At 40.2% G+C, this 461,373-nt stretch carries 408 protein-coding genes, 12 tRNA genes, 1 other RNA gene and 1 pseudogene (2 of these 422 cut by a window edge); 141 read left to right on the top strand and 281 right to left on the bottom strand.

The features are described 5' to 3' along the window. The 12 genes from EMIN_RS08225 to EMIN_RS03715 all read right to left on the bottom strand — a co-directional run. A protein-coding gene (locus tag EMIN_RS08225; protein WP_012414901.1) for a M24 family metallopeptidase crosses the window boundary here: on the bottom strand, nucleotides 1-934 show its 5' portion. 125 nt of this gene lie to the left of the window's left edge; only the first 934 of its 1,059 coding nucleotides appear in the window; its start codon is at nucleotides 932-934; its stop codon lies off the left edge, out of view. Nucleotides 935-981: 47 nt separating this feature from the next. After that, nucleotides 982-1,686 (bottom strand): orotidine-5'-phosphate decarboxylase, encoded by a 705-nt coding sequence (pyrF, locus tag EMIN_RS03765; RefSeq protein ID WP_012414900.1) that lies wholly within the window; start codon nucleotides 1,684-1,686, stop codon nucleotides 982-984. Nucleotides 1,687-1,701: 15 nt separating this feature from the next. Next, nucleotides 1,702-2,613, bottom strand: a complete 912-nt coding sequence (locus EMIN_RS03760; protein ID WP_012414899.1) for a dihydroorotate dehydrogenase — start codon at nucleotides 2,611-2,613, stop codon at nucleotides 1,702-1,704. Continuing rightward, nucleotides 2,607-3,380: a dihydroorotate dehydrogenase electron transfer subunit gene (locus EMIN_RS03755; RefSeq protein ID WP_012414898.1), complete on the bottom strand. Its 774-nt coding sequence runs from the start codon at nucleotides 3,378-3,380 to the stop codon at nucleotides 2,607-2,609. The genes EMIN_RS03760 and EMIN_RS03755 overlap by 7 nt, the downstream gene beginning before the upstream one ends. 1 nt (nucleotide 3,381) lies before the next feature. Continuing rightward, nucleotides 3,382-3,951 carry a L,D-transpeptidase family protein gene (locus EMIN_RS03750; RefSeq protein ID WP_012414897.1) on the bottom strand — a complete coding sequence of 190 codons (570 nt, stop codon included), beginning with the start codon at nucleotides 3,949-3,951 and terminating at the stop codon, nucleotides 3,382-3,384. After that, nucleotides 3,944-5,242 (bottom strand): dihydroorotase, encoded by a 1,299-nt coding sequence (locus tag EMIN_RS03745; RefSeq protein WP_012414896.1) that lies wholly within the window; start codon nucleotides 5,240-5,242, stop codon nucleotides 3,944-3,946. The genes EMIN_RS03750 and EMIN_RS03745 overlap by 8 nt, the downstream gene beginning before the upstream one ends. 2 nt (nucleotides 5,243-5,244) lie before the next feature. Further along, nucleotides 5,245-6,183: an aspartate carbamoyltransferase catalytic subunit gene (locus EMIN_RS03740; RefSeq protein ID WP_012414895.1), complete on the bottom strand. Its 939-nt coding sequence runs from the start codon at nucleotides 6,181-6,183 to the stop codon at nucleotides 5,245-5,247. Continuing rightward, on the bottom strand, nucleotides 6,176-6,715 hold the full coding sequence (gene pyrR, locus EMIN_RS03735) for a bifunctional pyr operon transcriptional regulator/uracil phosphoribosyltransferase PyrR (protein WP_012414894.1): 540 nt from the start codon (nucleotides 6,713-6,715) through the stop codon (nucleotides 6,176-6,178). The genes EMIN_RS03740 and pyrR overlap by 8 nt, the downstream gene beginning before the upstream one ends. A 206-nt stretch (nucleotides 6,716-6,921) precedes the next feature. Further along, entirely contained in the window at nucleotides 6,922-7,608 is a 687-nt protein-coding gene (locus EMIN_RS03730) for a hypothetical protein (protein WP_012414893.1), read from the bottom strand. 397 nt (nucleotides 7,609-8,005) lie between these two features. After that, on the bottom strand, nucleotides 8,006-9,286 hold the full coding sequence (gene tig, locus EMIN_RS03725; protein ID WP_012414892.1) for a trigger factor: 1,281 nt from the start codon (nucleotides 9,284-9,286) through the stop codon (nucleotides 8,006-8,008). A 56-nt stretch (nucleotides 9,287-9,342) separates the two neighbouring features. Beyond that, a tRNA-Leu gene (locus EMIN_RS03720) sits at nucleotides 9,343-9,424 on the bottom strand. Nucleotides 9,425-9,516: 92 nt separating this feature from the next. Continuing rightward, nucleotides 9,517-9,589, bottom strand: a tRNA-Lys gene (locus tag EMIN_RS03715). Nucleotides 9,590-9,774: 185 nt separating this feature from the next. On the opposite strand from EMIN_RS03715, the gene EMIN_RS03710 reads away from it, so the two are divergent. Together EMIN_RS03710 and EMIN_RS03705 are read left to right on the top strand one after the other, a co-directional pair. Further along, complete coding sequence (locus EMIN_RS03710) at nucleotides 9,775-11,532, top strand: DUF885 family protein (protein ID WP_012414891.1); 1,758 nt, start codon at nucleotides 9,775-9,777, stop codon at nucleotides 11,530-11,532. A gap of 233 nt (nucleotides 11,533-11,765) precedes the next feature. Further along, nucleotides 11,766-13,124 carry an acetate kinase gene (locus EMIN_RS03705; RefSeq protein WP_012414890.1) on the top strand — a complete coding sequence of 453 codons (1,359 nt, stop codon included), beginning with the start codon at nucleotides 11,766-11,768 and terminating at the stop codon, nucleotides 13,122-13,124. A gap of 51 nt (nucleotides 13,125-13,175) precedes the next feature. Here EMIN_RS03705 and EMIN_RS03700 read toward each other — a convergent pair whose 3' ends face one another. The 7 genes from EMIN_RS03700 to EMIN_RS03670 form a co-directional block, all read right to left on the bottom strand. Further along, nucleotides 13,176-14,663, bottom strand: coding sequence for a TM0106 family RecB-like putative nuclease (locus EMIN_RS03700; RefSeq protein ID WP_012414889.1), 1,488 nt, complete (start codon nucleotides 14,661-14,663; stop codon nucleotides 13,176-13,178). A 98-nt stretch (nucleotides 14,664-14,761) separates the two neighbouring features. Beyond that, nucleotides 14,762-15,370 (bottom strand): bifunctional phosphoribosyl-AMP cyclohydrolase/phosphoribosyl-ATP diphosphatase HisIE, encoded by a 609-nt coding sequence (gene hisIE / locus EMIN_RS03695; RefSeq protein WP_012414888.1) that lies wholly within the window; start codon nucleotides 15,368-15,370, stop codon nucleotides 14,762-14,764. Continuing rightward, complete coding sequence (gene hisA / locus EMIN_RS03690; protein ID WP_012414887.1) at nucleotides 15,367-16,089, bottom strand: 1-(5-phosphoribosyl)-5-[(5-phosphoribosylamino)methylideneamino]imidazole-4-carboxamide isomerase; 723 nt, start codon at nucleotides 16,087-16,089, stop codon at nucleotides 15,367-15,369. The genes hisIE and hisA overlap by 4 nt, the downstream gene beginning before the upstream one ends. Beyond that, on the bottom strand, nucleotides 16,086-17,159 hold the full coding sequence (hisB, locus tag EMIN_RS03685) for a bifunctional histidinol-phosphatase/imidazoleglycerol-phosphate dehydratase HisB (protein ID WP_012414886.1): 1,074 nt from the start codon (nucleotides 17,157-17,159) through the stop codon (nucleotides 16,086-16,088). The genes hisA and hisB overlap by 4 nt, the downstream gene beginning before the upstream one ends. Next, nucleotides 17,149-18,438 (bottom strand): histidinol dehydrogenase, encoded by a 1,290-nt coding sequence (gene hisD / locus EMIN_RS03680; protein ID WP_012414885.1) that lies wholly within the window; start codon nucleotides 18,436-18,438, stop codon nucleotides 17,149-17,151. Before hisD ends, hisB begins: the two co-directional genes overlap by 11 nt. Nucleotide 18,439: 1 nt before the next feature. Beyond that, nucleotides 18,440-19,327, bottom strand: coding sequence for an ATP phosphoribosyltransferase (gene hisG, locus EMIN_RS03675; RefSeq protein ID WP_012414884.1), 888 nt, complete (start codon nucleotides 19,325-19,327; stop codon nucleotides 18,440-18,442). Further along, nucleotides 19,324-19,596, bottom strand: coding sequence for a YerC/YecD family TrpR-related protein (locus EMIN_RS03670; RefSeq protein WP_012414883.1), 273 nt, complete (start codon nucleotides 19,594-19,596; stop codon nucleotides 19,324-19,326). Before EMIN_RS03670 ends, hisG begins: the two co-directional genes overlap by 4 nt. A gap of 74 nt (nucleotides 19,597-19,670) precedes the next feature. Between EMIN_RS03670 and hisC the strand changes: the two genes are divergently transcribed. The 8 genes from hisC to EMIN_RS03630 all read left to right on the top strand — a co-directional run bounded on the left by hisC (nucleotide 19,671) and on the right by EMIN_RS03630 (nucleotide 27,795). Continuing rightward, nucleotides 19,671-20,705 (top strand): histidinol-phosphate transaminase, encoded by a 1,035-nt coding sequence (gene hisC, locus EMIN_RS03665; protein WP_012414882.1) that lies wholly within the window; start codon nucleotides 19,671-19,673, stop codon nucleotides 20,703-20,705. An 18-nt stretch (nucleotides 20,706-20,723) separates the two neighbouring features. Further along, nucleotides 20,724-21,875 (top strand): aminotransferase class V-fold PLP-dependent enzyme, encoded by a 1,152-nt coding sequence (locus EMIN_RS03660; protein ID WP_012414881.1) that lies wholly within the window; start codon nucleotides 20,724-20,726, stop codon nucleotides 21,873-21,875. Between the two features lies 1 nt (nucleotide 21,876). Beyond that, on the top strand, nucleotides 21,877-22,824 hold the full coding sequence (locus EMIN_RS03655) for an NAD(P)-dependent oxidoreductase (RefSeq protein WP_012414880.1): 948 nt from the start codon (nucleotides 21,877-21,879) through the stop codon (nucleotides 22,822-22,824). Further along, entirely contained in the window at nucleotides 22,821-24,053 is a 1,233-nt protein-coding gene (locus tag EMIN_RS03650) for a DUF1015 domain-containing protein (protein ID WP_012414879.1), read from the top strand. The genes EMIN_RS03655 and EMIN_RS03650 overlap by 4 nt, the downstream gene beginning before the upstream one ends. Nucleotides 24,054-24,211: 158 nt before the next feature. Further along, complete coding sequence (locus tag EMIN_RS03645) at nucleotides 24,212-25,654, top strand: amino acid permease (RefSeq protein ID WP_012414878.1); 1,443 nt, start codon at nucleotides 24,212-24,214, stop codon at nucleotides 25,652-25,654. A 68-nt stretch (nucleotides 25,655-25,722) separates the two neighbouring features. Beyond that, nucleotides 25,723-26,436, top strand: coding sequence for a UMP kinase (pyrH, locus tag EMIN_RS03640; protein WP_012414877.1), 714 nt, complete (start codon nucleotides 25,723-25,725; stop codon nucleotides 26,434-26,436). 9 nt (nucleotides 26,437-26,445) lie between these two features. Further along, entirely contained in the window at nucleotides 26,446-27,009 is a 564-nt protein-coding gene (gene frr / locus EMIN_RS03635) for a ribosome recycling factor (protein WP_012414876.1), read from the top strand. 87 nt (nucleotides 27,010-27,096) lie between these two features. Then, nucleotides 27,097-27,795: an isoprenyl transferase gene (locus tag EMIN_RS03630; RefSeq protein ID WP_274376833.1), complete on the top strand. Its 699-nt coding sequence runs from the start codon at nucleotides 27,097-27,099 to the stop codon at nucleotides 27,793-27,795. A gap of 2 nt (nucleotides 27,796-27,797) precedes the next feature. Here EMIN_RS03630 and EMIN_RS03625 read toward each other — a convergent pair whose 3' ends face one another. Next, the gene (locus EMIN_RS03625) at nucleotides 27,798-28,301 is read right to left on the bottom strand and encodes an STM3941 family protein (protein WP_012414874.1); all 504 of its coding nucleotides are present in this window, start codon (nucleotides 28,299-28,301) and stop codon (nucleotides 27,798-27,800) included. A 1-nt stretch (nucleotide 28,302) separates the two neighbouring features. Next, on the bottom strand, nucleotides 28,303-28,758 hold the full coding sequence (locus EMIN_RS03620) for a methylglyoxal synthase (protein ID WP_012414873.1): 456 nt from the start codon (nucleotides 28,756-28,758) through the stop codon (nucleotides 28,303-28,305). A gap of 23 nt (nucleotides 28,759-28,781) precedes the next feature. Here EMIN_RS03620 and dacB point away from each other — a divergent pair, with 23 nt between their 5' ends. Then, nucleotides 28,782-30,272: a D-alanyl-D-alanine carboxypeptidase/D-alanyl-D-alanine endopeptidase gene (gene dacB / locus EMIN_RS03615; RefSeq protein WP_012414872.1), complete on the top strand. Its 1,491-nt coding sequence runs from the start codon at nucleotides 28,782-28,784 to the stop codon at nucleotides 30,270-30,272. 32 nt (nucleotides 30,273-30,304) lie between these two features. Here dacB and EMIN_RS03610 read toward each other — a convergent pair whose 3' ends face one another. The 4 genes from EMIN_RS03610 to EMIN_RS03595 are packed head-to-tail and all read right to left on the bottom strand — an operon-like array spanning nucleotide 30,305 to nucleotide 34,688. After that, on the bottom strand, nucleotides 30,305-30,808 hold the full coding sequence (locus tag EMIN_RS03610) for a hypothetical protein (RefSeq protein ID WP_012414871.1): 504 nt from the start codon (nucleotides 30,806-30,808) through the stop codon (nucleotides 30,305-30,307). A 26-nt stretch (nucleotides 30,809-30,834) separates the two neighbouring features. Next, the gene (gene rsmA, locus EMIN_RS03605) at nucleotides 30,835-31,620 is read right to left on the bottom strand and encodes a 16S rRNA (adenine(1518)-N(6)/adenine(1519)-N(6))-dimethyltransferase RsmA (protein WP_012414870.1); all 786 of its coding nucleotides are present in this window, start codon (nucleotides 31,618-31,620) and stop codon (nucleotides 30,835-30,837) included. Continuing rightward, nucleotides 31,620-33,311 (bottom strand): tetratricopeptide repeat protein, encoded by a 1,692-nt coding sequence (locus tag EMIN_RS03600; RefSeq protein WP_012414869.1) that lies wholly within the window; start codon nucleotides 33,309-33,311, stop codon nucleotides 31,620-31,622. Before EMIN_RS03600 ends, rsmA begins: the two co-directional genes overlap by 1 nt. Nucleotides 33,312-33,338: 27 nt before the next feature. Beyond that, complete coding sequence (locus tag EMIN_RS03595) at nucleotides 33,339-34,688, bottom strand: hypothetical protein (RefSeq protein ID WP_012414868.1); 1,350 nt, start codon at nucleotides 34,686-34,688, stop codon at nucleotides 33,339-33,341. A 197-nt stretch (nucleotides 34,689-34,885) separates the two neighbouring features. On the opposite strand from EMIN_RS03595, the gene EMIN_RS03590 reads away from it, so the two are divergent. The 3 genes from EMIN_RS03590 (at nucleotide 34,886) to EMIN_RS03580 (ending at nucleotide 37,426) form a co-directional block, all read left to right on the top strand. Beyond that, entirely contained in the window at nucleotides 34,886-36,085 is a 1,200-nt protein-coding gene (locus tag EMIN_RS03590; RefSeq protein ID WP_012414867.1) for a phage portal protein, read from the top strand. 1 nt (nucleotide 36,086) lies between these two features. Further along, on the top strand, nucleotides 36,087-36,683 hold the full coding sequence (locus tag EMIN_RS03585; protein ID WP_012414866.1) for an HK97 family phage prohead protease: 597 nt from the start codon (nucleotides 36,087-36,089) through the stop codon (nucleotides 36,681-36,683). Nucleotides 36,684-36,874: 191 nt separating this feature from the next. Further along, nucleotides 36,875-37,426: a hypothetical protein gene (locus EMIN_RS03580; RefSeq protein ID WP_041691250.1), complete on the top strand. Its 552-nt coding sequence runs from the start codon at nucleotides 36,875-36,877 to the stop codon at nucleotides 37,424-37,426. 375 nt (nucleotides 37,427-37,801) lie between these two features. Here EMIN_RS03580 and EMIN_RS03575 read toward each other — a convergent pair whose 3' ends face one another. After that, nucleotides 37,802-38,353, bottom strand: coding sequence for a nitroreductase family protein (locus EMIN_RS03575; protein WP_012414864.1), 552 nt, complete (start codon nucleotides 38,351-38,353; stop codon nucleotides 37,802-37,804). Nucleotides 38,354-38,621: 268 nt separating this feature from the next. On the opposite strand from EMIN_RS03575, the gene lysA reads away from it, so the two are divergent. Beyond that, nucleotides 38,622-39,875 (top strand): diaminopimelate decarboxylase, encoded by a 1,254-nt coding sequence (gene lysA, locus EMIN_RS03570; RefSeq protein WP_012414863.1) that lies wholly within the window; start codon nucleotides 38,622-38,624, stop codon nucleotides 39,873-39,875. A gap of 256 nt (nucleotides 39,876-40,131) precedes the next feature. On the opposite strand, the gene EMIN_RS09445 is transcribed toward lysA, so the two are convergent. Further along, nucleotides 40,132-41,778, bottom strand: coding sequence for a type IV pilin protein (locus tag EMIN_RS09445; RefSeq protein WP_012414862.1), 1,647 nt, complete (start codon nucleotides 41,776-41,778; stop codon nucleotides 40,132-40,134). A 181-nt stretch (nucleotides 41,779-41,959) separates the two neighbouring features. On the opposite strand from EMIN_RS09445, the gene EMIN_RS08215 reads away from it, so the two are divergent. The 10 genes from EMIN_RS08215 to EMIN_RS03515 all read left to right on the top strand — a co-directional run bounded on the left by EMIN_RS08215 (nucleotide 41,960) and on the right by EMIN_RS03515 (nucleotide 50,713). Further along, nucleotides 41,960-42,775: a phosphatidate cytidylyltransferase gene (locus tag EMIN_RS08215; protein ID WP_012414861.1), complete on the top strand. Its 816-nt coding sequence runs from the start codon at nucleotides 41,960-41,962 to the stop codon at nucleotides 42,773-42,775. Continuing rightward, complete coding sequence (gene dxr, locus EMIN_RS03555; protein WP_012414860.1) at nucleotides 42,772-43,959, top strand: 1-deoxy-D-xylulose-5-phosphate reductoisomerase; 1,188 nt, start codon at nucleotides 42,772-42,774, stop codon at nucleotides 43,957-43,959. Before EMIN_RS08215 ends, dxr begins: the two co-directional genes overlap by 4 nt. 12 nt (nucleotides 43,960-43,971) lie before the next feature. Further along, entirely contained in the window at nucleotides 43,972-45,102 is a 1,131-nt protein-coding gene (locus EMIN_RS03550) for a M50 family metallopeptidase (RefSeq protein ID WP_012414859.1), read from the top strand. 15 nt (nucleotides 45,103-45,117) lie between these two features. Next, nucleotides 45,118-45,354 (top strand): hypothetical protein, encoded by a 237-nt coding sequence (locus EMIN_RS03545; RefSeq protein WP_012414858.1) that lies wholly within the window; start codon nucleotides 45,118-45,120, stop codon nucleotides 45,352-45,354. 81 nt (nucleotides 45,355-45,435) lie between these two features. Then, nucleotides 45,436-46,527 carry a flavodoxin-dependent (E)-4-hydroxy-3-methylbut-2-enyl-diphosphate synthase gene (gene ispG / locus EMIN_RS03540; RefSeq protein ID WP_012414857.1) on the top strand — a complete coding sequence of 364 codons (1,092 nt, stop codon included), beginning with the start codon at nucleotides 45,436-45,438 and terminating at the stop codon, nucleotides 46,525-46,527. Further along, entirely contained in the window at nucleotides 46,517-47,317 is an 801-nt protein-coding gene (locus EMIN_RS03535) for a DNA-methyltransferase (RefSeq protein WP_012414856.1), read from the top strand. Before ispG ends, EMIN_RS03535 begins: the two co-directional genes overlap by 11 nt. Beyond that, nucleotides 47,314-47,838 (top strand): hypothetical protein, encoded by a 525-nt coding sequence (locus tag EMIN_RS03530; RefSeq protein WP_012414855.1) that lies wholly within the window; start codon nucleotides 47,314-47,316, stop codon nucleotides 47,836-47,838. Before EMIN_RS03535 ends, EMIN_RS03530 begins: the two co-directional genes overlap by 4 nt. Before the next feature lie 60 nt (nucleotides 47,839-47,898). Beyond that, nucleotides 47,899-49,620, top strand: coding sequence for a proline--tRNA ligase (locus EMIN_RS03525; protein WP_012414854.1), 1,722 nt, complete (start codon nucleotides 47,899-47,901; stop codon nucleotides 49,618-49,620). 65 nt (nucleotides 49,621-49,685) lie between these two features. Next, nucleotides 49,686-49,762: transfer RNA gene (locus tag EMIN_RS03520), tRNA-Met, on the top strand. Between the two features lie 120 nt (nucleotides 49,763-49,882). Further along, on the top strand, nucleotides 49,883-50,713 hold the full coding sequence (locus EMIN_RS03515) for a DUF3592 domain-containing protein (RefSeq protein WP_148204460.1): 831 nt from the start codon (nucleotides 49,883-49,885) through the stop codon (nucleotides 50,711-50,713). Between the two features lie 122 nt (nucleotides 50,714-50,835). On the opposite strand, the gene EMIN_RS09440 is transcribed toward EMIN_RS03515, so the two are convergent. After that, nucleotides 50,836-51,333 (bottom strand): type IV pilin protein, encoded by a 498-nt coding sequence (locus EMIN_RS09440; protein ID WP_012414852.1) that lies wholly within the window; start codon nucleotides 51,331-51,333, stop codon nucleotides 50,836-50,838. A 495-nt stretch (nucleotides 51,334-51,828) separates the two neighbouring features. Then, entirely contained in the window at nucleotides 51,829-53,532 is a 1,704-nt protein-coding gene (locus tag EMIN_RS08205) for a type IV pilin protein (RefSeq protein WP_012414851.1), read from the bottom strand. Nucleotides 53,533-53,728: 196 nt separating this feature from the next. Between EMIN_RS08205 and EMIN_RS03500 the strand changes: the two genes are divergently transcribed. From EMIN_RS03500 to EMIN_RS03490, 3 genes are all read left to right on the top strand, one after another. Further along, nucleotides 53,729-54,844, top strand: a complete 1,116-nt coding sequence (locus tag EMIN_RS03500) for a PorV/PorQ family protein (RefSeq protein ID WP_012414850.1) — start codon at nucleotides 53,729-53,731, stop codon at nucleotides 54,842-54,844. A 29-nt stretch (nucleotides 54,845-54,873) separates the two neighbouring features. After that, nucleotides 54,874-55,146 carry a hypothetical protein gene (locus tag EMIN_RS03495; RefSeq protein ID WP_012414849.1) on the top strand — a complete coding sequence of 91 codons (273 nt, stop codon included), beginning with the start codon at nucleotides 54,874-54,876 and terminating at the stop codon, nucleotides 55,144-55,146. Between the two features lie 62 nt (nucleotides 55,147-55,208). Beyond that, nucleotides 55,209-55,778 (top strand): DNA-3-methyladenine glycosylase I, encoded by a 570-nt coding sequence (locus tag EMIN_RS03490; RefSeq protein ID WP_012414848.1) that lies wholly within the window; start codon nucleotides 55,209-55,211, stop codon nucleotides 55,776-55,778. A gap of 49 nt (nucleotides 55,779-55,827) precedes the next feature. On the opposite strand, the gene ribF is transcribed toward EMIN_RS03490, so the two are convergent. From ribF to EMIN_RS03465, 5 genes are all read right to left on the bottom strand, one after another. Beyond that, a complete protein-coding gene (gene ribF, locus EMIN_RS03485; RefSeq protein ID WP_012414847.1) occupies nucleotides 55,828-56,736 on the bottom strand; it encodes a riboflavin biosynthesis protein RibF in 909 nt (302 codons plus the stop codon). Between the two features lie 12 nt (nucleotides 56,737-56,748). After that, entirely contained in the window at nucleotides 56,749-57,456 is a 708-nt protein-coding gene (truB, locus tag EMIN_RS03480; protein WP_012414846.1) for a tRNA pseudouridine(55) synthase TruB, read from the bottom strand. Continuing rightward, nucleotides 57,446-58,441, bottom strand: coding sequence for a DHH family phosphoesterase (locus EMIN_RS03475; protein ID WP_012414845.1), 996 nt, complete (start codon nucleotides 58,439-58,441; stop codon nucleotides 57,446-57,448). The genes truB and EMIN_RS03475 overlap by 11 nt, the downstream gene beginning before the upstream one ends. Continuing rightward, nucleotides 58,428-58,787, bottom strand: a complete 360-nt coding sequence (gene rbfA / locus EMIN_RS03470; RefSeq protein WP_012414844.1) for a 30S ribosome-binding factor RbfA — start codon at nucleotides 58,785-58,787, stop codon at nucleotides 58,428-58,430. Before rbfA ends, EMIN_RS03475 begins: the two co-directional genes overlap by 14 nt. 73 nt (nucleotides 58,788-58,860) lie before the next feature. After that, nucleotides 58,861-60,273: an alanine/glycine:cation symporter family protein gene (locus tag EMIN_RS03465; RefSeq protein WP_012414843.1), complete on the bottom strand. Its 1,413-nt coding sequence runs from the start codon at nucleotides 60,271-60,273 to the stop codon at nucleotides 58,861-58,863. Nucleotides 60,274-60,474: 201 nt separating this feature from the next. Between EMIN_RS03465 and EMIN_RS03460 the strand changes: the two genes are divergently transcribed. Next, the gene (locus EMIN_RS03460) at nucleotides 60,475-61,362 is read left to right on the top strand and encodes a hypothetical protein (protein WP_012414842.1); all 888 of its coding nucleotides are present in this window, start codon (nucleotides 60,475-60,477) and stop codon (nucleotides 61,360-61,362) included. Between the two features lie 55 nt (nucleotides 61,363-61,417). After that, nucleotides 61,418-61,984, top strand: coding sequence for a hypothetical protein (locus EMIN_RS03455; protein WP_012414841.1), 567 nt, complete (start codon nucleotides 61,418-61,420; stop codon nucleotides 61,982-61,984). Nucleotides 61,985-62,156: 172 nt separating this feature from the next. Here EMIN_RS03455 and EMIN_RS08725 read toward each other — a convergent pair whose 3' ends face one another. From EMIN_RS08725 to EMIN_RS09430, 19 genes are all read right to left on the bottom strand, one after another. Next, on the bottom strand, nucleotides 62,157-62,570 hold the full coding sequence (locus EMIN_RS08725) for a hypothetical protein (protein ID WP_187146170.1): 414 nt from the start codon (nucleotides 62,568-62,570) through the stop codon (nucleotides 62,157-62,159). After that, nucleotides 62,518-62,664, bottom strand: a complete 147-nt coding sequence (locus tag EMIN_RS08875; protein WP_012414839.1) for a type IV pilin protein — start codon at nucleotides 62,662-62,664, stop codon at nucleotides 62,518-62,520. The genes EMIN_RS08725 and EMIN_RS08875 overlap by 53 nt, the downstream gene beginning before the upstream one ends. An 11-nt stretch (nucleotides 62,665-62,675) precedes the next feature. Beyond that, a complete protein-coding gene (locus tag EMIN_RS09435; RefSeq protein ID WP_012414838.1) occupies nucleotides 62,676-63,143 on the bottom strand; it encodes a type IV pilin protein in 468 nt (155 codons plus the stop codon). A gap of 121 nt (nucleotides 63,144-63,264) precedes the next feature. Next, entirely contained in the window at nucleotides 63,265-65,745 is a 2,481-nt protein-coding gene (gene infB / locus EMIN_RS03440; protein ID WP_012414837.1) for a translation initiation factor IF-2, read from the bottom strand. Next, nucleotides 65,720-67,111 (bottom strand): transcription termination/antitermination protein NusA, encoded by a 1,392-nt coding sequence (gene nusA / locus EMIN_RS03435; protein ID WP_012414836.1) that lies wholly within the window; start codon nucleotides 67,109-67,111, stop codon nucleotides 65,720-65,722. The genes infB and nusA overlap by 26 nt, the downstream gene beginning before the upstream one ends. Nucleotides 67,112-67,162: 51 nt before the next feature. Continuing rightward, a complete protein-coding gene (locus EMIN_RS03430) occupies nucleotides 67,163-67,621 on the bottom strand; it encodes a ribosome maturation factor RimP (RefSeq protein ID WP_012414835.1) in 459 nt (152 codons plus the stop codon). Nucleotides 67,622-67,740: 119 nt separating this feature from the next. Continuing rightward, nucleotides 67,741-79,638 (bottom strand): MFS transporter, encoded by an 11,898-nt coding sequence (locus EMIN_RS03425; protein ID WP_012414834.1) that lies wholly within the window; start codon nucleotides 79,636-79,638, stop codon nucleotides 67,741-67,743. 554 nt (nucleotides 79,639-80,192) lie between these two features. Then, on the bottom strand, nucleotides 80,193-81,269 hold the full coding sequence (locus tag EMIN_RS03415) for an ankyrin repeat domain-containing protein (protein ID WP_012414832.1): 1,077 nt from the start codon (nucleotides 81,267-81,269) through the stop codon (nucleotides 80,193-80,195). A gap of 45 nt (nucleotides 81,270-81,314) precedes the next feature. After that, a complete protein-coding gene (gene rnc, locus EMIN_RS03410; RefSeq protein ID WP_012414831.1) occupies nucleotides 81,315-81,980 on the bottom strand; it encodes a ribonuclease III in 666 nt (221 codons plus the stop codon). Nucleotides 81,981-81,986: 6 nt separating this feature from the next. Then, on the bottom strand, nucleotides 81,987-82,232 hold the full coding sequence (acpP, locus tag EMIN_RS03405) for an acyl carrier protein (protein ID WP_012414830.1): 246 nt from the start codon (nucleotides 82,230-82,232) through the stop codon (nucleotides 81,987-81,989). A 12-nt stretch (nucleotides 82,233-82,244) separates the two neighbouring features. After that, entirely contained in the window at nucleotides 82,245-82,982 is a 738-nt protein-coding gene (gene fabG, locus EMIN_RS03400; RefSeq protein WP_012414829.1) for a 3-oxoacyl-[acyl-carrier-protein] reductase, read from the bottom strand. Between the two features lie 47 nt (nucleotides 82,983-83,029). Further along, complete coding sequence (gene plsX, locus EMIN_RS03395; protein ID WP_012414828.1) at nucleotides 83,030-84,055, bottom strand: phosphate acyltransferase PlsX; 1,026 nt, start codon at nucleotides 84,053-84,055, stop codon at nucleotides 83,030-83,032. Nucleotides 84,056-84,067: 12 nt separating this feature from the next. Then, nucleotides 84,068-84,274: a 50S ribosomal protein L32 gene (gene rpmF, locus EMIN_RS03390; RefSeq protein WP_012414827.1), complete on the bottom strand. Its 207-nt coding sequence runs from the start codon at nucleotides 84,272-84,274 to the stop codon at nucleotides 84,068-84,070. A gap of 33 nt (nucleotides 84,275-84,307) precedes the next feature. Beyond that, nucleotides 84,308-84,787, bottom strand: a complete 480-nt coding sequence (locus EMIN_RS03385; RefSeq protein WP_012414826.1) for a YceD family protein — start codon at nucleotides 84,785-84,787, stop codon at nucleotides 84,308-84,310. Nucleotides 84,788-84,863: 76 nt separating this feature from the next. Next, nucleotides 84,864-85,661 carry a hypothetical protein gene (locus tag EMIN_RS03380; RefSeq protein ID WP_012414825.1) on the bottom strand — a complete coding sequence of 266 codons (798 nt, stop codon included), beginning with the start codon at nucleotides 85,659-85,661 and terminating at the stop codon, nucleotides 84,864-84,866. Nucleotides 85,662-85,808: 147 nt separating this feature from the next. Beyond that, nucleotides 85,809-86,639: a tetratricopeptide repeat protein gene (locus EMIN_RS03375; RefSeq protein WP_012414824.1), complete on the bottom strand. Its 831-nt coding sequence runs from the start codon at nucleotides 86,637-86,639 to the stop codon at nucleotides 85,809-85,811. A gap of 43 nt (nucleotides 86,640-86,682) precedes the next feature. Beyond that, a complete protein-coding gene (locus EMIN_RS08195) occupies nucleotides 86,683-87,765 on the bottom strand; it encodes a S8 family peptidase (RefSeq protein ID WP_012414823.1) in 1,083 nt (360 codons plus the stop codon). 74 nt (nucleotides 87,766-87,839) lie between these two features. Continuing rightward, a complete protein-coding gene (nadE, locus tag EMIN_RS03365) occupies nucleotides 87,840-88,655 on the bottom strand; it encodes an NAD(+) synthase (protein WP_012414822.1) in 816 nt (271 codons plus the stop codon). A 195-nt stretch (nucleotides 88,656-88,850) separates the two neighbouring features. Continuing rightward, nucleotides 88,851-89,348: a type IV pilin protein gene (locus tag EMIN_RS09430; protein ID WP_012414821.1), complete on the bottom strand. Its 498-nt coding sequence runs from the start codon at nucleotides 89,346-89,348 to the stop codon at nucleotides 88,851-88,853. Nucleotides 89,349-89,474: 126 nt separating this feature from the next. Here EMIN_RS09430 and EMIN_RS03355 point away from each other — a divergent pair, with 126 nt between their 5' ends. Beyond that, complete coding sequence (locus tag EMIN_RS03355; protein WP_012414820.1) at nucleotides 89,475-90,134, top strand: hypothetical protein; 660 nt, start codon at nucleotides 89,475-89,477, stop codon at nucleotides 90,132-90,134. Between the two features lie 83 nt (nucleotides 90,135-90,217). Here EMIN_RS03355 and tsf read toward each other — a convergent pair whose 3' ends face one another. From tsf to EMIN_RS03295, 12 genes and pseudogenes are all read right to left on the bottom strand, one after another. After that, on the bottom strand, nucleotides 90,218-91,054 hold the full coding sequence (gene tsf / locus EMIN_RS03350; RefSeq protein ID WP_012414819.1) for a translation elongation factor Ts: 837 nt from the start codon (nucleotides 91,052-91,054) through the stop codon (nucleotides 90,218-90,220). A 313-nt stretch (nucleotides 91,055-91,367) separates the two neighbouring features. Beyond that, nucleotides 91,368-92,054, bottom strand: a pseudogene (gene rpsB / locus EMIN_RS03345) (30S ribosomal protein S2); the annotation flags it as partial. Between the two features lie 187 nt (nucleotides 92,055-92,241). Continuing rightward, nucleotides 92,242-92,742 (bottom strand): LA_2272 family surface repeat-containing protein, encoded by a 501-nt coding sequence (locus EMIN_RS03340; RefSeq protein ID WP_012414817.1) that lies wholly within the window; start codon nucleotides 92,740-92,742, stop codon nucleotides 92,242-92,244. A gap of 202 nt (nucleotides 92,743-92,944) precedes the next feature. Further along, entirely contained in the window at nucleotides 92,945-93,193 is a 249-nt protein-coding gene (locus EMIN_RS03335) for a hypothetical protein (RefSeq protein ID WP_012414816.1), read from the bottom strand. Nucleotides 93,194-93,201: 8 nt separating this feature from the next. Beyond that, nucleotides 93,202-94,692 (bottom strand): hypothetical protein, encoded by a 1,491-nt coding sequence (locus tag EMIN_RS03330; protein WP_012414815.1) that lies wholly within the window; start codon nucleotides 94,690-94,692, stop codon nucleotides 93,202-93,204. An 87-nt stretch (nucleotides 94,693-94,779) separates the two neighbouring features. After that, nucleotides 94,780-95,883: a hypothetical protein gene (locus EMIN_RS03325; RefSeq protein WP_012414814.1), complete on the bottom strand. Its 1,104-nt coding sequence runs from the start codon at nucleotides 95,881-95,883 to the stop codon at nucleotides 94,780-94,782. A 173-nt stretch (nucleotides 95,884-96,056) separates the two neighbouring features. Next, nucleotides 96,057-96,641 (bottom strand): hypothetical protein, encoded by a 585-nt coding sequence (locus EMIN_RS03320; protein ID WP_012414813.1) that lies wholly within the window; start codon nucleotides 96,639-96,641, stop codon nucleotides 96,057-96,059. Continuing rightward, on the bottom strand, nucleotides 96,631-97,755 hold the full coding sequence (locus tag EMIN_RS03315) for a tRNA nucleotidyltransferase/poly(A) polymerase-related protein (RefSeq protein ID WP_012414812.1): 1,125 nt from the start codon (nucleotides 97,753-97,755) through the stop codon (nucleotides 96,631-96,633). The genes EMIN_RS03320 and EMIN_RS03315 overlap by 11 nt, the downstream gene beginning before the upstream one ends. Continuing rightward, nucleotides 97,752-98,387, bottom strand: coding sequence for a CpXC domain-containing protein (locus EMIN_RS03310; protein WP_012414811.1), 636 nt, complete (start codon nucleotides 98,385-98,387; stop codon nucleotides 97,752-97,754). The genes EMIN_RS03315 and EMIN_RS03310 overlap by 4 nt, the downstream gene beginning before the upstream one ends. A 395-nt stretch (nucleotides 98,388-98,782) precedes the next feature. Continuing rightward, nucleotides 98,783-100,225, bottom strand: a complete 1,443-nt coding sequence (locus EMIN_RS03305) for an MFS transporter (protein WP_012414810.1) — start codon at nucleotides 100,223-100,225, stop codon at nucleotides 98,783-98,785. 206 nt (nucleotides 100,226-100,431) lie between these two features. Next, nucleotides 100,432-108,024, bottom strand: a complete 7,593-nt coding sequence (locus tag EMIN_RS03300; protein WP_012414809.1) for a hypothetical protein — start codon at nucleotides 108,022-108,024, stop codon at nucleotides 100,432-100,434. Between the two features lie 587 nt (nucleotides 108,025-108,611). Beyond that, a complete protein-coding gene (locus EMIN_RS03295) occupies nucleotides 108,612-114,230 on the bottom strand; it encodes an Ig-like domain-containing alpha-2-macroglobulin family protein (protein ID WP_012414808.1) in 5,619 nt (1,872 codons plus the stop codon). 117 nt (nucleotides 114,231-114,347) lie between these two features. Here EMIN_RS03295 and EMIN_RS03290 point away from each other — a divergent pair, with 117 nt between their 5' ends. From EMIN_RS03290 to folE, 4 genes are read left to right on the top strand one after another with little or no spacing between them, the layout of a single operon-like run. Then, nucleotides 114,348-115,133, top strand: coding sequence for a DUF1189 family protein (locus EMIN_RS03290; protein ID WP_012414807.1), 786 nt, complete (start codon nucleotides 114,348-114,350; stop codon nucleotides 115,131-115,133). Further along, entirely contained in the window at nucleotides 115,123-115,470 is a 348-nt protein-coding gene (locus tag EMIN_RS03285; RefSeq protein ID WP_012414806.1) for a 6-pyruvoyl trahydropterin synthase family protein, read from the top strand. The genes EMIN_RS03290 and EMIN_RS03285 overlap by 11 nt, the downstream gene beginning before the upstream one ends. Continuing rightward, the gene (locus EMIN_RS03280) at nucleotides 115,436-116,029 is read left to right on the top strand and encodes a 7-carboxy-7-deazaguanine synthase QueE (RefSeq protein ID WP_052545816.1); all 594 of its coding nucleotides are present in this window, start codon (nucleotides 115,436-115,438) and stop codon (nucleotides 116,027-116,029) included. The genes EMIN_RS03285 and EMIN_RS03280 overlap by 35 nt, the downstream gene beginning before the upstream one ends. After that, the gene (folE, locus tag EMIN_RS03275) at nucleotides 115,954-116,580 is read left to right on the top strand and encodes a GTP cyclohydrolase I FolE (protein ID WP_083759826.1); all 627 of its coding nucleotides are present in this window, start codon (nucleotides 115,954-115,956) and stop codon (nucleotides 116,578-116,580) included. Before EMIN_RS03280 ends, folE begins: the two co-directional genes overlap by 76 nt. Before the next feature lie 73 nt (nucleotides 116,581-116,653). Here folE and folP read toward each other — a convergent pair whose 3' ends face one another. Beyond that, on the bottom strand, nucleotides 116,654-117,430 hold the full coding sequence (gene folP, locus EMIN_RS03270) for a dihydropteroate synthase (RefSeq protein ID WP_012414803.1): 777 nt from the start codon (nucleotides 117,428-117,430) through the stop codon (nucleotides 116,654-116,656). Between the two features lie 104 nt (nucleotides 117,431-117,534). Between folP and EMIN_RS09425 the strand changes: the two genes are divergently transcribed. Together EMIN_RS09425 and EMIN_RS03260 are read left to right on the top strand one after the other, a co-directional pair. Next, nucleotides 117,535-117,711, top strand: coding sequence for a type IV pilin protein (locus EMIN_RS09425; RefSeq protein WP_187146169.1), 177 nt, complete (start codon nucleotides 117,535-117,537; stop codon nucleotides 117,709-117,711). A 371-nt stretch (nucleotides 117,712-118,082) separates the two neighbouring features. Further along, complete coding sequence (locus EMIN_RS03260; RefSeq protein WP_012414802.1) at nucleotides 118,083-118,415, top strand: outer membrane protein assembly factor BamD; 333 nt, start codon at nucleotides 118,083-118,085, stop codon at nucleotides 118,413-118,415. Between the two features lie 60 nt (nucleotides 118,416-118,475). Here the strand turns inward: EMIN_RS03260 and EMIN_RS03255 are convergent, their stop codons facing one another. The 4 genes from EMIN_RS03255 to EMIN_RS03240 are packed head-to-tail and all read right to left on the bottom strand — an operon-like array spanning nucleotide 118,476 to nucleotide 120,902. Next, the gene (locus EMIN_RS03255; protein ID WP_012414801.1) at nucleotides 118,476-119,078 is read right to left on the bottom strand and encodes a tetratricopeptide repeat protein; all 603 of its coding nucleotides are present in this window, start codon (nucleotides 119,076-119,078) and stop codon (nucleotides 118,476-118,478) included. An 8-nt stretch (nucleotides 119,079-119,086) separates the two neighbouring features. Next, a complete protein-coding gene (locus EMIN_RS03250) occupies nucleotides 119,087-119,908 on the bottom strand; it encodes a purine-nucleoside phosphorylase (protein WP_012414800.1) in 822 nt (273 codons plus the stop codon). Then, nucleotides 119,905-120,273 (bottom strand): YraN family protein, encoded by a 369-nt coding sequence (locus EMIN_RS03245; protein WP_012414799.1) that lies wholly within the window; start codon nucleotides 120,271-120,273, stop codon nucleotides 119,905-119,907. Before EMIN_RS03245 ends, EMIN_RS03250 begins: the two co-directional genes overlap by 4 nt. Then, nucleotides 120,270-120,902 carry a ribonuclease HII gene (locus tag EMIN_RS03240; RefSeq protein WP_012414798.1) on the bottom strand — a complete coding sequence of 211 codons (633 nt, stop codon included), beginning with the start codon at nucleotides 120,900-120,902 and terminating at the stop codon, nucleotides 120,270-120,272. The genes EMIN_RS03245 and EMIN_RS03240 overlap by 4 nt, the downstream gene beginning before the upstream one ends. Before the next feature lie 82 nt (nucleotides 120,903-120,984). On the opposite strand from EMIN_RS03240, the gene EMIN_RS03235 reads away from it, so the two are divergent. From EMIN_RS03235 to EMIN_RS03225, 3 genes are all read left to right on the top strand, one after another. Beyond that, nucleotides 120,985-122,307 (top strand): hemolysin family protein, encoded by a 1,323-nt coding sequence (locus tag EMIN_RS03235; RefSeq protein WP_012414797.1) that lies wholly within the window; start codon nucleotides 120,985-120,987, stop codon nucleotides 122,305-122,307. Between the two features lie 141 nt (nucleotides 122,308-122,448). Next, nucleotides 122,449-123,471, top strand: a complete 1,023-nt coding sequence (locus EMIN_RS03230; RefSeq protein WP_012414796.1) for a glycosyltransferase family 9 protein — start codon at nucleotides 122,449-122,451, stop codon at nucleotides 123,469-123,471. Nucleotides 123,472-123,474: 3 nt separating this feature from the next. Then, on the top strand, nucleotides 123,475-124,275 hold the full coding sequence (locus tag EMIN_RS03225; RefSeq protein ID WP_012414795.1) for a polysaccharide deacetylase family protein: 801 nt from the start codon (nucleotides 123,475-123,477) through the stop codon (nucleotides 124,273-124,275). A 77-nt stretch (nucleotides 124,276-124,352) separates the two neighbouring features. Here EMIN_RS03225 and EMIN_RS08865 read toward each other — a convergent pair whose 3' ends face one another. From EMIN_RS08865 to lpxK, 5 genes are all read right to left on the bottom strand, one after another. Further along, nucleotides 124,353-126,413, bottom strand: coding sequence for a hypothetical protein (locus tag EMIN_RS08865; protein ID WP_012414794.1), 2,061 nt, complete (start codon nucleotides 126,411-126,413; stop codon nucleotides 124,353-124,355). A gap of 345 nt (nucleotides 126,414-126,758) precedes the next feature. Beyond that, nucleotides 126,759-128,300, bottom strand: coding sequence for a hypothetical protein (locus tag EMIN_RS03210; protein WP_012414793.1), 1,542 nt, complete (start codon nucleotides 128,298-128,300; stop codon nucleotides 126,759-126,761). Between the two features lie 222 nt (nucleotides 128,301-128,522). Next, a complete protein-coding gene (locus EMIN_RS03205; protein WP_187146168.1) occupies nucleotides 128,523-129,569 on the bottom strand; it encodes a hypothetical protein in 1,047 nt (348 codons plus the stop codon). Continuing rightward, nucleotides 129,566-130,882 (bottom strand): hypothetical protein, encoded by a 1,317-nt coding sequence (locus EMIN_RS03200; RefSeq protein ID WP_012414791.1) that lies wholly within the window; start codon nucleotides 130,880-130,882, stop codon nucleotides 129,566-129,568. Before EMIN_RS03200 ends, EMIN_RS03205 begins: the two co-directional genes overlap by 4 nt. Before the next feature lie 17 nt (nucleotides 130,883-130,899). Further along, nucleotides 130,900-132,024, bottom strand: a complete 1,125-nt coding sequence (lpxK, locus tag EMIN_RS03195) for a tetraacyldisaccharide 4'-kinase (RefSeq protein ID WP_012414790.1) — start codon at nucleotides 132,022-132,024, stop codon at nucleotides 130,900-130,902. Nucleotides 132,025-132,312: 288 nt separating this feature from the next. Here lpxK and EMIN_RS03190 point away from each other — a divergent pair, with 288 nt between their 5' ends. The 6 genes from EMIN_RS03190 (at nucleotide 132,313) to EMIN_RS03165 (ending at nucleotide 137,044) form a co-directional block, all read left to right on the top strand. Beyond that, entirely contained in the window at nucleotides 132,313-133,038 is a 726-nt protein-coding gene (locus EMIN_RS03190) for a Bax inhibitor-1/YccA family protein (RefSeq protein ID WP_012414789.1), read from the top strand. Between the two features lie 73 nt (nucleotides 133,039-133,111). Beyond that, entirely contained in the window at nucleotides 133,112-134,128 is a 1,017-nt protein-coding gene (gene gap, locus EMIN_RS03185; RefSeq protein WP_012414788.1) for a type I glyceraldehyde-3-phosphate dehydrogenase, read from the top strand. Nucleotides 134,129-134,235: 107 nt separating this feature from the next. After that, entirely contained in the window at nucleotides 134,236-134,712 is a 477-nt protein-coding gene (locus tag EMIN_RS09415; protein ID WP_012414787.1) for a type IV pilin protein, read from the top strand. A gap of 230 nt (nucleotides 134,713-134,942) precedes the next feature. Continuing rightward, on the top strand, nucleotides 134,943-136,142 hold the full coding sequence (locus tag EMIN_RS03175; RefSeq protein WP_012414786.1) for a phosphoglycerate kinase: 1,200 nt from the start codon (nucleotides 134,943-134,945) through the stop codon (nucleotides 136,140-136,142). A 112-nt stretch (nucleotides 136,143-136,254) separates the two neighbouring features. Next, on the top strand, nucleotides 136,255-136,803 hold the full coding sequence (locus EMIN_RS03170; protein ID WP_012414785.1) for a flavin reductase: 549 nt from the start codon (nucleotides 136,255-136,257) through the stop codon (nucleotides 136,801-136,803). 10 nt (nucleotides 136,804-136,813) lie between these two features. After that, nucleotides 136,814-137,044, top strand: a complete 231-nt coding sequence (locus tag EMIN_RS03165) for a hypothetical protein (RefSeq protein WP_012414784.1) — start codon at nucleotides 136,814-136,816, stop codon at nucleotides 137,042-137,044. Between the two features lie 28 nt (nucleotides 137,045-137,072). Here the strand turns inward: EMIN_RS03165 and EMIN_RS09410 are convergent, their stop codons facing one another. Both EMIN_RS09410 and EMIN_RS09405 read right to left on the bottom strand, forming a co-directional pair. Further along, on the bottom strand, nucleotides 137,073-137,570 hold the full coding sequence (locus EMIN_RS09410; protein ID WP_012414783.1) for a type IV pilin protein: 498 nt from the start codon (nucleotides 137,568-137,570) through the stop codon (nucleotides 137,073-137,075). Nucleotides 137,571-137,586: 16 nt separating this feature from the next. After that, nucleotides 137,587-138,072, bottom strand: coding sequence for a type IV pilin protein (locus EMIN_RS09405; RefSeq protein ID WP_012414782.1), 486 nt, complete (start codon nucleotides 138,070-138,072; stop codon nucleotides 137,587-137,589). A 131-nt stretch (nucleotides 138,073-138,203) separates the two neighbouring features. Between EMIN_RS09405 and EMIN_RS03150 the strand changes: the two genes are divergently transcribed. The 5 genes from EMIN_RS03150 (at nucleotide 138,204) to EMIN_RS03130 (ending at nucleotide 144,698) form a co-directional block, all read left to right on the top strand. Continuing rightward, the gene (locus EMIN_RS03150; protein WP_012414781.1) at nucleotides 138,204-139,142 is read left to right on the top strand and encodes an aldose epimerase family protein; all 939 of its coding nucleotides are present in this window, start codon (nucleotides 138,204-138,206) and stop codon (nucleotides 139,140-139,142) included. 52 nt (nucleotides 139,143-139,194) lie between these two features. After that, nucleotides 139,195-140,850, top strand: coding sequence for a solute:sodium symporter family transporter (locus EMIN_RS03145; RefSeq protein WP_012414780.1), 1,656 nt, complete (start codon nucleotides 139,195-139,197; stop codon nucleotides 140,848-140,850). Nucleotides 140,851-140,915: 65 nt separating this feature from the next. Further along, the gene (locus tag EMIN_RS03140) at nucleotides 140,916-142,079 is read left to right on the top strand and encodes a galactokinase (protein ID WP_012414779.1); all 1,164 of its coding nucleotides are present in this window, start codon (nucleotides 140,916-140,918) and stop codon (nucleotides 142,077-142,079) included. Nucleotides 142,080-142,200: 121 nt separating this feature from the next. Continuing rightward, on the top strand, nucleotides 142,201-143,175 hold the full coding sequence (gene galE / locus EMIN_RS03135; RefSeq protein WP_012414778.1) for a UDP-glucose 4-epimerase GalE: 975 nt from the start codon (nucleotides 142,201-142,203) through the stop codon (nucleotides 143,173-143,175). Next, nucleotides 143,175-144,698, top strand: a complete 1,524-nt coding sequence (locus tag EMIN_RS03130; protein ID WP_012414777.1) for a UDP-glucose--hexose-1-phosphate uridylyltransferase — start codon at nucleotides 143,175-143,177, stop codon at nucleotides 144,696-144,698. The genes galE and EMIN_RS03130 overlap by 1 nt, the downstream gene beginning before the upstream one ends. A gap of 160 nt (nucleotides 144,699-144,858) precedes the next feature. Here EMIN_RS03130 and EMIN_RS09615 read toward each other — a convergent pair whose 3' ends face one another. Then, nucleotides 144,859-145,329: a type IV pilin protein gene (locus EMIN_RS09615; protein ID WP_012414776.1), complete on the bottom strand. Its 471-nt coding sequence runs from the start codon at nucleotides 145,327-145,329 to the stop codon at nucleotides 144,859-144,861. A gap of 366 nt (nucleotides 145,330-145,695) precedes the next feature. On the opposite strand from EMIN_RS09615, the gene EMIN_RS03120 reads away from it, so the two are divergent. Further along, complete coding sequence (locus EMIN_RS03120) at nucleotides 145,696-147,120, top strand: lipopolysaccharide biosynthesis protein (RefSeq protein ID WP_012414775.1); 1,425 nt, start codon at nucleotides 145,696-145,698, stop codon at nucleotides 147,118-147,120. Nucleotides 147,121-147,231: 111 nt separating this feature from the next. After that, entirely contained in the window at nucleotides 147,232-148,272 is a 1,041-nt protein-coding gene (locus tag EMIN_RS03115; RefSeq protein ID WP_238523720.1) for a DUF1646 family protein, read from the top strand. Between the two features lie 136 nt (nucleotides 148,273-148,408). On the opposite strand, the gene trxB is transcribed toward EMIN_RS03115, so the two are convergent. The 7 genes from trxB to EMIN_RS03080 are packed head-to-tail and all read right to left on the bottom strand — an operon-like array spanning nucleotide 148,409 to nucleotide 153,223. Beyond that, entirely contained in the window at nucleotides 148,409-149,338 is a 930-nt protein-coding gene (trxB, locus tag EMIN_RS03110; protein WP_012414773.1) for a thioredoxin-disulfide reductase, read from the bottom strand. A 9-nt stretch (nucleotides 149,339-149,347) separates the two neighbouring features. Further along, entirely contained in the window at nucleotides 149,348-149,902 is a 555-nt protein-coding gene (locus tag EMIN_RS03105) for a Maf family protein (RefSeq protein ID WP_012414772.1), read from the bottom strand. Continuing rightward, nucleotides 149,902-150,126 carry a hypothetical protein gene (locus EMIN_RS03100; protein WP_012414771.1) on the bottom strand — a complete coding sequence of 75 codons (225 nt, stop codon included), beginning with the start codon at nucleotides 150,124-150,126 and terminating at the stop codon, nucleotides 149,902-149,904. Before EMIN_RS03100 ends, EMIN_RS03105 begins: the two co-directional genes overlap by 1 nt. A gap of 10 nt (nucleotides 150,127-150,136) precedes the next feature. Continuing rightward, nucleotides 150,137-151,186 carry a tetratricopeptide repeat protein gene (locus tag EMIN_RS03095; RefSeq protein WP_012414770.1) on the bottom strand — a complete coding sequence of 350 codons (1,050 nt, stop codon included), beginning with the start codon at nucleotides 151,184-151,186 and terminating at the stop codon, nucleotides 150,137-150,139. Further along, nucleotides 151,186-151,557 (bottom strand): response regulator transcription factor, encoded by a 372-nt coding sequence (locus tag EMIN_RS03090; RefSeq protein WP_012414769.1) that lies wholly within the window; start codon nucleotides 151,555-151,557, stop codon nucleotides 151,186-151,188. Before EMIN_RS03090 ends, EMIN_RS03095 begins: the two co-directional genes overlap by 1 nt. Nucleotides 151,558-151,598: 41 nt before the next feature. Continuing rightward, entirely contained in the window at nucleotides 151,599-152,114 is a 516-nt protein-coding gene (locus tag EMIN_RS03085) for a gamma carbonic anhydrase family protein (RefSeq protein ID WP_012414768.1), read from the bottom strand. Next, entirely contained in the window at nucleotides 152,099-153,223 is a 1,125-nt protein-coding gene (locus EMIN_RS03080; protein ID WP_187146167.1) for a lysylphosphatidylglycerol synthase transmembrane domain-containing protein, read from the bottom strand. Before EMIN_RS03080 ends, EMIN_RS03085 begins: the two co-directional genes overlap by 16 nt. Nucleotides 153,224-153,330: 107 nt before the next feature. Between EMIN_RS03080 and uvrA the strand changes: the two genes are divergently transcribed. Further along, a complete protein-coding gene (gene uvrA, locus EMIN_RS03075) occupies nucleotides 153,331-156,162 on the top strand; it encodes an excinuclease ABC subunit UvrA (protein WP_012414766.1) in 2,832 nt (943 codons plus the stop codon). Here the strand turns inward: uvrA and EMIN_RS03070 are convergent, their stop codons facing one another. Then, entirely contained in the window at nucleotides 156,163-156,939 is a 777-nt protein-coding gene (locus EMIN_RS03070) for a transposase (RefSeq protein WP_012414765.1), read from the bottom strand. 108 nt (nucleotides 156,940-157,047) lie between these two features. Beyond that, nucleotides 157,048-161,109 (bottom strand): OmpA family protein, encoded by a 4,062-nt coding sequence (locus tag EMIN_RS03065; RefSeq protein ID WP_012414764.1) that lies wholly within the window; start codon nucleotides 161,107-161,109, stop codon nucleotides 157,048-157,050. Nucleotides 161,110-161,526: 417 nt separating this feature from the next. Here EMIN_RS03065 and kdsA point away from each other — a divergent pair, with 417 nt between their 5' ends. Genes kdsA through lptB form a run of 6 tightly spaced genes read left to right on the top strand, consistent with a single transcriptional unit; the run spans nucleotide 161,527 to nucleotide 165,572 of the window. Next, on the top strand, nucleotides 161,527-162,354 hold the full coding sequence (kdsA, locus tag EMIN_RS03060) for a 3-deoxy-8-phosphooctulonate synthase (RefSeq protein ID WP_012414763.1): 828 nt from the start codon (nucleotides 161,527-161,529) through the stop codon (nucleotides 162,352-162,354). Next, the gene (locus EMIN_RS08855; protein WP_012414762.1) at nucleotides 162,351-162,524 is read left to right on the top strand and encodes a hypothetical protein; all 174 of its coding nucleotides are present in this window, start codon (nucleotides 162,351-162,353) and stop codon (nucleotides 162,522-162,524) included. Before kdsA ends, EMIN_RS08855 begins: the two co-directional genes overlap by 4 nt. Before the next feature lies 1 nt (nucleotide 162,525). Beyond that, on the top strand, nucleotides 162,526-163,515 hold the full coding sequence (locus EMIN_RS03055) for a KpsF/GutQ family sugar-phosphate isomerase (RefSeq protein ID WP_012414761.1): 990 nt from the start codon (nucleotides 162,526-162,528) through the stop codon (nucleotides 163,513-163,515). A gap of 7 nt (nucleotides 163,516-163,522) precedes the next feature. Then, nucleotides 163,523-164,035, top strand: a complete 513-nt coding sequence (lptC, locus tag EMIN_RS03050) for an LPS export ABC transporter periplasmic protein LptC (RefSeq protein WP_012414760.1) — start codon at nucleotides 163,523-163,525, stop codon at nucleotides 164,033-164,035. Then, a complete protein-coding gene (locus EMIN_RS03045) occupies nucleotides 164,028-164,798 on the top strand; it encodes an LptA/OstA family protein (RefSeq protein ID WP_012414759.1) in 771 nt (256 codons plus the stop codon). The genes lptC and EMIN_RS03045 overlap by 8 nt, the downstream gene beginning before the upstream one ends. A gap of 54 nt (nucleotides 164,799-164,852) precedes the next feature. Then, nucleotides 164,853-165,572, top strand: a complete 720-nt coding sequence (gene lptB / locus EMIN_RS03040) for an LPS export ABC transporter ATP-binding protein (protein ID WP_012414758.1) — start codon at nucleotides 164,853-164,855, stop codon at nucleotides 165,570-165,572. A gap of 100 nt (nucleotides 165,573-165,672) precedes the next feature. Here lptB and EMIN_RS03035 read toward each other — a convergent pair whose 3' ends face one another. The 14 genes from EMIN_RS03035 to EMIN_RS02970 all read right to left on the bottom strand — a co-directional run bounded on the left by EMIN_RS03035 (nucleotide 165,673) and on the right by EMIN_RS02970 (nucleotide 179,941). Further along, nucleotides 165,673-167,187: a gluzincin family metallopeptidase gene (locus tag EMIN_RS03035; RefSeq protein WP_012414757.1), complete on the bottom strand. Its 1,515-nt coding sequence runs from the start codon at nucleotides 167,185-167,187 to the stop codon at nucleotides 165,673-165,675. 157 nt (nucleotides 167,188-167,344) lie between these two features. Further along, nucleotides 167,345-167,701 carry a hypothetical protein gene (locus EMIN_RS03030; RefSeq protein ID WP_012414756.1) on the bottom strand — a complete coding sequence of 119 codons (357 nt, stop codon included), beginning with the start codon at nucleotides 167,699-167,701 and terminating at the stop codon, nucleotides 167,345-167,347. A gap of 11 nt (nucleotides 167,702-167,712) precedes the next feature. Beyond that, the gene (locus EMIN_RS03025; protein ID WP_012414755.1) at nucleotides 167,713-168,318 is read right to left on the bottom strand and encodes a type IV pilus modification PilV family protein; all 606 of its coding nucleotides are present in this window, start codon (nucleotides 168,316-168,318) and stop codon (nucleotides 167,713-167,715) included. Continuing rightward, nucleotides 168,315-168,839: a hypothetical protein gene (locus EMIN_RS03020; protein WP_012414754.1), complete on the bottom strand. Its 525-nt coding sequence runs from the start codon at nucleotides 168,837-168,839 to the stop codon at nucleotides 168,315-168,317. The genes EMIN_RS03025 and EMIN_RS03020 overlap by 4 nt, the downstream gene beginning before the upstream one ends. Next, the gene (locus EMIN_RS08165; protein ID WP_012414753.1) at nucleotides 168,836-169,336 is read right to left on the bottom strand and encodes a prepilin-type N-terminal cleavage/methylation domain-containing protein; all 501 of its coding nucleotides are present in this window, start codon (nucleotides 169,334-169,336) and stop codon (nucleotides 168,836-168,838) included. The genes EMIN_RS03020 and EMIN_RS08165 overlap by 4 nt, the downstream gene beginning before the upstream one ends. Further along, a complete protein-coding gene (locus EMIN_RS03010; protein ID WP_012414752.1) occupies nucleotides 169,333-169,854 on the bottom strand; it encodes a type IV pilin protein in 522 nt (173 codons plus the stop codon). The genes EMIN_RS08165 and EMIN_RS03010 overlap by 4 nt, the downstream gene beginning before the upstream one ends. 11 nt (nucleotides 169,855-169,865) lie before the next feature. Continuing rightward, nucleotides 169,866-170,363, bottom strand: a complete 498-nt coding sequence (locus EMIN_RS08160) for a prepilin-type N-terminal cleavage/methylation domain-containing protein (protein WP_012414751.1) — start codon at nucleotides 170,361-170,363, stop codon at nucleotides 169,866-169,868. Between the two features lie 36 nt (nucleotides 170,364-170,399). After that, nucleotides 170,400-171,638 carry a type II secretion system F family protein gene (locus tag EMIN_RS03000; RefSeq protein ID WP_012414750.1) on the bottom strand — a complete coding sequence of 413 codons (1,239 nt, stop codon included), beginning with the start codon at nucleotides 171,636-171,638 and terminating at the stop codon, nucleotides 170,400-170,402. A gap of 45 nt (nucleotides 171,639-171,683) precedes the next feature. Beyond that, nucleotides 171,684-173,414, bottom strand: coding sequence for a GspE/PulE family protein (locus EMIN_RS02995; protein ID WP_012414749.1), 1,731 nt, complete (start codon nucleotides 173,412-173,414; stop codon nucleotides 171,684-171,686). A 115-nt stretch (nucleotides 173,415-173,529) separates the two neighbouring features. Then, a complete protein-coding gene (locus tag EMIN_RS02990; RefSeq protein WP_012414748.1) occupies nucleotides 173,530-175,113 on the bottom strand; it encodes a secretin N-terminal domain-containing protein in 1,584 nt (527 codons plus the stop codon). Between the two features lie 10 nt (nucleotides 175,114-175,123). After that, nucleotides 175,124-175,951 (bottom strand): hypothetical protein, encoded by an 828-nt coding sequence (locus tag EMIN_RS02985; protein WP_012414747.1) that lies wholly within the window; start codon nucleotides 175,949-175,951, stop codon nucleotides 175,124-175,126. Between the two features lie 3 nt (nucleotides 175,952-175,954). Next, nucleotides 175,955-176,644 carry a type 4a pilus biogenesis protein PilO gene (gene pilO / locus EMIN_RS02980; RefSeq protein WP_012414746.1) on the bottom strand — a complete coding sequence of 230 codons (690 nt, stop codon included), beginning with the start codon at nucleotides 176,642-176,644 and terminating at the stop codon, nucleotides 175,955-175,957. Further along, nucleotides 176,644-178,254, bottom strand: coding sequence for a type IV pilus biogenesis protein PilM (locus EMIN_RS02975; protein WP_012414745.1), 1,611 nt, complete (start codon nucleotides 178,252-178,254; stop codon nucleotides 176,644-176,646). The genes pilO and EMIN_RS02975 overlap by 1 nt, the downstream gene beginning before the upstream one ends. Before the next feature lie 37 nt (nucleotides 178,255-178,291). Next, nucleotides 178,292-179,941, bottom strand: coding sequence for an ATP synthase subunit B family protein (locus EMIN_RS02970; protein ID WP_012414744.1), 1,650 nt, complete (start codon nucleotides 179,939-179,941; stop codon nucleotides 178,292-178,294). Nucleotides 179,942-180,252: 311 nt separating this feature from the next. On the opposite strand from EMIN_RS02970, the gene typA reads away from it, so the two are divergent. From typA to EMIN_RS08155, 3 genes are all read left to right on the top strand, one after another. Then, nucleotides 180,253-182,091, top strand: a complete 1,839-nt coding sequence (typA, locus tag EMIN_RS02965; protein WP_012414743.1) for a translational GTPase TypA — start codon at nucleotides 180,253-180,255, stop codon at nucleotides 182,089-182,091. A 76-nt stretch (nucleotides 182,092-182,167) separates the two neighbouring features. Beyond that, nucleotides 182,168-184,054, top strand: a complete 1,887-nt coding sequence (locus EMIN_RS02960; RefSeq protein WP_012414742.1) for an ABC-F family ATP-binding cassette domain-containing protein — start codon at nucleotides 182,168-182,170, stop codon at nucleotides 184,052-184,054. A gap of 29 nt (nucleotides 184,055-184,083) precedes the next feature. Next, entirely contained in the window at nucleotides 184,084-184,575 is a 492-nt protein-coding gene (locus EMIN_RS08155; protein WP_012414741.1) for a type IV pilin protein, read from the top strand. Between the two features lie 66 nt (nucleotides 184,576-184,641). Here EMIN_RS08155 and EMIN_RS02950 read toward each other — a convergent pair whose 3' ends face one another. Together EMIN_RS02950 and EMIN_RS02945 are read right to left on the bottom strand one after the other, a co-directional pair. Next, on the bottom strand, nucleotides 184,642-185,040 hold the full coding sequence (locus EMIN_RS02950; protein WP_012414740.1) for a hypothetical protein: 399 nt from the start codon (nucleotides 185,038-185,040) through the stop codon (nucleotides 184,642-184,644). A gap of 10 nt (nucleotides 185,041-185,050) precedes the next feature. After that, the gene (locus EMIN_RS02945) at nucleotides 185,051-185,338 is read right to left on the bottom strand and encodes a hypothetical protein (RefSeq protein ID WP_012414739.1); all 288 of its coding nucleotides are present in this window, start codon (nucleotides 185,336-185,338) and stop codon (nucleotides 185,051-185,053) included. Nucleotides 185,339-185,632: 294 nt separating this feature from the next. On the opposite strand from EMIN_RS02945, the gene EMIN_RS02940 reads away from it, so the two are divergent. Continuing rightward, complete coding sequence (locus EMIN_RS02940) at nucleotides 185,633-186,349, top strand: helix-turn-helix domain-containing protein (RefSeq protein WP_012414738.1); 717 nt, start codon at nucleotides 185,633-185,635, stop codon at nucleotides 186,347-186,349. 99 nt (nucleotides 186,350-186,448) lie between these two features. Here the strand turns inward: EMIN_RS02940 and EMIN_RS08150 are convergent, their stop codons facing one another. Continuing rightward, nucleotides 186,449-186,892 carry a type IV pilin protein gene (locus EMIN_RS08150; protein ID WP_012414737.1) on the bottom strand — a complete coding sequence of 148 codons (444 nt, stop codon included), beginning with the start codon at nucleotides 186,890-186,892 and terminating at the stop codon, nucleotides 186,449-186,451. A 300-nt stretch (nucleotides 186,893-187,192) separates the two neighbouring features. After that, a complete protein-coding gene (gene thrS, locus EMIN_RS02930; RefSeq protein ID WP_012414736.1) occupies nucleotides 187,193-188,944 on the bottom strand; it encodes a threonine--tRNA ligase in 1,752 nt (583 codons plus the stop codon). A 76-nt stretch (nucleotides 188,945-189,020) separates the two neighbouring features. Here thrS and EMIN_RS02925 point away from each other — a divergent pair, with 76 nt between their 5' ends. The 6 genes from EMIN_RS02925 to EMIN_RS02900 all read left to right on the top strand — a co-directional run bounded on the left by EMIN_RS02925 (nucleotide 189,021) and on the right by EMIN_RS02900 (nucleotide 194,868). Next, nucleotides 189,021-190,766 (top strand): LTA synthase family protein, encoded by a 1,746-nt coding sequence (locus EMIN_RS02925; protein WP_012414735.1) that lies wholly within the window; start codon nucleotides 189,021-189,023, stop codon nucleotides 190,764-190,766. A 47-nt stretch (nucleotides 190,767-190,813) separates the two neighbouring features. Next, the gene (gene yajC, locus EMIN_RS02920) at nucleotides 190,814-191,095 is read left to right on the top strand and encodes a preprotein translocase subunit YajC (protein WP_012414734.1); all 282 of its coding nucleotides are present in this window, start codon (nucleotides 190,814-190,816) and stop codon (nucleotides 191,093-191,095) included. 14 nt (nucleotides 191,096-191,109) lie between these two features. Then, nucleotides 191,110-192,531 (top strand): protein translocase subunit SecD, encoded by a 1,422-nt coding sequence (gene secD / locus EMIN_RS02915; protein ID WP_012414733.1) that lies wholly within the window; start codon nucleotides 191,110-191,112, stop codon nucleotides 192,529-192,531. Next, a complete protein-coding gene (secF, locus tag EMIN_RS02910; RefSeq protein WP_012414732.1) occupies nucleotides 192,528-193,493 on the top strand; it encodes a protein translocase subunit SecF in 966 nt (321 codons plus the stop codon). The genes secD and secF overlap by 4 nt, the downstream gene beginning before the upstream one ends. Nucleotides 193,494-193,495: 2 nt before the next feature. Then, entirely contained in the window at nucleotides 193,496-194,128 is a 633-nt protein-coding gene (locus EMIN_RS02905) for a hypothetical protein (RefSeq protein WP_012414731.1), read from the top strand. Nucleotides 194,129-194,190: 62 nt separating this feature from the next. After that, nucleotides 194,191-194,868 carry a lysophospholipid acyltransferase family protein gene (locus tag EMIN_RS02900; protein ID WP_012414730.1) on the top strand — a complete coding sequence of 226 codons (678 nt, stop codon included), beginning with the start codon at nucleotides 194,191-194,193 and terminating at the stop codon, nucleotides 194,866-194,868. Nucleotides 194,869-195,007: 139 nt separating this feature from the next. Here the strand turns inward: EMIN_RS02900 and EMIN_RS02895 are convergent, their stop codons facing one another. The 5 genes from EMIN_RS02895 to EMIN_RS02880 form a co-directional block, all read right to left on the bottom strand. Next, complete coding sequence (locus EMIN_RS02895) at nucleotides 195,008-195,448, bottom strand: hypothetical protein (RefSeq protein WP_012414729.1); 441 nt, start codon at nucleotides 195,446-195,448, stop codon at nucleotides 195,008-195,010. A gap of 44 nt (nucleotides 195,449-195,492) precedes the next feature. After that, nucleotides 195,493-195,540, bottom strand: coding sequence for a prepilin-type N-terminal cleavage/methylation domain-containing protein (locus tag EMIN_RS09655; protein WP_083759860.1), 48 nt, complete (start codon nucleotides 195,538-195,540; stop codon nucleotides 195,493-195,495). A 78-nt stretch (nucleotides 195,541-195,618) separates the two neighbouring features. Next, nucleotides 195,619-197,040: a pyruvate kinase gene (gene pyk / locus EMIN_RS02890; RefSeq protein WP_012414728.1), complete on the bottom strand. Its 1,422-nt coding sequence runs from the start codon at nucleotides 197,038-197,040 to the stop codon at nucleotides 195,619-195,621. Nucleotides 197,041-197,156: 116 nt separating this feature from the next. Then, nucleotides 197,157-198,239, bottom strand: a complete 1,083-nt coding sequence (locus EMIN_RS02885; protein WP_012414727.1) for an AlbA family DNA-binding domain-containing protein — start codon at nucleotides 198,237-198,239, stop codon at nucleotides 197,157-197,159. A gap of 189 nt (nucleotides 198,240-198,428) precedes the next feature. Further along, complete coding sequence (locus EMIN_RS02880; protein ID WP_012414726.1) at nucleotides 198,429-199,268, bottom strand: hypothetical protein; 840 nt, start codon at nucleotides 199,266-199,268, stop codon at nucleotides 198,429-198,431. Between the two features lie 234 nt (nucleotides 199,269-199,502). Between EMIN_RS02880 and EMIN_RS02875 the strand changes: the two genes are divergently transcribed. From EMIN_RS02875 to waaF, 4 genes are read left to right on the top strand one after another with little or no spacing between them, the layout of a single operon-like run. Then, nucleotides 199,503-200,261: a CBS domain-containing protein gene (locus EMIN_RS02875; protein WP_012414725.1), complete on the top strand. Its 759-nt coding sequence runs from the start codon at nucleotides 199,503-199,505 to the stop codon at nucleotides 200,259-200,261. A 3-nt stretch (nucleotides 200,262-200,264) separates the two neighbouring features. Then, nucleotides 200,265-200,690, top strand: coding sequence for a dUTP diphosphatase (gene dut, locus EMIN_RS02870; protein ID WP_012414724.1), 426 nt, complete (start codon nucleotides 200,265-200,267; stop codon nucleotides 200,688-200,690). Between the two features lie 55 nt (nucleotides 200,691-200,745). After that, nucleotides 200,746-202,017: a 3-deoxy-D-manno-octulosonic acid transferase gene (locus EMIN_RS02865; protein WP_012414723.1), complete on the top strand. Its 1,272-nt coding sequence runs from the start codon at nucleotides 200,746-200,748 to the stop codon at nucleotides 202,015-202,017. Further along, nucleotides 202,007-203,557 (top strand): lipopolysaccharide heptosyltransferase II, encoded by a 1,551-nt coding sequence (gene waaF, locus EMIN_RS02860; protein ID WP_012414722.1) that lies wholly within the window; start codon nucleotides 202,007-202,009, stop codon nucleotides 203,555-203,557. The genes EMIN_RS02865 and waaF overlap by 11 nt, the downstream gene beginning before the upstream one ends. A gap of 99 nt (nucleotides 203,558-203,656) precedes the next feature. Here waaF and trpB read toward each other — a convergent pair whose 3' ends face one another. After that, on the bottom strand, nucleotides 203,657-204,895 hold the full coding sequence (gene trpB, locus EMIN_RS02855) for a tryptophan synthase subunit beta (RefSeq protein WP_012414721.1): 1,239 nt from the start codon (nucleotides 204,893-204,895) through the stop codon (nucleotides 203,657-203,659). Further along, nucleotides 204,840-205,190 carry a Trp family transcriptional regulator gene (locus tag EMIN_RS02850; RefSeq protein WP_012414720.1) on the bottom strand — a complete coding sequence of 117 codons (351 nt, stop codon included), beginning with the start codon at nucleotides 205,188-205,190 and terminating at the stop codon, nucleotides 204,840-204,842. The genes trpB and EMIN_RS02850 overlap by 56 nt, the downstream gene beginning before the upstream one ends. A gap of 88 nt (nucleotides 205,191-205,278) precedes the next feature. Here EMIN_RS02850 and EMIN_RS02845 point away from each other — a divergent pair, with 88 nt between their 5' ends. Further along, complete coding sequence (locus EMIN_RS02845) at nucleotides 205,279-206,046, top strand: class I SAM-dependent methyltransferase (protein WP_012414719.1); 768 nt, start codon at nucleotides 205,279-205,281, stop codon at nucleotides 206,044-206,046. A gap of 86 nt (nucleotides 206,047-206,132) precedes the next feature. Here the strand turns inward: EMIN_RS02845 and EMIN_RS09400 are convergent, their stop codons facing one another. The 12 genes from EMIN_RS09400 to EMIN_RS08850 form a co-directional block, all read right to left on the bottom strand. Next, entirely contained in the window at nucleotides 206,133-206,642 is a 510-nt protein-coding gene (locus tag EMIN_RS09400; RefSeq protein WP_012414718.1) for a pilin, read from the bottom strand. 402 nt (nucleotides 206,643-207,044) lie between these two features. Continuing rightward, nucleotides 207,045-208,253, bottom strand: coding sequence for a hypothetical protein (locus EMIN_RS02835; RefSeq protein WP_012414717.1), 1,209 nt, complete (start codon nucleotides 208,251-208,253; stop codon nucleotides 207,045-207,047). 126 nt (nucleotides 208,254-208,379) lie between these two features. Then, nucleotides 208,380-209,579 carry a S1 RNA-binding domain-containing protein gene (locus EMIN_RS02830; RefSeq protein WP_012414716.1) on the bottom strand — a complete coding sequence of 400 codons (1,200 nt, stop codon included), beginning with the start codon at nucleotides 209,577-209,579 and terminating at the stop codon, nucleotides 208,380-208,382. 49 nt (nucleotides 209,580-209,628) lie between these two features. Further along, nucleotides 209,629-210,216: a lysophospholipid acyltransferase family protein gene (locus EMIN_RS02825; protein ID WP_012414715.1), complete on the bottom strand. Its 588-nt coding sequence runs from the start codon at nucleotides 210,214-210,216 to the stop codon at nucleotides 209,629-209,631. Nucleotides 210,217-210,230: 14 nt separating this feature from the next. Further along, nucleotides 210,231-210,920, bottom strand: coding sequence for a (d)CMP kinase (gene cmk / locus EMIN_RS02820; RefSeq protein ID WP_041691244.1), 690 nt, complete (start codon nucleotides 210,918-210,920; stop codon nucleotides 210,231-210,233). Beyond that, nucleotides 210,920-212,008 (bottom strand): type IV pilus twitching motility protein PilT, encoded by a 1,089-nt coding sequence (locus tag EMIN_RS02815; RefSeq protein WP_012414713.1) that lies wholly within the window; start codon nucleotides 212,006-212,008, stop codon nucleotides 210,920-210,922. Before EMIN_RS02815 ends, cmk begins: the two co-directional genes overlap by 1 nt. Before the next feature lie 111 nt (nucleotides 212,009-212,119). After that, nucleotides 212,120-213,265, bottom strand: coding sequence for a cell division protein FtsZ (ftsZ, locus tag EMIN_RS02810; RefSeq protein ID WP_012414712.1), 1,146 nt, complete (start codon nucleotides 213,263-213,265; stop codon nucleotides 212,120-212,122). A 20-nt stretch (nucleotides 213,266-213,285) separates the two neighbouring features. Then, a complete protein-coding gene (ftsA, locus tag EMIN_RS02805; protein ID WP_012414711.1) occupies nucleotides 213,286-214,536 on the bottom strand; it encodes a cell division protein FtsA in 1,251 nt (416 codons plus the stop codon). A gap of 15 nt (nucleotides 214,537-214,551) precedes the next feature. After that, nucleotides 214,552-215,400, bottom strand: coding sequence for a cell division protein FtsQ/DivIB (locus EMIN_RS02800; protein ID WP_012414710.1), 849 nt, complete (start codon nucleotides 215,398-215,400; stop codon nucleotides 214,552-214,554). Between the two features lie 2 nt (nucleotides 215,401-215,402). Next, nucleotides 215,403-216,572: a tetratricopeptide repeat protein gene (locus tag EMIN_RS02795; RefSeq protein ID WP_012414709.1), complete on the bottom strand. Its 1,170-nt coding sequence runs from the start codon at nucleotides 216,570-216,572 to the stop codon at nucleotides 215,403-215,405. Between the two features lie 2 nt (nucleotides 216,573-216,574). Continuing rightward, nucleotides 216,575-217,276 (bottom strand): hypothetical protein, encoded by a 702-nt coding sequence (locus EMIN_RS02790; RefSeq protein ID WP_012414708.1) that lies wholly within the window; start codon nucleotides 217,274-217,276, stop codon nucleotides 216,575-216,577. Between the two features lie 5 nt (nucleotides 217,277-217,281). Beyond that, nucleotides 217,282-217,431 carry a hypothetical protein gene (locus tag EMIN_RS08850; RefSeq protein ID WP_012414707.1) on the bottom strand — a complete coding sequence of 50 codons (150 nt, stop codon included), beginning with the start codon at nucleotides 217,429-217,431 and terminating at the stop codon, nucleotides 217,282-217,284. A gap of 92 nt (nucleotides 217,432-217,523) precedes the next feature. Between EMIN_RS08850 and EMIN_RS02785 the strand changes: the two genes are divergently transcribed. Then, nucleotides 217,524-217,596: transfer RNA gene (locus EMIN_RS02785), tRNA-Thr, on the top strand. Between the two features lie 62 nt (nucleotides 217,597-217,658). Here the strand turns inward: EMIN_RS02785 and EMIN_RS08140 are convergent. The 7 genes from EMIN_RS08140 to EMIN_RS02750 all read right to left on the bottom strand — a co-directional run bounded on the left by EMIN_RS08140 (nucleotide 217,659) and on the right by EMIN_RS02750 (nucleotide 227,191). Further along, nucleotides 217,659-219,260, bottom strand: a complete 1,602-nt coding sequence (locus tag EMIN_RS08140) for a type IV pilin protein (protein WP_012414706.1) — start codon at nucleotides 219,258-219,260, stop codon at nucleotides 217,659-217,661. A gap of 407 nt (nucleotides 219,261-219,667) precedes the next feature. Next, nucleotides 219,668-221,572: a type IV pilin protein gene (locus EMIN_RS09395; RefSeq protein WP_012414705.1), complete on the bottom strand. Its 1,905-nt coding sequence runs from the start codon at nucleotides 221,570-221,572 to the stop codon at nucleotides 219,668-219,670. A gap of 138 nt (nucleotides 221,573-221,710) precedes the next feature. Further along, nucleotides 221,711-222,388 (bottom strand): hypothetical protein, encoded by a 678-nt coding sequence (locus EMIN_RS02770; protein ID WP_012414704.1) that lies wholly within the window; start codon nucleotides 222,386-222,388, stop codon nucleotides 221,711-221,713. Nucleotides 222,389-222,533: 145 nt separating this feature from the next. After that, nucleotides 222,534-224,282, bottom strand: a complete 1,749-nt coding sequence (locus EMIN_RS02765) for an NADH-dependent [FeFe] hydrogenase, group A6 (protein WP_012414703.1) — start codon at nucleotides 224,280-224,282, stop codon at nucleotides 222,534-222,536. A gap of 5 nt (nucleotides 224,283-224,287) precedes the next feature. Then, nucleotides 224,288-226,150: an NADH-ubiquinone oxidoreductase-F iron-sulfur binding region domain-containing protein gene (locus EMIN_RS02760; protein WP_012414702.1), complete on the bottom strand. Its 1,863-nt coding sequence runs from the start codon at nucleotides 226,148-226,150 to the stop codon at nucleotides 224,288-224,290. Then, nucleotides 226,143-226,634 (bottom strand): NADH-quinone oxidoreductase subunit NuoE family protein, encoded by a 492-nt coding sequence (locus EMIN_RS02755; protein WP_012414701.1) that lies wholly within the window; start codon nucleotides 226,632-226,634, stop codon nucleotides 226,143-226,145. The genes EMIN_RS02760 and EMIN_RS02755 overlap by 8 nt, the downstream gene beginning before the upstream one ends. Before the next feature lie 95 nt (nucleotides 226,635-226,729). Further along, the gene (locus EMIN_RS02750; RefSeq protein WP_012414700.1) at nucleotides 226,730-227,191 is read right to left on the bottom strand and encodes an LEA/WHy family protein; all 462 of its coding nucleotides are present in this window, start codon (nucleotides 227,189-227,191) and stop codon (nucleotides 226,730-226,732) included. Between the two features lie 85 nt (nucleotides 227,192-227,276). Here EMIN_RS02750 and pepT point away from each other — a divergent pair, with 85 nt between their 5' ends. The 3 genes from pepT to gdhA all read left to right on the top strand — a co-directional run bounded on the left by pepT (nucleotide 227,277) and on the right by gdhA (nucleotide 231,148). Beyond that, a complete protein-coding gene (gene pepT / locus EMIN_RS02745; RefSeq protein ID WP_012414699.1) occupies nucleotides 227,277-228,503 on the top strand; it encodes a peptidase T in 1,227 nt (408 codons plus the stop codon). 6 nt (nucleotides 228,504-228,509) lie between these two features. Then, entirely contained in the window at nucleotides 228,510-229,469 is a 960-nt protein-coding gene (ftcD, locus tag EMIN_RS02740; protein WP_012414698.1) for a glutamate formimidoyltransferase, read from the top strand. Between the two features lie 326 nt (nucleotides 229,470-229,795). After that, on the top strand, nucleotides 229,796-231,148 hold the full coding sequence (gdhA, locus tag EMIN_RS02735) for an NADP-specific glutamate dehydrogenase (protein ID WP_012414697.1): 1,353 nt from the start codon (nucleotides 229,796-229,798) through the stop codon (nucleotides 231,146-231,148). Between the two features lie 91 nt (nucleotides 231,149-231,239). Here the strand turns inward: gdhA and EMIN_RS09390 are convergent, their stop codons facing one another. Continuing rightward, nucleotides 231,240-231,716 carry a type IV pilin protein gene (locus tag EMIN_RS09390; protein ID WP_012414696.1) on the bottom strand — a complete coding sequence of 159 codons (477 nt, stop codon included), beginning with the start codon at nucleotides 231,714-231,716 and terminating at the stop codon, nucleotides 231,240-231,242. Between the two features lie 61 nt (nucleotides 231,717-231,777). Next, nucleotides 231,778-232,200: a metal-dependent transcriptional regulator gene (locus EMIN_RS02725; protein ID WP_012414695.1), complete on the bottom strand. Its 423-nt coding sequence runs from the start codon at nucleotides 232,198-232,200 to the stop codon at nucleotides 231,778-231,780. Between the two features lie 78 nt (nucleotides 232,201-232,278). Between EMIN_RS02725 and smpB the strand changes: the two genes are divergently transcribed. Then, nucleotides 232,279-232,752 (top strand): SsrA-binding protein SmpB, encoded by a 474-nt coding sequence (smpB, locus tag EMIN_RS02720; RefSeq protein ID WP_012414694.1) that lies wholly within the window; start codon nucleotides 232,279-232,281, stop codon nucleotides 232,750-232,752. A 560-nt stretch (nucleotides 232,753-233,312) separates the two neighbouring features. On the opposite strand, the gene purH is transcribed toward smpB, so the two are convergent. The 11 genes from purH to EMIN_RS02670 are packed head-to-tail and all read right to left on the bottom strand — an operon-like array spanning nucleotide 233,313 to nucleotide 244,676. Further along, complete coding sequence (gene purH / locus EMIN_RS02715) at nucleotides 233,313-234,866, bottom strand: bifunctional phosphoribosylaminoimidazolecarboxamide formyltransferase/IMP cyclohydrolase (RefSeq protein ID WP_012414693.1); 1,554 nt, start codon at nucleotides 234,864-234,866, stop codon at nucleotides 233,313-233,315. After that, the gene (gene purN / locus EMIN_RS02710) at nucleotides 234,863-235,426 is read right to left on the bottom strand and encodes a phosphoribosylglycinamide formyltransferase (RefSeq protein ID WP_012414692.1); all 564 of its coding nucleotides are present in this window, start codon (nucleotides 235,424-235,426) and stop codon (nucleotides 234,863-234,865) included. The genes purH and purN overlap by 4 nt, the downstream gene beginning before the upstream one ends. Nucleotides 235,427-235,468: 42 nt before the next feature. Beyond that, the gene (gene purM / locus EMIN_RS02705) at nucleotides 235,469-236,428 is read right to left on the bottom strand and encodes a phosphoribosylformylglycinamidine cyclo-ligase (RefSeq protein WP_012414691.1); all 960 of its coding nucleotides are present in this window, start codon (nucleotides 236,426-236,428) and stop codon (nucleotides 235,469-235,471) included. Then, nucleotides 236,425-236,901, bottom strand: coding sequence for a 5-(carboxyamino)imidazole ribonucleotide mutase (gene purE / locus EMIN_RS02700; RefSeq protein ID WP_012414690.1), 477 nt, complete (start codon nucleotides 236,899-236,901; stop codon nucleotides 236,425-236,427). Before purE ends, purM begins: the two co-directional genes overlap by 4 nt. Next, nucleotides 236,898-238,145: a phosphoribosylamine--glycine ligase gene (gene purD, locus EMIN_RS02695; RefSeq protein WP_012414689.1), complete on the bottom strand. Its 1,248-nt coding sequence runs from the start codon at nucleotides 238,143-238,145 to the stop codon at nucleotides 236,898-236,900. The genes purE and purD overlap by 4 nt, the downstream gene beginning before the upstream one ends. After that, nucleotides 238,142-239,518 carry an amidophosphoribosyltransferase gene (gene purF / locus EMIN_RS02690; RefSeq protein ID WP_012414688.1) on the bottom strand — a complete coding sequence of 459 codons (1,377 nt, stop codon included), beginning with the start codon at nucleotides 239,516-239,518 and terminating at the stop codon, nucleotides 238,142-238,144. Before purF ends, purD begins: the two co-directional genes overlap by 4 nt. Before the next feature lie 27 nt (nucleotides 239,519-239,545). Further along, a complete protein-coding gene (gene purQ, locus EMIN_RS02685; protein ID WP_012414687.1) occupies nucleotides 239,546-240,292 on the bottom strand; it encodes a phosphoribosylformylglycinamidine synthase I in 747 nt (248 codons plus the stop codon). A gap of 1 nt (nucleotide 240,293) precedes the next feature. Further along, a complete protein-coding gene (locus EMIN_RS02680; RefSeq protein ID WP_012414686.1) occupies nucleotides 240,294-240,899 on the bottom strand; it encodes a hypothetical protein in 606 nt (201 codons plus the stop codon). 2 nt (nucleotides 240,900-240,901) lie between these two features. Then, entirely contained in the window at nucleotides 240,902-243,298 is a 2,397-nt protein-coding gene (gene purL / locus EMIN_RS02675) for a phosphoribosylformylglycinamidine synthase subunit PurL (RefSeq protein ID WP_052545813.1), read from the bottom strand. Between the two features lies 1 nt (nucleotide 243,299). Continuing rightward, on the bottom strand, nucleotides 243,300-243,761 hold the full coding sequence (locus EMIN_RS08125) for a phosphoribosylformylglycinamidine synthase subunit PurS (protein ID WP_052545812.1): 462 nt from the start codon (nucleotides 243,759-243,761) through the stop codon (nucleotides 243,300-243,302). Between the two features lie 36 nt (nucleotides 243,762-243,797). Then, nucleotides 243,798-244,676 (bottom strand): phosphoribosylaminoimidazolesuccinocarboxamide synthase, encoded by an 879-nt coding sequence (locus tag EMIN_RS02670; protein ID WP_012414685.1) that lies wholly within the window; start codon nucleotides 244,674-244,676, stop codon nucleotides 243,798-243,800. A 116-nt stretch (nucleotides 244,677-244,792) separates the two neighbouring features. Between EMIN_RS02670 and EMIN_RS02665 the strand changes: the two genes are divergently transcribed. The 5 genes from EMIN_RS02665 to rnpB all read left to right on the top strand — a co-directional run bounded on the left by EMIN_RS02665 (nucleotide 244,793) and on the right by rnpB (nucleotide 247,883). After that, nucleotides 244,793-245,101 carry a hypothetical protein gene (locus tag EMIN_RS02665; RefSeq protein ID WP_012414684.1) on the top strand — a complete coding sequence of 103 codons (309 nt, stop codon included), beginning with the start codon at nucleotides 244,793-244,795 and terminating at the stop codon, nucleotides 245,099-245,101. A 66-nt stretch (nucleotides 245,102-245,167) separates the two neighbouring features. After that, nucleotides 245,168-245,863, top strand: coding sequence for a 16S rRNA (cytidine(1402)-2'-O)-methyltransferase (rsmI, locus tag EMIN_RS02660; RefSeq protein ID WP_012414683.1), 696 nt, complete (start codon nucleotides 245,168-245,170; stop codon nucleotides 245,861-245,863). Continuing rightward, nucleotides 245,841-246,476: an L-threonylcarbamoyladenylate synthase gene (locus EMIN_RS02655; RefSeq protein WP_083759823.1), complete on the top strand. Its 636-nt coding sequence runs from the start codon at nucleotides 245,841-245,843 to the stop codon at nucleotides 246,474-246,476. The genes rsmI and EMIN_RS02655 overlap by 23 nt, the downstream gene beginning before the upstream one ends. After that, a complete protein-coding gene (locus tag EMIN_RS02650) occupies nucleotides 246,476-247,438 on the top strand; it encodes a sensor histidine kinase (RefSeq protein ID WP_012414681.1) in 963 nt (320 codons plus the stop codon). Before EMIN_RS02655 ends, EMIN_RS02650 begins: the two co-directional genes overlap by 1 nt. A 100-nt stretch (nucleotides 247,439-247,538) precedes the next feature. Beyond that, nucleotides 247,539-247,883, top strand: an RNA gene (gene rnpB, locus EMIN_RS08530) — RNase P RNA component class A. A 45-nt stretch (nucleotides 247,884-247,928) separates the two neighbouring features. Here rnpB and EMIN_RS02635 read toward each other — a convergent pair. The 6 genes from EMIN_RS02635 to ruvA all read right to left on the bottom strand — a co-directional run bounded on the left by EMIN_RS02635 (nucleotide 247,929) and on the right by ruvA (nucleotide 253,669). Further along, nucleotides 247,929-248,576 carry a hypothetical protein gene (locus tag EMIN_RS02635; RefSeq protein WP_012414680.1) on the bottom strand — a complete coding sequence of 216 codons (648 nt, stop codon included), beginning with the start codon at nucleotides 248,574-248,576 and terminating at the stop codon, nucleotides 247,929-247,931. A gap of 146 nt (nucleotides 248,577-248,722) precedes the next feature. Next, nucleotides 248,723-249,889 carry a tRNA guanosine(34) transglycosylase Tgt gene (tgt, locus tag EMIN_RS02630; protein ID WP_012414679.1) on the bottom strand — a complete coding sequence of 389 codons (1,167 nt, stop codon included), beginning with the start codon at nucleotides 249,887-249,889 and terminating at the stop codon, nucleotides 248,723-248,725. Next, nucleotides 249,886-250,911 carry a tRNA preQ1(34) S-adenosylmethionine ribosyltransferase-isomerase QueA gene (gene queA, locus EMIN_RS02625; protein ID WP_012414678.1) on the bottom strand — a complete coding sequence of 342 codons (1,026 nt, stop codon included), beginning with the start codon at nucleotides 250,909-250,911 and terminating at the stop codon, nucleotides 249,886-249,888. The genes tgt and queA overlap by 4 nt, the downstream gene beginning before the upstream one ends. A 30-nt stretch (nucleotides 250,912-250,941) precedes the next feature. Next, entirely contained in the window at nucleotides 250,942-252,042 is a 1,101-nt protein-coding gene (locus EMIN_RS02620) for a SpoIID/LytB domain-containing protein (RefSeq protein WP_012414677.1), read from the bottom strand. Beyond that, nucleotides 252,042-253,064 carry a Holliday junction branch migration DNA helicase RuvB gene (ruvB, locus tag EMIN_RS02615; RefSeq protein ID WP_012414676.1) on the bottom strand — a complete coding sequence of 341 codons (1,023 nt, stop codon included), beginning with the start codon at nucleotides 253,062-253,064 and terminating at the stop codon, nucleotides 252,042-252,044. Before ruvB ends, EMIN_RS02620 begins: the two co-directional genes overlap by 1 nt. Next, nucleotides 253,061-253,669 (bottom strand): Holliday junction branch migration protein RuvA, encoded by a 609-nt coding sequence (gene ruvA, locus EMIN_RS02610; protein ID WP_012414675.1) that lies wholly within the window; start codon nucleotides 253,667-253,669, stop codon nucleotides 253,061-253,063. Before ruvA ends, ruvB begins: the two co-directional genes overlap by 4 nt. 123 nt (nucleotides 253,670-253,792) lie before the next feature. On the opposite strand from ruvA, the gene EMIN_RS02605 reads away from it, so the two are divergent. After that, on the top strand, nucleotides 253,793-256,138 hold the full coding sequence (locus tag EMIN_RS02605) for a hypothetical protein (RefSeq protein WP_012414674.1): 2,346 nt from the start codon (nucleotides 253,793-253,795) through the stop codon (nucleotides 256,136-256,138). Nucleotides 256,139-256,463: 325 nt separating this feature from the next. Here the strand turns inward: EMIN_RS02605 and EMIN_RS02595 are convergent, their stop codons facing one another. The 7 genes from EMIN_RS02595 to trxA all read right to left on the bottom strand — a co-directional run bounded on the left by EMIN_RS02595 (nucleotide 256,464) and on the right by trxA (nucleotide 263,993). After that, nucleotides 256,464-256,760: a SpoVG family protein gene (locus EMIN_RS02595; protein ID WP_012414673.1), complete on the bottom strand. Its 297-nt coding sequence runs from the start codon at nucleotides 256,758-256,760 to the stop codon at nucleotides 256,464-256,466. Continuing rightward, entirely contained in the window at nucleotides 256,747-257,652 is a 906-nt protein-coding gene (ispE, locus tag EMIN_RS02590) for a 4-(cytidine 5'-diphospho)-2-C-methyl-D-erythritol kinase (RefSeq protein ID WP_012414672.1), read from the bottom strand. The genes EMIN_RS02595 and ispE overlap by 14 nt, the downstream gene beginning before the upstream one ends. A 2-nt stretch (nucleotides 257,653-257,654) precedes the next feature. Continuing rightward, nucleotides 257,655-258,719: a toxin-antitoxin system YwqK family antitoxin gene (locus EMIN_RS02585; protein ID WP_012414671.1), complete on the bottom strand. Its 1,065-nt coding sequence runs from the start codon at nucleotides 258,717-258,719 to the stop codon at nucleotides 257,655-257,657. A gap of 175 nt (nucleotides 258,720-258,894) precedes the next feature. Beyond that, nucleotides 258,895-260,388 carry a transcription termination factor Rho gene (gene rho / locus EMIN_RS02580; RefSeq protein WP_012414670.1) on the bottom strand — a complete coding sequence of 498 codons (1,494 nt, stop codon included), beginning with the start codon at nucleotides 260,386-260,388 and terminating at the stop codon, nucleotides 258,895-258,897. 35 nt (nucleotides 260,389-260,423) lie between these two features. Further along, on the bottom strand, nucleotides 260,424-260,987 hold the full coding sequence (coaE, locus tag EMIN_RS02575) for a dephospho-CoA kinase (protein ID WP_012414669.1): 564 nt from the start codon (nucleotides 260,985-260,987) through the stop codon (nucleotides 260,424-260,426). After that, nucleotides 260,984-263,572 (bottom strand): DNA polymerase I, encoded by a 2,589-nt coding sequence (gene polA / locus EMIN_RS02570; protein WP_012414668.1) that lies wholly within the window; start codon nucleotides 263,570-263,572, stop codon nucleotides 260,984-260,986. The genes coaE and polA overlap by 4 nt, the downstream gene beginning before the upstream one ends. Nucleotides 263,573-263,672: 100 nt before the next feature. Further along, entirely contained in the window at nucleotides 263,673-263,993 is a 321-nt protein-coding gene (gene trxA / locus EMIN_RS02565; protein WP_012414667.1) for a thioredoxin, read from the bottom strand. 100 nt (nucleotides 263,994-264,093) lie between these two features. Between trxA and EMIN_RS09385 the strand changes: the two genes are divergently transcribed. Next, entirely contained in the window at nucleotides 264,094-264,612 is a 519-nt protein-coding gene (locus EMIN_RS09385; protein WP_012414666.1) for a type IV pilin protein, read from the top strand. 4 nt (nucleotides 264,613-264,616) lie between these two features. Here EMIN_RS09385 and EMIN_RS02555 read toward each other — a convergent pair whose 3' ends face one another. The 12 genes from EMIN_RS02555 to EMIN_RS09130 form a co-directional block, all read right to left on the bottom strand. Then, complete coding sequence (locus EMIN_RS02555) at nucleotides 264,617-265,984, bottom strand: MATE family efflux transporter (RefSeq protein ID WP_012414665.1); 1,368 nt, start codon at nucleotides 265,982-265,984, stop codon at nucleotides 264,617-264,619. A gap of 75 nt (nucleotides 265,985-266,059) precedes the next feature. Further along, the gene (locus EMIN_RS02550; RefSeq protein ID WP_012414664.1) at nucleotides 266,060-266,260 is read right to left on the bottom strand and encodes a cold-shock protein; all 201 of its coding nucleotides are present in this window, start codon (nucleotides 266,258-266,260) and stop codon (nucleotides 266,060-266,062) included. Nucleotides 266,261-266,376: 116 nt separating this feature from the next. Further along, the gene (locus EMIN_RS02545) at nucleotides 266,377-267,057 is read right to left on the bottom strand and encodes a toxin-antitoxin system YwqK family antitoxin (protein WP_012414663.1); all 681 of its coding nucleotides are present in this window, start codon (nucleotides 267,055-267,057) and stop codon (nucleotides 266,377-266,379) included. After that, nucleotides 267,054-268,283 carry a BaiN/RdsA family NAD(P)/FAD-dependent oxidoreductase gene (locus EMIN_RS02540; RefSeq protein WP_041691241.1) on the bottom strand — a complete coding sequence of 410 codons (1,230 nt, stop codon included), beginning with the start codon at nucleotides 268,281-268,283 and terminating at the stop codon, nucleotides 267,054-267,056. The genes EMIN_RS02545 and EMIN_RS02540 overlap by 4 nt, the downstream gene beginning before the upstream one ends. 48 nt (nucleotides 268,284-268,331) lie before the next feature. Beyond that, nucleotides 268,332-270,365: a phospholipase D-like domain-containing protein gene (locus EMIN_RS02535; RefSeq protein WP_012414661.1), complete on the bottom strand. Its 2,034-nt coding sequence runs from the start codon at nucleotides 270,363-270,365 to the stop codon at nucleotides 268,332-268,334. Between the two features lie 155 nt (nucleotides 270,366-270,520). After that, nucleotides 270,521-273,247, bottom strand: a complete 2,727-nt coding sequence (locus tag EMIN_RS02530) for a cation-transporting P-type ATPase (RefSeq protein WP_012414660.1) — start codon at nucleotides 273,245-273,247, stop codon at nucleotides 270,521-270,523. 135 nt (nucleotides 273,248-273,382) lie between these two features. Further along, nucleotides 273,383-281,608 (bottom strand): MFS transporter, encoded by an 8,226-nt coding sequence (locus EMIN_RS02525; protein ID WP_012414659.1) that lies wholly within the window; start codon nucleotides 281,606-281,608, stop codon nucleotides 273,383-273,385. A gap of 427 nt (nucleotides 281,609-282,035) precedes the next feature. Next, nucleotides 282,036-283,220, bottom strand: coding sequence for a glycosyltransferase (locus EMIN_RS02520; protein WP_012414658.1), 1,185 nt, complete (start codon nucleotides 283,218-283,220; stop codon nucleotides 282,036-282,038). Next, nucleotides 283,210-285,354, bottom strand: a complete 2,145-nt coding sequence (locus EMIN_RS02515; RefSeq protein WP_012414657.1) for a SpoIID/LytB domain-containing protein — start codon at nucleotides 285,352-285,354, stop codon at nucleotides 283,210-283,212. The genes EMIN_RS02520 and EMIN_RS02515 overlap by 11 nt, the downstream gene beginning before the upstream one ends. A gap of 97 nt (nucleotides 285,355-285,451) precedes the next feature. Continuing rightward, nucleotides 285,452-287,944: an endopeptidase La gene (lon, locus tag EMIN_RS02510; protein ID WP_012414656.1), complete on the bottom strand. Its 2,493-nt coding sequence runs from the start codon at nucleotides 287,942-287,944 to the stop codon at nucleotides 285,452-285,454. Nucleotides 287,945-288,533: 589 nt separating this feature from the next. After that, a complete protein-coding gene (locus EMIN_RS02505) occupies nucleotides 288,534-290,192 on the bottom strand; it encodes a hypothetical protein (protein ID WP_012414655.1) in 1,659 nt (552 codons plus the stop codon). Between the two features lie 457 nt (nucleotides 290,193-290,649). Next, the gene (locus EMIN_RS09130) at nucleotides 290,650-292,419 is read right to left on the bottom strand and encodes a type IV pilin protein (protein ID WP_012414654.1); all 1,770 of its coding nucleotides are present in this window, start codon (nucleotides 292,417-292,419) and stop codon (nucleotides 290,650-290,652) included. A gap of 273 nt (nucleotides 292,420-292,692) precedes the next feature. Here EMIN_RS09130 and EMIN_RS09380 point away from each other — a divergent pair, with 273 nt between their 5' ends. The 3 genes from EMIN_RS09380 (at nucleotide 292,693) to EMIN_RS02485 (ending at nucleotide 294,177) form a co-directional block, all read left to right on the top strand. After that, nucleotides 292,693-293,199, top strand: a complete 507-nt coding sequence (locus EMIN_RS09380; RefSeq protein ID WP_052545811.1) for a type IV pilin protein — start codon at nucleotides 292,693-292,695, stop codon at nucleotides 293,197-293,199. Nucleotides 293,200-293,265: 66 nt separating this feature from the next. Next, a complete protein-coding gene (locus EMIN_RS02490; RefSeq protein ID WP_012414652.1) occupies nucleotides 293,266-293,808 on the top strand; it encodes an epoxyqueuosine reductase QueH in 543 nt (180 codons plus the stop codon). A 126-nt stretch (nucleotides 293,809-293,934) separates the two neighbouring features. Then, a complete protein-coding gene (locus EMIN_RS02485; RefSeq protein ID WP_041691239.1) occupies nucleotides 293,935-294,177 on the top strand; it encodes a hypothetical protein in 243 nt (80 codons plus the stop codon). Between the two features lie 40 nt (nucleotides 294,178-294,217). Here EMIN_RS02485 and EMIN_RS02480 read toward each other — a convergent pair whose 3' ends face one another. Next, nucleotides 294,218-295,294 carry an NAD(P)H-dependent amine dehydrogenase family protein gene (locus EMIN_RS02480; RefSeq protein ID WP_012414651.1) on the bottom strand — a complete coding sequence of 359 codons (1,077 nt, stop codon included), beginning with the start codon at nucleotides 295,292-295,294 and terminating at the stop codon, nucleotides 294,218-294,220. 92 nt (nucleotides 295,295-295,386) lie between these two features. On the opposite strand from EMIN_RS02480, the gene EMIN_RS02475 reads away from it, so the two are divergent. Beyond that, nucleotides 295,387-296,160 (top strand): LA_2272 family surface repeat-containing protein, encoded by a 774-nt coding sequence (locus EMIN_RS02475; protein ID WP_148204456.1) that lies wholly within the window; start codon nucleotides 295,387-295,389, stop codon nucleotides 296,158-296,160. Nucleotides 296,161-296,205: 45 nt separating this feature from the next. On the opposite strand, the gene EMIN_RS02470 is transcribed toward EMIN_RS02475, so the two are convergent. Further along, the gene (locus tag EMIN_RS02470; protein WP_012414649.1) at nucleotides 296,206-297,642 is read right to left on the bottom strand and encodes a 4Fe-4S dicluster domain-containing protein; all 1,437 of its coding nucleotides are present in this window, start codon (nucleotides 297,640-297,642) and stop codon (nucleotides 296,206-296,208) included. 114 nt (nucleotides 297,643-297,756) lie between these two features. On the opposite strand from EMIN_RS02470, the gene EMIN_RS02465 reads away from it, so the two are divergent. Both EMIN_RS02465 and EMIN_RS09375 read left to right on the top strand, forming a co-directional pair. Then, entirely contained in the window at nucleotides 297,757-299,517 is a 1,761-nt protein-coding gene (locus tag EMIN_RS02465) for a Na/Pi cotransporter family protein (RefSeq protein WP_012414648.1), read from the top strand. Between the two features lie 94 nt (nucleotides 299,518-299,611). Further along, the gene (locus EMIN_RS09375) at nucleotides 299,612-300,127 is read left to right on the top strand and encodes a type IV pilin protein (RefSeq protein ID WP_012414647.1); all 516 of its coding nucleotides are present in this window, start codon (nucleotides 299,612-299,614) and stop codon (nucleotides 300,125-300,127) included. A 117-nt stretch (nucleotides 300,128-300,244) separates the two neighbouring features. On the opposite strand, the gene EMIN_RS02455 is transcribed toward EMIN_RS09375, so the two are convergent. Beyond that, nucleotides 300,245-300,835, bottom strand: coding sequence for an SEL1-like repeat protein (locus EMIN_RS02455; RefSeq protein WP_041691238.1), 591 nt, complete (start codon nucleotides 300,833-300,835; stop codon nucleotides 300,245-300,247). A 522-nt stretch (nucleotides 300,836-301,357) separates the two neighbouring features. Between EMIN_RS02455 and EMIN_RS08105 the strand changes: the two genes are divergently transcribed. Next, entirely contained in the window at nucleotides 301,358-302,131 is a 774-nt protein-coding gene (locus EMIN_RS08105; protein WP_012414644.1) for an EFR1 family ferrodoxin, read from the top strand. After that, nucleotides 302,128-302,844, top strand: coding sequence for a DUF5131 family protein (locus EMIN_RS02445; RefSeq protein ID WP_012414643.1), 717 nt, complete (start codon nucleotides 302,128-302,130; stop codon nucleotides 302,842-302,844). The genes EMIN_RS08105 and EMIN_RS02445 overlap by 4 nt, the downstream gene beginning before the upstream one ends. 93 nt (nucleotides 302,845-302,937) lie before the next feature. Here EMIN_RS02445 and EMIN_RS02440 read toward each other — a convergent pair whose 3' ends face one another. From EMIN_RS02440 to EMIN_RS02365, 15 genes are all read right to left on the bottom strand, one after another. Next, nucleotides 302,938-306,126 (bottom strand): hypothetical protein, encoded by a 3,189-nt coding sequence (locus EMIN_RS02440; protein ID WP_012414642.1) that lies wholly within the window; start codon nucleotides 306,124-306,126, stop codon nucleotides 302,938-302,940. A gap of 119 nt (nucleotides 306,127-306,245) precedes the next feature. Then, entirely contained in the window at nucleotides 306,246-307,409 is a 1,164-nt protein-coding gene (locus tag EMIN_RS02435) for an iron-containing alcohol dehydrogenase (RefSeq protein ID WP_012414641.1), read from the bottom strand. A 21-nt stretch (nucleotides 307,410-307,430) separates the two neighbouring features. Beyond that, a complete protein-coding gene (locus EMIN_RS02430; RefSeq protein WP_012414640.1) occupies nucleotides 307,431-308,039 on the bottom strand; it encodes an HAD family hydrolase in 609 nt (202 codons plus the stop codon). 122 nt (nucleotides 308,040-308,161) lie between these two features. Next, entirely contained in the window at nucleotides 308,162-309,034 is an 873-nt protein-coding gene (locus tag EMIN_RS02425; RefSeq protein ID WP_012414639.1) for a DUF4097 family beta strand repeat-containing protein, read from the bottom strand. Between the two features lie 125 nt (nucleotides 309,035-309,159). After that, nucleotides 309,160-309,441, bottom strand: a complete 282-nt coding sequence (locus tag EMIN_RS02420; RefSeq protein WP_012414638.1) for a hypothetical protein — start codon at nucleotides 309,439-309,441, stop codon at nucleotides 309,160-309,162. 82 nt (nucleotides 309,442-309,523) lie between these two features. Then, entirely contained in the window at nucleotides 309,524-310,084 is a 561-nt protein-coding gene (locus EMIN_RS02415) for a hypothetical protein (RefSeq protein WP_012414637.1), read from the bottom strand. After that, on the bottom strand, nucleotides 310,081-311,040 hold the full coding sequence (locus tag EMIN_RS02410; RefSeq protein WP_012414636.1) for a hypothetical protein: 960 nt from the start codon (nucleotides 311,038-311,040) through the stop codon (nucleotides 310,081-310,083). Before EMIN_RS02410 ends, EMIN_RS02415 begins: the two co-directional genes overlap by 4 nt. An 85-nt stretch (nucleotides 311,041-311,125) precedes the next feature. Further along, entirely contained in the window at nucleotides 311,126-311,512 is a 387-nt protein-coding gene (locus EMIN_RS02405) for a barstar family protein (RefSeq protein WP_012414635.1), read from the bottom strand. 16 nt (nucleotides 311,513-311,528) lie between these two features. Continuing rightward, entirely contained in the window at nucleotides 311,529-311,873 is a 345-nt protein-coding gene (locus EMIN_RS02400) for a hypothetical protein (RefSeq protein ID WP_012414634.1), read from the bottom strand. Continuing rightward, complete coding sequence (locus EMIN_RS08100; protein ID WP_012414633.1) at nucleotides 311,870-312,448, bottom strand: hypothetical protein; 579 nt, start codon at nucleotides 312,446-312,448, stop codon at nucleotides 311,870-311,872. The genes EMIN_RS02400 and EMIN_RS08100 overlap by 4 nt, the downstream gene beginning before the upstream one ends. Nucleotides 312,449-312,480: 32 nt before the next feature. Beyond that, the gene (locus tag EMIN_RS02390; RefSeq protein ID WP_012414632.1) at nucleotides 312,481-313,077 is read right to left on the bottom strand and encodes a hypothetical protein; all 597 of its coding nucleotides are present in this window, start codon (nucleotides 313,075-313,077) and stop codon (nucleotides 312,481-312,483) included. 11 nt (nucleotides 313,078-313,088) lie between these two features. Continuing rightward, a complete protein-coding gene (locus EMIN_RS02385; RefSeq protein WP_041691237.1) occupies nucleotides 313,089-313,565 on the bottom strand; it encodes a hypothetical protein in 477 nt (158 codons plus the stop codon). Nucleotides 313,566-313,567: 2 nt separating this feature from the next. After that, nucleotides 313,568-313,918: a hypothetical protein gene (locus EMIN_RS02380; protein WP_012414630.1), complete on the bottom strand. Its 351-nt coding sequence runs from the start codon at nucleotides 313,916-313,918 to the stop codon at nucleotides 313,568-313,570. A gap of 42 nt (nucleotides 313,919-313,960) precedes the next feature. Then, nucleotides 313,961-314,428, bottom strand: a complete 468-nt coding sequence (locus EMIN_RS02375; RefSeq protein WP_041691236.1) for a hypothetical protein — start codon at nucleotides 314,426-314,428, stop codon at nucleotides 313,961-313,963. A gap of 391 nt (nucleotides 314,429-314,819) precedes the next feature. Beyond that, nucleotides 314,820-315,056: a hypothetical protein gene (locus EMIN_RS02365; RefSeq protein ID WP_012414628.1), complete on the bottom strand. Its 237-nt coding sequence runs from the start codon at nucleotides 315,054-315,056 to the stop codon at nucleotides 314,820-314,822. A gap of 310 nt (nucleotides 315,057-315,366) precedes the next feature. On the opposite strand from EMIN_RS02365, the gene EMIN_RS02360 reads away from it, so the two are divergent. Beyond that, nucleotides 315,367-316,011 carry a helix-turn-helix domain-containing protein gene (locus tag EMIN_RS02360; RefSeq protein WP_012414627.1) on the top strand — a complete coding sequence of 215 codons (645 nt, stop codon included), beginning with the start codon at nucleotides 315,367-315,369 and terminating at the stop codon, nucleotides 316,009-316,011. Between the two features lie 95 nt (nucleotides 316,012-316,106). On the opposite strand, the gene EMIN_RS02355 is transcribed toward EMIN_RS02360, so the two are convergent. The 22 genes from EMIN_RS02355 to EMIN_RS02250 all read right to left on the bottom strand — a co-directional run bounded on the left by EMIN_RS02355 (nucleotide 316,107) and on the right by EMIN_RS02250 (nucleotide 342,708). After that, nucleotides 316,107-317,678 carry an alpha/beta hydrolase gene (locus tag EMIN_RS02355; RefSeq protein WP_012414626.1) on the bottom strand — a complete coding sequence of 524 codons (1,572 nt, stop codon included), beginning with the start codon at nucleotides 317,676-317,678 and terminating at the stop codon, nucleotides 316,107-316,109. A gap of 777 nt (nucleotides 317,679-318,455) precedes the next feature. Next, complete coding sequence (locus EMIN_RS02350; protein WP_041691235.1) at nucleotides 318,456-321,497, bottom strand: OmpA family protein; 3,042 nt, start codon at nucleotides 321,495-321,497, stop codon at nucleotides 318,456-318,458. After that, a complete protein-coding gene (locus tag EMIN_RS02345; RefSeq protein WP_148204453.1) occupies nucleotides 321,469-322,269 on the bottom strand; it encodes a fimbrial biogenesis chaperone in 801 nt (266 codons plus the stop codon). Before EMIN_RS02345 ends, EMIN_RS02350 begins: the two co-directional genes overlap by 29 nt. A gap of 2 nt (nucleotides 322,270-322,271) precedes the next feature. Continuing rightward, the gene (locus EMIN_RS02340; protein ID WP_012414623.1) at nucleotides 322,272-323,183 is read right to left on the bottom strand and encodes a DUF4402 domain-containing protein; all 912 of its coding nucleotides are present in this window, start codon (nucleotides 323,181-323,183) and stop codon (nucleotides 322,272-322,274) included. A 173-nt stretch (nucleotides 323,184-323,356) separates the two neighbouring features. Then, a complete protein-coding gene (locus EMIN_RS02335; protein ID WP_012414622.1) occupies nucleotides 323,357-323,833 on the bottom strand; it encodes a DUF4402 domain-containing protein in 477 nt (158 codons plus the stop codon). 705 nt (nucleotides 323,834-324,538) lie between these two features. Next, a tRNA-Ser gene (locus EMIN_RS02330) sits at nucleotides 324,539-324,629 on the bottom strand. A 114-nt stretch (nucleotides 324,630-324,743) separates the two neighbouring features. Next, complete coding sequence (locus EMIN_RS09610) at nucleotides 324,744-325,247, bottom strand: type IV pilin protein (protein WP_012414621.1); 504 nt, start codon at nucleotides 325,245-325,247, stop codon at nucleotides 324,744-324,746. Nucleotides 325,248-325,255: 8 nt separating this feature from the next. Then, nucleotides 325,256-326,053: a zinc transporter ZupT gene (gene zupT, locus EMIN_RS02320; protein ID WP_012414620.1), complete on the bottom strand. Its 798-nt coding sequence runs from the start codon at nucleotides 326,051-326,053 to the stop codon at nucleotides 325,256-325,258. Nucleotides 326,054-326,062: 9 nt separating this feature from the next. After that, nucleotides 326,063-327,013, bottom strand: coding sequence for an NAD-dependent epimerase/dehydratase family protein (locus EMIN_RS02315; protein ID WP_012414619.1), 951 nt, complete (start codon nucleotides 327,011-327,013; stop codon nucleotides 326,063-326,065). 4 nt (nucleotides 327,014-327,017) lie between these two features. Then, nucleotides 327,018-327,458 carry a hypothetical protein gene (locus EMIN_RS02310; RefSeq protein WP_012414618.1) on the bottom strand — a complete coding sequence of 147 codons (441 nt, stop codon included), beginning with the start codon at nucleotides 327,456-327,458 and terminating at the stop codon, nucleotides 327,018-327,020. A 55-nt stretch (nucleotides 327,459-327,513) separates the two neighbouring features. After that, the gene (locus EMIN_RS02305) at nucleotides 327,514-328,248 is read right to left on the bottom strand and encodes a TonB family protein (protein WP_012414617.1); all 735 of its coding nucleotides are present in this window, start codon (nucleotides 328,246-328,248) and stop codon (nucleotides 327,514-327,516) included. A 9-nt stretch (nucleotides 328,249-328,257) separates the two neighbouring features. Next, entirely contained in the window at nucleotides 328,258-328,662 is a 405-nt protein-coding gene (locus EMIN_RS02300) for an ExbD/TolR family protein (RefSeq protein WP_012414616.1), read from the bottom strand. Next, entirely contained in the window at nucleotides 328,652-329,281 is a 630-nt protein-coding gene (locus EMIN_RS02295) for a MotA/TolQ/ExbB proton channel family protein (protein ID WP_012414615.1), read from the bottom strand. Before EMIN_RS02295 ends, EMIN_RS02300 begins: the two co-directional genes overlap by 11 nt. Before the next feature lie 104 nt (nucleotides 329,282-329,385). Continuing rightward, complete coding sequence (locus EMIN_RS02290; protein ID WP_012414614.1) at nucleotides 329,386-329,874, bottom strand: phosphatidylglycerophosphatase A family protein; 489 nt, start codon at nucleotides 329,872-329,874, stop codon at nucleotides 329,386-329,388. Beyond that, nucleotides 329,871-330,521: a CDP-diacylglycerol--glycerol-3-phosphate 3-phosphatidyltransferase gene (gene pgsA / locus EMIN_RS02285; RefSeq protein WP_012414613.1), complete on the bottom strand. Its 651-nt coding sequence runs from the start codon at nucleotides 330,519-330,521 to the stop codon at nucleotides 329,871-329,873. The genes EMIN_RS02290 and pgsA overlap by 4 nt, the downstream gene beginning before the upstream one ends. A gap of 2 nt (nucleotides 330,522-330,523) precedes the next feature. Beyond that, entirely contained in the window at nucleotides 330,524-331,504 is a 981-nt protein-coding gene (locus EMIN_RS02280) for a LolA family protein (RefSeq protein ID WP_012414612.1), read from the bottom strand. Nucleotides 331,505-331,514: 10 nt separating this feature from the next. Further along, on the bottom strand, nucleotides 331,515-333,806 hold the full coding sequence (locus EMIN_RS02275) for an FtsK/SpoIIIE family DNA translocase (RefSeq protein WP_012414611.1): 2,292 nt from the start codon (nucleotides 333,804-333,806) through the stop codon (nucleotides 331,515-331,517). A 118-nt stretch (nucleotides 333,807-333,924) separates the two neighbouring features. Then, the gene (epsC, locus tag EMIN_RS08090) at nucleotides 333,925-334,779 is read right to left on the bottom strand and encodes a serine O-acetyltransferase EpsC (RefSeq protein ID WP_012414610.1); all 855 of its coding nucleotides are present in this window, start codon (nucleotides 334,777-334,779) and stop codon (nucleotides 333,925-333,927) included. Between the two features lie 2 nt (nucleotides 334,780-334,781). After that, nucleotides 334,782-335,942 carry a cysteine desulfurase NifS gene (gene nifS, locus EMIN_RS02265; protein WP_012414609.1) on the bottom strand — a complete coding sequence of 387 codons (1,161 nt, stop codon included), beginning with the start codon at nucleotides 335,940-335,942 and terminating at the stop codon, nucleotides 334,782-334,784. 1 nt (nucleotide 335,943) lies between these two features. Continuing rightward, a complete protein-coding gene (gene nifU / locus EMIN_RS02260; RefSeq protein ID WP_012414608.1) occupies nucleotides 335,944-336,798 on the bottom strand; it encodes a Fe-S cluster assembly protein NifU in 855 nt (284 codons plus the stop codon). Nucleotides 336,799-336,948: 150 nt separating this feature from the next. Then, nucleotides 336,949-341,169 carry a 2-hydroxyacyl-CoA dehydratase gene (locus tag EMIN_RS02255; protein WP_012414607.1) on the bottom strand — a complete coding sequence of 1,407 codons (4,221 nt, stop codon included), beginning with the start codon at nucleotides 341,167-341,169 and terminating at the stop codon, nucleotides 336,949-336,951. Nucleotides 341,170-341,313: 144 nt separating this feature from the next. Next, complete coding sequence (locus tag EMIN_RS02250) at nucleotides 341,314-342,708, bottom strand: tetratricopeptide repeat protein (protein ID WP_012414606.1); 1,395 nt, start codon at nucleotides 342,706-342,708, stop codon at nucleotides 341,314-341,316. An 84-nt stretch (nucleotides 342,709-342,792) separates the two neighbouring features. Here EMIN_RS02250 and EMIN_RS02245 point away from each other — a divergent pair, with 84 nt between their 5' ends. The 3 genes from EMIN_RS02245 to EMIN_RS02235 are packed head-to-tail and all read left to right on the top strand — an operon-like array spanning nucleotide 342,793 to nucleotide 345,507. Next, nucleotides 342,793-343,704: a DMT family transporter gene (locus EMIN_RS02245; protein ID WP_012414605.1), complete on the top strand. Its 912-nt coding sequence runs from the start codon at nucleotides 342,793-342,795 to the stop codon at nucleotides 343,702-343,704. Between the two features lie 58 nt (nucleotides 343,705-343,762). After that, a complete protein-coding gene (locus tag EMIN_RS02240) occupies nucleotides 343,763-344,653 on the top strand; it encodes a DMT family transporter (RefSeq protein ID WP_012414604.1) in 891 nt (296 codons plus the stop codon). Further along, nucleotides 344,653-345,507, top strand: a complete 855-nt coding sequence (locus EMIN_RS02235) for an HAD family hydrolase (protein WP_012414603.1) — start codon at nucleotides 344,653-344,655, stop codon at nucleotides 345,505-345,507. Before EMIN_RS02240 ends, EMIN_RS02235 begins: the two co-directional genes overlap by 1 nt. Nucleotides 345,508-346,285: 778 nt before the next feature. On the opposite strand, the gene EMIN_RS02225 is transcribed toward EMIN_RS02235, so the two are convergent. From EMIN_RS02225 to EMIN_RS02215, 3 genes are all read right to left on the bottom strand, one after another. Continuing rightward, nucleotides 346,286-347,260 carry a hypothetical protein gene (locus EMIN_RS02225; protein WP_012414602.1) on the bottom strand — a complete coding sequence of 325 codons (975 nt, stop codon included), beginning with the start codon at nucleotides 347,258-347,260 and terminating at the stop codon, nucleotides 346,286-346,288. Between the two features lie 63 nt (nucleotides 347,261-347,323). Continuing rightward, nucleotides 347,324-348,298, bottom strand: a complete 975-nt coding sequence (locus EMIN_RS02220) for a hypothetical protein (protein WP_012414601.1) — start codon at nucleotides 348,296-348,298, stop codon at nucleotides 347,324-347,326. 18 nt (nucleotides 348,299-348,316) lie between these two features. After that, nucleotides 348,317-349,276, bottom strand: coding sequence for a hypothetical protein (locus tag EMIN_RS02215; protein ID WP_012414600.1), 960 nt, complete (start codon nucleotides 349,274-349,276; stop codon nucleotides 348,317-348,319). Nucleotides 349,277-349,409: 133 nt separating this feature from the next. Here EMIN_RS02215 and EMIN_RS02210 point away from each other — a divergent pair, with 133 nt between their 5' ends. From EMIN_RS02210 to EMIN_RS09370, 8 genes are all read left to right on the top strand, one after another. After that, the gene (locus tag EMIN_RS02210) at nucleotides 349,410-350,249 is read left to right on the top strand and encodes an NAD(+)/NADH kinase (protein ID WP_012414599.1); all 840 of its coding nucleotides are present in this window, start codon (nucleotides 349,410-349,412) and stop codon (nucleotides 350,247-350,249) included. After that, the gene (gene recN, locus EMIN_RS02205) at nucleotides 350,249-351,910 is read left to right on the top strand and encodes a DNA repair protein RecN (protein WP_012414598.1); all 1,662 of its coding nucleotides are present in this window, start codon (nucleotides 350,249-350,251) and stop codon (nucleotides 351,908-351,910) included. The genes EMIN_RS02210 and recN overlap by 1 nt, the downstream gene beginning before the upstream one ends. A 54-nt stretch (nucleotides 351,911-351,964) precedes the next feature. Beyond that, on the top strand, nucleotides 351,965-352,333 hold the full coding sequence (locus tag EMIN_RS02200) for a hypothetical protein (protein ID WP_012414597.1): 369 nt from the start codon (nucleotides 351,965-351,967) through the stop codon (nucleotides 352,331-352,333). Between the two features lie 48 nt (nucleotides 352,334-352,381). Then, the gene (locus tag EMIN_RS02195) at nucleotides 352,382-353,632 is read left to right on the top strand and encodes a hypothetical protein (RefSeq protein ID WP_012414596.1); all 1,251 of its coding nucleotides are present in this window, start codon (nucleotides 352,382-352,384) and stop codon (nucleotides 353,630-353,632) included. Continuing rightward, nucleotides 353,632-354,741 (top strand): glycerate kinase family protein, encoded by a 1,110-nt coding sequence (locus EMIN_RS02190; protein WP_012414595.1) that lies wholly within the window; start codon nucleotides 353,632-353,634, stop codon nucleotides 354,739-354,741. Before EMIN_RS02195 ends, EMIN_RS02190 begins: the two co-directional genes overlap by 1 nt. 436 nt (nucleotides 354,742-355,177) lie before the next feature. Continuing rightward, nucleotides 355,178-355,251 (top strand) — tRNA-Met (locus EMIN_RS02185). A gap of 49 nt (nucleotides 355,252-355,300) precedes the next feature. Further along, nucleotides 355,301-355,373 (top strand) — tRNA-Thr (locus EMIN_RS02180). Nucleotides 355,374-355,532: 159 nt separating this feature from the next. Then, the gene (locus tag EMIN_RS09370) at nucleotides 355,533-356,024 is read left to right on the top strand and encodes a type IV pilin protein (RefSeq protein WP_012414594.1); all 492 of its coding nucleotides are present in this window, start codon (nucleotides 355,533-355,535) and stop codon (nucleotides 356,022-356,024) included. A 99-nt stretch (nucleotides 356,025-356,123) separates the two neighbouring features. Here the strand turns inward: EMIN_RS09370 and EMIN_RS02170 are convergent, their stop codons facing one another. From EMIN_RS02170 to EMIN_RS02090, 16 genes are all read right to left on the bottom strand, one after another. After that, complete coding sequence (locus EMIN_RS02170; RefSeq protein ID WP_012414593.1) at nucleotides 356,124-357,335, bottom strand: aminotransferase-like domain-containing protein; 1,212 nt, start codon at nucleotides 357,333-357,335, stop codon at nucleotides 356,124-356,126. Between the two features lie 2 nt (nucleotides 357,336-357,337). Beyond that, complete coding sequence (gene nadC, locus EMIN_RS02165; RefSeq protein ID WP_012414592.1) at nucleotides 357,338-358,171, bottom strand: carboxylating nicotinate-nucleotide diphosphorylase; 834 nt, start codon at nucleotides 358,169-358,171, stop codon at nucleotides 357,338-357,340. 5 nt (nucleotides 358,172-358,176) lie between these two features. Then, entirely contained in the window at nucleotides 358,177-359,211 is a 1,035-nt protein-coding gene (gene nadA, locus EMIN_RS02160; RefSeq protein WP_012414591.1) for a quinolinate synthase NadA, read from the bottom strand. A 1-nt stretch (nucleotide 359,212) separates the two neighbouring features. Beyond that, nucleotides 359,213-359,473, bottom strand: a complete 261-nt coding sequence (locus EMIN_RS02155; RefSeq protein WP_012414590.1) for a hypothetical protein — start codon at nucleotides 359,471-359,473, stop codon at nucleotides 359,213-359,215. A 68-nt stretch (nucleotides 359,474-359,541) separates the two neighbouring features. Further along, nucleotides 359,542-360,123: an orotate phosphoribosyltransferase gene (gene pyrE / locus EMIN_RS02150; RefSeq protein ID WP_187146173.1), complete on the bottom strand. Its 582-nt coding sequence runs from the start codon at nucleotides 360,121-360,123 to the stop codon at nucleotides 359,542-359,544. Between the two features lie 5 nt (nucleotides 360,124-360,128). Further along, complete coding sequence (locus tag EMIN_RS02145) at nucleotides 360,129-360,326, bottom strand: hypothetical protein (RefSeq protein ID WP_012414588.1); 198 nt, start codon at nucleotides 360,324-360,326, stop codon at nucleotides 360,129-360,131. Between the two features lie 9 nt (nucleotides 360,327-360,335). Further along, nucleotides 360,336-360,854 carry an acetyl-CoA carboxylase biotin carboxyl carrier protein gene (locus EMIN_RS02140; protein WP_012414587.1) on the bottom strand — a complete coding sequence of 173 codons (519 nt, stop codon included), beginning with the start codon at nucleotides 360,852-360,854 and terminating at the stop codon, nucleotides 360,336-360,338. A gap of 66 nt (nucleotides 360,855-360,920) precedes the next feature. Beyond that, on the bottom strand, nucleotides 360,921-362,342 hold the full coding sequence (locus EMIN_RS02135; RefSeq protein WP_012414586.1) for an MFS transporter: 1,422 nt from the start codon (nucleotides 362,340-362,342) through the stop codon (nucleotides 360,921-360,923). A 6-nt stretch (nucleotides 362,343-362,348) separates the two neighbouring features. Then, a complete protein-coding gene (locus EMIN_RS08080) occupies nucleotides 362,349-363,089 on the bottom strand; it encodes a metallophosphoesterase family protein (protein WP_012414585.1) in 741 nt (246 codons plus the stop codon). A 29-nt stretch (nucleotides 363,090-363,118) separates the two neighbouring features. Beyond that, a complete protein-coding gene (locus EMIN_RS02125) occupies nucleotides 363,119-366,565 on the bottom strand; it encodes an AAA family ATPase (protein WP_012414584.1) in 3,447 nt (1,148 codons plus the stop codon). A gap of 135 nt (nucleotides 366,566-366,700) precedes the next feature. Beyond that, nucleotides 366,701-367,450, bottom strand: a complete 750-nt coding sequence (gene rlmB, locus EMIN_RS02115; protein ID WP_012414583.1) for a 23S rRNA (guanosine(2251)-2'-O)-methyltransferase RlmB — start codon at nucleotides 367,448-367,450, stop codon at nucleotides 366,701-366,703. Next, complete coding sequence (locus tag EMIN_RS02110) at nucleotides 367,450-368,556, bottom strand: 6-phosphofructokinase (protein WP_012414582.1); 1,107 nt, start codon at nucleotides 368,554-368,556, stop codon at nucleotides 367,450-367,452. Before EMIN_RS02110 ends, rlmB begins: the two co-directional genes overlap by 1 nt. Before the next feature lie 3 nt (nucleotides 368,557-368,559). Next, nucleotides 368,560-370,254: a 4-hydroxy-3-methylbut-2-enyl diphosphate reductase gene (ispH, locus tag EMIN_RS08075; RefSeq protein ID WP_012414581.1), complete on the bottom strand. Its 1,695-nt coding sequence runs from the start codon at nucleotides 370,252-370,254 to the stop codon at nucleotides 368,560-368,562. A 1-nt stretch (nucleotide 370,255) separates the two neighbouring features. Further along, nucleotides 370,256-371,134, bottom strand: coding sequence for a DMT family transporter (locus EMIN_RS02100; RefSeq protein WP_012414580.1), 879 nt, complete (start codon nucleotides 371,132-371,134; stop codon nucleotides 370,256-370,258). 106 nt (nucleotides 371,135-371,240) lie between these two features. After that, nucleotides 371,241-371,313: transfer RNA gene (locus EMIN_RS02095), tRNA-Ala, on the bottom strand. Between the two features lie 91 nt (nucleotides 371,314-371,404). Next, on the bottom strand, nucleotides 371,405-372,676 hold the full coding sequence (locus EMIN_RS02090) for a tetratricopeptide repeat protein (protein ID WP_012414579.1): 1,272 nt from the start codon (nucleotides 372,674-372,676) through the stop codon (nucleotides 371,405-371,407). A gap of 162 nt (nucleotides 372,677-372,838) precedes the next feature. Between EMIN_RS02090 and EMIN_RS02085 the strand changes: the two genes are divergently transcribed. After that, on the top strand, nucleotides 372,839-373,276 hold the full coding sequence (locus EMIN_RS02085) for a hypothetical protein (protein ID WP_012414578.1): 438 nt from the start codon (nucleotides 372,839-372,841) through the stop codon (nucleotides 373,274-373,276). Between the two features lie 75 nt (nucleotides 373,277-373,351). Then, nucleotides 373,352-375,034, top strand: a complete 1,683-nt coding sequence (locus EMIN_RS02080; RefSeq protein WP_012414577.1) for a SulP family inorganic anion transporter — start codon at nucleotides 373,352-373,354, stop codon at nucleotides 375,032-375,034. A 200-nt stretch (nucleotides 375,035-375,234) separates the two neighbouring features. On the opposite strand, the gene EMIN_RS02075 is transcribed toward EMIN_RS02080, so the two are convergent. The 5 genes from EMIN_RS02075 to EMIN_RS02055 form a co-directional block, all read right to left on the bottom strand. Then, nucleotides 375,235-376,239 (bottom strand): isocitrate/isopropylmalate dehydrogenase family protein, encoded by a 1,005-nt coding sequence (locus tag EMIN_RS02075; protein WP_012414576.1) that lies wholly within the window; start codon nucleotides 376,237-376,239, stop codon nucleotides 375,235-375,237. 3 nt (nucleotides 376,240-376,242) lie between these two features. Continuing rightward, the gene (locus EMIN_RS02070; RefSeq protein ID WP_012414575.1) at nucleotides 376,243-376,737 is read right to left on the bottom strand and encodes a 3-isopropylmalate dehydratase small subunit; all 495 of its coding nucleotides are present in this window, start codon (nucleotides 376,735-376,737) and stop codon (nucleotides 376,243-376,245) included. Between the two features lie 21 nt (nucleotides 376,738-376,758). Further along, nucleotides 376,759-378,015, bottom strand: a complete 1,257-nt coding sequence (locus EMIN_RS02065; protein WP_012414574.1) for a 3-isopropylmalate dehydratase large subunit — start codon at nucleotides 378,013-378,015, stop codon at nucleotides 376,759-376,761. Nucleotides 378,016-378,024: 9 nt separating this feature from the next. Next, nucleotides 378,025-379,275: a homocitrate synthase/isopropylmalate synthase family protein gene (locus tag EMIN_RS02060; RefSeq protein WP_012414573.1), complete on the bottom strand. Its 1,251-nt coding sequence runs from the start codon at nucleotides 379,273-379,275 to the stop codon at nucleotides 378,025-378,027. Nucleotides 379,276-379,408: 133 nt separating this feature from the next. Beyond that, complete coding sequence (locus EMIN_RS02055; protein ID WP_012414572.1) at nucleotides 379,409-380,779, bottom strand: MATE family efflux transporter; 1,371 nt, start codon at nucleotides 380,777-380,779, stop codon at nucleotides 379,409-379,411. Nucleotides 380,780-380,942: 163 nt separating this feature from the next. Here EMIN_RS02055 and EMIN_RS08070 point away from each other — a divergent pair, with 163 nt between their 5' ends. The 3 genes from EMIN_RS08070 (at nucleotide 380,943) to EMIN_RS02040 (ending at nucleotide 383,765) form a co-directional block, all read left to right on the top strand. After that, nucleotides 380,943-381,779, top strand: a complete 837-nt coding sequence (locus EMIN_RS08070; RefSeq protein WP_012414571.1) for an RDD family protein — start codon at nucleotides 380,943-380,945, stop codon at nucleotides 381,777-381,779. Nucleotides 381,780-381,879: 100 nt separating this feature from the next. After that, on the top strand, nucleotides 381,880-383,244 hold the full coding sequence (gene radA / locus EMIN_RS02045) for a DNA repair protein RadA (RefSeq protein ID WP_012414570.1): 1,365 nt from the start codon (nucleotides 381,880-381,882) through the stop codon (nucleotides 383,242-383,244). A gap of 50 nt (nucleotides 383,245-383,294) precedes the next feature. After that, the gene (locus EMIN_RS02040; protein WP_012414569.1) at nucleotides 383,295-383,765 is read left to right on the top strand and encodes a GreA/GreB family elongation factor; all 471 of its coding nucleotides are present in this window, start codon (nucleotides 383,295-383,297) and stop codon (nucleotides 383,763-383,765) included. A 34-nt stretch (nucleotides 383,766-383,799) separates the two neighbouring features. Here EMIN_RS02040 and EMIN_RS02035 read toward each other — a convergent pair whose 3' ends face one another. Together EMIN_RS02035 and EMIN_RS02030 are read right to left on the bottom strand one after the other, a co-directional pair. Next, complete coding sequence (locus EMIN_RS02035; RefSeq protein ID WP_012414568.1) at nucleotides 383,800-385,008, bottom strand: DNA recombination protein RmuC; 1,209 nt, start codon at nucleotides 385,006-385,008, stop codon at nucleotides 383,800-383,802. Between the two features lie 3 nt (nucleotides 385,009-385,011). Next, nucleotides 385,012-385,788, bottom strand: coding sequence for a type III pantothenate kinase (locus tag EMIN_RS02030; RefSeq protein WP_012414567.1), 777 nt, complete (start codon nucleotides 385,786-385,788; stop codon nucleotides 385,012-385,014). Between the two features lie 70 nt (nucleotides 385,789-385,858). Between EMIN_RS02030 and EMIN_RS02025 the strand changes: the two genes are divergently transcribed. From EMIN_RS02025 to EMIN_RS09365, 4 genes are all read left to right on the top strand, one after another. Continuing rightward, the gene (locus EMIN_RS02025; protein ID WP_012414566.1) at nucleotides 385,859-386,473 is read left to right on the top strand and encodes a GDSL-type esterase/lipase family protein; all 615 of its coding nucleotides are present in this window, start codon (nucleotides 385,859-385,861) and stop codon (nucleotides 386,471-386,473) included. A 131-nt stretch (nucleotides 386,474-386,604) separates the two neighbouring features. Further along, nucleotides 386,605-386,686, top strand: a tRNA-Leu gene (locus EMIN_RS02020). A gap of 70 nt (nucleotides 386,687-386,756) precedes the next feature. After that, a complete protein-coding gene (locus EMIN_RS02015; RefSeq protein WP_012414565.1) occupies nucleotides 386,757-387,503 on the top strand; it encodes a M48 family metallopeptidase in 747 nt (248 codons plus the stop codon). Between the two features lie 153 nt (nucleotides 387,504-387,656). Continuing rightward, the gene (locus EMIN_RS09365) at nucleotides 387,657-388,184 is read left to right on the top strand and encodes a type IV pilin protein (protein WP_012414564.1); all 528 of its coding nucleotides are present in this window, start codon (nucleotides 387,657-387,659) and stop codon (nucleotides 388,182-388,184) included. Nucleotides 388,185-388,245: 61 nt separating this feature from the next. On the opposite strand, the gene hypF is transcribed toward EMIN_RS09365, so the two are convergent. The 4 genes from hypF to EMIN_RS01990 are packed head-to-tail and all read right to left on the bottom strand — an operon-like array spanning nucleotide 388,246 to nucleotide 392,702. Then, entirely contained in the window at nucleotides 388,246-390,456 is a 2,211-nt protein-coding gene (gene hypF, locus EMIN_RS02005; protein WP_012414563.1) for a carbamoyltransferase HypF, read from the bottom strand. Next, complete coding sequence (gene hypE / locus EMIN_RS02000; RefSeq protein ID WP_012414562.1) at nucleotides 390,450-391,457, bottom strand: hydrogenase expression/formation protein HypE; 1,008 nt, start codon at nucleotides 391,455-391,457, stop codon at nucleotides 390,450-390,452. Before hypE ends, hypF begins: the two co-directional genes overlap by 7 nt. Next, on the bottom strand, nucleotides 391,447-392,487 hold the full coding sequence (hypD, locus tag EMIN_RS01995; protein WP_012414561.1) for a hydrogenase formation protein HypD: 1,041 nt from the start codon (nucleotides 392,485-392,487) through the stop codon (nucleotides 391,447-391,449). Before hypD ends, hypE begins: the two co-directional genes overlap by 11 nt. Further along, on the bottom strand, nucleotides 392,487-392,702 hold the full coding sequence (locus tag EMIN_RS01990; protein ID WP_012414560.1) for a HypC/HybG/HupF family hydrogenase formation chaperone: 216 nt from the start codon (nucleotides 392,700-392,702) through the stop codon (nucleotides 392,487-392,489). The genes hypD and EMIN_RS01990 overlap by 1 nt, the downstream gene beginning before the upstream one ends. 101 nt (nucleotides 392,703-392,803) lie before the next feature. Here EMIN_RS01990 and EMIN_RS01985 point away from each other — a divergent pair, with 101 nt between their 5' ends. The 5 genes from EMIN_RS01985 (at nucleotide 392,804) to EMIN_RS09605 (ending at nucleotide 398,372) form a co-directional block, all read left to right on the top strand. Continuing rightward, nucleotides 392,804-393,184 (top strand): RidA family protein, encoded by a 381-nt coding sequence (locus EMIN_RS01985; protein ID WP_012414559.1) that lies wholly within the window; start codon nucleotides 392,804-392,806, stop codon nucleotides 393,182-393,184. Nucleotides 393,185-393,186: 2 nt separating this feature from the next. Next, a complete protein-coding gene (locus EMIN_RS01980; protein WP_012414558.1) occupies nucleotides 393,187-394,743 on the top strand; it encodes a 4-alpha-glucanotransferase in 1,557 nt (518 codons plus the stop codon). A gap of 91 nt (nucleotides 394,744-394,834) precedes the next feature. Beyond that, complete coding sequence (hisS, locus tag EMIN_RS01975) at nucleotides 394,835-396,067, top strand: histidine--tRNA ligase (protein ID WP_012414557.1); 1,233 nt, start codon at nucleotides 394,835-394,837, stop codon at nucleotides 396,065-396,067. Beyond that, entirely contained in the window at nucleotides 396,064-397,815 is a 1,752-nt protein-coding gene (gene aspS / locus EMIN_RS01970; RefSeq protein WP_012414556.1) for an aspartate--tRNA ligase, read from the top strand. Before hisS ends, aspS begins: the two co-directional genes overlap by 4 nt. A gap of 50 nt (nucleotides 397,816-397,865) precedes the next feature. After that, complete coding sequence (locus tag EMIN_RS09605) at nucleotides 397,866-398,372, top strand: type IV pilin protein (protein ID WP_012414555.1); 507 nt, start codon at nucleotides 397,866-397,868, stop codon at nucleotides 398,370-398,372. Between the two features lie 241 nt (nucleotides 398,373-398,613). Here the strand turns inward: EMIN_RS09605 and EMIN_RS01960 are convergent, their stop codons facing one another. Together EMIN_RS01960 and lipA are read right to left on the bottom strand one after the other, a co-directional pair. Beyond that, a complete protein-coding gene (locus EMIN_RS01960) occupies nucleotides 398,614-398,904 on the bottom strand; it encodes a hypothetical protein (RefSeq protein ID WP_012414554.1) in 291 nt (96 codons plus the stop codon). A 122-nt stretch (nucleotides 398,905-399,026) separates the two neighbouring features. After that, complete coding sequence (lipA, locus tag EMIN_RS01955) at nucleotides 399,027-399,920, bottom strand: lipoyl synthase (RefSeq protein WP_012414553.1); 894 nt, start codon at nucleotides 399,918-399,920, stop codon at nucleotides 399,027-399,029. Between the two features lie 38 nt (nucleotides 399,921-399,958). Here lipA and EMIN_RS01950 point away from each other — a divergent pair, with 38 nt between their 5' ends. Beyond that, nucleotides 399,959-402,019: a SpoIID/LytB domain-containing protein gene (locus tag EMIN_RS01950; protein ID WP_012414552.1), complete on the top strand. Its 2,061-nt coding sequence runs from the start codon at nucleotides 399,959-399,961 to the stop codon at nucleotides 402,017-402,019. Between the two features lie 105 nt (nucleotides 402,020-402,124). Here EMIN_RS01950 and EMIN_RS01945 read toward each other — a convergent pair whose 3' ends face one another. From EMIN_RS01945 to EMIN_RS01880, 14 genes are all read right to left on the bottom strand, one after another. Next, complete coding sequence (locus EMIN_RS01945) at nucleotides 402,125-403,117, bottom strand: M48 family metallopeptidase (protein ID WP_012414551.1); 993 nt, start codon at nucleotides 403,115-403,117, stop codon at nucleotides 402,125-402,127. A gap of 91 nt (nucleotides 403,118-403,208) precedes the next feature. Next, on the bottom strand, nucleotides 403,209-403,766 hold the full coding sequence (locus EMIN_RS01940; protein ID WP_012414550.1) for a LemA family protein: 558 nt from the start codon (nucleotides 403,764-403,766) through the stop codon (nucleotides 403,209-403,211). Continuing rightward, nucleotides 403,767-405,782: an LTA synthase family protein gene (locus tag EMIN_RS01935; RefSeq protein ID WP_012414549.1), complete on the bottom strand. Its 2,016-nt coding sequence runs from the start codon at nucleotides 405,780-405,782 to the stop codon at nucleotides 403,767-403,769. It abuts the gene before it with no gap. Nucleotides 405,783-406,006: 224 nt separating this feature from the next. Next, nucleotides 406,007-406,531 carry a type IV pilin protein gene (locus EMIN_RS09360; protein WP_012414548.1) on the bottom strand — a complete coding sequence of 175 codons (525 nt, stop codon included), beginning with the start codon at nucleotides 406,529-406,531 and terminating at the stop codon, nucleotides 406,007-406,009. Nucleotides 406,532-406,578: 47 nt separating this feature from the next. Continuing rightward, nucleotides 406,579-407,478 (bottom strand): RluA family pseudouridine synthase, encoded by a 900-nt coding sequence (locus EMIN_RS01925; RefSeq protein WP_012414547.1) that lies wholly within the window; start codon nucleotides 407,476-407,478, stop codon nucleotides 406,579-406,581. After that, on the bottom strand, nucleotides 407,468-408,259 hold the full coding sequence (gene lgt, locus EMIN_RS01920) for a prolipoprotein diacylglyceryl transferase (protein WP_012414546.1): 792 nt from the start codon (nucleotides 408,257-408,259) through the stop codon (nucleotides 407,468-407,470). Before lgt ends, EMIN_RS01925 begins: the two co-directional genes overlap by 11 nt. A 3-nt stretch (nucleotides 408,260-408,262) precedes the next feature. Next, nucleotides 408,263-408,883 (bottom strand): HAD-IB family phosphatase, encoded by a 621-nt coding sequence (locus EMIN_RS01915; RefSeq protein ID WP_012414545.1) that lies wholly within the window; start codon nucleotides 408,881-408,883, stop codon nucleotides 408,263-408,265. 2 nt (nucleotides 408,884-408,885) lie between these two features. Further along, complete coding sequence (locus tag EMIN_RS01910; protein ID WP_012414544.1) at nucleotides 408,886-409,497, bottom strand: MBL fold metallo-hydrolase; 612 nt, start codon at nucleotides 409,495-409,497, stop codon at nucleotides 408,886-408,888. A 1-nt stretch (nucleotide 409,498) separates the two neighbouring features. Then, nucleotides 409,499-409,810, bottom strand: a complete 312-nt coding sequence (locus EMIN_RS01905; RefSeq protein WP_012414543.1) for an FtsB family cell division protein — start codon at nucleotides 409,808-409,810, stop codon at nucleotides 409,499-409,501. A 9-nt stretch (nucleotides 409,811-409,819) separates the two neighbouring features. Further along, entirely contained in the window at nucleotides 409,820-411,091 is a 1,272-nt protein-coding gene (gene eno / locus EMIN_RS01900; RefSeq protein ID WP_012414542.1) for a phosphopyruvate hydratase, read from the bottom strand. A gap of 57 nt (nucleotides 411,092-411,148) precedes the next feature. Then, entirely contained in the window at nucleotides 411,149-412,636 is a 1,488-nt protein-coding gene (locus EMIN_RS01895) for a phosphohexomutase domain-containing protein (RefSeq protein ID WP_187146166.1), read from the bottom strand. A gap of 122 nt (nucleotides 412,637-412,758) precedes the next feature. Next, nucleotides 412,759-414,105: a sugar porter family MFS transporter gene (locus tag EMIN_RS01890; protein ID WP_012414540.1), complete on the bottom strand. Its 1,347-nt coding sequence runs from the start codon at nucleotides 414,103-414,105 to the stop codon at nucleotides 412,759-412,761. Between the two features lie 2 nt (nucleotides 414,106-414,107). Further along, the gene (locus tag EMIN_RS01885) at nucleotides 414,108-414,998 is read right to left on the bottom strand and encodes a carbohydrate kinase family protein (RefSeq protein ID WP_012414539.1); all 891 of its coding nucleotides are present in this window, start codon (nucleotides 414,996-414,998) and stop codon (nucleotides 414,108-414,110) included. Between the two features lie 94 nt (nucleotides 414,999-415,092). Next, nucleotides 415,093-415,731, bottom strand: coding sequence for an HAD family hydrolase (locus EMIN_RS01880; protein WP_012414538.1), 639 nt, complete (start codon nucleotides 415,729-415,731; stop codon nucleotides 415,093-415,095). 129 nt (nucleotides 415,732-415,860) lie between these two features. Here EMIN_RS01880 and EMIN_RS01875 point away from each other — a divergent pair, with 129 nt between their 5' ends. The 3 genes from EMIN_RS01875 to EMIN_RS01865 all read left to right on the top strand — a co-directional run bounded on the left by EMIN_RS01875 (nucleotide 415,861) and on the right by EMIN_RS01865 (nucleotide 418,078). Then, a complete protein-coding gene (locus EMIN_RS01875; RefSeq protein ID WP_238523719.1) occupies nucleotides 415,861-416,544 on the top strand; it encodes an outer membrane protein in 684 nt (227 codons plus the stop codon). A 62-nt stretch (nucleotides 416,545-416,606) separates the two neighbouring features. Next, nucleotides 416,607-417,194 (top strand): hypothetical protein, encoded by a 588-nt coding sequence (locus tag EMIN_RS01870; RefSeq protein ID WP_012414536.1) that lies wholly within the window; start codon nucleotides 416,607-416,609, stop codon nucleotides 417,192-417,194. 563 nt (nucleotides 417,195-417,757) lie between these two features. Next, the gene (locus tag EMIN_RS01865) at nucleotides 417,758-418,078 is read left to right on the top strand and encodes a hypothetical protein (RefSeq protein ID WP_052545808.1); all 321 of its coding nucleotides are present in this window, start codon (nucleotides 417,758-417,760) and stop codon (nucleotides 418,076-418,078) included. Nucleotides 418,079-418,178: 100 nt separating this feature from the next. Here EMIN_RS01865 and EMIN_RS01860 read toward each other — a convergent pair. Further along, nucleotides 418,179-418,253 (bottom strand) — tRNA-Glu (locus EMIN_RS01860). A 117-nt stretch (nucleotides 418,254-418,370) separates the two neighbouring features. After that, a tRNA-Lys gene (locus EMIN_RS01855) sits at nucleotides 418,371-418,442 on the bottom strand. Nucleotides 418,443-418,674: 232 nt separating this feature from the next. Between EMIN_RS01855 and EMIN_RS01850 the strand changes: the two genes are divergently transcribed. From EMIN_RS01850 to EMIN_RS01835, 4 genes are all read left to right on the top strand, one after another. Beyond that, on the top strand, nucleotides 418,675-419,511 hold the full coding sequence (locus EMIN_RS01850; RefSeq protein ID WP_012414535.1) for a transglutaminase-like domain-containing protein: 837 nt from the start codon (nucleotides 418,675-418,677) through the stop codon (nucleotides 419,509-419,511). Between the two features lie 9 nt (nucleotides 419,512-419,520). Next, nucleotides 419,521-419,946: an NfeD family protein gene (locus EMIN_RS01845; protein WP_012414534.1), complete on the top strand. Its 426-nt coding sequence runs from the start codon at nucleotides 419,521-419,523 to the stop codon at nucleotides 419,944-419,946. A 181-nt stretch (nucleotides 419,947-420,127) separates the two neighbouring features. Continuing rightward, complete coding sequence (locus tag EMIN_RS01840) at nucleotides 420,128-421,111, top strand: SPFH domain-containing protein (RefSeq protein WP_012414533.1); 984 nt, start codon at nucleotides 420,128-420,130, stop codon at nucleotides 421,109-421,111. An 83-nt stretch (nucleotides 421,112-421,194) separates the two neighbouring features. Further along, a complete protein-coding gene (locus EMIN_RS01835) occupies nucleotides 421,195-422,541 on the top strand; it encodes an NHL repeat-containing protein (RefSeq protein WP_012414532.1) in 1,347 nt (448 codons plus the stop codon). On the opposite strand, the gene era is transcribed toward EMIN_RS01835, so the two are convergent. Next, on the bottom strand, nucleotides 422,531-423,433 hold the full coding sequence (gene era / locus EMIN_RS01830; RefSeq protein ID WP_012414531.1) for a GTPase Era: 903 nt from the start codon (nucleotides 423,431-423,433) through the stop codon (nucleotides 422,531-422,533). The genes EMIN_RS01835 and era overlap by 11 nt on opposite strands. A gap of 68 nt (nucleotides 423,434-423,501) precedes the next feature. Between era and EMIN_RS08555 the strand changes: the two genes are divergently transcribed. Next, nucleotides 423,502-423,663 carry a hypothetical protein gene (locus tag EMIN_RS08555; RefSeq protein WP_238523718.1) on the top strand — a complete coding sequence of 54 codons (162 nt, stop codon included), beginning with the start codon at nucleotides 423,502-423,504 and terminating at the stop codon, nucleotides 423,661-423,663. Nucleotides 423,664-424,052: 389 nt separating this feature from the next. On the opposite strand, the gene EMIN_RS01820 is transcribed toward EMIN_RS08555, so the two are convergent. From EMIN_RS01820 to EMIN_RS01810, 3 genes are all read right to left on the bottom strand, one after another. Next, on the bottom strand, nucleotides 424,053-424,481 hold the full coding sequence (locus tag EMIN_RS01820; protein ID WP_012414530.1) for a PPC domain-containing DNA-binding protein: 429 nt from the start codon (nucleotides 424,479-424,481) through the stop codon (nucleotides 424,053-424,055). Nucleotides 424,482-424,555: 74 nt separating this feature from the next. Then, on the bottom strand, nucleotides 424,556-426,886 hold the full coding sequence (locus EMIN_RS01815; protein ID WP_012414529.1) for a transketolase family protein: 2,331 nt from the start codon (nucleotides 426,884-426,886) through the stop codon (nucleotides 424,556-424,558). 39 nt (nucleotides 426,887-426,925) lie between these two features. Further along, nucleotides 426,926-427,966, bottom strand: coding sequence for a M42 family metallopeptidase (locus EMIN_RS01810; RefSeq protein ID WP_012414528.1), 1,041 nt, complete (start codon nucleotides 427,964-427,966; stop codon nucleotides 426,926-426,928). A gap of 89 nt (nucleotides 427,967-428,055) precedes the next feature. Between EMIN_RS01810 and EMIN_RS01805 the strand changes: the two genes are divergently transcribed. After that, nucleotides 428,056-429,033 (top strand): class II fructose-bisphosphate aldolase, encoded by a 978-nt coding sequence (locus EMIN_RS01805; protein ID WP_012414527.1) that lies wholly within the window; start codon nucleotides 428,056-428,058, stop codon nucleotides 429,031-429,033. Nucleotides 429,034-429,240: 207 nt separating this feature from the next. On the opposite strand, the gene EMIN_RS01795 is transcribed toward EMIN_RS01805, so the two are convergent. Beyond that, nucleotides 429,241-431,037 carry a sulfatase-like hydrolase/transferase gene (locus EMIN_RS01795; RefSeq protein WP_187146165.1) on the bottom strand — a complete coding sequence of 599 codons (1,797 nt, stop codon included), beginning with the start codon at nucleotides 431,035-431,037 and terminating at the stop codon, nucleotides 429,241-429,243. Between the two features lie 77 nt (nucleotides 431,038-431,114). Here EMIN_RS01795 and EMIN_RS01790 point away from each other — a divergent pair, with 77 nt between their 5' ends. The 3 genes from EMIN_RS01790 (at nucleotide 431,115) to EMIN_RS09355 (ending at nucleotide 433,428) form a co-directional block, all read left to right on the top strand. Beyond that, nucleotides 431,115-432,473: a BamA/TamA family outer membrane protein gene (locus tag EMIN_RS01790; protein WP_012414525.1), complete on the top strand. Its 1,359-nt coding sequence runs from the start codon at nucleotides 431,115-431,117 to the stop codon at nucleotides 432,471-432,473. Between the two features lie 44 nt (nucleotides 432,474-432,517). Next, nucleotides 432,518-432,766 carry a hypothetical protein gene (locus tag EMIN_RS01785; RefSeq protein WP_012414524.1) on the top strand — a complete coding sequence of 83 codons (249 nt, stop codon included), beginning with the start codon at nucleotides 432,518-432,520 and terminating at the stop codon, nucleotides 432,764-432,766. A gap of 122 nt (nucleotides 432,767-432,888) precedes the next feature. Continuing rightward, nucleotides 432,889-433,428, top strand: a complete 540-nt coding sequence (locus EMIN_RS09355; RefSeq protein WP_012414523.1) for a type IV pilin protein — start codon at nucleotides 432,889-432,891, stop codon at nucleotides 433,426-433,428. A gap of 125 nt (nucleotides 433,429-433,553) precedes the next feature. On the opposite strand, the gene rplT is transcribed toward EMIN_RS09355, so the two are convergent. The 5 genes from rplT to ppdK all read right to left on the bottom strand — a co-directional run bounded on the left by rplT (nucleotide 433,554) and on the right by ppdK (nucleotide 438,326). Continuing rightward, nucleotides 433,554-433,910 (bottom strand): 50S ribosomal protein L20, encoded by a 357-nt coding sequence (gene rplT / locus EMIN_RS01775; protein WP_012414522.1) that lies wholly within the window; start codon nucleotides 433,908-433,910, stop codon nucleotides 433,554-433,556. Nucleotides 433,911-433,925: 15 nt separating this feature from the next. Next, nucleotides 433,926-434,129, bottom strand: a complete 204-nt coding sequence (gene rpmI, locus EMIN_RS01770) for a 50S ribosomal protein L35 (protein ID WP_012414521.1) — start codon at nucleotides 434,127-434,129, stop codon at nucleotides 433,926-433,928. A 97-nt stretch (nucleotides 434,130-434,226) separates the two neighbouring features. Further along, nucleotides 434,227-434,760 (bottom strand): translation initiation factor IF-3, encoded by a 534-nt coding sequence (gene infC, locus EMIN_RS01765; RefSeq protein WP_012414520.1) that lies wholly within the window; start codon nucleotides 434,758-434,760, stop codon nucleotides 434,227-434,229. Between the two features lie 192 nt (nucleotides 434,761-434,952). Beyond that, nucleotides 434,953-435,423, bottom strand: coding sequence for a type IV pilin protein (locus tag EMIN_RS09350; protein WP_012414519.1), 471 nt, complete (start codon nucleotides 435,421-435,423; stop codon nucleotides 434,953-434,955). 113 nt (nucleotides 435,424-435,536) lie between these two features. Beyond that, nucleotides 435,537-438,326 (bottom strand): pyruvate, phosphate dikinase, encoded by a 2,790-nt coding sequence (gene ppdK / locus EMIN_RS01755; protein ID WP_012414518.1) that lies wholly within the window; start codon nucleotides 438,324-438,326, stop codon nucleotides 435,537-435,539. Between the two features lie 107 nt (nucleotides 438,327-438,433). Here ppdK and EMIN_RS01750 point away from each other — a divergent pair, with 107 nt between their 5' ends. From EMIN_RS01750 to EMIN_RS09600, 4 genes are all read left to right on the top strand, one after another. After that, nucleotides 438,434-439,846, top strand: a complete 1,413-nt coding sequence (locus tag EMIN_RS01750; RefSeq protein WP_012414517.1) for a glycosyltransferase family 39 protein — start codon at nucleotides 438,434-438,436, stop codon at nucleotides 439,844-439,846. After that, a complete protein-coding gene (trhA, locus tag EMIN_RS01745; protein ID WP_012414516.1) occupies nucleotides 439,836-440,495 on the top strand; it encodes a PAQR family membrane homeostasis protein TrhA in 660 nt (219 codons plus the stop codon). The genes EMIN_RS01750 and trhA overlap by 11 nt, the downstream gene beginning before the upstream one ends. Nucleotides 440,496-440,503: 8 nt before the next feature. Further along, on the top strand, nucleotides 440,504-441,427 hold the full coding sequence (locus tag EMIN_RS01740; RefSeq protein ID WP_012414515.1) for a glycosyltransferase family 2 protein: 924 nt from the start codon (nucleotides 440,504-440,506) through the stop codon (nucleotides 441,425-441,427). Nucleotides 441,428-441,530: 103 nt separating this feature from the next. After that, nucleotides 441,531-442,028 (top strand): type IV pilin protein, encoded by a 498-nt coding sequence (locus tag EMIN_RS09600; protein WP_012414514.1) that lies wholly within the window; start codon nucleotides 441,531-441,533, stop codon nucleotides 442,026-442,028. Nucleotides 442,029-442,066: 38 nt separating this feature from the next. Here EMIN_RS09600 and EMIN_RS01730 read toward each other — a convergent pair whose 3' ends face one another. Next, nucleotides 442,067-442,936 carry a pirin family protein gene (locus EMIN_RS01730; RefSeq protein ID WP_012414513.1) on the bottom strand — a complete coding sequence of 290 codons (870 nt, stop codon included), beginning with the start codon at nucleotides 442,934-442,936 and terminating at the stop codon, nucleotides 442,067-442,069. 166 nt (nucleotides 442,937-443,102) lie between these two features. Here EMIN_RS01730 and EMIN_RS01725 point away from each other — a divergent pair, with 166 nt between their 5' ends. Then, nucleotides 443,103-444,065 carry a glycosyltransferase family 9 protein gene (locus EMIN_RS01725; RefSeq protein ID WP_012414512.1) on the top strand — a complete coding sequence of 321 codons (963 nt, stop codon included), beginning with the start codon at nucleotides 443,103-443,105 and terminating at the stop codon, nucleotides 444,063-444,065. On the opposite strand, the gene EMIN_RS01720 is transcribed toward EMIN_RS01725, so the two are convergent. Further along, nucleotides 444,062-445,519, bottom strand: coding sequence for a phospholipase D-like domain-containing protein (locus EMIN_RS01720; protein ID WP_012414511.1), 1,458 nt, complete (start codon nucleotides 445,517-445,519; stop codon nucleotides 444,062-444,064). The two genes, EMIN_RS01725 and EMIN_RS01720, sit on opposite strands and share 4 nt — an antisense overlap. Before the next feature lie 19 nt (nucleotides 445,520-445,538). Further along, the gene (gene nudC / locus EMIN_RS01715) at nucleotides 445,539-446,324 is read right to left on the bottom strand and encodes an NAD(+) diphosphatase (protein WP_012414510.1); all 786 of its coding nucleotides are present in this window, start codon (nucleotides 446,322-446,324) and stop codon (nucleotides 445,539-445,541) included. A gap of 174 nt (nucleotides 446,325-446,498) precedes the next feature. Here nudC and EMIN_RS01710 point away from each other — a divergent pair, with 174 nt between their 5' ends. Continuing rightward, nucleotides 446,499-446,882, top strand: a complete 384-nt coding sequence (locus EMIN_RS01710) for an OsmC family protein (RefSeq protein ID WP_012414509.1) — start codon at nucleotides 446,499-446,501, stop codon at nucleotides 446,880-446,882. 77 nt (nucleotides 446,883-446,959) lie between these two features. Here EMIN_RS01710 and EMIN_RS01705 read toward each other — a convergent pair whose 3' ends face one another. Then, nucleotides 446,960-447,253: a hypothetical protein gene (locus tag EMIN_RS01705; RefSeq protein WP_012414508.1), complete on the bottom strand. Its 294-nt coding sequence runs from the start codon at nucleotides 447,251-447,253 to the stop codon at nucleotides 446,960-446,962. 509 nt (nucleotides 447,254-447,762) lie between these two features. Here EMIN_RS01705 and EMIN_RS01700 point away from each other — a divergent pair. Next, nucleotides 447,763-452,571, top strand: coding sequence for an autotransporter domain-containing protein (locus EMIN_RS01700; RefSeq protein ID WP_012414507.1), 4,809 nt, complete (start codon nucleotides 447,763-447,765; stop codon nucleotides 452,569-452,571). Between the two features lie 327 nt (nucleotides 452,572-452,898). Here EMIN_RS01700 and EMIN_RS01695 read toward each other — a convergent pair. From EMIN_RS01695 to EMIN_RS01650, 10 genes are all read right to left on the bottom strand, one after another. Next, a tRNA-Ser gene (locus tag EMIN_RS01695) sits at nucleotides 452,899-452,985 on the bottom strand. 115 nt (nucleotides 452,986-453,100) lie between these two features. After that, nucleotides 453,101-453,634, bottom strand: a complete 534-nt coding sequence (locus EMIN_RS08040; RefSeq protein WP_012414506.1) for an HdeD family acid-resistance protein — start codon at nucleotides 453,632-453,634, stop codon at nucleotides 453,101-453,103. 40 nt (nucleotides 453,635-453,674) lie between these two features. Further along, complete coding sequence (locus EMIN_RS09345; RefSeq protein WP_012414505.1) at nucleotides 453,675-454,193, bottom strand: type IV pilin protein; 519 nt, start codon at nucleotides 454,191-454,193, stop codon at nucleotides 453,675-453,677. An 11-nt stretch (nucleotides 454,194-454,204) separates the two neighbouring features. After that, nucleotides 454,205-455,740, bottom strand: a complete 1,536-nt coding sequence (gene nadB / locus EMIN_RS01680) for an L-aspartate oxidase (RefSeq protein WP_012414504.1) — start codon at nucleotides 455,738-455,740, stop codon at nucleotides 454,205-454,207. A 13-nt stretch (nucleotides 455,741-455,753) separates the two neighbouring features. Then, entirely contained in the window at nucleotides 455,754-457,046 is a 1,293-nt protein-coding gene (locus EMIN_RS01675; protein ID WP_012414503.1) for an MlaD family protein, read from the bottom strand. 18 nt (nucleotides 457,047-457,064) lie between these two features. After that, entirely contained in the window at nucleotides 457,065-457,814 is a 750-nt protein-coding gene (locus tag EMIN_RS01670) for an ABC transporter ATP-binding protein (protein ID WP_012414502.1), read from the bottom strand. 1 nt (nucleotide 457,815) lies between these two features. Then, nucleotides 457,816-458,592 carry an MlaE family ABC transporter permease gene (locus tag EMIN_RS01665; RefSeq protein ID WP_012414501.1) on the bottom strand — a complete coding sequence of 259 codons (777 nt, stop codon included), beginning with the start codon at nucleotides 458,590-458,592 and terminating at the stop codon, nucleotides 457,816-457,818. 170 nt (nucleotides 458,593-458,762) lie between these two features. After that, entirely contained in the window at nucleotides 458,763-459,872 is a 1,110-nt protein-coding gene (gene alr / locus EMIN_RS01660; protein WP_012414500.1) for an alanine racemase, read from the bottom strand. A gap of 16 nt (nucleotides 459,873-459,888) precedes the next feature. Further along, nucleotides 459,889-461,286: a replicative DNA helicase gene (dnaB, locus tag EMIN_RS01655; RefSeq protein WP_012414499.1), complete on the bottom strand. Its 1,398-nt coding sequence runs from the start codon at nucleotides 461,284-461,286 to the stop codon at nucleotides 459,889-459,891. A gap of 11 nt (nucleotides 461,287-461,297) precedes the next feature. Then, nucleotides 461,298-461,373 carry the 3' end of a CapA family protein gene (locus tag EMIN_RS01650; RefSeq protein WP_012414498.1) on the bottom strand. Its footprint extends 965 nt past the window's final position, so only the last 76 of its 1,041 coding nucleotides appear in the window; its start codon lies off the right edge, out of view — the gene reads right to left on this strand; it ends in the stop codon at nucleotides 461,298-461,300.

The raw sequence follows: 461,373 nt of genomic DNA, 5'->3' as shown, positions 1-461,373 counted from the left end.
TCCTGTTATTTTGCGGTTCCACGTTAGGGTCTTCATGCGCCTGCATGCCTATGCCGTGGCCTGTCCTGTGTATAAAATATTTGCCAAAACCTGCTTTTTCAATTACATTTCTAGGAACAAGGTCAAGCTCTTTACCGGTAATACCGGGTTTAGCCGCTTTTATCCCGGCTTTTCTGGCGTCATCAACCGCTTTCCAGGCCTTTTTATACTCAGCCGTGGGTTTTTTGCCGTGCCACCAGCTGCGTGAAATATCTGAGCAGTAGTTATCATAAATACAGCCGAAATCAAGTAATATGGCCTGCTCATTTTTTAATTTGTCTTTTGTGGGGGTGTGGTGCGTGTTTGTACCGTTAACGCCAAAGCACACTGTTGACTCAAAACTTAAGGCTGTAGCTCCCTGCGATTTCATATAACGTTCAATTTCGGCCGCTACTTCAAACTCGCTCATTCCGGTTTTAATATATTTTTTAATATATTCATAGGTTTTATAAGCTATGCGGTTGGCTTTGCGCATTGTGTCAAGCTCGCTTTTTTCTTTAACCTCGCGTAGTTCACCCGGCGTAAAGGCTGAGGGTTTGTAGCCGAATTTCTCAAATGTTTTGCCGTAATTATAATATGTTTTAACCGCATCAAAACCCACATTTTTAAGTTTAAGTTTTTTTGCCTGTTCGGCTGCCGCCAAAGCGTAATCTAACGGGGCGGAAGCCTTTAACAGGGGTATTTTCTGCCCAAGTTCTATAATATATAAATCTCTTGTGTAACAATAAACTTCTTTAGGAGTTACAAGTAAAATAGCTTCCTGCGGGTAAAATTTAAAACCGGTCAAATAAAGCTGGTCCTTATAATCGGTTACAAAATAAGCGTCTAATTTGTTTTTCACAACAGCTTTTTGAAGTTTTTTAATAAGTTCGGGGTTAAATTTTGTTTTTACCATAAGAATTATCCTCTTATATACAGTGTAGCAATTTTATCTCCTAAATTCTATTTAATTTCGTCGGAAATCATTTGGGCGGCTTTGGCCGGGTCCTTAGCGCCTGTTATGGGGCGGCCTATTACCATAAAGCTGGCGCCGTTTTTAACCGCGTCGGCTGGAGTGGTAATGCGTTTTTGGTCGCCCGCGGCGCTCCAAACGGGCCTTATGCCCGGGGTTACCAAAACCATGCCGGGGCCTAAGGCCTTTCTTAATTTTTTAAGTTCTTTTGGCGAAGATACTATGCCCGTTACTCCCGCTTTTTTTGCCATTTTAGCAAGGTGTAAAACCATTTTTTCGGCCCCTTGTTTGTATCCTATTTCGTCAAGGGCATTATCGTCAAGACTGGTTAAAATCGTAACGCCTAAGATAATAGGGCGTTTGTTTTTTGTGGAATTTTCTTCCGCCGCCTTTACAGCGGCTTTCATCATTTCACTTCCGCCGCTTGTGTGAATTGTCATCATATACACGCCTAATTTTGAGGCTGAAGCCACGGCTTTATAAACGGTGTTGGGAATATCATGAAACTTAAGGTCCAAAAATACTTTGCCGCCAAGTTTTTGTACTTTTTTAACAATACCCGGCCCCGCTGAGGTAAAAAGTTCTTTGCCTATTTTAAACACGCCCGCTTTATTTTTTAATTTTTTTACTAAAGCTAAAGCTTTTTTTTCTGTATCAACGTCAAGCGCTACAATTATTTTTTCATAAGGTTTCATTTTTTTTATTCCTCTTTATATATTAAGTTTGCCTTTTAAATCATCAACGCCGCTAAGGTTATTTTCTTTAAAATATTTTTCAATGCCCAAAGCGGTTTCTTCTGTTAACTTTGGGTTAACAAAGTTGCCGGTGCCAACCTGCACGGCGGTAGCTCCGCAAAGTATAAATTCAAGCGCGTCCTGCGCGCACATTATACCCCCCATGCCTATAACGGGTATTTTAACGGCTTTATACACGTCCCAAACAAGTTTTAACGCCACAGGCTTTACGGCGGGGCCGCTTAAACCGCCCGTTATATTGCCAAGCAAGGGGCGTCTGGTTTTTAAATCAACCCCCATGGCGGGAATTGTGTTTATTAGGGCAACAGCGTCGCCCCCGGCCCTTTCAATAGCTTTGGCTATAACGGTGATATCCGCCACCATGGGCGATATTTTGCCGAAAATGGGTTTATTTGTGTTTTTGCGCACGGCCGACATTATTTCAAAGGTTGTCTTTTCATCCTGGCTAAAAAGGCCTTTATTTTGCCCGTGCACAACATTAGGGCAAGACATATTTACCTCTATGGCGTGCACTTCTTTGCATTCATTAAGGCGTTTTGCCAAAGTGGTATAATCTTCAACATTATTGCCCGCTATGCTGGCAACTGTTCTGGTATCAAAGTTTTTTAAAAACGGCAGTGTGTTTTCTATAAAATACTCTAACCCTTTATTTTCAAGCCCTATGGAGTTAAGCATGGCTGAGGGCATGTCCGCAATTCTGGGCGGCTTGTTGCCGTCCCGCTGGTTTAAAGTTACAGTTTTACAAACAACCGCACCTAATTTATTTAAATCAACAAATTCCGAGTACTCTTTCCCGCTCGCGAAAGTGCCGCTGGCTGTCATAACGGGGTTTTTAAATTCAAGCCCGCCTATATTTATTTTTACCATACAACGTCCTCCGCGTTAAATACAGGGCCGTCTTTACAGACAAGCTTGTATTTAGTGTCTTTATTTTTAAGTTCCACGGGGCAACCTTGGCAAACGCCTATGCCGCAGGCCATTTTTTCCTCTAAAGAAACTTGCACCTCAACGCCGTACTTAACGCCTAAATCAGCTAAACACTTGAGCATCGGGTGCGGGCCGCAGGCATAGATAACAGCATTTTTATTTTCCTTTAAAACACGTTCTAAAGGAATATTTAAAAAACATTTTTCGCCCAAAGATCCATCGTCCGTGGTTAAGATAAGTTTGCCAAGGTTTTCAAATTTTTCTTTGCAGGGAAGTTCAGCCTCGTTCCTGGCTCCTAAAAAGATTAAAGGGTTTTTGGTTTGTTTAGCGGCAAATAAAAGAGGCGCGATGCCCATACCGCCGCCCGCTATAACGGCCAAGCGGCCTTCTTTAATATCAAAACCGTTGCCTAACGGGCCTATAACGTCTAAAATATCACCCGCTTTTTTTTGGCTAAGATACTCAGTTCCTTTGCCTAAAACTTTAAATAAAATTTCTATATTTTCCCCTTTCGCGTTATGAACGCCGAAAGGACGGCGCAGCAAAGGCCCGCCCGTGCAGTTTTTGGCAGCGCCGTTGTTGCAAAGCACCTCAACAAACTGGCCCGCTTTAGCGTTTTTAGCTATATAAGGGGCTTTCATAAGTATGTTAAATATGCCCGGTTTTACTTCTGATATATTAATTACTTCCGCTTTAATTTGTTTCATATTAAGGTTTTATTTCCACTGTTATCCCTATAGGGGTGTGATTGTAAATTTCATCAATTTCGGCGTTGGTAACGGCTATGCAGCCAAGGGTCCAGTCGCCCAAAATATTTTCTTTTATATGCCAATAATCTTTGCCTATGCCGTGTATTTTTATATCCCCTCCAGGGTTTATGCCTTTTGCTTTGGCTGCGGCCCTGTCTTTGTCATTAGGGTAAGAAACGCCCAAGTTTTTATAATAGCGGCTATGCGGGTTTTTGCCGTCAACTTTATAAATACCTTCGGGGGTTTTGCCGTCGCCCTGTTGTTCTTTATGGCCTTTGGGCTCAAAACCTAAAGATATTTTATAGCTTTTAAGAAGTTCTTCCTTTTGGGAAACTTCCATAATGCGTTTTTCTTTTAAAATAACTATTTTATCTATAACGGCGTTTTCGGGTATCTCTTTTTTTAAATTTTCCTGTTCTTCTTTTGTCAAAGGAATACCCGCCGCATTACCGCGCAGCGCAAAAAACAAAACGCCGCAAAGTAAAATAAACGTTACAATAAAAATATAGATAAGCCTTTCTTTACGCATCTTTAACTTTTAGTGTTCCGTTTTCAAGTTTAAGCTCCCCTCCCACAAAAGTATATTCAATATACCCCTGCAGGTTTTTGCCTATAAAAGGGCTGTTGCAGCTTAACGACTGCACTTCTTCTTTACTGTATACCCATTGTTTGTTTAAATCAACAATGGTTATATCCGCGTCCGCGCCCGGGGTTAAGGTGCCTTTTTTAAGACCCAAAATTTTAGAAGGGTTTAAAGACATAAGCCCAACTAATTTCGCCATATCTATTAAACCGCTTTTAACTAAGACATCATAGGCTAAAGGAAAGGCCGTTTCTAACCCTATTATGCCAAAATAAGCAAGGTCAAACTCAACCTCCTTTTCATGCACGGCGTGAGGGGCATGGTCTGTCGCTATAGCATCGATGGTGCCGTCTTTTAAAGCTTGTTTTAGGGCTTCAACGTCGGCTTCGCTTCTTAATGGCGGGTTCATTTTTGTGTTTCCGCTAAAAGATTCGCAGGCTTTATCCGTAAGCGTAAAGTGGTGGGGAGTAGCCTCGGCTGTTACCATAACGCCCTGTTTTTTTGCTTTGGCTATAATCTCGCAAGATTCTTTTGTTGAAACATGAGCTATGTGTATTTTCGCGTCCAATCCTTTGGCAAGCTGTATTTCACGCTTAACCATTTCATATTCTGAAGCGTTTGAAATAGGTTTTAGCCCTAATTTTGTAGATATCAGGCCTTCATTCATAACCCCGCCGGCTGAAAGTTTGCTGTCTTCCGAATGGGATATTAAAAGAATATCCTGTTTAACGGATTCTTTAAAGGCGGCCTGCATAACAGCATCGTCCTCAACACCTGATCCATCGTCTGACAAAGCTATGGCGCCCGCCTGTTTAAGCTCGGCGAAATTAGAAAGTTCTTTACCCGCGCGGTTTTTGGTAATAGCGCCCATGATTTCAACATTAACATTAGCAGTTTTTCTAATAATGTCTTGCGCTATGGCTAAATTGTTTTTGCTGTCCATGGCGGGGTTGGTGTTAGGCATCATGCAAACTGTTGTAAAACCGCCTTTTAAAGCAGCTTTTGTGCCTGTAAAAATTGTTTCCTTGCCTTCTTGCCCGGGTTCACGCAAGTGGGTATGCATATCAACAAATCCGGGCATGGCGGTAAGGCCTTTAGCGTCAATTATTTTGGCCGCGTTATCCTCAATTTTATTTTCCACAGCGGCTATTTTGCCGTTTTCAATAAGAATATCTTTTAAACCGTCAATTTTATTTGCCGGGTCAATCACATGCGCGTTTTTTATTAAATATTTCATATTTACCCTCTTTTTGCCGTTGAAACTAAATATAATACCGCCATTCTTACGGCGATACCGTTTGTAACTTGGTCTAAAATTACGGAATTCGGGCCGTCGGCCACATCGGAACTTATTTCTATGCCCCTGTTAATAGGACCGGGATGCATAACAATAATGTCTTTTTTATGTTTTTTAAGGCGATCCTTTGTTATTCCGTATTGTTTATAATACTGGGAAGGGCTTGGGAAAGCGGCCGCGTTATCGCGCTCAAACTGCATTCTCAGCACGTTAATGGCATGGGCGTCTTTTAGGGCCTCGTCCAAATCGCTGGTTATTTTTACGCCAAATTGCTTAAAATCGTGCGGTAATATAATTTCAGGCGCGCAAAGCGTTACATTAGCGCCTAATTTGGTAAGCCCCCATATGTTTGAGCGGGCTACCCTTGAATGCGAAATATCGCCTATAATGCTTACATTGAGGCCCTTTAAAGAGCCAAACTTTTCTTTTAAAGTATAAATATCTAATAATGCCTGAGTAGGATGTTCGTGTTTGCCGTCCCCCGCGTTAACTACGCTGGCATTGACAAATTGGCTTAAAACATTTGGCGCACCCGCCATATGGTGACGGATTACAAAAATATCTATTTTTAAAGCTTCTAAATTGCGCCCCGTGTCAGCAAGGGTTTCCCCTTTAAGCACGCTTGAGGCCTTCATATCCATATTAACAACATCGCAGGATAACCTTTTTTCTGCAATTTCAAAGCTTACGCGCGTTCTTGTGGAAGGCTCGTAAAATAAGTTAGCCGCGGTTTTACCCCTTAAAGCGGGCACCTTTTTAATGTCGCGGGTGGAAACTTCTTTAAAACCTTCTGCCGTTTCAAGTATATGGGAAAGTTCCTCAGCGGTTAAGTATTCAAGACCCAAAAGGTCTTTTTTAGTCCAGACAAATTTATTAGTCATTATTTTTCACCAAAAGTGTTATAGAATCCTCACCATCGTATTCTTTAAGTTTTATATGCACGATTTCCGTTTTGGCGGTAGGTAAGTTTTTGCCCACATAATCTGCTTTAATGGGAAGTTCCCTGTGCCCTCTGTCAACAATTACGGCAAGTTCAATACGTGAAGGGCGCCCGAAGTCCGATAAAGCGGCTAAAGCGGAACGTATTGTTCGGCCTGTGTAAAGAACATCGTCCGTAAGTATTATTGTTTTGCCGGTAATATCAAAAGGTATATTAGTTGCCTTTAAAACAGGTTGTTCGGCCACTTGACTAAGGTCGTCGCGGTAAAGGGTGATATCAAGCTCCCCGTAAAGCACGTCTTTACCCGTTATTTTTTTAATTTTTTCCATTAAACGCCGGGCTATGTAAATACCCCTTGTGCGTATACCGACTAAAGCCAGAGTGTTGTCAATTTCATGCTTTTCTAATATTTCATGCGCCATGCGGTCCAAAGTTCTGTTTAATTCTTCACCGTCTTTAATTAACTTTTCCATTAAGTTCACCTCAAATTCTTATAATAAAAAACCCGTAACGCTAGTTACAGCGTACGGGTTTTGGTAAAAAATATAAAATCGGTTTTTAGCATATGCTCTTTTTTAACCTCACTGGATTAATTTAAAAGGCTTTTACTTATTATATATATATTTGCGGTAAAAAAGCAAAAATATAAAAGCCCCCTTTACCAAAGAGGGCTTTTAAACTAATCAAAAAAGCTGAAATTGTATTTTTTTCTTACTGCCATTCTCTGCGCAAGTATTGATTTATTGCTGCGTTTAAGCTTTTTTTCAAGTTCTTTTTCTGCATTATCTAAGGATACTTTAACATCATTGCCGTTTACAACCATGCTTTCGGGATATGTTAAAGAATGGTTTTTAACCTCTTCTTTGTTAGTGTTATCATAGGCGAAAACAGGTTTGCCTGCATTATTCGTAATATCTGATAAATAAACGGTTCCTTCCCTTTTATCGTTATTATTTGAAATAACGGTAATTTTGTAATAGTCTTTATCATAAGTTTTTAAGTTTGATAACTTTGGGCGATGTGATTTTTTTGTTTCCATTTTATAAGCCGTGCTGGATTTTTTTTCAATTATAATCTGTTTTATATCTGAAGGGGCTATAAAAGCGCCGTCCCATTGAACCAAAGTATTTTTATATGTAACATTATCTTGTAAATTATATTTAGACATATAACTTTTTATATATTCAGAACCGGTTCCTTTCCAAAAGTTATATTCAGTAAGGAAATAAAATTTATCGTTGTCTTTAATAAATTTTTGTATTTGGGCTTTATCTTCTATAACGATTTTAATGTCCCCCGCTTGGGCGGTTGCAAAACCTACCGCGCAAAATAAAGCGATAAAAACTGCTTTTAATAATGTCTTCATTTTGTAACTCCTTTTTTTATTTAAAATTCATATTTAAGTGTTGCTTATCAAAGTTAGAATAACCTAACAATAATAGTATACACTAAACAATCCCTGGAACGCAAGGGCCAAAGGGCCTATTTTTTTAATAACTATTTTTAATTATTTTTCACACGCGCTGCTCTTGGAAGATTTTATTAAGGCAGAAAAATTCTGTTAAGAAATAAAACTCTAGTGAATTATACCTGGGAGTTCTTTTTTTTTAACAGCATTTATGTTTGCGCTGACAAACAGTAAATATTATCCGCATTACGCAGAGGCTATTTCACAATAAAAATAGGGCCCGCTTCCGCGGGCCCCTGAGGTTAAAAACTAATACCTTATTTAAGTGGAACTTAAATCGGCTTAGTCTTTAAATTTATTTAATTTCGGCTTTTTCTTTTAAGAAATCAAATACTTTTCTTTCCGTAATCGTGGCAAGAATATGTTCTTTTCTATCTTTGAAAAACCCTTTGATTCTAGCGGCTTCTTCTTTCTTGTTTTCCGTTAAGGATTTATCCAGTTCTTTTTGCCAGTCCGCTTCGTTAGCCTCAATATTTTCTTTTTTGGCTATGGCGTGTACAAGGTAGCCTATCCTTAAATCTTTTTCAACGTTTTCTCTCATTCTGTCGGCAAGTTCTTTTCTTTGCGCGGCGGGAATGTCTTTAGCGTTTTGTCCGCCGTAGCGTTGTAAGAAACCGTCAACCGTTGAGTTAAGCTGCTCTTCAACTAAACCTTTGGGAAGCGCAAATGAGTTATGTTCTACCAATTGGTTTTCAATTTGAATTATGACATCTCTTTCTGAGTCGGCTTTAGCGTCTTTTTCCATTGTTTCTTTAACTTTTGTTTTAAGCGCGTCTATTGAGTCAAAACCCATGTCTTTGGCAAACGTTTCGTCAAGCGCGGGAAGCACTTTCTTTTTGATTTCCTGCACTGTTACTTTAAAGGTAACGTCATCCTCGCCTACTTTAGCCGTAAATTCTTTTAAATCGCCTTTTTTAGCGCCTTTAACAGCTTCAGCTAAACCGACAACAGTCTGCGGGGCGGACATATCAATAAGCTCACTGTCGGCTGAAAGTTTAAAATCTTTTTCGCCGTTTTTAATAGCGTCATAACCTACTACCGCGAACACATTGTCCGTGATAACGCCTTCGGCGTCTTCTTCCAAGCGGGAATTATGCTCAAGAATTTCTTGAATTCTGGCGTCAACTTCTTTATCGGTAACCGTATCCGCCTTTTTGGCGATTTTTATGCCTGTGTAATTTTTAGGCTCAAACTCAGGCGCTACTTCAACCAAACATTCAAAAGAGAAGGGCTTGGATTCTTCCAAAGCGTTAAAATCGGCTTTAGTAAGCGTAGGAACCGTTACGGGGTTTATTTTTTCAATTTCCAAAGCTTTGGCAACGCCGGCTCTTATAATAAAATCTATCGCTCTTTCCTTAATATGTGAAGGAAAATTCTGTTTTACAAGCTGTAAAGGAACTTTACCCGCTCTAAAACCTTGCATTTGCGCGCGGCTTTGAACCTGCACCAGCGCGTCTTCAAAACATTTATTTACAAGTTTAGCGTTAGCTTCAACGCTCAATTTGATTTCACAATTTTCTTTGCTTAACTGCTTGGCCTTGACTTCACCGGCTTCGGCCTTTGTAAACGTAGCCATTTTATCTCCTATTGCTGCTTTGATACTAATATAAATACTTAAATCTTTTTAATAAATGGACGGAGAGGGACTTGAACCCTCAAGGATTGCTCCATACGGTTCTAAGCCGTACGCGTATACCAATTCCGCCATCCGTCCTAAAATCCGAGAAGAGTGTCTCTCCCCTCACGCAATATAAATCCTAAGAGGTATTTTAACTTCAATCTTATTAATTGTTTTAAGAAAGAATATGGGCTATACAGGGTTCGAACCTGTGACCTTACGCTTAAGAGGCGTCTGCTCTACCAACTGAGCTAATAGCCCTTTCAGATGTATTTATTATACTAAAAAATATCCGCTATTTCAAAAAAGTCCTATTTCTATTTATATATTTGGCTTCAATAAGTAACCTCTGTTAAGTTGTTAAAATAGAGATAAACTTTCTTTTTTGTAAAAAAATTGTAATAATGTATATGTTTTATATGTTATCAATATAATAGGTGGATATAATGAAAAAGATTTTTTATTTTTGTGTTTTATTTTTTTTAGGGGCTCCTTTGTTTGCCGCTGATTTGGATAAAGAGATAAACAGCATGATGGGCAAATACGCTCTTTTTGAAATAACTAATTCTTATATGGTCATGTTGGAAACGCTTTACCCTGAAAGAGCTACCAGGGCAGGTTTTGAAATAGCCAATACTATGCTTGATGAAAGAAGCCAAAAAGCAGACGGACAGAGACGTGACGCCTTAGCCCAGATAAAAGTAAAATTAAGCAAAGTTAAAAAGAAAAAATTAACCCATTCCGAAAAAACGGACTATGAAATTATTTCAAGAACATTGGCTTTTGACAACTACCTTTTAAATAAAAGACTTTTCGAAACAAGCCCCCTTTATTATCTTGAGGCGCAGGACGCTGTTTACGACATAATGCTTAAGCAGATTAACTCTATAAGACAGTTTAAAGAAGTTCAACCCAGGCTTACAAAACTGCCCGATGTTTTTATAGCAGGGGTTAACAATATCCCCTCCGCTTCAAAAACAGAGTCCGCTTTGGCAATTAATAAAGCTTACGCCGCTTATACGTCAATATCCGATTATGAAGATTTTTTAAAGAAAAACGCCGACGACGCTGTTGACAGAACTAAGCTCCAGCTTTTATTAAACGCCAAGAAAGCCGCCTTGAGAGAGTTTTTTAACTATATCAAAGCGCTTAACGAAAACGCTAAAAAAGTAACAAACAAAAACGATTCAGACTACAGAATTTTGTTAAAAAACAGCCTGCATTTGGATAAAACGCCCGAGGAACTTACCAAAACAGCTGAAGCCGCAATAAAGAAAAGTAAGAGTAATCTTATTCTTATGATAAGCGCTATAACCGGCAAAGAAAAAGCTGAAATAAAAGATTTTTACAATATTGAAGCAAAAGATAAAACGGCGCCCGATTACCCCTATCTTTTAAAAACGGTGGGAGATGAAATTGAAAACGCCAACAAGGCCATGAAAGGCGTTTTGCCCGCTTCGGAAATGCGTGTGTTTGTTAACCATATGCCGCAGTATCCGTCATTCTTAAACCCGGTATATATGTTTCTGCCTCCTTACGGCATTGAACATAATTTAATAGGGACATTGTTTATTTACACCCCGCAAGATAACCCTAGGGCAAGAACAAGCCATATAAATAAGAACTTTAACATGAGCAGAATAAAAATGCTTGTAACGGAAAGCGTTGTTCCCGGCAGACAAATGTTTTATTCTTATTCCTATGACACAAAACCAATAAGACGTATTTTAGCGTCAAACGCTATGGTTGACGGCTGGGCCGTATATGCAAAACATTTGGCTTTTGAAGTAGGCTATTTAAGTTCTAAGGAAGATGCTTTGTATCTCTCCTATGAAGATTACGCGCGCGCGGTAAAAGCCTTGGCCGATATAAAATATAACACAAAACAGCTTGATTATGATGAAACGGCTTTATTTATAGTTTCCCAGGGTATAAAGAAAGAGGAAGCGGAAATAATGACACGCCAAATAGCTTTTAACCCCGGACAAGTAGTTGCCGAGCTTGCCGCCTATGAGGAAATTAAACGCCAGCGCTCAAAATATGAAACCATATTCGGCAAAGATTTCAGTTTGGCCAGTTTCCATAATAAAATATTTACCATAGGTAAAATACCGCTGTCTATGTTAGATTCAGAACTTATGGAAGAATATAAAAAAGAGAAAAGGCCAGGCTTAAAAGTCTATAAACCAACAGCTGATTTATAACATTAAAACAAACCCTTTGAAAAAATCAAAGGGTTTGTTTTTTTATTAAAATAGCCGTTAAAAACATAAAAAGCGTATGAGCGGGAGTTTTCTTATTTTGATATAATTAGAATATATTTAAGGGCCGCTCGCGGCATATGCGTCTGTTTTTCCCTACAAATTTTTATAAAAACTGCGGATCTACACGGTTTTATAACGTATAGTTTTACCATATAATAGAGAGGATAATGTAAATGATAATATTGTTTTTAAATTGCGGCAGTTCATCCGTACGCTACAGCGTTTACGACTGGGCCCGAAAAGAAAGTCTGGCCGCCGGCCTTGTTGAAAGGGTTACAATGCCCGGCACTGCGATTACCCATGAACGCCCCGGCAAAGATAAAGTTTCTTTTGAAAAGGAATGTAAAGACCATACGGAAGCCGTTAAGTTAGTTGTAGATACCCTTATCAATAAAGAATACGGCGTTATAAATGATGTTAAACTTATTTCGGCTGTTGGGCACCGCATAGTTCACGGCGGCAAATTCGCAAAATCAGTGCTTGTTGACGACGCTGTTATGAAAGAACTTAAAGAAATTTCCGACCTTGCCCCCCTTCACAATCCTGCGCACATTATGGGTATAGAAGCGGCTCAAAAAATTATTCCCGGCGTTAAAAACATTTGTATTATGGATACCGCGTTTCACCAAACAATGCCTGACCATGTTTTTATGTACGCTTTACCGTATGAATGGTATACGGACTTAAAAGTAAGAAGGTACGGCTTTCACGGTTCATCGGTTTTATATTGCGCTAAAAGAGCTGCTGTTCTTTTAGGCAAAAAATCAAATGAAGTTAACGTTATTGTCTGCCATATTGGCAACGGCGCAAGCATAACCGCTGTTAAAGAAGGCAAATGCTTTGACACAAGCATGGGTTTAACCCCGCTTGAAGGCCTTGTTATGGGCACGAGATCAGGCGATATTGACCCCGCTATTCCTTTTTATGTAATGTCTAAAACAGGTGTATCACCTGATGATATGTACAATACTTTAAATAAAGGATCGGGCGTTTTGGCCGTTTCAGGCAAATCAGCGGACAGACGTGACGTAGAGCTTGCCGCCGAAGCGGGTGACCAGCGCTGCCAACTTGCGGTAGATATGGAATCTTACCGCATTAAAAAATACATTGGTGCTTACGCCGCCGCTTTAGGCCGTGTTGACGCCGTTGTTTGGACAGCGGGCGTAGGTGAAAGAGGCCCGGTAATAAGAGAAAAAGCGCTTAGAGACCTTGAATATATGGGCCTTGAATATGATCATGACAAAAACTTTTCCGCCCTTACCAAAAACGCCGAAAGCGAAATTACAGCACCAAACAGCAAGGTAAAATCCTTTGTTATTCCTACCGATGAGGAAATTGTAGGCGTTGAGGATATTGTGGCTATACTTGAAAACAGGTATGACGTTCACACAAAATACACATATATCTTTGAAGATAAGAACTACCGCAACAAATTAAGAGATGAGCTTTTTGCCAAAGAAATCGCCAAAAAGCCATTCTTGCTAAAAGCGGCTGTCAATGTGCCGGAAAATATAAAAAACTTAGTTAAATAAAACCAAATAAAAAGCCCCTCTTTCTGGAGGGGCTTTTTATTATTATAAAGTCTATTTAACAGGTTTAATAATTTCTATTTTTTGCAGGTATTCGTCTAAATAAATCATAGCTTTGCAGTCGTCCTCATTATACATTAAAACCTTTTCTATTAAATTGTTGTCGCCTGTTTTACACCAGTTGGTATAAAACACCATGCTGTCCATAGCGCCGCAATCGCCCTGGCGCCAGTTAAATCCAAACGCGGGCGCGGCCGCTTTTAAAGATAAACTGGGACTGGGCAGGTAAAAAGCCTTTCCTATTAAGATTTTAAGGTCCAGACACATATTGGCAAGGGCGTTAAGCTTTTGCGCTATATCAGGGTATTTTGAGGCCAAAGAACGCATTTTTTTAACTTCATACTCAGTCCAATGGTAAAGTATGGTGTCTTGCGGTTCTTTTATATAGTCAAAGAAATCAGAGAATATCTTTTCCTCTTCCTCTTTATTTTTAGCCACAAAACTTATAAATTTATTTTCCTCCGCATCCCAAACACCTATAAGATAGACAAATGACTCGTTGTCTTTGGTAAAAGTTTCCGTGGCTTCAAAATCAAAATATAAATTATGTTTTTTGCGCGGCGGCGGGAAAACACCTTCTTCTTTTAAAACCGGTTTATTATGCATGTAAGCAATGGAAGTGTAATAGCTTTCCGTTGCCCAAGGATCTTCTAAAATTGTTTTTAAAACATTTAAATCCGCATTGGCAACGTCATCGGTAGTTTTGTAACCCGCTTCTTTAAGTAAATTTCTCATGGCGGCGCTTAAATGAGGCAACATAAGCAAATCTTTACGCTCGGTAACAACTTTATTTGCGTATACCCTCCACGGTGAAGAGGCCGCTTTAGGCGGCTTGTGCGGCTCAGGCTCAAAAGTACCGTCTTTAATTCCGCGCCATTTTGCAAGTTCCTGCTCAAGACGCTCAGACATAAGCACGCAGTTTATTTTAGCGTCTTTACCGTTTAAAATAACTCTGGCGTAGGTAGGAAACACGCCTTGTATTTGCCATAAAATTTTGTTTGAAAGAGATACCTGCAAACTGTAATGGTCTTTAATGTCATGAGCTCTTTTTAACTGAATTATTTTATAATGGTAGGGGCCGAATACGCTTTCCTCGCCGGGTATTTTAACAAGCAGGTTTACTCCGCAAAAAACATTTTCGGGCAAATTCCATAAAGAAGCGCTGGCTATGGCTTCCTCACCCCTTGCCATTGCGGCTAAGGTGGCTTTAAAACGTTCTGTTATATTGTCGGCCTTGATAAAAAAAGTGTTAGGGAAGTTTTGAGTTATCCACGAATCTCGGTTAGATTTATCCGTTCTGACTTTAAGGTTTTCATAACGGTTAGATTCAAAAACGGAAGCTTCTCTCGGGGCGTGAAAATCACACCATATGCCGAAAGGATCCTCCAGAAGAGAGAACATTTTGGACGCGTGGAAATCAATTTTTTCATCAGGCGCGCGGCCGGCTGAAAAGGTGTTGTATAAATTTTCTTCTAATGACATTTTATATATTTTATAATTTTATATAACGATTGTCTAAAATTATAAAAACCGGCTAAAAGTTTGAGCTAAAAATCCCCGCCTTTAAGCGGGGATTTCGGTTATTTATGTCTTTGTTCTAAAACTTGGCAGATATCGGCGAGATTAAGTCCTTTCGCATTTAAAAGAACAAGAAGGTGGAATATAAGATCCGCCGCTTCGCCCGGCAATTCCGCCGCTTTAGCCGGAGCTACCGCGGCAAGTGCCGTTTCAAGGCCTTCTTCCCCCACTTTTTGGGCTATTCTTTCTATGCCTCTTTCAAAAAGTTTTGCTGTGTAACTTTCTTTAGGGTCCGCTTTTTTACGCTTTTCAATTACGTCTTCTAACTTTGAAAGCCACGCTAAAGAGTTGGCTGAACCATCGCCAAAGCAGGAAGTTTCCCCCGTGTGGCATACCGGCCCCAAGGGCGTGGCGCGCGCTAAAAGGGCATCGTTATCGCAATCTTGGCTGATGCTTTCAAGCGTTAAAAAATTGCCGCTGGTTTCCCCTTTTATCCAAAGTCTGTTTTTACTGCGGCTGAAGAATGTTATTTTTTTTGTTTTTAAAGTTTGTTCAAGCGCTTCTTTATTCATATAGCCTAACATTAATACCCGCATTGTTTTATTGTCTTGCACTATAACGGGAACAAGACCGCCGGATTTATTAAAATCAACTTTATTTACGTCTGTCATATTGATAACGCCTCTCTTAATGTAAATTTACGCTCATAAAGCGCTTTGCCCACTATTACGCCGTGAACACCCGTTTCTTTAAGTTTTATCAAATCATTTAGCCCGGCCACGCCGCCTGAAGCTTGCAGTTCAACCCCAGGGCATTTGTTTAAAACATTTTTGTATAAGTCGATATTAGGGCCTTGGAGCGCGCCGTCACGGCTGATGTCCGTACATAAAACCCGCAGGCCTTGCAATGTATAGCCGTTTATAAGATCAAACAGATTTTTGCCGGAGCTGCCCTGCCAGCCGTAAGCTGCAACAAAAGGTTCATTATTAACAATATTTACATCTAAAGAAAGCACTATGCGCTCTTTGCCGAAAGTTTTTATCCACCCTTTGGCCTTTTCAGGCTCAACCGCGGCCATGCTGCCTACAATAACGCTTGATACGCCGTTATCAAGGTAATCTTTTATTTGTTCCTCACTCCTGATACCGCCGCCTGTTTGAATATTTAATTCTGTTTCCAGAGCTATACGCTTTATTATTTCACTCTGGCGGTTTAAAGGGTTTTTGGCCCCGTCCAAATCCACAATGTGCAGATATTTTGAGCCTTGCGACTCAAAGTCTTTAGCCGTTTTAACTGGATCGTTTTCATAAACGGTTGTCTTATTAAAATCACCTTTAAATAAACGTACGCATTTGCCGTCTAAAATATCAATGGCGGGAAAGATAATCATAAAATTCCCTTTGTTGAGGACACTTTAGTACCTGTTATTTTAACGGCATCTCTCAAAACTCTAGCAAACGCTTTAAAGCACGCCTCAATTTTATGGTGGGTGTTTTTACCCTCAATTTTTATATTCATATTAATGCCTGAGGCGGACACAAAACTTTCAAAAAAGTGTTCCACAAGTTCCGTGGGCATTTTGCCTGCGTATTCACGGTCAAACTTGCCTTTAAAAACAAGGTAAGGCCTGTTTGAAATATCTATGCTTATTTCAACTTTAGCGTCATCCATAACTAAAATTCTTTCCCAGGCATAACGCTCTATACCGCGCTTATCGCCGAGCGCCGTTTTAAAGGCTTGCCCCAGCGCGAGCGCCGTGTCTTCAACGGTGTGATGTTCGTCCACGCATAAATCGCCTTTGCATTTTATTTGCAAATCAAACCCGCCGTGCTTGCCAAGCTGGTCAAGGCAGTGGTCAAAAAATTCAATACCCGTATTACTTTTTGTTTGTCCTTTACCGTCAAGATTAAGGTTTAATTTTATGTTTGTTTCTTTGGTTTTTCTTATAACTTGGGCTTTGCGGGGCTTATCTAAAATTTCACCCGCTATTTCCGCCCAGCCTAATTTTTTAGTAAGTTTAAAACTTTTTATGCCAAGGTTTTCACCAAATTCAACGTCGGTGTCTCTATCCCCTATCATATAAGAATTTTCTAAATCCACGGGATTATTTTTTATGTAATTAACGCCCAATTTAGTTTTTGGTTTACGACAGGCGCAGCCGTCCGTTTTATTATGCGGGCATTCTAAAACAGCGTTAAAAAAAATGTCTTCGGAAGCAAAAATTGCGAACATTTTATTATTAATGTTCTCATATACTTTACGAGGGTTTTCAGGTGTACCCAAAGCGTCCTGGTTGGTAACGATAACAAGGCTGTACCCCGCCTGTTTAAAACGTTTTAAAGCGCTGATAACGCCTTTTGTAAAAAACATTTCATCAAGCGAATTTATTTGCTTTGTGGCAATCGGCTCAAAAATCAAGGTGCCGTCCCTGTCAATAAAAAGCGTTTTTTTATTTTTCATTTTCAATCCTTATAGTAACGGCGTTTTTGTGCGCCGTAAGGCCTTCGGCCTCGGCCATAATTTCAACCGTTTTACCAAGCCCGCGCAAGCCTTGGGCAGAAACTGTTTGGTAAGTAATCCATTTACCGAAACTTTGTGTATTTAATCCGCCAAAACTTTTGGCGAAGCCCGATGTCGGTAAAGTGTGGTTAGTGCCGCTGGCGTAATCGCCAAAAGACTCTGTAGCCAATGTTCCGCAAAATACAGAGCCCGCGTTTTGAACAGAAGTTAAATATTTTTTCCAATCCTTAAAATTTAATATCAAATGCTCAGGCGCGTAAATATTGGAAAACTCGACTGATTCTTTAGTATTACGGGTTTGCATTATAAAGCTTTTGCCCAAAGCTTTAGCGGCAATGCTTTTTCTTCCCAATTTTTTAAGCTGGGCGTCCACTTCCGCTATAATTTCTTTTATTTTATTTTTGCTTGAACACGCTAAAACAGCCTGTGAATCAGGCCCGTGTTCCGCCTGGCTTAAAATGTCGGCCGCCGCGTAAGAGGCGTTTGTGCTTTCCTCCGCTATTATAAGCACTTCTGAAGGGCCGGCGGGCATATCTATAGCCGTAAAAGAAGAAACTTCCATTTTGGCCTGCGTTACATACTGGTTGCCCGGGCCGAAAATTTTATCCGCCTTGGGCACTGTCTGGGTGCCGTAAGCCATGGCAAAAACAGCCTGGGCGCCGCCTATTTTGTAAACCTCATCCACTCCCGCGGTTTTAGCGGCAAACAAAATTTCCGGCGCTATAAGCCCGTTTTTACAAGGAGGCGTGCAAATATAAACTTTTTTACAACCTGCTATTTTAGCCGGCACAGCAAGCATAAGCACCGTTGAAAATAAAGGCGCGCTGCCGCCCGGAACATAAAGCCCCGCAGTACCCAAAGCCTTAAATTCACGCCAGCATTCAATGCCTTTGGATGTTTCTATAACAGGCTCTTTTGTTTTTAACTGCGATTTATGGAATTTAGCTATATTTTCAGATGCTGTTTTGATTGCGTCTTTTAACTCGTTGCTTACAAGTTTTTCGGCTTGTTTAAATTCTTTCACGCTTACTTTTAAGGACGAAAGAGTAACGCCGTCAAAAGCGGCGGTTAATTCTTTTATAGCTTTATCCCCCCTTTTCATAACCTGAAGGCCCGTTTCCCAAACAGCCTGTTTTAATTTTTCAGGCATCAGATAAGACCGCTCGGACAAAGCTTTAATTTCTTTTTTAGTTAAAGTTGCATAATTATATATTTTCATATTAAACAAGCATTTTTTCTATAGGTAAAATAAGCACGCTGGTAGCGCCCGCCGATTTAAGCGATTCCATTGTGGACCAAAATACAGGCTCCAAACAAACGGCGTGTACGGCCACTTTGTTTTCATCAGCTAAAGGTATTATTGTGGGCGATTCGGAACCAGGCAATAAAGCGCAGATATCTTTTAATTTAGATTTAGGCGCGTTTAACATAACATATTTGCTTTTAGCCGCCGCTCTCACGCCTTTAATACGTTCTAAAATAGTTACAAGTATCGCTCTTTTTTCGACGCTCATATTTTTGCGCCCCACAAGCACCGCTTGAGATTGGAATATTTTTTCCACCTCAACTAAACCGTGCGCTTCTAATGTAGCGCCGGAGGAAACTATATCGCAAATACCGTCGGCAAGGCCTAAAGAAGGCGCTATTTCAACAGAACCTTCCATTTTAACAGCCATGGCGTTAATTTTATTTTTATCTAAAAAGTTTTGCAGTATTTTAGGGTAAGTGGTTGCCAGTTTGCAACCTTTAATATCCTCTAAAGAATTATATTCTTTTTCTTTAGGAAGCGCTATTGAAAGGCGGCAGCCCGAAAAGCCCAGCTCCATAACAGTTTCCAAATTTTCCCCTTCTTTAGTGCCTAAAGTTTCCTCTAAAAGCACGTTTTGCCCGACAATGCCTATATCACACACGCCTTCGGAAACAAAGGTGGGCACGTCGTCATCTCTTAAAAGTAAAACATCTACCGGAAGTTCCTGCGAACGGCATATAAGGCTTCTTTTCCCCTGCGCAAGCTCCAAACCGCATTTGGAAAGAAGTTCAAAACTTTTTTCTGAAAGCCTGCCTGATTTTTGTAAAGCTATGTTTAATCTCGTCTCTTTATTTTTCACTTTTTTACTCTCTCTAATATAAGTTTATATCCGCCGTAATTTTCATCGTTTAAAAACCTGGCCACACGGCCCACCGTTGTGGTGCTTATGCCCGTGGCTTCATTAATGCCGCGGTAGGAATCACCCTCTTCAAGCATTTGAGCCACAAGCCAGCGTTCCTGTAAATCACGCAACTCCGAAGGAGTGCAGATATCTTTTAAAAATTTTTCAACCTCTTTCTCATTTTTAAGCAGTAAAAGCGCTTTAAATAAAGATAAATGTTTTTTCATAAAACCTCTTGACAACTTTGTGTTAATGTACTACTATAGTACTACACTAATACATTTTTGTCAAGAGGTTTTTTATGTCCGTTTTAAATTTGGTAAGAAAAGAACTTTTAGCCCTTTCGCCCTACGCGGCCGATAACTTTGATAATAAAAAAATATACCTTAACGCCAATGAAAACCCTTTTTGCCTGCCCTTCGCGCCAGAGTGCAACCGCTACCCTATGATAAGGCCCGCAAAATTAATTAAAGCTTTGGCTTCTTATTATAAGGCAAATGAAAAAAACATTACCGTTACCGCCGGCAGCGACAACGCCATAGATCTTATTATCCGTGTTTTTTGCCGCGCCGGTAAAGACAGCGTTTTAATATGTCCCCCGACTTTTAGCATGTACTCCGTATACGCCAAAGTGCAAAACGCCAAAATTTTAGAAGTTCCTTTAAAAGATGAAAAACTTGATGTAAAAAATATAATTAAAACAATAAAAACAAAAAAGCCTAAAGTATGCTTTATTCCAAATCCTTCGGCTCCGCTTGGCGTTTTATTTAACCAAAAAGATATTTTAACCGTTATAAAATCCGCAAAAAAAACAACTATGGTTGTGCTTGACGAGGCTTACATAGACTTCGCTAAAGCTGATTCCTTTACCAAATATATAAATAAATATCCTAATTTAATAGTTTTAAAAACGCTGTCTAAAGCGTGCGCCATGGCAGGGGCCAGAGTAGGCGCGGCCATAGCTTTAAAAGAAGTAACAACTGTTCTTAACGCCGTAGTACCCCCGTATCCTTTGGCGGCCGGGTCAATTTCAACGGCGGTTAAGCTTTTAACCTCATCAAAAGAGCTGGCTAAAAACAAGCGTAATATAAAAATTATTTTAAAAGAACGCGAAAGAATGAAAAAAGAACTTAAAAAACTTTCGTTTATTAACTATATATATCCCAGCCAAACAAACTTTTTATTTATTAAAATATCTAAAGAAGCTGATTTTTTTAATTATTTATTAAAAAATAAAATTGTAGTGCGTTGTTTTCCAAGGTACGGAATAAGAATAACTGTTTCCAATAAAACAGAAAATAACTGTTTATTAAAAGCCGCTAAACAATACACTTAAAATAACAGGAGAGAAAAAATGAATATACCTAATGAAATTCTGCCTGACGTTACCTTCGCTTGCGGGCCCAGCCAGGGGCACCCTGACTTTAGAAACACGCCTTTGTCCGAAACATATTTTGAAAAATCCCACAGGTCAGCTCTCTTATCGCAAGGGCTTTATAAAGAAGCTACGGAAAACATTAAAAACCTTTTGCAAATACCGCAAGATTATGAATTATTTTTCTTCCACGGCGGGGCCACCCCTGCTATGGATGCGATTGTATGGAATTTAACAAAAAATTCTATTTCGGGTTTATCTTTTGGCGCGTTTTCCAAATTATGGGCAAAAAAAATAGCCGGTGCTTTACCGTCCGATATTAAAAAAGATTTTAAATCACCCGCCGAAGGCGAATACTTTCCCAAAGAAAAGGCGGATTACAAAGCAAGCCTGGTTATTTTAACCCCTAATGAAACATCAATGGGCGTGCAGATTTCCAATAAGTATTTAGAAGAAGCCTGGGCCCAAAAAGGAGAGGACACTATTATAGCGTGGGACTGCACTTCCTGCGCCGGGGGTAGGTTATTACCCTCGGGCAAATTTGACGTTATGTTATTTTCCTTGCAAAAATGTTTTGGCGCGCCGGGCGGAACAAGCGTTATTATTTTAAGCCCCAAAGCTGTTAAAAGGGCTGAGGAAATTAAAGCCTCAGGCCGTAATATTCCTTATATACTACAGTTTGAGGAAGCTCTTGCCAAGGTAAAAAAATACCAAACGGTTAACACCCCAAGCACGACTAACATATGGCTTGCCAACGAGGCAGCCAAATGGATGCTTGCAAACGGCGGGTTGAAAGCTATGGACGAGCTTTGCCGCAAACACGCTAAAGCCGTTTTAGACTTTGCCGCTAAAACAGATTATCTTGAACCTTTAATAAAAGATGAGGACAACCGCTCCTACACCACATTAACACTAAAAATAACAGACTCTAAATTAAAAGACGCGGACATTTCCTCAGCCATAAAAAAATGTGGAAAAGGCTGCTTGTCCGACGGTATAAGCAAATATTCCAGCGTGGAGGATAATTCGCTTAGAATAGCTTGTTTCCCGTTTGTTGACATCAACGGCACGGAGCAGTTTGAAAAACTTGCCAAGACAATAGATTTTGTAGTTAAGGAGCTTAGAAAATAGTATGAAAATTTTAATAGCTGATAAATTCCCCAAACATTGGGTTGAAGTTCTAAAAGAAAAAGGGCATGAGATTATTCTAAACCCCGCTTTGGATGAAAATACTTTACCCGAAGCCCAAAAAACAGAGCAGGCTGAAATAATTATTGTAAGAAGCACAAAGGTTAACGCCTCAGCCATTGATGCGGCGCCTTCTTTAAAGCTTGTTATACGCGCGGGCGCCGGTTATGACACCATTGATATTAACCACGCTAAAACAAAAGGCGTTGCCGTATGCAATTGCCCGGGCACAAACTCCATAGCGGTGGCAGAGCTTGCCATGGGTCTAATTCTTTCTTTAGACAGGAGAATACCTGACAATATTATTGACTTAAAAGCGGGCAAATGGAATAAAACCGAATACAGCAAAGCCAAAGGTTTATACGGCAGAACGTTGGGCATTATAGGCCTTGGTCATATCGGGCGTGAGGTGGCAAAACGCGCGCAGGCTTTTGGTTTAAAAATTATAGCTTTTGACCCTTTTGTAAAAGAGTCTCCCTTAGCTCAAATGGTAAGCGATGTGTATGACCTTGCTAAAAAAGCCGATATTATTACAATACATGTGCCCAATACAGCGGGAACAAAACATTTTTACGATGAAAAGTTTTTTGAAGCCATGAAACCCGGCGCTTATTTTATAAACACTTCGCGCGGAGGTCTTGTTAAAGAAGACGCTTTAATAAAAGCCTGCGCCGAAAAAGGCATAAGGGCCGCTTTAGACGTTTATGAAAAAGAACCTAAGGCCGACGCTAAAGAGTTTGTTGACCCTGTAACTTCCGCCGTTAATATTTACGGCACTCACCACATAGGCGCTTCAACCGAGCAGGCGCAGGATGCTGTGGCCGAAGTAGCGGTTCAAATTGTGCAGGAACTTGCCGATAAAGGAACTTTTTTACACCAGGTGAACAAATGATTACAGTAAAACCTTTTAAAGCGATAAGGCCTAATAAGGATGAAAAGCTTATAGCATCTTTCCCTTACGACGTAATAAATTCCGAGGAAGCAAGACAGATTGCCAAAGGCAACCCGCTTTCATTTCTTCATGTTGAAAAACCTGAAATTGATTTACCTGAGAATGTGGACCTTTATGACCCAAGCGTCTACGCCAAAGGTAAAGAAAATTTGGAAAAATTTATTTCCGAAGGCATTTTAATACAAGAAGATAAACCCTGCTTTTATTTATACGCCCAAACCATGGACGGCAGAAAGCAGTATGGCTTTGTAGTGGCGGCAAGCACGGCTGAGTACGGGGCGGGCCGCATTAAACGCCATGAATTTACCCGCAAAGATAAAGAGGCTGACCGCACCCGCCATATCAACACCATGGGCGCTACCACGGGCCCCGTTTTCCTTGCTTATAAAGACAGTAAAGAGTTAAACGAAGTAATTGAAAGGATTGCCAAAACAACGCCTATTTATAACTTTACGGCTGATGACGGCATAGGCCATACCGTTTGGAAAATAAGCGATGATAAAGATATTATTGATATAGAAGGCAAGTTTTTCAAACTTCCCAATCTCTATATAGCGGACGGGCACCACAGGGCGGCCAGCGCTTATAATACCGCCCAATTAAGAAGAGTCGAAAACCATAAACATACAGGGCTTGAAAACTACAACTTCTTTTTAGCGGTAGTTTTCCCCGCTGAACAACTTTATATTATGGATTATAACCGCGCGGTTAAAGATTTTAACGGTTTAAGCCGGGACCAGTTTATGGCGGAAGTTGAAAAATGTTTTACCGTAACCAAAACTGACACTAAAAAACCGCAAAATCGCCACGAGTTCGGTATGTATTTAAAAGGGCAGTGGTACACGCTTGAAGCTAAAGAAAATATTATTAACGAAACCGACCCCATTAAATGCCTTGATGTCAGCATTTTGCAGGATAATTTGCTGGGTCCCGTTTTAGGTATTGACGACCCAAGAACAAGCAAACGCATTGATTTTATAGGCGGCATAAGAGGCACAGCAGAGCTTGAAAAATATGTTAACGAGCTTGGCTACTCGGCAGCGTTTTCAATGTTCCCAACTTCTATGGACGAACTTATGAAAGTGGCCGACGCAGGCCTTGTTATGCCCCCCAAAAGCACCTGGTTTGAGCCTAAATTAAGAAGCGGGCTTTTAACTTATAAATATTAATCTTTTGGGACAGTGCCCCCGGCCCCCTGTCCCAAAATTTAGGTTAAATAGGACTTTTTTTATAATTGGAAAAATAAAAAATTTAGTAAAATTTAAACATATTAAACGGGCCGCCATAGCGCGGCCCGTATTTTGAGATAAAGAGGCTGCAACTTTAAATGAATAACAAAACAATTTTAACCACTCTGCAAATGACCCTATTAACAGGGGCCGCGGTTATCAGCCTTCGCGGGCTGCCTATGATGGCTATGGAAGGACTTACCATATTCTTTTTTATAGCTTTTGCTTCAATATTATTTTTAATACCTACGGCTTTAATATCGGCCGAGCTTGGCAGCGCCTTAAGTGATAAAGAAGGCGGCATTTATGCCTGGGTTAAAGAGGCCTTTGGTGAAAAATGGGGTTTTTTGGAAATTTGGCTTTTATGGGCGCAAAACGTTACATGGTACCCGGTTATTTTAGGTTTTGTGTGTGTTACGCTTTCTTACGCATTTGGAAAACCCGAATTTGCCCAAAACGGTTTTTATATAGGGATAGCCGGCATTTTGCTTTATTGGACAGCCACATTAATAACTTTTAAAGGCAACGCTATAATAGCCAAAGTCGTTGACCAGGGTTTTTTGCTTGGCACTTGCTTGCCCGGCATTGTTTTAGTTGTAATAGCAATTGTTTGGATAGCCAAAGGACACCCGATACACTTTCTTAATCCTTCTGAAGTCCACCACGCTATAGCTTACGTAAATGACGCTGGACAGATTGTACCCAGATTTTTGCCTAAAGTTACAGGTATGGGAGATATAGCCTTTTTAGCGGGCCTTGTTCTTTTATTCGCCGGTGTGGAAGTGCACGCTATTAACATAACAAAAATGCAAAAACCAAAAACGCAGTTTCCTATAGCTATATTAATTGCCTCTATTTTATGTATTGTTATTTTTTCTTTAGGCTCGCTTTCAATAGCAACAGTTATACCGCAAAAACAAATAGGTTTAACCGCCGGCCTTATGGACGCGTTTAAAATAATTTTCACTAATTTTAACCTGCCTTCATGGATTCTTAATATTATGGCTTTGCTTGTGGCTTTCGGCTCTTTCGCGGGTATTATATCTTGGACGGCGGGCCCAAGCAGAGGTATGTTAAAAGCCGCCCAGGACGGCATGCTGCCTAAAGTTTTCGCCAAAACAAATGAGAACGGTATTGAAAAAAACATTCTTTTAACGCAAGGGGTAATAGTTTCGCTTTTAATGTCGGTTTATATTTTTATGGACTCCGTTGACCTGGCGTTCTTTCTTATAACAACGGTAACGGCGGGGCTTTATTTGTTTGTTTATATATTGATGTATATCGCAGCTATATATCTTAAAATCAAAAAGCCGGATATGCCAAGGCCCTATTCTATGCCCGGCGGTAAAGCGGGCGGTATTTTAATAGCTTTAGTAGGGTTGGCGGCTGTATTATTTGCTTTGGGCGTATCCTTCTTCCCTCCTTCGGATATTCCCGTAAGCAGCCCGAAGATTTACGTAGCTTTAGTTGTTTTCGGCACAATAGGCTTTAGTTTAATACCTTTCGGGTTACATTACCGCTATAAAGGCAGTAAAAAATAATTTATAACCCCCGTACTATACGCGGGGGTTATTTTTTGATATCATATAAAAAATCTCAAGAGGAGTTTATGAAGAAAAAATCCCAGCAAAAAAGAATTTTACTTAAACTTTCAGGTGAGGCGCTTGTAGAAGAAGGAAAAAGAGGCATCACCCCCTTTGCTCTTAAAGATATAGCTAAAGAAATAGCCTCCGCCTCTAAAGACTGCCAACTCGCCGTTGTAATAGGCGGCGGCAATATTTGGCGAGGCGTAAGAGACGGCGGCGGTATTATAGACAGAGTTAACTCTGACAATATGGGCATGTTAGCCACGGTTATAAACGCTTTAGCTTTGCAATCAGCTTTAGAAGATATTAATATACCTACAAGAGTTTTAACATCAATTAACATTTATGAACTTGCCGAGGCGTTTATAAGACGCAAGGCTGTACGACACCTTGAAAAAGGACGCGTTATTATTTTCGCAGGCGGCACAGGCAACCCTTTCTTTACAACAGATTCCGCCGCCGCTCTAAGAGCCAGCGAAATAGGCGCGGATATTCTTTTAAAAGCCACTCAGGTTGACGGGGTTTACGATTCAGACCCGCGCAAAAACCCCAAAGCCAAACTTATAAGCCGCATTACTTACGGGGAAGCGATAAGCAAAGGTCTGCAATTTATGGACACGGCGGCATTAGCGCTTTGTATGGAAAACAATTTGCCCATTCAAGTTTTTAATTTACACAAAAAAGGCAATATTAAAGCCGCTGTAGACGGCAAAAAAATAGGAACAATTATTTATTAAGAGGTATTTATGGAAGGCATATCACAACTAATCAGCAAATCAAAAACAGGCATGAATGATCATGTGGAAAGACTTAAAAGGGATCTTGGCACAATAAGAACAGGCAGAGCCAGCACCCAGCTTATTGAGAATATACGTGTTGATTATTACGGCACGCCCACGCCGCTTAAACAAATGGCTATGATTAACGTAACAGACGCCAGGACTTTGGAAATAAGCCCCTGGGACATAAGCGCTTTAAACGAAATTGATAAAACTTTACAAAAAGCCGATTTAGGCGCAAGTCCTGTTAACGACGGCAAAATCATACGCATAGTTTTACCTAACATGACGGAAGACAGACGCAAAATGTTAGTTAAAAACGTTTCTAAAATGAGCGAAGACTTTAAAGTAGCCGTAAGAAACGAACGCCGCGACGTTTTGGAAAAACTTAAAAAAGCCCAAAAAGCGGGTGAAATTACCGAAGATGATTTGAAAAGATATGAAGGCGACATACAAAAAGCAACCGACTCTACTGTAGCTTTAATAGATAAAACCATCTCAGATAAAGAAAAAGAAATAATGACAATATAATTTAACAAAAACAAAAAGCCCCTCTTAAAATTAAGAGGGGCTTTTTATTTCCCTAACTCTTTTGTTTTTAATTTAAGTAATAATAAGATAAAATTTATTATGGATAAAAAAATACCTCTTCACATAGCTTTTATCATGGACGGCAACGGCAGGTGGGCCAAAAACAAAAATATGCCCCGTAATTACGGGCATGAAGCAGGCGCCAAAACTGTCGAAAAGGTTATTAAAAAAGCCAGAGAACTAGGCGTAAAATATATTACGCTTTTCGCTTTTTCCACGGAAAACTGGTCCCGCCCGCAAAGAGAAATAGACTCTTTAATGAAACTTTTATCCAAAACGCTTGCCCGGTATAATAAAGATTCTAAAAAAAATAATACAAGACTTATCATAAGCGGCAGGCGTGAAAAATTGCCCGAAAACATTCTAAAAGATATAGATAATGTAGTTGAAAGTACAAAAAACAATACCGCAATTACGGTAAATTTGGCGCTTAATTACGGCGCGCGCCAGGAAATAACTGACGCCATTAAAAAACTTGTTTCACAGGGTAAAAAAGAAATAACGGAACAAGATATTTCAGCCTGTATGTACCAGCCCGGCATACCGGACCCGGACCTTATTATAAGAACATCAGGTGAGAAAAGAATTTCTAATTTTCTGCTTTGGCAGTCGGCTTACAGCGAGTTTTATTTCACCCCTGTGCTTTGGCCCGATTTTGACGGGGCAGAACTTGAAAAAGCCGTTACTGAATTTCAAGCAAGAATAAGAAGATACGGCGGAATTTAATTTTATTTATGCTTTTTTATTTGCTCTTCAATATATTTTGCGGCTAAAAAAATATCATATTTTATTGAATCCTGGTGCACAACTATCGGCGTTTTATAAACTTTGTTATTGCGTAAAGAATTAAATTTTTGAACAAGGTCTACCTTTCTGAGATAATCCTTACTGTCCGTGGGAAAAATAAGCATAATATTTTTTCCTTTTTCATTTATGACAGAAACCTTTTCAAAGTAACTCCAATAAATAAACATAGGGAATATACTTGTATTATAAAGCAGCCCGTCTTTGGATATTGTAAGTCCCGGCGCGGAACTTAAAATTTTAAAAAGCATAACAACAACTATTATGCCAAAGAATAAAACTCCCAAAATCCCCCCCATTTTAAGAAAGGTTGTCGGGTATATGGCAGCCTGTTTTAAAAGAAGTAAAGAAGAACAAAACAGCGTAAGCGCTATTGCGAAAATTATTAAAAATTTTGTTTTATTTAAAGCTATATTTATCGGTTGCATATTATTTTTTTAACCTGTTCATATGCCCGCTGAGATTAGGAACGTCCCTTTCATATTCGCGGTGAATTAAATCTGATGAAATTATAAAGTCCGCGCTGGCCCTGTCACACGCTACGGGAATATTCCATACCGCCGCTATTCGAAGCAGCGCCTTAACGTCCGGATCATGGGGGAGCTGGGTTAACGGATCCCAGAAAAATATAAGTATATCTATTTCCCCGTTGGCTATACCGGCGCCTATCTGCTGGTCTCCCCCGTAAGGACCGCTTTTAAAACAATTAACTTTAATATTAAGTGCTTCTTCTATAAGCCCGCCGGTTGTGCCGGTAGCGCAAATCTTATGTTTTGAAAGGCTTCCTTTGTTATACATAACCCATTCAAGCATATCTTTCTTTTTATTATCGTGCGCCACAAGAGCTATTGTTTTACTTAGTGGCATTTTTGCTTTTATTGTCATAAAATTTTCCTATAATACAATATATGAGAACAACTTTCCTTACATTTATTATACTTTGTTTTAGTTTAACCTTGCACGGAGCGGAAATAAAAGTGCCTCTACAATCCGAGGCGCTTAAAAATACTTCATATTCTTTTTACGCAAAATATGTAGACGGTGAAGATATTTTGACAATAAACCCCGAACTGCGCCTTACCCCCGGCAGTCTGATAAAACTGTTTACTACCGCCGCCGCGATTGAATATATGGGGCCCGAACATAAATTTAAGACGGAAATTTATTTTGACGGCAAAAAAAATATTTTTGGTACTTTAAAGGGTAATGTTTACATAAAAGGCGGAGGGGACCCGTCGCTAGGCTCTAACAGAATTAAAACAAACCCTTCTATGGAAGAAATTTTGGATTTTTGGGCTTCGCGCATAGAAAGCCAGGAGATTAAAAAAATTGATGGAGATATAATTGCAGATGTTTCTCTTTTTTCCGGCAATAATCTTCCTCCTAAAACAGCTTGGGAAGATATGGGCAACTATTTTGGCGCCACTTCCGAAGCGCTTAATTTTAATGATAATATGTTTACGCTACGTTTTAAACCCCAGCCGCAGAAACTTAGTTTAGTTGAATTTGATTCCATGTCTCCGCAGGTTGAAAGAATAAGCGTAAAAAGCTATGTTGTGACAGACCCGTTTTCATCAAGCGACGAGATTTATATTTTTGCCGCTCCCGGGCAATTTGAGCTTATTGCCAGAGGAACAGTACCGATAAAAACAACAGCGAGTTATGTTTATGCATCGCTGCCTGATCCGCCTTTATTTACAGCCCAGCAATTTAAAAACGAACTTTTAAAAAGAGGAATTAAAATCACAGGCCGAGCAAGGGTAAGCTATGGCAACTTTAATTACACAGACAAAACGCTTCTTGCCTCCTCGTATTCACCCGCGCTTTTTGAAATAATTAATATTATAAATAAAAAAAGTTTTAATCTTTATTCCGAGGTTTTATTAAAAAACATCGCCGTTTTTAATACAGGCATAGGAAGCACGGAACAGGGGATTATAGAAGTTGAAAACTTTTTACGCGCGCAAAACAATCTTACGGATAATTTTAAAATATACGACGGCAGTGGCCTGTCAAGAAATAGTTTTGTAAACACCAAAACCGTGATTACGTTTCTTGAAAACATGACAAAAAAACCATATTTTGAGATTTTTTATAACTCTCTTCTGACTCCAGCGGGAGAAGAAAAACACCGTCTTAAAAACGCGTTTTCCAATTCACCGGCGTTTGATCTTCATATGAAAACAGGGTTTTTAACGGGTGTACGCTCTTACAGCGGTTATATTAAAGATTGTAATGGTAAAATGATAACATTCTCTTTTATTGTAAATAACTATACGGTTACAACAAATGAAATAAATAAAATATTTGAGGATATTTTATCCTCTCTTTCAAATATCGGGCGGCCGCCGCCCGCAACTAAAAAAGCTGCCGGAAATATAAAAAAACAGACCTCTTAAAGAAGTCTGTTTTTTATTTCATGTTTGTAGAATTATTTTATAGAAAAAATTATTTCATTTGTTTTCGGGTCGGAATACATATAATTACCGCCCAGTTTATCACAAATATTGGCGGCGTTTTCATTAGAAGCTATACAATAAATCGGTTTGGAGCGGTCTATTTTACATTCAAAAAAGTAATTAGCCAAATCCATTTTTGAGCGTTCTCTTTGCGCTATGAGATTTTGTTTGTTATCATATGAATATGAATATTTGCCCGAATGAAGGCAATTCGGATGATTACATTTATTATTATTTCCGGGGTTTTCCAAAACAGGAATATCAATTTTAAGGTTTTTAAAACTATTAGCATAGGTACCGTAATTATCAAGCTGAAGTTTTTGTGCGTCTAAAATAATATTAATATTAGCTAAAGCTTTTTTAGCGTTTTGAATTTCAATAATTCTAATTATTCCCGGCATTGACAATTTAAACGTTACTGCTACCGTTAATATTATCGCTATTATTTCAATTTTACCTATTTTACCCTTTTTCATATTAATTTCCTTTATAAGAACATACTTTAGTTAAGCATTTTTTTTATATTACCCGCAAGAACTTTATAATCTGTTTGAGTTAAATTTTGAGCTCTGCAGTTTGGACTAATTTTCGAACTTTCCAATAAACTGAAAATTTCTTTTTTATCTTTTTTAAAATATTCGGATATTGAATTTAAAACATTCTTACGTTTATAAGCAAAAGCGGCTTGAACGGCAAGAGTAAAACCATTAAGCAAATCTTCCTGTATTTTTATATTTCTTTCAAAACAAAGAACTTCGCTTTCCACCTTAGGCGGCGGGTTAAAACTACCGGGGCTTACCCGGCATAAACTTTTTATATCCGCCGCTATCTGGCTTGTTAAACTTATAGGGGAGTAAAAAGTGTCGCCTTCCCCGGCTTTTATCCTTTGGGCTTGCTCGCGCTGGAACATAAAAACGGCTGAAAGAAAATTTTTATAATTAAGCACTTTATTTAATATCTCCGCCGCGTTTATATAAGGCAGATTACTTACAAAAATAACGCCGTTTTCAGAGAGTAAAGATAAATCAGTGTCTAAAAAATCGCTTTGTATTATTTCAACGCCGGAAGGCAAAACGCCGCGCAAGTGGTCCACCATTATAGGGTCTATTTCGATTAACTTTAAATCCTTTATTCCTTTATCCAACAAACGCAGCGTCAAAGCGCCTTTGCCGGGGCCTATTTCAATTATTCGCGCCTTCGGGTGCCTTGCCCGCGCGTCAACAACGGCATTAACAATTTTATCAATAACCCCCTCATTAACTAAAAAATGCTGTCCGTACTTTTGCATCAGGCTCCTCTTTTTTCTAAAAATGTAAGATTTTTTTTAGCCGTTTTGTTTTTAGGGTTAATTTCCAAAACTTGCCTATATATATTTTGCGCATTGTCTTCACGTCCTAAAACTATCCATGCGGTTCCTTTGCCTAAAAGAGCAAGTTCATTTGCGGGCTCTGTTTTCAAGGCGTCGTCAAAATAATTTAACGCCTCATTTCCTTTACCTAAAGTAAGATAGGCCAACCCCATTAAAACATTATCAAAAGAATCCGGCTCCATCTTTTGCTGTTCCTTATCAAAAATACGGTTTTCTATATCAGGCAAAGTTTCGGCTACAAAACGAACCCAGCTTTTACCCGCTACCCAAAGCCCCATGTCATTACCTACATTTCTAGGGTCATAAGCGGTTTTTTGGGAACTGTTCCCCCCTGTTCCTTCCACAGGCACGGTTTTTTTTGCGTTTTCAGTTTTTACATTTAGTTTTGACTGTGTATTTTCAGGCGAGTTTTGAAGCGCCTCGCTAAGGGTGTTTATAATAGTTTCTATCTGTATATTACGCTCTTCTTTATTAGCGCCGTTTATAATAAAACTGCGGCGGAACGTCTGGGAACCGGCAGCGGCGGCGCGGGATTGCTCCAAAGCGCGCAGCATTTCACGTTCAAGAAGGCTTTTTTCTTTTGCTTCTTTAAATTCGTGCGGTAAAGAATAGTTTACCTCCGCGTCAACAATAATATCATCTGCCAAATCAGTTTCTTCAAGCACTTTTTTTAAAGCGGAAAGCTCGGGAGGAAAAGAGGATTGGGCAGTTTGGTTCTGCACCGCGCTGTAGGAAACATTAAACGCAAGACCTTTGCCTTCGCGTGAACTGATTGAAAAAGCTTTCTCAACAACTTCTTTTGCTTCTTTTTCAAAAGCCGACGTGAAAAGTAAATTAGCGTAACGCAGCCTTGCCACATAATCCTCAGGTTTAATTTTTAAGGCTTTTTTATAGTAAGACAAAGCGTCTTTATCATCATTTCGCTTTTCATAAGTAGCTGCCAGAGCCAGCATGGAATCCTCGTAGCGGGGATAGAGTTTAATTGAGGTTTTAAAAGCCTCTTCAGCTGAGGAGTCCCGCCCAAGCATTTCGCTTATAAGCCCTAACTGGTGGTAAAGAAGCGGATCTTTCGGCGACAACGCCACCGCCATTCTTATATAATCAAGCGCCAGCTCCAATTTGTTTTGGCTTGCGTAAACGGAACTTAAATTCATTTTTACGTCAGGCCTGTTTGGCATAAGTCTTTCCGCTTTCTCAAAATTCTTTTGGGCTTGCCTGATATCGCCTTTCCAGCCGTAACCTATACCTAAAAGCTGGTAAGCATCGCCATTTTTAGGGTTGATTTCCATAGCGGTGCGAAACTCAGCCATAGCGGAATCTACTTTACCGGACCAATAAAGCGCTCGGCCTAAAAAAAGATAATAATTTGCTTCTTTGGGGTTTTTTACTACAGCTTTTGCAAACGCGGTAACCGCGTCCTCATATTTTGCCACGGACATGAAATAGAACCCTTTGCGTACGTCGTTAAGAGACTGGGTTTCCATAACATTATCCCAAACTGATTTGGAGTAGTCGGGGTTAAGTTCTTTTTTGCGGCCTATAAGGTTTTGCCCAAAGCAACACACGCAAAAAAGACAAAGGAAAATAAAAGTAAAAGTTTTTTTTAACATCCATAACCCCGAAAAAGATATTGCCGTTTATCTAAAACCCAATTCAGTTAAGCCGCCCTTATTATTAATAGCCGACGTAACTGCGTTAACATCTCCCCTGGGGCTTTTGCAGCCGTGCAGATGAATAAACGCTCCTCCGCATTTGGAAAGCTCGGCCGCTTTTACAATTTTACTGCAATCGCCTTGTTTTGTGGAAAGCTTGCAAGCTGATGCTATAGCCTGCTGATATCCGTTATAGCTGTTACACTCGCTCATCAAATCCGAGGTTTTTGACACCCAACCGGAGATATTTGAGGAATAACATTTCCAACCTGATAATTTAAGTTTCTTTTTACATGTCGGGTTAGAGTTTTTAAGGTTTTTCATAATGTCATTCATATTATCTCTTGCCTGTTTAACAAATGGATTATAGTGAAGTCTTGCTTCTCTGCAGGAGTTTATCAGTTTTTGGTTATCTAAAAATGTAGAGGGATCGCTCTCTCCGCTGACTTCGGTAACGCCGCCTTTTTCCGCCTCTTTTAAAATAACGTCGTCAGGCGCCATACTTCCGTCAAAAGCGGCGTCGGCAAGGGCTTTTTTTGTTTCGCTTAGTTTTGTTCTGTCCCCCGCGCGGCTAAAAACCCAGGCCGTACCGGACTGTCCAAAAGGGTCGTCCCCAAAATTACCGAGATCACCTATCGATGCGCGTCCGCGTCTGTATTTTCCTTTCGGGTCCACAAACTGACCTAATTTTCCTTTATTAGCCATACCCAGTTTATCTCCCATAAAGCCAACCATGTCAGCGGGATAAGGCGGATTTTGGGCAAACTTACTTCCCCCTATAGGCCTTGCGAACCCGCTTACAGGATCATCTCCCAAAGGATCGCTGTATAAAGGTATGTCAAAATTATTTTCATCAAACCCCTCTTGGCCTGATTTAAAACGGCTGCCGTCAATATTATAATCGGACGCGGTTATCCTTCCTTCACGGTCTCTGGCAACTCCTTTTATTGCAAGGGCTTCTTCACCCCTTCTTCTGGCCTCGTCACGCAGGCGCTGCGCGTCTAAAAGACGTGATTGTTTAAACTCGTCAAGATCTAACGGGGATAAAGAACTCATTGAGCGAGCCAGCGCGCTGTCATTATACCAAGCATTTTCAAAACCTAATGTTTTAGCCGTGCCCCTTCCCACGATACCGGCTAAAGTATAGCCGTTGTTTACGGCGTCATTAAAACCTATAAGTTCAAAAAAGTTTCTTACCAAAGGAATTTTGGCTACAGGCACCGTAGTAAAAAGAAGGAGCAGCAGTAATAGTATTACTATTGCGCCGATAATATTTCTTTTATCCTTAATTAAAGGGCCTCTTGTTTTTTTTGGTGTCTTAAAAATATTTGCCATATTTACCCCAGTATTATAAATCCGCTATTACATATGAATATCATATATATTATAAGATATTACGCATTCTTTTCAAGTTCTAATCTGTTGACAAACATCCTTTAAAACTGCTATTAAATAACAAGGAGATCCGTCAGCAGAACAAAAAACTGCGGCAGGTCTCTTTTTTTGCGCCCGCCACGGTTACACACAAAAAAATGAATATAATACAAAAAATAGTAAAACAATTAACCCGTGATAAAGACGAAAAATCTTTCACGGCGCCTACGGTATTTGAACTTACCGGTAAATACAGCCGCCTGCCTTCTCCTTCGGGACGGAACTACGCTCCTTACGTAGAAGCTTACGCCGATAAGCCTTGGATATACTCAACAGTATCGGTAATAGCTGAAACAGTATCCTCCACTGAATTTCTTTTAAAAAACGCTAAAGGGGAAATAATAACAAAACATCCTGTTCTTGAACTTATGTATAAACCAAACCCTCTTATGACGGGGCGCCAGTTAAGACAATGGATAACGGCTAGCCTTGAACTTACGGGCAACGCTTATATATTAAAAGACTCTTTACGCTCGGACGGTTCCCCCGTGGAGCTGTTTCCTCTTTTAAGCCATTTGGTTGAGGTTGTACCCGGTACCATGGCGGCCGAACCTGTACAAGGGTATAAATACAGAGTAGGCTCCAAAACCGCTTATTACAGGGCTAAGGATATTATTCATATAAAATATTTTAACCCTTTTGATTTTTTTTACGGATTGTCGCCTTTGGCGGCAGCAAGAGGAGCGGCCGACGCTATAGAATCAGCCGAAAATTATAACAGAGCTTTTTTTGATAATTCCGCCACAATATCGGGTATACTTTCAACCGAAAATAAATTAGACGACGCTACCAGAACACGCATAAGCAAAGCGTGGAACGACAAATATACTTCCGCCGCTAAAGCGCATAAAGTAGCTTTATTAGAAGGCGGTTTAAAGTGGCAGTCTATAGGAATGAGCCAAAAAGATATGGATTTTATAAGCGGCGTTAAAATCAATAGGGAAACAATACTTTCCGTGTTTCATGTTCCTCCCGCGCTTGTAGGAATTTTTGACCACGCCCCTCAGTTTAACACGCGCGAACAACAGCGTATTTTTTACCAGACCTGCGTACTGCCTAAACTTACTTTAATACTTGAATCTTTAACGGAATTTTTACTGCCTGATTTTGATTCCTCACGCGAATTATATTTAACGCCTGATATAAGCGCGGTATCGGTATTAAAAGACGACGAAGTGCAACGCGCCCAGGCGGCTAAATTATATTTGGATATGGGTTTTGGGCGTGATGAGGTTATTAACGCGTTAGGCTTGCCGTTTAGCGTAAGCACTGTAAAAAAAGCAAAGAGGAAATTTTAAAATGAAACATATTATTAAAGGAACAAAAGTTTTGCCGGCGGTAAAAATACTTCCGATAAGTGAAGTAAAAATAACGGAGACATCGCAAGGATTAGTTTATATACAGGGTTACGCGAACACAAAAAATAAGGCCGACAGGTACGGCGATATTCCAACCGTTTACCATAAAAAAAGAGATTATGTATATGAGTTAAAACATTTTGCTAAAAATCCTGTTTTATTAATTGACCACGTTAACAGGATAGACCATTTAGCAGGATCGGTTGTAAATATAAGGGAAGACGATAAAGGCCTTTATTTTAAAGCGGTATTTTCAACTTCAGGTCATCCCATAGTGGCCCACGCAAGACATATATATAAAGAAGGGCACGCCAAGGGTATAAGCATAGCGGGCAGATTTCATTTTGAGGATAATGACAATCCTTCGCATTTAACTTACGCTGAAATTTATGAAATAAGTTTAGTGGCGGTACCCGCCGATCCTGACAGCCTTGCCCAAGCGGTCGAAAAAACTATTGATGAGGCTGAAAATGAAAAAAATATAAAGTTGAAATTGCAAGAGGAAATTGATGCCTGGTTAACGGCCTTAAATAAATAAAAATACGGGCGGGGTTTGCGCCCCGCCCTTTTACTTCTGAAAACATATTTTTATACTGTAAAAAAAGTCCTATATAAGACCTACTTTTTAAGTGGGTCTAAAGACCCTGGTGAGAAAAGTGCAATTTACATACAATTTAATTAGTCGGAAATAAAAAAGAAATTCACACACAAGGTGGAAGAAGAAAGAATATGAAAAAAATCGTCTTATTTGCAGCAGTATGTTTAGCAGCAAACGCAGCGTTCGCGCAAGCCGCGAATGGAGGCCCTGAAATGAAAAAAGTAGAGGCGGGTATCGCTTTATATAACCTCATTACAGGCAAAGACGCGGTTCCCCCGTCTGAACCAATAGCCAAGAAAGATAACTCGGCTGACAAAGAATCCGCAAAACAGAAACAAGAAGTTAAAACCCAAAAAGCCGCCGAACCGTTCATATATGGAAGAGAAGGCGCAATGATGAGAACAGGTGAAGGTTTTGCCGCGTTTTTGACAGCAAAAGAAGAAGCGAAGAAAAAAGAAGAAAAAAAAGCCGAACCTAAAAAAGAAACCCCTAAAAATACGCAAGTAATTATTGGCGGACGTGAAGGAAAAGCAATGGCAGCCGGCGAAGCTTTCTTCAACCTTTTATCTTCTTATAAAAAAGAACAAAATAAGCTTGAAAAAGAAGGCAAACCTACAGCTAAAAAGAAAGTAAATTCTGAAATTAATAAACTTTATTTCGGTTCAAGACAGCCTATACAATAAACAAATAACAAATAAACCCCGCTTAGCGCGGGGTTTATTTTGTTAAATATTTTTTTTCTTAACTGGCAAACAATGTTTATTTAAATCCGAAATGTAAAGCAATATAAAACAAAAATATACAGCTGCGAAATGAACTATAACTCTGCAGCCTTATTTACAAAAAATAAAACTCTCAGGGCTCATGCCCGAGGTTTCTTTTCTTTCAAAACATCGCTTTGCGATTTCACTCAACAATAAACAATGACCCCTCCGCCTTGCTGTTGCGGAGAGGCCGTGAAATCAAGATACTATTTATCCCCCGGCTTACGCAGGGAATGTTCCATACTCTCACAAAAAAACGCTCTAACTGGGTTTGGGCATTTTTTATTTTTAAAACTATTTAATTAAAGTAACTATTTCTGTTTTTTTATGCGGTATTTTCAGCGTTTCCCCATCTGCCGCGTGTCCCAAAACAACGGCGCACATAGGCATATATCCTTTAGGAAGGCCAAATTTAACCGCGTATTTTTCATGATAAGGCGTTTTAAACAAAACCTTGAAAGAAACTATAAAACAGCTTTGCAACCCCAGTAAAGTCGCGGCAGTTATCATGTTTGACGCGGCCATAGTGCAATCCATTTCCGCGAAAGAAGATGTTTCCTCCCCGCAGATAAAAATTACGGTCGGCGCGTTATAAAAGAAATTAAAGCCTTCTTTTTTAGCGTTTTCAAAGTCGGACGCTATCATAACATCTTTAACGTCTTTAGAAAATTCGTCCAAAGCGGCTTTATTTTGAATAACCAAAAAATGCCACGGCTGCAGGTTCATTGCGCTGGGCGCAAAACGGCCCGCTTCTAAAATCATTTGTAACTTTTCATCTGAAATTTGTGTATTTTTATAAGCCCTTACGCTTCTGCGTGAAAGCAAGGTTTTAATAATTTCATTCATAAGCCTCTCCTTTTTTTAAATTATACATATTATTAGTTATATTTCAAACTCTTAAAACTTTTATTGCATATAAAACTTAATATTTTGTATTATATTGTTATGTTAAAAAACGCAAAAAAAACAGATTCAGTTAAAAAGGGTTCTAAGAAAACATTAGGAGCCTAAACCTGTAATTTTGCGAAATAAATTTTTTTAAAGCCTCGTAAAATTACAATTTAACGAGGCTTTTTAATTTGAAAATTTTAACAAAACGAATAGGAGATAAATTATGTTCCATTATATAAACTGCGTTTTACATGCAGAAAACGTTCCCGTAGAAATTATCGCAAAAGAAGTAGGTACGCCGTGTTACATTTATTCAAACGAAATTTTAACGAAAAATTTTAAAGATTTTGACAACGCTTTAAAAAAATTTAAAAACACAATCTCTTATTCTATTAAGGCAAACAGCAATTTAGGAATAGTTAAAACAATAGCTTCTTTAGGCGGCGGGGCGGATGTTGTTTCCGCGGGTGAAATGTGTATCGCTTTAAAAGCGGGCATACCGGCAAATAAAATAGTTTTTTCAGGAGTGGGCAAAACCAAACGGGAACTTGAGGAAGCAATTAAAAATGAAATTCTTCAAATAAACGCCGAAAGTGAAGCTGAAGTAAACACAATAAACCACATAGCTTTAAAACTGGGTAAAAAAGCCAATATCGCCCTTCGCGTTAACCCTGATGTTGACGCTAAAACACATGTTAAAATAACAACGGGTAAAAAAGAAAATAAATTCGGTGTTGACTGGGATATAGCCAAAGACCTTTATATTAAAGCCTCTAAAATGGAAGGCCTTAACGTAGTAGGTATCGCTATGCACATAGGCTCGCAGCTTTTGGATTTGGACCCTTTCCGCCTTGCTTTTACAAAAATGGCGGACATGGTAAGCGAACTTGAGAAAGAAGGTATTATTTTAAAAAATCTTGATTTAGGCGGAGGTTTAGGTATTAATTATAACGTAGAACTCCCCCCTACCAAAGAAGCCTACGCACAAGTTATAGAGGAAACTTTAGGCAAGTTTAATAAGCATATTATTATAGAGCCGGGCCGCTCCATAATAGGCGAGGCCGCCATATTAATAAGTGAAGTTATTTTTACTAAAGACATGGGCTCAAAACACTTTATTATTGTTGACGCTGGCATGAATGACCTTATGCGCCCCGCTATGTACGACTCCTGGCATACAATAGTGCCTGTTGTTAAAAAAGGCCTCGCGCCGATTACGGCCGATATTGTGGGCCCTATATGCGAATCAAGCGACACTTTCGCTAAAGACCGTATTATAGAACCCGTTAAACAAGGCGAGCTTGTAGCTATGATGAGCGCAGGGGCATACGGCTCTTCAATGTCATCCGTTTATAATTTCAGGCCGCTGGTGCCGGAAGTTATGGTAAACAAAAACGCTTTTACCGTAGTTCGCAAGAGAACGACTTATGAAGAAATGTTATCAGGCCAAACCATACCGGACTGGCTTAAAAAATAATATTTGCCGCCAGTACTGTAATATATTTTATTGAAAATATGAAAAACCCCAGGCTCATGCCCGGGGTTTTTTTGTTTCAAAGCTCCGCTTTGCGATTTCGCCAACAACAAACGGCAACGCCTCCGTGACAGCAAGGCGGGCGTGCCGTTAAATCAGGAGAGTATCCATCCCCCGGCTTACGCAGAGGAATGGATACTCTCATAACAAAGCCCCCGTGTTTTTAATACGGGGGCTTTGTTTTAAAACACCGTTATTACTAAAACTTAGTGATAATTTCCACGTCGCCTAAAGAGCCTCCTCCGCCCGGTAAGACAATAGAATCAGAAGAATCATCTTCCCCATCCCCATCTACGCAGCAAGCGCCCTCTTCTTTAAAATACAAGCCGCTTCTTACTTTACCGGAAGGACAGAAGTTAGGACAGATGGTTTTGCAAACACCGTCGTCATACACTTGTCCTTTATTGCAATAATCAGAAGGAGCCGCCGGCAGCGCGCCGCCTTTACTGGCGCAGACACACGCGTTTCCTAAAAGATTTTTACATACCATAACCATTTTATCCATTGAACAATGCTGGCCTTGCGGCAAGTTTTGAGGCTCGCATTCAGTCGGCCAGCTGCTGGAGATAACATTTATACAACATTTAGGTTGATCGCCAAGGCTGCTGTTACAGCAAAAATTCATATTTTTTTCAAAAAAGCCCGAGTCAGAACATTTGTTTTCCAAAGGTAAAACGCAGCCGTCACAAGCTTCTCCTGTAACGGAATTTTTACATTCATACCCGACTATATAATCAGGCGCGGCGGTAAGATATTCCGTACCGCCTGACCAGTAACCGCCATGTACACAATATCCGCCATGTTTATTGCCGCCGCAAAAATATTTTGGAAGCGCGCGGCAGGAGTTATCTTTAGTATAACAACCGCCTTCTTCCTCTAAGTAATTATTTGAAGTTTTCTTATATCCTTGCGGAATAGATAGAGACGCGCAAGGTGTTTTACAAACCCCGTTTACAATAATTTGATTAAAATCGCATTTTGTTTCACAACACGGGCCGTCTTCGCTATATTGCGCGGCTGTTCTTTCTTCTCCTACGGAACATGTTGCGGGGCACGTTGTTTTACATATATCGCCTACAAGCGTCTGTCCGGCGCCGCAAGTTTTTGTTTGGCAGCAAGCGCCGTCTTCGCTATATTGCGCGGCTGTTCTTTCTTCCCCTGCTGAGCATGTTGCGGGACACGTTGTTTTACATATACCGCCTACAAGCGTCTGCCCGGCACCGCAAGTCTTTGTTTGGCAGCAGGCGCCGTCTTCAATATATTGTACGGCTGTTCTTTCTTCTCCCGCAAGACATGTTGCAGAACACGCTGTTTTTGCCTCACAGCAAGGCCCGTCTTCCTGGAAAAAATATCCTGTTCTTTTATGCCCAGTCGCGCAGGTTGTGGGGCACGCAGTCTTCTCGCACCCTTTTAAAACGCTGTCTACAACCTTACAATCTTTACCCAAACAGCATAACGCACTGTCCTGGTACCCATTAGCTTGCACTATTGAATAATCCATATCCTTTCTTTTTGCATACGCCTGCGGATATGGGTTGTTTGAAAGTGTATATGTAAAGAGGTCTGTGTCTAATGTATTTGTTGTAGATGTTTTACCCTCTATAACTTCCCCCAAATCGCTAAACTTTACAGTATAGCCTTTGGCCGTCCCCGTGCCAAGGAGTTCTCTTGCCTCTTGTTTATTCCTTATCTCGGTAAGAATGTCAAAAGCTTCGGCAGCTCTTGAGCGTTCTAACGACTTTTTGTACTGCGGCAGCGCCACCGCAGCTAAAATAGCTATTACTAGAACAACAACAGCTATTTCAATTAATGTGAATCCTTTTGACTGCAGATTTCTTTTTCTCATAAAGGCTCCTTTATCATTTTTTCAGTTTAAAAAATAAATTATAAGATAGGATGTCCTAATATAAATAATATACTATCATATGACAAAGAATACAATAAAAAAATTCTACATTTTTTTAAAAAATAAAATGCCTATATGATATATATACATATAACAGTGTTTTTTTAGTAAAATTAAATATATGCTTTTACCCAGAATTATTACCGCCTTAGTAGGCGTTCCTTTAATTATCGCCGCCATACATATGGGCGGCCTCGTTTATATGGCGTTTATAGGGGGTGTTATAGCCTTATGCCTCTATGAATACGGACTTATAATGAAAGCCGGGCGAAAACCCGTACACTTATTTTCGCTGGTCTTTTTCGGACTGCTCATGGCGGTTGTTGCTATTTTGGGCCGGGCCAACGTACCCGTAACCCTGCCCGACAACCTATATCCTTTTGCTATAAGCGTGGTAATATTCGGCGTTATGTTTGTTGAAGTTATTACGCCAAACCGCTCTATAGAGCGTGTGGCTTTTACCTTTTTCGGCATCTTTTTTATACCGTGGACGCTTGCGCATATGATTAACGTACGCGATATACCGCAATACGGTGAATACCTTACAATCATTATGATAGTTACCGTCTGGGTATGCGACACTATGGCCTATTTTACGGGCAGGGCTTTCGGCAGGCACAAAATGAATAAAGAAGTAAGCCCAAAAAAATCCTGGGAAGGAGCTATCGGCGGAACGGCTTTTGCCGTTTTAGCGGCAATAGGCTTACGGGCTTTGTTTTTACCCACGCTTCTTACTGTATGGGAAGCGGCTTTACTGGGGTTAATTATAGCTGTAACGGGCCAGATTTCGGATTTATCGGAAAGTATTATTAAAAGAAGCACGGGCGTAAAAGATTCTTCTAATTTATTGCCCGGCCACGGCGGTTTTTTAGACAGGTTTGATTCTTACCTTCTTTTAGCGCCGGCATTTTATTATACGGTTTTATTCTTTTTATGAAAAATATAGTTGTTTTGGGTTCTACGGGTTCTATAGGGGTATCCTCGCTCGATGTTATTGATAAATTGGGCGCGGGATACGGCGTATTGGCGTTATCAGCCAACACAAACGCTGATTTGCTTATTAAACAAATGCTTAAATTTAAACCCCGCTTTGTAGCCGTACTTAATGAAGACAGCTACCAAAAAGTTAAACCTTATGTGCCGGAAAACACAAAGCTCCTTCCCCCCGATGAGGACAGCCTTATATTTTTAGCCTCGCTGCCTTCGGCGGATTTAATTATTAATGGTCTTGTGGGCGCTGTAGGTTTTATGCCTTTGGTTACCGCCATTAAAAACGGCAAAACCATAGCTTTGGCAAATAAAGAGCCTATTGTAATGGCCGGCAAGTCCATTATGGAAGAGTGTTACCGCTGGAAAGCGACAATTTTACCCGTTGATTCGGAACCTTCCGCCATTTTCCAGTGCTTGCAGGGCACTCCCGCGGGAAGGAAAGAAGAAGATATTTCAAGGCTTTTGCTTACCGCTTCAGGCGGTCCGTTTTTTAAATATAAAGGCGCTTTAAGCAGAGTTAAGCCTGAGGCGGCCTTAGCCCACCCCCGTTGGGTAATGGGCAAAAAAATTACAATAGACTCGGCTACTTTAATGAATAAAGGTTTTGAAACTATTGAAATTATGCACCTTTTTAATGTTTCACTTTCAGATATTGAAATTGTTATACACCCGCAGTCTATAATACACTCAGCCGTGGAGTTTAAAGACGGCAGTATTTTGGCTCAACTTTCACAGCCCGATATGCGCCTGCCCATACAGTACGCGGTAACTTACCCCAACCGCATGCCTTCGCCTGTTAAAAAATTAACGGTTAAGGACATGGCTAAATTGGAATTCGCGGCGCCTGATTTTAAAAAATTTCCGTGTTTGGAACTGGCCTTATGGTCAGCGCAAAAGGAAGGTGCTTTCCCCGCTGTGCTCAGCGCGGCGGATGAAATTGCCGTGGATGCATATTTAAAAGAAAAGATTTTATTTACCGATATTCCTAAACTTATTTACAGCGTGCTTAAAGAAACAAGGTCTCCTTCCGGGAAAATAACAATAAGTGAAGCGGCCGAATTTGACGTATGGGCCAGGGAAAAAGCGCGGGAATTTTTGGCAAACAAAAAATATAAAAAAACAATAATTTAAAGGAGCTTTGTAATGATTGCGTTTAGTTTAAAAGGGGTAATTACGGCAGCCGCGTTTCTTGTGGCCTTAAGCCCGATAGTTTTAATCCATGAATTCGGACATTTTATAGTATGCAGGCTTGTGGGTATAAGAGTTTTGGAATTTTCTTTCGGTTTCGGCAAGGTTTTGTGGTCAACAAAAAAAGGGCATACCCAGTATTCCATAAGAGCAATACCCTTCGGTGGGTTTGTTAACCCCGCGGGCGAGATGTTTGTTGACAATAAAGACGGCAAAAACACCCCTAAAGATTATGAATTCGCCTCAAAATCATGGTGGAAAAAACTTCTTATGGTTATAAGCGGCGCGCTTATGAATTATGTGTTGGCTTTTATAGTTTTTACTTCCCTTGTTTTTGTTACGGGCGTTCCCGTAACGGACAGCAAAGCCACGCCCGCCGTTTTGGGTGAGGTTGTGGCCAATTACCCCGCGCAAAAACACGGCCTTGAAGCGCAGGATAAAATTTTAAAAATTAATGAAACTCCCGTTAATAATTGGCAAGATGTTTTAAATTCGGTAGCCTCACTTAATACGGACCTTAACCTTAAATATGAAAGAAACGGCGAAATAAGAAGCCTTACTATACCTTTTTCCGATTTTAATAAAGATAACCCAAAATTGGGCATTGCCGTGCAGACGCTTTATACAAGCGCAACTCCGCTGCAGGCGTTTAGAAGCGGCCTTTACCAATGCTGGTTTTGGACTAAGTTGTCTTTAACGGAACTTTACAAAGCCGTGTCAAAAACAAAAAAATTAGAAGTAGCGGGGCCTATAGGCATTTTTCACCGCGTGCACCAGGCTACACAAAACGGCTGGATGGATTTTGTTTGGTTAATAGGTTTGTTAAGTTTAGCCGTGGGCATGTTTAACTTATTTCCGATACCGGTACTTGACGGCGGTTACGCCGTGGTATTTATATGGGAAGGCATAACCGGTAAACTGCCTTCCGTAAAAGTGGTAAACATAGCGTTAAATGTGGGCTTAGCTCTTTTACTAATGCTTGTTTTGTACGCTTCCGTTTTTGACGTTAAAAGAATTTTTATAAAACAGTCTTCTGACTCCCCTGCGGTTGTTGAAACGGTTGAACCGGCAGAAAATTCTAAATAAACAATTTACAGATTTATGAAAAATAAAGAAAAACTGGATATATTAAACCAAATAGACAGCATCGCCAATGAGAGTGAACACAGTCACGCCTCTTATAAAGAAACGGACCTTTTTTCCTCAGATAAAAGAACAAAGGTTTATGAAAAACAGGCCATGCAAAAAAACAAAATACAAAAAATTATTTTGTTGGTTTTGCTTGCTTTGTTTGTTGTTCCTTTAGCGATATTTATTTTAAGGCTTTTACAAGGCTAAAAAGGGTTTGTTTGGTTAAAATCAGGCGGATTTAAACAGCTTAAAAAAGCCGAGTTAAATTACCGCTTTACTTATTATTTTATGAACACAAAGAAAACAAGGCAAGTAAGAGTAGGCCAATATATTTTAGGCGGCGGTAATCCTGTGCGCGTACAAAGCATGTGTAATACCGACACTCGCGACACCAACGCCACAATAGCACAGATTTTGCGCCTTGAAGCAGCAGGCTGTGAAATTAACAGAGTGGCCGTGCCTGACATGGAAGCCGCGCAAAATTTAGGAAAAATAAAAAAGGGTATAAATTCCCCCCTTGTGGCGGATATTCATTTTGATTACAAACTGGCGCTTGAAGCTATTAAGCAAGGCGTTGATAAAGTGCGTATAAACCCCGGAAACATAGGTGCGGCCGATAATGTAAGGCAGGTGGTTCAAGCCGCCAAAGATAAAGGCGTAGCCATAAGAATAGGCGTTAATGCGGGCTCTTTAAAATATTTAAAAGAAATTGAAGGCAAACCTAATTTGACATCCTTTGAATGGGCCGAAATAATGACGCGCGAAGCGCTTGACCAGGCCGATATTTTAGAAAAACTTAATTTTAAAGATATTTTAGTTTCTCTTAAAGCGGACGATTTGCCCCGTACCATAGCCGCAAACGAACTTTTTGCAAAAACATCGGATATTCCTTTGCATATAGGCCTTACGGAAGCGGGCAGTTTTTTATCGGGCACGGTCAAAAGCTCCATAGCGTTAGGAACACTGCTTAAAAACGACATAGGCGCTACTATCCGCGTCTCCTTAACGGAAGACCCTGTTTTGCAGGTAAGAACAGCCTATGAAATTTTAAAAGCCCTTGATATGCGCAAGTTCGGGCCCGATATAATTTCATGCCCGACCTGCGGAAGGTGCAGAGTTAATATAGCCCAAACGGTTAAAGAGTTAGAGAACAGGATTTATTCGGACAAAGAGTTGTTAGCAAAAGCCACAGGCCTAAAAATAGCCGTAATGGGATGCATAGTCAACGGCCCGGGTGAGGCAAGGGACGCAAACTTCGGTATAGCCGGCGGCGTTAACGAAGGCCTTTGGTTTATTGACGGCAAAGCCGTTTCCAAGATACCGCAGGCCGACTGGATTGAAACCATTTTAAACAAAATAAGAGAAAGAAATGCATTTTAAAAAATTTTTTTATGAAAAAGATAATTTTAAATTAATACTAGGTAATAGTATTGATGTTATAAAGTCTTTTCCTGATGAATCCTGTGATATGATATTTGCAGATCCGCCATATATGTTATCAAATGGAGGTTTTACTGTTCAATCTGGGAAAAGAGCTTCCGTCAACAAGGGTTCGTGGGATAAAAGCAATGGTTTTGATAGCGATTTCGAGTTTCACAATAATTGGATTAAGGAATGTAAAAGAATTTTAAAGAAAAATGGAACTATATGGATTAGTGGAACATATCATTCCATTTATCAATGCGGATTTGCATTACAGAAAAATAACTATCATATTTTGAATGATATTGCTTGGTTTAAACCTAATGCAGCACCTAATCTAAGTTGCCGTTTTTTTACAGCAAGTCACGAAACTCTTATTTGGGCAAGGAAAAACAAGATAGGCAAGCATACTTTCAACTATGATAAAGTAAAAAATGGAATCTGGAGTGAAGATTTTTTGAAAAAGCCTAATTTACAAATGCGTTCTGTTTGGGCTATTAATACTCCTAAAAAATCCGAAAAAGTTTTTGGCAAACATCCAACCCAAAAGCCTTTCGATCTAATGCGTCGAATTATACTCTCTAGCACAAAAGAAAACGATTTGATTTTAGATCCTTTTACTGGAAGTTCTACTACTGGATTAGCGGCTACTTATTATAAAAGAAATTTCATTGGAATTGATATAGAACAGAAATATTTAGAATTATCTAAAAAGAGATATGAGCAGTTGAGGAGCATGAAAAAATGAAAATAGGAGGAATAGGCGGAGCTAATACGAAAACAGGATTAGTTTTTGAAGGAAAAACTGACATATTAACTTTTTTATCCAAACAAAAAGGATATTCAGTAAAAGGAAATATCGTTTATTTCAACAATGAAGAAGTTGCTAGAACTTTTAAAAAATATGCTTTTTATAAATTTTTAGAAGAAAATAATGTAAATTGGAGTAATATAATATCTAAAAAACTGCTTCCTGATGACTCTGTTTTTGTAATTATAAAAAATACTCTATTTATTATTGAAGTTAAATTTCAACAAGTTGCAGGTTCTGTAGATGAAAAACTTCAAACTTGCGATTTTAAAAAGAAACAATATCAAAAATTGCTTTCCAAATTAAATATAGAGGTTGAATATATTTACATATTAAACGATTGGTTTAGACAAGAACAATATAAAGATGTTTTAGATTATATACATTCAGTAAGGTGTCAGTACTATTTTGAGTACCTCCCTTTAGAAAAAATAGGATTACCAATACCAACGAATTAAATACATTTATATTTTTTCAATTTTACATTTAACTAAAAACAAATAAAGGAAGAAACAAGTATGAAATTAACACAGTATTACCTGCCCACTTTAAAAGAAGCGCCTAAAGACGCGGACACAATTTCCGCCAAACTTATGTTAAGAGCGGGCCTTATACGCAAAACCGCCAGCGGTATTTATGAATGGTTGCCCTTAGGTTTAAAGGTGCTTAAAAAAGTTGAGCAGATAGTGCGTGAGGAAATGGACGCCGCCGGTGCGCATGAAGTTTGGCTTCCTTTAATACAGCCCAAAGAACTTTGGGAAGAAAGCGGCCGCTGGACATATTACGGCAAAGAACTTTTAAGAATTAAAGACCGCAAAGGGGCGGAATTTTGTTTTGCTCCCACCGCCGAGGAAGTTATTACCGATGTTGTAAGAAGAGACGTTACCTCCTATAAACAATTACCAGTGGCTTTATACCAGTTTGCCTCTAAATTTAGAGATGAAATCAGGCCCCGCTTCGGCGTTATGAGAGCCAGAGAGTTTTATATGAAAGACGCCTACTCTTTCCACGCTACGGAAGAATCAATTAATGAATGGTATCTCAAATTTTTTGAAGCTTACAAGAAAGTCTGCACACGCTGCGGTTTTAAATTTAAAGCGGTTGAGGCCGATACCGGCGCGATAGGCGGCAATTTTTCGCACGAGTTTATGGTTCTTGCCGACACGGGTGAAAACGAAATAGCAGACTGTGACTGCGGTTATGCCGCCAACACCGAAAAGGCCGAAATTTTTAAACCGAAATTTCCCGCCGCTAAAGAAGAATTAAAAACTATTGAAAAAGTTAACACCCCCAACGCCACAACCATTGAAGACGTTGCCAAAATGCTTGGACAAACGGCAGATAGGTTTATTAAACTTTTGGTTTTTACGGCCGACGGACAGCCCGTTGTCGCTTTAATGCGCGGCGACCATGAACTTAACGAGCACAAATTAAAAGCCTTATTAAAAGCGCAGGAGCTTGAAAAAGCTAATGAAGAAACCTACGCCAAGGTAACAGGCTCTTTTGTTGGTTACGCGGGGCCCGTGGGTTTGAAAGAAAAGAACCCTAAAATCAAATTGTTTGCCGATTACCATGTGGCAGGCATTGTTAACGGTATCGCGGGCGGTAACGAGAAAGACGTTCACATTATTAATGTTACCCCCTCGCGCGACTTTACGCCTGACGTTTATGCCGATTTAAAAATCGCCTCCGAAGGTGATTTATGCGGCAAATGCGGCAAAAAGTTTAATTTTACAAGAGGCATTGAAGTAGGCCACACGTTTAAACTGGGTACAAAATATTCCCAGTCCATGAAGGCCGAGTTTTTGGACGAAAACCAAAAATCACACCCTTTCTTAATGGGCTGCTACGGCATAGGAATAAGCCGCATCGTGGCCGCGGCTATTGAGCAAAGCCACGACGAAAACGGCATTATCTGGCCCGCTCCTTTAGCGCCTTTTGATATTTATTTAGTTTCAATTGACACCGATATAAACCCTAAAGTTAAAGAAGAAACAGACAGTATTTATAATCAGCTTACACAAGCGGGGTTAAACGTTTTGCTCGACGACCGCAACGAAAGGCCCGGCATTAAATTTAAAGACGCCGACCTCATAGGCCTGCCACATAGAATTGTAATAAGCAGCCGCACGGTTGAAACGGGTGAATACGAGTATAAACAAAGAACTTCAAAAGAAGCTATAAGACGCAAACTGGCAGACATATCTGAACAGATTAAAGAATTTCAGGCAAGCAAGTAAAACATATTTTACCGTCTGAAAATTGCAACAAACACTAATCTTTTGATATAATATATACACAATACGTCACCGTAGCTCAGCTGGTTAGAGCGGGCGTTTCATAAGCGCCAGGTCGGTGGTTCGAGCCCACCCGGTGACACCAAGTTTTTAAAGCCCCGCTAAACAGCGGGGCTTTTTTATATAATTTTTATATTCTTAAGAGGAGGGCAAAATATTAGCAAATATCTTTTTACAAATTAAATCTTTTCTTACTCAGCATCCTGTGGCAATAGGTTTTGCCATAGTGCTTTTTCTGTCTAGAGAAATGCTTTATAGTTTCATTAATATTTTTATAAACCAGACGCTCTCTTCTAAACCACGTGCTATAGGTATTGCCAAAGATTATGTTCCCCATCATAAAGACAATAAATTTTACAGTCCTGTAGTTACCTTTGAAGTCGAAGGCAAGGAATATACCTTTACTGATATGGGCAAATATGGTTTTATAGATAACACAAAAAACAAAAAATTTACAGTTCTATATAACCCTCAAAATCCACAGGAAGCAGAGGTAAAACAACCCCTTTTTGCCTATAATTTTTTTGTAACGCTATTATTTTTGGTAATAGTATATTCTTTTGCAATATTTTTTGACCCTGACACAAACAAACAATTTAGTGACATTTTATATAAAGTTATCCCTAGAAAAAACAACGATGATATTCTTATATTAACCACGGCGTTGTTTTACTTTGCCAGCTTTGGCGTTTTCATGTTTTGGTTTTTAAACCATAAACGCAAAGGCAAAATAAAAATAACCGCTAAAATAAGCGGCTCCACAAACGGCGATAAAAGCAAAAAAGGAACCCCGCTATACATTTATAAAATGAAATATAGTTATAACGGTAAAGAGTATGAATTTAAAGATAGTATGCTTTCACGCACAATGCCGCCAGTTATAGAAAACGAAGTAAAAATACTAATCTCCCCCCAAAACCCGCACGACGCTATGGTTGATGATGCCTGGTTTACCTATTTATTCCCGGCACTTTTTATTATCTTTCCTGCAATTCTTTTGCTGGTTCACTATTTAAGTGAAAGCGGATTTCATTAATAACATTTGCGGCAGGTTTTTGAAATATAACACATCAGCGCTTTATTTAGTTCGTAAAGATAGTAAATTAAAAAGCCCTCCTGAAACAGGAAGGGCTTTTGATTTTTTGTAAATTTATATATTTATAAAAAATATTCCCAATATTCTGCTGCCTTTACTACAGTGGTGCTTTTATCCATTAAAGACACGCAAACTGACTTTGCCAACTCTGTATTAGGTTTATTTAAATATGCCCGGCAAAGCCGCGCGCTGTTTCTTACCTTGGAATTAGCGGGCCAAACCAAGTATGTAAGCGTTCCTGAATCTAACGAAGCGTGCACTGCCCAATTATCCGTTGAAGGATTATTCCATATATTAACAAGATCTTTGGAGCTTTCATCCATATTAATTACCAACGCATCTTTATCTTGCGTATATGTGCCGGTTTCCATATAATAAATTTCTTCAGCTTGTGCGATAGCGTTTACGGCCGCATATAAAGTAGCGAACCTGCTTTTAAAAACAGCTTTTTGGTATTGCGGCACGGCAATGGCGGCAAGAATGCCTATTATAAGCACAACAACTAAAAGTTCAATAAGGGTAAACCCAAAGGAATTTTTTTTAAACAATTTGTTCTGCATACAAATCTCCGTAAAAATTAAATAAAAGAAACAAAATATATAAGATTTTTTATTATATCAAATAACTTATGCTTATGACTTTCGCAAAGATTGGTTTTTTATCACTTTTTAAAAATGTTTCAAAAAAGGGGATTTTTATTTTATTCTTCTATCTAATTTGACGAAGTATACATAACACACGCAATGTTTTTTATTATCAATTCTTTAGGTTCTCTGCGTCCATTAATTTTAAATATTTTCTAATATAAAAAGCCGTTGCTTATTTCCACTGTTGCGCCACGTGTTTAAAGCCCGTTTTTTGTTTCAAAGCCGTCATTTTAACTATCCCCCTCCGCAGCGCGCAAGGTTTAAGGCAATATACAAAGAAACTGTCCCCTCCGCTTACTTAAGTAAAACTTCACAATCAAAAAAACGCCCGTCTGCTTTGACGGGCGTTTAATTTTTTTAGCTAAAACCTGCGTAATTATAAATTACGGCAAGCTGTGCGTTTTAGCCTTATCTGCATGATCTGTACGTCTGTCCGCATACGCATCCGTAACGGCTGTTAAAAGAGCAATATGATAAAATACCCGAGCCGCTGCTAAAGTCGTAATAAGTTCCGCAATCGCAGCCTTTACATGTTAATGTACCGCCGCAGCTTAAGCACATATCCTGGTCCGAAGGGCTTAAAGGATTTGGAGATTCATTGCACGAACTCCATGAGCTCCATACTCCTGTTGAAGTATTACATGTTCTTGTTTGGGTGCCGCACTGACCGCAGGATTGCGTACTGTTACCAGAACAAGATATAGTGCCTGTGCCTGTTCTTGCACATCTGCAAGGAAAGGCAAGTCCTCCGGGTCCGGTAAGACCGCAGTTTGAAAATTCTACGCAACAGCCTCCGTCCCGTTCGTCAATACCCATTAATTCAGGAGTACAACATTTTCCATTAGCTCCTATTGAAGTACCGACAGGACATCCGCTTGAAGTTTTACAACAGTCGCCGTCTTCACTGTATTGCACGCTTGTTCTTTCCTGGCCCGTAGGACATGTAGCGGGGCACGCTGTTTTAGCCACGCAGCACGCTCCATCTTCCGAATACTGGGAACTTGTTCTCTTTTGACCTGTAGGACATGTAGCAGGACACGCTGTTTTACATACTCCCCCAACAAGGGTTTGTCCGCTGCCGCAGGTTTTTGTTTGGCAGCACGCTCCATCTTCACTGTATTGTACGCTTGTTCTTTCCTGGCCCGTGGGACATGTCGCGGGACAAGCCGTTTTAGCCGTGCAACACGCTCCGTCTTCACTGTATTGCACGCTTGTTCTTTCTTCTCCGGCAGGACATGATGCGGGACAAGCCGTTTTAGCCGTGCAACATGCTCCGTCTTCACTGTATTGTACGCTTGTCCTCTTTTGACCTGTAGGACATGTTGCGGGACACGACGTTTTTGATACGCAGCATGCTCCGTCTTCACTATATTGTACGCTTGTCCTCTGCTGGCCTGTAGGACATGTTGTCGGGCATGATGTTTTGGCTACGCAGCACGCTCCGTCTTCACTATATTGTACGCTTGTCCTCTGCTGGCCTGTAGGACATGTTGTCGGGCATGATGTTTTGGCTACGCAGCACGCTCCATCTTCCGTATACTGCACGCTGCTTCTTTTTTGCCCTGCAGGACATGTTGCGGGACACGACGTTTTAGCTTCACAGCAAGGCCCGTCTTCCGAAAAAAAGTACCCTGTTCTTTTATATCCAGCCGCGCATGTTGTAGGACACGCTGTCTTCTCACACCCTTTTAAAACATTATCTACCATATCGCAGTCTTTGCCTATACAACACAATGCGCTGTCTTGGTAGCCTTTGGTTTGAACTATTGAATAATCTAAATCTTTTCTTTTGGCGTACGCCTGAGGGTAAGGATTATCTGAAAGAACATATGAAAAAAGTTTTGTGTCTAACGTGTTTGTTGTGGAGGTTTTGCCCGCTATTACTTCCCCCAAATCGCTAAACTTTACAGTATAGCCTTTGGCGGTGCCCGTGCCAAGTAAATCCCTGGATTCTTGTTTGTTCCTTATCTCTGTAAGGATGTCAAAAGCTTCGGCAGCTCTTGAGCGTTCTAACGACTTTCTGTACTGCGGCAAAGCTATAGCCGCTAAAATAGCTATTACTAAAACTACCACAGCTATTTCTATTAAGGTGAACCCTTTTTTTTGACTCATTGTTTAACTCCTTTTTCAGATTAATGCCCAAGTAATAATATTCATTACTTTAAGTAGATTATAACAGATTTAAAAGAATTGACATAAATATAAAGAATAGTTATTTATTATATTTAAAATAGATTGTTATTCAAAAACACAAAAAAAAATGTAATAATATGTTTAACAAATAATAAAACTAACCTAAGGGAGATATATGAAAAAAGTTATTTTATCCGTTTTATCTTTCGCGCTTGCTGTTAACAGTTTCGCTTTTATACCTGAACCTTCGGTAAAAGGCGCGGCTTTGGGCAGCGCTTATACCGCAGGCAACCCGAATGATATTTTTGCCGCATCTTACAACCCCGCCTCAGCCATAAACGAACAAATGTTACTTGGCGGTGCGTGGCATAAAAGAGAAAGCGCCGAGCAAATTTACTCGGTAGGTTTCGGTTATAATTTTTTTAACGGCATCACATTAAACGCTTTTGGAAACTACTTATATGATAACGATGCCGACTTTAAAAATAAAGAAATTAAATTAGGCGCAAACTTCGCCCTTCACCATTTAACGGAAATTTCCCTGCCAATCACGCTTGGCTTTACATTAAAAAATGGATGGCTTGATGTTCCCGGTAAAGACGAACACGCTTTTGTGGGTGACTTAGGTTTAATTGTAAGCCCTATGGAAAAGCTTTATATCGGCGCGGTTTACCAAAATATCGGCGGTAAAAAAGGCGTTTACGCGGATGATACTTACAGCATAGGCGCGGCTTATTTTTGGGAATATGATAATAACAATTCTTTTGAATTTAGATTTGACGCAGGTAAAGAAGACGACCACTCCAAATGGGGTATCGGCGCGGAATACTTAATATTCCAAAAATACGCGGTAAGACTCGGCTATATTGACGCGCACGGCACAGATAACTTTACATTTGGCGGCGGCGTTAACTTTAACGAATGCGGACGTTTAGATATAGCCTACCTGCCTTATGATTATAATAAAACATATAAACTTTCTTATATGATACCGTTCGGTTCTTCAGCGGGCGGTAATAATTATTCGTCAAAAAAAACATCAAATTCTAAAATAAATTATGACGGATACAACAACAGCTATTCACCAAAACAGGCGGGCGTTTCCTCAAACCAAATGCCAAAAAGCTACGAAACGTCACAAAAAAGAATAGCCGGACAAAGGCAGCCCTTTGAAGTGGCCCACCCGCCTGTAGAGCAAGCAACAATTAAAAAAACAACAGCATCCTCAAACAACGTAAAAACAACGGCAAGCGGGTACCCGAACTCAAGACCTAAACGTTTTGACAAATAATTTGCTATATTGTTAATGAGGAACATTCTATGACAATAATTAAAACTTTTTTAAACCGTTTCTTTATTAAGCCTTTTACCGTGCGCGGCATATTTTGGGGCACGCTTGATCTGTCCGCTAAAATACTGGGCGCGGCAATATGGCTTTTTGTCCTAAAAATACTGGCGGAAATTTTTTATAACGCCGTATTTGTTGTATATAATCCCAAAGAAAGAATTTGGTGGTTCGCTTACTGTACCGTAATGTTCTTGGGCGCTTCTCTTATAGCATACGCTCCTGTTTTTGTAAGAAGAGATTACTAATTTAAATTAAAAGGGCGGATTGTTAATCCGCCCTTTTTTTTATATAAACCCGTCAAATAATAATGAATAAAAAAATATGCCCCTGGGCCTCTACGCCTTTATACGAAAAGTACCATAATGAAGAATGGGGCAAGCCGCTTCATGACGACAGGGAACTTTTTGAAATGTTTATTTTAGAAGGCATGCAAGCCGGGTTAAGCTGGATAACCGTTTTAAATAAGCGTGAGTATATGCGTAAAGTTTTTGATAATTTTGACGCCGTTAAAATAGCCAAATATACGGAAAGCAAAAAACAGGCCCTTTTAAAAGATCCCGGTATAATAAGAAACCGGCTTAAAATTAATGCCCTCGTGCAAAACGCAAAGGCTTATTTGGAAGTTAAAAAAGAATTCGGCAGTTTTGACAAATTTATCTGGCAGTTTGTTAAAGGCAAACAAATAATAAACAAATTTACCGATATTAAACAGGCTCCCGCGAGGACAGAACTTTCCGATGCTATGAGCAAGGAACTTTTGAAACGCGGTTTTAAGTTCGCAGGATCTACAATATGCTACGCTTATATGCAGGCGGTGGGAATGGTTAACGACCATATGACCTGGTGTAAAGAATATAACAATCTTAAAAGAAAATAAAAAACTTCACGCAAAAACGTGAAGTTTTTTAAATATTTCCCATTATAAGTTATCTTTTTAATTTAACCTGTTTTTCAGCTAAAGCTTTATCCACCGTCATTTGTTTAATAAGGGCGGGAAGGCCGTCAAATTTCTTTTCCCCCCGTATTTTATCAACGAAATTAACGCTTAAATTTTTACCGTAAATATCACGGTTAAAATTTAAAATGTGAACTTCAACCAAAGGAACTTTAGCGTGTATCGGGTTAACCGTAGGACGAAAGCCTATATTCGCAACCCCTTTAAATTTTTCTTTGCCAAGTACAGCTTCAACCGAAAATACGCCCTGCGGCAATACTTTATAATGGTTTATACCCAAATTAGCCGTGGGAAAGCCCAATTTACGGCCTAGTTTTTTACCCGTAACCACAATACCTTCAGCAGTATACTTGCGCCCCAAAAACTTACCGGCAAGCCTAATATGCCCGTCTAAAAGCGTTTTACGTATAAGTGATGAAGATATTTTATGCCCACCGCTGTCTTTATTACCGTAAAAATCCGCTACAACAAGCTTTACGCCCTGTTTGGCGCAGGCCGCGCGCAAAAAATCAATATGTCCCTTTCTCTCTTTGCCAAAAGCGAAATCACGCCCCACAAGCAGCCCGCCCATATTATAGCGTTTAAGTAAAATATCAAAAAAATTTTCCCTGCTGATATGGCGGCAGGATTTAAAATTAAGAATCTCAATATTTTTAGCGCCGTAATGTTTAAGTAAAGCATATTTTTCGTCTGGAAGGGTAAGAACGGTAAGCTCAGGTGAGTTACTTAAAAGAGTTTTTGGAGGTAATGGAAAACAAACAAGCAACGGTGCCATATTATTTTTTTTGGCAAGTTTATTAAGCCCGCTTATAAGCGTTTGGTGGCCTTTATGCACACCGTCAAATGTTCCTATTGTTATAAAATTTTTTTTCTCTGTCATATAAATATTATATTAATTAAGGGGCATTACACGCTTATATAGTTCTTCCTGCGGCAAACTACGCAATTCTTCTACGGTTATGGCGTTTTTAATGTCGAAATCCCCCACTCTAGTACGCCTTAACCGGGTTAAATGACCGCCGCAGCCAAGCTCACGCCCTAACATGTAAGCTAAAGAACGTACATATGTGCCGCTTGAAACATTTACCGTAAATTTTATATTGGGTTTAGAATAAGAAATTTCCTCCCACTCATGTACGGTAATTAAGGCTTTTCGTTCCTCGACAATGCGGCCTTCGCGCATATAGCGGTGCATGGGGCGCCCGTTAACTTTTTTCGCGCTGTATAAAGGAACAATGTGCTCAAAACTGCCGGTTAGTTTTTTAGCGTGTTTATGAATAGTCGGTAAATCAAACTCCGGCACTTCACAGGTATTTGTTATGCCGCCGTAAGCGTCCCAGGTGTCCGTTTCTGAGCCAAGCTCCGCTATACCTTCATATGTTTTTGATAATTTTAGAAATTTGTTTTGCAGTTTTGTAGCCGTCCTTGAAACTAAAAGAATTAAAAGCCCTGTAGCCATAGGATCAAGCGTACCCGCATGGCCTATTTTGCGTATGCCCATGCTGCGCCTTGCTACGTTAATTATATCGTGTGAGGACCAATCGGACGGTTTATCAACCAATAAAATGCCGCTTATCGGGGCAACTTCATTATTTTGCATTATCTATGGCTTCTTCTGCCGCTTTAATAAGTTTGGAGGTAAGTTCGTCCAAAGTCATATCGCTTCTTTTAAAGCCCGCCGCTCTCGCGTGTCCGCCTCCGCCGAATTTGGCAGCCAGTTGGCTTACGTCAACTTCCCCTTTAGAGCGCAAATTAACTGAAAGTTTGTCTTTTTCTTCTTTAATTAAAAACGATACTTCAACCCCGGGTATCATGGTAGGCTGGCTTACTATGCCCTGGGTGTGGGAAGGTTCGGCGCCGAACAAATCAAATTCTTGCAAAGTTAAAACGATAACGGCAAGTTTGCCGTCTTTTAAAATTTGCATTTTCTCCAAAGCGCGGCCCAAAAGCTTTGTTTCGGAATAAGAACGCGTATGAAAAAGAATATTATTAAGTTTTTTAATATCAGCTCCGCAAGATATAAGCCCCGCGCCCACACGCAAAGATTCCGCCGTGGTGTTAGAATGTAAAAAGCGGGCCGTATCCGTAACAAGGCCTGTGTAAAGGCAGGTCGCTTCGTCGGAGTTTACCCAAATGCGCATGATTTCAAAAAGCTGCCAAATAATTTCCGCGGTTGAGGAAGCGGAGGGATTAATATAGTTATAATGTCCGTAAGTGTCGCTGGTTAAATGATGGTCAAGGTTGATAACCGTTTTGGCTTTACTTAAAACGGAAGCAAGATTACCGCCCCTGGTAACATCAGAACACTCAAGTAAAATAACGGTTTCTATTTTTAAATCTTCAGGCGGAAGTTTACCTATGTTTACAGTGTCAAGCATAGGTAAAAATAAAAGGTCGTCCCCGGGCGCGTTATCCGCGTAGGAATAAACCTCTTTCCCCTGACGCCTTAAAACGGAACTTACCGCTATTGTTGACCCTAAAGAATCACCGTCCGGATTTTGGTGCCCGGCGATAAAAAAACTTTTGCCTCTGTAAATAACATCGGCAATTTCCTCAAGTGTATTGTTAGGTTTATTTGTCTGCATTTTTTTCTTTTTCTATAACCGAAAATATTGTTTCAACTTTTGAAGCTTTTTCAGGTGTATCGTCATAAACAAAAGTAAAAGAGGGTATCCTTTTTAAATGCAGCCTATGTCTTAACATGGCGCCTATTTCAGAACGCAGTATTGAAAGTTTTTCCTGTGTTGTAATACGGTCTTCAACGCTGCCGAAAACGGAGTATCTGACCTGGGCTGTACGTAAATCTTTTGAAATTCTTACGCCGGTTATCGTCACAAACCCTTTAAAGCTGCCCGTGCTTATCATTTTGCTTATAATTGTGCTTATTTCTTCTAAAAATAAAGCCTCAAGACGTTTTATTCTGTCAATCATATATTTATTATATCATTTTGCCGTTACGCGTGTGTTAAAAAAGCCCCGCTTTAATCGGGGCTTTTAACTGGTTTTAAAAATTTTCTTTAATATATTTTCTAGTATCTTCCTTTATTTCTTTTCTAAGAACCCACATACAATAAATATTCGGCAACACCATAAAAGTGGTAACGGTAACAACCAAAGCCCACATAAACTGCACGCTCATACCGCTGTTAAAGGTTAAAACGTCTTCAGCTGATAAAAAGAATTTAAAATTTAGGAAATCGGCTCCAAGCACTGAACCTCCCAAAATAATTAGAATCCAAAATATTCTAAAGGGAAAAATCCATTTTTTGCCTTCCAAAAACTCTATAACTTTTTCCCCGTAATAGTACCAGCCCACGATAGTTGTAAAAGCAAATAAAGTTAAGGAAAATACAAGCATAGGCACGCCTATATATTTAAGCGTGGAAAACGCGTTATGCGCCAAAGAACCGCTGTAAAGGTTGGGGTTTTGCCAATCACCGGCTACAATAATAACAAGCCCGGTAAGAGTACATATTATAATTGTCCAAAATACGGCCGTCGCGGAAATAAGAGCCTGTTTTACGGGGCTGTCCGTTTTAGCCGCCGCCGCGCCTATAGCCGCGCTTCCGAGGGCCGCCTCAGTAGAAAAAACGCCGCGGCTTACGCCCGATCTTGCCGCCGCTATCATACCGTTAACCACCGCCATAACTCCTACGCCCAAAAATCCGCCGGCGGCGGCTTTGCCCGTAAAAGCTGTTTTCATAATAAGCACCACCGCGCCGGGAACATCTTTAATATGCATACATAAAATTATAATAGTGGCTAAAATATAAACCCCGCCTTTTAAAGGGGTTGTGGCTTCTGAAAATTTTGCCACTCTGTGAACGCCGCCAAAAATAATTACTCCTATTATAGCTGCAAGCAAAATGCCTACATAAAGAGGATTTATCCTATAGCTTGATACAAGTAAATCAGATATAGCGTTTGACTGCAGCGACCCGCCCCCGGTAATAGCCATAGAAATAGCGGCAATGGCAAACAATATGGCAACCCATCTTTTTTTAACGACATTTTGCAAAACATACATAGGGCCGCCAACATATTCCCCATCTTTTATATGGACTCTGTGCTTAACGCCTAAAAAACATTCGGCGTATTTTGTGGCAAACCCGAAAAATCCGGCAAAAACCATCCAAAACACAGCGCCTGGGCCGCCTTCCACAACAGCTGTTGTCATACCTAATATACTGCCGGTACCCACATTAGCGGCTATATTAATAGCCAGCGAAGCGAAAGAACTTACTTCCCCCTTTCCTTTGCTGCTAGTGACGGAAAGTTTAATCGCTTTTAACAAATGTTTTTGTAAAAATCCAAGTGAAAACGAAAGATAAATTCCTAATCCGAAAATAAGAAGCACCATCGGCACTCCCCAAATATAAAAATTAAAAGTATCGAATATCCTGTATAAAAAAGCCATTTGTTACCTCTTAGGTATAAAAATAACAGAACATTGTGTGCAATGTTCCGTATTATTGTATTTTATTACATTTATACTAAGCGCTCAATAAAAATAAAGACCTAAAAAAAGACCTAGACGAAAAATGGGCCTTTTGGCCCTGGTAAACTAACAGCCAAACTTATAATATTTTTATATAAGAAACCAAAAAAAGGAGAAGTTATGAAGAAAATATTAGCATTACTTACAGTTCTTTGTTTAACAACCGCCGTTTTTGCCGCGGATTCATATCCAATCATAAATTTAAACCAAAAAGTGCAGGTTTATCCCTCCCACGAAGAATTATACACACTTAATATTAAAAACGTTAACGTTAAAGAGGGTAATTACAGTTTTTTTGTAGCTAAACATTATTCACCACCCGCAGGAAACCCTTATGAAGGACGCGTTGACTTTAAAATAACAATGGTAAAAGACAGAATAAATGTTTCCCCCAAGGTTATTAATCAAGACGGCCTTAATAACTTATTCTTTACTATCTCCTCTAAAAACAATGATTTATACCTTATTATCAACATGAAAGGCAACCAGTCCGATCCCCAGTTTTACGCCAATGAAGAACATAAAATCGGCGAAATGAAAGAAGTTCTTTTAACATCAGAAAAAGAAACCTCTTTTAAAACAGGTAACACTTATCTTTACAAACTTCCAAGCAAATCCAACTACCTTATGCAAGAACACGGTGTTTATAAAGTAGCCGAACATTATGATGTTCCCGCCGGCAACCCTTTTGAAGGCGCTTTAAAACTTAACTTTGAAATAATTGAAAACAACGGAAGCCAAATGCTTAAAATAACCAACAATGTTTTAAGCGAAGACGGATTTAATTTTTCAAAAACATTCATAACCGTTAATGAAAAGAAAAACATTGTTGAAGTTGTGTTTACAATGAAAGGCAACCAGGCTGATTTTAGACATACACATAACAAATTTGACGTAGTAGCAAAAAATAACATGACAGCAATACAGAAGGGTGTTCAAAAACAGTTAAAGAAAAACCCTTCAACAAAACAAGACGTAAATATGAGAATAAAACTCGTTGAATTCTAACGCGAGACATTGACATAAGTCGCTAAATTCTACTCAAAAACAAGGAAAGATACTTATGAAGAAAATACTTACTGCAGTAGCACTGGTAGCGGCTCTATCATGCGGACTTTTTGCCGCAAACAGCGCGGGGAAAATATTATTAGAAAATCAAAATAACGCAACTTATAGCCCGGCAAATGCTTATTATTATGTTCTAAATAGTGAAGATTGGCAGCTGGGCCAAAGCCAAGCTTTTTATAAAGTGTCAGAATTCTATGAAAACGACTTCCATGATCCCGACGGCATTGATTATGATTATGAAGGTAAAATAGAATTTAGCTTTACACCTGTAAAAACAGACAAAGGCTTAAGCTTAAGAGTTACGTCAAAAATGATTAACACCGACGGCCTTTGCCTTAAAGACAGCTTTATCAAAGTTGTTGAAAGCGCAGAAGGCGTTAATGTTGTTTTTACAAGCGGCGGAACATGGATAAACAGAACAGCCAAATCAAAAACTTTCAAAGTTCTAATACCTTTATCAAAAGATGAAGTTATTAAAGAATTCCTTTCAGAGCATGTTAAAGCAACACAAAAAGACAACGCTGTTAAAGAAAAAATTGCCTCACAAATAAGCGCTTTATAATCTGTACAAATAAAAAACACCCGGGTAAAACTGCCCGGGGGTTTTTTAATTTACAAAATTGTGTGAAAATTATTTCAAAACAATATTAAACTTTGTGTTTATAAGCCGCTAAACCTCAGTGTTTTTACATGAGGTATAATATTCTACCTTATAACAATAAAATTTATAATATCTACCTTAATTTAAAACATTTATTTCTTGAGCAACTGCTTGGATGAGTGCCTAATACACCGCCTAATGCTTTGCATACTTTTATGTCGTTGGGGGACATATCCTCACTTGTTCCTTCGGCTCCGCACCAAACGGAGCTGTCCGCCCGGTAAAAAACTATTGTGTAACGGGCAGATCCTTTAGCTGTTCTGTCCGCAAGCAGCTGAGTCGGCCCTAAATACAGACGGAATTTCCCGCCAGCTATACCTAAAGATTGGTCCCATCCGGCCAGATTACCAGTGCCGGTATTAGGAAAGTCAATATCCATTTGGTCAAAAGAAGTAGGCCATAAGCCTGTTTCAAGTTCATATCTCTTGGCCGCGTCAAAGGCCCGCCCTTCCCAATATAAAACCTTCAGACGCGCGTGATTTTTCAACCGTTAAAGTATATTGCGGCAGGGCTATGGCCGCTAATATTCCTATTATAAGCACAACTACCAAAAGCTCTATTAATGTAAAACCTTTCTTCATAAAAACTCTTCCTAATTAACTATATAAAATGTATATGCGCCTGATTCCGGCATACTGCCTTTGGCCGGTTTTGTTGAAAGAGTTTTACAAACAACATCAGACTTTGTATCCCCCAAAGAGGCGTAACAATGTATTTCCCCAGGGTAATAACTACCTTGATCAAGCCTGAAAATAAGGCCATAGGTATATGGGGAAGTCCGTTCAATTTGAAATTTACCCTCAGACGCTAATGAAAACATACATTTATATTTATTAGGGCATTCATAAGATATATCCAACTCGTCTTCTGAAGAGGGATATGAACCTGTTGCCAAATAATACCTTTCCGCCGCATCTTTAACGGCTTTGCCCAAAATAAACATTTGTGACATTCTGGATTTTTCTACAGCTTTTTGGTATTGCGGCAGGGCTATGGCCGCCAATATTCCTATTATAAGCACAACTACCAAAAGCTCTATTAATGTAAAACCTTTCTTCATAAAAACTCCAAATATTGATATTTTTTATATTATTAAATTTTTACAGTGTTTTTTATGTTTTAATGATTAATATACGCTAAATAACAAAAAAAGACCCGCTCTTTCAAGCGGGCCTTTTTAATTAGTTAGCGGTTTTTTCTAAACGTCTTATTATTGTATCCTTTCGGAAACATTCAACAATATCGCCTTCCTTTATGGCTTTAAAGCCGTCAAGCAAGATGCCGCATTCATAACCTTTTTCAACTTCTTTCACGTCGTCTTTAAATCTCTTAAGACCGCCGATTCTGCCTTTGAACACCTGTTCGGTTCCGCGCAGCACTTTACATTCGCTGCCGCGTGTCATTTTGCCGTATTCTATAAAAGAACCCGCCACAATGCCGGAACTTAAGTTAAATACCTGGCGCACAAGCGCGCGTCCTGTAACAGTTTCGACCACGTCAGGCTCAAGAAGGCCTTCCATAGCCGCTTTTAAATCCTCAAGCAATTCAAAGATAATTTGGTAAAGGCGTATTTCAATGCCTTCCCTGTCGGCTTCGGCGCGGGCGGCGGATTCAACATCAACGTTAAAACCTATAACGATAGCGTTGCTGGCTTTCGCGAGCAGAATGTCGCTTTCATTAATATTACCGGCGGCTGAGTGTATAATTTTGACCTCAACCTCATCCGAAGGTATCCGGCCCAAAGTGTCTTTAATGGCTTCGATAGAACCCTGCACGTCGCCCTTAAGAACGATTTCGAGCTGTTTAATCTTATGTTGGTCAACCTCACTCTTTAAACTCATAAGAGATATATGTTTTTTATGGGCAAAGCTGTCCTCTTTTTGGGCTAATTTGCGTTTTTCCGCCAAATGTTTAGCCTCACGCTCGTTTTCAGCTATAAACAAAGATTCGCCTACATGGGGCGGCTCGCCGTTTATGCCTAAAATTTCAGCCGGCACGCTGGGCCCTATGGCCTGGTGTCTTATGCCGTTTTCGTCAATAAGCGCGCGGATTTTTCCTGCCGCTGTACCTACGATAAACGGATCTCCCACTTTTATTGTGCCTTTTTGCACAAGCACCGTAGCTACTACGCCGCGTTTATTATCCCTTTTACTTTCTAAGATAACACCCATACCCAACCTGTCAGGGTTGGCTTTAAGTTCAAGCATTTCGGCCTGAAGCGAAATCATGTCAAGAAGTTTGTCTATATTTATACGCTTTTTGGCTGAAATTTCAACATAAATGGTGTTGCCCTGCCATTCCTCGGGTATTAAACCGCGGTTAGCGAGTTCTTGCTTAACTTTGTCTGGGTTAGCGCCGGGCAGGTCAATTTTATTAACAGCCACAATGATAGGCGCGCCCGCCGCTTTGGCGTGGTCCATAGCTTCAATAGTTTGGGGCATTATGCCGTCCGTGGCGGAAACAACCAATATAACAATATCGGTAGCTTGCGCTCCGCGGGCGCGCATAGCCGTAAACGCTTCATGGCCGGGAGTATCTAAAAATGTGATATATCCGCGGCTTGTTTTAACTCTGTAAGCGCCTATATGCTGGGTAATAGCGCCGGTTTCGCCTTCAACTACATTAGATTTTCTTATAGCGTCAAGCAAACTTGTTTTACCATGGTCAACATGACCCATAATGGTAACAACAGGCGCTCTAGGCTTTAAATCCTCGGGCTTATCTTCTTCTTCCGCCGCCAAGCCTAAAGCTTCGTCGGCAAATTCTTCGGCCATATCGGCTTTAAAACCACATTCGGAAACAACCAGCTCAATAATATCTTTTTCCAAACGCTGGTTAATAGTGGCAAAAATGCCAAGTCCCATAAGTTTTTTAATAAAATCAGGGATTTTAATTTCCATTTTTTCCGCCAACTCTTTAACTGTTGGAGTGCCTACGATTTTAATAGTTTGTTCAGTTATTTTCGGTTCCTCTGTTTTAGGAGCTTCAACTTTAGGCTGCGGTTTGGGCTGAGGCTTTGGCTGTGGTTTAGACTGCTGCTTATGCTGGTGCTGCGGCGGCTTATTAAACCCATGCTGTGGTTTTTGGTGTTGGAAATTATTATGATGCTGCGGTTTTGGCTGCGCAGGCTGCTGTACGGGCTGCTGTTGCGGCCTGGACGCGTTAAAATTCTGCTGCGGTTTAGGTTCCGCTTTAGGCTGTGCAGGCTGCTGCGGCGCGGCGGGTTTTACATCAACCTTAGGCGCGGGAGCAGGAGCAGGAGCAGGCGCGGGCTTAATTTCCTGTTTAGGAAGAGGCGCCGGCGCCGGTTTTGGCGCAACTTTGGGAGCGGGCAAATCGAGCTGCTCCGGAATTTGTTTTACTTCCTGTTTTAAAGGTTCTTCTTTAACAGGTTCAGGCTGAACGGGTTTTATAACCTGGGAGGCGGGCGTAAAAAATGACACTCTTTTCCTTTCCGGTTCTTCTTCCTCAACTTCTTTTTTTACAGCCGGTTTTGCGGCTTTTTTTATAGGCTTTTTTACCGTTTTTTTAGACGTTTCTTTTTTATAGTCTTTAGGCGCGGCAGTTTTTTTAGCCGTAGTTTTTTTAGCCGCCGCCGCTTTCTTATTTTTGGAGGCCTCGTTATCGTCTTCTTTCTTAGTTGCCTTCTTGGTTGTCGTCATTTACTGCCTCCTCTTGCAAAACCTCTTCGCCTTGCGTTTCTAAATATTTTTTGGCCCCTTCAATAATTTTGGCCGCGCTCTTTTCCCCGATACCTTGCACGGTGGCAAGATGTTCAGGCTCAAGAGCGGCTATCTTTTCAACAGAAGAAAAGCCTGCTTTAACAAGTGTTTCGGCCGTTTTGGGCCCAATGCCTTCCACGGAAGCTAACAAGCTTTCAAGATTGTCAACGGTGGCCTGTCCCTCCTGGAGCTTTTGGGATTCGCTCTTTACTTCAAGTTCCCAGCCTGTAAGTTTGCTGGCTAATTTAATATTCTGCCAGTCTTTACCTATAGCTATGGCAAGCTGGTCGTCAGGTACAATGATAAGAGCTTTTTTCTCTTCGGCGCTTATTATTTTTACGGAGTTCGCTCTTGCCGGAGCTATTGAATTCATAATCATTGTTGTAACGTCTTCGCTGTAAGGAATAAGGTCAATACGTTCACCGCTGAGTTCATTCATAATAGCGCGTATTCTTATGCCCCTCATGCCTACGCAGGTGCCTATTGGGTCAACTTTATTATCATAGCTTCTGACAACCACTTTAGCTCTGAAGCCCGGGTCTCTTTGAATAGCTTTGATTTCAACAATGCCTTCGCCTATTTCGGGAACTTCAACTTTAAATAAGTCTTCTAAAAAAGCTGGGCTTGTACGCGATAAAATGACGTATGGCCCTCTTTGTCCTTTGTCCATTTTAAAAGCGGCGCTTTTGTATCTGCCCAAAACAGGATCTTCGCCGATTGTAAGCAAGTCCTGCTGGGATAAAACTTTTGTGATAATAGCTTTAATGCGCGATCCGTTAGAATACCTTTCCCTTTTAATCTGTTCGGAATAAGGTAAAATAGCTTCAACTTTGCCTAAATCAACAACAATATCCCTGTCGGAAAATCTGCGTACGGAGCCTGTAATAACTTCCCCCTCTCTGGGTTTAAATTCTTTATAAGTATTTTCCCTTTCAATACCTCTTACTTTTTGAATTAAAACCTGTTTGGCTATTTGCGCAGCTATACGGGAAAAATCCTCAACTTCCAAAACGTTTGTTATTGTGCCGCCTACTTCGGAGCGGTCATCCATAGCTTTGGCTTGCTCAAGTGAGATTTCCATTTCCGGGTTTGCTACAATTTCTACAATATTTAAAACCTGAAAGGCCTTAATGTCACCCTCTTCGGGGTTTATTTTCGCGCTTATTTGCGCTGTTTTACCTAAGTTTTTGCGAAGCGCCGACACAAGGGCGTCTTCTATTGTTTTAATAATATCGTCTCTTTTGATATTTTTTTCTCTTTCCAAGCTCTCTAGAGCCATCATTAATTCTTTGGGATTGCCTTCCATTGCTGTTTACCTCTCTGTATTTTTATAAATTTCTTTTAACATCTTTTAATGCTAAAACTCAAGAACGGGATCCAAATTGGCTTTTTTAATATCCTCGTACTTGAATTTAAACTGGGTGGTACCATCGTCAAGCGTCATTTCGGTTTCATTAGCGCCGGCTATTAAGCCCGTAAAGTTGGCGCGGTTTTCAATCATTTGTTTTAAAGTTATTTTGGCGCGCTGGCCTATAAATTTTTTAAAATGTTCCGGTTTTTTTAAAACGCGTTTTATGCCCGGGGAAGAAGCCTCCAAAATATAAGCGCCTTCAATAAGGTTTTCCATCTCTATAATACTGTCTATAAGGCGGGAGGCCTTTTCCACATCGTCAAGATTAATGCCCCCTTCTTTATCTACAAAAAATTGAAAAAGCTTTTTGCTGCCCTGGTTTTGCACAATAAGGTCCACAACTTCATACCCTTGGTTAGCAAGGCCGTCAGCCACAACGCTCTCTATTGCTTTTATATCTCTCATACAAGCTCCTTTGGCCGGATAGTTTGGCATTTAATCAAAGAGCGGCTTGGTAACCCAAGCCGCTCTTAAGCAAAATGTCTATATATTTATTTTAACATAAGGACGTAAAATTGTCAAATTTATTTGCCCGCAGCCTTTTCTAAAATTTCTTTTATAACTTTAGGCGCAACGGCGTTACTTTCCGAGCGGCCAAAACTGCCCGTATGCATACCCGCCAAATAAGGTTTGCCGGTAACAGGGTCCTCAATTATTAAAGGAGCGCCGCAAAAACCGTTTTTACCACCTGTAAAGTTAAAAGTGGTAATAAGTTCATTGCCATCATTTTTTAAAACATAACGGTTATCGCTGGCGTATAAATGCCCTCTTAAGTATCCCACGGTATATAATTTTTGAAGTTCTTCAATATTACCATTATAAACAGGCAGCGGTTTAAAATAAGCTCTCGCTTCGGGCGACAGTTTATACAAAAGTATATCTTCATTTATAAAATAATTTACAAATTCCGCAGTGTACATTTTTTTATCCGAGGTTTGCATTTGAAGGTTTTCCCTGTTCATATTAACAGTCGCGTGCGCTACCGTAATGGCGTAAACCTGGCCCTTATATTCAATAACCGTACCTGTTACACCGGTTGAAGGTACGTAGAAAAATGATTTTTTATACTTAATATCCTCGGCCGGTACAACCGAAGGTTGAAATCCGCGCGAGAAAGCGGGGTGATTATGTTTGGATCCTATAAAAAGCTTTGTCATAAAATATTTTACGGAATATATTTTTTCTCTTTCCTTGGCTGTCATGGGTTTATTTTGTAAATCCGCGATTATATTGTCATATTCCTCCCTATGGGCTAAGGTTACGTTTTCCCCGTTGCGCCTTCTTTGTAAAATATCATGAGTTTTTTCAAGAAGGGCGGCATCCTCGGCGCTTAAAGCATTGGCTTGAGTTTTTTGCGGTTTAACGGCAAGATTAGCCTGCTTAGCTTTTTGCACATTAGGTCCGTGAGCGGGGGCATCTTCATCATCGGAATTATTTTTACGGTTTTTTTTAGAAGAGGAATATTTTTCAGGTTGGAATTGGGAACTTACAAAAATGAAAAGTTCTTTTAACTTTTTTAAGCCCAGGCTGTAGTGGCGCTCATTGCCGTCTTCATCCTTATAAATTCCGCCGTAAACGCCCACAACCTCGCCCTGTTTGTTCAACAAAGGCGCGCCGGCAAAAAGTTTAACGTCTTTTTTATCAGCCGTAAAAGGGGTTGAGAAAAAGAAATTATTGCCTTTGCTTTCTTGGGTTATTATATTATCTACGGCATAGGTTTCGCCGTTATCTAAAAAGCCTAAAGAATAAAGAATGTCCCCCTCTTTAGCGGGCGAAGAGGCAAATTTTAAAGCATTTATTGAATTATCTTCCTGCATTATATCTAAAATAACTTTGTTGTTATAGTCAAAAGGGAAGCCCGGCCTGCCCATCTGCGCAGCGTTGTATCTTTCAATAAGTACACTCATTGAATAATGCTTTTTGTTATTTATATCGGTTATTTCATAAAAGTCCGAAAGTTTGGAAGAAAGAACAGCGTCGGCTATGCCGAAAGTTCTTCCTTTATGTGTTACTAAAAAACCGCTGCCGCCGCCCGGCATACGGAAAATGGATTGCGTATATTTCATGTCTTTTAAAGCCACGGAACGCGGGGATTCTGCTTCTTTAACGGCTTTAATAATATCTGACTCAACGGAAAAAACCAATTTCTTATAAGAGTTTCTAACGGACATCGCCATGTTCTTATAGGGCAGCGCGGTTTTGGCGGCGGCTAATCCTGATGTTTTTTCCAAATTAGAATAAAGTTTGCTTTTTTTAGTAACTTTTGAAAACGGAATTTTATATATGCCGCCGTCTGCTAAACTGATTTTATACCCAGCGTCTTTGCCTGTTTCTAAAAATTCAAGAAAATCACTTATAACAGACGCTTTAACAGCTATGCTGTTAAGCCCGTCGCTGTAAGAACCTTTGTGCAGGCCGGCTAATTTGCCGTCTTTAATTAGAGCGGAACCGCAATAACCCGTGGCATCTTTACCAAAAACAGGCGTTGTTATATATTTTGCTTCGTCCACGGCTAAAACTTTACGGTTTATTATTGGAAGCAAACGAAAGCCCCTTAAAAAACCTATGGAGTAAACTTCTTCATTCTCCAAAATGTTTTCAGCAGAAAGTTCTAAAGGAACGAACTTTTTAAGAGCGTCTCCGGAAAGTTCCAAAACAGATATGTCCGGGTAACCTGCTTTTAATGTTTTTGATTTGCCCGCGGCCACAACCCTTGCCTTAAACGCTTGTTTATCGGCAGAGACAATGTGAATGATTTTACTTAAACCGTCTTCAGTATGAGCCGCTATAAGACCGAAAATTTTGCCGTTATGCTTTACCACAACACCGGAAGCGCGTCTGTCCCCTATATAAAAAATTGATTCGCTGTACGGGGCATTATTTTTGTCAAGCACGATATGCTTATGGTTTGAAGGAAGAATCCTTGGCCTTGCCTCTCTGGGATTTACCATACGCTGGTATTTTTTTAAAACTTTCATCTTTAAATGTTTATATATTCTTGCCGTAAGTTTGCTGGCAAAAACAAACGGATTAGATGAGTAAGAAAGTTTAAGAGCGCGCTTTATTTTCAAACCCAGGGAAAGAGATTGGGTATTAACTTGTTCAATATCGCTTAAAGTAATAAATTTATCAACGGGAGTTGAAACCGGTTTTTGCAAAGCGTCCTTGGAAACAATTAAAAACTTTTGTTTATCGTTTTTTTTCAAGATGTTTTTGTCAATCGCAGATAAAACAGCTTGCATATTAACCGCGTAGCTGTAGCTTCTGTCATTAGAACTGCCGTTATGTATAGCGACAACTTCATATTCATTGGTGACTGGGTTTAAACGGAAAACAGGAGAACCGCAAAAACCGTTGCCCCTTACATGTTTTCCGTCCGAGTTTGTAAAGTTGTGTGTATAAACAAGGTTGTCTTTAGCTACATGCTTAACTATAATATTGTCAACGCCAAAAAATTTTTCGTCAATAACGCCTTCGCCTGCAAGGACTTCTCCTCTTCTAACCTTTTTTTCTGAAACTTTAAGAGGTTTGAAAGCCGTTAGCGCCTCTTGCGGTATTTCCAATAAAGTCCAGTCCTGCGTGCCTTCAACCACACTTGTTTCATAATATAACCTGCTATTGCCCGTTAATAATTTTTTAACGGTATAATTTTCCCCGTTAAAAGCGGAAATTATAAATTCCTCAGGGGTCAGATAAGCGCCATGCGCGGTTGTTAAGCCGTAAACTTTGCCATCGTATTCAAACACAAAGCCTGTAAGAGATGATTCAGACGCGTTAAAAGCGAATAAAGCATCTTTTATTTTTGAATCTTTATAAGAAATAACATTCGGTTTATGTTTAGCGGGAAACACTAAGAAATAAAGGGCTTTAAAGAAATTTGCCAACGCTTTTCCCGCCTTTTCTATAGAGTCAGGATTTAGACCGCCCATGCTAAGATAACCGCTGTTTCCATGCATAGGTCTGTTATTTTTTATAAAACTTAAATCAATATCTTCAAAGTAACTAAAATCAACACCGCGTTCTTCCAAATATTTCTGATTGGTTACAAGCTCTTCCTTAAGGCGCATAGCATACAATGGAAAATATGCTGCGCCTTCGTTGGATTTAAGATAATTTGTCACCCAGTTATATATGCCGACTTTATTTTTGAAATCCTTTAAAAGTTCCAAAGATATTGATTGTTTACGGCTCTTTCTTGTTGCAAAGGCGGTCATAATATTACTCTTCTTCATTTCGGGGACAAGAAGAACAACCGCGCCTATAAGTGCGGCGGCGGGCACTAAAAGGCCTGTCATCATAGAGCCGGAAACCGTGCTTACAGCACCCATTATAGGCGATATTACCGCGCCGCCAATAAGAGTAACACCTAAAACATTTGCTATCGAGTCATGCCATTTTTTACTATGGTTGTCCATGGTGGTGTTTTGCAATTGTGAGAAGAAACTACATGTTCCTACAACATTGATCATAACGCCTGTAAGACCAAGCAGGCTAAACCCGTTAAAGGCAAAAACCAAAAGTCCCGCACCGGCAAAACCGCCCGCTAATACGAGTACGTCATTTGAAGTTAAAACTTTTGTCTGTATAAGCTGTTTAATTTTGGTGCGGACCAAAATGGCCGGCATATAGTTAACAAGCATTGTTAATGCTAAAGAAAGTGTGCCACCGTCTAAAAACCTCTGTAAGAAAATAATGCCTGAATCTAACATTGTGTTTGCTTGGCCTGTTCCCGCCAGTTTTACTAAGGAGCCTTTAATAAGAGAGCTGGCCCCCGCTCTTGTAGCTATTTCAGACCCGGTAAATAACGAGGCCGCCCAAAAAACCCTTTGTATTGATTTTTGTGTTTTAAGAGTGTCCCAAATATGCTTTGCGCCTTGGAATCCCAAACCCGCTACGCTGCCTTTAGGTATTATTTTTAAATATGTCTGCCCTTGCATTTTTGCAATCTGTTCAGGCATGGTTTGGTCTTTAATATTTTTAAGTTTAGATTTGCGCAACATAGCTATTGTTACCGCAGTACCCGCAAGGAACATAGGGTAAGACATTGAAAAGTCCAAAAAGCCTATATCAAGCGCGTTTACTCCGGTAGCCAAAGCCACCGGCACAAGCAAAAATGCCATGGCGCCGAAAGAACGGAATAATTGCAAGCCCGCCATTCTGCTGCCCGCGATTTCCGTGGTTTCAGAATTTTCTTTTACTAAAGGATATGTAACGCTGCTTCCCCAACTGCCCGCCACGCCCGCTAATAATAAAGAAGATGCCATTATAGCCAATCTCCACGAAGCGGGCTCAAGACCTAAAGAAGCTTGCCCGTAAAATCCTGCGGCAACCATACCGACAAAAGAAAGGCCTGTTACCCCTAAAGCCACATTTAAAACTTTTACTTTGCCGTAAATCTTAATAAACGGATTTAAGAAAACATTAAACATGGCCGAGATATAGCTGAAAAACGGAATCATCTGCGCCAAATATTCGGGCAAATGCATAGAATGTTTAATATCGCCTATAACAGCGGTTGAAGGGTTTGAAGTAATTAACGCGGCGCTGTATAAAGGCAAAATTTTATTATAGTTGGCTTTAACGGTTAAGTCCATATAATCTTTTACGTCAACGCCTTCGGCGCTGCCAAAAATATCAGCCCAGCTTAAAGCAAATTCTTTGGGAAGCCTTACATAAAAATCTGTTATTGTTCTTACTTTTCCGTCTTCTGTCTGAGCGTATAAAACGCTGTTGTCATCAATAATAAGTTTTTCGTTGTTTCGCACCACAATATTATTATCAACTTCAAACGCAACGGGCAGTTTAACTAAAGATTCGCCCTGTTGGTGATATATGGGTCTTTCAGTTCTTTTTATATCGCGTTTAAGCAAAATCCATGTTTTACCTTCTCTTTCAAGTTTAATTCTTGTTTTATTTTCAGATTTCGCCACTTTATCAATAATTTTTTTTAAATTTTCAGACTGTGTTTTAATAAAAAAGAAATCAGGCGAGTATTCTTTAAACGAGCTTTTAAAATGTATCTTGCCTTTTTCGGTTACAACAACCTTTTCGCCTTTTTTAATATTTAAACTGCCGCTTACAGACATATTAACAGGCAGCTGAATTTCATTATCGCCAGCTTTGGAAAATAAGGCTACGTTTTTTGTATATCCGTTGGAGTTATCAAAAGCCGGTAAACCGTAAAAATCTTCTTCATCAGGCATTCTTGCGGGCGCGCTTATTTTAACAGTGCTAAAAACCTCATCAAAAGAAATCATAAGATTATCTTTAACATTAGCGGGCAAATCCGATTTGTTTACATTTGATATAAAAGAAGTTGTAAAAATATTTTCGTAAAGCCTGTTATTAAAATCCTTGGTTGAACCGTTAAAAACATTTTTAACTTTATTAAATATACCGGAAGTTTTTCTCTTGTTTTCAAAATATTTATTTACGGCTTCTTTTTCAATAACATTTGCTAACGAAGTTATTTCATCATGATAAGCGCCGTTAACACGCGTATTTTTGTAAATAGTTTTGGAAACAATCAATTCAACAGCTTCACTGTTTACTACGGTAGAGGTAATTGTTTTGGCCTTTGGCGCATTATCAATATTATCAAGCGCTGTTGAGGTTGCAACGTACGCTTCATTATTTAAATTGATAGTTCCGTAGGGCAAATTTTGACTGCTGTCAAAAAACAATTCGGTATATTTATCTTCTTCGCTTTTTCTTCTTTCTAAAACAAAAGGCGTTAGGGTTTCTTTTCTTAAAGAAATTATTACAGAATTGCTTTCAAAAATATCTGCGCCCGCTTGCGGTATTAAAAGTCCTAAACTGATTGCAAAAGCCGCCGCGCGGCGTCTTAACCCGATTGAATTATCCCACAATTTTTTAATACTTTGGCCTAAATTATTTAATAAAGCGGGGTTATTATCTTTGCCTATAAAGTTTTTGCCAAGACCTAATAACGGATCAGACATTAAAACATTATTATTATTTTGCTCTTTCTTTATTGTAAAATTTTCTTCAAATTTACCTTTGGCAACTTTGTTGCCAAATGACCATATTACCCAGGTAAGAAATGTAGGTATTAAGAAAGCAGTTTTTAAATCACCTATCACAAGGTATGATCCTACCACCGCCGAGGCTACAACACCTATCATGCTGCCTATTGTTGTAGAGCTTAGTATACCGGAAACCTGCACGGCGTACTTTTCCCTTACGTCGGTTACATAGGCCTGCACAACGGGTGATATAGTTGCAACGCCCCAGCCTGTTACAGCCATACCTAAAACATTTATGGGAAGGTACGGAACCTGCACCAAAAGTAAGCCCGCCAAAGAAAACATGGATGATTTTTTTACTATATTAGATATTATGCTGGGCGATTTATTACCCAACTTTTTACCTACAAAATATCTTGATACCATCATAGGCGCGGTAAACGCGCCCGTAGCTAAAGCTAACCCGTAAGTATATCCTACAGCGTCAAAAGCTATTAAGTTAAATTGAAATCCTACCGTAGACATAAGCCACATATGAGCGGCAAACGTGAAATAAGCGTTCTTTACAAGAGGGTCTTTCTTAAATAATTCCATAGCTGAAACTTTAGTTTTTACCGGCTCTGCTGAAGCATTAACCACGTTGCCTAAAGTCCTTGTATTTGTTTTCCATTTATTAAAAGCAATAAGCCCCATTATTGTTAAAACAGCATATGTAGGAAATAAGAAACTCCAATCAAACCCCATGCTTTTTGCTAAAGGAACAACTCCCGCACCTATAATACTTCCCACAACCTGTTTAACAAAACCGGCGTCGGCCACATTTGTTCTGTATCTGCCGACGCTTGAACTTGCCTGGAATAATGGCTTAGAAGCTACTTCTAAAGTGGTAATACCAAAACCCAACGCCAGCATTGAAACCCCTAAAGGAACAAGTTTCCAAATTTCCAAACTGTTTGGCAAATGGCCAAAAAAACCAAAGAACATAGGTAAAGTCATTGCCCCTAAAGAAATAGCAAGCCCCCAATTAACCATTTTTCTAAGACTGTTATTTAAGGTTTGTTTTGCTATCTTTACAGACATGAATGTAGGCACCGCGTAACCGACTGATTGTATTACGGCTCCCATATATCCTTCTACATTAAAAGCATCCACAACCAAGCTTGCCGTTGACGTGGCAAGCGCGCCAAACCCGGCTATTACAAATAAACCGAATAGTGGCGCCAATTTATTATTTACAAGACCTACGCCTTCATTAAGCTCTCTAGCAAAGTCTTTGTTTGCGGAAATTCTGCCATTTTCATTAAGAACCAAACTTGTGTTGATAAGAACTTTTTCAATTTGAGCGCCGCGTTTATTGCTTCTTATAATTAATTCGCCTTTAGCATTAACGTAAAGCATTTCATTTCTTTCGGAGTTAAGTTTAATTTTTTTATCTGTTTTTAAAGTAATAACTGCTTTTTCGCCTTTATCATAAACGCTTATTTTTACCTTATTTGCGCCGCTGCCTAAAGTAATATTACCCCTTATCCACATTCTCCCGGCGGTTGACGATAAGGTATCGGGCGCGGCAACCTGGGGCACAACAATATCTTCGGAACTGTCTATAACGGTTATTTTTGTAAATCTTTTTAAAAGAAGGTTAAATATTTTATTATTTGAAACATTTTTAACAGTTTTGGTATGCCCGGTTTTTTGAACGGTATTTACAACAATATTGTTCATTTCTCTTTGTGTTATTTCTCTTACGTTTTCTAAAGAGCGGCTTACGCCTGTTCCGCTTTCGGGAAAAGAAAGTGTTTGTCCGACTTCCTCCGCCCAACCTGTAAAAATCATTTCATCATGTTTATCTTCACTTCTTCTTTGGGCGGCAACAGCGGCAATTTCCTCATCTCTCCTTGAGGGAAGAATCATAGGATTTGTGGAATGCGGCATAGCAACGCCAAAAGTTAACACATAAATAAGCGCTTTGGTTAAATTTTTTCTCGAATTACTTTTAATTTTTTCAACGCCGGATTTTACAATGTCGACCGTTTTCTCGGCAATAAAACCCCAGTTACCGAAAGAAGCTAAAACATTAATACCTATTCTTTCCGTTGCGGGTTTAAAAAATCCGTTTTCCCTGATATTTGGCGCGGCTACAGGAAGAGCCTCTCTCCGTACGGCGGCAGCAGGTCTTACACCTAATACAGAAGGTATCTCATGATGCATCTGCGTACCGGGTTCAGCCGCTGTTCCTTCTAAGGCTTCTTGCGCGGGGGTTATTTTTTCTACTCTTTTGTTTATTATCCTGCTTACCGTCTCTTCTTTTCCTTCCCCGTTTACCCTCTTATAGCTCTCAACGTCTTGCTTATATTCATACCCATATTTATTTTTTATATAATCATCCGCAGCCTTCGCTATCGGCGTATTTGACAAACTCCATTCCCCTTTTTCGCCTTCTACATAACCCTGGTTGTTTACATGTATATTACTTATATACCCGGCTACCGCGCTGTTCTCTAAATCCGTCAGCTCTCTCCCTTCTTCCACCGCTCTATCCAACACCGCCTCTGCCCTCGTCATCTCCACAGCAGCCCACTGCTTCTTCATGCTCTCCGCCGTTATCCCTTCTTTCCCATACTCCCTTCTTATCTCCCTTCCTATCTTTAACTCTTCCGCAAGCATCGCTACAAAACCTATCCCGCTCATGTTTATCAACTCTTGCTTGATAAACTCCTTCGTGCTTACCTCTTTACTTACTGGCGCTCTTACCCCCACCAACTGCGCGTATACCCGCTCCAATGTTCCAGACGACGGCCCGCTGCCTCCCTCCGCCTCTGCCGGCCTTCCTATTATACTTCCTATCCCAAATAACTTTGCCGTATCACCTACTCGCTTTGCTCCAATCCCTCCCAACTTCGACGCCTTACCTATTCTCCCCGCTCTATCCAATCCCTTACTTACTCCCGATACAACCTCCGCGCTCCTCATTGCTTTGCTTACCTCGCCAGCCGCGATTACTCCCCTTATTAACTTTCCACCCTCTATCGTCCTTACTCCTACCCCCCCTGCTTCCGCCATCACGCTTATCTGCTTCCCTACATTACTTATATTCTTTACCGCGCTTCCAGCCTCCGTCATGCTCCCCATTGGCAACATTACCATCATACTGTATACCACAGCCTTGTTCTTCGCATGTACAAAACTATTCTTCGCCCTACCCATCACTCTGCCAATCCTGCCAACCCCACTTCCCGTTCCTCTCGCAGCAACAATAACCTTTTCACCCTCCACCACTCCACCCGCTACTTTATTCCCCTCCATAACTCTAAACGCACCGGTAACTTTACTCTCCAAACTTATTCCCTTCCCTCCCTCTATTATTCCTTTCCCCACAACAGGCCTCGCGCTAAACGTGCCTCCCCCTCCAGACCCGCCTACGCTTAAGCCCAAATCCTTTACCTTCGTCTCTACCTTCAACGTTCCCTCTAACACCGGACTTATCTTTAACTTCCCTCCTATCCGACCCTTCACTACCTTTAACTCTCCTCCCACACCCTCTAAACCAAATTCTATCACTCCCCCCTTTACCCCACCGCTAACCTTCTTTACCGCATTTACACGCTCCATCGCCGCCGCCTGCTCCGCTACCTTTACACTCCTTACCCCTCTTACCGAAACTTCCTTCCCAGCATTCCCTGCCCCCCTCAAACTCCTCCAACAGTTCTCTACGCTCCTAGGTACCCTAAACGTGCTCATACTCTTCGCCAGGTTTCCTATCAACGCTATCATCACAACTATATCTAATACATACGCTAATCTCTTCTCATTATAATACTCCCTCGCCCTCTTTAACTGGTCAGCGTTAAACCCTCCTATCTTCAATCCCACCGCTTCCTTTATCTTCCTGTCCGTTCCAGACGTCACATCCATATACGTCGTACCCGCTATCACCTTCCTTATCTCGTTAGCCCCTCCATCCCCTTCATACGCCCCACTACCCAATACTCCAACTATAAACGGCCAATGCAAATTCCGCTCTTCTCTTAATAATTTCCTTATCTCACGCTTTCCTCCAGCTCCCCCTAAATACGCCAAATCCTCCCCTATATCCGTAAATACATTCCTCATTGGCATCATTAAACACGCATCACTTCCCCTCTTTACCTCTACCTCCTGACACATCTTTATATCTCTAACACTAAAACCCCACTCCCTTGCCTTCTCCTCATCTATATACTCAAACCGCCTCGTCACTTCATTCAAATACAACGCCTTTTTACTCACATGATTATAATACCCGTCAACATACTCCGACGGCGTAAATACAGCCCCAAATTTGTCCCACGCCCACTTCACCGCGTTCCTAGGATACCCGCTCCTTACCGTTTCCCTTATCAATTCTCCTAACAATACAATCCCCTTTTCTCCGCTTAATATCAACCCGTGCGCCGCCCTGCTCATTATTACAGACGATACCCGCCCCTCACTCCAATACTCCTTCCCAAATTTGTATATCTCCTCCTCCCCTCCTCCTATCAACCCAAGCCCCGTCATCGCACTCGTTATATCTATACAACTCTTCTGCGCCTCCCCCAAACCCCTCACATACCCGTCCGTAATCCTGCTCTCACAAACTCCCTTACTCTTCTTTACATCCAATACCTCTTTATAATATGCCCTCATACTGCCCGCTGTCTTTCCCCCTAAATCTAATCGCCTCATCCCTACCAATACCTCCGTCACCAACGGCGCGTACCTTTCCTGTATTCCCCTCTTCGAATACAACAATATGTCCACCAATACCTTTAACATCGCTCCAGTAGCTTCATCTATATCCATCTCCAACTTCTTCCTGCTATCCTTTCTTATCAAATCATACCTTAACTCTATCACTCCCTTCCCTACCTTCCTCGAATCACTGTTCTGCAACGTCCTCTTATACGCACTGTATACCCTGTCCGCACTGTTTAATAAACCTCCCTCCTCTACACTCTCTCCTTCTACATCGTTCCCATATCCCAACCTAACACCCCCCTGCTCGGCAAAATACTCCAACGCTTTATAATAATCCTCTCCCATTACCTCATATACCCTCCTCTCACGACTCCCGCTCTCAATCGCTATCTTTACACGCTCTTCTTCATATACCCTCTCAACCCTCACACTCTCCACAGCAAAACTCTTCCCCCATACCTTCCCCAACTCCTCACTTATCTCTCGACCTATTAATCCTTTTACAGACTGGGGGCCGTTTGTAAGGCTTTTAGCATCGGTTATTACTGAAATAGAATTAACCGCTTTACGGGCGGCATTGTTATTTTGAAGATTAATTTTTTCGGATTGTTTTTTGGTTATTTTAAGTTGGGCATATGCTTCACTGGGAATAACACTGTGAAGTATTGTAATTATAAGAACACCGCTTATTATTTTTGTAAGTCTGTCGCCGAGATTCATAGCATTTCCCTATAAGGATATTTAGATGTTTTGTTTAACGCCCGCATCAGATCCTGCTTACATTTATTATTTTATATGTAATGCAAGACGTTAACATGAGCCTTTAGACCCAAAAAAAGCATATTTTGGGCCTATGTATATATAGGCCAAAAGACCCATATACACGTTCTGTAAAATAATTAGATACAAAAAACAAAAGGAAATCTTTTTTTGATTTAGAAACATAAAAAAAACACTTCTAAAAAGTAGAAGTGTTTTTGATATAAAGTTAAAATATTTTTCGGCAGCGGTTTTGTGAGTTAAAAAATGTGTTCTTGCAGGCTGCAAACACATATCCTGCAAAGCCCATATTATACCTCGAATTTTAGCAAGAAAAGACAAATACATCATTATCTCCGCACACAGATAAAGACACACCTAACAACTGCCGGCAACAGCATAACCCGCCCGACGTAAACTGCCTAATGAAAATTTGTAAAAACCCTTTTTTATAAGATTTTTTGAAAGTTTGCTGCAGTGTTAAAAACCCTTTTAACCCTCTAAGGTAATTTACCTTACTTATTTATTTTATTTTTTTTAAACAAAGAAATCAAGTCGTTAAATTTTCTCTTCTGAGCAATGCCAAACGGAGTTAAGCCCTCATTCGTTTTTATTGTAGGATCGGCCTTTAATAATAAAAGCTGGTCAACAGATTCAACCATATTATTATAGGAAGCCCAATAAAGCGCGGTTTCGCCCTTATTATTCTTAATATTTACATCTGCGCCCGCTTCAAGCAGCATTTTTAAAGCCGCCGGTTTTTTATAACGAGCAGCTCCTATCAGCGCGGTAGAACCGTCACCCACTACGGCGTTGACATCCGCCTTATAAGCAAGGAGCATGCGTAAAATAATATTTTCACCAAGACTGGCAGCCATATAAAGAGGCGTAAATCCCGATTTATTTCTTACATTAGGATTAATGGCGCTTTTAAGCATAGCCTCAACCCCCACGGGATTTTTTTTGGTAACAAAATAAAACAAATTTTCCGTACTTGCTCCGGCCACGGCGCCGCGGGCTATTAAATATTCAACCAAAGTTCTGTTTTTTGCTTCACTCGCAAATAAAAGAGGCGTTTGTCCGTAATTATTTACGGCGTTTAAGTTTGCTCCCGCTATCATAAGAAGTTCACTCATATATTCGTCATTATTTTTAAGAGCTATCATTAAAGCGGTGTCACCGGTATAGGGATTTGCTTTATTAGGTTCGGCCGTGGATTTGCCTAAATCAGCCCTACTGAAAAGAAACTGAACCATATCCATATCTTTCATATCTACCGCGGCCATCAAAAGAGTTACGCCTTTTGACCCCGGTAAATTAACGTTCTTAACTTCCTCACGTACTTTAGTGACAAAGGTGTCATAATCACCCTGTCTGATAATGGCAATGGTTTCGTCTATAACTTCGGATTGAGATTTAAGGTTTACCGTGATTTTGGATACTTCTGCTTTTTGGGGCTTTTTAATAGTTGAGCCAAAGTAATACGCCCCTAAAAAAAGAAAAGGAATTGCAACAATAAAAAGTAAAAAAACTATTACATTTTTCTGGAAAAAAGAAAAAAATTTATTTAAGAACTCGCTTATGTTTTCCATCCCCATATCCCCGGGACAAAATGCGTTTTTTACGCGATATGCCCATTATTTTTTTAAGTTTTCCAAAGCGTTTTTGGCGGCGTCTTGCTCGGCAAGTTTTTTATTTTTGCCCCTACCCCTGCCAAGTTCTTTTTTTAAACTTGACACAACTACCGTAAAAATTTTTTCATGCTCAGGCCCTACGGTTTGGATAACCTCATACTCTGGAACTGATTTATATTTTTTTTGCACTATTTCCTGCAAAGTGCTTTTGTAATCGGAAGAAACTTCAGTAAGGCTTTGCGTAGAAATCCATTTATTTATTATGTTTTTAACGCTTTCAAAACCGCCGTCTAAATATACTGCGCCCAACACCGCTTCCATGGCGTTTGATAAAATGCTTTCACGCGTTCTTCCACCGGTAGCGGCTTCGCCCGCTCCAAGGGCTAAATACGCCCCCAAATCAAGCTCACTTGCCCATAAGTAAAGATTATGGCGGGAAACCAACCCCGACTTAATTTTAGAAAGCACCCCCTCTTCAACCTCCGGATATTTGGAATATATATATTCCGCTGCGACCAATCCAAGGACGCTATCCCCAAGAAATTCCAGTCTTTCGTTATGCTTAACAGACCGTCGTTCTCCTGTAAAAGATTTGTGAGTGAGTGCTTCCCTAATTAATTCTTTATTTTTAAAAGAATAATCTAATACTTGTTCAATATCGTTTGACACAATATTTTATTTTTTCGCGTTTGCTTTGATGTGCTCAATAGCTTCGCCGACAGTTTTGATCTTTTCAGCTTTTTCGTCGGGAATTTCGATATCAAACTCCTCTTCTAAAGCCATAATAAGTTCAACAGTGTCAAGGGAATCCGCGCCAAGGTCGTTTACAAACTGAGCTTCGGGTTTAACCTGGTCAGCTTCTACACCTAACTGTTCCATAATGATATTTTTTACTCTTTCTTCAACATTTTCTACAGACATTGTAGACCTCCGTTATATATACAAACCACCGTTTACTGCTAAAATCTGCCCCGTTATGTAAGAAGCATCTTCGCTGGCCAAAAACAATATTGCTTTGGCGATATCACCAACACTTGCAAATCTTTTTAAAGGCACCTGCTCAAGCATTGCCTGTTTAACCTCTTCGTTAAAGGTGGCGTCCGTCATTTCCGTCTGTACAAACCCGGGTGCTACGGCGTTAACTCTGATATTTCTTGACGCGAATTCTTTGGCTAAGGTTTTTGTTATTCCTATTAACCCAGCCTTTGAAGCCGCATAATTTACCTGGCCGGCGTTACCCGCCTGACCAACTATAGAAGTTAAATTTATTATACTGCCCGCTCTGGCCTTCATCATATACTTAAGAACGGCTTTTGACATAAAAAAAGAGCCTTTTAAATTAATGTCAAGCACGGCGTCCCAGTCTGATTCGTTAAGCCTTACGGCCAAATTGTCCTTTGTAATACCCGCGTTGTTAACCAATACATCAACACCGCCCAAAGTTTTAACGGCGTTATCAACAAATTTCTGGCAGGCTTCAACATCGCTTACGTTAACTGTTTCAGTATATATTTTAACGCCTAAATGTTCAAGTTCGGTTTTTGCTTTTGCAAGGCCTGCTTCATTAGTGGCGCAAATCGCCAGGTTAGCGCCTTTTTCGGCAAATGCTTTTGCCGCGCCAAAACCTATGCCCCTGCTTCCACCTGTTATGATAACATTTTTATTTTTCATAAATCTATAAAATAATTTAAAAATTGATAAATAATAAAACAAAAAACTTATTTTTTCGCTTCAAGTTTTTCAAATATTTCTTTGTATTCGGCAATATGCTGTTTTATATCGCTTACAAAACCGCTGTCAACTAACCTTTTAGCGGTTCTCACGGCGTTAAATACAGCCGTTTCACTTGATTTGCCGTGTGAAACTATGGCCACGCCGTCAACGCCTAAAAGCGGCGCTCCGCCCGCAGTGTCGGGATCGGTAATTTTTTTAACCGAGGCGAACGCCGGTTTTGCCAGCATTGCGCCAAGCATTGCAATGGGGTTTTTCTTAATTTCCCCTTTAATCATATGAAACATGGCTTTTGCCAAGCCTTCTTCAAGCTTTAAACAAACGTTACCGGTAAACCCGTCTGTAACTACCACGTCCGTAGTGCCGAAAGGCAAATCACGCCCTTCAACGTTACCGCAAAAATTAATACCCAAATTGCTTAAGTAAGGATATGTTTCCTTTACCAGGTCGTTGCCTTTGCCTTCTTCTTCGCCTATAGACAAAAGCCCTACTTTAGGTTTTCTTATACCAAAAACTTTTTGTGTGTAAATTGACCCCATTACGGCAAACTGCATTAAATGCTGCGGTTTGCATTCCGCATTGGCGCCGGCGTCTAAAAGAAGCATAAGCCCCTTTACCGTAGGAAGCGGAGCGCCTATAGCGGGCCTTAAAACGCCCTCTATACGGCCCATCTTCATAAGAGCGGCAACCATTGTCGCACCGGAATTACCCGCCGATACAAAAGCTTTAGCCCTGCCTTGTTTTACTAAATCGGCCGCCACTACTACGCTGGCATTTTTTTTGGAACGGACCTCTTTGGCAGGATCAGCGTCCATATCAATAACATCGGGCGCGTGCTCCACACTAAGACCTTTTAAATCAGAAAGCCCTAAGGAGGCCAGCTGCTCTTTTAAAACCTTTTCGTCCCCTACTAATATAACTTCGCATTTAAGCTCTTTTACAGCACGGGCCGCGCCTAAAATGTTAGGCTGGTATCCAAAATCTCCGCCGGACGCGTCTAGGGCTATTCTCATAGTCAAAACCTTTTATTTTGCGTCTTGTGAATTTTCTTTCTTTGCTACTGCAACAACAACTTTATCCTTGTAAAAACCGCAAGAAGGGCAAATGTTGTGGGGCTTTCTGGCCGCGCCGCAATTAGAACATGAAACTAAAGCAACGGGTTCTAATTTAGAATTTTGGCTCCTTCTAAGATCTCTTCTTGAACGAGTATGTTTTCTCTTTGGATTAGGCATTTTATTTCTTCCTCTCTAACTTAAACTTCAAATTCATTTATCCTTTTTAAGAACCGCAAAAGCAGAGAAATTCTGCCTTACGCAACCGCAGTTCTCTTTATTTTTATTTTTGCCGCACTGATCACACAAGCCCTTGCAGTTTTCATCACAAACAAATGTAATGCTTTCTATAAGAGCAAGCGTTTGGATAACTTCATACATTATATCAATTATTTCAGATTTAATGCTATATGTTTCAATAAACTCTTCATCAAAAGAGCCGTCAAATATATCAAGGCAGCGTCCGCATTGCAGCTTTGTTGCGCCGTATACGCGGCCCTGCACCAAAATATCTTTTTGGCTTATGGAAAAATTTAGATTAACCTTAACTGAAGTAATTTTATTAGGTTCCGATAATATGTTTTCAAAATCTTTAGGAGCAAGCTTAGCGCTGCATTTAAGCCCCTTCATTCTTATAATATCTTTTGTTCTAAAAACTAAATCTTCGGGAACATCATAGTCTGCATAATTCATATTTATATATTTTACTATTAATTAACACAAAACAAAACACCGCTCTCGCATAAGAGCGGTGTTTGAAATTTATTTTTTAAATACGCGCGACGTAAGCGCTTGTATATTCCAAGGAAAGTTCTTCCAACTTTAAAGAAAGATCTTTGCAAAGTTCTTTATCTTGGGCGCTCAAACCGGAAATTTTTTTTATTTCTTTAGCTTTATCTAAAACGGGCCTGTCCTCAAAAGCGGCGCCCTTATTGTCGGAAACGTAAAAATTTACAAACCAACCGGTTAAAGACTTCTCTAATTGCGCGTCATCAAATTTGCCTTCATAAGAAGAAAACAACTCTTTTATTTTATTTTTATATATTTCAAAACAATTATTTTTAGCTTCTGTAAGAATTTCCTCAACAGCATTTAATTTCTTATAGTGTTCGGATAGAATGCCGCTAAACTCTTCTTTTTGTATTTCAGAAACAATACCGTAAATAAACCCGAAATAGTTATAAAAAAACGTTTTGTAATTTTCATAGGAAAAATCAAAATTTAAAAATGAACTGCCTTCTTTTAATTTAACTAAAAATTTCTCAAGTTCGCCTTTTTCTTTAAGACAGCGCTCCCGGTGCTCTTCCCCGCCGGAAAGGCAAATATCGTTAAAAACATTAAGTTCTTTTGTAAGCCCGTCTATATACGTGGCGGTTTCCCCAATATGTTTTTTGTAAATAATTTCATATTTTTCAGGTTCCTGCGTTTTTTTAACTTGGGTTATAGAGGAATGTTTTTTTGCTTCTTTAACTTTTTCGGCAATATAACCCTTACTCACACCTGTTAAATTTCCAAATACCTGCGCGGCGCTAAAGCAAAGAAATGTTATCAGTAAAATTTTTTTCATAAAAGAATTCCATTACTAATAAATTACCCGTTTTAAAAGCCTTTTACATGGGCCAAAAGGCCCATTTTGCCTATAGGCCCTAATAAAAAAACTCCGCAGGAATTTTCCTCGCGGAGTTTTTATTATAAGAATTTTTTTAAAATACTTTTATTGTTCACTGTGGTAAAGTTCTTTATACTTATTGCCCAGTTTACGGTTGTAAACGGGATAATTCTTATTTAAATACATGTCCGACAAATACCCAAAACACATAGGTTCACCGGCGTCGGCCCCTTTTTGGAACCATTCTAAAGCTTTATTTATATCAAATTCTACACAGTTGCCATCCTCATACAAACGGCCGAGATGACAAGCTGCCGAAGGAACTCCCTGCAAGTGAGCTTTATTATACATTTCAACTATCAGACCGCAATTTTTAAAAGCGGGGTAATTTTCATAAATAAGAGCAAGATGCAATGAGGCCTTGCCATACCCGCCCGAAGAAAGTTCTTTTAAAGCATCAAGCGCTTTGGAAATATCTTTTTTTACGGGATATGCCCCTATTAGATAATATTCAAAAGCTAAAGCGTATTTTGCGTCTTTATCCCCCGCTTCGGCGGCTTTGCTTATATCATCAAAACGGGCTTTAAGACCTCTTTTCCATTGGATATTGTCATAACGGCAAAAAAGCGTATTTTCAAAAGCATTCTTCTTATCCCATAAGCAAGCTGTTTCAATACTGACTTCATTATTGTTAAGGCCGTAGGCGTAAACATTAGCCATTTTGCCGATTGCAAGTGTAAATCCGTCTTCGGCGGCTGCGGTAAGAGCATTCATATTATTTTTTATATCCTGGGGTGTTTGAACATAATCAAATTCCAGGTAAGCGTCTAAATATTGGGAATATTTGTCAGGCACAGATTTTGTTGCAACTTGTTTGTCCGCGCAAGCACACAAAAATAATAATGCGGCGCAAAAAAGCGTAATATATTTTCTCATAATATCCTCCTTGTGTAATTTTTAATATAGCATATAAAAACAATTATTTTTTACCTGCGGGAACAAACCTCGCAGCCACTTTACCCGCATCTATAACACCGTAACCTTGTTTAAGTTTATGCGGCCCGCTGGCAAGCGACGAGGCCGCGGCTAAAATTTCCTTTACCTGCGCGGGCGAAGGATCCTTACCTTCGTTAGCAAGCCTGTATCCTTCGATAGCCAAAGCGGCCATACCCGCCACATAAGGCGCGGCGACAGAGGTTCCGTCCGCCCAAATATAAGAATTGTTTAAACCTGTTGTGTAAACGGCGGAAGCCGGCGCGGTAAAATCAACCTGCGCGCCGTAAGAACTTTTGCCGTAAGCGCCGTCATGCGCGGTTATGCCGGAAACGGCTATAACCTCATCCATACTAGCCGGAAAAAGAACTTTATGAAAACCTTCATTGCCGCTTGGCGCAACGATAATTATGCCGGCTTTGTAAGCGTTTTTTATGGCGTCGGCAAGGTCTTGCTGCCAGCCGCTTACGCCGTAACTTAAATTTATAACGCTTATTTTATCTTGCGATGTTTTATTATGCTCAACAGCCCAGTTAATAGCATTTACGACAGGTCCGGAAGATATCAACCCCTGCCCCGGGTTTGCTTTGGCCGAGTAAATTTTAGCGTCAGGCGCTACGCCGAGCATATCTTCGCCTTTGGCTATTATTATGCCTATAACCCCTGTTGAATGTCCAAAAGTATCATAAGGACCGCTTGAGGTAAAATCCAAAGTGCTTATGGCCCCGGTTTTAAATTCCTTGTGAGGAGATACGCCGCTATCTATAACCATAACGGTAACGCCCGCACCGGTTATACCCAATTTATGGGCGGCTTCCAAATTCATGCGGGTTTTTCCCCAATTTTTATAGTTTTCCAAAATATCGCTGTTTAAATCAAAAGGGTTTCTTTTATTAACAGTTGAAGTCGGCCCCAGCGAGCCTCTTTTATGGGGCCCGCCCGCCTGCGGGTTAGCAACCGCCCTGGCCGGCACGGGAGGATTATTGCCCAAGCTTGCATATTCCTCATCTAAAGCAAATAGTATATTAGGCAGCGCGAATAAAGAAATTAAAAATAAAAATTTTTTCATATCAACACTTTATCAAATTAACAGCTTGTTTATAAAGCCAGGCAAAAAAACCCGCCGTAAAGGCGGGCTTTAAATTATAAATCAACATGACAGCATTTTGAAAGAAGCAAAGGCGGCGCGGCCTGCGCTTTTTTAAACATATTTTTTCTGTATCTGTTTTCTATTTTTTCAACTTCTGCAACGGTTATATTTAGTTTTTTAGCGATAGTCGAAGGTTCTAATTTTAAATCAAGATACATATGCAATATTTTATCTAAAACAGAGTAAGGCAAAAGGTCGTCCTCGTCTTTTTGGTTATGCGCAAGCTCGGCTGTTGGCGGGCGTGTAATTGTGCCTTGGGGTATAAGCTCTTTATTTCGGTTAATATAAGCGGCAAGCTTATAAACCATTTCTTTATAAAGGCAGGCTAAAGGAGCTATTGCCCCGCAGGAATCGCCATATAAAGTATAGTAGCCTGTGGCGACTTCAGTTTTATTTCCCGTGGCTAAAACAACGCCGCCTACCTCGGAAGAAACCGCCATAAGAACATTGGAACGCAGTCTGGGTTGAATATTTTGCACGGTTAAGGGTTTTAATTTTTTTATTCCCCCCATCTCTTTCACAATAGCTTCAAAGGTCCCGTCAATATTTATAATTTGAAAATTTATTTTTAAATTTTTGGCAAGCTTTTTTGCAAGCGTTAAACTTTCTTTAGAAGAAAATTTTGTAGGAATAGCCACACCATAAACATTAGAAGGGCCGAAAACATCAACAGCCAGCGCCGAAACAACAGCGCAGTCTATGCCGCCGCTTATTCCTATAACGCATTTTTTTATATTATTTTCTTTGGTGAATTTTTTTAAACCCGCCGTAATTTCTTTATAAACCTTCGCAGGAGTTAATTTTGACATATTTTTTCCTCTTAATAATAATTTATTAAAAACCAAATTTTATTGTATAAAAACCTTTTTTGGCAAAACAAAAAGGCGCCGCTAAAAAGCTGCCCCTTTTTATTAACTTTATTATATAAAATATTAATCTTGCAAACCAAGGCCCAAACCTTGCCTTAATTATAGCGCCTTTAGTATTAAGCAACGCTATTTTTGCTATTTAAAAGCGAAAAATGTTTTATTACCGTCGCCGCTGATCTGCCCGTTAGAATTGCCCGTAGCGCCTTTACAGATTTCATTTCCTTTGTCAGTATATCCGCGGCAAAATATTTTATCACAACCGAGACCGAAAGCCATTCCCGGATCGCAAGATAAGCGGTATTTCAATATAGAATAATCGCCGGTTGTTCTTTCAAAATATATAGCATAGCTGTAAACTGTTATATTAAAGTTTTTTCCTGTCCACCTTTGCGGGCTGCCGCCTTTGTTTGTATAAGGTATTTCAATATCCAAATCTTCCAAGGAAAGAGCCCTTGAGCCCGTGGCAAGAAAATATCTTTCATCAGCGTCGTTAACAGCGCGCAAAAGAATCATAGCCTCCGAAGCGCGCGCGCGTTCAACCGCTTTTGTATACTGCGGCAAGGCTATAGCGGCAAGTATTCCGATAATTAGCACAACCACAAGCAATTCTATTAATGTAAATCCTTTTTTCATAAAAATCCCACAGTAAAATATCATGCAAAAATAAAAAAATTATAAACTTCTTAGTATGTTAGGAGTTTTGTTCCGGGCATACAACCATTTCATAATATTCACAGATATTATATATAATATTTATATATGAAACAAAAAATTTTAATTACGATTTTTACTCTTTTTATAAGCATGTTTTCTTTTTCACAGGAAGGCAAACTTATTTCAATTGATATTAAAGATAAAGAATTTGAACCCGTTTTAACAGAAGTTGTTGAAGCAATAAAAACCTATGTGCCAAAAAAGTACCCCTATTTTTTAGATATAGAGCAAAATAAATACCCCCAAACAAATCCTTTTAGCATATTAGTAGCGCTTTTTGACGACTGTGACGACGACCATTTTGAAAAAACAGCCCACCGTCTCAGCATGACCTGGGACGCTGCCGCCGGCGTAGTAACCAACGGGCAAACGCAAACTCCTATGGCATATATAATGACGGACAGTATAAGAGAAAACTGCAAATATTATTTTGACGACACGCCGCATTGCCTTTTTTCAAAAACTTTAGCAGCGCTTGTGCATGAAGTTTACGGGCATCTTTATTACCACTTTGAGCACCCGTTTAACAACGCCGACCACTTTACAAGCGAAAATAACGCCTACACACAAAGCGTAAATATTTTACAAGCTATGTATGAAAACATGCAAGCCGACGCAAAAACCCCCGAGCAGGAACGCAGGCTTTTTATTTTAGAACATATTTTAAACAACGAAAAAAATATGCTTAGAAGATATTCCGAATAAGACCTCAATCTATTTGCAAATGCTATTTTAACATTACAATAAAAAAGCCCCCGCCGTATGGCGGGGGCTTTTTATAAAACAGTTTAGAACCTTACAAATCTTACTACTTTAAGTTCAAAACCAAGTTCTTTTGAGCAATCCGCAAGATGCTGTCTTACGCTGACTTTGTTGTCTTTAATTGTGCCTTGTTCAAGTAAGCAGTTATCTTTGGCAAATTTTTTAACTTTGCCGGGCATCATTTTTTCAATAGAAGCTTCGTCTTTACCTTCTTTCAAAGCGAGTTCTTTGTAAATTTCCTGCTCTTTGGCTATAACGTCCGCGGGAATATCCGCTTCGTCTAACCACATGCTCTGCATTCCAACGGAATGCATGGCAAGGCCGCGGGCAATTTCTTTAACTTTATCGGAGTTGCAGCAGCTTCCGTCACCATTAACGCAGGCGAGTTCAAGCATAGCGGCTTTTTTATTATCGGAATGGACATAAGTTTCAATAACGCCGCATTTGCCGGAAACTTCCCAATTATAAGCGCCTTTAAGTGAAACATTTTCACCCAATTTGGGGGCTACTTCCGAAATCATATCTTTAATTTTTTGATCTTCATCATAGTTAAGCCCGGGGTTGGCCAAAACATAGTCGCAAACGGCGGCGGCTAATTTTTTAAAATCGTCCGTGCGGGCAACGAAGTCAGTTTCACAGCCTAAGAAAGTCATGGCGTAATGTTTACCGTCATTTTTAACTACAACCTGGCCTTCTTTTGTTTCTCTTCCGGCTCTTTTAGCCATGCTGGCTAAACCTTTCTTTCTAAGAACGGTAATGGCGGCTTCAATATCGCCTTTACATTCTTCAAGAGCTTTTTTGCAGTCCATAAGGCCTGCGCCGGTTTTCTCTCTTAAATTTTTAATATCTTCTGCTAATGACATTTTTTTCTCCGTACAGGGTTAATTATTAGTCTGCGCTTTCGACTTTCTTAGCTTTGGGCGCTTTTTTCACCACGGGTTTCTTTTTTACGGCTTCTTTTTTTGCTTTCTTTTCTTCTCTTCCGTGGAGCTTTTCTTCTTCTTCAATTTCTTCGCCTTCTTCTATAACGACTGCGCCTTCGGGTTTAACGGTTTCTTCAACCGTTTTTTCGGCGGGCACGGCAACTTCTTCAGTTAAAGCGCCTTCAAGAGCCTGGGCCATAATTGTGTTTTCAACTTCAGCGGCAGGGGTTTCCTGTGCGGGTTGTTTGGGGCCTTCAGCTTCTGTGCGGCCTTCAATTATAGAGTCAGCCACCGCAGCGCAAAAAAGTTTTATAGAGCGGGCTGCGTCGTCGTTACCAGGTATAGGGTAATCAATATTATCGGGGTCGGCATTTGTATCGCAAACAGCTACTACGGGAATGTTTAAAATTACCGCTTCTTTAACCGCACCTTGCGTATCAACAGGGTCGATAACAAAAACAACGTCGGGTAAAGATTTCATTTCTCTGATACCGCCTAAAAGTGTTTGCAGGCGGACCATTTCTTTGCCTAATCTTGATGCTTCCTTTTTGGAAATAGCTTTAAAAACGCCTTCTCTTTCCCATTTTTCAAGTTCGTTTAAGCGTTCTACGGATTTTTTTACCGTTTGGAAGTTTGTAAGTGTACCGCCAAGCCATTTTTCGCTTATAACGTAAGCGCCGCACCTTTCAGCTTCGGATTTAATAGCTTCCTGAGCCTGTTTTTTTGTGCCGACAAATAAAAATCTGGCGCCTTTTTTGGCTTCTTCTTTAATAAATGCCGTGGCTTTTTTAAGTTCTTTTGCGGTTTTTTGTAAATCTAATATGTGGACGCCGTTTCTTTCGCCAAAAATATATTGGCCCATTTTAGGATTCCAGCGGCTGGTTTGGTGGCCAAAGTGAACACCGGCCTCAAGCATGGCCTTCATTGATACATTACTCATTATTATCCTCGTAAGTCTTTGCGGAAATTTAGCCGCCCGGGAGGCCGCTATGAATGCAAAGAACTTGGGCTTTACTATTCTTACGCATTGAAATTTACTGCCTGTTTCGCGCAGATATAATTAAGCTTGGTTATATTATAGCATAAAAAAACTCCCCCGTTATTCGGAGGAGGTTTTTTTTATTAAATTAAAAACGCCCGTTAATAAAAAGCATTACCGGCATAAAGCCGTTTTCCGCGAAATTAACAAGCCCTAATTGAATACCTCGGTCTATATCTCTTGCGTAGTTAATAAAACCGAGCTGAAGTCCGCTAAAGCGGTCAGCCATGTTAAAAAACCCAAGTTGAAACCCCGTAATATTGTAAGACATATTAACAAGCCCGATGCTTACCCCGCTGATATCAACAGATTTATTTATAGGCGCTGTTTGAAGACCCGAAAAACTGCCCGCGTCATTAAAAACCCAGCTTGCCTGCCACCCTGCCATAGTTTGGTTTTTTGCCCAAACAACATTAAATTGAACGCCCGCAATATCATCAGTATTACCGCCGATGCCCAGTTCTACCCCTCTTACAATGTTTTCATTGGGAAACGCAATCCCGTCCCAAAGAGACAGTTTAACAGGCGTTACTGCCATAGCGGGTAAAACAAGCGCGCAAAACAACACCGCAAAAAAAACTTTTTTCATACACCCTCCGTGCTAAAGGATTATATAACATATAAATGTTAATAATTTTTATTCTAACTATATTGATTATATAAAAAATGTAAAAAGTTTTTTCCTCCATTTAGATTAAAAAACAAATAACTTAAATAAATTTAATTTCAATAAAAAACGGGACGGTTTTTAAAACCGCCCCGTAAATAGGATTTGCATTAAACAACTGTTTTTAATTTCTTTTTTTAAGAGCGTCAAAAGTGCTTACAGGCTCTTTTTCTCTGTTGGGTATTTCTATGGACGTTACGCGTCTTGCCGGTTTGGACTGTTCTTTCTTAAGAGCCTCAACATAGGCTTTTTCCGCCGCGGCTTCCTGCGCTCTTGCGTGTAAAATCCACTTGTATCCGCCGTACACGGCAAGCCCTACCCAAAAAAACAGGCAAATTAAAGATACAAATACTTTAAAAGTAAACTTTGGCATATCTCTCCCTATTTAGCGCTTCTACCCGCTGTTGAATTATAAAGCTTAGCGTCTTTTAAAGCTTTCTTTTCAGCTCCTGAGCCTTTTATAAGCTGGCTTACCGCCGTTGTAATAAACGTAGCGCCCGCCATACCACCCAAAGTTTGAACTATGCCCGGCAATCCCGAAAACACTTTTGGCAAGCCTTTCATAAATGCGCCAAATTTTGACGATACCGCCGACAGCGTCCAAACAGCAGCGCCTGCGGTAACCATTGCCGCTGCAATTGTTTTAGCTGTTGAACTTGGGTTAACGCCATCGCTATGCTTAATAAATATTTTTGCATACGCAGCTACAACTAAAGCCATACCCGCGCCGTAAACAATCCATTTCCATGGGGCCGGCAGCGCCGACATAACAATTGCTAAAGCTGATAATCCGACCAACAACAAACTTGCCATTGCATACAATGTGTTTTCCCTTGATTTTCTTAAATCATTTTCAAGTTGCAGCGTGCCCATAGCTTCGAAAGCGGTTTGTTTATTGGATTTTTCAATATCACCCAAAGTAAGGTTGCTGCTTTCGGGAGCTACCTGTGCGCCAGCTACTGAAATACCGGCTTTATTTTCACCCGCGTTTTGGAAAGTTTCGTCAATAAACGTGGCACTGACATTCTTGCCGTCCGCGCTGGCTAAAGTTTTGCGTATATTATGGGCCTGTCTTAAAGAACCGCTGACTTCCCTGCCCTTAGCTGCTTCGAGCGCGCTGCCCTGGGAGCCGACATCGCCCTGGTTAAAACCTTGCACTCTGCCTCTGTTAGCCCTGTCTCTAGAAGCGCTGCCGCCCGCATTGGCGCCTGCGCCGCTAAGTTGCTGTCCGGCTAATTTTTGAGCCGCGCCCGCGTCCTTAACCGCTCCGCCGGCGCCGCCGGCATACTGGTTATTATAAGAACCGCCGCCGGAACGCCTGGAACCGCTTATACCCAAAGAATCTAAACCTTTGGCCTGCATTTTATTGCCGCCTGCCGCTGCCGCGGCGGCGTCAGCTTGAGCTTGCGCTGAAGCTAATTGCCCTTTTAACTCGTTTTGAGCGGCCGCATCCCTGCCGATACCCATTCCTTCAAGCATACCGCCAAAGCCGGAGCCGGAATCACCCGCTCCTCCAGAAGGGGCCGCGCTTGCGCGGGCTGAGCCGCCTGATGCTGTTGCGGGAGTGTTAGATGGAGCAAAAGCCCCGTAACCTGAACCCGAAGCGCTTTGTCTGGCCGCCTGCATGGATTTAGAAGTGCTGTCCATATTGCTGCCGTATTGGGCAAAACCGCTGCCGCCTTCACCGCTGCCGTATTGGGCAACGTCTGAGTAAGAGGTTCTGGTTATTGGAGCGCTGGCGCCCTGGTTGCCGCCGCTGAGCATGCTGACTACAACAGCGCCCGTGCCCACGGTAACCAAACCCAGGCCCGCCGCGGTAACAACATTCTTTGTTACCATGCCTAAGTTATTTAATATTTTTCCTATTTTCATAATGGTACCTCCAAGTACCTGCAAAACATTTTTATAAATAAGCTAAAAAATTTATCAAAATCATTAATACTACTTAACGACCCTTGCTTATGAGCCTGCCGCCCCGCTTGAAGCTCCGACCCCGCTTGAAATTCCGGACGATCCTCCTCCCGGTTTAGCGAAACAATCCGCCGCGTTAAAACCGTACTCTTTAGAACCCTTCACACATGTTTTTATAGATATTTGCTGGTTGGCTTGCCCAATAGCAATTTGGGTAGCGCCGTCAACCAAACCTTTTAGCATTTGTTTTCCAAGCTCAGCCCAAAAACTCGGTTTAGGTTCGGGGATTTGCCTGTCTTTCTTTTCCTGCCCATCTTTAACAGCCTTGGCGACATCACCTATTGAAGGCCCTTCACTGGCAGCTTGGCCCCCAATCCCGGCGGTTTCATCAAGCGCAAGCTCCGCCATAGCCGTTTCTAAATCCGTATCAAGTTCCGCTGTGGCTTTACCGCCCTGAAAAGCAGCCATAGCCCCGGATAAGGCGCCCTCACCGTCTTTTTTAGCGCCTGCTGAAGATTCCGCGTAAGCCTGTAATAAACTTCGGCCCCTTTCCGTTTTGCTGAGCTTGGCAAGCATTTCTTTGCTTACCTTTGTGTTAGCCGTTTTCGCATTAGACGCAGAAGCATTACCGGGCGTCCAGCTTGTGCCCCTTAAACCGCCTCCCCCTCCGCTGACCATTGAACCTTTACTCATTGTGCCTATTTGTGTAGCAGGTTTGCTTACGCCGGAACCGTAACTGCTATAAGCAGACGAAGCAGGTGCGGGCGCAGGGGTATTACGCGCGGATAACTCCTTTAAAGCGGCCTCATACTCCGCGTCGGGGGCTTCCTCTTCAGATAAAGCGTCCGCCTCCTGGCGGGCTTCCTTTTCTTCCGGGGTAAAAAGAGTGCTGTCCGGAACACCGCTGATATCATTATATTTCGCAAGCAATTCTTTTTCAGCCTCATCGTTTACAAACGGAAGCTGCGCTAAGTCGAAATTTCGGGAAGAAAGGTTGCTAAAATCGTCGGGCTTGCCTTCATCACTACCGGCCATAGCGCCGATTAAAGTAAAAAGAACAAGCAAAAAAACCAAAGCACAAGCCCCCCAAGTATAGGCTTTTTTCTTGTCCATATTTTTAAAATTAGACCCTTTTTTAATTATAAGCGCCATACAAGGCCCCCTGTTATGATGTTATATATAATATAAAATACACATAATAAAAATTTTACTCCCGATGACCCGCACTAATAAAAGTACGCTCAAAAAGGAGCTTAAACAAACATGCTTATCGCATTACTCATATTATAATGATTATTACCCGGTTGTCAAGGTTAAATTTATATTTAAAAACCATTTCCAATAATAGGATTTTTTAAAGTTTTTAGAAGTTTTTTAACAAAAATATATACTCCGAAAACTATAAACAAAGAACCCGCGAAATAAAGAATATTGCCTATTTGCACATCATAATTATAAGTGCCAAATAAAGTATGTAAATATTCCCAATCCGATTCACTACCACCCAAAAGGGTAACCTCAGGCAGACTTGTTGATTTTGCATAACGTCCTATTGAAATAAAACTATAACCCAGCCACATCTGGCACACCGCCGCCTGCATGCCTTTACCCTGCCTTAACAAACAGATACCCATAAAAGAAGGCACTATAAGTTCCATGAGCGTTCCGCCGGCCACATGTAAAAATTTATTGCCACCGCCAAGGATATAAAATATAGGGTGCCCCGCTTCATGTATACCTATATTAAAAAAATATAAAATGCCTAAAACTGTTTGAAACGCTCCGCCCAAAAACAAAAAACATAACGCTGCTGACAAAAGAAACAAAACTGTTATTGTAAAGAAACCCAAGTCCTCACTCCACGGGCCGACATTGTAAGGATCTATAAGTTTTTTGATTTTAAATAACATTTGAAATATGTTTTTTATTTTTTATAAATTTTAAGGCGGCATTTTTATTTTTAACCGCGCCCTTAAACTGGGCGCGCCTTAATTCGTTAAAAACACTTGTTATTTCTTTACCGTTAAAACCTTGCTCCGCTATTTTCCCACCCGTTATAAAAACTGCGGTTAAAGCCGCTTTACAAAATTTAGGATTAAACTTTTTTATAATTTCAAGTTGTGTGCCCGTAAGTTCTTTTAAAGGAGCCATGGAAGAGTTTACAACTTCCCACGCGCCGTAAAGTTCCTGTGATAACGCGCGCGGCAAATGAAGTGATTCTATAAAATCCCCCCCCTGCGCGCCCAAAGAACAGGCCAAAATACCCAGCCGGACATTAACATTTTTTGTTTTGGTTAAGGAATTATGCCATTTCAGTTTAGGAAAAATAAAATTGTTTAAATCATATTCCTGCAAAAATTTAAAAATTTTTCTTATTTCTTTTTCTTCTAAAATTTTAATAAGTTCCGCGCGGAGCCTTTCTCTGGAAAGCAAAGAAGGAAGCGCCGCTTTTGAAGCGTTTTTTAAAAGCCATTTTGTGTTTTTCTCTATAGTCCAATTAAAACGGCCCGCGAATCTTACCGCGCGGTAAGCGCGGGTAGGGTCGTCAATAAAACTTTTATCGTGCAGAACTTTTATTTGTTTTTTATCAATTGACTGCTTGGCTTTGAAAGGGTCATAATAAACACCGAAGGTCGCGCCGTTTATGCTGAGCGCCCAGGCGTTTGCGGTAAAATCACGTCTGAAAAGGTCTTTATCTATTGTGCTTGGCGACACTTTTGGCAACGCCGCCGGTTTTAGATAAACTTCTTTTCTGGCGCGCACAAAATCCAGTTTTAAACCGTTTTTAAGTTTAACTCTTGCGGTGCCGAAATCATCAAACTCCTGCGCCTCGGCACCGTGAAATTTAATAAGAAAATCTATTAAAACTTTACTGTCCCCTTCAACCGTAATATCAACATCTTGAGTTTTTCGGCCCAAATAAAAATCACGTACGGCACCGCCCACAAGCCACACTTTGATTTTATGCCTGTCAGCTTCTTCACCCAGTTCTTTAAAAAACTTGACGTATTTTTTTTCTATCATAAAAACAAGGGTTCCGTTTTTCCTTTTTTAATATCTTCGGCAAATTTTTTAAGAAGTTTTGAATTTAGTCCTTTGGCAAGAACATCTTCCGCAGCCGAGTATAAATCAGCAGCCTCTTTTGAATTTTTTGTCGGCACATACATAGGATAATTATTAGCGCGCGCGTAGTCCGGACGCAATGTTATTATTTTATACCCCGCAACTGCGCTTGAAGCAGCTACAACCTCGGATTCGGCCGCAAGAACAGAATCTTTTTCAAGCAGTTCCTTTAAAGCGGCCAGGCCGAAAACGTAAACAGGTTCCCCGTTAATATTCATTTCTTTGGAAAGGCTTTTCTTTAAAATTTCAAAATCGTGATGCATTTTTTCTTTTAAAGAAGACTGGTTGTTTTTTTCTTTTTCGCTAAAAACAAAAACAAGCAGGTTTAAGGCCGGGTCTAAGTATATTAAATTATTCTCATAATAAAAGTAATGGTTGCACTTTGGGCAGCAGACAAGGTTAAGCTCCCCTCCTAGAACGGCGTCTTTAAGTTCCGGCGCGGAATCCGCCGCCACTAAAGACCAAAATTCGCTTTCAAATTCCTCACACCCGTTGGGGCATTTTATTTCAGCCAAACCTTTAATTGATTTCATGTTTTCTCCAAAATTATATACGCCGTATAGCGTAAAAGCAGTGTAAAATTAATATTATATATTATAATAAAGATAAGAAGCGGCAATTTTTGTAAAGCAAAAACCTGTAAAAAAAATTGCGATTATAATAAAAGAACCAAATATTTTTGTGTTTTAACGCATGCAATTTATTTAAATATTCCCGGGATAAAGCCCGGGTTTTATTTTGTTTCAGAATTTTACTTTGCGTTTGGGCAGCGGCAACAAACAAGAGTTGATTCCTCACAACAAGGCATGGATTATATATCCCAAAACGGGCTTTTATTCTTCCTCGGGTTTACACAAAATATTTTCCTGGGTATAGCAAAAAAAACACCCCCGTATAACAAACGGGGGTGTTTTTCAAAACAGTTTTATTAAACAGCTTTCTTTTCAGCCTCGCATTGGGCCGTTTCATTTTTTTTATTATTATGGTCGTCGCCTTTTTCTTTATTCCACGGGATAGCCACGAATATCATAGCCGCAAAAGCCGCTACCGCGCAAGACATATAAAGCGCGCTCCAGCCGTAATGTGAGATAATAAAAGCCGCGCCTCTGCCCGAAATCATAGCGCCGAAATAACCGAACATACCGCTAAATCCGCAAGCCGCGCCGACTGATTCCTTTACCGTAATACGGGAAACCTGAACCCCGCCGGCAAGATTTTGGGGACCGTCGACAAAAAAGCCCACCGCACCCAAAAGTACAGCCGTAAGCATTAAATGATTAGGGCCGGAATAGAGGTAGAACGCATAAACTACAAATATTAAAATAAACAAGAAAATAATGTTTACCGGGGCGCAGCGTCCGTTAAAAAACCTGTCCGCCATCCAGCCTGATGCAATGCCGCCCAAGGTGCCTATCAAAGGCATGATTGAATATAAGAAAGGCAACGCCTTTTTGTCCATACCTTTAACTTCGCCTAAAAATATTGTGGCCCAGTCCAACGTAACAAAGCGTATATAATATATAAACACATAAGCTATTGCCAAAGCCCATAAATAGGGGTTTGTAAGAACGTATTTTTTAAGAATTTCCCAATAAGACATTTCTTCTTTTTGGGCTGTTGTGGGAGCTTTAACTCCGGTAAAGTCCTCAATCGAAGGTAAGCCTATAGATGTAGGTTTATCAACTAATGTCTTAAACAAATAAATAGAAGTTAAAAGACCAAGTATACCGGGAACATAAAAGACAGAACGCCAGCTGATAAAGTGCGACATATCTATCTGTATTCCTAAAACGGGAAGAGTAAACTTAGCGCCCACTAAAAATAAAAGGCCGCCCGCAAGCCAGGCAACAGCTGTTGTACCGACCGTATGGGAAGATGACCAAAGCGTCCATTTTGTAGCCCTTTCTTTAGCTGAAAACCAGGTTACCAAACCCCTTGCTACGGGAGGAAAACCCATTGACTGGAAGGCATTACTAAGCCCCCAAAAAAACGCCAAGAGATAAAAACTATGAAGATATCCGAAAAAAAGATTTACTATTGAAGATACAAACAAACCTGTTGCCATAAAAGCGCGTAAGTTACATTTATCCGCAAGCATACCGCTTAAAAATTTACCTACACCGTAAGTAAAGTATGAGATTGTGCCTATCCAACCGTATTGGGCAATTGTTATACCGGATTCTTCTCTAAAAATATGAGCTACCGGTGAAAGGTTTTTTCTTGTAAAATAGTACATTACATAACCTAAATACATAGAAAAAAACATTTTAATACGCATGCTTCTGTATTGCTTTTTTATTTCATTTTCATCTTTAACCATTTCAACAGCGTCTGGCATAGGTTTAAAGATGTTTTTGATTTTATCTAACACAAAAGAACCTCCTGTTTTTGTTTGTAAAAAGTATTTACTGCAACTACGACGCACTGCAAAATCCATTAATACCAAATTATAACATAAATATCCTTAAATATATTTAGAAGATATTTCATTTAAAAAGCCAACAACTTAACCAAGCTTAACGCGCCATTTAAATAAAAATATTTCATTGCGGCACATAAAAGAAGTGGCGCTTGATTTTAAGGGTTGGAATACATATGCTCAAAACCTTCTATATTATCAGCATCGTTTTTATTTTGCTTTATAATATTCCCTTCAACCCAGTCTTTAGGATTACGAGTATCTAAATTAGTCCTGCGTACGGCGTTTATTTCACGTCTGCTTACCTCAAACTCCTGGCTTAACGGGCCCTGGTAACCTCTTGAAGCTTTTATATTTGAAATAACGCTCAATAAATATTTATACTGCATAAAAATAGGAATAAGAACCAAAAGGAATGAACCCCAGGCTGAGATCAACTGAGTTTTGGCGTTTATAACAGCCTTTATTTGGGCATTTAATTCAAATTCACTTTCAAATCCCATGCCATACATATGCGTCAAAAACATAAGCGTACCGAATCCTGCAACCAAAAAGCTGCCTATACCAACCCAAAACATTTGTTTATTAAAAAGGGCGGAAATATAAGGGCTGTAAAGTTTTTTGGCATTTGGCGCATCCTTATAATATTGGACCATATCGCCTTCAATTTCCTCGCCGGATTTAACTGCGCTGATCTCTTCATCAACAGCTGTATAAATGGTTTTTTCAAGAACACCGATAGCTTGGGATTGATAGTTTGCAAGACCTAACGTCGCCAAAGAGACAAACGCCGCACCAATTAAAGGATGTACGCCCCCTAGAAGAAAATCATTATAAGTGAGAATAAAACCTAATATACCTATAAGACCAAGCGGGCCTGATACAGCCAAAACTTCGTCATCACTTACAATCTTCTTTTTCACTAAGTGTGAGGCGACTTTCCTTGCTATAATAGCGGGAACCATTGTGGCAAAAAATGTGATAACCAGGCCGAAGCTATCGCCATGTGCCACGTATTTTGACGTTACAAGAAGTAAAAATATAGCGTCCATAGACTGCTGCCCCGCAATCGACAGAGTAGTTGACCAAACATTTCTTTTCAGCGTATTTAAAAGATTAAGACGTTTTAATTCCCCTTTTAATTCCTTAATGCTGACAGTATTATTGCCGTTTTTGTCCAAAAGTTTTTTATCGGGGGTCTGTTTTCTTTTCAATTTTAAAATAAAATTATTAGTTACGCGTTTAATATTATCCACTGAAAGAGACTGTTTAATACTGTTGTATACATAACCCAAAACGGTTTGTTCAGTTTTTTTAATACCGTCTTTATAGCCGGCATGGTAAACTTTGAAAAGAGCTATAATTGCGGCCACAAGCGTAACGCCGTATATTACGTTTAAAGAAGTAACGCCGGGGTCCTTTGTAATATCCTTATTAAAAACCATAGAGAAAACCATTTTTATGATAGGGAATGTTAAAGTAACCAACATACTTCCATACTGTTTGTATAATTGCCACTGTGCATTGTTGGAAGAGTTGTGTTCATTTGTAAGAGAATGCTTGGCAAGCAAATCTTTAGTGGTATGCTGCTGCAACGCTGAACCTAAACCCAGGAAAAGCGAGCCTACCAACACTAACCCCATACCAATATCCTTATATTTTTCAGTTAAAAGATTTGTGAAGCTGACTCCCAATAATGCTAACAACGTGAAAGTTGTTATCCACAACCCGGCTTTTAATACCTTATCGTTGCCCAATGCCTCAGACATTTTTTTAAAATAATTGCCAAAAATATTAGGAACATACGCCATTACAGCAAAAGCCTGTGTCCCTAACTGAGTAAGCCCCATAACGCTTTTGAGAACACCCAAAAGATTCCTGACAACTGAACTGAAACTTGTCATTGAACCCCAATATAATCCGTTAAGTTTATCCCTGTTTAAGCGAACAGTAACGTCTAATTTTAACAATTCCGCATCACCATTAATGGATTTGACAAGGTTTAAAAACTCGTTAAATTTATTTTTAGGCAGCCTTAACTGAGCTGAATCTAACAAAGATTCAGTTCCTCTTTGTTTCTTTAAAATCACAGAACTGCCGTCAAAAATAACGCTATCGCCCTCTTCCATTTTAAAACCGTCATCTTCCACAACAAAATTTGTAGCGACATCATTATTTTTGGTCCTTATAAATACAGGGTATTTTGGCGTTTTATCACTTGTAATATCATTATTTTTGACAAGCGTCTTCCAAAAATTATACGAACTTATATTAACCAGTTTAAAAACAAAGTTATCATACTTATCTTTTGACGCAACGGCTAAACTGGATATATCTTTAGATGACATCTCCATATACCAACCGGTTAACGCATCCTCTCTGCCTGCATCTTTTTTGTACAAAATATATTTATCTTTCGTTAATGTCCAATACAGATCTGATTTAACATTTAACCTGTTATCTAAGTAAAAGGTAACGCCTTTAAAAGGAACATCTCCTATTTTGTCCGTGATATGAAATCCTGTTTTGGTCAATTCGGGACCTTTAGCCAACTTTTTGTAACCGCCAAACAGTTTTTTAACAACTTTTGCATCTACTTTGGGCGCTTCAAAAGCAAAGCCCTCCGTTTCAGACATAATTCTGTTAAGAACAATAAGTTTTTGTTCACGGGTAAGATCTAAACTGTTAACCCTTTTATAAATAGCTTTGTTTATGATTCCGCTATAAACAGAATTATCTTTTTTATTTGGTTTGCCGCCTCTTAATTTACTTATTTTTTGAGCTATAAAGCTCTTTGCCGGCGCGTTTTGTTTATATTCTTCCTCCGCGTCTTTATACGCTTCAACCCTTACTTTTGAAAGAGCCGCCGGTAAATCAAAACCCACAGGTACAATATTTTCCATACCGTAAGCAATGTCAAACTCCACGGCAGAAACTTTACCCATTTTTATGCTGGGGGTATAATTTTCAGCTGCAATAAAATTGTTGGAGGCTGAAATGATTTTTTCTTTATTTGCGGAAGTAATATTAAGCTTATTGATAACATTTTTAATATTTGTTTTAAGAAGGCTTCTATATAAATAATTAGGCACGCCGAAAGCTTTGAATATTACCCAATTTGTAGCGTTTATTAATTTCCCGGAAATTCGGTGTTTTAACCATTTCGCATCCTGAGCTATAGCATAGCGCCCGTCAACATAAGGTTTAACTATTTCAATACCCTGTTGTAAAATGACTTTTCTTGAATCGGCGTTTACGGTTTTAAGGCTTTCTGCTGCAACCTTAAGATTATCAATATTGTGTATACCTTTATTATAACCGGTTAATATTTCTAAAAAGTTAAACTCCGCATTGGTATTATCCTTTAACGCTTCTACCGTTTTTGTCCAAATAGACCATATCTTAACCTTTGCCAATCTTTCATTTGCGCGGTTTTTTTGTATAGCGTAAATGTCAAGATCGTGCGCCACTTCGTTTTCCGTAGGCTTCATTGTTTCTTTCAAAATGCTTTTATTAGTTTTCAGAATGTTCGCCGCAATATGTTCAAGACTAAGCGCCGAAAAATACACTTCTTCTGCCGCTGCTTGCATTTTTTCAACAGTTGACTCATCACCACCTTTCATTAAATTTACTTTCTCTTTAAGGTAATTTTCTCTGGCCGAAAGGTATTTTATAAAACTTTGATAATATTCCGTTCTTTGTTGCGCGTCGCGTTGCTTGTCTTTGGCTACGAACAGTTCTTCACGCAAGGTCGCTTGGTATTTTTCCTTCGCAAAATATTGCTCATCCGCAGGATCTGCTTTAGTCATCCCCTTAATAATATTTTCTTTTGCGTCGGCTTCTTTTGTTCTTTCTAAATAAAGGTTCTCATTAATTCTGACTTCCGCCATGAGATTTTGTTTCTCTTTTTTGATATCGGTTAAATCCTTTTGGGTGTTTTTAAGTTCTTTTTTCCTCGCTTCTACATTATTTAAAACCGCGCCTACAAGGGTATTGGCTTCCTCAGATATTTTTTTATTTTCCGCCGCGATATTGCGTATTATATATTTATCATACTTAGAAGCTGTTGAAAATTCTCTTTCAGTATAAATTATAAATGTAATTTCTTTTAGCAATTCTTTTTTGCTTAATGAAGAAATATTAAGAACTTCTAAATTTTCAGATGCTTTTTTAGCTAATATCTTTTTGAATTTTATATCTGAAAGTTTAGCGCTGGGAGAAATAATCTCAATTTCTTTTAAATCAGCATATTTCGCAAAATATTCTGTTGTAGCGTCTTTATAGGCATTATCTAAAGCATTTGTTACAGCCTTTTTTTCTTCAGAATTTAGACTGCCCGTAATTTTGGCATATATATTTGTTGATAAAAACGGCAGGCCAGAAAACATAAAACTTTTAACGGAACGCTGGTTTACGGCAAAAGAAAGTTTTTTAGCTAAGGCAACAGGAATCTCACTGTTATTAAAAGCAGCATTTATTTTGCGTAAGGCATTTTCTTTGACAGCCGCTTCCACCACAGGTCTTGCTGAGGAGTATACCTGCCCGGTTACATGATGCGCCGCTGTTCCTTCTAAGGCTTCTTGCGCGGGGGTTATTTTTTCTACTCTTTTGTTTATTATCCTGCTTACCGTCTCTTCTTTTCCTTCCCCGTTTACCCTCTTATAGCTCTCAACGTCTTGCTTATATTCATACCCATATTTATTTTTTATATAATCATCCGCAGCCTTCGCTATCGGCGTATTTGACAAACTCCATTCCCCTTTTTCGCCTTCTACATAACCCTGGTTGTTTACATGTATATTACTTATATACCCGGCTACCGCGCTGTTCTCTAAATCCGTCAGCTCTCTCCCTTCTTCCACCGCTCTATCCAACACCGCCTCTGCCCTCGTCATCTCCACAGCAGCCCACTGCTTCTTCATGCTCTCCGCCGTTATCCCTTCTTTCCCATACTCCCTTCTTATCTCCCTTCCTATCTTTAACTCTTCCGCAAGCATCGCTACAAAACCTATCCCGCTCATGTTTATCAACTCTTGCTTGATAAACTCCTTCGTGCTTACCTCTTTACTTACTGGCGCTCTTACCCCCACCAACTGCGCGTATACCCGCTCCAATGTTCCAGACGACGGCCCGCTGCCTCCCTCCGCCTCTGCCGGCCTTCCTATTATACTTCCTATCCCAAATAACTTTGCCGTATCACCTACTCGCTTTGCTCCAATCCCTCCCAACTTCGACGCCTTACCTATTCTCCCCGCTCTATCCAATCCCTTACTTACTCCCGATACAACCTCCGCGCTCCTCATTGCTTTGCTTACCTCGCCAGCCGCGATTACTCCCCTTATTAACTTTCCACCCTCTATCGTCCTTACTCCTACCCCCCCTGCTTCCGCCATCACGCTTATCTGCTTCCCTACATTACTTATATTCTTTACCGCGCTTCCAGCCTCCGTCATGCTCCCCATTGGCAACATTACCATCATACTGTATACCACAGCCTTGTTCTTCGCATGTACAAAACTATTCTTCGCCCTACCCATCACTCTGCCAATCCTGCCAACCCCACTTCCCGTTCCTCTCGCAGCAACAATAACCTTTTCACCCTCCACCACTCCACCCGCTACTTTATTCCCCTCCATAACTCTAAACGCACCGGTAACTTTACTCTCCAAACTTATTCCCTTCCCTCCCTCTATTATTCCTTTCCCCACAACAGGCCTCGCGCTAAACGTGCCTCCCCCTCCAGACCCGCCTACGCTTAAGCCCAAATCCTTTACCTTCGTCTCTACCTTCAACGTTCCCTCTAACACCGGACTTATCTTTAACTTCCCTCCTATCCGACCCTTCACTACCTTTAACTCTCCTCCCACACCCTCTAAACCAAATTCTATCACTCCCCCCTTTACCCCACCGCTAACCTTCTTTACCGCATTTACACGCTCCATCGCCGCCGCCTGCTCCGCTACCTTTACACTCCTTACCCCTCTTACCGAAACTTCCTTCCCAGCATTCCCTGCCCCCCTCAAACTCCTCCAACAGTTCTCTACGCTCCTAGGTACCCTAAACGTGCTCATACTCTTCGCCAGGTTTCCTATCAACGCTATCATCACAACTATATCTAATACATACGCTAATCTCTTCTCATTATAATACTCCCTCGCCCTCTTTAACTGGTCAGCGTTAAACCCTCCTATCTTCAATCCCACCGCTTCCTTTATCTTCCTGTCCGTTCCAGACGTCACATCCATATACGTCGTACCCGCTATCACCTTCCTTATCTCGTTAGCCCCTCCATCCCCTTCATACGCCCCACTACCCAATACTCCAACTATAAACGGCCAATGCAAATTCCGCTCTTCTCTTAATAATTTCCTTATCTCACGCTTTCCTCCAGCTCCCCCTAAATACGCCAAATCCTCCCCTATATCCGTAAATACATTCCTCATTGGCATCATTAAACACGCATCACTTCCCCTCTTTACCTCTACCTCCTGACACATCTTTATATCTCTAACACTAAAACCCCACTCCCTTGCCTTCTCCTCATCTATATACTCAAACCGCCTCGTCACTTCATTCAAATACAACGCCTTTTTACTCACATGATTATAATACCCGTCAACATACTCCGACGGCGTAAATACAGCCCCAAATTTGTCCCACGCCCACTTCACCGCGTTCCTAGGATACCCGCTCCTTACCGTTTCCCTTATCAATTCTCCTAACAATACAATCCCCTTTTCTCCGCTTAATATCAACCCGTGCGCCGCCCTGCTCATTATTACAGACGATACCCGCCCCTCACTCCAATACTCCTTCCCAAATTTGTATATCTCCTCCTCCCCTCCTCCTATCAACCCAAGCCCCGTCATCGCACTCGTTATATCTATACAACTCTTCTGCGCCTCCCCCAAACCCCTCACATACCCGTCCGTAATCCTGCTCTCACAAACTCCCTTACTCTTCTTTACATCCAATACCTCTTTATAATATGCCCTCATACTGCCCGCTGTCTTTCCCCCTAAATCTAATCGCCTCATCCCTACCAATACCTCCGTCACCAACGGCGCGTACCTTTCCTGTATTCCCCTCTTCGAATACAACAATATGTCCACCAATACCTTTAACATCGCTCCAGTAGCTTCATCTATATCCATCTCCAACTTCTTCCTGCTATCCTTTCTTATCAAATCATACCTTAACTCTATCACTCCCTTCCCTACCTTCCTCGAATCACTGTTCTGCAACGTCCTCTTATACGCACTGTATACCCTGTCCGCACTGTTTAATAAACCTCCCTCCTCTACACTCTCTCCTTCTACATCGTTCCCATATCCCAACCTAACACCCCCCTGCTCGGCAAAATACTCCAACGCTTTATAATAATCCTCTCCCATTACCTCATATACCCTCCTCTCACGACTCCCGCTCTCAATCGCTATCTTTACACGCTCTTCTTCATATACCCTCTCAACCCTCACACTCTCCACAGCAAAACTCTTCCCCCATACCTTCCCCAACTCCTCACTTATCTCTCGACCTATTAATCCTTTTTCGCTCTTTATCATGTAGCCGGAGTTCTTTATGTTCTTGGAATTTATTATTGGATTGATAACTGTTGATTTTGTAGTTTTAGGATAAGAAATAGAATCTTTAAGCGCCTTTGCCTCGTTTTTAGCTTGAGCTAAAGCGTCCAAAGGCAAAGTCGTAATAAAAAGTGTAAAAATTAAAATTGAACTAATAAGTTTCTTCATAATGTTTCTCTAATCTTTTTTAAATTATTAATATGTTTTTTATAAATAAATAGTGTTATTTTTAGTATTCGATATTTATCGCTTATTAACAAGAGTCTTAAGACCCATTTTAACTATAGGCCTTTTGGTCCCCATACTAACATAAAATTTAACTGCAAAAAAAACCCTGAAGACATTTTGCCTTCCGGATTATAAAAAGAATTTATACGAAGATAAAACCAGATTTAGGTGTTTTTTAAAAGTTAGAAACATCTGTAAAAATAACTGTTGTAATAGACATGTCCAAACTATCTCCGCTTAATAAACAATGCTGTTTCTTTTATGATACTACATAGGCCAAAAAAGTCAAGCGGGTAAAAAAGCATGTTTTTCACGTCTGAGAGTTTAACAAAACTAACATTGTTTTTAAAAGCTAAACTAAAAAAGTCCTAAAAAAAAGGCCTATATGCAATCACACTTTTATGTTAGTTTTGTTTTAAATTTAGCAAGAAAAGCAGGCAATTATTTTAAACCGGGCAAACATAAAAATAAGCATTATTATGTTAATAATGCTTATATAAAAAAGCCCCGCCTGAGCGGGGCTTTTTTTATTTAATTTCTATAGTTTGGGTTGTGTTTCTGCCAAAGTTTTCAGGCTCATACATTTGGCTTGCCCAAGCCGCCGGGAACGTATAAACCCCCGGCATTGTAGCTTGCACAACATACTTATAGGTATGCGTTCCTTTCGTAAGGTAGTCGGCAAATATGGCTATGCGATCATCATATTTCTCATTACGGCCAAGTTCACCCCAAACGTAGTATTCGCCGCTGTAGTAGCCGTCGTCTTCCTGCTCATAACAATCCTCGCATTCTTCGTAATCATACCCCAAAGAAACATCCGCATCGCGCTGTGATTCAACAGCTAAGGAAGAATCAACTATTTCCAAACCGGCGGGAAGGAAGTCCTCAACCACCACAAAAGGTCTGTCTTGGTTGCTTGTAACGGTAAGAGTTATTGTGGCTCTTTCCCCCGCTTTAAGCGCGGCTCCTTTTTCGCCATATAAAGGAGTTATTGTTCTTGTAACGGTAAAACCGCTGTTTACGGGCGTATCTAACTTTAAAGGAGCGTATATTTGGTACATATTATAATACAGCCTTCCTTTGCCGTCTTTTCTTATTATGATATTACTTTCACCCTTTGAATTAAACAGATTATCAAAAGGAACAACTGCCGTTTTTGTATTTAAATCCCTTCCTTTAAAACCGCCAGTCCAGGCTTTAACTGAATTTATTTTAATTTCGGCAGTAAAGTCAGGCTCCACACTTTCCTTAATCGTGTAATAGGAATTTAAAGCCCTAAACACAGCCGCATTCGCCGCGGTTGTTTGCCAGTTTCCTTCGGGGCTTATTTGCTTTAGTATCCATCTTACGGTTTTTTCATCACCGGGAAATCCGTTTTGCCCTTGAAGCATAGCGTCAAGTATAACGGCGGTCACCGTTAAATTAGAGCCGTGTATCCATGGCATTCTTTCCTCAATTTCAAAGTGCATGGTTGTAGGCGCCACTTTTACGTAGTTCATAAGGTCGTCGCCCAAAACTTTTACTTCATCATTTTTACCAAGCAGTTTGGCCGTTTTAAGTAAATGAGCCTTAGCCATTAAAGTGAGTTGGCCTCTGTCCGCGTAAAGTTTAGAGAATGCGGCCGTGCCTTTTTTACCGTATAAAGCCAACACGTAAGACGCATAAGCCTTTACCGTTTTATTTTCCGATACGCTGTAAGGATAGGCAAACGCCTGCTGGTATCCGCCTGCCATATAGCTTTCCAGCCATTTAACGGCTTTGTTTATAACGGCCTCGTCAATCTTATAGCCTTTGGCTTTTGCCATATGCGCCACTTCAAGAGTGTAAACGGTTATATACGGGTCTGCCTGAGGTCGGCTTGTCCAATATCCGAACCCACCGCTTGCGTTTTGGTAAAGGGAAAGGTCATTGAGAACCTTTTGTACGCTTTCTTTAAGTTTGGTTATATCACCTAAATTAAAGTCGTCAACTATTGTCTGCGCCGCGATAATAGGGAAAACCTTTGACATTTTTTGCTCAAGACAGCCGTAAGGATATGAAAGCAGGTAAAGAATGCCGCCTCTTATGTCCACAAGCGCGGTTGAAGAAAGAACAAACTCCGCCCTGTTATTTGCGAAAGGAATATAAGAAGAGGAAGGCCTTTTCATACCTTCTTTTACCTGTTTATCGTCAACAATGCCGCTGGTGGCCAAAGTTTGGTATTTTTCAATATTATTAATTGTAACGGGCCACAGCAAACCGTCCGAATTTTTGCCGCTGACAGCTTTGAAAGTAAACTGCGCGTTTTCGTGAGATACCGCCTGGCAATCCCAAAGTATTTCTTTAAAACCGCCTTTAGCTATCTCTTCTTTTATAACGCTTTCACCAATCATGGCTATGCCGCCGGTAACTTCACCGCTTACGGTAATGCCTTCTTTAGCGTCGCGGTTATAAACAACCACACCGCATTTAAAAGCGTCGCCCAATCTGGCAAATCTGGGCAGGCTGGGTTTAATCATAACGGGTTTATTTACGGTTATGTTTGTATCGCCGGAGCCAAACTCCTTCTTGCCGACCGCGACAGCCATTACACGGAATTTTGTTAAATTATCAGGCAGTTTAAACGAAACGCTTGCTTTGCCTTTAGCGTCAGTGATTACTGTATTCCAGTAAGGCGCCGCGTCAAAATTAGAGCGCAAGTCAACGCCGCCGAGTTTATTGTCCTCTCCGCCGCCTCCGCCGCTGTTTTCGCCTTTTTCACCGTAAGAACGCTGGCCTATAACGTAAATTCTACTGTCAACGGTGCCTACGCCCAAGGCACGGGGGCCGTAGAACTCTTTTAATAAATCAGGCGTGGAATAACCGGTTAAAGCTAAAATACCTTCGTCTACTACAAATATCGCAGTATTGGCGGAAATATTGTTGCCTTTTACGGTTGTATGCACGTCTATTTTTACGGTTTCGCCCGGTTGGTAAGTATCTTTGTCCGTTGTTACTTTCGTTTTAATTTTTCTTGTTTCGGTTTCAACGGTAATATTGGCGTAGCCTATTTTCGTCTGAGGCTTACCTATATCAAGGCCCTCGTCGTCATATTTGTTTTCGCCGCTTCTGCCTTGGATTACAACTACGCTTATAAAAGCGTTGGGGACATATTCGTCCTTTATAGGCAGGGTAAAGGAATCGCTGCCGCCTTTAAGGTTGACGGTAAACTTTTCCATTATATTTTCACGCTCAACAGTTACTAAAGCGATAGCTGATTCATAAGGGGACTGGACCATAATTTTAGCCTTATCGCCTACTTTATAGCTCTTTTTATCGGCGAGAAGTTTTATAATATCATCATCGCTTTTTTCCCAATATCCGCCGCCTTTGCCAGACACAAATACATTAATAGAGTTAACAACTTCTCTTCCTTTAGAGTCGGAAGCTTTAAACTGTATCACGTAAGAACCGGATTCTGAAGGAGTAAGTTCAAAATCATAACCTTTTTTACCGATAGTGAAAGGATATTCCCCCACTTCGGTAACGTTTTCCTCATTAACCCATTGCAAGCGGCCGTTAACACCCGTTTTTCTTACGCTGAAATACTCTTTACGCGTTATTTTAACGGTGCCTTTAACGTCTTCAACCATTTTACCGGTATCGGGCGCTACGGCAATAACATGTGTTTTATAAGGCTTATTAACTTCAAAATAATATCCTTCCGGAGTTTTTAGACCTAAATAAAAATCCGCAGGATGAACGCTGACGCTCCTTCTGGCAAATAGACGCTGCCTGTCCGGCGCGGTTAAACCCGCTTCAATATACATTGTTTTAGGGGTTGAAAAAGAAGGTATTTCTACTTTAGTTTCATATCTTCCTTTATCGTCCAAAGAACCTTCCAAAGTGGTGTAATTGCTGTCGTATTCTTCATAATTTCCGCCAAAGTTATAACCTTCAAAGTTTTTATTGGTATAAGAACTATTAGCGTATCTTACGGATAATGCCGCCGGTGCCGCCCCCATAGCTCCGCCAAACATATAGGCGCCGTCAACGGTAATTTCCGCTTTATCTTTAACAAAGTAATTATCTTTGTCCGTATTTAAAGTTACTTTAAAAGTTGCTTCTTTAACCGTTTCCACGCGGAAAGTTTTGTAATCAGAAGCGGATAAATCACCGTTTTTTGTTTGGAAGTTTACGGAATAATGGCCCGTAGGTGAAGAAGAAGGTATTTCTATAACGGTTTCAAATGTGCCGAAACGCTGGTCAATGCCAAGCGTTTCATTAAGCATTTCTTTACCGCGCGAGTCAGACACTGTAAGAGTGCCGTTTTTAAACTCGGACGCCAGGTTCCAATCACCGTTTTCAAGCTTTCTCACAACGCCTTTAAGACGCACCTTTTCTCCAGGTTTTAAAATATCACGGTCAAAAAACATTGCCGCGCGGTAATTAAAAACCTGCGGGGACCATTCATAATTAATGTTAAAACGCCACGGCTCAATGCCTTCCGTCCAATTACTGGAGATAATAGCGTCGCCTCCGTCCGAATAGGCTGCGGCGTAAAGGACAGGTTTTTCCCATCTTGAGTAGGAAGACAGGTCAAAATCCTTCCATCCGTCGGCTAAAGCAAAACCGTTTTTATCAGAAGTTCCGGCCCAAACGCTGTTGCCGTTTGAATCAAAAATTTCAACTTTTTTGCCGGCGGCGGGTTTGCCTTCTTTAAGGTCCGTAACCCAAATTAAACTGTTGTCCGGGCTGGTTTTAAATGTTAAACCAAGGTCGGTAATATTGCTAAAAGAGGGTTGCTTGCATGTTGGTGAGTAACTTTGCTCCCTTTTATTAATAACTTCACCGTAAACAAAACCTTTGGGGTTATCAAGCAGCCGGTCTAAATCAAAATATGTATGATGCGTTTTATTTCTTGCAATATTAAATTTATAAAGGTTGCCGGACGTGGTATAGTTTCTGTTACAATAACGGTCTTTACTATGGTAAAAAGAAATGAAATCAGCGGGCGTGGAAAGTTTTTCAAAGTTATAGTACGTTTCATGCACGTTAATTAAAGTAACCGGGTAACGCGCGGGCAAATAACTTTCCATAACGCCAAAGCCGCCCTTTGTGGTAAGGTTTTGGCAATACGCGGGGTATTTTATTTTTTCAGTTACGGAAGATTCTAAAACATTTCCGTAAATATCCTTAAGGCCTTTTTTTAAGGTTACAGAATATTTTTTTTCAGGCTCAAAATCGAACATGTTTAAAGAAAAATAGACGGAATTTTCACTGCTGTAAAGGTTGCCTGTAAAACGGGCTTGGTCTTCCGTGATTTCCCTGGTTTTGACTTCGGGGGAAATGGTTATATGATCAAGAAGGGCAGACATTTCCACAGGGTTGGAAAGAAAAATTTCCAAAGCGCCAGGAAGGCATTGCGGCATTTTTACCTTTTTAAAAGTTAAAGGAGGAAATGTAAAGAAAGAGGAATTAAACTCCGCCTCCGTACCTAGGGTTCCTTGTTCGCCCATAACGCCTTTTTCCACTTTTATTTTATATTCACTATTCATTTGTAAATAAGAATATAAAGTAAGCGCTATAACCCTTTCCGGATCATAATAGGAGTATCCAGCCTCTTTTAAAGCTTCTTTAGAAGGCCTTACGGCTTTAAATGAAACGGGATTATTTTTATCATCTAATAGATGTATTTTATTTTGCGAGGTTTGGGGGTTAATACCTTGATTGAAAATTAAAAAAATAGTGGGGTTTAAATTGACCCATCTTTCATTTTTGTAAGGAGCTACGGTGCTAACATATATACGGGGGGTTCTAAATGTCCATGTAAAATTTTTGCCAAGCTTTTCACCGCTTATTTCCGATTTAAAGTTATCTAACACGGTTACAGTATATTCTGTGGAAGGCATAAGTGTTTTAGCCTCAAAGGTAACCGTTTGCGTACCCGTCCAACGGCAGTTGCCTGCGGCGGCAGGGCTAAGTTCGATAGGGCAGGGCATCTCGCCAAATTGGGAAGAATCGCTTAATTTAATAACAGGTTTGTTAAAAGTAACGTTTATTGCCACCATTGACGTACTGTACATATTATTTTTAGGACTGTAAGAAATAACGCTTAACCCGCTCTGCTGGGCGTAAAGCGCCGTTGAAAACAGAAGTACAAACAAAGACAATATCTTTTTTAGCATTAAATATCTCCCATATATGCCTTATATAGCGGCAAAAAACTAAATTCTTTTAAATTTTATATACTTTTAGTATACATTATATGAAGAGGATTTTTTTTTAATCCCGCGGAGATTATTATGGTTATTACAGATATGTTTAAATCGCTTTACAATTTTAAACATTATAAAGAAATGGCAAAAAGAAGCGGCAAACATGCGGCATTATATATATTTCTAGCAATTGTGTTTTTTTCTATAGCCACGTCTTTGCTTCTTTCTATGTCCGCAGCCCAAAAGCTTGAAGTTTTTGTGCGTAATATACCTGATGTGGAATTAAAAAACGGACAACTGCTTGTAAATGACGGACAGCCCGCTACACTGGAAATCCCCGGTATGGGCGTTAATATCAAGTATGAACCGGAGCTTCAATTCCCCCCTTCAATTACGGATATGTTAAACACAAGCACCGTAGCGGTATTAACAAAAAAAGAAGTATATATAATTAAAAATTCAATTAGCGTGGAAAGAAAAACTTTTTCCTCCGGGAACGCCAAAAATATTCCCAGAACAACAGGGGAAGAAATTTGGAATACCTACGGAAATTTCATAAAAAAAGCGGCTGTCATAACAATATTTATTATAGTGCCTGTAAGTTTTGTGTTCTCCTTAGTGTTTTGGATAGCGAGCAGTTTGTTTGCCGGCTATATAATGGCTGCTATAATGAAAAGAGCTATTACAGGCCCGCAGTTATTTAAAACCGCCGTTTACATACAGGTACCTGTTTTAATTGCATTTTACCTTTTATTCTTTATCCCCGGGGTATCTGTAAACTTTTTTATACCGCAGCTCATTTTAAGCGCTTTATATATGCAACAGATTTTAAACCATTATCCTAAAAAGGAGATTAACCAAAATGCTGCTTAAATTAAAAAGAAAATTCAGCTCGGCCCACCGTCTGCCGGATTATGACGGCGAATGTAATAATCTGCACGGACACACCTGGGTTGTTGAATTTATTATTGAAGGTGAAACAAAAGAAAGCGGTATGGTGGAAGATTTTAAAACTTTAAAACCGCTGCTTGACTCTGTTTTGCCCGACCATAAATACCTTAATGATTTTGTACAAAACCCTACCGCGGAAAACATGGTTAAATATATTTATGACAATGCTGCAAAACTGCTTACCCAGCGCGGGTTAAAACTAAAACAGGTTGAGCTTTGGGAAAATGAAAATGCAAGCGCCATCTTTCAAGCTTACTGAGATTTTTTATTCGCTTCAGGGCGAAGGCATGTATACGGGAACTGCGGCCGTTTTTGTAAGGTTAAGCGGCTGCTTGATGGGGTGCTCTTTTTGCGATACGGATTTTAAAGAAAATTTTGTAATGACTTCGGAAGAAATTATTAAAGAAGTAAAAAAATACCCTTCAAAAATTGTAATTATAACAGGCGGCGAGCCCGCCGAGCAGGACATTTGCGCTCTTATAAAAAGTTTAAAACAAGCCGGCCTTAAAGTGCATATTGAAACAAACGGCTCTATATATTTTGACGCCCAAGGCGTTGATAATTTAACAGTGTCGCCAAAAACTTACGTTGACCCGAACATGCTTAAAAGCGCGCATGTTATTAAAATTGTAGTCGGCCAGGATACTGATATTTCGGATTTGAAAAAGTATTTCAACTATGCTTCAGAAGGCAGACTTATTTATTTACAGCCCGAAAGCAACAAACAGGAGAATATAGATTTATGCGTAAAACTGATAAAAGAAAATCCTTTTCTAAGGCTAAGCCTTCAAACTCACAAATTCGCAAAAATACCGTAACCAAAGAGCATATTGAGAAAAATATCCGCGAAATGCTTGCCTACATCGGCGACAATCCCAACCGTGAAGGTTTGCAGGAAACCCCGCACAGGATAGTAAAAAGCTGGGAAAAAATTTTTGGCGGGTATAAACAAAAGCCAGAAAGCGTTCTAAAAACTTTTGTGGAAGGCTCCTGCGATGAAATGGTTATTTTAAAAGATATTGAATTTTATTCTACCTGCGAGCATCATTTTCAGCCGTTTTTCGGCACGATAAGCATAGGTTATCTTCCCAACAAAAGAGTTTTGGGCGTATCAAAACTGGCAAGGCTTGTTGAAGTATTTTCCCGCAGATTACAGATACAGGAAAAGCTTTCCGCCGATATAGCGGACTCCTTAATGCAGCACTTAAATCCCTTAGGAGTAATGGTTGTTTGTAAAGCAAGACATATGTGCGTTTGCAGCAGAGGGGTTGAAAAACATAACGCCGTTATGATAACCAGCGCTATAAGAGGCGTGTTTAAAAAACCTGAAGTAAGGGGAGAGTTTTTGGACTTTATACAAGCCAATTAACAACTTTGTTTTAGCATAAAAAGCCCCGCCGGACAGCGGGGCTTTTTTATTTTCAGCAAAACATCAAACCTGTTTAACTAACAGGAATTTTTTCCAATATTTTAATGGTTTCGGCCACGTCATGCACTCTTAATATATCGGCCCCGTTCATGGCGGCATACAAATTGGCTGACAGTGTAGCTTCAAGCCTGTCGGCCGGGGTATCGCCTTCTTTAGCTAAGAATTTTTTTCTGCTAAGTCCTATAAGCAAAGGAAGCCCCAGACTTTTGTAATAGCTTATGTTTTTAAGAAGCAAAAAGTTTTGCTCTTTATTTTTTGCAAAACCGAAACCGGGGTCTAAAATAATATTATCCGTGTGCAGGCCTTCTCTTGCGCACTCTTGTATTTTTTTTTCAAAAAAGTTTTTAATATCGGCAACGATGTCCGCATACTCAGTTAACTTATCCATATTTTGCGGAGTGCCTCTTGTGTGCATAACAACAAGTTTTGTATCTGAAGAGGCGGCTATGTCCGCCATAACAGGATCAGCAAGACCGCTGGGGTCATTAATAATATCGGCGCCTTCTTCAACTGCCAGCTTAGCTATTTTGGGTTTATAGGTATCTATGGATATGGTTATTTTAGGGTAAGCCGCTTTAATTTGCTTTAAAACAGGTATTACGCGCTTTTTTTCATCCTCAAAACTAACAGGTTCCGCGCCCGGACGGGTAGATTCCCCCCCTATATCAATTATATCGGCGCCTTCTTCAATAAGTTTAGAAGCTCGGACAAAAGGATCGGCGGTTTTGCCGCCGTCAAAAAAAGAGTCGGGCGTAACGTTTAAAATGCCCATAATAAGCGGTTTTTTCATATATATATAATACCTTTTTAAAAAGCCCGCCGCTATATTTGAAATACAAAATATAAAATGATATAAATATTAAATATGAAAAAGCGTTTACTTTAATAAAACTTTTGGTAATTGTTTTAATTATAGGCATACTCGCCGCTATAGCCGTACTCCAATATACAAAAGCCGTTAATAAAAGCAGAATATCAGCTTTGGTTATAATGGCAAAAACGGCAAAAGACGCTCAGAACAGATATTTTTTACAACACGGCAATTACCAGCGGCGATTGGGAAGCTCTTGACATAGCGGCTGCCTTCAGGCCAAGCCCAGTATGCCTGCGTTGAAGGCGGGCGCAATACAAATTGCGTAAAAATAAATGATAAACAATTTTGCTCCATCAGAAGCAGCAAAGGATACACCTATTGCCATATAACAAATGATCCTTCGCTCCAATACGGAATAAGGCTTTCAACCGCGGTGAAAAATAATCACAGATGTATTTCCAAAACTGAAAGGGGCGCAAGAGCATGTAAAGCGATAGACGGAAAAGAAGTAAGCGTGGCCGGCGCCACAATTTATCACTTTCTTGATTAAAACCGCAGGTTTTTTAAATTTACTTTAAAACGTTTTTTTTGATATACTAAAGTATACGTAAAAAAGAAGAGGACGAATATGAAAAAAATAGCAATATTATCAGTACTCGCTTTAGGTTCAGCTCTTGTTATCGCCTGCGGCGGCAACAAAAAAACCGAAGCGGAAGAAATGCCTCAGCAGGTTGTTGAGGTTGAAGAAATTAAAGTTCAGGAAGTCGTTGTTGACCCTAACAAAGCGGCGGCCGAACAGAAATATATCGAAGGTTTAAGACTTTTTAATGCAGCCGATTATAAAGGCGCCTTAAAAGTTTGGGAAGAAGGCGAAAAGCTTGACCCTACAAACTACGATATTAAAAGAGGTATTGACGCTGCAAAATCTTACCTTGAACAAGCAACAGCAAAGTATAAATAAAATTTATACGTAAAAAAATACCGCCCGTTTTTAAACGGGCGGTATTTTTTTGTTTTATAATCAGTAATTTACCAAAGAATTTAAATGCATAGGGTAACGGCCCGATTTGGCGGACTGTATGTCAATTTCCGCATAATCGTTATACCCGAGAGCTTTAAAAGCCTCCGCCCTCGCGATAAAAGCGTCAACGCAAGGCCTTAACTCTATTACACGGCTAAAATCCCTTACAGCGTCAGAGTACATTTCCATAGCGAAAAAAATGCTGCCTCTTGAAAGCAAAGATTCGGGGTTATCGGGTTTATTTTCAAGCGCTTTTGAGATAAAGAAAAGCGCCTTTTCATTTTCCCCCAGTGCGGCCATAGAAGCTCCCAAAGCGGAATAAGCCGCCACATTAGCCGGGTCAATATCAATAGCTTTAATAAAATCTTCGGACGCTTTTTCATAATCTTGCATATAAAAATATGCCGCCCCGCGTGAGGCGTAAGCCGCCGCGTTGCCAGGGTTGATTTTAACAGCCTTGTCAAAAGATTTAACGGCCTTTTCAAGTTTGCCGTCCCTGTGGTAACCTTCACCCCTGGCCACATATTCGCTTGAAGTGGGCAGCGGTAAAGAAGCGCACGCCCCCAATATACAAACGGATAAAAATATTATAAGTTTTTTCATAAAATCTCCTACATTTCAGGTATAACGTTTTCAAGAAGGGTTTTAAATTTGCCTTCAATTTTTTTAGTTTCCGAAAGCGTTTCCGCGTGGCTGAGCGGCGTTTTACTTATTCCGCTTGCCAGGTTTGTTACCCAGGCGCAACCGCAAACTTTTATGCCCGCCTGCCTGGAGGCTATAACCTCATGCACAACGGACATACCTACGACATCGGCGCCTAAAGTTCTAAAAGCTTTAATTTCGGAAGGGGTTTCAAAATTAGGGCCCGTAACCGCGATATAAACGGCGGGGGCGTTATTAATTTTTAATTTTTTAGCTTTTGACGAAATTAATTTAACAAGTTTTTTATCATACGCTTCACTTAAATCAACAAACATCTGCCCGAAAGCCGGGTCATAATTACCGATAAGCGGGTTTGTTGCCATAAGGTTAATATGGTCAGATAACACTGCTAAAGAACCTGGCGTAAGTTTAGCGTTAATTGACCCTACCGCCGCCGATACCATTAAAGTTTTAACGCCGAGCATGCCCATTACGCGCGGAGCTAAGGCTATATCTTTAATACAATGTCCTTCGTAATAGTGAAAACGGCCCTGCATAACCATTAATTTTTTGCCTTTATATGTACCGAAAATTAAATTGCCGCTGTGGCCCGAAACGGTGCTGTTTAAAAAATCAGGTATATTTTTATAAGGAATTACTGTTTTGTTTTTAAGTTCAGGCACGCTGCCCGCAAGCCCGCTGCCTGTAATTAAAGCTATTTCGGGTTTAAAATTTTTTGTTTTTTTGTTAATAAACGCTGTTATCTTTCTCACTTTGGCTAATTGGCTCATAAAGTTCCTCTCTGTGGTATAAAAGCATTTTCTATATGCTCAATTTTTCCGTCTACTACAGTTACAACGTCAAACCTTATACTATCAAATTTTGGGAAATTTTCTTTAACATATATAGTCGCCGCGGAAATTATTTTATTTTGCTTAGCTTTTGTTACCGCTGCCAAAGGCCCGCCATACGCCTTATAAGCGCGCCCTTTTACCTCAATAAACACAAGCGTTTTTTGTTTTAATAAACCGCCTTGCGAAGCTATTATGTCAACCTCGCCTGTTTGTACGGCATAATTACGGGCTATTATTTTATAACCGTTTTTTTTAAGGAAATTCGCAGCAGCATTTTCCGATTCAACGCCAAGTTTATTCATAGAAACTCTAACTGGTTTAAATTTTTTAAAGGAGCAAAAGTCATACGATGTTCTTTACACGGGCCATGCTCTTTAATTGCGGCTATATGTTTACCGCTGCCGTAACCTTTGTGCCCGTCAAAACCGTAAACGGGGTAAAGTTCATGCGCTTTACGCATATATCTGTCCCTGTGAACTTTGGCTATAACGCTTGCCATGGCTATGCTAAAGGATTTTGCGTCGCCGTCAATTACCGTCTGCTGCGGCAAAAGAAAATCTTTTATTTTATGGTTGCCGTCAACCAAAGCAAGAGCTTCATTAATATCTAAAAACTTTTGGCAGGCCCTTCTCATAGCTAAAAATGTAGCCTGTAAAATATTTATTTCGTCTATTTCTTTGGCCGAGGCGAACCCTACGCCATAAGCTATTTTATACCCGTTAATACGGGCATAAATCTTTTCTCTTTTAACATCGGTAAGTTTTTTGCTGTCGTTAACGTCTTCAAATAAATGGTAAATTTCTTTAGGCGCACATACGGCGCACGCAACCACCGGGCCGGCAAGCGGGCCGCGGCCTGCTTCATCAATGCCTATTAAAGCGCAGGAATTTTTTTGCAGTATCTCACAATCAAAGCGTTGCAGTTCATTCATAAAGTAATGATATAAAATTTAAGCGCTCGGACAAACACCCTCCGCGCCTAAATAATCTTTTATTTTTTGGTATTATATATATATGGTCCTAATAGTAATAATACTGATGTTAATCTTAAACGCCCTTCTAGCTGCGTATGAAATGGCCTTGGCTTCCGTTTCAAGAACAAAATTATCAATTTTAGCGCAGGAAAACAGAAAAGGCGCGGCCTCGGCCCTTTTTATGAAGGACCACATTGAAGGCAGCTTCGCCGTAGTACAGATAGGCATAACGCTTGTAGGCGCTTTAGCTGCGGCTGCGGGCGGGGCCAGCTCTGATGAGGCTTTATCCCCCATACTCCAAAACGCATTTAACATATCTAAACGTTTGGCGGACTCCTTGTCCGTACTTTTAGTTGTTATTCCTTTAAGTTTTGTAACCATTGTCTTCGCGGAGCTTACGCCAAAAACATTCGCTATTAAAAACAAAGAATTTGTGGTTTTAACCCTTTCACCGGTAATGAGAGTGGCTTACAAAATAATGTTTCCGTTAGTAAGGCTTATGGAAGCTATTGTCGGGCGTTTAACTAAGAAAAGTATTTCCCATCACTCCGCCAATGACCCTAAAGCCGTGCAAAAAGCCGCTATGGAAGATTTAAGGGCGGCTACCGCGATAGCATCATCCTCAAGATTATTCGGCAAAACCGAGGAAAAAATAGTGCTTGCGTCGGCCATGTTTAACGTGCGCAAAATTAAAGAAATACAACTGCCTATAGACCAGGTTTACGTTTTATACGCTAATGATAATATTTCCCAAACTCTTATAAAAGCGCATTTGGATATGCATACCAGGTTTCCCGTATGCGATGTTGAAGACGACAGGCAAACTATAATAGGATATTTAAATTTTAAAGATATTTTCTTTTCAACAAAAATTTCGAGCGGAAAAGAAACAACAGCCCGTTCAATCATGCGCCCCATCATGCGTTTAGACGGCGACACAATGATTTCAACCGCACTGCAAAGAATGACGCGCGAGCACCAGCATATAAGCCTTGTTATTGATGATAATGAACAGGCGGATAAAACTATTACGGGCATAATCACGCTTGAGGATATTTTTGAGGAGCTTGTAGGCGAAATTGAGGATGAGTACGATTACTTCCCCTCCTATATACGCAAGTTCGGCAGCGGTATAGTGGCAAGCGCGACTTCAAAAATGAGAGATATTTACGAAGAGCTTGATTTAATAGCGTCGGCTAATATGCCTTACGAAATTACTGTTGAGGAATGGGCCAAAAAGAAACTCGGCCGCCCTATATTTACCAACGACCGGATTTTGGCCGACGGCATGATAATGGAACCGCGCAAATTCCGCAGACATAAAATGATGGAAGTTATGGTAACAAAAGATCCGGAATTTTAATAATCACACTAAAACCTTATCACCTTTTACGGGGCTTTAGCGGCAAAGCCCCGTATTTAATTAAAAACATACAATCCCCGCTGGGTAAATATGCCGTACGTTAAAGCAGCGGCGTATTAAAAATGGTAAAATAATTTCATTATGCAAAAAAAGTTTTTGCTTATAAGAACTGACCGAATAGGCGATTTAATTTCAATAACCCCGTCGATCTCCGTGCTTAGGAAAAATTTCCCGCATGCGTATATCGCCGTGCTTGTTTCCGCTTATGCGGCGGATGTTATAAAAAACAATCCCGAAATAGACGAAATTATAACAGTAAAATCTTTTTTTAAAACTTTAGCCGAAATAAGAGCTAAAAAATTTGACGTCGCCATAATTTTTTTCCTTAACACTTTTGTCGCCTGGCTTACATTTTTAGCCAGAATATCGGTAAGAATAGGCCCCGTATCTAAAATATGGGCTGTACTTTTAACAAAAAGGATAAGGCAGCACCGCTCCAAAGATTTAAAGCACGAGGCGGAATATAACCTTGACCTTTTAAAACCTTTATTTGTTTATTACCATCCCGCAAAGCCCAAAATTTATGTACCCAGAAAAGATGATATTAAAGCCAAAGATTATTTGCAGGAAAAATTCGGCATAGGCAGAAGGGACATAACCGTCATGGTGCACCCGGGATCAAAAGGCTCGGCCGCTAGATGGCCTTTACCCAATTATGCAATGCTGGTGCGTGAAATTATGGCAAAACACCCCGAAGTAAAGGTTATGCTTACCGGCGCCGCCGCAGAGCAGGAACTGCTTACTGAAACCGCCGGTTTATGTAAACCTTTTAAGCCTTTGGTTTTGACGGACGATATTACGCTTTCACAATTTATAGCCGTTATAAACCAGTGTAAAATTTTTATTTCAAATTCAACAGGTCCTTTGCATATAGCCACGGCACTGGGCAAGAAAACCCTTTCTTTTTACCCTAATACAAAAGGCTGCCTGCCCGAACGCTGGGCGCCTTACGGCAAAGGCCACGCCGTGCTTACACCGCACGATGAAAGGCTTTGCCCTGTTAATGAGAAAGGCTGCACGCCTGAATGCATGGCTTTAATAACGCCGCAAAGAGCTTTTGAAAATTTTGAAAGACTGTTGCATTCAATACATACAGCACCTTAATTTATGCCAATATACGCTTATATTTTAATTTTTATAACCGCCTCCGCATTTTGCTATACGCTGCGTTTTAAATGGTGGGAAAAGAAAAAAACGGGCCTTCTTGTTTTAAGCTACCATAATATAGGCAAACCTCCTAAAAAATCAAAATTTAAACAAAACTGGACAGAAAAAGAAGTTTTTGAAAAACAGCTTGATTATATTTTATCGCAAGGCTATACTACGCTTACGTTTGACGATTTGAATGAAATACAAAACGGCGCAGCACAAATGCCTTCAAAACCGCTGTTAATAACCTTTAATGACGGCCTTAAAAACAATTGCCTGCTTCTTGATATTCTTAAACAAAAAAAAGCTAAAGCGAATATATTTTTTGTTTTTGACGCTATTGATAAATACAACTTATGGCAAAACTCGTCCAAAGAATTATGGCAAGATATGCTTACCTCCACGCAAATAAAAGAACTTTTAGAATCAGGTTTAGTAGGGTTTGGGTCACACTCGTTATCGCATAAGAATTTAAAAAACGCTTCCTACGAAGAAGCTGAACATGAAATAAAAGAAAGCAAGTTCAGGTTTGAGCAAAAGTTCGGCAAAGAAATTTACGCCTTTCTCCCCCCCGGCGAAACACAGCCAAGCGCGCGCACGCGGGAACTTGTTTTTAAATCAGGCTACAAATTTTTATTTTGCGGAGTTCCGGGCATTAATGAACTGCCGCTTAATACAGAAGCTCCTATAAAAAGAATAACTATTGAAAGAAAACATTATTTTGCCTGGGTTAAAGCAAAATTAAACAAAGCTTTTTAAAACTAAAACAACAACATCCCCCGGCATAGTCGGGGGATGTTGTTGTTTATAAAACTTATTATTCTTTATACCGCTTGTTAATACACGCACTCAGCGTACCATATACCTACTCTGTTTTCACCGTATGAATACATATCTATATATCCATAAGGGGTATTTATACATGATCCGTTAATAGCGCATTGCTGCATCCACACGCCGTTTTGGTTTTGCAAAGAAGTACTTTCTGTGCATCTGTATCCTTCATATTTATTATCGCACATAGTGCTGAAATCTGAAGAACACGGCGGATATAAAGAGGATAAATAGCCGTTACAAACATCCGAAACCTGCCCTTGGTAATAACGTGCGTTGCTGCATTCCGCGTTTGTACGGGCTGTGCAGGCTTTAGCTTTTATATCGCCGCTTGCAAAACGGGGCAGCCCTTCTGAAACAGTGCCGTTACATATTTTTATAACTGTGTTGCTGCACATAGACGTATTGACTATTTCATCAGTAGCGCAGGTTTGTATGCCTTCAGTAACGCCATGAGATACTTTTAATTTTTTAGCCTGACAGCAGGCGCCGTCTTCAGTGTAAGCAACGCCTGTCCTATCCTGTCCGGAAGGGCAGGTAGCAGGGCAAGCTGTTTTAGCTACACAACAGGCTCCGTCTTCAGAATATTGCATCCCTGATTTTTTTTGGCCTGAAGGGCATGTTGAACCGCACGGTGTTTTGCATACTCCGCTTACATCCACCTGAGGGGCGGAACATGAAGCCGAACCGCAACAAGTAACTTTCCTGGAATAATATCCGCTGCCCGAACCAGCTGAACAAGTTAACATAACCCCGCTGCCGGCTGAATTTTGGCATGTAAATCTTGTGGGGGAGCATTTTCCCCAACAGTATTTGTACCTTGCAGAAGGACAACTAGGTACAGTTTTATTCACTATACATTTATAGTTGCATGAACTGCCGCTACAGTTAGAATCACATATCTGTTGGTCTGTTTTTGAAGTGTCGCACGTAGGTGTTTTGCCAAATCTATACCAATTGTCACCATATCCCCAATCATCCTCAGGATTTGGAGTATACCCGTACTCTCCGGGCTGCAGGTATATTGGATTATCAGAAGACGCGTTGGGATAGCCCACAACCTCACCGCCAAGCCTTTTGCCGCCGTCCCACCATAAATATCTCGCCTCGGCCGTATCTGCCTGTGGTTGTAAATTAAATGAACCGCCTTCATAATATTCATGCGAAATAGGATTGCACTTTACATAACGCTGTGATTCTCCTGCGGAAGCATATGTTACAGGGTTCCAGCCGTTATTTGTTAAATTACCTTCGTAACAGTCCTGGTTATAATCACCGTTACAAGCGGGGCGGGAATAAAATACCGGTGAATAATGGCAGTTAAGCAAAACGCCGATATTTATCCTTTTTGCTACATAAGAGGCTTTGTAAACATCAGTACAATTATCTTTGCCTGTGCCGGCGCAAGTAAATTTAGATGTATTATTACCGTCACAAGTATCTGTCCCTGCGGAGGGTAGCGACTGCTCGGCGCCATAATTTTCCTGACAAACGGTTACGGCCCCCTGGTCAATAACTAAAAATGTTTTGGTGTCTTTGCCTTTTGAAGGGTCAGAAGGGTCAATATAATAAGTAATACTCCTCCATACCATGTTGGAAGCGCCCGGTACAGCAGCCTTAGCGTAAGGAAATACCTTAGCCCCTGTTCCCGTGCCTAACATAATTGTATTTGCCGCGTAAGCATTGCCCGTGGCTGAGTTTGTTATATTTACAGCCTGCGCCTGCGGTATACCGCCCGAAGCTATTTTAAGGTATTCGCCTTCAACTTGCAATGTACCTGTTGAGGATGTGCTTTTACCTGTTTTTGTAGCCTGGGCCTGTACTTTTTTAATATCCGAAGTTAAATTTTCATTAACTTTTAAAACGCCTATATCGGCTGTTTTAAGTTTAACTTTAGCGCCTGAAGCGTTAGAAGGGTTAACTTTAGTGTCGTTAACCTGAACGTTAGAATAAGCAGCGTAAGGTGTGGGATAATAGGTAACCATTTCCATGGATTCCGCCGCCCAAATGTTACCGCTTAACAATAACCCTGCTGATATAAATGCAGCTACTTTATTTTTCATATTTATTATCCTTTTTCTTAGGATCAAAAACTTATTACCTTGAATCACTTTTATACAAATGTTTTTTAACATTAATAAGCATAACTAAAATAAAAAAACTTTCCTTCTTTTGTGAAATTTACAAATTACACATTACAGCTAATGACATCATATCAAAATATTATCTAATATTAAACGCAAAAATGGCTTTTTTATTGCATATTAATAAACCCTCCTCTCTAAAAGCGGGGATTTTTTTATTATTTATTTAAATACCCCCCGCCTTACGGCAGGGGGGTATAATTATATTTCTTATTACTTATTTTATTTATACAACTAAAGCAAAACAATACTTTATCCGCCCGTTTATTTGTTACAGCATTTTACTGTTCTGTATTTGTGATCGGTCCTTTTTTCGGAAGTGCTTTCACACCTTACCAAAACGCCCGAATATTCCCATGTGGCATAATTATTTGTCCATCGCTTATCAATAAAACCGATAAACTTCATTTCTGGATCGCCGCATGCGAGATTACCGTGTTTATCTCTTTGCGTGGAAGGATGGCTAGCCATTTTTATTTGGCAATATTCGCTGCAAAACCTATCCAAATCATTTTTATACCATACATAATCATTGATTAAATCCACTAATTGTTTTAAATATGGGTTTTTAGTATGATCTGTATTGTAAATGGCATATTCTTCTAAATCATAAGGCTGGCCTTTGGAATGATAACTGGCCATAGATGCAAAACTGGGACTACTTAGCGTTGTGTATTGATTAGCAAGAAGCGTGCCTGTAGTAACGGGTATTCCTACGGGAACCTGTTTTGTCCCGTTAAAGTCATAACATGTTTTGGGGAAATTTCCGTTTTGTCCGCAGGTAAATTCAGCGTTTTTGTTGCCGTCGCAAGTATCAGCGGAAGGAGTTCCGCCGTCCGCTACGGTATTCCAAGTTGAGTATTCATGTTGGCAGGTACCGTCATCACAGCAGGTAACATCCCTTGCCATAACTATAGAATCTGAACTCGAAGCACAGCCTACATAATCTCTTACCAAATTACCGTTTTCCCTGTAAACGTCATACCCCCATTTAGATTCGGAACAAACATATTTTTTTTCCCTGTCTCCGTCAAGGGTGTCCACACCATTGCCCAAAGAGTCTCTTGAGCGGACAACATCGGAAACGGTTTTAAAGACGTTTGTACACGTTCCTACAAACTGTTTATCCTTACCGCAGTAATACGTGCTTACTCCGTTATCACCAGGACAAAGCGGGTGTTTGGCAACGCCGTCCCAAACCCTTACATTTTCAATTTTGTCAACACATATTGTAGGCGCAACATCCCCCTGGTCAATAACTAAAAATGTTTTGGTGTCCTTGCCTTTTGAAGGGTCCGAAGGGTCAATATAATAAGTAATACTCCTCCATACCATGTTGGAAGCGCCCGGTACAGCAGCCTTAGCGTAAGGAAATACCTTAGCCCCTGTTCCCGTGCCTAACATAATTGTATTTGCCGCGTAAGCATTGCCCGTGGCTGAGTTTGTTATATTTACAGCCTGCGCCTGCGGTATACCGCCCGAAGCTATTTTAAGGTATTCGCCTTCAACTTGCAATGTACCCGTCGCTGCGGCGCTTTTACCTGTTTTTGTAGCCTGGGCCTGTACTTTTTTAATATCCGAAGTTAAATTTTCATTAACTTGCAAAACGCCTATATCTGCTGTTTTAAGTTTAACTTTAGCGCCTGCGGCATCCGCAGGATTGACTTTAGCGTCGTTAACCTGAACATTGGAATAAGACGCGTAAGGCGTGGGATAATAGGTAACCATTTCCATGGATTCCGCCGCCCAAATATCACAAGCTAGGCAAAAGAATACCCCTAACACGACAGTAATTTTATTTTTCATATAGCACCCCTTAAATTCTCTTCAAAACAAAAATATATGATACTCATATTATAATAATTATTATTAAATATACAATAGTGCAAATTACAATATGTACTGGTATTTAAATAATACAAAACTTGGAAAATTATAAATTAAAACACATAAAAATTTCTAATATAAATAAAACAATTTTTTCCATAATAGAATATGAAAAACCCCGCTTTTAAGCGGGGTTCAAAATTATATATCTTGTGAAGGGGGTTCAGGAGGGCGGGGCGTTTTATTAAAAGGCACAGGATCGGAAGGGAGAACATTTACGTCTTCTTCATCTTGATACTTGGCCGCCAAATCCGCTATTTCTCCGCTTTTATCCCCTAAAACAGCCTCTCTGTTAACATATAACAAAGCGGTGGGAACATCAGAATAGGTTTGCGCGATAAGGTTAACGGCTACAATGCAAATTAGCATAAAAATACCAATCACAAGCTGTAAAACTGTTATCCCGTTAAATATTGCAATTAAAACAGCGCCTATTCCTTGTATAAACATATTAATAAAACCGGCGGCCATACTAAAACCAAAACTTATAAGAACCGCCAAAATCATATAACCGAATGTAGAAGAGAAGAACCCTTTAACAAGAGAATAACTGTATTTCACGGCGTCAAACATATTTTTTTTCTTAATAACCACAACAGCGGTTAACGGGGACAGGTAAACCAAAAAGCAAACAGCTAAAAACACTATAGCGGCAAAAACAATAAATCCGAAAAAAACCGCTAACGCGTTATAGCCCATACTTGCAAAAACAGCAATCAGTAAAGAGCCCAACGTAAGAAAAGTTACAAAGAAAAGAATTATGACCAAAGTTAACATAAACAAAGGCCATGCGCGTGAAAAACTTTGTTTAAACGCCTCTTTTATTGTTATATCAACACCGCATATTTTTGAAACAATAAATCTGGAAACAGCAGCTTTTTTAATAACTCCGGCGGCTATAGTACCCGCAGCCGTAATAACCAACAATATTACCAAACTTACAATGAGCACCGGATCGGACGCTATCATCTGAACCATAACTTCTTCCGTCATATTGGGATTAAAGCCAGGAAGTCTTAATGCCACAAGAGCTAGCGCGGCTATAAAACACGGCACAAAAACAACCAAGGCGGCTCCAAATAAAATTAATTGAAACAAGCAAAGCTTCCAAATATTTTTTATAAAAATATTTACGCTTTCACTTATAAGATCAAAAGCATCATAAAACCTTTTCAAAAGATCCATCATTCTTCTCCTTTATTTTTATCTTTATCCAACAAATCAGGCGGTAACGGCGGCATACTAACCACTTTAAGTTTAGGGCCCGAAGGTTTAGGCGGCGGAAGAGGGTCGACAGTTCTTTTTGTTTCTTCCAAAGGATCTTTATAACCTTTTTTATCCGCGCTTTTAGCTTTTTGCTCGGGCAAAAACTCGGTATGCTCAATAGTTAAATCAAAATCTCTTACCTCAGAAGGAGGAATAGTAGCCTCAAAAACCTCTTCAAGTTTTTGATTTTCCTCAGCTTCTTTAAAACGGTCCTGTATTATCTGTTTAATCTGGTCCGGGTCGTCAGTGTCAAAATCAACCATGATGGTAGGCATCTCCCCGCTTTTTTCATTCACATCGTCCTTAAATAAGCTTTTATAGAACTTGTCCGTACCGCTTAATGTACTCTCATCATCATCAATGCCTTCGGGTAAAGATGCCGGCGCGCTCAAAGCCGCTTGTATTTCATTAAGTTTTTCTTCTTTTTCTTGCTCCAGCCCTTTTAATATCCCTTTTTCTAAATGTAAAAATAAAAGCGTATGGGCTGAAAAGAAAAACGTTTCAATAAACAGCGTTAACGCGTAAATAAACAAGGATGCCGCCGCAATAAGAATTCCTCCTATAAAAATGTACCGGGAAAGATAATTTTGTAAAAGGTGAAACGAAAGAGAAGAAAAAATAACAGGAATATAAACAACAGCATAAATAGCAAAAGCTACTAAAATGGTAAAAAGCATATACCCCAAAGTTTTAAAATAACTGCCTTTTACAAGGTAAAAACTGTATTTCAAGCAATCTATAGGGCCTTTTTCTCTCAAAACCACTGCGGGGGCCATAAAAGATAAAAACAAAAGAAAAAACAAATTAATTATATTCGCTATTATTACAGGAATATAACTTGTGACCCCTGCAAAATGAAGCGCAAGACTTACCAAACTTACAGGAACGGACATAATAAGAGCGCCCAAAATAAAATAAACCGCTCTCGAGCCTGCTATATTTACAGCAGCAAAAACACCCATTTCTTTTTTAATTATACGGCTTTCCGTAATGGGGTAAAAAGCAAGAAACCTTGCGGCAATTATAATAACGTATAAAAAAGCCATTATGCCGGCTGTTATAAGAGGGTTCATTCTTGCCAGGAGATATATCGCTACAATTGTCAGAAAGATAATAAAAGCAATTAGAATGTTTACTCCCAAAGCAGCCCAAAAGCTGGCTAAAGCCGTCCTGAAAGAAGACGCCAAAAAAGAACCTAAAGACATATTTACCAAATCAGTTTTTTTGTTTACCATGTTTTATATTAGCTCCGCTATTTGCGGCTTTTGCTTTCCTTTTTAACATTCAAATTTGTAAATTTGGGATATAGCGCTTCGGCAAAAATATCAAATTCTTTTTTACCTTTTATTTTCATGCTGACGGAAAGAACATACACGTTTTTCTTTAAAATATCCCGCCAGTTTTCCGGAAATTTAACAAAATCCTTAAAAGTGGTAACCAAAGGGTTTTCCCCCGCCAAATCAACAAAAGTTTTAAGATCTTCTTCAGTATATCTTCTGTGGTCGGGATAACGCCAGACTTTAACAAGTTTAAGTCCCAAATCTTTTAACGTATCTTCAAAGCCGCCGGGTTCTCCTATGGCTGAAAATACCCCCGCTTCGCCTTTTAAATGGTTTAAAGGCACCTTTACGGAATTGCAGATATCAAAATAATGCTCAGGCTGGTGCACTGCTTCCAAAATCTCAATATCCTCGTTTTGAAGGCGTATCTGGTCCTTTATATCTTCTTTTTTACGCTGGTCAGCCTGATTGCTGTGCGTTAATAAAACAAGATTGGCTCTTTTTAAACCTGAGAGCCCCTCTCTTAAAGTACCGTACGGGAGCAGCTGCCCCCCTCCAAAAGGATTTCTGGCGTCAATAAGAACAATGTTAGCATCCCTTTTTAAACGGAAGTGCTGAAACCCGTCGTCAAGAAGTAAAACCTGGCTTTTAAATCTTTTTAGAGCTTCGGTAGCGGCAAGGTGCCTGTCCTCGTGAATTACTATGGGCACTTTTACGTCAGCCAATGCGCGGCTCATCATAAAAGGTTCATCGCCGGCGGTTACCCAGTTGTTTTCAAGCTCATCGTCAAACAAGACTACGGGATTTTTATTTTTTTTATCTCTTTTATACCCACGGGAAATTATTGCGGTTCTTATACCCGCCTCAGCCAAAGTACGCGCGGCAAGAAGCACCGCCGTGGTTTTACCGGTGCCGCCCGCTGTAATATTACCCACACAAACAACACGCGTGTTTACGCTGTAACTTTTACGCCAGCCGTTTTCATATAAAAATTTATTAACTATGGTTCCGAGCTCATATCCTTTTGAAAGCACATATAAAAAAAACCGCCCGAAAACATTGTTTTTTAAATTATCTCTTGTTTTTTCTAAATCCATAAGAACCGCCTGTCAAATATTATAAGAAATTCTACATAATTTAAATCCGAATTTCACAAATGTTTCATATGTTAATTTACAAATGTGTTACAGGACACTCTTTCAAGATTATAAAACATATTAAGATTTCCTGCAAAAAAACATAAAAAACGTTTCTTTACGTTTTTTAAATAACTTTCGATTTGATACAATATAAAAGAAATATAACTGCCATTTTTACGCCTGGCTTATTTTTACATGGAAAAAATCGGCAGCCAATAAATATTTAATATCAAAGAGGAGAAATAAATGAAATCAAGCAATCCTATTTTTAATGAAGAAGGGTTTAAAAAAGCGGCCGAAATGCAAGCCGCCTCAACACAACCCATGACAATATCTGGGGCGGTTAACAAATCTTTCACATTACTTTTTATTTGTTTTATAGGAGCATTACTCAGCTGGTCAAGGCCGGAACCGCTTTTACCCTGGATTTGGCCTATATCTATAGGCGCTTTTGTAATAGCCATGATTGTAATTTTCAACAAAAGAACGGCCCCTATGTTAGCGCCTATATATGCTTTCGGACAAGGTATCGCGGTAGGTTTAATATCTTTAGCTTACGCGCAACAGTACGCGGGTATTGTTTACCAGGCTTTAGGCGTTTCAATGACTGTGTTTTTTATTATGCTTGTTTTATATAAAACACGCATAATAAAAGTTACCAGTATGGTAAAAAGCGTAATAGTCGCCGCTACCGCCGGCGTGGCCGTGTTTTACATAATAGGAATGATAATGATGCTTTTTGGCGCCAATTGGTTTTATTTATCAGCCACTCCGTTAAGCATAGGCGTAAGCGTTGTTGTCTGCCTTATAGCCGCGTTCAACCTGCTTTTGGATTTTGATTTTATAGAAAACGCGGCGCGTTATAATATGCCTAAATATATGGAATGGTATGCCGCTTTCGGCCTGCTTATTACCTTAATATGGATGTATTTGGAAATATTAAGATTGCTCGGCAAATTGCAAAGAAGATAAGCAAGCGCGGTCACTTCAAATTTTGTAGAATCTTATTAACAGATATGTAATATTAAACGGAGGAAGTATATTTATGGCAATTAAAGTTGGTATTAACGGCTTTGGCCGCATTGGCCGCTTAGTTTTCAGAGCCGCAATGAAACGCAATGATATTGAAATCGTTGGCATCAACGACTTAGGTACGGTTGATTATTTGGCTTACATGCTTAAATATGATACAGTCCATGGTAAATTCGACGGTACAATTGAAGTCGATTTAGCTAACAGCAAACTTATCGTTAACGGCAAAGCTATACGCGTAACAGCGGAAAAAGATCCCGCAAATCTTAAATGGAATGAAGTTGGCGCTGAATATGTTTTAGAATCAACGGGTTTATTCCTTTCTAAAGAAAAAGCCGAAGCTCACATTAAAGCCGGCGCGAAATATGTGGTTATGTCAGCTCCTTCCAAAGATGATACACCGATGTTTGTTACCGGCGTAAACGATGACAAATACGTAAAAGGCACACAGTTTGTTTCCAACGCATCTTGCACAACAAACTGTTTAGCTCCTATCGCCAAAGTTTTAAATGACAAATGGGGTATTACGGACGGTTTAATGACAACAGTCCACGCCACAACAGCCACACAGAAAACAGTTGACGGCCCGAGTGCCAAAGACTGGAGAGGCGGCAGAGCCGCAAGCGGAAATATTATTCCTTCCTCAACAGGCGCGGCCAAAGCTGTGGGTAAAGTTATACCCGCTCTTAACGGCAAATTAACAGGTATGTCAATGCGCGTTCCAACATTGGACGTTTCAGTAGTTGACTTAACCGTTAACCTCGCCAAACCCGCTAAATATGAAGAAATCTGCAAAGAAATGAAACGCGCTTCCGAAAACGAACTCAAAGGCGTTTTAGGTTATACGGAAGAAGCGGTTGTTTCCTCAGACTTCATCGGCGATCCCCGCACGTCAATTTTTGACGCTAAAGCCGGTATCGCTTTAACAGACACTTTCGTTAAAGTAGTTGCCTGGTACGATAATGAAATGGGTTATTCAACAAAATGCTTAGACTTAATTGCCAAAATGGCAGAAGTCAACGGCAAATAAGTTTATTTTAACCCTAACAATTAAATGGTTTAAACAAAAAACCGCAGTTGCAAAAGCTGCGGTTTTTTATATACTTTATATAAATAGAAAATATTTAAAAGGGTTATATGAAAAAAGGATTTACTTTAATAGAACTTTTAGTGGTTGTTCTAATTATCGGTATACTTGCCGCTATTGCGCTGCCGCAATATACAAAAGCTGTTGACAGAGCCCGCGCCTCCGAAGCGGTGTTGATATTAAAAGCAATGGTTGACGCGCAAGAAAGATATTATTTGGCAAACGGTTTTTACGCTAAAAGTATTGATGATTTAGACATAGATGTCCCCGCCACTACTAAAAACTTTACATTTGGTATTGAGTCGGGTACCGGCAGATACGTATCGGCCACTCCGGTAAAGTTTAACGGATATAGTTTTGAATTTCATACCGACCACGGCGCTCCTACAACGCCTTTATATCACGGCGCAAGGTGGTGCCGCGCCACAACAAGTAATGAAAAAGCAAAGTCAATGTGCCTTTCCATGGGCGGCAAATTATCTACAAGAATAAGCCACGGCACAACAACTTACTATGATTTAAACTAACAAAATTTTGAGACTAAGAGCAGCTGTTTTAATAATAGCTGCTCTTAGTTTATGCGCTACGCAATACTAGAAATAAAACTAGCCTGTCTGCAAGCTCTTATACAAAAGATTTTCTCTTCAATCTCCCCCTTCCTATTTTGATATAATATGGTTGATAAGTTGTTAATCGCCTTCTTATTTGTTTGGTTTTAAAAGGGTAAGGCAAACATAATCATCAAGAGGTAAATTAAATGCAATTAGAAAATATTAAAAAACTGCAGGATTTAGACGTTAAAGGCAAAACAGTTTTAGTCCGCGTTGACTACAACGTTCCTTTAAAAGACGGCAAAGTTGACAATAATAAACGTATTGTCGCCTCAGAAAAAACAGTAAAATATTTACTTGATAACAACTGCAAAGTTGTGTTAATGTCCCACTTGGGCAGACCTAAAGGCAAAGTAGCGTCCGAATTTTCATTAGCGCCCGTAGCAACTGAAGTTGCCAATGTTTTTGGAGTTAAAGTACATTTCGCCTCAGACTGTATTGGCGAGCCCGCTGCAAAAACTATAGCTGAAGCCAAAAACGGCGAAATAGTTTTATTAGAAAACCTCCGCTTTCACCCCGAAGAAGAAAAAAATGATGAAACTTTTGCCGCGCAGCTTGCTAAAAACGGCGAAGTTTTTGTGCAGGAAGCTTTCGGCACCGTACACAGAGCGCACGCCTCAACCAGCGCCGTTACCAAATTTCTTAACGGCGGTATCGGCTACTTAGTACAAAAAGAAGTACAATTCCTTGGCGACGCTTTAGCAAAACCTAACAGGCCTTTCGCCGCTATTATAGGCGGGGCAAAAGTGTCTGATAAAATTATGGTTTTAAACACTCTTCTTAGTAAAGTTAACGTTTTGGTTATCGGCGGCGGTATGGCATATACGTTCTTAAAAGCCCAGGGCTACACAACAGGCAAGTCACTTTTAGAAGAAGATAAAGTTGAAGAAGCCAACAAAATTTTAGCCACGGCAAAAGAAAAAGGCGTTGAAATACTTCTTCCAGTTGACCATGTTTGCTCAACAGAGTTTTCTAACGAAAGCCCCGTAATGACAACCGAAAACGCCAATATCCCCGAAGGCCAAATGGGCCTTGATATCGGGCCTAAAACAATTGCTTTGTTTGACAAAAAACTTTTGGAATGCAAAACAATTTTTTGGAACGGCCCCGTGGGCGTTTTTGAAATGAGCAACTTTGAAAAAGGCAGCTTTGCGATAGCCTCTTCAATGGTTGAAGCCACCAAATTAGGCGCGACAACAATCATCGGCGGCGGAGACAGCCTTAACGTTTTAAAGAAAGCCAAAATTAAAACGGACCTTTTAAGCCACTGCTCTACAGGCGGCGGAGCCAGCATGGAGTTTGTTGAAGGCAAAGAACTTCCCGGGTTAACGGCGCTTGCCAAATAAACTGAAAGTTTAAAACATAAAAAACCCGCTTAAAGGCGGGTTTTTTATTTATATTAAACTAAGTATGATAAAATATTTATGCTTTGAAATAAGACAGTAAAAGGATAAAAAAATGCAATTTAGTGATTTATTTAAACAAATTTCCACTAAGGATATTTGCGCGGGTTTTGATATTTTTAAATTAGTGGGAAATGACTTTTTTCTTATTACCTCGGGTAATAAGGATAATTACAACTCAATGACAGGCAGCGGAGGCGGCTTTGGCATGCTATTTAGAACTCCGTCTACCTGGTGCGTTATACGCTCGGACAGATATACTCTTGAATTAATACAAAAAGAAAAAACTTACACCCTTTCTTATTTTACCGACGAATACAAAGACCAGCTGATATTTTTAGGAAACAAAACAGGACGGGGCACCGATAAAATGAAAGAAGTTAAATTGACAAGCGTTCAAACCCCGTCCGGAAATATAACTTTTAAAGAAGCTAAATTAATTATTGAGTGTAAACTGACGCAAATTACAATGCCGCACCCAAATGATTTTTACTCACAGGAAGCCAGGGATTATCTAACCGAAGCTTATAAAAATCCTTCCGATTACCGCAAATACGTGTTTGGGGAAATAACAGCGATATGGGAAAATAATATAAAAAAATAATTATATAAATATGAAAAACAGTACAAAATTTATAGTTTTAAGCGTAATTATAACATTAGCCACTATTGCAAGACTGGCACTTTATATAATAGCCCCCCATGCTATCGACAGCGCATACCCTCTGCTTGGTATTATTTTGGGTTTTATTACCGCGGTCGGCGCGGTATTTATGGCAGTACGCTATAAAAAGAAAGAAAGCAAAAAAATAAATGCTTGCAATAAAAAGTCCCCGTTACAATAAACGGGGATTTTTTATTTAAATTAAATTATTAATTATTATTTCCAGAACCTGATATAAGATAATAATGTGTAGACGCGCCTGAATGGTGCGGAGTGTTTGTACCGCTTATTGATTTGCAAACACTGTTTTTAGAACCATCCGTTATAGGAGCGGCACACCAAAAGTTATTTGTTGTGGTATTTCTTTCAAGAAAGAAACCCGAGTTATTTTTACTAAAAGCGTACATACAAGTTAAGCATGTGCCGGAATTAAATGCGTAACGAAAGTTTGTCGTACTGCATTGCGTTTTATCCGCGGTGCAGTCTAACGAAATATCAATATCTAAATCGTCAAAACTTGTAGGCTGCACGTCATTAGCCAGCTTATATCTGTCCGACGCGTCTTTTATTGAACGGAGCACCATCATAGCTTCGGACATACGGGCTTTATCTACGGACTTTTGGTACTGGGGCAAAGCTATCGCCGCCAAAATACCTATTATTAAAACTACTACCAAAAGCTCTATTAAGGTAAAACCTTTTTTCATACAAACTCCCTTTATATCAATATCCTAAAGATTTACAAAGTCTAATTCCTTTATCAGTGTTCCCCACACAACTTCTCTGCCCTGCGTTATTGGGCGCGTTTTCAAAATAAGAAATATAAGTCGCTACAAGATTTGAGCGGCACTCAGTGCCTGTATAACCTGGGCAGAAGAAAACCCTTACATTCCTTTCCCCGGTAGCCTGAACTCCCGAAAAGTTGTCAATTTCCGCGTCTTTACAGTCTATAATAGTTTGATCGCCCGCGCTGCGCGCGGGGCAAGCAGCTATATAATCAATATCTAAGTAATTTAAATCCGCTACATAATCACCCGTATGCAAATAATAAATTTCCTGCGCTTTACGTATACCTTCGGACATTGCTATATAATTTTGCATACGTGTTTTATATACGGCGTTTTGATATTGGGGTAAAGCTATCGCGGCCAAAATGCCTATTATCAAAACGACAACCAAAAGTTCAATTAAAGTAAATCCTTTTTGCATTTATAATGTCCTTAATATTAATTGTATTATTTTAAATTTTAACATAAAAATCCAAATTTGATTATATTTTTGAAAAATATAGTATATTTAGGATAAGTTGACTTTTATTACTTTTTTACAAATTTAAAAATATGAAAAAATCAATCTATAAAGGCTTAAACAGCATTGTCTTTGAAAATGGCAATATAAGGGCGGAATTTCTGCCCGATTACGCGGCTAAAATGGTTAGTCTGCAAAATAAAAAAACTGATAAAGAGTTTTTATTCCAGTCTGATTTGCCAGCTTTAAAAATACCTCCTTACTCGGCGCCGTTTAGCGAATATGACTCAAGCGGATTTGACGAGGTTTTCCCCTCCATTGACCGTTGCCCTTACCCAAGCGGTTCTTACGCGGGCGTAATTATCCCCGATCACGGCGAAGTTTGGGCCATGAGCTGGGAAATAGGCGAAATTACGGATAACGGCTTTAAAGCCTCTGTTAAAAGTAAAACTCTTCCTTATATCTTTACAAGAGAAACAATAATAAAAGATAATGAAATAACGTTTAACTACACAGTAACAAACACATCGGATAAAGAAGAATTTAAATTTATTTGGGCCCTTCACTGTCTGCTTGCCTGCAGCCCCCAAACAAGGCTTCTTACTCCTGAAGATTTGACTAAAGTTATGACGGTAGAACACTCGACAAAAACTTTAGGCCCCTGGGGAACCATACATAATTATCCTTACGCTCTTTCAACAGACAATAAAAAAATAGATTTATCCGCCACTGAATCCAAAGAATCAAACTCTTGTGAAAAATTTTATTTTTTAAAACAAAATACCGAGGGCTGGTGCGGAGTGGAACACCAAGACACTGGCGATAAACTTGTTTATAAATATGATGCGGACAAGGTGCCCTACCTGGGCGTTTGGAAAACGCAGGGCGGCTACAGGGGTGATTATAATATCGCGCTTGAACCGTGCACCGGCGTGTATGACGATTTGTACGTGGCGGACAAGATAAAAAAACTGTCTAAAATTCCACCTCACGGGGAATATTCATGGCAGTTTAAAATGGTTGTTTCGTAAGCTCAAAACGCAGTAATCATCAAGTAAAAAAAAAATTATTATAAGGAGAATTATGGCTATTACATTTGTGGCATTTTTTGCATTTACAATGGCGGTTTTAGGTCTTGCTTATTATAAGACCAAAAACGCCAATACGGGAACTGAAGAAGGATATTTCCTGGCGGGCCGCGGACTAACAGGTTGGGTTATAGCGGCCTCTTTATTGCTTACCAACTTATCATGTGAGCAAATGGTCGGACTTAACGGCCAGGGATACGGATTTAATATGTCCGTAATGGCTTGGGAAGTAACGGCAGCGGCAGCTTTAATCATAGTCGCGCTTTATTTTCTACCCCGCTACTTAAAACAAGGTTACGCCACCGTGCCCGATTTCGCGGCAGACAGATACGACGCGGCCACAAAACACATGATTAACGGTTTGTTTTTACTGGGCTATGTGTTTATTCTTTTTCCCATAATTCTTTATGCCGGCGCTGTTGGTATGGGAGGCATATTTAACCTAAAAGAAGTTTTCGGTTTTCAAAGCGACTTTGCCATGATAGCCGTGGTTGTTGTAGCCATAGGCATTTTGGGCTGCATTTATAACTATTTCGGCGGGCTGCGCATTATAGCCTGGGCGGACACTTTTAACGGCATAGGCCTTTTGGTAGGAGGCCTTATGATTCCTATTTTAGGGCTTATGTTTATCGGCGACGGCAACCTTATTACGGGCCTTAATATTTTAATAACCGAAAATCCCGAAAAGTTTAACTCCATAGGCAAAGCAACCGACCCCGTGCCTTTTGCCACAATATTTACGGGTATGTTTCTTGTTAACCTTTTTTACTGGGGCACAAACCAGGTTATTATACAAAGAGCTTTGGCCGCTAAAAACTTAAAAGAAGGCCAAAAGGGCGTTTTAATATGCGCAGTTTTCAAACTTATGGGTCCGTTATTTTTGGTATTGCCGGGCATAATAGCGTATCACATATTTAAAGACAATCCTTTAAACACAATGGATATGGCGTACTCATCTTTGGTAAGAACCGTTTTACATAATCCTCTTTTGGTAGGGTTGTTCGCGGCGGTGCTTTTCGGCGCTATTTTAAGCGCGTTCAGCGGGGCTATAAACTCAACTTCAACATTATTTACGCTTAATGTTTATAAACCGTTCTTCGCTAAAAAGGACGCTACGGACGCCGATATCGTAAAAAAAGGCAAAATGGCGGCCATTATTTTGGTTCTTTTTTCAATGTGCGTGGCGCCGCTTATTTCCTTTGCTCCTAAAGGATTATTCCAATATCTGCAAACGGCAAACGGCCTTTATAACGTGCCTATCTTTACCTTAATACTTGTAGGTATGTTTAATAAAAAAGCGCCTGCATGGGCGGCAAAAACAGTGTTAATCGGCTTTATTATAGTGTACAGCTTTACGCAGCTGCTGCCCATGATAAAAGGCGGCGTATACGCATCCGCCTTACCGGGTTTTTTACATTGGTTTGTTCATTTGCATTTCTTGCATATTTTGGCCATATTGTTCTTTATATGCGCGGCTTTCATGCTTATCACAGGGCACTTTTGGCCTACGGACGTTAAGTTTGACATACACAATGATAAAAAAGTTATCGACATGAAACCCTGGAGCTTGGTTTATGTAATAAGCTTTATTATTTTCGCGGCGGTTGTGGGAATATATATTCTGCTTTCCCCTATCGGCATAGCAAAGTAATTTTACAAACACGGCGCAATTTTATTTGCGCCGTGTTTCATTTATACAAAAAAAGGGTGTTTAATATGAAAGATACTGTTACTAAAGAGTTTGAAAAAGTTTTTAATTATAAACCGCAGTCCGTTTTTTTCGCCCCAGGCAGGGTTAACCTTATAGGCGAACATATTGATTATAACGGCGGGTATGTTTTTCCGTGCGCGCTTTCTTTGGGCACATACGCGGCTGCGGCTAAAAGAAACGACAGCAAAATAAGATTTTTTTCTAAAAATTTTGAGGACCTCGGAGTTATAGAGGTTGATATAAATAACATAGCCTATAAAAAAGAGGATAATTGGACAAACTACCCCAAAGGCGTAATTGACGTAATGAAGAGAAAAGGCATTAAATTAGACACGGGTTTTGACGTGGCTATAATAGGCAATATTCCTAATGGGGCGGGGTTGTCCTCTTCAGCTTCTTTGGAAGTATGCACCGGTGTTTTGCTTAATGATTTTTTTGATTTAAAACTTTCCTCCACAGATATTGCTCTTATAGGCCAAAAAACGGAAAATGAGTTTATAGGCCTTAACTCTGGTATTATGGACCAATTCGCTTCAGCCAACGGTAAAAGGGACCACGCCATTTTGTTAAACACAAATACGCTTCAATACAAACATGTCCCTTTAGAATTGGAGGACGCGTCCATAGTTATTTGCAACACAAATAAAAGGCGCGAGCTGGCAGGTTCTAAATACAATGAAAGAAGGGCCGAGTGCGAAGCCGCGCTCGCTATGCTTACCAAAAAACTTAAAATCGAAACGCTGTGCGACTTAACACCGGACCAGTTTGACCGATATAAAGATTTAATAACCGACCCTATAGCCTTAAAACGCGCCAAACACGCAGTTAGGGAAAATTACCGCACACTCGCCGCGGTAGGGCTTTTGGAACTCGGCGATATAAATTCCTTTGGCAAACTTATGTTTGACTCACACTATTCTTTAAGAGACGATTACGAGGTAACCGTTTTTGAACTTGACACTATGGTTGACCTTGCCGCCCAACAGCCGGGCGCCATAGGCGCACGCATGACGGGCGCAGGATTCGGCGGCTGCTGCGTATGCATTGTTAAAAACGACGGTGTTGACAGTTTTATAAAAAACGTCGGCACGGGTTATGAAAAAGCGACCAAACTTAAACCCGAGTTTTATGTAGCCAAAATAGCGAGAGGCGCCGGTAAACTTGATTAAATTATAATTATAAAAAAAGAAGAATAATTTTAAATTATTCTTCTTTTTTTATGTGACATAACGCTATATATTTTTTAAAATAGATTTAACTAAGCAAAAAACAAACTAACAGGTAAAAACTATGAAAAACATTTTAGTTGTAGGCGGCGCCGGATATATAGGCTCAAACACCGTGCGTGTTTTAGAAATCAAAGGCTACTCGCCTATAGTATATGACAACCTTTCAAAAGGACATAAAAAAGCGGTGCGGGGCATACCTTTTATTAAAGGAGATCTTGGAGATAAAAAGAAATTAAAAACAGTTTTTAGTAAGTTTAAAATAGACGCCGTTATGCACTTTGCCGCTTTTACCGAAGTTGGCGAAAGTGTTATCACTCCCGCCAAATATTATGAAAACAATGTGGCAAAAGTTTTAAATCTGCTTGACGCTATGGTTGAATCAGGCATAAATTATTTTGTATTTTCCTCAACTGCCGCAACTTTTGGGGAACCGGTTAAAGAACTTATTGACGAAACACACCCGCAAAACCCTATTAACCCCTATGGCAGAACTAAGCTTATGGTTGAAAATATTTTAAAAGATTATGACCATTCCTACGGACTAAAAAGCGTTTGTTTAAGATATTTTAACGCGTGCGGAGCCTCGCCCGACGGTAAAACAGGTGAATCGCACGACCCCGAAACACATTTAATACCCTTGGTTTTCCAAGCGGCTTTAGGGAAAAGGGAAAGCATAAAAGTTTTTGGTAATGATTATCCCACGCCTGACGGTACGGCTGTAAGAGATTATATTCATGTTAATGATTTGGCCTCGGCGCATATTTTGGCGCTTGAAAAAATGGCAAAAGAAAATAAAAGCGCCTGGTATAACTTAGGCAGCGGCAGCGGTTACAGCGTAAAGGAAATTATAGAAACCGTAAAAGAAGTAACAGGCCTTGATTTTAAAGTGGAAAACGCACCCAGAAGAGCGGGCGACCCCGCCGTGCTGGTGGCGGATTCGGCAAAAGCTAAACAGGACCTTAAATGGGAACCTCAGTTTAATTTAAAAGAAATCATAAAAACCGTGGCAAAATGGGAACGCAAAAGGAAATATTAATGACTGATATTAATAAACATATTCAAATCTTACTCAATTACGCCGGGCAAAACGGCCTTATCTCCAAGGAAGATAAAGTTTGGGCTGCCAACCAAATTGCCGCCGTTTTAAATTTGGACAGTTTTGAACCTCAGAAAGTAAAAACGGCTTTGCCAAAATATCCGGGTAAGATTTTGGCTGAAATTTCCGACTGGGCTGTTACGCAAAAACTAATTCAGGATTTACCTGTTTACCGTGAAATGCTTGAAACTAAAATAATGGGCATTTTAATACAGCGTCCTTCTGATTTTATTATTTCTTTTAATAAAATAAAAAAACAGCGCGGTATTAAAGCCGCCACGGACTGGATGTATAAAAAACAGGAACAGGCCAACTATATTAAAACGGAAAGAGTGGCAAAAAATCTTTCCTGGAAAACACGCACAAAATACGGAGCGCTTGATATAACGGTTAATTTATCAAAACCGGAAAAGGACCCTAAAGAAATAGCCCTTCTTAAAACAATGGGCGCGGCGGCTTTGCACACCCATATTTATCCCAAATGTCTTTTGTGTTATGAAAATGAAGGTTACGCAGGGCGTTTAAACCACCCGGCAAGGCAAAATATCCGTTTAATTCCGCTTAACCTTTCCGGCGAAACCTGGTACCTCCAATACTCTCCCTACGTTTATTATAACCAGCACTGCATAGTACTAGGGCAGAAACATGAAAATATGTTAATAGACCATAAAACGTTTGAACGCTTGGGCGACTTTCTTTCCAAGTTTCCGCATTATTTTATAGGTTCAAACGCTGATTTACCTATAGTGGGCGGCTCTATACTAAACCATGACCACTACCAGGGCGGTTTATACACTTTCCCCATGCATAAGGCAAAAGAACGCAAAACCTTTAAATTAAAAAAGTGGCCTTCTTTAAAATGCGCCACGCTTAACTGGCCTTTAAGCGTGATAAGGCTTACAGGAAATAAAAAAGATGTTTTAGCCGCCTCAAAACATATTTTTGATAAATGGATAAAGTATTCTGACGAAAACGCCAAAATAAAATCGCACACAGGCAAAAAAAGGCATAATACCGTTACGCCAATGGCAAAAATGAACGGCAAAAAATTGCAAATGGATCTAGCCTTAAGAAATAACCGCACTTCGGCCAAATATCCTGACGGTATTTTTCACTCGTGCCCTGAATTTCACCATATAAAACGTGAAAATATAGGCCTTATTGAGGTCATGGGCATGGCCATTTTGCCGGGCCGTTTAAAAGAAGCTCTTAAAGAAATTGGCGATTGCCTAATTAACGGAAATTTGGAAAAAATAAAAAAATCCCCCTCTATTGAAAACCATTATGAATGGGCGAAAGAAATTTATTTCAAACATAAGTTTACGGCAAAAAACGCTGAAAATATTTTACGGGAAGAAACCGGTAAAGTATTCGCAAAAGTCTTAGAATGCTGCGGCGTTTTTAAGCAAACGCCCGAAGGTGACAAGGCTTTAGACAAGTTTTTAAAAGAACTTAACAAATAAAACTTTCAAAATACCATAACATATCAATTTATGGGACAAGGGGCCGGGGGCAGTGTCCCAAAAATTTGGATTTTTATCTGAGATAAAATAAAAAGCAGCCGCGTTAAAAACGCGGCTGCTTTTTATTATAAGATAACTTTTTTATTTTTGTTGCCACGAATTAATTTAAATAATAAGCCATTTGTGTACCGGACATATGTTTATATACATGAGGATTCTTCCCCCCTAAAGACAGGCAAAGTTTTTTATATGTATCATCATCAACAGGATGTAAACACAGAATCCTGCTTGGATAACTGTTTTGACTTATATTTTCCATAAAATACCTTAAGTGATAAGCCTTGCCATCTTTGTTTTTAACCCTAATATTATATGTAGAATTGTCTAAACTTATTTCATACTTTTTGGAAATGGGGGCGCTTATATCAAGCGATTCCCAATCCGTAGTATAACTCCCCGTGGAAAGGAAAAATCTTTCCTCCGCATCGGCTGCGGCTCTCATCCATATTAATGCTTCTGTAGCGCGGCTTTTTTCAACAGCCATGTTATATTGCGGCAAAGCTATGGCGGCTAAAATTCCTATTATCAAAACAACTACCAATAATTCTATTAAAGTAAAACCTTTTTTCATAATTCTCCCCGTCCTTTTATTCCCAATATTTTAACAAAAAAAACAATGATTATGATTAATGATTTGTTTTTGATTAAGTCATGACAGACGGCAATAAAAAATTGAAATCTATAAAAAAGGGAACCGCTGTAGTAGGGTTTAGACTACAGCGGTTGGGGTTTAAAGGATACGGGCATATATTTGTTAAATTGTGTTTCTTATATAATTATGATACCTGTTATGCAAAATTTTTTCCAGGGTCTTTAGACCTATAACTGAAGTAGGACTTTTGGTCCGCAAAATACCGAAAAATCGTGTTTTTCTAATAAAATGATAGAATATTATTACTAAACGCGCATTTATAAAAATTGTTTAGTCCGGTAAAAAATGAAGCTTATAAAGAAATTAGGACAAGAAACTCTAATATACGGTACCTCCACTATAATAGCAAGGTTACTTAACTTTTGCCTTGTGCCTCTTTATACCTATTTTTTAGTAACTTCCGAATACGGTATAGTTGCGGCTGTATTTTCTTTTTTAGCTTTATTTAACGTTATTTACCAATACGGTATGGACCAGGCTTACCTGCGCTTTACTTCTGATCATCAGCAGGACAAAGAAGAAAGTTTTTCAACCGCTTATTTTTCGGTATTATGCACTTCCGTTTTACTCTCTTTACTTATAGTTTGCACCGCGCCTTTATGGGCAAAACTTATAGGAATAGGCCCGTATTTTTCCTACCTTATAAAATTAAGCGCGGCAGTGCTTTTTCTTGACGCATTAACCGTTATTCCTTTTGCCAAACTACGCTTACAGCACAGGGCATGGCGCTTTGTAACCGTAAGAACAACCGCCATAGTAACAAACGTGGCATTTAATATTTATTTCCTTGCAACAACAAGTTATGGCGTGAAGGGCATTTTTTACGCATCTATTATAGCCTCAAGCGCGGCGTTATTACTTCTTTTACCTGTAATTAAAGAAGATCTGCGGTTAAAATTCTCTAAAGAACTTTTGCGTAAAATGCTTAAATTCGCCTGGCCTTTTGTTCCTTCAGGCATGGCAAGCATATTAGTAAATGTTATTGATAAACCGCTGCTCGTTTTTTTAACTGGATTAAGCGCCGTGGGCGTTTATCAGGCCAACTTTAAAATAGGCGTGTTTATGATGCTTATAGTTTCCATGTTTGACCAGGCGTGGAGGCCGTTTTTTTTACAACATGCAAAAGAGCCTTATGCAAAACCTTTGTTCGCGCAGGTATTAAATTATTTTACGGCATTTTCCATGTGGGTAGCTTTGGGACTCGGGTTCTTAATGCCCGTTATTATAAGAACGCCGATATTCGGACATTATTTTATACACCCGAATTACTGGTACGGTCTTAACATAATACCGTTTGTAATGGCGGGTTATTTTTTTTACGGCATTTATATAAACTTTATAGTGGCGCCTGTAATAACAAAGAAAACCGGTATTTTGATGTACGCGACAATATTGGGAGCTATTGTAAGCGTTGCTACAAACATTTTTTTAGTGCCGAAAGTGGGGCTTTTGGGCGCGGGGTCGGCAATAATGCTAAGTTATATAAGCATGGCCGTAACAATGTTTATTTTCACGCAAAAAAACTACCCTATTCCTTACCAATACAATAAACTTTTAGCTCTTGCCCTGACGGGCACTTTGGCTATCGCGGCAAACTGTTATTTTAATACATTAACGGCAAAAATTGTAATTCTAATCCTTTTCCCGCTTATCGCTTTTAAGATAGTTTATGTTAAAAAAGATTTTTTTGACCATGTAACTATTAAATGATAAAATATGAACAGATTTAGTGTATAATCCGTTATAAAAAATGGTTATGCCTAAGGTAAGGTAAAAACAAAAACACCCCTATGAAAACAGGAAGTAGTATACATGACGCAAATGGTCTTACTCTCAATATTATTATTGATAGTCTTGGCTTTACCTCTCACAATAAGAAAAGTGGAGGAAAACCTGGAAGTCTTCCTTCTATTATGCGGTATTACGGCGGCCACAATTTCGGGTATTTGGCATAAAGAACTTGTTTTAGACGCTGTTAAAGAGCCTCTTCACATATCTTCGGCGGTTTTTTTGGTAGGGTTGCTTTTCAAAAGGTATCATCAATACACACGCGTAGTTTTATACAAAACTATTAAAACCTTCGGCTTAAGCATGACGCTGTTTTTGGTAGTGGCCGTGCTGGGGCTTGTATCAAGCATAATTACCGCTATAGTAGCGGCGCTTATTTTATCTGAAATAGCCTCAACGCTTGACCTTGAAAGGAGCGACCAGGTTAAACTTGTCGTTTACTGCTGCTTCGCCATAAGCTTCGGTGCGGTATTAACCCCAATCGGCGAACCTCTTGGCACTATTGTTATTAACAAATTAAAAGGTCCGCCTCATTACGCGGATTCTTTTTTTATCCTTAAACTGCTTTGGCCTTACATTCTTTCAGGCATTTTATTTTTATCAATACTCGCTTTCAGAATAGGCCGCAAAGATATTAAAATTGAAGAAAGTGCGCAGGAAGCCTTCCACTCGTTTAAAGAAATTGTAGTCCGCACATTAAAAGTTTATATATTTGTTGCAGCCCTAACCTTTTTGGGGGAAGGGCTCAAACCGCTTGCTTATAAAACGATATTCCATCTTTCCCCTCCCGTTTTATATTGGGTTAATATGGTTTCCGTGGCTCTTGACAACGCCACTCTCGCGGCCATAGAGATAGTACCCGAAATGTCGGTAGTTAAACTTGAGTACCTGCTTGTAAGCTTAATAGCATGCGGTGCTATGCTTATTCCCGCAAACATTCCCAACATTATCTGCGCTTCCAAGCTTAATATAGGCAGCAAAGAATGGGCTAAAATAGGCGTGCCTTTGGCATTTTCCTTAATGGTTGTTTACTTTATATTCCTTATGATTTTCGTTCCGTATCCGGGAACTTAAGTTTTTACGCTAAACAATTTTTAAACAAAAAAATAAAACCTCCGCGTTTTTAGCCCCGTAGGTTTTATAAAAATAATTTTACAGCCATTTTAAAAAATCAAAAAAAACCCGCATTTTAAAGCGGGTTTTTTTAATTTTAATTTAAGTTAATATAATTTATGGCTTCAACCGCAGCCTTTGCTCCCGCGCCTGCCGCGATAACAACCTGGCGGAACTGCTGCTCGGTAGTGCAGTCTCCGGCCGCGAAAATACCTTCAATATTAGTTTTGCCGGACTCATCTATTTTAATAATTCCGTCTTCTTCAAGTTCAACACCGCTGTTTTTTAAAAACGCAGTCTGCGGCACGCCCCCTATGGCTACAAAAACGCCTTGGCAAGGCAGCTCACGCACCGTTTGGTCATTAAGGTTTTTTACTTTTAAAGCATTAAGTCCCAAAGAGTCTCCTTCAAAACTTTCAGCTGTATAATTTAAAACCATTTCAACATTAGGACAGGCTTTAACCTTTTCAACGGTCTTCTGCGCCGCTCTGAAACCTTCGCGCCTGTGCACCAAATAAACTTTATTACAAATTTTGCTTAAATACAAAACATCTTCAAAAGCGGTGTTGCCGCCGCCGATAACAACAACGTCTTTATTTTTAAAAAACATGCCGTCGCAAGTAGCGCAAGATGATATCCCGCGCCCTTTATATTTATCTTCGCCGTCGGCTTCTGTCCAACGGGGTTTTACTCCTGAGGCTATTACAATTGTTTTGGCAGCGTATATATTTCCGTCAGTCGCGGTTAATTTAAAAGGTTTGGAAGAGGTATCTATAGAAGATATTTCAGTATGAACAACTTTAGCGCCAAGCCTTTCGGCCTGTTTGTGCATTTTATCCATAAGTTCATAACCGCTTACAGGCTCAATAAACCCCGGATAGTTTTCCATATCATTAGTTTGTAAAATCTGCCCGCCCGAAATCGGGCCCGCGAAAACCAAAACATCCAGCGCAGCTCTAACGCCGTAAATAGCGGCTGTTACCCCCGCGGGGCCGTTACCTATTACAATTATGTCTGATGTTTGCATAAAAACTCCTTAAAAACCAAACTCTTTAATCATTTTATTAAAAAGCTCCATAGGCATACCTATAACATTTGTTAAACTCCCTTCAACACGTTCTATAAGCATATCGTCTTTATCTTGCATGGCGTAAGCGCCCGCTTTATCCATATGCTTGCCTGAAATTAATTTAAGTTCCGTGTCGGAAAGTTTCCTGGCTTTGCATTTAGTGGCGGCGTAACCGGTAAAAAGTTTTTTCTTATTTATGTTAACAATAGCCACGCCTGTATAAACAGTCTGCCAGGAATTATTTAACAAATGTAAAATTTTAAGAGCGTCAGCCTTATCTTTAGGTTTGCCTATAACACGGCCTTTGCAATAAACAAGCGTATCCGCTCCTACCACGGTTGAAGCCGGGTATTTTGCCGCCACCTCAAAAGCTTTTTTTAAGGCAAGGTCTTTTACCATGCGGTGCGGCGTTTTGTAGGCGGTTTTTTCATCCTTTTGGGCGGGAATAATTTCAAACTTATAACCCGCTTGGGTTAAAAGTTCTATTCTCCTGGGTGATTTTGAAGCTAAAATTAATTTCATTATTTTTTTACGAATTTTGTAATTAAGAAATAAGAGAGTACCAGCCCTAAAACGCCTGATACGGTTAAGTTAAGTGAAATAGGGTGCACGCCTATACCGCTGTAAACTTTTACAAAAAATAAAAGCCCCTGGCCTGATAAAACCGCTTCGGCCAATTTTTCAATTAAAACGCCGAAAACTGCGCCCAACACTACTATTAACAAAAAATAAACAAATGCTCTCATACTTTCTCCGTTATGTATAAATTTCCAAATATGTGTTAAGGCCTTCATGTTTAGCCTTTGCTACCGCGGCGTCAAACATTTCAACGGCGGTATCTTTTTGCCCTAAAGCGTATAAAACCTGCGCCATGCTTAACCGCGTTAAAATCTGCCCGCGTTTTTCGTCAGAACCGTCAAAAAGTTTTTCGGCCTCTTTAAGTTCCAAAAGGGATTGCTGCAGTTTGTTTTTCCTTTTTAACACATCCGCACGGCCCCATTTAACAAAACCCAGGTCAACTTTATCTCCGATAATAGTGTAAAGTTCGTCCGCATTTTTATATCTTTTTAAGGCTTCGTCAAGTTTGCCCTGCTGTCTTAAACCGTTGGCCATACCGCAGTTTGTATAAGCTTTGCCGAAAGTGTCCTGCGTTTTAACAAAAATTTTATCCGCCAGTTTGTAATTATTTACGCAGGCGTTTATGTCGCCGCTTATTCTGGCTATACCGGCTAACCCGCAGTAAGCGTAAGCCTGGTTAATTTTATCTTTGGCTTTTACGGCGTGTTTAAGAGAATCTTTAAAAGATTTTATACCTTCGGCAAATTTGCCCTGCAGACGGAAAATGCCGCCCTTTGCCCATAAAATAAAACTAATGCCCGCGTGGTCTTTTTCGGCCGTATAATGGGCAAGAACTTCATTTAATGAGTCTAAAGCATCATCTAATCTGCCCCAGGCGCGCTGGGCCATGCCCGCTTCCTGCAAAGCGGCTATTTTATAATCTTCATAATCAAGTCCGTCGGCAAACTCATATACGGCGGATGCGGTTTTAAAAGCCTGCTCCGCGTTGCCAAGAGTGCGTTCGCAGGAAGCTAAAGATAATAAAATATCCATTTTAAGCGCCGCGTCATTAGTAAGTTTGGCGGCTTTTTTATATGTAGCTATAGCAGGCATAAAAGCGCCAAGCATACGCCGGGCTTCGCCTATCATGAAATAGACGGCTCCGTCTTTGCCTTTATAATTTTTTGTTTTTTTAATAACTTCGGAATGGTTTCCCGCGTCCAAAAGCTGTTCTAACTTTTCAATCATTATTTCACCTTAGGTAAATATTTTAAAATTTCCTCAACAGTCTGCGCCATGCTGTAAGGCTTTTCAATAAAATGGTCCGCCCCTGCTTCACGCGCTTTATCTTTATTTTCAGCGTCAACCAAAGTAGACATTATTATTATAGGTATGCGCCAGGTGGAATCATCCGTTTTAAGAGTACGGCATACTTCAAAACCGCTTACTCTGGGAAGCATAAGGTCAAGCAAAATTAAAACAGGTTTTTCCCTTTTTGCCATTTCAATACCCTGCACGCCGTCTTTAGCCCAAATACATTCAACGCCTTTTAATTTAAGCGCGCCCATTAAAGCGGGCGCTATTACTTTGGAATCTTCAATAACTAAAACTTTACCCATATAAAACCCCTTTTTATTAGCCGTTTATAACATACAAAAAATTAAACTTCTTCCGCATACTCTTTGTAATGTTTGCCGAGCTCAATATATTCTTTGGCGTTTTTTATTATACCGTTAACTTCATCCTCAGTAAGTTCGCGCACTATTTTAGCCGGTGAGCCAAGCACCAAACTGCCGGGCGGAATCTTTTTGCCGGCCGTAACAACGCTGCCCGCGCCTATTATGCAATTATCGCCGACTTCGCTTTCTAAAACAATCGCGCCCATGCCTATTAAACAGTTGGCGCCTATTTTCCCCCCGTGTACTATAGCATTGTGCCCCAAAGTAGTGCCTTTGCCTATTATGGAAGGGAAATCATAATTAACATGGATAACAGCGTTATCTTGTATATTGGCGTTATCAGCCACTTCAATAGCGGCAATATCCCCGCGTAAAACAGCTCCGGGCCATATAGAAACATTTTCCCCTACTTTAACATCGCCCATGATTACGGCTGTTTTATGAACATAAGCCGTGGAGTTTACAAACGGCGCTTTTTCTTTTAATTTTTCCCGCATAGGTCCTCCCCGTCGGTCGGTTCAATTTTATGGTGAGCCACGTTTTCCAGGCTTTTTTTAAAGCTGTCTACCCTATCGGACTTGCCATTTGAAATCTGCAACCCCCAATATATAAAAACACTTACAAGACCGGGTAAAATATAGTACATAAACCTGTAAATCAAAGTAGCGCTGAGCGCAGCTTCCCAAGCTATACCCGCCTTTGCGAATACGGCCGTCATAGCGATTTCCATAGCGCCTATACCCCCCGGAAGTATAGGTATTAAAGTAGTTGCCATACCTATGGCAAAACCCGTTACCAAAACACCCGCGGGAACTGAAACTCCAACCGCTCTGAAAGCGAAATACAAAACTAAAATAGTAAAAAGCCAGTCAGCGCAAACATAAAGCACCGCTTTTGTAAGACGGCCTTTTTTTTGCTGTATAAAGTTTATACCCGTTTCAAGATTTTGGGAAAAATTGTCAAACCTGGCTTTGGGAATAATAGCCGAAAAAAGTTTATAGGAAAGTCTGTTAACAAACCTGAATATTTTCCTTACCCAGGTGATACGAAAGTCATTATTAAACAAAAATACGGTAATAAAACCGCAAACAGCCGTCATTCCTATAATAAGAAGGAAATTTTGCGCAAACTCTTTTGGCGTGGCGTTAGAGTTTAAAAACATTAAAATAGAACCTTGTAAAATAATAATGGCAAGAACAAAATATATAATAACCGTAAGTACTATGCTGGCGGTTACGCTCATTCCCAAAGGTATTTTTTTACGTCCCAAAAGATGCGCGCGCAAAGCAAAACCGCTTACGCCAAATGAGGAGACTAAATAATTAACCGTAGTTGAAACCAAGGCTATACCTATAACGCTGCCTATATTAATTCTTCTGCCCATGGCGCGCAGCACTTCCCAAAGAGACAGGCCCATAGAAACATATATGGCAGCAGCGCAAAAAGTGCATAAAAACAGATAGCCGGTGCCAACTTCGGTCCAAATTTTTATAAAAGCGTCTTTATTGTATATAAATATGCCTATTACCAGCGCCGCGGAGATAACGCCCCCCGCAGCATACAGCGCGTATTTGTTTTTTACAAGCGAAGCCAGAAACTTTTTCATATATAAATTATATAATTTAATAAAGAGATATTGAACACTTCTTTTATACTTCATTTAAAATTTACAAAATATAAAAACTTTTTACTTACAAAACAATTCGGAGAAATATGCAATTTATAAAAATAAAAGGCGCCAAAAGCCATAACTTAAAAAACATTTCGGTAGATATTCCGCGCGGAAAAATGGTTGTAATAACAGGACTCTCGGGTTCGGGTAAAAGTTCACTTGCGTTTGACACAATTTACGCCGAGGGGCAAAGAAGATATGTTGAATCCATGTCCGCTTACGCCAGGCAATTTTTGGATCTTATGGAAAAGCCCGACGTGGAACACATTGACGGCCTTTCCCCCGCTATATCTATTGAGCAGCGTAACCCAAGCAAAAACCCGCGTTCCACAGTATCAACAGTAACGGAAATTTATGACTATCTGCGCCTGCTTTACGCGCGCGTGGGCCACCGCCATTGCCCGCAGTGCGGGCAGGAAGTTGAATCCTGGAGCGTGCACGCTATAACTTCTGATATTTTAAAAAAGTTTAATAACCAAACCGTTTTTATACTTTCCCCCATAGTACAGGGCAGAACAGGAACTTATGAGGAACTTTTTGCAAAACTCAAAAAAGACGGCTTTGTAAAAGTACGGGTTAATGGCGTTATTTCTAAATTAGACACGGCGCCCGTATTAGAAAGATACAAAAAACACACTATTGAAATTGTTGTGGACGAAGTTTTTGTCGACGCGCTTGAAAAGGAACGTTTAACAGACTCTATAGAAACCGCCGTAAAATATTCAAAAGGGTTGGTATCGGTTTTTAACGCGGACGCAAAACAACACTTTACTTACAGTGAAAATAACGCCTGCGCAAAATGCGGTATAGGTTTTAGCGAATTGGAACCAAGATTATTTTCCTTTAACACGCCTTACGGCGCCTGCCCCGAATGTAACGGTTTAGGCATTAAAATCGAAGTAGCCGAGGACCTTGTAGTGCCGGACCCTTCGCTTACTTTAAACGAAGGCGCTATCGCCGCCTGGGACTCCCCCGTTACAACACGCACCAACCGTTGGAAAAACGGCTGGGCTGGTTATTATTATGATATTTTAAAACAGGTTTGCCGCAAAAACAAAATACCCATGGGCGTACCGTGGAATAAGCTTACAAAAGCGCAAAGAAACATTGTTCTTTACGGCGGCAACGGCACTACCTATAAAGCCTCCTGGGCTACAAATGAAAGTGAGTTTGAAGGCGTTATAGGCAATTTAAACAGAAGGCACGCGGAGTCGGAATCAGACTTTGTGCGTGAAGAAATTTACAACAGATATATGCGTGAGGTTACCTGCCCCGTATGCCACGGCGCCAGATTAAAGGCTGAAGCGCTTGCCGTGCATGTAGGCGGGCTAAATATATCTAAAGTAACGGAAATGCAAGTGGGCGAAGCCATTAAATGGATTGCCGGACTTGAGTTTAATGATAAGGAAAAAATAATTTCAAAAGACGTTATTAAAGAAATTAAAAGCAGGCTTGGCTTTTTAAACAGCGTGGGTTTAAGCTACCTTACGCTTAACCGTAAAAGCCAAACACTCTCGGGCGGGGAATCTCAGCGTATACACTTAGCCACGCAAATAGGCAGCGGGCTGACGGGTGTGCTTTATGTGCTTGACGAGCCTACAATAGGCCTTCACAGCCGTGATAATGACAAACTTATCGAAACGCTTAAAAATCTGCGCGATTTAGACAACACTCTTATTATTGTTGAACATGATAAAGACACTATTTTAGCGGCCGACCATGTTATTGAAATTGGCCCCAAGGCGGGTGAGCACGGCGGCAAAATTGTAGCTGAAGGAAGTTTGAAAGAATTTTTAAAAGATAAAAACGCAATAACCGCTAAATATTTAAGCGGCGAGCTTAAAATAGCCCCTAACCTTAACCCGAAAAAGCCAAACGGCAAATATATTGAAATTTCGGGCGCGGAACAATTTAACCTAAAAAATATCAACGTTAAAATACCTTTAGGTTTATTTGTTTGCGTGACGGGGGTGTCGGGCTCGGGCAAGTCAACATTAATACACCAAATCCTTTATAAAGAAATAGCCCAAAAATTTTACCACGCCAAGGATTTACCGGGTAAGCACAAAAACATAAAAGGGTTGGAAAATATTGACAAAGTTGTTATTGTAGACCAAACCCCCATTGGCAAAACCCCTCGCTCCAACCCCGCCACATACACGGGCGTTTTTACGCATATAAGGGAATTATTTGCCGAAATGCCTGAGGCAAAACGCCGCGGTTTTGCGCAGGGCAGGTTTTCCTTTAACGTAAAAGGCGGCAGGTGCGAAAAATGCGAGGGCGACGGCATTATAAAAATTCAAATGCAGTTTTTGCCCGACATTTACGTAAAGTGCGAGGAATGCAACGGCAAACGTTTTAATGAGGATACTCTTGCAGTGCATTATAAAGGAAAAAGTATAGCCGATGTGCTGGAAATGAGCGTAAGCCAGGCTTTGGAATTTTTTGACACTATCCCTAAAATCAAAAAAGTTATACAAACGCTTGACGATGTTGGTTTAGGTTATATTAAACTGGGACAAAGCGCCACAACATTATCCGGCGGTGAGGCGCAGCGCGTTAAACTTGCCCACGAGCTAAGCCGCAGGGCCACGGGCAAAACTTTATATATTTTAGACGAACCCACCACAGGCCTCCATTTTGCAGATATTGACAAACTTTTAAGCGTACTACACAGGCTTTCAGGCGCAGGTAATACTATTTTGGTTATAGAACATAACCTTGATATTATTAAAACAGCCGACTGGATTATAGACCTCGGCCCCGAAGGCGGCGATAAAGGCGGTTATTTGGTGGCGGAAGGCACACCTCAAGATATTAGCAAAGCAAAAAACTCTTACACGGGTAAATATTTAAAAGAAGAAATGAAATAACTATTTTGGGACACTGCCCCCGGCCCCTTGTCCCAAAAAGCGGGCTACGGATGATTTGGATATACCCGTTACACGTTGAAGCTGGCGTACGCTTGCCCCTTTTTCACTAAGTTGTTTTAATGTTTTTGCCAATTTTTCAATATCTAAACTTTTTATTTCACCCGCGCTAATATTTAATTCGTTCTTAATAAATTTTTGTATATTGGAATCTGATATTTTTTGTTCTTTCTTTATTTTTAAATGCGGCGATTTAACTTCCCTCTTTTCCTTATTAAAAGAAATGAATGATGAAATATTATTTTTAAACATTTTAAGAGTGTGACTTGCCGATACAATAAACGGCTTTGACATGTATTCATACATACTGCTCCAACGGTAGGAGGTAACATCCTGCGCAAGACCTGCGGACACGGGATTTTGGTGTATATATCTTAATACCGTTAAAAAGTAAGAATCATTTTCAACGGCTTCGCTTTTAAACCTGTCCTGAAACAAATAACCTGTTCTGTCATATTTTAAATTATAAAAAGAAGCGTACTTTCCTAATAAAACCTGCATAGTTTTACTTAAAGAATCATCTTTTATTAACATATGCAAATGATTAGGCATAAAACAATACGCGTAAACAACAAAATTATTTGCCGCCTGAATATCTTTTAAAATATTTAAAAATTTAACATAATCACTTTCTTCTTCAAAAATATTTTGACGGTTAACACCGCGTATCATAACATGGTAAACAGATGTTTTGCTTACTTCTCTTAATTTTCTAGGCATACCCAATATTACAATATAACAAGTTTTGGGACAAGGGGCCGGGGGCGGTGTCCCAAAAAAAACCCCCGGGTTTAAGCCCGGGGGTAATTTTTAATGCTTTTCTACTGACTATTTGGTTCTTGTTACTTGTCTAATCCCAGTAGTTCTTATATCTAAAGCAGAAACAAGGGGTGATAAATCAAGTTGTAATTTCTGCCCGAATTTACCGTTAATTAAAATAACGGACTGTTTACAATTTTGACATTCCGACATAGAGGCATGATCGCCTTCACAACGAGTATCTTCAGAACCTCTAAGAGCATCTGTTACCTTTGAAGAGGATAATCTCAACCTGCCGTCTCCTTGCTGTACAAAGTCAGATAATTGTACAGTACGCGGTAGGCCTTGCTGGCAATAAACAGGACCAACAGGCACTGCCGTTGCGGACAGGATTATACCTCTAATATAATTATTAGCGATATCAACAACTTTATTCCACTCTTCAACAGTTATAGAGCTGTTAGGCGGATTATCTCTAACAAAATTATCCGCAATAGTTTGGTTCATTAAATCCTTAACAGCCTGAACTCTGTTTTCAGATAATTTACCTATATTATACTTATAAGTACCGGCCCAGTCAGTATGTCCCTCTATAGTAAGGCTGGTAACAAAGTTCTTACCTGCGGTCTGTGCTTGGTATTCAGCAAGGACAAGTGCTTTAGTAAAGTTTGTTACTAAACCTTGACCCCTGTTAAATTCCCATTTGTTTAATGTAAACCCGGTATTAAGAACAGTGTCAACTTCAATAGCCTGGAACGGGCAAGTTGTATTCTCTTGACCTTGGCATAAATTTGCCACATCCTGTGCACTATAACCTTTATCGCTGTTCAACGTATAGGAAACGTTTTCAATCATAAGTTGAACAACATCGGTTTTTGAATCCTTACAACAGGTTCCTTTTTTCGGAGAAGGACCGGGGAATGTTGTAATAAATTTAGGCATAGAGCTTTCCAGCTTATATTTAACAAATTTGCCTAAAGGACCCTGCGGTTTACCTTCTTGGTCTATTGTAAAAAGTTGGTAATCCAACGCGTTGCATATTTCTACCTGTTGTCCGCCACAAGCTATAGAGAGTTCAGCTTCGGACACTGCATAATTGTCAATCACTGCTTCGCCAGTAGAAGTTTCAACACGCAGTTTAACTTTATTATCTGTTGAATCAAGACAACAAAAACCTTTATTTGTATTCTTTGTCTCTGTAATCTCAAATGTAAAAGGTTCAGGTGCTGTGCGCGAGGCAAAGTTGACTATACGAACCAAAGGTAATCCTAAGGGTTTTGCCCTGTCATTATAGTTGTGCAACGTATAATCAAACTCACCGCCGGGGCAAAGGTTAGTTATGTTATCAGTGCCGCATATTTTCTTAATATGCTCGGACTCGGATTCTGATTTTTTATTATGCACTCTAGGGCCAAAAACTAACATGCCTTGTTTGTTGTATATGTTAAACTCAACTAAGTCTTCACCTTTTAAGCAACATTTGCCAATGTTTTCAGGATTATCAGTACCTTCCGTTAACCGAGGGTAATTTTCCCTTTCAAACTTCCATTTAAGGTCCTGATATTTTTCCGGATAGAAAGATATATGTGTAATACATTTTTCTATAGTTTTACCGGCTAAAGCTGCTCTTATAGCTTGGGATTTTTCTTTAGGTTCCACTTTATTACCTGCGGTACCGTCAGGAGCTTTCATGTAAAGATTGTTTGAAGCATCTTCACAATAGTCAGCGGCGTTATAAGCAGCCAAGGTTCTGTTAATTTCACACCATTCCGAAGTAATGGCTGTACCGTTCTTTCTTGTTATATTAGTAACAGTAGGAACAGTTTTTCTAAAGTCATTACCTTCTTGTAATACAAACCTTTGGTGGAAATCCACAAAAGTTAAAGGCAAGTCAGGAATATAAGAGTTTTTAACAGAATCGCCTGAAGCAGCGTTAATATCAGTTCTGTTAACCGCTAAAGGCTGCTCCATAGCAAGCGCGCCTATATGTTTAACAAATATATTTCCTAAGTAGTCACGGCAAGTACCTTTACCAAAGTTAGTTCTATTCTTAGTACCTTCTTTTGTTGAAAGCTGTCTTCCAAAATCACCGGCAGCTTCAACTTTATTATCCGAGCCAGTTGTATCAAACTCAACGTCGGGGCTGCAGCCGTACAATCTGGGCAGTAAATCGTTAAGCAAGTATTGCCTTAACATATTTTCCCTAAATATTCTGCCCTGGTTAGACTGCTGACCCTTCATAATCCTAAATATCCAATGCTCATTTACGGTATCGCGCCCGCCGCGTACAAATATTACGCAGTCATTGCTTGTAAGATCCTTACCGGCTTCGCCAAAAACAACTCCTCTTGTAGTATGTTCTTTACTTGCGGCCTGGCCCGAACCTTGAGCAAGTGCTGACAATCTCGCGGCATCTTCTTTTGTCATTTTAGTCTTTAAGTTTTTATCCTGCGAAACTTTAACATACTGCGGCCCGGCTACAATGTTTTCGGTAGCAGACACTGTAGCTTTTTGATTAGAGGTCTGCGCGTCATTACCTTGGTCAAGGTATTCTCCTCCACTGCTGTCAGTATTAAGGCCAGCTTTATCAGGCGCAGAAGAAGCTTCCGCCCCTAATGAACCGCACAACGGTTTGCCGTCAATAGTTATATTTTGTACAACAACATATTGGTAGATATTCCATTTTTCGGCTTTGCCGCTGGGCTGCGCATATGTCGCGATTTCAGGATCTTTGGAAGGATCATCAACACCTTCAGCTGAACATTTTAATGTTAAGCCCGCCCCCTTAGATTGCCAGCCAAAACAATCTCTAAATCTTACTTGTAAGAAGTTAGAATCATTTGTAGGAGCTTTGGCTTCTTGATAGTTACATGTTTCACCTTGCTTAACAACACCCAAAGAATCCCTGCAACAGTTTGCTTTTGAAGGGAATTTAGATCTCCTGGGATAGGGATCTTTACATGCGTCGGGGGTACCTAATTTTTTTGAACATTCCTCATATAATGTCGCCCATTTGTCACTAGGAATACCATTACATTGTCCTACAGTTCCATCACCGGCTCTTGTGCCCCAAAATTTATCAACTTCGCAATCATCTTGGCCTGTAAGGATACAGCAGCCGAACTTGGGTACGAAAGCGTCAACAATGGCTTTTAAAGGATCGGCCCAAAGTTTAAACCAGTATTCCCACTTGGCCCAAGCTTTTTTCTGTTCCAAATCCCACCACCAGGGCTTCATACCCTTGTATGACCATTTGTTGCTGGGCATACCGCCGCCACCAACGCCCGCGCCTTGTCTGCCCGGGGTTAAACCGCCGCGGCCTACAACGGTGGGAGCAAGCTGGGAGTCCATTAAAGCCTGCATGGCTTCACGTTTATTCATGGCGCCTAATGACCTTTCGGCTTCAGCCAAAGCAGCCTCACCCGTCATTGAACGGCCAAGTTTATTTGCCGCGGTAAGCGGCTGGAGTGAAATAGGTTTGGCAGCCCTTGCAACTTCTCCGGGGCCTGTTTTAGCGGCCTGAGCGGAAATACCGCTCCAACCGGTGCCAACGCGGCCTCTGGCAGTAACTGCAGAGCCAGGCCTAAAATTACCGATTTGGGTAGGAGTCCTTCTGACCGCGCCGGACATCGCTCTGCGCGCGTCAGCAACCACAGGCTCGGTATATCTTGAACCTGATTCTCTGTAGGAATCCGTGGAATCACCTTTATAGGGAGTATAGTCAACGTCAAAAGCGTCCGCAGTTTCAGACGCTGCGTCCCTGGGAATCAAATCAAAGGAACTTCTGCCTGCCTGCGGTAATAAACAATTGTCTATTTCATTACCAAATTCGTCAAAACAGGTGTCATAAACCGGGTCACCCCAAGCTATAGCATCCTTTATAACGGGGGTATCGTTTATATCCGAACCTCCGGGCCCAGTAAACTTTACAAAGAAAGGTAAAAGTAAGAGAACAATTAACGCCGCTATAAAGAAGGGCGCGTCTCTTTTGGTCCTTTCAAAAAAAGTTTTTCTAGGCTTTCCGTCCGTTCCTAATTTAGAGGCGGAAAAACGTTTAGAAAAAGGCGCAGGGGCAGGTTTGCTGTCCTTGAGCTTATCACTAAACGTGAAGCTGTCTTTTTTCTCGGCCATAATAGCCTCCTATTAAACTATATCTTTAAATCCAAACAACAAGCTAAACAAATAATTAAGCAATAACAAAAATTCTGGCTCCTGATGACCCGAACCTTAAATGTCTTAATTCTAAGACGTAAAGATTCGCTCAAACACGGAGCTTAAACTTAAGCGCTAACCTTAGCGCTAATACAAGTATAGTTGTATTGTGCCTTTTTGTCAAGGGGTGAACATTATTATAATAATATTATTATGCGCGTACGGTAAATACATAATATTATACTAATTTATAAAATAAACTACCCTTACTTTTAAAAGATTATAACCTCTTTATAACTTTTAACTCAAAAAACCAGGCAATTAATAAGATTTACATTTAATATATTTAAATCCGCTTAATTTACTATAAAAAATAAAATTTGCTATTATATATTTATGAATAAAGTTATCAATTTAAAAGGCATTAAAATTTCAAACAATCACCCGCTTGTTTTTATGGGCGGCACCTGTATTATAGAAAGCGAAAAACACTACGCCCAAGCGGCAAAAGACATTAAAAAAATAGTTAATGCGTACAGCAAAAACTATGTTTTAAAAGCTTCCTTTGATAAAGCGAACAGAACTTCTTTAAAAGCTTTCAGAGGCCCCGGAATTAACGACGGGCTTGAAATTTTGGCAAAAGTGAAAAAAGATTTAAACGTGCCCGTAATTGTTGACGTTCATGAACCCTGGCAGGCCGAAACGGTTGCGGAAGTGGCGGACATTTTGCAAATACCCGCTTTTTTATGCAGACAGACCGACTTGCTTCTGGCCTGCGGTGAAACCGGCCGCGTTATCAACGTAAAAAAAGGCCAGTTTTTAGCTCCCGGCGGCGTAGAAAATATTATTAAAAAAATTGAGTCAACAGGCAACAAAAATATTATGCTTACCGAAAGAGGTTTCTCTTTCGGTTACGGCGATTTAGTTGTTGATATGCGCTCTTTAGCAATAATGAAAACCTTTGGCTACCCCGTTATATTAGACGCCACACACTCCGTGCAAAAACCCGGCGGTTTGGGTAATGCCACTGGCGGGGACTCCAAATTCGCTCCGATACTTGCCAAAGCGGCCACAGCAATCGGAATAGCGGGCATATTTTTTGAAGCGCACCCAAATCCGGAATGCGCCCTTTCCGACGGGCCGAACTCACTTCGTTATGAAGAGCTTAAAAAAATGATAAGCCAAACAACACAAATTGATAAACTGGTAAAAAAGTTTAAATGAGTGAAGAAAAAGTAAAAAACATTTTTAATTATAAGCGGCATCTTACGGTACTGCTTATAATTTTTATTGCGGTAACCGCATTTGTTTTTTTGTTAAATACGGCGGCAAAAAAAATGCCGTATCCTTATGATGAAAGAGAAATCCCCTCGCAAGTAAAACAATGGAAATAATATGAAAAATAATTCTGATGAAATTAAAAAAACAGCAAAAGAAGTTTTAGAGGTTGAAAACAACGAGCTTGCCAAATCACACAAAAGCATAGACGGCAATTTTATAAAATCTGTTAATATAATAAATTCTATTTCAGGCAGAGTTGTGGTTTTGGGCATAGGAAAAAGCGGAATTATAGGCCGCAAAATAGCGGCTACTTTAGCCTCAACGGGAACGCCAGCTTTATTTATGCACCCTGTTGAAGCGTTGCACGGCGATTTAGGTATGATACAAACATCAGACGCTATTTTGGCGTTGTCCTTTTCAGGCAATACAGAAGAAATAAGCAAACTAATTCCTTTAATTTCAAAAAGAAAACTGCCCGTAATTTCCATGACCGGTAATGAAAATTCCAAATTGGCAAAATTATCGGACGTTCATATAAAAATGCATGTTTCTAAAGAAGCCTGCCCTTATAATTTAGCGCCTACATCCTCAACAACCGTAATGCTTGCTTTGGGCGACGCCTTGGCCATTTGCTTAATGCGTCTTAAACATTTTGAGAAAAAAGATTTTGCGGTTTTTCACCCCGGCGGATCATTGGGCAAGCTTTTAACAAACAATGTTTCCGACTTAATGAGCACCGGTAATATGAACCCTGTTGTAACGGGCGATAAACTTGTAAAAGACGCTTTGTTTGTTATGACAAAAACTAAAGCGGGCGCGACAAGCGTGGTTGATAAAAACGGAAAGCTTTTAGGCTTTTTTACCGACGGGGACCTTCGCCGCGCGCTTCAGGCTGACCACAATATTTTAGATAAAAAAGTATCCGCTATAATGACAAAAAAACCTACTGCCGTTTTGCAAGATACACCCGCTGTTGAAGCCGCTAAAATAATAAGCGAACGCAGAATTGACAACGTTCCCGTAATTGACAAAAAAGGTAAAGTAGTGGGCATATTAGATAAAAGCGACTTAATAGATTTTATAGCGTTAATAGACAAAAATTAAAGGTTAAATGAAAAAATTAATTCTTTCGGTTTTATTATGTTTTGCTTTGGGCTGCGGAAATAATTCCCAGTCGGAAACTGACGACGAACTCGGCGTGCAGACGGTTGAAAACGCCGTGATATACGAATCACAACAGGCTAAACAAAACTGGATACTCAGCACAACTCAGGCAAAATTTCACGAAAATTCCGAAAATGCCGTTCTTATTAACCCGCAATTATCGTTTAAAGAAGGGGACGATACTTTAAGCATTATTAAAGGCGACGAGGGCACCATTTCCATGGAACAAGGATTAATTGTTTTAAAAGGAAATGTTTTCGGAAAGTCTATATCGCAAAACGCGGAGTTAAGAACAACGCTTCTTAACTATGATATAAACGAGCGTAAAATTTGGACTGAACGAAAAGTTGAAATAAAAAGAAACGGCGTTACGGTAACAGGCCAAGGGTTAAGGGCAAACGGCGATTTTTCCGAGATAGAAATTAAAAACCAAACAACGACATTACCTGAACATGAATAAAATTTTAAAAATATTTTTTTGCGTTCTTTTGTTCTCCTGCGCTCTTAACGCGCAGGAAATACCCGCCGAACTTTTGGGAGGGATGTTAAAAAGCGATTCATGGGTAATAAAAAGAGATTTACAGCAGGAAATATTTACAGGCAACGTGCGTTTTGACAGCGGCATGTATAAACTTAATGCGGACAAAGTTATATCAAACCGCAAAAATAATACAGTTTCTATCATAGGTAACGCTTACCTTTTTAACAGACTTAAAACCGGTGAAACTATAGAACTTTTTTCCGATAAAATTTTATTTAACACAAAAAACAGAAAAGGTTCCGCCTCTAAAGTGCAAAACCCGGTTAATATTATTTACCAAATGCCCGAAGAATATAAATTAGACATATTGTCAAACTACGCTCATATTGACGGAATAAAAAGCACCATTAACTTAAAAGAAGACGTAAAAATCAAATATACAACCCCTGCAAGTTTTATTTTAGGATATGCCGACAGCGCTTTTATAGACAGAGCTAACAGAAACGCCGTTTTTGAAGGTTCTGTTGAGTTTGATAATACGGAATATACTTTATACGCGGGCAAAGTTTCTTATGAAGGCTCTAAAAATGAAATTACTATTGAAAGGAACTATCCTTTAATTCTTGCCGCAAACGAGGACATAACGGGCGCGCTTCAAAGTGATTTTATAAAAATAAACACACTTACAAAAAAAGTCCACGCGCGGGGGCGGGTAAGCGGCTGGGTTGCCCCTTCAAATTAATTTATATAATATATTGGTTAATTTAATAAAAAAATTTAAAACATGGAATAAAAAATGCAATTACGTTCTAAAGCCATAGAAAAAGTTTATAAACAAAGACGCGTTGTTAAAGGCGTTGATATAAATGTTAAATCAGGTGAAATTGTTGGTCTTTTAGGTCCCAACGGCGCCGGCAAAACAACAAGTTTTTATATGCTTGTGGGTTTTATAGAACCTACCGCCGGGCAAGTGTTTATAGACGATACGGACGTTACCCAGCTTCCTATGTTTGAACGCGCCAGGCACGGGCTTGGCTATTTAGCGCAGGAGCCTACAATATTTAAAGGTTTAACCGTTGAGGAAAACCTTCTTGCGGTGCTTGAACGAATTGAACCGGACGTTAATAAAAGAAAAGAACGCGTAGCCGGCCTGCTTGAGGAATTTGGGCTTACAAAACTCACAAAACAAAAGGCATGGACATTATCCGGCGGTGAAAAAAGACGTATGGAAATAGCAAGATGTATGATAAGCGACCCTAAAATTATTTTACTTGACGAACCGTTTGTTGGCATCGACCCGATTACCGTTTCAGATTTAAGGCAAATGATTTTTAAACTTAAAGATAAAGGAATAGGCGTTCTTATTACAGACCATAACGTACGCGAAACTTTGCCTCTAACCGAGAGAGCTTACCTTATTTACGACGGACAAATACTTGTGGAAGGCGATCAAGATACACTGCTTAATGACTCCAACGCGCGCAAGCTTTATCTGGGCGAAGATTTTAAAATGTAGTTTTTACTAACAATAAAATTAAAATCCCCTGTATAAACACAGGGGATTTTTTAATCCTTTAACATTTCTGCAAATTTGTTTACGGCAGAAAACTATTTTGTTAAATTTTTATTTGTGTATTATATCCGTTTTGCCCCAAAGAACTTGAGTAGGAAGAAGATGATTTTCCCCTCTTTTTCAAACTGTTATACCAATTCCAAAAAGCTTTTTCGAAATCATCGGAATTGCGAAAACCGTAAGCTTTGTAAAGCGCTTCTTGAGTATTATATTTTCTATATATGTTTTTACCTTGCGCGTCCTTAATAGGCATATTGGTTTTATTGTCGCGCGCAAGCTCCCCCTCGGCCATTAAAGAAAGAAACTGGCGGAATTTGATCTGGTTCTCAGGCGTGGCTGAATTATAAGGCTTCCACAAAAAACGTACCATGGCGTAAGCCTGCAAATACCAGTCCTGGGTTCTGCCAGCTTTTGTATAAACGTCTAAAGAATCTTCAAGCATAAAAACGCCGAAAGGAGCAAAATACTTTCTGCCGGTAGCACTTCTGGCCGCTTCAAGCCTTGGGTCTGAAGCGGGTCTTAAAGCGCTTTGCCCATAAGCGGGCGCCGAAGGATAAATATCCAAAACCAATAAATCATTGGCCCATTCTCCACCGGCCGTGTTGGAGCTTATATCCTCCATATTAACAGCCATGCCCTCATCTAACCATAAAGGAGTTAAAGGTCCTTTGCCGGTAGGGTTAAAATAAGCGTCGTTGATCATGTGCGTAAATTCATGCATAAACTTTCTTTTAAGTTCATTCCGGTCGCCCAAAGTGTTATAAAGCACTATAGTCGCTTCCGAAGGTAAAAATACAGCTTCGGACCACTCGAAAGGTTTAAACTCGCCTTTTAAGTAATCCGCCTGGTTTTTGTAAATATAAACATTGGTCTTAGGAGGCATTTTTTGAGGAAGATTCATTTTAAGTGTTGAGTGGGCGCCTTCTAAAGTCATCGCTATATTTGGCGTATACATTCCGAAACTTGTTTTATTTAAAAAAATATTAAAATTTGTTGAGGCGGAAGCCGACCAATCCTTAGGAGATGGTTTTGAATAATCTTTTTTACGAGGCTGCGCGGGCGGCTGCGCAGGTTTAGGTTTAAGCGCAGTAGCGCTTGCCGTTTGAAGCGGCTTTGAAGGCGCAGGCTTTGTATTTATTGAAACAACATCTTTAGTAATATTGCCGTTTGAGTTAATTAAAGAGAATGTTGAGTCTTCTTTATAAGATTGTGCGGAGTGCGGTTGGTCATACACATTTAAATCCGCCTGCGTTTGCTCCGTTTTCGCTGGCTGGACTGAGGTAACTTTAGGCCTTTGCGAACTTGTAACCGGTTTATAACCGGCTGCGGGAGAAGGCGCGCTTACCTGCGGACGCGGCTTGGGGGCAGTTTCGGCCTGATAACCCGGCAAAGCAGGTTTTACCATGGAGGAAATATCTTCATACTGCTGTTCGCCTAAAGTGATCGCAAGGGCGGAGTCTATTTGCTCCTTAGTTATTTCCTTTTGGGCATTATTTTGCGCGAATGATAATAATACCGCCGCAAAAAAAAGGAAAACGCAAAACATTTTCTTATACATAGTCAGCCGTCCGCTATTATTTTTATTATAGGGTACATATTTTTTACATATTTTACCAGAATAAATGAAACACTCCCTCTTTATGGTAGGGATGTTCTGCAAGGTATTCATAAAAAAACCCGCCGTAAAGCGGGGTTTTAAAATTAAAACGCAGGTATTATAATTTAATTAAGTCTTCATCTCTTATTGTATAAACAAACCTGGTAACTCCGTCTGCAGTGGTAACCTGCGTTACGGTCACACGTATACCGTTAACAGTAACCACACCTGCGGAGTTCCTTTCCGCGCCTACGTTGCATTCAAAACCTACAGAAACGTTTTCGCCCCTTACAAGCTTGGCCTGTATTTCTGCGTTACACGCGTCTAAAACTGATTTAGCCGTAATTGACCTGGCTACGCGCGCGGCAGTTGTTGTCCTTGCCAAACTCATACGCAAAATCATGGTGGCAATCGTTGCTATAATTACCGTAACAAGCAAAACCTGCATTAAAGCCGAACCTTTTTTATTAAACATAGCTATCCCCCCTACCATGATTTAAGATAGGCAAAAGATTTATCGAAAACAAGACTTATCGGACGTCTGTTTTTACCAACTTTTACCTCGCTTGTAAATCTTAAATTAACACCGTTTATAGTTGTTGACTGCGAAGCCACGGGTATTGAAGTTACGTTACGGACCAAAAAGTCGTCATAGCTGCTTAAATCGTCGCAGTCACAAACCATGCTTACCGCGCCGCCGCTGCAAGATATTGCATTTTCTCTTCTGTATATAGTCTGGTTTTTTGTGTTGTAACAAAAAATAACAATGCTTGCGGGAATATCCGTTTTAACACAACGCGCGTTCGCGCCCGGTATAAAATTTTTATATACCTGCATAAAAACCTGTTTGTGAGCTTCCGAATTACAGGTAAAACTATTAAAACCGACGTCAGTAGATTCGCTTATATCTTTTTGTATTCTTTTAGAAGCTATTGAAAAAGCATTTTTATACAAAAGCTCCTCACGACTTGACGAAGCGAAATTAGATGTCGCAACCCACAACCCTACAAGCCCTGCCATTACAAGACCGGTTAAAAACAAAGCTACCAAAATCTCAATAAGAGTAAAACCTTTTTTATTTTTATTAATCATAATACTTGTCCGTTACAGATAAGGGTAAAGTATATCTGGTATTGCTGCTTAGCCGGGTCTGACGGTAAACCTATATTGCTTACCTCATAATAAAAACTTGAGTTAAAACTATCACACATTTCCGGAAGCAAACATGAAACGCTGTGCTTTCTGCCTGTCAAAAAGGGGCTGTAAGTATCGTCCAATATTATATTGTCGCAAATATCCCTTCTCATAGGTTTTTTTGCCGGGTCTGTTTCCTGACTGACATATTTTACGCATTTGCAGTCATATTCATTTGTAGTGCTGTTAAGAGTGCAGGAAAACCCGTCGGCAGCGCATAAATCCGCCTCAACTAAAGTTTTCATCTTTGCGGATGCTCTTTCAAGCGCGTACATCATTTCTTCGCGCATATCCGGGTTCTTGGCCGAACGTAAAGAAACCATAATAACCCCGTAAATACCCATTGTAACGGTAGCCAAAAGAACCATTGATATAACGGCTTCTGCAATTGTTAAACCTTTTTTATTTAGTAATTTCATTGTAATTTATCCTTATTTTCTTCTTCAATTTCTAAAGTTGAAGCGTTAAGCCAGGCGCAATAAGTATTTGTAACCCCTTTTTGTTTCATGGTAGCCAGCCTGTTCACATTACAGCAGCCGCCGCCTGCGCCTGTAGCCAGATTGCAAACATAAATATTATATGCAAGCCTGTCCCAATTGTCTTTATTTATATAACCGCACCTTGTAAGCACGCTTGTATTGCCAAGGTTTACTTCACAAAGCGCATCCCCTGAATTTGTGACCGCGTTCGTTACATGCCCGCCTATGGGAATGTTCCTGGCTATAACGGGATAATCTTTAATAAAATTATAATTAGCCTGCCCTATTTTGCCAAGGGCTATTTTTGCTTCATTAAGCCTGCTGTCTTTTAAGCTGTCGCGGTAGGAAACAACGGCCAAGGAAGCTAAAATGCCTATAATTAAAATAACAACCAAAAGTTCAACCAACGTAAACCCTTTTTTATTTGTTTTCATCATTTAGCCACCACCCCTTGAGAAGTATAATAAAGAAAAACTTTATCTTTATATCTGCCGGCGCTTTCTTTACCCACCATAGTTCCGCCTATACCGGTAGCGCAGTTATTAAAACTTGATACTCCGCAAATATTAAAAATAAAGTCAGCCTCGGCCCAATTTCTTGCCTGAACATAACCGCAGTTAATAAGCACGTTAGGGGAAAATATTGTGCCGCCGAAACCCGTATATCTGTTACCCAGATCACAACTGCCCTTTGTAACAAGGTTAAGAGGGCCGGAGTTTAGCCTAGCCGAAGGATTATCAATCATAAACTTTTGGTGCCCAAGCATAACTTCTTCAAAAATAGCTTTAGCGCGGTCCAGTTTAGCGTCTTCCACGGAACGCCTGTAAGCTACTATCGCTATCTGCGCTAAAACAGCCACAAGAATAAAAATAACCAAAAGCTCCATCATCGTAAAACCGGAACTACCGTTAAGAGGCGTTATTTTTTTATTAAGTATATTAGTAATTTTACCCATATTTTCCCCCCTTAATTAACCTCTTCAGTTAAATCATAGTTATTATCATAGACGCTAAATTTATCAACCCAAGCGCTTTTTGTTGACTTATAACGCCCGGATGTTTTGCCGCTTTTCATGCAAGCCAATTTATTGTTATTATCACAGCATTGGACGCCTGAACCTGTTTTAGGGCAAACGAAAAAACTATACCCCTGGTAAGTTTTTCCCGTAGCATCATCCCACGCTATGTCTTTTAAAAGATTATGTTTAGCAAGGCATCCCACAGAACCTGCGATACAAGCGGCAGCCAAAGTATCTCTGGTTACCTGCCCGCTTATATTATTGCTGTCATACATTCTGAAAGTCTGCACGGCGGAAGCTATTTCAATTAAAACCGCCTGGGCCCGCTGGTTGCGGGTATTTTCCTGCGCGTTCCTAAAAGAAGGCACCGCTATGACAACCGCAAGCGTAACTATAACGACAACAACCAAGAGCTCAACTAATGTAAACCCGTTTTTCTTAATCATAATAAAACTCCTTAAAAGGGAAAAAATTCCCTTTTGTTACATGTTGCTGCCCATTTGAGACATTTTAAATATAGGCATGAAAATTGACATAACAACTATACCTATAATAACGCCTACGCCGATAATAAGTATAGGGTCAATAACCGCCGAAAAACGGGCTATAAACTGGTTAACGTGGTCATTATAAAACTTGGCCAAAGTGTCAATAATATTAGGTAAACGTCCGGATTCCTCACCCATTCTCATCATCTCGGTCATCATACCAGGGAAAACACCTGTGTCTTTAAAAGAATCCGAAATAGACTTGCCTTCGGAAACGTCTTTTTTGGCCTCTCTTAAAGCGTTTCTTATTATGATGTTGCCGGCAAAAGCGTTTTCAAGAACCGTAATGGAGTTAAGAATTGTAACACCGCTTTTTAAAAGCGTGGAAAGAGTGGAAAGCATACGCTCATAATACATGTTCTTTAAAAATGCGCCTAATAAAGGTATATTAAGAAGAAATGAGTGCCAGTTCTTTTTACCCGCGTCACCGCGTATGTAAACGTTAAACGCTACGATAGCCACAACCAATGTGCCTATAATCCAAGGTAATCTGTGTGTAATTAAATGTGAAATTAAAAGTACCGCCTGAGTAATGGCGGGAAGTTCCATGTTTGACTCTGCAAAAATAGTGGCAAACGTAGGGACGATAAAAACGATAAAGTAAATTAATACGCCTACCGACATGATAAACAAAATCGCCGGGTAGGAAACAGCCGTAATAATTTTACTTCTGACAGCGTCCTGCGTTTTAATATAAACCGCAATCTGCATCAATGTGCCGGCAAGCTGTCCGCCTACTTCACCCGCCTGCACCAGGGAAAGCCAAATATGGTCAAACGTTTTGGGGTGTTTTTCCAAAGCGGTATAAAAAGAAGAGCCTGAGGCAATATCTTTAGCTATTTGCTGTAAAACGTAACCCAAGTTAGGGTCTGAAGCGTGTTCACCCAAAAGCGTAATAGCTCTTACCAATGGTACGCCGCCGGAAATAAGAGTTGAAAGTTGTTCAGCGAAAAAGGCCAAAATGTGCGATTTAACCTTACTGTTAGTTCCTTTGCCTTTTTGGGGTTTTGTTCCACCGAAGAGAGCCCCTTTTCCGCCCGCTTCTTTAACTTCAAGAATAATATACCCGTGCTCCTGTAATATACCTACGGCTTTATCCCTTGAGTCAGCCTGAAGGCTGCCTTTAAAAGATTTGCCTGTATGATCTTTAACTACATATGAATATTTAGCCATAAACCCTGCCTTAATATTTTATTTTTTTGTTATTGCGTAACAAATCTATTCTTCCAACGTGGTGACGGATAAAATTTCCTCATGTGTTGTTAACCCTTTAACGGCCTTTCTCCAACCGCTCGCGCGAAGGTTCCACGCGCCGGACCTTTCAGCAGCCCGGTTAAGGTCAATAAGGTCCTGCGTTTTATAAATAATATTTCTCATTTCCTCATTGATTTTAAAAACTTCATAAATAGCCATACGGCCTAAATACCCGGTTTCGCTGCATTTGGGACAGCCTACCTTTTGGTAAAAAGTCCACGTGTCTTTATCCCCGGGAGGAAGCTTTGATTCCCTTAAAGCCTGTTCAACAAGCTCAGGTGAAGGCGTAAAAGGACGCCTGCAATGCGGACAAAGCTTTCTGATAAGACGCTGCGCCGCCACTAAAGCTAAAGAGCTGGAAAGCAAGAACGCCTCCATACCCATATCAATAAGACGCGGAATCGCACCCAAAGCTTCGTTAGTGTGCAGCGTTGAAAGCACTAAGTGGCCTGTAAGAGCGGCTTTTAAACATGATTCGGCCGTTTCATTATCGCGGACTTCACCTACCAAGATAACGTCAGGATCTTGGCGGAGAAAAGAACGCAGGCCCGCGGCAAAAGTTAAACCGATTTGTGGTTTAACCTGCACCTGGCTTATACCCTGAAGTTTATATTCTACAGGATCTTCCAGCGTCATAAAGTTAAGTTCAGTGGTTTTAATTGTTGATAAAACGGCGTTAAGCGTGGTTGATTTACCCGAACCTGTAGGCCCTGTAAGAAATATCAACCCGTGCGGTAAGTTAGCCGCAGATAAAAAGTCTTCCCTTTGTCTGGGCTCAAAGCCAAGCCTTTCAATAGTAAGAACGCTGGTACCTTTATCCAAAATACGAAGAACCAGCTTTTCGCCAAACACCGTGGGACAAACCGAAACACGGACTTCAATGGTTCTGTTCTGGTACTTTATGGCGAAGCTGCCGTCTTGCGGTAAACGCTTTTCGGCAATGTCTAACTTAGATAAAATTTTAATACGGGAAATAATAGCCGCAACGCTTTCCTTAGGAGGCGGGGTTCTTTCATAAAGCGCGCCGTCGATTCTGAAACGCAAGCTGACCATTTCGTCAAACATTTCCAAGTGAATATCGGAAGTTCTTTCCGAAATAGCTTGCTTTAAAATAGCGTTAACAAGTTTAATGTAGTGCGATCCGCTGCCTTTTAAAGTATCTAAGTCAAGCTTTCCTTCTACGGAAATAACTTCAATGTCGTCCCCTTCTTCCTCTTTAACGGCGGCGTTGCCTACAACAACTTCTTCAATTAAGTCTTTACCACCGTAAAAAACGTCAATAGCGGTTAAAATTTGGGATTTACTGGCGATAAACGGTTGGATATCATAGCCGGTCATCATTTTTACGTTATCAACTAAAAAAACGTTTGAAGGGTCATACATTGCTATAGCCAAAACGCCTTCTTCCAAAAATAAAGGAAGAACCATGTTTTCCCTGGCAAATTTTTCATTTACAACATCTTGCAGGTTTTGTTCCTTTTCAGGTATTAAAATGTTATTTTCTTTGGAAGCGTAAGGAACGGAAAAGTGTTTTGAGAGCGCAATTGTTATTTGCTCTTCCGTAGCGAAGCCGAGTTTAATAGTAGCGTCGCCCAAAGAAACATTGTTTTGGTTGGCGTACAATGTGGCCTTTTTAAGCTGCTCAGCGTTTATAATGCCGGAATCGATTAAAATATCATCTAGTTTTCTGCTCATGTTATACCGCCCCGAATAATATTTAAAAAATTATTTTTAATTTGCCCCGTAAGACAATCAAAAAAGAACTTTTTTACATTTAAAGGGGCGCGGGTTAACGCGCCCCTCTTAAATTTTAGTCCGCCAAGATTGTAGGCGTTACAAAAATAACCATATCGGTTGTTTCTTTAGTTGTTGATCTTTGTGTAAATAACCAACCTATTAAAGGAATATCACCAAGTAAAGGAACTTTCCTGTCTTCTAAGATTTCTCTTGAAGACAATAAGCCGCCCAATACAACTGTCTGTCCGTTTTTAACGCGTACAAGAGTGCTTGCGCTTCTGTTAAGCGTATCTTTCGTACCATCACTTACGGCAGAGTTTGCGACTGAAGAATAAGAAGGTTCGATAAGAAGGGTAATATACCCCTCTTTGTTAACCTGGGGCGTAACTTTAAGGGTTAAACCCACAGTTTTTCTTTCAGCTGTCTGGCTTACAACGTTTGTGCTGCCTGTGTTGCCTGACAAATTACTTGCGAAACCCACAGCCGCGTCTCTTGTTGATTCGATAACCGCGGGTTGGTTGTTTATTGTAACAACTTTAGGCTTACCAAGGTACTTTGCTTCGCCTCTTGTCAAAAGTGATTTAAGCACGATTGAAAATGAAGAAAAATCTAAGAAAGCGTCTTTAGGGGAGTTGCTGTTGCCGCCGCTGCCGTCAGTGCTTCCACCACCGCTGTCGCCGCCGGAGCTACCGCCCGTACCCGTACCTGCGGGAGGGAAAATATAACCCCAGCCGCTTACGCCGTTACCTTTAACATAATCAATATCAACGCCTCTTGCGGGACCTGTAAATTTAAATATTGTGCCGTCCGTACCGCCGTAGCTTAAACCTATTTCCAAACCGCTTGATTTGTTTACTTCAATAATTTGCGCTTCAATCAAAACCTGCGGAGGTTTGATATCAAGTTCAGCTAAAATGTTTTCCAACTGCGGAAAAATTTCAGGAATATCGGTAACAATAAGTTTATTTGTTCTCGGGTCAATAGCTATTTTACCCTGTGAGGACATTACACTTTGAATGATTGTTAAGAAATCGCTGCCGGTGGCGCCTTTTCTCGCGCTGTCTGTAACCATTTCGGCAAGGTTTTCCATGTCGCTTCTTTGTTCATTGGGGTTGACGTTAAGGCTGGAGGCAAAAGTTGATTGTGGCGAGTTTGTATTGCCGGTGCTGTTGCTGCCTTGAAGTGAAATATAGTTTAATGTATAAACTTTTGTAATTGTGTTAGGTGAATCACTTGAACGTTTGGTAACGACATAGCTGTCGCTTTTACCTATACGCTGGTAAGTAAGTCCCTGCACGCGAAGTAATGTGTCAAGCGCCTCTCTCACTGTAATATTATTAAGTGAAGCTGTAACTTTTTTATTGGCAAATTCCTCACTCATAATAAAGTTTATTTTAGCCTGCGCTGAAATACTGTTAAGAAACGTAGCTATCGGAACGCTTGCCACTCTGATAGAAACTTTTCTGTCTAACGGTGAGTTGGCCTCTGTATCTTTATACAGAGATGACTCCGCATTAGCGGCGGCGAAACCGCCGGATTTAGGGGCGGGTTCATCCTTAGGTAACTCCAAATTAACATTTTGAGCCCATGCTATACTTGCGCTTGTCAAACAAAGCGCCGCTGCAAAAGCCCAAACAGCAATTAAACTCCTTTTCATTCACTTCCTCCTATTTAACGTCAACTTTTTTAGTAAAAGTCTGTCCTTTATAACTAAATCTTACGCTGTCTTCTCCTATATAGACGATTTTGGCGCCCAATATAGTCGAACCTACCGTGTATATTTTATTATTAATAAAAACTTCCTGTCCTACAAGGCCCTGTATTTTTATTTTATTTCTTATAGCCCTGCTGGGATCTTTTAACAATTCCTGCCTGGCTCTTTCTTCCGCCTCTCTTCTAAGTCTTGCCTGACGTTCGGCCTCAAGCCTGGCTTTTCTGGCATTCTCTTCAGTTCTGATTCTGGCAAGTCTGTTAGCTTCCGCGATATCCCTGTCATATTTTGAAAGGGTCGGGTCCTGATTGTACATGGCGGTATATTGCATACTTTTTTTACCCAACAAAATATCAGCTACCTTTGCGGGTTCTTCATCTTTAATATTATTTGCCGCAATCGCTGCCGAAACCGAAGCGTTTTTAGCTATTTGGGAGGGAGCAACCAGCGTATCCGGAATAATACCGGGAGGCGGCGGAAGCTGAGGCGCTCCTGTAGGATCCATGGTTTCCCTTTGCGTTTCAAAATCTTGTGAAATAGCTGCGGCGGGATCATCGCTGGGCATAGCGGCGGGCTCTTCAATTTTGGGGGCAAAAGCGCCTAAATTCATTGAGGAAAGAGATGTCTCACTCGATGTAGGCATAGCGTCAAGCTCATTTTGCTTAGCCTCGGCTACGGCACGCCGCTTTTGCTGCTTTTGGCCTTCGGACCATTTATCATACCCGTACCATGCGCCGGCAGCGACGATTATAAAAGCTAATATACCTATTATTTTCTTATTCATATATTATTTCCCCTCGCCTTTTTTAGCGGCAATCCTTTCTTTGGGAAATATAGTGCCGATTTTCATAGTAACGTTGTTAAGACCCAAATCTTTATCATCTTTGATAAGATTAAGTTCCTGCACTTTCATTAAATTTTTTCTGTTTTCAATATCTGAAACCAGTTTGCCTATATTGTAATAAGACCCTTTTAAAGAAACACCCATCGCGGCGGCAGTTAAAATATCACCCGCTTCTTCCTGTTGGGGGCCGGTAAAAGTCTGCCTCATATTATTTCTGTCGAAAACGTCAATAATTTCAGTAATAAGCCATTCGTTTTTACCCGCAATATCTGGGAAAAACCCTTCAACTTCCAATATCTTCTCTTTATTTTGTTCGTAACTTACCATTTTTTCTTTCTGTGTTCTTAAAGATGATATTAGAGCATTTTTCTGGTTTATTATAGCGGCATTTCCGCCGTTATAATAATAAAGCGCGAAACAAACTATAACGCCAAACAATACCGGCTTAGCAAAAACTTTATAGTTGCCTTCCGCGGCCACAACGTTTATATTTTTAAAACCTTCTTTTAAAGAAACCACTAATGGATTTTCTTTTTTAGGTTTTAACGTTACAGGAGTAAGTTCAAGCCCGGGATTTCCGGCTTGGGTTACCTTAGCTTTAGGCTTTTTGGGAAATAAATTCTTCAAATCCATTATCTTCTTGCCCCCGCTTGATTTTGGCATCTTAAAATAAATCTGGTACCTTTACTTTCAATTCCGCCGCCGCCGGAAACGTTCGTCTCCACGGGAAATGATATTTCCACCCCTTTATTCCCCGGCCCGGCCTTACACATTGGGGCAAAAGCAGGCGCTGAAGCAATCAAATCCTTAAACTTATTGCCAAGATCAATGTCATATTTCCATTCCCCCTGGGGCGAAGAGATATAACCTTCCATCTCTATATTTGGCGGTTGTGCTCCGTCTTTAATGCTGTATGGTTCCCTATATGTAAATTTTGATATCCATATTTCGGGAGGCGTAATTTTCGCAAGAGCTTCAAAAACAGGAGTAAAGGTGAAAGAATTAAGAACCTTGTTATATTCCGTTATTTTTCTTTCCATACTTTCAGATAAAGATAAAATGCTGCCCGCATCCATACCGGCAAAATCGACGTTATGGATGGCGCTTTGCTGCGCCTTTTTTAAGGCTTCGTTTACCTGTATTACCTGATATTTACCCCATATATTTAAACCTATAAAGCAAATAACCGCAAAAATGGCTATTTTCCACATTGTAAGTACTGCCGATACTTCCTGTTTGTTAATACGTTTTTTACCACTTACGTCGACATCTGGCAAGGTATCATCAATAAACTTAGAACATGCGCCTATAGCGGAAACTTCGCCTATTGTTTTAGGTTCAATTCCCAAACCTTCTTTCATATTCCAAAAGCGTACCGGTTTTCTGGCATCAGCTTCTAAAACATGCGTCCACTCATAGGTATTATGCCCCATGATTACGGCTTCCTCAAAAGGGTCTCTCTCAAGCTGCTTGGAAATAAAATCAGTATAGTTACTTATTTCAAGCCTTCTTCTTTCAATAGGCAAAGGACCTGAAATATCCAATCCCCTTAAAAGTAACGGAACATTACCATTTACAAACAGGAGTTCGGCAGTATCAACGCCAAAGAAAGAATAAATCCTGCCTTTGCCCTCAACGGCTTCTTTATCCATAGCGTGGTAAGCCCTTTCAACTGAAAAAGCGGAAAGTTCTATGGCTATAGCTTCATAGCCTATATTTTTTAAACCGTCTTTTATGGAATCAACTATTTTTTTGCCTGTCATAGCAAAAACAACGCCAAGTTTTTTTTGTTTGGTAATGGCTGTCTCTACATTATATACATAATAGGAGTAAGAACCTTTTTCAAAAGGATAATGTATATACTTTCTTGCCTGCAAAGGAATAGATTGTTTCCAATATTTCCTTTCTATATCCGGCATTACAAAATGCCTCAAAATGGAAAAACTTGAAGATAAAGAAACAACAACTCTTTTTGTTTTCCACTTCTTTTTTTCCATTATATTTTTTAAAGGCGTAAGCCATATTTCGGAATTAGTGAAAAAGTTTTCATTTAAATCAAGCGGTTTAAGAATACTCTTATCAAAAGGAGGTACCGCCACCCTTATAAGACCTTCTATAACCGTGTTGTTATTTTTCCTTGTTGTCTGGGCTATGAAAATATCTGTCGGGCTTATATATAAACCCAAACAATCTTCTTCTATCTCTTTTTCAACGCCCAATATTTTTGTAACAAACCTATTCATTAGTTAACCCTTAACGTTGTTAAATTAAACTTCTCAATTACTGCCCGTAGTCGCCGTAATCTCCGTAATCATAATTATCTTCCGGATAATAGCCCGTACCTGATTGTACGGAACCCGGCTGAGGAACCGCAGAAGCGCCTCCTGTAGCGGGGACGGAGCTGTCATACTGAGACATGTCACCTTCGTAATAAGGCTCTTCGCTGGGGAAATTGTTTTCCGCCGCAGACGGCATTTCTTCTATAGTAGAAGGGTCGATATTAACATCCGTTCTGCCGGGCCTTGTCCATAAATATTTAGCTTTATAATTTACAGATGCAGCGGCTTTTTTAGCGGCGGTTGCTTTAGCTTTTTTAAGCTCTTCAACGCTGGGAAGAACAGTTATTCTTCTTTTTAAAATTTTTGTTTGGTTTTTGCTGTCAACCGCGGTTAAAACAGCGGTGTATTTGCCCGCGGGCAGAGGTTCGCCGAAAAAGTTTTTCCTTGCGTTCCAAAATGTTTGGTAATAAACAGGACCAGAACCTTCAACCTGTCTGATAATATAATATTTACCGTCCGTGTTATGCTGTACGATTTGCATTGTCCATCTTGTTATGGGATTTTTTGTTTCTATAACGGAGTAGTCAAGGAAAACGCCGTCTTCCCCGCCACGGTTAAGCTGCTGGCTTATAGGAGCCATTGCCAAACTCATAATAGGCAGTTTTTCGCCCGATTCGGGCATTTGCAACACAGGCAATGCGTCAAAATCAAAAACAATTGACAAGCCGTCCAAATTGCTGAACTTTGCCGGGGGCTCTTCATTATATAAGCCCATGTTGTAGCTTAACTTCGCGGGAGAAATGCCTTTATATATAAGGTAAGAGCTTAAAGCCACAGCTTGTTTAACACCGGATAAGTTAACATCATCCGTATAAGAACCCGGAGGCAAGATAACAAATGACGGCGTAGGGCTTAAAACCATTAAAGTATACAAGTCTTCAAGAATTTTTAAGCCGTTATCAGAATACTGCCCGCTTTTGTCAAAAATTGCCGCAGATTCTATATCAATAGCGTCGATATCGTTATTTCTGAAATAAATTTTAACGCCTTTTCTGGCGGATAATGAGTCAACTGCTTGTTGCCTTAAGTTAATTAAAGTATTAGCAGCGACTTGTTCTCTTTTTGCCTGGGCTTCATAGCTGTTAGGGTCAAGCCTGGCGTAATATTCAAAAGGATCATAGGGTTTAGCTTCTTCAACAACCACGCCCGTTGGCGCGGCCTCTTCTTTAGCGGCGGCAACCTCTTCTTTTGCTTGGGTTGTTCCTGCGGCGGCTGTTCTTATTGCTTCAGCTTCCGCGTTAGCTTTATCAATTATAGCCTGGGCTTCAGCTTCCGCCTGGGTTTTTGCGTCCGTAACTGTTTGCGCCGCTTTAGCCTTTTCAGCGTCAGTATCGGGTATAAATTTAGGAGGCTCAACATTACCAAGCTGGTTATGTATTTTGTTAACATACATGTTTGCTTCGGCGTATTCCTGCGGGGTACCGTGCATCATCACGTCTATAAAGTTATCTCTGGCTGCGTCGTAGTTTCCTTCTTCATAATATTTTTTACCCTGTTCAAGTTGTTTTGCGGACGACGTGTTTTGCATAGTACAACCTGCAAGAATAAAAACAAAAATCGCCATCAAAAGAACTAATTTCTTTTTAAGCATGCTAAGCTCCTTTTTTTACAAGAAAGATAAATTCACTAAATATGATACAAAAATTTTGACCTTTTGATTATATCAATTTATTAATATTTGTAAATATCAAAAAATACTTTTACGAAATAATAAATATATTATAAAATATAATTAATCAGTTTTTCAGACTTTTGTCCAGTTGGAAAAAACTGAGCGGTTATAAAAATGCTGTAAAAAACGCTAAACGTAATTACACTTTTCAAAACTTACTCAGTTTCCGACAATCTGCTGTAACACTGTTAATCCGGGGCGTTTTAATAGCCCGCAAATCAAAGGTATATATGAACCATCGCGAAGACGTAAGAAACATAGCCATTATCGCTCACGTAGATCATGGCAAAACCACAATTGTTGACTCCATGCTTAAAATTACAGGAGAATTTAATATAAAAGAAGACGCCGCCCAAGACACGGTTTTGGACTCTAATCCTCTCGAACGTGAAAGAGGCATCACAATTTTAGCGAAATGCACTTCCGTGCCGTACAAAAACCATATTATAAATATTGTTGACACCCCGGGACACGCGGACTTCGGCAGCGAAGTTGAGCGCGTTCTTAAAATGGTTGACGGCGCGATATTAATGGTTGACGCTGTTGACGGCCCCATGCCGCAAACAAGGTTCGTTTTGAGAAAGGCTTTATCTTTAGGAATAAGACCGATTGTCGTTATTAATAAAATGGACAGGTTAAACGCTGACCCCCACAGAGTAGTTGACGATGTTTTTAACCTTTTCATAGAACTCGGCGCTACGGACGAACAGCTTGACTTTCCTATTCTTTACGCAAGCGGTAAAGAAGGCTGGGCAAGTGAAAACGCAGCAATAAGAGGCACTGATATCACGCCTTTATTTGAATCAATTTTAAAACAGGTTCCCCCGCCTATCGCCCATTTGGACAAGCCTTTACAAATGCAAATTACCATGCTTGACTACAGTAATTTCTTAGGAAGCATAGGCACGGGCAGGATTTACAGCGGCAATATATCCAAAGGGCAAACGGTTATTTTAGTTAAACCTAACGGCGAGACAAAAAATGTTAAAGCTCTTAAAATTGAAAGATTTTTAGGATTAATAAGGCAGGAAGTACAATCGGCCGAAGCGGGCGACATTGTTTCAATAGCCGGGCTTGAAGGCGTTAATGTGGGAGACACGGTCTGCCAGCCTGAGGCGCCGCTTCCTATGCCGGCCTTATCTTTTGACGAACCTACCATATCAATGGAATTTTTTGTTAATGACTCGCCTTTCGCGGGCAGAGAGGGTAAATTTTTAACAAGCCGCCACATTAAAGCCAGACTTGAAAAAGAAGCCCACACCAACGTGGGTTTAATTGTTGAGCAAATGGAAGGCGAAGGGAAATTTAAAGTTTCGGGCCGCGGCGAATTGCACTTAACTATATTAATTGAAACTATGAGACGCGAAGGTTTTGAGCTTGCGGTATCTTCACCGCAGGTTATTTATAAAGAAGAAAACGGCGTGGTAACCGAACCTTTTGAATACTTAATCCTTGACATTCCATCCGAATTCCAAGGCGTTGTGTTTGAAATGTTAGGCACGCGCGGAGCAAAGCTTGAAAACATGGTTTCAGAAGGTGAAAATAGATTAAGACTTGAGTACTCCGTAGCGTCGCGCGCTTTACTGGGTTTTAAAAATGAATTTTTAACCTCTACAAGAGGCAAAGGTATTATGCACCACAGCTTTCACGGTTATTACCCTAAGCAAAACCTTTCCCCTCTTAGAAGAAACGGCGTATTTATCGCAAAAGAGCCGGGTGAAACAACAGTCTACGCCATTTTCGCTTTATCAGACGGCGGACAATTCTTTGTAGGCCCCGGTGAAAAAGTTTACGCCGGAATGATTGTGGGCCAAAATTCGAGAGAAAACGACTTGGTTGTAAACCCCAACAAAGCCAAGAAATTGAGTAACATGAGAAGCAAAGCGACAGATGAAGCTTACACTTTAAGTCCCAAACGCGAGTTTACGCTTGAGCAAGCTATCGAATACATAGCGCCCGACGAACTTGTTGAAATTACGCCCGTTGCCATACGCATGCGCAAAAAGATATTGGATTTTAATGAACGCAAACGTTTTGAAAAAACCGATACTGTTGAAGTTGAAGCATAATTAACACAAAAATTGGTTTGTAAAATAAAACGGGGCGGGATTATATCCGCTCCGTTTCAACTTAAAAAATAAAGTTATGTTAGAAATAAAAAACTTATCTTACAGCATAGGGTTACGCACTCTTCTTAACAGCGCGAACGCCTTTATAGCCAGAGGCCAAAAAGCGGGCCTTGTGGGTTTAAACGGCTGTGGTAAAACAACTTTATTTAATCTAATTTTAGGCAAGCTTCACCCCGAAAGCGGTGAAATTAATATTCCTTCCGAAGTGCGCGTAGCCACTGTTAAACAGGAAATTGAGGACACTTCCGAAACGCTGTTAAATTCAATACTCAACTCAGACATACGCTTAAAAACTTTACAGCATGATTTGGAAATCGAAACCGACGGCAGAAAGATAGCTGAAATACACGACCAGCTTAATACTTTAGGCATTCACAGTGCAAGCGCGAGAGCGGCCGCTATTTTAACGGGCCTGGGTTTTAAAAACAGCGATTTTGAACGCTCTTTAAAAGAATTTTCAGGCGGTTGGCGTATGCGCGCCGCGCTTGCGGCCACATTATTCGCCCCTTCGGACATTTTACTTTTAGACGAGCCCACCAACCACTTGGATTTGGAAACCACTATCTGGCTTGAAAACCATTTAGCTAAAATGGACCGCACCATAATTATAATAAGCCATGACCGCAATATTTTAAACAAACTTTGTGACCGCATTATTTTAATGGATGAAAGCAAATTAAAATCATACAACGGCAATTATGATATTTTTGAAAGAAGCAGAAATATTGAAAAAGAAAACGCCGCCGCTGCCGCCAAACAGCATGAACTTACAAGAGCGCATTTGCAATCCTTTGTTGACAGATTCCGTTACAAAGCAAGTAAAGCCAAACAGGCGCAAAGCAGAATAAAAATGCTTGAGCGTTTGGGTGATGCTCCCCCCGTTCCCGTGGACGCTGAAGTGCAATTCCGCTTCCCGCAGCCGGAACAGCTGCCGCCTTATTTAATAAGCATAGAAGACGGCGTTGCCGGTTATATTAATGACGAAGATTTTAATTACAGCGAAAAGGTTGTTTTAAAAAATTTTAACCTTACCGTTAGTCAAGATGACAGAATTGCCTTTTTAGGCGCTAACGGAAACGGCAAATCAACTTTAGCCAAAGTATTGGCTGAAAGGTTAAGATTACTATCGGGCAAAGTGAAAAAATCACGCAAACTGCGCACCGCTTATTTTGCCCAGCACCAAACTGAAGAACTGCCTTTAGATAAAACCGCTTTTGAAGTTATGTCAGACGCAATGGGCTTTGTTCCCATGACGGCGGTTTACACTCAGCTGGGCGGTTTTGGCCTAAATAAAAAAAAGGCTGATACTAAAATAGGCAAACTTTCCGGCGGAGAAAAAGCCAGGTTAATGCTTTCTTTAATTACAAAAGATAAGCCCCACCTGCTTATTTTAGACGAGCCTACCAACCACCTTGACATTGTTTCGCGCAGCGCTCTTTTAGATGCGCTTAACCAATATGAAGGCGCCGTTATTTTGATCACGCATGACTTACATATGATAGAACTTGTTTGTGAGAGGCTAATTTTAATAGCGGGCGGCGGCGTACGCAATTTTGAAGGCGACGTTGAGGATTACAAACAAAAAATTTTAAACGGCACTCTTGAATATTTTGACGAATTTGCCGCGCAAGACGACGCCAACTCCGAGGAACGCAGCCGAGCGGAAAAAAGAAGGCAGGACGCGCAAAAAAGGCTTGCCGCCGCACCTTTAAGAAAAGAGCTTAAAGAACTTGAAAGAAGCATTTCTCAAATGCAGCAGGAACGCGCGGTGTTGGAGGGTGAACTTATTAAAAAATTTGACCAGCAAAAATCTAAAGAGCTCGCTTACAAAATAAAAGATATTGATAAAGCCGAAGAAAAATGGCTTGAACTCTCCAATAAACTTGAAGAACATTTAACTTAAATTTTGTATTATCTAATTAAGCGATAAATATGAAAAAAGGATTTACTTTAATAGAACTTTTAGTGGTAGTCTTAATTATAGGCATACTTGCCGCCATAGCGTTGCCGCAATATACAAACGCCGTGGAAAAATCCCGTATGTCCGAAGCGTTAATAGTAGGCAAAAATTTTGTTGACGCAAGCCAAAGATATTTCCTCCAAACGGGCGAATACCCTACATCTTTTGATGAACTTGACATTGAAGTTCCGGGCGGATATACAATAAACGGCGCCTGGGCCACAAGTAACAACTTTACAATGCAGCTTGACGGTAAAAATGCCATTGTTCCCGCTATAAGAATTTTCCGCCTTAACAGCGCGGGAGAGAAAGTTGATTATTATATTTGGTGGGATATGACTAAAAATTCCAGAACATGCAACATACACGCGGGTATAATAAACACTTTTAGCGATAAAGGTAAAAAACTTTGCCTTTCCGCCGGGGGAAAAGATTCCGGCACAAGCGGCGTTTGGAATTTTTAAATAAAACTTAAAACAATAAAAAAAACAGGGCCCCTTTAAAAAGCGGCCCTGTTCTTATGCCCGTGACTAGGAGGGTAATGTAAGGCAGGATAAGGAAGGTAAAGGATCAGCTAAAGATATGTTATTGATAAGCAAATCACACTCATGCATAAGTTTAATATTGTTAAAAAGTTCCGCCGCGTCTATTTTTTTATTTCTTAAAATGCTTCTTACCGTTAAAGCAAATTCTTCTATTTCCAAACGCTTTTCCCGATTTGAACAAATACGCCAAAAACCCTCATTTTCCTTACTTAAAAAAGCTGTTGCGCTTTGCCACCACAACGGTGCCACAACCTTACTTTCTTTAAATAATTTATAACTGTCAAAACTATAGTTATAAACCGATTTTTCCATCAAATGAAAAGCGTTAAGCTTATTTTTAGGCATTTGTTTTACTAAGAACCATCTTGCTGTTAAATAATCCATCTTTCCCCCTCTATTTAACCTGTTTAATATTAACCGTCCAAATTTTTTGCCGTTTTATATCATTTTTTGCCTTATTAACAAAACTCCCTTCAGGCTCCTCTTCCCATTGTCCTTCTACACTGTAATCTCCGATAACAATTCTAGGCACGCCTGCAAAATAAGTTTTTATGGTGCTGTCTATTTGTTCAAACTCTTTAACCAACGGTAAAAGAGCATGCCTTCTTTTAAGCAATTTATAAAGGCTGAAATATAAGTCCGCACCTATAGCGGTATTTTGGTTTTTTTGTTTTCCCCCCATTGTTACCCTCTTATTAAGGGGCTTTTGCAGGGAGATACCGCCTTTTTCGCGGCTTCCGGGATGTCCCGGAGGTTAGGAGAGCCGTCTCGCCGGTATAAATTTGCTTTATAACAGCTTGGCCTGCAAAAGACCCTTTGATTTAACTTGAATATCAGCTTTTAGCTGAATCAAATCTGATACGATTGTATCAGATTTGTCTTAAATTGTCAATTTTCAGACCTAAAATATGCTAAAATATTGATACGATTTGATTAAGCAGAGATTAATGTGCCATATAAAAAACCAGGAGCTTCTATGAAAATGGGAGAAAAAATAGCCGCTAATATCAAAAGGCTGAAAATAACAAAAGTTAAACTTGCAGAAAGAATAGGGATTTCGGATTCAAGCGCTATATCACAGTGGGTAAAAGGAAAAACCAGGCCCTTACCGGAAAATTTGGAAAAACTTGCCTCAGAATTCGGAATAACCGTCCAAGAGCTTGATGATGACATTGAAACCGGTGAAAATTTAGAAGAAAAAACCCGCGCGCTTTTATACGCCATAGAAAGTATTACAAAAAAAATGAGTTTTGGCGTCAGCGACGAACAGGAAGAGTATTCTACCAGCTCTTTATCAAATAAAACAAAAATAGACGTTTTTATGCCAAAACATATAGCCGTTACGGGAGAGGCGAAAGAAGAATTTTTTATTTACCCAAGCTATTCTTCGGTAGATGAGTATTTGCCCATGCTTATAGACAGCCCTGATGATAAAACGCCTTTTGCATTAAAAATAGAAAGCGGAGAGGTTTACGCATACGCTAAAGAAGGCGAATACGCCGTAATTATGCCTGCCGATAAAGCTATAACCGGGAAAACCGCTCTTGTAAAATTTAACAAAAAATATTGTATAAAAAAAATTATTTTTAACGATAAGGAAATAGTACTAAAAAGCGGAAAAAAAGAAATAAAAGCAAATCTTGAAGATGTTGAAGTTTTAGGATTTGTAAAATACTTTTTAAGACTGCAATAGTATAAAATTTACACGCGACGGGCGAATCAAAAACGAAAAAATACTATCTTCTGTAAATATTCAAACAATCCCCGCAGTTTCGCGAAATTTATTTTATTTTTATATCGGGAAACAGGTATATCCCGGCTCCGGGCAGGCAATGCCTTCTCTGCTTGTTATTGTTTTACACAGTTTTTTGTTTTCTTCCGAGCCGTTTGCCGCGGCGCAAAATATTTCCTCAGTGCCGGCGTATTTTACCATCCATATGCTTTGCCCCGTACGATTAGCCTCAATATGTAGTAACGGAGAAGTGTGCATAATATAGGTAAAATATTTTGTTGATGAGGGGACTTCAATATCTAAATCAGTAAGGTTGGAGGTATACTCGCCTGTCGCCAAAAAATATCTGTCCTGCGCGTCCTTTAAAGCTTTTACCATTATCTTTGCCTCAGACCAACGGCTTTTTTCAACCGCTTTGGTATATTGAGGCAACGCTATAGCGGCAAGTATGCCTATAATAAGAACAACTACAAGTAATTCTATTAAAGTAAATCCTTTTTTCATATAAAGTCCTTTATATAAATTATATTGGTTTATAGTATATAAAATTATAATAAATTTGTATTTTTTTAAAATTAGAAAAACAAAACTTTCCAGGCTCACACCCGGGGTTTCTTTTGTTTCAAAGCCTCGCTTGGCGATTTCACCCAACAACAAACAGCAACCTCTCCGCGCCAGTAAAGCAGAGGCGTTATGAAATCAAGATACTATCCGTCCCCCGGCTCACACTGGCGGTGCTTTGCACTCTCATAAAAAAATTCCCGCCTTAAAGCGGGAATTTTTTTAAATACTTTATATCTTTAATTATTCAAACAAAGGTTTTAAACTCTTTGTATCGGCCTCTTCCTTAAGTTTTGCTATAACATCCCCAACGCTAAGGCCTTCAACATTTTTGCCGCTTCTTAACCTAAGTGTAAGCGTTTTGTTTTCCGCTTCTTTAGCGCCTATCACTATGGAGTAGGGTATCTTTTCAACATGCGCCTCCCTTATTTTAAGGCCAAGTTTTTCAGGCCTGGAGTCAAGCTCTGCCCTTAAACCTGCAAGCTTCATTTGTTTAACAACGTCTTTGGCAAAGTCAAACTGGTCGTCCGTAAGAGTTAAAAGTTTTACCTGCACAGGCGCAAGCCATAACGGAAATAAGCCCGCGTAATGTTCAATTAAAACGCCTAAAAACCTTTCAATTGAGCCTAGTAAAGCCCTGTGCACCATAAGAGGTCTTTTTCTGCCTTCGGGCGAAACATATTCAAGCTCAAATTTCTGGGGCAGGTTAAAGTCAAACTGAATTGTGGAAAGCTGCCAATATCTTCCTATAGCGTCCATAACTTTAATATCGATTTTGGGACCGTAAAAAGCAGCTTCACCCGCATGTACGGTAAAAGGCACATTGTTCTTCTTTAACACGCTTTCAAGGGCGTTTTGCGCCTCCTCCCAGTCTTTTTTGCCACCGGTGTAATTTTCAGGTTTGGTTTCATCCCAGGTGGAAAGCTCTACCGAGAATTTTTCAAAACCAAATGTTTTCATAACCAACATGGCAAAGTTAAAGCAATCCTCAATTTCGCCGTTCATTTGTTCGGGAGTGCAGAAAATGTGCGCGTCGTCTTGCGTAAAACCTCTTACACGCAAAAGACCGTGAACAACGCCGCTGCGTTCATATCTGTAAACCGTACCCAGTTCGGCAAGCCTTACTGGTAAATCACGGTATGACCTTAAGTGCGACTCATAAATAGCTATATGGAAAGGACAGTTCATAGGTTTAAGCTGGTACTGCTGGTCGTCAACTTCTATAGGCTGAAACATATTTTCGGAATAGAAATTGGCGTGTCCGCTTTTTTGCCAAAGGTGCAGCCTTGCGATATGGGGCGAATAAACCAAGTCATAACCGTGTTTAATATTTTCGTCTCTAATCCAGTCTTCAACAACCTTTCTTAACATACCACCTTTAGGATGCATTAAAATTAAACCGGGGCCTATGTCTTCACTGATGCTGAACAAATCAAGTTCAATGCCTAATTTGCGGTGGTCGCGTTTGGCGGCTTCTTCTTGTTGTTTAATATATTCGTTAAGCTTGTCTTTAGTTTCAAAAGCAAGGCCGTAAATGCGCTGAAGCATGGGGCGTTTTTCATCGCCTTTCCAGTAAGCTCCTGCGATATGGGTAAGTTTAAAATTGTTTATTTTACCCGTGTGCTCAACGTGCGGGCCTTTGCAGAGGTCAACAAAATCCCCGTTTGTATAAACGGAAATGCTGCCGTCCTCAAGTTCGTTAATAAGTTCTACTTTAAAGTGTTCGCCCTTGTCTGAAAAGAATTTAACCGCCTCAGCCTTTGGCATGTTTTTACAAGCAAACGGCTGTTTGGCTTTAATAATTTCCTTCATTTTAGCTTCAATGGCTTTTAAATCCTCGGGCACAAATTTATGGTCCGACTCAAAATCATAATAAAACCCATTTTCAATCGCGGGACCTATGCCTAAACGCGTGCCCGGAAATAATTCCTGCACGGCCTGAGCCATAATATGGGAAAGCGAGTGCCTTGCGGTTTGCAAATCAGTATTTGACATAAAAAGTTCCTCTGTAACTTAAGCAAAAAAGATATAATAAATTATATCAAATTAAATAATGTGAAAACCTGCAAAAATGAAGACAATAAAACTTATATTTGAAGATTTTTATCTTTCCTTTAAACGTGATTTTGCTTTTTTGGCAGTAATATCAATACTTGGGCTTTTTGTTTCCTTATACGGATTTTACCAACTTGGCGTTTTAAGCCCCGGCACTGTTATTATAGGCGGGTTGCAAAAATTCGCCGTCGAATTCTTTTTCCTCGCTATATTTTTATATTTTTTCCATTTAATAGGCATACGCAAAAAATGGTTTTACATAGTTGTTTTATTTCTTTATTTTGTAATAGTTTCCTGCGATATTACGCTCCTTATGTATTTTAAGGAACGCTTTGGCGCGAAATATCTTCAAACCGTTGAAGGCGCGGATTACGGTTTTATGACGGATTACCGCGTAATCGGTTATGTTTTATTTTTAATAATCTATTCCGTGACGGCTGTGTTAAAACTTTTAAAGCCTGTTTCCAAACCTCAGGCGGCCGACAGAATTTGGAAAGCCTTTATTTTATTTTTACTTTTTTTATTTATACCTTTTTATAATTTGCTGCCTGCGCAAAAAACTTTTTACTCAAAATATCTTCTTACCCCCACGCCTATTTATATAATTAAAGGTCTTTTGGCTAAAAAACAAAATGTCATACCCAAGCTTACTCCAAAAACGGAAGAACTGGCAAAAAAATATAATTTATTTGAACATTCCCAACAAAAAGACCTGCCTAAGTTTGACCGTGTTATTTTCCTTTCAACGGAATCTTTATCAAACAAATTTATACGCGCCCGAAATCCTAATTTACCGGCGGACGCTTCCCCTTCGCTTGACTCTTTAATAGCAAAATACCCTTACGCTTCTTTACAGGCGGGGGCGCTTTCCACACTATACGGGCTAAGCATTATATTTTCAGGCCATCCGAACGCAAAATTAAGTTTTGAAAATAAATACCCCATTTCCTTTGTGCGGATATTAAAAGAAAACGGCTTTAAAACCGCTTTTATACGCGGCGCAAATGAATTTTATATGGATGAAAATGTTTTGTTTAACCAGGCCGGCTTTGAGGAAGTTTACGGCGCGAACCACTTTTCAAAACTGCCAAAATATAAAGGCGACATCGAATGGTGGGGCCTTACGGACCGCAAACTTTTTGATTTTGCAGTGGAATATTTAAAAGAAAATAAAGACAAAAAAGTTTTTATTCAAATGCTTACTGTTGACACACACGTACCTAAAGGCAGGGAAGATTATCTGGGCCAAGAATATCCCGGCGAGCCGGACAACCATCTTTACCGCTCCCCCAATATGGTGCGCGCTTTTTGGAAGCATGACCACGACCTTGGTTTGTTTGTTAAAAAGTTAGAAAAAGAAGGCCTTTTTGACGATAGAACTTTGCTTATCGTTTCGGGCGACCATCCGTTTTTTTCAAACATAAGTTTTACAAGCCTTGTAACGCCTTTTAAAGATGATTTTAACAATTTACCTTTTTTACTGATTTCAAAAAAACCGATTAAAGCGCCTTTAACTGAAAATCCTTTAGCTTCACAAATAGATATTGCGCCTACGGTGCTTGCTCTTACGGGTTTTGATATCCCAAAAGGAATGTTCGGTAAAAGCCTGTTTGAGGAAGCCCCCCGCGCAGCATTTGATATAAAAGAAGATTATATTATCGTAAAAACGCCGGAAGAAACTAATTTATACCCTATAAAAAATGATGAAAGAAGCGGTATCACCGCGCTTGTTAATACTTTTTTGGAGCCAACAGCTCCCTAATATGTTAAAATTAAAATGTTAATCTGAAGTTAAACGGAGGAGCAAATATGGAAGCAGCAGGCGGAGGAAGCGCACTAAACTTAATAATGATTTTTGTGGCGGCGTTATTTCTTATTATGATGGTAATGTCAAGCCGCGGCGATAAAAAAAGAGCCCAGGTCCAAAGAGAAATGATTGACGCCCTTAAAAAAGACGATAAAGTTGTTATCTTTGGCGGTATTGTGGGAACCATAGCCGGATTTAAAGACGATATGGTTGAAGTAAAACTTTCGGAAACTAATAAAATAACGGTGCTTAAAACAAGCATTGTAAAAGCAATCAACAAATAACCAAGGAGTTCCAGATGTCCAACAAAGTACTAGTTAAATGGGCTGTGATTCTTGTTGCTTTGTTCGCGTCAGTTTATTTGCTTTACCCTGTTTACAAATGGTACAGCTTATCAAACGAAGACCGCGCAAAGCTTGAAGCATCCGGCGACAGACCTAAAAATATTCTTAACTTAGGCCTTGACCTCAGAGGCGGCAGCAGTTTGCTCCTCGAACTTGATGTTACAAAATTACCTGATAACACTCCTGCGGCACGCAATGACGCAGTGAGCAGGGCCATTGAAATTATCAGAAACCGTATTGACCAATACGGCGTAGCGGAAACGCCTATAACAAGACAAGGCGAAAAATGGATTTCCGTCCAACTTCCCGGCATAGCAAACCCCGCTCAGGCGGAAGCCTTAATCGGCAAAACGGCAATGCTTGAGTTTAGGATAGTAAAGCCCCAGACTTCGGCTTTAGATAAAGCCGCCGCTAAAATAGAGGACACAGAAGAGCCTTGGGACGAAGACGGCAATTTAATACCTTCACTCGCAAAACTCCTTCCCGCGGATACTATTGTTTTAAAAAATAAAGAAGGCGGATTTTCCTTTTTAGAAAAAGAAGTAAAAGTAACGGGCGCCGATCTTGAAAACGCTCAAGTTAACGTGGGCGGAGACTACGGCTACCCCGAAGTGTCTTTTACTTTTTCTGCCGAAGGCGCAAAAAAGTTTGGTTCTTTAACGGGTTCAAACATAGGCAAGCAACTTGCCATTGTTTTAGATAACACCGTTCAATCAGCCCCTTCAATACAAAGCAGAATCACAAGAGACGGCCGCATTTCAGGCAGATTTACCATGGACGAAGCAAGACGCCTCGCCATTACTTTAAGAGCAGGCGCCTTACCCGCACCGGTAAAAATTATTGAAAAGCGCACAATCGGCCCCAGCTTGGGTGAAGACTCTATTAAGTCAGGCGTAAGAGCTTCTTTATACGGCATTGTAATAATCCTTATTTTAATGGCTATTTATTATAAATCCGGCGGTATTATCTCAAACATCGCGCTTATCCTGAACTTAGTTTTCCTTTTAGCGGCTATGGCGGCGTTTAACGCTACGCTTACAATGCCGGGTATAGCAGGTATTATACTTTCACTCGCTATGGCTATCGACGCCAACGTTCTTATTTTGGAACGTATGCGTGAGGAAAAATTAAGAGGAAGGTCCTTATACGAAATGATTGACCTCGGATACACTAAAGCATGGAGCGCTATTTTTGATTCTAACTTCACTTCATGGATCGTGGCTTTGTTCCTCTTCCAGTTCGGTTCAGGCCCGGTTAAAGGTTTTGCCGTTACGCTCACATTAGGTCTTTTAATAGGCGTGTTTACGTCAGTTTTCGTAACAAGGGCTATTTACGACCTTCTTCTTACGGCTAACCCCAAGGATATAAGCTTATGATGAATTTAATTCCTAAAACAAACTTCGACTTCTTAAAAATAAGAAAATACTTTTACGCCGTCTCAGCTATTATTTTAATAGCCGGTTTAATTTGTATTTTAACCCGCGGGCTTAACATGGGTATTGATTTTAAAGGCGGTACAATGGTTCAGGTTCAGTTTACAGAAAGCATCACCATTGATCAGGTAAGATCAGCCGTTGAAAAATATAACCCCGAAATACAGTCCTACGTAGGCAAAAACACCTACATGATTAAGATAAAAGGCTCACAGGAAAATGTTAATGAAGTAAGAAGCGATGTTGAAACCTCATTAACAGCCGCCAAACTTAAGTTTACCGTAGTGGCTACGGACTTCGTAGGTCCCACGGTAGGTAAAGATCTTGGTGAAAGAGCACTGTGGGCTTTAGCATTGTCTTTAGTATTTATGGTTCTTTACATAGCGTTCCGCTTCCAAAACATTATTTGGGGCACGGCGGGCGTAATAGCCTTGATACACGACGCGTTTTTCATGGTAGCGGCTTTCGCTTTCCTGCAAAAAGAGTTTGACCTTGTTATCGTAGCCGCGCTTTTAACTGCGGTAGGTTATTCTATTAACGATAATATCGTCATTTTCGACCGCATGAGAGAAAACATTAAAGAAAACCCCAAAGAATCTTTTTACAATATCGTTAACCGCAGTCTTAACGAAACATTGTCAAGAACGGTTATCACAGGCTCAACAGTTTTAATAGTGCTTGTCATAATTTATTTCTTTGGCGGCGAAGTGTTAAAAAACTTCTCTTTAATAATGCTTATCGGCGTTATTGTGGGCACATATTCCACGCTTTTTATCGCCACGCCTATAGTTTATGATTGGGCAAAAGATTCGGATAACTTCGCCAAAACCGTGGGCAACCAGGATGTAGCCTTGGCGGCCGAGATAAAAACCGCTAAAAAACATAATAAAAAGAAACACAGATAAGAATGAACAAAATTAAAAAGTTCAAAATATCTTTAAGACGTAAAGAAATTGCCCGCCGAATTTTAAGGTCCAACCTGGATCTTAAAGCGGCGGGGATTTCCGACGAATTTGAACTGGACAAGTTTATTGTCCGTTTATATGCCGCCCTCAACCCGGGGGTCGTTTATAAACTTTTTGAAGAAAAATCTTTAGAACTTGAAAGTATTGGAATTGAACATAAAGATATGTTTTCGGCCTGTGTTGTAAACTTAGGCCCCGTTATTGAGGAAAAAATTAAGGAATTTGACGATAATATAACGCTTACCACGGCCGCAAACATCGTTTTATTTGAATTTTTAAAAAACGCAGTACAGTTTGTTAATGACCTAATTAAAGAGCAAGCCGAAAAAGAAGAGTTTGAAACTCAAGGTATAGAAGTTTTATACACACCCATTTTCGCCTATGCCCAAGAGCCTAAATTTTTACAGGAAGCTCCCAGGATAGACCGTGATATCGCGCTTAAAGCGATACCTGTAATATTTAACTCCCTTAATACTGAAAAAATAGGCGTAAAATTTGAAGAAGGCATTATAACTCCTAAAGCAACAGTCGCTTTTTTAGTACCGTGGAACAAGAAAAAGAAAAAAAGAAAATAATCCTATACTTTTTTTCCTGTTAATAGTACAATAAATAACAATTTAATTAAAAAGAGACTCGCATGAGAAAAATAAGCTCCACAAAAACATCTATAAAAAGCCCCCATCGCTCGATGAAATATGTAATTGTATCTTATTTCATTTATTTAGCTTCCTGTTTTATGGGTTGGACTACCAGAACAAAATTTCACAAAACAAAAGAATTTGAAGAGTGGGACAAATCGGGCAAGAATTATATTTACGCTATTTGGCATAACCAACAGGCCTTTCTTTTATACCCTTACAGAGGGCAAAGAATTTGCGTGCTTATAAGCCTTAGTAAAGATGGGGAATATATTGCAAGAGTGCTTCCTAAATTTAAAATGAAAGCTGTACGAGGTTCCACAAGCAAAGGCGGCGCCAACGCTTTAAGAAACTTAATAGATTTATCACAGGCAGGCTACCACCCGATGATAACGCCCGACGGTCCCAGAGGCCCCATTTACAAAGTGCAGCAGGGCGTAATTTACCTGGCTTTAAAAACAGGTCTTCCCATTGTGCCGGTAGGCGCAGGCCTCAGCAACAAATTTACGGTCAGATCCTGGGATAAAATGAGAATCCCCCTCCCGTTCGGAAAATGCGCGTTAGTTTACGGCAACATGATTCATGTTTCGAAAGAAGATGATAAAGCGCAAATTAAATTAAAACTTGAACTTGAACTTAACGCCGCTACATTAAAAGCGGAGCAACTGGTTTCTTAAGCTTTTATCCTTAACACAAGGTATAAAAAGTTAAAAAGAACTGCAATATTTTAATAAAAAAAACTTCAATCATACAGTAAAAACCTCCGCTAAAACTTATTGTTTATTATAAGGTTTAGCGGAGGTTTTTACTTGTTTATTAAGGTAATAAATATCTTACATGCAAAGTTGAATAACCCGCAATAGCCGGCGCGGGTTTACCGCCTAAACTTGTGCTAAAAATTTTACCCGCTTTTTCTTTAGCGGCAGTAGTATTTCCGTAAAAACCGCAATATCTTTCTCCTTTATAATCGGAGTTATCTAACATCATATAATATTGTAATTCACCAAAACGCGTATCTTCGGTAAAAAACATTTCCAACATCCTTCCGACTGAAGAAAAATACCATATATCCCCGACAGATTTTCCTCCTTCATAAATATCAAAGATAGCGTTTATCCCGCAGGGTTTTACATTAGATATTTCAACGTCAAGCTGGCTAAAATCAGTGGCGTAAACGTCATGCGCCATATAATATTTTTCCATTGTGTCTTTAACGCGTTTTGTCCAAATAATGGCTTTGCTGCACCTGGCTTTCATAACAGCAGCATTGTATTGCGGAACAGCAATCGCAGCCAATATCCCTAAAGAACTGCAACCAAAAGTTCAATTAGAGTAAAACCTTTTCTCATAATTTTTTCCTATATTATAAGTCTACGCAAAAAAGCCCTCAAAATCGAGGGCTTTTTTATTTTTTAATAAATAACTTTTTATATTGAAACTATATAAAGCAGGTTTGTATCGCCGGAGTGTCCGAAAGGAACACCCGCAGTAATAACAGCTTTGTCGCCTTCTTTAGCCATACCGGAAGCTAAAGCCGCAGCGCGGGCTTCTCTTAAAATATCGTCAAAAGACTCAAGGTTTTTTACTTTCATGGACGTAACGCCCCAAACCAAAGTCATGCGTCTTGCAATATCCTCATAGGGCGTTAAAGAAAGTATCGGAACATAAGGTCTTTCTTTAGCTGTCCTTTTTGTTGTAGTGCCGGAATCAGTAAAGTTAATAATTAAGCTTGCCATAGCCATTGTTTTTGCGGACATACCTGCAGCCGCTATGATGGCCTGTTCGGGATTGTCCGCCACTTTGAAAGAAACGGGCGGTTCCTGTATTTTAATTTCACGTTCCACGGTTGTTATAATACGCCTCATTGTTGAAACCGCTTCAATAGGATGTTTACCGTTAGCAGTTTCGGCTGATAACATAACAGCGTCGGCCCCTTCATAAACAGCGGTAGCAACGTCGGACGCTTCCGCGCGGGTAGGGGTTACATTATTTACCATTGATTCTAACATCTGCGTTGCAACGATAACAGGCTTGCCGGCTTTGCGGCAGGCGTTTATCATTCTTCTTTGTATAACGGGCACGCGTTCGGAATTCATTTCAACGCCAAGATCGCCGCGGGCAACCATAATAACGTCCGTTACTTCTAAAATTTTATCTAAATCTTCAACAGCTTTAGGTTTTTCGATTTTAGCGATTACACCCGCTTGCGAGCGCATTAAACTTCTTAAATAAATAATATCTTCAGCTTTTTGAACAAATGACAAAGCTACAAAATCAGCACCAAGGTCTTCAGCCATTTTTAAATCTTTTAAATCTTTTTCGGTTAAAGCTGAAATAGGCAAGTGGGCGCCGGGAACGTTAACGCCTTTACGGTCGGATATTTGACCGCCGGCTATAACGGTTGTTTCGGCGCTGTCAGCGGTAAAAGAATCAACACGGACTCTTACAATACCGTCGTTAATTAAAAGTTCAAGCCCTTCCTGCATTGCCTGAAATATTTCGGGATGCGGAAGCGATACCCTGGTTTTATCCCCGGGTTCGGGTGATAAATCAACTCTAAATTTATCGCCTTCTTTAAGCGTTATAACGGCACTGTCTTTAAATCTTCCGATACGGAGTTTAGGCCCCTGAAGGTCAAACAAAATACCGATATTACAGTTATATTTTTTTTCAGCCGCTCTTATACCCTTTATTCTTTGCTGGTATTCCTCAAGTGAGCCATGGCTGCAGTTAAAACGGAAAACAGATACGCCTGACATTACTAAACGGTCAATCATTTCTTCTGTGCTTGTGTTAGGACCTAATGTTGCTACAATTTTACAAAAACCTTTATTTTTAAGACTGGACATATTTCTCCCTCTGGTATAATAAAAAAGCAAACGGCAGTAAATAAACTCAAATTCTTCTAATATACATTATAGAATTTTAGGAAGGATATGTCTTAAAAATTTTTATATTAAGTGAGTTATTTGCCTATATCAAGGGCCCAGGCTGTCTTGTTTAGTATTTGTTCGGAAATATTATCCATATCAAGTTCTATCTTTGAAGATGTGTATATGCAGTCCGTTCTTATAAAATCCTCAAGCACGCTGGCGCGTTTATCATTATAAAACACTTCGACACCGCGGGCATTGGTAATTGTAAACCTAAAACTCAACGGTCCGCCAAAAGCAATATGCCTGTTAAAATTGGTCGCCGTTTTAAAAAAAACTCTTATATCTTGTTCTAAATCAGCAAAATTTAAAACGGCGTTATCCGCGTTGGGCACAAGCACTTTTTTAAAATATATTAACCCGTAGGAGTTAAGTTCCAGCATGCTTATATCTTTATCACCCAGCTTTGTTATACCGTCTTGCACAGTTTTGGTTTGCCCTCCCGGGAATAAGCCTTCCATGACAGGGCGCAAATCATGATAATCAAGCAAAGGTTCCTGCGGGTACATTGGGATTAAAGAAACGGCTAAAACCGCTTTTTGGCTGTCGGAACGTAAGCTTAAAGATTTGATGTAGTTATCAAAATGTTTGCCCGCCTTATCTAATAATATATGACGCAACGCTTCAGATTTTTTACGGTGGTCCAAAAGCCAGGGAAGTTTATCGGGGTGGACTATTATTTCTGGCCTTGAGCTCTGCCCCGTTCTTATATAGGCCCGCTTCATTTTGCCGACAAGGTGCGGCGTTAAATTACTTTGCGGTATATTAACCACAACAAACATCTGCCCGTGCGAATTGCCACAAACATTAATATCCACAAATACAACCGGGTCTATATAAGTCTGAATAATATCTTCAATTTTATTTCTTATTTTATATTGAAAAGGAATTCCGGTAAAAGGCGGCGTGGGCGAATCATTTTTATCGTCTTTAACGCCTATAATAATAGTTCCGCCCATAGCATTGGCAAAAGAAGCTATACTTTTTGCGAATTTTTCATTATTTTTAGGAAGGAAATATTTATAGTCGAGTTGTTTTCCCTCGGGAACCATTTTCTCGCAAAATTTAACTACGTCTTCAAAAGTTATTTCGTGAATAGGTTTATTAAACAACATTTATTACCCCTTGCCGCCGCACGGCTACCTCTTTAATGTAATAAATAAAAAGAAAACGCGCAATGTCTTAATTGTTTATACGCGCGGTATTATATTAAGAAAGTTCCGCGCACTAAAAGTTTTTGTTATTTATTAAAAAAGCCTTCCCTTTTAAAAAGGGAAGGCTTTTAAATTTAACACAGTTTTCTTTTAAGAAATAAGCCTGTCAACATCAAGCGTGATATCATTTTTATATTTATCGTATTCTTCGTTTTGTGCAAGAACTTTTTTGCCTGTCTTAGGGTCAGCCATATAATAGTTTTTATAATCTTCCGTAACAACTTTAACCTCATTTAATGACGTGCCCACCAGCTTAACACCGCAATTTTCCTGAAGTTTATAGGCCAAAGCTTTTGAAACGTGGCTTACTTTATATTTATTTTTCGCGCTGCCTTTTTCATAAGTATTAAGCGCAACTATTACTACCTCATTGTTTTTGCCTTTTATAGTAACGCCATATTCTTTTTCACTAACTTCGCCGGCATAATTTTTTAAGAAAGCGTCTTTTCTGGAATCATCATTAAACACCATTATTTTTACAGGCGCGTTAGGAACGGAGCCTTTGTCTTTGGCTTGCAAATTCATAACCAAATATTCAAAGTTTTTATCACCTTCTTCTACAGGCGTTATCTGACCCGTGTGCCAGTAATTTTGATAATCTCTTAAAACCTTTACGGATTTTACTTTGCCGTCTTCCACCTTGTTAAAAGTATACACTGCGTCTACAAAACGGTAAGAATTAGGTTTAGTGTGTGAAGGGTTGCAATTTTTAGGTAATACTACGCAAGACTGTGATACTAAAGCTACATTACAAATTTCACTTTTACCCAAAAGCCCGGCGCCGCCCTTATTGGTATCGGAATGGCCTAAACTCAACAAAACATTGCTTAACGCCTTTCTCAGGTTAAAAACGTTATCTGCGTCGCTCTGCGCAAAAGAAAACGCGTTAAAAGCAAAAATAGAAACAACAAAAAGTATTATTTTTTTCATTTTTTTACCTCTGTAACAGAATATCTTTATTATTTTAAGTATATTCTTTTGAAGTTTATTTTACAAGGGCTAAAAGACCTATACAAATATATTTTTAGACCTATTTTAAAATAATTAAAAATAATTATGAAATGATTTTTATTCCGATTCTGGCATAAACAAAAAAACTACCTAAAAAAATGATTAATCTCATTATCATTTTTTACCGGGCTTGAAAATTACTATAATAAAAACATGTACATACAGGCAAAAGAACAAGTTACTTTAAATATGGCTGAAAAATTTATTGCCGCGGCTCCGGAACAGGCAGCTAAGTTTTTTGAAACGCTTGCCACGCATGAAACGCTGCAGTTTTTAAGCGGCCTTAAGGCCCAGCATATAACCATTGTTCTTGAAAATATGGAGCCGGCAAAAGCCGCGCCTATTTTGCGCAGACTGCCTTTGAAACAAGCTGCCCATATAACAAGTTCTTTTAACATAAACTTTGCCGCGCGCGCGCTTGCAGCATTGCCGCCGCACCACAAATCTAAAATTGAAAATGAATTACCAAAGGCTTTCGCCCAGGAACTTAAGGACGCGCTCAGCTATCCTAAAGGCAGCGCGGGAGAGATAATGACAAGTGATTTTACTGTTTTTAAAACAGATTCCTCCGTAGAATCAATAGTCAAAAAATTTAAAAATATGCCTCGCAAAAAAGTTCCCATGCAAACCTATGTTTTGGATAAGTCAGGCAGGCTGGCAGGGGTAATAAGAACAATAGATTTGGTTTTTTACCAGCAGGAAGCTATGGCAGGCTCAATAATGCAAACAGATTTTGACAAAACAAATCCCGGTGAAAAAGCCGAACAAGCTTTAGAAATTTTACACAACAGTTCTTTAACGGAGCTGCCCGTAATTAACGAAAAAAATATTTTAATAGGTGTAATTACGCAACAGACAAAAAACTCTCCAAAAGATAAAAAAAATATCTTCTCGATTTTTAATAAAGGATAATTTATGCAAAACATTAAAGTAAAAAAGCTTCATACTGACGCTAAACTTCCATGCCGAGCGCACTCCACCGATTCAGGGGCTGATTTATTTGCCTTAGAAAAAACTGTGCTCCCCCCCCGCGGTATAGCGAAAGTGCGTACGGGAATTGCCGTGGAATTGCCTGATAACACTTCAGGCTTAATCTGGGGCAAAAGCTCCGTTGAAAGCGGCGGCGTTAAAGTTATGGCCGGCCTTATCGACCATCCTTACAGGGGCGAAATTATAATTTGCATGTATAACTTAAATGAAACGCCTTTTATTTTTGAAAAGGGCCAAAAAGTAGCGCAGCTTGTGATTATGCCTACTTTTTACCCCGGTTTTGAAGAATCTGCCGAGCTTTGCGAAACATCGCGCGGGGCGGGCGGCTTTGGCAGCACGGGAAAACATTAACTTGTTCTCTATGCGGCATTTGCATAGATATATATTTAAATTATATAATTAATACATGGGCTACTTTTTGCTGTTTATTATAAATTGTCTTTCCCCTATAGGCGCGCTTGCCGTGCTTATATTTTTTTTCCTATCTCCCAGAAGAAAACTCCTAAAAAAATTAAAAGAAGAATTGCGGGAACGTTTTGTATTATACCCGTATACTGAACTTTTAACTAACCCTATCTGGATACATTGCGCCAGCGTAGGCGAAGTAAATTCCATGGCGGGCCTTATACCCCAGCTTAAAGATCTGTACCAAAAACCCGTTTTAGTAACAACAAACACCTGGGCGGGCAGAACAGCCGCTTTTAAAAACCCTCATGTGGATAACGCGCTTTTACTTCCTTTTGATTTTTATCCTTTTACCCGTAAATTCGTACGTTTGGTTAAACCGCACCGCATGTTTATTGTGGAGGGCGAAACCTGGCCCAACAATATTATGGCCTGCATAAATAACGGCGTACCCGTTTGCATAATAAACGGACGTATGTCTGAAAGAAGCGCAAAAAAATACCGTCTGCTTTATTCTCTTTTCAGTTTAATTTTTAAAAATGTTTCCTTTGCCGCTTTGCAGAGCGAGGAAATTAAACAAAGGTATCTTTCCTTAGGCCTTAGAGCGGAAACCGCCTTCGTGCCAGGCAACGTTAAGTATGATAGCCTTAAAACCAATCCCCCCCGTACAGAAGAAGTTAAAGATTTATTTAAAAAGCTCGGCTGGGAAGGCAAAACCGTTTTAGTCTGCGGCAGCACGCATATTGAGGAAGAATCTATGCTTATGGCCTGCGCCAAACAACTTTATAAAGAAAACATACGCATAGTTATAGCCCCCAGACATTTGGAAAGGAAATCGGCCATCATCCAGGACCTTAATAGAAACAAAGTAAGCTCTACCATTTCAAGCCATCCTTTAAATATTAAAGATCCGGAAATTTTGTTTGCAGACTCAATGGGTTGGCTTACTTCGTTTTATAACGCGGGAGATATAGCTTTTGTAGGCGGCACAATAGCCAAAAAAGGCGGACACAATTTACTTGAACCCGCTATTTTAGCCAAGCCCGTGATATTCGGCCCTTATGTTTATAATACGCCCGACACGGCGGAAGAACTTATTAAAAATAACGGCGGTATAAGCGTTAACAAAAACAATTTTGCAGAAGTGATTACCGGTTTATCTAAGGATAAGCAGAAAATTAGCGGAATGTCAGCAGCAGCCAAGAAAACCGCAGTCTCTTTCCAAGGTGCGACCGGAAAAATAATGGAGTTAATAAAAAAGTATGAACAATGAAAATTCGGAAAAGTCCCCTAAGATTTTAGTTATAAGACTTTCTTCTTTAGGCGATATAGTTCTTTCCTCCCCGGTATACAAAAACCTTAAAGCAAAATGGCCAAACTGCCATATAACATTGCTTGTAAAAAAACAATTTGCCGACGTGCTTTCCTGCCATCCGGATATAGATGAAATCCTTACCTTAAAGAGAACAAATTTAGAAACGGTGCATGAAATTAAAAGCAGGAACTTTACCCACTTACTTGACCTGCACTCCAATTCTAGAAGCATAATAATAACAGCTTTATCCGGCATACCCAACAAAGTTAAATACAACAAAAGCTCCGTGGCAAGGCGAATGTTTGTTAAATACCGCCGCCAAAGCCCCGAACTTGAAAAGCATACTTTGGAAAAATATCTTGACGCTTTAACCTCTTGGGACGTACCCATAATTTATAAAGAACCCCAGCTGGGCGATTGGTGTTACAACACTTCAGACGGCGCTGCGGATAAAAAGAAAATAAGAAAAATAGGCATATTCCAAACTTCCTTTATAGGTGACAGCGTTTTAACAACGCCGCTTGTATCCAAAACGGCAAAAATGTTTCCTGACGCAAAAATAGTTGTTATCACACGCCCGGAAACCGAATCAATTTTTAAACACATGCCGGAAGTTTCCCAAATTATTTTAAATGAAAAGAAGGGGCTTAAAAAAATAACAGGTATTTTTAAAACAGCCAAAGAAATTAAACAAAGCGGCATTGATATACTTTTGGTTCCGCACAGAAGTTTCAGAAGCGCCTTAATAGCCTGGTTAAGCAAAGTTCCTATAAGAATAGGGTTTTCCTCAAGCGAAGGTTGGTTTTTATATACCAAAACCGTGCCTTTCTCATGGATGATTCACGACGCGGAACGCAACTTAAACCTGCTTCACGGCATTGTTAAGGAAAATTTTCAGGCCGAGGAACTTAACCTTAAATCGGTTCCTACTCCCGCTGAAAATATAGCAAGACTTATGAAGGAATACCACCTTGAAGGCAAAACCCTTATAGGTATTCACCCCGGTTCAGCCTGGGCCACAAAATGCTGGCCCGAGGAAAAGTTTACCGAGCTTATAAGCAAACTGCAAAACGAGCTTAGCGTGACCTGCGTTTTAGTAGGCGGCGCGAAAGACAGCGAACTGGGCGAAAGGATACGCCGCGTATCTAAAGGCACAACAGCTAATTTAGCCGGTAAAACCAGTTTAACAGACCTCATGTCTTTAATGCCTAACTTTAAACTTTTTATTACAAACGATTCAGGTCCAATGCATATAGCAACGGCTTACAGCGTTCCCACGCTTGCCATATTCGGCCCCACAACAAAAGAATTGGGCTTTTTCCCTTATGGTAAAGGACACAGAGTTATTGAGGTAAAGGACCTTAAATGCCGCCCGTGCGCTTTACACGGGGGTAAAAGATGCCCTGCCGGCCATTTCAAATGCATGAATGACATAAGCGTTGATGAAGTATTTAAAAACGCAAAAGAAATGCTGCAAGAGCATAAGGTGATAGCTTAAACAAATAAAAAACGCCCCGTTCATATGAACGGGGCGTTTTTTATTTGTTTTATTTTTATATTTTTCACTTATTTTACTTGTCTGAGCCGGAGGTATTGATTATATATCAACGCCGTATTTTTTGCCGTAAAGAGATAATACATAATCCAAATCCTTTTCCCCCCTGCCGGAAAGATTAACAAGAATTGATTTGTCTTTGCCTAATTCTTTGGAAAGTTTTAAAGCGTAAGCAACGGCGTGCGCGCTTTCCAAAGCGGGTATAATGCCTTCCTTTCTTGAAAGCATAAAAAACGCGTCAACAGCCTCATCATCACAAGCGGACCGGTAAGTAACCCGGCCCGAGTCTTTTAAATAACAATGCTGCGGCCCGACACCCAGGTAATCAAGTCCGCTTGCTACGCTGTGCGTACCCATGGGGTTACCTTTATCATCTTGCATAAAATAGCATTTAAAACCGTGCACTACGCCAACCCTGCCTTTGGCAAGCGGCGCCGCGTGAAGGCCTGTTTCCAAACCTTTACCCGCGGGCTCTACGCCTGTAAGTTTTACGGTTTTATCAGCAAAAAACCCACTGAAAATACCCATTGAGTTAGACCCCCCCCCTACACACGCCACAACATTATCGGGCAGCCTTCCTTCCTGCTCTAAAAACTGCTCTCTGGCTTCTTTACCGACAATGCTTTGGAAAGACGCCACCATTAAAGGAAAAGGGTGCGGCCCCACAACGGAGCCTATAGCGTACATTTGTGTTTCGGGATCTTTTAAATAGTCATCAAAAGCGGCGTCGACAGCTTCTTTTAATCCTTTAGCGCCTGAGCCTACGCAAACAACTTTAGCTCCCAAGGTTTTTATTTTAAGCACATTGGGATATTCTTTTTTAACATCCTGCTCGCCCATATAAATTACACACTCAATACCTAATAAGGCCGCCGCCGTTGCAATGGCTATGCCATGCTGCCCGGCGCCCGTTTCAGCTATAACTCTTTTTTTACCCATTTTTTTGGCTAGCAATACCTCTCCTATGCAATGGTTTATTTTATGCGCGCCCGTGTGGTTAAGATCTTCCCTTTTTAAATATATTTTAGCGCCGCCGCAAGAAATATTAGCCGCGTAATATAAAGGAGAAGGCCGCCCCACATAGTTTTTATAGTAATAAAAAAGTTCGTCTTGAAATTCTTTGGTAAAAGCTGTGTTGTTAAAGCAGTCCGCTATTTCGGCAAGCGGGACGATAAGTTCTTTAGGCACAAACACGCCGCCGTAAATGCCGTAAAAACCGTGTTCGTTAGGAATTAATGTGTTGGGTTTTGATATCTGTTTTTTTGGGTTTAACATTGTCATAAAAGCCTCTCTCTTCTAATAATTGTTTTGTTATTGAATTTTTTTTGTTTAATATTTTGGCGCCACGCGTTATCTTGCATAAACTTATACCAAGATGGTTTGCTATACTCCTCTGACTATGGCCGGCAGAGAGCATTTCCACGAGTCGCCAACGAAGAGAGATTTTTTTAATTTCCGCGGGAGTAAATATTTCTTCTAAAAACAATCGCGCGCGTTCCCCGTCCTTAATGGTAAGAACGGAATTAGCGAAAGACTTTACGCTCTGGCGTTGCATCTTAGAAGTAAATTTTGACATATATAACCCCTTGGTGTTTCTACATATAGAAACAATAGCATTTTTCTTTTTGTTTTGTCAAAGGTTATTTTTTGTAGAATAATTTTATATGATTGATAATCAAAAAATAAAAGATAATTTAGCCAAATCACTTACAGCTCAAACCGAAGAACTTAATATGTTTCTTCCCTATCTGCTTCAGGATATTTGGGAACTGGGCAGCCCGTGCGCGGATATCGCGCAGCTTTTAAAAGACCGCCTGCCCGGCGAAGCTAAAATACTTGACCTTGCCTGCGGAAAAGGCGCCGCCGCCGTAAAAATTGCAAAAGAACTGGGCTTAAACGTCAAAGGCATAGATATTATGCCGCAGTTTATTGATTACGCCAAAAAGAAAGCGGTTGAGAACAACGTTGGGGATTTGTGCGCTTTTGAAGTCAATGACATTAACACTTCCGTAAACACACACAAAGGGTACAACTGCGTTATACTTGACTGGGCGGGCGGCGTTTTAGGTAACCCCGTGCAATCCGTTCCAAAGCTTAAACAAACAATAGTAACGGGCGGGCTTATAATTATAGGCGACGCTTACCTAAACCCTTCGTCCGATTTAAACGATATTAAATTTAAAAATGATTATATATCACTTTCCTCATGGAAAACATTATTTACGCTTGAAGGGCTTAAACCGGTTGAAACAAAAACCGATATTAAATTTGCAGACAATTTTGCCCTTATTAAAACGCGAGCGGCCGAGATTTTGGTAAAACACCCTCAAAAAAAGGAATTGCTTGACTCTTACATACAAAACATTCAAAACAAACAAGCCGATTTAGAACAAAATATTACTGGCGTTTTATTCCTGTTACAAAAAACTTAAAATATTTTACGCTAAAAATACATAACAAATAACACCCATATCTTACGATAGGGGTGTTATTATAAGTTGCTGATGAAAAATGCTTATCAGTCGCATCTGTAAGTTATCCAGCCGCTGGTTCCGGCGCTTTTTGTAAAACCTAAACTTTCTATCACTTTCATACCGTCGGGATGACTTGTGTTGCCGCGCACATAGCAACTGCCGTCTTTTGTGCTTAAAATAATATCCCAAAAGAATTTGCCTGCGTAAGGAATACGGACAAGAAAAATTTCCCCTGAAGCATGATTATAAGCTATACCCCATTCGTTATTTATAGGAGTAGGAGTTTGATTGCTTGTTGAAACATTAGCTCTGGTGATAGGAGTGCCGCTGGCGTTATTAATAGTAATATTTAGTTGATCAATATCACACTGTACGCCGCCTGTTTCCATAAGACAAACTCTAACAGCTTGCTTTAAAGAAGACATTATAGGAAGTATTCGGCTCGCTTTCGCTTTTTCCACACTTCTCGTATATTGGGGTAAAGCTATTGCCGCAAGTATCCCTATAATTAAAACCACTACTAACAACTCTATTAAAGTAAACCCTTTTTTCATTATTTCACCTTTTATCAACTGATTTAAAATAATTATACTATTTATTGTAAATAATTTATATTGCAATAATTAGGATTATCATATTATCTCATAGGCATACACTTTAAAAGATTATTTGAGTTTTTCCCAATACTGGTATTAGGTATTGATATACCACAAAACATTGCGTATTAAAGTTTGCAGGTTATGTTAAACATTTTACATAAACATTAACGTTATTTGAAAACGGCTACATTAAAACTTTAGCATAAACCGTATTTTGCCGCGCTGACAATATTGCAGATATAGGTAAACGGATGTTTTACTGAAGGTTGTTATTTTAATAAAGCCAAATACCCAAACGATGACTATAAAAAGCCCGTTTCTGAGAAACGGGCTTTAGTTTTAAAACTTAAGCTAAAATTAGAATCTTATCAGCATGCCGCCTTGCGCTTTATAAACATTATCTATTGAATGTTCATGGAAGCCGCCTACAGCTACATGAAGTTCAACGTTAGGGTTCATATTGTATTTCGCCATAGCATTCGCTTCATAGGAGGTTGAGTCTTTAATATTTCTGTCATTAAAAGCAAAACCGTCTATCGAGAATACAAATTTATCTAAAGCCGCGAATTTCATGTCAACGCCTAAGTTGCCTACAAAAATATCTTCAAAAAATAAATCCTGTGGCATTGTAGTAGTGCTTTCAATTTCCTGGCCTACAATAATACCAGGTCTGTAGTTACCGTATGATCTGAAGTTTTCAGCACGAACGATTGTGCCTCTGGGCGTAAACGCGCCGAGATCAACGGAAGCATCAATTTTAAGTAAGCTGCCTTTATCATGATCAAAAGCATCTTCCCCGCCTACGTTTCTGGCGTATTCCGCTGATAAGGTGAATATATCAGCGTTAAATGTGCCTTTCGCGCCGTAAATGCCTAAATATTTTTCAGTAGTACCACTGCTAAAGCTAGAGCTATCGTCATTTCTGAAATTATAAAAGTAACCTTGGGCTTTAAAGTTATCATTTACGTTTGCTTTCACATCTAAACCGAGAATGGTAGCGTCCAAATTCGCAGCAGTATCTAATTCATTAACTTTAGAATAGATAAAGCCCCATGACACCATTTCACCCGCGTAGGAGATTACAGCCGCGTCAACTGACTTAGCCTGCCTGTAATCCAACTGTCTTGTATTGTAGTGATTAGGACCCAAATATATTATGGCGCTGTCTTCATCACCATAAAACTGGCGGCCTACCTTGGCTTCCAAACAGTCAAAAAGGTTGCTTAAAACGACATTTGCTTCAATAAGGTCAACTTCGTTAAGATAATCCTGAAACGGGCGGCCTGTATGGTATGTACTCATAAAACCATTGCCCGTGTTTTGGCCCCACATATTGTAGTATGCCATTGTTAAGTTAGCTTTAACATCTTCAGCCAGGTCAAAATTAAGACCATAGAGAACTCTGAGTGTAATATTGCTGTATGAACCGCCGGGGCCCATAAATTCTCTGTTAACGGAATCGCCGATGACTTGTATCTCACCGGTTGATTTTAAGTTTTTAAGTATATCTGCTTTAGCAGGTACTACTAAAGCAAGGACCAGAAGTAATCCAAGTAATTTCTTCATTACTGTCTCCTTTAAGTTAAGTTTAACATTACATTTTTATTGTAGAATTTTTTTAAGAATAAAAAACAATTTTTTATAAAAAAAAGCCGCGGTGTAAACCGCGGCTTTTAAAATTAAATAATTATCTTATTTATTTTCAGATTCTTCCAACGAGTCTTGCAAAAGCTGTCCCAAAGTGGGTCTGGGGGCTTGCTTCATATACTGGGCAACAAATTTTTTGTTTTGAACCTGGTCATACTTTTTAACTGATAAGTTGACGCTGCAGTCATCCGGATTAATGCCGATAACCATAACGTTAATAACGTCGTCAACATTACCATCAAAATCTCTGCCCATTTCAAATTGGCTTATAAAACCTTTTGTATTATTTTTACCTAAAGAAACTTCAACGCCTTCTTCGGTAATAGCAACAATTTTGCCTTTTGTTGTGCTTTTATAAGGGAATTTCCTTCTTAAAGCGTCAGCCGGGTTTAAGAAAAGCTGTTTTAAGCCAAATTCAAGTTTACCTGTTTCTTTATCAATTTTAAGTAATTTAGCTTTAAGTCTTTGCCCTCTTCTAAAAGAAGTAATCGCTTTTTCAGTGTCTTGCCAGGCTACGTTATCTAAAGTAACAACGCCTTCAATGCCGTGGAAGCGTAAATAAAGTTTGTCTTTATCGGCTTTGGCGACAACAACTCTTAAAACTTCACCCTCTTTTACCTGGGCTAAAACGCCGTCTCTTCTTACGGCTTCATCTTCTTCCAAAACCTGTTTGCGTGAAACTATAAGTTTGTTTTTTTCTTTGGAAAATTCAACCACAACGCATTTTACCTTGGCGCCTGCGGGAAGATAATGCTTGTAGGCCGTATGAAGTTCTGAAAGAGATAAAGGCATAAAACCGCTAACGCCGAAAACGTCAACAATATAACCGCCCTTTACGCAAGACACTATTGTACCGCGCACTCTTTCTTTATTATCAAAAGCTTTTTTGGCTATTTCCCAACCCAAATATTCCTGGGCTTTTTTGAAAGATAAAACAGCGTGTCTTTCATCAGAACCTTTTTTAACTAATACCGCGGAAACCTTTTCCCCCGCTTCAGGAACGGCTTTTCCCTCAAAATCAGATAAAGGAATGTATCCTTCCTTCTTGTCGCCCGTGTCAACGAGCACGCTATCCTTACCAACCTGCACTACGGTAACTTGCACTATTTCCCTTTTATTAAGTTTGTTTACTAATTCTTCCTGCTCGGCAAAAAGCTGGTCCATCGTCATTTCCTGCTCGGGCGCCGCCTCAACTTGAATTGCTTCTTGCTTTGAATCAATTTTATTTTCTTCTGCGTTGGTCATAAATAGCTTATTACAGTAAGGCCTAAAGCCATACTGCGTAATCCTCCGATTATTTAACTTTTTCAATTTCCGACATTATTTTATCTGCAAACTGCTGGTATTGAACTTTAAGATCAACACCTTCCACTTCTTCAAATTTGATTGTGTGTGAATATACCACACGTAAATTTCTTACCCAGGGAAAACCAAACGTATTAAAAACCCTGCATATTAAAACTGGCGAATTTGTTTTATGAGCCACAAAACTTACGCCCGCTTTCGGTTTTAAAGGCTTACCGGTTTTTGATCTGGTGCCTTCGGGAAAAATGACTACGCTTTCTTCTTTCTTAAGCGAGGACATAATAGCCTTAAAAGCGCCCATGTCTTTGCCGGCCTGACGGTCTACCGGAATAAACCCGTATGACTTAAACAACCTGCCCAATAAAGGTAAACTCATAAGCTGTTTTTTTATAACGTACCTCGAATCCCTTACCAACCCGGCGAAACCGCCTAAAAGCGGCGGATCTACATTAGAGCGGTGATTGCTTACTATTATAAGCCGGCCTGTTTTGGGAATATTTTCCAAACCTTCGACTTTCGCGTTATAAAAAATTATCAAGAACCATCTGAAAGTAAATTTTATCAAATTAAGAAGCATCTTTGTTACATTCCTTAAAAATTATTTTTTATTTTTTCTTTTATTACGGATAAAATATGCTCGACAACCTGCTCAAGCGCCATAGAAGAAGTGTCAATAATAAAAGCGTCCTCGGCGGGTTTTAAAGGAGCTACCGTGCGGGTGCTATCTCGCAAATCACGTGCTCGTATACATTCTAAAATAGTTTCATAATCAGCTTTTTCGCCGCGTTGGATTAATTGGTTAAAACGCCTTTTAGCCCTTTCTTCAGGAGTAGCGTCAATGTAAAATTTTATTTCCGCGTCGGGAAACACAACGGTGCCGATATCACGCCCTTCCATTATAATACCGCCGCCGCGCCCTATTTCACGCATTTTATCCGTTAATACCGCGCGGGCAGAAGGAATTGCTGATGTTTTACTTGCCGCTTCGCCAACTTTTTCCGAGTGAAGTTTGTTGCCCAAATATTCCCCGTCTACAAACATTTTTAGAGAGGCGTCTGTGCCGCGTTCAAAGGTAAATTTTATATTTTTTGCAATTTCGGTTACTTTTTGGACGTCGTCCACAGCTATCTTTTTTTCAATGGTTTTATAACCCAAAGCGCGGTACATTTCACCGGTGCTTAAAAAATCGTAGCCCAGCTCTTTGGCGGCAAGCATTCCTACCGAGCTTTTGCCCGTACCCGCAGTACCGTCCATAGCTATGAGCAATCCTTTAGCCCGCATTATTCAAGCCCCTTTCTGTCTTCGCCTATACCTTTAAGAGCAAGCATAATTGTGTCCGGACTGGTGGAATAGGCAATTATTTCCTCAAGCCCCGCTTTGCCGGCTCTGTAAAGTTCTACTAAAGACTGGTCAAATGTCTGCATGCCGTAATATTCACCCATACCGATATGCCTGGAGACCTCGTCAATTTTACCGTCGGTAATAAGTTTTTTAATTTGAGGAGTGTCTACCATAACTTCAACAGCGGGTATCATGCCGCCTTTTAAATCAGGCAGTAAACGCTGCGAAACTATGCCCTTAATTAATTCGGCAAGCTGCACTTTTACCTGCGCCTGCTGCTCAAAAGGAAAAGACTGTATAAGCCTGTTTAAGGTTTGAACTGCGTCAACCGTATGTACGGTTGTAAAAACTAAGTGGCCCGTTTCAGCCGCGGCAATAGCAGCGCGCACAACGTCGGAGTCTCTTAACTCGCCTATCATAATAACGTCGGGATCTTGGCGCATTGACGCCCTTAAAGCCGCCATATAAGAATGCGTATCTAAACCCAAGGCCAACTGGCTGACAATACATTTTTCTTCAGTGTGAACAAATTCTATAGGGTCTTCAATAGTTAGAATGTGGCCTCTTCTTGCGCGGTTAATATAACCAAGCATTGCTGCCAAGGTGCTGCTTTTGCCTGACCCTGTCATACCTGTAACAAGAACTAAACCTCTTCTGTTTTCGGTAATTTTTTCAAGCACGTCGCCGGGCAGGTTAAGATCTGCAAATGTGGGTATTTTAAGGGGAATATGTCTTATAGAAATACAAACTTTGCCGCTTTGGCGGTATACGTTAAAACGGAAACGCCCGTTTTCTTTAGCGTCTAAGGAAAAGTCAACGGTGCCGTTTTCCTCAAAAATCTTTTTTTCCCTGTCGCTCATGCAAGCGTAAGCTATTTTACGGACTTCGTCGTTAGATAAAAAGCTGTCTTCAATTTGCTTTATTTGCCTGTTTAAACGCACGAAGGAAAAGGAATTTCCCCTCAAATGTAAACCGCTGGCTTTGTTATCAACAACCGTTTTAAGTAAACTGGTTAACCCTACCGCCATAAAAACACCTCGCTCTTAATTGGAAATATACAATAATTACGCTGCTATTTTGCGTCTTTCCCGCCGTATTAAAATCAAATACAGCCCGCCGCTTTTAAACGCGGAGGACAATTATAAATTATTTTTTTTTCTTCTTAAATACGCGGGAATTAAAATATTATCTTCAGACTCTTCATCAACCGCGTTAAACAAAATATTTTTTGGATTTTGTTTGCCTTCTGATTTAGTATCTTGCGGCCTGAACGCCGGTTTACGGGACGCCAGATGCCCCTTCTCTTTAGAAAAGCCTGTCGCTATCACGGTAACTTTTATTGTGTTATCAAGGCTTTTATCGTAAGTATGCCCGAACATTACTATTGAATCTTTACTGCCGTATTGCTTAACAAGATTCATAACTTCGCCTTGTTCTAAAAGGGTAAGGCCTTCACCGGCTAAAAAATGGACTATAAAACCTTTTGCTCCGGTTATATCGGCATTTTCTAAAAGCGGTGAAGAAATTGCCTGCCTTACCGCCGTTAAATGCCTGCCGTGGCCGCTGCCTTCGCCAATACCTATCAAAGCACGTCCGCTGCCCGCCATAACTTTTTTTACATCGTTAAAATCGATATTTACTTCACCCGGTTTTGTAATAACTTCCGAAATACCTTTTACGGCCTGAAGCAAAACGTCGTCTACTCTTTTATACGCCTCTTTTGAAGAGGTCTGCGCATCTATTGTTTCAAAAAGCCTGTCGTTAGGGATAATAATCATTGAGTCTACGGCGTCTTGCAGTTCTTTTATGCCTTCGTCGGCTTGCTTCTCACGCACAAAACCTTCAAAGCTAAAAGGCCTTGTAACAACACCTATAACTAAAATATCATTACCGTATGTTTCTTTAGCCAGCCTGGCTAGAGTAGGCGCCACGCCGGTGCCTGTGCCGCCGCCCATGCCCGCTGTGATAAAAAGCAAATCGGTATCGGCGATAATATGCTTAAGTTTTTCCGCGCTTTCTTTAGCGGCTTCTTTACCTCTTTTAGGGTCGCCGCCAACACCCAAACCGCCGGTGGTACGCTCGCCCACCTGCACGAGATACGGGGCTTTATTGCGTTTTAAATCCTGCGCGTCGGTATTAATAGCAACGAAATCCACGTCTTCTATGCCCGCTTCAACCATGTGGTTAATAGCGTTGCCGCCGCCGCCGCCAACGCCCACAACCTTTATTTTTGCTTTTTTGGTTTCAAAGCTTTCGGCCGAGGCAAAAATATCGTCCATTGTCATAAAAAATCCTCTAAAATCGTTTAGCTGCCAAAGATATCAACGCCTTTAAAAATCTTTCCTATTTTGCTAAAAAGCCCTGTTTTTTGTTCAAAACTGGCCCTGTTGTATTCCTCATACATACCGCGCTGGGAAGCATAAGCGACTAAAGCAAGGGCTGTACTGTATTTGGGGTCAAAAAACTGTTCGTCGCCTATAATGGCTTCCCTTGACACCATGCCTGTCCTTACTTCCCTAAGGCCCAAGGTATTAACGCAAACGTTTGTAACGCCCGGCATTAAACTGCCGCCGCCGCTTAATACGCCCACGACAGGAAAATCTTTATAGCCCGAGCGGTCAACAACTTTTTTAACTTCTTCAAAAAGCTCCTCAACACGGGGTTGTATTATGTCTAAAATAAAACTTTTTTTAACATTATGCATGGAACGCCCGTCTAAAGTAGGCACGGGTATTTCACCCTCGTCCTCTAAAAACGTGGGGAAAGCCACGCCATAACGTTCCTTAATTTCTTTAGCGCTTTGCCTGGGCGTGTGTAAAAGCCTTGCCAAATCGGAAGTAATTAAATCACAGCCGAAAGGAATGTCGCGCGAAAATCTGAGCACACCGTCAATATAAATACCGACACTCATTGTTTCGCCGCCTAAATCGATAAGCATGGAGCCTATTTCCTTTTCTTCCTGGGTAAGAACCATATCCGCTAAAGGAACAAGCCCGTAAAAAGTTCCGTCTATTCTAAAACCCGGCTTTTGTATTGATTTGACTAAATTGTTTAAATGTGTGGAAGAACCCGTGGTAACGTGAACGTCAACCTCTAATAAAGAGCCTTCCATTCCTTCCGGGTTAATAATGCCTTTTTCTTTATCGATAGCGAAACTTTGCGGTATTACGTTAATAATTTCGTTATCGTTTTTTATCGGTATGGCTTTGGCGTTTTCAATGGCAAGCTGCATGTCGTTAATAGTAATTTCTTTATCCGCGCGGGAAATATTGTAAGTGCCGTGGTTTGTAAAACTTTCCAAATGGCTGCCTCGCACGCCTAAAAATAAAGCGCCTATATCTTTGCCGCATTCTCTTTCCAAACCGGTAAGCAAAGAAACCGCGGCGGCGGAAGTTTCGCGTATATCTAAAACAACGCCGGCCCTTAATCCTTTACAGGAAATGGAATTTGCCGCCTCAACCCTTAATGTATTTGTTTCAAAATCCTGTACGGCAGCCACGCAAGTCATTTTACCGCTGCCGACGTCAAGCCCTGCTATAATATTTGTCTTAGACATAGTTACCTGCCAAAATTAATTTTTTTGCGGGACCAAATATGCTTTCCCGCCGGAATAATATTCTAAATTTACTGTAAAAGGCCCTTTAACTTTACCATTGCCATAATCAAGTATTTTAGAAGATATTTTTGCTTTTTCAGCCAGGTTATCAGCCTTGCCGAAATCAATAATATTACCGCCTTCTAAAAGAACCTTCGCGCTCCGCGCTTCTTTATCAATATAAAGAGTTTTAAAATCTATATCTTTCTTAACGGCGTTTATGCCGTCTACTAATTGTACAAATTCTTTGCTTACTTTTGAAAGGTCTTCTCCTTCGTTTATATCGGGTATAACAACCACGGGCAAAGAAGCGGCTGACTGCGCCTCAAAAACGGGGTAAACCATACCGTCGGAAGCTATTACTTTCAAAACAGCCCACGGGCCTGATAAAACAGCAACACCCTTTCTTTGTTTAGCTGAAATCCTTAATTTGCCGGTAAACAAACCTCTTTTTACCTTTATGTCTTTAACGTCAACAAATAAATTAGAAAGCCTTTTTTCCAGTTTACGGCAGTCGTCGGTACTGACTTTATCGCCCGCCTTAAAAGAAACCGCGTCGGTAAATAAAGCGGCATGTGCCGCGTCCAGACCGGAAACCTCAAGCGTTTTATAATGCCAGTTTGAATAGCCTTCCACCTGAAAATTTATTATTTTAGCTTTGACGCGAGGCGCCGCCTTATACACGGTGTAACACACAGATCCTGCCAGCAAAAATAAAACGACAAGTATTATTACCGGACGGATAATATTAGGACGATTTGTCCTTTTGCGTTTAACCTCGGGAGGCTGTGTTTTTTTATAATATACAAGATTTTTATTTCTCATTTTCAATTATAAATAATAGCCCTGAATTCAGAGGTATTATTGAGATTCTTAAACATCCAGCCTTTTTTATGTTCGTCGTAAAGGCTTTCAAAGTCTTTAAACCCGCGTTTTACGGCTTTATCTAAATTATCAAGCGCGTTCTTTTTGTCTTTTTTATTAAGCCAATAGCCGCCGGCAATATTAACATAAGGCAAAAACATCTGCGGTTCTAACTTAATGGCTGTTTCCAAATCTGCTCTGGCTAAAGCATATTCTTTTAGTTTTAAATATACAAATCCCCTGTTATTATAAGCTACGGCCCATTTGGGGTTAAGTTCAATAGTCTTACCGTAATCCTCCGCGGCGGCTTTCAGATTGCCAAGCTCTTCATAAACAAGGCCGCGCCTGTTGTAATAAGAATAATCAGGCAGCAGTTCAATAAGTTTTGTAAAATCTTCCACCGCGGATTCGAAATCCCCAATATCTTTAAAAACCGTACCGCGGAGTCTGTAGGCCGGAGCGTAGTTTTCGTTACGGTTTACGGCTTTACTGAAAAGAGAAATCGCTTCGTCATAATTTCCCCTGGCGTACTCAACCCTTCCTAAATAAAAGTAGCCTTCATGGTTTTTCGGTTCTAAGGCTATAAATGTTTCAAATTGTTTGTGGGCCTTGTCATAATTATAATTCCCCAAATAAGAACGCCCTAACTCAAGGTAAAAGCTGTTGGGCTTTTTTCTTTTGGAAGAGTATTTTTCAAAATCCTTTACCGCCAAATCAAAATTATCGCGCTTTAAATACACCTGGCCCCGCTTCAGATAAAAATCTAAAAAATCAGGCTTAAGGGAAATCGCTTTTGTAAGGTCGTCAATAGCAGGCAGATATTTTTTCTGATCTATATACAAAACAGCTCTGCTGTAATATTTAAAAGGGTCTTTCGGCGCAAATTTTATGGCCTTGGTATAGTCTGCCGTGGCGCGGCTTATTTTATTCATTTCTTTATAAACGTCGCCACGGTAATGGTAAGCGTCCGCATAGTTGTTTTTAAGTAAAACAGCGCGGTCAAAATACTTAAGTTTTTCCGTATTATCTTTAGCTTTTCGGCCCTGGTTAAACGCGGTAACGGCCGCCTTCTGGGCAAAAAGCGCCTGTGAAGAAAGCAAAACAACAATTAAAACCAGTAACCACTTTTTCATAATTATAACCAAACCATAAAAGCTATTTGTGCCGCTAATAGTATTAAACCCAATATATAGCCCAAAGTCAAAAGAATTGTCATTATCAATTTTAAATTAAAAAATATAACGCCCGCAAGAGCCGCTTTACCGCCAAAAACAGTGCTTAAAGATATCTCCACGCCGGAAGCGTTTTTTACTTTACCAAAAAGCACTATTCTTGCCGCGTAAACAACAAAAGAAAGAATAAATACCGCAAACGCCTTAGCCAATGAGCTTTTTCTGTTTTCTTTATAAGCTGCGGAAACTTCCTTTATACTTGCGTTTAAAATTATTTTAGCCTGCGTCTTAGGAAGTCCTTCTTCCATAGAGTTTACACGCTTTTCTGCGGAAGATTTAACTTCGTCCGCGAATTCATTTACAAAATCCTCTATAACGCCGGCTAATGTTTTTAGTGTGTGCACTCCGGCAATAAGCAAACTGTAAATAAATAAAAACGGCCCAAAAAACAAAAACAGAAAAGCAAATATAAAAAAGTGAGGAATGGCGTTAACCCCGCCTGAGTTTGAAACAATATAAAAAGTAATAAAAAAAATGCCTGCGGCACCTATAGTGTAGGGTAAAATCACAGAAGCCAAATGGCTTGCGAAAACGGGAACTACGTTAAACAGTTTGTTTGGGGTATTTGAATTGCCCGCCCCGTTTTTAACTTGTAATTCTGCCATACGCGTTAATGCTTACAATGCGAGCCGCAAACATGCGCGTGCGGGCAGGAAAAGCCTTCTTCAGTATTATTCTTTTTAGGAATATCGGAAGAAATTTTTATAACTTTACCTGTTTTGGCGTCATATTTATAGGTGCCTGTTTTATTATTTTCCATGGTATTATTATAACATTTTAGACGTAAATTTTAAGAGATAATATACCAATATTTAAACAAAATTGCTATAATTATTTATCTGATTGTTTTTTGCCGAGATAGCTCAGCTGGTAGAGCAACCGCTTCGTAAGCGGTAGGTCGTGGGTTCGACTCCCATTCTCGGCTTTCTTTTTATAAAAATCCCCCGCTTATTACGGGGGATTTTTCATTACACATAAAAATACTTTTTATTTCCTTACACACCTTAGCATAGTACCCGAACCTTCCGCATTATCGCAATGCATACCGTTGGAACATTTATATGTGCCGCACCTGTCCCCGTAAGACTTGGTTTTAATACATTTAAAGGAACATGTCGCGCCTTTGCAGTTATTATCGCAAGCCTGTTGGTCGGAAATACTGTTATTACAGTCTGACGGCGTACCGTGCGCTATTCCGCCTTCCCACCAATTACCGCCATTATAGTATGAATAATGAGCGGTGCATCCGCCGCCTGCGGCTACGTACGGCAATTTCCCCCCCTCAAAGTATCTGGGGGCCCCAGTCCTGTAACATTGTGTTTTCTTTTTATCTACAAAGCTGTAATTGTTATGACAGTCAACCAGTATACCCACTTTAATAACCTCGGGTTTATAAAGATATATACATGTTTTACCGTCTTTAGACACCTGTGCGTTAAGACAGCATATACCGTTTGTTAAATATTGGCCAGAAGGACATGATTTTGTTTTACAGCACGCTCCGTCCTCAGAATATCCGCTTGAGGTTCTTTCCTGACCGGAGGGGCATGTTGCGGGACACGCTGTTTTACATACTCCGTTAACAAGCGTCTGACCAGTGGTACATGTTTTTGTTTGGCAACAAACGCCGTCTTCAGAATACCCGCTTGAGGTTCTTTCCTGACCGGAAGGGCATGTTGCGGGACACGCTGTTTTACATACCCCGCCTACAAGGGTTTGTCCGCTACCGCAAGATTTTGACTGACAGCACGCTCCGTCTTCACTGTATTGCATGGATGTTCTTTCCTGACCTGTGGGACATGTGGCAGGACACGCTGTTTTTGTTACGCAGCAGGCTCCATCTTCACTATATTGTACGCTTGTCCTCTGCTGGCCTGTAGGACACGTTGTAGGACAGGCTGTTTTACCCGTGCAACAAGCTCCGTCTTCATAATATTGTACGCTTGTCCTCTTCTGCCCCGTAGGACATGTTGCGGGACACGACGTTTTTGATACGCAACACGCTCCGTCTTCGCTATATTGTGCACTTGTTCTCTGCTGCCCTGCGGGACATGTTGTCGGACACGACGTTTTTGCTTCACAGCAAGGCCCGTCCTCCGAAAAAAAGTACCCCGTTTTTTTATATCCCGTTGCGCATGTTGTAAGGCACGCTGTCTTCTCACACCCTTTTAAAACGCTGTCTACAACTTTACAATCCCTTCCCAAACAACATAACGCACTGTCTTGATACCCCTTTGTCTGAACTATCGAATAATCCATATCCTTCCTTTTGGCATATGCCTGCGGATATGGGTTATTTGAAAGCGTATAAGTAAACAGGCTTGTGTCTAATGTGTTTGTTGTGGAATTTTTACCCGCTATTACTTCCCCCAAATCGCTAAACTTTACAGTATAGCCTTTGGCCGTCCCCGTGCCAAGTAAATCCCTGGCTTCTTGTTTATTCCTTATCTCTGTAAGGATGTCAAAAGCTTCGGCAGCTCTTGAGCGTTCTAACGACTTTCTGTACTGCGGCAAAGCTGCCGCAGCTAAAATAGCTATTACTAAAACTACTACAGCTATTTCTATTAAGGTGAATCCTCGTTTCTTCATTTTTTACCTTTCCGTTTTAAAAATAAGGCTATATTTTGCTTTATGCAAATATGCTAGAAAGGTTGCCGTAAAAAAATAATTTCTACTTAGTATTGGTATTAAAGCGTGAGATATTTAGAAGCGAAAAAAGCAAAATATACTCCTTGCTTTGAAGTTTATATCTTCTTTTTAATAATGTCAATACTATAAGACGCAAGGAAACTCCCCAAGCTCACGCCCGGGATTTCTTTTGTTTCAAAGCTTCGCTTTTCGATTTCACTTAACAACAAACAATAACGCCTCCGCCTTGTACTGCAGAGACGTTGTGAAATCAAGAAAATATCTTTTTCCCGGCTTACGCATGGCGTGAGGTGTTCATAAAAAACACCGCCCGCTCATTAAAAGCAGGCGGTGTTTTAAAAAATAAACTAGTTAACTGAAATCACAGTAACTGTACAATTTGTAACACCCGTGTCTCCTGAAGGCGTGTAAGCAGAAAATTCCAAAATTCCGTACTTAGCTCCCTGGGGTATTACAATATCCTGATATGCTGAGCCTGAATAACCGGAGCCTGTTTGGTAATCAACTCTGGTTGAAACAACATGACTTGAAGTAGCTGTTCCATTGTTTGCCATAGTGGCTCCTATCCAAATGTCACCGGGTCCGCCAGTTAAACCGGCTCCCGGAACAGGTTGGCAATTATATGCCACTACCTGAGGCTTACAGCAGGCGCCGTCTTCAGTATAATTAACCAAACTTCTTGCATAACCTGTCGGACAGGCTGACGGGCAATTGGTTTTACAAACAGTTCCGACAAGCGTTTGCCCTGTGGGACATGTTTTTGCTTTGCAGCACGCTCCGTCTTCACTGTATTGCGCGGATGTCCTTTCCTGGCCCGTGGGACATGTGGCGGGACACGCTGTTTTACATACTCCACCAACAAGGGTTTGTCCTGTGGGACATGTTTTTGTTTGGCAGCACGCTCCGTCTTCACTGTATTGCATGGATGTTCTTTCCTGGCCCGTAGGACATGTCGCAGGACACGCTGTTTTGCATACTCCCCCAACAAGGGTTTGTCCTGTGGGACATGCTTTTGTTTGGCAGCACGCTCCGTCTTCACTGTATTGCACGCTTGTTCTTTCCTGGCCCGTGGGACATGTGGCGGGACACGCTGTTTTAGCCACGCAGCACGCTCCGTCTTCAGAATACTGGGAACTTGTTCTCTTTTGGCCTGTGGGACACGTAGAAGGGCACGCCGTTTTACACACTCCACCAACAAGTATTTGCCCGCTGCCGCAAGGTATTGGGTTATCTTCGCAAACCGCCTCACTGCCGTACATAACTCCGTTATAACAAGTTAAATATGTTCCTTTATCAACGGGATAATACCCCACCCCGCAGCAAATACCTTTACAAAGTGTATCAGACCAAAAACCGTTTGAAGAGTTTAAGTAAAGACTTTTATTATCATCAGCACATTTTACAGCTGTGCAACACGCTCCGTCTTCACTGTATTGCACGCTTGTTCTTTCTTCTCCGGCAGGACATGATGCGGGACAAGCCGTTTTAGCCGTGCAACATGCTCCGTCTTCACTGTATTGTACGCTTGTCCTCTTTTGACCTGTAGGACATGTTGCGGGACACGACGTTTTTGATACGCAGCATGCTCCGTCTTCACTATATTGTACGCTTGTCCTCTGCTGGCCTGTAGGACATGTTGTCGGGCATGATGTTTTGGCTACGCAGCACGCTCCATCTTCCGTATACTGCACGCTGCTTCTTTTTTGTCCCGTAGGACATGTTGTCGGGCACGACGTTTTGGCTTCACAGCAAGGCCCGTCTTCTGAAAAAAAGTACCCTGTTCTTTTATATCCAGCCGCGCATGTTGTAGGACACGCTGTCTTCTCACACCCTTTTAAAACATTATCTACCATATCGCAGTCTTTACCTATACAACACAATGCGCTGTCTTGGTAGCCTTTGGTTTGAACTATTGAATAATCTAAATCTTTTCTTTTGGCGTACGCCTGAGGGTAGGGGTTGTCTGAAAGAACATATGAAAAAAGTTTTGTGTCTAACGTGTTTGTTGTGGAGGTTTTGCCCGCTATTACTTCCCCCAAATCGCTAAACTTTATAGTATAGCCTTTGGCGGTGCCGGTGCCAAGCAAGTCTCTTGCTTCTTGTTTGTTCCTTATCTCTGTAAGGATGTCAAAAGCTTCGGCAGCTCTTGAGCGTTCTAACGACTTTCTGTACTGCGGCAAAGCTATAGCCGCTAAAATAGCTATTACTAAAACTACCACAGCTATTTCTATTAAGGTGAACCCTTTTTTCATCTCTTTTATTCCTTTACACATAATATAAAAAAACTAATTTATACGATATAATTTATGACTTCTAGTGTCAATAATGATTGTAATAATAAAAAGGGGCCCCGGCTTTTCGCCGGGAGCCGGAACTGAATAGAAATTATTTTAATCTATAGTTACAAAATTGTCCGTGTCCGCGCCGGTATAAGCCGTAACCATTGCAGTTAATGACGGTTTAATAGAGTAAAAGAAATCAGCTTTTACTTCCCCTCTTGTAACATTTGAAATACCAAGGTGTTCGCAAGGTTTCTGACCGACGTGTTTAACAGAAGGAGAGCTGACTGTAATAACAGCCTTATCATAGTTTTCTAAAACAGGCTGCCAAGATTCGTCTTCCACCTCAGGTTCTGGAAATTTTGTATATTTTTTAGCGTTATAATATTCAACTTTAAGGTCAAAAGAACAGTTTCCGCCTACTAAATCTTCCATCACTTTTGTTTCAATTGCCTGTTCGGCAACTACAAAAGTTTTCTTAGTGTCAAGGTTTTTAAGCATTTCTTTATCAAATATTTTGTTGTAAACCGCCGCTTGTCCGATATTATCAAAATCTCTTTTTGTTTTTTCGGCTTCCTTTTTATAATCTTTAACTAAAGTAACTTTTTTTACGTTAAGCGCGTAATTTGCCGCATTCGCACCGATTTTAGCGGCAATTAACGCCGCCTTTTTTGTACCTTTGGACTCTTTAATGAGTTTATCAATATCATTTGAAGCAAAAGGCTCTTGCGCCAAAACCGCCGGCGCCGTTAAAGCAATAAACATTATGGCTATAATTATTTTTTTCATATTATTAAATCTCCGTTACTTATATTTTATTGAAATATATTTTAAAGAACCAGGGTCTAAAGTCCTACTCGGCATATAGGTCTTAAATAGGACTTTTCTAAATAACCATTAAATAAAAAACCCCGCCGTACGGCGGGGTTTTTGGTTATTTTTTGTAAGTCTTTCTCTTAGTGTATTTGTTATGGAACAGCTTATGAGCCTGCGGGCCTAAAGGTTCGCCTACAAACTCTTTATAAACCTGTATGACCGCGGGATTTAAATGAGAACAACGCACTTTGGAGCTTTCGTCATCTTTATATAAACCCGCCGCTCGTTTTTTGCGAAGCTCGTCCGTAACGCCGTAAGGCTGCCCGCCGCCGCCTACGCAGCCGCCCTCGCAAGCCATAACTTCAACGAAATCATATGGCGAAGGCTTTCCTTCTGCTTTGGTTTTTTCAATCTCTTTTAAAAGATGGTCAACATTGGCAAGACCGTGCGCTATGGCAACTCTTACTGTTGTACCATCTATATCAATATTGGCTTCTTTAATACCTTTAAGGCCACGTACTTGCTTAAACTCCACTTTAGAGAGTTCTTTGCCGGTAATAACATGGTAGGCGGTTCTCAAAGCGGCTTCCATAACTCCGCCGGTAGCGCCAAAAATGGTGCCTGCCCCGGAATAGGCGCCAAGTATTGAATCGGCTTTCTGGTCCTCAATATTTTTAAAATCAATACCGCTTTGTTTAATCATGCGGGCAAGTTCGCGCGTTGTGAGCGAAATGTCAATATCCTGGTGTCCTGAAGCAAACATTTCCTCACTTCTGTGGATTTCATATTTTTTAGCCGTGCAAGGCATAATTGAAACCATAAAAATTTTAGAAGGGTCAACATTATGCTTTTTAGCGTAATATGTTTTGGACAAAACTCCTATTATTTCATGCGGGCTTTTGCATGTTGAAAAGTTATCAAGCATATCGGAGTGGAACTTTTCCAAAAAGTCAACCCAGGCAGGGCAACAAGATGTTATCAAAGGCATATTGTCTTTTTTCTTAAAGCGATGCACAAACTCGTTGCCTTCTTCCATAATAGTCATGTCGGCGCCCATGTTTGTGTCAAAAACGCCTTTAAACCCAAGTTTCTTTAAAGAGCTTATAAGTTTACCCGTAAGATTTGTTCCTATAGGGTAGCCGAATGCTTCCCCTATTGAAACGCGTACCGCAGGCGCGATTTGCACCACGGGAAAAAGATCGGGGTTGCTTAACGCGTCCCAAACTTTTTGGGTTTCGTCATGTTCTACTATAGCTCCCACGGGACAATGGTTGGAACACTGCCCGCATTTCACGCAGGGTGAATCATTAAGTTCAATTTCGCCCGCGGGGGAAAGCACCGTATTAATACCGCGGCCTAAGAAAGATAACGCCCAAACATTTTGGTTTTTCTGGCAGACCTGCACACAGCGTCCGCACAAAATACATTTTGAACCTTCAATATCTATAGTTTTGGTTGATTCATCATGCTTATGTTTCTTTCTGCCGACAATTAAAGGATAGTAGGCGTCTCTTATGCCAAACTCGGAAGAAAGCCTTTGAAGCTCACAGTCATTGTTTCTGGCGCATATTAAACAATCCTTCGGGTGGTTAGATAAAATAAGTTCAAGCACGTTTTTGCGCACTTTAACAATTTCGGGATCGTGGGTGGTAATTTTCATACCTTCTTCCAAAGCAGTGCAGCATGCTCTTAACATTTTGCCTGTGCCCTGTACCCTTACCACACAAATGCCACAGCCCGCGTCAGCGACTAAATCGGGATGTTTGCAAAGAGTAGGAATATTTATATTAACAAGCCTGGCGGCCTCTAATATCGTGGTTCCTTCTTTTACCTGAATTTCCGTACCGTTAATAATAGCTTTTACCATAATCACTAATCCTTTTTAATCGCAGAAAATTTACAAGCGCTAAAGCACTGTCCGCACTTAATACATTTTTCCTGGTGTACAAAATGCTTTTGTTTAACTTCCCCTGTGATAGCACCGACGGGGCAGGCGCGTTTACACGCGGTGCAGCCCACGCATTTTTCTTCAATAACGCTGTAACGCACTAAAGAACTGCATTTGCCTGTGGGGCAATGCTTTTCTTTAACATGTTCATCGAACTCATGCCCGAAACTTTTTAAACATGACAACACCGGGTTAGGCGCCGTTTGCCCTAAAGCGCAAAGCGATGCTTTTTGCATTGTGAGCGCAAGATTGCCGATTTTCTCTTTATAATCGCCAACCTCTTTACCTTCGCTGATATCTTTAAGAATTTTTAAAAGCTGGTAACCACCGATTCTGCAAGGAACGCATTTACCGCAGGACTCCTCTACGCAGAACTCAAGATAAAATTTAGCGATATCAACCATACAATCGCTGTTATCCATAACAATTAATCCGCCTGAGCCCATCATTGAACCCGCTTCAATTAAAGATTCATAAGTAATAGGCATGTCAAATTTTTCCGCCGGGATAACACCGCCGCTGGGGCCCCCTGTCTGCACCGCTTTAATAACGCGGCCGTCGTAAGCGCCTTCGCCAATATCAAAAACAACTTCTTTAATTGTTATGCCCATAGGCACTTCAATAAGGCCTGACGATTTAACCTTACCCGTCATGGCAAACACTTTTGTGCCAGTGCTTTTGCCCGAACCTATTTTGCTAAACCATTCACTTCCGTTATAAATAATTAAAGGTATATTGGCCAAAGTTTCAACGTTGTTAATAGAAGTAGGACAGCCCCACAAACCTTTTACAGACGGGAAAGGAGGTTTTGGAGTAGGTGTGCCGCGCTGGCCTTCAATAGAGCGCATTAAAGCGGTTTCCTCACCGCATACAAAAGCGCCCGCGCCGTATCTGATTTCCAAATCATAGCTGAATTTTGAGCCTAAAATATTTTTACCGAGCAGCCCTGCCTTATAAGCGGCATCAATAGCGGCCTGCACGCGGGAAATAGCCAACGGATATTCCGCCCTGATATAAAACAAGCCTTTGCTTGCGCCGGTGGCAAAACCGCCGATAATCATGCCTTCGATAACAGCGTGCGGGTTGCCTTCTAATAAAGAACGGTCCATATACGCGCCCGGGTCACCCTCGTCGCCGTTACAAATCATATATTTTTGTTTGCCTTTACTGGCCCTTGTAAACTGCCATTTCAAACCTGTTGGAAAACCTCCGCCCCCTCTGCCTCTGAGGCCGCTTTTCTTAATTTCTTCAATAGTACCTTCTTCTTTAAGTTCATTAAGACATTTGGCCAAAGCGCTGTAACCGCCGTGTGAAATATATTCATTAATATCTTCGGGGTTAATTTTACCGCAGTCTTTAAGTAAAATTCTGTGCTGTTTTCTGTAAAAAGGAACGTCATTAATTGTTTTGCATTTCTGCCCGTGTCCGGGATCTGTGTATAAAAGCCTTTCAACAATTTCGCCGGCAATAACGGTTTTTTCAACAATTTCAGAAACGTCGGACTCTTTTACTTTGGTGTAAAAGATATCACCTACGCTGACCAACGGGCCTGCCGCGCAAAAACCTTGGCAGCCGCTTTTGCTTAAATATGTGCCGCGGCAACCGTCGGTAATTTGCGTGCACACGTTAAGACCTTTGGCGGAAAGTTCTTTTTTAAACGCTTCCAAAACTTCTAATGAACCGCCCGCTATACAGCCTGTACCGCCGCAAACTATAATACGCTGGTTAATGTTTTTATAATTTTCTTTATATTTGGCTGAAACAGCCTCAATGTTAATTTTAGCCATTATTTTGCCCCTTGTATTCCTGAACGATATTCTTAACTTCAGTGGCTTTCACAGCCCCAAAAATTTTGCCGTTAACGGATACCACCGGCGCTAAACCGCAGCATCCCACACAACGTACCCCTGTAAGGGAAAAGTTGCTGTCTTTGGTCTGCTCCCCTTCTTTTATACCTAAAAGTCTTGTAAACTCTTTAATAATTTCAGGAGCACCTTTTAAATAACAGGCCGTACCCGTGCAAACGGATATTCTGTATTTAGCGGGCGGCGTAAGTTTAAAAAAGTGATAAAACGAAAGTACTTCATATATCTGCGCTAAAGGCACATTTATAAGCTGTGACAGTTCTAAGGAAATCTCTCTGGGAACATAGCCCAAGGTGTCTTGTATCTCATGCAAAATCATGATAAGACTGCCTTGTTTTCCCTGCCATTTGTCCGTAATTTTTTTTAAATCAATTTTCGGCGCTGCGGTGTTGACAGTGTCTGACATAAAACATTCTCCTTTATATATTGCAAAAGCACATTAAGATATAAAATCCCAATGTTAGTCTTGCCTAAAAAAAAGACCCCTTAAGGGGCTCTATTTTAAAATTTTTTGCTTTGGTAAATAGTAACAGGAAACGGGATGTCGCCAAGGGGCGTTTCAAAATACATTGTACCCCTTACCTGGTAATCCACTGAAACGCTGCCCATGCTTACAAGACCGGTTAACGTTTTACCCAATTTATTAATAGGTATTTCTAAAGTAGATTTCGCGGTTTTTGTTTCGCCCGGTTCAACGCGCACATCCTTAAAAACGATTTCAGACACGCTGTTATCGTTTACATAAAAGTTGCCGTCAAACCTTTTAATAGCTGCAGCCGTCGTCCTGCTTGTGTTTTGGATTGAAATAGCCACATTCATGCTGATTGTGTTTATATTAAAATCCGCAGGTTCCACCTTAACAAGGTCGTACTTGCACTTGACCATATTGTAGTTTTCCTGAAGGCCGGTGCAAGCGAAAGAAAAGATTAATAAGGAAATTAAAATAACTAACTTTTTATTCATGCAAATATTATACTAAAAACTTCTCTAAAAAAGTTCTATAATAAAATTAACAGAAGAAAATGCCTATACTATTAAGGAGAATACAATGGACTTTAAACAAAATATTTTAGAGAAATTTTTGAGATATGTAAAAACAGAAACCACTTCCGATACGGAATCATCATCAAAACCTTCAACAAAAACCCAGCTTGAATTCGCGGCTGTACTTGCCAAAGAAATGGAAACCCTGGGTATTAAAGATATAAAAATATCTAAAACAGGGCATTTAACCGGTTCCATACCCGCAAATAATGACGCCAAAGCGCCTACAATAGGGTTTATAGCGCATATAGATACATCCCCCGATTTTAACGGTAAAAACGTTAATCCGCAAATACATAAAAATTACGCGGGCGGAGCTATTGTTATAAATAAAGATAAAAATATGTCAATTTCGCCTGAAATGGACAAAATTCTTAATGACGTAACAGGCCACGACATTATAACAACCGATGGAAATAGCCTTTTAGGCGCGGATGATAAAGCGGGTATAGCTATTATAATGACAATGGCCCAATATTTAAAGAATAATCCATCCTTTAAACACGGACCCGTAAAAATAGCTTTTACACCTGATGAGGAAATAGGCACGGGCATTTTGGATTTTGATGTCGCGGACTTTAAGGCTGACTTCGCTTACACCGTTGACGGCAGCGTTATGGGTGAAATAGAAAACGGCAACTTTAACGCCGATAAGTTTAAAATTGAAATAACCGGCGTTAACTGCCACCCCGGCACGGCTAAAGACGTTATGGTCAACCCCGTGAGAGTAGCGGCTGATTTAATAAACCGCTGGCCTGAAAGCAAACTGCCTGAAACCACGGAAGGAGAGGAAGGCTTTATACTTTTTAACACATTAAAAGGGAATATCGAAAAAACCGAAATAGGCGGTATTATAAGGGAGCATGATTTAAAAAAACTTACGGATTTAGAAGACTCTCTTAAAAAAATTATTGAAGATACTAAAGCTAAATTTAAAGGAGCGCAGATTAAGTTAACAATAAGCGAGCAATACAGAAATATGAAAGACGTACTTGCAAAAAACCCCGAAGCCATGAATAAACTTTTAAGCGCTTTAGAAGATATGGGTATTAAATATAAAATAAGCCAAATAAGGGGCGGCACCGACGGGGCCAGGCTTTCTTTTATGGGTTTGCCGACGCCAAATATTTTTGCCGGCTATTCACAGCCGCACGGACCGTATGAATGGGCTTCTTTAGACGCTATGGCTATAGCTTGCAAGTTTATATTAAAGATAGTCGAAGTAAAATAGTACGGTATGGCTATGATAGAATGCGTGCCCAACATATCAGAAGGCAAAAATGAGGCTGTTATCTATCAAATAACAGAAGCCGTTAAAAAACATAATGTTAAAATACTGAGCGTTGAACCGGGCGAGGACGCAAACCGTACCGTAATTACATTCGCGGGGCTTAAAGAAAATATAGGCGCGGCTGCTTACGCCTGCATAGAAAAAGCTTACGAACTTATTGATATGTCAAAACATAAGGGCAGACATCCGCGCCAAGGCGTTGTGGACGTCTGCCCTTTTATTCCGCTTTCGGGCGCCACAATGCAAGACTGTGTGGACATTTCAAAATCAACTGCTAAAAAAGTAGCGTGCAACTTAGGCCTGCCCGTTTATTTATATGAAAACAGCGCGGCCGACGAATCCCGCCGCAACTTAGCCGTAATAAGAAAAGGCGGCTATGAAACTTTGGAAGAAAAACTTAAAAACCTTCCCCCTGATTTCGGCCCTCATGAAATCACTCCCAAAGTAAAAAAAGGCGGCGCAATAACAATAGGTGCGAGGGAATTTTTAATAGCTTATAATATAACGCTTAACACAAAATCCGCCAAATTGGCCGAAATTTTGGCTAGAAAAATAAGGCAATCGGGCGGCGGCCGCAAACTGCCGGGAGTAAAAGCCATAGGCTGGTATCTTCCCGCGTATGAGGCGGCGCAGGTATCTTGCAACATAACAAATTTTCACAAAACGTCCGTCCACACCGTGTTTGAAACAGTTAAGCATGAAGCGGGCCTTATGAATATTGAAGTCAAAGGAAGCGAACTTATAGGCCTTATACCTAAAGAAGCGCTTATGCAAGCCGGCGATTTTTACTCACAAACGGCTTGCGGATGCGAAAAGTTTTCAGAATCTGAAAAGCTGCAAAACGCCGTTAAATTTTTAGGCTTGGATTTGCACGCGGACTTTGACTATTCCAAAAAAATAATATAACTCACGTCGTAAAAAAAGAATAAAAAAAAGACTTTACAAAACATAAAAAAAGTTATATCATATTAATAAAGTTAGGTTTAACTAATTTTATTAACCAAACCTTACTACAAATTTTATCTACACAAACTCGGGCAAAAACGCCCAAACTCTCCCCCCTCATTTCTCCGCACAGAAATGAGGGGTCCTTTTTTTATTTTACGACTATGGCGCAAAAACGCTGTTCGGCCCCCGGTATAATACCGTTAGGCCTTTTTTAAAATTGACACTTGCACATTGCTTTGATAGACTTATTTTAATGAATTAACATATATTCCGGAGGCTTTTTTATGAACATCAAAAATCACATTGACCAGATCGTGGCCAATGTTGTAGCAAAAGATCCTGACCAGCTTACATTCCATCAAGCCGTGGCGGAAGTAGCACACTCTCTCACCCCGGTTTTGGAAAGAAATCCAGAATACATTAAACAAAAAATTTTAGAAAGAATGATAGAGCCGGAAAGGCTTATAACTTTCCGCGTGCCCTGGCAAGACGACAAAGGTGAAGTGCACGTTAACAGAGGCATAAGGGTACAGTTTAACAGCGCCATAGGCCCTTATAAAGGCGGTTTAAGGTTCAGACCCAACGTTTCAGTAGGCATGCTTAAGTTTTTAGGTTTTGAACAAACCTTTAAAAACGCCTTAACAACCCTTCCCATGGGTGGTGGAAAGGGCGGCTCGGACTTTGACGTTAAAGGCAAAAGCGACGCTGAGGTTATGCGTTTTTGCCAGTCCTTCATGACGGAACTTTTTAGGCACATCGGCCCTAATACGGACGTTCCTGCGGGTGACCTTGGCGTAGGCGCAAGGGAAATAGGTTATCTTTACGGGCAATATAAAAGATTAACAAATGAGTTTACGGGTACTTTTACAGGTAAATCCATTACCTGGGGCGGAAGTTTAGTGCGCCCGGAAGCTACGGGCTACGGAACTGTATACTTTGCCCAAAACATGCTTGCCACAAAAGGTGATTCTTTAAAATCAAAAACCTGCGTAATATCCGGGGCGGGCAACGTAGGTATTTACGCTATTGAAAAAATCAACCATTTAGGCGGCAAAGTAGTGGCTTTCGCCACGGCCGAAGCAGCTATCCACGACAAAGATGGTGTTGATGATGAGAAGTTAAATTACTTAAAAGATTTAGTATTCGTAAAAAGAGGAGCTATTACGGAATACGCTAAAAAATATTCAAAAGCGGTTGTTTTACCCTCAGGTAAAAAAACATGGGATATACCTTGTTTTGCAGCTTTCCCAACAGCAGCCGAAAACGAACTTGACGTTACAGACGCGAAGACATTACTTAAAAACGGCTGCGAATGCGTTTCGGAAGGAGCCAACATGCCTTGCACGCCGGAAGCTGTATCCGCTTTTGAAAAAGCGGGCATTTTATACGCCCCCGGCAAAGCCGCTAACGCGGGCGGAGTTTCCGTATCAGGTTTGGAAATGTCCCAAAACAGCGTAAGGCTTTATTGGCCTAGAGAGCAGGTGGACGCCGAACTTCAAAAAATCATGAAAAATATTCATGACACTGCTTTAGCCGCCGCCGCTGAATACGGCATGAAAGGCAATTATGTAGCGGGCGCTAATATAGCTGGCTTTAAGAAAGTCGCCACCGCTATGATTGAGCAAGGTTTAGTTTAATGTACACAAAAAAAGCCCCGCTCTTTAACTGAGCGGGGCTTTTTTATGCTTCTGATTATAATAGCTTTATAAGACGGCTAAATAATTTATCTTAAAGTTTAAAATAACCCGGAGCGTCACTGCGCTCTTTACCCCCTAAAGAAAGACACAGCTTTCTTGCTTGGGTTTTGTCGGGTCCATCAGTTACACAATTCTTTTCATGAGTATAACCCGCGGGATAAAATTCTAATGTAATAATTCTGTTTGCTCCGCTTCCATCGTTGTTAGAGTTTGACAAAAGAGTAGCTTGCACCAAGCTTGAAGGCCCCCAAATCCTATAAAGGTAGCGTCCGTCTTTTCTGCATTCGGAGGCGCCGTCCGTACAAGCAATATTTGAGCCGGGGATATCAATATCAAAGTTATCAAAACTGTCGGAATAAATCCCGTGCTGCAAAAAGTAACGGTCTTGCGCTTGGCGCATATCTTTTGCAACTAAATATAATTGAACGGCGCGGCTTTTATTTACCGCGTTTGTATATTGCGGCAAAGCGATAGCGGCAAGTATGCCTATAATCAAAACAACTACCAATAATTCAATTAACGTAAACCCTTTTTTCCTAAATATTTATGTCATAAAAATTTAATCAGCCTCATTTAGCTTTTTTCTTAACCGCGGCTTTTTGTTTTTTTACAAAATTGGTAAGTTTGTCAAAAGTTTCTTTGCTGATAACGTGCTCCATTTTGCAAGCGTCAATATCCGCGGCGCTTTGCGAAACGCCCAAAATATCCGTTAAAAACTGCGTTAAAAGAACATGGCGCTGTTTAACTTCATCGGCCGCTTTTACACCTTTTGGAGTAAGCTCCACATAACCGTATTTTTCATGCAATACATAACCCATTTTAGCAAGCACCGTAAGCGCGCCTGTAACACTGGGGGTTTTAACATTCATTAAATCCCTTATGTCCTTTACCCTGGCTACGCCGTGCTGTTTGGAAGCTATCGAAATGGCTTCCAAATAATCTTCCATACTCATTGTAAGATGTTCTTTATTAATAAGATTTTCTTTGTTCATAAGTTCAGTAAACCTAACTTTTTAAGTTTTGTCAAGTTTTTTAGGGGTAAACAGACCGCAAATAAGTTAAAATATATTATGGCAAAAAAAGACAACGGGCCTTTGGTGGCCGCTACAAACCGCAAAGCTTATCACAACTATCATATCTTGGATACTTATGAAGCGGGTATAGAACTTTTAGGCAGCGAGGTTAAATCCATACGGAAAAAGGAAGTAAGCCTGGACGGCGCTTTTGTGCGTATTGAAGGCATGCAGGCCTATGTCTTTAATATGCATATCAACCCTTACAAATATAATACCGTTACCGAGGTTGAACCTTTACGCCAAAGAAGGCTGTTGCTTAACAAAAAAGAAATAAACAAACTTAAAGGCCACGCGGAAATTAAAGGACACACTATTATCCCTTTGGAAGTATATTTTAAAAACGGCTGGGCTAAAATAAAAGTGGGGCTTGGCAAAGGCAAACAACTTTTTGATAAAAGAGACGCTATTAAAAAGCGTGATTTATCAAGAGAAATGGAAAAAGATTTTAAAAATAAAATAAAGTTTTAATCTTTTAATTCATTAAATAATAGTTGGCGTAAAGCGACCCTAAATTAGAGTTATTGCCTTCCTGTTTGCCTAAAGACCTGCAAACTGCTGCCGCATCGGCGCTTTTATTTGTAAATTTCACACCACAGTTTTCCGGGCGCGGCTTGATTATGATACATAGTAAATTCCACAATAAGCATGTTTGTACTGTGAGCATTAGCCACGCAGGTTTTTTTGGTTGGCGTAGACCGACAAAAAAATAAATAAACATTCGGCCTCTATCTGTTCGTTCCGACCCACGTTGAGGCTATTAGCCCGGAAGGGACTTCAATATCCAAATCCGCTATATTGGCTGTGTAAGCGCCTGTTTCCAAATAATATCTTTCTTGTGCGTCTTTTATTTAACATAACAACTGCCTGAGAAGTGCGGAACTTAATAACAGCCCGCTGATACTGCGGTAAAGCTATGGCAGCCAAAATTCCTATAACCAATACAACAACTTTTCCTTTCGCTTATTCTTATTATGTTTAAAAAGCATAGATATCTTTTACTAAAATTCAAAAAAATTCCTAAACTTTTATTAATGTCTAAAGTGCCTTAAGCCAGTAAAAATCATGGCTATGCCGTGCTCATCGGCAGCGGCAATGGCTTCCTCGTCCCGTACTGATCCGCCGGGCTGAACTATTGCGCTTACTCCAAGTTTGGCGGCCGCGTCAACGCCGTCCCGGAATGGGAAAAACGCGTCCGACCCTATTACTAAAACTTTAGGCTTCTTATTTTCCTGCAAATATTCTTCAAATTTCATACCGGCCATTTTAACGCTGTCCACCCTGCTCATCTGCCCCGCGCCGATACCTACGGAGGCGCTTTCGGAAGTTAAAATAACAGCGTTTGATTTAACGTGTTTTACCGAGGCCCAGGCGAATTTTAAAGCCTTATCCTCTTCCTCGGTGGGTTTACGTTTTGTAACGCAGTCCCATTTGTTGTCAAGAAGAAGCGTTCTGTCGGGCTGCTGTAAAAGCACTTCGTCGCCAACCGATTTAAGCTGGTAAGCCGCGCTTAAAGGTGAGTTTCTTTTTAATATGCGGATATTCTTTTTCTGTTTTAAAATTTCCAAAGATTCCAAGTCGTAATCTGGCGCGCAGACAGCCTCAATAAACACTTTGCTTATAGCCTCTGCTATATCACGCTGCATAGGTTTATTTAAAGCTATAATACCGCCAAAGGCGGATTTAGGATCACACGCCCAGGCGTTATTAAAGGCTTCGGTTAAAACTTTCCCCGTTCCTATGCCGCAAGGCGTAACGTGTTTAAATATAACGCAGGCGGGCAAATCAAAATCGCAAACAGCGTCCCAAGTGCCAAAAGCGTCTAAAATATTATTATAAGAAAGTTCTTTGCCATGCAATTGTTCGAAAGAAAAATCTTTTTTTTGTGAATAAAGGACCGCTTTCTGGTGCGGATTTTCGCCGTATCTCAAATCCTGTGTTTTATGTAAAACAACAATTTTACTTTCGGGAAATTCATGATTTAAGCCTTTTTTAAATTCTTCGCTTATGGCGGCGTCATACTCAGCCGTATGGGTAAAAGCTTCCACGCAAAGACGCTGCCTTGTAGCGTAAGAAAGCGCCCCCTGAGAAGCCGCCATCTCACTTAAAACTACTTCATAATCTTTGGGACGGCAAAGTACCGCCACGTGGGCAAAATTTTTAGCCGCGCTTCTTAACATTGAAGGCCCGCCTATATCAATATTTTCAATAACCTCGGCGTCAAAACTGTGTTTGGCTTTAGCGGCGGTTTCCCTAAAAGGATAGAGATTAACAACAAGCATATCAATATCTTCAATGCCCATATCTTTAATTACCTTGCAATGGGCATCATCGTCCCGTTTATATAAAATAGCGCCGTGAACACGGGGATGAAGGGTTTTAACACGTCCGTCTAATATTTCGGGAAATCCGGTAAGGTCGCTTAAATCACGAACGGGAAGGCCCGCGGCTTTTAAAAATTTAGCCGTGCCGCTCGTTGAAACAAGTTCAACGCCTAATTTATGAAGGCCTTTAGCAAAAACCTCAAGCCCTGTTTTATCTGATACTGAAATTAAAGCCCTTTTAATTTTGCGTTCCTGAGTCACGTTATATTCTCCTCAAAAAATTTCTTAACCGCAAGCGGGTAAATTTTATGCTCAACTTTTAAAACAGCGGACGCTAAAGCCTTAGCGTCCATATTTTTTTCAACCAAAATATTTTCCTGCAAAATTATGGGGCCGTCATCATATTCAGCGTTTACAAAATGCACCGTCGCGCCGCTTTTTGCCGCACCCGCTTTTATAACCGCCTCATGTACATGGTGTCCGTACATGCCTTTGCCGCCGAACTCAGGCAAAAGCGCGGGGTGAATATTTATAACCGGGCAAATATCTAAAATTTCCTGCGGTATCATTTTAAGATAACCCGCCAGACATATTAAATCAGGCTTATATTTTTTAATAACGGACGCCGTGGAAGTGTTTTGATTTTCTACAAAAACGTCTATCCCCATTTTTTTTGCTTTTTCAACCGCTCCAATACCTTCTTTGGAAGCTACTAAAAGCACAATATCCGCGTTAAAAATTTTGTTTTGGGACGCGTAGTAAAGAGCTTGAAAATTACTACCTCCGCCGCTGGCAAACACAACAATTTTTTTACCGCTCATACCTGCTCCAAAATCAGAATAATTAAAAACAAGATTTGATGTTTAATCTAAAATAACCTTATCGCCGCCTTTAACAATAACGCCTACTTCTAATAATTGCGGCAACGCTTTTTTAGCGGCTTTAACAGCCTGCGGGCGAACGCAAATAACCATGCCAAGCCCCATATTAAACGTGTTATACATTTCTTTTGCGGAAATTTTGCCCTTTTTTTGCAAAATATTCATTATCTCGGGCACTTGCCATTTGCTTGTGTCTAAATAAGCGCCAACACCCGAGGGCAAAAACCTAGGCACATTGCCCGGAAGGCCGCTGCCCGTAATATGCGCCATTCCCAATATGGGCATTTTGGCTTTTTCAAGCGCGGTTTTAAGTTTTAAAACTTCCTGAACGTAAATTTTGGTAGGCGTTAAAAGCTGCTCAGCGTATTTTTTAAGCTCTTTGCCAAAAATGTGACGCACCAAAGAATATCCGTTTGAATGAAAGCCGCTTGAAGGAAGAGCAAGCAAAATATCGCCTTCTTTAATTTTTTTGCCGTCAATAATTTCTTTATTTTTTACCATGCCTACCGAAAACCCGGCCAGGTCATATTCGCCCGCTTGATAAAAGCCCGGCATTTCGGCGGTTTCGCCCCCTAAAAGAGCGCAGTTCGCCTGCCTGCAGCCTTCTAAAATACCTTCAATAATTTGTTTGGATGTTTTTAAATCTATTTTACCTGTAGCATAATAATCTAAGAAAAATAAAGGAGTAGCGCCGCAAACCACAAGGTCGTTAACGCACATGGCAACAAGGTCAATCCCTATTGTATCATGCTTGCCTAACATAAAAGCAAGTTTAAGCTTTGTTCCTACACCGTCCGTAGAAGCTACCATGCTGTATTCTTTGTTGGCGGGGTTTTTCATAAGTCCCGCAAAACCGCCTATGCCTTTTGTTTTTGTGGCTATAAAATCAACAAACTTATCACCTGCTACGATATCAACGCCTGCTTTTTTATACGTGCTCATTTTTTATCCTGTTTATTTTTTTCAATAATTTCTTTTTCCTGCAAAATCCTGCCCTGCACAAGTTTTTCGTTTAAAGCCTTATCCTTAAGAGCTAAAATTTGTACCGCCAGCACGGCCGCGTTTTTAGCCCCGTCCACCGCTACCGTGGCTACCGGCATACCCGGCGGCATTTGAACCGTGGAATATAAAGCGTCAATGCCGTTTAACGCCCCGCCGCTTAAAGGCACGCCTATAACGGGTTTAACGGTTAAACTAGCAACAACGCCCGCTAAATGGGCCGCCATACCGGCGCCGGCTATAAAAACATCAGCCTCTTCATATTCTTCCATTAATTTGTGCAAGTATTTTGGCGAACGGTGCGCCGAACATATCTTAAGGGAGTGCTTAACTCCAAACTCCTTAAGAAAGTCTGATGCTTTTTGCATAGTTTTTAAATCGCTCTGGCTGCCCATTAAAATAAGGACTTTTGTCATTTTTTAATCCCGACATCTTTTCTAAACTGCATGCCTTCAAAGCGTATTTTTTCTATTTCATAATAAACTTTGTTTCTTACTTCTTCTAAATTAGCACCTGTTTCAACTACCGCTAACACACGTCCGCCGTTAGTGTAATATTTATTACCCTCAACCCTTGTGCCGGAGTGAAAAACAATGCCTTTTACATTTTCAAGGCCGGTAATTTCCCTTCCTATTTTAGGGTTAGTGGGGTAACCTTCACTGGCAAGTATAACGCAAATTGAGGAACCTTCAAAGGTTTCCATTTTAATAGTGTCAAGCTTTTTATCTACGCAGGCAAGCAAAATATCCAAGAAATCTGTTTTAATCATAGGTAAAATAGCCTCTGCCTCCGGGTCGCCTAAGCGGCAGTTAAATTCAAGCACTTTCGGGCCATCAGCCGTTATCATTATGCCCGCGTAAATAATGCCGCAAAAATCTATTTTTTCCGCTTTTAAACCGGTTACAACTTTATCAAAAACATTCTTTTTAATAAAATCGATATCTTCTTTTTTAATTTCCGTTACGGGACAATACGCGCCCATGCCGCCTGTGTTGGGGCCGCGGTTATCTTCGCCAAGCCTTTTGTAATCACGGCTTATAGGCATAAGAAGATAATGTTCACCGTCAACAAAACCCATTACGCTGAGTTCGGGCCCTAAAAGATATTCTTCTATAACAACGCAGCATCCAGCGTTGCCGAATATCTTTTTATCCATAAAATCAACAACGGCTTCAACAGCTTCCTCACGGGTTATGCAAATGCGCACGCCTTTACCCGCGGCAAGGCCGTCGGCCTTTACAACTAAAGGAAGCGGGTGTTCAGCCACCAGTTTTTTTGCCTCTTCCGAGCTTTTGCAAACTGTGTATTTAGCCGTGGGAATAGAATATTTAACCATAAACTCTTTGGAAAATTCTTTAGAGTTTTCCAATTTAGCGCCGGCGAGCACCGGACCGAAAACTTTAATATTATTTTCCCTTAATAAATCAGCCAAGCCTTCCGCTAAAGGAGCTTCGGGCCCGATAACTACAAGGTCAATATTTTTACTTTCACAAAAATTTAAAATTTTATTTTTATCGGAAATATCTTCTTTAACATATTGTATTTTCCCTTCTTCCGCCGCCTGAACGGTGGAATATATTACGGAAGTTTTTAAACTGTTAAGGAGTTTCCACGCTATGGCGTGCTCTCGTCCGCCTGACCCTATGACTAATACTTTCATCTTGCCTCCCTTGTTGACTTTGATATTTTTGTAGGATATTTGTCCGTAAAACAAGCGCTGCAAAAGCCTTGGCAACCGCTTATGCCGCCGCAGGCGTCCGCCGCGTTTTTAATTGTTATTAAATGCAAGCTTGTAACGCCTATTTCTTTTACAATCTGCTCATGAGACATATTACAATATATCAGCTCACTTTTGCTTGGTGTATTTATACCGTAAAAGCAAGGCGCTATGATAGGAGGCGACGTTACTGCAAAATGAATATTTTTAACGCCGTGCTCTTTAAGCATATTGATCATCTTTTTAGCCGTTGTGCCGCGCACTATCGAATCGTCTATTAAAATAATGTTTTTACCTTTTACTATACCGCCTATGGGAAATAATTTAAGCTTTGCCACTACTTCGCGCATATGCTGTGTTGATTTGATAAAGGAACGCCCCATATAATGGTTCCTTACCAAACCCATTTCAAAAGGAATGCCCGATTCTTTGGCAAAACCCAAAGCCGCGAAAAAGCCCGAATCCGGCACCGGCATAACAATATCAGCCTTTATATCCTTCATTTGCTGCGCAAGTTTGCGTCCCATGGACATTCTAGCCTCAGCCACGGAAAATCCCCTTACAATGCTGTCCGGCCTGGAAAAATAGACCTGCTCAAAAATACAATTATTTTCTTTTTTAGGCTGCGTAAAAAAGCCGCTTGAAAGTTTGCCTTTTTCTATAACCAGGATTTCGGCTGGTTCCACATCTCTTATATACTTACCGCCAAGCACTTCAATGGCGGAAGTTTCGGAAGCTACCATAAAATTTTTGCCTATTTTGCCAAGCACCAAAGGCCTTATTCCGTACGGATCGCGGAACGCTATTAATTTGCCTTTAAAAAGCATTATACCGCCGTAACCGCCTTCTATTTTGTTAAGAGCCTTTTTTAAGGCGTTTTCAATGGGTAACTTTTCGCGCGCTATAAGGTGTACTATAAGTTCAGTTTCGGAGGAATGTTGGAAAATGGAGCCTTCTTTAGCTAATTTGGCGCGCAAAGCCTCAGTATTAACTATATTGCCGCTTAAAGCTATGGCTATGCTGCCGTGGGCACATTTAAATAAAAACGGTTGTGCGTCAGTAAGTCCGCTTTTTATACCTGTTGTAGGATATCTGACATGGCCTATCGCGCTAGTGCCTTTTAGGGTTTCTAAAATAGCGGGAGTGTATTTCCCCATTACAAGCCCGTCTGACATATGATAATTAAAAAAATCCCCGTCTTCTTTTTCAACGGCTATGCCGCTGCTTTCCTGCCCTCTGTGCTGAAGAGTCAAAAGCCCAACGTGTATCATTTGCGCCGCGTCCTGCGTTCCCTGCAAACCTATAATTCCACCCATAAAAAACTCTCCTTTTCTATTATAAAATTACAAATATTTCACAGCGTTTTTAAATATCATAAGCCCCGCGGCTTTAGCGTCTCGCATCTCTTTTCTTGTCCACGCGGGGTGGTGAAAAGGCTCGGCATATCTTTCGGGGTGAGGCATAAGGCCGAAACAGTTTCCTTTATCATTGCAAAGCCCCGCTATATCAAGCACACTGCCGTTGGGGTTATCTTCATAAGTAAGCGCAACCGCGTTGGCGGCGACAATATTTTGCAAAACCTTTTTATCGTCAATAATAATTTTACCTTCGCCGTGCGCTATGGGAAGTTCAATAACATCGTCAAGCCCTTTGGTAAAAATACACGGGCTGCTTTTATTAACTTTAAGTTTTACCCATTTATCTATAAAAACGCCGCTGTCGTTAAAGGTTAAACTGGCAACCTGTTTATGTTCCTTGTTTGTCGGCAAAAACCCAAGTTTTGTTAAAACTTGAAAACCGTTACAAATACCCATAACCGGACGGCCGGAATCTATTACCGTAGAAATATCTTTAAACACTTTGGACATGTGAACGGACCATATTTTACCACCGGCGATATCATCCCCGTAAGAAAACCCGCCGGGGAAAACCAAAATATCACAATTTGTAAGTTTTACTTTGCCCGACACAATTTCATTAGTGTGTGCTAAATCCGTTTGCACGCCCACCATTTTCAAAGCGTTAACGCTTTCAATATCGCAGTTTATGCCCGCTGTGCGCACAACTATAGCTTTTGCTTTTTTCTTCATTTTATTTACCCTCAAAAACTATTTTAAAATCTTTATTCCAATCCGCCACGGACTGAAGTTTTTTATACTGCTCGGCAAGTATTACCGAATTTTCAAGCGGAGCGTGTTTTTCATAAGTTTGGTAAACCATAACAGTTTTTTGGTTAGTGTTAAAAATAACCTGTGATTCTGTTTTTTCATTAACGCAGCCTATGTTATACGGAGCGGAAATTTGGCTTTCTATTTTACCTTTATTTACAAAAAGATAAATGGAACGCTGTTCCTTACACAAAACGCCCAAGTAAGCGAATTCAACCATAACAATTTTTTTACCCGCGCCGTAATCATAATTAACAGGTATAGCCTTGACAATATCAAACTGCCCGTCTTTTACACTAAGTTTAGCGGAGCTTAAAACTTTTTTACCTTTAACTATTTTAGAGCTTACCTGCTCGTCCTCTTTACATAAAAGGAAAAACTCTTCCTTTTTATCGCCTTCAAAATCAAACTTAAAAGCAGCGTTAGCCTGTGCGTTTTTTAACGCCGTTTGGCAATCAGGCAACGATAATGCAAAAACATTAGCAGTAAATGTTGCAAACAAAAACAAAGAAATAATTTTTTTATTCATAATTATAAAACTCCTTTTAAAGTATCGCGCCAGCTCTTTTTAAGTTTGGAAAGTTTTTCACTAATAACTTCCGCGCCTTTTTGTCCTTTAATTATAAGGCTGGGGGTTGAATTTGTCTGCCCTATTTTAGAAAGCTTAACGCCTTTTAAAGCCTTTAAAAAAGCTTTTTCATTTTCAGAGTTAACTTCAAGCACCAAACGGCAGGCCGATTCGCTAAATAAAATTTGTCCGTCGGAGAGTTTGCCTTCGGTTAAAACCTTTTTAAGGTTAATCTCAGCGCCATAAGCGCCGCTGAAACACATTTCCGAAAGCGCGGCGGCTAAGCCGCCCTGGCTGATATCATGCGCTGCGTTTACTAAACCGCCCGAAATAACTTTGTAAACTTTTTGGTAAGTTTTTAAAGCCGCTTTAGCGTCAACTTTTGGCGCCGCAATATTTTTAAGTCCCAAAATATCGGCCGTTACGCTGCCGCCGAACTCATCTTTAGTTACGCCCACAACATAAACGCTTGAAGCAGCCTCCTTAAAGTCCATGGTAACAGATTTTCTTATATCATGAACAGGCGCTGTAGCCGATATTAATATTGTTGAGGGTATGGCCACATCGTTGCCTTTAGCGTCTTTACTTTGATTGTAAAAACTGTCTTTACCCGATATAAAAGGGGCCGAGTAAGCCATGGCGCCGTCATAACAGCCTTTAGCGCAAAGCACAAGTTCCCCAAGAAGTTTGGGGTTTTCGGGGCTGCCCCAGCAAAAGTTATCTAAGAAAGCGGTTTTATTAATGTCCGCGCCTACGCAAAGCAGGTTCCTTACCGCTTCGTCACAGCAGTTAAGAGCCATTTGGTAAGGGTCAATTTTACCTATAGCAGGGTTAAGCCCATGCGTTACCGCAAAACCGTTATAATCTTTTAAATTACCCGTGGCGCTGGCGGGCCAAATTACGGTAGCGTCGCCCGGGCCGTCATGCGTAACGCCTTGTAAAGGTTTTACCACTGTACCCGATTGCACCTCATGGTCATATTGTCTTATAACGTCTTCCCTTGAGCAAGTGTTTAAATGGGCAAGAGTTTTATGTAAAACCGCTCCGTAGTTTTTCATCTCTTTAATTCTGGAAGGTTTTGTTTTTGGTGTATTCCATACGGCTTTTCTCATCATTTTAGGAACGCCGCCGTGTAGAAAATCATTGCTAAGATCCACAATTTTTTCCTTACCGAAGTAAACTTCCAGCCTGCCGGTATTTGTAAATTCACCCATTACGCTATACTCACAATCCTCGGCCTCAAGTATTTTTTTAACTTCTTTTAAGTTTTTGGGCGGGACGGAGAGTATCATTCTTTCCTGTGATTCGGACACCCATATTTCCCAAGGTTTTATTTTGCTTTCTTTTAAAACAGCTTTGCTTAAGTCAACACGCACGCCGGTTTCCCCGCCAAGTTCGCCTATGGCGGAAGAAAACCCGCCCGCGCCGCAGTCGGTGCATCCTCTGTAAAGACGTTTATCTCTAAGCCGGAGCATAGCATCTAAAACTTTTTTCTCGTTAATAGCGTGGCCTATCTGCACGGCGGAAACTTCGCTCGCGTCCTCAATATTAGCTGAGGAAAACGTAGCTCCGTGTAAGCCGTCGCGCCCGGTCCTTCCGCCGATGGACACAACCAAATCACCCGCTTTAACGGATTTTTCTATAGCCCACGTAGGCATAATGCCTATGGTTCCTACAAAAACCAAAGGGTTTAAGGCGTAGCGGTCGTCAAACCAAATAGCGCCTGAGGCGGTAGGTATACCCATGCGGTTGCCGTAATCTCTTACGCCGTCAACTACCCCCCTGAAAATACGCTTTGGGTGCAGCGCTGCGGCGGGAAGTTTAGCTTTATAATCAGGGTCGGCAAAGCAAAAAATATCCGTATTAACCACAGGTTTAGCGCCAAGGCCCACGCCTAAAATATCACGTATAACGCCGCCTACGCCCGTTTCCGCACCGCCGTAAGGCTCAACCGCGCAAGGGTGGTTGTGCGTTTCGGCCTTAAAAGCTAAAGCCCATTTTTTCCCTTGCCCGAATTCAACTACGCCGGCATTATCTTTAAAAACGGAAAGGCACCATTTCTTATTTAATTTTTTAGTGGCTTTATAAATTGTTGTTTTAAAAAGACCGTCTTTAATAACTTCTTTTTTGCCGTCTTTAACCATTGTAACGGGGCCGTTAAAAGTTTTGTGCTTGCAATGTTCGGACCAGGTTTGGGCTATTGTTTCAAGCTCCGCCTGGGTTGGAGCGCGGCCTATGGATTTAAAATAATCCTGCGCGGCTACCATTTCTTCCGTAACAAGGCTCCAGCCCGCGCGGGCCTGTAAATCAAAAAGTTCTTTCTTAGACAACTTGTCAAAATTTCTCAAATTTTCTTCCATTTTAAGCACCCTTTGTAATTAAATATTTGTTTACTACCTGGTTAACGAATGTTTTTTTAACAGCCGCGTCTAATTCTTTTTCGGTAAATTTGCCGGAAATATTAAAAGCCGCCGCTACCCTTACGGAAGCGGGCTTTTCAAATCCTAAAGCGGCAACGGCGTCTTTTACACCTTCACCCACAACGTCGGTAGAGGAATCCCTTATCCAAACTTCTATTTTAAAAACGCCTTTTTGCGGCTTGGAGGAAGAAACCGAATATTTTTCAAGCACAGGATCGCAAAGCAAATCCTTAGCTATACTTTCTATTTGTTTTTTACTGTAAACGCCTTCAACAGAATATATGGTATAAGAATTAACATTCTCAATCCCTTTTAAGCCGACGCTGGACAAACGGTTTTTTATACCGTTTTCTTTATGACTGCCGTAATCACGTTTATGAAAAACTTCTACAAAATATTTCATCTTCTCTCCTTAAAGTCAAATAAAAAAGCAGCGATTTTATACGCTGCCTTTTTCTATTCTAGACAAAGCCTCTTTATATTTTTTTGCGGCAGCCAACGCTATGGACTGCGGCATGGCAGGCGGAGGCGGGTTTTTATCCCAGCCTGTCTGCTCCATATAATCTCTTACAAATTGTTTATCAAAACCGGGTGGGTTTGTGCCCGTTTTATATAACGCCGCGTCCCAAAAACGCGAGGAATCAGGCGTAAGGATTTCATCAATCAAAATAAGATCGCCGTCAATTAGTCCGAATTCAAATTTAGTGTCGGCCAAAATTATTCCGCAATTTTTAAGATATTCTTCCGCGAAGTTATAAAGTTTAATGCTGGTATCTTTAATTTTATATGCCAGGTTTTTATCCATATGAGACAGCATATAAGCAAAAGAAACATTTTCATCATGTCCTGTATCAGCTTTACTTGCCGGGGTAAAAATAGGTTCTGGAAATTTTTGGGCCTCTTTGAGACCTTCTTTTATTTTTTCGCCGCAGACGGTGCCTGATTTTTGGTATTCTTTCCAAGCTGAGCCTGTTATATACCCTCTTACAACACACTCAAAATCAATCCTTTCGCATTTTTTAACCAAAACGGTGCGCCCGCTGTAGTACTGTGGGTCCAAACCAAGTTTTAAAATTATATTAATTTCATTAATATCCGACGAAATCATATGATTCGGCACAATAGAAATTGTTTTTGCAAACCAAAAATTGCTTATTTGAGTAAGTATTTTACCTTTATCGGGAATCTGTGAAGGAAGCACACAGTCAAATACGGAAACACGGTCCGATGCGACAATAAGAAGCATTTTGCCTGCGTCGTAAACGTCTCTAACTTTTCCTTTTTTTAGTAAAGGAAGGTTTATTTGGCTGTTATTCATCTTTAAATTTATTTTACAAATTATATTAACTATTGCAAACTACTTATAATAATTACATACCTAAAATCCTATTTTTTTTATACAATTTATTTATAAACCCTTTGGAGGATTTAAACATGAAAAAATTAGCAGTATTAGCAGTATCTGCGGCAGTTTTATCACTCTGCGCATGCACAACTACACAACCTGACGGCACAGCAAAAGTAGTTACAGCGGCTGATGTACAGCAGGCTTCTACAGACGCAAGAAATAAAGTTACCGAAGCAAAAGAAACATATAACACGGCTAAAACAGCCGCAAGCTCAAGCTCATCATCTTCAAACGCTTCAGCGACAGCAAAAGAAACAGCCAAACAAAAAGCTGACGAAGCAAAAAAACAAGCCGAAGCGGAAAAGAAAGCCTGGAAAGAAGCTTTAACCTGGTAGTTTAGATTTTCAAAAAAAAATAAGCGCCTCCATACGGACGCGCTTATTTTTTGTATATTAGTATATATGTTATATATTGTTCCAACCCCCATAGGCAATTTAGCCGACATTACACTACGCGCGTTAGAAACGCTTAAAACCGTTGACGTCGTTTTCGCCGAAGATACAAGAAGGTCTAAAACACTTCTTTCGCATTTCTTAATTGATAAACCTTTAATACGTTACAATGAAAATGACCCGCACAGCGTCAGCCACTGCTTAAATATGGCTATGCATAAAAACTGCGCCCTTGTATGCGACGGCGGAACACCTTGTATTTCAGACCCGGGGTGGAAGCTTGTAAAAGAATGTCTGTCCAAAGGAATTAAGGTGGTGCCGCTGCCGGGACCAAGCGCTTTAACCTGCGCGCTGTCAGGCGCCGGTATAACGGGCGGCGCTTTTACATTTTTAGGTTTTATGCCAAGAAAAACGGGGAAAATTTCTAAACTTATTGCCGCGGCTTATGAGCTTGAAAAACCGATTGTCATTTACGAATCCCCATACCGGATAGTTAAACTTTTAGAAATTATTTCCGGTGTTTTGGGCCCCCAAACACCGATAATAGCGGCAAGAGAACTTACAAAAGTTTATGAGGAATGGCTAAGAGGCCCGGTAAGCGAAATTATAGCGGCGCTTAACAAGAAAAATAAAATTTTGGGCGAATTTGTTTTAATAATTGACCGCCCCGCAAAAGAAGAAAATGATGAAGACGCGGATTTTTAAAATTGAAGAGGTTACAAAAGAAATAATGCTTCAAGCCGTTAATGATTTAAAAAACGGTGCCGTTATAATTGCGCCTACAGACACCGTTTACGGCATTATGGCTGACGCTCTTAACCCCCAAGCTGTTAAAAGAATGTGCGAAATAAAACAAAAGCCTTCAGATGTGCCTTTACAATATCTTGCCTCTGACATAAAATACGCTAAGCGTATTGCGCTGTTTTCACCCAAGGCCACGCTGCTGGCGGAAAAATACTGGCCCGGTCCGCTTACGATAATAGTTCCCCCCAGCAAAGAAGGTAAAAAATACCTGCGCGGTTTTGACACCCTGGGCATAAGGGTACCTAAAAATGATTTTATTGCTAATTTATTAAATGCTTTTGGCGGGGTGGCGGCCGCAAGCAGCGCGAATTTGCATTCTAAACCGGTTATTAACAGCCAAGAGGAACTTATAAAAGAATTTAACGGTAAAGTAGATTATATTTTTACAGGCGGTCAGTTTAGCAGCGAGTCTTCCACGGTTTTAAGCCTTGAACCTTTTAAAATTTTTAGAGAGGGCGGCATTAAAGAAAAAGATGTATTAAATTTTTTCGCTGAAAATGCTAATATCTTTTAATGGACATCGCAATACTTAACGATTTTGTTTTTATAGGGGTGCTCGTTCTGATTTTATTAGGACTGGCGGTATTTTTAACTGTTTTTCTTACAAAAAAAATAGCCCTTAAAAAAATGCACCGTACAATCGTTAAAGCCGAACATAACTACCAACAGCAAATCGGAACTTTGCAACAGCAACTTTCTACAAAAGTGGAAATGCTTGAAAACATGGTTGAAAAGCTCACCCTTTCCAATCAGGAACTTAACCGCCTTAGCGAAATTAAATCAAAGTTTATGTCCATTGTGGCGCATGACTTAAAGCAGCCTCTTTCTTCTATACAAGGTTTAACGTCCGTACTTATGTTAGACGGCGTAGCCGGGGGCGGAGTTGGCGACCAGCAGGCATTAAATAACATTTTAAAAGCCACCGATAATATGAATATGCTGATGAGCGACTTAATGGACATCAGCATGATTGAAGCCGGTAAATTTAAAATGGATTTTAAAGAGTTTGAACTTAACGGCCTTATTAACGATATTTACGCCATGCAGCATATAAACGCGCAAAAAAAAGGCATAAACATAATAAGATATGACTATCCGGAACCCATTGTAATACAGGCCGACAGGTTTAGAATTTCGCAGGTTTTAAATAACCTGCTAAGCAACGCCATTAAATTTACGCCGCAGGGCGGGCGAATTGAAATAAGATTTAATCTTGAAGATACAGTAGCCAAAGTTTTTATTAAAGATAACGGCCCGGGCATTGAACATTCGGAACTGCAAAAAATTTTTGAAAAGTTTCACCAAAGCTCCTCTTTAGACAAACGATCCAGAAGGCAAGGTTGGGGCTTGGGCCTTGCAATATCATGTGAAATTATTAAATCCCACCACGGCGATATCGGCGCTATAAGCAATGGCGTAGGCCACGGAACGGTATTTATTATAGAACTGCCTTTAAAACAAACTGAAGCTTTATAATCAAATGAGCAAGCTTTACTTTTTCTAAAACAAAAACTTGTTACCGCTTATTATAAACATATTTAAAATACGTAAAAAGCGTTAAATTTTATACAATATATTTGGCAATTAAAAGGCCGCTGTAATGTTAATATTATAGAGGAACTTCCGAACTCCACAGGGCACCGCGCCGCTTGAAAGGGCGGGGGTTTGGGCTAAAATCCAAACCACGGAAAGTGCAACAGAAAGTATACCGCCGCAAGCTTGCTTACGGTAAGGGTGAAAGGGTGTGGTAAGAGCGCACCGCATCAGCGGCAACGCTGATGGCTATGCAAACCCCGCAGGGAGCAAGGCCAAATTTGTGCATATGCTGCCCGCATCAGACACAGAGTAGGCCGCTTAGAGAAATGGTCTTTATCCGAGGTTCGCCGAGGAAACAGAATTCGGGGTATTATTGCCAAACAAAAAAATCCGCCGGTAAAACCGGCGGATTTTTTACTGTAAACTTTTACTAATAATCTTCTTCTATATCATTTTTTTCCAATAAGAAAAACTCTATAACATCTTGCTCCGCTTTGGTAAATGTAGGAATGGGATAGTTATTCTCTTTTAAAAAATCCTCATATTCATAGGTTGTTTGCAGCATATAAAAGATAGCCATATGATAAGCCGCGTACTCTGCCGTCCTGTCTGCCGTGGTATCATAGTTTCTAGATATTTCGTACATTTCCTTATAAGCCCAATGCATTACTGCGTATCCTATTTGATCCTTATAATGCCTGGGTAGTCCTCCTGTTTTATCAAGAGTAATGTTAAAATATTTTCTTTCAAAATCCGCGTACTTATAAGGAGTATCAACATATTCGTTATTAACTTTATACCTTTTTATATCTTTTTTCTCAATTATACTATAGGAATCTATTTTAAACAATTCAAAAAAATATTGTTTATACCCTTCTCTTTTAGCAACAGCTAAAAGATCATTGTGGTCTAAAAGAACCGTTTCCAAATATTCATCTATATGGTACTTTTTAATATAATCTTCAAATTTCTTGTCATAAGGGAGTTTAGCATTATAAAACTTTTGCTCATCTGTTAGCTGAGCAAAAACAACCATAGGAAGTAAAAAGACAAGTAATAAACCTGCTATTTTTTTCATAAACATTCTCCATATCTTACGGATTTTATATAAACCGCCTATATAAACCGCTTATATCTGTATACTATTAGGATATAAATAAAAATTACAATTATCAAGACCCAGCCAATGGTAATTTAGGCCTAAGTAAAAAGTACCCAAAAGACCTATTTGTATTTTTCAATAATTTCTTTTTTAAGCTGTCTGAATGTACCGTCTAAAATGGCCGCTCTTACACGTTCCATAGTCTTTATTAAGAACCTTATATTATGTATTGATATAAGCCTGTGGCTGGTAAGCTCGCCCGCTCTATACAAGTGCGAAAGATACGCCCTTGTATAACGTTTGCAAACCCAGCAATCGCAATTTTTATCCAAAGGTTCCTCTGAAAGTCTGTGCGCGTTATTTTTAATATTAACCTTTCCTTCACTGGTCATGGCCTGTCCGTTGCGCGCAACTCTTGTAGGCCAAACACAGTCAAACATATCAACGCCGCGTTCAATACATTCAAGAATTTCTATCGGCGTGCCCAACCCCATTAAGTAGCGCGGTTTTCCTTCAGGTAAATGCGGTATGGTGGCTTCAACGGCGGTATTCATTTCCTGCAAAGTTTCGCCCACGCTTAAACCGCCGATACAAAAACCGTGCACGTCTTGCCGGGCCATATGCTTGGCGGCTTCTTCACGCAAATCGGGGTAAATTGAACCTTGTATAATACCAAATAAAATACTGTGTCCGACGCTAAAACTACCGTCTTCATTTTGCTGTATGTTTTGCTCCGGCACTATTTTTTTATAATGAGCAGCGGCGCGTTCCGCCCAAAGTTTTGTAGTAGCAAGCGCGCGCCTTAAATCCGCTTTATGCGCGGAGTTAGGCATAAGAACGTCTAAACAAGTCCATATGTCCGAACCTATGGCCGCCTCAGACTCTATTACACTTTCAGGCGAGAAAAAATGCTTACTGCCGTCATGATGCGATTTAAACCAAATGCCGTCTTCGGTAATTTTCCTTAAATGCGAAAGGCTGTGCACTTGAAACCCGCCCGAATCAGTTAAAATACTTTTATTCCAGCGCATAAAATTATGCAGTCCGCCAAGTTTTTTTAAAGCCTCGGTACCTGGACGCAGATATAAATGGTAAGTATTAGAAAGCAGGCATTCAGCGCCCACATAATTTAAATCCTCTTCAGTAAGCGCTTTAACGCAGGCCTGTGTGGCCACAGGCATAAAAACAGGCGTACGAACCATACCGTGTTTGGTATATAGAATACCCGTGCGGGCTTTTGAATTTTCATCTCTAGCTAAAATTTTAAAAGGACTTATAAGTTTTGTCATAATATTAACATTGAATCTCCAAAAGAATAGAAACGATAATTATTTTCAACCGCCTCGTTATACGCTTTAAAAATAAAATCTTCAGACGCGAACGCGCTTGCCATACATAAGGGCGTGGAATCGGGAAAGTGGAAGTTTGTTATAAGGCAATCTATAGCTTTAAATTTGTATCCCGGGTAAATAAATAAATCTGTCCATCTCCCCCCGCTTTTTGTTATGCCGTTTTCGGTAAAACTTTCCAAAGTTCTTGTGCTGGTTGTACCCACGGAAAATATTCTGCCGCCCGAAGCTCTGGCTTCATTAATTTTTTTTGAGGCTTCCTCACTTACAGTGCCGTATTCGGCAAGCATTTTATGTTCTTTAGGGTCAGTCTTTAAAGGCTTAAACGTGCCCCAGCCGATATGTAAAGTCACCCGCGCTATTTTAACGCCCTTATCCTCAATTTTTTTCAGAAGTTCTGGCGTAAAATGAAAGCCCGCAGTAGGCGCCGCTATAGAACCTTGAAATTGGGCATAAACCGTTTGATAACGCTCTTTATCAGTTTCAATACTGGCGCTAAGGCCGTCATGCTTTCTTGCTTTTTCAATATACTGCGGCAAAGGCATAAGCCCGTTTTCACAAGCGTAACCAAGCACATCATCATTATTAAATTTTAAAATAACCTCACCGTTTTCATTGCGAAAATCCATTACCGCTTTTAAATCCTCAGAAAAAGAAAGTTCAATGCCTTCTTTATAATCACGCATTAAGGCCGTCCATTCATTAGGTTTTTCTAACGGGCGCACGAGCAAAACTTCCACTTTGCCGCCCGTGGGCTTTTTAGCGAATAATTTAGCGGGAAATACTTTCGTGTCATTAATTACAAGACAGTCGCCGGGGGTAAAATACTGGGAAATATCTCTAAATATCCTATGTTCTATTTTCTGTCCGTCACGGTTAAGAACCATAAGTTTAGCGCTGTCTCTTGGAGTAGCTGGAGTGCGGGCGATATTAATTTTTAAATTATGAAATCTTTCAAACATTATTTTCTCTTGCAAATAAATTTTAGGTTATTAAATTTTGGAAAGTTTTGAACCAGGGTAGAAGTTTTGCAGAATTTCTTTATATTTCTCCCCCTTTTTTGCCATACCGTGCGCGCCGTCCTGGCAAAGGCCGGTACCGTGGCCGTAGCCGCGCCCGGCAAAACTAAAGCCGGAAGAAACTTTTTTAATATCCGTTAAATGACAGCTTTTAAATTTTGTTGATCCCACGGCTATTCTAAAATCGTTGCAGGAAACATTTTTCTTGCCGTTTTTTGTTTTAAGCTGTAATTGAACCGCCCTTCCATTGGAAGTTTTTTTAACTATGCTTATGGCGGTTACACCGCCTTTTAAATCTTTCTTTTCGGCAAATTTATCAATAGAGTTTTGCGCTATAACATTACTCCACGTGGCGTTTTTGCTGTGCCCGCAGGCCGCGCATTTAGCGCCGCTTAAGGGTTTAATTTTGTTTTCCGCCCCGCCCCACGGAAGCGGGTCCGTATGCCCGCCGCAATTGGCGTGGTAGTAAGTGTAAAAAAGTTTGCCGTCATATTTTAAAACTTCATTTTTAGTATCATCAACCGCTTCTTTTACAGACGGGTAAACCTTTGCCGAGCCTTTGTACATTTGGCTTCTTACGTCTGAATATAAATCAAATTTTTTGTTTACCGGTGATTCTAAGGTTTTAGCCGTATATGTGCGCGCGGCCACCGCTTGGGCTTTAAGCGCCTCTATATGCCAGGAGTAACTCATCTCATAAGGTAAAACACCGTACAAATAATTTTCAATATCGGTTTCCTCAATAATATTAAAAACATTTTTCTCAGGCGAAATTATTATTTTACCGGTATAACCGTTACCGCCTATTGTAAAAATTGTGTTCTTTAAAGGCGTTATTAAAACTTCGCCGCTTGTGGAAACAGACCCCACTTTTAAAGTACCGTTACTTATTGTTACTTTAAACGTGCCTCCTGTTTTAAGTTTGTATTTTTTGTTGGAAGCCTTGTCTGTAATAGTAAAAGCGCCGCTTGCCGTGATATCTTGTTTAGAGGAATTTTGCACAATTAAAACCTTAAGCGCAAAGCTGTTTACGCCAAACAACAAAACGGTTAAAGTTAAAATTATTTTCTTCATTAAAAAAGCATTCCTTCCGGTGATTTTCTGCCAAGGTGGTCATAGGCTTTTTTAGTAGCCACTCTTCCGCGCGGAGTTCTGGCTATAAAACCTGCTTTAATAAGGTACGGTTCTATAACGTCGGTTAAAGTGTCAATGCTTTCGCTTACCGCTATGGCAAGGTTCTCAACGCCTACTGGGCCGCCGCCGAATTTTTCAATAAGCGCCTCAAGTATGCGTTTATCCATAGTGTCCAAGCCTTCGGCGTCAATATCTAAGGATTGCATGGCAATGTCCGCTATATCGCAAGTTATTACGCCGTCGCCTTTTACCTGCGCGAAATCGCGCGCTCTTCTTAAAAGTCTGTTAGCTATACGGGGCGTGCCTCGTGAACGGGCGGCCAGCGCTTCCAAACCACGCCTGTCGGCTTCAATATTTAAAAGCTTGGCCGAACGTTCCAAAATATCAGCGATTTCGGTTATTTCATAAAAGTTAAGATTAAAAACAATGCCAAACCTGTCGCGCAAAGGCCCCGTTAAAAGGCCTGAGCGTGTTGTGGCGCCTACTAAAGTAAATTTGGGAACCGAAAGTTTTAAAGTTGTTGATCCCGCCCCTTTGCCCGTATTAATAAAAAAGTTAAAATCTTCCATAGCTGGGTAAAGCGCTTCCTCAACCGCCGGGTTAAGGCGGTGAATTTCATCCACAAACAAAATATCCCCTTCGGAAATTTCGGTAGTAAGCATGGCCGCCAAATCGCCGGGTCGTGAAAGCACAGGGCCTGAAGTTGTTTTAATATTTACGCCCATTTCTTTAGCTAAAATATTGGCAAGAGTAGTTTTACCTAAGCCGGGAGGAGAGTAAAAAAGAGTATGGTCAAGCGCTTCGCCGCGTTTTTTAGCGGCTGTTAAAAAAACATGCAGGTTTTCCTTTAAACTGGCCTGGCCCACAAACTCACGCAAAGACGACGGCCTTAAAGCCGCGTCAAGCCCGTTCTTTTCTTCACTGCTGGGGTTTAAGTCCAGCACTTCGTTATAGCTGCTCATTTCTTTAATATCCTTAATGCCGCCCTGATAATATTTTCAACGCTGTCATTGGCAAGACCTGTTTTGTAAAGTTGGTCAATAGCTTTCCTGGCTTCCATAGGGCTGTAGCCCAAAGCGGTTAACGCCATCATAACTTCTGACATAAAAGGCGCTTCACCCTCTATTTTTATTTTAGGAACGCCGGCTATTGTAACGGCATCCATCTTGCCGTCTAAAGAATGGATAAGTTTTTCAGCCGTTTTAGCCGTAAAACCGAAAATACCCGTTAAAATTTTAGGATCTTTTTTTACTATAGCGTTATGAAAATCTGCCACGCTTCTAAGCGCTTTATTTAAATATTCAAGCGCCTTTTTAGCGCCTGTATTGGGAATAGATGTTTTAAAAATGGCCCAAAGCTGTTTGTCTTCTTTAGTTAAAAAACCGTATAGCACGGTTCCGTCATAGGGAGAAATTGACTCGGCTATATAAAGGGCGGTTTCCTGCCCCTCTTCTAAGGCCGATACTGCCACGGGCGCGCAATTAACTTCATAGCCCACCCCGTTTACTAGTATCAGAACGCTGTCTTCCGATAAAGATAAAATTTGCCCCTTTAAGTAACCTATCATATATTCATTTTACATTTTTATTATGTTTAATTCATATAGGTCTTAGGGCCTATGCAAGAATAGGCCCAAAGACCCTGGGCAAACAGAAGTAATATTTTTATTATAATTACAGAGGGTTTAATTATGATTAAAAAATTTATATCAGCTTTACTTGTACTTAGTTTAACTTCAACCGCTTTCGCACAGCACTTGCCGGTTGCCCCCTACGCTTTAGAACGCAAAAACAGACAGTCTGTAAATAAAATTGATAATTTAAGAGTGGTAAAGCATGTTCCTATAGAACTTATAAATGAAACCCGCACACAGCCGCCCAAAAAACCGAAAACGGACGCTCCTATACAAAATTCCGTTAACATTTTAGAGAATCTTGCCTTATCTCAAAATGATATTGAATTGCAAAACGCCAAGTTAGCAAAGTCTTTCACAAACGCAAGCAAAGAAAAACAAAAAGAATTTCTTAAAGCGTTTAACCAAAAATATGAGCCCGACCATGTGTTTTATTACGGCAAATACAGAAATATCGCCGTTCAATACGATGAAAACGGCAGCATCTACGTAGAAGGGCAGCTTACAGTAATATCCCCTATGGAAGGCGGCCCGACAAAAATATTAAACCCCGTTTTTTACGCTTTGGCTTTTAACCATGATTCCGCGCCTTTTCCAGTTCAATGGAAGGCGGAGCTTGAAAATTTTATAAACATTCTTATCAACACGGAAAACAACGCCAACCATACAAAACTTTTAAAAACCGCCGCTAACGAATTTATTGATACCGCCATAAACGCGCTTAAGTACGGAACTATGGAAGATAAAATATATATAATGAGTTTTTTGTATGATTATATTTTAAACCCCGATACGGAAAACCCAGCGGGCATGTTTATAACGCCTTTTCTTACGCAGGCTAAAAGAGCGGCAATTATTTACGAATTAAAAAAAATAAGCGCCATAACAAAATGTGACCATAGTTTTGTAGCAAAGCAAAAAGGCGTTGAGCAAAAAAACTCAACAAGATATATAGCAATGGCAATGCGCCGGCCTACATTTAGCAACAGTTACGCTATTATGGAAAGAAGGGGTACCTCCACTCGCGAATATATTGACGAAGTTTTTGCTTTTATGCAAAACACTTTTGACCCTGAAGCAAGTGCCTGGGGGGATAAACAACAAGTCTTTTCATTATTAGACGGTTATAATTTGGAAGGAACTATAGGTTCACCTGGGGTTTTATGCATGGGCTCGGGCCTTGCATCGTACACTTTGGCCTTAGCGGGAGAAAAGGATCTTTTGCAGCTTTACCGTGAACTCGGCGATGAATACGGTAATGACCACGCCAATACAATAAGAGGGTTTTTTACGTTGCAGGCAATAGTGTCCACAACAACCCAAGGCAAGACTGTTGAAAACATTACTTTAATGCAGGCAAGAAAGGCTATCCAAAACCTCGATGAAGCCATAAGAGTTTTAATTAAAAAATATAATTTAGGAAGAAGTTCCTGGGACGGTTTTTTAGAAACGGACAGATATAGCTCTTTAGGAGAAGGATATGTTCTTATAAACCGAGCGTTTAACTTAGTAAATAATTTAAGCGGCAGAGACCAAAATTCCGCCATGATAGTGCTTAGGAAATATATGAACGCCGATTTCCCTAAGGACAAAACGACTTTTAAATACAGTGAAAAATTTCACCCCAGCGCTAAAACGGCAGCTTTGGTAAATTACGCTTCAATATACGCGCAAAACTTAAGAAAAGAATATCCTGACTACGAGTATAAAATGTCAAGATATTATATAACCACCGATAAAGACACTAATTCACCCATGATCTTAAGAATAAAAGGTTTGCCCGAAGTGGAAGCAAAACGACTTCACCAGCTTCTTAACGATTTGTATTTCAGGCTTTACACTATGTACGTAAATGTTGAGGGCAACCAAAAGCAGGTAGCTAAAGCAAAACAGCAAATACACGCCGTTATGTCACAACTGACAGGTAACACAGCCGGTGTGATAGGTATTGAGCCTTCTAAATTAGGTAAAAAGAAATTACCCCAAAGAGAAAAACCTTCGCAAGACACTATGATAACCGATTTCGGGCACCAATATCATTACAGATATAACGCTGCTGAAAATCTTTATAAAACATCTACAAGTATTGAGGATGTTACAAATGAAAGTTTCCTTTTCGCTTTTGATTTTATTGTAAGTATTTCAGCTATTATCGCAAATGTTATGCAAGGCAACGGCGGCAACATGTATAAAGAAGCGAAAAAAAATATTAACTCGCTCCTTGAGTCAGAACCTGACCCGTCGTTTAACAGATACCCGGACATGCCGGCAAGAGAAAACAGAAATTATACAGCACCCGCGCAAAATTCTTTTGAACTTTACAAATATAATAATATTTTAAATAATGTTAAACTTCAAAACACCTTTAACTTTAGCCAGCCGCAAACGCAACAAAAAAAATAAATTTATCGTAAAAACCCCCGCGAAAACGCGGGGGTTTTTACGATAAATTTTTATTAATAACCCGCCACATATTTTTAATATTAAAATTCGCGGTTAAAATAATTTTCTAACAATTATCGGATACGGAAACAAGCTTAAATTTCTTTATAAAAACAATTAAAAACGAGCTTTTGCGAGGCCGCTATAACATAAAACCCCTGTGTACAAATATATTATACACAGGGGTTTTATTAAATGGTTTCCGGACTAGGATTCGAACCTAGAATGAGCGGACCAAAACCGCTAGTGATACCATTTCACCATCCGGAATAAAATTTAATATGTTCTATTCTTCTTCGTGCGATGTTTTTTTAGCGCCGTCAGGGTTTTTAGCAAGCTCTTCCGTATAAGCTTTTAAAACGTTAGTTTCAAGATACTCCCTAAATTCCTGGTTGATAGGATGAACCATATCTTTATGGGAACCATCAGGAAGCTTTCTTGACGGCATACATAAGAAAACACCTTTTGTGCCTTCAACAACCTTCATGTTTCTGACTACAAAAGAGTCATCAAATGTAACGCTCGCAAACGCCTTTAAACGCTCTTCACCCATTAGGTGAATTCTTATTTCAGTAATTTTCATTATACAAACCCCTCCAAAGTTGCGTTTTTACTGCAACACAACCCCGATTTATTAATTTTTCAGCAAATGCACAGGCATCACTGGAACTATCAAATAAACTAAAAACTGTTGAACCGGAACCGGACATCATAATATTTTTGGCTCCTAGGGTTTGCATTAACTTCTTTAACTCCAAAACAGGCTTACTGAAAGGTAATACATAATCTTCTAATCTGTTATATATGTATTTTTCCCACGCACTTCCTTCTGTAAGACCAGCTATAATTTTATCAAGCTTAGCCAAGTTTGTCAATATTTCTTCTTTACTTCCAACCTTCAGCCTATCAAAAACATCTTTAGTAGATATGTGCGTATCTGGGTAAGACAACACCACATAAGGCAGTGCGTCTTTAATTTTTAAAGGCGTAAGTTTTTCACCTATGCCTTCTCCTTTTAAAACAGGTTCGTCATATAGAAACAACGCTACGTCCGCGCCGAGTTTAGCAGCCAAAGGAACAAGCATTGTAAAATCTGTCTTATAATGGTTGCAAAAAGTGCGAAGGAGGCATCCTGCATCCGAAGAGCCGCCCCCCAACCCCGCGCCTGTCGGAATATTTTTTTCAAGCGATATATCGCATTTGGCGCTTATGCCTGTAAATTCAAAAAAACGCTGAGCCGCCTTATAAACAAGGTTATCCGCGTCGGCCGTTATGGCATGCCCGTAGGGGCCTGTTATTTTAAGGTTGATTTCCGTCTTATCTGACGGAGAAAGGGTTAGTAAAATATTATCCCCAAAATCTAACTTTGCAAAAATTGTTTGCAGTTCATGGTAACCGTTAGGCAGTTTGGAAACTATCTCTAAAAATAAATTTATTTTAGCGGGACAGAATATCTTTAAGGAAGCTTCGTTCATGTTTATCTCTTTTTCTTAACAGGCAGGCCGTAGCTGTACATTTCGGAGAATAATATTGTGCCATTCTTATCATACACAACTCTTTCCCCTTCCAGTAAACCATGTTTGTAATGTTCTTTTAAATAAAGTTCGCCGGAAGGGAAATAGGCTATTCTCTCCCCCTCCAACTGAGCGTTTACGTACATTTCTTTATACCAAACCGCGCCGTTGTAATAATAAAAAATCCTGGGGCCGTTAAGACGGCCTTTTTTATAATTCTCTTCAATGCTTAAAATACCGTTTTCAAAATAAACTTCACGCTTGCCGTCAAGTTTGTTCTCATCATAATTTTCACTTATGGCGGGGCGTCCGTTAGGAAAAACTGTAAGCCGCGTTCCGTGAAGTTTGGCATCCTTATAAAAAGCCTGCTCGGTTATTCTTTCTTCACCGCGGTAAATATAATAAGCCGCAGGCCCTTCAAGCCTGCCATTGGAATAAACTTCTTTTAAAATAATACGCGATAACTCGTCATATTTAACAAACGGCCCTTCAAGCACTCCGTTTTGGTAACAGGCTTCAGATTTAATTTCACCGGTTTCATAATATTCTTTGTAAACACCGTTCTTTATATTACCCGAAACTAACGCACCGTCAATAACAGAACATTTGGCTATTTCACTGCCGTTCTCATAAAAAACGATATTATCTTTTACTTTTTCACAACAAAGCCCTTTGTCGCCGGGTTTGGCAACAGGAAAATCTTCTTCTTTATTTTTATTTTTGGGAGATATAGGCGCTATTGTAGCGGTATCTATAATATTTTTAAGCTCACCGTCTTTATACTCTTCCGTCATTGTTACTTTGCCCGTAATAATGTCAATAACCTCAAGTTTGCCTTCCAATATGCCCCTTTTGTAATTCTTTACAGTTTGCATATTAGAAAGGTATTCCGTTACCTTACCGTCGGGTATTTTGCCGTTTTTACGAATGACATAGCCGTTTTCGTCCAAAAGTTCCTGCGCGACGAGAACAGCTTTATAATAAAGCTTTTTTTTGCCTATGCCTATTGATATTATTTCTTCTTCCATACATTTATTATAATAAAAAAGGCGCTAAAAAGACTGCTTTATAAAAGCTGCTTTTTTGCGCCTTAAAAATATGTGCTTTTAATGTTAACCGCCAGGTCACAAAACACCACATCCTTACGGCGGTGATGTGGTGCAGTGTATTTATAAAAATCCCGCCTGCCGGCGGGATTTTTTATTATAAGCTTGAAACTTCCATTTGTTTTAAAAAGTCCTTATTAGACTTACTGGCCACAATTTTATCTCTAAGAAGCGTCATGGCGTCAACTGAGGTTAAAGGAGCAAGAACTTTGCGTATAATCCACACTTTGTTAAGTTCATCTTCGGAAAGAAGCAAATCCTCCTTTCTGGTTGAACTTCTGTTTAAATCAATAGCGGGGAAAAGACGTCTGTCGGAAAGTTTTCTGTCCAAACATATTTCACTGTTGCCCGTGCCTTTAAATTCTTCGAAAATAACTTCGTCCATTCTGCTGCCCGTTTCAACAAGAGCCGTAGCTATAATTGTAAGAGAACCGCCCTCTTCCATATTTCTTGCCGCGCCTAAAAATCTTTTAGGGCGCTGTAAGGAGGTCGCTTCCAAACCGCCGGTAAGAACACGTCCGCTTGAAGGCGTAACCGTGTTGTAAGCGCGAGCAAGACGTGTAATAGAGTCAAGCAAAATCACAACGTCTGTGCCTTGCTCAACAAGTCTTTTTGCTCTTTCCAAAGCCATTTCGGCCACTTGTACGTGTCTGTCCGGGGCTTCGTCAAAAGTGCTGGCAATAACCTCGCCCTTAACGCTGCGGCTCATGTCGGTAACTTCTTCGGGCCTTTCGTCAATTAACAAAACTATAAGTTTTACTTCTTTATAATTGTTTGTTATTGAGTTTGCTATGCTTTGCATCATCATAGTTTTACCGGTTTTTGGAGGCGCCACTATAAGAGCCCTCTGCCCGCGGCCTATGGGGGCCATAAGGTCAATAATACGCTGGGTTATATCGTTTTTATCTAATTCAAGAGTAAAGCGTTTATTAGGATGCAGCGGCGTTAAGTTGTCAAACAAAGGCCTGTTATAAATTTTTTCAACCTCTATGTCATTAACTTTTTGCACCTGCAACATGGCAAAAAATCTTTCACCGTCTTTTGGCGGGCGGATAAGGCCTTCAATAGTATCGCCCTTTCTTAAACCAAAACGTTTAATTTGCGAAGGCGAAACATAAATATCTTCCGGCCCGGCTAAGTAATTATTATCCTCGGAGCGGAGAAAGCCGAAACCGTCGGGCAAAATTTCCAAAACGCCGCCGCCGTAAATAGAACCGTTTTGTTTAGCTTGCACTGCTATAATTTTGCCTATTAAAGCCTGTTTTTTTAAGCCTGAAGTTTCTTCAATATTTAAGTTGACCGCAAGTTTAGTAAGTTCAGCCACGCTTAATTTGCCTAATTCACGCGCGTCCATAACTTTTGCGCCGTTAGGCGTGCGCACCTGTTGTTGCTGGTAACCGTTGCCGTTGCGAGTAAAAGGACGCTGCTGTGTTTTGGACGCGGAAGCGTCTTTAACCTCTTTTGTTTCCTTAGGTTCTTTGACTTCTTTAGCCTCTTTGCTTTCCTTTACATCTTTTATTTCTTTAACTTCTTTGGAGACTTCTTTAGTCGTAACTTTTTCTTTATTTTCTTCAAGACTTTTTTCTGTCATAACACTCCGATTAAGGGCCGTTAAAAAGGCCTTTTTTATTTTATTGCTTTATATATTTTTTTTATTTTCACTTCTAATTCTTTTAATGAACCGTCATTTAAAATAACCATATCCGCCCTTTTTGCTTTTTCTTCCCCACTCATTTGCGCTTTTGCGCGCAGCTTAAAATCATTAGCGCTTATGCCTCTTTTTTTAACACGCTCCGCTAAAGCTTTGTTTGAGGAAGTTACGCATAAAGTTAAGTCAAAATATTTTTCAAAGCCTGCTTCAAAAAGAAGAGGCACCTCAAAAACTATAATTTTATTTTTTGTTTTTTTAACTCTCGCAAAAGCTTCTCTCATAACTCTGGGATGTAAAATACGTTCAAGCTGTTTTCTTTTTGCGGAATTTGTAAAAATTTGTTTGGCAAGGACTTCTTTATCTGTAGTTTTAAAAATTTTAAATATTTCTTTTTTTATATTTTCACGCTGCTGCAGTTCGCGCACTATTTCGTCTGAACTTATGGTAAAAGCGCCAAATTTTTTAAATATATCCAAAGCAGCGCTTTTGCCGCTTAATATGGTGCCTGTAAGTCCTATTTTAACTTGACAATTACTCATAGCTTTAGCTTCTCCATCTCATACCAGTTTACACCGGTTTTGGCTTCCGCAAGCAACGGAACTTTAAGTTCTATAGTGTGTTCCATTTTATTTTTAATAACGGCAGCTTCTTTAAGCAGGTTCTTTTCGGGCAGTTCAAAAATAAGTTCGTCATGCACCTGTAAAAGCATTTTTACTTCCGTCCCTTTATAATGATTAAAAATATCAGCCATGGCTTTTTTGATAACGTCCGCGCTGCCGCCTTGAACAATAGTGTTAATAGCCGCCCTTTGCGCGAAAGAAGCCATATGTCCGCTGCCCATTTTAAATTCCGGCAAATAGCGTATATGCCCCAAAAGCGTTTTAACGTATCCTCTTTCCCTGGCTAGGGCAATATTTTTATCAATCCACTCACGCACGCCTTTGTAAACGGCAAAATAATTATCAATATATTCCTTGGCTTCACGCACGGAAATGTTTAAATTTTGGGAAAGGCCCATCGGCCCCTGCCCGTAAATAATGCCAAAGTTAATAGCCTTGGCCGAGGAGCGCATTTCGTCAGACACCATTTCACGCATAACGCCGAAAACTTCGGCCGCAGTTTTGGTGTGAATATCCCCTCCTTCTTTAAAAGCGTTTACCAAAACAGAATCTTGCGATTCATGCGCGAGCAGTCTTAAATCTATTTGCGAATAGTCCACGCTTAACAATGTTTTGCCGCCTTCCGCCACAAAAGCGCGCCTTAACATGCGCCCTTTAGGAGTGCGTATCGGAATATTTTGTAAATTTGGGCTTGAACTTGAAAGCCTGCCTGTCACCGTGCCCGTTTGGTCTAAATAAGTGTGCACGCGGGAATTGCCGTCCGCCAGCATAATAAGATTGTCAACATAAGTTGACTTAAGTTTGGCGTTAGAGCGGTATTCCAGAATTTTTTTTACTATAGGGTGAAGGTTAACCAACTGCTGCAAAACTTCTTCATCAGTGGAATAACCCGTTTTTGTTTTTTTAACTGAAGGCAGTTTAAGTTGGTCAAAAAGAAGCGCGCCAAGCTGTTTGGGGGAATTAACGTTAATTTCCCTCTGCGCGTCTTTATTAATATCATTTTGTATGGCCGCGATTTCACCTTCTAATGTTTTTGAAAAGTTTTCAAGCCAGGCTTTATCAACCAAAACGCCTATCTCTTCCATAGCCAAAAGCACGGTTATTAAAGGAAGCTCAAGCTCATTAAAAATTTTAAATTGGTCTTTTTCCTTAAGATCACGCTCCAGGACTTCTTTTAAAGACCATATATATTGGTTTTGGAGAGTTAAAAATTCTTTTTCGTCTTTAGGTTCTATAATAACGTCCAAATACTGCGCTGCAAGAGCTTTAAACCCGATATCAGCCCCCGGATTTAAAGAATATGCCGCAAGACGCACGTCAAAACAGTTAATAATTTCTTTAGGAGTTACATCTAAAGCCCTTAAAGTAAATTTCACGTCATAACTTATTTTTAAAATTTGTTTATTGTTAGCAAGCTCTTCTATTTTTAAAAGTTCTTCTTGGGTCAGGTTATCTAATTCTTCAAGGCAGCAGGTTTGCGAATCAGCGGATATTAAAACAAAGTTTTCATCGGTCTGTATAAACATCTTATCTTTTATTTTATTTACGACTTCATTAAAGGATATCCCCTGTTTAATTTCAGTATCTTGTGAAAACAGTTCCCCCTCCGGGGTGTTTTTTGGACGCGCGCTATCAAAAGCGCTTAGAAGATTTTTAAATTCGTACTTTGCAAATAATTCAGACAGTTTAGCCGGCGCAGGCGGTGAAAAAACAGCATCTTCTAAAGTAAAATCCATAGGAATATTTTCATCTAAAGTAACAAGCTGTTTTGAAAGTATAGCAACAGCTTCGTTATCTATAATTTTTTGCGCGGCGCCCTTTTTTATTTTCGGGTTGCCGGCTTTGGCCTCTTTTATAATATCTTCAAGATATCCGAAATTATTAATAAGTTCGGCGGCGGTTTTGGGCCCCAGCCCGGCCACCCCGGGCACATTGTCGGAAGAATCCCCCACAATGGCAAGGTAATCGGTTAAATATTTTTGGGCTATATTAAATTTTTCTTTTACGTAATCCGGGCCTTTTAAAGATTCTTTAGCCGCGCCTGCGGGCCAAAGTTTAATATGTTCGTTAAGTAGTTGTAAAGCGTCTTTATCGGAAGTAGCTAAGACAGCGTCCGCGCCTTCGGCAACGCTTTTTTTAGCTATAAAACCTATAATATCGTCGGCCTCAATCCCCTGAACGGCAAAAACTTTAAGTCCCATTCCGGACACAACTTCCCTGGCAAGCTGCAATTGTGTTAAAAGGGCTTCATCAACAGGTTTGCGGTGGGCTTTGTAGTCGGAAAACATTTTCTTCCTTTTTGTACTGCCGCCCCTGCTGTCAAAACATACGGCAACGTAGTGGGGTTTTTTTTCTTCCACTAATTTAACCAGCCACCTGACAAAACCGTAAAGCGCGCCCACTTCCAATCCTTGTGAGGTTGAAAGTTTAGGCAAAGCGTGGTAATTCCTGTGCAGGAAGTTGTGCGCGTCTGCTATATAAATAGTTTTTTTGTCAGCTGACATAAATTTAAAGTTGATTTTATTTTGGTAAGTATTTTAGATTTTTTATCCGCCCGTTTTAAAACGGGCGGATAAAACTTAGAACAAATATATGATAGTAGAATTAAATTAGTGCGTCAATAGTTTTTTTAAGTGATTCCTTGCTTTGCAAACCTATAAGAACCTGCGCGGGTTTACCGTCTTTAAAAACTATTACGGTAGGAATAGACGAAATCCTGTAATTTGAACTTACGCCGGGGGCGTCGTCCGTATTAACTTTGCCGAATTTCGCTTTTCCTTCATATTCTTTGGCCGTTTCTTCAAAAATGGGGGCGAACATTTTGCAAGGGCCGCACCATGTTGCCCAAAAATCAACCAAAGCCACGCCTTTAGAATTCTCTATTTCAGTTTTAAAATTGTCATCTGTTAAAATAATTTCACTCATACCATTCCTCCCGTCTCTTATATAAAAGAATACCAGACTTTATTTATTATGTCAATTGAGATTAAAATTTTATATACTGAAAAAAAGAGGGAACTGCCAAATGAAAAAAGCGTTTACATTGATTGAACTTTTAGTGGTTGTTTTAATAATAGGAATTTTGGCCGCTATAGCGGTGCCGCAATATAATAAAGCGGTTTTAAAAAGCCGCGCTACCGAATCTATGATTATAGTAAACGCTATTTACGGCGCTTTGGAAAGATACAAACTGGCAACGGGCCAATACCCGTCTACAATGAGCAATTTTCCATCGGCGGCGGAAATTAACGAATACCTTGACATTGAAATATCTTTGCCAAAAAACACAGCAATTTTTTATTATCCGCACTCGTATTTCGGTATTAATTATAATACCGCCTCGGTAAGATTTACAATATCAAAAGGACTGTCTGAAAATCCCAACACAACAATACAATCTCACAGGCCGGGCACTTTGTCCTGTTGGGCGTATGACACACAAAACTCATTCGATCTCGCAGGGCAAAATGTCTGCAAAAGTTTTTGCAGTTCTCTTTCCAATGAAGTCGCAGGCACTCCAACTAAAGCCTGTTTTATAAAATAAAGCGCTATTTGGCGGTTATATCAATTGTACGCCATCTGCCCATAAAGAATCTTACAGTCATAAGAACGGCTGTTACTACCGCGTAAAATGTAAGCCAGCCCCATATAAACAAAACGTCTTTTTTAAGTATATAAACAAAAATATATGTGCCTGGCACCAAAATAAGCCAGCCGCTGGCAAGCATAGCTACCATATGAAATTTTGTATCACCCGCGCCGCGCAAAGTATCGCCAAAAATTAAATATATACAGTCCGCAAATACGAAAAAAGAAACTATTTTTATAAGAGGCAGCGCTAATTTGGTTATCTCTGCCGTACCTTCGGCCCCTGTCTGTAAAAACAAACCTATAAAAATATTAGGAACAAGTATAAATAAAGCCGCTAAAGTGCCCGCGTACGCCAAACCCATTTTGCAGGCGTTTTTTACAACTTCCACAACTTTATCGGGCTTTTTCATACCCATATATCGGCCTACAACTATTTGAACGCCAAGCCCCAAACCAAGTATCGGCATAAAAGATAATGTTTGCATGCTTATAGCTATATTATGCGCAGCTAAAGAAAACATATCCAAATGGCCTACAAAAAAAGTAAATATGGTAAAGGAAAGAATATCCGTAAAAAAGCCGAAGCCGTTTGGCACGCCGTACCTTACAAGACGCATAAACGCCAGCTTATTAAAACCGGCAAGTTTGGCAATCCTGTATTTCCTTTCATTTTTATGGTTAAAAATAAATAATATATAGCAAAAAACCATGCCCGCGTTACCAATGATATAAGCAACCCCCGCGCCCTTTATCCCCATTTCGGGAAAACCGAAATGTCCAAAAATCATAGCGTAGGCGAAAAACATGTTTATTATATTACCTATAATTGTAACGGACATCGGAACCGTGGTTTTGCCGCGGCCTATAAAAAAAGCGGAAAGGGCGTTAGTTAAAATAATTACCCCGCCGAAAAGGTTAAGAATGCCGAAATATTGTTTTTCCAAAACAACAACTTCGGGGGCATGGTCAAAAAGGTCAATAACCCAAAAACCGACGGGCGTAAGCAACGCTATAATTATACCTGAAAATAAGGATATTATTATCCCCTGCCATAAAGAAACGGATATATTGGCCCTTTTTTTCTGCCCATCATACTGCGCCACAAAAACGCCCGTATAGGCGGCTATACCCATAAACAAAGCTACAAAAGTAAAAGCCAAAGATCCGCCGGGTACGCAGGCCGCCAAAGCGTCCGGCGAATAGCGGGACAAAAAAATCCTGTCAACAAACTGCATTGTAACTATAGAGGCGTTTGTAATAATTAAAGGATAAGCTACAAGCCAAATTTCCTTTATTAAAGATTTAGATTTTTTTGCGTTTCCCACTTATTTTTCCCTTTAAAAAAAGCAATCCCCCGCCCTGTTAGAGGCTTGGGATTGCTTTTCAGAATAAAAGTCAAATTATTTTCTAACGTTGACGGCTTTGGGACCTTTATCAGATTCCACAATGTCGAACTCAACTTCTTGACCTTCAGAGAGGGTTTTAAAACCTTCCCCTTTGATTTCCTGATAGTGTACAAAGAGGTCTTTTGAGCCATCTTCGGGGGTTACGAAGCCGTAACCTTTTTGGTCGTTAAACCATTTTACTTTTCCTTTTGCCATTTACATTTACTTCCTTACTAATGTGATTAAGGTTATTATTTCAAACCTTATAATTATTGTAGCATAAAAATTTATTTTTGCAACAATTTTTTTAAGTTTTTAAAGACTTAGGTTTCCTAAAACATTTTTTTAAACTGTAAAGCGCCGTTCTCGAAGTGCCACTCCTCAGTTAACACTCCGTCAGCCGAATACTTTTTTGTTATACCGTGCGCTTTGCCGTCTTTATAAGAAGAAACCAACGCTATAGCGCCGTTGTCATGATAAATTATTTTATCGCCCACAAGTTTATCCTTTTTATATGTGCATTCAGCGTGCACAAAACCACTTTCGCTGTATGTTACAACCTCGCCGTCTAAAAAGCCGTTTTTAAAAGTAGCTACTTCCAAAAGCCTTCCGCTGGCGTAATATTTTATTTGCTTGCCGTGCTGAACGTCATGCTCATAAAAAATTTCTTTCTGTAAAGATCCGCTGGGCTGGTATACGCGCACAACGCCGTTTAAAAGGCCGTCTTTATAAGTTTTTTCAAGGTTAACCACGCCGCTTTCAAGATAGGTGCGGCTTACGCCGTTTCTTACCCCATTAACAAAAGGGCATTCAAAGTAAATCCTGCCGCTGTTATAAAATTCTTTAACCATACCATCGGGGATAGTACCGTCCATGCTGACGGTATCCATACTTTCGTTTAAAGTTTCGGTAGCTATTTTTTTATTATCTAAATAATATTTGCGCAAGTACCCCTTTTTACCCGAGCCTAAAGGAGCAAGCTTTCTCACAATAACCTTTTCTTCAACGCTCATAAATCCTCCAAAACAGCTTTTGCGGCTTTATAGCCGCAGCCAAAAGCAAAATGTAAATTAAAACCGCCGCTTTTACCGTCAACATCTAACATTTCCCCTAAAATATATACATTAGCACATTTTTTTGATTCCAGGGTGTTCGGGTTTATTTCTTTAACGTCAACACCTCCCGCCGCGGCGTAGGAATCCTCCCACTTAGCAGGCCGGCCCGGTGCAAAAACCCAGTTTTGTAAAACGTCCGCCAGATTACAGAAAACATCGTCCTTCATTCTGCCGGCCAAAACAGTTTTTTCTATACCTGAAAGTAAAATTAATTGCTCAGCAATGGTTTCATGCAGTATGCCTGTAAAAAAATCTTTTATTTTGCGGTTCTTGTATTCGGCCCGCCTTTGCTCCATATAAATTTTAAAATCAGCCCGGTTAACAAAAGGCAGTAAATTTAAACTTATTTTTGCGCCGGGGTTACGGGCCAAAACCCTGCTTACATTCATAACAGGTATGCCGTTGAGCCCGTTTTTAGTAAACATAACTTCGCCCTTTGAACTTATTAATGTTTTCTTTTCCAAAATAACAGAAACTTCCGCATCTATCCTTACGCCTTGTAATTTGGCAAGCGGGTTTTGCTCTAAAACAACGGGGCTTAAAGCAGGCGCTGTTTCAACTACGCTATGACCAAAGCCTTGGGCCAAAGTATAACCGCTGTCCGTACCGCCGCATTGCGGGTACGCTTTTGAACCGCAGGCAAGCATTAATTTTTTCGCTTTAAATATTTTGCCGTTTTCGGCGGTAACGATAAAAACGGAATTTCGGGAAATCTCTTTTATTTTATGCTCTGTTAATAAAACGCCGTCGTTTTCCTCTAAAGCAAGCGTTAAAGCGCCGGCCACGGCTGTTGCCTTATCAGTTACAGGGAAATAGCGCCCGTCATCTTCTTCTTTTAATAAAACGCCAATAGATTTAAAAAATTCAACACTTTCTTTAAAAGAAAAGCTTTTAAGCACGTTTTTAATAAAATCCTTTTCGCCAAAATAACAATTCTCAGACATATTTTTATTTGTAACGTTGCACCTGCCGTTGCCGCTTACCAAAATTTTACGCGCGGCTGTTTTGCCCGCTTCCAATACCAAAACACTTTTACCCCCGCGCGCCAAAACAACAGCCGCGGCAAGCCCTGATGCCCCCGCGCCTATTACAGCTGTATCATAAACTTTATTTTCTGTGTTCATTAACATTTAACCGAAAATATTCTACTAAAAAAGATATTTAAACCGCTTTTAAGCCTGCAAAGAAAGCGCCGCCAAAATATAGTCCGCCGTGGTAAGTTCAAAAGGCTCGATTATTTCTTCGGAATCGGCAAAATCTTTTTCAAACAAACGTTCATTAAGTTCCTGCACAAAAGCGGCGTCATCTATACCGAAGTTCATTTCACCGTTTACAAACAGACTCAGCTTATCAAAATTGGCCGACCCGATACAAGCCCAATTATCATAAATAGCCGCCTTTATATGCGACATTGTCGGATAAAAGTAAACCCTTATATTATTTCTTAACATAATATTGGCTTTTACTTTATTATTTGAATGCATTAAACCAATGTCATTTTCAGAAGGAAGTATTACGCGCACGTCAACGCCGCGCCTTCTTGCCATAATAAGTTCTTTTACTATCCTATTATCCGAAAAATAGGCGTTTTGTATATAAATCCTTTTTTTAGAGCGTTTAATAGCTTCCAACTGAGCCTTTAAAATATCAGGCCTGCTTGGCTTAGTGTATAAGGGGCGCACGTCAATCATATCCGTGTCGTAATTATTTTTAAAACATTCGTCACATTCTTCGTTCGCAATAACAGCGCCGGTGCCCAAATCACCTCCGAGGCCGGAGAACGTCCACGAATGGTTAAAATTATTTTTAAGTTTTTGTACTATAGGTCCCTCTAAAGCTATCATAAGGTCATGCCATTTATAGCGGTATTCCTCACCAAAGTTCATACCGCCGGTATAGGCCAGTTTATCGTCTATAATAATAACTTTGGTATGGTCCACTATGCCAAGTATGTTAGGATGCGTACGGAATTTAACCGAAGAATCTTCCGTCATATATTTTTTAATTTTTGGCATCACATAATCAGGCTCATGCGGCATTTTAGGCGCTTTCATTAAATTAATTACAGTGTTAATTTCATCAACCAGCACCCTTGTTTCAACGCCTTCGTTAGATTTGTTTTTTAAAATATCAGCAAGGCTTAGGCTGTATGGGTCAACTTTAAAAATATAAAGCCTTATGTCTATGGAACTTCGCGCGTTGCCCGCCGCTTTTATAAAATGGGCAAAAAATTCCTCCCCTCCTATAAGAAGGGTCGTTCTGGCTTTATAAATCTCCTTACGTGTGTTTCTATCTAAAAACTTATTAAAAGATTCAAGGTCCATCATTTCGTCGCCTTCATATAAAGGCACAAAATCAGTTTTTAGGTTACGCACCTTTGGGGAGAAAATATTTTTTATAAAGGCGTCGCTGCCGGCAAGAACAATATGCGCGCTTGTAACCGGCGCTTTTATAATGCCTATAAAATTACTTTTAATAAAAAAGGAATACACCATACCGACAGAGATTCCCACGGGCGATACATCTTTTTGCAACTCATATAAGTCCGGTATTCTTACAGCGGCCATATAGCCTGTTTTCATATCTAAAAACAAATAGGGCACCTGCGGAATTTGGGATACTTCCACAAGTAACCTTCTCTTATTAGGATACTCAGCTTTTAAAATAGAAAGAAAGTGTTTTTGCGCCAATTCCCTTATAACGGTATTTTTTACTTTTTTAACCATTTCTATTTCTTTAGGAATATCACCGGGAGCGGCGATAACAATTTTACCGTTAAAATCACGGTATACAACAACGTCCTTGTAGTCCGTTAAAAGCAAATAGCCGTTGCCCGCTTTTCGAGGCGCGAGTTCGTTTGAAACTTCTTTAACAACGCGTTCCAGCACGCCTTTTACCAAAACAACTTCCCGCTTTTGGGAGGCGGGTATTTCAGTTTCAAGCTTTTTTACTACTTCGACGTCTAAATATTTGTATTTTTTATTGGTTTTGCCTTCTTTTGGCAAATGCCCCGATAAAAAGAAATATACGCCGCTGTAATAATAGGAAATGTAAAGATCATTATTATAGACAAAAACCTCTTTAGGGTCCTGGCTTTGGTCAATCATGCTTATAACTTCCTGCTTTTTAAAAACCTGGTGGCAGCCTATAAAAAAAGCAAGTAGGATAAGAACAAAAAGCTTTAAAAAAGAATTTTTAAATTTCATATATCATATATTCTAATATAATTTGGGTATAAAAGGAATTGTCTTTTACAGACGTATATTTATTGTTTAAAAGTACATTTTACTAACCCGCCGCGCCAAAAACAATCTTATTACCGTAGGGACAAAAATAAGCCCGCCATATGGCGGGCTTATTTTTATTTAGCTGCTTTAATTTTATCAATCTGGCGCATTACGGCTTTTTCTATTTCAACAACAATAAACACTATGATACCGAATATGAAGGGATACTTCCAATCCCCCAATGCAAGCGGCACCGTGCCGAACGTGGAGTTCATAAAAGGTATATAAGTTACGCTTAATTGAAGAAACATCATAACAAAACAAACTATAAACACATATTTGTTGCCAAAGAAATCCTTATTAAAAGCAAATCCTCTTATATTGCGGCTGTTAAACAAATGGAAAGCTTGCGCCAAAACAATTGTCTGCAGAGTAACAGTTCTTACAAGCTGCTCGCTTACGCCGTAACCCAAAAGAACAACGTTCATAAACAAACTGCCGCCGCCTATAAATACGGAAAGGAAACATATCCTCCAAATAAAATAAGCGTCTAACAAAGGTGTTTTGGGCGAACGGGGCGGACGGTTCATAACACCCGGCTCGGCTTTTTCAAAAGCTAAAGCCAAAGATATAGTGACAGAGGTTATCATGTTAACCCAAAGTATCTGCACCGGTGTTAAAGGCTTTACGGTTGAAAAGATAATACTGGCCATAATTAAAAAACTTTCCGCGCCATTTGTCGGCAAGATAAACAAAATACTCTTTTTAAGGTTATCATACACTCTGCGGCCTTCTTTAACGGCTGATACTATTGTGGCAAAGTTATCGTCCGCCAAAACAATTTCCGCGGCGTCTTTGGTTACGTCCGTTCCTTTTATGCCCATAGCAACGCCCACGTCCGCCTGTTTTAAAGCTGGAGCGTCGTTAACGCCGTCGCCCGTCATGGCGCATATTTTACCTTTAGACTGCAGCGCGTGCACAATTCTAAGTTTATGTTCGGGGCTGGTTCTTGCAAAAATATTATATTCATTTGCCGCGGAAACAAACTCCTCCTCGGTCATATGATCTAAATCTTTACCTTGAAGGGCTTTGTCACTGTTCTCTATACCCATTTGCCTGCCGATTGTTTTAGCGGTTTCAACATGGTCGCCCGTAATCATTTTTACGGTAATACCCGCTTTTGCGCATACCTCGATAGCTTCAATAGCTTCTTCCCTGGGCGGGTCTATCATACCGGCAAGGCCGAGAAACACTATCCCCTCCGAATTGGCTTCATTATAAATATCCTCGTGGTGGATTTCCTTTACTGTCCTGGGCACTAATTTGTAGGCCGCGCCTATAATACGCTGGCCCTTGTTAGCAAGTTCATTGATTTTATCTTCCCAAAATTGTTTATCAAAAGGCTGTTCCCCTTTTTGGGTAAGTTCCTTGTCCGCAATGGACATAAGCCTGTCGGGAGCGCCTTTAATAAGAATAATATTTTTATCATTTTCCCATTCTATAAGAGTGGCCATATATTTGTATTCGGAATCAAAAGGCACCGTGGAAATACGGGGAAAATTCTTATGCTCTATTAATACTGCTTTTTGGTAAAGCGTAATAAGAGCGCCTTCGGTAGGGTCACCTTTAACATTCCAATGCCTGTCTTTATCTTTGCCTAAGGCGGAATCATTACAAACGTTAAAACAATTAATAAGAGTGTCCATTACAACATTTTCTCTAAAATTAACAGGCGTCTTGCCGTCAATAGTTATTGCACCTTCGGGGGAATAGCCCGTGCCCGTTACCTCAAAAACCTGTTCGCGCGTTTGCACCGTCTGCACAGTCATTTCATTTTTTGTAAGAGTGCCCGTTTTATCAGAACAAATTACTGAAACGGAACCTAATGTTTCCACAGAAGGAAGACTGCGCACAATGGCGTTCTTTTTAGCCATGGTTTGCACGCCTATGGCGAGAATAATTGATAAGATAGCCGTTAAACCTTCAGGTATCGCGGCTATGGCTAAACCTATAACGGAAAGCAAAAGATCCGCTTTTTCATAATCTCTAAAAAAGTAGCCGAACGCGAAAATAAAAACAGATACAACAATTATGACGGTTGAAACAAATTTACCAAACTGGGCCGTCTGTCTTATTAACGGAGTGGTTGCTTTTTCCACCTCGGAAAGTAATTGGTTAATTTTACCTATTTCTGTATCTTGCCCTACGGCTACAACCACGCCAAGCCCTTTACCCGAACGTACGCTCGTGCTGGAAAACGCCATGTTTTTTCTGTCGCCCAACATAGTGTCTGTGGAAAGCATATCGGGTTTCTTATTTGTAGGTAAAGATTCCCCGGTCAAGGCGGATTCTTCTATTTTCAAATTTTCAGCCCTGATAAGCCTTAAATCAGCAGGTACTTTATCGCCTGGGCTTAAAATAACAATATCCCCTATTGTAAGAGTTGAAGCGTCAATTTCCAATCTTACGCCCTCGCGGATAACCTGAGCCTTGGGGGAGAGCATCTTTTTAATGTTTTCTATGGCGCGTTCGGCCTTACTTTCCTGAAAAAAGCCTATGCTTGCGTTGACGAACGCTACAAGCAGTATTACCGCTGTATCAATATAATATCCGAAAACGGCGGTTACTATAGCCGCCACAATAAGAACATAAACTAAAATATCATTAAAGTGGGAAATAAAACGTACTAATGCGCTTTTCCTTTTTGCCTGTGGCAAAACATTAGCGCCAAATTCCGAAAGGCGTATTTTAGCGTCTTCCTCAAAAAGCCCTTCTTCCGGTGTTACCTGTAATTTTGAAAGAATTTCCCCTACGTCTTCCGAATACCATTTTTCCATGTCTTGTATGTTTTCTTTTTTCATAACCAACCCTTTAAACATTTTTCTTAAATATGCGCAAATTAAAACAGACTTAGTTTATTATATTAAATTTATATTAGATAATAACAAAAAAGTCCTCTTAAAAAAGAGGACTTTTTTATTTAAAAATTATTTATTTTAAACTGTCAAATATTCTAAAGCAAAACCGAAAATATTTTCTTGGCGCGCAAAAGAAAGCGGCTCTCCGATTTCGGTTAACGATTCGACTGGAACCCATTTTTTATTTTTAATATCAAAAATTAAAACTTCTTCAATTTCCTCGGCTCCGATACTTCTTCTTGAAAGCAGCGTTCCGCCGGAATTTACTATATCTTGGGGTTTTTTAACAACTATCATCGCCACATACCCCTTGCCGCCGCGTTTCCACATATTAGCGCCAAAAGCGTAAGACGCCGCGCCGGAAGGTTCTTCACCGAAACACATGCCGGAAGTTTCTTCTCCTCGATGCATATGCATCATATCTACAGAAACAGGGTATGTTTTAGGGCGCACATAATTGATATCCATACCATTTTCCTTAATTTCGGAAAAATATTTTTTGTCTTCAAAAAATAGCCCTCTAAAAATATATTTGTCCGAATTATATTGGGGAAACTGGATAAAGAAATCATTATTTATATTTTGCCAAACATCTTCCTCTTCCTTAACATTGTAAAAGCTTTTAAGTTCTTCTAAAAGTTCTTTTTTGTTGTTTGTTAAACCTATTGAAAAAGAACTGTTATCAATAATGTCTTTAGGTGAAAAGAATTTCTTTATTGCGGCAAAAATTTTGCCAAAAAAGGAAAGCGATGGTGCCGCTTTTTGTTCTACCTCGGGCAAAGATGCCGCGGCTTGTATAGGGACGGATTTCTCATTTTTCTTAAACATCCCTTTTCGGTTAAAAAGTTTAAAAACAGGTAACATTAATACCGGCGGCAAAAGTATAAATCCAACAAAAGAACCTAAATTTAAAGCATCCGTCGGGGATAAAGCGAAAATACTTTCCGCCGCGTATTTTGTAAAGTCTGAAACGCCGCCCCATAAAATAGAGCCTACGCTAAAACCCGCCACGGAAACTATTACAAAAGGCAGCGTCATTATTTCCCGTTCTCTGTTTTTTGATAAAGCGCCGTAAGTTACGGTAAAAACCAAAGATATACCAAATTCAACTACCGCAAAACTGGCTACAAGCAGTAAAGGCGCCGCGTGGGTTACGGCAATGCTGGCTACGCTTCCCGCCGTAATGGATACCAAACCAAAACCGGTTGCCCCGGCAACGCCAAAGCGGTTTATTATTTTGTCGGCCAAAAATCTGCCCGCTAAAAATGGCAACGGATATGTAAGCACAGCAAACATTTGAGCGGTAGTTTCGGAATACAATCGGCCGAATATAAGAGGACCTACTATAGCCGAGCCTGCCTCAACCATGTTTAAAAGAGTAAGCCCGCCTACTATTTTTCTTGAAGCGATATCGTTTTTAAAATAATTCCATTTTGCCGCAAGTTCCTGCTTTAAAGAAACTTTTTTCTCCGTATCAAGCTGACTTTTCGTGTTAGGTATACCGGAAAGGTTAAGCCAAATTAATCCAGCCAAAGCCGCCGGCACTCCTATAAAAGGTATTGAGCCTGTCGCGTCGCCAAAATATTGTGCAAAAAGTATAGGAGCCGCGTACATTACGGTAATACCTACCCCCATGCTTTTCTGTATATTAATACTTTTTCTTGTCCTTACTCTTTCTTCCGTGGTAATGGAAGACATCATGGGCGCGGCCGAATTATTAATAAAATCCTTACCAACGCCTATAGCAAAAATTGAAAGAAGAATGCCCGCAAACTGTAAAGCGGGGCCGAATACCGAAGGCGTAGCTATATTCCCAAAACCAAAAAGGTATGACGCTAAAGACCCTATCAAAATACCGGAAAGCCCCACGTTAAGAGCTGTCTTCCTGCCAAATTTACCCGCGAACGGAGAAGAAAAGAAGGGCAAGAAAATAGCGGCCAACGTTGTAGTGGCTACTAAAACAGTTATTTTACCATCGCTGTATCCTAAGGTTTCCTGTATGTTGGTAATCAAAGGCGAAACCGCAAACTCCATAGCCATAAGCGCGGATGTTAAATATAAAGGACTTAAGAATTGGGAAGAAGGATTTATTTTATCAATATTTATAGGAGTAATATTTTTGCCTTCTTTAATATCTTGTATTTTTTGCATTATGTTTAAAGGTTTTCCGCTATTTAATACATAATGGGATTTAAGTGTTTTTGAAACTCTGTTTTCATAAGCTATTTCACCGTCTTTAGTTACATACGCTTTATGATTCATGAGAAATTTATAAAAATTAATAACATCGCTTTCATTAGCGTGTGATATTGTAAAAGGTACGGCAACCCTTTCCTGGTAATTTTTATAGCTGAATTCTTCCCCCTCTTGTATAGGCAGGTCAAGTGTAAAATTTCTTTCTTGTATTATAACTTTTCCGTTTCCTTCCACAACCTGGGAATTAACCGTAAATATTTTTTTAATTCCTTTAGCAAGTTCCGTGGGGTTAACGCCGAAATTAAGAGTACCGGAACCTTTGCTTGTATCGTCTTTTTTATTTTTTGAGAAAAATTTTACTCTTGATGATTCATGTTGCGTTCTTTCTTTCTCACTGGCAAATGCTTTGGGCGTAGTGGCAAAAAGGGCTGCATGTAAATTTTTGGCTATTTTCACAAAACCGTTTATCAATTCTTTTGCCGCGCCTTTTTGGGCCGCCATAAGAGCAAACGACACGCCTATTAACGCTAAAGGAGCCATAAGATAAAAGGTTGTGGTAGCTTCAACATTGGCAAGTTGTTCGCTTAACCCTTGTGCCATATACCTTATTTTAGCGGTGTCAGCCATAGCGGCAAACATAGCCGGGAAAATAGCGCAGCCTAAAGTTGAAATTGATATCCAATGAACAAGTTTAGCCTCTCTTTTAGGGGTAGCGGCAAGGCCTATATTAAATAAAGCAAAAAAGCTTGATATGCCGTATTCCCCAACACCTATAGCCGCGACAAGCGGCACTACGCCGGCGCTCATTCCCATTCCTATTGCGGACGTAACGCCAACAACAGTTAAGCCTGTGGCAAGCATTTTACTGCCAAACATGCCAAATTTATTAATTAAGGTTTTGGCAGTAAGTCTTCCCAATATAAAAGGAGCAGAGGAATATAAAAACGCAAGTCCGCTTACAAGTTCATTAGCGCCGGGCATTATAGCTAAAATCATAATAGGCATACTTACCATAAATCCAACTTCCGCGCCGTTTAATAAAAACGCACTGGGAATAAGCTTCCACGCTTCACCATCGTTAAAGATAATATTCCAACCGTATTTTAAAGAGTCTGCGCCTTGTTTAAAATTACCATGCGTAAAATTACCTAAAGCTGTTTTATGAGCGTTTACAAAATTTTTAAAAGCGGTGGCGGCTTTAATCTTCTTTTCCGAGAAAGATACTTTTTCTTTAACAACCGTTTCTTCGGCGTTTTTAGTAAAACCATTATATTTAAAGTTGGGAATATTTGTCTTATGTAAAGCCGCAAGAGTAGCGCCTGACATACCGATAGCAAGCAACGGTATAGCCGAAGTAGGGTCAATGCCCGCTTTGCTAAGCATCCATGCGGATGTAGTAGCCAACATAACCCCTAAAGACATAAGCATTTGCAGTCTGGCTGTTTTTTTCATTCTCAAATCAGGATCGCCTGTTATGTTAGACATTATCGGCGAAGTAGTTACCGTTGTTGTAAACACTCCTATACCTGTAATGAAAGCCGAAGCAAGAAGCCCCGCGTATTGCAAACCCACATTTTCCCAAACGCTAAAATGCCCAAGCCCGAAAGCCGCGCTCATAACGCCGCCAAGTAAGACGGCCGAAACGCCTAATTTTAATGTTTTTGCTTTGCCTAATTTTGCTTTAGCGATTGTAGCTAAATAAGGCACCGGTATGGCAAGTATAAACGTAACGCTGCTAAAAAGAGCCTGCTGCGTATTAGATAAATCCATTTTATCGGCAAACTGTATAACGTTTGAACCGCTGAACAAAATTATAAAACCATTAATTATAGAGGTTAAATAAAGAGCCAGCGTCCAGGAGTTGGAATGCCTCATGGAAGTTTCCACCACAGGTAAAGAGGTTGACGCCACGCCGTTTTCTATTTTCTCGGCAATGGATTGAAAAGAAACTCCGTTTGTAGCGTGAACAGAAATAGAACTGTCTTTTTTACCTGTTTTGGTATTTAAAAAAATCAGGTTACCTTCATTATTAATAAAAGGAACATAATTTCCGTAAATATGCTGCTTAAATTTAATAATATCTTTTACCGACGCGATAACTTTTATCTTAATACTATGCAGCTCCGAAATTTTAATACTGCCGTCAGGTTTTTCTATAGCCGCGTTTACCTGGTATTTTTGTTCTATTTTATTTTCTATGCTTAAAGGTTGATTATCTTTAGTTGAACTGTTAACAGAAATCTTAGGCTTTTTGCCGATTCCTAAAAACCCTTTTGTATATTCCACTTTATCTGTGGCAGGATTTAATATTTCAAAACCGTCTTCCGTAATATTTACAACGCTGCCATCCGCCTGTTTTTGCTCAAAAGCTTTTTGCGCGGCTTGCGTGTTTATTTTTCTTTGTTCAGAGTCAAAAACGTCTGCTTTATCTAATGCCGCTAACTCAGCATCGTTTATAAATATAACAGACCCAAGCTCCGCCCTTATAGCCTCAAGCGAAGTCCTGTTTATATTAACTGTTTTAAAAGCGTTATTTATATTATTTTCTAATATAATTTGAAACGCGGGGTAAGTTCTTACCGTTTTATCACCGACTTTCGCGGCGGCGCTGTCCCCATGTTTTACAATAAATTCCAAAATGGCTTTATTGTAAGCGGAGTCTAACGCGTTCTGTAATGATTCGGCTTCATCAGATGTTAAAGTGTTGGTTAATACGGCTTTTAATTTCTCGGGCAATACCCCAAAAAAGCTGGCAGCTATCGTACTAACAGACTGGTTTTTCACTATAGGCCTTACCTGCATCCCAAATTCCGCCGCGCTTGCTTTAGCGTTTACCGCTGCCTCGCTTGCTGATCCTAAGGTATGTTCTAAGACTCCTGTTACCACAGGTCTTGCTGAGGAGTATACCTGCCCGGTTACATGATGCGCCGCTGTTCCTTCTAAGGCTTCTTGCGCGGGGGTTATTTTTTCTACTCTTTTGTTTATTATCCTGCTTACCGTCTCTTCTTTTCCTTCCCCGTTTACCCTCTTATAGCTCTCAACGTCTTGCTTATATTCATACCCATATTTATTTTTTATATAATCATCCGCAGCCTTCGCTATCGGCGTATTTGACAAACTCCATTCCCCTTTTTCGCCTTCTACATAACCCTGGTTGTTTACATGTATATTACTTATATACCCGGCTACCGCGCTGTTCTCTAAATCCGTCAGCTCTCTCCCTTCTTCCACCGCTCTATCCAACACCGCCTCTGCCCTCGTCATCTCCACAGCAGCCCACTGCTTCTTCATGCTCTCCGCCGTTATCCCTTCTTTCCCATACTCCCTTCTTATCTCCCTTCCTATCTTTAACTCTTCCGCAAGCATCGCTACAAAACCTATCCCGCTCATGTTTATCAACTCTTGCTTGATAAACTCCTTCGTGCTTACCTCTTTACTTACTGGCGCTCTTACCCCCACCAACTGCGCGTATACCCGCTCCAATGTTCCAGACGACGGCCCGCTGCCTCCCTCCGCCTCTGCCGGCCTTCCTATTATACTTCCTATCCCAAATAACTTTGCCGTATCACCTACTCGCTTTGCTCCAATCCCTCCCAACTTCGACGCCTTACCTATTCTCCCCGCTCTATCCAATCCCTTACTTACTCCCGATACAACCTCCGCGCTCCTCATTGCTTTGCTTACCTCGCCAGCCGCGATTACTCCCCTTATTAACTTTCCACCCTCTATCGTCCTTACTCCTACCCCCCCTGCTTCCGCCATCACGCTTATCTGCTTCCCTACATTACTTATATTCTTTACCGCGCTTCCAGCCTCCGTCATGCTCCCCATTGGCAACATTACCATCATACTGTATACCACAGCCTTGTTCTTCGCATGTACAAAACTATTCTTCGCCCTACCCATCACTCTGCCAATCCTGCCAACCCCACTTCCCGTTCCTCTCGCAGCAACAATAACCTTTTCACCCTCCACCACTCCACCCGCTACTTTATTCCCCTCCATAACTCTAAACGCACCGGTAACTTTACTCTCCAAACTTATTCCCTTCCCTCCCTCTATTATTCCTTTCCCCACAACAGGCCTCGCGCTAAACGTGCCTCCCCCTCCAGACCCGCCTACGCTTAAGCCCAAATCCTTTACCTTCGTCTCTACCTTCAACGTTCCCTCTAACACCGGACTTATCTTTAACTTCCCTCCTATCCGACCCTTCACTACCTTTAACTCTCCTCCCACACCCTCTAAACCAAATTCTATCACTCCCCCCTTTACCCCACCGCTAACCTTCTTTACCGCATTTACACGCTCCATCGCCGCCGCCTGCTCCGCTACCTTTACACTCCTTACCCCTCTTACCGAAACTTCCTTCCCAGCATTCCCTGCCCCCCTCAAACTCCTCCAACAGTTCTCTACGCTCCTAGGTACCCTAAACGTGCTCATACTCTTCGCCAGGTTTCCTATCAACGCTATCATCACAACTATATCTAATACATACGCTAATCTCTTCTCATTATAATACTCCCTCGCCCTCTTTAACTGGTCAGCGTTAAACCCTCCTATCTTCAATCCCACCGCTTCCTTTATCTTCCTGTCCGTTCCAGACGTCACATCCATATACGTCGTACCCGCTATCACCTTCCTTATCTCGTTAGCCCCTCCATCCCCTTCATACGCCCCACTACCCAATACTCCAACTATAAACGGCCAATGCAAATTCCGCTCTTCTCTTAATAATTTCCTTATCTCACGCTTTCCTCCAGCTCCCCCTAAATACGCCAAATCCTCCCCTATATCCGTAAATACATTCCTCATTGGCATCATTAAACACGCATCACTTCCCCTCTTTACCTCTACCTCCTGACACATCTTTATATCTCTAACACTAAAACCCCACTCCCTTGCCTTCTCCTCATCTATATACTCAAACCGCCTCGTCACTTCATTCAAATACAACGCCTTTTTACTCACATGATTATAATACCCGTCAACATACTCCGACGGCGTAAATACAGCCCCAAATTTGTCCCACGCCCACTTCACCGCGTTCCTAGGATACCCGCTCCTTACCGTTTCCCTTATCAATTCTCCTAACAATACAATCCCCTTTTCTCCGCTTAATATCAACCCGTGCGCCGCCCTGCTCATTATTACAGACGATACCCGCCCCTCACTCCAATACTCCTTCCCAAATTTGTATATCTCCTCCTCCCCTCCTCCTATCAACCCAAGCCCCGTCATCGCACTCGTTATATCTATACAACTCTTCTGCGCCTCCCCCAAACCCCTCACATACCCGTCCGTAATCCTGCTCTCACAAACTCCCTTACTCTTCTTTACATCCAATACCTCTTTATAATATGCCCTCATACTGCCCGCTGTCTTTCCCCCTAAATCTAATCGCCTCATCCCTACCAATACCTCCGTCACCAACGGCGCGTACCTTTCCTGTATTCCCCTCTTCGAATACAACAATATGTCCACCAATACCTTTAACATCGCTCCAGTAGCTTCATCTATATCCATCTCCAACTTCTTCCTGCTATCCTTTCTTATCAAATCATACCTTAACTCTATCACTCCCTTCCCTACCTTCCTCGAATCACTGTTCTGCAACGTCCTCTTATACGCACTGTATACCCTGTCCGCACTGTTTAATAAACCTCCCTCCTCTACACTCTCTCCTTCTACATCGTTCCCATATCCCAACCTAACACCCCCCTGCTCGGCAAAATACTCCAACGCTTTATAATAATCCTCTCCCATTACCTCATATACCCTCCTCTCACGACTCCCGCTCTCAATCGCTATCTTTACACGCTCTTCTTCATATACCCTCTCAACCCTCACACTCTCCACAGCAAAACTCTTCCCCCATACCTTCCCCAACTCCTCACTTATCTCTCGACCTATTAATCCTTTTTCGCTCTTTATCATGTAGCCGGAGTTCTTTATGTTCTTGGAATTTATTATTGGATTTTTTGTGCTTATGTTCGTAGCTTTTTTTTCAACACGTACCTGCGCATAAACCTCAGCGGGCACAACACTTTGAAGTATGCTTGCTATTAAGACAGCGCTTATTATTTTGGTTACAGTTTCTGTTATTTTCATTCTTTCTCGTTTCGCTAAAATTCACTCGTAAAATACATTAATAAAATTTTAGTATCTTCGTAGTTCCGTCGCCAGGGTCTTAAGACCTACCGTACGGTAGGTCTTAAAATGGGTCTTTTTTACAAGGCAGCGTCTACTAAGAGTTAAACCGCCGCCAAAAAATAGCCCGTTAAAATAAAAAACCTCCGATTTTTTATCGGAGGTTTATAGTTTTTATAACAACAAAAAATTGTTTTTATTAACCTATCGCCTCCGCATTGCGTTTAAACATAACATAAAAAAGCGCGCTCATAATTGAACGAACTTCTTTCGCAATACGAATAATATTTAGGTTAATATTTTTTATCATACTTTTTTTAAATTAAAAACTAAAAAAGTTAGCTACATAAATATTATACTATTTTTATAAAAAGTTGATATTGTTTTTTTAAGAACCCGGGTTTTTAAGCAGTATTTTATTATACAATTCTTCTTGCTTTCTGACGGTGGAAACCGCGCTAAAAAGATTTTTATCAAAACTTTTTACGCCTTGTTTGATAGTGAAATAAATTTTATCGTTTTTTAAAATCTCAATTATTTTATCTGACATTCCTTCTTTGTTTCGCTGGCCTAAAATAAAACCGTTTTTGCCGTTTATCAAAACCTCGGCGGTGCCGTCAGCCTCATAACAAACAGCCGGCACGCCCGCGCCCAAAGCTTCAAGCAAAGCAACAGGCATGCCTTCACGCAGAGAAGTTGAAACATACAAATCGCTTACAGCCAACAATTCACGGGTATCATGCCGCATTCCTAAAAAAAACAAATGATTTTTAAGTCCTGATTTTTTAGCAAGCGTTTTTACTTTGCGTTCTTCCATCCCTCCACAGCCAGCGTAAAGAAAATATGCTCCGGGAATTTTTTTTAAAACATGTTTAGCCACAAGCACAAAATCGCGGGCGTTTTTTAAAGGTTTAAAATTACCTATGCTTAATATGACCTTTGCCCCTTTAGGAATACGCAGCGATTCAAGTTTGGCATTATAATCAAAAGATGGTTTTAACTTTTCAAACTCAGCTCCGGGATAAATAAGAATATTTTTTTTTACGTTGCCTATGCCAAGCGTAAGCGCTTCTTGCATATTTGAATTTGATACAAAAACCAACTGGTCCGTTATAAAAGAAAAATATTTTTCAATTTTAGAATAAAATAAATATCTTTTTATACCGCCATAGACGCTAAAACCTAAGCCATGATAAGTGTGTATAACCTTTGTTTTAGGAGCGGTTAAAAAAGCCGCCGCTCGCCCTACTACACCCGCCTTAGGACAGTTTGTATGAATTATATGCGGCCTGATTTTTATTATAAGCCAGGCCGTTTGAAATAAAGATACCAAATCATAAAAAAGGTTATAAAAGCAAACGCGCTGCCTAAGGCTATTGATATAAAAATATTTATTTTTAAGAAGTTTTTTTGCGAAAGGATCCAGCACTCCGCCCGGTCCTGCCGCTAAGAAAACTTTAAATTTATTTTTAGACAGATTGGCGGCGGAATACAACACGCTTTTTTGGGCGCCGCCGGCGTCCAAACGCGTAATTATATATAAAATTTTTACTCTGTTATCTCTATTCTTCATTAATAGTTTTATTTCCGTTTGGGGAGGAAACTTTTTCCGCAGGCGCAGTGTCGGCCACTAAACCTGAGCCGGGATAATAATATTTTAAAATGTTTAAATATGTTTCCCCTTTCTTTTCAAGGCCTTCCGCTCCCGCGAGACAAAACCCGCTGCCTTTGCCGGTATCCACGCCTAAAAGCAGGATGTTTTTAAATTTTTTGCCTTTATAAAAAGGAATTACAACAAAAGAGTTTGAACGTGTTGAACCGGCGCCCAAAACATAAGTTATCAAACCATAATCTTTAATTTCCAAATTATCCTTTTTACCTTTTATTGTTAAATGATTTACACGGCCTTTATCCGATACCGAAGAAACCTCAATGCCTGTTATATTTCCTATTTTTTTAATGGAGTTGGCGCGCCTTTGTATATCGGCCACGTCATAATAATAAGCCCATTTTATTCCTGCCCATTCAGTGGCATCCTGCGGCGCGGACAGCAAATCCAAAGGCGGGTTGGAAATTATATATCTAAAGATATTAGAAGGCGTATACGCGAATTTTTTAGCGGAAGCACTGTTAGAAATTCCTTCCTCATTAAATATAAAGCAGGAAGAATAAAAATCAACCGAAGAATCTGTTATATAAACATGCCTTGTGGCTTCAACCGCTTTTACGGCCTCATCGGACTGCATGTTAACGCCTAAAAACTGCATACCTTCTTCCATATCGGTAATATGATAGTGCTCATCCGCTCTTGAAAAAATAGCGTTAGCAAGGCGGCTGCGTAAAACAATGGCGAACGCTTTCATTGCTTCTGTCCTGCGCGTCATTGAGGACGCGCCCTGCGCCATAAGAGCGGGAAGCACATCCTCTAAAACGGCGGTGTTAACTATTAACATTCCTTCTTCAGAAGGGTTAACTTCTATAACTCCTTTAAGTTCCCTGTCGCTGAAATCCGCCTCATAAAGGTCTTTCCCTTTCGGATTTTTAACAAGTATTGTGCGGCCCTTTTCAGGCACTAAGGAGATGTTTCTTTTTGTGGCGAATTTAGTGTTTCCATAACTGTCTTTAATTATAAGTCCGCCGGTTTGGGGAATAAAAGAAATTGTTTCAACAATTCCTGCGCCGCTTTTAAAAACCTCTCCAAGTTTTTCGTCATAAACTGTAAGCCCGCCGCTGCTTACAATTTCAAAACTTTGCAGTTTAACGGGGCTTAATTTTTTGTCGGCAAAAAGCGCTATTCTAAGCTGTTGGGAGGAAGGCGTTTGCTCATAACTTCTTACTATAGGTTTATCTAATTTAGTTATAAACAAATCCCTGTTTTTTATTTCTTTTTTAGATAATTTTTTAATTCTTTTAGCGGCTTTTTTATCAGTTACGTCTTTACCGTAAACACTGCCGTAGTATTTCCATGCCGAGTCATAATCTTTTTGTTGATATTTAATTTCCGCCAAAAGCCTGGCCGCAGGAAAGTTGGAAGAATCATGCGTTAAAGCCTGCTCGGCAAAGATTTCGGCCGTTTGGATATTTTTTTTACCGCCTTTATTAAAACTTTCAAGCGCTATCATGTATGCCGATAAGCCTATAAGATACGGGTTTGTTGAGTAAATATAAGCAAACTGTTCCTGGGATTTACCGTCTTTACTAATCATACCGGCTATAGCGTTTGCCAAACGGGCGGAGTAAACATATTCAAAATCGGCGGTTAGATACAGCATTCTTTCAAGCTCTTCTTTACTTTCTTTATATTTGCCCATGCTTACCAAAATCCAAGATTTAGCTAAAAATATAAAAGGATTTTCAGAATCAAACATTTGGGCGGCGTCAATATGTTCAAGCGCTTTTTGCAAGTTACCCAAAGAAAGGTGTACAAAAGCAAGTTCAGTTTCAGCCTCGGCGGAAATAAGGTTTCCCTCACCTGAGGAGGAAATTTTGGCAAGCCCGCTTATACATTCGTCCCATTTGCCTTGCGCGCATAATTTTGAGGCCTCTATAATTTTGGGGGATTTAACGTATTCAAAAGAGGATTTCCTTATACGCGTTTCATTAAGTTTTATTTCCGGCTTGCGGGTATATCCCGTTGAAACCATTTGGGCGGACGCAAAGCAAGATAAAGATAAGAGAATATTTACCAATATAAAATGTTTTTTCATATAAAAATTATACTTATTTTATGGGGGTTTAAACGTCTTTTTTATTAAAAAAATACGATTAAAATAAAAAAGCCCCCGTTTTAGCGGGGGCTTAAACTTATTTCTTTTTCTTAGCGGTTTTTTTTACCTGTTTAGTTTTTTTGACAGCCGGTTTCTTAACCGCCGGCTTTTTCGACTTAGCCGCTTTTTTAGCGGACTCTTTTTTAGGCGCGGTTTTGCTTTTTTTAAAAGACGATTTAGGCTCCCCTTTTTCAAAAGCTATTTTTACAATCTCATCCATATGCTTGACAGGGATTAATTTTAATTGCTTTCTTATAACCTCCGGCACTTCCGAAACGTCTTTTTCGTTAGTGTGGGGATAAAGGATGGTTTTAACCCCTTCCCTGTAAGCGGCCATAAACTTTTCCTTAACTCCGCCTATAGGAAGCACACGCCCGGTAATTGTAACTTCACCCGTCATGGCAAGGTTCTTTTTAACGGGGTTTTTGGTAAGCAAGCTTATTAAAGCCGTTGTTACCGCCGTGCCTGCGCTGGGCCCGTCTTTAGGAACCGCCCCTTCGGGGAAGTGTATGTGAAAGTCAGTTTTATTAAAATCAATACCTTTCCCGTAACCTTTTGACCTCGCGTAAGTTAAAGCCGCGTGAACGGATTCTTTCATAACGTCGCCAAGTTTGCCGGTAAGCATAATTCTGCCTTTACCATCGGATATTTCGCTTGCTTCTATAGAAAGGGTTTCCCCTCCTACGCTTGTCCAGGCAAGCCCGGTTGATATACCGACGCCGTTTTCTTCCGTGGTAAAGTTAGTATAACGCGGCACGCCCAAGAAGTCATGCAAATTATCTTTAGTTACGGTTACCGTTTTTCCGCAGTTTTCAACATACATCTTTGCAGCTTTACGGCAAATTGTGCTTATTTCACGCTCAAAATTTCTTACGCCGGCTTCCCTCACATAATCACGCATAATAAGTTTAACCGCGGGGAGCCCGATTTCAAGACTACCTTCTTTAAGTCCGTGCTCTTTCATCTGCCTGGGTATAAGGTGATTTTGGGCAATAGCTTCTTTTTCATATTCTGTATAACCCGAAAAGTCTATAATCTCAAGCCTGTCGCGCAAAGTTACAGGTATTGAAGATAAAGAGTTTGCCGTAGTAATAAACATTACTTTGCTTACGTCAAATGGAACGTCAAGGTAATGATCGGAAAAATCTTTGTTTTGCTCGGGATCTAAAAGTTCCAAAAGCGCGGCGGCGGGATCGCCCCTCCAGTCAGAACCCATTTTATCTATTTCGTCAAGCAGGAAAACGGGGTTATTGCTTTTGGCTTTGCTGATGCCTTGGATAATGCGGCCCGGCATTGAACCTATGTAAGTTCTACGGTGGCCTCTTATTTCACTTTCGTCCCTTACGCCTCCTAAAGACATGCGCACAAACTTGCGGCCCACTGCGCTTGCTATGGATTTTGCTAAAGATGTTTTACCCACGCCCGGAGGACCCGCGAAACAAAGTATAGGGCCTTTAAGGCTGTTTGTAAGTTTGCTTACAGCCAAATATTCCAAAATACGTTCTTTTGGTTTATCTAAACCGTAGTGGTCGGCGTCCATGACTTCTTTGGCCTTTTTAAGGTCCAAAATATCATTGGTGCTTGAATTCCACGGCATGTTAACAAGCCAGTCCAAATATGTGCGTGAAACAGTTGACTCAGGTGAAAAAGGCGCCATTTTGGCAAGCCTGTCCAATTCTTTTTCGGCGGACTCTTTAGCGTTTTTGGGAAGACCGTTTTTCTTAATTTTAGAGCGAAGCTCGTCAATTTCTTTTTGGAAATCATCTTTTTGGCTAAGCTCTTTTTGAATTGCTTTCATTTGCTCGTTAAGATAATATTCTTTTTGGTTTTTTTCTATCTGAGCGCGTACTTTTGAATGGATTTTTTCCTCTAAAGAAATTATTTCCACTTCATTAGCTAAAATTTTTATAAGCAGTTCAAGCCTGTCTTTAGGGTTAACTGCTTCAAGCACGTCCTGCCTGTCGGATGTTTTTACTATAATATTGCTGGCTATGGTATCAGCCAGGCGGGAAGGATCCTCAATTTGTCTGAAAAACGAAACGCCTTCAACCGCTATGCGGCGTGAAACTGTTGCGTATTCCTCAAACTCATCAAGAAGCTGGCGCATAAGCGCGGTAACTTCAGGGCCGGATACTTTTTCATCCGCGGGGTAAAAAACGCTCGCGAACCATGAATTGGCGATATTGTTAAAATCCAGGTGCTCAATTTTAACCCTGGCAATGCCTTGTAAAAAAACTTTTATGCTGCCGTCGGGCATTTTAAGGCTTTGCGTAATTTCGCTAAGCACGCCGAAACGGTAAATATCTTCCGCCTTAGGGTCTTCAACTTCGGCTTCTTTTTGCGCTACCGCAACAACATATTTATTTGAATCAAGCGCAAGGTTTATAGCCGCTATGCTTTTGGACCTGCTTACGGATAATGGCAGCGACATACCGGGGAACATAACAACGTCCCTTATCGCAACCGCCGGAAGAACCGCAGGCAGCGTATTAACATCCGGTTTTACATAATCTTTATTTTCTGCTATCATTTATTCCCCCTGTATATTTTTTACCGCTTTATGCGGCAAAAAAATTAAGGTGTAAATTTGTTAAAATTTTCTTACTTTCACTCCCGGGCACACACCCCAAAGTATCTATAAGATTAATAAATTGTATCATATTTAGCAAATAAAACACAAGACTGCTAACTTTAGCCAAAAAAAAACACTCCTTAATTAAAAACACCTTTGTTTTTAAAACAAAGGTGTTTTTAATTAAGGCAAAAGCTTTAATAAGCCATGCATTTGTTTAAGGTGTTGTTCCATATTGCATTAACAAGACATTGGTATATTTTCTTTTTAAAACTGTATATCTGCCCGCCCGCACATCTATTACAATTATTATTTTCGTCTACCGTATTCTCTAAAGGGCATATGCCATTATTGCAGCGCGGCGCCCATGTAACGTTAAGGCATTAAATTAAATTTTTAACAAACCTTCATTCTAAAAAATAAAATGTTAATAGTTTTTATCACAATAACAAAACTAACCCGTCATACGCAGGGGGTAAGTCTACGGCTTGGCAAAAAAATACCGCCGTTATAAAAACGGCGGTACTTTTATATCAAATTTAACGCGCTAACCATTTGTTCCTTCAGAAGTACACCTCGCCGGCAGGCCTATGCAAGCCATATCCTGCCAGTTAGGCCTGGAAGGAGACCAATAATCATTAAAATTAGAACAACTGCAGTAAGGAGAGTAATAGCCGCTTTGTATGCATTTTGTTTCATCCGCACCGCTTGGATAAATAATTCCTGCGCATTGTTTTTGGTTGCCGTTTGCGCATATACATTGCGCACTGCCCGAACCGTATTTCGAACATACCGCAGAGGCGCTGACTATAGTTCTGTCCGCATTACAAATGTCCGGTGCATTACAGCACGCGCAGTCCTCTTCGTATTTGCACGATAGGTTGGGAGTAGCATCCAAATCAAACTTACACGTTGTTTTTACCACACCGCGCCAGTCTGTTGTGGTAGTCCAAAAATTTGAGCACGGCGTTTTACAAGTTCCGTTTACGTCCACTTGAGGAGCTGAACATGAAGCCGATGCGCAACAGGTAATGTTACGGGCTTTGTAAATCGTTTCTTTAACAGAAGTCTTTTTTGTTTCGTAGTGGCAATAAAGAATGTCCGCGTAATATGTTTTGGTTCCGCCTATGTATGTTTCCCGGTGTTGTAAAATGGCGCATACGGAATTTGCCGTAGACGGTGTGGGAATTTCCATAGCCATACTCCCTCCGGCTATCAATTCACAAGCCGCCTGCGCACCTTTAGACTTCATTTTACTCCAAACTTCGCTTGTTGAAATGGTTATATCGTCATAAGATGTGCCGCCTTGCATTTTGTAAAGTTTAAGAAAAGTCGTTGTCATTAAGCCGGCAGGGTCTCCATCATTTGTTATAGAGGAATGCAAAGCAGTGCATGCGTTATTAAAATATATAGCCGAATCGCTTGGCTGTCCAACTTCCAGCGTTTGTAAACCTTTTAAAACAGGCGTGGAATATGTGAAATCAGTTGTCGAATCAACTATGGAAGAAAAAACGTCAACGCAATTGCTCTTTGCCGTACCTGCACAGGTATATTGTTCGGCAGTTTTACCGTTACATGTATCTACCGTGGAAGATGTTGTTGTTATCCAATTTCCGTAACTTTCTTTACAGTCGCCGGTAACATCCCCCTGGTCAATAACTAAAAATGTTTTGGTGTCTTTGCCTTTTGAAGGGTCAGAAGGGTCAATATAATAAGTAATACTCCTCCATACCATGTTGGAAGCGCCCGGTACAGCAGCCTTAGCGTAAGGAAATACCTTAGCCCCTGTTCCCGTGCCTAACATAATTGTATTTGCCGCGTAAGCATTGCCCGTGGCTGAGTTTGTTATATTTACAGCCTGCGCCTGCGGTATACCGCCCGAAGCTATTTTAAGGTATTCGCCTTCAACTTGCAATGTACCCGTCGCTGCGGCGCTTTTACCTGTTTTTGTAGCCTGGGCCTGTACTTTTTTAATATCCGAAGTTAAATTTTCATTAACTTGCAAAACGCCTATATCTGCTGTTTTAAGTTTAACTTTAGCGCCTGCGGCATCCGCAGGATTGACTTTAGCGTCGTTAACCTGAACATTGGAATAAGACGCGTAAGGCGTGGGATAATAGGTAACCATTTCCATGGATTCCGCCGCCCAAATGTTGCCGCTCAAAAATAACACTGCCGATACAAGTACAACAAAGGTATTTTTCATATATTATTGTCCTATTTAAAAAATCAATAAATAATTATAAGTAAATTATGTTTAGAATAGCAGTTTTCCATTAAAATTCAAGGCCTGTTTCATTTTACCGATATTATAAGCAACCCTAAAATGAATATTCCACGCATAATACAAAGCCACTGCATTTATTTCTATTTATACAAACAATTCTTAAGCTGTTTATTATATGCTAAATATTATACCTTTTAAAGCATATTATAAACGCCTTTTTAATATTGCTGCCGCTTTTAGCGCAATTTAAAAATAAAATAACAAAATAATAAAAAAATTTCGATATAAAAAAACAAACGCCGCGAACAATATTGTTTTTGTTATTTAAACTTCACCTAACTATAATTAAACGTTTAATATATGATATTTATTGCATTTAGCTTTTTTTATAACAAAAAACCCCCGCCTTTTAAGCGGGGGTTTTTATTTGTTTTATTTATTGGGATACATTTTGGCAATTATACAAATAACATGAATCACTAGGGCTTGACGAACATCTTAACAAACTGCTTCCGTTGCACGAACCGCCCACGTAAGTCCACCCCGTTCCGGGAGCGGAACAGGCCTGCGTACTTCGGCAAAGCGCGCCCTGGCCTACGGCCGCAGGCTGGCCTAAAGAAACCCAAATCATACCGCTGCATTTACTTTCCTGCCACTGACAAGTATATTTATTCCAGCTTTTGGTTTTAGTGCCATTAATAGTATAAGCTACCCCTGTACTGCTACTGTACATATCACCATAAGAGTATCGGATAGTTTTATTAAACGAGCATTTTGTTGTTGTGGAAGCCGTATTGGAAGGGTTTTGTCCTCCTTCACATGCTCCCCACGCACTCCATGTTCCTGTTGATTCATTGCATGTACGTGTTTGGATTCCGTTGCAAGTACAAGACTGGGTGCTCTTTCCTTCACAGGCTGAGCATTTGTTTTCAGGCTCACCCATTTTACAGTCTGAGCCGCAAACAGCCCAGTTTGTTCCTGATTTAGAGCCGCAACCGTAATCTCTCTTTTCACCGGGTATACATTCACCTTCTCCCGAACAACTGCCCCAATCGCTCCATACTCCTGTTGTGGTATCACACGTTCTTGTCTGCGTGCCGCATTTACCGCAAGTTTGCGTGGACGCGCCCGAACAACTTTTTGATACTACTTCACAACTGCCCCACGCGCAAGTGCTTGAACATGTTTGCGTGCCGCCTGTACAACTTTGCGTCGCACCAGGGCTGCAAACGCCTTCTCCCGAGCATGAACTCCACGCGCTCCATGTGCCGGTTGAAGTATCACATGTTCTTGTCTGCGTTCCGCAGTTGCCGCAAGCCTGGCTGCTTGCGCCCGAACATGTATATACAGTAGCTGTTTTACAACAAGCTCCGTCCTCATAATACTGGGAAGAAGTTCTTTCTTCACCTGCGGGACATGTTGTCGGGCATGATGTTTTGGCTACGCAGCACGCTCCGTCTTCCGTATACTGCACGCTGCTTCTTTTTTGCCCTGCAGGACATGTTGCGGGACACGACGTTTTTGATACGCAGCATGCTCCGTCTTCACTATATTGTACGCTTGTCCTCTGCTGGCCTGTAGGACATGTTGTCGGGCATGATGTTTTGGCTACGCAGCACGCTCCGTCTTCCGTATACTGCACGCTACTTCTCTTTTGTCCCGTAGGACATGTTGTCGGACACGACGTTTTTGCTTCACAGCAAGGCCCGTCCTCCGAAAAAAAGTACCCCGTTTTTTTATATCCCGTTGCGCATGTTGTAAGGCACGCTGTCTTCTCACACCCTTTTAAAACGCTGTCTACAACTTTACAATCCCTTCCCAAACAACATAACGCACTGTCTTGATACCCCTTTGTCTGAACTATCGAATAATCCATATCCTTCCTTTTGGCATATGCCTGCGGATATGGGTTATTTGAAAGCGTATAAGTAAACAGGCTTGTGTCTAATGTGTTTGTTGTGGAATTTTTACCCGCTATTACTTCCCCCAAATCGCTAAACTTTACAGTATAGCCTTTGGCCGTCCCCGTGCCAAGTAAATCCCTGGCTTCTTGTTTATTCCTTATCTCTGTAAGGATGTCAAAAGCTTCGGCAGCTCTTGAGCGTTCTAACGACTTTCTGTACTGCGGCAAAGCTGCCGCAGCTAAAATAGCTATTACTAAAACTACTACAGCTATTTCTATTAAGGTGAATCCTCGTTTCTTCATTTTATCCTCCATTTAAGATACATGCCTAAAAAATGTAATATTATTATCTATGCGTACAATAAACTATAAAACAACATTGAAAAACGGTCAGATTATTTGAAAAAAAATGATTATTTTGTATAAAATAAAAGTTATAAATATAATATAAATACATTTTAAGGATTGTCAATGTAGAATATTCATAAATATTACACATTTTTATACCATAATAACAATTATAGTATTTTGATATACATGTTGACTACATTCAAATATTAAAATAATATGGTATGTATGAAAAAAGCATTTACACTTATAGAACTTTTGGTAGTTGTGTTAATTATAGGAATACTTGCGGCTATAGCTTTACCGCAATATAACGCCGCGGTTTTAAAATCAAGAACAGCGGAGGCTTTTTTAAATATACGAGCGCTCGCTGACGCGCAGGAAAGGTTTTTCCTTGCTACAGGCTCTTTTGCAGCTTCTTTTGACGAGCTTGACATTACGATTGGCTCAAACTGCAGCGAAAATATTTGTTTAACCTCACAGTTTAAATATGAATTGCAAGTGGACGGTAACGCTGTAGCTTTTTATTTAAGAGGCGGTATCACTACAGAAACGCTTACTCTTTTAAAACGGTACAGTACCGAAACATCAAAATATCCAGTAAAACACAACCAAATCGCCTGTATTCACAGGAGTAAGCCGGAATTTATAAAAGTTTGCAAATCACTTGCCGGAGCGGGAGCCATTGAGGTATCTAGCGGATTTACAAACGGCGGTGCTTTTATTTGGAGTTAACAAAATTTTACGCTTTCGCAAAACCCCGCGTTTTTTAGCGGGGTTCGCTTTTTATACAATGTAAATATGAAAAAAACACTTTTGCTTTCCTGCTGCGCGCCGTGTTCGGCCGCGGTTATAGAAAAACTGACCTTGGAAAAGAAAGCTTTTTCCGTCCTGTTTTATAACCCCAATATCGCCCCTTTTGAGGAGTATGAAAAAAGGAAAGAAGAAAATAAAAAACTTTGCCGGAAATATAATATTAATTTTATAGAATTGCACTACGACAACGCCGCCTGGCATGAATTTATAAAAGGCCTTGAGAGAGAACCCGAACGCGGAGAAAGATGCAAAAAATGCTTTCTTTTTCGTCTAAAAAAAGCGGCTATTTACGCTAAAGAAAACAATTTTGATTCTTTTACTTCCGTTTTAGGAGTGTCAAAATATAAAAAGCTTGAGGATGTTAATCAAATTTCCGTTCTTTTGAGCAAAGAATTCGACATACTGTTTGACGATACCAACTGGCGCAAAAACGGCCTTGAAGAAAGAAGACGCGAGCTTATTAAACAGGAAAATCTATATTCCCAAAAATACTGCGGCTGTGTATACTCACAAAATAAAAAACCTTAGAATAGACCTTTTTTAATACATTTATTTAAAAAGTTTTCATAGTTACAAAACATTACTATTATGCTACCATAAAAACATAAACGCAGATGCAAATGTGTTTAATTCTATAATTCCGGGGGTTGTATTATGTATAAGGGAATATTAAAAGCTGGAAATGAGGAAATAGCCATACATGAAGTCGAAGCTATAGATAAAGGCGTAGATACTTATTTTAAAGGCAACGCAGATAAAGAAATTGACCCCGCCGTCCATAAAGGAGCCGAAATTAAACTTGAAACGCCCGAAGGCAGCCATTTTATTATAAAGAACTGCATCTTTGAAAAAGGCGGCAAAACCTTTGAAGGCAAAGGAATTGAAGACCCTCGCTAAATAAACATTAAAAAAGCCCCGCCGTAAAGCGGGGCTTTTTTTATTTCAAATACTCATTAAGCGGTTTTACCCTGTATTTATTTACGGGCATTTTTTCCGTAGTTGTATAACCCGGTTCCGCGCTTATTAAATCAGGTAAACGGTTAACTACTGTAGCGCAGGTAAGCTCAACGGTATTAGGCCTGTTGATTGTTACCTGGGTTTTGGGTTCGCCTTCAATAATCCAGTCGTTTTGGTCAAACTCTTCGGGCGCGTAAACTTTTCCTATGCACTCAGTTTCCAAAACAATACCTTCTTTAGTCTTTGTTGTAACCACCGCAGACATGCCCGTGGCGTGACCCGCCGGGATTGTCATGTTTAAGGTTGAGCTTTGCAAATCATTCTTATATGTTTGGGGAACTGTTTTTTGCGTTTGGCTTACAACCGTAAGTCCAAGGCTTGAGCATAACCAGCCGTTTACGTTCCACATATAAGAAGGCAAAAATTCGCCCGAGTCTATAAGCCTTTTTCTTTCCTCTTCGGGAATATTATCCGCCGAAGAAACTTCCTTAGCAAAAGCATCTAAATCAAGTCCTGCTCCGTGCGCTTTGGCTAGAGCTATACCGTAATCTTCAACGTTATAACTTGATTTGCCTTTAATTTTTTTAATCGAATGCGTGGCCCCTGCAAGCGTTGTTATCAGATTGCCCCAAAATACGTCCTGGTATCCGCTGCCGCAAAGAGTACAGTTTGTTTTTTTAGCCAACGCGTCAAGTTCAGCCGTCATTTTAGGGCTTGAGTTTTGCGGAAAGAAAGCCTCCTCACAAGTTGATATAGCGTTAACGCCGTTTTTGGCACAGGCGTAAAAAGCGTCATAAACATCTTTAAACAAACTCATCGTTTCAATAATACATGCGTTTGGTTTTAGTTGGGCTAAAACAGCGTCTGCTTCCTTAGCGTCCTTAACAATAACGCCTTTTTTGCCGCCCCCCATTATTTCCCCTATATCTTTGCCTATAACTTTTGGGTTAACGTCAAACGCGGCAATGACTTCGCCGCCTTTCTCATAAATATATCTCATGGTATAAACTGCCATTTTACCGCAGCCGTACTGCGCTACTTTAATTTTCCCTGTCATAATGCCTCCCCTTATTTATTTTAATATCCGTAACCCCAGTATAGCTTAAAAAAAATTGTTTTTCTACCTCAAAAAAAATGTATTATAAAATTATGCGAAATTTAAAATTTCTTATTATTTTTTTATTGATGGCAGCGTCAGCCCCAGTCGTTTTCGCGCAGACGGAACAGGTGTTTCAAGCCGAACCCGTATTTGAGCAGGAAGGCTATACCACGCCCTTTAAGCTTTCAATCTGGAACAGCTGGGCCGTTCCGCCCGACGCTACCACGATATATATACTTGATTTAGGTTTACTCGGTTCGGGCACGTTTGAACTTTTGGAAAAAACAAAGCATTACGGCCTTCATGCCGCACCGGTATACGCGTTTGGAAACGATTTTAACGGGGTGCAGATTTCTCCCATGTTTACGCTTACAAGGGACTTAAACGGAATAAGCGTTTCCGGTTTAATAAGCGTTAACACAAAATTTAACGGAATTTTGATATCAGCGCTTACCTACTCTGAAAAAGGCGGAAGAGGATTCCAATTATCGCCGTTAGCGGCTATGTGCGGCAAAGAATGCACTATTTACGGTTTACAGGCTGCTCCGTTTAACTGGGGTAAAGTACAAGGCTTGCAATTAGGCGCGGTAAACTTCAATAAAGCCGTAAAAGGTTTGCAGGCGGGCCTTATTAACAGCGGAGCAGATGAAATAAACGGGCTGCAAATAGGCTGTATTAATAAAATAGATTTATTAAAAAACGGCGTACAACTTGGTATTATTAACTACGCTGGCAGGATGGAAAAAGGCGTGCAGATCGGCGCCATAAACGTAAGTCCGGAAGGATTTTTAATAGTTTCCCCTCTTGTTAACGCAAGATTTTAACAAATCTTAAAATAAAAAGCCCCGCCAAACGGCGGGGCTTTTATTTTAATCGTTTTGGGCCGAGTATTTTTCAACGTCTACAGCGGCTTTAATTTTATCTCTTATAGCGTCGGGCCCGCCTACGCAGCCGCCCAAACAAGTCATAACTTCTAAAAAGTTATGCGGACAGTTGCCGTTGCAGTAAGCTTTAAGTTTGTAAATAACTTTTTGGTCTAAGCCGTTAATAAGCTCCGCCTTAATGCCAAGATCTTCTTTAGACGCGGCTCTTACAGCCTTTGTAACGCCGCCCGCTAAAGGAAATCTCATTGCCGCGCCGCTGGGCCTGTTTTCAAGCTTTTCTTCCTCGCACTGAAGCAAATTTATACCTTTGGCGGTTAAAATGGCGTAAAGTTCTTCAAAATTAAGAACAAAGTCAACCAAACCGCTTTGCTGGCCTTCTTTTCTTTTTGATAAACAAGGGCCTATAAACACCGTAACCGCGCCAGGCAGTTCACGTCTTACTATTTCAGCGGTGTAGTGCATAGGCGTTTTGGTATGCGAAATATACTGCTGAAGTTCCGGCACATGCTTTTGCACAAGCTTTGTGTAAGCGAAACAGCAGGAGCTTGTCATAAACTTTTGCCTTTTTTCAATAACGCGCTCTTTAAACTCAGCGGCTTCGTTAGAAGCGGTAACTTCCGCGCCTTTTGCGACTTCATAGACGTAGTCAAACCCGATTTTTTTTAAAGCTGTTGTAAGCACGCCCATACTTGCGTCAAACTGGCCTGCTATAGCAGGGGCCACCATTGCCACAACTTTTTTATCACTGTTAAAGGCTTTTAAAACATTAAGTATTTGGCTGCGCTCCATAATAGCGCCAAAAGGGCAAACCTTCATACATCTGCCGCAGCTTATACACATGCTGTGGTCAATTATAGCGCGGCCTTTTTGGTCTTTTTTAATAGCGTTAACGGGACAAGCTTCCTCACAAGGCACGTTTAATTTTAAAATAGCTCCGTAAGGACAGGCTGACTTACATTTACCGCAGTTTTTGCATTTTGCCGGCTCTATGTAAGCACGTCCGTTTTGCATGCTTATAGCGTTAAAAGGACAGTCGTAAATACACTGCCTGGCCACGCAGCCCTGGCAGACTTCCGTCACCATATAATTACTTCTCATACAAGCTTTGCAGGCTGAATCTAAAACGGTTAAAAGTTTACCTTCTTTATTGTTTAAATCTTTCTGCTCTACAAAGTTATTTAAATGTTCAGCTTCGTCAACTTCGTTTACGGAGTAGCCCAACGCGGCCAAAACGCGGAATTTCAATATTGAGCGTTCTTTATAAACGCAGCATCTGAATTGCGCTTCCGAGCCTGTTGGTATTATGTTATAAGGAATTTTGTGTATATCTTTTTCAAGGTTACCGTGAAAAAACATTGCTGCTATTTCTACAAGTACTTCTCTTTTCAAGTGTTCCGAATTGTTAATCTTTCTTTTTATCATACAGTCATATTATATCTTTTTAAGAACATATCCTCAAATGGGTATATTGACCTTATGTTAATCAAAATATAGAATATAGGGACTTAAAAAAATATACCAGTTAAAGGATAGGACATGAAAACCTTTTTTATTATTTTAAACATATTAGGCGGGTTAGCCGTATTTTTATACGGTATGAAATTAATGAGCGACGGCATGCAAAAAATAGCCGGCAACTCAATGCGAAAACTACTCGCTACAGCCCCCAAAAACAGAGTTACAGCAACTTTAACCGGTATAATAGTAACTTCAATAATACAGTCTTCAAGCGCAACTACTGTTATGGTAGTCGGCTTTAGCAGCGCCGGGATTTTAAGTCTTACCCAGGCGATGGGCGTAATTTTCGGCGCGAATATAGGCACCACTGTTACGGTATGGATTATAAGCTTTTTCGGTTTTAAATTACAACTTTCATTATTTTTACTGCCTGTCATAGCCGCAGGGTTTTTTATACTTTATGCGGTTAAGTGGAAAACTCTTCATCGTCTTGGTGAAGTTATGGTAGGCTTCGGTTTCATGTTTTTGGGCCTTTATATAATACAGATAACCGTACCTGATTTCACACAGGCTCCGCAGGTAGCGCAGTGGTTCGCCCAGCTCAGGCCCGATACGCTAGGCTCCCTTTTACTGTTGATATCCATAGGCACCGCTCTTACCGCCGTTTTGGAATCTTCTACGGCTGTAATAGCGCTTACCATTACCCTTGCAGCCAAAGGCTTTTTTGATTTTCCTACAGCGGCCGCTCTTGTTTTGGGTGAAAATATCGGCACAACAATTACGGCAAATCTTTCGGCCATAGGCTCTTCCCGCACAGCGAAAAGAGCCGCGCTTGCGCATTTTCTTTTTAACTTCTTAGGAGTAGTATGGGTTATATGTATATTTAAATACTTTGTGGATTTTGTTAACTGGGTTATGCCTGGCTCCCCGTACGGAACGGACAACAAAACTTTAATGCTGTATATTCCTTTTCACATAAGCGCGTTTCATACCATTTTTAACGTTTTTAACACGGTTATAATGCTGTTTTTTATTAAACCGCTGGGCAGGCTTACAACAATAATTATACCCCACTCAAAACGTGAGGAAAAGCCCGCCGGCCTTGTTTTTATAGACCCGCGTTTTACCGTAGCGCCGGAACTCGCCGTTGAAGCTGCCCGCAAAGAAATTGAAAGAATGGCAGCCTCGGTAAGCAAAATAATAAGCAAACTTATACACGCTTTAAAAGTTGATGACGACGCCATGTTTGAGCAGCTTATTAAAGACGTTTATACTTTAGAAGAAAGCACCGACATCCTTGAATACAAAATCAACACATATTTAGTAAAACTTTTGCATGAAAGGATTTCAACTGAAGTTTTAGATGAAACTATGGCTTTAATAGACATTATTAATACTATTGAACGTATGGGTGACGGCGGGCAAAAAATAGCCAAAATTATTGAAATTACTAGAAAAGATAAAGAATTTTCCCAAACTGATAAAGATAATATTGAGGAAATAGCCCTTAAAGTTAAACAGGCTGTTAAAGACGCGAGAGAAGGCTTGTTAAGAACCGAATCAGTAAAGAGCAGCGTATCAAAAGAAGCCTTAAGAAAAGCTTTTGAACGGGAAATGGAAATTAACGATTTAAGGCACAGATTAAGAGACGAAAGAAATTTAAGAATGAAACAGGACTCTTCCATAACGCCTATTTCTTCAACGCATTATTCCGATATTCTAAGCCGTTTTGAAAGAATGGCTGACCATGCTTTAAGAATTATAGAAGCTTCAGCCAGCGGTAAAACGCCGGAGCAGGAAAGAGCCGATATGGGCGGAGAATTTAAAAAATATAAATAATAAGATTCAAATATTTTTTTAATATCTTAAAATTAAAATATATTTTAAATACGCCATTTTTTTATTAAATCAAAAAATACCAAAGGAACTATTTATGAAACAAGGATTTACACTAATAGAGCTTTTAGTGGTAGTTCTGATTATAGGCATTTTAGCCGCTATAGCGTTGCCCCAATATAATACGGCTGTTGAAAAAGCCCGTTATACGCAGCTTTTTACGCTTTGCAAGGCTATAGCTGATTCAGCCGAAAGATATTATCTTTCAGAAAGTGTTTATCCGCCGACATGGGGTGATTTGGATATAGATATCCCGGGCGACTGGACTGTTGACTTAAGCAACCCCCACCACGCTACCAGCCCCAAATATGATATTGATTTATATGATTCCTCCTCAAAAAACATCATAGGTTATATAAATAGAAACGCTGATAGGAAAATAGCTTATGTAGTATGGCTTAACAAATCAACCACACGCCCAGGCAACCGCGAATGCTGGGCTGATCCTTCAAGCTCAAGACACCAAAACATATGCAAATCCCTGGGCGGAGTTCAAACCGGCACAACCGGCAGCCCCACATTTCCGAGTTGGATAAGATACGACTTAAACTAGTTTTGTAACAATAAAACGCCCCCGCTTTACAGCGGGGGCGTTTTATTGTTTCTGATATTTGTATTAACGGGAAGGTCACTAAGTAACGCAGCTTACCTTCTTATACTGCTGCAAACTTTATAAATACTTTCTTTTAGCGGTATAAAAATTTTTCTCGGTTTCATCAATCTGCTTTTTAAATTCGGGCAAGTAAGTGTTTTCAATAGCGGCGGCAAGAGTTTGCGCTTTTTCTTTATCCTTCTCTTTTATTTCAATTGTCACCAAAAGTTTTGTTGCCGCTACGCGTATTTCTTTTATTCCGCTTTTACAAGACAACAACAGAAATGCGTAAGTTTCCGTTTTTTTACCTTTAATTCTCATATTTGCCAAAGCATATTTATATTGCGCGGTCGAAAAGCCTTTCACGGCTGATTTTCTTAATGTTTTCGCCGCTTCTTTATATTCCTCCCCTTCGTAAAACGCGTCCCCCAGCAAATACAGGGCAACGGGGTTGCCGTTTTCCGCGCTGGAAACAATTTTTTTAGCCGTGGCGTTTTCATCAGGATTTTCTGAAGGGTTAAAATAAAGTTCCGATATTTCCTGACTTTCTTTAACCGAAGGATAACTTGTTAGCTTAGTGTAAGAGTCGTAGCTTCTGTTAGCAGCGCAGGAAGCTAACATAATTACTCCTAAAACAACAAAGGTAATTACAAACATTTTCTTTAGCATAAAATCCCCCGTACACAATGATAATCTATCATTTAATTAAAATCATATAGAACAGCGTAGCATTTTAAATAGAAATAAACAAAAGCTCCGCTTTTATCCGGTGTTTTGTTTTTATTGTATTACTTCAAGTTTTATTCTTCTGTTTAAAGCCCTTCCTTCTTTAGTATCATTTGCCGCCACAGGCTTATCAGCGCCAAAACCTTCAAAGTGATTTTATTTTCATCTATGCCTTGGCTTATAAGAAAGCGAACCACTGACTGGCCATGTTTAGGAAAGGGTTTGGTTATGCGCCGCCCTTCCGGTAGAATCAGTAAAAGCTTGGTCTGCGCGGCCTAAAACACAGGCGGATAAAAACACAAATAAAACTATAGCTTTTTTCATAAAATCACTATTTTCCCACTTGTTTAACGATATATGTTTATTTAAAATATAATTAACATAATCTAATTAATATTCTATCAGAAAATAAGATTCATGCATATATTTTTAGTATTATAAATATATAAGATATAAGGGAAAAAAATGAAAACCATAGTGTATTGTTTTTCAGGCACAGGCAACAGTGTTTACGCGGCCGCTAAAACAGCCAAAGCTCTTTTGAGCGAAGTTAAATTTATAACACATGAGCTTAAAACGGACGGCTTTGTTTGTAATGCTGAACGCGTTGTTTTTTCGTTCCCTGTATACTATTGGGGCCCTCCGGTAAAGGTGCTTGAATTTATTAAAAAACTTCAAATGCCAAACGCCCGTTACATTTCCGTACTCGCAAACGCCGGAAGTAGCTATGGGGCCGTGTTTGGCATAACGGCAAAATTGCTTGAAGAAAAAGGCAAAAATTTAGATTATGCCGTCGGCATCAAAATGCCTTCAAATTATATACCTTTTATAAGTGTTAAAAGCGCCGAAAAATCGGCAAAAAAACTAGAAAAAGCCGATAAAGACATTGACGCCTATATAGATAATGTAAAAAACGGTTTTACAAACGGCCCTTTTACAATAAATAAACTGGCAAAAAAAGTTTTTGATTTTTCACACGCCAAAACAGCAAATAAAGATAAAAAATTTTTTGTAAACCCCGGCTGCACAAAGTGCGGCGTATGCGCCGCCGTATGCCCCGCGGACAACATTATAATTAATGATAACGGCCCCGAATGGCGGCATAAATGCCTGCAATGCATGGCCTGCATAAATTATTGTCCGGAAAAAGTGATACAAATACGTTTTGCTTTCTCAAAATACCAAGACAGATACCGCCACCCTCTTATAAGCGCGGCAGAAATTTCTAAACAGAAATGAAAACAACCTGGAACCCCTGGCACGGCTGCCGTAAAATAAGCGAAGGCTGCAAACATTGCTATGTATACCGTATTGACGCTATGCACGGCAGGGACGCTTCCTTAGTAAAAAAAACATCCCTCTTTAACCTTCCCGTAAGGCGCGACCGCAGCCGCAGTTACAAAATACCCTCCGGGCAAACTGTTTTTACCTGTTTTACCTCAGACTTCCTGCTTGAAGAAGCCGACGAGTGGCGTAAAGAAGCTTGGGAAATGATGAAAATAAGAAGCGATTTAAATTTCTTTTTTATTACTAAAAGAATACATCGTCTTGAAAGCGTTGTCCCCCCGGATTGGGGTGAAGGATACTCCAATGTTACAATAGCCTGCACTGCCGAAAACCAAGAAATGGCCGATTATCGCATTCCTATATACAAAAACGCGCCGATAAAAAATGAAAGAATTATTATATGTGAACCTCTTTTAGGCCCAATAAACCTTTCAAAACATTTAGGAACGTGGGTAAGCCAGATTATAGCCGGCGGTGAATCTGGGTTAGAGACCAGAATATGCGATTATAACTGGGTGCTTGATATAAGAAAACAATGCGCTAAAGTCGGTATTTCATTTATCTTTAAACAAACAGGCGCCAGGTTTTTGAAAGACGGTAAACTTTATAAAATAGATAAAAAACTGCAGCACAAACAGGCAAAAAAAGCGAATATAAATTTATAAATAAAACTCCCCGCTTTATGGAGGAGATTTTCTGTTAATAAATAATAAAAAAACCCGCTTGATTGCCGGAGGGTTTTTTATGGTAAAAATGAATTATTTTACAACCCTTTCAGCAACCTGGTCTAAAAATGTAATTCTTTCCCTGTGCGCCATACCGGCAAAAGAAGGAATTTCTTTGCGTATAAAGTACTCTGTTTTAACATAAGGTTTTAAACCGTTAAAACGTACGCGGTACACTGTTTTTACAGGGTAAAAATCTCTTGTAAAAAGAGATAAATACCCGCTTGCGCCTTTACCCAAATGCTCCGGAATAGGCTGGCCTACAATACGGTTTTGCGGTAAAATTGTGGCCTTTAAATCCGGCACTTTTCTTAAAGCCATTTCAGCTTTTTGTACGGTTAACAAATCACGCGTGGCGTCCAACCCGTCGGCAACGATGTTGCTTGCTCTTACAAGGTCAATGTCAACCTCTTTAATATCTTTAACATAAGGAACATTTTTTAAAGTAACTACGCGCGGTTTGAAAGACTCGTCAAAAACAATCGCTTTAACATTGCTTTGGGATTCTAAAGCAAAACGGTTTACCATGCGGGTGCCGTCGTAATTTTTAGGAACCGCGCCGCCTGCGCTTTCGCCGAAAGAAGCCTGGCAGGCGCGGCCTTCATGGCAGTTAATCCTTATTCTTGTTGTTGTGGGGAATGCATCAGTTTTAACCATTTCTTCCCACGCAAGGTAACTTTTATCATACTTAGGAATAGAGCGGTATTGCGTAATCATAATATCGCCAAATTCATCTAAAGAAAGATAGTTTTTTCTATTGCCCAAAACAAGCATATCCTGCACTTTATCTAAAGGATTAGAAGGGGTAATAGTATTTTTTATATATTCTTTAGCCGCAAGGTTGCGCCTTTCATTTTCCCAAGATACCCATTTGGGACTGTTTAAAAAGAATTCTGGCGTTTTATCAACTTCTTTATATACACTTATTCTTTTTTGAGTAAAATAATCGCGTAATGAAACTTGACGCCCGTCGGCCGCTTCAATCTTTCTAACCCAAAGTTCATTAACTCTTTCACGGTTCGCTCTGTAACTTTTTTCTGTAATTTCATCAACCATTTTTGTCCAATTTTTCTTAAGACCGTGCGTCATCGCTTCATTATTTTTATAGCTGAAGCCTTGTTTAAAAGTATAATCCTTCATGCTTGTTATGATTTCAGCTAATTCCACATTATTGGTTACAAGAGTACCTTCACCGTCGGCAAGATTTACAAGTTTTTCAACATTGGCGTTAAACTTTTTCTTATAATACGCCGCGGGAAGACGCTTTGTACCGGGAATAAGAGTTTTGTCATACATAAAATCAGGCAGCCTCCCCTTTGTTTTGATAGGGTTTAAAATTGCCTGTTCGGCGTCCTTCATTGACATATGGAAAAAATACTCCGTCAAATTATTAACTTTAGCAGGCGACATGCCTTCAATAGCCTCTATTTGGTTGCGCGGATGGAAATAACCGTTCCTGTAATAATCCATCCATTTATTTATAATGCCGGCTTCATCGTGCAGGCCGGAAGGGTATTTGCGGTTAATAGGGTTTTTTAGCGCAACATGCTGAAATTGGGCTGTAGGAACAGCGGGACGCAAAGAAACCGGGTTAACCGTAACTTTCTGTTGCATTAATATGGAACCCGGTTCATAAGGTTTTATCGCGTTTTCCGTAACGGAGGAACTTCTTTCCGCGTAAACAGTAATATTTTTTTGCGGTTTAACCACTTGCCCGGAAGCGGGATGCAAAGAAGAAAGATCGGTTTTAACTTTTTTTTGCGGAGTAACAAATTGGGCTTTAGGCGCCACCGCTTGCGCGCTTCGCGCGCCTGCCGTTACTGTGGAAGGTGCTTTAAATTTAGGTAAAGTGCTAAGCTGTCCTGAGGCGAAAAATTTACCCAAACTCATATTGCGTTTGTTAGCTACATATTTAATTTTATTAATATGCCTTAATATTCTGGCGCCGTTTTTTACAACGTTAAAAGCCGTACCGAAACCTGCAAAAGCTACCATAAAAGCAATTTCCATGCCGACAGCGTCGGAAATATCTTTGGCTGCTTTACGAGGATCAGGTTCAAGCGGTACAATAACAAGACATTCATTACTGCCTGTTTTTGTAAGATAAGACTGCGCTAAACCCCTTCCGTAAGCGTAGGCAAGCTTTTTCTTTAATTCAAAATCTTCCTGCGCGGAAAGGTACCTGCCGTAGTTACAATAGTAACTTTTTAAATTGTCTTTATTTATCCTTGTTTCAGTTTCCGAAAGCCCATTAACGTAAGCCAGATTGATATTAGCGTGAATATGCGAAACTAAACTGTATTTATTAAAAGCGTATTTTTTAAGCAAAGGGAGCACCGGTGTACCTAATTCCGACAAGGTGTCCAACGCCGCTATCTGAGTTTGCGCATTTGGTGAAAAATAGGAACGGTGGTTTTTATTTTGATTAAAAAGCCCTTCTTTACCGTGCATTATTTTATCTGTTAATTGTTCAACTTCTTTTATACCACCCAAAATAGAAACAGCTATAACTAGACCTCTTGTTAAAATAGCGTTAGATTCTTCCGAGCCGTAATCATTGCCGGCTAAATTTTTTATTAAAGAAAGTCTTTCTTTTCTTACCGCTAAAGGCGACCCTCTGTAAAGAACTTCAGAAAGCGTGTTGTTAACAGCTTCCCCCAAATTAACAACATATTTGTTTTTGCTGTAGGAAAGCCCTATTGCGGAGGCGGAAAGAAATTCACAATATATGCCAGAACATTTGTTTTGTGTTTTTAAAACATATTCAAATCTTTTGTAAGCTCTCTCGGCGTCTTCGGCCGTAATAAGATTTTCTTTTAACTGGTTTACGAGCGTCATTGCGCCCAATGCCTGCACATTGGCGTTGCCTTCTTTATTAATATAAGATATTAACATACCGTTAAATGCGTTTACGTGTTCCCAAAACAAGGCTTCATTGCCAGATTCGGCCGATTTTTCTATTTCTTTCATGGAAATATCTAAAATAAATTCCGCCAAGTGCAAATCCCTTGCATAAGTGTCAAGCATTTGTTTATAGCGGTTGTCGGTTTCCATTTGGCTTCTAATTGCATCTCTTTTAATTACAAAGTCTTCTAAAGGAGGAGCTTGTGTTAATTTACGGTAATTATCCGCGCCACGGCTTTGACCGTAAACCAAAGTCGTTTGCATGTTTAAAATAATAATCAATAATAAAGAGATAAATTTTTTAATAGTGTTTAACATATATAAATTTTAGGAATTATATATTTAGAACACATGAGTCAAAAGGCCTATAAAAAGATAGGTCTTTTTATAGGCCCTTCGGCTAAATAGAAACATTTTTAAAAGTTAACAGTAATAAACTATAAAGCCAGTTTATAAACATCCAAAACAGCATTAGCGTCAAGTTTAATAAAGTTGCCCAGCGATCCGAAAGCTGTTGCCTTACCCGACATAAGCAGCAAATCCTGCTCTGTGGGATTAAGAATATCTTTTATCCTTGTAGGCAGCCCCAATGACTTAAAAAATTCCTCAGTCCTTTTTATTCCTTTAACGGCAAGGGTTTCTTCCGTATCTTCAGGTTTTTCACCCCAAACATTTACGGCGAATTGCGCAAATAAACCCGTATTATGCTTATATACATACTTCATCCATGCCGGGAAAATTATTGCCAACCCCGCGCCGTGGGCGATGTCATAAACCGCACTTAAAGAATGTTCTATAGCGTGGGATGCCCAATCCTCCTCTCTGCCCATTCCAAGCAAGCCGTTATGCGCCAAATTGCCGCTAAACATTATTTCGGCCCAGACGTTGTAATCTTTATTATCTTTTAAAAGTTTAGGCGCATTTTTGATAATAGCTTTTAAAGTAGCTTCGCAAAGATTATCGGTAAGATCGTTATTTTTGACATTTGTAAAATATCGTTCAAAAATATGGGCCATCATATCACAAACTCCGTAAGCCATTTGATTTTGAGGTAAAGTAAAACAAAGTTCCGGGTTTAAAATACTAAAAACGGGCCTTAATAAAGGAGAGTTGAAACCTATTTTCATTTGGGTTTCTTCATTAGTAATAACCGTGCCTTGGCTGCTTTCACTGCCGGCCGCGGGTATTGTTAAAACAGCGGCAACAGGTAAAGATTTTGTAAGAGTTGTTTTTCTCATAAAAAAGTCCCAAACATCACCCTCATATCCCACGCCCATGGCAATTGCTTTGGCGCTGTCTATAACACTGCCTCCGCCCGCGGCTAAAATAAAGCCGATATCATGTTCTCTGCAAAGTTTTATGCCTTCGCGCACCAAAGAAAGGCGCGGGTTAGGCTGCACGCCTCCCAACTCAACAAAGTCAACGCCCGCTTCTTTTAATGATGTTATTATTTCCTCATATAAACCGCTTTTTTTAATACTTCCGCCGCCATAGTGAAATAATATTTTTGAAGAATACTTTTTAATATTTTTGCCCGTTTCTTTTTGAACACCGCGGCCAAAAATTATTTCCGTAGGACTATAGAACCTGAAATTATTCATATTAATACCCCTTTAATTTAGCTATATTTTTACTCCCATTTTTTTAAGCGCTCCACGCGCCTGCAACGTATTTTCAAAAAGAATTGTGTTAACGCCAAGATGTTGCGCCGCGTCAACATTCTCCTTTTTGTCATCTATAAAAACGCTTTCTTCCGGCTTTAAATTGTATTTTGATAAAAGTATTTTATATATTTTTTCCGAAGGTTTAATTTCATTTACATCGGCTGAAACTACAAGGCCGTCAAAACTGTCGGCAAAGGGGTATTTTTGTGTGCAGATATCAAATTTTTCCCTTGAAAAATTTGTCAAGCCGTAAATATTATATTTTGCTTTTTTTAGCTCTTTAATCAAGTTTAAACTGCCTTCCACTTCACCTGTTATTGAAGAAAGCCAGTTTTTATCATAAGCTTCTATAGCTTCTTTATATTGAGGAAACTTTTTTACTAATCCGCCTATAGCTTCTTTAAAAGAAAGTCCCTTGTCCATGGCCAGGTTTACATTTTCAAAATCAATTTCTTTTAAAAACGATTCAACTTCCGCCCTGTTTTTAAAATAATTTTTAAAAACAGCGTACGGATCCCAACATACTAAAACATTACCGACATCAAATATTATATTCTTTATTTCCATAACCCCAAACCTCCAAACTTACTATATTATATATTCTTTTTATCGCGGGGTTTTTACAGTTTTGCGGGCGCCGGCTTAGAAAAGCCGCGCCCGCAAAAAAGTTAAAAAAACTTAAATAAAAATTATTCAGCAAATCTTAGTTTAATATTACCGTTTGCGGAAAGAATGTTAAGTTCATTGGCAACATCTGGTTTTTTAGATTCATTGTATGATTTTAAAGCAAAGCTGTTTACAGTAATTTCTCCTTTTTTAGCTGTTATTATTTTATTATATTCACTTTCTTTTAAGGATGTTCTTAATTCAATATTCCCTGTTTTAGTCTCTATTTTTGCAATTCCTTTTACCTCGCCTTTAATTTTTATACCACCGCTTATGGTATTAATGTCGACATCATTTAAAACGCTTCTTTCAACTTTTATATCTCCGGAAGATAAAAACGCTTTAAGCATGTCAAAAGAAGAATCCTCTATTGATATTTCTCCATTTATTGAGAAGATATCCCCTCTGACTGCGGAAAATCTTTCCAAATCAATGTCGCCGGATTCTGTTTTAGCGTAAAATTCTTTACAGGCAATTCCTTTTATTTCAATATCTCCGCTTGTAAGAGTTGAAGTTATTTGTTGGCATGTAAAAGAAGTCGGCACAAAAATTTTAATTTCATCGTTAATACATTTTCTGTGGGTGGCGCGCATTTTGCTTTTGCAGTCCATATGATATTGCGGTAACTGCGTTATAACAAGCTTACCGTCAGCCAAAGTCCAGTCTATATTTCTTTTATCCATAACTTTTGTATGGATTTTATAAGATTCGGCAGGCAGGATCTCCACATCAATTGAAGTTCCTTTAATTTCTATACTTTTAAAAACTTCCGTATCATAGTAAGAGGATATAAAAGTTTTACCCCCTTTTGTTACAATATTATCAACATTCTCGGATTTAGCCTGAATGCAAAACACTGTTAAAAAAATCGCTGTATAAATAAAGTATTTATTCATTTTTCCCTCCTGTATATATATTTATATCTAAGCAATTTTTTTCAAACCTGTGTATGCTGCAAAAAATACCGCCGCTGAGTTCTTAGCGGCGGCTTAATATAAACTTCTTAAGAATTTTACATATTTTATTCTGATAACTTAGTACAACACATCAATTTATATTCTTCCGGCAAATATTTCAGCTCTGTTTCCCATTTTATTTCATACATTTTCAATCTTTTTTCCTCAGAATTTAGTTTTGGATTCAAACGAAGATATTTCAAATATTTTTTATTTGACTCTTGTATTATTTTCTTTTGGTTATCCCAATATTCTTTTACTATTGGAATATCTGTTTTGGGTTGATATTTATCATTAACATCTTTAAATTTAACACTGTCACATACCGCCACTGCCGCACCGGGCATTAAGGCTGAACCTCACTTACCAACAATTAATATAGGAAATAGATATCCTCCCTTTCGCTTTTATTACATAGTTGATATATCTTTATTCTCTTTTATCTATTATTCTAAAATCATCTATTGTTATCCTCTTGCTAAAGAAATATTTACTATATAGATTTAAGACTATTTGATGATATCCTTTAAAAGTATTAAATGTTTCATATAACATAGCATCATTTGCAAATATGAATTCAAGATCAAAGACTTTCCTTAGTGTGTCCTTGTGACACAAAACATGAAAATTATCATCATCATCCATCAATATATATAATTCTTCATCCTCCGAATAAAATAAATTATATTCATAATAATTCAATCTAAATTCATTGTAAAATTTACTAAATTCAGCTTCGTTATTTATTTCCAACTTGCGCGATTCTGAAAATGCTAAGTTTTTATTAAAATTTTCAATCCATTTAATTGATTTATCTTTACATAAAGAAAAAAGTATTTTCTGAAAAATCTTAGGTTTTTGAAATAAAACGAAAACTATAAAATCTTTCTTAGCTTGCAAGAAATCTTCTTTAAAAACAATCCATTTACCTTTAGAATCCCCATAGTCAACTTCTTTACATTCGAATATATCTTCTATTTTATTTTTCATTGTATTAACCTTATTTTTTTAAAAATTTTACCATTCTTTAAAACTTCTAAAGTAGGCTCTTTGTTGCCTGATGTAGAAAAATTCCTAAATGTATAACTTATATTTTCTCCTGATTTTTTGTAAATTTCCACTTTTCCATCTTTTGAAAAACTTTTCTCATATCCATTTTCTTGCAAGGTATCACTTATTTCTTTATGAGTTCTGTTAGTTAATCTGTTTTCTATAGAATCCTTATTTGTACTATCTTTATATTCAGAACTTTCACCTTGTTTCTTTTCTTTCTTATCTCCTTTAGGCTCTTCCGGCATTTTAGGCGGCGGCGGGGTTGCTGGTGAACTCTGTTCCTGTTTCCCCTCCCCCTTTTTTGACCCGCTTCCAGATGATTGCTGTATTCCTTTTGCCAAATCATCTGACGCTTTCTTTGCAAAGTATAGCATACCCCCTATCAATACTGCCGTGCCCAGCATTCCCGCAGGAGTTAATACTATGGCAGAATTCTCTGTATCCTGCGGCCCGTATGTTGTATACAATCCGTTTGTATTTGCTAAATAATCTGCATTGCTTACTGCACCGCCAGTATATCCCAAAGGCCCGCTATACAACCCTCCCATAAAGCTTTTATCACTATAGTTGTTGCTTCCCCCCTTTAACCAATCATTCGCACTTATATCACTGCTGCCAAAACCACTGCCAAATATTGTAAATAATCCGTTCCTGTCTGCCGCATATTCACCCATGAGCCCCGCATACGGGTCACTAAATCCCAAACCATGAAAGCCTTCCTCTACTCCAACAGATTTCATGGTTTTACCGTCTATTATATTGCCATCCGCTCCTATCAGGTTAGTTCCGCCTATGCCTGCTTCTTTTATGTAGCCGCCTTGTCGGTATACTTCTACCTCATTGCCGCCCGCATCTTTTATAATATACGTTTCTCCTTCTGACTTGGCATACACAACCGCTTTATAATCTTTGCCTGATACACCATAGGTTTTATAATAACTATCTCTTATGGCTTCTGCTTGCGCTACTTCTTGCGCACTATATTTTCCCGGGTTCTTTATGCAAATATTTTTCTATTTTTTCTTTGTATTCTATTGGGAATCCAACAATCAACGTACATGCACCGTCATTGTTCCAATATAAAACCGCATCCGCTAAAATCTCTATATATATCTTAAAATCAATCTCATTTATGATTATATTCTTTTCATGATGTATGATTATATCCGTTGCATTTAACCAATCTAAATCCTTTAAACATTCGTCTAATGCATCCCAGTTATATCCAAAATAATCAGGAAATTTCAACTTTTCCGCAAATTCTTTTAGCAATTCTTTTTTAGAATTTACATTTAGCGAAATATAAAATGCTTTCCTTTTATAAGATATTTCTCTTCCATTGTAATATTCAAAAATATTTTCCATAATCTTCTACTAATATTTAAGGATTGAGTTTTCCATTACGCCATTCATTTAGGACCATCTCTGCCGCAAATGATTTTTCTCCCCGCTCTGCAATTAATTTTTCTAATGCTTTTATTGCAAGATTTTCATCTTCTGCCAATAAGTATGTTGCTGCCCAAGAACGTACTATGGGAGAAGATTCTACTAACAATTCCTTTAAAACGATTAATTTCCCTATTTTCTTTAATTTCTCTTTAATTTTTATAAGTTTATCCGCATATTTATTAGCTTTTTTGGAATCGCAATTTTTTTGCGCTGTCCAGTTTTCAATAGCGGCATGTTTAAAATCTATTAATATTTTATCTATATCATTTTCTCTCATGGCAACATCCCCTTGTTTGATTTATCTAATATTTTTAACCCAAAATCATATTGTTGTTCATAGCTCTGAGTACTAAGCCATTGTCGCACAGTTTTATTTCCTGTAAATTCCTGTTTTGAACTATAATAGGAAGATATTTTTTGATGTATGCTCCCAACACCATGATTTATGGGAACTATATTATCTGTATTTTGTAATGCTCTTTCCCCAAACAGCAGTTTGTTTGAAGGCGTCTGCTCTACTATGTGATGCCATGCTCTATTTGTTCCTGCTATCCCCAACTCCCTTTTAAAAGCGGAATATGAATCAAATTCCAAGTATCCAGTTTTCAAATTAGATGAGGATGCGCTTATTAATCTATTTCCTGTTCTAAGCAGGCTCACTCCTGATAATGGCCCTGTTACAGCTCCCAATACTCCATTACCAATCCTTAAACCCAATACCAGCTTTTGCTCTGTACTTAAGTTTTCACTCCCTACCCACGTGCCTAACGCGTCAGCAGCGTCATGCGCAGCGTATCCGCTGCTTACTACACCTACCCCTCCTACAAATAACGCTCCTCCCGTTTTTCCCAATACCGCCGCTGAATTATCAACGGCGGTATTTTTTATTTTGCAAAACTTTCACCTTTTAAAAGTTTAACTGATTTCGCAAATTTATCTTTATTTTCTGCTGGAATAGCTCGCCCTTCCCGAACAGCATCTATTCTTTCTAATAAATATTTTCTTCCTGTTGCATATTTTATAATTCTATAGTATTTACCATCAAAATCTAATGGTATTTTTTCAAAAATGTCCCAATACCCGCACTCTCCTGGGTATAAAATACCTTCTACATACCAACCGCTAACACCCCTTTTATTTTTACCCTCATACACTTTAAACCATGGTAGTTTAGGCTCAGGCTTTTCTAAATAAAACTTTTTAAACGCGAATCCTTCCTGTGCGTAGTCAAACAATGCATTTCGCAAATTATTTGATTCACACAAAACACATCCTGCAGATGGGGATATAAAGCTAAAAGTTATATAACCTTGATACTTGATTGTTTCTTTATCAAAAATTTTTTTATCCCCATCCATAGAAACTGGTTGCATACTTATTATATGATAGTATCTTGTTTTTTCTCCATCTTTATGATATAAAGTACACCCATAAAGAAATATTGGTATTAACATCACAAAAATTACATTCTTTATATACATAAAACACCTCTCTATTTTCTTCTAAACGTTGCTAAACGTTCTTGCAATCTTATTTCCATATAAAAAGCTATTTGTTCATGTATGCCGCTTGATTTGCCTGTTTCTTCAACTGCACGTTGTGAACCTCTTAGAACCACTCCGTCTTGCCCTTTAAACATGCCTACTTCTATACCTTGGTGCGCTACCCCTTCATGAAAGCTTGTCAACATTGCCTGGTCAGAATCTGTTACATTAGCTATTACCGCGCCTGCTATATGCGTTTTATCCGCCTCTATATTGACGCTGTTTGTGCCTATTATACTGGTTTGGTTATTTACCCAAGCCATATCCGTATAACCGCTTGAGTTATTTAAACCAAAATTTCCGCTAACTCCGCCGCCTATTCCGCCGCCTACGCTAAAACCGCTGCCACTGGGCACAAACGCGTTTAGCGGCAATACTAAGATTACCACTAAATAAACAACGGTTAGTTTTTTAATAATACTCAATATTATATTTCCCAAAACTCACGAATAGAACTATCCTCATCATTTGGATATCGCTTGTCTGGTTCAAAATGGCCTATTTTATCTTTATATAAAAAACTTTGAGGATATTTTGTCAAGTGGCCTGCCAAGGACCGTCCAGTTATCGGGCATTTTATACCTGCCACAATTTCATCAATGGTTTTTGATGCGGTATTTTTATCTCCAATTTCTAAGGCATAAATCTCTCCTGTTCTTAAATCAGTGTATAATTCCGTATAATAGCCAAAGTCGGGCAATGTATACTCAACTTCTACGTTGTATTCCCCATCTACTACAGCATATCCACGATAACATCTTACTTGAACCTTGTTCATAAATTATCTTCCTCTTAATAAAAATGTTGTTTTAATAGTTCATCACGGCTTAATAATTTTTATAGGCACAGCCCCCTCTCTAATTAAAAGATTGGTAGTGCCGGGCGCACGCAATGACGGCGTAGTCAAAATATTTACATCTCCAGTAAACGATAATGGTTGGTTTATATAATTACTTGGCGGACTTGATATATTGAGAGAGGGAGTAATAGGATAATTTACTTCAAACACTGTAAACGGTGTATTGGGCTTGTGATATATAAATTCCTTTATTGCTCCTTCAATTGTGTTATTGATATAAGTGCCATCATTGCCTATACGACCAGCAGCACCTGATTGATAGAACGTACCTGATTCTAGTGTAGATTGAGCATATTTTGATTCAATAACACGATAACCCGTTCCTGTTGTAGTCGTTCCTAAAGCATTACTTCCCGTTCTAAGCAGGCTCACTCCTGATAATGGCCCTGTTACTGCTCCCAATACTCCATTACCAATCCTTAAACCCAATATCAGCTTTTGCTCTGTACTTAAGTTTTCACTCCCTACCCACGTGCCTAACGCGCCAGCAGCGTCATGCGCAACGTATCTGCGGAAATACTGTCAGAAAATATGTCTGTTTCGCCTTCGTTATAATCGCAGACAAAGTTGCCGGCAGTCAATTCTACACAAGTTGAGTGTGAATATACACAAAGATATAAAAAAGCAAAAAACAATACAAAACATTTAGCCTTGTTTGTATAACAGCCCATAATATTCCTTTAGCAAAATATAAAACCGAATTGCGTTATTTAATATATAGTAACTATCATAATGCTTTAATTTTCTTGTTAGCGCGTTGGGGGATATTCCGGTTAATCGATATTCTATGAAATTATTAGATATATTTTTATATTTTTTGTTAAAGCCCATCTTTAAGATTTAAAAGAACATCTGTGAAATAAAAAAAATACCGGCCCCCTTCAGAAGTGAAATAAAGCTGCCTATTCTTACATTTTTCCTGTATTACCCGCAATCTGCCGTTTGAAAAACAGTTATTACGGGCTTTAACATATTCTTTCGGGCTGAGTTTAACTCTTCCATCCATAATATATTCGGCCTGTCGCTTTAAAATTTCTTCTGTTTTTCTTACAGCCATATTTCACACCTAATCACAAAAACTCGTTTTTATGGTAAAATTAAACCGATAGCCTCTTTGCCTGAGTTTGGCATGTTTTAATATGCCGCTATCGGTTGTTTACGGTAACACTCTGCATCATATGCCTAAACCGCATATAATGTAGAAATTGTAAAAATTTGTTTCCGTTACTTCCGGGTTTTTTTATGCCCACAACCGCTATGGTATATAACAATAATACCTTAGCTTATCACTAATATATTAAAATTATATCACTAAACACACATAATGTCAACACTAATATGTGTTTTTTGTTATAAATAAGAGATTTATGAGTATCGGAAAAAAAATTCTACAAGCAAGACGAGAACTTAATTTAACGCAAAAAGAACTTGCCCAAAAAATAGGTTTGCCAGGAAGTACAATTGCGCGTTGGGAAACGGATTCGTTTAGCCCTTCCCCTAAAAATATTGAAAAATTGTCTAAAGCTCTAGGCAGAGAATATAAATATTTTTACGAAACCCAAGAAGATATATTTACCGTATTTAAAAAAGCAAAAGGTGAAATCCGCGATAATGAAAACATTTTTTCTTTTCATAGTGATGAAACGAAAAATGAAATAAAATTCGCGGGAGTCTTTAAAAAAGGCGCCGCTATATTTTTTGAAGATGACGACATCTCTAACTCAAAAAACAAAACTATCCCGCCCCAAAAATTATTTTTTAACGTAAAGGACAATTCCCTTTCTCCCGATTTTGAAAAAACTGATACTTTAGAAATAATTACAACAAAAGAAATTGAACCCGAATATAATGGAAAATATTATATTGTTGAAATAAAAGATGAGCAGTTAATTTATAAATGCACAGTTTTAGGCAATGATATAAATCTTTCCATAGCGGGCAAAACAAAACGCATCCCAAAAAATAAAGTTGAAATTCTAGGCCGTGTGACTGCCGTAAAAAAACTTCTTTAAAAATTAAGAGACAATAAAAAACCGTCCTTTGAAAAAAGAACGGTTTTTTGTTGCTTTACAAAAACAAAATAAACACTGTTTTATATAACTGTTTTTTAAAAAGGCTCATCTTTATAATCAGCGGCTTTCATAATATCGCCGTATTGTTTTTGCGTAATTTTAGATTTAGAAGCAGACGCCCCTGCGGATGTCTTTTCCGTCTCCTGGGGAAAGGTGTCAATAATGTCTTCTATGCGTGCGGTAATATAGGAAAACAAAGGGTTTGATGAAACTCTGAAAAATAAATTGGTGTTTATTCCCAAAACGCCGCGTTCTCCCTGCGCGTTTGATATAAGGCCCAGATTTATGCCAAAAGCATCTTTTATTTCCGGGTCAGGAATAGAGCCGTATAACGGGTCAGTTTCCGGAAAAGGAAGCGAAATATGAGAAAGAGAAAACAACTCTTTAGGATAAACCAGACCCAACGCTCTTGTTTTAAAATCCACTCCGCCGGGCTCGACGCTGCGCTCTACCGCGCCTGAATCATTGGGGCCGGAGTTGCCTATTACAGTTATCTTATATTTTTGCGGAAATCCCGGTAACATTATTGACATCATATTAACAAAAACAGGACGCACCAACGGTAAAAACGCTGTATCGCGGTTAATATCAAACAAAACCAACTCACTTTCATTTTCCGGCAGATTGCTATAAAGGTCATTTATAATAGCGGGAGTACTGACCGTGTAATCCGCTATTGACTGAAATGTAATTATAGGCGGAAGCTCCTTTAACATATCTTTTTGCCCAAGCCTTATGGCTTGCCTTTTCACATCCGCAATTAAAAGACGGGCCTGTTTAACCGCATTAACAGGAAAAGAGTTGTATTTAAAAGGGTTAAACTCGGGAATAATACTGATCCACGCGGCTTTTTCAAACCCTGGAAGCATTGATGGAATGGCAAGTATCTCGGCCAGTTTGGAAAGCCTTGTAATACCTATCATGGGAGAAATTAGAACCAGTCTGTCAGGCCTTATAAGAGAGTCATCCTCAAGCGCGTCCAACGCGTATTTTACGGCAAGCGCGCCGCCTTGTGAAAAACCCGCTATGTGAAGAGGCGCCCCCTCCGGCGTAAGCTTTTTGGCTTCCTTTACCGCGAATTTGGTAGCAGCGGCCCAATCCTGCCAAACGCTTTTGGTAAGCGCGCCAGGCACCGTACCGTGCCCGGGAACCCTTAACCCCACCGCAACAAAGCCTTTTTTATAATATATCTCCGCTATATGACGCAGGCTGTAAGGAGTATCCGTAAGGCCGTGTATTAAAACAACCGCCCCTTTAGGATTTTCCGGTATTAAAAGATAAGAACGGTTCCAGTCTTGCTTAAAATTGCCGGGATATATTTTACTGCCTTTGAAATAACGGTTGATTTGGTTTTGCTCGCTTTCGGGCGTTTTTAAAATTACGTTCTTATGAACTTCTTCAAATATTTTGTTTTCACGGGCGGTGTAATCTTGCCATGTGGCTTTTTCCAATTCCTTGACGGTCAGTTCATTAGGCGCAAATGTATGCCACGGCTGCAAATCAGGCACATAATGCAGACGTAAAGCAACTCCTGCAAGCAACAGAAAAAACAATACTATAAAAATTATAACCGTATATTTAACAAGCTTAAAGATTTTTTTATTCATTTCATATTCCTTATTATTAAATAGCTTTAATAATCTTAAATTAAAAATTATTTGTTTTTATACAGGTGGAGTTATTTTATCCGCCACAGTGGCACTGCCTGTTTATATAAGCATATTTTATAATAATATTTAAACAGCGGCACAATTACAAAAAGTCATATAATTATCCTTTTATCGGTTAAAGAATTAAGGCGAATTATCAATACCTCCTTAATTTACAGATTTAATAGCGAAACCGTCAATATTCTTTAAAAATTGACGGTTCTATAATATAAAGAAAGAAAAAATATTTTGGAGATTTATGATTTTATTATACACCTAAAATATTAGGGATACTTAAAAACTTTATTGTTTAGACGGAACAAATACGTTGTATGTAATTTTCATAGCGACACTCAACAAAATAAATTTATTAAGTGTATATTCCAAATCAGCGCTGTGGGCGCCCGCAGCCGCGCTCAAAAGGCTTTCTCTACAGGAAAAGCCTTTTTCGCCTAAAGAAATTCTATACTATTGAAATTTATACGCTATTACAGAACCTTTGCGGCCAGGCGTTTCGGACAGATATTAAATTATACTATTAGTTACATGCTGTTCTAAAGATTATTTATAATAAAAGCCGTGGGTAGGAAGTGAAAACCAGATGGAATTATACTAGATAAAGCAGGAGTTCCGCAAAAGAACTTAAGGCATAGAAAACCTTTACAGGGAACTCATTTAACCCAAATTTTATTTATATTAAAAAAATGAACAGAGTAGCGGTTTTTATCTAAATAATTACAAAATCAGTATATCCGTCCTTCTGTTCATTGCCCGGCCTTCTCTTGTCAAATTGCCGGTTACAGGGTTATCATACGCCACACCCATTATTTCTATGGTATCCGGGTTTAAGCCTTCTTCAATTAAAATTTTTGCCGCAGCATTAGCACGCCTTAGCGATATGCTTTTATTTACCCCATAAGAGCCTATATTATCCGTATTGCCCGTGACTATTATTTTTGTATAAGGGAAATCTTTTAAGGCGGCGCATTTTTCCCTTATAATATTTTTTTGTTTTTCCGTCAGTTCGCAGGAATTAAATTGGTATTCCATATCCCTGCTGTTAAACTGTATAGCGTCAAGCTTGCGGGCAAGCGGCTCCGAGAATCCCTCCTGCGCCTGTGCCACTATGGTATCCGGCAAATTAATGTAAGGCTGCTCCGGCGCGTTAATGTGAGGCTCAAGATATATTGAAAAGGTATCCAATTTTATGTCCTCCACTCTGGTGACTTCCCGCCCTTCCTTCGCTATAGTAAGGGAGTAGTTCCCAAACGGAAGGTTATCCAATACAAAGAAACCGAATAAATCGGTGAAAGTGAAAGAGGCTTCAGCGCCTGCTTCGTTGTAAATTTTAATTTCATAACCGCTGAGGAATTGATCCGCAAGATTATGTATTAACTTTCCCTCAACCGTACCCTTGCGGGCCATCGGCAGCATAATATTACGCACTGTACCGGGGCGCAGTATATATTTGTAATTACTCTCCAGCAGAGATAAAGAAGGATCCTCAACTTCCGAGAGGTCTAAATCTAAAACAACTTTTTCATAAGGCGGGATATAGGTAATTACCGCCTCCCCCTTTTTATCGGTTTGGAAGCCCTTTTCTGCCCCGCTTACGGATACTATAACATTTTCCAGAGGGGTTCCGTCTTCTTCCTGCACGCGGACAAAAACGGACCCGTATTCGCTTAATTTTGATTTTGTATCGGTAAATATTCCACTGTCCGCCTTCGGGCCGAAGCTTATATTATAAGTAAGAGATGCAGTTAAGTTATTATATGAAGATGTTGACAATGCAACGCTTATGCCGCCAAAAGGAAACATCCTGCTGCCCGTAAGGAAAAAAACATCGTACATATTCATTTTTTCATAATATCTTTGCCCGCGGCGGTATTGCAGCGCAAGATAAGTTCTGCGGTCCCAGCGGTAATCAACCATTGCATTTAATTCGGAGAGAAATGTTGACGGATAAGTCCTGTAGAAAGCCCCCGTATAAATACCGAAAGGGCCAAAGTTAGCCTGTGCCAAAAGAGAAACATCATTTGTCGCCGTATTTTTATTATAAGAGGCGGATTGCCAAAAATTCTCAAGAGACAAATTATAATATCTGAAGAGTTGGCGTGAAAGCCTTATATTTAAAGCGTCTTCGGAATAGTTTTGATGATCTAGCGTATGTGTAAAATTTATAAAGTACGGCGTATTGTCAAGCGGGGTAATAATACCGCTTAAGCGCGTTTCAAAAAGTTCTTTTAAGTATTTATTGCCCACAAAAGATATTGGGGATTGTATATCGCCGTAATATTCATAGCGGGAGAAAATATCCCCTATATAAATATTGCCTTGCACCTCGGCGCGGTGGCCTATTTCACCGCTTTGCAAATCTTGGGAAAGGTTATACTGCAACGATGCCCCGCTAAACAACAGCTGCGCGCCAGCCATAGCAAAGCGGCGCTCTTTTAAGTTATCCAGCGCATCTTGAGAGTTTGTAAACCCGCCCATTAACGTTAGGTGCTCCGATAAGCCGTAAAAACCTATAAAATCAACAACAGGAATATCGCTTTTGGAAACATAAGGTTCATTAACCTCAATAAGATAACGTTGCGGCTGGTACGCATTTAAAATATAGCCCACTTCCCCTTTGGCAACAGGAGAGGTGCCTGAATAATAGCGCCTTTCTTCTGTACGTATCTCACCGAAAGGGCCGTAGAAAACCAATTTAAAAACATTAAGGCCGTAACTTACCGGAACATTATCAAACACATAGCGGCCGCCTATGGAAGGTTGGCGGAAGCCTAAAAGCTGTGAATTTAAGTGCAGTTCAACATCCCAGCCGTCCTGCAAAATCCCGGTAATGGTGATTGTCTTATCCGCAGAAATAACATAGTTTTTGAAAGAACTTAAAGTTACGCCGCGCCCTGAGGTATTGGATTCAAAAAAAGAGGAACCTGTGCCTGTTATATCCCCCGCCTCAAAAACAGTAAGATTTGGGAATTTGTATTCATCCCTCAAAAATACCCTGCCGGTGGTAAAGCGCGCCTTGGTTTCAAAATCGCTATGACTATCGCCAAACAGGTATAAATTGCTATCTAGCCCGGCGGTAAGGGCGGCTATATTTAAACCGTAATTCTGGGAATACTTAGTATCGGTATCATCTGCGGCAAAAAGGCCTGCGGTAACGCTTAAATCCACAACAGGCAAGGCCCAGGAGCGTTCATCAAACTCGTAGTCGGACCAGTAATCCTTATTGCCTTGGTATAAAGATGTATTTGCTCTTTTGCGCAGCGCCTCTTCTTTAACGGTTTTAGGCAATTTATAATCCGCGTTTATGTTAAGAAGAAGGGCCATCTCATCGAGGTCTGTTTTAATATTAAAGAGATCTTCCAAAAAGCCTGTTTTAAAGGATATTTGATCTTCTATTCGCACTATGTCATTTGGGGAAAACGGGATTTCCCGCCCGCCAAAAAAAGCTTTTTTATGTTGGAAATCAATGAAAAAATTATTGCGCTGTTCGCCCGCAAAGCCTTCAATGCGCACGCCGTCATTTTTAGTAACGGAAAAACCAACCACAGCGGCAAAAGGGTAAAACGGAATGTATTTATCGCCCTGGTTCTCATATATGAAAATAAAATCTTCCTGCGGGTAACTCTGCAAAACAGGCGTCACAATAAGAGGGTCGTTGTAGCTTTCGGCAAAAAGGTAACAACAGGGCAAAATTAGCATTAACAAAATGCTGCTTCCAAAGGCTGCAATTTTAGATAGATATTTTCTTTTCGGAAACATTTTTCCCCGTTTCTTTATTCTTCAAAATTACGGTGAGGGTTTCACCCACCAGTTCCTGCTCTGTTTTGGACAGGGGTATTGCCAAGCGGCGCTCTTTATTATAAGGGAAAATACGCACATTATTTAACTGGCCTATAACTTTTTTCTTACTGTCCCGTATGGAAATATCCCCGCGCGCGGATTTTGTGCCCGTAGCCTGTAAAACAACCTCCATTACGGTCACTGCATCTCGCACGGACAACTGTGCATTGCTTATTTCAAATTTACTTTCCAAATTACCTTTTTGCAAAGTAACAGGTATGGTTACCGCATAGAGGGCCTTTAGCTGAAACTGCAAAGCTCCCGGCTCATTTTTTTGCTGTTTTTCAGCGGCCTGCTCGCGCGATACCGGGATATCCACCTCAGCCACTTTTAGATGGGAAACATATTCCCCGTCAGGCAGTTCCGCCGTGGGGCGGCGGATAACATTTACAGTCTGCATTTTGCCCGGTTTAAGAGTAAATTGGCGCGGGGAAAAATACAAGTACGCGTCCGCCGTGTTTAAGACCTCTTGCGGCATCGGTTCGCGGTAGGAGCCGTCCTCCCTCTGCACGTAGTTTACAAAACTGACGCGGTATGTCTTTTCTTCCTGCGAATTGTTTATAATACGAACGCTGTGCATACGTTTTTTGGATGACATTTCAAACTCAAGAGAATAGGGATGTATAGAAATGCTTGCTACAGCACAGTTTACGGCAAATAAAAAAATTGTTGATAAGAGTATCCTTTTCATAATCATTGGTAATTTACCTCTATTGTATAGGTGCCCGTATAAACGCCCGGCGCTTTATCTGCAGGCACATGCAATGTCGCCCCTACAGAAACCTCCACCTCTCCGTTGGCGCCAATCGTAGTGAGGCCTGAAGGGGATGTAGTAAAAGTATCCAGCGTCATTGAGCCAAGGGTGGAGGCCGCTATTGAATAAGAGATGGGGCTGCCGCCTATGCCTTTAACTTTGACGCGGCCCGCCGCCGTAGTGCCGGTAAGAGTAGAACACGTACCGCCTGAAGAGCCGTTTGTTGCAACCACAGCCGTACAGTTCGCCGTCGGTCTTATTATCTTTCCGAAGTCCAGCAGAGCGGTTTCCTCAACACTTAAAGGCCACTCTACAGTAGCAGTAACATTAACGGTAGTGTTTAAGTTTTCCGCAGGCTCACTGCCGGGCCACATAGTGCATCTGTTGCTGCCTATAGCTGCTTCGAATCTTTTTGTACCACTGGAGTTTATAGTAAAAGAGCCTGTGTATGTACCAGGCTTGGTAGAAGTTGTTATATTGGCTGTAGCACCTATGTAATAAGTGCCGTAAGGAGGATTATACCAAAACCCTATAACAGGGTTAGTGGTATATTGAGCTGCGCCGCCGCAGCTGCCGTCCACGACATAATCAGATCCTGCATTGAAAGTAAAATTGGTAAGTTGTAATGTACCGGGGCCGGTAAGATTTAAGGTGGAGGGAAGGCCGCTCCATGATAGAGAGCACTTACACTCATCGCCGGCAACTTGGTATCTGGCATAGCCGCGCGCCGCACCAGTTACGCTCACATTGGCGCTTGGAGTAGCCGCACCGGTTGATGCGTTTAGTGTAACCGTACCGCCCGCAGAGGTTAACAATGTAATAGTGCCAAAGTTAATTATACCGGAAGACATGTTGCCGGCATATAAAACCCCTGGAGAAAATACAATGATTATTAGAGATAAGACTTGAGATAGTTTCATAATTCCTACAATTTTTTAAAAACAAAAGTACAACTTTTAACGCTTAAAACCGCTACTAAGCATAAGCCCCTGCCATATATAGGCAGGAGCTTATGCGATACTTATTAATAGTTTACTGTAACAGTGTAGTTACCGATGTACATCCCTGCATCCTGATTTGCAGCTACTTCAAGCTCTCCACCTATTTTTACAGAGCTGTTGCCTGTTGCATCAAGCGGGTGGGTTAAGGCTTTATCAAATGTATAATTTTTAAGAACCATTGCGGGCCCGACGCCGGTAAGCGTAGTGTCCGCAACAGAAAATGTTACATCTTGATTGGGCGCGCCGATAATTTCAAATTCCCCTACAGTTTGAGTACCGCTGACATGCCCTGCCGTCGCACCGCTTATTACACCTGCAGTTGTAAGCGTAACGACTTCAGCTCCAGTGGGTTGTACTATCTTTCCGAAGTCAAGCGTCACAACGCCGGTTACTGACAAAGGCGCTATTATCTCAGCCTGGGCAGAACCCGTACCGGTAACGGCAAAAGCTGCGCTGCTCACAATCAAAAAAGCAAATAACATTACTAATATTTTTTTCATAACATATCCTCCTTTCCTTTTTTTACTCATAAATCCTATATCGTTGGATTCTTATTACATAACAAAATATGTTTAATTTTACATCATAGCAGGCATTTCGTCAATCTAAATTTTAATATTAGCTGTAAACTATAATAAAATTTACACAACTTTACTGGTCAAATTATTCGATTTTACCGATATCCACTCCTATACCAAGCACTAAAAACCAGGCATTTTTCCCTAAAAAACAACAGGGTAAAAAACTTAAAAAAAGAGCGTTGGCATGTTGCCTTTATCGTAGAATGCCCCTATACTCCATAAAAACAATGCTATCGATTCAGAAATAAAAAAAAATTCCCGGCGGAGTTAATGCCAAACGGGGGGTGCTCTATTATTAATATTAGAATAAGGAAAATTAGTAATTCAAACTCAAGGTAGAAGAGCCCCTTTATCAATAATTCTTCCTACAGGACATTAAAAATAATATTTCAAAATAGCTTTTTGTTACTTAAACTAGATACAGGAGATATTCGTTTTTTTGCTCTGAGCTTCCGATATAAAAAGAAGTGAACTAAAATTTTTTATAAGAGAGCATGCGTTTTTTATTTTTTTATAAATCAGAAAGAGTCCTTTAAACAGCATGCTATGTGTTCGCTAACAATAAAATCCTCGTCGGGCAAATTGCCTAACGAGGATTTTATACAATCAATTTACACTAGAAAACGGAGAGGAAGGGATTCGAACCCTTGATACCGGAATTAACCAGTATAACGGTTTAGCAAACCGCCGCTTTCGACCACTCAGCCACCTCTCCAAAAACGTTTTTGATTTGACTTTTAAGAAAACTACAAGAGTTATTATATCAAATTTTTACTTCACTAAAAATAATCTTAAATCCGCGTTAGGCAGAAAGATGTTTTTATATTATTTAGTTTTTAATAAGACATTCTTCCCTATCGCTTTTAGCCGTAAAGGCATTGCCCGCGCAAAGATTTAGGCAAACTTTTCTATAGACCTCTGATTTGCCTAAATAGGCCTGGCAATAATATCTGTTATCCGAAAATCTGTATTGTATATTATACGCGCTGCCTGAAGCACCCCTGTTGGCCCAAATTCCGTTACCATAACCCAAGTAATAGCGCCATTTGCCGCTTGACACTACCCAGGCGTCCCCTCCGATGGAAGTATAGTGCACTCTGTTGCCGGCAGGCATATCAACGGATAAATTGTCCCAATCATTAACAGTAGGGTAAGAGCCTGTTTCAAGCCTGTAAATTTCAGCCGCTTGGGAAAGCGATTTTAAAACGGTAAAGGCTTCCGCCGCGCGGGACTTTTCAACCGCCAGGTTATACTGGGGCAATGCTATCGCCGCTAATATACCTATAATTAAAACAACTACCAAAAGTTCAATAAGCGTAAACCCTTTTTTCATATCTTATCCTAGAATAACTGTAAACTTATAAACATAACGAGCATGCCGAAAAGCAGACCCCAAATTTCTTTATGCCCGTCTCCATATTCATTGGCTGTAGGTAAAAGCTCGTCAAAAGAAATATAAATCATTATGCCAGCCACAACCGCAAATAATATTCCAAAACCTGTTGTATTAAGAAACCTGGCTAAAAACAAATAGCCTATAATCGCGCCGACCGGCTCAGCCATGCCCGAAAGGCCGGAATACAGTATAGCCTTTTTTCTGCTTCCTGTGGCATTATAAACGGGCAAAGCAACGGCAATGCCTTCGGGTATATTATGTATCGCGACGGCAACCGCTATTGAAATACCAAGCTGCGTGCTTTCCAAAGCGCTCATGAAAGTGGCCAGGCCTTCGGGGAAATTATGTATGGCCAAAGCTATCGCGGTTACAAGACCGACTCTTTTTATTTTATTTGAATTAGAATGCGGATCAAGGGAAGCCTCTTCCACTTCATGTTCTTCTAAATGGTGTTCGGGTATAAGCTGGTCAATTATAGCGGCTATTAAAATACCGGTAAAAAAACCGCCGCCCATAATCCATTTAGCGGTATTACCGCTGTATGAGGCGGAGATATATTCTATGGCAACGGGTAAAAGCTCCATAAAAGAAACATATATCATCACCCCTGCGGAAAAGCCCATGCCTATAGATAAAACTGTTAAATCATGCTTTTTAACAAAAAAAGCGACAAAGCCGCCTATTAACGTGGCGCTTCCGGCCAAAAAACTTAAAAACAAAGCTGAACAAACGTATCCTTCCATAACATTTCCCTAAAAACTTTTTCTAAGTCCGTCCTCTAAAGAGGTAAACTGCTGGCCTGTGCGGTCAATCCATTTTTTACTGCTGCTTACCCAATGCCCTTTTATAGAGGCCTCCTTTACTTTATCGTAATTTAAAGCAGGGGCTATATTAAAAAGCTTGGCTATAATTTCATATAAAAACGCCACAATGTGTAAAACAAATAATGGCGCCGTAAACATAAAAGGGCGTTTGACTTTCATTGCGTCCGCCATTGAATATATAAAAAATTTCCAATTATAAGGTTTATTTTCGCATACATAGTAAATGCCGCCGAATAAAGATTCGTCTTCAATAGGTTTAACTATTGCATTAACCAAATCGTCCACATGAATAAAGTTAAAATACGCGTCCCCCTTAGAGGTGTTAACCATTATGCCCATTTTTACCCAATCGGCTATTTTGCTTACGCCTGAATCATTTTTACCATAGACTATTGGCGGGCGAAATATTATTTTTTTTATACGCGCGGGAAGGGACTCAACGGCGTTTTCCCCCCCTAATTTTGTACGTCCGTAATCTGAAGCGGGTTTAGGTTTATCGTCTTCGGTTCTTATATGTTCCAAATCAGCGCTGTATCCTCCCGCCGCCTGGCTTGACATATAGGTAAAATATTTTACGCTGTTTGTTTTAGCCGCGGCGTCAACTAAATTACGGGTGGTAAGGACATTAGCTGCTTCAAATTCTTTATAATTAAAAGCAAATATCGCCGCGGCTAAATGAAAAACGCCGTCACATCCTTCCAACGCATTAGCTAAAGAATCAACATCCGTGTACTTCGCGGTAATGTATTCTACTTGCGGATCAGCTGATTTACGGCCCGAGCCCCTTGTTAATATACGAACGCTGTGGCCCATAGAATTTAATTTTTTTGTAAGCGCGCCGCCTATAAAACCGGCTCCGCCCGTTATGGCAAACTTCATAAAATTACTCCAGCCTTTTTAAAGCGCCGTCCAACTTATCGTCGCCTCTTTTAAGGCTTTTCGCGCCATCTTTAGCGTCTTCAACCCATTCTTTAGCGGCGCCTATGTTTATGCCGAAAGCGGAAAGACCTTTTTTCATATCTTCCTGTTTAGGCAAATCGCCGTAAGCTAATTTTTTTAAAGGAGAAACTTTATCTTCCTGCGGGAAACGCTGTAAAAGGAAAACCGCGCATGCTATTAATAAAACGCAGGTTAACAAGGCGTTAAGCTTTTTCCAATTTTCCATGCCTAAAATTGTGACTAAAACGCCTAAAAGAATGGCGCCGCCCGCCCATAAAAGACAAGACATTACACCGAAGGAAAATCCGCCCTGGCCGTAATAAGGAAAGAAAACCATTACGGCGAAATGGATTAAAGCTACAAAAAATACTCTTCTTATAGTCATAAAGCACTCCTGTTGCTGTTATTTAAAAAAAATTAAACCCTACTTTATAAAACTACTAATTTTCGTCCTTAAACTCAACGGTAACGGTAAGTTCGCTTTTCTCAAACTCCGCCGGTAACGGCGGAAACGGGGCCGCGGCGTCCACACTTGTTTTTGCCGCGTAATCGTAAAGCTCGTTGCCTGAAGCCTTTGAAACTTTTAAATTTTTTATACTCCCGTCTCTTTGAATAGCGAAAGTAACCAGCGCAGCCACATTAGCCTGTTTTGGTTTACGTTTTTCCCATTCTGTCCAAAGAGCGTTTCTAACCTGTGTTATATACCACGGAAACGGAAAATTAGGGAAATCTGTTTTTATGCCTCCTACGCCATCCCCCTCGCCTTGGCTTGAACCTGCTTTAGCGGATGTTTTAGCCGCCTCGGCTTTTTTTTCTTTTTCATTGTCGGCCAAAATGCTGGGAGTTCCTAAAACAATCTTCTTTTTTGGCGCGGGCTGGGGCTTGGTTGTTATCTGGCTTTTAGCGGCGTAAGCTTTTTTATCGGCCACGGGAGTTTCGGGTTTTTTTATTTCTTCTTTTTTGGCCTCTTCCTTAGGAGCGGCAGGCGTCGGAGTCGGTTCGTCGCTTTTTTTAGAGTCCGAGCCGTCCGCAGGAGCTTGGAAAGACGCGCCTAAAAAATCAATAGTGTAAGTAGCTAAAGGTTTTTTTACGGAAGCAGGCATAATGACAAAGAATAAAAATCCCGCCATTAACGCGTGCAAAACGCCCGATATAAAAAAATACCTGTTAAACATTTCCGCCCTTTATTTTCTTTCTAAAACGCCTATGCCTAATTTAGCCGCGCCAAGCTCTTTGGCTATATCAAATACGTCAACTACTATTTGAACGGGCACGTCTTTATCAGCCTGAACAAGAATGGCCTTTTTGTTGGCTTTGCCCATTCTAAGGGTAAGCTCGCGCTGCAATTCCGACATTGTAACTTTTTGCTCCTGAACAATAATAGTGCCATCTTTTAAAACTTCAATTCTTATCAAATCATCTTCCACAACCGCGTTGACGGAGCTGCTTTTAGGTAAATCTACGTTAAGCTGCATCTGTACCAAAAAAGGGGACATAACCATAAAAATGATAAGCAGTATCAGCGCGATGTCTATAAAAGGCACCATGTTGATATCGCCCATTATTTGCTTTTTTACTCTACCTGGCATGTGTAATCTCGCTCGCTATATTTTCAAGTTCACGTTCAAAAAAATTAATTTGCGTAGTAAAATAGTTATACGCTATAACAGCAGGAACAGCGACAAACAAGCCCGCAGCGGTGTTAATAAGAGCTTCCGCAATACCTTTTGCCACAACAGAAGGTCCGGCCGTAGCGGCCGTCATAGCGGCTAAATCCGCGAAAGCGCGCATAACGCCTAATACGGTACCAAACAAACCTATAAAAGGCGTAGTGCTGCCTAATGTGGCTAAAACAGGCAGTTTCTTATGTAAAAGCGTAACTTCCCAATCAATAACTTCATCCGAATAATCTTTTAAATTTGCACCCTGCCTGTTTGAGGTTAACAAGGTTTTTATAAGCCTTCCAGCGGGGGTATTTTTGGCTATATCACGGCCACAAGCTTCAATAATTTTATCAATCTGCCCGGCTTGCAACTGGTATTTAGCGTACGCGATAAGCTTGCGGCTCATTTTAATTTGCTTTCTTAAAGTAAAAAATCTTTCCAAAATTATAGTAAGCGAAACAATGGATAAAAATATAAGAAAAATAAGCACCGGCCCGCCTGCCTTTAAAAGTTCCTCAATGTTGGTTATATTGCTAAAATCCATTTTCCTCTCCTGTTAATAACAAATATTATCTGTCTTACCGCTTTTTTTAAAGTTTATTAATAAAAATTATTACAACGCTTTTAAACAAAATTTAAAAGCACGTTTTACATTAAACCAAGTCCCACGCATGCCCAAAAAACCGCCCATAAAATCACATTGGCTAAAACGCCGCTGGCCACATCGTCAAGAACAACGCCCGAAGCTGTTTGCATATTATCGAAATATTTGATAAACAACGGTTTAAGCCAATCAAAAATTCTAAACAAAACGAACGCGGCTACTACAAAAAAAGCCGTTCTCGGCATATAAAACACCGCAAAAAAGTAACCCGCCATTTCATCAATAACAATTTTGGGGCTGTCATGCCCTTCAAAAGATGCTTTTTTTGTAACATAAACAGCGAAAAACGTAAATAAAATTATAAAGATTAACTGCGCCCACCAAGCCAAAGGCATTAAAATCCACCACGCAAAAGGCACGGCGACCAATGTGCCCCAAAAACCCGCGCCCGTGTTTTTATGTCCTTTTAAAATTGTTGCGGGCAGCAAACTTACGCCAAACCCGGAGGCTAAAAAATTCCAAAAAGCTTTCACTTGTTTTCCTCTTTATTTTTCTGAACGGGGAGCGCCCATGATTTTTCAAGAATTTTCCAGTTATTGCTTAAATAACTTGCCATGCTGCCCCAGGTAACAATAACAGCAACCACCGTTGCGGCATAATCCAAATGTCTGCCCAGGTTAAAAAGCACTCCGAAAACAAAACTTGCTTTACCTGAGGTAATTAAAGAAAGGTGATAACAGTTTAAAACAAAAAATATTAAACCTACTGTGGACATTTGAACCACGGTTTTAAATTTTCCCCATCTTTCCGCCGCTAATACAGAACCGTCCAAAGCGGCTATAACCCGCAGCGTTGAAACGGTGAGTTCGCGTAAAATAATTAAAAACACCGCCCAGACAGGCACGTTTAACTGCGGGATAGCGGTAAAAGCAAATAAAGCGGAACAAACCAAAATTTTGTCGACAAAAGGATCAACTATAGCGCCAAACGGCGTATATGTGTTTGTAGCCCTGGCTATTTTGCCGTCCACCCAGTCTGTAGCGGCGGCAAAAATAAAAATTAGAGTGGCCGTCAGCCTTGTTACATACTCAGGTATCAAAATAGCGAAAAACATTATCATCGCCAAAAGAGCGCGGGATAACGTGATTTTATTTGCAAGCGTCATTTCCGTTTTACTCATAGTTATATTCCTTTAAAAACATCAGCCTTTAAACCCATGTTTTTTTGTGTGTTTTTAAGTACGGCGTTTGTTAAAAGCCCGTCAACTTCAAGCCCTATGCTTACCGGAAAAAAATCCGCGGCCGACATTACAATCCTAAGTCTGTATTTTTCGTCCGTTTTTATTTTAGGAGTAAGCGTAAGAAGATACATGTTGTCATTTTTCACTTCAAAACTTTCAATATTGTGGTTGTTAACCAACTCTGTATATTTGCCGAAATCAAATAAAGCTTTATTAGGCTGGCTGTCAAGCCAGTCTTTCCATTTAAAAGAGGTTACAAGCTTCATATCAGCGTCAAAAATTTTAATATCTTTTTTGTTTGTAAGAGCTACTTGGGATACTACGCCGTCTTGGCTGCGCTGTTCTAAACGTATAAGATTAGGCGCGCTGAAATAAAGTTTTCCGCCCGATTTAGACACTAAAATACCTTCGTAAGAAGTATCTTGTTCAAAATCAGTCTGTAAATTTTTAAGTTTTGCGTCCCATTCCTTTAATTTTGCCACAGCGGTATTTTTATCGGCCGCTGCATTTGTTTTAAAAGGAGATTTTACACCAGGAGGAAATTGTTCCTCCGAAGCGGACAAAACGTTTATCTGCATGGTGCCTTCAGGTATATTTGTGTTTTGCCCGATTTGTATTATATTACCGCTTTCGGCGCTTTGCTCAATTTTAGGCGCAGGAGCAGCTTTTTGCGCAGCCGAAACTGAAACAATTTTTTTTGCTTTAACGGAAGATGAAACCTTCGGCGCAGCGCTTACATAAGGAGCTTTGCCCAATGAAACTGAAGGAGCCGTATATGGCGCGGGCGCTACATAAGGCGCGGCGGAAACAACGGGCGCTTTTTCAAGCGTGGGGGCTTTGCCCAAAGCGGGTGCTGGGTCAATAATTTCCCCGTAGGATAAAACGAAAGAGAACAAAAATACCACGGTTAAAAAATTTTTCATAAATAGTCCTTTACTTATAAACGGTTTCATACAGCGGTTCATTGCCGCCGCTTTTTTCTTTAAGTTCGGCAAGGCCCGTTTCGATAAGGTCAAAATGTATTTCCCATCTGTTAGAGCCTTCCGGTTTTGTTATATAACCCTTCATCTCAAGTACGCTTAAAATGTTTGTGGCCCTCGCGCTGGAGCCGAAATGCGCCTTAAGCAAATCTTGTGAAACTCTTCTCCTTTCCAAAATAAGAGTTAAGGCCTGCGTCATTTCTTCCGCACTGGCGCCAAGGCCGTCTTGCGGTCTGCCTCCGTTTTGCTGTTCCTGCGCTATTTGCAAAGGATAATCCGGCCCGCCCTGCTCACGCAGGAAATCCGCCACGGAGGATATTTCCGTTTCAGACACATACGCACCCTGTATCCGGTGCGGTTTTTGGTCAGAAGTGCCTTGGTAAAGCATATCGCCTTTACCTAAAAGAGCGTCTGCCCCTAAAGAATCTAAAATAACCCTGGAATCTGTTTTGGAAGCCACCTGCAAAGCAATCCTGGAAGGTAAGTTGGCTTTAATTACGCCGGTAATAACGTTTACCGAAGGACGCTGCGTGCATAAAACCAAGTGGATACCGACCGCTCTTGCCATTTGGGCAAGACGTTGGATAGAATCCTCAATAGCGGCCCTTGTTTGAAGCATAAGGTCGGCAAGTTCGTCAATAATTACAACAACGTAAAACATTTTTTCCTCGCTGTTTTGCTCGGCCCATTTATTATAACCTTCTATATTTTTTACTTTGGCAAGCTCCATAATTTTGGTGCGCTTTTCCATTACTTTAACAAGGGTTTGTAAGGATTTTACCGCGCCATGCGCGTCCGTAATAACGTTAACGTCCTCACAGGTTGTTTTGGGGTCATAAAGATGGGGTATGCCCTCATACAAAGTAAGTTCAAGGCGTTTGGGATCAATCATTAAAAATTTAACTTCGTCGGGCTTTTTGGTATAAAGTATTGACATTATAATTGTGTGAAGACAAATACTTTTACCCGAGTTTGTAGCCCCTGCGATTAAAAGATGGGGTGTTTTTTCCAAAGCGGTTGTGGCGGGAAGGCCGTCCGCGTAGCGGCCTAAAGCTATAGGCATTACAGCTTTGGACTCGGTAAATTTAGGGTCTTGCAAAATTTCTTTTACGGTAACCATCATGGCGTGATCATTAGGTATTTCAAAACCTATGGCGTCTTTACCGGGGATAGGCGCTTCAACGCGTATGCCGCGCGCCTTCATGGCAAGGGCGATATCGTTGGCAATTGCCACGATATTGCTTATTCGCACACCCGGGTCAGGCTTAATTTCATAACGGGTAACAACAGGCCCCGGGGACACTCCTGTTACAGTCGCGCCTATTTCAAAACTTTTTAAAGTGTTTTCAAGTAAAGCTGTTGCCATGGCGATTTCTTCGTCCGAAGGGCCTAAAATACCCTCATTTTTAGGGTCGTTTAAAATAGAAACAGGCGGCAATTTAAAATCCTTCATATCAGCTTTTTTAGAAGGCATTACAATATTTTCCGCCGCTTCTTTTTTAGCGGAGTTTTCCTGCTTGTCATAAGGTTTGGGCGCCCTTATAATTTCAGCCACGGGGCGGCGTATTTCCGGTTTGGAGCGAATTGCCGCGACGGCAGGCTCATCTTGTTTATTTTCAATAACGGTTTTGGTTGTTTTAGATTCGGCTTCTTTAGCTTCCCTTATTTTTGTTTTAAGTTCGGCCCTGGCGTCGTGCCAGGAGTGGTAGTCCTCTTTAAGAAGTTCCATTAAATATTTAGCGGTTGAAACCCACGGTATGGCAAATAAAAGATGCACGCCGGTAAGAAGAATGGCAAGTGAAAATAAAACCGCACCCGCCGAGCCTACCAGCCCCTGCAGGAAGAAAAACACTTCCCTTCCTATGGAGCCGCCTTCAATGTAGGATCCTTTAAAAATATAACGAAGCCCTGTCATAACAGAGGCAATTGAAAATAAAGATACGCACATGCCCACCAAAAACGTAAAAATGTTAACGCTTTTATGTTTGATACAGCGTATTAACCAATAAAAGAAAAATATGGGAACTAAATAAGCGCTGTGGCCCAGGTAAGTAAAAAAGAATGCTGCGACCCTTTCGCCGTAGGGGCCTTTTGACACGTTAAACCATTGTATAAAAAACAGCCAAGCACATAAGGCAAAAGCAAGCGCCCAAAACAAAAACACAAAAACATTGGTTGTGTTCTTCTGCTGGCGTCTTTGTTTTTTAGTCTTTTTCTTATACAAATAATAGCCTTTACGTTGCATATATACATTTTAACATTTATAGGCAACATTTTAATAGCCGATTTATTATTTCAAATATATCTGAAAAACATTAAAAAAGCCCCCATATTTTAAATGGGGGCTTTTTAACATTGCTAAATTATTTTTTAGGGGGAATGTCTTTGATTACCCAACTGTTGCCCGGGATTACCGCCCCTCGACCAACCGTTATATTTCCTAAAATCGTGGCGTTGGCGTAAACTGTAACATTATCTTTCAAATTAGGGTGCCTTTTAACGCCTTTAACGGAGTTACCGTTTTCATCTAAAGGAATGCTTTTTGCCCCCAATGTAACGCCTTGGTAAATTTTTACGTTATTACCTATTTCGCAAGTTTCGCCGATAACAACGCCTGTGCCGTGATCAATAAAAAAACTGTGCCCTATTTTTGCGCCAGGGTGAATATCTATGCCTGTTTTAGAATGCGCGTATTCCGTAATAATCCTGGGAATAAGCTGCACGCCTTCTTTATAAAAAAAATGCGCCATACGCTGGTAACAGACAGCGCGAAGACCAGGATAACAAAGCACTATTTGGTACGGGTCCAAAGCGGCCGGGTCGCCGTTAAAGGCGGCCTTGATATCAGTAAGCAAAAGTTTTTGTATTTCGGGAAGGTGAAAAATAAAATTATCAACTATTTCCTTAGCGTTTTTTTTGTTTTTAGAGGCAAAGCAAACCGCGTCCGAAAACAAGCAAAAAGTATTATTTATTTCAGCCGTTAAAAGGGCGTGCGCGTCACTGAGAAGTTTTTGGGTATTGGCGTCAGCCTGCTCGGGAGTAAGCCTTTTGTGCGAAAAAATATTAACAAATAGTGCTTGTTTTACATTTCTAAAAGCGTCTATAATATTTTTATGAGACGGGAAAAAACATTCCTTGCCTTTTACCGTATGCAAAGGACTGTCTTTAGAAAAAATATTTTCGCTTAAAACTGCGGAAATCTTTTTTATATTATCCATATCTAGCTCCGGCGGCCGAAAGGTGATATTTGGCGAAGCGTCTCGATTATGGGCGGCAGTTTTTCTATAACAAAATCAATTTCCTGTTCTGTATTTTCATCGCTTAAAGAAAACCTTACCGAACCGTGCGCAAAATTAAAATCAACGCACATTGCTCTTAAAACGTGGCTCGGCTCCAAACTTCCGGACGTGCAGGCCGAACCTGAAGAAGCGCAAATGCCGTAATCGTTTAAATGTAAAAGTATTGATTCCCCTTCAATATAGCCAAAACTTATATTTGACGTATTAGGAAGCCTGTTTTCAACATCACCGTTAACTTTTGAATGAGAAATTTTTGCAAGGAGACCCTTTTCAAGCCTGTCCCTTAAAACGGCTGTTTTAGAAGTGTTTTTTAAATTCTCCAACGCCATTTCACACGCTTTGCCGAAACCCGCTATAGCGGGCACATTTTCCGTGCCTGCCCTGTGCCCTTTTTCCTGGTGTCCGCCTATTATAAAAGGCATAAAGCGTGTTCTGCGTTTTACATATAAAGCGCCTATACCTTTAGGCCCGTGAAACTTGTGAGCCGAAAAAGAAAGCATGTTTATATCCGTATCCGCCACGTTAACGGGTATTTTACCGACAGCTTGCACAGCGTCTGTATGAAAAACGCTGCCCGCCTCTTTGGTTATTTTTGCTATTTCTTCTATAGGGAAAATTGTGCCCGTTTCGCTGTTGGCCCACATTATGGAAACTAAGGCCGTGTTTTCATTAACGGCTGCTTTAAATTCGTCCATATTAAACCTGCCGTTTTTATCAACGCCTATATAATCAACCTTATATCCTTTGGCCTGCAGGTTTTTAAAAACTTCCAAAACGGCCGGGTGTTCCACAGCTGAGGTAATAATATGTTTTTTATCGGGAAAAGAATTTATGGCAGACATTATTGCCGTATTGTCCGCTTCCGTGCCGCCCGCGGTAATAATAATTTCGTCCGGATATTGGGCGCCTATAAGGGCGGCCATTTTTTTTCTGGCGTCCTCGATAACTTTTTTATTTTCCCCGCCAAAAGTATGCATGCTTGAAGCATTGCCGTAATGTTCGGAAAAATAAGGAAGCATTTCCTTAACAACTTCAGGTGCTGTACGCGTTGTTGCGTTATTGTCAAGATAAATTACCTTCATATTAAACCCCCGTTACGGTAATGTTTGGCGATATCTTATCTTTTAAAGCGCTTTCAATAATCATTTTAATTGTGCCCTGTGCACCCATGCAACCCCTGCATGCCCCAAGCAGTTTAACTTTAACATTGGTGCCTTCTATATCAACAAGCTCTACAGAGCCGCCGTCCATATTAAGTTTGGGCCTTACGTCTTTTTCAAGCACGGCTTCAACAGCTTTTACTTTTGCCACTATTGACATATTCTCAAAAACAACGGGCTGCTGTTCTTCGGGTTCGGATACTTCGCAGGAATAAACTTTATCTATAATTTTTTGTATGTCACCTTTGCATTTGCCGCAGGCTCCGCCCGCTTTTGTAAAGTGGGTAACATCTTCCACGCTGTGTAAATTATTGTTTCTTACGGCTTTTATAATTGTTTCTTCGGTTACGTTAAAACATTTACATACAACGTTGTGAGCGTCTTCCTCAAACACAACGGGGTTGCCGCCCTGGCGGTAGGATTTAATGGCCGCTTCCAACGCTTCCATACCCATTACCGAGCAATGCATTTTTTCCTCAGGCAAAGAGCCAAGTTCCTCTGCTATCTCCACATTCGTGATTTTTGAGGCTTCTTCCAAAGTTTTACCTTTAACCATTTCCGTTAAAATGGAGCTGGAAGCTATGGCGCTCGCACAGCCGAAGGTTTGGAATTTAGCGTCCGTAATTTTTTCAGTTTCTTTATCAATTTTTAAAGTTAATTTTAAAGCGTCCCCGCAAACCATGCTGCCTACCTGGCCGGTGCCGTCTGCATTTTCAACTTCCCCCACGTTTTTAGGGTTTTTAAAATATTCTTTTACTTTGTCTGTATAATCCCACATAATAATCTCTCCATTATCAGCAACGCAGGCTATTTACATATCCCTTTGCGTTACTATTATATTATAGCATGTTTTTTAAAACTAGTTCAACAGTTGTTGAAATACTAGGGAGAAAAAAGTTTTTACCGTTAAATTTTACATCTTAAAATTCTATTTTTTGGAATGCGCTACGGACATCATAAGCTTAATTCTGTTAAGCTGGTTGACCTCGCTGGCGCCGGGGTCATAATCTATGGCTACCATGTTAAGGTCTTTATATCTGCGTTTTAATTCTTTAGTAACGCCTTTACCTGTAATATGGTTGGGCAGGCAGCCAAAGGGCTGCACGCAGACAATGTTGTTTGCGCCTTCTTCCATAAGCTCAAGCATCTCGGCCGTAAGAAGCCAGCCCTCGCCCGTTTGGTTGCAGACGGAAACAATATCCTCAACTTTTTTTGCAAGGTATCTTGTGGGTTTGTAGGAATTAAAGCGCAAACTTTTTTCAAGCATTTTTCTTAAAGGTTTTCTGCAAAACTCTATATAAGCAGCTATTAAATTAGACACTACCCTGTTAATCAGTTTGCCGGAAAGATATTTATGCCTGTAAGTATCGTCCATAAGACAATAGTTAACAAAGTCCATAAGATCAGGTACAATGGCCTCACCTCCTTCGGACTCGATAACATCAACAAGCCTGTTGTTAGCGTCAGGGTGGAATTTAACTAAAATCTCGCCCACGATACCAACGCGCGGCCTGCGTTCTTCTTTAATGGGGAAAGCATCAAAAGTTTTTACTATCTTTGCGGCTTCCCTGTTTATTTTAAAAGGGGATTTGCCTATTACCTCTTTTGAGATATAGGACAATGTTTCTTCAACCAATTTATTAACGGAGCCAGGCTCAATCTCGTAAGGTCTTAAACGGTTTGCCATACGCATAACAAGGTCGCCAAGTAAGAAAGCGGCTAAAATATCTTTAAACATGGGAACGGTTATATTAAACCCGGGGTGTTTGTCTCCCCCGAAAGCAAAAGCTATAACGGGTACATTTTTAAAACCGGCTTTAGCGGCCGCGCTTCTTAAAAAGCTTACGTAGTTTGTGGCCCTGCAGCCGCCGCCCGTTTGGGAAATTATTAACGCCGTTTTATCTGTGTTATATTTACCGCTTTTTAAAGCGTTAATTAGCTGCCCCACAACAACTATGGCGGGGTAGCAGGCGTCGTTATTAACATATTTCAAGCCTTCCTCAACGTCTTCTTTTGACAAGTTGGGAAGCACTTCTAAATTATATCCGTGCCTGTTAACCGCCGAAGCTAAAAGAGAAAAGTGCACAGGCGACATTTGAGGGCACAAAATTGTGTAGTCCTTACGCATTTCTTTTGTAAAAACAGGGTGTTTGTGATGCCATATTTCGGCGCTGTCAAACTCAACCCCCGGGCGTTCTTTGACAGACGCTAAAAGAGAGCGAACCCTTATTTTTATAGTTCCTAAATTGGAGCCTTCGTCAATTTTTAAAACAGTGTAAACTTTGCCAGCTGCACGCAAAATATCCTCAACTTGCTCAGTTGTAATAGCGTCCAAACCGCAGCCGAAGGAATTAAGCTGAACTACTTCTAACCCTTTTATACTGGTAGCCAAATGCGCCGCGCGGTACAGACGGGAATGATAGGTCCACTGGTCAATAACATTTAAAACAAACGGCAGCCTGCCTCCTAAATGGGCAACGCTGTCTTCCGTAAGAACGGCAACTCCGCAAGCGGCTATAAATTCCGGTATACCGTGGTTTATTGCGGGGTCCAAATGATACGGCCTGCCCGCTAAAATTATGCCCGCGCTTCCGCCCTTTTTAATATCTTCAATAATTTTAGCGCCCTGTTTGCGTATATCTTTTTTAAACAGGTTTTGAGCGCCCCTGGCGCGTTTTAAAGCGCGGCGCAGTTCCTTTTTTTCTATATTAAAATCCTTAAGTTCGGTAAGCAAACGCTTTTCTAAACGGGTAAAACTGTCTATAGGTAAAAATGGCTGGAGGAATTTTATTTTCTCTTTTTCAAGCACGTCCATATTAAGGCGCACGACTTCGGGGTAACTGCCCACCACCGGGCAGTTATAATGGTTGTTGGCATCGGAAAATTCTTTTTGCTCAAAAGGAAGGCAGGGATAAAAAATAGTTTTTACGCCCTTTTCCGTTAAATTAATAATATGCCCGTGCACCATTTTAGCGGGATAACAAATTGTTTGGGAAGGTATTGTATCCAAACCCGAATTAAAAAGTTTTACGCTTGATTTGTCAGACAACACAACTCTAAAACCGAGTTCGGTAAACAAAGTAAACCAAAACGGGTAATTCTCATACATATTAAGAACGCGCGGCATGCCTATTTCCCCCCGGGAGGCGTTTGCGGAGTCTAACGGTTTATAGTGGTCAAAAAGACGTTTGTATTTATATTCATACATATTAACGGCGGATTCTTTGCCCGCGCTTTCCAAACCCAAACCTTTTTCACACCTGTTGCCGGAAATAAATGTTTTGCCGCTGCCGAATTTACTTATTGTTAAAAGACAGTTGTTTGAACAGCCTTTACAGCGCGCGTTTTTATTTGTACAGGTAAAATTATTCAATTCTTCTTTGCTAAGCAAAGTGCTTTTGCGCAGGACTCTTTCTTCCAAAGCTATTAAAGCCGCGCCGAAAGCCCCCATAACGCCCGATATCGTGGGGCGTGTTACTTTGCCGCTTACCAAAAGTTCCGTGGCTCTTAAAACTGCATTATTAAAAAACGTACCACCCTGAACAACAATGTTTTGACCTAAGTCTTCCGGTGATTTTACTTTTATTACTTTATATAAAGCGTTTCGTATTACCGAGTATGAAAGGCCCGCCGAAATGTCCGATGAACCGCTGCCTTCTTTAAGAGCCTGCTTAACCTTTGAGTTCATAAAAACCGTGCATCTTGACCCAAGGTCCACCGGTTTTTTTGAAGTTAAAGCCGCCTCGGCAAATTCCTGCACGGTAGTGCCTAAAGAAAGGGCAAAATTTTCTATAAAAGAGCCGCACCCGCTGGAACATGCCTCATTTAAAACTATTTTATCGATTACTCCGTTATCAACGTAAATACACTTCATATCCTGCCCGCCTATGTCTAAAATAAAAGACACTTGCGGCACAAAATAACGCGCAGCCTTATAGTGGGCAATGGTTTCAACTTCACCTCCGTCAAAACCCAAAGCCGCTTTTAAAAGCGCCTCGCCGTAACCGGTAACGCAACCATTTTGTATAAAAGCGTTTTTGGGCAGTTTATCATATATATCTTTAATAACTTTTACCGCCGAATCTAAAGGGCTGCCTTCATTGGAGCCGTAGTGGGTGTAAAGGATATTGCTGTTTTCATCTATAACAACGGCTTTTGTTGTGGTGGAGCCCGCGTCAAGGCCTAAAAATAAAGGACCTTGGGCGTCTTTCATTTCAGCGTATTTGGGCACAGCTTCGGAATGGCGTTTTTTAAACTGTGCTATTTCTTCATCTGAGTTAAACAAAGGAGGAAGGAAAGACGTTTCCTCCGCCGAATGCTGTTTTGTGTATTTTTCTATCCTTCCGTAAAGCTCTTTTAGATCTATTTCCGTTTCCGCTGCGCTTAAAGCCGCACCCATAGCCACAAAAAAATGCGGGTTTTTGGGAAAAACAATATTTTCATCAGGCAGTTTTAAGGTTTCAATAAAACGTTTGCGCAGTTCCGAAAAAAAGTATAAAGGCCCGCCCAAAAAAGCAACGTTGCCGCGGATGGTTCTGCCGCAGGCAAGGCCGCCTATTGTTTGGTTAACCACGCTTTGTAAAATGCTGGCCGCTATATCTTCCCTGGGAGCGCCGTCGTTTAAAAGCGGCATAACGTCCGTTTTTGCAAACACGCCGCAGCGGGCGGCAATAGGGTAAATTGTTTTGTAGTTTTTGGCAAGCTCGTTTAAGCCCATGGGTTCAACACGCAGCACAGCGGCCATTTGGTCTATAAAAGCGCCCGTGCCGCCCGCGCAGGTTTCATTCATGCGCTGCTCGACTGATGAGTCAAAAAAAGTAATTTTAGCGTCTTCGCCGCCGATTTCTATGGCGACTTCGGTTTGAGGAATATAAGTTTTTATGGCAAGTGTGCAGGCCACAACCTCTTGAACAAATTGTATGCCCGCTTCTTGGGAAAGTTTTATAGCGCCCGAGCCCGTTATAGCTATTTTTACCTTCTGCTCGGGATATTTTAACATCACATCCCTTACCAACGCAAGAATTGTTTTGCCCAGCTCAAGGTGATGCCTTTTGTAATCGGAATACAAAATTTCATTATCCGTGCTAATAACAACAATTTTCGCGGTGGTTGACCCTATGTCTAAACCGACTTTTAAAATATCTGCCATAATCTTTCAGGGCAAAACACTTTGCCCCCCTTTTATATATTTTATCATAATAAAACGCATATTCCAGTTAGTTGACTGGTAAACTATTATAACAAAAAAATAAGGGGGCAAAACACCCCCTTTGTTAATATTATTAAGAATAGTTTATTTTCCTTCAATCTTTTTTTGCCAATAGCGGGCAGCGTCAAGGTTTTTTTCCGTACCTCTGCCGGCTACATACATAACAACAAGTTCTTTCATGGAAGGTTCATGCCCGGCTTTCGCGGCGCGCAAATACCACGTAAAAGCGTTTGAATATTTACGCTGCGCAGTGTAAACTTCAGCCAGGTTATACATATATAAAAAATTTTCTTTATTTAAAGAAACCACTTTAGTATTCCATTTTAAAGCCTGTGCCAAATCCTTTTTTACGCCTAGTCCATGCATGTAAAGATGGCCCAAAACATAGGCCGACTGTTCATTATCAAGCAATGCCCCTTTGGAAGCCCACTCAAAGGCTTTATCATAATTTTTTGCTTTTAAATAATAAAGACTCAGCTCCCCTATGGAAGAGCCGTCCCCCGCTTGTGCAGCTTTGGTAAACCAGGATACGGCCTTAGGAAGATCTTTTTTTACGGGAGCGTAGGGCCTTTCATAAATTATGCCTAAATAATACATGGCTTTAACGCTGTTTTTTTCAGCCGCTTTTGTGCACCATTCCACGGCTTTTTTCATGTCTTTAGAGGTAAACTGCCCGTAAATATACGAACTGCATAAAGCGAAAATTGCTTTTTCATTACCCTGCTTGGCGGCCTCTAAATTCCATTTAAAAGCGAGTTTAGCATCTTTTGTGTGCATGCTGCCCAAAGCGTACGCCTGGCCTACCAAGCTCATAGCCTCAACGTCCCCCGCTTGGGCGGCGCGTTCATACCAATACTCTGTTTTTTCAAGCGTTTTGGCGGTAATTTCGCCTTTTTCATAAATTTGTGCCAGCTGTTTCATAGCTTCAATAGAGCCGCCGTCAGCTAATTTTGTAAGCCAAATTAAACATTTTTCCCCGTCTTTCCTTGCGGCGTAGCAGTAGCGGTCAACTAAAATTTGCATACCCGCCTCCGCGCCTGAAGCGGCCGCTTTTTCATACCACTCATACTCTTCTCTAGGCTTTTTTAAATCGTAATATAAAGCCGCTATATCTAACATTGCCTGAACGTTACCAGAGTCAGCCGCGTTGGTAAGATGTTTAAGCGCGGTTCTAAAATCCCTTTTTACGCCGCGCGCGTTCAGATAGGAAAAGCCAACCTCGCGTAAAGCGTCATTATTACCGCCTTTGGCTGATTTCTGCGCCCAATAAAACCCTTTTTCATAATTTAACGGCATGCCTTCCAGCCCGTCAAAATACGCTTTGGCAATTTTAAGCTGCGCCTCAGCATCGCCTTTTTTGGCGGATTTAAAAACAGACTCTAAAGCGGGGGGCACATTATCCTCACGCCCTAAATCCGTTGTTTCCGAACAGGCAAAAATAAAAGGCAAAAGTAAAAATATATAAATTATTTTTTTCATAGTTAAATTCTATTCATTTTTTTTAAATGATACAATATATAAAGACATGACTTTAATAAGCATGTACTAAGGAGACTTGAAAATATGAATCCTCTTGCAGCGCTTTGGCTGTGCTGGGTTATTACGGCGTTTTCGCCCATTATAGGCAAATACGCAATGCCCGTAGCGCACCCGGTTTTAGTGGTTTTCTCAGGCAGCATACTTGCTGTCATTTATTTTGCCCCCGCAATGACTAAAAAGAAGCTTTGGGGCAAGCTCTTTGATAAAAAAACTTTAGGGCTTTATTTGGTGATGGGAACTTTCGGCACGGCGCTGCCGTTTTCAATAATGCTGTTCGCGCTTAACTACACAACGCCCGCTAACGCAGCCATACTTAACCAAACGGAAATAATTTATTCCTTAATATTAACATCAATTTTACTTAAAGAACGCCCGTCGCTCGGCCAGTTAGGCGGCAGTTTTTTAGTTATTTTAGGCGTGGCGGCCATTTTGCTTAACGAACATTTTACCCCCCGTTGGAAAGGCGATTTAATTATTATAGGCAGCGTTTGGTTGTTTCAAATAAGCCATATAGCGGCAAAAAAATTACCCGAAGGTTTAGATTACACTTTAATATCCGCGGCAAGAAGTTTTTGGGCTTTGCCTGCCACAATAATTTTAATTTTATTTATGTGGCCCACGGGCACACTTTATTTTAAACCCGGTTTTCAGGCAGCGGCCGTTATAGGAGCCACGGGTATTTTTAAATACGGTATAGCAATGCTGCTTTGGTACACAGCCATAAGAAACCTTGATTTAAGTAAAGTAACGGCAATTATTTTATCTTACCCGGCTTTATCTTTTATTTTATCGGTGCTGTTAGGTTTTGAAAAACCGCAAACATATCAAATAATAGGGCTGGTTCTCACTTTCGCGGGCGCATATTGGGTAACGCATGTTGTAAAAAAACAAAACGCTAAAAAAGAAAATTTAGAAAGCATAGAAGAAACAATTTAATATTTACTAAACGGCTTTACCGTATTTTGGCATAGCCGTAAAACGGAGAACAGGATTTATGACGCCTTTAGCGGCGCTTTGGACAAATTGGTTTGTAACAGGTTTATGGCCTATAGCGGGCAAACAGGGGGCGGCTTTAATGGCGCCCGCTCTTATGGTGTTTTTGGCATGCGTATTTTCAATGCTTTATTTCGCGCCAATATTTACCAAACAAAAACTTTGGGGCAAACTTTTTCAAAAAGGCGTTTGGCCATATCTTTTGGTTTTAGGTATGTTCGGTACGGCTTTGCCTTTTACTTCAATGTTTTTCGCTTTAAGGTACACTACTCCTTCAAACGCGGCTATATTAAACCAGGTTGAAATTTTATATTCACTTATTTTAGCTTTTGTTTTTTTAAAGGAAAAACCTACACTGGGGCAACTGGGTGGAAGCGTTTTGGTTATATCGGGCGTTGTTATAATTTTACTTAATGAACATTTTACCCCCCGCTGGACAGGCGATATTATTGTGTTGTTAACCCCATGGATGTTTCAGGTAAGCCATATAGCGGCAAAAAAACTTCCTGCGGATTTAAGCCCCGTTTTCATATCCGGCGCAAGGGTAATTTACGCTGGTATTACAATTTTGCCAATACTCTTATTTTTCGCCGTTAAAGGCGGTTTATATTTTACAAACACGCCAAAAAGTTATTTGATGTTGTTTTTTATGGGAACAATTTATTACGGCGCGGCGCAGCCCTTGTGGTATAAAGCCATAAGAGGTATGGATTTGAGCAAAGCAACTGCTATAATATTATCTTACCCTATACTTACGTTTACAATTTCGGCCATTTTCGGGCTTGAGAAGATACATCTGTACCAAGGTATGGGTTTGGCGCTGGCTTTCGGCGGCGCTTACTGGATTACAATGATTGTTAAAAAGCAAAATAAGAAGGAGAAGGAAAGTTAATGAAAAAGTTAGTTTTATTTGATTTAGACGGTACTTTAATTACTTCGGGTATGTGTGGCAAAGAAGGCCTTGATACCGCTTTGGAAAATATCACGGGTAAAAAACCGCAATATTCCCTGCAGCTTATTACGGGGAACACCGATTCTAAAAACTTCGGTATGATTTTTGAGCTTGTTAAAGGCCGAAAAATTAAACCTGCGGAATTTAAAAAATTAAAGGAAGAGTATTTAAAAGTTTTACCTCAAATGGTTAAGAAAAACCAAAAAATTAAAAAAATAAAAAATATTAAAGGCATTGAAAAATTTTTAACGTTGCTTTCTAAACAAAAAGATATTTGTTTAGGTTTAGGCACCGGTAATTTTGAAAAAGCCGCTTACATAAAGCTTGAACCTTCGGGTCTGGGTAAATATTTTAAAACAGGCGGTTTTGGCGACAATTGCATTGACAGGGCAAAAATGCTGGCTGAAGGCGTAAAAAATGCGGAAAAGTTTTTTAAAAACAAATTCACCCCTGAAAATGTTTATATAGTGGGTGATACTTATAAAGATATTGTGGCCGCTAAAGAAAACGGTTACCACAGCGCCGTTGTTATTACGGACCCGTCTTCACCGGAACTTAAAAAGCTTTACCGAGCGGCGGCGGAACTTGAAGAAAAAGACTTTACGGATTTAAACACATGGTCTGTATGGCTTGATATAAAGTCTGACCCTAAAGGCGTTAAAAGAGGCAATTATATTATGCCCGCAAGCGCTATTGAGCACGTTTTTTTCAGCCGTACAGGCATTGATGAGGACAGGCTTAAAATGTTTAGAATAAAAAAATATGAAAAGCTGCCCTCAGGCAAATTGTTTTAACAAATAAAACCCCCGGGTTAAAACCCGGGGGTTTTATTTGTTTTATCTGCTCTAATACACAGACCATGGAAAGAATATATATTAGCGGCTTTAAAATACCGCGCGTATGCAAAGCACAAAAATAAGAGCCGCAGTTTTTCCATAAACATCACGCTATATTTAATAAAATGCTTTTTATGTTTTACCAGAAGGAAATTATCTTTTAGTTTTGCTTTAGGCAAAAAAATCACAGCCGTTAAAAAGGACTGTGATTTTCTAAATAAACGCTTTATAAAAGAGCATTTTTTAGTTTACGAATTAAGATACTTATCTGAGTCCGCGTTTTGCGGCATTAATAACACTAATCAAGCAAACACACTCCATTACGGTTTGGCGCAACAGATTATATTTCTTTGTTTATATTTAACTTTATCCTTTGTAAGTTCACAATAAAATAAGAATCCTTTAAAGTGGTTTGGCCCTAACTCTACTTCCTCAACAGGCTAAGAGTAACAGTAGCCGCAGAGGTTATGCCCGTAACTGGCGACTATACTTTTGCAAGTGAACTCCTTTTACTTAGGTTATTAACACCTTGTACTAATATATAAAATTATCATTAACAACAGATATTACCTCAAACATACAAAAACAAACTGTAATCTAATCATTATTTAGGCATTTTTTGTATAAATAACATAATCTCTAACTTTGGGAAGGAGCCAACAAAACCATGTTAACAAGATAAACACAAAAGGACGCTTTTACAATAAAAAAAGCCCCCTGATGTTCGGGCGCTTTTTTAATCGGTGATAACAAGATAGTCAAAAGGAAAAATCTTTTTCTCACTATCGGGTATTTTGACAACGGCTTTGCCTTTTGAAAACTTTTTTTCAAGATTTTTATATTCCCCGCCTTTAGTTTTAAACTGCTTTTTTGAAAGCAAAAACATAACCGCCGTGTTTATATTCTGCCCCATCAGCCTGTCCGCTATTGAGCCGGAAGGGTCACCATAAAACATATGTCCCGCGCCGCCGTAAACGACAATGATATTATTATCAGATAAATAAGGCGTAAGCATTTTAACCCAATGTCTGTTGCGGTAGGCAACAGCCTCGGGCGACAGCACGGCAAGGCGCACATCGTCATCTGCTTTCGCTCGGTAATATAAGACAGCGCGGCTATAGTCGCACACAAACGGAAAAGGGGCGTTAAAAATTTCAGGAGGCTCAAGCCCGATTATTTTTAATTCAGAAAACTCTTCTATAAAAGGTTTGACTTCTTTTCTTACCTGTTTACCGTTTAATATATTTTTATCACCCGAACTTTGGCATAAGGCAATCAAATCATTGGCGTCTGAAGCCATAAACTCGGATGCAAAATATGGCATATGCCTGTGTTTTTTAAAATTTTCCACTATTTTAACAACTTCTTTTTCCAAATCAAAGTTATGCGTTTCTCCCACAAGCAGCGCTTTTATACCGGAACTTATAAACTCATTATAATTTATGGTTTTACCATAATATTTTATATATGCGTCATTATCCTGATTTGCTATAAAGTCAAATATTTTAGAATTGTCACCCGCTGTAATATCGTTTCTATCGGAGTTCGCAAGGATATATGGGTCGGCCTCGGTTTCGGCCCTGTAATTTTCTATATAAGCCAAAAGTTTTTTGGGGTATCCGTTTCCTTCAGATGTTTTAAGATAATCCCGAGCGCCGTGCGCATAGCTTATAAGTAAAATTAAAAGTAAAAAAATATTAATATGTTTCATAATAGAAATTTATAAATTAACCTCAGCAAGTCGTAAAGACAAAACAATTATGTTTTTTGCCTTTTAGTCAATAATAATAACATAATCAATTCCAAGTTCGGATTTCCGTCCTGACGGGATTTTGACAACAGCTTCTTGTTTAAATTTTTCTTTTAAATCTTGGTCCAACTGTTTTTTTGAGAACATATATATAACAACAGTCTTTATGTCGCGCGCTACAAGCCTGTCCGCCAAAGAACCGGAAGGCTCGCCATAATACATATGCCCTATACCCCCGTAGATTACAACAGGTTCGCTGTTACGCAGGTAAGGGTCAAGCACGTTAATCCAGTGCCTGTTGCGATACGCAGTGGCTTCAGCCGCGCTTATAACACAGGCAAGGTCAGCCTTTGTGTCGGCAATCTCGCCTTCATGTAGCGCGCAAAAAAGAGCGGCGTGTATACAAAAAGCGTTTATCATTTGTCTGTCATTAAAAATTTCCGGCACTTCAAGCCCGATAACGGTTAAATCATCAAAAGCTTCCAGAATGGGGAAGGCCTCCTCAGAAATTGCAACAAAATCTAAATAATTTTTATTTTTTTCTTTTTTGGCCGCGGCAAGCCAGGCATTAGCCTCCGAGGAAAGAAATTCTGTGGCGAAATAAGGGTTTTTCCCGGCAGATCTCAAACTCTTTATTATGCTTTCCATATGGGTTTCAAAGCCATAACCATGCGTCTCTCCCACTAACACAACTTTTGTGTCTTTAGGAATAAATTTTGAATAATCTATACCGTACGGAATATGTTTTATGTTTTTAGAAGTCAAAGAGGAACGTAGAAAGCCATTAATAAGGGAGTCTGTTTCCGCCGTAGCCTTTGTGTCAATATCTTTACGTATAAACGGGTCAGTATAACTTGAAAGTTCAAATTCTTTCTGGTAAATTTTTAATTTCTCTTCAATTCTTTCATGCCCAGGATAGACAAAAGCGGTGGCAGAATTTTGCGCCTGGCAAACAGAAACCATTAAGATTAAAACTAAAGTTATAATTGCTTTTTTCATATAAAAATCCCCGGTTTTTTAATCGTGAATCACCATAAAATCAAAACCGTATTTTTCAGGTTCGGGCATTTTTACTAAAGTAAGCCCCGGACCCAAACCTTGGGCGACCCGTACATCAAGCCTTTGTTTTGAAATTAAAAATATAACAGCCGTTTCAATATTTTCTGCGGCAAGCCTGTCTGACAAAGAACCTGACTCCGCTCCGTAGAGCATATGCCCCATGCCGCCGTAAACGACTATCGTGTTATCATCTTTTATAATATCTGACAAACGATCAAGCCAAAATCCGTTTCTGTATCCCAAACCGACAACCGTTTTATGAAACTCAAATGAACTTGAAGCGATTAATGAAGCCATTATATAATCATCCGCTTCGTTTATTTTTTCGGCTATTTTCTTTGGTTCGTACATACGTCCGTTTTCCAAAGCTATAATGTGCGAGTTTCCAGCCAGTTTTATAAGTTTTGCCCTTAATTCTTTTAGCTCGGGTGCGTAAGAAGGGATATAAAAATCATCCTTAGTCAGCCTGTAAACTTCAATTTCATCCTCCATATCCGTTGAGAAAAATTCGGAAGCTAAATATGGGTTCTTAAATGATTTTAAAATGCCTTCAACCTGCTCCTCTGAATTAAAAAAATGAATTTCCCCCGCCAAAATTACTTTTACCTTGGGCAACTCTTTGGCATAATCAATTTTTGCCCCTTTATTTTTAATATACCCGCCGTTATTTCTATCACCTAAAAAAGCGTTTATTTCAAAAGTCAGCTTGTCGATGGAAGGGTCTTCTCTAGGAACTCTAAGGCTTTTAGTTTTATTAAACCCGTCCTTAACGGCAAAAGCCATAGCGTCATTTTGATAGGCGGTTATAGACATTTCAACAGCTTTTAAAGAAGGCTCCGCTGCGCTTTGCCCAAAAACAAAAGCGGCAACATATAAAAATAAAAATGCAAAAAACATTTTTCTTATATTATTTCCCATATTAAAAGTTTAGTTTTTGGGGAGCCCGTTTTCCAGGGTCAAAAGACCTATACGTCAAATAGGTCTTACCTTCCGGGCCTTAGCCTCTAAACCCGCGCGGAGATTTGTTTTAATTTTATGATAGAATTTCTATATGATTATATTTAAGAATATCGGGCTATATTATAATAAGGAAAAAACACATAATCGCGCCGTGGCTGAGGCGGTAGCCTCCTTTTTACAGGAACAAGGGGCAAAAACAACCATTTTTGATAATTCGGATTTTACCCATATGCTCGCTGAAATTGAACTTTTAATAACCATAGGCGGGGATGGCACTGTTTTACAGGCGGGAAGAGCGGCCTTAAAAAAGAAGGTTAAACTTTTTGGCATTAACGCCGGCAACCTCGGCTTTTTGACAAGCGCGGATTTAATCAATTACAAAGAAATCCTTTCTCAAATAATAAGAGGTAAATACAGCGGGCATGATTTATCTCTTCTAACGGTAAGCATATTTAAAAACGGCAAATATATAACGAAAGAACAGCCCGCCTTTAATGACTGCGTTATAAAAACAGGCGGGGCAAGGGCTTTTACTATTGAAATGTCCTCTTTAGGCAAAGAAACCCAGAAATACTTTGGCGACGGAATTATAGCTTCCACCCCCACAGGCTCTACCGCTTATTCTTTAGCCGCCGGAGGCCCCGTAATAGCGCCTGAGGTTGACGTAATTTTAATTACCCCGATATGCCCGCACACTTTAACGCAGCGTCCGCTTGTTATGCAAGGCAGTTCACAGTTGGTTTTTACCCCCCAATTTAAGAGAGATGGCGATTACGCCACCGTAAACATAGACGGGCAAATAACCTACATTATTGAAACGGGCGACAGCGTTTTAATATCCACAAGTCCCACTAAATTAAAACTTTTACAGGTTGAAAATTACGACTTTTTAAAAACTTTAAACAGCAAACTTAAGTGGGGTAACAGATAGTGTTAAAAAATTTAAGTATAAAAAATTTCGCTATTTTAGATGATATTAATTTAGAACCGGCGCCCGGCCTGAATGTGTTTAGCGGTGAAACAGGCGCGGGCAAATCAATTATTATAGAAGCTTTGGGTTTTGTCTTGGGCGCGCGCGGAGGAAGCAGTTTAATTAAAGAGGGCGCGGGCAAAATGTCGGTTTCCGCGTCTTTTGATTCATCTTTTATACCCAAAAATGTGGCCGCTAAATATAATATATGTGGCCCGGTGATTAACATTAAAAGAGAACTCGACATAAAAGGCAAAGGCAAAGGATGGATTAACAATACCGTAGTTCCTGCCGGCGCCTTGGCTGAATTGGGCGAATTTTTAGTTGACTTTCACGGCCAGCACGACCATCATACGCTTTTAAAAACCTCCACACATTTAGATTTGCTAGATAAGTTTGCAAAAAACCATAAACATTTGGAAGGCATTGCGCTTTACTATAATAAAATGCGCGACATAATGTCTAAAATAGAAGCTCTTCATATGAGCAAAACGCAAAAAGAAAAGCTTCTTGATCTTTATAGGTTCCAATATAAAGAAATTATGGACGTTAACCTTAAACCAGGTGAAGATATTGAAATCGACAACGCTTTGCCAAAGCTTAAACACTCCGGCAAATTAAAAGAATTGGCTAAAGATGCTTATAACCTGCTGTATGAAGGCGAAACCGCGGGTATAGATTTAATATCCAAGGCGGAAAAAAACATTTCAGAAATGTCCGAACTGGACGAGGCTTTAGCCCCTGTACTGGAAGAGGTAACATCATCTCTGCGCAATTTGGAAGACGCTGCCCAAACGCTTTACACTTATAATGAAAACATTGAGGCGGACCCCTCGATATTGGATGCTATGCTGAGCAGACAGCAAAAAATTAACAATCTTAAATTAAAGTACGGCCCTGAAATACAGGATATTTTGAATAACGCCGAAATATTTTTAAAACAAATTGAAAGCCTGTCCTACTCAGAAGAAAAGGAGCAGGAATTACAACAGGAACTTGCCGAAGTAAAAGAAAAGCTTATGAAAGGCTGTATGGTTTTGCATGAATCGCGCGTAACGGCAGCATCAAAGCTGGATTCTTTGATTACCTTAGAAATAAGCAAGTTGGGATTTAATGACGTTAAATTTAAAACGGATATTATTTTTGAGGAAGAGTCTTTGGGTCCTAAAGGCGCCAATATAGTTGAGTTTTTATTCTCGCCAAACCCGGGGCAAAGCCTTAGACCTTTAAAAAACATAGCTTCCGGCGGAGAAATGAGCCGCGTTATGCTGGGCCTTAAAACCGTTTTGGCCGGTAACACGCCTGTTATGGTATTTGACGAAATTGACGCGGGCATAGGCGGACATACAGGCCTTTTGGTAGGACAAAAACTTAAAAAAGTTTCTTTAGGTAAACAAACGCTTTGCGTTACACATTTGGCGCAAGTTGCCGTTTACGGGGACAAACATTTTAACGTAAGTAAAACAAGCGATAAAAAAAATACCCGCGTAACAGTAACACAACTCGACAGTGACGCAAAAACTTTAGAAATTGCTAGAATGTTAGGTAGTACGCACGGCAAGGATTCCGCGGGTTTTAAACACGCCCAGGAGCTCATTAAACACAGCCGTGAAACGGCGTAAATTTTACAAGAGGCGGAATAAAAATATAAGCCGCCTCGCTATTAAGGAGAAATTATGACAGAAGAAAAGAAAGATAAAAAAGCCTGTTGCTGCAAAGAAGGTCTCTGTAAATTGAAAAAATTTAAATATGTTTTTCCGCATAACTGGTTCAAACTTAACGTTTTGTACTATATATTTGTAGTTTTGTTCTATATAGTTGTCATTTACGGATTAGTGCAAACCTATGACGTTTTTGTAAGAACGGCAATCGGCTATGAACCTATCGAAGCCAGATGGCCCGCGATATTCGCAATAGCAAGCAACTTCGGATTAGTGGCTCTTGCTCTTATCACATTCGCAACTATTACAAAAGCACTTAAGAAAATTAAATGCGCGGTAAAAGGCGCCTGCAAAGAAAAAGAAGAAAAACATTCCAAAAAATAAACTTAATTAAGGCAGGGCTTCCAAGCCCTGCCTTAACAGGTGTCTTTAATGAAAAATAGAATTTTGTTAGTTTTAGTTTTTACATTTTTAACCGCTGTTTTCGCCGGCGCGGAAGGCGTACGCCTTAAAAACGGCACTATATTAACAGGCTCTATTTTAGGACAAACGGAATACACTTTAGATTTAAAAACAAAATACGGTGTTCTTACTCTGCCACAAAGAAATATTGTTGAAATTATGCCTGACAAACATAAAATCTCTTTAAAAGGCGGCGGTGAGATAATAGGCGTTATTGAAGATATTGACCAGTTTAACGTACGCTTAAAAACGGATAACGGTTACACCAATATAGACATGCCTAAAATCGCTTCTATTGAAATTTATGACTACGGCCAGGCTGAAGAAGAAAGAAAATACGCCGACCAGCAACAAAAAGAAAAAGATATGCTGGAAGCTAAAAAAGAAACGGAAATAAAAAAAACAGGTATAGCTATTGACGAAGATTTAGAAAAAGCTTTCGGAGCTAAAAGCTCCGTAGCGCCGGCTTTGGAATATATTCCCGTCCGCACAGCGCCCGCGCAAACAACACCTCTTGTACAGGCAACACAGGCTTCAAAAGAAGTTTATAAAGAAACCACTTTAACGACTGATAAAAAAACGCCGGCCATAAAAGAACCAAAACCTAAAAAAGAAAAAACGCCAAAAACAGCTTCTTCCAAAAGTAATGAAAAAAGATATTTCGCATTATCAGCGGGCGCCTTAGACAGTTCTTTAAAAATTATGGGTGAAGATGTGGGCGGTTTTGGCGCCTCAGCCCAAATTGAGCATTTGTGGCGCATAAAAAAAACCAATTTATGGATAGGCCCAGGCATTTTAGTATCTGCCATGCGTAAGTCTAACTTTGATATTTGGCCCCCCGGTTTTACGGACAGGGAAGCTTACGAAACTTCGGGCCAGTTATTTCATTTTAATCTAATAACAAATTACTACCTTACCACAAGCCCAAAATTAAAAACCTATATATTGGCGTCCGCGGGTTATGAGCACGCTTCTTTAAATATTAAAAAAGACGATTATAATAATCCCGTAAGCCCTACGGACCCGACTCCTACATATTCAACAAACAGCGCGTCGTCATCTGGTTTTGTAGGAACAGTGGGGTTGGGCGTTTCAAGAAAATTTGGCGACACTTATGTCGGCCTTGAGGCAAGACTTCATAACGCAAGCAGAAGCAACGACTTTAAAGACTCCCCTTCCACATACTTTTCCGCATTACTAAAATTCAGCTGGATGTTATAATGAAAGTTCTTATTTTACCTAACGCTTTTAAAGGCAGCTTAACAGCCCCAGCCGCGGGTAAAATAATAAAAAAACATGCACCTAAAAACGCGCGCGTAAAAGTTATTGCCGACGGCGGCGACGGCATTATAGACGCTTTTTTATCAAACAATAAAAATCTTAAAATATTAAAATTTAAAGTTTCCGACGCTTACGGCAAAAAACATTTTGCCCCTTGCGTTTTGTTAAACAAAAAAACCGCGCTTATAGAGACGGCCAAAATATGCGGTCTTGGCGGTATAGCTAAAAAAGATTTACGTGTGTTAGATTCAACCTCGTATGGCGTTGGCGAAATGATAATGCAGGCGGCCAAAAAAGGCGTTAAAAATTTTTATGTCGGATTAGGCGGCGTGGCGTGTAACGACGGCGGCGCAGGAATGGCGAGAGCCATGGGCGTTAATTTTTTTAATTCCAAAGGTATTAAAATCCCAGACACTACAAAAGGCCTTGTCAGTTTACACAGTTTTGACACAGAAGATTTAAAAGTAAAAGGACTTCAATTTTTTGCGCTTACGGATGTAGTTAACCCGCTTTTGGGGCCAAAAGGTTCGGCCGCGGTATACGGTCCGCAAAAGTCTAAAAAATTAAGCGAAGTGGCTGTTATAGAAAAAGCTCTTATCACATACAATAATGTTTTAACAAAACAATTTAAAAAAGATATAAGTACTATTCCCGGCACTGGAGCAGCAGGCGCTATAGCGGCTGGGATGCTTGCTTTTTTAAACGCCCGGTTTATTAACGGCGCCGAGTTCATATTTAATAAATTTAAAATAGAAGATCTAATAAAAAAAGCTGATTTAGTTATTACCACCGAAGGTAAATTAGATGAACAAACTTTTATGGGCAAAGCCCCTTTTCACGCCGTAAGACTTGCCGGTAAATATAATAAACCGCTTGCTTTTATATGCGGTAAAAATGAGATAAAAAATTATAAAAACAAATCAATAACCGCAGTGTTTGAACTTTGCGCTCTTTGTAAAAATGAGGAAGATTCCTTAAAAAAAGCCGCCAAATTATTAAATAAAACCGCCGCGGTATTATTTAACAGCCGCCCGCGCCCAAAACATTAAACGCTTAACATTTTAGTTAATTTAAAACCCGGCGGGCCTATATAATAGCGCGGGTTTTTGGTTTTTATTGCTTATTTAACAAATAATAAACCCCCGTTAATATTACGGGGGTTTAGTTCGTTAGTTTACTCATTACGACTCCATCTCTTTTGTGTACTGTCCTGTCTTACGGGTCTTAACGCTATGTATTGGTGCCTCCACCGAATCACACAGCAACCGGAAAGAACAGAACTCATCTTTTTCATCCTCACGGCCATAACTGGCCTTCTGGTTACCCTGTTAGTGTATATAACAACAATCAGGGTGTGTAAAGATAGTATAACAACTTAAAAGGAAGTGTCAAGGCCTAAATTTTACATATAAAAAAACAGACTTGTTTCCGTCGTAAAAAATAAAAAATTATTCTAAAAACCGCTTTATTATGCTATAATAATATTGCGGGGTAGAGAAGCCCGGTATCTCGCAAGGCCCATAACCTTGAGACCACAGGTTCAAATCCTGTCCCCGCAATTTTTTGAAGTTCTTCCGGACTTAAATTTTACAATTTTATTATTTGTACGCCGAGGTAGCTCAGCTGGTAGAGCAACGGTTTTGTAAACCGTAGGTCGTGGGTTCGATCCCCATCCTCGGCTTTTTTTTGCCCTAAAATAAGTTTTCGCCTTTATTATTCCTATCTTATTTTTATTTAAAAAAGCTATTTTTTCTCCGCATTTTAAACGTATTTTTATTTACAAATCATTTGATGTTACATTTTATAAATTGTTATACTTTAAAATATAGAGAGGATAATTATGAAAAAAGGTTTTACTCTTATTGAGCTTTTAGTGGTTGTATTAATTATAGGCATTTTAGCGGCTATCGCCTTGCCACAATACACAAGAGCAGTTGAAAAGACACGTGTTACAGGCCTTTTTCCACTTGTAAGAGCTATCGAACAGGCACAAGTAAGATATCACCTTGCCACAGGCTCCTACGCTAAGACTTTTGATGAACTTGATATTGAAATGCCTGCCGGAGGAACAAAACTTACTGACGCCAAAATAGAATATAATAATTTTTTATGTTTTCTTACTAATGCGCAATCCTCATACAATTCGGTTTATTGTAACAGCATAAAAACAAAAGTCCAGATTGAAAAATATTATAATGGGCACTTTATTTGTTGGGCTGCCAACGGAGATTTAAATGCAGAAAAAATTTGCCAATCAATTACCGGAAAATCGGTAAAAGACACAACATCTTCAGGGCAGGCATCTGGCTATTTTATAGTAAAAGCAAGTTAAAATGATGTAAAAGCAAAAACACTTTCACTTATAAATTCATTTTAAAATTAAAAAACAAAGAGCCCCGCTTAAAAGCGGGGCTCTTTATTATATATTTTTTTATTTAAGATTCTTTTTAACAGCCAAGGCCAAACGCTTAATACCTTCGTCAATTTCTTCAGGCGTAGCGTAAGAAAAATTAAGCCTCATATCATTTTTGGTTTTGCCGTCATAGTAAAAGGCCGAGCCAACCACATACGCCACATTATTTTCAATAGCGCTGGGGAACATTTTTTCCGTATCTAAATATTTGGGCAATGTTACCCATAAGAATAAACCGCCTTCGGGACGGGTCCATTTAACCCCCTCGGGCATATATTTTTCAAGCGCGGCAAGCATGGCTGTTCTTTTTTTTCTGTAAACTTCCACAACTCTTTTTATATGTTTTTCAAGATATCCGCCGTTAATATATTCCGCCGTGGCAAGCTGGAGTATTGAAGGTGAGCATAAATCCATAGCCTGTTTTAAAACCACAAACTTTCTTATAACTTCCTCATTGGCGATAATATAGCCTAACCTGAAACCGGGAACAAAAATCTTTGAAAAAGTAAACAATGTAATTACATTACCCTGCCCTTTATCAAGGTTGTAAAATGTTTTTGGCGCTTCCCCTTCAAAACGCACCTGTCTATAAGGGGAATCTTCCACAATTACGGTGTTATATTTTTTAGCGGTTTCTAATATTTTTAACCTGCGTTCCTGGGGTATTGTAACCCCTGTAGGATTTTGGAAATCAGGCACCAGGTAAACAAATTTGCACTGTTTGCCTTCCTCTTTGGTTTGTTCCAAACATTTTTCCAAACTTTCAGGTATTACGCCGTCATCATCGCTATCTGCGCCTTTAATATCGGCCCCCGCTGTTTGAAAGGACTGTAACGCCCCTAAATATGTCGGGGTGGCAACTATAATCCTGTCGCCGGGGTTAATAAAAATCCTGGCTACCATATCAAGCGCCTGCTGTGAGGCTGATGTAATTAACATCTGGTTATCGGCAACGTCAATATCCTCAACATCTTTTAGCCATTTGCAAAGAGCTGTTTTTAAAGAAGCACAGCCTTCAGTAGCGCCGTACTGTAAAGCGGCGGAGGAATATTTGTTTAAAATAATATCAAACATTTTTTTAACGTCTTCAACGGGAAATTCTTTAGGGTCAGGCAATCCGCCCGCGAAAGAAATAATTTCAGGCTTGGCGGTAAGTTTTAAAAGCTCTCTTATTACTGAAGCTTTGGTGCGTTTAGTTACTTCTGAAAATAAATTTGAATAATTTAGCATAATTAAATCTCCTTATATCCTGTAATTTTAAGGCTTAAGTCTTTAGAAGGAACAGAATGCGTTAAAGCGCCCATAGAAATAACGTCAGCCCCTGTTTTACAGTAGTCTTCCAAATTGTTTTTATTAACTCCGCCCGATACTTCCGCTATGGCGGCCTTATTAATTACTTTTAAAGCTTGTGTAACCTGAGCGGGCGTCATGTTATCAAGCATAATAATATCAGCCTTGGAGGACAGCGCTTCTTTTACTTCATCAATATTGGTTGTTTCAACCTCAATTTTAGGAGTGTGGCCTATAGCCGCGCGTATTTTTTCCACAGCTTTGGCTATACCGCCGGCGGCGGCTATGTGGTTGTCTTTAATAAGAACCGAGTCCGACAAGCTCATACGGTGGTTTTTGGCCCCGCCGCAGCGCACTGCGTATTTATCAAGTTTACGCATACCAGGGAGGCTTTTTCTTGTATCAACAATCATAACGCCGTATTTTTTGCCTGTTTCGGAAAATTCTTTTGAGGCTGTCGCAATTCCGCTCATACGCTGCATAAAGTTTAAAGCGGTGCGTTCACCCCGTAAAATGCTTAAAGTTTTACCGTCAAGCTTAAGCACTGTTTCGCCTTTTTTGACGGTATCGCCGTCTTTTTTTAAAGGCGTAAATTTTAAAGAAGGGTCAACATAATTAAAAACATCTCTAGCTATGTTCATGCCGCAAATTACCATATCTTCTTTGGCTGTTATTTCGGCAAGGGCTTCGTCATTCTCGGTAAAAATATTGTCTGAAGTTATGTCCCCCAGCCCCAAATCTTCCTCTAAAGCAAGAATAATAAGTTTATCTATCATAAAAATCACCTGTCCGTCATTTTAAACATTTTCTCAATACATTCGGACGCGCGGTTACAGATATTTTCCTCAACAACAACCGTTTGCGCGGACGAAGGATTTTGCAGGGCGCTTAAAGTATTAAGAAGAGTATTTCTTTTCATATAAGCGCAAGTGCCTTTGTTCCATATAAATTTTTTATCCGGGTTGTCATGCTCAAGGCGGTTAACCAAACCTACTTCCGTAAGAAGACCTAAGGTTTTATCTTTTGACTCCGCCACATATTTAAGCATACCGCCCGTACCGCCTACATAATCGCAAAGACGGCATATTTCTATCCTGGCTTCGGGGTGTATCATTACCTTAATGCCCGGGTATTCGGAGCGTAAATGTTCAACATCTTGCTCTGTATACTTATCATGTACACAGCAAGAACCGCCAGTAGAAACAATTTCCTTTCTTACGCCGCGCCTTTTAAGTTCGGCCTGCAGATTATCCGCCATCAAAACATCAGGTACAAAAATAAGTTTATCGCCCGGCATTTTTGCTGCAATATCATAAACATTGGCGGACGTAACGCAAACATCACTGTATGCTTTAACGTCGGCTGAGCTGTTGATATAGCAAATTACCGGAACGCCGGGATATTTTTCTTTAAATTTAGAAAGGTCTTCCCCCGTCATGGAATCAGCCAGCGTGCAGCCGGCGTGGCCGGCGGGAATATAAATATTTTTAGACGGGTTTATTATTTTAGCCGTTTCGGCCATGAACCATACGCCGGCAAAAATTATTGTCTTAGCTTTAACGCGGCTTGCCTCCATGCTTAAAGCGTAAGAGTCCCCTATCGTATCAGCAACGCCGTACATTATTTCGGGGTTAGTGTAGGAATGAGCTAAGATAACAGCGTCCTTTTCTTTTTTAAGCTTGTTTATTTCTAAGGTATAAGGAGCTATTTTTTCGCAGTCTTCCAATGTCCACTTAACATTTTTTCTTAAGGAGACATTTTTCAGCTCGCTAAATAAACGCACTGATTCTTGCTTAATATCTGAATCGGAAGACATGTTACTTGCTCTTTTTAGCAGAGGTCTTTTTAGAAGAACCTTGTGTTCCTTTGACAAACGTACCCGAGGTTCTAAGCTGCTGTTCGTAGCTTATTTCCGTTTCATAATCCAGTTTGGGGGCTAAAACTTTGTCAAATTCCTGGTCTGTGATGAGCGCCTTTTGCTGCTGTCTGTAAGCGGCTGCGGAGGAATCTTCTACTTTATTTTTTGCGCAGGCAAAGAGCGCCACTGCGGATACTGCCAATACTAAGAACTTTTTCATAATTCCTCCTTTAAGGACTTTATATTTTTACTTATTTTTTAATATACAAAATTTTAATGTGTTTTATATTATATTTCTTTTCTTGAGCCGGGCTTTTCAACCAGAATATTTTGTTTGCACATAGGACAGGCGAACTGTTCAAACGTTTCCACCTCAACTTGGGCCATATTAACAAAAGGAACCCCGAAAGAGGCTTCCCCGCCGCTACGGTCAATTAAAGAAGCGCAGGCCGTAAGGTTCGCGCCATGCTCTTTTAAGACATCAATAACTTCTTTTGTTGATTTGCCTGTTGTAACAACGTCTTCAGCTATTACGCAATTTTCGCCTTTATTAATTTCAAAACCGCGCCTTAAAAGAACTTTACCGTCAACTCTTTCCGTAAAAACGCTTCTTACGCCAAGCTGCCTTGCAAGTTCATAGGCTATAATAACGCCGCCCATAGCGGGCCCTACAACCACGTCAACCTTAACGCCTTTGGTTTTAAGTTCGGCGGCCAGTTGTTTGCAAAAACGCTCGGCCGTTTCGGGATATTGAAGCACTTTGGCGCATTGCAAATATTTGGCGCTGTGCAGGCCGCTTGAAAGTTTAAAATGGCCTTCAAGCAAAGCGCCTTTTTCTTTAAAAACGGATAAAACTTCTTCTTTTTCTATTTTGTTCATTTTAATTTTATATTGTAATCCAAACCGTGCTGCTCAACCTCAATTTTACCTTGTTCGAGAAGAGAGCCTAAAGATATATAAAGCATTGAGCCCGCCAGGTGAAGGCGCAGTTTAAGCTCCCAGGAACTTACTTTTTCCTTACCCTGTAAATAGGCCAATATTTTAGCTGAGGTATCTTTAATATTATCTGTCATAAAACACCGTTAAATTTTTTCAATCGCGAAAAGCGGCTCGCCCGCTTTAATCGGTTTGCCGTTATCTACTAAAACTTTTTTTATCACGCAGTCCACATCGGCTTTTACTTCGTTAAAAACTTTCATAGCTTCGATAAGGCACACAACATCGCCGGCTTTAACCTTTTCCCCTTCTCTTATAAAAGGAGCCGCGCTCGGTGATGAACCTCTAAAGAAAATACCCATAAGAGGTGATTTGATAACCTGTTTGTATTCCGGCGTGGGAGCGCTACAGGCTTGCGCGCTGCCAGTGGCAACCGCACCAACGGCAACGGGTACCGCTACCTGCTGGGGGGCCGCGCGTACTATTTTAACAGTAACGCCTTTTTGCTCATAAGAAACAGAGCCTAAATTTTCAGACTGCATAAATGAATAAATTTGTTTAACTTCTTTAAGAAGGGGAGATTCGTTTTTTGATTCCTTGGGGGTGTTTGCTTTTGTAGTTTTTTTAATAATTTTCTTTAAAGCGGCCTTTTTATTTTTTTTCATAACAAAATTAACCTCTGCGTAATCTTAAAAGTATTATAAGACATTTTACCTTTTTTTAATGGTTATTTACATGTTTTTAGGCTTATCTACTATACCCCGGGCAAATTTGCTTTGAAATAAAATTACCCCCAGTATTGAAATAACGCCTATAAAAACAAATGTGGCGTGGAAGGAATAAAGTATATTTTCAGACCCTATTTTAGCCGTATGCGCACCGAAATAAGCAAGCGCGGCCGAAACTAAAGATACGCCCAGTCCCATTGAAATTTGCATAACAGCCGAAAGCAGGCTGTTAGCCTGGCTTAAATCCCTTGGCGGAACCGCAATAAGCGTAAGAGTGTTTAAAGAGGTAAACTGCATAGAGTTGAATATGCCTAGCACGCCCAAATAAACCAAAATAAACAAATAGCTTGTATTTGGCCCTATGAACGCAAGAAAACAAAGCATAATACCTATGATTATAGCGTTATAAGTCATTAAACGCCTGTATCCTAACTTGTTTAACACTGGTTCCACAAAAGTCTTAGCGGCTATGGACATTACGCCTAAAGGAAGCATTGCCACACCCGCTTTTAAAGGGGAATAATTTAAGGCCGTTTGCAAAAATAAAGGAGCTAAAAAAGGCAAACTGCCGCCGGCAAAGCGTATAAATAAATTAGCTATTATACCCACGGTAAAACTGCGTTCATAAAAAAGCCTTGGTTTAAATAAAGCGCTCCATGGTTTGGCTATTGAAAGCCTTGCGTAAGCGCCAAGGCATAAAGCTCCGGCTAAAAACATTAATACCGCGGCCCTGCGGCCGAGCGTAGCCTCATCAACACTTCCTAATGAAAGTGATATAAGTATAACAGCCGCGCTAAATAAAAGGTAGCCTATCCAGTCAAATTTAAATTTAACGGGCGTTACTTTAGGCATAGCTATATAAGTAAATACGGCGCAAACAACGCCTATGGGCAGATTAATTAAAAAAATCCAATGCCAGGAAACATACTGCACAATAACACCACCCGCGAAAGGCCCGACAATAGGCCCTACAAGAGCAGGTATTGTGATAAAACTTAAAGCCGAAACAAGTTCTTTTTTAGGAAATATCCTCATTACGGCAAGCCTGCCCACGGGCACCATTAAAGCGCCGCCCACGCCTTGCAAAACGCGCGAGAGCACCAACTGCGTAAGAGTGTTTGACAAAGCACAGCAAAGAGAACCTAAACTGAAAATAAAAATAGCGCTTATAAAAACCCTTTTAGTGCCAAGAAAATCCGCCAGCCAGCCGGATATGGGCAAAATAAACGCCACGGTAAGCATATAGGATATTACAACAGACTGCATTCTTAAAGGGTTTTCGCCAAACGATTTGGCTATTTCTGGAAGAGCTGTATTTAGAATAGTACCGTCTAACATCTGCATAAAAAAAGCTACCGCCACAAGCCACGCGATTACTTTTTTGGACCCGCGCAACCGGCCGGCCACACTGTCTAGCGCCAACATATTATTCTATACTCCTTTGCCAAGCCTGTTCATCAAACGCTCGGAAAAGCCTTTTTTCTTCATGTCTTCCTGCACTTTTTTTATATCGTAAGCTACGCGGATAAGTTTAAAAGTGTTGTTATCGGAATCAAAAATACCGGCGCTGGCTAAAGGATTATGGTCCCTGGGCTGGCCTACCGACCCGGGGTTAATAAAATATTTCTTTTTAGGGTCAAATTTTATAGTAACTTCTTCTTTGGGAAATAATTCCACAGAAACATGCTGCTCATCATGTCCGCACATAATAAAAGGTATATGGCTGTGCCCTATAAAACAATAAGAGCCGGGGAACTCGTCTTTATTTAATTTAAACTGGGCCGGAGTTAAAAGATATTCCTTAAAAGGATCGGAAAATGTGCCGTGGACTAAAGAAAATGTTTCTGAAAGATAAACATTGGGAAGTTCAGACAAAAAAAGAATATTCTGGTTTGAAAGATACATATTCGCGTCTACTATAGGCATAACCGATTCCTGGCTGAAAAACTGTAATATATCCGGATCGGAAAGGGCTTTATCGTGATTGCCCATAACCGCTATAAGATTGGGAAGTTTACGCACAGCAGAAGCGCAGGCTTCCGCGTGGGGACCGTAACCTATAATATCACCACAGCATATAAAATGGTCTATCCCGGCTTTATCAAACTCAGCCAGAACAGCTTCTAAAGCGGGCAGATTAGCATGCACGTCTGAAAATACGCCGTATTTCATTTGCCTACTCCGGTTTTTATATTTACGGGTTACGCGTTAACAAGCTCGTCAAGTTTAGCGCTTTCTTCTTTCATATTTACCGACATTACTTTTGAAATGCCGCTTTCTTCCATTGTTATACCGTAAAGCATTTGCGCGGCTTCCATAGTGCGTTTATTGTGCGTAACCACAATAAACTGCGTGGTATTTGAAAACTCTTTAATCAAATTAACGTAACGCTCAACGTTAGCTTCATCCAAAGCGGCGTCCGCTTCGTCCAACACGCAGAAAGGCGCCGGGTTATGCGTAAAAAACGCGAAAAGAAGCGATAATGCCGTTAATGTTTTTTCCCCGCCGGACATGGCCGAGAGGTTAAGCAGTTTTTTACCCGGCGGCTGCGCGTAAATTTCTATACCCGTTTCAAGCAGATTTTCAGGGTCGGTAAGAACAAGGTCCGCCTCGCCGCCTCTAAAAAGAGTTTGGTATATATTTTTAAAATGGTTGCGCACATGGTCAAAAGTATATTTAAAATTCTCTTTTGTTGTGGCGTTAATTTTGTTAATTGCGGTTTTAAGGTCGCGCTTGGCATTTTCCAAATCCTCAATTTGCTTTTTAAGGAAGGTGGCGCGTTCGTTAAGCGCGTCGTACTCTTCAGGCGCGGTCATGTTAACCGCCCCCATGTTCTCAATGCGCTTTCTCATCATCTTAACGCGTTCATGGTCAATTTCTTTATTAGTAAATTTCATGGCCGCTTCTTCAGGCGTGATATTCCATGACTCCATTAAATGGTTAACTATAGTTGTTCTCTGGCGGCGGTAATTTGTTAAAGCGTTTTCCAAATCATGCGCGCGCAGCTGCATATCGGACTGGCGTTTTTTATATTCGTTAAGTTTAGTGCTTTTTTCGTCAAAATCTTTTTTAAGAGCCTGCAGTTCCGAGGCAAGTTTGGTTTGGTCAAGCTCTAAAGTTTTTAAATCTTCACGCTGGGTGGAAAGCTGCGCCTGTGCGGTAAGTTTTTCTTCCGACAAGGCTTTAATCCTTTCATTACCGGCGGTAATCTGGTCCTGCCTTTTTTTATCGGCTTCTATAATATTATTGTATTCGAACTCGGTACTTCTTAAGTCAACCTCAATATTATTTTTCTTAAGTTTTACTTCGTATAAATCAGCGTTTACGCGGCTTATTTCCGTTCTTAAACCTTCGCCGTCTTGCACAATTTTTGCTTTGGCCGATTTGGCTGCGTCAATTTCCGCCTTAATCTTATCCTGGGAGGCTTTAATTTCGGACAATTGTTTTCTTAACTCTTCGGATTTATTTTTGCGCTCGGACACTTTATTAAGAAGAGATTCTTTATTTTTTGAAATAGCTTCCAATGACTGTTCAATGTTTTTTATTTCTCGCTCTCTGGAAGCAAGGTCATTTTTAAAGGAATTTAAAGAAATACTTTCTTCCTGAAATCTTGTTCTTAATGTTTTAAGGTTGTTTTCCGCGTTGTTAATATCGGCGGCGTTTTCCTCAATTTGCTTGGTTATGGAAGCGGCCTTCTCTTTTACGGAGTTTATTTCGTCTTTAACGGACTCTTCCTCCCCCCAATAGGCCTCGGGCACTTTAATATTTTGCGCCCCACCCGAAATCCAAAAACCGCCTTTTACCGTACCGCCGCTTACATTGGAGTTAGATAAGCAGTTTATTAACCTTTCAAGCCCGGAAGGATATTTAATTAAATTTTTAACATCGCCTGTGGCGGGAGTTTCGGGAACTTCGCTTAAAATAATAAATTTGCATCTGGCGTTATTTGCCGCTTTTAGTTTTTCAAGAGCTAAGTCAGCCGTTTGCAAAGTATCGCAGATAACGGAGTCTAAAAATTTGCCGAAAGCTTCCTCAATAATTAAATTGTCTGAAGAGGAGAACTTAATATTTTTTCTAAGAGTGCCTTTAACCCCGGGGATGCCCGCTTCCTCAATTAATTTAGCTCCTACCCAGTAAGGGTCGTTTTTACCCTGACTTTGAATCATTTCCAAACGGGCGTTTAAAGCTGCCGCCTGCGCTTTGCTGGCGCTGAGCTGGTCGTTTAAAACGATGCGCGAGCGGGAAAGAGAGCGCGTTTTTTCCTCAGCTTCATTAAGCTGGTTTTTAACGCCTTCTAAGGAGGCATGTTTTTCGGTTATTTTTTCCGAAATATTTTCAAGCGTTTTTTTAAGGTTTTCTAAATTTTCGTTATTGCCGGCGCCGCTTTTTTCTAAAGTTATTAAATTTTGCTGCTCATGCGCTGCGGAGCTTTCTTCCAAAGCGATTTTGTTTGAAAGTTCCATTTCGGCCTGTACGGCTCTCATTAAATTTGTATTAAGCTGCTGGGAGGTAATGTCAACGTTTTTTAAAGCCTCTTCATTTTCTTTAACTAAAGCAAATTGGTCGTTATATTTTTTCTGCAAAGGAAGAAGTTCCGCTTCAATGGCGTTAAGCTTTTCTTTAAAACCGCTTATTATGGGCGTAATTTCTTTTAATCTGTTTTGCCCTCTTTGTCCTTCGCTGGCGGAATAGGTTATCTGCGCGGTTAACTCAATTGTCAGGTTTTCGCAGTTTTTTACCGCGCCTTCCAAAACACCTATTTGGTATTTTATGGTTGAAATTTTTTCGTTAAATTCGCCCAACTGTTTTTGTTTGTGCGTTAAATTAAGGTCAAGCGCGGCGACTGAACCTTCCACGGCGGAAGTATTGTTGTTTAAATCCTCAATTTGTTTTATTAAAGGTTCAAGCTCGGCAGAATCTTTTACTATATTAGCGTCAAATTCTTTTATGGATTCAAGTGAAATAGCTATTTCGCTTTCTTTAAGTTCTTCACGGTATTTTTGGTAAAGCCTGGCTTTTTTTGCCTCGGTGTCAAGTTTTTTAATCTGCTCGTCAAGAAGTACAACGGTGTCTGAAAGCCTGGCGATATCAAGATCAACACGGTCTAACCTTCTTATGGCTTCCTCGCGTTTGGCTTTATATTTTGAAACGCCGGCCACTTCCTCAAACATTTCGCGTCTTTGTTCGGCGCTCGCGGAAAGAACGGACTCCACCCCGCCCTGGTCAATAATGGCGTAGCCTTCGCCGCCGATACCGGTATCTAAAAACAAATCCCTGATATCACGCAAACGGCACTGCACTTTATTTAAAAAATATTCACTTTCCCCCGAACGGAAAATTTTGCGGGAAACGGTTATCTCATTAAAATCTAAAGGAAGCTTGCGGCTTTCGTTATCAAAAATCATGTTAACCTGGGCAAGGTTTAAAGGGCTTCTTCTGGCGGTTCCATTAAAGATAATATCAATCATGGAAGCGGAACGCAGGCTTTTCCAGCTCATTTCACCTATAGCCCAGCGCACAGAATCCACAACGTTTGATTTGCCGCAGCCGTTGGGGCCTACTACGCACGTTATGCCCTTTTCAAAATCAAGCCTTTGTCTGTCCGCAAAAGATTTAAAACCGATGATTTCAATAGCCTTTAAATACATAAACTTCCTTATAAAGTGAGATGTTTACATTATAACATTTAAGTAAATTGGGTAAAACAGCCCTTTTATATGTTTACACACGCTTTTAAGCGCCATAAACGGGCTATTTACCCAAAATATAGAAACTGATTAAACCTATTTAAGGTTGGCTTTTGCAAACATATCAAACATGATAATGCTTGCGGCGTTGGCGGCGTTTAAACTGTCCACGCTGCCCGGAGCCTGCGGAATACTTACAACCTGGTCGCAGTGTTCAGCAGTTTTTTCTCTTATACCTGTACCTTCGGAGCCGACCACAAGCACAGCGGGGAAAGAGTAGTCCGTTTTTACAATTGACTGCCCGCCCATATCAGCGCCGTAAATCCAAAAACCTTCATCTTTTAAGTCAAGAAGAGCGGTTGCAAGGTTAGCAACTTCAACCACGGTAACTTTTTCCGTAGCTCCGCTGGCTACCTTATATACTGAAGGCGTAAGGCCGACCGTACGTCTTGAAGGCAAAATTATTGTACTAAAGCCTAAACAAGCGGCCGAGCGGATTATAGAACCTAAATTTTGGGGATCCGTCATTTCGTCAACGGCTATCCAAAGGTCTTTTTTATTGCCGCGGGAAACGTCAATAGCGTCTATAAGGCGCATTATTTTAACCGGTTCAACCCTGGCCGCTATACCCTGGTGATTGCCTTTTTTGGTAAGAGCGTCCATAGTTTTAACGTCCATACGGTCTATTTTTATATTATTGCGTTTAGCCGCTTTAATAGCATCTTCTATGCCTCTGTGCCCGGCCTTATTATCAAGCACATAAAGTTGTATAACACGTCTTTTTCTGTTTTTAATTACTTCCGTTACGGCATGAACGCCGAAAACAATATCTAAATTATCCGCCATTAACCAATCTCCTTAGAGCCGAAACTTGTTCCTATTGAAACGGCTGCATGCACTTCTTGCCCGTGCGGGTCAACAAGTTTTAATTTTGAAACCGCGTCTTTAATAAGCACGTCTTTAATTTGGGTTCCCTGTAAAGAAACCATGTTCTTTGTTTTGCCTTCTATTATAAGGTCAAGCGCTTTAGCGCCGTATCTTGTGGAAAGCAATCTGTCATACGCGGTGGGGGAACCGCCCCTCTGCACATGGCCTAAAATACAATAGCGGCTTTCAATGCCCGCGCGGCATTCAATCATTTGGCTTATGCGCTGGCCTACGCCGCCAAGTCTGATAGCGTCGGTTGATCCCGCTATAGTTTTTGCTATAACCATTTCACCGCTTTCATTTTTTGCGCCTTCGGATACCACTATAATACTGAAATTTTTTCCCTTAGCTTTACGGGTTTCAATAGTTTGAACTATAACATCCTCGCTGTAAGGAATTTCGGGTATTAAAATAATATCGCCGCCGCCCGCTATACCTGAACGTAAAGCAAGCCAGCCGGCGTATCTGCCCATGGTTTCAACAATCATAGCTCTGTGATGGGACTGGGCCGTGGTATGAATCCTGTCAACCGCTTCGGTAGCTATCGCTAAAGCGGAGTCAAAACCAAAAGTCTGGTCCGTGGCGGACAAGTCATTATCAATAGTTTTAGGCACCCCTACTATAGGAATACCCTTTTCAACAAATTGCTGCGACATTGATAAAGTGCCGTCCCCCCCTATAGTTACAAGAGCGTCAAGTTTGTTGTCTTCAAAATTTTTAATCGCTATATTTGAAACGTCGACAGGGTTTTCCGGCGTGCCGTAAGGTTCCTGCATATATTTAAAAGGATTAGCGATATTACTTGTACCCAGTATGGTCCCTCCCAAAGTCAATATGCCGGAAGCTATAAAATCGTTAATTTTAATAAACTCATTTTTAACCAACCCCTCAAAACCGTTTTTAAAACCTATAACTTCAATCCCCTGTCTTAAAGCGTTTTTAGAAACCGCGCGCACCACTGCGTTAAGTCCCGGGCAGTCCCCCCCTGCGGTAAGTATGCCTATTTTTCTTATTTTATTTGTCATATTTTAAATAAACCTGGCTAAAAAACATAGCGCGGCAAGCACCAAAAACTGCCCGTCAACCAGAGTTTCCTCCATTATATTTCTCGGCTTTCTTTGCAGATAGTAATACGCCGCTATGAATATTATATAAATATTACCTAAAAGAAGCATTGTTACCAATTTTACTTTCCACCCCATAATAAGCAAAGTGATAAGTACTCCGACTACAGCGGCTATTATAGCTATTATAGCCACGCGCGTTACTTTAAGGCCGAAAGCTTTATAAAAACTTTCCTTGCCTATCATAATATCTTTATGCGCGGCGCCTATACCTAAAATTACCGAACGTACAAAAACAAGCAAAACAGCGTAAAAGATAACAAGGTAATTTGCGTTGGTAAAAGGCATATCTAAACTTTGGGCGGGCAAATAAGCGCAAACAAAACTCCAACCCAGCGCGGTAAACAAATCTTTAGTAGCCGGCAGTGAAGTAAACTTTTTAATTTTAAACATATATCTGAAAGGATATAAAACGCCCGCGCCCAAAAACACAGCCGTAGCTATAAAGATTTCAAAGCCTAAAGTAAAAGCTATTACCAAAGCCGCGGCCCCCGCTATAACTCCAATAGTTATAGGAAGGCGTTTTTCGGTTTGGCCTGTTTTGGAAACCCCTCTGTTTATAACAGTTAAACTGAAAACAAAAAGCCATGATAGAACCAAAAGCGGAACATGGAACAAAACGCCCTGCAGCTTCATACAAACATATGTAAGACCCAAAGCGGCAAACGCGGTGTATAAAGAGCTGTTAATAATAAACGCCCACATTTTATAAAGGAAGTTAGCCAAATGGCCCATAGCGCCCATGCGGGCGTTTTTAACCGCGCCGCTTATACGGTCAATAAGCCAATTGGGAGTGCTGGCTCCCGCAGTAATAAAAATCTTTTTAGGAGTTTTAAGGTCATGCCCTTCTAAATCAGCCTCGGTTTCAACATGTAAAACTTTGGGGGCAAGCTCACCGCATAATTTGGCAAGCCTTGCCGTATTAGCGCTGTTTTTGCCGCCTACGACAATAACAAAATCAGCGTTTTTGGCGTATTCAATTGTTTCGGATTGGCGCTGCTTGGTAGGCTCACATATAGTATTTGAAACAACCGCTTCTTTAGCTTTTTGTTTAATAAGTTCCGCGAGTTTATAAAAAGCGGCTTCTTTTTGCGTTGTCTGCGCTACTATATTTACTTTGTCAAAATCAGGCAGCGCAAGCACTTCGCTTTCATCGGCAACAACATATCCACGCCCTTGAGTATAGCCTAAAAGGCCTATAACTTCGGCGTGTCCGGCGTCCCCCACAATAACGGTTGTATAGCCTTCGCCCGCGTATTTGGAAATATTATTATGCACATGTTTCACAAGCGGGCAGGTAGCGTCAATAACTTCTTTACCGCAGGATTCAACTTCACGCTGAAATTCGGGCGTAATACCATGTGCGCGTATAACAAGCACACCTTCTTTGCCTTCCACTTCGGAAGGATGCCCAATGGAAGTTATCCCCTTTTCTTCCAATGTGGCTATAACCTGGTTATTATGAATTAAAGGGCCTAAAGTAAAAATGGGTTTTTTGCCGGAGCTTTCTAACTCAAGCACTTTATCAATTGCTTTTTTTACGCCGGGGCAAAACCCCGCCGATTTGGCTATAGTAACGCCGTAATCTTTTTCTTTCATATTAATATCTTAATAAAATATACATTCCGGCGCAAAAGAAAAAGAACGCCGTCATGAGATATTTAGACGGAAGCTTCCTTTCAAATAGACACTCAAAAAGTCCCGCGAAAATTACCCCCGTTATAGCTATGCTTGAAAGCGTGGCTAAATGCCCCGTTTTTATAGCCGCCAAATAAAACAGCAAACATAAATAGCAGCCCATAAAAACGCCAAGGGAGGAAAGCGCAATCTCTTTTTTCGTAAGGATTTTAAATTTAGCGAAAAAATTTATTTTAAAAACGCCGCAAACAAGAATAAAACTTAACACCGCCCCTAAAGCGCGGTAAAAATTTCCTTCCAGAGCGGCAGCGTTGCTGCCGTTAAAAGAATATCTTGTTATTAAAATGCCCACCGCATCCACAGTCATACCGCAAAAAGCGATAAGCATTGAGGTAAAACTCCACTTTCCGCTTTTTTTAAAATTTTCAAAAGCGAATATAAAAATACAAATAATAAAAAATATTATGCTAAAAAACTTTGCGGCGTTTACCGCCTGTCCGAATAAAAAATAACTAAAAACGCCCACTATCAAAGGCTGAAAAGCAAACAACATCATAGTTCTACCCGGCCCCATGTCCGCGAAAGCTTTTAAAAGAAGGATATCCCCCAGTCCCAACGCTATAAACCCCGAAAGAATAAACGTCGCCATATATTTAAGAGGTATGGGGTGAAACCCGCCCATGAGCATAACGGACAAAAAGAAAAAAAGGCAAGCTAAGGAGCCTTTAAAAACAGTCATCCAAACGGGCGATATTTTGCGTGAAAATTTTGTAAAAATCTGCGCGCCTATACCGAATGTAAGGTTTGAAAGCAAAGCGTAAATATAAGGGGATATGTGCATATTTTATACAAAAACCGCACCCGTTTTGTGGTGCGGTTTTAAATGCTTTTTTAAATTTAATTTAATGTTTTTCAAAGGGAAATCCCCTTAGCTTTTTATAAAAAAGTGGACCTGATCGGGATCGAACCGACGACCTCTTCGCTGCCAGCGAAGCGCTCTCCCAGCTGAGCTACAGGCCCTTAAACAATTAATCAGGCGATTAAACTTAAAACCAGCTGACTAGATATATTATAGCAAAAAAATTAAAAACTGTTTTTTGGGTTAATAAAATCATCTGTCCCTAAATTTTTTACCGTCGTCAAAAAAGTTTTTAAAGTAATCAAAAATATTTTCGTTCTTTGTAATACCTATATAACCTTTTGAAATTTTTAAATCTTCTTCCGCGCCTTCATAATCTCCTGCGGCGCCTTTTGTTTGCGCTCTGTTTAAAAACAGTTCGGAATGCTTAACATCAAGCGACAGCGCTTTATCGTGTGCGTTAAGAGCTTCGGCATATAAGCCAAGGCCGCGCAACGCTACAGCTTTAGTATCATAAATATAACCTATATTTACATCTTCAGGAGCAAGTGAAATGGCGGCGTCAGCGTCTTCAAGCGCGCCTTTATAATCTCCAATCAAGGTTTTGGTCCAGCCGCGCTCATTATAAAATTTATAAGAAGGGGTTATGGATATAGCTTTGTCATACAACCCGACAGCGCCTTTATAGTCGTTTAAATTATTAAAATAAACCAAACCAAGCTCAAAATAAGGCGTAGCTAAAGGAAGGCCCTTTTTTTCGTTTTCAGCTATCTCTTTTTGTTTGGATTTTATGTAAGATTCAATGTTTTTTATATAACCGCACCATCCGTTTGACGTTTTTTTATAATCTTCACACGCCGCGTCAAAATCGCCAAAAATCATATATATCCTAGCCCGGTTTGTTAAAGCAAATCTGGAATTGGGGTTTTTCTCAAGCCCGTTTGTAAAAGCGAGTAAAGCCCCCAAATAATCGCCTTTATTTCTTTTAGACGCGCCTATACCTTCATATGCGGCGGCGATATGCTTTTCAGCGGCTTTTTCATATGCGGCTATAGCGCCGTCAAAATCTTTTATCTCGTTTTTTACAACTCCTATATTGAGCAAGGCTTCATGGCCGGGATTATATTTAACAGCCTGTTCGTAATCAGCCAAAGCGCCATCATTATCACCCATTGTATATTTAGCTATACCCTTGGTATTATATGCGTTTGCGTAAGCAAAATCTAAAGAAACGGCTTTATCAGCATCCTCTATAGCGGATATATGTTCATGAAGATTATTTTTTGCCGTAGCTCTGTTGTTATAAGGCCATGTAAAATCAGGATCTTTCTTTATCGCTAACGAGCACAGATTTTTAGCTTTTATATTTTGCCCCTGTTTTAAAGCTTCATAACACCTGTAATTACAGTCCTGGGCGTTTCGGCATGGGACAAGCAGCCTGTCATAAGCCAAAAATCCCGCCGCCAAGAATAAAAAAAACACCAACCCCTTTCTTATGCTCTTTTTCTTTTTTAAAGTATCCATAAGATTCCTCTTTCAACTTCTGTAAATTCTACTATTAAATTTTGCTTTTTACGGCATCTTCCAAACATAAGGGTGCAATAAAAAAGTAATATTTTGTGTTAATAAATTGTAATATATATTAGACACGGGCGCAGCCCGATTTAAAGAGAGGTAAAACACAGTATGAAAAAAATATTAATATCAGTAGTATCAGTATTCGCGCTTGTAACTTTCGCAAAAGCGCAGACAACAGGCGCTGAAACTGTAAGCAACTTTAAAAAATCAGTTAAAGTTTCCTCCGATTCAGCAAAAAAATCAGCTTCGGATGCTAAAGTCTCCGCAAAAAAAGCTTCTGAAGACCAGAAAGCAGCTGCGGAAGCTAAAAAAGCCGAAAACGCCAAAGCCAGCGAAGAACAAAAAGCCGCTTTAAAAGCAAAAAAAGATGAAGCTAAATCAACTGTAAAAACAGCTAAATCTGAAGCTAAAACAACAGCAAAAACAGCAAAAACTGAAGCTAAAACAACGGCTAAAGATGCAAAAGCCGAAGCTAAAACAACGGCTAAAGATGCGAAAGCCTCTTTAAAAGCTGAAAAAGAAGCCTGGAAAAATATAGCTAAATAATAATTAACTTATTTAAAGCCTCCGTTAAGACGGAGGCTTTTTTCATTCAAAACAAAAGTACTATAATATATTTATATGTTCAGACCCAAACTTTTCACACTAATCAAAAATAGACCGGAAGAATTTACACCTCGGCGCGTATTAAAAGATATCGGCGCGGGCGCGGTTGTGGCTTTCATAGCGATGCCTCTTTCAATAGCTTTAGCGATAGCAAGCGGCGTCACTCCTGAAATAGGCTTAGCCACCGCGGTGATAGCGGGCTTTCTTATTTCATTTTTTGGAGGCAGCAGAGTACAGATAGGCGGGCCTACGGCCGCTTTCGTAATAATAATTTTAGGTATAACAGCCGAGTACGGGCACGACGGGCTTATAGCCGCAACGGCAATGGCGGGCATAATACTTATTATAATGGGGTTTTTAAAACTGGGAAGCGTAATCCAATATATTCCATATCCCGTTACCACAGGTTTTACAAGCGGCATAGCCGTAGTTTTATTTTCCACGCAGGTTAATGACTTTTTAGGCCTTAATTTAACAAACATGCCTTCGGAATTTTTTGATAAATGGCTTGTTTATTTCCAAAATTTAAATCATATTGATTTACCTACGGTATTTATAGGCATGCTCGCTTTAGCGATAATAATGTTTTGGCCTAAAAAACTAAAGGCAATTCCCGGCACTTTAGCAGCAATTATTATAACTACTTTAGTTGTAAAATTTTTCCATTTAGATATTGAAACAATTTATTCACGCTTTGGCGAAATAGGACACTCTTTCCCAAAACCGCATTTGCCCAATCTTACCTGGGATATGATTCAAAAACTTTTAAGGCCCGCTTTTGTAATAGCCGTTTTGGCCGGTATTGAAAGTTTACTTTCAGCCGTAGTTGCGGACGGTATGATAGGCAAACGCCACCGATCCAACACCGAGCTTATAGCCCAAGGTATAGCGAACACGGTCTCCGCCGCGTTCGGCGGGTTGCCAGCCACGGGCGCCATAGCCAGAACAACGGCAAATATTGAAAACGGCGGCAGAACGCCCATAGCGGGCATAATGCACGCTGTCTGCATTCTTATAATGATGCTTCTTTTTATGCCTTATATAAGCCTTGTGCCTATGGCTACGTTAGCGGCTATACTTTTTACTGTGGCTTACCGAATGAGCGAATGGCGCAGCTTTGTATTTTTATTTAAAGCGCCTTTAAGCGATATTTTGGTGTTACTCACAACATTCCTGCTTACAGTTATGAAAGACCTTGTTATCGCCATTGAAGTAGGTATGATTCTTGCCGCGATACTCTTTATAAAACGTATGGTTAACGTATATAACATCGCGCGCTTAACCGATGACGACCTTGTTAACGAGTTTGAGGAAGACGACGATTTGGACAAAAAAACAATTGCCCAGCACGTGCGTGTTTATGAAATTAACGGGCCTTTCTTTTTCGGTGCGGCAAATATGTTTTTAGAAACGCTTGAAAACATCGCGGACTGCAAAGTTTTAATTTTGCGTATGCGAAGCGTGCCCGCTATGGATGCAACGGCTTTCCACGCTTTAAATAAAATATATTTAAGATGTAAAAAAGATAATATAACGCTTATTCTTTCCGAAGTGCCTAACCAGCCTTACAAAACGCTCAGAAAATACAACTTTGTGTTTGAGATAGGCAAGGAAAATGTTTTGCGATCTTTTAACGCGGCTCTTAAAAAAGCGGCAAAAACAGCTAAGGAAAAACAAGCGTCTGAAGAAACTAAGTAATAAGCAAAACTTTAACAAACAAAAAAAGAGCGGGTTAAAAAACCAGCTCTTTTTTATAAGATTACTAAAAAATTTCCACGTAATACAGGCGGACCCGCATATATTTTTTACCGCTGCGGTAACTTTTTTTAGGATTATAAGGCAATTTTAAAGTAAAAAATACGCCCCAGCCTTAAGGCGGGGGCGCGTTTTATTTAAACTTATTTTAATTTATTAATAACGGCCGAAGTAAACTCCTTTGTTGTCGCGTTGCCGCCGATATCGGGCGTTGTAAATTTACCCTCTTTAATAACGGTGTTAACGGCAGAGTCTATTTTTGCCGCCTCTTTTGCGTAATCTAAATGGTTAAGCATTAAAACAGCGCTTCTTATTAAGGCTGTCGGGTTGGCTATTCCTTTACCCGCGATATCGGGTGAACTGCCGTGCACAGGCTCAAACAAAGCGGCGCCGTCCTCCCCGTAATTAGCGCCCGGCGCTATGCCAAGCCCCCCCGTTAAACCGGCGGCTAAATCAGAAACTATGTCGCCGTATAGATTGGGGCATAAAAGCACGTCAAACTCATGCGGGCGCACAACAAGCTGCATGCAAAGGTTGTCAATTAATATTTCTTTAAATTCTATCTGCGGGTATTTTTGCGCTGTCTGCCTGGCGCATTCTAAAAAAAGCCCGTCCGAAAATTTGCAAATATTAGCTTTTGTGACAACTGTAACTTTTTTTCTGTTATTTTTTACGGCATAATCAAAAGCGAATTCCGCTATTCTCATGCTGGCGCTTCTTGTAATACGTTTAATAGATTCGGCCGTGTCATCATCAACCATACGCTCAATTCCGGCGTAAAGGTCTTCCGTATTTTCACGCACTATAACTAAATCAACATTATCAAACTTTGTCCTTATGCCTTCAAGATTTTTTGAAGGCCTGACCGCGCCGTATAAATTAAGTTCCTTTCTTAAAGCTACGTTTACGCTTCTAAACCCGGTGCCTATAGGAGTCGTTATCGGGCCTTTTAAAGCCACTTTATATTTTTTTATATTTTCAACAACTTCCGAGGGCAGCGTTTCGCCAGTTTTGGCTGCGCTTTCCGCTCCAGCCTGCATAACAACATAATCTAAATCAATGCCCGCCGATTTTATAATTTGCAAGGCGGATTCTGTTATCTCAGGGCCGATGCCGTCGCCCGGTAAAAGTACAATTTGTTTTTTCATAATTTACACCAAGTCAAATTTGCCGTGTTTTTGGATGTGCGCCATAAGGCCGCCGTCTTGTAAAATTTTTATCATAACGTCAGGCATAGGAGTTATTTTTATGTCCTTGCCTGAAGTTAAATTTTTTACTACTCCTTGTTTAACGTCAAGTTCAATTTCGTCGCCCGCTTTAATTTGGTCAGTATCACATTCAACTAACAAAAGACCGATATTAATAGCATTTCTAAAAAATATTCTGGCAAAACTTTTGGCAAGTACGGCGCTCACACCGGAAAGTTTAATAATTGTAGGCGCGTGCTCACGTGAAGAGCCTAAACCAAAGTTTTTGCCCGCCACAACAAAATCCCCTTTTGACATGGAGGAAGCGAAAGCGGAATCCGCATCTTCTAAAACATGTTTTGCCATTTCGGGCAAATTACTTCGCAGGTGAAACAGACGTCCCGGCGCAATATGGTCGGTGCTGATATCATCTCCAAATTTCCAAGCTTTTCCTTTCATAATATATAACCTCTTAAAATTTTATTTTAATATTTCCCTGGGGTCGGAAATATAACCTTTTAAAGCGCTGTAAGCGGCTACTGCGGGCGAGGAAAGATAAATAAAACCTTTTGTATTGCCCATGCGACCCTGGAAATTGCGGTTTTGGGTGGCTAAACAAACTTCCCCATCGCCCAAAATGCCGCCGTGCACGCCAACGCAAGGCCCGCAGCCAGGCGTTTGCACGCTGGCGCCCGCCTTAACAAAAATTTCTATAAGCCCTTCTTTTAAGGCGGCTAACATAACGTCGCGCGAGGCGGGCGTTATAAAAGTTCTTGTACCGGGGTTAACTTTTTTATCTTTCAAAATCTCGGCTGCTATTCTTAAATCCTCTATACGTCCGTTTGTGCAGGTGCCTATAAAAACCTGGTTAACTTTAATGTCTTTAAGTTCGCCTACTGTTTTTGTATTGTCAACCGTGTGCGGGCAGGAAACGGTAGGTTCTAAAGAGGAAGCGTCTATTTTAATAACCTTTTCGTAATCAGCGCCTTCATCGGCGGAAATAAGTTTAAAATTATCCCCCCTGCCGCGTTCGGCAAGGTAAGCCCTTGTTTTTTCATCAGTAAAGAAAAGGCCCGCTTTCGCGCCCGCTTCCACAGCCATATTGGCTAAGGTAAAGCGGTCTGCCATTTCCATATTTCTGATTGTTGAACCGTGAAACTCAAGCGCTTTATATGTAGCGCCGTCCGCGCCGATAACGCCTATTAAATGCAAAATAAGGTCCTTAGCGCCTACACCTTTTTTAAACGCGCCTTCAACCTCTATTTTAAAAGTCTGCGGCGCTTTAAGCCATGTTTTACCTAAAGCCATGCCGACGGCCACGTCCGTTGAACCCATACCCGTGGCAAACGCGCCAAGCGCCCCGCCAGTACAGGTGTGGGAATCAGCGCCGATTAGAATTTCGCCGGGGTTTACGTATTTTTCCGCCAAAAGCTGATGGCAAACTCCTTCGCCAATTTCGGAAAGTATCGCGCCCGTTTCTTTAGCGAAATTTCTTAAAACAACTTGTGAGTTTGAAAGCTCTTTTCTGGGGCTTGGGGCCGCATGGTCAATAAATAATATTGTTCTTGCGGGATTTGCCAGTTTGGTAAAACCGGCTTTTTTAAGCTCTTCAACCGTTAAAGGGCCGGTACCGTCCTGCACGGCCGTTAAATCAACGTCTGCTATAACAAATTCCCCCGCTTTTACGCGACGTCCGGAATGGTTTGAAATAATTTTTTCTGCAATTGTCTGAGGCATGGTAACTCCTTATTTTTCATACTGCGGCGTAGTTGTCATAATAAGCGCCGCCAAGTCCGGGTAATTGTAAATAAACCTAAGTTCGCTGTCCATTAAAGGAAGCTGCGTGTGAACGTTGGCGTAGCGCACAAGTTCCAAAATATTTCTGGCTTCTTTTTCGTCTTTAAATTCTATGGACAGTTTTTCATACACGTCCCTAAAACCTTTAATACCGCCGTATTCCCCCGTGGTAATCATGCGGCCTGTTTCAATAACTTCAGGTTCGCCGCGGCCTAACTCCTCATAATCATAAAGTTCATAATTACGCCGGTCTTTTAAAGCGCCGTCCGCGTGAATACCAGACTCATGCGCGAAAGCGTTGCCACCCACCGCGGGGTAGTTAATAGGTATAGGTACGCCAAATGAGTAAGATGTGTATTTGGCAAGCGGCCATATTTTTGACATATCGATATCAGGGTCAATTTTATATTTACCGGAAAACCCGCTTGATTTTAAAACAGCCAAAACGCAACATGCCAAATCGGCGTTGCCGGACCTTTCGCCCATGCCGTTAACCGCCGTGTTTATATAAGCGTTAACGCCGCCATCAATAGCGCCCTGCGCCCCGCGTACGGAGTTGGCTACAGCCATGCCCAGGTCATTATGAAAATGCATTTCCAGGTCCAAACACGTTCTTTTCGCCAAATCATTTAATCTGGAATATGCCACATCTGGCGAATCATAGCCCAAAGTGTCGCAGTATCTTAATCTCTTTGCGCCAGCGGCTTTAGCGGCTAAAGCAAACTCAACCAAGTATTCCTGGTCCGTTCTGGAAGCATCTTCCGAGTTTACCCCCACAAGCTCCGCGCCGCATTCATAAGCTTTTTTTACGGCGGCGGTCATTTGGTTTATAATATCCTTTCTTGTTTTGCGCCCGCCGAATTTTCCTTGTATCATTTGGTCTGAAGTGGAAATAGATAAGTTCACCGTTTTTAATTTAGGAACGTTTTTAAAAGCCAAAACAACATCGCTCTCAAGCGCGCGCATCCAGCCGCTTAAAACGGTTTTTTTTATGCCGCCTCGTTCAGCCAAGTCTAAATTAGCGTTAAGGTAATTAATTTCATGCTGAGTGGTAGGAAAACCAAATTCAGACTGGGTAATCCCCATTTCGTCTAAGTAAATATTTACAAGCGTTTTTTGCAGCTTAGCAAGACCGAGCCTTGAAGTTTGCACCCCGTCCCGGTTGGTAACGTCTACTATATAGATAAGTTTATCTGACATGACTGCCCTCTCTTTAAGGAACCGTGGCGCACCTTGGTTACGGCGCGCACGCAAGCCCCGAGTTAGTTTCTCTAATTTACTTAAATATAATAGTAAATTATCTTCTTTCTGTGGCTAAAAAAAAGGCCTATAATTATAAATATCGTTTTATTTCACGTCTTAGGAAGACAAAAGAAAGAACCGCAGTGGCAAAGTCCGAAACGGGGCCAGATATAAAAATACCGTTAAGTCCGAATATTCTTGGAAGTATTAATATTAAAGGAATAAGCAGCAAAATCTGCCTTGAAAGGGTAAGAATAATAGCTTTGCCCGCGCGCTCCGTAGCCTGAAAAAACGTGCTCGCCACAATTTGGAACCCTACTAAGGGAATGCAAATATTAAAAACCCTTAAAGCGTATGACGCCAAATGCGTAAGTTCGGGGGTACCTCTGTGAAAAAGCGCCACTATATAAGGAGCAAAAAGCATTACAATAATAAAACCGGTTAATGTTATGCCGCTTGCCCAGTTTATACCCATTTTTAAAAATTGAAGCATTCTTTTATAGTATTTAGCGCCGTAGTAATATCCTATTATAGACTGTAACCCCTGCCCTATTCCTATAACGGGCATAATAATTAAAGTGTTAACGCTTGAAACTATGCCCATGGCGGAAACCGCCAAATCCCCGCCGAAACCAACCAGCGTAAGGTTTAAAATAACATTAAGCACGGAAACCGCAGTATTAAGCACAAATTGGGAGGAGCCTATAGTAAGCGTTTTGGAAACTATTTTTGCTTTTAAAACAAAATTTTTAAATTTTAATTTAAACCGCGCTTTTTTGCCTACAAAATGCCAGCATACCCAAACGGCAGAAACAAGCTGGGATAAAACAACCCCCCAAGCCGCGCCTTCCATACCCCATTGGTAATAAAAAATAAATAAAGGCCCTAAAATACAGTTTATAACAGCACCTATAAGCATGGTAAACATAGCAAGTAAAGGTCTGCCCTGCGCGCGTAAAAAGTTGTTCATACCCATGCCGACGGCCTGTATAGGCGCGCCTATTAAGATAATACGCATGTAGGCCTTAGCAAGCGGGGCCACGGCTTTGCTGGCGCCTAAAAGCTTAAGCATATGGTCCATGGAAAGTTCCCAAATACCCACGACCAAGCTAACTACAATAAACAACAAAACAAAAGTATTGCCAAGCACCCGCTCGGCCAATTTATATCCCTTTTTACCCAGGCTTATCGAAAACAAAACGCTGCCGCCAACGCCGATCATAATTGAGCAGGCCATAATAAACAAAATTAAAGGAAAACTTATTGTAATAGCGGCAATGCCGTCGGGCCCCATGGCGTGCCCTATAAAAGCCCTGTCGGCCACATTATATAAAGCGTTTACTATAATGCCTACTACCGCCGGGGCTGAAAATTTAAACAAAATGCCTTGGAGAGTTTTACCTTTGAATGGATTTTTTTCTTTTACAATCTCTGTAGCGCTTGATATGGTGTCAACCGACATACTGCCTTAACCGTCCTTTTACACAATAATACCCCCCGCGGGAGGCATCAATAATATAAAAACAAAATTGTGTCATTTATTGTATTATATTATATTAAGAGAGGGTTGTTTGCTCCCGGCAGTTTTAATATTTAAACAAATATATATATAACAAGGAGTGGTTATGCAAGACTTTAACCCTGTTGCTGGTAATTCCAATAAAGATACTGTTTATACAATTGCTCCCGTTTCGGACCGTTTGCTTGCTTTTTTAGTTGATTTTTTACCGTTTTACATCGCCCCGCAGTTTTTATTTTGGTATTTGCTTAATTTTACATCATGGTATAACATTAACATAAGTTTTTATGTATATATCGGACTTGCTTTTTACGGAGCTTTTGTTTTATATACCACAATTTTTAATTCTGGCGGAAGAGCCACATTGGGTAAATGGCTGCTTGGTTTAAAAGTAATAAGCTCGGATGAAGAAAACAACTTAAATATAGTTAAATCTTTCTTACGCTCTTTAGGTTATTTTTTAAGTTTTTTTACTTTCTTTTTAGGCTTTGCCATGGCGTTTATAACAAAAAGGAAAAGAGCCTTACATGATTTTATCGGCGGAAGCATAGTAGTAAGCACAAGAGAAAAGAGCGACGCGGAAACATTTGTAATATCCTTTATATCGGCCATTTTAATAGGCGCGCTGTCAGCCGGCACATATTTTTATGTTTTTAAAGCCACTCCCGCGGGGCAAAAAGAGCTTGTGTTAAACGCCCAAACCCAAATAGCAAAGGTGGCGTACCTTCAGGAAGTTCACTTTAGAGAGTACGGCAGATATACGGATGATATTGTGCGCCTCGGTCTTATAAGCGGCGATCCAGTGCAATTCAGGCGCGATATGCAGCGTAACCTTCGCAGAAGGGGTTTTAGAATAGGCGTTTCAAAAGACAAAAAAACCTCTTACAAAATAACGGCCGTCGCCAAAGATAACAGGAACACGAAAGTAACGTTTGATAAATAATTAAAAACCAAAATTTCAAACAAATATAAGAGCAAGGTTTAACGGCCTTGGCTTATATGTATTTTTGCTAAAAAAGATTTTTTACTACAGGTGAGTTGTTATGAAATTAAAAACAGTATTTGTTTGCCAAAGCTGCGGTTTTAAAGCGCCTAAGTGGACCGGGCAATGCCCTGACTGCTCGGAATGGAATACTATGGTTGAGGAAGTTGAGGCCGCCCCTTCGAAAACGGCGTCCAAATCAAAATCTTTTACAAGTTTTTCCTCTGAGATAATAAATCTTTCCGACACTAAAACCCTGCGTGAAGAGCGTGAACTTACAGGCATCAGCGAGCTGGACAGGCTTTTGGGCGGCGGCATTGTAAAAGGGCAGCTTATTCTTTTAGCAGGTGCGCCCGGTATAGGCAAATCAACATTAATGCTTCAAACTGCGGCAAGTTTATCAAAAGGTAAAAAAGTTTTATATATTTCGGGTGAGGAAAGTTTAAACCAAATATCGTCGCGCGCTTTAAGGCTTGGCGTGGAAGGCAAAAATATTTTCCTTTTGTCTGAAACAAACATGCAAAATATTATTGAAGCGTTAGATAAAGTTAAGCCCGAAGTTCTTATAATAGACTCTATTCAAACGGTTTACCACCCCGAGTTTTCCTCATCACCCGGAACAATAGGACAGGTGCGCGAATGCGCCGCCGAACTTTTAAGACTTTGCAAACCCAAAGGAACTGTTTTATTTATTTTAGGACACGTTACAAAAGACGGCGAACTCGCCGGCCCTAAAGTTTTAGAACATATGGTTGACACCGTTTTATATTTTGACACGGAAAAAGATAATATTTTAAGGCTGCTGCGGCCGCATAAAAACCGTTTTGGCTCAACGCATGAAATAGGTTTATTTCAAATGACGGGGCACGGGCTTACGCCTGTTGAGGACGCCAGCGTTTATTTCGCAGGAAACTCAAGAAACAAGCCTTTAATAGGAAGGGCTTATTCCATAGCTTTAGAAGGCACCAGGCCTATTTTAACGGAAGTTCAGGCTTTGGTTGTGCCTACAAGATATCCTTTTCCCAGGCGCGTTTCCACGGGTATAGATTTAAACAGATGCCAGGTTTTATTAGCTTCAATAGAAAAAAACGCCGGCATAAGTTTGGAAAATAAAGATATTTATATAAGCCTTGCCGGCGGAGTTAAAATAAAAGATCCTGCGCTTGATTTGGCACTGTCGGCCGCCGTAATAAGCTCTGTTAAAGATATCCCTATATCTAATACGGACGTTTTTCTGGCTGAAGTAGGCATCTTGGGGCCGCTTGCTAAAGTCCCTTTGGCGGACAGGCGCATAGCGGAAGCTGGCCGCCTTGGTTTTAAAAGAGTGTTTACCTCAATTATTAGTAAAAATGAGGAACCGTCCGACAATAAAACGCAGGTTTTACAGTTGGAATCCATAGCCGATTTAGTATTAAAACTAAAGTAAGCATAAAATAATTTGCTATACTTTTTGAACAATAAAAGAAGGAGTTGTTTATGGAGAAGTATTATTTAAGCCGTAAAAATTATGAAAAATTAAGAGAGGATTTAACCGCCTTAAAAGAAATTAAGGCGAAACTATCCCTTGAAATAGGCGAAGCCGCCCAGCAGGGTGATTTAAGGGAAAACGCCGAGTACGCAGCCGCTAAATCAAGGCAGGAAGAGACTTTAGTTAAAATTCAGGATTTGGAACAGAAGCTCAGAAACGCGCAAATTACCGATGATATCCAGGTAGATAAAAGCGAAGCTCGCATTGGCGCAACCGTAACGGTGCACGATATTTCGGCAGATATTGATTTTACTTATACTTTGGTAGGCTCTATGGAAAGTAATCCCGAAAAAGGTTTATTATCGGTACAATCGCCTTTAGCGGTTTCAATTTTAGGCAAAAAGGAAGGGGAAGAATTTGAAGCCGTGCTTCCCAAAGGCAAAAAAATGTATAAGCTTGTTAAACTGGAATATAAATAATTATATTTAAAACGCTTAATAAAAAAGACCTCTTTTAGTCAAGGAGGTCTTTTTTATTGTCTTCTGAATAATTTGGAAGCACGTCAATAGTATGCTCGGAAGAAACATCTATTTCTTTATCGGACACTTTAAAATCTTTAAACCTTCTCGCGCTTACAAGCACGCGCGACTCATAAGAGCGTAATGTTTGGTTATAACTTTTTGTGGCGTTTTCCAAGCCGGAACCGATTTTATAAAAATGCTCGGACATGGTGGCTATTCTTTCATAAAGTTCTTTACCCAAAGCGGCAATTTCTTTGGCGTCTTGTTCGACAGACACATTTCTCCACCCGTACGCTATAGCCTTAAGCAAACTTATTAAAGTTGTCGGCGTAGCAACAATAACTTTTTCTTTTACTGCGTTTTCAATTAAAGCAGGTTCAGCCTCCAAAGCGGCGGCGAAATAAGAATCCCCCGGTATAAAAAGCACAACAAAATCAGGCGTGGGGCTAAACTGCTCCCAATAAGCCTTGCTGCTTAAACTTTTAATATGGTCTTTTATCTGGGCGGCGAACTCCTTAAATTTTGCATGCCTGGCGGAAGGATCTTTAAGTTCAACAGCTTCAAGATATTTTGAAACGGGCGCTTTACTGTCCACAACGATATTGCTGCCGCCGGGCAGTTTTACTATTAAGTCAGGTCTTAAGCGTCCGTCCTGAGTGGAAACGGAGGACTGTTCAACAAAATCGGCGTGATTCATCATGCCAGCAAGCTCAACAATTTTTTTAAGCTGCAATTCCCCCCATCTGCCGCGTGACGAGGAGGATGTTAAAGCGTTTGATAGAGTTTGCGTAGTGCCTAAAAGCATATGCATTTGCTCTTTAAGGCCTTCGTAGGCGCCTTTTCTTTCTTTTTCAATTTCGCCTATTTTAACTTCAAATTTACCAAGCGTTTCTTTTACGGGTTCGACAAGGCTGTTTATGGCCTGTTGTCTTTTTTCAAGGTCGCCTTTGGCGGATTCCTGGTATTTTTCCAAGGTGGTTTTGGCAAGTTCAAGAAAGGATTTATTGTTTGTATTAAGAGCCTCGGCCGAAAGAGCTTTAAAAGTGTTTACAAGGCGCTCCTCGTTCTGCTCACGTTCGCTTAATTTTACTTCTAAAGAAGCTGTCTTAAACGCGGCTTTTTTATCAGCCAGTAAATAACCGGTAAAAAAGCAGGCCGCCGCCACAATTAAAATAATTAAAACTAAAATCCAAACGGACATAATTTACACGCTCCTGTTTTGTTCCAATGCTATCTTTATACCAAGTATTACAAGATCAGGCAAATAAACGTCAAATACTTTAGCCGATTCAAACAACCTGCCCATACCACCGGTACCGATAACAATGCTTTCTTCATTACCAAAACATTCTTTTTTAATTCTTGTTATAAATTCTTTTATCGCGCCTAAGTTACCATAATAAAGGCCCGCTTGTATTTGACCTTCGGTAGTAAGGCTGGCCGCTCCGCCGGGATCTAAAATTTCCACTTTAGATAAAAGAGCCGCGTTCTGTATTAAAGCGTTTAAAGAAGTGCTTACTCCTATCTGTATGGCGCCGCCCTTATATTCTTTATTTTTAGAAATAGCGTCATAAGTGTTTGCGGTGCCGAAATCAATTATAAGCAAATTTCTATCGGGGTAAATATTCATGGCGGCAATAGCGTCGGCCACGCGGTCCGCGCCCAGGTTGGCTGCGTCGCGCCCGCGTATGTTTAACCCTGTTTTAATGCCGGGGCCTATCATAAAAGGCTCAAGCCCCAAATATTTCATACAACTGTTATGTATTGTTCTGTTAATATCAGGCACTACTGAAGAAACGCCCACTTCTCTGATTTTTTTTGGATCCAGGCCGTTTTCTCTTAAAACCTGTCTTAAAAACAGGCCCAGTTCATCTGAGGTTAATGTACCCTTAGAAGTTTTTCTAAAAGTAAGTTTAAGATTGTCACCTTCATAAACACCGCCGAAAATCTGTGTATTGCCAACATCTAATGTAAGAATCATTTTTACCCTCCTGCGCTCCTCAAAGGGTAGCGCGGTTACCAATATTCTACTAATTTGGTAAAGTTAAAGTATGAAAAAAGTTATTTTAACCGCCATTATAGCGGCGGCTATGGTATTTGCTTACAAGAGTTTTACAAAAACGGAAATAAAAAACCTACAAAACAATAACAGTAATACCATAGTGGCTTTCGGCGACAGCCTTACATACGGACACGGGGCTTCACCCGGGAAATCATACCCGGACATACTTGCGCAAAAAACAAATATGCGCGTTGTAAATCTTGGCGTCAGCGGTGAAACCGCCCCCCAAGGGTTAGCAAGGATAAATGATGTTTTTAAGCACAGGCCTTATATGGTTTTAATAGAATTCGGCGGCAATGATTTTATAAGAAAAACGCCTTTTGAAGAAACCGTGTCCGCCATAGAAAAAATGGTTGACGCCGTGCAAGCCCAAGGCGCGGTGGCCGTTATAGTTGATACCGGCGGCAACCCTTTTATGGGCAAGTACACAAAAGCTTATAAACAAATAGCTAAAGAAAAAGGCGCTGTTTTTGTACCCGCTATTATGGACGGCATTTTAACAAACCCTAAACTTAAATCGGACCAGATTCACCCCAACAACGAAGGCTACGCCGTATTGGCTGAAAGGGTTTATAAAGGCATAAAAAAATACTTAAACCGCTGACAGACTTTTTAAGACAATTGCAAGGTTATTGTTTTTTTGATAAAATTATTTATTAGTTGTAAAATAAATTGAAAATTTGCCCTCATGAAAATTGACCCGGTATTTTAGGTTAATTAATAAAACAGATTTACGCGCAGGTGGCGGAATTGGTATACGCGTGCGTTTGAGGGGCGCATGCCTAACGGCTTGAGGGTTCGAGTCCCTCTCTGCGCATTTATTTAACAAAGCTTGTACTTTTATTTATAATATTGGTACAAGCTTTTTTTTATTGTAGGAGAACGGAATGAAAAAAACTTTATATATTCTTATAACGCTTACGTTTTTAGCCGCCTGCGCTACTGTAGCAGGAACCGGAAGAAAACAATTTATAACAATGTCTTACGAAGAGGAGCAGGCTTTGGGGCTGCAGTCTTTTAACGAAGTTCTTTCAAGTTCACAGGTAATAACAGGCACGGCTGAAGCCAATTTAGTAAACAAAGTAGGGCGTGATTTGGCAACTCACGCGGGGGTTGATTACAACTGGAAATTTGTTTTAATAAAAGATAATCAAATAAACGCGTTTTGTCTGCCGGGCGGCAAAGTAGCCGTGTATTCGGGCATATTACCCATAGCAAAAGACGCCGACGGGCTTGCCGTTGTAATGGGGCATGAGATAGCGCACGCTTTAGCCCGCCACGGAGCTGAAAGAATGAGCCAAAGTTCCTTGCTTAACATGGGCGGACAGATTTTAGGCGCAACAACAACCAACGCAAACGTTTTATCGGCTTACGGGCTTGCGTCAAATTTAGGGGTAATGCTTCCTTACAGCCGCAAACATGAAAGCGAGGCCGATTATTTAGGCCTTATGCTTATGGCAAAAGCAGGTTATGATCCTAGAAAAGCGGTTGATTTTTGGCAAAGAATGAGTGCCGCGGGCTCTTCGGGCACACCGCAATTTCTTTCCACACATCCTTCGGACGCAAAAAGAATAGCCGATATACAAAAACATTTATCTGAGGCAATGCAATATTACACGCTTTCAAAGCATTGATTTGGCATTTAAAATAAATGTTTTTATGTATTATTTGATTTAGAATATAATATATAAATATCATATTGACTTTTTGAAAATATATTATTAGACTTACTATGTGGCTTAAGCATGACCACCAAAATTAGCAAACCCTTAAAGGAGGGCTAGGAAATGAATAGAAAAGGTTTCACATTAATTGAGCTTTTAGTAGTGGTGCTCATTATCGGTATTTTGGCAGCAATTGCGTTGCCTCAGTACTTTAAAGCAGTAGAAAAATCAAGAATGGCGGAAGCCGAAACAATTATCGGTAACGCTATACTTGCCCAGCAGAGATATTTTATGTCTACTGGCAGATATACGGACAACTGGAAAAGGCTTGACACAACGCCTACCGGCGACCTTAAGCAAAGAACAAACGCCAATGATACGCTCCGCACAAAATCAAGCGGAAACGGTTTCATTGTGCAACTTGTTGCGAGCGGCACCACAGGCCATGTTATTGCCAACAGGGAAAATACTTCATATCCGTATGCTTTGGCAAAATCATTTACGTCAACAGGCAGCTTAAAACCGTTCTGCTACACGGCAGATACAACAGGTAAAGCCTTTGATATTTGTGAAGAGTGGAACGATGGCGCGACACAGGCTGATTCTTCAGCAGCCGGTATCGCCGGTCTCGCTTACAGCGGTACATGGTAATAGTTTTTAAGTTTTAAAAAAACCCCGCTTTAGCGGGGTTTTTTTATGTCTTAGTTTTATTTTAAACCATATTCCACGCCTGTCCGAGAGCCAACCCCCCGTCGTTACAAGGCGTTTGTTCATTTAAATACACATTAAATCCTGCGCGTTTTAAAACATTTACCGTGCCTTTCAATAAAACTTTATTTTGAAATACGCCTCCGCTTAAACAAATATTTTTAAGTTTAAGTTTTTTTGCCGTTTCCAAAACAGAGTAAACCATGTAAGCGTGAAATCTTGCCGATATTTCTTCCGCGCTCCTCGAATAAGATAAAATTTCTTTTAACATCTCCCCTGTTTTTATAATGTAACAACCATTTTGTTTTTCCATAACAACTTTATAAGGGCTTTTAAGCCTAAGGCATTTTGCCTCAAGCTCCATGGCCGCCTGGGCCTGGTATGTGGTTTTGGTAATGCCTAAAGCGATATGGCTTACAATATCAAAAACACGGCCCGCGCTGCTAGAGTTATAAACGTTAATACCGTTGTCTATAAGTTTTAAGGCCAGCCTAAATTTTTGCCGCGGCACATTTTTAAAAAGATATTTATAGTTAGTCCAATCCTTGCCATAAATTTTTTTAATAGCGCCTAATGTAAGGAGCCAAATTTCGCTTACGCTTTCATCCCCGGCGGGTAAGGGCAAAGGCTCAAAATAAGCGGCCCTTTTCCAATTTTTATTATTAAAAGCCAAAAACTCCCCGCCCCATATGGCGCCGTCGCTTCCCAGTCCGCTACCGTCAAGATTTACCGCTAAAAAACGGCCTTTTAAATTATGCTCCGCCGCCACGCTTAAAGCGTGCGCAGCGTGATGCTGTATTTTATTTACATTCTTAAAAGGCAGTTTGTTTGTAAAATAACCGGGGTGCAAATCGGCAATTGTAACTTGGGGGTTTATCCCTAAAAGCCTCTTATTTTTTTCAAGCGCGGTTAAATAAAACCCGCCGTTTTCTTTTTTATTCAAATCGCCTATATACTGACTTAGATAAGCTTTATTTTCTTTAACTAAACAAAAAGCGGCCGTTTTATCAGCCCCCAAAGCTAAAATGCTTTTTTTAGCTTTTTTAGCAAGCGTGGCGGGCAGCGGGGCAAAGCCTCTGGCCCGCCTTATAAAACGCATTTTGCCCAAGGCTTCAAACATAATACTGTCATCAACCTTATTATAAATTTCACGCTCGTGGTATAAAAAGCCATCCGCTATTTTGGAAAGTTTTTTAAAAGCTTCCCCATCGCCGCTGCAAAGCGCGCCGCCTTTGGCGTTGCCCGAAGTCATGACCAAAACATCCGTTTTTAAGAGGGAAAATAATATTTTATGAAGCGGCGTATAAGGCAGCATAATACCATAATTATTAAGATTATCCGAAATAAGCTTAAGCTCTTTTTTCTTTTTTACAATTACTATAGGCGCGGCGGGCGACAAAAGGGCGCGGGCCTCAATTTTATTTATAAAACAATATTTTTTGGCGGTTTTTAAATCTTTAAACATTATAGCTAAAGGTTTGTAGGGGCGTTTTTTGCTAAGTCTCAGAGAAGTGACAGCTTTAGGATTTTTAGCGTCGCAGGCTAAATGATAACCGCCTATACTTTTTACAGCCGTGATTTTACCTTTATCTAAAAAAACGGCTGCGGTTTTTAAGGCTTTTAAACCTTTAAAATTTTTATTTTTAAATTTGAAAAATACTTGCGGCCCGCAGACTGGGCAGGCGTTAGGCTGAGCGTGAAAACGGCGGGAGTTTGGGCTTTCATACTCCTTTTGGCAGGCGGGGCACATTTTAAACTTTGACATTGTGGTTGCCTTGCGGTCATAGGGCAAAGTTTTTGTAATACTGAGCCTGGGGCCGCAGTTGGTGCAGTTGGTAAGCGGGTATAAAAAACGGCGGTCTTTGGGGTTAAGTATTTCCTTGCCGCAATCTTTACACATAGCTAAGTCAGGCGGTAAAAAAACGGTTTGAATATTGTCTTTTTTACTTGCGATAATTAAAAAACCTTTTTCTTTTTTTTCTTTTATATCCGTTATTTTAAGATCTTCTATCTTAGCCTGCGGCGGGCAGTTTTGTTTTATAAAAAGTATAAATTTATTTATATTTTCTTTACTCCCCTGAGCTTCAGTTATAACACCCGCCGAAGTATTTTGCACAAAGCCGCTAAGCCTAAATTTTAAAGCGCTTTTATAAATAAAAGGCCTAAAACCCACGCCCTGCACAACGCCGTTTATTAAAATCCTTTTTCTTAACATATACGCGGCAAATTACTGCCCTCATGCTCAGCCAGCGCGCGGCTGGCACCGAGCGGCGTTTTTATATAAACCCGCCCTTTCCTTGTTTTTAAAACAGTTCCGCAAATTTTAGCGTCTTTACCGTAAGCAAAAGTTTTTAAAAGTTTCAAAACGCTTTCGGCTTTTTTTGCATCCGCTATGCATACAAATTTACCTTCGTTAGCGGTTTGCAGCGGGTCTACGCCGAGTATACTGACTGCTCCTTTTACAGCTTTAGAAAGCGGAACGCGGCTTTCTTCCAACTCAATATCTTTTTTAGCTTGTTCCGCAATTTCTTTAAGCGCGCCGGCAAGGCCGCCCCTTGTTAAATCACGCGTCATATGAATGTCTTTGTCAAATTTTAAAAACAGTGCTTTTGTTATTTTATTTAAAGGGGCCACATCGCTTTTTAAGCCTTTAAGGCCAAGTTTGTGGCGTTCATTCATTACGCTTATACCGTGCTCGGCCAAATTGCCGCTTACTATAATTTTGTCGCCTTTCTTAATATTTCGGGCTTTAACAGTTGCGTCCGCAATTGCCTGGCCTATGCCTGATGTGTTTATAAAAATTTTATCGGCCCCGCCGCGCTCAACTACTTTAGTATCGCCGGTTACAATCTCAACACCCGCTTCTTTAGCCCGTAAAGCTACCGCTTTTAAAATTTGTTCCAGCTCTTTTAAATCCAGCCCTTCCTCAATAATAAGTCCTAAAGAAATATATTTAATATCCCCGCCGCTAACGCTTATATCATTAACGGTACCGCAAACTGCCAAATCGCCTATATTGCCGCCGGGGAAAAATACGGGGTTTACAACATAACTGTCAGTTGTAAATAAAATATCCTTTGAGTTTATTTTAATTTTAGCCGAGTCTGAAAGCTCCGCTAAACTTTTACTTTTAAAATATTTTAATAAGGTTTTTTTTATAAACCCGCGCGAAACTTCCGCGCCCGCCCCGTGGGCAAGAGTAATTTTATTTTTCATAATTGTATAAGGCGTTGCATGCCCCCTCGCTTGATACCATACACGGCCCTAAAGGTTTGCCGGGCGCGCATTTTTTGCCAAAAAGCGGGCATTTTACGGGGCTTATTTTACCCTTTAAAACTTCCGCGCATTTGCATGCTTTATTTAAAGAACCGCCGTAACAGGGTTTAATGTTAAATTTTATTAAAGCGTCAAACTCTCTAAATTCTTTTTTTATTTTAAGCCCTGAGGAAGGAATTACGCCAAATCCCCTCCAAACCGCGTCGTAAGGCTCAAAAACATCCTCTATCATTTTTAGGGCGGTTTGGTTGCCTTCTTCTTTTATTGCGGGGTAGGCATTTTGTATTTGGGCTTTGCCTTCTAAAAGCTGTTTAACTATTTCTATAAGAGCGGCAACAATTTCCTCCGCTTCAAAACCGCCTATAACACCCGGTTTATTAAATTTTTTGCTTATAAAACTGTAAGGTTTTTTGCCTATAACCAAACTGACATGCCCGGGCAACAAAAACCCGTCTATTTTATTTTCTTCACTTAAAAGCGCTGTTATGGCGGGGTTAATAAGTTTTAAAACGGGAAAAACAAAAAAGTTTTTAAACCCCGCTTCTTTCGCTTTTTTTAAACAAACGGCTATTAAAGGGGCCGTCGTCTCAAAACCGCTTGCTAAAAGAATTACGGTTTTATTTGTTTTTCCTGTTTCCAAAAAAGCGTCTAAAGGGCTGTAAATAACTCTGACATCCGCACCCGAAGCTTTAGCTTCCTGCAAACTGCCGTTACGCCCCGGCACGCGGAGCATATCGGCAAAAGTAAAAATTATATTATCCTTTTTTAAGGCTAAATCTATAGCGGCCTCGATATCACCGTCCGCGCTTACGCAAACAGGACAGCCGGGGCCTGAAATTAAATTAATATTTTCATTTAAGAGGCTTTTTAAACCGTTTTTAGCTATTGAGTTTGTATGCGTGCCGCAAACTTCCATTATGTTAACCTTACGCGACAGCCTTTTAGCTAAATCATTTAATTTTTTTATCATTATATAAGGCCTGTTTCTTTTAGTAATCCAAGACGCTCTTTAGCGTCGGATTTATCAAGTATTTCCATAATAAAACCCGCGTGGACAAGCACATACTGGCCTTTTTTTACTTCAGGTTTAAGGCTGGCGTTAACCAAACGGCTCACTCCGCCGAAATCCACTTCCGCGTTTTCACCGTTTATTTTTATTATTTTGCCGGGCGCCGCTATACACATAAGTTAACCCCTTGGATTTTATATTTTTAATAAGCCGGGCTGCCCCAGCGTTACAATAATTTAATATACTATTATTATAGTTTTTTAAACAAGGAGTTTATATGGCAAAGAAAGTAATAACATCACCTCTAGCGCCCAAAGCTATAGGGCCTTATTCCCAAGCTGTTGAAATAGGCGGATTTGTGTTCGTGTCCGGCTGCCTGCCTTTAGACCCTGTTACGGGTGAAATCGTTGGCGGGGACATAAAAACCCAGACAGAAACAATTTTAAAAAATATGGAAAATGTGCTTAAGGCCGCTAAACTTGATTTTAAACATGTTGTAAAATCAACCTTATTTATGACAGATCTTACATCTTTCGCGGATTTAAATGAAGTATATGGTAGAGTTTTTAAAGAAAATCCCCCCGCCAGAACCACGGTTCAGGTATCGGCTTTGCCTAAAGGGGCTTTAATTGAAATTGAAGTTATAGCTAAAAAATAAATATGGAACCGGTTTTAAACAAAAGAAGCGTAGGTATAGTTATGCCTTTGTTTGCCATGCGAAGCGTGGCAGACTGGGGCGTGGGCGATTTTGCTTCAATGAAAAACTGGATAAATTATTTAGCTTCCACAAAAACATCTGTTTTACAAATCCTTCCGATAAACGAAATGGCGCCGCAGCACAGCTGCCCGTATAACGCTATGACTTCTTTTGCTATTGACCCGGTATATATTTGTGTTGAGGAAGTGCAAGATATCATAAACTCACCTGAAGCCCAAAGCTTTATTAAAACAATACGCCCGGTTGTTGATATTTGGCAAAAATCCGAAAGAGTGCATTATGTTACCATACGCGACGCTAAACTAAAAGCGTTGTGGAACGGGTTCGGCTATTTTTTAACTAATGAATGGCTTAAAGACAGCGATAGAGCCAAAGAGTTTAAAACCTTCTTAGCGCAGCATGCCCATTGGCTAGATAACTACGCTTTATTTAGGGCTTTAAAAGATTATTTTAAATGGCAAAGCTGGACTTTATGGCCCGAAGAGTTTCAAAACGCGGACAAAAACGCTTTAGCGGGTTTTGAAAAAGATTATTTTAAACAGGTTTTGTTCTTTAAATATTTACAATGGATAGCTGAGGAACAAATAAAACAGGTTACTTCTTTGGCAGCCTCTAAACAAATGTATATTTTCGGCGATATTCCTTTTGGCATAAACCTTGACAGCGCTGACGTTTGGGCCGAAAGGGATAATTTTAATACCGCCGTTGAAGTGGGCGCGCCGCCGGACCAGTTTTCAACCGAAGGGCAGCACTGGGGCATGCCGGGATATAACTGGCTTCACATGCAGGCCACGGGCTATGAATACTGGAAAAGGAAAGTAGGGCGCGCATGCGAACTTTTTGACATTTTCAGATTAGACCATTTTGTAGGATTTTTTAGAACTTATATTTATAAATCGCAGGAAGACAGGGGCGAGTTTGACTGGCTTGGCGAGGACGCCCAGGCAAAAAGAGGTTACGATTTTCTAGTTGCCATTCAAGAGGCCTCCCGAGGTAAACAGTCAGTAGGCGAGGATTTGGGCGTTATACCAGACTATGTGAGGAGAATAATGGCTGACCTTAATATCCCGGGATATAAAATTATGCGCTGGGAACAGGATAGCGGCTATTACCGCGACCCCGCCAAATACCCTTATATTTCAATAGCCGCTGTTTCAACCCATGATACGGAAACGCTTAAAGGCTGGTGGGAATCAATACCCCTTGCTGACCGCGCGGACGTATGGGAAATGATTTCAGGAGTTAAAACGGATGGAATTATTCCTTTTACGCAAGAAATTCAGGAACAAATTTTAAGAAGACTTATGAACAGCGGCTCCTCGATAGTTATGCTTTCAATACAAGATATTGTGGGCATCGCTGACCGTATTAATACGCCGGGCACCGTTTCTAACCAAAATTGGACGTTCCGTTTCGACGCTATGCCCGAGAATATAGAAAATATATATCCCGCCCAAATACAAGCCTATAAAAAACTTATAACAGAGTGTAACCGCTAGAAATTAAAGTTTATAAAGGGGCAAAAAATAGGCCCTTTTTATTGCGCCCGCTATATACGGCATAGCGGCAAATAAGATAAAATGTATATATATGACAAAATTAGTAAGAGGATTTAGAGATATTTTCGCGCCGGAATCAAATAACTTCGCTGAGCTTGAGGCCTGCGCAAGACGTGTTTTTACGTTAGCGGGCGGTACCGAAGTAAGAATACCAACCTTAGAACTTAAAGAACTTTTTATAAAATCCACGGGCGACACTACGGACATTGTTCAAAAAGAAATGTACGCTTTTGAAGACGCCGGCGGCCGCGTGCTTGCCATGAGGCCCGAAGGCACCCCCGGCACCGTAAGGGCTTATATCGAAAATAATTTCGCCCAAACGGCCCCCGTGCAAAAACTTTTTTATATAGGAAATATGTTCAGGGCGGAAAGGCCCCAGGCCGGACGCTACAGAGAATTTGAGCAAATAGGCATGGAATATATTGGCAACCCCTCCCCCGCGGCCGACGCTGAAATTATTTTAATGATAAAAGATATAGTAACTTCTTTCGGCGTAAAAAATTACGGCGTAAAAATTAATTCTTTGGGGTGCCAAGAGTGCAGACCCGCCTATAAACAGGAATTAATTAACTATTTAAAAAAAGATTTTGATACTCTTTGCGAAAAATGTAAAGACCGTTTGGAAAAAAATCCGCTCCGCGTTTTGGACTGCAAAATTGACGGCGCCAGATTTAAAGAAAACGCGCCAAAACAAAAACTCTGCGCCGCGTGTGAGAATCATTTTAATGAAGTAAAAACATTTTTACAGGGGCGCATTGATTATATTATTGACCCTAGTTTGGTACGCGGACTTGATTATTACACAAGAACGGTGTTTGAATTCCAAGCGGGCGACAGCGCGCAAAACGCTATAGCCGGCGGAGGAAGATATGATAGCCTGGTAAAATCCATGGGCGGCGCGGATATGCCCGCCGTAGGTTTTGCCATGGGCGTTGAACGCACCATAGCTGCGCGAGGCGAGACTAAAGATAATAAACAAAATAAAATTTTTGTTGTTTCTTTAGATAAAAACTGCAACGCCAAAGCTTTTGAAATAATGTCCCTGCTGCGTTCAGCAGGCGTTATATGCGACGGCGGCCTTTTTGACAAAAATTTAAAAGCCCAAATGAAACAGGCGGACAGAACAAAGTCCTCCTTCGCTTTACTCCTTGGGGCTGACGAGTTTGAAAAAGGCGTTGTTACCATGCGCGACCTTTCAAGCGGCGAGCAGCAGGAAATAAAATTTAACGATATATTAAATAAGGTTGGTAAAATAAGATTATGATGAGAACAAATTATTGCGGTGACATAAACAAAAATTATGTTAACAGCGTGCAGGTGTTATGCGGCTGGGTTAACAGTTACCGTGATCACGGCGGGGTATTATTTTTAGATTTAAGGGACAGAACGGGCAAGGTGCAGGTTGTTGTAGAACCTACAAATAAAGATTTTGAGTTAGCCTCAACCGCCAGAACGGAATATGTTCTTAAAGTAACGGGCTTGGTAAGATTAAGACAGACCGAACACATTAACCCTAATAACCCTACAGGTGAAATTGAGGTTGTAGCGCAGGAAGTTGAAATTTTAAATACTTCAATACAGCTGCCTTTCGAACCTGACAATTCCAGGCAAATTAACGAAGAAACCCGCTTAAAATACCGCTATATCGATTTAAGAAACCCTGTTATGCTACACAACCTTACCACACGCCATAAAGTAGCGCAGGCGGCGCGCAGATATTTTTCAGACAACGGTTTTATTGAAATAGAAACCCCTATTTTAACCCGCTCTACACCTGAAGGCGCGAGGGACTATCTTGTTCCTTCAAGAGTGCATGAGGGTAAATTCTATGCTTTACCGCAAAGCCCGCAAATGTTTAAACAAACGCTTATGGCAAGCGGCGTTGACAGATATTTCCAAATAGCCCGCGCTTTCAGAGACGAAGATTTAAGAAGCGACAGACAGCCCGAACATACGCAGATTGATATTGAAATGTCTTTTGTTACTTTGGCCGACGTTTTTGCCGCGGGTGAAGGTATGATAGCTGAGGTTTTTAAAGCTGCTGGGGAAGATGCCCCTGCTGCCCCTTTCGAGCAAATGGAATACGCCGACGTTATGGCAAAGTATGGTTCGGATAAGCCTGATATAAGATATGAAATTGATATAACCGATATCGGCGGAATTTTTACCAACAGCAATTTTAAAGTTGTGTCAGACGCTTTAGCCAACGGCGGCGTTGTAAGGGCAATTAAAGCAAAATACGGAGCTAAGCATATTAACCGCTCAACCTGCGATAAATTGACTGATCTTGCCAAAGCAAGCGGCGCCAAAGGTTTAGTGTGGCTTAAATATTCAGACGATAAATTTGAAGGCCCTTCCGCTAAATTTTTTACGGAAGAAGAACTTGCCTCCTTACAGCATACTCTTAGCGTTGAAAAAGACGATATGGTTTTTATAGGTGCTGATAAAGAGAAGGTTGTTTCACCCGTTATGGGCGCTATAAGAAAAGAACTTATTAAACTTTTATGCCTTAAACCAAATAAAAAATGGGCGTTTTTATGGGTAAAACATTTCCCGCTGCTTGAATTTGTACCGGAAGAAAACAGGTGGGACGCAGCGCATAACCCGTTTACAGCTCCTTTAGAAAAGGATATTCCTTTATTAGATACTGACCCGGGCAAAGTAAAATCCTACCAGTTTGACCTTGTGCTTAACGGTGTTGAGCTTGCTTCAGGCTCAATACGCAACCACAGGCGCGACCTGCAGGAAAAGATTTTGAACCTTATGAAACACAGCCCCGAACAAGCCGCATTACGCTTTGGCATGCTACTTAACGCGCTTGAAGCGGGCGCACCGCCGCACGGCGGGTTCGGTATGGGTTTAGACAGGTTAGCCGCCCTTTTATGCAAAGAAGAATCTATACGAGAAGTAATAGCTTTCCCCAAAACGGCAACAGCATACTGCCCGTTAACGGAAAGTCCTAACGTTGTTGAGGATATCCAGTTAAAAGAGCTTCATATAAAAATAAAATAAACCTATTTAAACCATAGTGTTAAAAAGTTTTATTAAAAGGAGGTTTTTTAATGTCAGTAAACTCCGCAAAAAAATCACTAAGTAAAACAAATAAAGGTTTTACGTTAATTGAATTGTTAGTGGTAGTTTTGATAATAGGCATACTTGCGGCTATTGCTTTGCCGCAATATACCGTAGCGGTTGAAAAGGCCCGCGCCTCCGAAGCTATGCTTAACATTCGTTCTTTTTATGACGCGGGACAAAGATATTTCCTTCAAACGGGAACTTACCCCACAACTTTTGACGTATTAGATATTGAACTTCCGTGCACGGTAATCAGTTCCGGCAGTTGTGAAAATAAAAATATCACATACACCTTTGGTACAAGCAGCCCGTTTATTGGGGCGCACAGGCCGGGAAAATGGTTTCTTGAACGAAACTGGCAAACAGGCCTTTACTGGTGCGCCGCAAACACAACTTACGGACCTTCTGCAAAAGTATGTAAAACATTAACCGGCAAATCAACAAAGCACCACTCGCACACCAGCGCTCCTTATGACTATTACTTGTTTGACTGATAATTTTTAAATATAGAGTATATTAAAAAACTAAACTCTCCGGGCTCACGCCCGGGGTTTCTTTTGTTTCAATGCTTCGCTTTAAGATTTCACCCAACAACAACACCCCCGCAGCGGCAAGACGGAGGCGTTGTGAGATCAGAAGGTTATATATCCCTCTGCTTACGCAGCGGGTGCTCCGTACTCTTACAAAAAAAAACGCCCGTTCGTTTGAACGGGCGTTTTTTTGTTTAAATTTTTACTATTCGTCTAAAACGCTGGGCATAGGCAGGTTAATAATTTCAACCTCAACCTGTTCTATAGGGGTAAACGTTTCAGCAGGGTCAACCCTCGGAGGCTGGACTGCCGGCGCCGGCGTTGTTTTTTTAACCTGCTGGTTGGAAACAGCTTTTTTCTGCTCGTTTTGAGATTGCGGTTTCGCCGCGCCTTCATCGGTATATTTACCGCTTGGGTCCCACCATTGCGGCGGCGTTGTTCCGTTACACGCCGCGAACAAAAATGAAACTAAAAACAAAACTAAAATTTTTTTCATATTACCTTTCTCCAAACCCTTACCGCTAAAACTGCTTAATAATAAATTCTACCTTTTTTATAATGCTTTTGTATCCCAAACCCATGCTATTTGGCGTGGGTATTTTTTATCTTTTAAGGCTGTTAACCGCAGCAAGAAAGTCCAATAGCTTTAGAATAAAGCTCCCCCGCTTTATAGGAGCTTCTGACCAAAGGTCCCGCCGCTATAGCCTTAAAACCAATGCTAAGGCCGTATGCTTCCCATTCTTTATACTCCTGCGGCAAAGGATAGCGTTTAACTAAATTATGCGCGTTTGAAGGCGCCAGATACTGCCCTAAGGTAAGAAGATCGCACCCATGAGCAGCTAAATCTTTCATAGTTTGCTTAAGCTGGGCGTCCGTTTCGCCAAGGCCAAGCATAATGCCGCTTTTTGTAAAAATATCAGGCGCGAGCTCTTTAGATTTTTTTATTAAAGCAAGCGACCTGCCGTAATCCGCCCCAATTCTTACTCGGGAATACAAATCAGGCACGGTTTCAATATTATGGGCAAGAACGGAAGGTTTTGCAGCCAAAACGGTTTTTAAAGAATCCGCCCTTCCTTGAAAATCTGGAATAAGCGGCTCAACTTTAACGCCGTAATTAAGTTCTTTAATTTTTGTAATAACTTGGGCAAAATGCGCGGCGCCGCCGTCGGGCAAATCATCTCTCGTGGGGGAAGTAAGCACAACATATTTTATATTCATTTGTTTTACGGCTTGGGCTATTTTGGCTGGTTCCTCTAAATCAACGGGGCCGGGTTTAGCTTTATTAACGGCGCAAAATTTACAACCCCTTGTGCAAATATCGCCAAGAATCATTATAGTTGTTTCGCCTTTGCTAAAACATTCCCCCCTGTTGGGGCAGCGGGCGGAATGACACACCGTGTTAAGCTTGCCTTCTTCAAGTGTTTTATCAACGCATGCGGTACTGCCATTATGGAGCGAAGCCTTGCTTGCGGCCACAAGTTTTTTTAACCAATCCGGGATTTGATTTGTCATATTAAGTACAATTATATTAAATAGATAATAGGATTACTATGAGAAAATTTATACTTTTACTTTTATTTTGTATCGCAATTCCTTCTTTCGCACAGGAAGCTTTAGACGTTTTAATGACACAGGCGAACGAAAAATATTTTACCGGCCGAAGCGAAGAATCTTACCTTGAATATAAAGAAATTTCCAAAGCGCACAAAAATAAAGACGCTTATCTTAATGCCGCTTTCATAGCAATGGAGCTGGGCAAACCTAGAGAAGCGGTTGACGTTATGAACGCGGCCAGAAAATTTTTTCCGAAAGATAATCTGATTATTGAATTTTTAGCCGACGCTTATTTGGCGGACGGACAGTTTTTGATGGCGGAGAAACTTTACTCTCTTCTTTTAGATAATAAAGATAAAAAAGATTTATTTTACATCAACTTAGGCAAATCACAGCTTAATATGGGCGAGGAGGAGCTTGCCCTTTTAAACTTTACAATAGCGTCTAAAGGCAAAGCGCTTACCACTTATTCAAACTATATGCTGGGCGTTTATTATGAAGGGAAAACCCAGCCCAAACAAGCGGCCGAGTTTTTCAAAAAAGCGGTTGATTACGACGCGCAATTTTTAGAAGCGAGAGTACGCTACGCAAAAAACCTAGAAGACATAGGCGATGTTAACGAAGCGTGGAAACAATACCGCATGGTTTATATGGCGGAAAAAAATAATGAGAATGTAAAAAAAGCCATGGATGCCTTACAGCCGCAGCTTACAAAAAGCGAAAAAGAGCTTTTGCAGCCAAAGGAACTTCATGCCCACACAAAAGTAAAACCCCTAGTTTCCACTGTAGGCATTTTACCTGTTATAAGAGTTGGCATTGGCGCTAAATCGGACGGCAGCCCCGCAGAGCGTGAAGAGCTGGCCTTTACCCCCAGCCATAGCTTTAAAATTTACGAAACTAAAACAAAAAAACTTTTAGCGAGCGGCGCCGCCAAACAAACATGGAACGCACGCATAATAGCGGGAAAACCCTATATAGTAACTTCCGAAAACAAAAAAATACTTTTTAGCGAAAGTATTACCATAAAACAAACGGGAACTAAAACACAGGCTCCTACGGTAATTTTGAAAAGCGTTCTTTCAGGCGCGGGTATGACATGGGCCAGTATTGACGATAAAGAATACCGGGGCGAAATGGAAGTAGCTTTTAACAAACAAAGAAAAACGCTTATACCGATAAACGTGGTTAATGTTGAGGAATATGTTTTCGGCGTGCTCGCTTCGGAAATGCCCGTGGCCTTTCCCACGGAAGCTTTGAAAGCGCAGGCAATACTTGCAAGAACATATGTTTTACAAAAAAAAGGCAGGCATAAAAAATGGGGTTATGACGTATGCGACACGCAACACTGCCAGGTTTACGGCGGCGTAGTGATGGAAACGTCTACGGGTAACGCCGCTGTTGAAGGAACCATGGGCATAGTTCTTACTTATAAAGGCAAGCCTATAGAAGCCGTGTTTTCCTCAAACTGCGGCGGGTTTACGCAAAGTTCTAAAAACGCGGGCTGGTACGCGCAAGATTATCTGGTGCCTAGAAGCGATTATAAAAATTTTGATTTTGATAATTTGCAGCCTTACCAGTTTAAAACGCTTTTACAACACCCCCAAGACGCTTACGGCAACTATTCTAAAAACGTAAGCCCTGCAGCGTTTAGATGGGTAAGAGTTGTGAGTGAAGAAGATATAAGGGAAATTATAAAAAAACAAAGAAAAGATATCGGCCGCATAACGGCGATAATTCCTTCTTTTAGAGCAAAAAGCGGATATCTGTCATCCGTTAAAGTTGTGGGTGAAAACGGCAGCGTTGAATTAAACTCTGACAGTAGTATAAAAAGGAATTTATCTTTAGGTATGCTTAGGAGTTCCTACTTTATAGTTCAGCCAATATATGTTAAAAATGAAGTAAAAGAATTTGTTTTCTTCGGAGGCGGTTGGGGGCACGGCGTGGGTTTTTGCCAAACAGGCTCGGCCGGGCGCGCCGAAGCGGGGCAAAAATATCCGCAAATAGTAGCGCATTATTACCCCGGCACAAAACTTGAAGATATAAGATTAAAAAAATAAACAACTAAAATGAACTTTTTAATTTATTGCAGCTTTAGATTATAGATTTGACCGTAAAGTTTATCCGAATAAAAAAAGCCGCTTAACAAGGCGGCTTTTTTATTCTTAAATTCGTCCGTCCATTTCTCTTAAAGCTTTAACGCGCTTTTCAATAGGCGGGTGGGTAGCCGTTATTCCTCCCAAGGCCGACACCAAACCTCCGTTGCCGGACATGGGGTTAGCTATGCACATTGGGGAAACCGTTTCCATATCGCTAAGGCTTTTTACGGCGCTGTTGCCCGATATTTTTTCAAGCGCGCTTGCTAAAGCCGCGGGATTACGGGTAATTAAAGCGGCCGTGGCGTCCGCCTGGTATTCACGCCTTCTTGATAAAGCAAAACGTAAAATAGGCGCTATCAAATAACCGTAAAGCATAAAAAACAATCCCAAACAAAATAAAAGCAAAGCCGCTTGTTTTTTAGCGTGTCTGGCCGATCTTAATACAATCTGCCCTAAAAGCACAAAAAACGTAATGCCTACAACAACTATAATCATAAGCCTTGTGTCACGGTTGCCGATGTGCGACATTTCATGCGCTATAACGCCTTCAAGCTCCTGCCTGTTAAGCCTTTTAACAAGGCCCGTAGTTAATGCTATAGAAGCGTTTTCAGGCTTTCTGCCTGTGGCATAGGCGTTAAGATTATTATCATCAATTAAATATATTTTAGGGGTAGGCAAGCCGGCTGTAATGGCAACAGAATCAACAAGATTATAAAGTTCACGCTGGGTTTGGCTTGTAACCTCAACCGCTTTTGAGGAATTTAAAATTATGTCATCACCGTAAAAAAGACTGGCGCTAACCCATATGCCAAGACAAATGAGCACGCCCGGAATTATATAGGCGGCGTAAGTATTGGCCATTGCCCATGCCTGGGGAGTGTAAAAACTGCCTTGCGCGCTGTAGTTAATGGAACCGTCACTAACATTTACAAAAGGAGTAATAAGCAAAATTGTTAAATACGCCAAAACAGCGAATGTTATGGGAAACAAAACAAGAATAATAAAAGTTCTTTTTTTGTTATCGTCTATATGGTCATAAGTTGTTTTTGGTATAGCCATTTTATTTCCTCTAAAAATAACGCCGCTGTTTTATTTATTTTACGCGAACGGCGTTCGCGTAAAACAGAAAACAGCGGCATAAAAAGATAAATTAAAACTTAACCTGAACCGGCTGTCTTGCCGCTTCTTCTTCAAGTTCAAAGAATTTTTCTTTATTAAAATGGAAAATACCCGCTATGATATTGCTGGGAAAGTGTTCCACTTTAGTATTTAAAGAAAGGACATTGCTGTTATAAAATCTTCTAGCCGCCTGTATTTTATCTTCAGTGTCTCTTAATTCCGATTGAAGCTGTAAAAAGTTTTGGTTAGCCTTTAAGTCAGGATAGCTTTCCGATAAAGCGAAAAGGCTTTTAAGCGTACCGGAAAGAATGTTTTCATTCTTAGCCACGCTTTCCATATCTTTAGGACCGCTCATAGCCATATTACGGGCCTCGACAACTTTCTCAAGCGTTTCCCTTTCGTGTGAAGCGTAACCCTTAACCGTTTCCACCAAATTGGGAATAAGGTCATAGCGTCTTTTCATTTGGACTTCAATATCGCTCCACGCTTCTTTTACGCGGTTGCGCAGTGTAATAAAACCGTTATAAGCTGTAGCAAGATATATAACAGCCGCCAAAACTACTGCAAGTAATACCATTGATATAGTCATCTATTTCTTCTCCTTCTTTGGATTATTGTAAAGCATATATCTGGATGTTTCATAAATACCTGCGGACAAATCTTCCATTTTTTTATAAAGTTCAGGGTTTTCTTCCGCCAGGTCTTTATTATAATCTTTTGCACCAAACTTGTAAAGACCTTTTTGAGTGGTTTGGTCGTGGTAAAGATATTCTCCTGACACAAAAGAAATCGTGGGTGGATATTTAGACCATCCGAAAACAAGCGCACCTTCTTTTTCTTTGTATTTAGGGTCAAGAACATCACGCCCCAAAGCCACAGTTTCATACGGCGCGCCTATAAGGCCGGCCACCGTGGGCATTATATCAACCTGGCTGGCTGTTTTATTTACAACCCGGCCTTTAGATAAAGCGGGAGCGTGGATTATAAGAGGAACATGGTGGTTAATTAAATTATATTCAACATAACCTCTCGGCATATTTTCAGACTTGGGCGCGTCCAAACCGTGATCGCCGAAAATAACAAAAACGGTGTCTTTATAGTAAGGGCTTTTCCTCGCGCGTCTGAAAAATTCACCCAACGCGTAGTCAGAAAATCTTAAGGAGTTAAACTCTTCAATGCTGCCGAAACTGTGGTTAACAAGATCTTCATAACTTATATCTTTTTCAAGTTTAAAACCTTCATCATGCGGAGGTATTGTATAAGGCCTGTGATACCCTGCCGTTTGTATTACCGCAAAGAAAGGCCTTTCCTGTTTTGCTAAAACTTTGTCGGCTTCAATAAACAAATCCCAGTCAGAAATACCCCAAACGTCAACACGTTTTGACTCGTAATCTTCCTCTTCATAAAGTTGAAGCCCGTCTAAGTTATGGGAAAGAATACCTCTTATATTACCCCAGCTTGCGCTGCCGCCTATAAAGAAAAATTTATCATAACCTTCAAGCTCGTTGGCTATTAAATTTTGGTTAACGATAAGCGGATTACGCGAACTTGTTTTAAAGGAACTCACGTCAGGTATGCTTGACAAAGCTGCAAATACCGCGCGCGCCGTAGCCGAAGTGGGCGTATAAAACTGGGTAAATAGTATAGACTGCTCAGCCAAAGCCTTCGCATTAGGCGTGGTATCAAATTTACCGGTGTTTGAAAAAGAACTTTTGTTCCATGCAAAACTTTCCATAAATATTACAACTATGTTAAACTGCCTTCCGAGGTCTTTTCCTTTTACTTCACGCTTAAAATTAAGCGTGTTTATATCGGGGTTATCAACGCCTAAATATTCTGCCATAATGGGGTAATATTTTTTTACGGCTTCAATATTATAAGAATCCTCCTTAGCAAACCTATATGTGTCATAAATATTTAAGACCGGGTTTAATGTTAAATTAGAAATAAAATTATTGCTTGAAAAATAAGCATTGCTCCAACGTAACGGATATTGGTTAATTTGCCCATAGCAAACGCCAAACGTTAAGACAAAAAGAATAAGGAACCAAGATGTTTTTTTCTTCCACCCGTCGTTTGAAGCGGGTTGGCCCAGCTTTATAAAAAACATCGCGTATTTATAGGCCAAAAACATTAAAAGTATAAAACCTAAAGAAGCCCATACAACAGGATATGTTTGCCAAACCATTTCAAAAGAGATAAAAGCGTTTTCAAGATATTTAAATAAAGAAGCGTTTACCCTAAGGCCCAAATAAGAATAGTGCCCAAAATCTCCGGCGTAAACAAGCCCCGCGCCCGTTAAAATAACAGTGTACAACGAAGCCATGATTTTATTAAAAACCGCGGGTATTTTAGGAAAAATACTTTTTATAAATAAATAAAGTCCCAGCGGCAAAGCCAAAAAAGCGGCTAAACGCGCGTCAAATTTAGCGCCTATGTAAAAAGATTGTAAAAGATATGTTTTAACTTCAGCAGTAATTGCGGCGCGGTAAACAAATAAAAAAACAAAACGCATTAAGAAAAAAGCTAACCATGTAGCCGCGAAAAAGCCGGTATACCCTTTTACCCAGTTTGGTACCCTGCTTAGTTTTTGAGAAAAAGACATACAACCTCCAAAGTAATTGCAATAAAAGTTCCTTACACTTATATGATATCACTTTGGGAAGACGCTGAAAACAAAAAAATTTAATTTTTTATTAAAAACATCTATAGAATTTTATATACCATATGGTAAAAAATAAAATTAAAACATATCCTAAACCAAAAAGGTTATAAAAAAATAAGCCCCTTTTTTAAATGGGCTTATTTAAATAAACGCAAAATAATCTTTTAGCTTATAATATAACAGTTCTTGCCGCTGGCATGGGCGCAAGTAACGGCCGTTTTACCCGTGATTGACTGGCAAAATTTATTAGCTCCGCTTTTTGATTTGTCAGCCTCACACATAATTTTACCTTTATATGGCTGCCCTGCAGGGCCGGCGTTGGCAAAAGCTATTATTCTGTAATTTCTGTCAGTATCGGCAAGGGTCCTTTCCCCCGCTACAAAGCACCAGTTTGTGGAAGGTTCGGTATAATAATTAAAATCTTTACCTTTTAATACCGTCAATGAACCTACCGTAGTTTTTGTAAGTTCGGGCAGTTTTATCGCAAGGTCCGTTATTTTAGCGTCACAAAGACTGTATTGCGCGTAGTAAGCTTGCGAAGCCTTTTCCAAAGAAGCAGTCACAGAAATAGCTTCGGCCGCTCTGGCGCGTTCAACCGTTCTTGTATAAAGCGGAAGAGCCACGCTGGAAAGTATAGCTATAATTAATACAACAACCATCAGTTCAATTAATGTAAAACCTTTTTTCATAATTATTCTCCTGCTACAAAAGGATATATATACAATACTTTACTTTATTATTTGGCGTTTTTCCAAGAGTCTTTAAAATCTTTAGGCGGCGCTACCGTAAATTTTACGGGTTTGGAAGTAAAAGGATGTTCAAATTCCGCGCTTTTAGAGTGCAACATAAGCCGTGGCGCCGTGGCGCCTTTATAAAGCCAGTCGCCCAAAACAGGGTAGCCGAGCCAGCTCATATGCACGCGTAACTGGTTTGTTCTACCCGTTACGGGGTGAAGTTTCATTAAAGAAACGGTTTCTTTTCTTTGTAAAACGCTGTATTCGGTAACAGCTTCGCGCCCAAGTTCGCTTGCTTTTATTTTACCGCCCGTAACACGCCCTATAGGCACGTTTATTATGCCTTTATCGTCAGGCACAACGCCACAGACAATAGCCTCATAGGTTTTATGCATTTCCCTGTTGGCAAACATTTCAACCATAGCGTCCTGGGTTTTTGAGTTTTTAGCAATTATCATAACGCCGCTTGTGTCTTTATCAAGCCTGTGCACAAGCCCGGCGCGGGTAATGCCTTTTTCAAAATTTTTAGGCGGGTTTGCCAAAATAAGGGAAACTAAAGTTTCTTCCCCGATAAAAGCGGCGGCGGGGTTTTCTTCCCAAACGGGGCTTTGCGGGTGTACAAGCATGCCGCTGGGTTTATTTATTACAAACATATTTTTATCTTCAAAAATTATTAAATCTTTTAAACCAGTTTTATTTTCAACCGAAGGCCACTCTATTTCAACGTTGTCGCCTTCTGCAAGCGGCCAGGCGGGTTTACGTTCTTTGCCGTTAACCGTAACTTTCCCCTGCTTAATAAGGTTTTGTATTAATCCGCGCGAATAATCAGGCTTGTTTTCGCTTAAAAAAAGGTCAAGTCTGGCGCTTGTTCCGCTAAAAGTTAAAGTTTCTTTATTTGACATTGTATTCCGATTTCCTTGAAACTATCATATAAAAAATTACGGCGGCTAAAATCATGCCTATGGAAATTACCTGTGAGGGCGACATACCCAGCAAAAACCCGCCTCTGAAATCGCCTCTGAAAAACTCCATAATAAACCTTAACACGCTGTAGCAAATCATATAAAGCGCCATTATAAAACCGTGTTTATGCCTGCGCCTATAGGCAAAATGCAAAATACCGAATATTAATAAATTGGCAAACACTTCATAAAGTTGCGTAGGATGCAAACCGACGCCGTGCAAATGAGTAGGCACAAGACTGTCCGGGTTGGTAAAATGAACGGCCCAAGGGCCTTCAAAATGACGACCGTAACAGCAGCCCACTAAAAAGCATCCTATACGCCCTATAGCGTGGCCTAAAGGAAGCCCCACGGCAAGAAAGTCGCCCGTTTTTAAAAGCGGCATTTTTTTATATTTAATATAAACCAAAAGCCCTAAAATACCCGCTATCGCGCCTCCGAAAAACACAAACCCGTAGCGGAAATTTAAAAAGATATTGCTCATTTTATCGGCGAAAGTATAGCCAAGCGCGTCCCATGAAAGAAAGACATACATAAGCTTACCGCCAACAATGGCGCAAATAATGGAAATAAATAAAATATTCCAAAGAGTGTCAGTGCTTATGCCTATTTTTTTTCTGTTATAAATCAAATAATAAATACCGGCTATATAACCGAGCATATTCATAAGGCCGTAAGTAGACATGCTAAAATTTCCTATCTTAAAAAGTACCGGATACATTTTTTACACTCCTATAATTTGAAAAACGTCTTTAAAATTTACAAGTTCATTTGCTTTTATTTTTTTTCTTCGGCATTTGCTAAGCAAATTGCCCGCGGCAAAAACAATGTCCGCCTCAAGCGCGGCCTTATAGTCGGAATTGCCGTCCCCGCAATAAATTGTTTTATAGCCCAACGCCTTATAATGCCTAACGCGCATTGCTTTGAAATCGGCAAGTTTTATTCCCGCAAAAAGAGTAAAGTCCAACTTAATCCCGCCTGAGGTAAATTTACCGTTAGCGCAGTAAAGAGGAAAACCGCTTAGCCCCATTTTTGCCAAAAAAGGTTTAATATAAATATCAACACCGCCGCTTACTATTTCTAAAGGAATATTATTTTCAAAAGCTTTTTTTGCCGTTTCCAAAAGGCCGCCGCGCGGTTTAGCCATTTTTAAAACATAAGACTCAAACTCTTCTTTGCTTGCTTTGATTTTTTTCATGTGGCGGCTCATCCACACTTTGCCGTCCTCATGTTCGGCGGTAGCGAGTTTTTTTATAACACTCGGCTCAACGAAATGTTCTATTATAGAATGCGCCATATCAAAAGTTGTTACGGTCCCGTCAAAATCACTTACCAAGGCGTACATAATTAAGCCCCTTTCTTATAATCTTTTACCGCGTTGCGCATATAAATATTGCTTTCTTTTTCTTTGCCTATAGTAGTGTCCGCCTCGCCATTGTCTCCGTAACCGTGCCCGGAATATACATTTGTGTCTTCCTGTAAAGAGGAAAGTCTGTATAGGCTGTGCCTCATTTTTCTCGGATTCGAATGCGGCAAATCAACACGACCGCAGGCGCCGGGGAACAAAGTGTCGCCCGTAAATAAATTGTTGCCTATTTTAATGCAAACGCTTCCTTCACTATGCCCGGGAGTATGCAAAATTTCCATATCAAAACCGCCTGCCTTTATTTTACTGTCCCCTTCAAAAGGCTGTAAAATATCCCGCGGAAGGCCGCTTAAAACAACATCGTTTTCTTCAATAAAAGCTTTAACGCTAAGCTTTCTTAAAAAAGGTTCAACGTCTTTAACATGGTCAAAATGCCCGTGGGTAAAAAAAACGGCGGCAACCTTAAGACCGTTAAGATTTTTTTCTATCTCGTTCATATCCCAGGAAGGGTCTATAACAACGGCTTCGGACTTTTGTCTAACAATATAGGTGCAGTTGCCCATAGGCCCCAGCACAAGCGTTTTTACTTCCATTTTATTCACCGGATTTTTTATTTTGGGTAACCAGGCGGAACTCAATTTCGCCGGGTTTTGATAAATGATATTTTACGCGGGCAATATCCTCAAGATATTTTTTATCCCCGCTCTCAAGTTTGCCGAGCTGTTTTTCAAGCTCGGCAAATTCTTTATCCAACTCAATATTTCTTTTTCTAAGTTTTGCAAGTTCAATTCTGTTATGTATAAGCCCGTATAAACTGCCGTTAAAAAGCACAAACAACACCATAGCCGCTAAAATAATATGTCTGGGCTTTAACTTCTTTTTAACATTATTTATAAACTTATCCATAATAAAAATTTACTTTTTAAAAACTTTTGTTTTGGCGTACGAGGCCTTTTTGCCAAGTTCCTGCTCAATTTGTAAAAGCCTGTTGTATTTGGCGTTGCGTTCGCTTCTGCAAGGAGCGCCCGTTTTAATCGCGCCCGCGTTAGTTGCGACGGCAAGATCCGCTATAAAAGCGTCTTCCGTTTCACCGGAACGGTGCGATATAACGCAAGCGTAACCCGCTTTATGCGCCATGTTAATGACGTCAATAGTTTCCGATACGGAACCTATTTGGTTAAGCTTAATTAAAATAGCATTGGCCGTTTTCTTTTCAATACCTTCCTCAAGCCTTTCGGGGTTGGTTACAAACAAATCGTCGCCAACCAGCCTGATTTTTTTGCCAAGTTCTTTTGTTATATGCAGCCAGCCGTCCCAGTCATCTTCATGCAAAGGATCTTCGATTGAAACAATAGGGTATTTTTTTACCCAAGAAGAATAAACCTTTGTCATATCTTTGCTGGAAACCTGTTTTTTCTCAAAAGTATATTTGCCGTTTTTGTAAAACTCGCTAGCCGCACAGTCTAAGGCTAATTTAATTTGAGAGTGCCCCGCTTTTTTGCACGCGTCCATAATTGTTTTTAAAACGTCTTCATGTTTTGTGATGTGGGGAGCAAAGCCGCCTTCATCACCTACCGCCGTTACCATACCTTTAGCTTTTAATATGCCTTTAAGCGTGTGGTAAACTTCTGTAGCTTCCCTAAGACCTTCTTTAAAACTTTTGGAAACATTGGGCACAATCATAAATTCCTGCACATCAAGGCCGCTGTCCGCGTGTTTGCCGCCGTTAATAATGTTAAGCATAGGAACGGGAAGAAGATAGTTTTTTTCCTTAATAGCGTAAATTTTTCTTATATAATCGTAAAGCGGCATTTTCTTGTCCGCCGCGCCCGCTCTTAAAACAGCCATGGAAACCGCCAAGATAGCGTTAGCGCCAAATTTGCCTTTGTTGGGGGTGCCGTCTAAAGCTATCATAGTATCATCAATAAGTCTGATATCGGACGCTTCCATCCCGGTTATTTTTTTAGCTATTTTGTTAACGTTGGCTACTGCTTTTAAAACGCCTTTGCCCATATATCTGGCGCCGCCGTCACGTAACTCAACCGCCTCGTGCGAGCCTGTTGAAGCGCCGCTCGGCACAGCCGCACGCCCCATGACGCCGCTTGTTAAAATAACGTCAGCCTCTACCGTGGGAAAGCCTCGTGAATCCAACACTTCTCTTGCGATAACTTGCTTTATCTTTGACATACTGCCCCCTGTATATATATTTTTAAAATACCGACGCTTAAGCGCCGGTATTTTAAATTATTTACTGAAACTTTCTATAATTTTTTTACCTTCGGTAATCAGCTGTGCGGGAAGTTTTTCGTCTTTGCTCTCCGCGTATAATCTTATAAGACGCTCCGTATTTGAAGCCCTTATAGCCAGCCAACTGCCGTCTTTGAGAATAAACTTAAATCCTTCCGTTTGGTCTATACGCCAAACAGACATTTTATTTATTGACAAAGGCGCTCTAATATTAAGGTTTTCCAAAATATTATTAATTTCAAGTTCCGTTTTAGGAACGCTGACCTTTTGGTCATAATATACATTATACTTTTTATAGAACTCTTTAAAAATCTGTATAAGGCTTTTGCCTTCCACAGCAAGCAGTTCAACCATAAGAAGACATATAAACAAACCGTCTTTATCGGGTATATGCCCTTTAACGGATATACCGCCGGATTCCTCGGCTCCTAATATATACTGCCCAGTTACCATAAGTTCGCCAATATATTTAAAACCTACCGGCGTTTCACGCACAAGAAGATTATGCGCTTTTGCTACGGCGTCTATAAGATGTGTGGTAATTACGCTTCTGCAAACGCGTCCGGAAGATTTTTTATTCTTCATTAAATGTTCTAACAGCAAAGGAGCTATTTCATTTGGCGAAATCCATTTGCCGCTGCTGTCAATGATGCCGAATTTATCACAATCCGGGTTGCAGGCTATACCGAGGCTAAGTCTTTTAGAAACTATAAGCTTTGAAAGTTCTTCTAAAGAAACTGGCCCGGCGTTTGGCGTTTTACCCCCAAACAAAGGGTCAACATTCTCATGAATCGCATTAATTTCAACGCCGTTTTTCTCAAGAAAATCCCTAAAATAATAAGTTGCCGTACCGTAAAACGGGTCAATGCCTATTTTAAGTTTTGCTTTTTTAATGGCCTTAACATCTAAAGTTTTTTGAAGATAATTTAAATATTCTTCCCTAAAATTAAAAATGCCTACGGCTGAATTCAAGTAATCATACTCAATAGAGGACATTTTTAAAAGGTTTGAAGAGGCGGCGGGGATTCTTTTTTCAATATCGGCAATAACTTCATTATTAGCTATACCGCCGTAAAAAGGAATCCATTTAACGCCGTTAATATAATAAGGAGCCTCACTGCCCGTAATAACCACCGCGCCTACAGCACCCTGGTCCATAACAGCCCATTCAGCCACAGGCGTAGGCAAAGGATATTGGGCAAATTTCACGGTAATGCCGTTAGCGCTTAAAGCGTTGGCCGCTATTTTAGCAAACTGCTCGGACATAAAACGCGTGTCGTGCCCTACCAAAACCAAAGGTTTTTTGTGTTTAAAGCCTTTTTCAGCACAATAGCGCCTGTAGCCTTCGCCCTCAAAACCATAGTAAGGATGCTCAAAAATGTGGGCACAAATGCCGTATATAAGCCTTTGTACGTTGACGGCGGTAAGGCCTTCGGCGGTTACCGCTCTAAAACCTGCTGTGCTAAATTTAATATCTTCACTCATAGTGCTAGAATTATACATAAAAAAACATACAATTGTAAATTATTAAATAGCCTAACTGTAACGTCGCAAAAATAAAAAGGCAGCGCTTTAAAACAGCGCGGCCTTTTTATAATAATAATTTTTTATTCTATGCCAAGCTCTTTTGTCATTTTCTCAAGAGGTATACCTTTTGTTTCGGGCATAATGAAAATTACCCAAAGCAGCTGCAACACCATAAAGAAAGTATAGACGCCGAATATAACAGCGCCGGATATATTGGCAAATATCGGGAAAGTCCAGCTTATTACGGCAGCCATAATCCAGTGCGTAAAGCTGCCCAAAGCAGAACCCTGCGCGCGTACCTTAGTGGGGAAAATTTCGCTTATAAACACCCAAATTACAGCGCCCTGCCCGAAAGCGTGTGAAGCTATAAAAACAACCAAACTTGCCAAAACCAAAGCCCCTCCCAAAGGAGAAAAGACTGAGCCTTGCGCCGCGAAAATAACCGTAAGCGCACCTAAACTTACTATATACCCCAAAGAACCTGTTAACATAAGCTTTCTGCGGCCAAGTTTATCAATAACAAGTAATGCCGCCATTGTAAATATAAGGTTTGTAAAGCCCACAACAACAGACTGAATTAAGGCCGCGTTAGTGCCCGCGCCGGCCATTTTAAAAATATACGGCGCGTAATAAAGCACGGCGTTAATGCCTGAAAGCTGGTTAAACGCCGCTATGGCAACAGCAAGTAAAATAACTTTTGTGTATTTTGTGGAAAACAATTTTTCGTTTTTGCTTTGACTGTCTGATTTAATGGAATCCACAATTTCTTTTAAAGCCTTTTCGGCATTGTCTTCTGGTCCGGCTAAATATTTTATAATAGAACCTGCTTCCTCAACCCTGCCTTTGGAAGCAAGCCAGCGGGGGCTGAACGGAATCAAATACAAAAGACCAAAGAAAATAATAGAAGGAACCGCCAATATGCCTAACATACAGCGCCATTGCGCGGGGCCAGTAATTACATTACTTATTATAAGGTTAGAGAAAAACGCAAGTAAAATACCAAACACCACGTTAAACTGGGCTAAAGCGACCATACGGCCCCTAAACGAAGCGGGCACTATTTCCGCAATATACATAGGAGCCACAACGCTTGAAGCACCTACAGCTATGCCGCCTAAAAATCTAAACGTTAAAAAAACGCCCCAATTCCACGCCATGGCCGTGCCTAAAGAAGAAAAGAAATATAACAGCGCGATCATTTTAAGAGTGTTTTTCCTGCCGTAAGAGTTTGCGGGATAACCCACAAAAACCGCGCCTAATATGGTGCCTATAAGCGCGATAGCCACAGTAAAACCTAAAGATGAAGGCGTTAAAGAAAAAACTTTTGTCAACGCTTCAGTAGTGCCGGAAATAACCGCTGTGTCAAACCCGAACAAAAGCCCGCCCAAAGCGGCTATAAGAGATACCTTTAATACTTTTCTATTCACTTTTATTCCTCCCCGAATATATTTATAAGAGTTTTTGGCAAACGCACCATAGCTCCTTTTTTGGTGGTTATATACGCGGCTACCTTATTTGAAGCTGCGCCCAAATTTTCAAAATCAACGCCTTTTAAAAAACCATGCGCGAAAGTAGCGCTGAAAGAATCCCCCGCGCCTACGGTATCGGCAAGTTTTTTTACTTTAACCGCCTTGTGGGGATACTCATTATTTTTTGTGATAATGGAACTTCCTTCTTCAGACTTTGTAAGAACAACGATATCAAGTTTGAATTTTTTAAGAAAAGACTTACAAACTTCAAAAACAGTTCCTTTAAAACCGAAAAGTTTTGCCGCGGCGGGCAGCTCTTCCGAACTTATTTTTAAAACCGTGCTTTGCTTTAAAGAACTTTTGATAATCATTTTAGAGTAGTAGTTTTGCCTTATATTAATATCAAATATTTTTACGGCGTTTTTCTTAGCATTTTTTAAAATAGATTCAATTGTTTTTCTTGACTTAGCGCTTCTTTGCGCCAAAGAACCAAAACATATAACATCGGCCTTTTTAGCCAGTTTTTTTAACTCGGGGGTAAATTCTATATTATCCCAAGCCACGTTTTTTACTATGTCATAACGCGGAACGGAGTTTTTATCTAACGTTACGTTTACTATACCGGTAGGACGGCTTTTACATATTTGTACGAATTTTGTGCTGACGCCGTTTTCTTTAAGCTCACGCAAAATTCTTTTTCCATTTGTATCATTGCCAACAGCGGAAACAATGTACGCCTCTGATCCGTACTGAGAACAATACCAGGCAAAGTTGGCGGGGGCTCCACCCATTTTTGCTCCGCCGGGGAAAACGTCTAAAAGAACTTCTCCTACAGATAATATTATTGCCATATAACCTCGGGTTTAGTAGTATATTTCAATTATACAACACAAGCATAGTAATAAAAAAGCCCCGCGTTTTCGCCGGGCTTCGTAAAAAACAAATCTAATTTTGTTTTATCCAAGCAAAAAACTCAGCCACCGTGGCGAACATTTTATAAGGATTTTGCGCCGCCTGAGCGGAGGGATCCGCCTCCCTAAACCAACCCGCAGCCAAAGGCTTTATTCCCGCGGCGCGGGAATCGATAATATCATTAGGTATATCTCCTATATAATAAGTTTCTTCAGGCGCTTGTTTCCACAAATCTAAAATTTCAAGCATGGATTTGGTTTTTATATTTTCAAAAGCGGAGCCTGTTTTTATATAATCAAAATAATCTCTTATTCCTATTTTATTAAGAATTATATCCGTAGTGGTTTTACCTCTTCCGGTTACTAAAGCCATTTTAATTTTATTTTCCTTTAAAAAGTTAAAAACATCTTTCATGCCGGGGAAAATAACGTCTTCCGTTATATTTTTATTAAAAAGCTGTTCGTATTTGGCGTAGCTTTCCCGCCAGTTTGCGCCGCAGTGCGCGCGGAAGGTTGCCTCCTCCGTGCGGCCGAAATGGGCGCGTATTTCCCGCATAGTCACTTCTCCGCCAACACTTTCGCGTAACGCCTCCTTAAGACATTTTATTGCGGGAGCAAAAGTATCGGTAATAGTACCGTCTAAATCAAATATTATAGCTTCATCTTTTTTCATATTTATATTTTATAATTTTAAAAAAATTTTTCCCGCAGTTATAAATCCAACGGCGTTATGATATTTGCTAATATTTATATATTGATGAAAAAACTTTTCTTTTTATTTTTTATATTTACAGCGGGCGTTGTGAACGCTTTTGAACTTGCTCCATACCTTAGGGCAAGCGCGGGACCGTCTCTTGTAAAAATAAAAATAAAGGATGCCTCCGCCGCAAGGGACAATCCAGTTAACTTTAACGCTGCGCTGGGTACAAATATAGGAGCTTTCCGTGCAGAAATAATGGGGTCATATTACACAAGCATAAGCGACCATTTTGTCGTTAACGGCAATAAATACGACCTTGAAACAGACAGCATTGTAATGGGCATGGCAAACACGTTTTTCTCTATAGAAAAAGACACCACACAATATATCGCGGGCGCGGGCGCCGGGGTTACTAACTATAAAGCTAAAATATCAAGTGAAGCAACCGGCTATAATAGAATAAGAAAAAATCCCTCGGATTTCACCTGGGCTCTTTACTTCGGAATATCTACGCCGATAAACGATTATGTTATGGCGGATTTATTTGCCAAATATACCCAGCTAAACGCAAACGATGTTAAAATGAGCAGTTACGGTTTTAATATAGGCCTGCGTTTTAATATCCCCAGAAAGAAAAAAGCAAACGCCCAAATACTTAAATTTTTAGAAGAAACGGCTTACTCCCAGCAGCAAGACATTACTTCTGAAGAAGAACAAGCTCTTTTACAACCTGAACAAAGTTTGCAAACTACGGAAAAAACCGCTGATTTTGAAAGAGAAAACTAATCCTTTTTTATAATTAGCATAGTTTTTAATTATTTTATATTATCTAAAAAAGGAGGAGTAAAATGAAAAAAACAATATTTACAGTATTTTGTCTTATTTTTTTAATATCCTGCGGAAAAAAAGAAGCGCAGCAACCTTCCAAACAATATACCCTTACGGGCGGAGTTACGTTACAACTTCCTGTTAAAGAAGGAACTGTTGAAGAAGAGGATTTTGTTTTTATTGAAGAAACTCAAGAGATAGAAAATAATAATGAAAAAGTGGAAGTTTACCTTTATAAAGCTGAAGGGGACGCGGCCGACGTTCATTATACCTACGCCTACACAAAAGCCGCTGCAGATGTTTTTGACGACGCGAATATCCCCCAACCGACAGGAGGCTATACCAGAACCGAAGACCGTAAGGTTAATGGTAAAAATTGCAGCATTTTTACAAAAAGCACAGAAGACAACAGATATGACCTTCTTTTATGCACAACAAAAAACCAGCAGTGGGTATTACAAATAGACACCAAAAACCCTGTATCTTTTGTACACGGAAATCTTGGGGAAGGCAACAGCGTTACATTCCATGATGACGATGTTACACACCATCACGCGCCAATGAAAGACATTGTTACGCAAATTATAAACAGCGTTGAAATCAAATAATTGCATACGTTTTCAAAAAAAAAGGCCCGCTTAGATTAAGCGGGCCTTTTTATAATATTTTTTAATACTTTTATTATTTAAATAAAAGAAATTCACCCGCTTACGTCTTTTTTTAATCTAGAGAAAAGAATAAAACGTAATACGCGATTATATACATCAAAAAAATTCGCCAAAAGAAGAACTTAACAAAAGCAAAAGCGTAGCAACAAATATTTTAATTAGCGGAAAGCACATTTTTACAACTAATCTTTTTAAATAGACAACCAATCCAAGGGTGCCTTTATATTTACGCAAAACAATTCTAATCATTGGTATAATCATTAATATAAAGAAGTCTATTTTACAAACAAGGAAAGGAAAATAAAAAAAATATTAACACTGGGTTTAGCAGTTTACTATTGTCGGCCTGCGCAACAGTAAAAAATGTATCGGAAGAAACTTCGGATGTTTCTTTTAATTTCAGTAACTCGGGAACAACTGTTTTAACGTTTTGGAAAAAGCTTAATGATGACGGAAGTGTAAAATGACCTTTTGCCGTAGGTATCAGCCAAGCAAAATTATTAATGAACGCCCCTTTCCCGAAAGCCTCGGTAACAACAGTTAAGCTTGACCCGGGATATTATTTTTTAGACTCTTTTCAGGTAAATATGGGAAGCCAGTTTTTTGTCTCACAAAAAGGCCATTATACTTCTAGAAACGGTTGGGATAAAAACGCCAACGCCCCTAAATTTTTGGCTTTTACGGTAAAACCTGGAGAAACGTTAGTATTACCCTCGGTTGAAGTTATACCCAATACGGATAAAACCTCTGCCCAAACAGCCGTTTTAAAATATGATGACCCAAAAGGTATTTTTGTATTAGGCACGCTTGTAGACAAAAATTAATAATAAATTTATAGTATAAAAAATACGTTATAGTGATAAAATAGGTAATAAGTTCTTTTATAATAAAAAAGGCTTTCCAAATACGGAAAGCCTTTTTAAATGGCGCCCCCTAGGAGAATCGAACTCCTCTTTTCGGATTGAAAATCCGACGTCCTAACCGATAGACGAAGGGGGCTTAAATTTTGTTATGTTTTTTTAAACTGTTTTTAAGTTTTTATTACCTGCCGGACAAATATTATTAGCAAAAAAAGAAAAACACCGCAGCCAAACAAAAACAAAAAACTTAAAAAAGTGCGCCCGGTGAGACTTGAACTCACGGCCCCCCGCTTAAAAGGCGGATGCTCTACCACTGAGCTACGGGCGCATAAAACAAAAAATTTGCGTCAAAAAAACAACCGGGGATAAATTCAGGTTTATCCCTGACATAAATATTTTACCAAAAACTTTTTTATGTGTCCACTTTTTTTAAAACAGACCGTTCGGTAAATCTATTTTATTAAGTATATTATACCCTTTATTTTTTATAAAAACAAGAATTTAGTTTATTCCTAAAGAAATTCATTGCAAATGCCTATATATTTTTATATGTTTTATATATGTATGAAAATCAAATAAAGGCCCTTATTAATTTAATATCGGCAGAACCGGTGGAAAGCGCGGATTTTTTAAAGGCCGAGCTTGCAAGCGTAATTAAAAATAAACCGGCCGTTTTTAAAACGGTTCTTGAAGCAGAATTTAAAAATAACACGCCCGCTTTCGTGCACACTTTAATTGAAGAAGTGGCCTTTGACAGGCTGCGTGACAGCTTTTTAACTTTTTCAAATAAAATTAACCCTGATTTAGAAGAAGGGCTTGAACTTATTTCCAAATTTGAAAACCCTGTTTTAGACACAAAAACTTTTAATCAAAAAATAGATGCTGTCGCCGCGCGCTTTCACCCCATGACTTTAAACTGCGCAGACAGCCTAGACGTAGCGCAGGCTATGCAAATTTTCTTTTTTAACACGCTGGGCATTAAACCGGTTTCGGTAAACTTACGCCCGCAGCATATGTCTTTTGACAAAATGTTTGAGTCCCGTTCAGCGGCAGGCATAATGATTTGCTGTTTATATGCGGTAACAGGCCAGCGTTTGGGGCTTGATATAACAGTTGTTGATTTCGCGGGCAGGCTGCTTGTGCAGTTTAACGAACCGTCTTTTAACGAGCCTTTTTACGTTGACCCTTTTGACGGAGGGAAAGTTTTAACCCTGCGAGAATGCATGGAATACATTGTTTCACGCTCAATTACCTGGGATAATAAATATTTAGAACCGCTTACATCACATCTTATTATAAGAAGATGTCTTGCTAATTTAATTTTTATACATAAAAAATTCAAAGATGAGAGAAGGCTTGCGTATTTACGCGATTTTATGACCTTACTTGATATATAGGAGAAAAAAATGTCTATTCACTACATATGGCTTATAGCAGGCCTTTTGTTTATTATAGGGGAAATGTTTACGCTTGATTTTTCTTTAGCTTGTATAGGCACCGCGCTTTTGGTTACGGCGCTTCCCGCTTATTTCGGCGCTTCGTTTTTAATACAGGCGGTATTTTTTGCGGTAATAGCTATAATACTTTTCTTAACGGTAAGGCCTATAGCGCTTAAATATTTACATAAAAACCAATCCGTAAAAACCAATGTTGACGCTTTAATAGGTAAACAGGCCCACGTAACGGAAGAAATTAACGCTGAAAAGAAAACGGGCCGCGTTAAAATAGACGGAGATGTTTGGCAGGCCGTGTCGGACTCCGTTATTGCCTTAGACGCCGATGTTACGGTTGAAAAAATTGAAGGCATAATTTTAACGGTTAAAAAAATCTAAACCCAACGCCTATAATATTTATTATTTTCATAATAATTATCGTAATTCTCTTTATCACAAAGGATTTTATTTCGGTAAATGGAAATGAAAGCGGAACGTGAACGAAGAGAAAAGATTTTACGGCAGGAACCATTATAGAGAATTTGAATAAAACATTTAATTAATAAAAAGGAGGAGTAAAATGGGACTTTTAATATTGGCTCTTATTTTAATCGCTTTTGGCGTGATGTTGCTTTCCAAAGGTATTAGAATTATACAACAAGCCGAAGTAATGGTTATTGAAAGACTTGGTAAGTATCATGCCACATTAACATCGGGCATTAACTTTATTGTGCCGTTTTTTGATAATCCGAGAAGAATTGACTGGAAACGCTCGGCCGAGATAGGCGGAAGGCAGGTTTCTTATACAGAAATGCTTGAGCGCATAGACATGCGTGAAACTGTGTATGATTTCCCCCGTCAAAGCGTTATTACAAGAGATAACGTCAGCATTGAAATTAACGCGCTTATTTATTTCCAGGTGACAGATCCTTTAAGAGTTGTCTATGAAATTACAAGCTTGCCTGTAGCTATCGAAAAACTTACGCAGACAACGCTTCGTAACGTTATCGGCGAACTTGATTTGGACCAAACTTTAACCTCACGTGAAACAATTAACTCCAAACTGCGCCATATTTTGGACGACGCCTCCAACAAATGGGGTGTTAAAGTTAACCGCGTTGAGTTGCAAGATATTATTCCCCCCAGGGAAATTAAAGAAGCTATGGAAAAGCAAATGAGGGCCGAACGCGACAAACGCGCCGCCATCTTAGAAGCGGAAGGTTTAAAACAAGCGCAGATCTTAAAGGCGGAAGGTTTTAAAGAAGCCGAAATTAAGAGAGCCGAAGGTTCCCGCCAGGCCTTAATCTTAGAAGCGGACGGCCAAGCGCAGGCTAAAATAAGAGTTGCGGAAGCCGAAGCCACCGCTGTTAAAACTATCAGCGACACGGTTGCCCAGTATTCCAACCCGGCTAACTACTTAATAAGCCTTAAATATATTGAAGCCTTAACAACAATGACCGAAGGCAAAGACAATAAACTCGTTTATATGCCTTTTGAAGCCACAGGCGTTTTAGGCGCGGTAGGCGCGGTAAGGGACCTTATATCGGGAAATGGTAAAAAATAAATAATTGCAGCTTTTAAAACCCCGCCAACTTGGCGGGGTTTTTTTGTATCATTACTATAAATGGACTACAGAGGACACAAAAGATGAAAGGGACTTATAAAAAAATTTTACACTCTTTAGGAATGATTATTTTTATCGGCGCTTTTATATGCGTTTCTTTATACGGCATTAAAGCGGGCGCAAATTTTGGGACAAAATTCCAAAAGCAAAAGATGGCAGATTCTTACGAAGTTGAAGTAAAGGAAACAGAAAGAGCTGTCTCACAAATTTCCAACCCTACCCAAAACTTGGAACCTGACACAAAAGAGACTGCTAAACAAAACATTCCCGCGACAAAAACCGTACAACCTCAGGCTGATAACCCCATAAATGACGCTTTTGTTCCCCCGGCAAAAACGCTTTCAATGCAGTTAATAAAAAGAACCGGTATAGTAAGGCCTGTCGCTGGCAAAGGCATAGCGGGTTTTAACGGTGACGACCAACTTGGCGCTTTGCAAAGTTCACTTTCAAACCCTTGCGCAATAGCGGTTGATAATTTAAGCGCTTTATATATATTAGATAAAGGAAATAAACGAATAAGAAAGGTTTTTGCCGACGGTATGATTACCACTTTAGCGGGCAACGGGCGCAGCGGCATGTTTCAGGAAGGACTTGTGGCGGAGGACTTTAGATTTTCAGATTTGCAAGATATAGCATTATCTCCAGAAGGAACAATTTATATAATTGACAGCGGTTTTAAACGCCTTTTAAAAATGGATGACAACCGCATTATAAGCACAGTGGCGGGCGGAGGCAGAACTCCTGCGCAAAACGGCGGCGCTGGCGTTACGACACAACTTTCTTTACCCACGGCCGTGGCTACTGACCGGCAGGGAAACATCTTTATAGCGGACGGCACCGTAATACTTAAAATAAATAACAGAGGCCGCGTAAATATTGAGCTTGATTTAAGCAAAGTTTCTTTTATCGACAGTGACATGAAAAATAAAGATTTAACAAAAGCCCAAATATCCTCCCTAGCGGTTAACCGAAGCGGTGATGTCTTTATATCAGACAGCTATAATAACTGTGTGTATAAACTTAACGCAAATAATACTTTGGAAAATTTTGCCGGCTGCGGGCCTAAACATATTCATTTAAAAGAACCCCACGGCCTTACGGTAGACGCGGCCGATATAGTTTATTTGGCGGATTCAGGTAACAACAGGGTAATTAAGTTCGCTCCTTCCGGAACTCCCGTAATAATAGCGGACAACGATTTTGACGACGTTAACGGCGTAATAAAATCAAACAACGCTGGGTTGAATTATCCTACCGGAGTGGCGGTTAACAACAGGGGCGAGGTTTATATAGCCGATTCAAGAAACAATGTTGTAAGTAAAATTTTCTTCGGCCTAAATAATGAAGAAATTGCTGGTATTACTCAGTAATAAAACCGAATTTTTGAAGACATTTTTTACTGCTTCTCCATTGCGGTTCTACTGAAACCTCAAGCTCCAAACGGTATTTGCGGCCTAAAAATTCTTCTATCCTTTTTTGGGCCGAAACCCTAAGTTTAGCTATTGAACTTCCTTTAGATCCTATAATAATAGGTTTTTGGCTTTCACGCTCAACATAGATTTTGGCCTTTATATAGTTTTTGGGGCCAAGGTCTTCGGTAAAGGTTTCAACTTCCACATAAGTACAGTAAGGCACTTCTTTTTCATACAAATTAAAAATTTGCTCTCTTATAAATTCGGCAACGTAAAATCTTTCCCATCTGTCAGTCCACTGGCCTTGCGGGAAATACGGCGGGTTAAAGGGAAGGGTTTCCGCCACTGCCGTTTTGAATTCAGCTACGCCTTTATTTTGTTTGGCGGAAATAAAAAAAGTTTTTTCAATATCAGGCAAATCTTTTTTTAATTGCTCCTCAATTTTACGCAGTTTTTCAACAGGCTGGGTGTCGGCTTTGTTTATTAAAACAAATAAAGGGCATTTAATGTTTTGTAATTTAGATATAAGTTTTTTATGGGCGGAATATTCCTGCAAAGGGTCAAAAACAAAAACAGCCACGTCGGCGTCCTCCTCCAAAGCCTGGGAAAGTGAGCCTTTCATAATTTCCTGCAATTTATATTTTGCCTCTAAAAAACCGGGAGTATCAACAAAAATAATTTGGTGTTTTTCACCTTCGCTAAGGGCAATAATATTTTGCCTTGTCATTTGCGGCTTTGGCGAAACCGCCGAGAGCAGCCCCCCCGCCACAGCGTTAAGAAGCGTGGACTTGCCCGCGTTTGGTAAACCTGCCATAACGGCAAAACCGCTTTTAAAATCTTTATCTGTCATTGATTAATTGTATAAAATTCAGTCTGTTTTTTGTGTATATATTATTTAATATAACTTTTTATAAAAGTGTGTTTATAAACAAAAAAGCTTTTATTCTTATTAAACTGTTGCTTGTTGTTTTAATTATAGGCATACTTGCCGCCATTGCGCTTCCTCAATATAGTAAAGCCGTGCTAAAAGCTCGCGCGGCTGACGCTCTTTCAAAAATTAACACCTTATACCAGGCTTAGGAAAGATACAGGCTGCAAATCGGCGAGTTTTCTGATTTTATACAGCATACCCAACCGAAGCACAAATGAATGAAGTTCTTGATGTTTTCATACCTTTAGGCAATGATATGTCCTACGTTTATTAATGTAATTCTTACATAGAAATACGATATACAAAAGGCAAAAATACCTTCACTATTACAAAAAGGTTGCTCAGCACTGAATCCCCGCCAAAACTATACAAAATAGGAATACCCGACTACTATGCTTATGATTCAAAAAGCTAAGGTATTGCAATTTGCAAAGCTATGTGCGGAACATTGATACAAGCTACAACATCATTATCATCCCAATGTGTAATTAAATAAAAAAGCTGCCGCAGATATCTGCGGCGGCACTCTTTTTTATAATTAAGCCCAAAGTTGTAATTTGGTAACTTTATCTTCTTTTCTTACCTTAGGTTCGCCTACAAGTTCTTGTATATAAACCTCTGCGCTAAATATCTTTGTGCCAAGCATAAGGTGACCGGCTTTTACTTCGCCTTTCTTGTTTGACAATATAGCGTGCGCATGAACAAACGGTCTGTTATCTTTTATGCTTACATTACCTATTAGAGAAACAAGTTCATGTTCGTCTTCCAAAACAATTTTTTCATATTTCTTTTTGGCTTGGTCATAGTAGGAAACGGTTGCGTTTTCCACAGCTCCGATAGCGTTAATTATACCGCATTTTATCTGATTGTCATGGCAGAATGCAGTAATTGAATCTTGCAGGTCTTTGCCTTTCGGCAATCTGAAAATATACGTTCTGCCTGTTAAATATGGTTTTTCTTCAGCCATTTTATTACCTCTCGTGACACGGGCTCCGCCGCATCTGTTTTAATATTCTACTTTTAAATCTTTATATATACGGGCTATTTTGCATCTTTGATGTAAGATAGTATAGCAGATAATTGCCCGTCTGCGTCAAGCCCGGCTTCTTTATAAACATTAGAGTGTTTGCCGCTGCCAAGGTACTTGCCGTTTTTATGCGGCCAAAGCATATGTTTTTGCCCTTTTGCGCTTAAAAGAAGGTTGGCTATGGTAGGCACGGTAAAGTCCGTTATAGCCATAGCATTTTGCCTTACCTCATAAGGCAGTATTTTTTCCTGCTCTTCTAAAGGAAGCATATCAAAAAGTTCTTTGCTGCAAACATACCAAACATTGGCTTTAACGCCTTCTTGGGCAAGTTTTTCAAAAGTTCCGTTAATAAAGTTCCTCGCCACGCCCGAACCTTGAATAATTATATTCACGTCAGCCTTGCCGTCAGCTTTGCAAAGCCTGTAAATACCGTTTACGGCTTTGTGCGCCGGGTCCGCTCCGTATTTAGCGCGGTCAATCATTTTTTCGGAAGGACGCATAACAAAAGGCGCTAATACCGCCGGACGTTTTGATAAAGCGTATGTTACCATGGGCCAAATTTCGTCTACTTCAAAAGGCGTTAACGTAATACAAAGCCCTTTGGGAAAATTTTCCTGAAATAACTGTAAAGCCTGCGGGTCCGCGTGCGTGGGGCCGTCCTCACCCGTAGGTATCCCGGAATGTCCGTTAAATTGTATAACCGTGTTTATGTTTTCTTTATTATAAACATGATTCGCTTCCTGCCCGATGGCGTGCAGTCTCATCGCCACATGTCCGAAGCTTGCAAAAGCCGCATAAGAAGCGGCCACGCCTATATGTTTACCGTAGGCGGAAATACCGGTAGCCAGCGCGTTAAGTCCGTCCTCACAAATGCCGCCGTCCGCTACAAGCCTGCTTTCGGGGTTGCGTGCTTTATTATAAAAACCTTTAGGATACGCTTTTGCTATATTACCAGCGTTTGTAGAACCGTATAAATCAGCTGAACCTACAAGAAAAGTGCCGCCGCTTTCTTTATTTATATAACCCAAGACATCACCCAGCACAGTTCTTGTGGCGTAAGATTCGCCCTGTTTAAAATTAAACTCGGCAGGTAGTTTAGCGAAGTCGAAAGAATACACTTTTTCAACGTCGCCCAACCACGGGCTAGGTTCAGAATTTTTGTTGTTTAGCCTTTCAGCCGCGGCGAAAACTTTTTTAGCTATAAATTGCGCCAGCTCGGTATCTTTTTTAAGAGCCTCTCTTATTGATTGCAAATTGCCCCAAAAACAATCCTCAATTCCCTGCGGGGTTTGCTCGCCGCAGAATCTTGGCATGGAAACGCCGAAAACAGATTCAAACTCGCTAAGAGTATTGTGAAAGCCTTCTGAAGCGAATTTATGGCCCGACCCGTGTGAGCTTTTGCCTTCAAGCCCGTATTTCCAGCCTTTAACGGTACGGTAAATTATTGCTGTAGGCTGCCCATTTTTTATGTTGAAAGCATATTTTTGCGCGGCGTAAATTTGTTCGTAATTATGGCCTTCGGGTACAAAAACAACGTTCCAGTCATTAATATAAAAAAGTTCAAGCGGCGTCCATTGCACATAATCTCCGGGGTTTTCCCCGTCCGAAGTAACTCTATCCGAATCGATTGACGCCTGGTTCCAATCCAAATGCAAAACCAAATTATTTATATTAGCCGTTGCCGCCATGGCTATAACTTCACTGCAGCGGCCCGCTGTTAAACCGCCTTCCCCTTCAATGATATTAATTACGGGGCTGTTTTTTGAATACGCGTCAGCCGCGGCAAAAGCCATGCCTACAGCGCTGCCTACGCCAACTCCGCTTGCGCCGGTGCTTGTTTTAACAAAAGGAACAACCGGTTCGGGGTGTCCGCCCAAAGGTTTTGATTTAAACTCTTTAAAATATTTAGTAGCTGTGGCTTCATTGCGCCTAAATCCCAAAAGGTCTTCCAATCTCATTTGATTTTGTATATCTTTAGCAAGAAGTTCAGGCGCGGCCTGGGCAACGCATTCATTGCGCAATGCCCACATGGCGTATAAACCTAAGGCCTTGTGGCCTGCGGCGTAAGAGATTATGTCAGCCTTTTTTTCTTTAGGATCGGAAAGTTTATAGGCCATTTCATTATAAATTAAATTTTGTACAAATCTTCCGCTTGAAATACTGCCGCCCGGATGGCCCGATAAAGGAGCAAAGTTATATAAAATAGCGCATAAGGCGCGGTAAATTACGTCGTAACGCTCAAAAAGAGCTGTTTCCTCTTCCGGCATTTTATGTATGGGGGTAAGTTTACCTGTTTCCACGTTAAAATATTTTGCTCTTTTTTTACCTAAAATAAAATCACTCATCGGGTTCTCCTTAAAGTTAAAAGACTTGTCCTAACTTTTTTAGTAATCAAAATTATATTTACAGGCGTTCTCTATAAAAGCCACTGTTAAATCAACCGCCGCGTCTATATCAATTTTTGAAGCCGTTTCTATGCTTGAATGTATATAACGCGTAGGTATTGAAAGCAGCCCTACGGGAACGCCGCTTTTTGTTTTTTGCACGGCAGCAGCGTCGTTAGAACCGCGGGCCGAAACTTTAAACTGGTGTTTAATGTTTTTATCCGAAGCCAGCTTTTTTAAAGTTTTAACTATTTGCGGATTGATAATGGAGCCGCCGTCCATAATTGTTATGGCTACGCCTTGCCCTAAACGGCAGTTAAATTCCTGCGGGGGAGTGGCGGGCAAATCATTAGCGGCGGTAGCGTCAACAACAAGCGCCAAATCCGGGTCCACCCCGAAGGTTGAAGTTACTGCTCCTCTTAAACCAACTTCTTCCTGCACGCTGAAAACGGCGTAAATATCACAGTCAAATTTTTTAACTTTCTTTAAAGCTTCAATAAAAACGTAAACGCCTGCTCTGTCATCAATAGCTTTGGAGTTAATCATTTGAGATCCGAATTCAACAGTAGTTCTGTCTAAAGTAACAGGGTCGCCTATGCTTACAATTGAATTTATTTCAGATCCGTCCAAACCGGTATCAATAAATAAACTTTTAATACCAGGCGCTTTTGAAGCTTCAGCGGCGTCAAGCAAATGTACCGGTTTTGTTCCTATAACGCCGAATATCGGCCCTTTTGATGTGTGTATTACAACACGCTGGCTCATAAGCGTTCTTGCGTCAATACCGCCTACGGGAACAAAACGTAAAAAACCGTTATTTTCAATATGGCTTACAAGAAGGCCTATCTCGTCCATATGGGCGGCAAGCATAAGCTTTCTTACGCCTTTACCCTTTTTAACGGCAATAATATTGCCCATAGCGTCAACACGCTGCTCATCGGTACATGTTTTAAGCATTTTAAGAAGGGCGGCTCTAACTGCTTCTTCCCTGCCGGATATACCCGGCAATTCGGCTATTTTTCTAAATAATTCAATGTCCATGGTCTGATTCTATCATAAAAAACGCCTGTGCACAACGCCGCGCAAAATAGTAGAATAAGGGTATAGATTATACTATTGGAGGCTAAAAAATGACAGTTTCTTATAAAGAACTCGGCTTTGTAAACACAAAAGAAATGTTTGCAAACGCAATGAAAGAAGGATATGCCGTTCCCGCGTACAATTTTAATAATATGGAACAATTGCAAGCCATTGTAACAGCTTGCGTTGAATCAGGCTCACCCGTTATAGTACAGGTTTCAAGCGGAGCGCGTAAATATGCCAACGCCACAATGTTAAGATGGATGGCAAGAGGCGCCGTAGAAATGATGAAAGATATAGGCAAACCCGTTCCGATAGCTTTACATCTTGACCATGGTGATTCTTTTGAACTTTGCAAAGACTGTATTGATTCAGGGTTCTCCTCAGTCATGATTGACGGTTCACACCTCCCTTATGAAGAAAATATCGCTTTAACGAAGAAAGTTGTTGAATACGCCCACGCAAATGACGTAACCGTAGAAGCGGAACTCGGCGTTTTGGCCGGTATTGAAGACGAAGTTTCCGCCGAACACCACACATATACGGATCCCGCGCAGGTAGAAGATTTTGTTAAAAGAACGGGCTGTGATTCTTTAGCTATTTCAATCGGAACAAGCCACGGCGCTTATAAATTTAAAGTTAAACCGGGTGAATCAGTTCCCCCCCTTCGCTTTGATATTTTAGAAGAAGTTTCAAATAGACTTCCGGGCTTCCCTATAGTCCTTCACGGCGCTTCAAGCGTTGACCAAAAAGCCGTAGCCACAATTAACCAATACGGCGGCAAACTTGATAACGCTGTAGGCATACCTGAAGACCAGCTTAGAAAAGCGGCCAAATCAGCGGTTTGCAAAATCAACGTTGATTCCGACGGCAGACTTGTAATGACAGCGGCTGTACGCAAAGTATTTGTAACAAAACCCGAAGAATTTGACCCGCGCAAATACTTAGGCCCCGCGAGAACCGACCTTATAGCAATGTATAAGGAAAAAAACCAAAGTGTTTTAGGTTCAGCCAACAGAGTTAAATAAGTTTATAATAAAAACCCCCGCTTTAAAGCGGGGGTTTTTGTTTGCCCAATTTATTGGGCTTAATATAAGTAAAGGGAATATAAACAACAGAAAAATGCAAAAAAATATACGCCCGTAAATACCAAGCCGGGTTATCTTAAGCAAAACAATGCCCGTGCTTTTAGCACGGGCATTGTTATAATAAAACATCTTTAAAACCGCAATTTTTTATTTATAGAACGTTGATAAATCCTTTAACGCGGCCGATATCGCTTTTGAATCAACACTTTCTTTTAACGGGCGGTACTGGTCGTCATAATTCTCCAAAGCGCCGTAATTATCTATAACAGAAACATTGTCGTCAACTATAACCGCCTTTTTTGTATAACTTATAACAAGGCTGTACGGTCTGGGAGTATCATCAAACAAATTATAACCTATACTATAATCGGAAGGCGGGTTCACACAACCCAAAATTTCTTTCATAACCGTAGGAACAATATCATAATGCGTTGTTCTGTATTCAATATCTTTGCCTCTTTTATCGGGCCAAAGCATTATTAGAGGGGTATGCGTTTGATATTTGGCGAAATTACTGTTATGTCCCCAAAAATTATTGCCGGTATCGTTGATTTCCTGTCCGTGGTCGCCTGTAATAATAACAACGGTTTCCGCATTTATTTTTCTGTCTTTAAGCATATCAAAAACTTCGCCCAGTTTGCCGTCTATAAAGTTAATAGAGTTTTTATACTTGTTAAGATAGGGTTTCGGGTCCGTAGAAGATGTAAGTGAAATATAATTTAACTCTTTTGCGGGTTTAAATTTTTCTTTAAATGACGGAGGGTATTCAAAGCCATGCGGTGAATCATAAAACATAAAAGCGAAAAACGGTCTTTTTTTATCTCTGTTGTCTAAAAACGCCTCAAAATCGCGCTGCATATCTATATCTCTTTCATACTTAGTATCTCCCTTAGACTCGATCCTTAAGTTATCTATGCCTGAAAAGATATTTTTATGAAATTCCGGACTGTTTAATTTACCGCTTGAAAATATGCCAAATTCATATCCCCTGGTTCTCATTTCCTGCATAAAAACAGGCTCCATATTATATGAGGAAAAAGCGTTCCAGTATGTTGAAGGAAGCCCGTAGAAAAAAGCAAATACGCCCGCCTGCGTGGCGTTGCCGCCGCTTACATGGTTTTTAAAATGGAATCCGTTGCGGCTGTTTTTATATTTAGCGTAAGTTTTAGGCATTATTTCGCGCGTAAACATGTCCGACCTTAAAGAGTCAACCAAAATAAAAAGAACGTTAAGTTTGGGATTTACGCTTTCGCACTTTAAAGGATTTAACGGATAATTAAGCATTTCTCCTTTAGCGGCCACTAAAGGCTCAGAACTGGGATTTAAACCCATTTTTTTAAGCCTTGTATTAACACTCAACGGATTTGCCCACGGCAAATAAGATATTTGCGCCGTTATACTTGGAACGGAAACAAACTTGGCCCAAGCGTATAAAGAATTAAACGCTATAAAACAAAAAACTAATGCTATAAAACCTAAAATTACTAATCTGTTCGGAACCTTAATGTTGCACGACACCGCAACCGCAATTCCCTGCACTATTAATACAACAAGAACACCTAGCGCCATAAGCAAATACATTCCTATAGGAAAAACAAAAATTTCCCTCCCGGCGGGTCCAAAAAACAGCTCCGCCATAGAAAGGCTTATATGAAAGCGGTATTGGGAATATACTATTATGTCAGTTAAAAAGAAAAGAGTGAAAAAAGCACCCGCAAAAATAGCGAAGTTTTTGCAAAACCTAGGGCCTATTATACTGGCAAGGCACAAAATAACAAAAAGCCCTAAAGCAAAAAGTAATAAATGCCCGGGAATAAATGTTAAAGTAAAAATCAGTCCCGCAAAATCCCAATAAAATCCGCTTGTAAAATAGTATTTCAAACTCAGCAGACACCAAATCGCAAGGTTTATAAAAGTAAATATAAAAATGTTCTTAAGTTTCATATTCATTATATTCTATTAAATAATTATCAAGTATATGCATCATTTTTAAATAACATCAAATAAATGTAGAATATATTATGGATAAGCTAAAGTTTTTCTTTTTAATAATACTGACGGCAAACACGTTTTCATACTCGCAAGACAAAAGCGACTTCGATAAATATTCCAAATATAACGGCAAAACAATATCTTCGGTAAATGTATCAACCGTAAGGGTAGAACCTCCCATAGTAAAAGAAAAATTCCTGTTAAAGGAAGGAGATATCTTTGCATACGAAGCCTTTGACTATGCCAGAAAAGCCCTTCATGACATGCGTATTTTTAAATCGATGGAGATAGAAGTTGAAGATAAAACGGACAACACCGTAGACATAAATATAAGCTGCAAAGACGGGCACTATGTTTTCCCAATAATATTTGCCGGGTTCGGACAAGGCGGCACAACGCTTGTGGCAAGCCTTATGGAAGCAAATCTGTTTAGACAAGGCGAGCTGGCTATGCTGCTTGCCGGCATAAGCGGCAACGGCTATATGGCGGGAGCAAGTTTATCCGCTAATGACCAAAATATTGCAATATTTTTTAGTAAACTTGACTATGAACAAAGAGAATATGAAAACGGCTCTTTTAGCCCAAGCAGCCTTTTTAGTACCACACGTATAAAAAAGGCCGGCACAGTACGCCAATTTGACGTTAAAGAAACCAACGCAACTTTTGTTTATGGAAGATCTTTTTTGGAAATATTTTCCTTAAGCGCGGGATACAACTACAGTCGAATAAGCTATTCGGGCGTTAACGCGCCGCAAGACTCGGGCAATCACAGCACAGTTTTTGCTTCCGCAAAATATTTTAAACATATGAAACCCTCAAAAGGAGCGGCTGCGGCATTCGGCTCCCTATTCGGGCTTGGTGTGTCCGACAGGGATGAAAAGATTGTAAAACTACCCAAACCAAGACTGGGATACTACTTTGAAACAACTTACAACAACGGCGGCAGCCATACAGGCGCGGATTTTAATATTTCTCAATTGTCCGCCTCGGCAAGAACTGCTTTGGAACTGCCCGCAAGGCATGTAATAGGCATAGAAGTTAACGCGCAGGAAACCTTTGAAGGCCCCTTTGCCCTGCAAACCAAATCAACCGACTTATTGGGACGAGGCAGATACTCGCGCGAGTTTAGAGGTGAAAAAGGTTTGGGCGCGGGCGCTTATATAACAGTTCTTGCCGCTAAAAACAAGACAGGAATTTTAGCAATTGAGCCTTTTGCCGAAACTTCTTTTATTTGGGACGATAAACACAGCAGTTCACGGCAAAACGGCTTTGGCGCAAGCGCTTACTATAAATTTTGGCGTTTTCCGTTGCCTTTAGGGCTTACATATACAAGAGACACAACAAACAATGAAAATAATTTCTCCCTTATGCTCGGGAGCGGATTTTAGTATACTGTATTAAATAAAAAATATAGAGGGGTTTAAATGTTAATATGGCAAAATTGAAAATAGAAATTAATGAGGATGAAGCTATTGTCCTTTACGAATGGCTTAACAATTTTAATAACGGCAGGGCTTGCCCTGTAGAACGTGCCAGCGCCGAAAAGCAGGCATTATGGGATTTACAAAACTCCATAGCTAAAGCTTTGCCCCAAATTAATACCGCCGCTTACGATGTACGCCTCGGCAAAGCCAGAGAAAATGTTAAAAACAAAGAATTATACGACGAGTTAAACAAGTAAAATTTGCTAATTTTATATTTAAAACCATAACCTGCCAAGGAGATTTTATATTAGCAGGTTATATTTTTAACAAGATTAAATTTTACGCTCTATTTTGTAGAATAAATAAAAAAGGACTCCATATGAAAACTCCATATCTGACATTTGATGTACACCTTAAAAACAAAGGTTTTACACTTATAGAATTGTTAGTTGTTGTTCTTATTATAGGTATACTTGCGGCTATAGCCTTGCCTCAATACAATAAAGCCGTTATGCGCTCAAGAGCCGCTGAAGCCATTACAAATATAAGAATTTTGGGAGAAGCCCAAAAGCGACATATGCTTGCAACAGGCTCCGCAACCCGTGATTTTAGTGAACTTGATATTTCTATGAAAGACAGCTGCACCGGCAACACCTGCGTTGTGGGTAAATGGGCCTATCATTTCGATGCTATAAATACTGTAGTGGCCTATTACAATTCCACAGGTTTAAACACTTCAGAGTTAACTATTGCTTACCGCTTTGCACAAGACCCAATGTATAACATCAAAACAGGCGAGTTTGCCTGTCTGCCTAGAGGTATTGATAAATATGTTTCACTTTGCAAAACAATGGCGGGCCCGAACGCTAAAACAGACAGCTCTTTTGCCGGCGGAACAGGATATATTTGGACCCCATAGACTTAAATTTATAAATAAAAATATAATACGTTAATAAAATCAAACAATTACGTCCACAATAATTTACCTCAAGCAACAAAATAAAAAAGCCGCCTTTAAAAGGCGGCTTTTTTATAAAGTTTTGCTTATTTGGCTATGGCCTGTTTTGCAACATCCACAAGCTTTTTAAATGACAACGGATCCTGAATCGCCATTTCGGATAACATTTTTCTGTTAAGCGTAATGTTTGATTTTGCTAAACCGTTGATAAAGTTTGAATAGTTCAAACCTTCTTCTCTTACAGCAGCGTTAATTCTGGTAATCCAAAGTTGTCTGTACTGGTGTTTTTTGTCTTTTCTGCCCGTATAAGCGTGAACAAGTGATTTATCTACTTGTTGGGTAGCCATTCTTAAGCGGCGGGATTTATCACCGTAATAACCGCTGGCTCTTTTTAAAACTTTTTTCTTTCTTGCATGTCTTGCAACGCTAAATTTAATTCTCATATATCTTTTTCTCCACTAGTCCATCGGTAAATATTTTTTAAGGAGTTTTCCTTCGGCAGATTCCGGTTTAATAATACCCGTCTGTCTCATTTCTCTCTTGCGTGAGCCCGATTGCGGCGTAAGCAAATGCTTTCTGCCGGCTTTTCTGCGTTTATATTTACCTGTAGCGGTTTTTGCAAATCTCTTTTTCGCGCCGCTGTGGTTTTTTAACTTTGGCATAATTCTAATAACCTCTATAATTTAATGTTTAAATTGACCGCATACCCGCGCCAAAAAGCGCGTAAGACGCAGTTTTAACTTAAAAGAAATTTAAGTCCTAGTTTTTAGGAACAAAAATCATTGACATTCTGTTTCCGGTGACCTGAAGGCCCCCCTCAACATTGGCAATAGGTTCTAACCTTTTGGCGACGTCATGCAACATCTGTTCGCCCAAATCCCTATGCTGGTTTTCGCGCCCGTGGAAAACTACCACAAGCCTAACCATGTCTTTCCTTTTAAGAAAGTCTTCAATATGCTTAATCTTAACTTCCAAGTCGTGGGACGCTATTCTCGATTTTATGCGCAGCTCTTTCATTGCTGTTTTAGCTGTTTTCTTTTTAGCGTCTTTGAGTTTTTTGCCCTGTTCGTAAAGATATTTGCTGTAATCTAATATCTTACACACAGGAGGCTCGGCGGTTGGTGAAATCTCCACCAGATCAAGCTCTTGTTGTTTTGCTAAGTATAAAGCCTCGGTTACAGACTTTACGCCTAACATAGTACCGTCAGAATCAATAAGACGAACCTGGGGCACTCTGATTTGTTCGTTTTTGCGAACAAAATCTTTTTTTTCTTGTTTTTCGTATCTAGCCATTTATTTCAATATGTCCTTTTTTTAGGACACTAAAATTATATCAATATCAAACTTTGCTGTCAATTTAATTGATTTTGTGATAATCAAGTGTTCCGTCCGTATGCATACTTCAAAGGTTATGCCTTTACAAATTTTAGCAAATTTAGACAGGTTCACCGATTGTGTCTTTATCTACAAGTAAAAAAGCCGCTTTTACTGCAAAACAAAGCATCCGTTCGCAAAAGAACACGTTTTACTGGTATCAACTCCTAAGGATTTGCAAACTTCAGCATACTTTGTATCATAAATTACGCAGCGGCGTTCACCCGTACCGTGCACAAAAACTATAGCGTATCTTGTAGCTACCGGAACACGGCTTGCAACAACCCATGAAAGGTCATTTCTTAATGCGTAAGAAAAGGTTTTTGTTTCTTTTCTGTCTACTTGGTAGAAAGCGTCCGCGCCGGGAATTTCAATATCAAGGTCGTTAAAAGTAGCGTTATATACCCCTGTTTGTAAAAAGAATCTTTCATTGGCCAAATGTATCGCTTTTAATATGGTAAAAGCTTCAGCCGCGCGGGATTTTTCCACAGCTTTGTTATATTGCGGCAAAGCTATAGCCGCCAGTATTCCTATAATAAGCACAACGACCAACAGTTCAATTAAAGTAAATCCTTTTTTCATAAATATTCTCCTAACATAATGATATACAAAATCTGATATGTTTTTTTGAAATTATATCAAAAATCACAATAAAAAAACCCCCGTTATTAAACGGGGGTTTTTACTTAATTAAACTATTTCTTTTTAGTTTTTATTTCTTTAGCAACCGCCTGCGCAGCCGCAAGCCTGGCTATCGGAACTCTGAACGGTGAGCAGGAAACATAGTTAAATCCTTCCCTGTGGCAGAATTCAACGCTTTTCGCGTCGCCGCCGTGTTCGCCGCAAATGCCGATTTTAAGTTTGGCTTTTGTGCTTCTGCCGCCCTTAACGCCTTGCTTGATTAAGTAGCCTACGCCATCCTGGTCAAGCGTTTGGAACGGATCGTTTTTAAGAACGCCTTTTTCAAGGTAAGCGCCCATAAAACCGCCGATATCATCTCTTGAGAAGCCGAACGTCATTTGAGTTAAGTCGTTTGTACCGAAGGAGAAGAAATCCGCCTGTTCGGCAATTTTGTGAGACATAATAGCCGCTCTGGGAATCTCAATCATGGTGCCTACTGAAAGCGGTAATTTCTTAACGCCTGTTTTGGCAACAACTTCTTTATAAACGCGTTCAATAATAGCTCTTTGGTCAATAAGTTCGTTTTCATGGCAAACAACGGGAACCATAATTTCAGGCATAGCTTTAACGCCTTCTTTTATAAGTTCGGCCGCGGATTCAAGTATTGCTCTGGACTGCATTTCCGTAATTTCGGGATATGTAACGCCAAGCCTCACGCCTCTGTGTCCCATCATAGGATTAACTTCGTGAAGGACAGCGGCTCTGGAATCAAACTCTTCCATTGTAATTCCCATAGCTTTGCAAACCTGCTCTTTTACCTCTTTCTGCTGGGGAATAAACTCATGCAAAGGCGGGTCCATCAAGCGGATTGTAACTCCAAAACCAGCCATGGCTTTAATTGTACCTTTGATGGCCTTTTTCATGAACGGGAAAAGCTCATTAACAGCTTTTGTTCTTTCCTCGGTTGTTTTGGAAACAATCATTTTTCTTAAGATGAACAGCGGTTTTTCGGCGTTGGTGCCGTAGAACATGTGTTCAATGCGGAATAAACCGATACCCTTAGCGCCGAATTTTTTGGCCCTTACAGCGTCTTCGGGAGTGTCGGCGTTTGTGCGTACGTCAAGACGTTTTATTTTATCGCACATATCTAAGAATTTAGTTAAGTTATTGTTGCCTTCGCCCGCTTCTAACATTTTAAGCTGGCCTAAGTAAACAAAACCTTTTGTGCCGTTAAGTGTAATGAAGTCGCCTTCTTTAAAAGTAACGCTGCCGATTGAGGCGGTTTTTTTGCTTAAATTAATTTCAAGCTCGCCGCAGCCGACTATACAGCATTTACCCCAGCCGCGGGCTACTAACGCCGCGTGTGAGGTCATACCGCCGCGCTGTGTTAAAATAGCTTCAGCCGCTCTCATACCTTCAACGTCTTCGGGGTTGGTTTCTTCTCTTACCAAAATAGCTTTTTCGCCTTTGGCTTTAAGCGCCATGGCCGCTTCTGAAGTGAAAACAACTTTACCTGAAGCGCCGCCGGGACCTGCGGGCAAACCTTTTCCTACAATTTTAGCCAAAGCCTCCGCTTTAGGGTCAATAGCGGGGTGCAAAAGTTCGTCGAGTTGAGAGGCTGTAACTCTTAAAACGGCTTCGTTTTGGCTGATAAGTTTTTCTTTAACCATGTCTAAAGCCATTTGAACGGCAGCGGTGCCGTTTCTTTTTCCTACGCGGCACTGTAGCATCCAAAGTCTACCTTGTTCAATGGTAAACTCAATATCTAACATATCTCTGAAATGTTTTTCAAGTTTTTTCTGTATGCCGTCAAGTTCCTTATAAGCTTTAGGCATAACCTGTTCCAATGTGGGCAAGTGTTCGGAATGTGTATTTTTGGACCATTTGTTCATGGGGCTGGGTGTTCTGATACCCGCCACAACGTCTTCACCCTGGGCGTTAATTAAGTATTCGCCATAGAAGTGTGAATCGCCGTTGCCGGGGTTTCTTGAGAAAGCTACGCCGGTGGCCGAGTCTGTCCCCATGTTACCGAAAACCATGGCCTGTACGTTAACAGCCGTTCCCCATTCGTGCGGAATTTTTTCAATATTTCTGTAAGCGATAGCTCTTTTTCCGTTCCAGCTTGAGAAAACAGCGCCTATGGCGCCCCAAAGCTGCAACATCGGGTTATCGGGGAATTCTTTACCTAAAACATTTTTAACGGTTTTCTTAAATTCCGCGCAAAGGGTTTTTAAATCTTCCGCCGTTAAATCAGTATCGTCTTTAACGCCTTTTTTGGATTTAACGTCATGCAGCATACCATCTAAAACTTTACGTATGCCTTTGTCGTCTTTAGGTTCAATGCCGGCGGCTTTTTCCATAACAACGTCGGAATACATCATTATTAAACGCCTGTAAGCGTCATAAACAAAGCGTTCGTTACCCGTTTTTTTAATCATACCGGGAATTGTTTTTTCAGTCAAACCGATATTTAAAATAGTTTCCATCATACCCGGCATGGAAGCTCTTGCCCCGGAACGTACGGAAAGCAAAAGGGGATTATCAACGGAACCGAAAACTTTTTTTGTTTCTTTTTCAACTTTTTTAAGATTAGATTCAACTTCAGCTTTTAATGAGGAAGGGTAATTTTTTTTATTATCCCAATAATATGTGCAAACTTCTGTAGTAATCGTAAAGCCCGGAGGAACCGGAAGTTTCATAAGACCGGCCATTTCAGCCAGGTTTGCCCCCTTGCCGCCCAACAGTTCTTTCATTGAGCCTTTGCCGTCGGCTTTGCCGCCGCCAAAGTAATAAACATTTTTCATGCTTTTAACTGCTTTTTTAACCGCGGCTTTTTTTGCCGCTTTCTTTACTGTTTTAGCCATTTTGCAGCTCCTGTTTTGATTGCTTCTCAAGTGAGATAATACTTTACAGTACCATTATATTAAATAAACGCATAAATACAAAATTTCAAATTTGTATAATATTTTATATGCTTAAAAACAGGGTTTTTTTCCTTATTTGCGCTATATGCGCCGCCACAGGCATTTTGTTAAGAATAACCTATATTCCCGCCCCTCTAACCTATGATGAAACGTTTACCGTTGTAACCGCTTCGCCGGATTTCGGCGTTTTTTATATATTGAAATATTTTTTGATACCTGACGTGCACCCGCCGCTTTATAATTTAACTTTGTATTTGTGGAACCATGTTTTCCCCGCGATGACAAAAACTACTTCAATTATTCCAAGCGGTATTTTTAGCTTAGTTTCAATATTAAGCGCGTGGTTTTTATTTCCCAAATATTTGCCAAAAACGCAAAAAATTATTTTCTTTACGCTTATTTGTATTTCCCCCCTGGTTATAAAGCACAGCTTTGAAGTACGTTCATACAGTTTTATGCTGATGCTGTCTTTATTTTTAACCTTTTTTTGCGTTAATTTAGCGCAAAAAATTAAAGATGTCAATGAAATAAATTTTAAAGAATTTGCGCTTTATTTTATTTTAACCGCCGCCTTAAGCGCTACGCATTATTTTGGCAGCATAGTAGCGGGAGTTTACTTTATTATCCTTGCGGGCACGGCTTTAAAATATAAAAAATATTTCTGGCATTTTTGCGCCGCTTACGGTTTATTTTTAGCGCTGTTTTTACCATGGCTCATTTGGCATTATTTTGCGCAGATTGAAGCCGCCAACGGCGGCTGGTGGGGCACAAGCGAACTTGTTTTAGCTGAACTGCTTAATGACGTTTTTATAAACGTTTTCGCGGGTACTCTACCCGCCGTATTTTTAGCAATAAGCGGCATATATGTCCTTTTAAAAGCAAAAAAAACATCTGAGGAGTTAAAAGAAACAAGCGTTACTTTTTCCTTCACGGCGGTAGTTTTGACACTGTTTTTTTGCCTTCTATTACAACCTAAACTTACGTTTTTTATGGGCCGCTTTTTTACCGCTCTTTTACCATGCTTATTTTTGTTGTTTTCTTTTGTTATGTGCCGCGCGCAAAAACAAAACAGGTATTTTATGTTTGTTAATGCTATTATCCTGGTAAGCATGCTTTGTATATCGCTTCAAAATATTTTTGACTATAAAGTAAACACCGGCGGCAAAACAGCGGCCGAGTATTTAACGCAAAACTCAAACGGGTCGAAAAACTTCTATTTTTATTCAAGAAATTTTTACCCTAAAAAATCGGAAGCGTTAGTTTTTGGCTACTATATTAAGGTACCAGGCGCCAAGGTTATAAATATAAACGAACCCGAAGGTCTTTCTTATTTAAAAAAACATGATAAAAACGCTTTGGTTTGGATACCCATTAACAATTTCGGCGGACTGCCGCCCTTTACAAAAGTAAAATGTATAAAACAGGATTGTTTTATAAGGATAAATACAAATGAACAGTAATAATATAATTTCACATAACGCCTATACAAAAGGCGAAGAACTTATGCACGCTTTAACGCATTGGATAGGAACAATTTTTGTAAGTTTCGGGGCAGGTGTTCTTATAACCATCGCCGCACTTACCGGTGACCCTTGGAAAATAGTTTCAGTTTCTATTTTTTCAGCTTCAATGATAACCCTTTACGTGGCGTCAACCCTTTACCACGCGGCAATAAGTCCCGTGGCCAAACGCAGGCTTAAAATTTTTGACCACATTTCAATTTATATTTTAATAGCCGGCACTTACACTCCTTTTTTATTAATTAACCTGCGCGGCGTTTTCGGCTGGGTTATGTTTGGCATTGTGTGGGCACTTGCTTTGGGCGGCACAATAATGAAACTATTTTTTACGGGCAGATTTAAAATACTTTCCCTGGCTATATATTTGGGTATGGGCTGGATTGCTATTTTCGCGATAAAACCGTTTATACAAAATGTACCGTCTTTAGGTATGATCTTTATTGTTATAGGCGGCCTTCTGTATTCGGGCGGCGTTTATTTCTACATAAGGAAAGACAAAGCCTTTTACCACGGCATATGGCATTTGTTCGTGCTGGCGGGGACAATGGTACATTTTTTTGCCGTATTGTTCGGCTGCGTTTTAATATAGGATTGAAAATGACTGACATTTCCTTAATAATACCGGTAATGAATGAAGAGAAAAATGTTGGGCTTCTTTTGGAAAAACTTGAAGCAATTATGCCCGCGGCCAAAAAAACCTATGAGTATTTGTTTATAGAAGGCGGCAGTGAAGACAGCACTCTTAATATTTTGCAAGAAAAAGCAAAAACAATTCCTCAAATTAAAATAATATCGCTTTCAAAAAGTTTCGGTAAAGAAGCCTCGCTTTTATGCGGTTTTGACTATGCCCAGGGAAAGGCGGCCATACCTATAGACGCCGACCTCCAGGACCCGCCTGAAATAATACCTGAGTTTATAAAAAAATGGGAAGAAGGAAACCAAATGGTTTACGGGGTAAGAAAAATCCGTAAAGACAGTTTTTTAAAAAACACTCTTTCCTCGTTTTTCTATAAAATTTATAATTTGATAAGTGATTACCCTATTCCATACAACGCCGGGGATTACAGGCTTTTGGATAGAAGCGTAATTGAGGCCCTAAAAAACTGCCGTGAACGTAATTTGTTTATGAAAGGCCTGTTTGGCTGGGTGGGATTTAAAACCGATTCCATAGAATTTGACAGACCTAAGCGCAATGCCGGCAACACTGGGCTACCATATAAAAAATTATGGAATTTGGCATTGGACGGCATTTTCAGCGCATCCACTTTACCGCTTAGGATATGGACTTATTTGGGCGCTATCATAGCCATATTTTCAGCCTTTTACGCTTTTTTTATAATTACAAAAACTTTAATTTTGGGCAAAGATACGCCGGGTTACGCTTCTTTAGCGGTATTAATACTTTTTTTTGGCGCCCTGCAAATGATATCTGTTGGAATTTTGGGCGAGTATATAGGCAGAATATATAAGGAAACAAAACAAAGACCAAACTATATAATCGACAAAAAGTTTAATATATAAAATTCATTTTGCTAAACAGAATAATTCCAGCCCCTATAGAATTCTTATTAATGCTATAATACCCCTAAATAAAATTTGTATAAATAGGTAAAAGGATCGTTTTATGAAAAAAGGGTTTACATTAATTGAACTTTTGGTAGTTGTTTTAATTATAGGAATACTTGCCGCCATAGCATTGCCCCAATATAATAAAACAGTTGAAAGAAGCAGAATAACCGAAGCGCTTATTCTTTCAAGAGCAGCTCTAAACTCCCAACAAATATATAAATTACAAACAGGTGATTACGCTTTAAGCTGGGACGAGCTGGATATTACCGTTCCAGCAACGCAGTTTAAACTGGCTGAGGAATATCACGGAGCTGGGCATTACGCCATAATGAAATATTATGATGTATTCTTAGATAAAAATAAATCGTGGGTAGCATCCGTAAGAAGACACCCCAACTGGGGGCGTACACCTTTAATAGCCCTTAGTTTAGAAGACCCCACTAAACAATATTGCTGTTTTTATCCCACCGGCGGGGAAGATGTTTGTAAAACAGTGGCAGACTCTTCCAAAACAACGACTTTATGGGGAAGAAACTGTTACCAAATAAAATAGTTTTAAAGAAGCCCCGCCGTACGACGGGGCTTCTTATATTAAAACTTAACTTCTTTAGGGTGATTGTCCTTAATAAACGTATTGTTTTCAAGTTCGGCAAACGCGGTATGAAGTTCCTCGCGGGTGTTCATAACAATAGGCCCGCCCCATTCAACCGGTTCTTTTAAAGGCTTGCCGCCGATTAACACAAAATGCGCGCCGTCTTTTCCCGCTTTGACAGCAAGGTTTTTCCCTTCGGTAAATAAAACTGCGTTTTTGGCGCTGATATAGTTTTTATAGTTTTTTTCCCCGCCGAACTCAGCCTCCCCTTTAAAAATATAGGCAAACATATTAAGTTCTTTATCCGTTTCTATTTCCCAAACGGCGCCGGGGTTTAAAGTAACGTCAAGGTATAAAACTTTAACATAATCCCCTTCAACAGGTCCTTTTACGCCATTATATTTGCCTGACATTACTTTTATAAGAGCGCCTTCTTCTTTAACAACGGGAATCATATCACTTCTTATATCACGGTAGGCGGGCCGCGTCATTTTATTTTTTTTAGGTAAATTTACCCAAAGCTGCAGGCCGAGCATTCTGTCTCCCTTAGGCATTTCCTGGTGGATAATACCGCTGCCAGCAGTCATCCATTGGCAGCAGCCGTCGTTAATCGCGCCTTTGTTTCCCATTGAATCACCGTGTTCCACATCTCCCTCAACTATAAAGGTAACCGTTTCTATACCCCTGTGCGGATGCCACGGAAAACCCTTTATAAAATCCGCCTTATCATGGGAATCAAAAGCGTCAAGCATTAAAAAAGGATCAAAATCTTTTACATTAGGTCTGCTTAAAACCCTTGTTAATTTTACGCCGGCGCCGTCTTTTGTGGCAGTGCCCTGAACTATTTGTTTTATTTCACGCATATTCATATTTTTTACCCCCGTTACTATTAAACATATATTAATAAAAATACAAATTCAAGGAGTTTCAACTTTACACAATCCATAATAAAAAATATAAAATAAATTATATTTAATAAACAAAGAGTAGGGTTTTAGTTTTTTACTTCTGTAAATTATTGCACCCCATAAATAAATGAAAAATATTTCCGACATAAAAAATTTAAAAAACATATTGATATTAAGAGGCGAAGGCTCTTTGGGCGACGCTATCTTATCTTCCTGCTGTTACCGTGAATATAAAAAAGCGAACCCTGAGTTGAAAATTTCCGTCGCGTGTTACGGCTCCGCTACCGCTTATCTGCAAAACAACAAATATATAGATGTTATATACAAAATACCCGCAAGACGTGTTATCCGCCCAAACCAACGCTGGATAGGACTTATTTTACTGGGGCTTAGGTTACGAATTAAAAATTTTGATCTTATTATAGATTCTTCCGCAAAGGATTTTCTTAACTGGCGTCTATTTAAACTGCTGGCAGGACGGGGACGGGAAATTAACGCAAGCTGCCTTTCCGGGGATTTTTTTAAAAAACCTTTTCACGCTCAAGAGCTGGAAAAAGAAATAGCTAAACTGTTAATAAAGCATGATATAGATTCTTCTTACGATTTGCCCGTTGAACCGGAAACGGAACAAAAAATAAATTCCCTGTTGGAAGAAAAAGGTATATCCGAATATATTTTATTAAACCTTTTCGGCTCTATAGAAGCAAGAAGTTTTAACCAAGAAACTTTTGACAAAATAACAAAACAAATTATTACAAAAAATCCCAACGCCCAAATTGTAATTCCCGGTATGCCCGCGCAAATTGAACGTGTTAAAACATGGGCGCAAATTAAAAACAGCTTTTTATTTAAAACTGCAAACGTATTTGAGCTTTTTGAACTTATCAAACGCTCGTCTTTAGTAATTACGCCCGATACTGCGATAATACACATAGCATCGGGATACAAAATAAAAACTATAGGTTTTTATAACGCATATTCCGCTTACAACGCCCCTTATAATACGCAAAGTAAAATTGTTATTACAGATAAAAACAGCGTTAATAATTTTAAAACGCAGGACTTTACCCTCGCGTATGAACAAATTTAAAAATAAGGAGTGGCTAAGCGGCAGGCATTGTTTCTTAGCTTCCTAAGCAAAGGCATTTTGTCATAATCTGTAAATTTAATCTTTTCAGCATTGTTTATACGGTCTTTAAGGTAATCATCTATCTGCTTTGCCAGTTTGTAACAAACAACTTCCATATTGGCCTCAAAGTTAAGTTTAAAACTGCGTTCATCCCAATTAGAAGAACCTATAAAACTCCACACACCGTCAACCGTCATGGCTTTGCTATGGTCAAAAGGCGCGCCCGTAAGATAAATATTTACATTATGTTTAAGAAGTCTGGCGTAGTTAGCCTCACCGCCCCACTCTATTATTTTGTGGTTTGAACTACGGGGCAAAATAATATTAACTTCAACGCCGCGCATTGCGGCCATTTCAATAGCTTTTAAAATAATTTCAGTAGGCAGAAAATAAGGCGTGATAATGTTAATTTTTTTATTAGCGTAATTAAGGCCGGCTAAACAGACGGTCATTATTTTTTCTTCCTCACTCTCGGGGCCGTCCGGTATAACTCGGGCATACGCAGCAAATGAGGGGTTTGCTTTTTCGTCATAATAAGAAGGCCTTATATTTTGCTTAGCCGAAAAATACCAGTCCTCAACAAAAATTTCCCTTATTTGGTCAATTACCGGGCCAGATACTTTAAAAGTTATATCGCGCGTGGGATTTTTAGGATTATCTTTAAGCATACACTTGCCGCGTATATTCATGCCTCCAAAAAAAGCGGTATTCCCGTCTACAATAAGTATTTTGCGGTGGGTTCTTAAATTAATAAAAGGAAGAGAGATAGGTATATTTGGCGGCAGAAATTTTACAAAATTAACATTTTTTAATTTTTTAAATATTCTGCCAAGCTTTGAATTGTATTTAGAGTTGCCGACAGCGTCAATTAAAATATAAATTTTGGCGCCGTTTGAACAGGCTTTTTTTATCGCGTCCACAAAAATTTTGCCCGCGTTATCATAATCAAAAATATAACTTGAAAGCAAAACATCTTTTTTGGCCTTTGATATCGCCCCGGCCATTTCGGGGTAAGCTTGGTCGCCGTTAATAAGCAGCTCAATGTTATTGCCGCTGACTTCTCTTACCGGGTGAACATGAAGGCCGAGCCTGGCCAGAGGAACAATATAATCCGGAATAGTTTTTAAATATTCTTTCAACTCTTTTTCTGAAACCATTTTAAAAGAAGCCTTGCCGTTATTTTCTTTAAGTTCGGCCGCTTTCATGCGAATACGGTTTATGCCGAAAATTATATAAATTATGCCGCCAAACACAGGTGAAAACCAGGCAAGGCCTATCCAGCCTATTGAGGAATACACATTGGTTTTATAAAGCAAAACATGCACCGTTACACATACCGCAAGGCCTATATGAAAGACAACAGCCATTGTATAAGAATAAAAAATAAAGTGTAAAATCTCTCGTAAAAGTTCCATTTTATACACCGTTTACCTGCTAAAACCGCTTTTTTTGTTCCTTAATCCAAGCGTCTGTCATTTTACGGGCGAGGCTTATTTTAGAAGGCAGTTTAGGCATAGAAGAAACTGTAAAGAAAGCCGCTTCGGCCACTTCGCCGGGGTCTGCCTTAAGTTTACCGCCCGCGTAATCAGAAAAAAAACCAATCATCAATCCGCTTGGGAAAGGCCATGGCTGGCTGGAAAAATACTTTAAATTTTTTATTTTTAAGTTTGTTTCTTCCATAACTTCCCTGGCGGCGCATTCTTCCAAACTCTCGCCGGCTTCTAAGAATCCCGCCACAAGCCCGTAATGATTGCCTTTAAAATTTTTGCCCCGTATCATAAGCAAAGAATCCCCCTTTTGCACAAGCACCATAACGGCGGACGCTATGTTGGGATAAATTTCCTTTTTGCAAAACGGGCACATATTGGCGTTATAAGAATATGGTTTGGTTTTAACGCCGCATGCCGGGCAGTAGCGGCTGTCGCGCGCCCATGTTAAAAATTGAAAACTTTTACCCGCCGCCCAAAAAGTTTTTTCGGGCAAAAGCAAAAAACATTCTCTTAACCCAATCCATTCAAACCCGTCTGTATTAATTTTTCTTTTAACCTCAAAGGTTTTGCAGTTTGTTTTATTTAAACAGCCTGAGGCATATATTTTCTTAGCGTTGCATGTTAACAGCGCGCGCGGAGATAAAGGAACGGAATATCTGCCCCCTTCCTTTTTAAGGAGCAAATTATTCTTATAAAAAACAAACCAATAGCTGTTAACTCTCATTATCATATGCTACCTAATTTTTTGTATATAAGAAACATTTTAATATATACAAATATATTCAACCCGCCGCGTTTATTTTGCATTTTTATGTTTTTTTACATTTGAAAAAATCATATACCGATTTAAGCGTTACACTTACAGTTTTAATATGCTTTAATTTATATTAATAAGGAGAATTTTATGGTAAAAACAAAATACACAGGCAATATGAAAATAGCAGTTGAAGTAGGGGGTTTTACAGTTAATACGGATTTGCCCGCCGCGCATAAAGGGGACAATACCGCGCCGAATCCTTTTGACTTGTTTTTAGCTTCTTTCGCCGCCTGCACCGCAGTATTTGCACTTTTTTATTTAGATAAGCACGGCCTTAGCAAGGAAGGCGTGAATGTTGATATTGAACCCGCATATACAAAAGAAGGCATGGTGGACAATTTTAAAGTATTTGTTACAATTCCCGAAACTTTCCCGAAAGAACATGAGACCGGATTAAAAACAAATGTTGAAAGCTGCAAAGTAGGCAAACATATAAAACCCGCACATGAAGTTATTATTGTAAGAAAATAAATTTTTCAGTTAACTTACAAAAAAATAACCGGCGTTTATAATAAACGCCGGTTATTTATTTAAATATTTATTAAGACTTAAAAACGGCCTCTTTTATTGCCTTTGGGGCCAAAATCTCTTCCGTCGGCAATTACTCTGGGTTTGCCATCCGCGTTAAAACGCTGTTCCGAAGAACGGGGCTTACGATCAAAATCTCTTCCGCCGCCTTTACCAAACGGTTTTCTGTCGCCAAATGACTTTCTGTCGCCAAAAGGTTTTCTGTCGCCAAAATCTCTTTTTGGGGGGAAGGCCTTTTTTTCTTCAAGAAGTTTTGTAATTTTTTCTAATTGTGTATTTATATTTTTCAATTGTTCCAATATTTCACTATCCATTTTTCTACTCCTTTTTTTGTTATACAGATATAGATGAAAATATTGTACAACTAAATATTTTTATACTTTTATCTTTATATTAAAGTTTACCTTTTATTTACCGCTTTGAACATAAAGACTTCTTTGCGCCGTATCAATAAATATTCCATATAAAAACACTAAAAACCCCTCAGTTTCGATAATACCCCCATATTTTAATTTACATCCAGCAAATTTCCCATATAGGAAGTTTTATAATTTCATAAATTTTTTAAGACAAAGAACATGTACATACTATACAAAATGCTTAATTCTATTTACTAATTAAACTTAAAACAATATTTTTTATTAAAACTCCGCGCTGCTTTTAATAAAGAGTTTTATGTTTTTTAAATTAATTACTAAATATTATAAATAATAGGTATAATGGGTGTAATATAAAAGGTATAATAGTTTTAATTTACATTAATAATAGCAGTTAAATTATATTAACCTAACAGATTATAGGACTGTTTTATAAGAGAGATAAAATGAAAAATATATTTAAAATAACGGCAATCTTTATTTTCTTATCAAGCGGCGCAAATGCGGCACAGCTTGTACTGACCTCGGCGGACCATACTCTTACCGACAACTCCGCCTATGACGGCGGCACCGCCGGCATTATTTTTAACAGCTCGGTTACAAACCGCGTTTTGAACCTTGACGGTTTTACAATTTCGGCGTCTAATAATACAGCGCAGGGATTTCAGCTTACAGGCGGCGGGGTTGTTACGGTTAACGGTAACGGCGGCGCTATAAATTTAACGGATAACAGAAACGCCGCAGGCACATCAGGTACGGGGTTAAATCTGACAGGCGCGACAACGCTTAACATAAACAATGCGGATGTAAATATCAGCGGCAGCGTTCTCGGTATTTCAAACGCCGCAGGTTCTAAACTCAATTTTATCGGCGGCGGGACAAATACGATTAACTCCAGCAATAATAAAAATGCGACAACAACAGGCGGCACGGGTATTCTTTCTACCGGCGCTGGCTCAGAGGTATCAATAACGGATTACCAAAACATTATTTTTAACGGTAACACTAACATTGGCATGCAGGCTGCAAGCGGCGGTTCTATTACAATTACCGGTAAAGCGGACGGCACCACAACATTCACCGCCTCTGGCAACGGCCGCCAGGACGGTTCAGGCAACCTTACCGCTGGGCAAGGTATATATATCAGCACCGCCGGCTCCGCCGTAACAATGACAAATATGCAGTCCGTAGATATTAACGGCAATTATACCGGCGTACAAAATGTGGCATCGACAAATTTAACTTTGTCAGGCAACGGCAGTGCGACATCCTCTTTAAGCATAAGCAACAACACTTATACGGGCCTTATTAACAGCGGCAGTACGGATATAAGCGGTTTTTCGACTATAAATATTAATAATAACGGCAATATAGGCGTTTCCGTTACGGGCGCTTCGGCTTCTTTAGATATAAGCGGCGTAGAAACAATGAATGTAAATGGCAATGCCAGCGGTATCACCACAGCGGCAAACACTACATTGAATTTAACGGGCACCGGATCTGCCGCGTCTAAACTTTCGGTCAACAATAATACGGGCACCGGGTTTTCTTCTGCGGGGCTTGTCACAATTAAGGACTTCAGAGAAATTGAAGCCAGCGGCAACGGCGGCAACGGTTTTGTCATCTCAGGCGCAAGCACTATAGAGACAGCGGCGGGGCAGAATCTTACCATAAAAACAAATAATAATACAAGCGTGGGAACTTTCGGCTTTTTATCAACTGCAGCAAATCTTGTTTTGGACAGGGTTGATATATTTGAATCCACCGGTAACGGAAGGTACGGGTTTGCCGTAAACAACGGTAAAACAACTATGAATCTTACCGATAACGGTGTGGTAACTTTGGACGGCAACGGGGTTTCTGCTACGGCGGCTGCAGCGGGGCTTTTGGTTAACGGGGCAACGGCGGAACTTGAAATAAACGGCGGCCTTAACTCAACTTTAAGCGCCTCAGGCAATAAAAACAGTACGGGATCAGGGGGCGTCGGTATACAGGCGGCTTCAGGCTCTTTAAAGCTCAATAACATGGAAACTATTACCGCAGAAGGAAACATTACCGGTATATCCACATCCGCAAACGGCTCTCTTCTTTTAGATGGAAGCGGCAGCCTAACCTCTAAATTAAGCGTAAATAATAATATCGGCGCGGGCATAAGCGCTGCACAGTCAACTTCTTTTACAATTCAGGATTTTGCAATCATAGAGGCAAACGGCAACGGCGGTACAGGGCTTAATTTAGGCGTAAACTCAACAATAACAAATATTGCGGGTGAGCAGATTTCAATAAGTTCAAGCAATAATACGGGAGCTGCCAGCGACGGCATATATTCCAGCGCGGCTAATTTGGAGCTTAAGGATTTAGCTTCGCTCCAGCTTAATAATAACGGCAGATACGGGCTGCACGTTTACTCGGGCAGCGTATCTATAGACGCGGCAGGCAGGGTCTTCGGCGTGGGTGATTTAAGCGTAACCGGCAACGGAAACCACGGCGTATATTTAAGGCTGGATAATTTAGAAATAGCCAATGTCGATGGGATAAACATTTCCGGCAACGGCGGAACGGGAATGTTGGCAAGCGGAGGAACTCTTTCCTTAAAAAGTAATAACACCGAAGGGAAGATGATCTTTTCAAACAACGGCGGAGACGGCGCAAAATTTACAGGTTCAACCCAGCTTATAAACTTTACGCAGATCAACGCTTTTAATAACGGCGGAACCGGCTTTAGCTTGGCGGGTAATATTGACTGGCAGACACAGGTCGATTCTGAATTTAGCTTTGTAGCAAAAGACAACGGCGCTTCAGGCATAGTATTAAACGGCTCATCTTTGGAAGATCCGCTGGTTTTTAACGTTAAAGAACTTGTGCTAACAAATAACGGCACAAAGGTTACGTCTAACTCAGGCACGGGCCTTTCATTAGGTAGAAATATAACTTTTAATGTTACGGACACTGATATTACCGCGACGGATAACGGCGCAATAGGACTTTATGTCTCAGGCGGCGGTGTTTTAAACGCAATATCCTCAACAGGCACTAACATTATCCGCTTGCGAAATAACGGTGATAAAAGTTTAAGCGGCAGCTCTATGGGTATGGACGTGCACGGCGGGAGATTCTACGCCGAAAATATGAACGTTATAAATATTGAGAACCAGAACTTCGGCATAATAGCCTGGTACAACGGCGAAGCCATAATGAAGGATTCCAATATAATCGTTACCGATAACGCTAACGGAATTCTTGCTTCACGCGCTACGATTGATATAAACAGCACATCGGGGTTGCATACAATATATGGTTCCGGCAATACCTATGCTCTTATTACCCAGGAGAACGCGCAGTATGAAGGCAGCGAGTATTTTAATATAACCAATATGGATATATACCTTGAAAATAACAGCTATGCCATTGCCTCTACCTTTGGCGGCGGCGCAATGAATATAAAAGGTAACGGATCTAATATTTTATCCTTTAAAGATAATTTGCAATCAGGCCTTTTTGCGCAATGGAACGTTAACAGGCCGTCTGCGGGTACAAAAGTGGCTTTATCACAGGTTAATGTTGAAGGCATGTATATACAAACCGAAAATGATGATTTAGCAATAGCCGAATCAAGCCAAGAGGGTGGCGCGGAAATTAATATAAAAGATTCAACCATAAACATGCTTACGCAAGATACTTTGTTCCAAACCATAGGTTATGGCGTTTATAATATAGAGAATGTTACGGCAACAGGTAACAGCGCGCTTTTGGTTAATACGGCTATAGCTGACCATAATGATCCAAGCGTAATGGTTGGCAAGTCTGAGTTTAACGCAAAAGATGCCTTCCTAAGCGGCGTTATAACAACAGCCGCGGATACCGCCGCACATGTATCGTTTACGGACAGCGCGTGGAATATGATTAATTCTTCCAATATGACCTCGCTTACTAATAGCTCTTCTGATATTTTTATAGGTTCTCAAACGTCCGGGGCTTATAATACTCTGACGCTTGAAAATTATATGGGTCATAATGGCAATATCTATTTAAATACAGACGTTAACGGCGGCAGCACGGATATGATTTCCGTAAGCGGCTCAGCTAACGGTTCTACCACTTTGTTTATAAATGATACAAGCACAACTCTTCCCGGTACGGACCCTCTTGAAATAAAAATAGTAGAGGCTAAGGCCGGCGCGCACATTTCCGCCAATTCATTTGTGTTAAACGGCGGCAGCATTGATACAGGCGCTTTTAAATATTTCCTTTTACAGGGAAATAAAGACCAGTCGGACAATCAGTCTTTCTTCCTTCGCTTATCTAACGCCATGACAGACACTTTTAAAACAATGTTAAACATACCGCAGCTTAATGTTGTTATGGCACAAACAGGCATGAATTCCCTTCAAAAACGTTTAGGCGACTTACGTAATTTCGGCAACTCATCTAAACAACACGGCGTTTGGACAAGATCATACGGAAAGCAAATTACCGTAGATGACCTGATAGAAACAGACATGTCAATATTTGGTTTTGAGGCCGGGTATGATTTTTTAATGAGAGAAGGCGACGAAAACAGAATTTATCTCGGTTTAATGGGTGGTTATATGACTGCTGGTAATGTAAAAACAAAACAGGATAACGGTTTTTACAGTAAAGGAAACGGCGATGCCCCCAGCGTAGGCGCTTATATGACTTTTATAACCCCTTCTTCATATTTTTTAGATTTAACCATAAGAAATTTTTGGACAAACTTAGATATGGTTAACTATTCTTCTTTAGGAACCGAGCTTAAATATTCCCCCAGAAGAAACCTGTTTACTATGAGCGCGGAATTCGGTAAAGAGTTTCAGATTATGTCTTGTCGCGGTACACAGTGGCGGGTTGAACCTAAAGCCGAATTGGCATTTTTAAACGCTTCGGGAGACAGTACAAATGTTGAAAACGGCAACGGTTCTTTAAAATATGAAAATGCCTCATATATAATAACAAAAGCCTCGGTAATGCTTGCGTATATGCATAAAAGGCAAACAGGTCTTTTTACACAACCTTACGCAGAGCTTGCTTACAGCCAAACGTTTATGGGAAAGGGCGATGTCAGCTACTCCGGCGCGGTTAGCGAAACAAACCTTTCAGGCGGCGCTTTTGAAACGGCCTTGGGTCTGAATTATCAGTTTAACAAAGATATCTATGTATATGGCCAGGCTACTTTTGAAACAGGAAGCAAGATACAAGCCTTCGGCGGCAATTTAGGCTTCCGTTTGGCTTTTTAAGCTGACAGATACTCGCATTGATATTTAAATAAAAAAGCCCTCCGCGCTATGCGGGGGGCTTTTTTCAAAACTCTGTTTTGCGTTTTTGCCAACAACAAGCCATATCACATCTAGACAGGCACAAAAAGCAGGCAAAAAACGGTATGCGCCTATGTGCGGCATAGAGATACAAAAGAAACACAACAACGAATACAAACCAATAAGAAAAAAGCTAAAAATATTAAGGAAAAAAGAAGAAAGAGAAAACCTTTTAAAGTTTGATGACTTTATTGTACCCCTGAAATAACAGGGGTACTTAAAAGCTATATTGTTTAGACGGCAAATCTACGGAGAGAGTGGGATTCGAACCCACGGTGGAGTTTCCCCCACACTTGTTTTCAAGACAAGCGCCTTAAACCGCTCGGCCATCTCTCCAAAAAAATTAAAACGGTGAAAAACACCGCATAAATATATTTTACTAAATTATATTTTTAAACACAAAAGGACAAAAAAAAACGGCGTCTTTAAAGCGCCGTTTTTAAAACAGTGTTTAATTCAACTTACTTACATAAAAAGCTTCTGCTATATCGGTTATGCCCACAAAAATCAAGTATACGCCTATATAAACGATTACAACCAAAGCGCCGAATGTCGGGCAGAACATAATAAAGAATGACAGAATCAAACCCAAAAATCCTGATATTAAAACAACCCACCAGTTTTTAAAACCCAACTCTCTAAATGAAGCCGACGCGGCAATTTTTGTTATACTTACAAACATTGCCCAAAACCCGACCACAAAAGGTATTGCCATCGCCGCACCGCCCAAGTTAGCGAGAAGGAAAATACCTATAAAAATATCTAACAAAGCTACAACAAGCGTCCAACCCGGCTTTGTCAGCATTTCCTTATTGGTTATATAGCCGGACAACTGTACAATGCCCGTACATAAAATTCCTACACCCAAAATAAACGCCAAAGTAACAAGCGTTAACCCAGGATAGACCAAAACAAGAATACCTAAAACTAAAGACAGTATACCCGTTAAGGCTAAAAACGAACTTGCTTTTGAACTTAATTTCATACACCCCTCCTTTGATTTACATATATTACGTATTTAAAAGTTACTGGGTATAGCAAGAACCCCAAAAACATGAGTTCCCCGTATACGCTTTTGTAAAACCGATATCTTTACAAGATGGTTTTACGGGTAAAATATTGCCGTCTCTGCAAATAACCTCATCCGTAGCAAGCGGAGTATATAAAATATATGTGCTTCTTTCGTTTAGAGATAAACTCATATTACTTCCATTATAAGGACCTATAAAAATTGCTCTGCCTGTGGTTTCAATTACAGACGTGAACTTATTACACTTTAAATAATTTATAGATATTGTCCCGGAAACAGTTTGATAATTACAGCCCGGGAATTCTATGGAAAGCTCGCCATAATCTTTAGCGAAAGAGCCTGTTGCCAGCACATGCGCTTTTTGTGCGGTGTTAATTGCTTTTAAGGCAAGAAGCATCTCGGCCGAACGGCTGCGGGCCACCGCTTTATTATACTGCGGTAAAGCTATAGCCGCTAAAATACCTATTATTAAAACAACAACTAAAAGTTCAATTAACGTAAAACCTTTTTTCATGTTTAATCCTTTTAAGAAATAAAGTGGCAGCCTATATTTCTGTTGTTTTTTAAAGCCGCGTAGGTAATTAAAAGCCCCGTTTGTGTGCCATTTCGAAGGTTAATTAACTCAGGCGTAAGTTCAACGTCTTGGTAAAAAACCGCTATTTCATTATGCAAATGCCTTAAAATTTTTTCGGCTCTTTGCAAATGCGTTTTACTTCTTATAAGCCCCACATAGTTCCACATAGTGCTTTGCAGGGTGGAAATATCTTGCTTAATTAAATTAAGGTCGGGTTTAGCGCGGGGACTGCGCCATTCTCTGGGAACAGGAATATGAAATTTAGTTTTTTTAATATCCTCAAAATCTTTTTTGGCACAGGCCGCGCCCATAGATAAACTTTCTAAAAGTGAAGTGCTTGCAAGGCGGTTTGCCCCGTGAAGGCCGGTGCAGGCGGTTTCCCCCACGGCGTTAAGATTTAAAATATTTGTCCGGCCATTTACATCAGCGTAAACTCCGCCGCAAAAATAATGCGCCGCCGGAACAACGGGTATATTCTCTTTAGTGATATCCACGCCTTGTTCTAAACATTTGCTGTAAATATTGGGAAATCTTTCCTTAACATGCTCAGGCTTAATAGCGGATAAATCTAAAAATACTTTATCACCGTGCAGGCGTTGCTCTTCAATAGCTCTTGCCACAACATCTCGCGGAGCTAAAGAGCCCATAGGATGATATTTATTCATAAACTGACGCCCTTTGGAGTTAACTAGAACGGCGCCTTCGCCGCGCACGGCTTCGGATATTAAAAACGTTTTACCTTTGCCGAAAACCGTGGGGTGAAATTGCATAAACTCCATATTCATAACCCTTGCGCCCACACGGTATGCCATGGCTATGCCGTGGCCGAAGCTTGAAGGAGAGTTGGTAGTATGTCTGTAAAGCTGCCCCGCGCCGCCTGTAGCCAAAACTGTTTTTTTAGCGGTAACGGCGTAAACTTCGCTTTTTTTATTATCTAAAATATAAGCGCCGAAGCAGGTTAAAGGATAGTAGCGGTCAAGCGTTTCTGAAGAGTTGTGGGAAAGCGTTAACAAATCAACCGCGGTATTATGGGTAAATGTCTTTATATTTTTTGTTTTTTTAACCTGCCTAAGCAAGCGTGAAAGCATAGCGTGGCCGGTGGTATCTTTTGAATACAAAATACGTTTTTTACTGTGCGCCCCTTCACGGGTTAGTAAAAGTTTGCCGTTTTTATCCGTGTCAAAAGGAACGCCCAGGTCTTTAATAAAAAGCTCTTCAATTACCTTGTGTCCGTTAACGCAAATATCTTTAGCAGCCGGGATATTACAAAGCCCGCAACCCGCCGTTTGTATATCTTTTAAAAGCCCGTTAACAGTTTTGGGATTTTCAAACACAACGCCGCCCTGCGCCAGGTCGCTGTTGGTTTCCGCAAGTTCCCCTCCGCAGATCATTATTACATTAAGCCCATTGCGCGCCGCTTTTAAAGCGTATGTCGCGCCCGCCAGACCCGAACCTATTACAAGGACATCAGTATTTAATATTCTCATAATTATATTTCTTCTAATTGCTGGCCATAGCCGCAAGCCCAAAGAAGGAGGAAATATCCTTATCTTGGAACTTGATCATAGCTCTTATATATGGCTGGTTAACTTCAAGCGCGTCCGACATACCAGCGCCGATTTCAATAAACCTGTTAATTTCAAAATTTACACCGTAAAGAACGTTAGGTTTGGAGAAATCGCGGTTATTAATTGTCCTGTCGCGCCCAAAATCCGTAAAACGGCCCTGCAATGTAAGGCGTTCCCAAAAACCGTGCCCGTAAAAAGGTTTCAAAATAAGTTCTGCACCGCCGGCTCCCCACACTAAACCCGCGGAGAAATCAAAGTAATTGTTGTAAAAGCCCAAACGTAAATCCAGTTTGTTCCTTTCCATATAATCATTATCGCTGACAAAATCATCCTCATTGCCGATATTGGCAAAACCCGCGCGGTAATATGTGTAGTTATTGCTGGGGTAAACTTTAAGCGCCACTTGCGCGGCAAGCGCTTCAGCGTCCATATTATAATAACCGTCAAAAACCCAAAACACTCTAAAGCGCGACATTTTACCCACAAATGTTTTTGTTTCGGCTAAAGTTTCTTTTAAATCTGCAAAAGATTCTTTAACATTTTGTTTCACTTCCGGATCATTAATAAGCGCGCCTATCATGCCGTCGCCATTGTCAATTTTATCAACAATACTGTCGGCCTTTGCTATAAGATCACGCAAATCGGCAGTCATATAACTTATATCATGGGCGGAATTTTCTAAATAAGGTTTTAAACTCGCTATCAGTTCATTTAAATTGGCGGAAAGATTACGCACATTAGATAAAGTGGCGTTCAAATCCTCACCAAGGCCGCCATCTCCGTTAATACTGTCAACAAATTGTTTTACGCTTGCAAGGGTTTCCTGAACCATTTGGTCCATGGAAGGTTCATTAGCGCCGTCAATCGTATCGCCGTTTTTAAGGATGCCTTTGCCCGGCTTTCCCTGCGCTATACTTAAAAATTTAGAACCTATTATACTGCTTGTGGTAATTTTAAAAGCCGCGTCGCGGTAAATTTCAACCCCGTCTTTGATACCAACCGTAACAAGAACATGGTCTCCGTTCATTTTTATGCGGCGCACTTTACCCACGTCAACGCCGTTAAGTTTAACCGTTGATTTACCGGGCAGTCCGGTAACGTCGCTAAATCTTACGTTAACTTTATATTCGCCGCCTGTTGAAATATTGCCAAGCATATATACCGAAATGCCGAAAAGTATTACCCCCGCCACCGCGAATATGCCAACTTTAGTTTCTGCTCTCATAGTATCATTCTACCTATTTTAATTTATTTTAATCGGTCCGTTACTCGTGCCGTCCACAAACTGCCTTACATAAGGATTGTCAGTATTTTTAAATTCTTCCGGCGTGCCCTGCATAAGCACCTTGCCTCCGTATAAGAAAACAATGGTGTCTGATATCTTGTAAGCTGATTTCATGTCGTGCGTGATAACTACAGACGTCATATTAAGTTTTTTCTTCATATCTAAAATAAGTTCGTTAACAACGTCAGACATTATAGGATCAAGACCGCTTGTGGGTTCATCATACAAAAGATACCTCGGGCTTACGGCCAAAACGCGCGCCAACGCGACGCGCTTTTTCATACCGCCGCTTAACTCGGAAGGACGCATATTCTCAACGTCTTTTAAACCGACCAAGGCAAGTTTGTCTTTTACTATTTCTTTATATTTTGATTTAGGCTCTTCCGTTAAATAGCGTAAACCAAACTCAACGTTCTCGCCTACGCTTAAAGAATCAAACAAAGCCCCTTCCTGAAATAAATAGCCGAATTTGCGCCTTATAGCCGCGAGGCGGAATTCATCATCAGTATAAGTAAAATCTTTACTATCAATTAAAATTTTGCCGCTTGTGGGTTTTATAAGACGCACAATACACTTAATAAGCGTGCTTTTGCCCGTACCCGAGCCGCCTATTACGGACACAACCTCCCCCTCCTTAACCGTTAAATTAACCCCGTTAAGAACTTTTTTATCACCAAAGCTTTTGTATAAATCTTTAATTTCTATCATCTTATATCCCGAACGCCGTTAATATAGCGGTTAAGAAATAATCCAAAACTAAAATTAAAACCATGCTTGTTACAACGGCTATCGTGGTTGAACGGCCCACGCCTTCGGCGCCGCCTTTTGTGTCCAAACCTTTATAGCAACAAACCGTGCCTACCATAAAAGCAAAGAAAATTGATTTTATAAAACCGTGCATGAAATCAAGCGTGTTCATATAGTTTGTAATATCTTCTAAATAGGTAACATCCGGCACGCCTAAACCGTGTACCGCCACCAAATAACCGCCGAATATGCCTGAGAAGTTAGCGAAAAGCGTAAGTATCGGCACAGTAAGCATAAAAGCGAACATTCTTGGCAAAACAAGCTGCCTTACGGGATTTGTGCCTAAAGTATAAAGAGCGTCAATCTGCTCCGTTACCTGCATTGTGCCTATTTCAGCCGTAACCGCGGCCCCTGCGCGGCCTACAACCACAACGGCCGTAAGCACGGGCCCAAGCTCGCGTATTAAAGAAAAGCTTACCAACGTTCCTACAAACATAGGCTCGCTTAAAATATTTGAAATAGTGTTACCGCCCTGCAAGGCAAGAACCATGCCGGTAAAAATACTGGTAAGAGTTGTAACCGTAAGAGAGTTTATGCCTATTGTAACCGACTGCTGCATAGCCTGCGCCCATTCAAAAGGCGCTTTGAAAAGCCAAAACATACAGGAGCGAAGCATGTTAAACGCTTTGCCGCATTCATTAAAAAATATAATTATTTCCCGCCCGATAACAGCGAACATAAGTTTTAAACGCGCTCCTGTGGTTACTATTTAATACTATATAACATTATTTTACTATTTATACATAGTTTTTTTCAGAAGAAAAGAAGGTTTTGTCCTTTACGGGCAAAACCTTCTGCGGTAAATTTACTTTTGTATTTAAAGAATTTTCTACGTTAGAAAAAAATATATTATTTATAAAATCTAGGCACTCTGGCGGTTATAAGTGTGGTAATCTCATAAGCTATGGTGTTTGCCCAGGAAGCAAGCTCCCAAGCGGTAATTTCCTCATCACCCTGCTTACCTATCAAAACAACTTCGTCGCCTACGGTTGCCTCTTGGACGTCAGTGACGTCAACCATAATCATATCCATGGTAATATTGCCAATAACCTTGCATCTCTTGCCCGCAATCAAAACCTCCGCCTTGCCGGACATGGCGCGCATATACCCGTCTCCGTAACCTACGGGCACGGTAGCTATATGCATTTGTTTAGGCGCAATAAAACTTTGGTTGTAACTTATGGCGAAATCTTTTTTAACATCTTTAACAAACACTATTTTTGATTTTAAAGAAAGAACAGGTTTAAAATTTTTATCCTCTTTTACCATGCCGTAAGCGCCAAGTCCCAAACGCACCATGTCAAACCTGCCGCGCGGAGCGAAAAGCGTACCCATGGTAGCGCAGGCATGAAATATTTCTACGTCAATATTATCAGCTTTTGCGGCAAGGGCGGCTTCTTCAAAATAACCTAATTGGCAAGAAGTAAAAACTTCGTCGCTGTCTGTGGAAGATAAATGAGTGTACAACCCCTCAATAATAATATTTTTATTTTGTTTAAGCTCTTGCAGTATTTTAGCTACGCCGGTACGTCTTGTGCCTATGCGCCCCATGCCGGTATCTTGCTTAACATGGCAGTAAACGGTTTTATTGATTTTAGAAGCTATTTCACAAACGGCTTTGGCGGCGGATAAACTTGCTATTGTTATAGCCAAATCATAAGCGGCGGCGGTTTCAAAAGCTTCAAAAGGATAGACGCTTCCCAAAACCAGAACAGGCAGTTTTATTCCGTTTTCTCTAAGTTCAACGCCTTCTTCCACAGAAGCGGTACCAAGCATATCGCAAAGATTATTTTCCTGGGCGTATTTAGCAAGCTTAACTGCGCCGTGTCCGTAAGCGTTTGCTTTTAAAACAAAAAGCATTTTTGTTTTTGGGTTTAAAAGGGAACGAACATAATTAATATTATGTTTTAAATTTTCCAAGTCAATCACGGCGGCTGTAGGCCTTAAAATTTTATCCATAATATCCTAGCCCGTTTTACATAGGAACGCTTACGTCCCCGTATTCGCCCACTTCAATATTTTCAGGAGCGGGGTTTGTAAATAAAGTATGTTCGCTTATAAAGTTTAGGTCAACGTCGCCCACCGGGCCGTTACGCTGTTTGGCTATAATTAATGTGGCCTTGCGTTTAAGGCTTTCATCATCACGTTTATAATAGCCGTCGCGGTGTATTAAAGCAACAACGTCCGCGTCCTGCTCAATAGAACCTGATTCCCTTAAATCGGAAAGCTGGGGCTTATTATCTACTCTGCTTCTGTCCTCGTTTTTACGGCTGAGCTGTGATAAAGCGACCACAGGCACGTCTAAGGTTCTGGCAAGTTCTTTTAACATTCTTGAAATTTCGGACACTTCTTGCTGTCTGCTTTCAAAGCGGCCCGTACTGCGGATTAACTGCAAATAGTCAATCATAATCATGCCTAACTGTTTGCCCTGTTTTTCCAAATCATTGGCAAGGCGGCGCGCACGCATACGTATCTCTGTAATAGTAATGCCGGGAGTATCGTCAATAAAGAAAGGCGCCTGCGCAAGGCGGCCCGCTTCACGGGTAAGGTCGCGCCATTTTTCCATTTTAAAAATACCGCTGCGCACCTGGTGCACGTCAGCCATGGCGGCGGAACAAAGCATACGCTCAAAAATAGAGTTCTTGCCCATTTCTAAAGAGAAAAAAGCTATAGGAATATTTTTAACCACGCTTGCGAAATGCGCCACGTTTAAAGCCAGCGCCGTTTTACCCTGCGAAGGGCGCGCGCCTATAATAATTAAATCAGACTTTCTAAACCCGCCCGTTTTATAATCAAATTCAGTAAATCCCGTGGGCACGCCTTTAACGGGGTTTTTATCAAGCCTGGCCTTTTCAATAAGATGCATAACCTCTTCGGCAAGGTCTTTGGCGGCAATAAAGCCTTTAATATCCTGCTTTTGGCTTATTTTAAAAATTTGCTCCTGGGCAAGGTCAATAAGTTTTTCAGGCTCGTCTTCCTGTTTGTAAGACTCTTGTATAATTGTTGTGGAAATTTTAATTAAATCTCGCACCAAAAACTTTTTATAAACAATTTCCGCATAATGTTCAACGTGGGCGGCGGTGGAAACTTTATCTATAAGTTCGGCTAAATATACTTCCCCCCCTACTACGGCAAGCTGGTTTGTGGTTTTAAGTTCTTCGGTTAACGTAATGGTATCAATAGCCTGGTTCTTATCAGCTAAATTACGCATGGCGGAAAAAATTTTCTTATGGGCGTCTTTATAAAAGTGCTCCGCCTTTAAAATATCAAAAGCGCGTTCAACAGCCTGGGCCTCTATTAACATTGATCCCAAAACCGCCATTTCCGCGTCTATCGCCTGGGGAGGAACTTTATCTAAAATATTGTCTGCCATACTGCCGCTCCTTATAATAAATCCTGATACTCGCCGTCAAAAACCGGCTGGTAGTTATTGCGTGCCTTTTCTGATGATATTAAAATT

It is taken from the genome of Elusimicrobium minutum Pei191 (assembly GCF_000020145.1).
Lineage (GTDB): Bacteria > Elusimicrobiota > Elusimicrobia > Elusimicrobiales > Elusimicrobiaceae > Elusimicrobium > Elusimicrobium minutum.
This window is presented reverse-complemented; position numbering and strand designations above follow the sequence as displayed.

What these genes read in the sequence shown, in the direction of transcription:
- EMIN_RS09405 (WP_012414782.1), bottom strand. Translation starts at nt 138,072, where the DNA reads ATGCAAAAAGGATTTACTTTAATTGAACTTTTGGTTGTCGTTTTGATA.
- EMIN_RS01910 (WP_012414544.1), bottom strand. Translation starts at nt 409,497, where the DNA reads ATGGAAGTAAAAACGCTTGTGCTGGGGCCTATGGGCAACTGCACCTAT.
- EMIN_RS02300 (WP_012414616.1), bottom strand. Translation starts at nt 328,662, where the DNA reads ATGCCAGGTAGAGTAAAAAAGCAAATAATGGGCGATATCAACATGGTG.
- EMIN_RS02770 (WP_012414704.1), bottom strand. Translation starts at nt 222,388, where the DNA reads ATGAAAAAAATAATTATAGCCATAATGTTTATTGCTTTAACGGCGCCG.
- hypF (WP_012414563.1), bottom strand. Translation starts at nt 390,456, where the DNA reads ATGTTAAGAAAAAGGATTTTAATAAACGGCGTTGTGCAGGGCGTGGGT.
- EMIN_RS08040 (WP_012414506.1), bottom strand. Translation starts at nt 453,634, where the DNA reads ATGAAATTAAGTTCAAAAGCAAGTTCGTTTTTAGCCTTAACGGGTATA.
- EMIN_RS03205 (WP_187146168.1), bottom strand. Translation starts at nt 129,569, where the DNA reads ATGATGGATCTTTTGAAAAGGTTTTATGATGCTTTTGATCTTATAAGT.
- rsmI (WP_012414683.1), top strand. Translation starts at nt 245,168, where the DNA reads ATGTTATATATTGTTCCAACCCCCATAGGCAATTTAGCCGACATTACA.
- EMIN_RS03280 (WP_052545816.1), top strand. Translation starts at nt 115,436, where the DNA reads ATGAAAATGCAAGCGCCATCTTTCAAGCTTACTGAGATTTTTTATTCG.
- secD (WP_012414733.1), top strand. Translation starts at nt 191,110, where the DNA reads ATGTCCAACAAAGTACTAGTTAAATGGGCTGTGATTCTTGTTGCTTTG.
- EMIN_RS03495 (WP_012414849.1), top strand. Translation starts at nt 54,874, where the DNA reads ATGACAATAATTAAAACTTTTTTAAACCGTTTCTTTATTAAGCCTTTT.
- rplT (WP_012414522.1), bottom strand. Translation starts at nt 433,910, where the DNA reads ATGAGAATTAAATTTAGCGTTGCAAGACATGCAAGAAAGAAAAAAGTT.
- EMIN_RS09395 (WP_012414705.1), bottom strand. Translation starts at nt 221,572, where the DNA reads ATGAAAAAAGGGTTCACCTTAATAGAAATAGCTGTGGTAGTTTTAGTA.
- trxB (WP_012414773.1), bottom strand. Translation starts at nt 149,338, where the DNA reads ATGCAAACATCAGACATAATTGTAATAGGTAACGGCCCCGCGGGGGTA.
- EMIN_RS02090 (WP_012414579.1), bottom strand. Translation starts at nt 372,676, where the DNA reads ATGGATACTTTAAAAAAGAAAAAGAGCATAAGAAAGGGGTTGGTGTTT.
- fabG (WP_012414829.1), bottom strand. Translation starts at nt 82,982, where the DNA reads ATGAAAAATAAAAATGTTATCATAACAGGTGGAAGCAGGGGCATAGGT.
- EMIN_RS09600 (WP_012414514.1), top strand. Translation starts at nt 441,531, where the DNA reads ATGAAAAAAGGGTTTACATTAATTGAACTTTTGGTAGTTGTTTTAATT.
- EMIN_RS03260 (WP_012414802.1), top strand. Translation starts at nt 118,083, where the DNA reads ATGAAAAAAATAGCAATATTATCAGTACTCGCTTTAGGTTCAGCTCTT.
- nudC (WP_012414510.1), bottom strand. Translation starts at nt 446,324, where the DNA reads ATGATAATGAGAGTTAACAGCTATTGGTTTGTTTTTTATAAGAATAAT.
- EMIN_RS09380 (WP_052545811.1), top strand. Translation starts at nt 292,693, where the DNA reads ATGAAAAAAGCATTTACACTTATAGAACTTTTGGTAGTTGTGTTAATT.
- EMIN_RS03065 (WP_012414764.1), bottom strand. Translation starts at nt 161,109, where the DNA reads ATGGCCGAGAAAAAAGACAGCTTCACGTTTAGTGATAAGCTCAAGGAC.
- EMIN_RS03490 (WP_012414848.1), top strand. Translation starts at nt 55,209, where the DNA reads ATGAATAAAAAAATATGCCCCTGGGCCTCTACGCCTTTATACGAAAAG.
- EMIN_RS03670 (WP_012414883.1), bottom strand. Translation starts at nt 19,596, where the DNA reads ATGAAAAAACATTTATCTTTATTTAAAGCGCTTTTACTGCTTAAAAAT.
- EMIN_RS02620 (WP_012414677.1), bottom strand. Translation starts at nt 252,042, where the DNA reads ATGAAGAAAATAATTTTAACTTTAACCGTTTTGTTGTTTGGCGTAAAC.
- EMIN_RS02850 (WP_012414720.1), bottom strand. Translation starts at nt 205,190, where the DNA reads ATGTCAAAATTTACTTCTAAGATGCAACGCCAGAGCGTAAAGTCTTTC.
- EMIN_RS03535 (WP_012414856.1), top strand. Translation starts at nt 46,517, where the DNA reads ATGCATTTTAAAAAATTTTTTTATGAAAAAGATAATTTTAAATTAATA.
- EMIN_RS02195 (WP_012414596.1), top strand. Translation starts at nt 352,382, where the DNA reads ATGAAAAATAGAATTTTGTTAGTTTTAGTTTTTACATTTTTAACCGCT.
- EMIN_RS02490 (WP_012414652.1), top strand. Translation starts at nt 293,266, where the DNA reads ATGAAAAAAACACTTTTGCTTTCCTGCTGCGCGCCGTGTTCGGCCGCG.
- EMIN_RS03545 (WP_012414858.1), top strand. Translation starts at nt 45,118, where the DNA reads ATGAAAAATAAAGAAAAACTGGATATATTAAACCAAATAGACAGCATC.
- EMIN_RS01720 (WP_012414511.1), bottom strand. Translation starts at nt 445,519, where the DNA reads ATGGAACTTTTACGAGAGATTTTACACTTTATTTTTTATTCTTATACA.
- lgt (WP_012414546.1), bottom strand. Translation starts at nt 408,259, where the DNA reads ATGTATCCGGTACTTTTTAAGATAGGAAATTTTAGCATGTCTACTTAC.
- EMIN_RS03245 (WP_012414799.1), bottom strand. Translation starts at nt 120,273, where the DNA reads ATGAATAAACTTGGCGTTGAATCGGAAAATGCTGCTGCGAATTTCCTT.
- hisD (WP_012414885.1), bottom strand. Translation starts at nt 18,438, where the DNA reads ATGAAAATATATAATTATGCAACTTTAACTAAAAAAGAAATTAAAGCT.
- folP (WP_012414803.1), bottom strand. Translation starts at nt 117,430, where the DNA reads ATGAAAAAACCGCTTATTATGGGCATTTTAAACGTTACGCCCGACTCT.
- EMIN_RS02345 (WP_148204453.1), bottom strand. Translation starts at nt 322,269, where the DNA reads ATGAAAAGGATACTCTTATCAACAATTTTTTTATTTGCCGTAAACTGT.
- lptC (WP_012414760.1), top strand. Translation starts at nt 163,523, where the DNA reads ATGAAAAAATTAATTCTTTCGGTTTTATTATGTTTTGCTTTGGGCTGC.
- EMIN_RS01880 (WP_012414538.1), bottom strand. Translation starts at nt 415,731, where the DNA reads ATGAAAAAAGATGAAGCTATAATATTTGATTTAGACGGTACTATTACC.
- EMIN_RS03255 (WP_012414801.1), bottom strand. Translation starts at nt 119,078, where the DNA reads ATGAAAAAACTTATAATATTTTTATCCGTTTGTATATTGGGGGCGTGC.
- EMIN_RS01835 (WP_012414532.1), top strand. Translation starts at nt 421,195, where the DNA reads ATGAAAGGGACTTATAAAAAAATTTTACACTCTTTAGGAATGATTATT.
- ruvA (WP_012414675.1), bottom strand. Translation starts at nt 253,669, where the DNA reads ATGATAGGTTACTTAAAGGGGCAAATTTTATCTTTATCGGAAGACAGC.
- EMIN_RS02360 (WP_012414627.1), top strand. Translation starts at nt 315,367, where the DNA reads ATGAGTATCGGAAAAAAAATTCTACAAGCAAGACGAGAACTTAATTTA.
- EMIN_RS02310 (WP_012414618.1), bottom strand. Translation starts at nt 327,458, where the DNA reads ATGACTATAAGAAGAGTATTTTTTGTAGCTTTAATCCATTTCGCCGTA.
- EMIN_RS02995 (WP_012414749.1), bottom strand. Translation starts at nt 173,414, where the DNA reads ATGAGCAGAAAACTAGATGATATTTTAATCGATTCCGGCATTATAAAC.
- EMIN_RS03750 (WP_012414897.1), bottom strand. Translation starts at nt 3,951, where the DNA reads ATGCGTAAAGAAAGGCTTATCTATATTTTTATTGTAACGTTTATTTTA.
- trhA (WP_012414516.1), top strand. Translation starts at nt 439,836, where the DNA reads ATGAACAGTAATAATATAATTTCACATAACGCCTATACAAAAGGCGAA.
- EMIN_RS02245 (WP_012414605.1), top strand. Translation starts at nt 342,793, where the DNA reads ATGAATCCTCTTGCAGCGCTTTGGCTGTGCTGGGTTATTACGGCGTTT.
- eno (WP_012414542.1), bottom strand. Translation starts at nt 411,091, where the DNA reads ATGTCAAAGATAAAGCAAGTTATCGCAAGAGAAGTGTTGGATTCACGA.
- EMIN_RS03035 (WP_012414757.1), bottom strand. Translation starts at nt 167,187, where the DNA reads ATGTATAAGAAAATGTTTTGCGTTTTCCTTTTTTTTGCGGCGGTATTA.
- EMIN_RS01790 (WP_012414525.1), top strand. Translation starts at nt 431,115, where the DNA reads ATGGATAAGCTAAAGTTTTTCTTTTTAATAATACTGACGGCAAACACG.
- EMIN_RS02295 (WP_012414615.1), bottom strand. Translation starts at nt 329,281, where the DNA reads ATGGATTTTAGCAATATAACCAACATTGAGGAACTTTTAAAGGCAGGC.
- EMIN_RS01905 (WP_012414543.1), bottom strand. Translation starts at nt 409,810, where the DNA reads ATGGATAAGTTTATAAATAATGTTAAAAAGAAGTTAAAGCCCAGACAT.
- EMIN_RS02595 (WP_012414673.1), bottom strand. Translation starts at nt 256,760, where the DNA reads ATGAAAATTACTGAAATAAGAATTCACCTAATGGGTGAAGAGCGTTTA.
- EMIN_RS03315 (WP_012414812.1), bottom strand. Translation starts at nt 97,755, where the DNA reads ATGATAGAAAAAAAATACGTCAAGTTTTTTAAAGAACTGGGTGAAGAA.
- EMIN_RS02275 (WP_012414611.1), bottom strand. Translation starts at nt 333,806, where the DNA reads ATGCAACGTAAAGGCTATTATTTGTATAAGAAAAAGACTAAAAAACAA.
- EMIN_RS01740 (WP_012414515.1), top strand. Translation starts at nt 440,504, where the DNA reads ATGACTGACATTTCCTTAATAATACCGGTAATGAATGAAGAGAAAAAT.
- EMIN_RS08215 (WP_012414861.1), top strand. Translation starts at nt 41,960, where the DNA reads ATGCTTTTACCCAGAATTATTACCGCCTTAGTAGGCGTTCCTTTAATT.
- EMIN_RS02750 (WP_012414700.1), bottom strand. Translation starts at nt 227,191, where the DNA reads ATGAATAAAAAGTTAGTTATTTTAATTTCCTTATTAATCTTTTCTTTC.
- EMIN_RS03580 (WP_041691250.1), top strand. Translation starts at nt 36,875, where the DNA reads ATGAAAAAAATCGTCTTATTTGCAGCAGTATGTTTAGCAGCAAACGCA.
- hisA (WP_012414887.1), bottom strand. Translation starts at nt 16,089, where the DNA reads ATGATTATCTTTCCCGCCATTGATATTTTAGACGGCAAATGCGTACGT.
- EMIN_RS02055 (WP_012414572.1), bottom strand. Translation starts at nt 380,779, where the DNA reads ATGTCGGTTGACACCATATCAAGCGCTACAGAGATTGTAAAAGAAAAA.
- EMIN_RS03455 (WP_012414841.1), top strand. Translation starts at nt 61,418, where the DNA reads ATGAAGAAAATACTTACTGCAGTAGCACTGGTAGCGGCTCTATCATGC.
- gdhA (WP_012414697.1), top strand. Translation starts at nt 229,796, where the DNA reads ATGAACATCAAAAATCACATTGACCAGATCGTGGCCAATGTTGTAGCA.
- nifU (WP_012414608.1), bottom strand. Translation starts at nt 336,798, where the DNA reads ATGTGGGATTATACAGACAAAGTAAAAGAATATTTTAAAAACCCTAAA.
- EMIN_RS01990 (WP_012414560.1), bottom strand. Translation starts at nt 392,702, where the DNA reads ATGTGTATAGCGGCGCCCGGCAAAATAATAAAAATAAACGGTGAAAAC.
- EMIN_RS09435 (WP_012414838.1), bottom strand. Translation starts at nt 63,143, where the DNA reads ATGAAGAAAGGTTTTACATTAATAGAGCTTTTGGTAGTTGTGCTTATA.
- EMIN_RS02680 (WP_012414686.1), bottom strand. Translation starts at nt 240,899, where the DNA reads ATGAATAAAAAAATTATTTCTTTGTTTTTGTTTGCAACATTTACTGCT.
- EMIN_RS03550 (WP_012414859.1), top strand. Translation starts at nt 43,972, where the DNA reads ATGATTGCGTTTAGTTTAAAAGGGGTAATTACGGCAGCCGCGTTTCTT.
- EMIN_RS01960 (WP_012414554.1), bottom strand. Translation starts at nt 398,904, where the DNA reads ATGAAAAAAATTTTAGTTTTGTTTTTAGTTTCATTTTTGTTCGCGGCG.
- EMIN_RS09375 (WP_012414647.1), top strand. Translation starts at nt 299,612, where the DNA reads ATGAAACAAGGATTTACACTAATAGAGCTTTTAGTGGTAGTTCTGATT.
- aspS (WP_012414556.1), top strand. Translation starts at nt 396,064, where the DNA reads ATGATGAGAACAAATTATTGCGGTGACATAAACAAAAATTATGTTAAC.
- ftsZ (WP_012414712.1), bottom strand. Translation starts at nt 213,265, where the DNA reads ATGACAATGGACGATATTTTTGCCTCGGCCGAAAGCTTTGAAACCAAA.
- ribF (WP_012414847.1), bottom strand. Translation starts at nt 56,736, where the DNA reads ATGACAGAGAAAAAAAATTTTATAACAATAGGAACATTTGACGGTGTG.
- EMIN_RS01935 (WP_012414549.1), bottom strand. Translation starts at nt 405,782, where the DNA reads ATGTCTTTTTCTCAAAAACTAAGCAGGGTACCAAACTGGGTAAAAGGG.
- hypD (WP_012414561.1), bottom strand. Translation starts at nt 392,487, where the DNA reads ATGATAAAAAAATTAAATGATTTAGCTAAAAGGCTGTCGCGTAAGGTT.
- EMIN_RS02280 (WP_012414612.1), bottom strand. Translation starts at nt 331,504, where the DNA reads ATGAAAAATTTTTTAACCGTGGTATTTTTGTTCTCTTTCGTTTTATCC.
- nadC (WP_012414592.1), bottom strand. Translation starts at nt 358,171, where the DNA reads ATGATAGATAAACTTATTATTCTTGCTTTAGAGGAAGATTTGGGGCTG.
- EMIN_RS02170 (WP_012414593.1), bottom strand. Translation starts at nt 357,335, where the DNA reads ATGCTAAATTATTCAAATTTATTTTCAGAAGTAACTAAACGCACCAAA.
- nusA (WP_012414836.1), bottom strand. Translation starts at nt 67,111, where the DNA reads ATGGAAGGCAATCCCAAAGAATTAATGATGGCTCTAGAGAGCTTGGAA.
- EMIN_RS03380 (WP_012414825.1), bottom strand. Translation starts at nt 85,661, where the DNA reads ATGAAAAAAATTTTACTGATAACATTTCTTTGCTTTAGCGCCGCGCAG.
- EMIN_RS03025 (WP_012414755.1), bottom strand. Translation starts at nt 168,318, where the DNA reads ATGATTAATAAAAATAAAAAAGGTTTTACTCTTATTGAGATTTTGGTA.
- EMIN_RS02885 (WP_012414727.1), bottom strand. Translation starts at nt 198,239, where the DNA reads ATGTTGTTTAATAAACCTATTCACGAAATAACTTTTGAAGACGTAGTT.
- rpmF (WP_012414827.1), bottom strand. Translation starts at nt 84,274, where the DNA reads ATGCCTAATCCAAAGAGAAAACATACTCGTTCAAGAAGAGATCTTAGA.
- EMIN_RS03310 (WP_012414811.1), bottom strand. Translation starts at nt 98,387, where the DNA reads ATGAAATCAATTAAAGGTTTGGCTGAAATAAAATGCCCCAACGGGTGT.
- kdsA (WP_012414763.1), top strand. Translation starts at nt 161,527, where the DNA reads ATGAATAAAGTTATCAATTTAAAAGGCATTAAAATTTCAAACAATCAC.
- EMIN_RS02950 (WP_012414740.1), bottom strand. Translation starts at nt 185,040, where the DNA reads ATGGATTATTTAACAGCAAGATGGTTCTTAGTAAAACAAATGCCTAAA.
- plsX (WP_012414828.1), bottom strand. Translation starts at nt 84,055, where the DNA reads ATGAGAATAGCCCTAGACGCGTCCGGCGGAGATTTTGGATACCAGCCT.
- EMIN_RS02800 (WP_012414710.1), bottom strand. Translation starts at nt 215,400, where the DNA reads ATGAGAAATAAAAATCTTGTATATTATAAAAAAACACAGCCTCCCGAG.
- EMIN_RS02015 (WP_012414565.1), top strand. Translation starts at nt 386,757, where the DNA reads ATGAAAAAAACTTTATATATTCTTATAACGCTTACGTTTTTAGCCGCC.
- zupT (WP_012414620.1), bottom strand. Translation starts at nt 326,053, where the DNA reads ATGGAAGGATACGTTTGTTCAGCTTTGTTTTTAAGTTTTTTGGCCGGA.
- EMIN_RS03045 (WP_012414759.1), top strand. Translation starts at nt 164,028, where the DNA reads ATGAATAAAATTTTAAAAATATTTTTTTGCGTTCTTTTGTTCTCCTGC.
- purL (WP_052545813.1), bottom strand. Translation starts at nt 243,298, where the DNA reads ATGGAAGAAAATTTGAGAAATTTTGACAAGTTGTCTAAGAAAGAACTT.
- galE (WP_012414778.1), top strand. Translation starts at nt 142,201, where the DNA reads ATGAAAAACATTTTAGTTGTAGGCGGCGCCGGATATATAGGCTCAAAC.
- EMIN_RS09415 (WP_012414787.1), top strand. Translation starts at nt 134,236, where the DNA reads ATGAAAAAAGGATTTACTTTAATAGAACTTTTAGTGGTTGTTCTAATT.
- EMIN_RS08855 (WP_012414762.1), top strand. Translation starts at nt 162,351, where the DNA reads ATGAGTGAAGAAAAAGTAAAAAACATTTTTAATTATAAGCGGCATCTT.
- EMIN_RS03165 (WP_012414784.1), top strand. Translation starts at nt 136,814, where the DNA reads ATGAAAAACAGTACAAAATTTATAGTTTTAAGCGTAATTATAACATTA.
- EMIN_RS08160 (WP_012414751.1), bottom strand. Translation starts at nt 170,363, where the DNA reads ATGATTAAGAAAAACGGGTTTACATTAGTTGAGCTCTTGGTTGTTGTC.
- radA (WP_012414570.1), top strand. Translation starts at nt 381,880, where the DNA reads ATGAAATTAAAAACAGTATTTGTTTGCCAAAGCTGCGGTTTTAAAGCG.
- rpmI (WP_012414521.1), bottom strand. Translation starts at nt 434,129, where the DNA reads ATGCCAAAGTTAAAAAACCACAGCGGCGCGAAAAAGAGATTTGCAAAA.
- EMIN_RS08205 (WP_012414851.1), bottom strand. Translation starts at nt 53,532, where the DNA reads ATGAGTCAAAAAAAAGGGTTCACCTTAATAGAAATAGCTGTGGTAGTT.
- EMIN_RS02215 (WP_012414600.1), bottom strand. Translation starts at nt 349,276, where the DNA reads ATGGGAAATAATATAAGAAAAATGTTTTTTGCATTTTTATTTTTATAT.
- EMIN_RS02825 (WP_012414715.1), bottom strand. Translation starts at nt 210,216, where the DNA reads ATGCTTCTTAATTTGATAAAATTTACTTTCAGATGGTTCTTGATAATT.
- EMIN_RS03430 (WP_012414835.1), bottom strand. Translation starts at nt 67,621, where the DNA reads ATGAGAGATATAAAAGCAATAGAGAGCGTTGTGGCTGACGGCCTTGCT.
- EMIN_RS03145 (WP_012414780.1), top strand. Translation starts at nt 139,195, where the DNA reads ATGGCTATTACATTTGTGGCATTTTTTGCATTTACAATGGCGGTTTTA.
- EMIN_RS08155 (WP_012414741.1), top strand. Translation starts at nt 184,084, where the DNA reads ATGAAAAAAGGATTTACTTTAATAGAACTTTTAGTGGTAGTCTTAATT.
- EMIN_RS01665 (WP_012414501.1), bottom strand. Translation starts at nt 458,592, where the DNA reads ATGTTCGCTGTTATCGGGCGGGAAATAATTATATTTTTTAATGAATGC.
- EMIN_RS02470 (WP_012414649.1), bottom strand. Translation starts at nt 297,642, where the DNA reads ATGATAAAAAGAAAGATTAACAATTCGGAACACTTGAAAAGAGAAGTA.
- purM (WP_012414691.1), bottom strand. Translation starts at nt 236,428, where the DNA reads ATGAGCACGTATAAAAAAGCAGGCGTTGATATCGTAGCAGGTGATAAG.
- EMIN_RS02845 (WP_012414719.1), top strand. Translation starts at nt 205,279, where the DNA reads ATGATTGATAATCAAAAAATAAAAGATAATTTAGCCAAATCACTTACA.
- EMIN_RS09370 (WP_012414594.1), top strand. Translation starts at nt 355,533, where the DNA reads ATGAAAAAAGGTTTTACTCTTATTGAGCTTTTAGTGGTTGTATTAATT.
- EMIN_RS03710 (WP_012414891.1), top strand. Translation starts at nt 9,775, where the DNA reads ATGAAAAAGATTTTTTATTTTTGTGTTTTATTTTTTTTAGGGGCTCCT.
- hisB (WP_012414886.1), bottom strand. Translation starts at nt 17,159, where the DNA reads ATGAAAAATAAAAAAACGCTTTTTATTGACAGGGACGGCACCTTGATT.
- EMIN_RS01845 (WP_012414534.1), top strand. Translation starts at nt 419,521, where the DNA reads ATGTCTATTCACTACATATGGCTTATAGCAGGCCTTTTGTTTATTATA.
- EMIN_RS01700 (WP_012414507.1), top strand. Translation starts at nt 447,763, where the DNA reads ATGAAAAATATATTTAAAATAACGGCAATCTTTATTTTCTTATCAAGC.
- purE (WP_012414690.1), bottom strand. Translation starts at nt 236,901, where the DNA reads ATGACAAAAGTCCTTATTTTAATGGGCAGCCAGAGCGATTTAAAAACT.
- EMIN_RS03070 (WP_012414765.1), bottom strand. Translation starts at nt 156,939, where the DNA reads ATGCCTAGAAAATTAAGAGAAGTAAGCAAAACATCTGTTTACCATGTT.
- dxr (WP_012414860.1), top strand. Translation starts at nt 42,772, where the DNA reads ATGAAAAATATAGTTGTTTTGGGTTCTACGGGTTCTATAGGGGTATCC.
- lipA (WP_012414553.1), bottom strand. Translation starts at nt 399,920, where the DNA reads ATGACAAATCAAATCCCGGATTGGTTAAAAAAACTTGTGGCCGCAAGC.
- EMIN_RS08105 (WP_012414644.1), top strand. Translation starts at nt 301,358, where the DNA reads ATGAAAACCATAGTGTATTGTTTTTCAGGCACAGGCAACAGTGTTTAC.
- EMIN_RS02190 (WP_012414595.1), top strand. Translation starts at nt 353,632, where the DNA reads ATGAAAGTTCTTATTTTACCTAACGCTTTTAAAGGCAGCTTAACAGCC.
- EMIN_RS02525 (WP_012414659.1), bottom strand. Translation starts at nt 281,608, where the DNA reads ATGAAAATAACAGAAACTGTAACCAAAATAATAAGCGCTGTCTTAATA.
- EMIN_RS01980 (WP_012414558.1), top strand. Translation starts at nt 393,187, where the DNA reads ATGGAACCGGTTTTAAACAAAAGAAGCGTAGGTATAGTTATGCCTTTG.
- EMIN_RS01870 (WP_012414536.1), top strand. Translation starts at nt 416,607, where the DNA reads ATGAAAAAAACAATATTTACAGTATTTTGTCTTATTTTTTTAATATCC.
- EMIN_RS08150 (WP_012414737.1), bottom strand. Translation starts at nt 186,892, where the DNA reads ATGAAAAAAGGATTTACTTTAATAGAATTACTTGTAGTTGTTCTTATT.
- EMIN_RS03425 (WP_012414834.1), bottom strand. Translation starts at nt 79,638, where the DNA reads ATGAATCTCGGCGACAGACTTACAAAAATAATAAGCGGTGTTCTTATA.
- EMIN_RS02335 (WP_012414622.1), bottom strand. Translation starts at nt 323,833, where the DNA reads ATGAAAAAAATATTAGTAATGTTATTTGCTTTTTTGATTGTGAGCAGC.
- cmk (WP_041691244.1), bottom strand. Translation starts at nt 210,920, where the DNA reads ATGCGGGCTAAAGGATTGCTCATAGCTATGGACGGTACTGCGGGTACG.
- EMIN_RS02225 (WP_012414602.1), bottom strand. Translation starts at nt 347,260, where the DNA reads ATGAAACATATTAATATTTTTTTACTTTTAATTTTACTTATAAGCTAT.
- ftcD (WP_012414698.1), top strand. Translation starts at nt 228,510, where the DNA reads ATGGCTATGATAGAATGCGTGCCCAACATATCAGAAGGCAAAAATGAG.
- EMIN_RS03655 (WP_012414880.1), top strand. Translation starts at nt 21,877, where the DNA reads ATGAAAATTTTAATAGCTGATAAATTCCCCAAACATTGGGTTGAAGTT.
- EMIN_RS02480 (WP_012414651.1), bottom strand. Translation starts at nt 295,294, where the DNA reads ATGACAGGGAAAATTAAAGTAGCGCAGTACGGCTGCGGTAAAATGGCA.
- EMIN_RS01865 (WP_052545808.1), top strand. Translation starts at nt 417,758, where the DNA reads ATGAACGCCCCTTTCCCGAAAGCCTCGGTAACAACAGTTAAGCTTGAC.
- EMIN_RS03105 (WP_012414772.1), bottom strand. Translation starts at nt 149,902, where the DNA reads ATGAAATTAATTTTAGCTTCAAAATCACCCAGGAGAATAGAACTTTTA.
- EMIN_RS02210 (WP_012414599.1), top strand. Translation starts at nt 349,410, where the DNA reads ATGATTATATTTAAGAATATCGGGCTATATTATAATAAGGAAAAAACA.
- EMIN_RS03090 (WP_012414769.1), bottom strand. Translation starts at nt 151,557, where the DNA reads ATGGGTAAAGTTTTAGTTATTGAAGATTCCAAAGTAATAGCGCCCGCT.
- EMIN_RS02415 (WP_012414637.1), bottom strand. Translation starts at nt 310,084, where the DNA reads ATGAAAAATAAAATAGAAGATATATTCGAATGTAAAGAAGTTGACTAT.
- EMIN_RS01915 (WP_012414545.1), bottom strand. Translation starts at nt 408,883, where the DNA reads ATGTACGCCTTGGTAAGTGATTTTGACGGGACCGTAACAACTTTTGAT.
- EMIN_RS02985 (WP_012414747.1), bottom strand. Translation starts at nt 175,951, where the DNA reads ATGAATAAGAAAATAATAGGTATATTAGCTTTTATAATCGTCGCTGCC.
- EMIN_RS03620 (WP_012414873.1), bottom strand. Translation starts at nt 28,758, where the DNA reads ATGACAATAAAAGCAAAAATGCCACTAAGTAAAACAATAGCTCTTGTG.
- typA (WP_012414743.1), top strand. Translation starts at nt 180,253, where the DNA reads ATGAACCATCGCGAAGACGTAAGAAACATAGCCATTATCGCTCACGTA.
- EMIN_RS09445 (WP_012414862.1), bottom strand. Translation starts at nt 41,778, where the DNA reads ATGAGAAAAAGAAATCTGCAGTCAAAAGGATTCACATTAATTGAAATA.
- ispG (WP_012414857.1), top strand. Translation starts at nt 45,436, where the DNA reads ATGAACACAAAGAAAACAAGGCAAGTAAGAGTAGGCCAATATATTTTA.
- EMIN_RS03705 (WP_012414890.1), top strand. Translation starts at nt 11,766, where the DNA reads ATGATAATATTGTTTTTAAATTGCGGCAGTTCATCCGTACGCTACAGC.
- polA (WP_012414668.1), bottom strand. Translation starts at nt 263,572, where the DNA reads ATGTCAGCTGACAAAAAAACTATTTATATAGCAGACGCGCACAACTTC.
- EMIN_RS09430 (WP_012414821.1), bottom strand. Translation starts at nt 89,348, where the DNA reads ATGAAAAAAGGATTTACATTAATAGAATTGCTTGTGGTTGTGCTAATT.
- EMIN_RS02365 (WP_012414628.1), bottom strand. Translation starts at nt 315,056, where the DNA reads ATGGCTGTAAGAAAAACAGAAGAAATTTTAAAGCGACAGGCCGAATAT.
- EMIN_RS02535 (WP_012414661.1), bottom strand. Translation starts at nt 270,365, where the DNA reads ATGAAATTTAAAAATTCTTTTTTAAAGCTTTTTGTTCTTATCCTACTT.
- EMIN_RS02550 (WP_012414664.1), bottom strand. Translation starts at nt 266,260, where the DNA reads ATGGCAAAAGGAAAAGTAAAATGGTTTAACGACCAAAAAGGTTACGGC.
- lptB (WP_012414758.1), top strand. Translation starts at nt 164,853, where the DNA reads ATGCAATTACGTTCTAAAGCCATAGAAAAAGTTTATAAACAAAGACGC.
- hisIE (WP_012414888.1), bottom strand. Translation starts at nt 15,370, where the DNA reads ATGACAGACGTAAATAAAGTTGATTTTAATAAATCCGGCGGTCTTGTT.
- EMIN_RS03020 (WP_012414754.1), bottom strand. Translation starts at nt 168,839, where the DNA reads ATGAAATTACTAAATAAAAAAGGTTTAACAATTGCAGAAGCCGTTATA.
- EMIN_RS02605 (WP_012414674.1), top strand. Translation starts at nt 253,793, where the DNA reads ATGATTAAAAAATTTATATCAGCTTTACTTGTACTTAGTTTAACTTCA.
- EMIN_RS02835 (WP_012414717.1), bottom strand. Translation starts at nt 208,253, where the DNA reads ATGAAGAAATTACTTGGATTACTTCTGGTCCTTGCTTTAGTAGTACCT.
- EMIN_RS03200 (WP_012414791.1), bottom strand. Translation starts at nt 130,882, where the DNA reads ATGGTAAACAAAAAAACTGATTTGGTAAATATGTCTTTAGGTTCTTTT.
- pepT (WP_012414699.1), top strand. Translation starts at nt 227,277, where the DNA reads ATGGACTTTAAACAAAATATTTTAGAGAAATTTTTGAGATATGTAAAA.
- hisS (WP_012414557.1), top strand. Translation starts at nt 394,835, where the DNA reads ATGACAAAATTAGTAAGAGGATTTAGAGATATTTTCGCGCCGGAATCA.
- EMIN_RS03095 (WP_012414770.1), bottom strand. Translation starts at nt 151,186, where the DNA reads ATGATTGAAAAGTTAGAACAGCTTTTGGACGCGGGAAACCATTCCGAA.
- EMIN_RS03240 (WP_012414798.1), bottom strand. Translation starts at nt 120,902, where the DNA reads ATGAATGAACTGCAACGCTTTGATTGTGAGATACTGCAAAAAAATTCC.
- EMIN_RS02545 (WP_012414663.1), bottom strand. Translation starts at nt 267,057, where the DNA reads ATGAGCGTTGAAGAAAAGGTTATTGTGAGAAAGCTTGCTCCTTTAGGC.
- EMIN_RS02340 (WP_012414623.1), bottom strand. Translation starts at nt 323,183, where the DNA reads ATGTCTTCCGGTATAATTAACTTTGGCACTATTACATTGTTAACCTCT.
- EMIN_RS01895 (WP_187146166.1), bottom strand. Translation starts at nt 412,636, where the DNA reads ATGAGTGAAGATATTAAATTTAGCACAGCAGGTTTTAGAGCGGTAACC.
- EMIN_RS08140 (WP_012414706.1), bottom strand. Translation starts at nt 219,260, where the DNA reads ATGAAGAAACGAGGATTCACCTTAATAGAAATAGCTGTAGTAGTTTTA.
- EMIN_RS01705 (WP_012414508.1), bottom strand. Translation starts at nt 447,253, where the DNA reads ATGGATAGTGAAATATTGGAACAATTGAAAAATATAAATACACAATTA.
- EMIN_RS03730 (WP_012414893.1), bottom strand. Translation starts at nt 7,608, where the DNA reads ATGAAGACATTATTAAAAGCAGTTTTTATCGCTTTATTTTGCGCGGTA.
- EMIN_RS02970 (WP_012414744.1), bottom strand. Translation starts at nt 179,941, where the DNA reads ATGCTTAAAAAGAAATTAGTTCTTTTGATGGCGATTTTTGTTTTTATT.
- lysA (WP_012414863.1), top strand. Translation starts at nt 38,622, where the DNA reads ATGTTCCATTATATAAACTGCGTTTTACATGCAGAAAACGTTCCCGTA.
- EMIN_RS02355 (WP_012414626.1), bottom strand. Translation starts at nt 317,678, where the DNA reads ATGAATAAAAAAATCTTTAAGCTTGTTAAATATACGGTTATAATTTTT.
- EMIN_RS02065 (WP_012414574.1), bottom strand. Translation starts at nt 378,015, where the DNA reads ATGCCTCAGACAATTGCAGAAAAAATTATTTCAAACCATTCCGGACGT.
- EMIN_RS03230 (WP_012414796.1), top strand. Translation starts at nt 122,449, where the DNA reads ATGCAAAAAAAGTTTTTGCTTATAAGAACTGACCGAATAGGCGATTTA.
- EMIN_RS02875 (WP_012414725.1), top strand. Translation starts at nt 199,503, where the DNA reads ATGTACATACAGGCAAAAGAACAAGTTACTTTAAATATGGCTGAAAAA.
- EMIN_RS02650 (WP_012414681.1), top strand. Translation starts at nt 246,476, where the DNA reads ATGGACATCGCAATACTTAACGATTTTGTTTTTATAGGGGTGCTCGTT.
- hypE (WP_012414562.1), bottom strand. Translation starts at nt 391,457, where the DNA reads ATGAAAAATAAAATTACTCTTGCCCACGGGGCGGGCGCGGAAGTTTCG.
- EMIN_RS03475 (WP_012414845.1), bottom strand. Translation starts at nt 58,441, where the DNA reads ATGCAGACAAATAAACCTAACAATACACTTGAGGAAATTGCCGATGTT.
- EMIN_RS03330 (WP_012414815.1), bottom strand. Translation starts at nt 94,692, where the DNA reads ATGAAAATAGGAAAAATATTAAATAACTTAGGCATGGTAACAAAGAAT.
- rsmA (WP_012414870.1), bottom strand. Translation starts at nt 31,620, where the DNA reads ATGCAAAAGTACGGACAGCATTTTTTAGTTAATGAGGGGGTTATTGAT.
- EMIN_RS03170 (WP_012414785.1), top strand. Translation starts at nt 136,255, where the DNA reads ATGCAATTTAGTGATTTATTTAAACAAATTTCCACTAAGGATATTTGC.
- EMIN_RS03595 (WP_012414868.1), bottom strand. Translation starts at nt 34,688, where the DNA reads ATGGCAAATATTTTTAAGACACCAAAAAAAACAAGAGGCCCTTTAATT.
- EMIN_RS03295 (WP_012414808.1), bottom strand. Translation starts at nt 114,230, where the DNA reads ATGCTAAAAAAGATATTGTCTTTGTTTGTACTTCTGTTTTCAACGGCG.
- pyrR (WP_012414894.1), bottom strand. Translation starts at nt 6,715, where the DNA reads ATGGAAAAGTTAATTAAAGACGGTGAAGAATTAAACAGAACTTTGGAC.
- EMIN_RS03120 (WP_012414775.1), top strand. Translation starts at nt 145,696, where the DNA reads ATGAAGCTTATAAAGAAATTAGGACAAGAAACTCTAATATACGGTACC.
- EMIN_RS03760 (WP_012414899.1), bottom strand. Translation starts at nt 2,613, where the DNA reads ATGGTAAAAATAAATATAGGCGGGCTTGAATTTAAAAACCCCGTTATG.
- EMIN_RS03320 (WP_012414813.1), bottom strand. Translation starts at nt 96,641, where the DNA reads ATGTTATTTAAAATCAAAAAACTTATAGATCCTTACAATGTCGGCCCG.
- ispE (WP_012414672.1), bottom strand. Translation starts at nt 257,652, where the DNA reads ATGAACGAAGCTTCCTTAAAGATATTCTGTCCCGCTAAAATAAATTTA.
- EMIN_RS03500 (WP_012414850.1), top strand. Translation starts at nt 53,729, where the DNA reads ATGAAAAAAGTTATTTTATCCGTTTTATCTTTCGCGCTTGCTGTTAAC.
- EMIN_RS02135 (WP_012414586.1), bottom strand. Translation starts at nt 362,342, where the DNA reads ATGTTGGCGCTAGACAGTGTGGCCGGCCGGTTGCGCGGGTCCAAAAAA.
- EMIN_RS02795 (WP_012414709.1), bottom strand. Translation starts at nt 216,572, where the DNA reads ATGAAAAAGTGGTTACTGGTTTTAATTGTTGTTTTGCTTTCTTCACAG.
- EMIN_RS03325 (WP_012414814.1), bottom strand. Translation starts at nt 95,883, where the DNA reads ATGGCGCTTATAATTAAAAAAGGGTCTAATTTTAAAAATATGGACAAG.
- EMIN_RS09440 (WP_012414852.1), bottom strand. Translation starts at nt 51,333, where the DNA reads ATGCAGAACAAATTGTTTAAAAAAAATTCCTTTGGGTTTACCCTTATT.
- EMIN_RS02430 (WP_012414640.1), bottom strand. Translation starts at nt 308,039, where the DNA reads ATGGAAATAAAGAATATAATATTTGATGTCGGTAATGTTTTAGTATGT.
- uvrA (WP_012414766.1), top strand. Translation starts at nt 153,331, where the DNA reads ATGCAATTTATAAAAATAAAAGGCGCCAAAAGCCATAACTTAAAAAAC.
- hisC (WP_012414882.1), top strand. Translation starts at nt 19,671, where the DNA reads ATGTCCGTTTTAAATTTGGTAAGAAAAGAACTTTTAGCCCTTTCGCCC.
- EMIN_RS03290 (WP_012414807.1), top strand. Translation starts at nt 114,348, where the DNA reads ATGGTTATTACAGATATGTTTAAATCGCTTTACAATTTTAAACATTAT.
- EMIN_RS08165 (WP_012414753.1), bottom strand. Translation starts at nt 169,336, where the DNA reads ATGATGAAAACAAATAAAAAAGGGTTTACGTTGGTTGAACTTTTGGTT.
- EMIN_RS03610 (WP_012414871.1), bottom strand. Translation starts at nt 30,808, where the DNA reads ATGAAAAAGGGTAAAATAGGTAAAATTGAAATAATAGCGATAATATTA.
- EMIN_RS02405 (WP_012414635.1), bottom strand. Translation starts at nt 311,512, where the DNA reads ATGGAAAATATTTTTGAATATTACAATGGAAGAGAAATATCTTATAAA.
- EMIN_RS01730 (WP_012414513.1), bottom strand. Translation starts at nt 442,936, where the DNA reads ATGAATATGCGTGAAATAAAACAAATAGTTCAGGGCACTGCCACAAAA.
- EMIN_RS03525 (WP_012414854.1), top strand. Translation starts at nt 47,899, where the DNA reads ATGAAATTAACACAGTATTACCTGCCCACTTTAAAAGAAGCGCCTAAA.
- EMIN_RS03660 (WP_012414881.1), top strand. Translation starts at nt 20,724, where the DNA reads ATGAATATACCTAATGAAATTCTGCCTGACGTTACCTTCGCTTGCGGG.
- EMIN_RS08070 (WP_012414571.1), top strand. Translation starts at nt 380,943, where the DNA reads ATGCAAGACTTTAACCCTGTTGCTGGTAATTCCAATAAAGATACTGTT.
- EMIN_RS03585 (WP_012414866.1), top strand. Translation starts at nt 36,087, where the DNA reads ATGAAACATATTATTAAAGGAACAAAAGTTTTGCCGGCGGTAAAAATA.
- pilO (WP_012414746.1), bottom strand. Translation starts at nt 176,644, where the DNA reads ATGGATTTGAAGAATTTATTTCCCAAAAAGCCTAAAGCTAAGGTAACC.
- EMIN_RS03285 (WP_012414806.1), top strand. Translation starts at nt 115,123, where the DNA reads ATGCTGCTTAAATTAAAAAGAAAATTCAGCTCGGCCCACCGTCTGCCG.
- purN (WP_012414692.1), bottom strand. Translation starts at nt 235,426, where the DNA reads ATGAGCGGTAAAAAAATTGTTGTGTTTGCCAGCGGCGGAGGTAGTAAT.
- acpP (WP_012414830.1), bottom strand. Translation starts at nt 82,232, where the DNA reads ATGTCTGTAGAAAATGTTGAAGAAAGAGTAAAAAATATCATTATGGAA.
- folE (WP_083759826.1), top strand. Translation starts at nt 115,954, where the DNA reads ATGCGTAAAACTGATAAAAGAAAATCCTTTTCTAAGGCTAAGCCTTCA.
- EMIN_RS02900 (WP_012414730.1), top strand. Translation starts at nt 194,191, where the DNA reads ATGAGAAAAATAAGCTCCACAAAAACATCTATAAAAAGCCCCCATCGC.
- EMIN_RS01810 (WP_012414528.1), bottom strand. Translation starts at nt 427,966, where the DNA reads ATGGACATTGAATTATTTAGAAAAATAGCCGAATTGCCGGGTATATCC.
- EMIN_RS02420 (WP_012414638.1), bottom strand. Translation starts at nt 309,441, where the DNA reads ATGCCCGGTGCGGCAGTGGCGGTATGTGACAGTGTTAAATTTAAAGAT.
- EMIN_RS01795 (WP_187146165.1), bottom strand. Translation starts at nt 431,037, where the DNA reads ATGAAACTTAAGAACATTTTTATATTTACTTTTATAAACCTTGCGATT.
- EMIN_RS03600 (WP_012414869.1), bottom strand. Translation starts at nt 33,311, where the DNA reads ATGTTAAAAAAAACTTTTACTTTTATTTTCCTTTGTCTTTTTTGCGTG.
- nadE (WP_012414822.1), bottom strand. Translation starts at nt 88,655, where the DNA reads ATGTCAAAATTAACTCCTGCGAAGGTTTATAAAGAAATTACGGCGGGT.
- EMIN_RS02040 (WP_012414569.1), top strand. Translation starts at nt 383,295, where the DNA reads ATGGAGAAGTATTATTTAAGCCGTAAAAATTATGAAAAATTAAGAGAG.
- EMIN_RS02025 (WP_012414566.1), top strand. Translation starts at nt 385,859, where the DNA reads ATGAAAAAAGTTATTTTAACCGCCATTATAGCGGCGGCTATGGTATTT.
- EMIN_RS01945 (WP_012414551.1), bottom strand. Translation starts at nt 403,117, where the DNA reads ATGGCTATACCAAAAACAACTTATGACCATATAGACGATAACAAAAAA.
- nadB (WP_012414504.1), bottom strand. Translation starts at nt 455,740, where the DNA reads ATGAGAATATTAAATACTGATGTCCTTGTAATAGGTTCGGGTCTGGCG.
- EMIN_RS03190 (WP_012414789.1), top strand. Translation starts at nt 132,313, where the DNA reads ATGAAATCAAGCAATCCTATTTTTAATGAAGAAGGGTTTAAAAAAGCG.
- EMIN_RS01785 (WP_012414524.1), top strand. Translation starts at nt 432,518, where the DNA reads ATGGCAAAATTGAAAATAGAAATTAATGAGGATGAAGCTATTGTCCTT.
- gap (WP_012414788.1), top strand. Translation starts at nt 133,112, where the DNA reads ATGGCAATTAAAGTTGGTATTAACGGCTTTGGCCGCATTGGCCGCTTA.
- EMIN_RS02790 (WP_012414708.1), bottom strand. Translation starts at nt 217,276, where the DNA reads ATGGCAGAATTACAAGTTAAAAACGGGGCGGGCAATTCAAATACCCCA.
- pgsA (WP_012414613.1), bottom strand. Translation starts at nt 330,521, where the DNA reads ATGAGTAAAACGGAAATGACGCTTGCAAATAAAATCACGTTATCCCGC.
- EMIN_RS03100 (WP_012414771.1), bottom strand. Translation starts at nt 150,126, where the DNA reads ATGAGAGCATTTGTTTATTTTTTGTTAATAGTAGTGTTGGGCGCAGTT.
- EMIN_RS02380 (WP_012414630.1), bottom strand. Translation starts at nt 313,918, where the DNA reads ATGAACAAGGTTCAAGTAAGATGTTATCGTGGATATGCTGTAGTAGAT.
- purD (WP_012414689.1), bottom strand. Translation starts at nt 238,145, where the DNA reads ATGAAAGTATTAGTCATAGGGTCAGGCGGACGAGAGCACGCCATAGCG.
- EMIN_RS01710 (WP_012414509.1), top strand. Translation starts at nt 446,499, where the DNA reads ATGGTAAAAACAAAATACACAGGCAATATGAAAATAGCAGTTGAAGTA.
- ftsA (WP_012414711.1), bottom strand. Translation starts at nt 214,536, where the DNA reads ATGTCTAAGACAAATATTATAGCAGGGCTTGACGTCGGCAGCGGTAAA.
- EMIN_RS02305 (WP_012414617.1), bottom strand. Translation starts at nt 328,248, where the DNA reads ATGTTTAACAGGTATTTTTTTATATCGGGCGTTTTGCACGCGTTAATG.
- EMIN_RS09410 (WP_012414783.1), bottom strand. Translation starts at nt 137,570, where the DNA reads ATGAAAAAAGGTTTTACCTTAATAGAGCTTTTGGTAGTAGTTTTAATA.
- EMIN_RS02905 (WP_012414731.1), top strand. Translation starts at nt 193,496, where the DNA reads ATGAACAAAATTAAAAAGTTCAAAATATCTTTAAGACGTAAAGAAATT.
- EMIN_RS01850 (WP_012414535.1), top strand. Translation starts at nt 418,675, where the DNA reads ATGTATGAAAATCAAATAAAGGCCCTTATTAATTTAATATCGGCAGAA.
- rho (WP_012414670.1), bottom strand. Translation starts at nt 260,388, where the DNA reads ATGACAGAAAAAAGTCTTGAAGAAAATAAAGAAAAAGTTACGACTAAA.
- smpB (WP_012414694.1), top strand. Translation starts at nt 232,279, where the DNA reads ATGGCAAAAAAAGACAACGGGCCTTTGGTGGCCGCTACAAACCGCAAA.
- EMIN_RS02635 (WP_012414680.1), bottom strand. Translation starts at nt 248,576, where the DNA reads ATGAAAAAAATAGCAGGTTTATTACTTGTCTTTTTACTTCCTATGGTT.
- pyrH (WP_012414877.1), top strand. Translation starts at nt 25,723, where the DNA reads ATGAAGAAAAAATCCCAGCAAAAAAGAATTTTACTTAAACTTTCAGGT.
- infC (WP_012414520.1), bottom strand. Translation starts at nt 434,760, where the DNA reads ATGGCTAGATACGAAAAACAAGAAAAAAAAGATTTTGTTCGCAAAAAC.
- EMIN_RS09610 (WP_012414621.1), bottom strand. Translation starts at nt 325,247, where the DNA reads ATGAAAAAAGGGTTTACGCTTATTGAACTTTTGGTAGTTGTTTTAATT.
- tig (WP_012414892.1), bottom strand. Translation starts at nt 9,286, where the DNA reads ATGGCTACGTTTACAAAGGCCGAAGCCGGTGAAGTCAAGGCCAAGCAG.
- EMIN_RS03415 (WP_012414832.1), bottom strand. Translation starts at nt 81,269, where the DNA reads ATGGAAAACATAAGCGAGTTCTTAAATAAATTTTTTTCTTTTTTCCAG.
- EMIN_RS02465 (WP_012414648.1), top strand. Translation starts at nt 297,757, where the DNA reads ATGAAAACCTTTTTTATTATTTTAAACATATTAGGCGGGTTAGCCGTA.
- EMIN_RS03030 (WP_012414756.1), bottom strand. Translation starts at nt 167,701, where the DNA reads ATGTTTAATAAAAAAGGTTCGGCTTTAATGCAGGTTTTGCTTGTTACG.
- EMIN_RS02220 (WP_012414601.1), bottom strand. Translation starts at nt 348,298, where the DNA reads ATGAAAAAAGCAATTATAACTTTAGTTTTAATCTTAATGGTTTCTGTT.
- EMIN_RS02760 (WP_012414702.1), bottom strand. Translation starts at nt 226,150, where the DNA reads ATGGCTAAAATTAACATTGAGGCTGTTTCAGCCAAATATAAAGAAAAT.
- EMIN_RS03055 (WP_012414761.1), top strand. Translation starts at nt 162,526, where the DNA reads ATGAAAAATAATTCTGATGAAATTAAAAAAACAGCAAAAGAAGTTTTA.
- EMIN_RS02400 (WP_012414634.1), bottom strand. Translation starts at nt 311,873, where the DNA reads ATGAGAGAAAATGATATAGATAAAATATTAATAGATTTTAAACATGCC.
- rlmB (WP_012414583.1), bottom strand. Translation starts at nt 367,450, where the DNA reads ATGGCGGATAATTTAGATATTGTTTTCGGCGTTCATGCCGTAACGGAA.
- EMIN_RS02110 (WP_012414582.1), bottom strand. Translation starts at nt 368,556, where the DNA reads ATGACAAATAAAATAAGAAAAATAGGCATACTTACCGCAGGGGGGGAC.
- EMIN_RS09360 (WP_012414548.1), bottom strand. Translation starts at nt 406,531, where the DNA reads ATGAAAAAAGGTTTTACATTAATTGAACTGATGGTTGTTGTATTAATT.
- EMIN_RS02585 (WP_012414671.1), bottom strand. Translation starts at nt 258,719, where the DNA reads ATGGAAGAAGAAATAATATCAATAGGCATAGGCAAAAAAAAGCTTTAT.
- EMIN_RS02100 (WP_012414580.1), bottom strand. Translation starts at nt 371,134, where the DNA reads ATGCACATATCCCCTTATATTTACGCTTTGCTTTCAAACCTTACATTC.
- EMIN_RS01885 (WP_012414539.1), bottom strand. Translation starts at nt 414,998, where the DNA reads ATGGCAATAATATTATCTGTAGGAGAAGTTCTTTTAGACGTTTTCCCC.
- EMIN_RS01985 (WP_012414559.1), top strand. Translation starts at nt 392,804, where the DNA reads ATGGCAAAGAAAGTAATAACATCACCTCTAGCGCCCAAAGCTATAGGG.
- EMIN_RS02030 (WP_012414567.1), bottom strand. Translation starts at nt 385,788, where the DNA reads ATGATTCTTACATTAGATGTTGGCAATACACAGATTTTCGGCGGTGTT.
- trxA (WP_012414667.1), bottom strand. Translation starts at nt 263,993, where the DNA reads ATGAGTGAAATTATTTTAACAGATGACAATTTTAAAACTGAAATAGAG.
- EMIN_RS02755 (WP_012414701.1), bottom strand. Translation starts at nt 226,634, where the DNA reads ATGTCAGACACTGTCAACACCGCAGCGCCGAAAATTGATTTAAAAAAA.
- queA (WP_012414678.1), bottom strand. Translation starts at nt 250,911, where the DNA reads ATGTTTGAAAGATTTCATAATTTAAAAATTAATATCGCCCGCACTCCA.
- EMIN_RS02255 (WP_012414607.1), bottom strand. Translation starts at nt 341,169, where the DNA reads ATGGCAGATATTTTAAAAGTCGGTTTAGACATAGGGTCAACCACCGCG.
- EMIN_RS03335 (WP_012414816.1), bottom strand. Translation starts at nt 93,193, where the DNA reads ATGCCAAAGTTTACTTTTAAAGTATTTGTATCTTTAATTTGCCTGTTT.
- EMIN_RS02035 (WP_012414568.1), bottom strand. Translation starts at nt 385,008, where the DNA reads ATGTCCGTTTGGATTTTAGTTTTAATTATTTTAATTGTGGCGGCGGCC.
- EMIN_RS02990 (WP_012414748.1), bottom strand. Translation starts at nt 175,113, where the DNA reads ATGAAAAGGAGTTTAATTGCTGTTTGGGCTTTTGCAGCGGCGCTTTGT.
- EMIN_RS02655 (WP_083759823.1), top strand. Translation starts at nt 245,841, where the DNA reads ATGATGAAGACGCGGATTTTTAAAATTGAAGAGGTTACAAAAGAAATA.
- EMIN_RS03175 (WP_012414786.1), top strand. Translation starts at nt 134,943, where the DNA reads ATGCAATTAGAAAATATTAAAAAACTGCAGGATTTAGACGTTAAAGGC.
- EMIN_RS02070 (WP_012414575.1), bottom strand. Translation starts at nt 376,737, where the DNA reads ATGAAAGGAAAAGCTTGGAAATTTGGAGATGATATCAGCACCGACCAT.
- EMIN_RS09365 (WP_012414564.1), top strand. Translation starts at nt 387,657, where the DNA reads ATGAATAGAAAAGGTTTCACATTAATTGAGCTTTTAGTAGTGGTGCTC.
- EMIN_RS02440 (WP_012414642.1), bottom strand. Translation starts at nt 306,126, where the DNA reads ATGTTAAACACTATTAAAAAATTTATCTCTTTATTATTGATTATTATT.
- EMIN_RS09615 (WP_012414776.1), bottom strand. Translation starts at nt 145,329, where the DNA reads ATGAAAAAAGGTTTTACTTTAATAGAATTATTGGTAGTTGTTTTGATA.
- nadA (WP_012414591.1), bottom strand. Translation starts at nt 359,211, where the DNA reads ATGTCTTCCGATTCAGATATTAAGCAAGAATCAGTGCGTTTATTTAGC.
- EMIN_RS03250 (WP_012414800.1), bottom strand. Translation starts at nt 119,908, where the DNA reads ATGAGCCAATTAGCCAAAGTGAGAAAGATAACAGCGTTTATTAACAAA.
- EMIN_RS03575 (WP_012414864.1), bottom strand. Translation starts at nt 38,353, where the DNA reads ATGAATGAAATTATTAAAACCTTGCTTTCACGCAGAAGCGTAAGGGCT.
- EMIN_RS02895 (WP_012414729.1), bottom strand. Translation starts at nt 195,448, where the DNA reads ATGAAAGCCAGGTGCAGCAAAGCCATTATTTGGACAAAACGCGTTAAA.
- EMIN_RS03150 (WP_012414781.1), top strand. Translation starts at nt 138,204, where the DNA reads ATGAAAAAATCAATCTATAAAGGCTTAAACAGCATTGTCTTTGAAAAT.
- pyrF (WP_012414900.1), bottom strand. Translation starts at nt 1,686, where the DNA reads ATGAAACCTTATGAAAAAATAATTGTAGCGCTTGACGTTGATACAGAA.
- thrS (WP_012414736.1), bottom strand. Translation starts at nt 188,944, where the DNA reads ATGTCAAATACTGATTTGCAAACCGCAAGGCACTCGCTTTCCCATATT.
- EMIN_RS02725 (WP_012414695.1), bottom strand. Translation starts at nt 232,200, where the DNA reads ATGAACAAAGAAAATCTTATTAATAAAGAACATCTTACAATGAGTATG.
- EMIN_RS01725 (WP_012414512.1), top strand. Translation starts at nt 443,103, where the DNA reads ATGAAAAATATTTCCGACATAAAAAATTTAAAAAACATATTGATATTA.
- EMIN_RS09605 (WP_012414555.1), top strand. Translation starts at nt 397,866, where the DNA reads ATGTCAGTAAACTCCGCAAAAAAATCACTAAGTAAAACAAATAAAGGT.
- EMIN_RS01815 (WP_012414529.1), bottom strand. Translation starts at nt 426,886, where the DNA reads ATGAGTGATTTTATTTTAGGTAAAAAAAGAGCAAAATATTTTAACGTG.
- yajC (WP_012414734.1), top strand. Translation starts at nt 190,814, where the DNA reads ATGGAAGCAGCAGGCGGAGGAAGCGCACTAAACTTAATAATGATTTTT.
- EMIN_RS02815 (WP_012414713.1), bottom strand. Translation starts at nt 212,008, where the DNA reads ATGGCGGTAGGGTTAACCAGTTTACTTAAAACGGTTGTTGATAACAAA.
- EMIN_RS02425 (WP_012414639.1), bottom strand. Translation starts at nt 309,034, where the DNA reads ATGAATAAATACTTTATTTATACAGCGATTTTTTTAACAGTGTTTTGC.
- EMIN_RS02665 (WP_012414684.1), top strand. Translation starts at nt 244,793, where the DNA reads ATGAAAAAATTAGCAGTATTAGCAGTATCTGCGGCAGTTTTATCACTC.
- EMIN_RS09385 (WP_012414666.1), top strand. Translation starts at nt 264,094, where the DNA reads ATGAAAAAAGCGTTTACATTGATTGAACTTTTAGTGGTTGTTTTAATA.
- EMIN_RS01840 (WP_012414533.1), top strand. Translation starts at nt 420,128, where the DNA reads ATGGGACTTTTAATATTGGCTCTTATTTTAATCGCTTTTGGCGTGATG.
- ruvB (WP_012414676.1), bottom strand. Translation starts at nt 253,064, where the DNA reads ATGAGCAGCTATAACGAAGTGCTGGACTTAAACCCCAGCAGTGAAGAA.
- EMIN_RS08875 (WP_012414839.1), bottom strand. Translation starts at nt 62,664, where the DNA reads ATGAAGAAAGGTTTTACATTAATAGAGCTTTTGGTAGTTGTGCTTATA.
- EMIN_RS02240 (WP_012414604.1), top strand. Translation starts at nt 343,763, where the DNA reads ATGACGCCTTTAGCGGCGCTTTGGACAAATTGGTTTGTAACAGGTTTA.
- ppdK (WP_012414518.1), bottom strand. Translation starts at nt 438,326, where the DNA reads ATGGCTAAAACAGTAAAGAAAGCGGCAAAAAAAGCCGCGGTTAAAAAA.
- EMIN_RS02145 (WP_012414588.1), bottom strand. Translation starts at nt 360,326, where the DNA reads ATGACAGATAATATTAAAGATACCTCAGCTAAAATATTGGCCTATTTA.
- infB (WP_012414837.1), bottom strand. Translation starts at nt 65,745, where the DNA reads ATGACGACAACCAAGAAGGCAACTAAGAAAGAAGACGATAACGAGGCC.
- EMIN_RS03210 (WP_012414793.1), bottom strand. Translation starts at nt 128,300, where the DNA reads ATGAAAAATAAAATTACTGTCGTGTTAGGGGTATTCTTTTGCCTAGCT.
- EMIN_RS03650 (WP_012414879.1), top strand. Translation starts at nt 22,821, where the DNA reads ATGATTACAGTAAAACCTTTTAAAGCGATAAGGCCTAATAAGGATGAA.
- secF (WP_012414732.1), top strand. Translation starts at nt 192,528, where the DNA reads ATGATGAATTTAATTCCTAAAACAAACTTCGACTTCTTAAAAATAAGA.
- EMIN_RS09130 (WP_012414654.1), bottom strand. Translation starts at nt 292,419, where the DNA reads ATGAAGAAACGAGGATTCACCTTAATAGAAATAGCTGTAGTAGTTTTA.
- EMIN_RS03010 (WP_012414752.1), bottom strand. Translation starts at nt 169,854, where the DNA reads ATGGGTAAAATTACTAATATACTTAATAAAAAAATAACGCCTCTTAAC.
- EMIN_RS02975 (WP_012414745.1), bottom strand. Translation starts at nt 178,254, where the DNA reads ATGAATAGGTTTGTTACAAAAATATTGGGCGTTGAAAAAGAGATAGAA.
- EMIN_RS03645 (WP_012414878.1), top strand. Translation starts at nt 24,212, where the DNA reads ATGAATAACAAAACAATTTTAACCACTCTGCAAATGACCCTATTAACA.
- EMIN_RS02350 (WP_041691235.1), bottom strand. Translation starts at nt 321,497, where the DNA reads ATGTTTCCGAAAAGAAAATATCTATCTAAAATTGCAGCCTTTGGAAGC.
- EMIN_RS03375 (WP_012414824.1), bottom strand. Translation starts at nt 86,639, where the DNA reads ATGAGAAAATATATTACGCTTTTTTGCGCCGCATTATTATTTTTGTGT.
- EMIN_RS03300 (WP_012414809.1), bottom strand. Translation starts at nt 108,024, where the DNA reads ATGAAGAAACTTATTAGTTCAATTTTAATTTTTACACTTTTTATTACG.
- rbfA (WP_012414844.1), bottom strand. Translation starts at nt 58,787, where the DNA reads ATGATTGACAGAATAAAACGTCTTGAGGCTTTATTTTTAGAAGAAATA.
- EMIN_RS02765 (WP_012414703.1), bottom strand. Translation starts at nt 224,282, where the DNA reads ATGGTAAAAGCTATTATTAACGGTACGGAAATTCAGGTAAAAGAAGGA.
- EMIN_RS01820 (WP_012414530.1), bottom strand. Translation starts at nt 424,481, where the DNA reads ATGGCTGAAGAAAAACCATATTTAACAGGCAGAACGTATATTTTCAGA.
- EMIN_RS01925 (WP_012414547.1), bottom strand. Translation starts at nt 407,478, where the DNA reads ATGTCAAATAAAGAAACTTTAACTTTTAGCGGAACAAGCGCCAGACTT.
- EMIN_RS08850 (WP_012414707.1), bottom strand. Translation starts at nt 217,431, where the DNA reads ATGGAAAATAATAAAACAGGCACCTATAAATATGACGCCAAAACAGGT.
- EMIN_RS03745 (WP_012414896.1), bottom strand. Translation starts at nt 5,242, where the DNA reads ATGAAATATTTAATAAAAAACGCGCATGTGATTGACCCGGCAAATAAA.
- nifS (WP_012414609.1), bottom strand. Translation starts at nt 335,942, where the DNA reads ATGAAGGTAATTTATCTTGACAATAACGCAACAACGCGTACAGCACCT.
- EMIN_RS01940 (WP_012414550.1), bottom strand. Translation starts at nt 403,766, where the DNA reads ATGACTATATCAATGGTATTACTTGCAGTAGTTTTGGCGGCTGTTATA.
- tgt (WP_012414679.1), bottom strand. Translation starts at nt 249,889, where the DNA reads ATGACAAAACTTATAAGTCCTTTTAAAATTTTAGCTAGAGATGAAAAT.
- EMIN_RS02075 (WP_012414576.1), bottom strand. Translation starts at nt 376,239, where the DNA reads ATGAAAAAACAAATTGTACTTTTACCGGGCGACGGCATCGGCCCTGAG.
- EMIN_RS09400 (WP_012414718.1), bottom strand. Translation starts at nt 206,642, where the DNA reads ATGAAAAAAGGGTTTACTTTAATAGAGTTGTTAGTAGTGGTTTTAATT.
- EMIN_RS02125 (WP_012414584.1), bottom strand. Translation starts at nt 366,565, where the DNA reads ATGTATTTAAAGGCTATTGAAATCATCGGTTTTAAATCTTTTGCGGAC.
- truB (WP_012414846.1), bottom strand. Translation starts at nt 57,456, where the DNA reads ATGCAAAATAATGAAGTTGCCCCGATAAGCGGCATTTTATTGGTTGAT.
- EMIN_RS02445 (WP_012414643.1), top strand. Translation starts at nt 302,128, where the DNA reads ATGAAAACAACCTGGAACCCCTGGCACGGCTGCCGTAAAATAAGCGAA.
- EMIN_RS02200 (WP_012414597.1), top strand. Translation starts at nt 351,965, where the DNA reads ATGACAGAAGAAAAGAAAGATAAAAAAGCCTGTTGCTGCAAAGAAGGT.
- EMIN_RS02940 (WP_012414738.1), top strand. Translation starts at nt 185,633, where the DNA reads ATGAAAATGGGAGAAAAAATAGCCGCTAATATCAAAAGGCTGAAAATA.
- EMIN_RS03140 (WP_012414779.1), top strand. Translation starts at nt 140,916, where the DNA reads ATGAAAGATACTGTTACTAAAGAGTTTGAAAAAGTTTTTAATTATAAA.
- EMIN_RS02670 (WP_012414685.1), bottom strand. Translation starts at nt 244,676, where the DNA reads ATGAATAACAGCCAAATAAACCTTCCTTTACTAAAAAAAGGAAAAGTT.
- pyk (WP_012414728.1), bottom strand. Translation starts at nt 197,040, where the DNA reads ATGTCCAGTCTTAAAAATAAAGGTTTTTGTAAAATTGTAGCAACATTA.
- EMIN_RS02060 (WP_012414573.1), bottom strand. Translation starts at nt 379,275, where the DNA reads ATGTCAGATAAACTTATCTATATAGTAGACGTTACCAACCGGGACGGG.
- EMIN_RS02960 (WP_012414742.1), top strand. Translation starts at nt 182,168, where the DNA reads ATGTTAGAAATAAAAAACTTATCTTACAGCATAGGGTTACGCACTCTT.
- EMIN_RS02830 (WP_012414716.1), bottom strand. Translation starts at nt 209,579, where the DNA reads ATGACCAACGCAGAAGAAAATAAAATTGATTCAAAGCAAGAAGCAATT.
- EMIN_RS02865 (WP_012414723.1), top strand. Translation starts at nt 200,746, where the DNA reads ATGGGCTACTTTTTGCTGTTTATTATAAATTGTCTTTCCCCTATAGGC.
- purF (WP_012414688.1), bottom strand. Translation starts at nt 239,518, where the DNA reads ATGGGTGGAATTATAGGTTTGCAGGGAACGCAGGACGCGGCGCAAATG.
- EMIN_RS02505 (WP_012414655.1), bottom strand. Translation starts at nt 290,192, where the DNA reads ATGAAAAATACCTTTGTTGTACTTGTATCGGCAGTGTTATTTTTGAGC.
- frr (WP_012414876.1), top strand. Translation starts at nt 26,446, where the DNA reads ATGGAAGGCATATCACAACTAATCAGCAAATCAAAAACAGGCATGAAT.
- lon (WP_012414656.1), bottom strand. Translation starts at nt 287,944, where the DNA reads ATGATAGCAGAAAATAAAGATTATGTAAAACCGGATGTTAATACGCTG.
- EMIN_RS03225 (WP_012414795.1), top strand. Translation starts at nt 123,475, where the DNA reads ATGCCAATATACGCTTATATTTTAATTTTTATAACCGCCTCCGCATTT.
- EMIN_RS02250 (WP_012414606.1), bottom strand. Translation starts at nt 342,708, where the DNA reads ATGAAAAAAATAATTTATATATTTTTACTTTTGCCTTTTATTTTTGCC.
- EMIN_RS02475 (WP_148204456.1), top strand. Translation starts at nt 295,387, where the DNA reads ATGCGAAATTTAAAATTTCTTATTATTTTTTTATTGATGGCAGCGTCA.
- EMIN_RS03465 (WP_012414843.1), bottom strand. Translation starts at nt 60,273, where the DNA reads ATGGCTTTTTTATACAGGATATTCGATACTTTTAATTTTTATATTTGG.
- EMIN_RS01675 (WP_012414503.1), bottom strand. Translation starts at nt 457,046, where the DNA reads ATGAGAGCAGAAACTAAAGTTGGCATATTCGCGGTGGCGGGGGTAATA.
- EMIN_RS08865 (WP_012414794.1), bottom strand. Translation starts at nt 126,413, where the DNA reads ATGAAAAATAAAGTAGCTGCATTTATATCAGCAGGGTTATTGTTAAGC.
- EMIN_RS02085 (WP_012414578.1), top strand. Translation starts at nt 372,839, where the DNA reads ATGAAAAAAATATTAATATCAGTAGTATCAGTATTCGCGCTTGTAACT.
- purQ (WP_012414687.1), bottom strand. Translation starts at nt 240,292, where the DNA reads ATGAAGAAAAAAGCAAAAGCTATAGTTGTGCGCACAGCGGGCATAAAC.
- EMIN_RS08195 (WP_012414823.1), bottom strand. Translation starts at nt 87,765, where the DNA reads ATGAAAAAATTTTTATTTTTAATTTCTTTATTCGCGCTGCCTAATATA.
- EMIN_RS03740 (WP_012414895.1), bottom strand. Translation starts at nt 6,183, where the DNA reads ATGACTAATAAATTTGTCTGGACTAAAAAAGACCTTTTGGGTCTTGAA.
- EMIN_RS02155 (WP_012414590.1), bottom strand. Translation starts at nt 359,473, where the DNA reads ATGAAAAAGTTCTTAGTATTGGCAGTATCCGCAGTGGCGCTCTTTGCC.
- EMIN_RS03340 (WP_012414817.1), bottom strand. Translation starts at nt 92,742, where the DNA reads ATGAAAAAAGTTTTTTTTGCGGTGTTGTTTTGCGCGCTTGTTTTACCC.
- waaF (WP_012414722.1), top strand. Translation starts at nt 202,007, where the DNA reads ATGAACAATGAAAATTCGGAAAAGTCCCCTAAGATTTTAGTTATAAGA.
- ispH (WP_012414581.1), bottom strand. Translation starts at nt 370,254, where the DNA reads ATGAAAGAAAAAGATTACGGCGTTACTATAGCCAAATCGGCGGGGTTT.
- EMIN_RS03530 (WP_012414855.1), top strand. Translation starts at nt 47,314, where the DNA reads ATGAAAATAGGAGGAATAGGCGGAGCTAATACGAAAACAGGATTAGTT.
- EMIN_RS03590 (WP_012414867.1), top strand. Translation starts at nt 34,886, where the DNA reads ATGAATATAATACAAAAAATAGTAAAACAATTAACCCGTGATAAAGAC.
- EMIN_RS01670 (WP_012414502.1), bottom strand. Translation starts at nt 457,814, where the DNA reads ATGATAGAAATTAAAGATTTATACAAAAGCTTTGGTGATAAAAAAGTT.
- tsf (WP_012414819.1), bottom strand. Translation starts at nt 91,054, where the DNA reads ATGTCATTAGCAGAAGATATTAAAAATTTAAGAGAGAAAACCGGCGCA.
- EMIN_RS02515 (WP_012414657.1), bottom strand. Translation starts at nt 285,354, where the DNA reads ATGAAAAAACATTTTATATTGGTAAATATTCTCTTATCTTTATCTTGC.
- EMIN_RS08080 (WP_012414585.1), bottom strand. Translation starts at nt 363,089, where the DNA reads ATGAAATACGGCGTATTTTCAGACGTGCATGCTAATCTGCCCGCTTTA.
- EMIN_RS03130 (WP_012414777.1), top strand. Translation starts at nt 143,175, where the DNA reads ATGACTGATATTAATAAACATATTCAAATCTTACTCAATTACGCCGGG.
- EMIN_RS02080 (WP_012414577.1), top strand. Translation starts at nt 373,352, where the DNA reads ATGTTCAGACCCAAACTTTTCACACTAATCAAAAATAGACCGGAAGAA.
- coaE (WP_012414669.1), bottom strand. Translation starts at nt 260,987, where the DNA reads ATGAGTAATTGTCAAGTTAAAATAGGACTTACAGGCACCATATTAAGC.
- alr (WP_012414500.1), bottom strand. Translation starts at nt 459,872, where the DNA reads ATGGATAAAATTTTAAGGCCTACAGCCGCCGTGATTGACTTGGAAAAT.
- EMIN_RS02520 (WP_012414658.1), bottom strand. Translation starts at nt 283,220, where the DNA reads ATGAAGAATAGAGATAACAGAGTAAAAATTTTATATATAATTACGCGT.
- EMIN_RS02540 (WP_041691241.1), bottom strand. Translation starts at nt 268,283, where the DNA reads ATGAACACAGAAAATAAAGTTTATGATACAGCTGTAATAGGCGCGGGG.
- trpB (WP_012414721.1), bottom strand. Translation starts at nt 204,895, where the DNA reads ATGACAATGTTAAACCCAAAAAAACAGATATCAAAACCCAACACATTA.
- EMIN_RS09355 (WP_012414523.1), top strand. Translation starts at nt 432,889, where the DNA reads ATGAAAACTCCATATCTGACATTTGATGTACACCTTAAAAACAAAGGT.
- EMIN_RS02435 (WP_012414641.1), bottom strand. Translation starts at nt 307,409, where the DNA reads ATGAATAATTTCAGGTTCTATAGTCCTACGGAAATAATTTTTGGCCGC.
- EMIN_RS08125 (WP_052545812.1), bottom strand. Translation starts at nt 243,761, where the DNA reads ATGAAATATTTTGTAGAAGTTTTTCATAAACGTGATTACGGCAGTCAT.
- EMIN_RS02455 (WP_041691238.1), bottom strand. Translation starts at nt 300,835, where the DNA reads ATGCTAAAGAAAATGTTTGTAATTACCTTTGTTGTTTTAGGAGTAATT.
- EMIN_RS01950 (WP_012414552.1), top strand. Translation starts at nt 399,959, where the DNA reads ATGAGAAAATTTATACTTTTACTTTTATTTTGTATCGCAATTCCTTCT.
- EMIN_RS02140 (WP_012414587.1), bottom strand. Translation starts at nt 360,854, where the DNA reads ATGAAAAAAAATAAAAAGGCCGCTTTAAAGAAAATTATTAAAAAAACT.
- EMIN_RS03000 (WP_012414750.1), bottom strand. Translation starts at nt 171,638, where the DNA reads ATGGCTAAATATTCATATGTAGTTAAAGATCATACAGGCAAATCTTTT.
- lpxK (WP_012414790.1), bottom strand. Translation starts at nt 132,024, where the DNA reads ATGGATTTAGAAAAAACAAGAGATAATTTAAAAAACAATGTTTTCGGG.
- dnaB (WP_012414499.1), bottom strand. Translation starts at nt 461,286, where the DNA reads ATGGCAGACAATATTTTAGATAAAGTTCCTCCCCAGGCGATAGACGCG.
- EMIN_RS02390 (WP_012414632.1), bottom strand. Translation starts at nt 313,077, where the DNA reads ATGTATATAAAGAATGTAATTTTTGTGATGTTAATACCAATATTTCTT.
- EMIN_RS03235 (WP_012414797.1), top strand. Translation starts at nt 120,985, where the DNA reads ATGGTCCTAATAGTAATAATACTGATGTTAATCTTAAACGCCCTTCTA.
- EMIN_RS01750 (WP_012414517.1), top strand. Translation starts at nt 438,434, where the DNA reads ATGCTTAAAAACAGGGTTTTTTTCCTTATTTGCGCTATATGCGCCGCC.
- EMIN_RS02925 (WP_012414735.1), top strand. Translation starts at nt 189,021, where the DNA reads ATGAAGACAATAAAACTTATATTTGAAGATTTTTATCTTTCCTTTAAA.
- EMIN_RS02880 (WP_012414726.1), bottom strand. Translation starts at nt 199,268, where the DNA reads ATGAAAAAAATAATACTTTTTGTTGTTTCTATTTTTGCTTTTAACGCG.
- epsC (WP_012414610.1), bottom strand. Translation starts at nt 334,779, where the DNA reads ATGGATAATATAAAAAAGATTTCCGCAGTTTTAAGCGAAAATATTTTT.
- EMIN_RS03115 (WP_238523720.1), top strand. Translation starts at nt 147,232, where the DNA reads ATGGTCTTACTCTCAATATTATTATTGATAGTCTTGGCTTTACCTCTC.
- EMIN_RS03080 (WP_187146167.1), bottom strand. Translation starts at nt 153,223, where the DNA reads ATGAAAAAGTTTCTGGCTTCGCTTGTAAAAAACAAATACGCGCTGTAT.
- EMIN_RS02530 (WP_012414660.1), bottom strand. Translation starts at nt 273,247, where the DNA reads ATGAAAAAAGAAAACATACAAGACATGGAAAAATGGTATTCGGAAGAC.
- EMIN_RS02945 (WP_012414739.1), bottom strand. Translation starts at nt 185,338, where the DNA reads ATGGGGGGAAAACAAAAAAACCAAAATACCGCTATAGGTGCGGACTTA.
- EMIN_RS03755 (WP_012414898.1), bottom strand. Translation starts at nt 3,380, where the DNA reads ATGAAACAAATTAAAGCGGAAGTAATTAATATATCAGAAGTAAAACCG.
- EMIN_RS03625 (WP_012414874.1), bottom strand. Translation starts at nt 28,301, where the DNA reads ATGCAACCGATAAATATAGCTTTAAATAAAACAAAATTTTTAATAATT.
- era (WP_012414531.1), bottom strand. Translation starts at nt 423,433, where the DNA reads ATGACAGATAAAGATTTTAAAAGCGGTTTTGCCGTTATGGCAGGTTTA.
- dacB (WP_012414872.1), top strand. Translation starts at nt 28,782, where the DNA reads ATGAGAACAACTTTCCTTACATTTATTATACTTTGTTTTAGTTTAACC.
- EMIN_RS02235 (WP_012414603.1), top strand. Translation starts at nt 344,653, where the DNA reads ATGAAAAAGTTAGTTTTATTTGATTTAGACGGTACTTTAATTACTTCG.
- EMIN_RS03355 (WP_012414820.1), top strand. Translation starts at nt 89,475, where the DNA reads ATGAAACAAAAAATTTTAATTACGATTTTTACTCTTTTTATAAGCATG.
- EMIN_RS03700 (WP_012414889.1), bottom strand. Translation starts at nt 14,663, where the DNA reads ATGTCATTAGAAGAAAATTTATACAACACCTTTTCAGCCGGCCGCGCG.
- dut (WP_012414724.1), top strand. Translation starts at nt 200,265, where the DNA reads ATGCAAAACATTAAAGTAAAAAAGCTTCATACTGACGCTAAACTTCCA.
- EMIN_RS02315 (WP_012414619.1), bottom strand. Translation starts at nt 327,013, where the DNA reads ATGAAGTTTGCCATAACGGGCGGAGCCGGTTTTATAGGCGGCGCGCTT.
- EMIN_RS09345 (WP_012414505.1), bottom strand. Translation starts at nt 454,193, where the DNA reads ATGAAAAAAGGTTTTACGTTAATTGAACTTTTAGTTGTTGTTTTAATA.
- EMIN_RS09350 (WP_012414519.1), bottom strand. Translation starts at nt 435,423, where the DNA reads ATGAAAAAAGGATTTACTTTAATTGAACTGTTGGTCGTTGTGCTTATT.
- EMIN_RS03085 (WP_012414768.1), bottom strand. Translation starts at nt 152,114, where the DNA reads ATGCGGGAAAAATTAAAAGAAAAAGCGCCGTTTGTAAACTCCACGGCT.
- EMIN_RS01805 (WP_012414527.1), top strand. Translation starts at nt 428,056, where the DNA reads ATGACAGTTTCTTATAAAGAACTCGGCTTTGTAAACACAAAAGAAATG.
- EMIN_RS03460 (WP_012414842.1), top strand. Translation starts at nt 60,475, where the DNA reads ATGAAGAAAATATTAGCATTACTTACAGTTCTTTGTTTAACAACCGCC.
- EMIN_RS03385 (WP_012414826.1), bottom strand. Translation starts at nt 84,787, where the DNA reads ATGAATTATGCAGACTATGATGTTCCCGAAGATTTAGTTTTTAGAACA.
- EMIN_RS02485 (WP_041691239.1), top strand. Translation starts at nt 293,935, where the DNA reads ATGTATAAGGGAATATTAAAAGCTGGAAATGAGGAAATAGCCATACAT.